The sequence below is a fragment of the Rathayibacter festucae DSM 15932 genome (assembly GCF_004011135.1).
In the GTDB taxonomy this organism is placed as follows: domain Bacteria; phylum Actinomycetota; class Actinomycetes; order Actinomycetales; family Microbacteriaceae; genus Rathayibacter; species Rathayibacter festucae.
In genome coordinates this window covers 2543222-3000512 of record NZ_CP028137.1, presented here as the reverse complement: position 1 = coordinate 3000512, position 457291 = coordinate 2543222, and the positions used below count along the sequence as shown (strand labels likewise).

The following is a 457291-nucleotide window of genomic DNA, read 5'->3' as shown; positions in this document are numbered from 1 at the left end:
CGCGATGTTCGCGGTGACGAACCGCAGCTCCCGCCGGGTCGGTCTCGTCGTGACCGGGGTCACGGTGGTCGCGGTGGTGCTCCTGAGCGTCGTCGGCGCGGCGGTGAGCCCGCTCGACGCCCGGGCCGTGCAGTACGCCGTCACGGTCCTCTTCGCCGCGGCCGCCGGCGACGCCACGCGCTCGCGCCGGGAGTACATCGTCGCGGTGACGGAGCGGGCGGAGCGGGCGGAGCAGACCCGGGAGTCGGAGGCGCGGCGCCGCGTCAGCGAGGAGCGGCTGCGCATCGCCCGCGATCTGCACGACGCCGTCGCGCATCAGATCTCGGTGATCAGCCTCAACGCCGGGGTGGCGAGCTCGGCGCTCGACTCCCGGCCCGAGAAGGCGCGCGAGGCGCTGAGCACGATCCGCAGTGCGGCCCGGTCGGTGCTCGGCGAGATCGGCGACCTCCTCGAGGTCCTCCGCACCGACGAGGCGGCCGGGACGGCCCCGCAGCCCGGTCTCGACCGGCTCGACGAGCTCGTCCGCCGCTTCGGCGAGGACGGCCTGCAGGTCACCGTCCGCACCGAGGGCGCGCTCGAGCGCGTCCAGGGGGCGGTCGATCTCGTCGCGTACCGCGTGGTCCAGGAGGGGCTCACCAACGCCCACAAGCACGGCGCCGAGCACCGCGCGCACGTCCTCGTCGCGGTGGCGGACGACCGCGTCGAGATCGTCGTGGCGAACCCGGTCGCGGCCGTCGCGGGTCCGGACCCCGAGCGCGGCAGCGGGCACGGACTGCTCGGACTCCGGGAGCGCGTGGCCTCCGTCCGCGGCACGGTGGTGACGGGAGCGACACCGGGCGGCTACCGGGTGGCGGCGTCGCTGCCGCTGCCGCAGTCCGCGGTCGGGCCGTCGGCGTCACGATCGCCGGCATACCCGACCGCGCCGATGACGACCCCGGAGGAGGACCCGCGATGACCACCGTCCTCGTCGTCGACGACCAGCCCCTGATCCGCCAGGCCGTCACCGACATCCTGAGCAGCGAGAGCGGCATCGAGGTCGTCGGCGAGGCGCGCACCGGCCGCGAGGCGGTCGAACTGGCGACCCGCCTGCGCCCCGACGTCGTCCTGATGGACATCCGCATGCCCGAGCTCGACGGCATCGGCGCCACCGCCCTGATCTGCGCCGACCCGGAGCTCACGGCGACGAAGGTCCTGATCCTCACGACCTTCGAGGAGGACGAGTACCTGATCGCCGCCCTGCGCGCGGGCGCCGGCGGCTTCCTCGGCAAGGGCGCCGAGCCGGAGGAGATCGCCGCCGCCGTCCGCGCCGTGCACGCCGGCGACAGCCTGCTCTCGCCCGCCGCGACCCGCAGCCTGATCACCCGCTACGTCCTCGCGCCCCAGGCCTCGCCGCCGCTCGTCGAGCCGCCGGAGTTCGCCCAGCTCACCGACCGCGAGCGCGAGGTCCTCCTGCTCGTCGCGCGCGGCCGCTCCAACCAGGAGATCGCGGACGACCTCGTCATCTCCCCGCACACCGCCAAGACCCACGTCAACCGCATCATGTCCAAGCTCTCGGCCCACGACCGCGCCCAGCTCGTGATCGCCGCCTACGAGAGCGGCCTGCTGACCCCCGGCGCCTGACGCGCCCGCCGAGGCGTCCTCGAACCGTCGAGGCGTCCCGCAGCACCGGGACGCCTCGACCGGAGCGGGAAGTCTCGCGCGCTACTGCACCGGGCCGGCGATGCGGGGGAGCAGGCGCTGGATGGCCGTCGCCGCCGCGCCGCGGGCCCACTCGATCAGGCCGCCGTCATCGACCAGCAGGGTGGGCGCGTCGGCGTCCGGATCGCGGACGGCCGCGATCGCCGCGTCCACCAGCGCAGACTGCTCCGAGTAGAGCGCCACGCCCTCGCCGGCCAGGATCACCGTGTCGACCATCGCCAGGTTCGCGATCGCCGAGATCATCGTGCCGAGCGCCCGGGCCGAGTCCTCGAGGATCCGCGCGGCGGCCTCGTCGCCCTCGCGCGCCAGCGCGAAGCCCTCGGCCAGCGTCAGCTCGCGCCCGGTCGCCACGTAGAGCTGCCGCGTCAGCGACGGCAGCGTCAGCATCGCCGTCGAGCAGCCGCGGTGCCCCGCCTCGCAGACCGGCCCGCCCGGGTCGAGCGGGAAGTGGCCGCCGAGCCCGAGGCCCGCGGCCGGCGGCGCGACGACGCGGTCGTGCACCACGAGTCCGTAGCCGACGCCCGCGCCCATCGTCAGGACCGCGAAGTGCGAGAGCCCGCGCCCGCGCCCGAACCAGTGCTCGGCCGCGGTGAGTGCGACCACGTCGTTCTCCAGCGCCACCGGCAGCCCGAGCTCCGCCGACAGCGGCCCGGCGAGGTCGACGTCGCGCCAGCGGAGGAACGGCGCGCGCCGCACCCGCCCCGCCGCGTCCACGCTGCCGCCGATCGTCACGCCCAGCCCGGCGAAGGCGGAGGCCCCGCCCAGCTCCTCGACCACGGCGACGACCGCGGCGATCACCTCCTGCGGCGAGGTCCCCGGCAGCGTCCGGACCAGCCCGCGCTCGGTCTGCGCCCGCAGATCGGTGCGGACGGCGAGCACCTCGGTGCCGGTGATCTTGACGCCCGCGAAGCGCAGCGCCTCCGGGCGGATGTCGAGCGGGCGGGCCGGCCGGCCGACCCCCGCGCTCTGCTCGGCGCCCTCCACGAAGAGGCCGCTCTCGAGGAAGGGGCGGGTGAGCCGGGTGAGGCTGGCGGGGGAGAGGCCGAGCCGCCGGCCGAGGTCCGCGCGCGAGATCGGCCCGTGGATGAGCACTTCGCGGGCCAGGAGCTCCGCCGAGGTGCCGGCACCGTCCTCCGCCGCGACGGTGTCCGTCATCGCCATGCTGCCGCCCTTCTTTCCGTTCCGACACGAAGCTACTCGACCGGCATCCCGCGAACGGGTCCCATCGACCACATCCGTCCTCTTGACAGCCCTATTACTTCTGCCGTAGAACTAACGCATGCAGCGCAGCACCGCATTGACGAGCACCCCCGAGTCCCTCGGATCCGCCGCCGACCGCGTCCTCCACCTCCGCAGCGGAGGAACGAGCGTGGTCGTCGACGCCCGCACCGCCGCCTTCCCGGCGATCGTGCACTGGGGCGCCGACCTCGGCCATCTTTCCGCCGCTGAACTATCGGCGCTCGCCGCGGCCGCCGTGCCGCAGCGCGTCTCCGGCGGCCTCGACGCCCCGGCCCCGTTCGGCCTCGTCGCCGTCGAGGCGGACGGCTGGCAGCACGCGCCGACCCTCGAGGGCACGCACGAGCGCGAGACCGCGAGCGAGCGCTTCGTCGTCGAGAGCCTCGAGAGCCTCGGCGCCGCCCTCCGCGTCGTCGCCGTCGGCGCCCGCCTGCGCGTCACGATCGACGTCGAGGTCGACGGCGCCGGACTGCTCACCCAGCGCGCCCGCGTCGAGAACCTCGACGAGCGCCCCTTCCGCCTCGAGCGCCTCGACCTCGGCTTCCCCCTCCCCGCGACCGCCCGCGAGATCCTGGACACCACCGGCCACCACCTCCGCGAGCGCCACCCCCAGCGCCGCCCGCTCACCATCGGCGAGCACACCCGCAGCACGCGCCGCGGGCGTCCCGGCGCCGACGCGACGCTCCTCCTCGCCGTCGGCACTCCGGGCTTCGGCTGGGAGCGCGGGCTCGTGCACGGCGTGCACCTCGGCTGGAGCGGCAACGCCGCGATCCGCGCCGAGCGCACCGTCGAGGGCGTCTCGCTGGTCGCGACCGGCGAGCTGCTCCGGCCGGCCGAGATCGAGCTCGCGCAGGGCGAGAGCTACGAGACGCCGATCGCCTACGGCTCCTGGGGCGACGGGCTGAGCGCCCTGCAGGCCCGGTTCCACGCGTCGCTCCGGGCCCGCGCGCAGCACCCCGTCACTCCGCGGCCCGTCACCCTCAACACCTGGGAGGCCGTCTACTTCGACCACGACCTCGCCGGCCTCACGGCGCTCGCCGAGAGCGCCGCGCGGATCGGGGTGGAGCGGTTCGTGCTCGACGACGGCTGGTTCCTCGGCCGGCGCGACGACACGACCAGCCTCGGCGACTGGACCGTCGACCCGGACGTCTGGCCGCGCGGCCTCTCGCCGATCATCGAGGCGGTCACCGGCCTGGGGATGCAGTTCGGGCTCTGGGTCGAGCCCGAGATGATCAGCCCCGACTCCGAGCTCGCCCGCGCGCACCCGGAGTGGATCCTCGGCCCGGCCGGGCACCTCCCGCACTCGGCGCGCCAGCAGCAGGTCCTCGACCTCTCCCAGCGCGGCGCGTACGAGCACGTGCTCGCCGCGCTCGACGCGCTGGTGACGGAGTACCCGATCGCGTACCTCAAGTGGGACCACAACCGCGACCTGATCGAGGCGGTCTCGCCCGCCACCGGCCGCGCGGCCGTGCACGAGAACGTCCTCGCGCTCTACCGGCTGCTCGACGAGCTCCGCGCCCGGCACCCCGGCCTCGAGATCGAGTCCTGCGCGTCCGGCGGCTCCCGCGTCGACCTCGGGATCCTCGCCCGCACCGACCGCATCTGGACCAGCGACTGCAACGACCCGCTCGAGCGGCAGACCATCCAGCCGTACACCCAGCTGGTCGTCCCGCCCGAGCTGATGGGGCAGCACATCGGACCGCCGCAGGCGCACTCCACCCAGCGCACGCACTCGCTCGCGTTCCGCGCCGGCACCGCGCTGACCGGCCACCTCGGCATCGAGTGGGACGTCTCGGCCCTCGAGCCCGCCGTGGAGGAGGAGCTGACCCGCTGGGTCGCCTTCCACCGCGAGCACCGCGACCTGCTGCACAGCGGCACCGTCGTCCGCGCCGACCTCGCCGACGACGCGGCCTCGCTCTCCGGAGTCGTCGCCGCCGACCGCGCGTCCGCCCTCTTCGTCCTCGCCCAGCTCCGCACGGGGGAGAGCTACCCGCCCGGGCGGCTCACCCTCCCGGGACTCGATCCCGACACCGCCTACGCCGTCCGACTCGCCCCGGTGTCCGCACCGCTCGGCGGGCCCGGCCAGTCGCCCCTCGACTGGACCCTCCACGACACCGTCCTCACCGGCCGCGTCCTCGCGACGGTCGGCCTGCAGACCCCCGTCCTGAACCCGGAGTCCCTCGTCGTCCTGACCGCCACCGCCGTCGAGTAGCCCCGCCGCTCGAGCGGCCCGTTCCGCTCCTTGCTGATCGAGCAGCCCGCTCCGCGGGCCGCCTTCGCCGATCCTGCGACCCGCTCCGCGGTCCGCACCCCTCTTGCTGATCGAGTAGCCCGCTCCGCGGGCGTATCGAGATCCACCGTCCTGCAGGCGCGCGGTCTCGATACGCCGCTCCGCGGCTACTCGACCAGCAAGAGGGTGCCGCTCCGCGGGCCGCACCCGCTTTTTTCCTCGGGCCGCACCCGCTTTCTTGCTGATCGAGCAGCCCGCTCCGCGGCCCCCCTCTTGCTGATCGAGTAGCCCGCTCCGCGGGCGTATCGAGATCCACCGTCCTGCAGTCCCTCACCCCCCCCGCGCAAGGAGGCGCCCCACCCATGACCCCTCGCCACGTCCCCCCGCCCGGCGCCCTGTCCCGGCGCCTCTTCCTCTCGGCCGCCGCGTCCGCCGCCTCGATCGCCGCCCTCGCCTCCTGCGCCTCGCCCGGCGCGGAGAGCGGCGTCACCACGCTCGACTTCTTCCAGTTCAAGGCCGAGGCCGTCGAGGACTTCGCCCGGATCATCGCGCAGTTCGAGGCCGCCAACCCCGACATCCGCGTGATCGCCAACAACGTCCCCGACCCGGACACCGCCCTGCGCACGCTGCTCGTGAAGGACAAGATCCCCGACGTCCTCACCCTCAACGGCTCCGGCTACTACGCCGATCTCGCCAAGGCCGGCGTCTTCCACGACTTCACCGGCGACGAGCTCGTCGAGCGGGTGAATCCGGCGGCGCTCGAGATCATCGACGCCCTCGGCAGCTTCAACGGCGAGGAGATCAACGCCCTCGCGTTCGCCAACAACGCCGACGGCATCCTCTACAACCGCACGATCTTCGCCGACAACGGCATCGAGGTGCCGACCACCTGGGACGAGCTGGTCGCCGTCTGCGACACCCTCGTCGCCGCGGGCGTCACCCCGTTCTACGGCGCGCTGCTCGACAACTGGACCGGCGCCCCGGCCTTCAACGCCCTGGCCGGCCAGCTGCAGCCGGAGGGCTTCTTCGACGCGATGCGCGCCGAGGGAGCCGACCTCGGCCCCGACTCGCCCGTCTCGTTCTCCAAGGATTACGCGCTGGCGATGGAGCGCCTCGGGCAGCTCTTCTCCTACACCCAGGAGGGCTCCTTCGGCCGCGGCTACGACGACGGCAACCAGGCCTTCGCGGCCGGCGAGGCCGCGATGTACCCGCAGGGCATCTGGGCGATCAACCCGGTCCGCACCAACAACCCCGACATCGACCTCGGCGTCTTCCCCTACCCCGTGCTCGACGACCCCGCCGACACGCAGGTCACCTCCGGAGTCGACGTCGCCGTAGCGATCGGCCGCGGCACCCCGAAGCTGGAGGCCGCCCGCCGCTTCGTCGCCTTCCTGCTCGACCCCGCCGTGGTCGAGCCCTACGTGCAGAGCCAGGCCGCGTTCTCCCCGCTCGTCGGCGCCGCCCCCAACAGCGACCCGACGCTCGCCGAGCTGCAGCCCTACTTCGAGCAGGGCCGCCTGATCGGCTTCGTCGACCACCAGATCCCCGCGAGCATCCCGCTCAACCCCACCCTCCAGGCGTTCCTCGCCAGTGGAGACGCGGACGCCGCGCTCCGCACCCTCGACAGTGAGTGGCGCAAGGTCGCGGCACGCACGACCCGGAAGTGAGCAGGACATGACCACGACCACCACGGCGGCGCCCCAGACGCCGGCCACCACGCCTCCGGTCGCCCCGCGCAAGCGGACCCTCGGCCGCACCTCGAAGACCTTCTACTGGATGACGGTCCCCGCCGTCCTGCTCTTCTTCGTCCTGCACACCGTGCCGGTCCTCACCGGCATCTTCTTCAGCTTCACGAACTACGCCGGCTACGGCTCGTGGGACCTGATCGGCTTCTCCAACTACCTGGCCCTGCTCCAGGACGACCGGGTCTGGAAGGCCTACGGCTTCACCTTCGGCTTCGCGATCGTGGCGACGATCCTGGTCAATGTGATCTCGCTCGGGATCGCCATCGCCCTGAACGCGAAGATCAAGTTCCAGACGGCCTTCCGCGGGATCTACTTCATCCCCTACGTGCTCTCGACCCTGGTCATCGGCTACGTCTTCCAGTACCTCTTCGCGAACTCGCTCCCGCAGATCGTCGGAGCGATCCCGGTGCTCGGCGAGAACATCCTCGCCAACGCCGACTGGGCCTGGGTCGCGATCGTGATCCTGGCGGTCTGGCAGGCGTCGGCCTTCTCGATCATCATCTACCTCGCCGGCCTGCAGACCATTCCGGGGGAGCTCTACGAGGCGACCTCGCTCGACGGAGCGACGCCCTGGCGGCAGTTCACCTCGATCACCTTCCCGCTGATCGCCTCCTTCTTCACGATCAACATGGTCCTGTCGATGAAGAACTTCCTCCAGGTCTTCGACCACATCGTCGCCCTCACCAACGGCGGGCCGGGCACCTCCACCGAGTCGATCACGCTGCTGATCTACCGCGGCGGCTTCCAGGGCGGCGAGTACGCCTATCAGACGGCCAACGCCGTCCTCTACTTCCTCATCATCATCGTGGTCTCGCTGATCCAGTTCCGAGTCCTCAGCCGCAGAGAGGCGTCCTTCTGATGACCGCGACCATCACCCCCACCACCGCCATCGCCCTCGGCGAGCCGCAGGACGGCAAGCGCCCGCGCCGCCCCTCCCGCGACTCCTACCGGATCAACTGGTGGGCCACCGCGCTCATCGCGGTCTGCTCGCTGACGATCCTGCTGCCGCTCTACTTCGCCGTCGTCACGGCGCTGAAGACCCCGGACCAGCTCGGCGGCACCGGCTTCGAGCTGCCGACCTCGATCTCCTGGGAGAACTTCGCCACGGCCTGGCAGGCGACCCGCTTCCCGCAGGCCTTCGTCAACACCGCGCTGATCACGGTGGGGGCGGTCGCGCTGACGCTCTTCTCGAACTCGATGGTCGCCTACGCGGTGGCCCGCAATCTCGACAAGCCGTTCTTCAAGGGCGTCTACTTCTATCTGCTCGCCGCGGTCTTCGTGCCGTTCCCGATCATCATGCTGCCGGTGGTGAAGGAGACGGCACTGCTGGGCCTCGACAACCAGGTCGGGCTGATCCTGCTCTACGCCGTCTTCGGCCTCTCGATCAACACCTTCATCTACACGGCCTTCATCCGCTCGATCCCGATCGAGCTCGAGGAGGCGGCCCGCACCGACGGCGCCTCGACCTGGCGCACCTACTGGCAGATCATCTTCCCGCTGCTCGGACCGATGAACGCCACCGTCGGCATCCTCACCTGCGTCTGGGCCTGGAACGACTTCATCCTGCCGCTGGTGGTGCTCTCCGACCCGTCGGCCCGCACGCTGCCGCTCGCGGAGTACGTCTTCCAGGGGCAGTTCAACACCAACTACACCGTCGCCTTCGCCTCGTACCTGATGGCGATGGCCCCGCTGCTGATCGTCTACCTCTTCGCCCAGCGCTGGGTCGTCAGCGGCGTGATGCGCGGCTCGATCAAGTAGGACGCCCGAGCGCGTCCTGCACGAATGAGGCCGAGCGGCCGGAATCGTCGAGATCCGGCCGCTCGGCCTTCTTCGTGCGCCCTGTCAGTCGGAGGCCGGCGGAGCGACGCCGATGATGCGGTCGTCGTCCGCCCCCGGCGACCCGCGCCCGTCCGTGTTGCTCGTCACGAACCACAAGGAACCGTCCGGCGCCGCGACCGCGTCCCGCAGCCGTCCGTACTCGCCCACGGCGTAGTCGGTCGAGGCCGACGGATCCGCGACCGGCACCGCGCGCAGCACCTCGCCGCGCAGGTTCGCCAAGTAGAGCACGCCGTCCAGCTCGGTCATCCCGCTCGGGCTGGCCGCGCCGGGCTCCCACTGCTGCACCGGATCGACGAAGCCGTCCTCGTCGGCGATCCCCTCGACCTCGGGCCAGCCGTAGTTCGCGCCCGGCTCGATCACGTTCAGCTCGTCCCAGGTGTCCTGCCCGAACTCGCTCGCGAAGAGCGTGCCGTCCTCCGACCAGGCGAGGCCCTGCGGATTGCGGTGCCCGCTGCTCCAGACCAGCGATCCCGGGTAGGGGTTGTCGTCGGGCACGGCGCCGTCGAGCGTCATCCGGAGGATCTTGCCCGAGAGCTCACCCAGGTCCTGCGCCGCCTCGCGCCGCCCGGCGTCGCCGACGGTCGCGTAGAGCATGCCGTCGGGGCCGATCGCGATCCGTCCGCCGTCGTGGGTGCGCGCCGCCGGGACGCCGTCGAGGATCGTCTCCGGCTCGCTGAGCGCGTACGCACCGGCCTCGCCCTCGAGCGCGAACCGCTGGATCCGGTTGCCGTCGGCCGCGGTCGAGTAGGCGAACAGGGTCCGGCCGTCGACGGCGAGCCCGAGCAGCCCGCTCTCGCCTTCGGCGACCACGCCGTCGACGACGCCCACCTCGCGGGTGCTGCCGTCCGCCGCGAGCTCGAGCACCCGTCCGCTGTCGCGCTCGCTGACGAGCGCCGTGCCGTCGTCGACGAACACGACCGACCACGGCGCCTCGAGCCCCTCCGCGACGCTGCTCGCGCCGACGAGCTCGCGCGCATCGGGGCCGGGAGCGGCCGGAGTCGTGCTGCAGGAGGCGAGCCCCAGGCCGAGCGCGAGCGTCGCGCCGACGAGGGCCGAGCGGAGGACGGGACCGGTCATCCCCCCAGGCTGCCCGCTCAACCTTCGAGAACTCTCACTTTCATGCTGGTCGAGTGGCCCCGAAGGGGCGTATCGAGACCCGCGCTCCGCCGGACGGTGGCCGCATGATCGCCCCGATCCGCCGCCACCGCCAGCACCCCGGCGAATCCCGCGCACCCCCACCGCATGTCGGACCCGCGGCGTAGCGTTGCAGAGGTGATGCGCCCCCAGATCAGCACCCTCGGCCAGCTGCGCGCCTCCGGGCACGCGCAGAAGACCCTCCGCACCGAGATCCGCGACAACCTCCTCGACGCCCTCCGCGAGGGCCGCGACCCCTGGCCCGGCCTGCACGGCTTCCAGGACACCGTCATCCCCCAGGTCGAGCGGGCGGTGATCGCCGGACACGACATCGTGCTCCTCGGCGAGCGCGGCCAGGGCAAGACCCGCCTCCTCCGCACGCTCAACGGCCTGCTCGACGAGTGGACCCCCGTCATCGAGGGCTCCGAGCTCGGCGAGCACCCCTACGAGCCGATCACCTCGATCAGCAGGCGCCGGGCGGACGAGCTCGGCGACGAGCTGCCCGTCGCCTGGCGCAGCCGCGAGGAGCGCTACGTCGAGAAGCTGGCCACGCCGGACACGAGCGTCGCCGACCTCATCGGCGACGTCGACCCGATGAAGGTGGCCGAGGGCCGCAGCCTCGGCGACCCGGAGACCATCCACTTCGGCCTCATCCCGCGCAGCCACCGCGGCATCGTCGCGATCAACGAGCTGCCCGACCTCGCCGAGCGCATCCAGGTCGCGATGCTCAACGTGATGGAGGAGCGCGACATCCAGATCCGCGGCTACGTCCTGCGGCTCCCGCTCGACGTCCTCGTCGTCGCCAGCGCCAACCCCGAGGACTACACGAACCGCGGCCGGATCATCACCCCGCTGAAGGACCGCTTCGGCGCCGAGATCCGCACCCACTACCCGACCGCGCTCGTCGACGAGGTCGCCGTGATCCGCCAGGAGGCCGACCTCGTCGCCACCGTCCCGGACGCGCTGATCGAGATCCTCGCCCGCTTCACCCGGGCCCTGCGCGAGTCGTCCTCGGTCGACCAGCGCAGCGGCGTCAGCGCCCGCTTCGCCATCGCCGGCGCCGAGACCATCGCCGCCGCCGCGCTGCACCGGGCCACCCGGCGCGGTGAGGAGGAGGCGGTCGCCCGCCCGATCGACCTCGAGACCGCGGTCGACGTCCTCGGCGGCAAGATCGAGTTCGAGTCGGGCGAGGAGGGCCGCGAGGACGAGATCCTCGACCACCTCCTCCGCCAGGCCACCGCCGAGACGGTCCGCGCGCACCTCCGCGGGCTGGACCTCACCCCGCTCGTCACCGCCGTCGAGAACGGCGCGATGATCACCACTGGCGAGCAGGTGACGGCCGAGGAGTTCCTCGCGGCCCTGCCCGTCCTCGGCGAGTCGACCCTCTACGACGACATCGCCGACCGCCTCGAGGCCGTCGGCGCCGGCCGCCGTGCGGGCGCCGTCGAGCTCGCCCTCGAGGGCCTCTACCTCTCGCGCAAGCTCAGCAAGGAGACGGGCGGGGGCGAGGCCGTCTATGGCTGAGCCGCTGGTCATCGGAGGGCCGCTGCCCGCCGGACGCCCGGTGCCCGGAGGGCGCTCCCGTGCCTAGGGGCAACCGCCGGCTCGGGCGCGACGCCCGCTACTCCCGCTACGACGGCGGTCCCGATCCGCTCGCCCCGCCCGTCGACCTGGCCGAGGCGCTCGACGCCATCGGCGAGGACGTCATGGCCGGCACCTCGCCCGAGCGCGCCATGCGCGAGTTCCTCCGCCGCGGCGGCCGCGACGGCCAGGGTCTCGACGACCTCGCCGCCCGGGTCGCCGAGCGCAGGCGCGAGCTGACCCAGAAGCACGGCCTCGACGGCACCCTCCGCGAGGTCCGCGAGCTGCTCGACCGCGCCGTCCTGGCGGAGCGCAAGCAGCTCGCCCGCGACACGCAGATGGACGACGGCGACCGCGCCCTCGCCGAGATCCAGCTCGACAGCCTGCCGCCCTCGCCCGCCGCCGCAGTGTCCGAGCTCTCGGACTACCGCTGGCAGAGCCCGGAGGCCCGCGCCGACTTCGAGAAGATCAAGGAGCTGCTCGGCGCCGAGATGCTCGAGCAGCGCTTCGAGGGCATGAAGCAGGCCCTGCAGAACGCGAGCGACGAGGACCGCGCGGCGATCGACGCGATGCTCCGCGACCTCAACCAGCTCCTCGAGGCGCACGCCCGCGGCGAGGACACCCCCGAGCAGTTCGACGCCTTCATGGCGCAGCACGGCGAGTACTTCCCCGAGCGGCCCGAGACCGTCGATGAGCTGATCGACGCCCTGGCCGCCCGCGCCGCCGCGGCTCAGCGGATGCGCAACTCGATGACCCAGCAGCAGCGCGACGAGCTCGACGCCCTCGCCCAGCAGGCCTTCGGCACGCCGGAGCTGATGCAGTCGCTCGGTCAGCTGGACGAGACCCTGCGGGGCCTGCGGCCCGGCGAGGACTGGGGCGGCTCCGAGCGGATGGACGGCGAGCAGGGCCTCGGCCTCGGCGACGGCACCGGCGTCTTCCAGGAGCTCGCCGACCTCGACGCGCTCGCCGACCAGCTCGCGCAGCCGCACGAGCGCTCGAACCTCGACGACCTCGACCTCGACCTGCTGGCCCGCCGCCTCGGCGACGACGCGGCGGTCGACGCGCAGACCCTCAAGCGCCTCGAGAAGGCGCTGCGCGACTCCGGGACCCTGCGCCGCGGCTCGGACGGCGCGCTCACCCTCACTCCCAAGGCCATGCGCCAGCTCGGCAAGGCGCTGCTGCGCGACATCGCGGACACGATCTCCGGCCGGCAGGGCGCGCGCGACGTGCGCCGGGCGGGCGCGGCGGGCGAGCGCTCCGGCGCGACCCGGCAGTGGGAGTTCGGCGACACCGAGGCCTGGGACGTCACCCGCACCCTCACCAACGCGCTGACCAGGACCGCGGGCGACGGCCGGGAGACCGGCTCCGGCGTCCGGATCGAGATCGGCGACGTCGAGGTGCAGGAGACGGAGGCGCGGACCCAGGCCTGCGTCGCCCTCCTCGTCGACACGTCGTTCTCGATGGCGATGGACGGCCGCTGGGTGCCGATGAAGCGCACCGCGCTCGCCCTGCACACCCTGATCTCGAGCCGGTTCCGCGGCGACGAGCTGCAGCTGATCGCGTTCGGCCGCCAGGCCGAGGTGATGGACGTCGAGCAGCTCGTCGGCCTCGACGCGGAGTGGGAGAAGGGCACGAACCTGCACCACGCCCTGCTGCTCGCCAACCGGCACTTCCGCAAGCACCCGAGTGCGCAGCCGGTGCTGCTGATCGTCACCGACGGCGAGCCGACCGCGCACCTCGAGCCGGACGGGCAGATCCACTTCGACTACCCGCCGGACCCGGTGACCGTCGCCGTCTCCGTTCGCGAGCTCGACGCCTCCACCCGCCTCGGCGCGCACACCACGTTCTTCCGGCTCGGCGACGACCCGGGGCTCGCCCGCTTCATCGACTCGCTGGCGCGGCGCGTCGGCGGCTCGGTCGTGAACCCCGACGCGGACGACCTCGGTGCGGCCGTCGTGTCGTCGTACCTCGGTGCGCGCGGGGCGGCTCCAGGCGGACGCCCGCCCGGCGACGAGCTGTTCGGCCGCGGCTGGGGCTTCTAGCGGGTCGGGTGTCCGGTCGCCCGGTGCTCCCGGGCGCCCGGATCGCCGTCCGCGGCTAGAACAGCGGCCACGGCACGGCGGGCATGCTGCCGCGCGGTGCCGGGAAGCGACCGGAGGAGCGGAGCCGGTCGCAGCGCTTCGCGAACGTCGCGATCTCCTCGTCCAGCAGCAGCTCGGACAGCGCCGCGCCGAGCGGCCCGTCGATCGCCGAGCGCAGCCGCTGCAGCGCCGCGAGCTCGTCGCCGGTCAGCGGTTCGCCGACCCAGCCCCAGAGCACCGTCCGCAGCTTGTGCTCCACGTGGAAGGTCAGCCCGTGGTCGACGCCGTAGCGGTGGCCGCCCGGCATCTCGAGCACGTGACCGCCCTTGCGGTCCGCGTTGTTGACCACGACGTCGAAGACGGCCATCCGCCGCAGCGCCGCCGAGTCCTCGTGCACGAGCGAGATGTCGCGGTCCTCGGCGTCGCTGCCGTCGAGGACGTGCCGCCAGCCCTCGGGCACCGCGTCGGCCGGCACCAGGTCGACGGCGTCCTGCTCCGGATCGATGTCCTGCCAGAGCTGCACCATGCCGATGCCCAGCGGTCCCTCGCGGAGCCAGGTGCGCGGCACGACGTTCCAGCCCAGCGCCTCGGAGGCGAGGTAGGCCGAGACCTCGCGGCCCGCGAGCTGCCCGTCCGGGAAGTCCCAGAGCGGCTTCTCCCCGGCGACCGGCTTGTAGACGACGGAGGTGCCGCCGATGCTGCCGAGGAACGTCGCGTTCGAGGCGACCGTGATCCGGCCGGTCAGCTCCAGCTCGCCGCTCTGCAGCTCGGAGTCGGCGGGCAGCTCGATGGCCGGCTGCTCGGCGCTCTGCTGCTCGTGCTCGGCGGACGGCTCGGACGCGTCGGTCATGTCAGCGGGCAGTCGTGCCCGTCGGGGTCCATCGGCTCGCCGCAGCGCGGGCAGAGCGGGCGGCCGGCGCCGACGATCTCGAGCGTGCGCTTGGCGAAAGCACGAGCGGTGCCGACGGGAATGCGCACCTGCAGCATCTCGTCGGGCAGCGTGGGGGAGTCGTCGATGCTGAGGTCGTCCTCGTCGTCGCCCTCGACCACCGGGTAGGCCTCGATGACGACCTGCGCCGTCGACGGGTCCCAGCCGAGGCTGAGGCTGCCGACGCGGAACTCGGCCGCGACCGGCTGGTCGAGCGGCTCGTTGTCGACGAGCTCGGGAGGCGTGCCGGGCGGCACGCTCGCCGGGTTGCCCTCCGCCGACATCAGCTGGTCGAGGATCTCGTCGATCTTCTCCGCGAGCAGCGCCGACTGCTGCTTCTCCAGCCCGACGCTGACGACGCGCGGCCCGGTCCGGGCCTGCAGGTAGAAGGAGCGGGAGCCGGGGGAGCCGATCGTCCCCACGACCACGCGGTCCGGCCAGTCGAATCCGTGCACGATGGGCATGCCCCCAGTCTACGAGCGCCCGCCTGACCCACCCCTGCACGCGAAGGAGACGCCCTTGCGGGCGCCGCCCCTTCGCACTGATCGAGCAGCCCGCGCAGCGGGCCCCCCATGCTGATCGAGTAGCCCACGCAGTGGGCCCCCCATGCTGATCGAGTAGCCCACGCAGTGGGCCCCCCATGCTGATCGAGTAGCCCACGCAGTGGGTGCCCCATGCTGATCGAGTAGCCCACGCAGTGGGCGTATCGAGATCCACGTCCGCCGGCGTTCGGTCTCGATACGCCGCTCCGCGCCTACTCGACCAGCATGTGCCTGCGCCGCTCATGCCATTGCTGCTCGAGCAGCCTTCGCAGTGGCACCTGCATGCTGATCGAGTAGCCCACGCAGTGGGCGTATCGAGATCCACCCCGCCCACCATCAGCTGAGAGTGGTGTCCCTCCCCCCACAGCCGAGGCCCACCCGCCTCAGCTGATGTTGTGCGCCGCTACTCGTGCCCCGCCCCGCCGCCGACCGGCGCCTCGGCCTCCGCCGGCGCCGGCGCCCGCAGCCAGCCCAGGTCGCCGGCCTCCGTGTTCATCGCGATCACGTCCGGCCGCCCGGCGCCGTAGCGGATGATCGACACCGACGCCGGCCCGACCGACAGCCGCTGGAAGAGATCGAGGTGCATGCCGAGCGCGTCGGCCAGCACCGCCTTGATGATGTCGCCGTGGCTGACCGCCGCCCACACCGCGTTCGCCCCGTGCTCCGCCGCGACCGCCGCGTCGTGCCGCCGGATCGCGGCGACCGAGCGCGCCTGCATCCCCGCGAGCCCCTCACCCCCCGGGAACACCGCCGCCGACGGCTGGTTCTGCACCACCGACCACATCGGCTCCTTCGCGAGGTCCCGGAGCGAGCGCCCCTGCCACTCGCCGTAGTCGCACTCCGTGATCCCCTTCTCGATCGGCGTCGCGGGCGAGCCGTCCTGCCGCTCGAGCAGGTACCGCGCCGTCTGCCGGCACCGCTCGAGCGGACTCGACACGACCGCGGCGAGCGGGACCGCGGCGAGCCGCTCCCCGGTGCGCGCGGCCTGCGTGCGTCCGACGTCGTCGAGCCGGACCCCGGCGGTGCGTCCGGCGAGGATCCCGGCGGTGTTGGCCGTGGTGCGCCCGTGACGGACGAGAAGGAGCGTGGGCATGCGGCTCAGCCTAGACACGCCCCCTCCGCCCCTCCTCCGCGCGGCCCGCCCCACCTCCGGCTCGCCATCCCACCTCCGGCTCGCCGAATCCGCCGATTCCCGCGAGCCGGAGTCGAATCGACGAGCCGGAGGTGCCGAGCCCTGACCTCCGGCTCGCGGTTCCACTCCCGGCTCGCGGATTCAGCCAGTTTCCGCGAGCCGGAGTCGAATCGACGAGCCGGAGGTCCCGCGAGCCACCTCCGGCTCGCAAGTCGATCCCGGGCACGCAGAACTCGTCGATCTCCGCGAGCCGGAGTCGAATCGACGAGCCGGAGGTGCCGAGCCCTGACCTCCGGCTCGCGGTTCCACTTCCGGCTCGCGGAATACGCCCGCTCGAGCGAGCCGAGCGTGCTTCGACGAGCCCGGGGTCATCCGCCCGGCTGCCCGCCCGCTCCTCCCCGCGACTGATGCCGCGCGGCCCGCCCCTCGCTACCGTGGAGGAGCGGCCGCCCACCGCGGCCCCGAGGACACATGCACCGAAGGGACTCCCATGGACGGGACGAACGGCACGACGCCGACCGGCACCCCGCAGCACGCGACCGACTCCCCGCAGGACGGCGTCGATCGGCACGACCCGACCGTGGCCGTCGCGAGCCCGAGCACCGCGACCCCGGCCACCGCGACCCCCGCCCCCGCCTGGGCCGCCCCGGACGCCACCGGCCGCCAGGACGAGATCGCCCTCCGCATCCGCGGCCTCCGCAAGCGCTTCGGCGACAAGGAGGCCGTCGCCGGCATCGACCTCGACGTGCCGGCCGGCTCCTTCTTCGGCCTCGTCGGCCCCAACGGCGCCGGCAAGACGACCACCCTCTCGATGGCGACCGCCCTGCTCCGCCCCGACGCGGGCACCGTCACCATCCACGACGTCGACGTCTGGCAGGACACCCTCGAGGCCAAGCGGCTGATCGGCGTGCTCGCCGACGGCGTCAAGCTCTTCGACCGCCTCACCGGCCTGCAGCTGATCACCTACTACGGCCTGCTCTGCGGCATCGACCGCCCGACCGTCCTCGAGCGCGCCGACGACCTGCTCGCCCTGCTCGGCCTCGACCCCGCCGACCGCACCCTCGTCGTCGACTACTCCGCCGGCATGACCAAGAAGATCGCGCTCGCCTGCGCCCTGGTCCGCGCCCCGCGCCTGCTGGTCCTCGACGAGCCCTTCGAGTCCGTCGACCCCGTCTCGGCCGCGAACATCCGCGACATCCTGACCGGCTACGTCGCCTCCGGCGGCACCGTCATCGTCTCCAGCCACTCCATGGACCTCGTCGAGCGGATGTGCGACCGCGTCGCCGTCATCGCCGACGGCCGGGTCCTCGCCGCCGGAACGCTCGAGGAGGTCCGCGCCGGCTCCAGCCTCGAGGAGCGCTTCGTCGACCTCGTCGGCGGCCGCACCCACCAGGAGGGCCCGGCATGGTTGCGCATCTCCTGAGGCTGCGCCTGCTGCTGCTGCGCAACACGCTCACCCGCAACGTCTGGCAGCTGATCGGCGTGATCTTCGGCGGGCTCTACGCGGTCGGCGTGCTCGGCCTGGTGGTCGTCGGGCTGATCGCGCTCGGCGCCTCCGACCCGGCGTTCGCGAACGTCGCCCTGATCCTCGGCGGCTCGGCGCTGCTGCTGGGCTGGGTGCTCGGCCCGATCTTCGTCTCCGGCTCGGACCAGAGCCTGGACCTGCCGACCCTGGCGACCTTCCCGATCCCGCTCCGGACGCTGATGCTCGGCCTCGCCGCCGCGGGCCTCGCGGGCTTCCCCGGGATCGTCACCTCGCTGGGCGCGCTCGTCTCCGCGGCGGCCTGGTGGAGCAACCCCGTCGGCATCCTGCCCGGCCTCGTCTCGGCGGTCATCGGCGTCGCCACCTGCGTGGTCGCCTCGCGCCTCATCGGCGCCCTGACCACGGGCCTCGGCTCGAGCCGCCGCTACCGCGAGGTGATCGGCGGCGTCGTCCTGGTCGTCGTGATCCTGCTCGGGCCGCTGTTCATCGGACTGACGAACGTGATCAGCGACGGCCTCGACACGCTCCCCGTCGTCGCCTCCGCCCTCGGCTGGTCGCCGCTCGGCGCGATCTGGGGCGTCCCCGGCGCGATCGTCGCGGGCGAGTGGGCGGTCGCCCTCGGCCGCTTCGCGATCGGCGTCGCCACGCTCGCCGCCGTCGTCTGGCTCTGGGCCCGGGCGCTGCGGCACGCGCTGGCCGAGCCGGCCGCGTCCTCCTCCCAGGCCGCCTCGGGCGCGCAGGGCATCGGCCTCCTCGGCCGCTTCCCCGGCACCCCGACCGGAGCGATCGCCGCGCGCGCCCTCGGCTACTGGTGGCGCGACCCGCGCTACAGCCGCGGACTGCTGGTGATCCCCGCGGTCGTCGTGCTGGCCGTCTTCTACAGCGCGCTGCAGGGCGGCGGCTCGACGCTGGTCGTCCTCTCCTCCCTCTTCATCGCGCTGATCTTCGGCGTGACCCTCTGCGCCGACGTCTCCTACGACGGCACCGCCTGGGCCGCGCACGTCAGCTCCGGAGTCGCCGGCTCGGCCGACCGCGCCGGCCGCGTCATCGCCGCCGGCCTCATCGGCGTGCCGGCCGTGCTGATCGTCACCGTCGGCACCTGCCTCTACGCGGGTCGGCCGGAGTCGATCCCCGCGGTCCTCGGGATGTCGCTCGCCCTGGTGCTCAGCGGCTTCGGCGTCTCGAGCGTCGCGTCCGCGCTCGTCGTCTACCCCGTGCCGGCCCCCGGCGACAGCCCGCTGAAGACCCCGCCCGGCTCCGGGATGATCTCGAGCGTCGTGATGCTCGGCAGCATGGGCGCGACTGTGGTGCTGTCGCTGCCCTCGCTGATCCTCGGCACGATCTCGCTGGTCGGCGGCAGCCTCGGCTTCGGTCTCGGCGCGCTCGCCGCCGCCCTAGTGGTCGGCACGGTGCTCGCCCTGGTCGGCGTCCGCGTCGGCGGCCGCATCCTCGACCGCCGCGCCCCGGAGCTGCTCTCCGCCCTGGTGACGATCGGCTGACCCGCGCGCCCTGCCGCCGCCCACCCCGTCCCCACACCCCGTCCCCCCACCCGCACCCCTCTCCCCACTCTCCAAAAGTTGCGGTAGTCGCGCCCGACTACCGCAACTTCTGGAGGTTCGCGAAGCCCGGCGGGCGCCCGGGACCGCGGGGACGCGTCGAGTACGCAGTAGTTGCGGTACTCGGCGCCGACTACCGCAACTTCTGGAGAGTCGCGCGGCTGCGGGGACGGACGGACCGCCCCGACCCTCTCGCCCTCCGGAAGTCGTCGTACTCGCGCGCCCAGTACGACGACTTCCGAGCACCCGCCGACCTTCCGAGGCCCGCGCGCTGCGAGTCGGTGGAGTACGCGAAAGTTGCGGTACTCGCCGTCGACTACCGCAACTTCTGGAGGGTCGCGCGTCCGCGGGCACGGACGGACGGCCGCGGCCCTCCCGCCCTCCAGAAGCTGTCGTACTCGCGCGCCCAGTACGACGACTTCTGCGCACTCGCCGACCTCCCGAGGCCCGCGCGCTGCGAGTCGGTGGAGTACTCGAAAGTTGCGGTACTCGCCGCCGACTACCGCAACTTCCGGAGGGTCGCGAAGCCCGGCGGGCGCCCGGGACCGCGGGGACGCGTCGAGTACGCGGTAGTTGCGGTACTCGGCGTCGACTACCGCAACTTCTGGAGGGTCGCGCGGGCGCGGACCGGGCGAGGGGCCGAGAGCGGCCCGGTCGGCGCGGCAGGATGGGGGCATGCGCAGCCTCGAAGTCCTCCTCGACCCGGAGTCGGAGGCCCGGATCCGCGGCCAGTGGGAGGCGCTCGAGGCGGCCGGCATCCCGAGCCTCGCGCTGCACACCTCCGCCAGCAACCGCCCGCACCTCACCCTCCTCGCCGGCCCCGAGCTGACCCCGCCGCCGCCCGGCGCGCTCGGCGAGCTCCCGGCGACCGTTGAGCTCGGCGCCGTGCTGCTGTTCCCGCACGCCGACCGCTTCGTGCTCGCCTGGGGAGCCGTCCGCTCGCCCGCCTTCGACGCCCTGCACGCCCGCGCGACCGAGCTGATGCCCGGCGCCGTGCCCACCTCGCTGCCCGAGTCCTGGACCCCGCACATCAGCGTCTCCCGCCGCCTCCGCGCCGAGCAGCTCGCCCAGGCCGTCCCGCTCCTCGGCGAGCCCTTCCCCGTCGGCCTCGCGAGCATCCGCTTCTGGGACGGCGACACCAAGACCATCACCGACCTCTGACACCGCCGCCTTCACGTCGGCCCGTCTCTCCTCCACCCGCCTCCGGCTCGTGATTCCGCTTCCGGCTCGCGGAATCGACCGGTTTCTGCGTGCCCGAGGTGTTCCCGCGCGCCGGAGGTCCGTCGGCTGCATCTCCGGCTCGTGATCCCGGCTCCGGCTCGTGGATCCGGCTGGATTCCGCGTGCCAGGGATGTCTCCGCGAGCCGAGGAACCTGCCGTTGATGTCTGGCTCGTGGTTCCGGCTCCGGCTCGTGGATTCGGTCGGTTTCTGCGTGCCCGAGGTGATTCCGCGAGCCGGAGGGGCTTTCCCCGCACGGCCGGCTCGCGATTCCACCTTCGGCTCGTGAGATCGGCGGATTCCGGCGAGCCGGGGATCGTCCCGCGAGCCGGAGGCACTCCGGCCGCCGCCACTCCACCGCACCCGCCCCTCCTCCCCAGCCCCGCACCTGCCGCGACCCTCCCCAGAACGCCGCTCGCCCGGGGCCGCGTCGGAGGCGGCGGGTAGAGTTCCACGGGTGACTGAGCCGACCGCGACCGCCCTCTCGACCGCCGAGCGCCCCACCGCGGACGCCCCGGCCGGCTCCTCCGCCGCGGCCCAGGAGATCCTCGAGCGGGTCTTCGGCTACGGCTCGTTCCGCGGCGAGCAGCAGGCCATCGTCGAGCAGGTCATCGGCGGCGGCGATGCGGTCGTGCTGATGCCCACGGGCGGCGGCAAGTCGCTCTGCTACCAGATCCCCTCGATCGTCCGGCCGGGCACCGGCGTCGTCGTCTCGCCGCTGATCGCCCTGATGCAGGACCAGGTCGACGCCCTGCGCGCGAACGGCGTCCGCGCCGAGTTCCTCAACTCCACCCAGGACATGGGCGAGCGCCAGCGCGTCGAGCGCGCCTACCTCGACGGCGAGCTCGACCTCCTCTACGTCGCCCCCGAGCGCCTCGGCAACGAGGGCACCAAGCAGTTCCTCGCCCGCGGCCGCATCGCACTGTTCGCCATCGACGAGGCGCACTGCGTGAGCCAGTGGGGCCACGACTTCCGTCCCGACTACCTCGCCCTCGGCGAGCTGGCCGAGCGCTGGCCCGACGTCCCGCGCATCGCCCTCACGGCGACCGCCACCGAGGCGACCCACCGCGAGATCACCACCCGCCTGCACCTCGGCGCGGCCCGCCATTTCATCTCCAGCTTCGACCGCCCGAACATCCAGTACCGCATCGTCAACAAGGTCGAGCCGCGCAAGCAGCTGATCGACTTCCTCAAGCGCGAGCACGCCGACGACGCGGGCATCGTCTACGCGCTCTCCCGCAAGAGCGTGGAGGCGACGGCCGAGGCCCTGCGCGCCGCAGGCTTCGACGCGGTCGCGTATCACGCGGGTCTCGACGCCCGGGTCCGGGCCGCCGCGCAGTCGCGCTTCCTCCGCGAGGAGGGCGTCATCGTCTGCGCCACCATCGCCTTCGGCATGGGCATCGACAAGCCGGACGTCCGCTTCGTGGCGCACATCGACCTGCCGAAGTCGGTCGAGGGCTACTACCAGGAGACGGGTCGCGCCGGCCGCGACGGCCTGCCCTCCACCGCCTGGCTCGCCTACGGCCTGCAGGACGTCGTCCAGCAGCGCCGGATGATCGACGAGTCCCCGGGCGACCTCGCGCACCGGCGGCGGATGTCCGCGCACCTCGACGCGATGCTCGCCCTCTCCGAGACGGTGCAGTGCCGCCGGATGAACCTCCTCGCCTACTTCGGCCAGGAGAGCACCCCCTGCGGCAACTGCGACACCTGCCTCGAGCCGCCCGCCTCGTGGGACGGCACGGTCGCCGCGCAGAAGTTCCTCTCGACGGTGGTCCGGCTCAAGCGCGAGCGCAACCAGCAGTTCGGCGCCGGCCACATCATCGACATCCTCCGCGGCAAGACCACCCCGCGGACGACCCAGCACAAGCACGACTCGATCGCCACCTGGGGGATCGGCGTCGACCTCAGCGACACCCAGTGGCGCGGAGTCGCTCGCCAGCTCCTCGCGCAGAGCCTGCTCGGCGTGAACGACGACGGCTTCGGCACGCTCGTGCTCACTCCCGAGTCGGCCTCGGTGCTGAGCGGCGAGCGCAAGGTCGAGCTCCGGCAGGAGCCCGAGCGCCCCGCACGCTCGAGCGGCTCGTCGCGCTCCGGCCGCTCCACCGTCTCCGACCTCTCGGCCGAGGCGCAGCCCCTGTTCGAGCGGCTCCGGGAGTGGCGCGTCGCTCAGGCCCGTGCGCAGTCGGTCCCGGCCTACGTCGTCTTCAACGACGCGACGCTCCGCGAGATCGCCACGGTCGAGCCGACCACGATCGACGCCCTCAGCGTCATCGGCGGCGTCGGCCAGAAGAAGCTGATCACCTACGGCGCGGCGGTGCTCGCCGTCGTCGCAGGCGAGACGCCCGAGATCGCCGAGCCCGACGCGAACCAGGAGCCGGCCCCGGCGCGCCGCCAGCCCGCGGCGCGGTCGACGGCCGGCCGGTCGTCCGGCGCCCGCCCGTCCTTCGGCGGCGAGCGCTCCGGCCCGCCCGTCTCCTCCGCCCCGCCGGAGGACGACTGGGTCCCGCCGGAGGAGCCCGACGAGGACCCCGGCTGGGACACCTACTGAGCCCGCCGCGGCGCTGAGCCCGAGGCGGAGCTGAGCCCGCGGCGGCGCTGAGCTCGCGGTGGGCCTGAGCCCGCGGCGCGGCTGAGTCGGCGCCGGGCCCGCGCTCGGCCTGAGTCCGGCCGGTCAGCTCCCCGAGCCGACCGTCGCCATCCAGCCGCCGAGCAGCGTGCAGCCGAACGACAGCGCGAGCCCCGCGATCGGCACCCAGAACGCGATCCGCCGCACCACCAGCAGCACGATCGAGACGGCGATCGCCGCGAGGAACGGGACCCACACTCCGCCCGCGGCAACGAGCACGCCCCAGCCGATCAGGCCGGTGTCGCAGTCGTTCCCGCCCATGCAGGAGTCGCTGGCCATCGCGAAGAACAGGCCGAGGTAGGACAGCAGCAGCGTCGCCCCGAGCGCGCACAGGATCAGCACCATCGTCAGCACGAGGTCCCACACCCGCACCGGGCGCCGCGACCGATCGAGGGTCGGGGCGGCACCCGCCCGCGCCGACTCCAGCGCCTGCACCGACTCCATCGAGGTGGGCGGCCGCCAGTCCGGCCGGCTCTCGCGACGGGGCGGCGGGGGCGGAGGCAGCTGCGGCTCGCTCATGCCCCGAGCCTAGCCACGCCCCTCCCGCCACCCCAGGGCGGCGGTGGAGACGAGCGGAGCACATCCCTCGTGGGCCGGCCGATCGACAAGGGTCGGATCCGACTCATGCTGGTCGAGTAGCCGCCGCAGGCGGCGTATCGAGACCCAACGCCGTCAGCAGACCGGGTCTGCAGACCAGCCGCTCGACGGCGCCGGATCTCGATACGCCCGCTCCGCGGGCTACTCGATCAGCATGTTCCGGCGCGCATGTCTGCTTCCAAGCTGGTCGAGCAGCCCCGCAGGGGCGTATCGAGACCCGCCCTCCCAGGCACGAACGGTCCGCAGATCCGAGCCCCACCACCGGCGGACCCGCGCCCAGCCCCGCTGGCCGGTTCCGACAACCCGCCCCCGCTCGCTCCCGCCGCCCTTTGTGGCCGCGCGACGGAACGTTTCCGCGATCCGCCGACCCGACCTACCGTGCAGGAGCACCGCCTCCCGACGCACTGCAGCGACGGGATCGACCGCTCGATCCTCCGCTCCGGCCGATCGCGAGCGGTCCGAGCCGAAGACGGTCGAAGGGATCCTCCTCATGAGCACCACAGCGCCCCGCCCCCACTCCGCCGCCGACGCCGCCGACCGCGCCGGATCGCGCTCCCGGGTCCGCCGCTCCCGCTCCGGCCCGATCACCCCGCCGCCGCCCGTGGACGTCCTCGGCAGCGAGGTCGACGCCCGGCTCGACGAGGACGGCGCCCCCGGCGTCGACGTGGCAGCCCTCGGCGAGCTGCTGCTCGGCGAGTGGCGCGAGCAGCGCCTCGCGACCCGCGCCCTCACCTCCCGCCCCGAGCTGCACCGGACCGACGGCCTGCCGATGGCCGAGCACCGCGCCCGGGTCACCCAGCAGATGAGCATCCTCGCGGCGGAGGGCGGCGTGCACCGCGCCTTCCCGGTCGCGCTCGGCGGCGACGCCGACCACGGCGGCAACATCGCCGGCTTCGAGGAGCTGGTCACCGCCGACCCGTCGCTGCAGATCAAGTCGGGCGTGCAGTGGGGGCTCTTCGGCGCGGCCGTCCTGCACCTCGGCACGCAGCCGCACCACGAGAAGTGGCTGCCCGGCATCATGAGCCTCGAGATCCCCGGCGCCTTCGCGATGACCGAGACCGGGCACGGCTCCGACGTCGCCTCGATCGCGACCTCGGCGACCTTCGACGAGGAGGCCCGCGACTTCGTCCTGACCACCCCGTTCCGCGCCGCCTGGAAGGACTACCTCGGCAACGCCGCCGTCGACGGTCGGGCCGCCGTCGTCTTCGCGCAGCTCGTCACCCGCGGCGTGAACCACGGTGTGCACGCGTTCTACGTGCCGATCCGCGACGAGGAGGGCGCGTTCCTCCCCGGCGTCGGCGGCGAGGACGACGGCCTCAAGGGCGGCCTGAACGGCATCGACAACGGCCGCCTGCACTTCGACCACGTCCGCGTGCCGCGCGAGAACCTGCTCAACCGCTACGGCGACGTCGCGGCCGACGGCAGCTACTCCTCGCCGATCGCGAGCCCGGGCCGCCGCTTCTTCACCATGCTCGGGACGCTCGTGCAGGGGCGCGTCTCCCTCGACGGCGCCTCCGTCGCCGCGTCGAAGATCGCGCTGACGATCGCGATCACCTACGGCGACCAGCGCCGGCAGTTCACCGGAGGCGGCGACCGCGAGGAGGTGCTGCTCGACTACCAGCGGCACCAGCGCCGACTGCTCCCGCGCCTGGCCACGACCTACGCGGCGGGCTTCGCGCACGACAGGCTGCTGCGGGCCTTCGACGACGTCTTCTCCGGCAGGAACGACACCGACGAGTCGCGGCAGGATCTCGAGACGCTCGCCGCGGGTCTCAAGGCGCTGTCCACCTGGCACGCCCTCGACACCCTGCAGGAGGCGCGCGAGGCCTGCGGCGGCGCCGGCTTCCTCGCCGAGAACCGGCTCACCCAGCTCCGCGCCGACCTCGACGTCTACGCGACGTTCGAGGGCGACAACACCGTGCTGCTGCAGCTCGTCGCCAAGCGACTGCTGACCGACGTCGGCCGCCGCTTCAAGAACGCGCAGCCGGGGGAGCTGGCCCGCTACGCCGTCGGCCAGGTCGCCGGGGCGACGGTCAACAACTCCGGACTGCGGCGGCTCGCGCAGGTCGTCGCCGACCGCGGCTCGACCGCCCGCTCGGTCGGTCAGCTCCGCGACGAGCAGCGCGAGCTGCTGACCGACCGGGTCGAGAGCATGGTCTCGGGAGTCGCGTCCCGCCTGCGGTCGGCCTCGAAGCTGCCCGCCGACGAGGCCGCTCGCCTCTTCAACGCGCACCAGAGCGAGCTGATCGAGGCCGCCCGCGCGCACGCCGAGCTGCTGCAGTGGGAGGCGTTCACCGAGGCGCTCGCCACGATCGAGGACGACGGGACGCGCACGGTGCTGACCTGGCTCCGCGACCTCTTCGGCCTCGAGCTGATCGAGAAGCACCTCGCCTGGTACCTGCTGCACGGCCGGCTCTCGTCGCAGCGGGCGCTCGCGGTGACCTCCTACATCGACCGCCTGCTCGCCCGCCTGCGCCCGCACGCCGGCGACCTGGTCGCCGCGTTCGGCTACCGCCCCGAGCACATCCGCGCGTCGATCGCCAGCGGCGCCGAGGCCACCCGCCAGGAGGAGGCGCACGCCTGGTACGAGGCCGCCCGCGCGGATGGCACCCTCCCCACCCCCGAGAAGTCGCCCAAGCGCTGACCCCCTCCGCGAGATGCCACTTGTGCACGCGACACGCCGTGAGAAGCGTGCACAAGTGGCATCTCGCGGCCTGCGTCAGCGCTCCAGGAAGGCCAGGGCGGCGTCGCGCTCGGCGCGCAGCTCGAGGACGGACTTGTCGATCTTGGCGCGCGAGTGGGCGTCGATCTCCAGGCCAGGGATGATGCGCCACTCGCCGTCGACGGAGCGGACGGGGAACGAGGAGATCAGGCCCTCCTCCACACCGTAGGAGCCGTCGGACTCGACGGCGGCGGAGGTCCACTCGGTGCCGGAGACCCAGTCGTGCACGTGATCGATCGCGGCGGACGCGGCCGAGGCGGCGGAGGAGGCACCGCGCACCTCGATGATCTCGGCGCCGCGCTTGGCGACCCGCGGCTCGAACTCCTCGTGCAGCCAGGCGGTGTCGACCAGGTCGGCGACGGGCCGGCCGTCGACGACCGCGTGGCTGACGTCCGGGTACTGCGAGGCGGAGTGGTTGCCCCAGATGGTGACGCCCGAGATCGCGTCGACCGGAGCGTCGAGCTTCGCGGCGAGCTGCGCGACGGCGCGGTTGTGGTCGAGCCGGGTCATCGCGGTGAAGCGCCCGGCCGGGATGTCCGGGGCGCTCGCGCGGGCGATCCAGGCGTTGGTGTTGGCCGGGTTGCCGACCACGAGCACGCGGATGTCGTCGGCGGCGTGCTCGTTCAGCGCGGCGCCCTGCGGACCGAAGATGCCGGCGTTCGCCGCGAGGAGGTCCGCGCGCTCCATGCCGGCCGAGCGCGGGCGGGCGCCGACGAGCAGGGCGACGCTCGCGCCGTCGAACGCGGCGGCGGGGTCGTCGGTGACCTCGATGCCGCGCAGCAGCCCGAACGCGCCGTCCTGCAGCTCGAGCGCGGTGCCGGCCGCGGAGCGCAGGCCGGCGGGGATCTCGAGGAGGCTCAGCCGGACCGGGACGTCGGGCCCGAGGAGCTGCCCGGAGGCGATGCGGAACAGGAGCGCGTAGCCGATCGCGCCCCCCGCTCCGGTGACGGCGACGGTGACGGGGACGCGCTGCATGCTCATGCGGCCGACGGTAGTCCGGCCGCCTGCGCGCCGCATCGGAAGCGGAGTCTCGACACCCTCTACGCGCTGCTCGACCCGCGCGAGGAGCGGCTGTCGCCGCGCTCTCCTCTCGTGCCCGTGTCTGCTCGTCGAGGAGCCGCGCAGCGGTCCATCGCGCGGCGAAGCCGCTTCGCGTCTGGTGGTGAGGGAGAGGATGCCGCCTCGCCCCGTTCCATGCTGGTCGAGTAGCCCCGCAGGGGCGTATCGAGATCCACCGTCCTCAGCAGGGCGGATCTGCAGACTCGCGTTCCGACGGTGGTGGATCTCGATACGCCCGCTGCGCGTGCTACTCGATCAGCAAAGTGGAGACCCCACCCCTTCGAGCCTTGACCGTTAGACCTCTAACAATTAGTGTTCTGAGCATGCAGGAACCCCGCGACCGCCCCACCTCCGGACTCGAGCTCGTCCGCTGGCTGGCGTGGGCGCAGCGCAAGGCCGGCGAGGACTGGATCCGCGCCCGCGAGCTCAGCCACGAGCAGGCCTTCGTCCTCGGCTACCTCGCGCAGACGCCCGGCGTCATTCAGCGCGAGATCGCGGAGGTCAGCCGGACGAGCCCCGCGAGTGTCACGAGCCTCCTGCAGGGGCTCGAGCGCCGCGGCCTCGTCGAGCGGCGCACCGAGGGAGGCGACGACCGCCGCAAGCGCGTCTACGCGACTCCCGCGGGCGCCGAGCTCATCGCCGGGTTCGAGGAGGCCATGCTCGCCGCCGACGAGACCCTCCTGGCACCCCTCGACCCCGAGGAGCGCGCCACCCTCCAGGCGCTCCTGACCAAGATCACCGCGGTCCTCCCGCCCCCCACCCGCTAGGCGCTCGGGCGCTCCGCCCCCGCCTCCCGTTCCGCCCTGCTCGCGCGCCGCTCCCTCGCGCGCCTCCTCACCGCGCCCTCCGCGGTGCCCCGACCGCGCCCTCCTCGGCGCGCCTCCCTCCTCGCGCCGTGCCGACGACCCTCGGCGCGCGCTCGACCCTGCCCGGAAGAAGCCCGCCCATGTCCAGCACCGACACCCCCACCGACACCACGCCCACCGACACCCCCACCCCGCGCCCCGCCGCCCCCGGCACCGACCGCTGGTACCTCTCCTCCGCCCCGATCGTCCGCGCCCTCGTGCACCTCTGCGTGCCGATGGCCGCCGCGATGATCGTCTCCGCCGTCTACAGCGTCATCAACGCCGGCGTCGTCGGCTCGCTGCACGACGCGACCCTGCTCGCCGCGATCACCCTCGGCTCCCCGCTGCTCGGGCTGGTGATGGCCGTCGGCGGCGTCTTCGGCGTCGGCGGCAGTGCCCTCATCTCGCGCCTGCTCGGCGCCTCGGAGCGCGACCCCGAGAAGGCGGGCGAGATCAAGCACGTCGCCTCCTTCGCGCTCTGGGGCTCGATCCTCACCGGCGCCGTCCTCGGCGGCCTCGGCCTGCTCCTCCTCGGTCCGCTGGTCGCCCTCCTCGGCGCCGACTCCACCACGGCCGCCGCGACCGGCGCCTTCACCGCGGTCACCCTCGCCTTCGTGCCGGTGCTCGCCGCCTCCTTCTGCCTCGAGCAGCTGGTGCGGGCGGAGGGCGCGGCCCGCCAGGTCATGATCGGCCTGCTCCTCTCGACCGTCGCGAACCTCCTCCTCGACGTCCTCTTCATCCTGGTGCTGCACTTCGGCGTCGCCGGGGCGGCGCTCGCCGTGGGCCTCGCCAACCTGCTCGTCGTCGGCTACTTCGCCCTCTGGCTCCAGCGCCGGAGCGAGCACATCGACCTCTCGCCCCGCTGGTTCACCCTGCGCGCGAGTGTGCTGAAGCCCGTCTTCGGCGTCGGCGCCGGCGAGCTGCTGCAGTCGAGCTTCCTGATCGTGACCGCGCTCGTGCTCAACAACCTCGCCGCGGCCTACGGAGACGGACCGCTCGCGGCCATGGGCGTCGCGGTCCGCATCGCCCAGGTCCCCGAGTTCCTGGTGATGGGCATCACCCTCGGCGTCCTGCCGCTGCTCGCCTACTCCTACGGCAAGGGCGACCGCGAGCGCCTGCGCGCGGCGATCCGCGGCGCCGCCGTCGCCGTCGGGACGATCACCGTGCTCGCGGCCGCCGCCCTCTGGCTGCTGCACGAGCCGGTGCTGGCGGTCTTCGCCGACGACCCCGCCGTGCTGACCCTCGGCGCCGTGGTGCTCGCGGCGCAGCTGGTGGCGATGATCGCCAACGGTTTCGCGGGCCTGCTGACCTCGCTGTTCCAGGCCACCGGCCGCGCTCTCGCGGCGACCACCATGTCGCTCACCCAGGGCGTCCTCTTCGTCCCGGTCGTGCTGCTCGGGAACCTCTGGTTCGGACTCGGCGGCATCATCTCGGCGCTGACCGCCACCGAGGTGCTCGTCCTCGTCGCCGGAGCCGTGCTCTGGCTCGCCTCCCGCCGCGCCATCGACCGCGGCCTGGCCGAGGGCGACGCCGAGCGCGCCGAGGCGGTGCTCGAGCAGGCCTGACGCCGCTCCGGATGCGCAACCCCCGGGCGCATCCGGGGCCGGGCCGCGTGAAATCGCTTCCCCCGACCCTGATCGTCAGTAGTGTGCGGCCCATGCGCACTCTGTACCCCGAGATCGAGCCCTTCCACACCGGAATGCTCGACGTCGGCGACGGCCACGAGATCTACTGGGAGGCCTCGGGCAACCCCGAGGGCAAGCCCGTCGTCTTCCTGCACGGCGGACCGGGCGCCGGCGCCTCCGCCACCCACCGCCGCCTCTTCGACCCGGAGAAGTACCGGATCGTGCTCCTCGACCAGCGGATGTGCGGCCGCTCCATCCCGCACGCGAGCGAGCCGGACGCCGACCTCTCCACGAACACCACCTGGTACCTGGTCTCCGATCTCGAGAAGCTCCGCGAGCACCTCGACATCGAGCGCTGGCAGGTCTTCGGCGGCTCCTGGGGCTCCACGCTGGCCCTCGCCTACGCCGAGTCGCACCCCGAGCGGGTCACCGAGATCGTCCTCCGCGGCATCTTCACCCTGCGCCGGGCCGAGCTCGAGTGGTTCTACGAGGGCGGCGCCGCCGCGGTCTACCCGGACCTCTGGGAGGGCTACACCTCGGTGATCCCGGCGGGCACGAGCGGCAGTCTGATCGAGGCCTACTACCGGCTGCTGCACGACGCCGATCCGGCCGTGCACGGTCCCGCCGGCGTCGCCTGGACCACCTGGGAGTCCTCGACCATCACGCTCCTGCAGAAGCCGGAGATGATCGAGGCCTGGTCCGACCCCGCCTTCGCCCTGGCCTTCGCGCGGATCGAGAACCACTACTTCGTGCACAAGGGCTGGCTGGAGGAGGGGCAGTTGATCCGCGACGTCGGCGTGCTGCGCGGCATCCCGGCCGTCATCGTCCAGGGCCGCTACGACATGTGCACGCCCGCGTTCACCGCGTGGGACCTGCACCGGGCCTGGCCCGAGGCGGACTTCCACCTGATCCCGGACGCCGGCCACGCGTTCGACGAGCCGGGCATCCTCGACGCCCTGATCGAGGCGACCGACCGCTTCGCCTCCTGAGGCGATCAGCGGCTCCGTCCCGCCCGGCCGGCGGGGCGGACTAGCCTGGGCGGATGCGCGCGGACGACGACAAGGGGATGGACGGCTGGCCCACCGGCCGCCTCCTCGCCACGGCGTCCCGGATGGTCGAGCACGCCTGGCACGGCGCGCTCGCCGAGATCGGCCTCACCCACGCGGGCCTGGTCGTGCTGCACCTGCTGCAGGCCGGGCCGGCCGCGCAGAAGGAGCTGGCCGCCTCCGCGCACGTCGAGGTGCAGACCATGTCGCGCACGATCGAGCGGCTGGAGCGCGAGGGGCACGTCTCCCGCGTGAGCGACTCCACCGACCGCCGCCGGCAGCTGGTGTCGCTGACGGACAAGGGCCGCGAGGCCTGGCAGCGCGCGCACCGGCTCGAGGTCGACATGCTGCCCGGGACCCTCGATCACGGTCCGCTGCGCGAGGCGCTGCTCGACATCATCCGCGACGCCAGCGAGTCGCGCTGGGGCTGATCCGGCCGAGCCACGGGGGCCGTCCGCAACCCCGGGCAGCGTGTCCTCGGTCGGCGCTAGTTTGACCGCATGACCTTCAACGACGACTCCCAGCTCAGCGGCGGCAAGGTCCGCCGGCGCGGCCGCACCACCGGCATCGCGGTCGGCGGCGGCGCGGTGGGCGTCGTCGTGCTCGCCCTGCTCTCGCAGCTGCTCGGGGTCGACCTGTCCGGGCTCGGCGGTCTCGTCGGCGGTGGCGGCGGATCCTCGCCGGAGCAGATCACCAGCACGGCCGTCGCCTGCGACAGCGGCGCCGATGCCAACGCCGAGGTCGACTGCCGGCTCGAGGGCGCGGCGGAGTCGCTCGACCGCTACTGGGCCGGCGCGGCGGGCTCCGTCGGGGCGACCTACACGACGACCGGCGGAGTGATCGTCTTCGAGGACCAGACCAGCACCGGCTGCGGCAACGCCACCGCCGCGGTGGGCCCGTTCTACTGCCCGCCGGACCAGACGATCTACCTCGACACCGACTTCTTCGACGAGCTGCGCACCCGCTTCGACACCTCGGGCGGCTCGCTCGCGCAGATGTACATCCTGGCCCACGAGTGGGGCCACCACATCCAGAGCCTGACCGGCGCGATGGAGTCGGCCGACCGCAGCGGCACCGGCCCCGACTCCGACTCCGTGCGCCTCGAGCTGCAGGCCGACTGCTACGCCGGAGCCTGGGTCGGCGACGCCTCCACCGTGCCCGACGAGACCGGGACCCCCTATCTCAAGCCCGTGACGCAGGAGCAGTACCGCGACGCCCTGAGCGCCGCCGCGGCCGTCGGCGACGACCGCATCCAGGAGCAGGCGACCGGCACCGTCGACCCCGAGGGCTGGACCCACGGCTCCGCCGAGCAGCGCCAGCGCTGGTTCCAGGCCGGCTTCGACGCCGACGCCACCGCCTGCGACACCTTCGCCGTCGCGGGCTCCGCCCTCTGACCCCGCCCCGGAGCGGCCCCGCGTTCATGCTGGTCGAGCAGCCGCGCAGCGGCCCCTGCATGCTGGTCGAGTAGCCCCGAAGGGGCGTATCGAGACCCACCGTCTCAGACACGGCGGATCTCGATACGGTCGCTCCGCGCCCTACTCGATCAGCAAGCAGCTCATGCCGGTCTAGCAGCCGCGCAGCGGCCCCTGCATGCTGGTCGAGTAGCCGCGCAGCGGCGTATCGAGACCCGCCCCCTCAGCTCACCGAGTCGCTCGGCTCCTCCATGTACCACTCCGTGAAGGAGCACGCCCGCCCGTCCTCCGCGAAGCGGATCACCCACAGATTCAGGTACGTGCGGTCCGAGGGGTAGATGGTCCGCGCCTCCACCACCGCCGTGGTCTCCGTCAGCGCGACGAGCCCCCACGCGAACGTCGGGTCGTCCGGCTCGCTCTCCGCGACCCACCACTCCACGATCGCCTCCCGCGGAGTGATCGCCTCCGCGTACGGCGCCGTGAAGTACTCCGCGCCCTCGGTGAAGAGCGCCGCCACATCCGCGGGGTCGTCCGTCGCCCAGGCCTTCTCGTAGCCGGCGATCCAGCTCTCGATCTCGATCATGCGCCCATCCTCGTCCCGCCCGCGGCAGCCCGGTAGAGCGATCGGGAAGGTTTCCGAGCATCGGTCGGTTCGGCTCAGAGGCCCGGCGATGCAAAGCTGAGCAATACGACCCGCCCTGCAGGACGCCGGACCTCCGGCGTCCCGCTCCTGCACGCCGCCGACACGAAGGACCGCAGTGCCCGACTCCGATAGACGCTCGCTCACCCGCTCGCCCAGCCCCCGCCTGATCACCGCCGTCCTCGCCTTCGCGGGGATGAGCGCGTCGTTCATGCAGACGCTGGTCGTCCCGATCCAGTCGGAGCTGCCCACCCTGCTCGGCGCAGACCGGAGCGAGACCGCCTGGGTGATCACCGCGACCCTGCTCAGCGCCTGCATCCTCACCCCGGTCTCCGGGCGTCTCGGCGACCTCTACGGCAAGCGCCGGATGGCCCTCGCCGCGCTCGTCGTCCTCGTGCTCGGCTCGATCGTCTGCGCCTTCGCGGACGACGTCTGGACGCTCGTGGTCGGCCGCGCCCTCCAGGGTGCGGTGATGGGCGTCATCCCGCTCGGCATCTCGATCCTCCGCGACACCCTGCACCGCGACCGCCTGCCCGGCGCGATCGCCCTCGTCAGCGCCACGCTCGGCATCGGTGGCGCGCTCGGCCTGCCGCTCAGCGCCCTGGTCGCCGAGAACCTCGACTGGCACGTGCTGTTCTGGATGTCCGCCGGGCTCGGCGTGCTCGACATCGTCCTCGTGCTCCTCGTCATCCCCGTCTCGACCCTGCGCTCGCCCGGCCGCTTCGACGTCGTCGGCACGATCGGCCTCGCGATCGGCCTCAGCGGCATCCTGATCGCCGTCTCCCGCGGCAACGACGCGGGCTGGACGAGCCCCGGCATCCTCGGCTCGGGCCTCGGCGGCGTCGCGGTCCTGCTGATCTGGGGCTGGTACGAGCTGCGCCAGGAGAGCCCGCTCGTCGACCTCCGGGTCGCCGCCCGCCCGGCGGTGCTGTTCACCAACCTCGCCTCGGTGGCCGTCGGCTTCGCCTTCTTCGGCGCGCAGATCACCCTGCCGCAGCGCCTCGAGCTGCCGGCCGCGTCCGGCGTCGGCTTCGGCCTCAGCCTCATCGTGGCGAGCCTGGTCCTGGCGCCCTCGGGCCTGGCGATGATGGCGACCTCGCCGCTCGCCGCCCGGCTCTCGGCGCAGTCCGGGCCGCGCCTGGTGCTGGTCTCGGGAGCGGCGCTGATCGCGGTGTCCTACCTGCTGATCCTCCCGTTCGGCGCGGAGGTCTGGCAGATCCTCGTGATCAACGCGCTGATCGGCGTCGGCCTCGGCCTCGCCTACGCCGCGATGCCGACCCTGATCATGCACGCGGTGCCGGCCTCCGAGACCGCAGCGGCGAACGGCCTGAACTCGCTGATGCGCACCCTCGGCACGACGCTGTCGTCCGCGGTAACCGCGGCGGTCCTGGCGCAGCTGACCGTCTCGGTGGGCTCCGTCGACCTGCCGAGCTCGGAGGCGTTCGAGACGACGTTCGTCATCGGCGCGATCGGCGCGGTGGTCGCCGTGGTGCTCGGGCTGCTGATCCCGAAGGTGTCCCGCCCGGAGGTGCGTCCGGCGCTGCCCTGACCGGTGCTCCCGGCCGGCGCCGCGCAGCCCGCCGCGCTCACTCCTCGTCGAGGAGCAGCCGCTCGATCTGCAGCTCGCGCAGGCGCACGGTCGCCAGCTGGTTCTCGCGCGCGGCGATCGCGAGCCGGCAGAGCAGCACGGCGAGCACGAGCACGATCACGACGACCGCGATGGCCGCGACGATGTAGAGGATGCCGAAGACGTTCAGAGCGGAGAACATCCTCCGACGCTAGCCAGCGGGGCTCGCGCGGATCGTCCCCCGCAGGACGGAGCCGGGACTCCTCGGAACCCCGATGGCGCTTCACATCCGGGCCCGAGGTGCCCGCGCGTAGGGTGACTCCCCGTGGAACCCCGATCTCCCGACCGCGCGGCGCCCGCCGTCCCCCCGCTGAGCGACGAGGTCGCGCAGGCGCTCGACGCCGGCACGGTCGCCGAGATCCGCGCCCTCCGCGACGACTTCGCGCGGTTCATGCTGCAGTACAAGTTCGGCATGGACGAGATCGTCACGAAGGTGACGATCCTGCAGGAGGAGTTCCGCGAGATGCGGGAGTACAACCCGATCGAGCACGTGTCGAGCCGGCTGAAGTCGGCCGACAGCCTGATCGAGAAGATCGAGCGCAAGGGCTGCGACACCTCCTTCGAGGGCATCGCCGCCGCCGTCACCGACATCGCGGGCGTCCGGATCACCTGCAGCTTCGTCTCCGACGTCTACCGCGTCTTCGACATGCTCACCTCGCAGGCCGACGTCCGCGTCCTCGAGGTGAAGGACTACATCGCCACTCCGAAGGAGAACGGCTACAAGAGCCTGCACGCGATCGTCGAGGTGCCGGTGTTCCTCTCGGGAGGCTCGGTCGACGTCTGCGTCGAGGTCCAGTTCCGCACCATCGCGATGGACTTCTGGGCGAGCCTCGAGCACAAGATCTACTACAAGTACGACCGCCAGGTCCCGCAGCAGCTGCTCGACGGCCTGTCCGACGCCGCGCGCACCGCCGCCGCCCTCGACGCCGACATGGAGCGCCTGCACCGCCAGGTCCGCGGCGAGCTCCCGCTCGACCCGGTCCTCCGCATCCTCGACGTCTGACCCGCAAGACCCTGCATGCTGATCGAGTAGCCCGCGCAGCGGGCGTATCGAGATCCACCGTCCACAGCACGCCGGGTCTCGATACGCCGCTCCGCGGCTACTCGACCACCATGGAACTCATGCTGATCGAGTAGCCCGCTCCGCGGGTGTATCGAGATCCACCGTCGCCGGGGCTACCCCAGCGCCGTCACCAGCACCAGCAGCAGCACCGCGGACCCGTTCAGCGTCGCGTGCGACACGATCGCCGCGCCGAGCCGCCCGGTCACCGTGGAGATCCAGCCGTGCGCCAGCCCGGCGATCACCGTCGTCGTCCCCAGCGTGACCACCGTCGCCGGATTCACCATCTGGTGCCCGTGCAGCAGGGCGAAGACCAGCGTCGACGCGATCACGCTGAACACCGCCGCCCAGACCCGGCGCCCGCGGGTCGGCGGTGCCGCATCGCCCTTCGTCCGCAGCATCCGGTTGCGGACCGCCCGCATGACGACCCCGCGGCAGAGGATCTCCTCGACGATCGGTGCGACCAGCACCGGGATCATCACGGAGCTCAGCACGAACCACAGCGGGTCGGGGTCGAGCTCGAGGTTGCTCTCCGCCTCGCCCAGCAGCGGCGAGAACACGATCAGCACGGCGACGATCGCGATCCGCACGCCGATCCCCAGCCCGATGCCGATCGGCACGTCGATCCAGCGGAACCGCAGCCCGTAGTCCGCGGCGAGCGACCCCAGCCCGCGGAGCTTCGACGCGGCGAACGGGATGACGAGCGCGACCAGGTAGCTGGCGAACGACCCCGCGAACACGAGCCCGGGGGAGTAGGGCAGCACCCCGAAGCCGAACAGCACGATCAGCAGCGCGAGCGGCAGCACGATCCCGGCGATCGTCAGCGCCGCCGTCGGCAGCCCCCAGCGCACCCGCGGATCCGGCAGATAGAGGAGAGAGGAGTACGGAGCGTCGACCGACGGCTGCGGCTCGGGCGGCGGCGCCCAGGCGAAGGCGGGCCCACCGTGCGGCGGCGCGGCGGCGACGGCAGGCTGCTCGGGGGCGACGGTCGACGGATCGGGCGGCGGAAAGGGGGCGGGATTCATGGCCCGCCCAGGCTACGCAGCCCAGCTGAGCGCCCGGAGCGCACCTCGGGCTCGCAGAACCACGTCCGGCTCGCAGGATCGAGCCGTTCTCGCGAGCCGAGGCCGATTCGACGAGCCGAGCAGCCGCTCTCGAACTCTGCTGCGCGAGATCCGTCGTACTCCTGCGTCGAGTACGACGACTTCTGCGGAGTGAGGCGCAGCCCGACCGGTGGGGCTCGGGAACGACCCGTTAACGGAAGAAACCCCCGCCATGTAGAAGCTAGGCGAGGGTTTCCGTGGCTCCGACGGGCGTCGATCCCGTGACCTCACGATTTTCAGTCGTGCGCTCTACCAACTGAGCTACAGAGCCGTTGCAGCCGAGGATGTCCGAGGACATCGATGCCGCGAGGAGACGAGCGAGTCGTCTCCTGGAAAAGGCCCTTCCTCTCGGAAGGGCCTCTCTGCGACCCTGACGGGACTTGAACCCGCGACCTCCGCCGTGACAGGGCGGCACGCTAACCAGCTGCGCTACAGGGCCTCGTTGCGAAGACAAGCATACTGCCTTCGAGGCTGTTCGATTTTCACATCCCGTCCGTCTCCGGCCGTTCTGCGGTGGTGCACTTCTCTTGCGGTGGTAGCCCTCATCCGTGACCCCAACGGGATTCGAACCCGTGCTGCCGCCGTGAAAGGGCGGTGTCCTAGGCCACTAAACGATGGGGCCGGAAGCTCGCCGGGGCGACCCTGCGGCCGACCCACCATGACTACCGACACGCAAGCATAGGGACAGCCGGCCGGATATGCAAAACCGGCCCTCGCGGGGCGCCGATCGCGGGGAGGCCGCCGGACGTCGATGCGCGCCTGTGCCCCTGACGGGCGACGCCGATCCCTAGGCGTACGGGGAGGGCTTGACTAGGGTGGGTCGGAATCGCCACTTCCTCGCGACGGAGCCGCACCGCCGCCGGGGGAGTAGTCCGTCTCCAGCACCGAGGTCCCATGATCCACTCTTCGCGCCGAAACCGCCCCGCACGCCGCTCCGGCGCGCCGCGGATCGGCCGTCTCCGCGGCACCGCCCTCGTCTCGGCCGCGGTGGCCCTGGTCGCGGGCCTGCTGGTCGCCACTCCCGCGCAGGCGGTCGAGTACCCCAGCTGGGCCGACGTCGAGGCGGCGAAGGGCAACACCCAGGCGGCGGCCGCGCAGGTGGACAGCATCCTCTCGCTGATCGACGGCCTACAGAGCGAGGTCGCGGCGGCGCAGCAGGTCGCCGAGCAGCGCGGCGAGGAGTACTTCGCGGCTCAGCAGGACTTCGATGACGCCTCGGATCGGGCGACCGAGCTCGAAGCCAAGGCCACCGCCAGTGCCGACCAGGCCGACGCCGCGACGCAGCAGGCGGGCCTCCTGGCCGCTCAGCTCTACCGCACCACCGGCACCGACCTCTCGGTCAACATCTTCCTCGACGGCGAGGGCGGCAAGGCCGACGACCTCCTCGGCCGCATCGGCAACATGACGAAGCTCGTCGAGCGCTCCAACGCCATCTACGAGCAGGCCAGCACCACCAAGAACACCGCCGAGTCGCTCGGCGACCAGGCGAAGGTCGCGCAGGCCGAGCGGGAGAAGCTCCGCGTCGCCGCCGAGGCGAAGCTCGCCGAGGCCACGGCCGCGCAGGCCGCCTCGGAGGCCGCGCTCACCGAGCAGCAGAACCAGAGCATCGTGCTCGAGCAGCAGCTGGCCGCGCTCCGCGACACCGAGTCGACGACCGTCGCCGAGTACGAGGCCGGGGTCGCGGCGCGCGAGGCCGAGCGCCAGCGCATCCTCGCCGAGCAGGAGGCCGCCCGTCAGGCGCAGGCCGAGATCGCTCGCCAGCAGGCCGCAGCCGCTCGCGAGGCTGCGGCAGCCGCGGCCGCGGCGGCCCCGTCTCGCGGGTCCGGCAACGGCTACAGCGCGCCCGTCGCACCCTCGCCCGGCGGCGGTTCGACGGCCGTCAGCGACTCCGGCTGGGTTCGTCCTGCCGCAGGCCGCATCACCGGCACCTTCGGCCCCCGCGGCAGCCTCTCCACCGGCGGCGGCTCGACCAGCTCCTACCACCGCGGCACCGACATCGCCGGCGGCTGCGGCATTCCGATCTTCGCCGCCCACAGCGGAACGGTGACCTACGCCGGCTGGTTCGGCACCTATGGCAACTGGATCGAGATCAGCAACGGCGACGGCATCAGCACCGGCTACGCGCACATCATGCCCGGCGGCATCTACGTCAGCGTCGGCCAGCGGGTCGAGGCGGGCGAGCAGATCGCCGCCGTCGGCACCACCGGCGCCTCCACCGGCTGCCACCTGCACTACGAGACCCGCGTCAACGGCACCGCCGTCGACGCTCAGCCCTTCATGGCCGCACGAGGAGTCACACTTGGTTGACGCGCAGAAGACCGCCCGCAGCTTCACCCCCGCCCCGCGTGAGCGGGCCTGGAAGGGCCGTCTTCCGCTGGCGGTCTCGGCCGCCTTCGCGGTGACCGCCGTCACGGCGTCGCTCGGCATCGTGCCGGCCCAGGCGGACGACCCGTCGTACCCCTCGTGGGACGACGTGCAGAACGCGAAGACCGACGAGGCCAGCAAGCAGGCCGAGATCGACTCGATCACCGCGCTGATCGGCGGGCTGCAGACCTCGGTCGACGACGCGTCGCTCGTCGCGATGAAGAAGGCGGAGGCCTGGCGCCAGGCGCAGGAGGCGCTCGACGCCGCGGCCGCCGCCGTCACCGAGCTCGAGGACCGCGCGAACGCGGCGGCGTCGACGGCGCACACGTCGCAGATGCGTGCCGGCCTCCTCGCCGCACACCTCTCCCGCTCCGCCGGCGGCGACCTCTCGATGAGCCTCGTCGCGAAGGGCCAGGACGCGGGCGATCTGCTGTACCAGCTCGGCGCCATGTCGCAGCTCTCCGAGCAGTCGCAGCGCGTCTACGCCGACGCCCTCGCCGACAAGCAGACCGCGGAGTCGCTCGCCGAGCAGGCCGACGTGGCCGTCGTCGAGCACCAGAAGCTGTCCGACGCCGCGGACGAGGCTCGCACGGGCGCAGACGCCGCCGCCGCCTCCGCCCGGAGCGCTCTCGCGGCCCAGGAGGCGAAGTCCGAGGAGCTCATCGCGCAGCTCGCGCTGCTCAAGGACTCCACCGTCGAGATCGAGACCGCGTTCCTCGCCGGCGAGCAGGAGCGCAAGGCCGCTGCGGCCGCTGCCGCCGCCGCCGCGAAGGCCGAGGCCGACGCTGCCGCCGCCCAGCCGGCCGCGCAGCCGTCGTCCGGATCCTCGTCGGGAGGGTCCTCGTCGTCGGGAGGCTCCTCGTCGACGGCGCCCCGCCCCGCGGCGCCGGCCGCGAGCCAGCCCGCGGCTCCGGTTCCGAACCAGCCGGTCGTCGAGCAGCCCGCCGCTCAGCCCGCCCCGCAGCAGCCGGTCGCTCCGGCGGCCCCTGCGCAGCAGCCCGCGCCGCTCCCGGCGCCCGCCGCCCCGCAGCCCGCACCGGCGCCGGTGCAGAACCCCGCGCCGCAGCAGAACCAGGTCGAGACCGCGATCTCCTACGCGATGGCGCAGCTCGGCGAGCGCTACGTGCTCGGCGGCATGGGTCCGGACGTCTGGGACTGCTCCGGTCTGACCAAGCAGTCGTATGCGAGCGCCGGCGAGTACATCGGCACCCACTCCGCGACGAACCAGTACAACACCATGGCGAACGAGGGCAAGCTCGTCCCCTACAGCCAGCGTCAGCGCGGCGACCTGCTCTTCTGGTCCGACTCGCCCGGCGACTACTACCACGTCGCGATCTACCTCGGCGACGGCCAGATGATCGAGGCGCCGAACCCCAACTCGCCCGTGCGCGTGCACTCCATCTGGGGCACCCCGACCGGCATGGTCGGCCGCCCGACGGCGTAGCCACCGCTCAGACGGCGCCGCCCGAAGACACGAGAACCCGCCCCCTCGAGGCGCCGGCAGCAGCCGGTCGACTCGAGTGGGCGGGTTCCGTCGTTCGGAGACCCGTGCGGGTCAGTGGCCCTCTTCGGCCAGCTTCTTGATGCCGTCCTGGACGATCTGCTCCGCCTCGGCGGCGTCGCCCCAGGCCTCGACCTTGACCCACTTGTTGGGCTCGAGGTCCTTGTAGCGCTCGAAGAAGTGCTTGATCTCGTTCTTGGTCTGCTCGGGGACGTCCGAGATGTCCTGGATGTGCTGCCAGCGCGGGTCCTTCGCGGGGACCACGATCACCTTGGCGTCGGAGCCGGCCTCGTCGCTCATGTTGAGCACGCCGACCGGGCGGACGGAGACGCCCACGCCCGGGAAGACGGGGTACTCGAGCAGCACCAGCGCGTCGACGGGGTCGCCGTCGAGGCCGAGGGTGTTCTCGAAGTAGCCGTAGTCCGTCGGGTAGACGAAGGAGGTGAAGAGCACGCGGTCGAGGTAGACGCGACCGGTCTCGTGATCGACCTCGTACTTGTTGCGGCTGCCCTTGGGGATCTCTACGACGACGTCGTATGCGGCCATGTTCGCTCCTTGAGTCGGTGGCGCCGCGGGCGGCGCATCGGCGGGTCGGACCGGCCGGGGGAGTGCGTGCGGACGCGCGCGCTCGCAGGCCGGATCGCTGGCCTAACGTTACTTGATGTGCCCGATCGCCCCCGCCTGACTCCCGCCGTCGCCGACATCCGGCGCGCGGTGCGCGCGAGCCTCGACGAGCTCGACCCGGAGGCCCTGGTGCTCGTCGCACTGAGCGGCGGAGCCGACTCGCTGGCCCTCGCGGCGGCGGTCGCCTTCGAGGCCGAGCGCGGCGGTCGGCGGGCCGGCGCGGTGATCGTCGACCACGGTCTCCAGGACGGATCAGCGGAGGTCGCGCGACGCGCGGCGCAGCAGGCGCACACCCTCGGTCTCGCCCCCGTGCTCCGCGAGGTCGTGTCGGTGCTGCCGGGCGGAGACGGTCCGGAGGCGGCGGCGCGCACGGCGAGGTACCGCGCCTTCGACGACGCGGTCGAGGCGACGGGTGCCGCGGCGGTCCTCCTCGGGCACACCCTCGACGACCAGGCCGAGACGGTGCTCCTCGGGCTGGCCCGGGGCGCGGGCGCCGCGAGTCTGCACGGCATGGCGGCCGTGAGCGGGGTGCTGCGGCGTCCTCTGCTCGGGATCCGCCGCGCGAGCACCGTGGCGGCCTGCGCCGACGCCGGCCTCGAGCCGTGGAGCGATCCGCACAACGACGACCCGCGCTACACCCGTGTCCGCGTGCGCCGCTCGGTGCTGCCGGTACTCGAGGACGAGCTCGGCCCGGGAGTCGCCGAGGCACTCGCCCGCACGGCGGACCAGCTCCGCGAGGACGGCGACGCGCTCGACGCGATGGCGCTGGACTGGGCGCTCGAGCTCGTCGGCCAGAACGACGAGGGCCACGTCACGGTCGACGCCCGCGGCCTGGCCGCCGATCCGCCGGCGCTGCGCCAGCGCATCATCCGCCTCGTCGTGCAGAACGAATTCGGCGTCGCCCTCTCCCGCACCCAGACCCTCGCCGTCGCCGCCCTCGTCACCGACTGGCACGGCCAGAAGGGCGTCGACCTCCCCGGCGTCCGCGCCACCCGGGTCTCCGCAACTCTCGTCTTCGCCCCCGTGTGATCCCCCCGCCGCGAGATGCCACTTGTGCACGCGACACGCCGTGGAAGGCGTGCACAAGTGGCATCTCGCGGAGGGGTGCAGGGCGCCGCCGCCCGTAGAGTGGCCGGGTGGAAGCAGCCGACATCGCCGACGACATCACCGAGGTCCTCTTCACCGAGGCCGAGATCCACGAGCGGATCCGCGACCTGGCCCGCGCCATCGAGCGCGACTACGCCGGCGAGAACCTGCTCATCGTGGGGGTGCTCCGCGGCGCCGTGATGGTGATGGCGGACCTCGCCCGCGAGCTCAAGCTCGACATCGTGATGGACTGGATGGCCGTCTCCTCCTACGGCAGCAGCACGAAGTCCTCCGGCGTGGTGCGGATCCTCAAGGACCTCGACACCGACATCACCGACCGCAAGGTGCTGATCGTCGAGGACATCATCGACTCCGGCCTCACGCTCTCCTGGCTGCAGGGCAACCTGCGCAGCCGCGGCGCGGAGTCCGTCGAGATCTGCGCGCTCTTCCGCAAGCCCCGCGCCGCCAAGGTCGAGGTCGACGTCGCCTACGTGGGCTTCGACATCCCGAACGACTTCGTCATCGGCTACGGCCTCGACTACGCCGAGCGCTACCGCAACCTCCGCGATGTCGCGATCCTCGCTCCCCACGTCTACGCCTGACCGGTCCGGGGCCGTCGCCCGCGCGGACGCGGCGCAGTCGAGCCTCGAGCGGCTCTTCGCGGTGCCGGTGCTCGGCTACCACACGAGCTACCCGACGTCGCTGCGCGCGGATCTCGAGTTCGACTACTGGTGGCTCGCGCACGCGATCGACGCCGCCGTCGACGCGTTCGAGCGCACCGGCGACACCGAGCACCTCGAGCGTGCTTCGCGGATCCACCGCGCCGTCCGGCTCCGCAACGGCGGCCGGCTGGTCAACGGCTACTTCGACGACATGATGTGGCTCGGCGGCGCGCTGGCCCGCCTCGGCGAGGCGACGGGGGAGGGCCGCTGGCTCGACCGCGCGGACCGGCTCTGGCGCTTCGCGGTCGCGCGCGGCTGGAACCTCCGGCACGGCGCGAGCCTCGCCTGGCGCCGCCGCCAGCTCGACTACAAGAACGCGCCGGCGAACGGGCCGTTCGCGATCCTCGGCGCCCGGCTGGAGCGCCTCCGCCCGGACGGCCGCGAGGAGCTGGCCCGCGCCGCCTTCGACTGGCTGCACGTGCGCCTGCGCGACGACGACACCGGCTTCGTCGCCGACGGCATCGGCCGCGAGGGCGGCTCGGCCCGCGACGACTGGGCGTTCAGCTACAACCACGGCGTCTACATCGGCGCAGCGCTCGCAGTGCACCGGCTGCGCCCGGATGCACGGCTGCTCGCGCACGCCTCCCGGACCGCCGACGATCTGCTCACGCGCCTCGCACCCGACGGCGTCTTCGTCGACCAGGGTGCGGGCGACGGCGCGCTCTTCGGCGGCATCGCCTACCGGCACCTGGTCGACCTCGCGACGGCGGACGGGGTCGATGCCGTGTCCGCCACGCGGATCCGCCGCTTCGTCACCGGCAGCGTCGACGCCCTCTGGCGCTCGAGCGAGCGCGGCGGGATCCTGCTCGCCGGGCCGCGCTGGGACGCCCCGCCGACCCTGCCCGCGACGCTCTCGGCCGAGCTCGGCGCGGTCCTCGCGACGGAGGCGGCGGCGACCCTCGAGCGGCGCACGGTGCGGGAGCCGGCGCCCGGCACAGCAGACTGAGAGCGTGAGAGCCCCTTCCGCGAGATCCACGGCCGCGCAACCCGTGGTCGCCGTCGTCATCAATCCGAGCAAGTTCGACGACGTCGGCGCCGCGCAGGACGTGGTCGCCACGGTCGCCCGCCGCGCCGGCTGGCGCGAGCCGCTCTGGTTCGAGACCAGCGTCGACGACTCCGGAGCCGGAGCCGCGCGGGCCGCGCTGGAGTCGGGCGCCGACCTCGTCTGCGCGATGGGCGGCGACGGCACCGTGCGCGCGGTCGCCTCGGTGCTGCGCGGCACGTCGGTTCCCTACGGACTGCTGCCCAGCGGCACCGGCAACCTGCTCGCCCGCAACCTCGGGATCCCGCTCGGCGCGCTCGCCGACGCGGTCGAGATCGCGCTGCTCGGGCAGGACCGGGCGATCGACGTCGGCACGGCGACCTTCGACGACGGCGAGGAGCGCGTCTTCATGGTGATGGGCGGCGTGGGCCTGGACGCCGAGATCATGGACAAGACCGACGACGAGCTGAAGAAGCGCGTCGGCTGGGGCGCCTACGTCGCGGCGGGCGCCGAGGTGATGTTCAAGGCCGGCTTCGAGGTGACGCTGACCATCGACGGGAAGCCGGAGCCGCCGACCCGCACCCTCATGGTGCTGGCCTGCAACTGCAGCTCGGTCGTGGCGAACATCGAGCTCGCCGCCGGCGCGGTCCTCGACGACGGCGACCTCGAGCTGGTGCTGCTGCGCCGCCGCTTCGGCCTCGCCCTCGACGTCGCGACCGGCAACCGCAACGGCCTCGCGTCCCTGCACCAGTGGCCGGGACGCGAGTTCTCCTTCTCGCTCGACCAGCCCGTGCTCGCCGAGCTCGACGGCGACCCGATCGGCCGCACCACGAGCGGCCGCTTCAGCGTCGACCCCGGCGCGCTGCTCGTCCGCCTGCCCGTGCCGACCCCGAAGAGCCCGGGCCTCACCCCGCACGACACCCTCGTGATCGACACCACCGAGATCGCGACGATCCTCGCCGCCGACCCCGACGGAGCCTGAGACCCGCTCGCCGGCCGCGGTGGATCTCGATACGCCCGCTGCGCGGGCTGCTCGATCAGCATGCGGACGCCGGGCCGCTCGATCGGCATGACCGAGGCGAGGCCAGCGCCGTCCCATGCTGGTCGAGTAGCCCCGGAGGGGCGTATCGAGACCCGACGTCGTCAGCAGGGAGGTCTGCAGACTTCCCTCCTGGCCACGGTGGATCTCGATACGCCCGCTGCGCGGGCTACTCGATCAGCATGCAGGCGACGCGGGTCGCCGGATCAGCATGCCCGGGCCGACGTCCGCGCCGTCCCATGCTGGTCGAGTAGCCCCGGAGGGGCGTATCGAGAACCCGCGTCGTCAGCAATGGTGAGGTGCCTTCCCCTGTCTCCTTTACGGATGTAATGTAAGTTACGAACGTAAAGGAGGCACCATGGCCGACCCCCGCCTCGCCCGCTCTCGCGAGCAGCTGATCGCCGCGATCACGGTCGCGCTCGATCACCCCGGCGACGAGCAGCCGTCGATCACCGACCTCTGCTCGGCCGCCCGCGTCAGCCGGCCGACGTTCTACCAGCACTTCGGCGACGTGCCCTCGCTGGTCGAGGCCGCCGCGCTCGAGCGGATGCACGCGCTGTTCGCCGCCGTCGTGCCGCCCTCGCCGCAGGACGACTGGGAGACCGCGGTGCCCCGCGTCGTCCGCGGCCTGCTCTCGGGGCTGCTCGAGCACGCCGACTTCCACCGCCGCGCGCTGAGCGGTGGCACCGCCCGCTCCGTCCAGGAGTCGGTCGTCGCCTTCCTCGCCCAGCGGCTGCTCGCCTTCTCGCCGCTGGCCGCGCAGGAGGCGGGCGATCGCGCCCGGGTCGAGCGCTTCGCCGTCTTCCTCGCCGCCGGGACCGTCTGGCTCGTCGTCGGCTGGCTGCTCGACGGCGACGACCGCCGCCCGGTCGCCTCCGCCTCGGCCGAGATCGCCGAGCTCCTCGTCACCGGAGTCGCATCGCCGCGGCTCACCGCCCCCGCCACCGACTCCTCGAAGTAGAAGGACCATGCCCGCCTCCGCCGCCCGCCGCTCACCCCGGCTCCTCCACCGTCTGCGCTCCGTCTCCCCGCGCCTCGTCGTCGTCTTCTCCGCGATCGCGCTCATCCCGCTGATCTACGCGGGCCTACTGACCTCGGCGAACCTCGACCCGACCCACCACCTCGACTCGGTCCCCGCGGCGGTCGTGAACGAGGACACCGGCGCGACCGCCGCCGACGGCTCGGCCCTCGCGCTCGGCGACGCGCTGACCGACGAGCTGACGACGAGCACCTCCGCCTCGAACTTCGACTGGACGCGGACCGACGCCGACGAGGCCGCGAGCGAGCTCGCCTCCGGAGCCGTCTACGCGGTGCTGACCGTGCCGGCCGGCTTCTCGGCCGACGTCGCCTCCGTCGGCGGGGACGACCCCTCGGCGGCGACCGCGGCCCGGCTGTCGATCGCGACGAACGACGGCGCCAACCTGATCGTCGGCAACATCGCCGCGACGATCGGCACCACGGTCACGCAGACCCTCGAGAAGCAGGTCAGCGAGGAGTACCTGAAGAACGTCTACGTCGGCTTCACGGACGTGCACGACAGCCTCGAGCAGGCCGCCGACGGCGCGACGCAGCTCGCCGACGGCGCGGCCACCGCGTCGAGCGGCTCGGACGAGCTCGTCGTCGGCCTCGAGCAGCTGCAGGACGGCACCGCGCAGCTCGCCACCGGGGCGGATTCGCTCCGCAACGGGGCCGACTCCGCTGCGGATGGAGCGGCGACCCTCTCCTCCGGGCTTCAGCAGCTCGCCGCCGGGACGTCCGCGCTGCCGTCGTCCGCCGCCGCGCTGAACGCCGGCGCGCAGTCGGTCGCCACGGGTGCGCAGTCGCTCGACGGTGGAGCCGCGGACCTGGCGACCGGAGCGGCGACCCTCGCCGACGGCACCGCCGCTCTGTCCTCCGGAGCGGCGACGGCCGCGACCGGCGCGCAGTCCCTCGCCGACGGCGCGTCCTCCGTCTCCGACGGCGCGACGGCGGCGCTCGCCGGCGCCGGGACGCTGCGCGACGGCTCGGCGGCGCTGGCCGCGAGCACTCCCGCCCTGGCCACCGGAGCGGCGACGGTCGACACCGGCCTCCGGTCGCTGATCGCGGGCTACGGCACTCTCACCGACACCCAGCGCCTCGCCCTCCTCACGCAGCTCGAGTCGGGAGCCGCCGGAGTCTCGACCGGAGCGACCGCCGCGGACCAGGGCGCGCAGACCCTCGCCGCCGGGTCCTCGGCGCTCGTCGGCGACTCCTCGGGCGGGCTGACCGCGCTCGCCGCGGGCGCCGCGTCCGTGTCCTCCGGAGCCGCCGACCTCACGGCCGGCGTGCAGTCGCTCGCCTCCGGAGCCGCGTCCGCCGACTCCGGCGCGCAGTCGCTCAGCACCGGGGCGCAGTCCCTCGCGACCGGCGCCGCCTCCCTCGACTCCGGAGCGGCGCAGGTCGCCGCCGGCACCGGCACCCTCGCCGGCAGCGTCGGCCCGCTGACGACCGGCCTCGACTCCGCCGCGAGCGGGGCCGGCGCGCTCGCCTCGGGCACCGCCTCGCTCGCCTCCGGCTCCGACGCCCTCGCCACCGGTGCCGACACCGCGGCGCAGGGCTCCGCGGACGCCGCGACCGGCGCGGGCAGCCTCGCCTCGGGGGTCGACTCCCTCGCCTCCGGTTCCGAGACGCTGTCCGGGAAGCTGGCCGACGGGGCCGCCGACGTCCCGTCCTACACGGCGGACCAGGCGGACGCGCTCAGCGCCGTCGCCGCGGCCCCCGTCGCGCTCGACACCGAGCGCCTGAACCGCGTGCCCGAGTACGGCTCCGGACTCGCTCCGTACTTCATGGCCCTCGCGCTCTGGGTCGGTGCCCTCGCCTTCTACCTGATGAGCGCGCCGCTGAGCGAGCGCCTGCTCGCCGCCCGCCGGCCCGCCTGGGTGATCGCGCTGCGCAGCTACCTCCCCGGCGCGCTGATGGCGGTGGCGCAGGGCGTGCTCGCCGCGCTGGTGATCCGCTTCGGCGTCGGCGTCGAGATGGCGCAGCTCCCGGTGCTGATGGGGATCGCGGTCCTCACCAGCCTGACCTTCGTCGCGATCAACCAGGCGCTGATCGCCCTGCTCGACGCGCCCGGCCGCTTCCTCGCGCTGCTGCTGATCGTGCTCCAGCTCTCCTCGGCCGGCGGCACCTACCCGATCGAGACGGCGCCCGCCTTCTTCCAGGCCGTGCACGGAGTGCTGCCGCTGACCTACACGGTCGAGGCGTTCCGCTCCCTGATCGCGGGCGGCAGCATCGGCGTCGCGAACGCCGTGCTGGTGCTCTCGCTCTGGCTGGTCGGCGCCCTCGCCGTCACCGTGCTGGCCGCCGCCCGCCGCCGCCGCGGCCTGACCCCGGCGCTGCGCGACCCGGAGCCCCTCCTCGAGACGGCGTGACCGGAGCGGCCCAGCTGGGCGACCGCGCACGACTCATGCTGGTCGAGTAGCCGCGCAGCGGCGTATCGAGACCCGCCGTCCCCAGCAGGGCGGTCTGCAGACTCGTCTTCTGACGCCGGTGGATCTCGATACGCCCGCTCCGCGGGCTACTCGATCAGCATGGAGCGGACCCGCTGCGCGGGCTGCTCGATCAGCAGGGGGCGGACCCGCTCCGCGCTGCTCGATCGGCATGGAGCGGACCCGCTGCGCGGGCTGCTCGATCAGCATGCAGGCAGCGTCCGGAGCCCGTCCCGCGCGCCGAGCACCCGCCGCCCCGCGCCCAGCCCGCGCTTCCTCCGCCCAGGGCGAACGCGTGGCGCGCGCTCAGAGAGCGGGAGGTAGCCTGACACTCACATTTCCTCGTCAGAAAGGTGCCGGGCCTGCGCCCGCAACATTCATGAACGTCAAGCGCATCTTCCGGGGTCCCATTCTCTACGTCGTCCTCGCGATCGTGGCCGTCTGGATCGGCTCCTCGCTGATCACGATGTCGGGCTTCCGGCAGATCAGCACGCAGGAGGGGCTCCAGCTCCTCTCCGACGGCAAGGTCGACTCCGCGAAGATCGTCGACGGCGAGCAGCGCGTCGACCTGACCCTCGCGCAGGACGACGGCGACAACGGCAAGCAGGTGCAGTTCTACTACGTGGCACCGCGCGGCGCCGAGGTCGTGGACGCGGTCACCACCGCTGCCCCGTCCGACGGCTACGACGACGAGGTCCCGCAGACCAACTGGTTCCTCTCCGCTCTCGGCTTCCTCCTCCCGATCCTCCTGATCGGCGCGTTCTTCTGGCTGATGCTCTCGGGCATGCAGGGCGGCGGCAACCGCGTCATGCAGTTCGGCAAGTCGAAGGCGAAGCTCGTCTCGAAGGAGTCGCCCAAGGTCACGTTCGGCGACGTCGCCGGCGCCGACGAGGCGATCGAGGAGCTGCACGAGATCAAGGAGTTCCTCAAGGAGCCCGCCAAGTTCCAGGCCGTCGGCGCGCGGATCCCGAAGGGCGTCCTGCTCTACGGCCCTCCCGGCACCGGCAAGACCCTGCTGGCCCGCGCCGTCGCGGGTGAGGCGGGCGTCCCCTTCTACTCGATCTCCGGTTCCGACTTCGTCGAGATGTTCGTCGGCGTCGGCGCGAGCCGCGTCCGCGACCTGTTCCAGCAGGCCAAGGAGAACTCGCCGGCCATCATCTTCGTCGACGAGATCGACGCCGTCGGCCGCCACCGCGGCGCCGGCATGGGCGGCGGCCACGACGAGCGCGAGCAGACCCTCAACCAGCTCCTGGTCGAGATGGACGGCTTCGACGTCAAGACCAACGTCATCCTGATCGCGGCGACCAACCGCCCCGACATCCTCGACCCCGCGCTGCTGCGCCCGGGCCGCTTCGACCGCCAGATCGGCGTCGACGCCCCGGACATGCTCGGCCGCAAGAAGATCCTCGAGGTGCACGGCCGCGGCAAGCCGCTGGCCGGCGGAGTCGACCTCGAGGTCGTCGCCCGCAAGACCCCGGGCTTCACCGGCGCCGACCTCGCGAACGTCCTCAACGAGGCCGCGCTGCTCACCGCCCGCTCCAACGCGCAGCTGATCGACAACCGCGCGCTCGACGAGGCGATCGACCGCGTCATCGCCGGGCCGCAGCGCCGCACGCGCGTCATGCGCGACAAGGAGAAGCTGATCACGGCGTACCACGAGGGCGGCCACGCCCTCGCCGCCGCGGCGATGCGCCACACCGACCCCGTCACCAAGGTCACGATCCTCCCGCGCGGCCGAGCCCTCGGCTACACGATGGTCCTGCCGCTCGAGGACAAGTACTCGACCACCCGCAACGAGCTGCTCGACCAGCTCGCCTACGCCATGGGCGGCCGTGTCGCAGAGGAGATCGTCTTCCACGACCCGACCACCGGCGCCTCGAACGACATCGAGAAGGCGACCTCGATCGCCCGCAAGATGGTCACTGAGTTCGGCATGTCCTCGAACGTGGGCGCCGTGAAGCTCGGCTCCTCCTCGGGCGAGATGTTCCTCGGCCGCGACATGGGCCACCAGCGCGACTACTCCGAGCAGGTCGCCGAGCGCGTCGACCTCGAGACCCGGCAGCTGATCGAGCAGGCGCACGACGAGGCCTGGCAGGTCATCAACGCCAACCGCGACATCCTCGACCGCCTCGCCGCCGACCTCCTCGAGAAGGAGACCCTCGACCACGACCAGCTGGCCGAGATCTTCAAGGACGTCCGCAAGATCGACGAGCGCCCGCAGTGGCTCTCGAGCGACAAGCGCCCGCTCTCCGACCTCCCGCCGATCGCCATGCCGCCGGCCAAGGCGCCGATCGACGCCGGCGCCACCGACGGCGCGGTCGTCTCGGAGAGCTCCGAGCCCGCCGCCCCGCAGCGGCCGCCGCTGATCAACCCGCGCCCGACGACGGCGTAGCAGCACCGTGCCGGTCGACAGGGCGCGCATCGAGGCCGCCGTCGCCGAGCTCCTCGCGGCCATCGGGGAGGACCCGGGCCGCGAGGGGCTCTCGACGACCCCGCAGCGCTTCGCCGACTCGTACGAGGAGTTCTTCGGCGAGTTCGACCTCGACCCCGCCTCGCACCTCGCCGAGACCTTCGCGGTCGTCGAGGAGGGGGAGCAGCCGCCGGCGACCCAGACGGTCGTGGTTCGCGACCTGGCCTTCCGCTCGGTCTGCGAGCACCACCTGCTGCCCTTCGCCGGCGTCGCGCACATCGCCTACCGCGCGGGTGAGCGGGTCGTCGGCCTCGGCAAGCTCCCTCGGGTCGTCGAGACCGTCGCGTCCAGGCCGCAGCTGCAGGAGCGGCTCACCGAGCAGATCGCGGACGTCCTCGACGCCGGCCTCTCGCCCGAGGGCGTCCTGGTCGTCGTCGACGCCGAGCACGGCTGCGTGAGGCTGCGCGGCGCGCGCCAGAGGGCCAGCTCGACCGTCACCGTCGCCGCGCGCGGCACCCTCGCCGACCCCGCCGCGCGCGCCGAGATCATCGCGCTGATCGGCGCCGCCCGGGAGGCCTGACGTGGGCCTCGCCGTCACCGATCTCGCACCCGGCCACCGCGCCGCGCTCCTCGGGATCCTCAACGTCACCCCCGACTCCTTCAGCGACGGCGGTCGCTGGCTGTCCGTCGACGACGCGGTCGAGCACGGACTCGGGATGACCCGCTCGTCCGGCGACGGCCCGGCAGCCTTCGGCGCCGACCTCGTCGACGTCGGCGGGGAGTCGACCCGCCCCGGTGCCGCGCGCGTCGACGCCGCGGCCGAGCAGGGGCGGGTGCTGCCCGTCGTCCGCGCGCTCGCGGCCGAGGGCGTCCGGGTCAGCATCGACACCATGAGCGCCGCGACCGCGGAGGCCGCCCTCGACGCGGGCGCGGTCGTCGTCAACGACGTCTCCGGCGGGCTCGCCGACCCGGCGATGCTCCCGCTGGTCGCGGAGCGCGGAGCGGTCTACATCGCGATGCACTGGCGCGGTCACAGCGCCGGCATGACGGAGCTCGCCTCCTACGCCGACGTGGTCGCCGAGGTTCGCTCCGAGCTCGAGCGCCGCGTGGACGCCGCCCGTGCGGCGGGCATTCGCGACGAGCACCTGATCCTCGACCCCGGACTCGGCTTCGCGAAGGACGGCGGCCACGACTGGGCGCTGCTCGCGCACCTCGACGCGATCGTCTCGCTGGGCCTGCCCGTGCTGGTCGGCCACTCCCGCAAGCGCTTCCTCGCCCCCTTCGCTCCGGCCGGCTCGACCGCGGCGGAGCGCGACGACGTGACGGCGCTGCTGAGTCTCGCCGCCGTCGACCGCGGCGCCTGGGGTGTCCGGGTGCACGACGTCCGCTCGAGCGCCCGCGCCCTCGCGCTCGGCGCCCGCCTCCAGGAGGAGCTCCCGTGACCGACCCCGCCCGCTCCGCCGCCACTCCGCCGACGCTCGACGCCGCCGCGCTCGCGCTGCGCGACTCGATCACCCTCACGGGCCTGCGCGTGCGCGCGCACCACGGCGTCTTCGACTTCGAGCGCGAGAACGGCCAGGACTTCGTCATCGACGCCACGGTCTGGCTCGACCTCGCTCCCGCGGCGAGCGGCGACGCGCTGGCCGAGACGGTGCACTACGGCGAGCTGGCGATCGCCCTCGCCGACGCCGTCACCCGCGACCCGGTCGATCTGATCGAGACCGTCGCCGAGCGCCTGGCCGCGGTCGCGCTGAGCTTCGCCGCCGCCGAGGTGGTGCGGATCACCGTGCACAAGCCCGACGCGCCCATCCCGCTGCCGTTCGACGACGTCGCGGTGCAGATCACCCGGGTCCGCCCGTGAGGCCGCGGCAGCAGCGGCTGCTGCCCGAGCGCCGCGTCGTCCTCGCCCTCGGCAGCAACCTGGGCGACCGGCTCGCGCAGCTGGAGGCCGCCGTCCGCGCGCTCGCGACGACCCCCGGGCTGCGCCTCGACGCGGTCTCGAAGGTGGTCGAGTCGCCGGCCTGGAAGCTCGAGGGCGCCGACGAGGACGCGCCCGCCTACTTCAACGCCGTCGTGATCGGCTCGACGACCCTCGAGCCCGACGACCTGCTCGCCGCCACGGCGGCGATCGAGAGCGCCGGCGGGCGGGTCCGCGGCGAGGGCGAGGAGCGCTGGGGCGACCGCACGCTCGACATCGACCTGATCGCGGTCGGCGGGGTCGTCCGCGACGACGCGCAGCTCACCCTCCCGCACCCCCGCGCCGGTGAGCGCGCCTTCGTGCTCGAGCCGTGGCTCGACGTGGAGCCGCACGCCGTCCTGCCGGGGCGCGGCCCGATCGCCGAGCTGCGTGCCCGCGCGACGGACCGGGTGACCGACCGGCCCGAGGCGATAGCGTGGCGGCGCCCGCGAACCTCCGAGACCGCCCCCGCCCCCGGCCGCACCGACCCCGAGAGCAGCACTCCGTGAAGCGCACCCGCATCAGCTCCCTGCTCGGCCTGGCCCTCGTCGGCGCCGTCGCCGGCTTCCTGATCGACCTGGCCATCGCCTCCGCGGGGCGCCCGGTGCTGATCCCGCCGCTCACCGTCCCGCTCACGCTCGTGGTGGTCGCGGCGCTCGTGATCGGCTTCGCGATCCCGATCCACCGCGCGACCAAGGGGACGCTCCGCCGCCCCATCGACCCGTTCCGCGCGATGCGCGTCGTCGTGCTGGCGAAGGCGTCGAGTCTCGTCGGTGCCCTGCTGCTCGGGGCCTCCGGGGGGGTGCTCGTCTACCTGCTGAGCCGGCCCGTGGTGCCTTCGCTAGGCTCCGTGTGGCAGGACGTGGCCGCCATCGTCGGCGCGATCGTCCTGCTGGTGGCCGGTCTGGTCGCCGAGCACCTGTGCACCATCCCGCCGACCGACGACGACGACCCCGCTGTCGGCGAGGTGAACCACGCCTGACGCCGACGCCCGCTCGGACGCAGGCAGGGAGGACGTCATCATGGCCGACGACCAGGAGGCGACCCCCGCGGCCGCTCCGGAGCCGCTGAGCCCGGAGCCGCCGAGCTCGGAGCCGCTGAGCCGGCGTGAGGCGCGGAGCCGCGAGGCGGCGCTCGAGCAGGAGCGCGAGTCGGTCCGGCCCGTGCGAGACGAGGTTCAGCCGGAGCCGGACGCGGTCCAGCCGGAGCGTGACGCGGTCCGGCCGGAGGGCGTCGGGCTCGACTCCGCCGGACCCGAGCGCGCGACCGGTGGCCGCCTCGACCTGGCCGGTCCGTGGCGGCGCGTGTCGCCGAAGTACGTGGCCGTCGAGGTCGTCTCGGCCGTCGTCTCCAGCGTGGTGCTCCTCGCCGTGCCGACCTTCCTGCTGCTGATCGGCGTCGACTGGGCCTGGATCCTCGTCGTCGCGGCGGCGATCCTCGCCGTCACGCTGCTGATCGTCGCCCCCCGCCGCGCTCGCGCGTACGGCTACCGGCTGCGCGAGGACGACCTGCTCTTCCGCCGCGGCATCATGTTCCAGCGCTTCGTCTCGGTGCCCTACGGCCGCATGCAGCTGATCGACGTCAACCGCGGCCCGCTCGCCCGCGCGCTCGGCCTGGCCGACCTGCGCTTCGTGACCGCCGCCGCGGCGACCGGTGTCAGCATCCCCGGGCTCGTCGACGGCGACGCCGAGGAGCTGCGCGATCGGCTCGTCGAGCTGGCGGAGTCGCGCCGGGCCGGCCTGTGAGCGAGGCTCCTGCGGCCGTCCGCGGCATCGAGACCGACCTCGCCGACGGCGAGTGGCACCGCCTGCATCCCGCGACGCCCGTGCTCAAGGGCGGGATCGGCCTGCTGGTGGTCCTCGGCATCCTGATCACCAACCTCCGCGAGCGCCTGCTCGAGCTCTTCCTCCCCGGCCCGGGCGACTACGAGAGCGGCGACCCGGTCGACGCCCTGATCGATCGCGGGCTGATCGGCTGGGCGCTGCTCGCCGTGGCGGCCGGTCTCGCCGTCGCCGTGTTCGCCTTCTGGCTGTCCTGGCGGATGCACACCTTCCGCATCACCGACGAGATCGTCGAGGTGCGCTCGGGAGTGCTGTTCCGCACCAACCGGCGCGCGCGGCTCGACCGCATCCAGGGCATCGCCGTGCAGCGCCCGCTCTTCGCCCGGCTGTTCGGCGCGGCCAAGCTCGAGGTCAGCGTCGCCGGGCAGGACGCGAACGTGCAGCTCTCCTACCTCGGCTCGCGGCTGGTCGACGCGCTGCGGCGCGACATCCTGCGGCTGGCGTCGGGGGTGCGCGAGCGGGAGGCCGTCGCAGGGGAGGCGCCGGCCGGCGGCTTCCTCGCCCGCCGGCTTGAGGAGTTCGCCGAGCCGGAGGAGCAGGCGCCGCCCGAGTCGGTGGTCTCCATCCCGCCCGGGCGGCTGCTCGGCTCCCTGGTGTTCAGCGGCTTCACCGTGTTCCTGGTGGTGGCGATCGTGGCCGTCGTGCTCACCTCGGTCTACGGCTCGCCCTACGTGCTGATCGCGATCCTGCCCGGCCTGATCGGCTCCGGCAGCTACTACATCCGCCAGTTCGTCCGCTCGCTGCGCTACTCGATCGCCGCGACGCCGGACGGCGTGCGGGTCGGCTACGGCGTGCTCTCGACCAGCAGCGACACCCTGCCGCCCGGCCGGATCCATGCCGTCGAGATCACCCAGCCGCTGCTCTGGCGGCCGTTCGGCTGGTGGCAGGTGAAGATCGACCGGGCCGGCCACGCGGCCTCGCGCGGTGCGAACGGCGAGCCGAACACCACGATCCTCCCGGTCGGCGACCTCGCCGCCGTCGAGCGCGTGCTCGCGCTGCTGCTGCCCGGCGACGACGAGGGCGCCGAGGCGACCCCGGTCGGCGACGCGTTGCGCCGCCGGGACGCCCCCGGCTTCACCAGCGCGCCCCGCTCGGCGATGCTCCTGCGGCCCTTCTCCTGGCGGCGCACCGGCTTCCGGCTGGCGGAGGACGTCGTGGTCCTGCGCAGCGGAGCCGTCTGGCGCCGCGTCACGGTCGTCCCGCTCGCGCGGATGCAGAGCGTCGGTGTGCAGCAGGGGCCGCTGCAGCGGATGCTCGGGCTGGCCTCGGCGCGCGTGCACACGGTCGCCGGCCCGGTCACGCCGCTGGTGCCGGTGATGAGCGTCAGCGACGGAATCGCCTTCTTCGAGAGCGTGGGCCGCGCCGGGACCGCCGCGGCCGAGCGCGACGCCAGCCACCACTGGGGGCGACGGCCCGCCGCCGCTCCGACGCCCCGCGACGCGTGGGCCGCACCCGAGGGGGATCCGTATGCCTGACGCCCGCCGCGACGGACGCCTCGGCGTCGGGATCATCGGCGCCGGACCGGTCGGCCCGGTGCTCGGTGCCGCGCTCGCCAACGCCGGGCACGCCGTGGTCGGCGTCGCCACGACGAGCGACGCCGGTCGCGAGCGCGTCGACGCCCTGCTGCCCGGCGCTCCGGTGCTCGCGATCCCCGATCTCGTCGAGCGGAGCGAGCTGGTGATCATCGCCGTCCCCGGCGCCGAGATCGCGGCCCTCGTGGCGGGCCTCGCCGCGACCGGCGCCTGGCAGCCCGGGCAGCTCGTGCTGCACACCGCCGCTGAGCACGGCTTCGGCGTGCTGGCGCCCGCCCTGGCGTCGGGCGTCATCCCGCTCGCGGTGCACCCGGCGATGACGTTCACCGGCACCAGCCTCGACCTCGCGCGCCTCGCCGAGACCTACTTCGCCGTGACCGCGCCCGGCCCGGTGCTGCCGATCGCACAGGCCCTCGTCGTCGAGATGGGCGGCGAGCCGGTCACCGTCGCGGAGGCGGACCGCCCCGCCTATGCCGAGGCCGTCTCCACCGCCACCACCTTCTCGACCGCCATCGTCGAGCAGGCCGCCGGCCTCCTCGCCGGCATCGGCGTCGACAAGCCCGGCTTCTTCCTCTCCAGCCTCGTCCGCTCCTCCGTCGACGACGCCCTCCGCCGCGCGGCCGGCTGACGCCGCCCCGCCGACGGAGGCGCGCCCCATGCTGGTCGAGTAGCGCCGCAGGCGCGTATCGAGACCCGCCGTCTTCAGCAGGGCGGGTCTGCAGACTCCTGCTCTGACGCTGGTGGATCTCGATACGCCCGCTGCGCGGGCTACTCGATCAGCATGGAGGGTGCCCGCTGCGCGGGCTCCTCGATCAGCAGGAAGGGTGCCCGCTGCGCGGGCCAGTTGATCAGCATGAACGGCGCCGGAGGCGCGCCCCATGCTGGTCGAGTAGCGCCGCAGGCGCGTATCGAGACCCGCCGTCATCAGCAGGGCGGGTCTGCAGACTCCTGCTCTGACGCCGGTGGATCTCGATACGGCCGCTGCGCGGGCTCCTCGATCACCGGACTCCGCCTCGCCGGTAGGGTTCTCGGGTGATCAGCACCATCGAACGCATCGGAGAGCTCCGGGAGACCCTGCGGGAGGCTCGGCGCGGCGGGGCGCGGATCGCCCTCGTGCCGACCATGGGCGCGCTGCACGACGGGCACCTCGCCCTGGTCGACCGGGCGCGGGAGATCGCGGACGTCGTCGTCGTCTCGATCTTCGTGAATCCGCTGCAGTTCGGCCCGAACGAGGACCTCGACCGCTATCCGCGCGACCTCGCGGCCGACGTCGCCCTGCTCGAGGAGCGCGGCGTCGCGCACGTCTTCGCGCCGAGCGTCGCCGAGATGTACCCGGACGGCCCCTCCTCCACCCGCGTCGTCGCGGGGAAGGTCGGCTCGCTCTACGAGGGCCGCTCGCGCCCCGGCCACTTCGACGGCATGCTGACCGTCGTCTCGAAGCTCCTGCACATCGTGCAGCCGGACGTCGCAATGTTCGGGCAGAAGGACGCGCAGCAGCTCTTCCTCGTCCGCCGGATGGTCCGCGACCTCGATCTGCCCGTCGCGATCGAGGGCGTGGACACCGTCCGCGAGGAGGACGGCCTCGCGCTCTCCAGCCGCAACCGCTACCTCGACGCCCGCGAGCGCCGCGCCGCCCGGACGATCCCGCTGCTGCTCGAGGCCGCCGCCTCCGCCGCCGATCGCGGGATCGACGCCGTGATCGCGGCCGCGCAGTCCGCCTCGATGGGCGAGCCGCTGGTTAAGCTGGACTACCTCGTCGTCGCGAACCCGGCGACGCTCCTGCCGGTCGACGACGACCACCGCGGCCCGGCCCTCGTGCTCGTCGCCGCGGTCGTCGGCTCCACCCGGCTCCTCGACAACGGCCCGATCCTGCTCGCCTGATCGCGCCCGCCGCCTCCAACCGAAAGCACCCGCGTTCTGACATGGTCGACACCCCCGGCGCCCCCGTGCCCCCGTCCGAGCCCACGCCCGAGGAGGCCTCCGAGCAGAAGGCCGTCCGCCTGGCCAAGCGCGAGCGCCTGATCGAGCTGGCCGGCGACGACCTCGGCGGCGGCGCCTACCCGGTCTCCGTCGCGGTCACCGACACCATCGCCGCGGTGCGCGCGCGCCACGAGGGCATCGAGCCCGACGTCAAGACCGGCGAGCGGGTCGGCCTCGCCGGACGCGTCGTCTTCCAGCGCAACACCGGCAAGCTCTGCTTCGCGACGCTGCAGGCCGGCGACGGCTCGCGGATCCAGGCGATGGTCTCGCTCGGCGACGTCGGCGAGGAGTCGCTGGCGAGCTGGAAGGAGCTCGTCGACCTGGGCGATCACCTCTTCGTCGCCGGCGAGGTGCTCTCCAGCAAGCGCGGCGAGCTCTCGGTCTGGGTGTCGGAGTGGAGCATCGCGGCCAAGGCGATCCTCCCGCTGCCGAACCTGCACAACGAGCTCGGCGACGAGACCCGGATGCGCCAGCGCTACCTCGACCTGATCGTGCGCCCGCAGGCCCGCGAGACCGTGATCGCCCGCTCGACCGTGAACGCGTCCCTCCGGAGGACCTTCGTCGACCACGGCTTCCTCGAGGTCGAGACCCCGATGCTCCAGGTGATGCACGGCGGCGCCTCGGCCCGCCCCTTCGCCACGCACTCGAACGCCTTCGACACCGAGCTCTACCTCCGCATCGCGCCGGAGCTCTACCTCAAGCGCGCCGTCGTCGGCGGCATCGACCGCGTCTTCGAGATCAACCGCAACTTCCGCAACGAGGGCGCCGATTCGACGCACTCGCCCGAGTTCGCGATGCTCGAGGCGTACCAGGCCTACGGCGACTACTCGAGCATCGCCGACCTCACCCAGGAGCTGATCCAGAACGCGGCGCTCGCCGTGGCCGGCTCCCACGTGGTCACCTGGGCCGACGGCACCGAGTACGACCTCGGCGGCGAGTGGGACCGCATCTCGATGTACGAGAGCCTCTCGCTGGCCGCCGGCATCGCGATCACCCCGCAGACTCCGCTGGTCGAGCTCGAGACGCTCGCCGCGCGCGAGGGCGTCGAGGTGCACGTGCCCACCCACGGCAAGTACGTCGAGGAGCTCTGGGAGCACTTCGTCAAGGGCGGCCTCGTCCGGCCCACCTTCGTCATGGACTTCCCGGTCGACACCTCGCCGCTGGTGCGCGCGCACCGCAGTGTCCCGGGCGTCGTCGAGAAGTGGGACCTCTACGTCCGCGGCTTCGAGCTGGCCACCGGCTACTCCGAGCTGATCGACCCGGTCGTCCAGCGCGAGCGCTTCGTCGAGCAGGCGCTCCAGGCCGCGGCCGGCGACGACGAGGCGATGCGCCTCGACGAGGACTTCCTCCGCGCGCTCGAGCACGGCATGCCGCCGACCGGTGGCATGGGCATGGGCATCGACCGGCTGCTGATGGCCGTCACCGGTCTCGGGATCCGCGAGACCATCCTCTTCCCGCTGGTCAAGTAGGTTCGAGGCGTGGTCAGGGCATCCAGCATCGTCGCGACGGTCGTCGCCGGCGTCCTCACCCTCGCGCAGTTCGGCGTGGGCGCGGCGGTCGCCGGCTCGGTGCTCGTCGACTCCGCCGATGTCGGCCGTGCGCTGGCGGATCAGCGGGCCGCCGAGTCGTTCACCCCCGACGGCACGATCACCGGTTTCGCGGACCGCACCGCGATGTCCACCCGCGGCCGCGCCCTCTACTTCGCCTCGAACCCCTCGGTCGAGCCGACGGCCGGCTTCAACGCGCTCTGCGGCTACGGCGCCTCCGACGAGATCGTGCTCGGCTGCTACACCGGCAGCGACATCTACATCTCCGACGTCGAGAACCCCGACCTCGACGGGATCCGCGACGTGACCGCCGCGCACGAGATGCTGCACGCCGCGTGGGTCCGGTTGGACGCCGCCGAGCAGGCCGAGGTCGGCGCGCAGCTCGAGGCGGCCTACGCCGCCCTGCCGCAGGACGGCCCGATCGCCGAGCGCCTGGAGCTCTACCGCACCGGAGGCCTGGGCGAGCGCGTCAACGAGCTGCACTCGATCCTCGGCACCGAGGTCGCCGACCTGCCGCCCGCGCTCGAGGCCCACTACGCCGAGTACTTCGCCGACCGCTCGATCGTGGTCGGCCTGAACGCCCAGTACGAGGCGGTCTTCACCGACCTCGAGGACCGCATCACCGAACTGGTCGGCCGCATCGACGCGATGTACGCGGACCTCACCGCGCGCATCGACGCCAACAACGCCGAGTACGACGCGCTGAACGCCGAGATCGACTCCTTCAACGCCCGGGCGGACAGCGGCGACTTCGCCTCGGACGCCGCCTTCGACGCCGAGCGGGCCGACCTGCTCGCGCGGGGCGAGGCGATCGACGCCACTCGTGCCGCGATCGACGCGGACATCGCGGTCTACGACGGCCTGCGCACCGAGCTCGAGGGGCTGAACGCCGACGCGTCGGCCCTCAACCAGTCGATCGAGAGCAGCTGAGCCGCTCCGGGCGGACGAAGGACCGGTCCGCCCGGCCCCGTTCGCTGAGCGGCCGCTCCGGGCCCGCTCCCGGCCGGGCCGGGTAGGATCGCCCTATGGACTGGGAGCTGTGGAATCAAGGACTGTGGGCACTCGTGCCGACCGTCACCATCGGGCTCCTCTTCTGGTTCATCATGCGCGCGCTCATCCGCTCGGACCGCAACGAGCGCCGCGCCTACGACCGCATCGAGGCGCAGGAGCGGGCCCGCCGCGGACTGCCCCCGCGCGACGCGGCGTAGAGCCCGGCGTGAACACTCCCGACTGGTCGCTGGTCCTCGCGGTCGGCGCGATCGTCGTGGAGCTCGTCGTCCGCGTGATCGCGGTCATCGTCGTCCCGCGCAACCGCCGCCCGACCACCGGCCTCGCCTGGCTGATGGCGATCTTCCTGATCCCCTACGTCGGCATCCTGCTCTTCCTCTTCATCGGCAGCTACCGGCTGCCGCGCAAGCGCCGGCGCAAGCAGGAGGAGATCAACCGCTTCATCCTGGAGTCGACCGAGGGCATCGACCGGGTCGCCCGCAACCACCCCTGGCCGCTCTGGCTCGAGTCCGTCGTCACCCTCAACCGCAACCTCGGCGCGATGCCCCTCGTCGGCGGCAACGACGCCCGCCTGCAGGGCGGCTACGAGCAGACCATCCGCGCGATGGCGGACGAGATCGACCGCGCCCGCCGCTACGTGCACTGCGAGTTCTACATCCTCGCCGCCGACGCGACGACGGCCCCGTTCTTCGACGCGCTCGACCGCGCCGTCGCCCGCGGCGTGACGGTGCGGATCCTGCTGGACCACATCGCGTCCATCCGCGTGCCCGGCTACTACACCGGGACGCACCGCCGCCTGCGCGCGCTGGAGCGGGCCGGCGCGCGCTGGTCGTACATGCTGCCCGTGCGCCCGTGGCTCGGCCAGTACCAGCGCCCGGACCTCCGCAACCACCGCAAGCTGCTGATCGTGGACGGCAACGCGGCGTTCATGGGCTCGCAGAACGTCGTCGACTCGAGCTACAACAAGCGCGGCAACATCCGCCGCGGCCTGCACTGGCACGACCTGATGGTGCGCCTCGAGGGCCCGGTGGTGCAGGGCATCAACGCCATCTTCATCACCGACTGGTACAGCGAGACGGACGAGCTGCTCCTGCGCGAGTCCGAGCCGATGGAGGCGCTGCAGCAGCGCGACACCATCGACTGCCAGGTGGTGCCGAGCGGTCCGGGCTTCGACGGCGAGAACAACCTCCGCCTCTTCCTCGCGCTGCTCTACTCGGCGCAGAAGTCGATCATCATCACGAGCCCGTACTTCGTCCCGGACGAGGCGATGCTCTACGCGATCACGACCGCGACCCGCCGCGGCGTGCACGTCGAGCTCTTCGTCTCCGAGATCGGCGACCAGGCCGTCGTCTACCACGCGCAGCGCTCCTACTACGAGACGCTGCTCACCGCCGGCGTGCGGATCTGGATGTACCGGAAGCCCACCATCCTGCACGCGAAGCACTTCACCATCGACGACGACGTCGCCGTGATCGGCTCGAGCAACATGGACATGCGCTCCTTCACGCTCAACCTGGAGGTGTCGCTGATGGTGCGCGGCGCCGACTTCGTCGAGGACCTGCGCGAGGTGCAGCAGGACTACCGGGAGCACTCCCGCGAGCTGACGCTGCGCGAATGGCGCCAGCAGCCGCTGCGCTCGACGATCCTCGACAATCTGGCGCGGCTCACCTCGGCCCTCCAATAGGGGTGGATCGAGCTTCGCTCAGGAATGGCGAGACTCTCTCACTTCTTGTTACGCTCCGAAGGCGAACGTTCCTCGACGTCCGCTCCTCTTCGATCGGAGTCGCCACCGTGATCCCTCGTCCCTCACATCTGAACCCGCTCTGCGTCCCGCTGAGCGCCGGCGCGCGCGCCGTGCGGCTCCGGGGCTCAGCGGGCGCCTCGGCGCTGCGCCGCACGGTCGACGTCTCCGTCCCGACGTCGGCCGGCTTCCGGATGGACCTCGCCATCGCCGCGACCGAGCGCGTCCGCGTGATCCACGTCGTCTCGACGGCGTTCGCCGTCCGCTGGCCCGGAACGAGCGCGGTCGACGGGTCCTCGGTCTTCCTCCTGCCGATGGACGGCGTCCTCGCCGTCGATACGACGTCCGGCCTGCTCGAGGTCGAGGAGGGCGGGCTCGCCCTCTCCACGGAGGATCCGGTCGTCATCCGCACCTCCCGCCCGGCCCGCTTCCTCGTGCTCTGCGCCGACAACGGCGTCTCGGAGCGCCGCCGCACCGACCCGGTCCGGCTCGTCCCCGCCACCTCGACGACGGCCACCGCGCGGACGATGCTGCGGGCGTTCCTGGCCGAGCTCGACCCCGAGAACCCGGTGCAGGCCGAGTACCTCGAGGGCACCGTCCTGCGCCTCGCCCGGCTGCTCGGCTCGGAGCGGGAGGAGGGCTCGCGCGAGCGCCTGGGTCTGCACGACATGGTCGAGGCCGCCCTGCAGGTGATCCAGGCCGACTACAGCGACCCGACGCTCGACCCGAGCACGGTGGCGCGGCGCTGCCGGGTCAGCCTGCGGACGCTCCAGCGCGCGGTGGCCGACGAGCGCGGCTCGACCCTGCGTCGGCTCATCTCCGACGTCCGCACCGAGAACGCCCTGCGCCTGGTCGGCACGCCGGAGTCGAGCATCCTCCCGCTCAGCGACATCGCCCGGCGCTCCGGCTTCTCGTCGCCCGAGCGGCTGCGGCGCGCGATCGCGACCGAGACGGGGCTGTCCCCGAGCGAGTACCGGCGCCGTCTGAACGGCGAGGACCTCGCCGCGGGCTGAGCCGGCCCGCGCCCGCGGTTCCCCCGATCGTCGCCCGCCCTCGTCGCTTGCGAATGACGGCGACTCGCGCAAGGCCCTGTGCTGTCCGAGGCGCCCGGCGTAGCGTCGGAGCGTCCTCAGCACGGTGGGCCGTCGGTCCTCCGGGGCCGGCACTTCAGAAGGGAACGTCATGGCGGCGAGCAGAACGACGCGCATCCTCATCCTCGGCGGCGGCTACGTCGGCCTCTACACGGCCTGGGGCCTCGAGAAGCTCCGGAGAGCGACGCCGATCGACGTCACGGTCGTCGAGCCGAACCCCTACATGACCTACCAGCCGCTCCTCCCCGAGGTGGCCGGCGGGCACGTCCAGCCGCGCCACGTCACGGTGCCGCTGGTGCAGGCGCTGAAGCGCACCCGCATCGTCCGCGGCGCGATCACCGGCGTCAGCCTGGCCGAGCGCTCGGCCACCGTCGCCGCGATGGACGGCACCAGCCGCACGCTGCCCTTCGACCACGTCGTCTTCGCGCTCGGCGCGGTGACCCGCACCTTCCCGACGCCCGGTCTCGCCGAGCACGCCATCGGCTTCAAGACGGTCGAGGAGGCGGCGCACCTGCGCGACCGGGTCATCGAGAACATCGCGAAGGCCGCGCTGACCACCGATCCGACCGAGCGCCGGCGCCTGCTCACCTTCGTCTTCGTCGGCGGCGGCTACACCGGGGTCGAGGCGCTCAGCGAGCTGCTCGACCTCAGCCGCCGCACCCTCGCCGCGCAGCCCTCGCTGTCGATGGGCGACGTCACCTGGCACCTCGTCGAGGCGCTCGACCGGGTCGCGCCCGAGGTCGGCCCGGAGCTCTCGGTCTGGACGCTCGACCACCTCCGCGAGCGCGGCGTGCACGTGCACCTGAAGACGACGATGCCCTCCTGCGAGGACGGCGTGGTCGAGCTCTCCAGCGGCGAGCGGATCCCTGCTGCGACGATCGTGTGGACCGCGGGCGTGAAGCCCAACCCGATCCTCGACGCGACCGATGCGCCCCGCGGGCCGAAGGGCCACGTGATGGCCGACGCGCGCCTCCGGGTGATCACCGAGGACGGCGAGCCCGTCGGCTCGGCCTGGGCGGCCGGCGACGGCGCGCAGGTGCCCGACCTCACCGCCGCGAAGCAGCCCGCGTACTACCCGCCGAACGCCCAGAACGCCGTCCGCCAGGCCAAGCTGCTGGCGCGCAACATCATCGCCGACATCACCGGCGGCCCGGTCGAGGAGTACCGGCACGTGTCCGTCGGCACGGTCGCCGAGTACGGGATCGGCAAGGGCGCGGGGGTCATCAAGGGCGTGAAGCTCCGCGGAGTGCCCGCCTGGCTCGCGCACCGGGCGTACCACGGGGCCGCCATGCCGACGTTCGACCGCAAGTGGCGCATCATCGCCGGCTGGGTCGTCGACGCCGTCTCGCGCCGCGACCTGTCGCCGATGAGCGCGCTGCAGGATCCGCGCCGCGCGTTCCGCGAGACCGCCGAGGCGACCGACCGCGAGGCGGCGGAGAAGCGCGCGGCGAAGGAGAAGGAGAAGGCGGCCGAGGCCTCCTGAACCGGGCCGCCTGATCCGGACCGGCGCCGGCGCGCTCAGGCGCGTCGGCGCGGCTTCAGCCGGACGGTCGGCAGGGTCGGCGCCGGCAGTGCCCGCCCCGGGTAGTCCGCGACCGTGCCGAACGGCCCGTCGGCGTCGCCGCCCGCGATCACGTCGCTCTGCCAGCGCTCGCGCGCGGCGGCGACATCGTCGTGGCTGCGGCCGACGAAGTTCCACCACATCACCAGCTGGTCGGGGAACGGCTCGCCGCCGATCAGGACCACCCGGGCGCCCTCGTCGCCGGCCGTCAGCACCAGCACGTCGCGGCCCGGGGCGAGGTAGGCGAGGTCGGAGCGGGGGACGTCGACGCCGTCCACCTCGAGCGGGCCGGCGTCGACCAGCACTCCGTGCTCCCACGCCGCCTCGAGCGGGATCTCGACGCGGGCGCCCGGCTCGAGGTCGAGCTGAGCGGCGACGAGCGGGGTGAACACGCTCGCGGGCACGGAGGCGCCGAGCAGCTCGCCGATGAAGACCTGCGCCGTCGCACCGGGCAGCTCCACCCGCACGCCGCGGTGGTGCTCGAAGAACGGCTCGCCCAGGCGCGCCTCCTCGGGCAGCGCGACCCAGAGCTGCACACCGTGCAGGACGGGCTCGGCGCCGGTGGAGACCTCGGAGTGCGAGATGCCGCGCCCGGCGGTCATCAGATTGAGCTCGCCCGGGCGCACCAGCTGGTGGCTCCCGACGCTGTCGCGGTGGTCGATCTCGCCCTCGAAGAGCCAGCTGACCGTCTGCAGCCCGGTGTGCGGGTGCGGCGGGACGTCCATTCCCGCCTCCTCGCCGAGGTGCACCGGACCGTAGTGGTCGGCGAAGCACCAGGCGCCGATCGTGGAGCGCGAGCGCTGGGGGAGCGTGCGGCGCACCTCGATCGCGCGGGGGCCGCCGAGCGGCACCAGGCGCGCCTCGAGGATCTCGACCGCAGGGGCCTCGACGGCGGGAGCCTCGACGGCGGTGCTGCGGGCGGAGGGCACCGGGTGCTCCTCCGGGTGCTTCTCGAGGTCGCTCATCCCCGAAGTGTATGCCTCTGCATGGAGTTTCGGCGGCTGCTCACGGAACGCTGCAGGCGGGCTCCGCCGCGTCCGGGTCCACCGGGGCGGCGGCGGCGGCGGCGGGCACCTCGAGGGGAGCGTCCGCCGGCGGCACCTCGATCGTCGCGGCGTCCTGCTCGCCGGTCCCGGCGATCGCCTCGGCGACGGTCCGGTGGACCAGATCGATGTCGGGCTGCTCGGGCAGGGTCAGCGGCAGGCCGAGCTCGACGCGCAGGAGGGGGTGCTCGCGGGCCGAGACGGCGAGCCGGGCGAGGGCCGGCAGCGACTCGGCCGGGAGACTCGTCGAGACGTTCTCGCCGCCGGCCCGGGCGATCGCCTGGAAGCGCGTCAGAACCGTCAGAGGGTCGGCCTGGCGGAACAGCGCGGCCTGCAGGCAGCCCTGCCGCTCGGACCGGTCGGCGTCGGAGGTGTTCACCCGCGACCGGGCGAACCAGAGCGCCTCGCTGCCGTCGAGGTGCTGGAGTCCCGCCTCGATCGGCGGACCGTACTCGACGGGTCGTCCGCTGCCGTCGTCGGGCACGCCCGCCTGGAGGACCGGGCGGCCGACCACGACCGAGACGCCGCCCAGCGCGTCGATGAGCTCGACGAAGCCGGTCATCCGGATCGACACCGTCGCCTGCACGGGCAGCCCCGTGTAGCCGCTGACCGCCTCCCGCACGGCGTCCGCGCCCGGGTCCGCGCTGCCGGGGTAGAGCTCCGGGTGCTCGAGCCCGTACTGGTAGGTGTGGTTGACGCCGCAGCCGGCGAGGCAGCGGGTCCCCTCGGGCAGGGCCGCCGCCAGGGCCGAGCCGGGCGGGTAGAGGAAGTTGGCGGCGGTGCGCGGGACGCCGAGCAGCACGCTGCGCCCCGTCACGGCGTCGACGCTGACGACGGTGAGGGAGTCGGGCAGGAGGACCTGGTCGCGCAGGGGGTCGTCGTCGAGGCCCATCAGCAGGATCGTGTAGCGGCCGTCGACGGGCTCCAGGCCGCGTCCGGAGGCCGAGACCGCCGTCAGCAGGCGGTGCTGCGCGGCGACGGTCGAGACCCACCAGGTCGTCGCCCCGAGGGGCGCGAGCACGGCCAGCGCGGTGACGAGCACGAGGGCCGCCCGCGGCACCGCGGTGCGCCGGGCGAGCAGGGCGGCGGCGATCGGGCCGGAGATCCAGAGCAGGCCGATCAGCGCGCCGACCGCGCCGAGCAGCAGCAGGACGCGGGTGTCGGTCGCGGCCCCGACGAGTGCTGCCGGATCGGAGACCGCGGTCCAGGCGCCGAGGGCGATGCCCAGCACGACGAGCACGGCGAGGCCGGCGCGGACGGCGGCCGCTCGCGGTCGGCCGAGCATCCGGTGCCCGATTCCGGGCAGCACGGAGGAGGCGAGCACCGCCAGCAGCGCTCGCCTCGTCGTGCCGGGAGCGGGCGGGAGGCTGGGCCCGCCGTCCGCTCCCGGATGGTGCGTCAGGCTCTCGCGCGCCGACGGCGCGCCACGACGAGTCCGGCTCCGCCCGCCAGGAGGAGGGCCGAGCCCAGCAGTGCGGTGGCCCCGCCCTCGAGGCCGGTCTCGGCCAGGCGGGGTCCGCCCGGCTTCGATCCGGTGCTCGAGGCAGGTGCCGCGGCGACGGGGGTGGCGGACGGGGTGGTCGGCTCGGTGGTGCCCACGGGCTCGGAACCCGCGGCAGCGCCGCCGTCGAGGGTGGCGCTCGCGAGCACGCGACCGTAGTCGTCCATCAGGGCGAGGGTGTGCGGCTCGGTCGTGTACTCGGCGCCGATGGTGGTGGTCACGGCGCCGTCGGCGATCGCGGAGGTGCCGATCGTGGTCGGCTCGGAGTAGATCACGGTGCTGGTGGCCAGGCCGTCGAGATCGCCCTCGGTCGCCCAGTACAGGTCCGAGAAGGTCAGGTCGAAGCTCTCGCCCACCAGGTAGCTCGAGGGCGCGACCGACGCGTCGGTGAAGTCGGCGAGGTAGATCTCGAAGTTCTCGAGGGCCGGCGGCGTGACGGAGGGGACGTCGCCGTCGACGACCGCGGTCCCCGCCGCCGGGTCGACGTCGTACGCGATCTCCTCATTGCGGTAGATCGCCGCGGTCGCGGCGGGCTCCGGGAGCTCGAGCCCGACCTCGGGCGAGCTCGGGCTGAAGAAGTACAGGTTGAGCGGGCCGGCGAAGTTGTGGACGAGGGCGTCGCCCTCCGCGTCGAGCGACGCCTTCTTGAGGACCCACTCGCCGCGGCTCCCGCGGGCGCCGACCGGCAGCTGCGCCTGGACGAAGACGTCGTAGCCGGCGTACTCGGGGCCGGCGTCGATCGAGATGCCGCCGCCGTTGAAGAGGATCGCGTCCTGCCAGTCCAGCGGGTCGTAGGGCGTGTCGGCCGAGGCCGGTGCGGCGATGGTCAGGGCGAGGCCCACGGCGGCCGTCGCGGCGAGAGCGCAGCCGAGGAGCGGGCGGAGCGGGCGGGTCGAGCGGTTCATGCGGTGTGTCCCCCGGTGGTGGCGATGGTCGTCGTCGAGGTCGTCGGCTCACTCTCGGGGGTGGATCGCCCGCGCGCAAGCCCTTCGAGACGGCCGTCGCCGAATCGGGACATCGTGTTCGAGCGGGCCGGACCCGCTCCGGGACGCGAGGCGACCGACGGCGCGAGCAGAGAGCGACGAACGGGCGGGCGGCCCGCCGTGCCGAGGCACGACGGGCCGCCCGCCCGATCGATCGTCAGGCGCTCGCGCGGCGGCGGCGTGCCAGAACGAGTCCGCCGAGGCCCGCGGCGAGAAGGCCGCTCGCCAGCAGGGCGATCGAGCCGGCCTCGACGCCGGTCTCCGCCAGGTGCGCGCCGGGCTTCGCGCCCGGCTTCGATCCGCTGTTCGAGACCGGGGCCACGGCCACCGGCGTCGGAGTCGCGGTCGGGGTCGCCGTCGGCTCGGCCTCGGGAGCGGCGGCGCCGCCGTCGAGCGTCGCGGCCGACAGCACGCGGCCGTAGCCGTCCAGCAGCGCGACCGTGTGCGGGTCGGTGGTGTACTCGGCGCCGATCGTGGTGGTCACCGACCCGCCGGCGATCGTCGAGGTGCCGATGGTGGTCGGCTCCGAGTAGACGACCGTGCTGGTCGACTGGCCGTCCAGGTCGCCGGGCGCCGCCCAGTAGAGCTCGGAGAAGGTGAGATCGAACGCCTCGTCGACCGTGTAGCTCGACGGCTGGACGGTCGCGAGCGTGAGCGGGGTGCCGTACGTCTGCAGGTCGGCCAGCGCGGGCGCCACGACCGTCGGGACGGTCCCGTCGACGACGGCGGTGCCGGCCTCGGGGTCGACGTCGTACTCGATCTCGCCGCCGCGGTAGATGGCCGCCGTCGCGTCGGGCTCGGGCAGCTCGAGTCCGGGCTGCACGGCACTCGGGCTGAAGAAGTAGAGGTTCGTCGGCCCGGCGAAGTTGACGACGCGGGCGGTGCCCTCGGCGTCGAGCGACGCCTTGCGGATGTTCCAGACCCCTCCGCCCTCGTAGCCCTCGACGGTGCGCGGGATCTGCGACTGCACGAACACGTCGTAGCCGGCGTACTCGGGACCTGCGTCGACGGTGATCCCGCCTCCGTTGTACTCGAAGATCTCCTCGCCCTCGACCTCGGCGGCCGAGGCGGGCGTCGCCGCCAGCAGCGCGAGGCCGAGTGCGGCGGCGGTGGCGGCGACGGTGCCGCGGGCGAAGGGTGGTGCGAGTCGTGTCATGTGGTGCTGGTCCCCCAGGTGATCGAGGCTCTCGGTGGTGAGTGCGCTGAGTCACGATCCCGCACGGGAGACCCCGTCGCATCCGCCGGGAGGCGGACGTGTCGCTGGGCGTCGGCGCCGCCGCACGGCCGCTCTCGGGCACCCGTCTCACGCCCAGGGCGAACAGGGGGTCCGACCGGGGGGAGCGCTGGTTACAGTCGAGCTATCGGAGCCCACCCCTGCGGGTTCTGTAGGGAGTGACAGCATGTTCGAGAGATTCACCGATCGCGCACGGCGCGTCGTCGTCCTGGCCCAAGAAGAGGCCAAGATGCTCAATCACAACTACATCGGGACCGAGCACATCCTGCTCGGCCTGATCCACGAGGGCGAGGGAGTGGCCGCCAAGGCTCTCGAGTCCCTCGGCATCTCGCTCGACGCGGTGCGCGAGCAGGTCCAGGACATCATCGGCCAGGGGCAGCAGCAGCCCACCGGCCACATCCCCTTCACGCCGCGTGCGAAGAAGGTCCTCGAGCTGTCCCTGCGCGAAGCGCTGCAGCTCGGCCACAACTACATCGGGACCGAGCACATCCTGCTCGGCCTCATCCGCGAGGGCGAGGGCGTCGCCGCACAGGTGCTCGTCAAGCTGGGCGCCGACCTCAACCGGGTGCGCCAGCAGGTCATCCAGCTCCTCTCGGGCTACCAGGGCAAGGAGCAGGTCGCCGTGGGCGGTGAGCAGCAGCAGCCTCAGGGCGGCTCGCAGATCCTCGACCAGTTCGGACGCAACCTCACGCAGGCGGCGCGCGACAACAAGCTCGACCCGGTCATCGGGCGCGAGAAGGAGATCGAGCGGGTCATGCAGATCCTCTCCCGCCGCTCCAAGAACAACCCCGTCCTGATCGGCGAGCCCGGCGTCGGCAAGACCGCCGTCGTCGAGGGCCTCGCCCAGGCGATCGTGCGCGGCGACGTGCCCGAGACGCTCAAGGACAAGCAGCTCTACACGCTCGACCTCGGCTCGCTCATCGCCGGCTCCCGCTACCGCGGTGACTTCGAGGAGCGCCTCAAGAAGGTGACGAAGGAGATCCGCACCCGCGGCGACATCATCACCTTCATCGACGAGATCCACACCCTCGTCGGCGCAGGGGCCGCGGAGGGCGCGATCGACGCCGCCTCGATCCTCAAGCCGCTGCTCGCCCGCGGCGAGCTGCAGACCATCGGCGCGACCACGCTCGACGAGTACCGCAAGCACTTCGAGAAGGACGCCGCGCTCGAGCGCCGCTTCCAGCCGATCCAGGTCGCGGAGCCGTCGCTGCCCCACACCATCAACATCCTCAAGGGCCTGCGCGACCGCTACGAGGCGCACCACAAGGTGTCCATCACCGACGGTGCCATCGTCTCGGCCGCCAACCTCGCGGACCGCTACATCAGCGACCGCTTCCTCCCCGACAAGGCCATCGACCTGATCGACGAGGCCGGCGCCCGCCTGCGCCTCTCGATCCTCTCGGCCCCGCCGGAGCTGCGCGAGTTCGACGACAAGATCGCCGTCGTCCGCACCGCGAAGGAGGCCGCGATCGAGGACCAGGACTTCGAGAAGGCCGCGTCGCTCCGCGACGAGGAGAAGCAGCTGCTCGGTGAGCGCCTGCGCCTGGAGAAGAAGTGGAAGTCGGGCGACGTCAAGGCGACCGGTGTCGTCGACGAGGGCCTGATCGCCGAGGTCCTCGCCCAGGCGACCGGCATCCCGGTCTTCAAGCTGACCGAGGAGGAGTCCTCGCGGCTCGTCTTCATGGAGAAGGCGCTGCACCAGCGCGTCATCGGCCAGGAGGAGGCCATCGCGGCCCTCTCGCGGACCATCCGCCGCACCCGCGCCGGCCTCAAGGACCCCAAGCGCCCCTCGGGATCGTTCATCTTCGCCGGCCCCACCGGCGTCGGAAAGACCGAGCTCGCCAAGGCGCTCGCCGAGTTCCTCTTCGACGACGAGAACGCGATGATCTCGCTCGACATGTCGGAGTACGGCGAGAAGCACACCGTCTCGCGGCTGTTCGGCGCCCCTCCCGGGTTCGTCGGCTTCGAGGAGGGCGGCCAGCTCACCGAGAAGGTCCGCCGCAAGCCCTTCAGCGTGGTCCTCTTCGACGAGATCGAGAAGGCCCACCCCGACATCTTCAACTCGCTCCTCCAGATCCTCGAGGAGGGTCGTCTGACCGACGGCCAGGGGCGCGTCGTCGACTTCAAGAACACCGTCATCATCATGACCACCAACCTCGGTGCGCGTGACATCGCCGGTGGTCCCGTCGGGTTCCAGATCGAGGGCGAGAACGCCACCGGCTACGACCGCATGCGCGGCAAGGTCAACGAGGAGCTGAAGAAGCACTTCAAGCCCGAGTTCCTCAACCGCGTGGACGACGTCATCGTCTTCCCGCAGCTGTCGAAGCCCGAGCTGCTCCAGATCGTCGACCTGTTCATCGGCCGCCTCGGCGACCGCCTGCTGGACCGCGACATGACGGTGGAGCTGACGCAGTCGGCCAAGGAGCGGCTGATCGAGGTCGGGTTCGACCCGGCCCTCGGCGCCCGCCCGCTGCGCCGCGCGATCCAGCGCGAGATCGAGGACCAGCTGTCCGAGCAGATCCTGCACGGCCAGCTCGGTGCCGGAGACCACGTGCACGTGGACTTCGCGGAGGGCAAGTTCGTCTTCACGACGACGCCGCGCCTGATCTCGATCAGCGCCGGTGCGACGGCGGGAGCGGCGACCGCCGGCCCGGCGACGCCCGATCTGATGGCGTAGCACCCGCACAGCACGACAGCGAGCCCGTTCCTCCTCGCGGAGGGACGGGCTCGTCGTCGTTCGGCCGTACGCTTGTCGGATGGCCGATTGGAAGTACCCGGTGCGCCGCGCGCGCACGAGCGACGTCCCCTTCATCCAGGAGCTCAGCGAGCCGCTCGTCAACGAGCGCATCCTCCTCGGCAAGGACCGTGTGGTGCTCTACGGCGCCGTGCAGGAGTTCCGCATCGCCGAGTCCGGTGACGGCACCGCCATCGGCTGCGGCGCGCTGCACGTGATGTGGGACGACATCGCGGAGGTGCGCACCCTCGCCGTCGCGAAGGACTGGCTCGGCCGGGGCGTGGGCCACCACATCCTGGAGCGCCTGGAGAACGACGCGCGCGAGCTCGGGCTGAAGCGCCTGTTCTGCCTGACCTTCGAGGTCGGCTTCTTCGAGCGCCACGGCTACGCGCCGATCGGCGAGAAGGTCGTCGACCCCGAGGTGTACGCCGAGCTGCTGCGCTCGCCCGACGAGGGCGTCGCCGAGTTCCTCGACCTCGCCCGGGTGAAGCCGAACACGCTCGGCAACACCCGCATGCTCAAGACGCTCTGAGCGCTCGCGCGTCGTAGCCTGTGTCGGTGACTCCGCCTCCCCGCCGCTTGCCCTCCCGGGTCTACCGACGGCGCAGGGCCGGCCTGATCCTCGCGCTCCTGGTGATCATCGCCGGGATCGCCGCGCTGGTCTCGCTGCAGCCGTGGGCGGGCGCACGCGGGACGGCCGAGAGCGCGAGCCCGACGGCCTCGGCGCTCCCGACGCTCTACCCCTCGACGGCGCCGGAGGGCTCGCCGCCCGCCGACGCCGCCGCCTGCACCGCGGACACCGTCGCGGTCACGGCCGTCACCGATGCGACGAGCTACGGGCCCGACGAGGCGCCGCAGCTCTCGCTCTCGCTCGCGAACATCTCGAGCACCGACTGCGTGATCGACGCCGGGGCGAGCGGGCAGGTCTTCACGATCACCAGCGGGTCCGACCCGGTCTGGACCTCGACCGACTGCCAGACGAACGGGTCGTCCCTCGAGATCCTGCTCCAGGCCGGCACCTCGGTCACGGGCAGCGCGATCACCTGGGACCGCACCCGCTCCTCGCCGGACACCTGCTCCGGCGGGCGCGAGGCGGTCGAGGGGGGCGGCGCGGCGTACAACCTGTCGGTCTCCGTCGCGGGCATCCCGTCGGGGTCGACGACGCAGTTCCTGCTGCAGTAGTCCGTCCCGCCTGTCGCCCTTCAGGGGGAGGTGGCGCGGAACACGCGCGCGTACGCTCACGGACATGATGAGGACGCTCCGCCGGCTCCTGTCCGCGATCACGCCGAGGGGGCGGGGCTCCGGAGCGCGCGGATCCGGGCTGTCCGCGGGAGCGGCGGGGATGCTGCTCGCGGCCGCGCTGGCGGGGGCGCCCACGGCGGCGGCGGGGCCCCTGCCCGCGGGCCGCGGGGGCGAGCCGGTCGCCGCCGCTGCTGTCGGCGCCGCCGCCATCGGCGGACCAGCACGCGGCGTCGACGACTTCCGCTTCTCCCGCTACGCCGTCGACTACGACCTCGGCCGCGACGCCGAGGGGCGCTCGACGCTGACGACGGTCGAGACGTTCGTCGCCGAGTTCCCCGAGGACCAGAACCGCGGGATGCAGCGGGCGATCCCGCTCCAGTACCAGGGCTACCCGACCGGCGTGGACCTGATGTCGGTGACGGACGAGACGGGGCGGGCCCGGCCCGTCGACACCGAGACCGAGGACGGGATCCTCCTCGTGACGAGCGCCGCGGACGGCTTCGTCAGCGGCAGCCAGACCTACGTCTTCACCTACACCCAGCACGACGTGACGCTGCCCGGCTCCGGCACGAGGAGCGGCGAGGACGAGTTCTACTGGGACGCGAACGGCACGCAGTGGCGGCAGCCCTTCGACCGCTACGACGTCCGCATCCGGCTCACCGGCGGCCTGGCCGAGGCGGCGACCGGGACCGCGTCCTGCTACCGCGGCGCGGCCGGCTCCACCGACGGCTGCTCGATCGGCCGCGACGGCGCCGTGGTGACCGCGAGCGGGACCGACCTGGCGGCGTACGAGAACGTGACGGTCGCGGTCGGCTTCGCGCCGGGGACCTTCACGCCGCGCGACGACGGCTACTTCGCCTCGGGCTGGGCCTGGGTGCAGCTGGCGTCGATGCTCGTGCTGCTCGGCGTGCTCGTCGCGGCGATCCGACGGCGTGCCACGGTGCTGCGCGATGCGCCGGGGCGCCCGACGGTGATCGCCGAGTACGAGCCGCCCGCGCAGGGGCTCTTCCTCGCGGCGGCGCTGCGCGGGCGGTCCTCGCGCGCTCCGGCCGCGGCGCTGCTCGACGCGGCGGTCCGCGGGCTGGTCCGGGTCGAGGAGAAGGACTCGGGGAGGAAGCCCGGCTTCCTCCTCCGCGTGCTCGATCCGGCGACGGCCGCGCCGCGACGGGCCGGGCGACCGCGGGTCGTCCCTCCCGTCGACCGGGAGTTCTTCGACATCGCGTTCGGGGCCTCGCCCGCGCCGGGCGCCGTCCGCGATCTGAGCGGGAAGGACAAGGAGTTCGGGAAGGCGGTGTCGTCCTTCCAGACGGTGATGTCCGCGCGGGTCGTGGAGGAGGGACTGCGGCGCTCCGGGACGGTGCGCGGCTCCGTGCTCCTGGTCGTGCTCGCGGTGGTCGCCGTCGTCGGCGTCGTGCTGTCCGGGGCGCTCCTGCTCGGGGCGGCGCTCGGCGGGGCGCTGCCGATCGTGCTGCTCCTCTCGGCGCTCGTCGTGGGGGCGCTGGTCTGCGTCCTGCTCGCGAAGGTGCCGCTGACCGCGGCCGGCGCGGAGCTGCGCGACCACCTGAAGGGTCTCGAGCTGTACCTGCGGCTGGCGGAGGCGGACCGGTTCGCGATGCTGCAGTCGCCCCGCGGTGCCGACCGGCGCAGCGTCGGTCCGGTCGAGGTCGTCGAGGTGACCGAGCGGCTGCTGCCGTGGGCGGTGCTCCTCGGGCTGGAGAAGGAGTGGTCGGCAGCACTCGCGACCGCCTACGAGCAGACGGGCGAGAGCCCGGTCTGGTACTCGGGGTCGACGGGGTTCCACGCCGCGGCGTTCGCGGGGAGCATCTCCTCGTTCTCCTCGTCCGCGTCGAGCTTCGTCGGCTCCTCGTCGAGCTCGTCGAGCGGCGGCGCGGGTGGTGGCGGCAGCTCCGGCGGTGGCGGGGGCGGCGGCGGAGGCGGCGGGGTCTAGCCCGTCCGGCCGCGTGCGGCCCGTCTCGACCTGCTCTCGGCGCGGCGGTCGGCGCGGAGCCGGCTCTTCGCGGCCGCGTAGTCGCGGGAGCTGCGGCTCGAGAGGGCGAGCAGCACGAGGATGTCGAAGGCGACGCTGCCGAGGTTGGTCTGCAGGCTGATCGCCGCGCCGCCCTGGAGCACCGCGGCGAAGGCGGTGATCGTGCTGAGCAGGCTGGAGGAGAGGGCGAGCAGGCGGGCCGTCCCGGAGCCGCGGAGCACGAGCGCGCCGAGGAGCAGCCAGAGCAGCGTCGCCGCCCCGAGGAGGGCTGCGGCGATCGGCCGCGTCGAGGCCTCGTCGAGCGTGGAGCCGCCCGCGGTGGCGGTGCCGCCGTCGAGCCAGGTCAGGTCGTCGAGCGAGGCGGCGCCGGCGAGCAGCAGCACGGCCTGGAGCGCGTACGCGAGACCGCGGGCGACGAGCATCAGGGCGCCGACGTGCGTGGTGACGGGCCGGCGGAGGACCGTCGCGGACGAGGTGCCGAGCGCACCGGCCAGCTCGGTGGCGGCGACGGGGGCGATCGCGTCGCGCTCGGCGGCCCCGGACGGCAGGGGGATCGCGCGGAGGTCGACGACCGGCAGATCGCCGTCGGTGACGATGGAGTCGCCGCCGCCGTTCCGGGAGTGGTAGCCCGTGGAGAAGTCCTGGATGACGTCGACCGTCACCTCGGGGTGGTGCTCGCGGAGGCTCGCCACGATGTGGTCGCGCTCCTGGTCGGTGTCGGGGGAGATCTTGTGCGTGACCTGGAGGGTGAAGAGCGACAGTCCGACGCTGCGGTCGAAGGTGCCGGCGGCGACCCACTCGACGGGGAATCCGCCGGGCAGGAACCAGTTCTCGGGGCAGCGCCAGAAGCGCACGTGGTGGCGCTTGCCCGGGTTGCCGGCGACCTCCTGCTGGAACGCGACGTCCTGCTGCCGCCCGAACACGAAGAGCGGCGAGACGGGGGCGCGGTGGTAGCTGCGGCGGGTGAGCGTGGCGGTGATGATCCGCCGGCTGCTGCGCACCGTGACCTCGTCGGCGCGGGTCCAGCCGGAGGAGGTCATCGCGTGGACGAGCTGCGCGTCGCTGCCCTGGAAGGCGAGGTTGACCGGGTCGCCGAGCAGGCCGTCGCTGGTGCGCGCGCGGCCGATGAAGTAGTCGGGCACGTAGAGCCGGGTGAGGATCCGGTGCAGCCGCGGCAGCACGAGGTAGGCGACCAGGACCCAGACGGCGACGTAGAAGCCGATCTGCGCCCAGCCGGAGCGGACGCCGTCGGTGACGAGGACGACGGCGAGGAGGGTCGCGGCCACGCCGCCGAGGACGAAGAAGGCCTGGTCGAGCAGCGCGGGGATCGGGAAGCTGCGGCGGCGGATCGCCGGTGCGGGGGCGGGGGCGGAGTGTCCGTCCGTGGCGGGACGGTCCTGGTCGGTGCCGGCCCGCTCGGTGTCGCTGCTCACGGCGTCAGCCTAGGGCGGCGGTCCGGCGCGGGGGCCGTCAGCCGACGGGGATGCGGGTGGGCACCGGCACGAGGGCGTGGGTGATCGCGCTCGAGAGGGTGAAGGCGCTCGAGTCCAGGTGGGAGGGGTGGCCGAGCCGGGTGGCCTCGTTGGCGCGCTGCTTCGCGCCGGACGCCGGACGGATGTCTCCGGAGAGGCTGATCTCGCCGAAGGCCGCGATCCCGGGGCGCAGCGGCGTGTAGGCGTGGGCCGAGGCGATCGCGACGGCGATGGCGAGATCGGCGGCCGGCTCCATCAGCTTCACGCCGCCGACGGTCGAGACGTAGACGTCGCAGCGGCGAAGCGGGATGCCCGCCTGGCGCTCGAGCACCGCGAGGATCATCGCGACGCGGGAGGCGTCCACGCCGTTGGTCACCCGGCGCGGGTGGTCGCCGTCGTTCGCGATGACGAGGGCCTGGATCTCGACGGGCAGGGCGCGGCGCCCCTCCATCGCGACGGTGACGCAGATGCCCGGGGTGGGGAAGCGGGTGCGGCTGAGGAAGAGGCCGCTGGGGTCGGGGATCTCGGCGATGCCCTCCGCGGTCATCTCGAAGCAGCCGACCTCGTCGGTGGGGCCGAAGCGGTTCTTGAGCGAGCGGACGAAGCGCAGCGCCGTCTGGCGGTCGCCCTCGAAGTGGCAGACGACGTCGACGAGGTGCTCGAGCAGGCGCGGGCCGGCGATCGAGCCGTCCTTGGTGACGTGGCCGACGAGGACGAGGGGGAGCGCGCGCTCCTTGCAGACCCGGATCAGCGTCGCGGCGACCTCGCGGACCTGGCTCGGACCGCCGGGCAGACCGTCCACCGTGTCGCTCGCGACGGTCTGCACCGAGTCGACGATCAGGAGGTCCGGACGGACCTCGTCGATCTGGCCGAGGACGGTGGCGAGGTCGGTCTCTGCGGCGAGGAAGAGGCTGTCGTGCATGGCGCCGGTGCGCTCGGCGCGCATGCGGACCTGGGCGGCGGACTCCTCCGCGCTGACGTAGAGGACGCGCTGGCCTTCGGCGGCGGCGCGCGAGGCGACCTCGAGCAGCAGCGTCGACTTGCCGACGCCCGGCTCCCCGGAGAGGAGGACGACGGCCCCGTTGACGATGCCGCCGCCGAGCACTCGGTCGAGCTCGCCGACGCCGGTGGGCCGGTGCGCGGCGGAGGTTGTCTCGATCTGGGTGATCGGCTTGGCGAGCCGCGCCGCGGTGGGGGCGACGGCGGCGACCGCGCGGACGAGGCCGGTGCGCTCGGTGCTCTCGATCACGGAGCCCCACTGCTGGCACTCGCCGCAGCGGCCGACCCACTTCGCGGTCGTCCAGCCGCACTCGGAGCAGCGGTAGGCGGCGGTGCGCGTCTTCGAGGAGGCCATGGGGTCCTTCCGGGCCGGGGGAGTGCGGGGCAGAGGGGGAGTGCGGGGCAGTGGTGGAGCGAGGGAGCACCGGCGACGCTACGGCCGGCCTCCGACATCGGAGCGCTCCTTCGAACGTGTCTTCGACGATAGCGGGCACCGCCGACACCGGGACGCGCCGCGCCCGGACTGTGGACACCCGGGCAGACGTCCCGGTGGGGAGGAGTCCCGGCGGCACCAGAGCGGCGCGCGGGCGGTGTCGGTCGTCTGCGGGAGACTGGGCCCATGACCTCGACGGTGCACACGCTCAAGTCCGGCCGCGCGCTCGGAGTCGCCTGGTCCGGCCCGGAGGACGCCGAGCACGTCGTCGTGCTCGCGCACCCCGCACCCGGCGCCGCCGGTCTCGACCCCGACCCCGCGGCCACCGCCCGCCACGGCGTGCGGCTGCTCTCGTTCGACCGCCCCGGCTACGGTGCCTCGGAGCTGCTGACCGACGTCGATCCCGCCGGCGCCGGTGCCGGCGCGAGCCCGGAGCAGGCCGCCGCCGACATCGCCGAGTACCTCGCCACCGTGGGCATCGCCTCGGTCACCGCGGCCGGCTGGTCGGCGGGCGGCCGCGTCGCCTTCGCCCTCTCGGCCAACTACCCGGGCCTGGTCGGGCGCGTCGCCGTCCTCGGCACTCCCGCGCCGGACGACGCCGTGCCGTGGGTCGGCGAGCAGAACCGGGCGATGCTCGAGCAGCTGCGCGAGCTGCCGGTGGACGAGGCGGTCCGCTCCCTCGCCGCCGCGCTCGACACGGCGTTCGGCCCGTCACCTGCCCCCGAGTCGCTGCTCGGCGTGCTCGGAGGGGACGCCGCCGACGAGGACGTGCTCGGGGCGCCGGGTGTCCGCGAGCGGCTCCTGGCGATGCTCGAGCGCGCCGTCGCGCAGGGCAACCTCGGCCAGGCCGCGGACATCGTCGGCTACACCCTCCAGGAGTGGGGCTTCGCGGTCGAGACGGTCGACGCCCCGGCGCTGCTCCTCTACGGCGGCGAGGACGCGACCGTCGGCCGCCAGCACGGCGAGTGGTACGCCGCCCGCCTGCCGGACTCGCGCCTCGAGGTCGTGCCCGGCCGAGGCCACCTGCTCGCCGTCTCCGAGTGGGAGCGCGTGCTCGCCTTCCTCCTGCCCGAGCCCGCCTGACGCCTCGGCGCCGGCCGCACGCCCGCGCTCGGCCGCGGTTCCCGCGCCGATTGGCGGGATTCCGGAGCCTCGCGTACACTCGTCCTCGGTACCGTGTCCGAGCGGCCGAAGGAGCATGTCTCGAAAACATGTGTGGGCTTGCGTCCACCGTGGGTTCAAATCCCACCGGTACCGCCAGTCAGAACCCCCGAGTCAGCGAGAGCCGACCGGGGGTTCTGTCGTTCCCGGGGATGTCGCGCCTGGCACTCGGGGACGACGAGTCGTCTGCGGACGTGGGTGACCCCCGTCCGAGGCTCCTGACCATCGTGGCGTTCGTCGGGCTGGAGATGGTTGCGCTGCCATGCTACGTTCACCGGAGTGATGTTGACGTGGACATCCGTGCAGTGGAGACGCCCATCGAGCGCCGCGGCACGAGCACCACAGGTACGAGGAGGTACCCATGACGATGGACAGGAGAGGGCTTCTCGCCCTCGCGGGCACGGCGGCGCTCACGGGCGCGGTCACGGCGGTCGCCGGGCCGGGCGCCGCACCCGCGCACGCCGCCACCGGGACGGCGGTCGTCGACCCGGCGCAGCGCGGACCGGTGTGGGAGGGCTTCGGCACGGCGCTCTGCTGGTTCGCGCACCGGATCGGCGGCACGCAGGCGGTGCGCGACACCTACGCCGATCTGCTCTTCGACCGCGACAAGGGTCTGGGGCTGAACATCGTCCGCTACAACATCGGCGGCGGCGAGAACCCGGCCTACCCCGGGCACATGGACCTCCGCGCCCGCATCCCCGGCTACCTCGCGTCCGCCTCGGCGGCCTACGACTGGTCGGCCGACCCGAATCAGCGCTGGTTCCTCCAGGCCGCCAAGTCGCGGATCCCGGCCAGCGAGTTCCTCGCCGAGTCCTTCGCCAACTCGCCGCCCTGGTGGATGACGATCTCGGGCAGCGTCACCGGGGGCAGGAACGCCGCCGAGAACCTGCGCCCCGACAGCTACGAGGCCTTCGCCCGCTACCTCGTGACGGTCAACGAGCGCTTCCGCACGACCTGGGGCGTGGCCTTCCGCACCCTGTCGCCGGTGAACGAGCCGAGCGCCGCCTACTGGACCTTCGGCAACCGCCAGGAGGGCAACCGGATGTACCCGGCGAACCAGGCGATCATGCTCAAGGCCCTGGCGGACGAGCTGGCGCGGCAGGGCTCGCCGACGCGGATCGCGGCGTCGGAGGAGACGAGCATCGATGTCGGCCGCGACACGGTGAACAGCTGGTCCGCGCAGACCCGCGCCCTCGTCGGCCAGTACAACGTGCACAGCTACGAGGGCTCCGACCGGACCGGCTTCAAGACCGCCGCGCGCGGCACGCGGATCTGGGACTCCGAGCACGGCAACGGCGACGCGAGCGGATCGACGCTCTCGCAGAACATCCTCTGGGACGTGAAGTGGCTCGGCGCGAGTGCGTTCGCCTACTGGCAGGCGGTCGACTCCGGCGGCTGGGGGATGCTCGACACCGACCTCAACAACGCCTCCGCGGATCTCTCGAGCTACACCCGGAACAAGAAGTTCTGGGCGATGGCGCAGTGGAGCCGCTACGTCCGCCGCGGCTACCGGGTGATCGGCGTGAGCGACAACGACACCGTCGCCTTCCACGACGAGGCCGGCCGGCGCGTCGTCCTCGTCACGGTGAACACCACCTCGACGCCGGCGACGGTCACCTACGACCTCACCCGCTTCGCTCCCGCCACCGCGACCGCCTCGGGGGTGCGCACCGGCGCGTCCGAGGACCTGGCGGCGCTGCCCCCGGCCGCGCTCGCCGGCAACCGATTCACGGCATCCGCTCCGGCGATGTCGACCACCACGTGGGTCGTCCCCTCGATGACCCTCAACTAGAAGGAGAGTTTCAATGACGAAACGAAGAGGACGGATCAGGCTGGCGCTCATGGCGCTCGCCACGGCGGCGCTGGTCGCGGTCACGGGCCTGGCGCCCGCGACGGCGGCGCCGCAGACCGTCACGAACGGCACGCAGTTCCTCACCACCCAGGGCCAGCCGATCCACGGGCACGGCGCCGGGCTGCTCAAGGTGGGGCAGTACTACTACTGGGTCGGTCAGAGCACCGACGCGGACAACCGGTTCATCTCGGTCCCGCTCTACCGCTCCACCGACTTCAAGAACTGGGAGTTCCGCGGCGACATCCTCACCAGGAACTCCTCGCCGGACCTGAACGTCTCGACGATCGAGCGGCCGAAGCTGGTCTACAACGCGGCGACGCAGAAGTACGTGCTCTGGATGCACTGGGAGAACGGACGGGACTACACGCAGGGCCGCGTCGCGGTCGCCACCTCGAGCACGGTCGACGGCTCCTACGCCTACCAGGGCAGCTTCCGGCCGCAGGGCTACGAGTCGCGCGACATGACGGTGTACCAGGACGACGACGGCTCGGCGTACCTCTTCTCGTCGACGGCCATCCCCACGACGAACGCGTCGACGGCGATCTTCAAGCTCAACGCGTCGTACACGAACGTCGAGTCGTTCCAGGGCCTGCACTGGGAGAACCAGTCCCGTGAGGCGCCGACCATCTTCAAGCGCAACGGCGTCTACTTCGCGCTCTCGTCCGGGACCACCGGCTGGAGCCCGAACCAGAACAAGTACTCCACGGCCACGAAGATCACCGGGCCGTGGTCGACGCCGACCGACTTCGGCGGGCCGACCGGCAACCGCTCGCAGCCGACCTACGTCGCGACCATCAGCGGCAGCGCCGGCACGTCCTACCTCTACATGGGCGACCGCTGGGCGGGCGCCAACAACGGAGCGGTCAACGACTCCAGCTACGTCTGGCAGCCGCTGCAGTTCCCGTCGAACACCTCGGTCGCCATGCCGGAGGTGGACGGGGTCGTCATCGACACCGCGGCGGGAACGGTGAACGCCGCCCCGGCGCTGCCGCGATCGACGATCAAGTCGGCGTCGAGCGGACTGTGCGTGAACGTCGCGGACGACTCGACCGCGACCGGCTCGAAGGTGGTCCAGTGGACCTGCGGCAACGGGTCGAACGCCGTGTTCGCCCGGGCATCGGCCGGCGGCTACGTGCAGTTCCAGACGCAGCACAGCGGGCTCTGCCTCGCGCAGTCCGGGTCCTCGGGCTCCGGCGGCGCGCTGGTGCAGGCGCCCTGCACGTCCGGATCGACGGCGCAGTGGCAGGTGAGCGGTCAGACGATCGTCAACCGCGCGAGCGGCGCCTGCCTCGACGTGCCCGACGAGAGCACGACCGCGGGTCGTCAGCTCGGGACCTGGTCCTGCAACGGAGGCAACCACCAGAAGTGGAGCTTCGTCGCCTAGCTGAGGCGTGAGGGTCGCGCGGTGGGGGGAAACCGCCGCGCGACTCCGCGCCTCGTGCGGGGGCGGGCGGGCCCATCGGGTCCGGCGCCCGCCGACCCCCGCCGTCGAACCCCCGGTCAGCGCGAGCCGACCGGGGGTTCCGTCGTGCCCGGGTGAGGGAGAGTGCAGTAGTCCGGAGGGGCCCGTCATGCTGGTCGAGTAGCCCCGGAGGGGACCGTCATGCTGGTCGAGTAGTCCTGGAGGGGGCCGTCATGCTGGTCGAGTAGCCCCGGAGGGGCGTATCGAGACCCACCGTCCTCAGCAGGACGGGTCTGCGGACTCGACTCTCGGCGGGGGTGGATCTCGATACGCCCGCTGCGCGGGCTACTCGATCAGCATGGACGCCCGCTGCGCGGGCTACTCGATCAGCATGGACGCCCTCTGCTGTCTGCTGTCCGCTGTCCGGCGTTCAGCCTTCGGGTGTCGGGCGGGTGGTGCGGGTGGCGATCGCGTGGGACAGGAGGGTGGCGGCCACGCCGACGGCGACGCCGATCGCGGTCTCGAGGGCGCGGTCGCGCAGGAGGACGAACTCGTCGGTGTGGTGGGCGAGCTCGACCATCAGGATCGCGAGCGGGGTGATCAGGGCGAGGGTCAGGCCGTAGTTGCGGCCGACGACGAGCTCGGCGAGCATCTGCAGCAGCACGACGACGCCGATCGTGACCAGCGGGGACAGCGGCAGGGCGAGCAGTGCGGCGGCGATCGCGACGCCGATCACGGTGCCGAGCATCCGGTGGCCGGCGCGGACGAGGCGGGCGGTCGCGTCGGCGCCCGAGACCGCCGCGACGGCGGAGACCATCGCCCAGTAGGGGTGGCCGAGGCCGGTCGCGGTGGGGATCGCGCCGGCGATCAGCACGACGGCGCCGAAGCGGAGCATCCCGGCGCGGGTCGTGGAGCGGACGGCGGCGGCGCGGAAGGAGGGGCGCCACGGCGTCGCGGGCAGCAGCCGGGCGCGCGGGGCGGCGATCCCGCTCACTCCGATGAGCAGCGAGAAGGCGGCGGAGGCGGCGGCGAGGGCGAACGCCTCCGGGATCCGTGTCGCCTCGACGGGCACCGAGGCGCAGGCGGTGACGGCGAACACCGGGAAGAGCGGGCCGGGCGGGTGCCAGTGCAGGGCGTCGCTGAGGTAGGCGGCGCCGACGGCGGCGAGGGTGACCACCGGGATGATCAGCCAGTCGCGCTGCGGCGACAGGGCGACGGCGGTGCCGATCGTCACCATCGCCACGAGGTAGGCGGCGGCCGAGGCCTGCATCAGCAGGCGCGGGCGGTGGGTGTGCCGGCGTCCGTAGAGCGCGGTGAAGGCGCCGAAGGTCGCGTAGAGGGCGAGGTCGGTGCGGCCGAGGACCCAGAGGAGGAGGAGCGGCACCGCCATCGAGATCCCGGCGCGCAGGGCGACGCGGTGGGCGCCGTCGTGCGGGCCGAAGGCGACCAGCTCACGGGGGTGCGGCAGGGCGCTGCGGAGGGAGGGGGTGGCGGGCATCGGAGTCCTCGGGTCGGCGGGCGGATCCGAGCGGCACCGGCCGGAGAGGTCGTTCACGGGTGAACCAGATATACTTTACTCGTGAATCATCTTCTGTCGAGCGACGCGTCGCATCCGGACCCCGGCGCGGCTCCGGACGCCGTCGACGAGATCCGTGCGGGCTGGCGTCGGCTGCGGCCCGAGCTGGACACCTCGGCGGTGGACGTCGCGGGTCGCCTGATCCGCGCCTCCGCCCTGCTCGTGCGGGTGACGGAGGAGCGGCTCGCCGCCTTCGAGCTGACCCGCGGCGAGTTCGACGTGCTGACGACGCTGCGCCGGCTCGCCGCCCCGCAGTCGCCGACGACGCTGCGGACGATCGGCCTCGCCTCCGCCCCGGCCGTGACGAAGCGGCTGCACGCGCTCGAGCGCCGCGGGCTGGTGCTGCGGACCGCGAACCCGGCGGACGGGCGCGGCGCGCTCATCGCGCTGACCACCGAGGGGATCGCGCTGGTCGACGCCGCCTTCCCCGAGGTGCTCGAGGTGGAGCGGGAGCTGCTGGCGGCGGTGCCCGACGCGCTCCGCGACGACGCCGCCCGGGGGCTGCGCGCGGTGCTCGCGAGCATCGAGGCGGCGCCGGAGCGGTGACCGCGCCCGCACGCCGCGGCTACCGTGGAGCTATGCGCCTCACGTCCAGCTTCACCGTGGACACGCGGCCGCCGGTGCTCCAGCTGGTCAAGACGGCGGCGGCGACCGTCGTCACCTGGATCATCGCCGCGCTGATCTTCCCCGGGACGCTGCCCGTCTTCGGCGCGATCGCGGCGCTGCTGGTGGTCGCGCCCAGCGTGAACCAGTCGTTCTCGAAGGCGCTCGAGCGCAGCGTCGGCGTGATCATCGGCGTCGTCGTCGGCTCGCTGATCGGCACGCTCTTCGGCGACGACAGCGCGATCGTCCTCGGCGCGATCGTCGCCGCGATCGCCGTGGGCTGGGCGGTCCGGCTGACACCCGCCTCCGCGGTGCAGATCCCGATCAGCGCGATGCTCGTGCTCTCGGTCGGCTCGGTGACGCCGAACTACGCCGTGGACCGCATCCTCGAGACGCTGATCGGCGCGGCCGTCGGGATCGTCGTGAATGCGCTGATCGTGCCGCCGATCACGCTCGCGCCGGCGGAGCGGGCCGTCGGCGACCTGACCGCGCAGCTCGCCGCGGCGCTCGACGACCTGGCCGACGTGCTCGAGACGAAGGTCGGCCGGGAGCGCCTCAGCGAGCTGCTGATCAACGCGCGGCTGCTGCAGACCATGCAGACCAAGGCGGAGGAGGCGATCGCGACCGGTGAGGAGTCGCTGCGGCTCAACCCGCGGCGCTCCGCGCACCGCGACCGGCTGCTGGCGCTGGACTCCGTCACTCCGCGGCTCGCCCGCATCGTGACGCGCGTGCGCGGGATGACCCGCACGGTGCACGACCTGTACGACCAGGACCTGGTGGGCGAACCGACGATCGGGGACATCGCGGTGCAGCTGCACCGGGCGGCGCACGACCTGCGGCTGCTCGTGCAGTCCTCGGTCGCGGTGCCGGAGCCGGAGCCGATCACCGACGAGCTGCCGGCGCTGACCGCCCCGCTGGTGATCGTGACCCCGCACCCGGAGCACTGGATCCTGCTGGGGGCGCTCGCCGAGGACCTGCGGCGCATCCGCGAGGAGATCGTGGGCGAGGAGTCCTGAGCGGGTTCCGCGCTCAGCGTGCGGCGGGCGTGTCGAAGAGGCCGGGCCCGGAGTCGCCGTCTCCGGCGTCGGTGTCGGACTCCTGCAGGGCGGCCGGGTCGGTCGCCTCCGCGTGCTGGGTCTTGCCCTCGGCGATCAGCGAGTCGTCGTCGACGAGGATGCCGGCGAGCTCGGTCACCCGGCCGCGGATCGCGCCCAGCGGATCGTCGATCGGGGCGTCCTCCTGCGAGCGGTCGATCTCGTCGTCCGGGAAGCGGCGCAGCTCGGCCTCGTCGCGGTCGGGCTGCGGCGCGCGGGCGTGCTCGACGCAGAGCCGGGCGACCTCCTCCGCGTGGGCGTGCATCACCGAGTGCGAGGCGTCCGGGATCTCCCAGGCGCGCGCGTGCGGGATCGCCTCCGCGACCTCCTCGGCCCACTCCCGCGGGACGAGGCGGTCGAACTCGCCGCGGATGACCAGCGTGGAGGCGCGGATCCGGGGCAGGACGTCCTCGATCCGGTACTGCATCATCTCGGGCAGCACCCGCGAGAACCAGCGCGGGCCGCAGAGCAGGTACGCCGCGGCGGCGAGGACGGCGACCTGCACCGGCTCGCGGATGCTCGACTGGAGGAAGCGCCAGGCGGCGACGGGGATGCGGCGCTCGTGCGGGTTCATCACCGGGCCGAGCAGGACGATCGTGGTGAGCTCGGGGCGGCGCGCGGCGAGCTCGGCGACGACCTGCGTGCCCATCGAGTGGCCGAGGACGACCGGGTCGTCGAGGCCGAGGTCGTCGATGACCGCGCCGACGAGCTCGGCGTAGTCGCCGATGGTCATGTGCCGGGCGTTCGGCGGGTGCGGGACGCCGCCGAAGCCGGGCAGGTCGAGGGCGTGCACGGGGCCGAACTCGTTGAGCGCCGGGGCGAGCCGCTCGAAGTAGGTGGCGGCGACGCCGATGCCCGGGACGAGCACGAAGGTGCGCTCGCCGGTGTGGCCGACGGTGTTGACGCGGGCGTAGACGTCGCGGCGGTGGACGCGGAGGACGGAGACGTCGGTGTTCTTGTAGCGGCGGCGCGGGTCGCGCCGGCGGGAGCGCGTGGTGGAGAAGACGTCGCGCAGGCCGTGGCGGACGCTCGAGGCGAGGGCGCGCAGGGGGCGGCCGGGGTAGGGCACGGGCGCCTCCTCGGGTGTCGCGGCGCAGCGGCCTGGCGGGAACGGGTCGGGGAGAGCCTAGGCGCTGGCCGATCCGCTCAGATCAGCATGTCCTCGGAGCGGTGGAGGATCAGCCGGGCCGGCCCGATGTGGAGGAGGCCGTTGGTGAGCGGGGCGCAGCGCACGCCGCCGCGGCGCCGCATCGCCTTGAAGGCGCCGGGCGCGAGCGAGACGTCCATCCAGGCGCAGGGGTTGGCCGGGCGGCCGCCCTGGAACTCGATCCGCTCGCCGCCCTGCTCCACCGCGAAGGTGCGGCCGGCGAGCGCGTCGATGTCGGCGCCGCGCACGATGATGTTGCGGCGGGTGTCGGCGGGGTCGAACGCGGCACGGCCGAGCTCCGCCGCGACGTGCTCGAGCGACTCGATCGCGAAGAGGGTGACCGCGGCCGTCCGGTGCGCGCGCTGGGCGAAGTAGCGGTCGCCGACGATGCCGAGTCCCGCGCGGATCTCGATCCGCTCGGGCTGCTCGTTGCCCTCGGAGGGGATCGGGCCGTCGGCCGGCCGCCCCTCGAACCGGTGCAGCGGCGAGACGACGAAGCGCACGAGCTCGATCGCGGCGGCCTCCATGACTGCCACGGTACGCGTGCCCGGGCGGGCGCCCGCTCGATTCGCGGAGGGGCTTCCCGGCATGTATAGTCGTACCTCGTTGCGTGCGCCCCCCAAGGCCACGCGATGGACTGCGCCCGTAGCTCAACGGATAGAGCATCTGACTACGGATCAGAAGGTTGGGGGTTCGAATCCCTCCGGGCGCACTCTGGTTGAGACAGAACAGGACGGCCCGCTTCGGCGGGCCGTTCTTGGTTTAACGACTCGGCGAGCCGCTCGCGGCCGCGGCGCAGCGCCAGTGCAGGACGCCGAAGCGGCGTCAGCCGGTGTCTCGCGCGAGTGGTCGACAGCTGCGGCAGTGCCGCCGAGGTCCGCGGTCGCGCTGAATCCGACGTCGGGGTCTGCTCGCGGGGCGTCGCGCGCCAGCTCGGGTACGGGGCGGCGGGGGCGCGAGGGGGAGGGCTAGCGTCGTCGGGGCAGGATCTTGCGCAACTCGGGGGCCGGTCTCGGGCGGCCGACGGTTGCGGCGAGATGAGCAGCCCTGCATACTCAAAACCACACGACGCAAGGTTTTGGGCACGACCGCTCGATTCTGCACACTCGATGACGAGAGGGAACGATCATGACGACGTCCAGCGGATCCGCAGCGGGGATGCCCTCGGGCATGACCACCGCGACGGCGACGGTGCGGGGGCACCACGCGTTCTCCGAGCCGACCGAGCCGGCGACGAAGGGCTATGTCTTCTGGCTGCTCGCCGCGCAGCTGATCTTCTTCATCGCCCTCCTCGGGCCGGCGATCGTCGGTATCGGCCTCAAGATCCAGTCGCTCGTCGACGCGGGCGAGATCGCGCAGAACGGCGCGACCGGAGCGGCCGCGATCCTCGGCGGGTTCGGCGCCCTCTTCGCGACCGTCGCCAACGTCGTCTTCGGCCGGCTCTCCGACCGCACGACCAGCCGCCTCGGGCGCCGCCGCATCTGGATCGTGGCGGGCACGGTCATCATGACCGTCGCGTTCACGATCATGGCGCTCGCTCCGACGCTGCTGATCGCGACCATCGGCTGGTCGCTCGCCCAGCTCGGCGCGAACATGACGCTCGCGCCCTTCATCGCCACGCTCGCCGATCAGGTGCCGAAGTTCCAGCGCGGCAAGGTCACCGCCGCCCTCGGGATCGCGCAGAACGTCGGCATCCTCGGCGGCACCTACGTCGCCCAGGCGTTCGTCGACCAGCTCTTCATCATGTTCGTCGCGCCGTCGATCCTGGCGATCATCGTCATGGTCGTCTTCGCGGTCGTGCTGCCCGACAAGCGACTGCCCGTCGCCCCGCCGAAGGCGACTCTGCGCGACTGGGCCGAGACCTTCTGGGTCAGCCCGGTGAAGAACCCCGACTACGCGCTGGCCTGGTGGTCGCGCTTCCTGATCACCTTCGCGAGCTTCGGCTTCACCACCTTCCGCTTCTTCTACCTCCTCAACCACATCGGAGTCGAGGAGGGCAGCATTCCCGTCGTCATCAGCACGAGCGTGCTGATCTACACGGTGGCGCTGATCGGCGCGAGCTACTTCGCCGGCTGGCTCTCCGACCGGATCGGGCGCCGCAAGGTGTTCGTCTGGAGCTCGACCGCGCTCTTCGCGGTCGGCACCTTCGCGCTGATCTTCGTGCAGGACATCGGCGCCTTCTACGTCCTCGAGGCGGTCCTCGGACTCGCCTACGGCATCTACGTCGGCGTCGACCTGGCGCTCGTCGTCGACGTGCTGCCGAACCCCGACGACTCGGGCAAGGACCTCGGCGTCTTCAACATCGCCAACGCGCTGCCGCAGACGCTCGCGCCGCTGGTCGGCGGCATCCTCGTCTACGTCAGCGACCCGACCGGCAACAACTACGGGCTGTGGTTCACGGTCTGCGCGCTCGCGGCCGTCGTCGGTGCGCTCGTCATCCTCCCCATCAAGAAAGTCCGATAGGCCTTTCTCGGACGTCCATAGGACAGGCTGGTCGGAGACGACAGTCCTGCCCGCACCACCATCACCAGTGAAAGCGACATCGATCATGACTCTGCCCCTGGCCTCCATCCAGCTGTACACGCTGGCCAAGGAGTTCTCCGAGGACCCGAACGGCTCGCTCGAGAAGCTCGCGGCGATCGGCCTGAAGAACGTCGAGGCGTTCGACTTCGTCCGCCGTCCCGCCGAGATCCGCGCCGCGCTCGACGCGAGCGGCCTCGCCTCGCCGACCGGCCACGCTCCGCTGCTCTCCGACGAGCTGTGGACGCCGGACGGCTCCATCCCCACGCCCGCCCCCGAGGTCGTCTTCGAGGCGGCCGCGCAGATCGGCATCCACACCGTCATCGACCCGTTCGTCTCGGCCGAGCGCTGGCTGACCGAGGACGGCGTGGCGGACATCGCCGACCGCCTGAACAAGGCCGCCGAGGTCGCCGCGACCTTCGGGCTGAAGGTCGGCTACCACAACCACGCGCAGGAGTTCATCGCCTCCTTCGACGGCCGGACCGCCTACGAGCGCTTCGTCGCGACGACCGACGAGCGCGTCGAGATCGAGCTCGACCTGTTCTGGGCGCTGACCGGCGGCCAGGACGGCCCCGCGCTGGTGTCGAAGCTGGGCTCGCGCCTGGTCGCCGTGCACGTCAAGGACGGCATCGCCCCGGCCGAGAACCCGTTCGCCCCCGGCGCCGCGGCCTTCGGCTCGGACACCCTCGACCAGCGCCGCCCGGGCGAGGGCGACGTGCCGCTCGTCGAGGCGCTGAAGGCCGGCGAGGGCGCGATCAAGTACGCCGTCATCGAGTACGACAACGCCCCCGGCGACGTCTTCGCGGACATCCAGGCCAGCTACGACTTCCTCGTGAAGGGCGGGTACGCGGCATGAGCGGGCCCATCGGGATCGGCGTCATCGGCGTCGGCGTCATCAGCGACACCTACCTCGAGAACCTGGCGTCCTTCCCGGACGTCGAGGTCCTGATCGTCGGCGACCTGCTGCTCGACCGGGCGAGGAGCCAGGCCGAGAAGCACGGCGTCCCCGCCTGGGGCTCGGCGGAGGACGTCCTCGCGCACGCCGGCGTGCAGGTCGTCGTCAACCTGACCATCCCCGCCGCGCACGTCGAGGTCTCGGCCGCGGCGATCGCCGCGGGCAAGCACGTCTGGAGCGAGAAGCCGCTGGGCCTGGACCGTGCCGGCACCGCGCAGCTGCTGCAGGACGCCGCCGCCAAGGGGCTGCGCGTCGGCTCGGCGCCGGACACGCTGCTCGGCCCGGGCTTCCAGACCGCGAAGCGCGCGATCGCGGACGGCGTGATCGGCGAGCCGATGTTCGCGTCCACCGTCTTCCAGACGGTCGGACCGGACCTCTGGCACCCGAGCCCGGCGTTCCTCTTCGCGCAGGGCGCGGGCCCGCTGCTGGACATGGGGCCGTACTACTTCACCGGACTCGTCAGCCTCTTCGGACCGGTCCAGCGGGTCGCGGCCCTCGGGCGGAAGAAGCTCGAGGAGCGGGTCATCCGCTCCGGCCCCGACGCGGGAACGACGTTCCCGGTGGAGGTGCCCACCTCGCTGCAGGTGCTGACCTCGTTCGCGGCCGGGCCGCAGGCGTCGAGCCTGCTCAGCTTCGACTCCGCGCTCGAGCGCCACGGCGTCTTCGAGATCCACGGCACGGAGGGGTCGATCGTGATCCCCGACCCGAACCAGTTCGAGGGGCGCACCGCGTACGTGAAGGCCCGCACCTCGATCGCCGACGGCCAGTGGGGCGAGCAGGAGTGGACCGAGATCGAGCAGAAGGGCACGGTCGTCGGCCGCGGCCTCGGCCTGCTCGACATGGTCCGCGCGATCGCCGAGGACCGTCCGCACGTGGCCACCGGCGAGCTCGGCTTCCACGTGCTCGACGTGATGCTGTCGGCGCAGGAGTCGGCCGAGAGCGGCGAGTTCGTCGCGATCGACAGCACGCTGTCCGCGCCGGTGCCCGCGGTGCCGGTGGACTTCGACCCGTTCGCGCAGACGCTCTGACGCGCTGACGGCGTCGCCGTGGCCCCCGCTCTCCACTCTCGGAGGGCGGGGGCTTCGTCGTGGGTGGGTCTCGATACGCCGCTGCGCGGCTACTCGACCAGCATGAGGGGCCGCTGCGCGGCTACTCGACCAGCATGAGGGGGGCGATGCGCGGGTGCTCGGACGGCAGAGACATGCTGATCGAGTAGCGCCCGCAGGGCGCGTATCGAGATCCACCGGCGTCGGACGGGGAGTCTGCAGACCCGGCCTGCTGGGGACGGTGGGTCTCGATACGCCGCTGCGCGGCTACTCGACCAGCATGCGGAGGCCGCTGCGCGGCTGATCGACCGGCGTGCAGGGGCGCTGCGCGGGTGCTCGACCGGCGGGCAGTGCGCGTCAGGGGGGCGGGGGCGTCAGCTCGCGGCGGAGGCGGGCGAGGGTGTCGCGGAGGCGGGTCTTGACGGTGCCGATCGGCAGGCCGAGCTCGGTGGCGATCTCGGCGTGGGTCAGGCCGCGGACGTAGGCGAGGAAGAGCAGGTCGCGGTGCTTCGGGGCGAGGCGGCGGATCTCGGCCGCGGCGCGCCGGAACTCGCCGGCGATCTCGCCGTGCGACTCCGCCTCGTCGATCTCGCGGAGGTAGCTGTGGATCGCGTAGCGGTGGTCGCGCTCGCGGGAGGACTGCGCGGCGCGGACCCGGTCGATGGCGCGGCGGCGGGCGATGACGGCGACGAGGTGCTGCTGCTCCTCGAGGACCGCGTGCCGGGCGGCGGAGCGCCAGAGCTCGAAGTAGGTCTCCTGCGCGACCTCCTCCGCCTGAGCGTGGTCCTGCAGGATGCCGACGGTGATCGAGCGGACGCGCCGGACGGTGCGCTCGTAGAGCCGGCGGAACGCGGCGTGGTCGCCGTCGGCGAGCGGCGGGACGAGGGCGTCCTGCGCGGACGGGGCGCCGTCCGTCACGGTGCGCCCGGATGCGGAGGCGTCAACCGAGCCGCGCCTCGGGAGTGTGGCCGACGTCCCGGGCCAGGCGCTCGAACGCGGCGACGGCCTCGTCGTTGCTGACCCTCCCGGCGTCGACGCCGTCCGCGATCCGGAGGATCTCGAGCTTGCGGTCGGCGCGGCCGGCCGTGTCCAGTGTCGACGTGCTGAGTGCTGCGGTGGCCTGGACCCGCGCCACGATGGTGCGGACCTGCCAGCGGCGGCTGTTGAACGACATCCCGCACTACCTCCTCGATCGACCCCGTGCATCATTCGGAGCCGCGGCTCTGTCCGATGGGTGTCGGGAAGGAGGAGAGGGGTCAGGACAGCTGGTCCTCGAGGTGGAAGACCTCGGTCAGCTGCAGGAAGCCGGTGTCGGGGGCGCCGTCGAGCTCGACGAAGAACTCGGCCATCTCGGCCTGCCAGCGGGCGTTGACCTCGGTGGCGGCCATCCCGGCGCGGGCGGCCTCGAGCGACGGGGTCTCGAAGTAGCCGATCAGCAGGCCGTCGGGGCGGAGGAAGAGGGAGTAGTTGTTCCAGCCGGTGGCCTTCAGTGCGGCGGCCATGTCGGGCCAGATCGCGGCGTGCCGGCGGGTGTACTCGGGGATGCGCTCGGGTCGCACCTGGAGCTGGAAGCAGACGCGCTGCATGGGGTGGGGCCTTTCGGTGGGGGATCTCGATACGCGCCCTGCGGGCGCTACTCGATCAGCATGAACGGGGTCGCCCTGCGAGAGCTGTTCGATCAGCATGAACGGGGTCGCCCTGCGAGAGCTGTTCGAGCGGCATGCAGACATGCTGGTCGAGTAGCCGCGGAGCGGCGTATCGAGACCCACCGCTTCAGGGACGGTGGATCTCGATACGCGCCCTGCGGGCGCTACTCGATCAGGATGTCTCGATCAGCATGACTGCGGAACGGGTCAGAAGTCGAAGTCGGCGATGTTGTCGGCGGTGAAGGTGAAGGGGTCGCCGAGCAGGACGGTGTTGTCGGCGTCGACGGTGAAGGAGCCGAGGTCGCCGGCCTCGAAGGTGTCACCCTCGGCGCCGGTGATGTCGCCGTCGATCAGGGCCTTGGAGGCGTAGGCGGCGAGGTAGCCGAGGTCTCCCGGGTTCCACAGCGCGAACGCGGTGACGGTGCCGTCCTCGACGAACTCGCGCATCTGGTTCGGCGTGCCGAGACCGGTCAGCGCGACCTTGCCCTTGAAGTCCGAGGTGGAGAGGTAGCGGGCGGCGGCGGCGATGCCGACCGTCGTGGGCGAGATGATGCCCTTGAGGTCGGGGTGGGTCTGCAGCAGGGCCGCGGTCTTGTCGAAGGAGGTCTGGTCGTCGTCGTCGCCGTAGACGGTGTCGACGAGCGTCACGTCCGGGTGGTTCGCGGTGAGCTCCTCCTCCATCAGCTCGATCCAGGCGTTCTGGTTCGTGGCGTTCGCGGAGGCGGAGAGGATCGCGACCTCGCCGCTGTCGCCGATCTGCTCGGTGATCAGGTCGACCTGCGCCTTGGCGATGCCCTCGGCGGTGGCCTGGTTGATGTAGAGGTCGCGGCAGTCGGCGTTGGTGTCGGAGTCGAAGGTGACGACCTTGGTGCCGTTGTCGCGCGCCTCGTTCAGCGCGTCGCAGATGGCCTTCGGGTCGTTCGCCGAGACGACGATCGCTCCGGCGCCCTGCTGGGTGAGCGTGTTGATGTAGGAGACCTGCGCGTCGGGCGAGGCCTCGGCGGGGCCGACCTCGGCGTAGGTGCCGCCGAACTCCTCGATGGCCTTCTCGCCGCCGGCGTCGGAGGTGTCGAAGTACGCGTTGCCGAGGTTCTTCGGCAGGAAGGTGATCGAGTAGTCGCCGGAGCCGGAGTCGCCGCCGGCGTCCGAGCCGGAGTCGCCGTCGGAGGCGGAGCAGCCGGTCGCGACGAGCGCGACCGAGACGGCCAGTGCGGTGAGGGTGCCGAGGCGGCGCCCACGGGAGGAGAACATCATCGTCTGCCTTTCGTCGAGGTGCTGTGGGGGTGGTGCGGGGTGGTGCGGGTGCTGTGCCGGTGATGCGGGATCAGGGGCGTCTCCTGCCCGAGCGCCGCAGTCGCGACAGCCAGGCCAGGAAGCTGGTGGACACCACCGAGAGCACGAGCAGCACTCCGGTGATGATGTTGATGACGTCGGAGGTGACGTTCGCGAGGCGCAGGGCCGAGGCGATCACTCCGATCAGGATCACGCCGGCGATCACGCCGTGCAGGGCGCCGCGGCCGCCGAAGATCGAGACGCCGCCCAGCAGGACGGCCGCGATCACCTGCAGCTCGAGCCCGGTCGCGTTGTCGCCGCGGGCGGAGCCGTAGCGCAGCGTGTAGTAGATGCCGGCCAGTGCGGAGACGGCGCCGGAGACCACGAAGAGGATGAACTTGGTGCGGTTCACGTTCACGCCGGAGAAGATCGCCGCCTCGTCGTTCAGGCCGATGGCGAAGACGCCGCGGCCGAAGCGGGTGGAGTGCAGCACCACCGCGAAGACGATCGCCAGGATCGCGAACGGCAGCACCACCAGCGGCACCGGGCCGACGAGCTTCGCCTTCGCGAGGTCGGTCCAGAACTCGGGGAAGTCGGTCACGGCCGTGGTGCCGAGCAGTCCGACCGCGAGCCCGCGGTAGAGGGCGAGCGTGCCGATCGTGACGGCGAGCGAGGGCAGTCCGACGACGGTGACCAGGAAGCCGTTCAGCGCTCCGCCGACGGCGCCGGCCACGATCGCGATCAGCGCTGCGACCTCGAACGGCACTCCGGCCTGGTGCAGCGTGCCGGTGAGCACGCTCGCCAGCCCGACGGTGGAGGCGACCGACAGGTCGATCTCGCCGGTGATGATGATCAGCGTCATCGGCAGCGCGATCAGCAGCGTCGGCGCGATGTCGAGGAAGAGGTAGGTGATGGTGATCGGCTTGTCGAAGCTCTTCACCGAGGCGGAGGCGACGACGATCACGAGGATCAGCAGCAGGACGATCGCCGTCTCGCGGCTGAACAGGACGCGCTGCCAGGCCGGCCGGGCGTAGTCGCGGTACTCGCGCGCGGTGCGCACGGCGGTGGTGTCGGTGACGAGGCTCATCAGGAGTCGTCCCTCTCTTCGAGGAGCTTGCGGGACTGTCGGAGGGAGAGCACGCGGTCGAGCACGATCGCGCCGATGATCAGCACGCCCACCACCGCCCGCTGCCAGAAGTCGGGCACGCCCAGGATCGGCAGGGCCCGGTTGATGGTGAGCAGCAGCACGGCGCCGATCGCCGCGCCCCAGACCGTGCCGGAGCCGCCGAAGATCGCGACGCCGCCGATCACCGCGGCGCCGACCGCGTCGAGCTCGTAGCCGGAGCCGGCCTGCGAGTTGACGGTGCCGTAGCGCGCGGCGTAGAGGACGCCGGCCAGGCCTGTCAGCGCGCCGGAGACGACGAAGGCGACCAGGATGCGCCGGGTGACGGGCAGGCCGTAGAGCCGCGCCGCGTCCGGGTCGGAGCCGATCGCGTAGAACTCGCGGCCCGCGCGCTGGTTGCGCAGGTACCAGCCCGCGGCGACCAGCACGACGAGAGCGATGATCGTGAGGTACGGGATGGTGAGGAACTGCCCGGTGCCCAGGGCGAGGAAGTCCTTGGGCATGTCGGACGCGTTGATCCGGTCGCTGCCCGTCCAGGCGACGTTGATGCCGCGGTAGGCGTAGAGCGTGCCGAGGGTGATCACCAGCGCCGGGACCTTCGCGAACGCGACGAGCGCGCCGTTGATCAGCCCGAGCAGTCCGCCGAAGACGATGCCGGCGGCGAAGACCGCGAGGATCGGGATCCCCGGCACGTCCAGGAACAGCCGGCCGGTGAGGTAGGCGGTCAGGCCCAGGATCGAGCCGACCGAGAGGTCGACCGAGCGGGTGATGACGACGATGGCCTGGCCGACCGCGATCAGAATCAGGATCGACGGGGTCAGCAGCAGGTCGCGCCAGCCGTCGGGGGAGAAGAGGAAGGTCGGGTTCTTCGCAGTCGTCGCGATGACGACGAGGACCAGCGCGAGCAGGATTCCCGTCTCGCGGGCCCGGACGAAGGAGCCGAAGCCGGAGGCGAAGGCGTTGGGCTCGGCGGCGGGCACGCGCTTCTGCGTCGATGCCTGGGCGGTGCTCATGCGGCTGCTCCTCGGGTGGCGGCGAGCATCACGGTCTCGCTGGTGGCGTCGGCCCGGTCGAGCTCGGCGGTGATCCGCCCCTCGCGCATCACCAGGACGCGGTCGGCCATGCCGAGCACCTCGGGCAGCTCGGACGAGATCATCAGGATCCCCATCCCCTCTCCGGCGAGCTGCGAGAGCAGCCGGTGCACCTCGGACTTGGTGCCGACGTCGATGCCGCGGGTCGGCTCGTCGATGATCAGGACCCTCGGGTTCGTGGCGAGCCACTTGCCCAGCACGACCTTCTGCTGGTTGCCGCCTGAGAGCGTGCCGGCGACGGTGTCGAGCGCGTCGGTCTTGACCTCGAGGCGCGCGGCCCAGTCGCGCGCGGCGGTGTTCTCGCGGCGGCCGGTGATCAGGCCGCCCTTGGAGAGCGACTTCTGGATCGCCATCGTGATGTTGCGCGAGACGGAGGAGTCGAGCACGAGGCCCTGCTTGCGGCGGTCCTCGGGGACGAGAGCGAGCCCGGCGCGCATGGCGGCCGAGGGGCTGCCCGCCGGGATCCGGCCGCCGACGAGGGTGACGGAGCCGGAGTCGTAGGGGTCGACGCCGAAGACGGCGCGGGCCACCTCGCTGCGCCCGGCGCCGACGAGGCCGGCCAGGCCGACGATCTCGCCGGCGCGGACGGTGAAGGAGATGTCGTGGAAGACGCCGGCCGAGGTGAGGCCGCTCACCTCGAGCAGGACCTCGGTGATCTCGGTCGCCTGCTTGGGGAAGAGCTCGGTGATGTCGCGGCCGACCATCTCGCGGACGATGCCGTCGACGGTGGCGTCCTCGGTGGCGGTGGTGGAGATGTAGGCGCCGTCGCGCATCACGGTGATGGTGTCGCAGAGCGAGAAGACCTCGTCGAAGCGGTGCGAGATGAAGATCAGCGCGCGGCCCTCGTCGCGGAGCGAGCGGGCGACGGTGAAGAGGCGCTCGACCTCGACGCCGGAGAGCGCGGCGGTCGGCTCGTCCATCACGAGGACCGTCGCGTCGAGCGAGATGGCCTTGGCGATCTCGATGATCTGCTGGTCGGCGATGGAGAGGCCCTCGGCGGGGCGGTCGGGGTCGATCCGGACGCCGAGGCGCTCGAAGAGGCCGACGACCTCGGTGCGCATCGCCTTGCGGTCGATGCGGCCGAGGCGGCCGCGGGGCTGCCGGCCCATGAAGATGTTCTCGGTGACGCTGAGATCGGGGAAGAGCGTCGGCTCCTGGTAGATCACGGCGATGCCCGCGGCCTTCGACTGCGCGGTCGAGGAGAAGTCGACCGGCTCGCCGTCGAGGAGGAACTCGCCCGCGTCGCGCTGATGCACTCCGGCGATGATCTTGACGAGCGTCGACTTGCCGGCGCCGTTCTCGCCGACCAGCGCGTGGATCGACCCGCGGTGCACGGCGATGGTGCCCGAGCGCAGCGCGACGACGGCGCCGAACGCCTTGACCACGCGGGCGAGCTCGAGTGCGGGTGGCGGATCTGATGCCACGGGTGGTACCTCCTCATCGAGGGGAATCGCGGTCAGGTCCCGGCTTCGGATGAAGAGGACCTGAATCGATTCATCCAGCTTCATCGCTACTATAGGGACGCTGAGCCGGAGCGGTCAACGCGAGATGCGGCTCGGCGTCCCAGGGGAGGCGATGTGGCGCGAGTGAGCATCCGCGACGTCGCCCTGCGCGCCGGCGTCTCGGTCGGCACGGTCTCCAACGTGCTGAACCGGCCGGACGAGGTCTCCGACGACTCGCTCGCCCGGGTGAACGCCGCCGTCGAGTCGCTCGGCTACGTGCGGAACGACGCGGCCCGGAAGCTGCGCAACGGCGTGAGCTCGACCGTCGGCTTCGTGGTGCTCGACGGGCAGAACCCGTTCTTCAACGACGTGGTGCGCGGCGCTGAGGACGAGGCGTCGCGCCACCAGATCGCCGTGCTCTACGGCAACACCGACGAGGACCCGTCGCGCGAGCGGCAGTACCTGGACCTGTTCGAGGAGCAGCAGGTGCGCGGCGTGCTGATCGCGCCGTACGGCGACATCTCGCAGCGGCTGGAGAAGCTGCGCGGGCGCGGGGTGCCGGTCGTGCTGGTCGACCGCTTCAGCGGCGACGGACGCTACAGCTCGGTCTCGGTCGACAGCGTCGCGGGCGGGCGGATGGCGGCCGAGCACCTGATCGCGACCGGGCGGCGCCGGCTGGCCTTCGTGGGCGGGCCGTTCGAGATCCGCCAGGTCACCGACCGGCTGGCGGGCGCGCGGGTCGCGGTGGAGAACAGCGATGCGTCGGTCGATCTCGAGGTCGTGGCGACCACGGCGCTGACCGTTGCGCAGGGGGTCGCCGCCGGGATGCGGATCCTGGCCCGGCCGCGGCGCGACCGCCCCGACGCGCTCTTCGCGGCCAACGACCTGGTCGCGCTCGGGCTGCTGCAGGCGCTCGCCGTCGACGGGCGGATGCTGGTGCCGGACGAGATCGCGCTGATCGGCTTCGACGACATCTCCTTCGCCGCGGCCGCCGCCGTGCCGCTGTCCTCGATGCGGCAGCCGAGCTCCGTGATCGGGCGGACGGCGCTGCGCGTGCTGCTCGAGGAGGCGGCGGACCCGGAGCTGATCCCGCGGCAGACGGTGTTCCTGCCGGAGCTGGTCGCGCGGGCGTCGACGCGGGCGCGGCGCTGACGGCGGCGGCTGCGGATCGGCCTCCCGCTAGCGTGGACGGGATCGTCGACCGGATCCGAAGGAGCATCTCGATGACCGCAGCACGCCAGGATACCGTCAGCACTGCCACCGTGCGGCACCTCCCATGGGCCGCGCCCGCGCGGGAGCCCGCGATGAGCAACGCGGTCGACCGCCACGACCGCTGGCGGCTGACCAGCCGCTCGGTGCTGCGCGACGGCCGGCCCTTCATCCCGGTCTCCGGTGAGCTGCACTACAGCCGCGTGCCCCGCGCCCGCTGGGAGGAGCGGCTGCGGCTGATGCGCGCGAGCGGCGTGACGGTCGTGGCCTTCTACGTGATCTGGATCCACCACGAGGAGGTGCGCGGGGAGCGCCGCTTCGACGGGGACCTCGACGTCGGCGCGTTCGTCGACCTCTGCGCCGAGGTCGGGCTGGACGTCGTGCTGCGGGTGGGGCCGTGGTGCCACGGCGAGGTCCGCAACGGCGGCTTCCCGGACTGGGTGCAGGCCGCCGAGGTGGAGCACCGGACCGACGACCCGGGGTACCTCGCGCTCGTCCGGGACTGGTTCGGCGCGCTCGGCGGGCAGCTCGCGTCGCGGTGCGGACCGGGCAGCAACGTGGTCGCGATCCAGATCGAGAACGAGATCTACGACCAGCCCGAGCACATCCGGACCCTGAAGGGCCTGGCCCGGGAGGCGGGGCTGACGGCGCCGATCTGGACGTCGACGGGCTGGGGCGGCGCCGATCTGCCGCTGGACGAGGTGCTGCCGCTGTTCGGCGGCTACGCGGACGGCTTCTGGGTCGAGTCCGACTCGCCGTGGGACTCGACGTTCCGCGACCACTTCTTCTTCAGCCACCAGTGGGACGACCCGGGCATCGGCGCCGACGTCCGCGGCGCGACGACGGACGCGGTGACGCCTCGCGCCCCCTCGCTCGACTACCCGCCGGCGACCTGCGAGCTCGGCGGCGGCATGGCCACCGCCTACCACCGGCGCCCGGCCGTGCAGCCGCTCGACATCGCGGCGGTCGCGCACACCAAGATCGGCAACGGCTCGGCCTGGCAGGGCTACTACATGTACGCCGGCGGGACCAACCCGCGGAGCGCCGTCGCCGACGGGCTGCAGGAGTCGCAGGCGACCGGCTACCCGAACGACCTGCCGCGATTCGACTACGACTTCCGCGCGCCGATCGGAGCGAGCGGGCGGCCGTCGCCGACGCTCGCGCTGCTGCGGCGCCAGCACGCCTTCCTCGAGGCGTTCGGCGAGCAGCTCGCCGGCATGCCGTCGACGCTGCCGGATGAGCTGCCGGTCGACCAGCAGGACACGGACACGCTGCGCTGGGCGCTGCGCAGCGACGGGTCGAGCGGCTTCGTCTTCGTCACCTGGCACCAGCCGCACGAGCCGCTGCCGGAGCACCCGGGCGTGGTGCTCGAAGTGGGTCTCGACGACGAGGTCGTGCGGTTCCCCTCGGTGAGCACGCCCGTGCCGGCCGGGACGCTGATGGTCTGGCCGGTGCGCCTGACGGTCGGCGGGGTCCGGCTGGAGTGGGCGACGGCGACGCCGCTGACGCTCCTCGACGGGGCGGAGCCGACGCTGGTCCTGGTGGCGGCCGCGGGGGTCGTCGCCGAGCTGGCCTTCGCGGAGGGCACGGAGCTCGAGGTGGACGGGGAGCGGCGGGACGGGGCGCTCCTCCGGCTCGATGTCGAGGAGCCGGTGCTGGTGCGGGCGCAGGGCGACGGCGGCGCGTGCTCGGTGCTGGTCCTGTCGGCGGAGGCGGGCGAGGAGGCGTCGGTGCTCGCCGACCAGGGCTCGGGGGAGCGCCGCCTCGTGCTGTCGGAGGACCCGGTCTGGCTCGACGGAGCGGGGCGGATCGCGGGGGACGTCCGGGCGGGGAGTCGCCTGCCGCGCGTCTACGACCCGGAAGGGCAGCGCTTCATCCCCGTCGCCGGATCGGCGGCGTCGATGCGGCCGGATCCGGCGGTCGACGCGGTGCCGCTCCGCGCGAGCGGCGCCGTGCCGGTGTCCTACGGCGAGTCCGCGGGCCGCGCCTCCGCACCCCGGGACGCCGACTTCGCCGCCGCGGCCGCGCACCGGCTCGAGCTGCCGGAGACCGATCCGGCGGCGCAGCGGCGCGAGCTCGAGATCCACTGGGCGGGCGACGTCGCCCGGATCCTCGTCGGCGGCGAGGCCGTCGCCGATCAGTTCTGGGACGGCGGGCCGTGGGTGCTCGATCTGGACGAGCTGGGCGCGGACTCCGGGGACGTCGTCCTGGAGCTCCTGCCGATGGCGCCCGACGCGCGGATCGGCCTGACCGGGAGCGCCGCGGAGCGCCGGCGACGAGACGCTTCTCCTCTTCTCGAGCTCGGCCCGGTCGTCGTGGCGCACTGGTACCGCTGGACCGAGGACTGACCGGCGTCCAGGCGGCGTGCACGCCCGGAATCTAGGGTGGGCGGATGACCTCCTGGAGCGCCGCAGACATCCCCGACCAGACCGGCAGGACGTTCGTCGTCACCGGCGCGAACAGCGGACTGGGGGAGGCGACCGCGCGGGCGCTCGCCGAGCACGGAGCCCGCGTGGTGCTCGCCTGCCGGACCGTCGAGAAGGGCGAGCGGGCGGCCGAGCGGATGGGCGGCGACGTCGTCGTCCGGCGGCTCGACCTCGCCGACCTCGCCTCGGTGCGCGAGTTCGCCGAGGCGACCGGGCCGATCGACGTGCTGGTCAACAACGCCGGCATCATGGCGGTCCCGGAGGGGCGCACCGCGGACGGCTTCGAGCTGCAGTTCGGCACGAACTTCCTCGGCCCGTTCGCGCTGACCGGGCTGCTGCTGCCGCGGATCGCGGACCGCGTGGTGTCGCTCTCGAGCCTCGCGCACCGCTTCGGCACGCTCGACTTCGACGACCTGAACTGGGAGCGCCGCCGCTACAGCCCGTGGCCGGCGTACGGGCAGTCGAAGCTGGCCGACCTCGTCTTCGCGTTCGAGCTGCACCGGCGCCTGCGCCGGGCCGGCTCGAGCGTCGGCTCGATGGCCGCGCACCCCGGCATGTCGGTCACCGAGCTGCACACGCACACCGGCGACGGGCAGGGCGCGATCATGGGCGCGCTGATGCGCACGGTCGGGCAGAGCGGTGACGACGGCGCGCTGCCGACGCTGCTCGCGGCGACCTCGCCCGACGCGCGCTCCGGCGCCTACTACGGACCGGGCGGCCTCGGCGAGGTCCGCGGGGCGCCGCGCCAGGTGAACCCGAACCGCGCCGCCCGCGACCGGGACGCCGCGCGCCGGCTCTGGGACCGCGCCGTCGAGCTGACCGGGGTGTCGCCGCTCGACGAGGGCTGAGCGGAGCGCCCTTCCGCGGACACCCGCCTCCTCCGCGTCCCGGCTCCTCCGTACACTGGCGAGCGCGCGGGAAGCCGCCGCCGGACCCCGAGGAGCACCGTGGCAGCACGACGAACGACCGCCGCCGCGACCCTGCACGACGTCGCCCGGGCGGCGGGAGTGTCCTTGGCCACCGCCTCGCGGGTGCTCAACGGCAGCGCCCGCAAGGTGCAGGGCGAGTACCGCGAGCGGGTCGAGGCGGCCGCGGCCGAGCTGGGCTACTCCGCGAATCCGGCGGCGCAGGCCGTCGCCCGCGGGACCACCTCGACGATCGCGCTGCTCGTCAGCGACATCACCGACCCGTACTTCTCGGGCATCGCCTCCGGGGTGATCGGCGCGGCCGACGCGGCGCGGCTGGACGTGCGGATCGCCGTCACCGACCGCGACCCGGACAAGGAGCTCGGCCTGGTCCGCTCGCTGCGCGGTGGGCGGCCGCGGGCGATCGTCCTGGCCGGCAGCCGCTTCGCCGCCGACCGGCACCGCGACGCGCTGATCGCCGAGCTGCAGGCCTACGAGGCGTCCGGCGGGCGGGTCGCGATGATCAGCCAGGGCGGGCTGCCGTTCCCCTCGGTGCAGGTGGACAACCGCGCCGGAGCCCGCGCGCTCGCGGCGGCGCTCGCCGAGGCCGGCTATCGGCGCTGCGCGATCGTGCGCGGTCCGGAGGCGGTGCTGACGTCGTCCGACCGCGTCGCGGGGTTCCTCGAGGGGCTGGCCGCGGCCGGGGTGAGCGTCGATCCGGATCTGATCGTCGAGGCGCCGCTCACCCGGGACGGTGCGTTCGACGCGGCGGCCGCGCTGCTGGCCGGGCGCTCCGCCGACATCGACCTGGTCTTCGCCGTCACCGACCTGATGGCGGTCGGCGTCGCCTCCGCGATGCGCGCGGCCGGAGTCGAGCCCGGCGCGGGCATGGGCGTCGCGGGCTTCGACGACGCGCCCATCGCGGAGGACGTGCACCCCGGCCTGACCACGGTCGCGGTGCCGCTCGCGGCGCTCGGTGAGCGCGCCGTCGCCGCGGCCCTCGGCGACGAGGCCGACGGCGCCTCCGTCGAGCTGCCCACCCGCGTCGTCCTGCGCGCGAGCACCCCGCCGCGCTCCGCGCCGCCCGCGTAGCGCGCGTCGTGCTGGTCGAGTAGCCCTGCAGGGGCGCATCGAGACCCGCCGTCCCCCGAAGGGCAGGTCTGCAGACGCCTGTTCTGACGGTGGTGGATCTCGATACGCCCGCTCCGCGGGCTACTCGATCAGCATGGAACACGTGCAAGCGCGTCGGCGCAGCCGGCCCTTGCTGGTCGAGTAGCGCGCAGCGGGTATCGAGACCCGCCCACCGCCGTTCCTCCGCTGGGTGGGAAAGCGCTTGCCCACAGCACCGGTCCGCGGCTAGCATCAGGAAAACGCTTCCCCTCCTTCGAAAGGCGCACCGTGTCAGAGTCGACCACCCCCACCCTCGGGATCATCCTGAACGGCGCCTCCGGCCGGATGGGCTACCGCCAGCACCTCGTCCGCTCGATCCTGGCGATCCGCGAGCAGGGCGGCGTGCTGCTCTCCGACGGCACCCGCGTGCAGGTCGAGCCGCTGCTGGTCGGGCGCTCCGAGGCGAAGCTCGCCGAGCTCGCCGGCAAGCACGGCCTGACGAACTGGACCACCGACCTCGACGCCGCGCTCGCCGACCCGAAGTGGCAGGTCTACGCCGACTTCCTCGTGACGAAGGCGCGCGTCCCCGCGATCAAGAAGGCGATCGCCGCCGGCAAGCACATCTACACCGAGAAGCCCACCGCGGAGTCCTACGCCGAGGCGCTCGAGATCGCCGAACTGGCCAAGGAGGCCGGCATCAAGAACGGCGTCGTGCACGACAAGCTCTACCTGCCGGGCCTGCAGAAGCTCAAGCGCCTGATCGACTCCGGCTTCTTCGGCCGCATCCTCAGCGTCCGCGGCGAGTTCGGCTACTGGGTCTTCGAGGGCGACTGGCAGGCCGCGCAGCGCCCGAGCTGGAACTACCGCAGCGAGGACGGCGGCGGCATCATCGTCGACATGTTCCCGCACTGGAACTACGTGCTGGAGAACCTCTTCGGGCCGATCGAGGGCGTCTACGCCAAGGCGACCACCCACATCGAGACCCGGGTCGACGAGAACGGCGCGCCCTACACGGCGACGGCCGACGACGCGGCCTACGCGATCTTCGATCTCGCCGGCGGCATCACCGCACAGCTCAACTCCTCCTGGGTCGTGCGGGTCGACCGCAAGGAGCTCGTCGAGTTCCAGGTCGACGGCACGCTCGGCTCGGCCGTGGTCGGCCTCTTCGGCGCTAAGATCCAGCCGCGCGTCGCGACTCCCAGGCCCACCTGGAACCCCGACCTGCCCGAGACCCACGACTACGCCGAGGACTGGCAGGAGCTGCCCGTCAACGACGTGTTCGAGAACGGCTTCAAGACCCAGTGGGAGCAGTTCATCCGCCACGTGGTCGAGGACGCCCCGCACGAGTACGACTTCTTCGCCGGCGCCCGCGGCGTGCGGCTCGCCGAGCTGGGCCTGGAGTCCTCCCGCGAGGGGCGCCGCATCGACGTCGCCGCGCTCGACGCCGCCGCCGACGCCGAGGTGCTCGTGCAGGCGGGCGCCGTCCAGTGAGCGGGCTGACCCTCCTCGGCGCCGACGGCGCGACCCGCTCGATCGAGCTGCTCCCGGCGCCCGCGCACACGCGGCCCACCGCTCCGCTGCGCTCGCGCACCGCCTACGCCGCCGCGCACGTCGTGCCGCTCGTGCACGGCGAGAACCGGCCCGGCCACCCGGCCCAGATCGACTGGGACGCGACGCTCGGCTTCCGCCACCACGTCTGGTCCTGGGGCCTGGGCGTCGCCGACGCGATGGACACCGCGCAGCGCAACATGGGCCTGGACTGGAGCGCGACGCAGGAGCTGATCCGCCGCAGCGCCGCCGAGGCCGCGTCGGTCGGCGGGGCGCTCGTGGTCGGGATCAACACCGACCAGCTCACCGAGGACGTCGTCCCGCTCGACACCGTCATCGACGCCTACGTCGAGCAGCTCGCCTTCGCCGAGGACGCGGGGGCGGAGGTCGTGCTGATGGCCAGCCGCCACCTGGCCCGCGCCGCGGAGACCGCCGCCGATTACGAGCGGGTCTACGCCGCCGTGCTCGCCCGCGCCACGAAGCCGGTCGTCCTGCACTGGCTCGGCACCGCCTTCGACGGCGTGCTCGAGGGCTACTTCGGCGCGGCCGACCCGGTCGACGCCTTCCCTGTCGTGCAGCGGATCATCGAGGACAACCTCGCCTCGGTGCGCGGCATCAAGATGTCGCTGCTGGACGCGGACGCGGAGATCGCGCTGCGCTCGCGGCTGCCCGAGGGTGCGACCCTCTTCACCGGCGACGACTTCAACTACGTCGGCCTGATCGAGGGCGCCCCCGACGCCGACGGCACGCCGCGCTGGTCGGACGCGCTGCTCGGCGCCTTCGCCGCGCTGGCGCCGAGCGCCTCCGCCGCGATCCAGGCGCTGGACGCGGGCGACACCGCCGAGTACCGCCGCGTGCTGGGCCCGACCGAGGCGCTCTCGCGCCAGGTCTTCGCCGCGCCGACGCAGTACTACAAGACCGGCGTCGCCTTCCTCTCCTGGCTGAACGGCCACCAGCCGGCCTTCTCGATGGTGGGCGGGCTGCACTCCGCGCGCTCGCTGCCGCACCTGTCCGAGATCGTCCGGCTCGCGAACGCCTCCGGTGCGCTGGAGCGGCCGGAGCTCGCGGCCGACCGCTGGACCGGGCTGCTCGCGCTGAACGGCGTCGAGGTCACCCGCGGCGTCGAGGCGCTGCACCTGGTCGAGGCGGTCACCGCGTGAGCGCCGACCCGCGCCTCTCGCTCAACCAGGCCACGATCAAGCACGCCTCGCTCGCCGAGGCGCTCGACACCACGGTCGCGGCGGGCATGTCCGCGATCGGCCTCTGGCGCGAGCCGGTCGCCGAGGTCGGGCTGGCGGAGGCCGTGCGCCTCGTCGCCGACTCCGGCCTGCGCGTCTCCTCCCTCTGCCGCGGCGGCTTCTTCACCGCGCCCGAGGGTCCGGAGCGGCGGGCGGCGATCGACGAGAACCGCCGCGCGATCGAGGAGACGGCGGCGCTCGGCGCCCCCGCGCTCGTGCTCGTCGCCGGCGGGCTGCCGGCCGGCTCGCGCGATGTGCTCGGCGCCCGGGCCCGCGTGCAGGAGGCTCTGGCGGAGCTGGCCGACGACGCCGCGGCGGCGGGCGTGCAGCTGGCGATCGAGCCGCTGCACCCGATGTACGCCTCGGATCGCGCCGTCGTGTCGACGCTCGGCCAGGCCCTCGACCTCGCCGCGCCGTTCGACGCGGCCGCGGTCGGCGTCGTCGTCGACACCTTCCACGTCTGGTGGGACCCGCAGGTCCTCGCGCAGATCGCCCGCGCCGGAGCGGAGGGCCGGATCGCGAGCTACCAGGTCTGCGACTGGGTGACCCCGCTGCCGGCCGACGTGCTGCTCGCCCGCCGCTACCCGGGCGAGGGCGTCATCGACTTCGCATCGCTCACCCGCGCGGTCGTCGAGGCGGGCTACGCCGGCGACGTCGAGGTCGAGATCTTCCACCAGGAGGTCTGGGACACGGCGTACCCCGAGGTGGCGGAGCGCGTCGTCGCGACCTTCGCCGAGACGGTGTCGCCGCACCTCTGAGCGGCGCACCCCTGAACTCCCGGTCCGCCGTCGCTGGAGGGTGAGCGGCGGACCGGGCTCCTTCTTTCCAGAGGAGTAGCGGGCTCAGCTCCAGGAGAGATCCAGCGCGTCGAACGTAGTCTCGCGGCGCAGCGCCTCCTGCAGGGCGTGCTCGACTCCGTCGACCACGCGGTGGCGCCCCTCGACGTCCTGCACCTCGCGCCAGGCGTCCGCGGGCAGCGCGCGCGGCGCCGGAGCGGCCATCACCGCCTCGAGCAGGCGGAGGAAGCCTCCGGTGCGCTCGATCCCGGCGTGCAGCGGCGTGCCCAGCTCGCGGGCAGCGAGCAGCCCCTCGAACGGCGTGATCCGGTCGTACTGCAGTGTGCGCGGCGGCAGGTCCTCGCGCACGAGCTGCACGACGTCGAGCGTGTAGTAGAAGCGGAGCGTCCCGCGGGTGCCGACGATCTCGACGGAGGGCTCCTCCGGCCGCTCGGCGCAGAGGGTGACCGCGGTCGTGACCCGCAGGCCGTCGGCCAGGGTCAGCACGGCGACCGAGGTGTCGTCCGCCTCGATGTCGTTCGCGCGGCGCAGGTCGAGGCGCACGTCGACGACGTCCTCGAGTCGGTCGGCGCCGGCGATCGCGAGGGCGGTGGCGGTCGCGTGCGAGAAGGGGTTGGTCAGGACGCCGTCGGCGACGACTGCGCCGTCGAGCGTGCGGCGGCCGGCCCAGGGGGAGCGTGACCAGTAGCGGTCGTCGCGGACCCAGACTCCGGAGGCGCCGTAGCGCAGGACGTCGCCGATCTCGCCGTCGGCCACGGCCGCGCGGATCGCCGGGATCGCGGAGGAGCCGAGGCTCTGGAAGCCGACCTGCACGAGCGAGCCGATCGCCGCGGCGCGCTCCGTGATGGCGGTGAACTCGGCGAGCGAGGCGGCCGGCGGCTTCTCCAGCAGGACGTCGTTGCCGTGGTCCATCGCCGCGAGGGCGATCGCGGCGTGGGTGTGGATCGGGGTGCTGATGATGACGACGTCGGTGCCGCCGGCGGCGAAGAGGCCGGTCGCGTCGGGGTGGTGCGCGACGCCGTCGGGGAGCAGCCCCTCGACCGGCGGCCGGGGGTCGGCGACGCCGACGAGCCGGACGCGGCCGTCGCGGTGCGCCGCGAGGACGGCGCCGAGGTGCGAGGCGCCGTAGCCGCCGATGCCGACGAGCCCGATCCGCGGCATCACGGTCGGACTCCGGAGAGCGGGTGGCTGCGGTCGTCTCGTCTGCGCTGCATGATCCGGCCAGCGTATCGGAAAGCGGTTACCGACGACCAGTGGGGTCGATGATCGTCATACCCGCCGGGCTCGCGCGGTCGAACACGGGCAGCAGCTCGGCCGCCTCCTCGAGTCCGATCGTGCGCTCGATCAGGCGCTGCGGGGCGAGGACGCCCTGCTCGATCAGCCGGAGCATCCCCGGGTAGTCGCGCGCCGCCATCCCGTGGCTGCCGAGGACGTCCAGCTCCCAGGCGATGACGCGCGCCATCGGCACGCGCGGGTGGCCCTCGACCGGCGGCAGCAGGCCGATCTGCACGTGCCGGCCGCGGCGGCGCAGGCTGAGCAGCGCGTCGGCGCAGGTCTGCTCGCTGCCGACGGCGTCGACGGCGACGTGACTCCCGCCGCCGGTGAGCGCGTGCACGGCGGCCGGCAGATCGCGGCCGTCGGCGAGGAGGACGTGCTCGGCTCCGACGCTCGCCGCGACCTCGAGGGCCGCGGCGTTCCGGTCCACGGCGATGACGCGGGCGCCGAGCGCGTGCGCGACCATCACGGCGCTGAGGCCGACGCCGCCCGCTCCGATCACGGTCACCCACTCGCCGGGCTGCACCCGGGCTCGCCCGACCAGCGCGCGGTAGGCGGTGGCGAAGCGGCAGCCGAGGCTCGCGGCGGTGGCGAAGTCGACGCCCTCCGGGATCGCGACGAGATTGGTGTCGGCCGCGTGCAGCGCGACGAGCTCGGCGAACGAGCCCCAGTGCGTGAAGCCGGGCTGCTCCTGGTCCGGGCAGACCTGGGCGTCGCCCTGCAGGCACCACTCGCAGCGGCCGCAGCCGCAGACGAACGGCACGGTCACCCGGTCGCCGACCGCCCAGTTCCGGACCTCGGGCCCGACCTCGGCGATCACGCCGGCGAGCTCGTGCCCCGGGACGTGCGGGAAGGCGAGGTCGTCGTGCCCGGCCCAGGCGTGCCAGTCGCTCCGGCACAGCCCGGTGGCCAGCACTCGCACGACGACGCCGTCGGCCGGGGCGACCGGCGTCGGGACGTCGCGGACCTCCGGCTCGCCGCGGACGGAGTCGAGGACGAGAGCGCGCATGCCCTCATCCTGGCAGCGCGGCGGGGAGACGCCGAAAACCCACGCTCTCGCGTGGGCCTCGGAAGTGGAGCGTCGCAAGCAACGCGTCCGGGACGGACCTAGCAGTCGTCGGCGCCGAACCGGAGGTCGGTGAGCGAGACGAAGTGCCAGCCCTGACGGCCGTCGTGCTGGGTGTAGGTCAGGGTGCTGCCCGAGGGGAAGACGCCGAAGTGGAAGGTGTCGGAGCGGGTGACGCCCGCCGTCGTGTACTCGTTCCCGGTCGCGCGGCGGAAGGGGTCGGCGAGGGTGCCGGCACCGGCGCCGGAGAGGGAGCCCGAGGTGGCGATCGAGGTCGGCTCGGTGCTGAAGCCGACGGCGTCCCAGTAGGTCGGCACCCAGGAGTTCGCGTCGGTGTTCGAGGTGATGTCGAAGATGGTCAGCTGGAAGTCGACGGGGTCGAAGAGCGCGCCGTCGGCGTCGCGGAACTCGAAGGTCAGGGTCTGCGCGTCGGATCCCGGGGTGGGCAGGACGGCGAGGTCGCCCTCGCGGCGCTGATTGAGCACGAGCGCGCCCGCCGGGCCGAAGCCGGCGAAGGAGTACTCGGAGGGGACGCCGCCGGGGGCGTTGCCGGCCCAGCCCGAGCCGTTCTGGCTCATGTTGTAGCGCGTGCCGCCGGAGAGGTCGGTCGTGCCCGCGGCGAGGGTCGAGGTGATGCGGATCGTCGAGGTGCGGCCGGAGGCGGAGGTCGCGCCGAGGACGGCGGGGTTGCCGCTCGCGTTCGTCGCGGCGAACTGCGTGACGCTCGTGCAGGGCGCGGTCGACGCGGCGGCGAGGGGTGCGCCAGTGGCGATCGCGACGACGGGGACGGTCCAGAGGGCGGTGGTGGTGAGCGAGCGGCGGGAGAGTCCGGGCGCGGGGGTGCTGGTCATGGCGGGGTCCGTTCGGGTGCGGAGGGGAGCGGGCGAGGCGGAGCAGGGCGGAGCGGTGCGGGTGCAGGGCGGTGCAGGGCAGGGCAGGGCGGTGCGGGTCGGGGCGGAGCGGCGGCTCAGCGACCGGCGTTGTAGTGGTTCTGGATCTGGGTCGCGGTGAGCACGGTCGAGTAGACGGCGGCGTAGCGCAGGCTGCCGGAGAAGGAGGCGGGGCCGACGTTCGTCCAGGAGCCGCCGAGGGTGTCGTAGCCGATCTTCCAGTAGCCGTTGCTGTTCTCGGGGGTGCGGAAGGCGGTGTTGCCGGCGACCTTCACGCCGTCGAGCCAGAGGCTCATCCCGGCGGTCGGCGAGATCGTCGAGACGACGTGGTGCCAGGCTCCGTCGTTCACGGGGTTCGGGCTGGTGATCGACTGGACGCCGTTGTTGTAGATGCCGAAGACGAGGCGGCCGTCCGCGCCGACGTAGGTGTGCCGGTCGTACTGGCTGCCGGCGCTGTCGCGGCTGGTGTTGAAGCTGAAGAGCTTGCCGCCCGCGACGGTGGTCTTGAACCAGATCTCCGTGCTGAAGGTGGTCGGGTTGTTCAGCAGCAGCGGCGTGCTGAGGAAGCCGTTCGTCCCGTTCAGCAGCCAGGAGCCGCCGGCGTCGCGCGGGCAGGCCTTCGGGGTGGTCGGCGAGCTGGTCATCGCCGGACGGTAGGTGCCGGGGTAGGCGCCGGAGTCGGTGTCGGGTGCGGTGGTCGATCCGGTCGCCTGCGCGAGCGTGTAGGAGAAGAGCGCGTCGCCCTTGTCGGCGGCGAGCGCCGAGTCGCAGGTGAAGAACGTGGCGGCGCTGCCGACGGTGTTGTTCGAGTTGCGGATGGAGGCGACGTAGGCGCCGGAGGTGGCGGGGGCGAGGAACAGCACGGCCGAGAGGGCGGCGACGAGCAGCGCGGCGAGGGTGGTGCGCGGGGTCCGCGGCGCCGCGGAGCGGAGGCGGGCCAGGAGACCGGAGCGGGTGCGGCGGTGGCGGCTCATCGGGCGGCCGACTCGGTCTCGGCGGGCGCTGTCTCGGTCGGCGCGGCCTCGGCGGCGCGGGCCCGGCGGCCGTGCTCGCCGCGCGGCTCGGCGTCGGCGGGGAGTCCGACCAGCATCGTCCAGAGCACGGGGGTGGCGCAGAGGGCCCCGAAGAGGATCCAGCCCCAGAGCGGCAGGTGCAGCGCCGAGGACACGTTGTAGAAGTCCTCGCCGTTGGCCGGGACCTGGATGCTGCCGACCTGGCCGGAGACGAGGTCGGCATGGGTACCGCCGACGGCCGTGACGCGGATCGGCAGCATGCCGACCGAGACGAGCGAGGCGTCCGTCTGCCCGTCCTCCACGGTCGCCTCGAGGACGACGATGCCGACGAACGGGCGGAGCACGAAGACCGTGAAGGAGGCGACGAGCGAGATCCCCAGCACCCGCATCGCGGCGCGGTGGGTGGGGGAGGAGAGCAGACGGGTGAGCAGCAGGACGAGGACGGTGCCGGCGAGGAGCATCGGCAGGCCCTTCGCGAGCCAGCCGGCGCCGGGGAGCGCGACGACGACCTCGCCGATCAGCTGCTCGGCGCCGGTCGCCCACGGGTCGGTCGCGCCGTTGATGTCGCCGCGGGTGACCAGGGTGCCGTCGTCGGCGAGGTCGACCACGCGGTGGGTGTAGGTCTCGTCGGGGGTGGTGGTGGGGTGGAAGCTGACGACGTCGCCGACGCGGATGTCCTCGAGGGGCGTCGGGGCGGTGAGGACGAGGGTGCCGACGGGAGCGGCGGTGCCCATCGACGGCGTCTGGACGATGAACCAGCGTCCGCCGGAGGCGTGGAAGAGGAAGGCGGCGACGACCAGGGCGGCGACGAGGGCGGTGACGGTCCAGGTCGCGACGGTGCGCAGGCGGGAGCGGGGGGAGCGGGGCTCGGGGGTGGAGACGGGGGCGGTGGTGGTGAGGGGGGAGGCGGTGCCGGTGGGGACGGCGGTGGATCCGGGGAGCGCGGGGGCGGGGCGGGTCTGCAGCGTGGTCACGGGTTCCACCTCCTCGGCGGGGTGGGGGCCGCCTGGGTGGCGGCCCCCGGGGTGCGGGTGTCGGGTGTTGCGGGGGCGTTTCTCGGGGTGGGGCGGGTGCTTCGGGGGAAGCGGTCTTCGGTGGGGGATCTCGATACGCCCGCTGCGCGGGCTACTCGATCAGCATGAACCGGGCGTGCACCTCGGTCGGCGTGAGCGGACGCGTGTCTCGCTCGGCATGGACCGGGCGCGTGCCTCGCTCGGCGCGAGCCGGGCCGGCTCGATCAGCTGGCGAAGGTCCAGGTGAGGGGGAGCGAGGCGGAGAGGCCCTGGTAGGTGTTGCCGGCGGAGGAGTCGAGCGTGACGGCGATGGTGAAGGGGGTGCTGGTGCCGGCGGTGACGGGGGCGGCGGAGAGCGACTTGGCGGCGGTGCCGGCGAGCGCGGCGGCGGTGCCGCTGTAGACGGTGGTGCTGCCGGAGGTGATGACGACGTTGAGCTTGGAGCAGAAGTCGGTCGCGGTGCCCGAGGAGCCGGCGGCGGTGTTGACCGACTGGGCGCAGGTGGCGCCCGGGGTCAGCGTGAAGGTGTTGGCCGAGACGGTGCCGGCGTTCTTGATGGTGATCGAGGTGCTCACGGTCTGGCCGGGGACCATGGTGGTCGAGCCGCCGAACTTGTTGATGGTCGAGCAGGTCGCGGTGTTGGTGCTGACCGAGCCGCCGTCGGTGCTGAGGCAGGTGACGGGCGTGGTGCCGGTCGACTTCTCCTCCATGACGAGCGAGCCGGAGGCGGCGGTGTTGTTGGTGTTGGTGATGCTGGCGACGAAGCCGGAGAGGGTTCCGGACATCGAGACCGACAGCAGCGCGGCGGCGGCGACGCTGGTGGCGAGGACGAGGGGGGCGAAACGGACGCGCTTGCGCTTTGCGGTGTGGTTCGACATGACAGGACTCCTGATCGGGTAGAAGGTGAACTGCCGTGCAGTTCGCTGTGGGGTGTTTTCTGGCTTGTCGAGTAATTTACTTGATGGCAAAGATACTTTGCAATCGTTCTAATACCCCCTGTTGTGGGGACAGCCACCTCGCCGGCGACGTCGCCGCTCCGACACCCGCTCCCACCCCCGCTCCGACACCCGAGAAGGCCGCATGGATCCCGAGAACACACCCCCCGCCGACGGCGGCGAGCAGCCCGCCGGCGCGGCCCTCCGGCAGGCGCTGCGGCAGCTCGAGACGGCGCAGCGTCACCTGCGCGCCGCGGTCGCCCTCGACGCCGGGATCGGGATCTCGGAGCTGAGCGCGCTGGAGGCGCTCGCCGAGTCGCCCGGGCTGACGCCCAAGTGGCTGGGGCTCGAGCTGTCGCTGACGACCGGAGCGGTGACCGCGCTGCTCGACCGCCTGGCCAAGGCCGGCCACCTCGACCGCGTCTCGAACCCGCAGGACCGCCGCAGCGTCCTGCTCCAGCTGACCGACTCCGGCACCGCGCTGCTCGCGGCGGTCGACGAGCGCTACGGCGCGGTCAGCGTCGAGGTGCTGCGGGCGTCCCCGCGCCTGGGCGAGGAGGAGGTCGTCGAGGACCTCGCGCGCGCCGCGGCGGTCATCACGGCGCACACGATCGGCTGAGGCCGAGCGACCCCGCGCGTCAGGCCTGCAGGGCGCGGTCCTTGCGGATCGACCAGAGGTTGCGGCTCGCGGTGCGCTCGTAGTCGAAGTCGGTCACCAGTGCCTGGATGAGGGCGATCCCGCGACCCGACTCGGCGAACGCGTCCGGCATCTCCCGCGGGCCGGTGTCGACGCCGGGCGGGTCGGCGGTGTCGACCAGCTCGGCCCGGAGCGCCTCGTCGTCGACGGTGACGACGAGGCGACAGAGGACCGCGGTGGTCGAGACGGCGTGCTGGATCACATTGGAGACGAGCTCGACGAGCGCCGTCTCGAACTCCATCCGGTCGCGGGCACCGACGTCGGCGCGCTCGCCGAAGAGCGAGTCGAGCAGGTCGTGCACGAGCTCGATGTCGTCGGGCGGCGTCCGGAAGGCGAGGGTGCGCTCAGTCACGGTAGGCGTCGCCGGCCGAGGCGTAGCCGACGAGCACGCGGTCGAGGTTGGAGAGCTCGAGCACCATGGTGACCTGCTCGCTCGGGGCGGCGATCCGGAGGTCGCCCCCGGCCTGGCGGGCGCTCTTCAGGCAGGCGACGAGCGCGCCGAGTCCGGACGAGTCCATGAAGGTGACCTCGCTCAGCTCCACGACGATGCGGCTGCTGCCCTCGTCGAGAGCGCTGCGCACCTCCGTCCGCAGATCCCGTGCCGCGGCGAGATTGAGCCGGCCCGCCGCCGTGATCACGGCGACGCCGGGAGCGATCGTCTCGGTGCTGAAGGTCATGCCTGCTCCTGGTCGGTGTCCGCGGCGGGGCGCGGGGTGTCGTGGGTCCGCGTCACGAGGAGCGCGGTGATGTCGTCGAGCGCGCGGCCGGAGCCGGCGAGCGCGGTCAGAGCGGTGAGGAAGCCGATGGCGCCCTCGGAGGTGCGGACGAGGTCGGCCGCGAGGACGAGCGACTGCAGGGTCCCGTCGAAGAGGTCGAGCACCCCGTCGGTGAAGGAGACCAGGGAGTCGCCGACGGCGAGATCGACGGTCTGGGTGACCCAGCCGCCGTCCTCCGCGATGCCGAGGGGGAGGCCGAGCGCGGCGAGGCGGTGGAAGGTCCCGTCGGCGCGGAGCAGGACGGTGAGCCCGTGGCCCGCGTCCACGAAGTCGACCCGGCCGGTCGCGGTGTCGAGCCGGCCGTGGAAGAGCGTCGCGAAGGTCTCGGTGGCGGAGAAGTCCGGCTGCAGCTGCTCGCTGACCGCGGCGACCACCGCGTCCGGAGCGCCGCCGGCCCGGGCGCGGAACGCCGCGCGGATGCCGGCGGCGAGGATCGCGGCGCCGGTGCCCTTGCCCATCACGTCGACGAGGGTCAGGTCGACGACCGCCTCGGTGGCGGTCCAGGTGTAGAAGTCGCCGCAGATCTGCCACTTGGGCAGCGAGGCGCCGGCCAGGTCGTAGCCGGCGGGGTGGCGGAACGCGGTGGGCGAGAGGCGGGCCTGCACGTCGGCGGCGCGGTCCCACTCCGCGGTGTCGCGCAGCTCGCGCTCGACCCACTGGCCGAACTCCTCGAAGAGCAGCTCCTCCTCCGGGCTGAGCGCGCGGGGGACGAAGTCGAGCAGGCAGAGCGTCCCGAGCTGCAGGCCGTCGTCCACCGTGAGTGGGCGGCCGGCGTAGAACTGCACGTGCGGCGGTCCGGAGACGTGCACGTGCTGCGCCCAGGCTCCGTCGGCGCCCAGGTCGGGGACGACGAGCGTGCTCCGCTGGGCGAGCGTCGCGTCGCAGAACGTTCCCGCGCGCGGGTAGGACACCGGCCCCTCGGGCTGCGGCGACTTCGTGAAGAGCGTCGTCTCGTCGAGGATGTGGATCTCCGCCACCGGCACCTGGAAGAGCTCCTGCGCCATCCGGGTGATCCGGTCGAAGCGCTCCTCGGGGCCGGAGCCCATCAGGCCCAGCGCCTCGATCACGGCGGCGCGGCGGTCCCGGTCGTCGGGCGCCCCGAGCGGTGCGTCGGCGCCGATCGCCGGGTCCTGGCTGGTCTGCTGCGACATCGTCCCCCCGAGTCTGCGTGCGGAGACGGTGTCTCGCCTCCGCGATGACGGTATCGAACGGTGCGCCCCCGGTCGCCGCTGAGGGCCGTTAGTCACCCGGACGGGGGTCACAGCTGCGCGACACTCGTGGCATTGCACCCTGACCCCGATGGTGCAATGATGCACAGTATGCAAGCAGATGCGACCGCGACCCGGCGCGACCAGCGCGCGGCCGAGCGGCGCAGCGAGCTGGCCCGCACCGCCCGCGAGCTGACCATCCGCCACGGCTTCTCGGGCTTCACCGTCGAGGAGCTCTGCGAGGAGGTCGGCATCTCACGCCGCACCTTCTTCAACTACTTCCCGAGCAAGGAGTACGCGATCGTCGGCCGGCCCGAGGAGGGCCTCGACGACGACAGCGTCGCGGAGTTCCTGACCCGCCGCCCGGGCGTCTCGCTGCTCGAGGCCCTCGTCGCCCTCGGCGCGGTGCACTTCGCCGCGATCGGCCTGAACGCCGACAGCGTCCGCGAGTTCGTCGCCGTCGCCGATCGCGAGCCGAAGCTCCTGCAGGCCCTGCTCGACGTCGGCACCCAGCGCGACCGGCTCGTCGCCGACCTCGTCGCGCGGCGCGAACGGCTCGACCCCGCCGACCCGGCCGTGCTGCTCGCCGTGCAGACCGCCGGCACCGTGATCCGCAGCGCCGTCGGCGCCTACCTCGACTCCGACGGCTCCGTGCCGCTCGAGCGCCTCGCGCAGGACCGCATCGCGGCCGTGACGCGCCTGCTCCTGGGCTGACCCGGCCCCCGCCGCGCCGGCCGGCCCCGCTCCCTCTCGCCCCACCCGACCCCGAGGACACCATGACCGCCCCCGCCACCGCCTCACCGCTCCTGCTCACGCAGCGCCGGATCTGGATCATCTTCTCCGCGCTGATCGCCGGCATGCTCCTCTCCAGCCTCGACCAGACCATCGTCTCGACCGCGATGCCGACCATCGTCGGCCAGCTCGGCGGCGTCGAGCACCAGGCCTGGATCACCACCGCCTACCTGCTCGCGACCACGATCGTGATGCCGATCTACGGCAAGTTCGGCGACGTCCTCGGCCGCCGCACGCTGTTCCTGATCGCCATCGCGCTGTTCACCCTCGCCTCGGTCGGCTGCGCGCTGGCCGGCGACTTCTGGTCCTTCGTCGTCTTCCGCGCGCTGCAGGGCCTCGGCGGCGGCGGGCTGATGATCCTGTCGCAGGCGATCATCGCCGACATCGTGCCCGCCAACGAGCGCGGCAAGTACATGGGCCCGCTCGGCGCCGTCTTCGGCCTCTCCGCCGTCGCCGGCCCGCTGCTCGGCGGCCTCTTCGTCGACCACCTCACCTGGCAGTGGGCGTTCTACATCAACATCCCGGTCGGCATCGCGGCCTTCGCGATCGCCTGGTTCGCGCTGACCCTCCCCAGCAAGCGGGCGACCAAGCGGATCGACGTCCCGGGTGTGCTGCTGCTCTCGATCGCCACCACCTGCCTGATCTTCTTCACCGACTTCGGCGGCGACGCCGCGCACGGCTGGGGCGCCCTCGAGACCTGGGCGTTCGGCGCCGGGCTGATCGCCGCGGTCGCCGGCTTCATCTGGGTGGAGTCGCGCGCCGAGGACCCGATCATCCCGCTCAGCCTCTTCCGCAACCCGATCTTCGTGAACGCGACGGCGATCGGCCTCACCCTCGGCCTCGGCATGTTCTCGGCCATCGCCTTCGTGCCGACCTTCCTGCAGATGGCGTCCGGAACCTCCGCCGCCGCCTCTGGCCTGCTGATGCTGCCGATGATGGCGGGCCTGATGGGCACGTCGATCTACTCGGGCATCGCGATCTCGCGCACCGGCCGCTACAAGGCGTTCCCGATCGTCGGCGCGCTGCTCACCGGCCTCGCGATGGCGGCGATGACGACGCTCACCGCCGAGACGCCGATCCCGCTGATCTGCGTCTACCTCTTCTTCTTCGGCGCGGGGCTCGGCCTGATCATGCAGGTCATCGTCCTCGTCGTGCAGAACGCCGTCGCCCCCGAGATGATCGGCACGGCGACCAGCACCAACAACTACTTCCGCGAGGTGGGCGCCTCGCTCGGCGTGGCCGTGTTCGGCACGATCTTCACCAACTCCCTCGCCGAGAAGCTGACCGGCGTCTTCACCGACGCGGGCGTCGCCGACGTCGGAGCGGCCACCGCGACCCTCGACCCGCAGGCGCTGAGCGCCCTGCCGGACGAGGTCCGCGACGGCGTCGTCCGCGCCTACGCCGAGTCGCTGGCGCCGGTGTTCTGGTACCTGCTGCCCTTCATCGCGATCGCCTTCGTGCTCGCGCTGCTGCTCAAGCAGATCCCGCTGTCGGACCAGTCCGGCATGGTCGCCCGCGGCGAGGCCGTCGGCGGCGAGGAGGCGGAGCGCCTGCACCGCGAGAGCCTCGCGGCCCCGGCCACCGAGGTGCGGTCGGAGGCTCCGGAGGACGCGCGCGCCGACCGCTGACACGGGGGCCGGCCGCCGTCGCTCTTGTCGCGGCGGCGACCGGCCGCGACACTGGGGGCGTCCCTCACCGCGCGGTCCTCCTCCGGACCGGCGGCCGGGGCGCGAGCTGCGGCCGCCGCAGGTCCGGTCAGGAGGACGCGTGTCCCACACCGTCGACGAGCAGGCCGTCGCCTTCGAGGCGGAGCGCGGCCGGCTCACCCGGCTCGCCTCGCGGCTGCTCGACGACCACCACGAGGCCGAGGACGCGGTGCAGTCGGCGTGGCTGCGCCTGCACGGCACGACGGCCGCGATCGACAACCTGCCGGCCTGGCTGACGACGGTCACCACCCGGCTCTGCCTCGACCGGCTGCGCGCGCGCATCCCGGAGCCCGCCGAGCTCGTCGAGACCGGCACGGACACCGAAGGTGTGGGGCTCGAGCGCGCGGAGGCCGTCGGTCAGGCCCTGCACGTCGTCGTCGAGACCCTGACGCCCAACGAGCGCGTCGCGTTCGTGCTCGCGGATAGCTTCGGGGTCGACTTCGCGACGATCGGCGAGATCCTCGGTCGCAGCGCGGTCTCGGCGCGCAAGCTCGCCTCGCGGGCGCGCGCCAAGACGACGGCCGGAGCCGCAGACGGGCCGGTCGCCGACTGGCAGGTGGTCGACGCCTTCCTGGCGGCGGCGCGCGGCGGCGACCTGGCGCGACTGCTGCAGCTGCTGGCGCCGGGCGCGAGCATCCGCGCGGACGCGGACGCGCTCGCCGCGGGGACCCCGGAGCGGATCGACGGTCGCGAAGCCGTGGCCGCCTTCTTCGACGGCAGTGCTCATGCGGCGCTCGCCGCGATCGTCGACGGGCGGCCGGGCGCCGCCTGGTTCCACCGCGGAGCCCCGCAGGTCGCCTTCGACTTCACCGTTCTCGACGGGCGGGTCGCCGGCGTCGTCTTCCGGGCGGACCCGGCCGTGCTGGCGTCGATCGTCCGGCGCGAGGGCGCCGCGGTCGACGCGGGCTGACGCGCTCCGGCGTGTCGTGTCACATCGGCGGCTCCCCGGCCGTCGAACAGGAGAGAGGCCCACCCGGGCCCCGACAGAAGGAGCACCCGATGAAGACCATGACCTGCCGCCAGCTCGGCGGACCCTGCGATCTCGAGCACCGCGGCGACTCGGCCGACGTCGTCATCAACCTGCAGGACCGGCACCTGCGCGACGCGGTGAAGGGCGGCGACGCCGTCCACGAGGAGGCGCGCAACGACATGAAGAACCGCTGGCGCCACCCGGTGCAGTCGATGGGCTGGTACAACGGCGCCAAGCGCACGTTCGCCGAGCTGCCGGAGGGCTGACCCTGCCGGCGCCGGTGTCGACCCGGCGTCAGGCGGGCAGCAGACCGATGATCACGGCCATCACGAGGATCGTGACGAGCTCGTGCGTGATGTTCAGGATCGTCAGCTTGGCCGGCCGGCCCTCGAAGGCGTCGTGGGTGATCATCCGCGCGGCGGTGAAGCCGACGAAGAGGAACAGCCCGGTGATCACCGAGTTCGCGAACCAGCTGCCGCCGTAGAAGGCGTGCGCGATGTCGACGCAGCCGGCCAGGACGAGCGCGGTGACCAGGCTGACCACGACGGTGACGAGGACCGGGACGACCGCGCTGCGGCTGCTCATCTGCTCCCGGCTGATGCCGGCCAGCCGCATCCAGAGCGTGCCGAAGACCTTCGGGGTGTACCAGATCGAGCCGACGAGCATCGTCGACAGGGTGGCCAGTCCGACCGCCCATGGGTTGATGTCGGGGACCACGGCGGCCGCCTCTCGGGGTGTCCCGGTCGCGCGGGGATCGCGGCGGCGGCGGGTGCGCTCACCCTAGCGGCGGGCCGGTTCCCGGGGGCGGCTCCGCGACCGGACGCGGAACGGGCCCTGGCCTCCACGCGAGGCCCGTTTCCCGGCGCGCGACCGGACGGGGATCGGGCTCCGCTCCGGGCGCAGCGCCCGGTTCGGGTCCGTTCGCAGTCGGAGCCGCGTGCGAATGGACGGAAATCGGGCTCCCCTCCAGGCACAGGGCCCGTTTCGGGTCCGTTCGCGTGAGGGTCTCCTGCTCCGCGGCGGCTCACGGAGTCAGCTTCGGCTTCTGGGATCTGCTCCGGCTCGCGGAGTCGGCTCCGGCTCGCGGAGTCACCTCCGGCTCGTGGAATCGACTCGATCCGGCGAGCCGAGCCTCTTTCCACGTGCCGGAGGTCCACCGCACCGGCCTCGGCTCGCAGGAACAGCCTCGGCTCGTGAGAACCGGCCGATCCCACGAGCCGGACCCGGATCCACGTGCCGAACGTCGCGAGCGCCACCGCCGACGTCCAGCTCCGGCTCGCGGAATCAGCTCCGGCTCGTGGGATCCGCCCGATTCAGCGAGCCGAACCGCGTTCCGCGAGCCGGAGGTCCGTCGCCGACTCGCGCCGCATCGTCACCGCGTCACAGCGCGGGCGCGCGGACCGAGGCGTCAGGAGCCCTGTCCCGATGCTCCACTCGCGGTCCGCGGGTGCCGTCGGGCGAGCAGCCAGCCCGCGCAGAACGCCAGCACGAGCAGGCCGAGCATGATCAGCGCGGCGGCGGTCGCCAGGCCGGGAGGGACGACCATCGTCCCGACGGGCGAGAACATCGTCTCCGAGAGCGGCGCGTACGCGAACCAGCCGAACGACACCTCGCGCGGAGTGGCGGCCGACACGACGATCCCGCTCACGACGAGCAGCACGCCCGCCACCACGGGCAGGAGCCGGCGCCTCGTCCTCATGCCTCCACGGTAGAGGGCGGGCGCCGACCCGGCGGCACCGGCTACGGCGAGACCATCCCGCCGTTGACGTTCAGCGTCTCGCCGACCACGTAGCTCGACTCCGCCGACGCGAGGAAGACGTAGGCGGGCGCCTGCTCAGCCGGCTGCGCCGCGCGGCCCATCGGCGCCTCGCTCGAGCCGAACTCGGGGAGGCTCTCCGGGTCGACGCCCGCGGTCACCTGCAGCACCGACCAGGTCGGCCCCGGCGCGACGACGTTCACCCGGATGCCCTTCGACGCGAGCTGCTGAGCGAGCCCCTTCGACAGGTTGTTGATCGCGCCCTTGGTCATCGCGTAGTCGAGGCGGTCGGGCGCGGGCTTGTGCGCCTCGGCCGAGGCCGTGTTGATGATGGTGGAGCCCGCGGGGAGGTGCGGGAGCGCCGCCTTGATGATGCGGAACGGCGCGAAGACGTTGATCGCGAAGGTCGTCTCGAACTGCTCGTCGCTGAGCTCGAGCACGTCGTCCTGCCAGACCTGCTTGCCTGCGACGTTGACGACCGTGTCGAGGCCGCCGAGCCCCTCGACGGCCTTCGCGACCAGGTCCCGGCAGTACTGCGCGTCGGTCAGGTCGCCCGGGATCGTCACGGCGGTGCGGCCGGCCGCGCGGATCAGCTCGACGACGTGCTGGGCGTCCTCCTCCTCGTCGGGGAGGTAGGCGAGCGCGATGTCCGCGCCCTCGCGGGCGAAGGCGATCGCGACCGCCGCACCGATGCCGGAGTCGGCGCCCGTGATCAGCGCGCGCCTCCCGGTGAGGCGGCCGGTGCCGCGGTAGCTGTCCTCGCCGAGGTCCGGGACAGGGGTCATCCGCGACTGGAGGCCGGGCTCGGGCTGCTGCTGCACCGGCGGCGTGACGTTCGGGTACTGCGTGGCGGGGTTCGTGAAGGTGTACTGGTCGGGCATGGGGTCCTCCGGGGTCGTCGAGCGGGCGGGGCGCCGTCGTTCCGCGGCACCGGCCCTCCTCGACGCTAGCCGCGGCCCGCGTGCCGACGGGGGAGCTTGACGGGCGCCCCGTCCGTCCTGCGGCGCCTGCCGTCCACCCCCGGGCGATAGCGTCGTAGTCATGCCGTCCCGCCCCGTCTCCGCCGCGAAGCGCCGCCTGGCCATCTCGGCCTTCATGCTCGTCTTCGGCATCGGGATGGCCTCCTGGGTCGTGCGGACCCCGGCGGTCCGCGACCTGCTCGCGGCCTCGACCGCGGAGATGGGCCTCGTCCTGCTGGGCCTCTCGGTCGGCTCGATGAGCGGAGTCCTGTCCTCCGCCGCCGTGGTCCGCCGGCAGGGGGTGCGCTTCACCGTCGTGATCGGCGGCGCCTCCTTCGTCACCGGCATCGCGCTGACCGGCGTCTTCGCCGAGCTCTCCACCCCGTTCGGCGTCGCCGCCGGCCTCGCCCTCGTCGGCTTCGGGATCGGCATCTCCGAGATCGCGCTCAACGTGGAGGGAGCGGCGCTGGAGACGCTCACGGGCCGCTCGGTCCTCCCCGCGCTGCACGGCTTCTACAGTCTCGGCACCGTCACCGGCGCGGTCGCGGGCATCGGCCTCACGGCGATCGACTTCCCCGTGGTCTGGCAGCTCGTCGGAGTCGCGGTCGTCGCGCTCGCGCTCCTGGTCACCGTCATCCGGTCCATCCCCGTTGAGACCGGGCGAGTGGAGCGCGCCGTCGAGGGCGCTCCCCGCGAGAAGGTCCGCTCGACGCCGGTCTGGCAGCAGCCGCGCGTGCTGATGCTCGGCCTGATCGTGCTCGCCCTGGCGCTGGCCGAGGGCTCGGCGACCGACTGGCTGCCGCTGCTCATGGTCGACGGCCACGGCGTCTCCGCCACCGTCGGCACCGTGGTGTTCACCGCCTTCGCCGCGGCGATGACCGTCGGCCGCTTCCTCGGCACCCCGCTGCTGGCCCGCTTCGGCAAGGCGACCGTGCTGCTGGCGAGCACCCTCGTCTCGGCGGTCGGGATCGGCATCGTCGTCTTCGCCGACAACGCCGTCGTGGCCGGCGCAGCCGTCGTCCTCTGGGGCCTGGGCGCGGCCCTCGGCTTCCCGGTCACGCTCTCCGCCGCGGGCGAGAGCGAGGACCCGACCTCCGCCGTCGCCGCCGTCGCGACCGCCGGCTACATCGCCTTCCTCGTCGGCCCGCCCCTGCTCGGCTTCCTCGGCGAGCACTTCGGCCTCCGCGGCGCGATGGCCGTCGTCCTCGTGCTGGTCGCCCTCGCCTCGCTCCTCACCTCGGCCGCGAAGCCCCGTGTCCCGCGCGAGCGCGTCCCGGCCTGACCGCCCGCCCTCGGCCGCCGATCGCTCCGCGAACTCTGCGCGGAGCGGCCCGCCAGATGGTGATCGAGTAGCCCGCGCAGTTGGCGTATCGAGATCGACCCTCCTGGGGAGACGAGCCTCGACGCCCGCCCTTCGACGAACGGTCGGTCTCGATACGCCCCTTCGGGGCTACTCGACCAGCATGAACCGGCGAGTACCGGCTCATGGAAGAGCACGCGCAGCGGCACCTTCTCATGCTGATCGAGTAGCCCGCGGAGCGGGCGTATCGAGATCCACCACCGTCAGCACCTGAGTCTGCAGACCCGCCCTGCTGGTGACGGCGGGTCTCGATGCGCCACTGCGGGGCTACTCGACCAGCAAAGGCTGCGGGCAGCTCTTCCAAGTGGATCCGCCGGCAGGCCCGGCCTCAGGCCGTCGCGTCCGCGACCACCCAGGGGAAGGCCTCGGCCTTCGAGCGGGCGCCCTGGCGGGCCTTCGAGCGGTTCGGCTCCTCGACGTCGGCGAGCAGCCGCTCGGACTGGCGGACGAGCGCGGCGAAGCGCTCGGTGTCGAGCCAGTCGGGGCGCATCGCGAAGACGAGGTCCTCGGTGGCGGTGTTGCCGCTCGCGCCGGGTGCGAACGGGCAGCCGCCCAGCCCGCCGAGCGCGCCGTCGACGACGGTCGCGCCGGCGCGGACGGCGGTCAGCGCGTTGACCACGCCGGCGCCCCAGGTGTCGTGCCCGTGGAAGACGATCTCGCGCGGCGGCGTCTCGGCGGCGACCCGGGAGACGAGCGAGAACACCTGCTCGGGATGGGCCTGGCCGAGGGTGTCGCAGATGACGACGTCCTCAGCGCCGGCCGCGCGGGGGTCGTTCGCGATCGCGAGCACCCGCTCCTCGGGCACCGGGCCCTCGAAGGGGCAGGTGAAGGAGGTGGCGATGCAGAGCTGGATGCGTCCGCCGACCGCGTGCGCGAGGGCGACGGCTTCGGGCATCGCGTCGAGGCTCGCCTCGGTGCTCCGCCCGATGTTGGCGCGGTTGTGGGAGTCGGAGGCCGAGAAGCAGTACTGGAAGTTGCGCGCACCGGCCGCCGCTGCTCGCTCGATGTGGCGCGGGGTCGCCACCCAGACCCAGCAGTGCTCGAGCTCCTCGGCGGTCAGCGCCGCGACGACCTCGAGCGTGTTGGCCATCGGCGGCACGAGATCGCCCCGGGCGAGCGAGCCGATCTCCAGCTCGGGGACGCCCGCCGCGAGGAGCGCCCGGACCAGCTCGACCTTGCGCTCGGTCGAGAGGAGCTTGCCGGTCAGCTGCAGTCCGTCGCGGAGGGTGACGTCGCGCAGCCGGACGGTGCGGTCGGCGCCGGTCATCGCGTCTCCGCCGCCGCTGCGTCGTCGATCGGCTTCCGTCCGAGCATCGCCAGGACCTCCTCGGTGTCGTGGCCCAGCGCGGGCGCGAGCGTGCGGATGGGGAGCGAGCGGTCGCCGAGCACCGGGACGATGCCGGGGAAGCCGACGCCCTCGATGATCCCGGCGCCCGTGTCGACGTCGAACTTCTGGATCATGCCGCGGGCCGCGTACTGCTCGTTCGTGCTGATGTCGGCGGCGGTGAGGATCGGGCCGGAGGGGACGCCGCGTTCGTCGAGGATCGCGAGCGCCGCGTCCGAGGTCGTCGTGGCGGTCCAGGCGCCGATCGCGGCGTCGAGCTCGTCGCGGCGGCGCCAGCGGCCGTCGTTGGTGAGCAGGTCCGGGTCCTCGGCCAGGTCGGCGCGGTCGATGATCGCCATCAGCCGCTGGAAGATCGCGTCGCCGTTGGCCGCGACGACGATGCTCGAGCCGTCGCCGCAGACGTAGGCGTTCGTCGGCGCGATGCCCTCCATCCGGCCGCCGACGCGCTCGCGGACGATGCCGTGCGCCTGGTAGTCGGGGATGAGCGACTCCATCATCGAGAACATCGCCTCGTTCAGGGCGACGTCGATCACCCGCTCGACCAGCGGTGCCGGACCGAGCCCGGCGGCGCGGCGGGTCTCGCGCTGGAAGAGCGCCATCATCACCCCGTAGCCGGCGTAGAGGCCGGCGATGGAATCGCCGATCGAGACGCCGACGCGGACGGGTGGGCGGTCCGGGTCGCCGACCAGCTCGCGGAAGCCGCCCATCGCCTCGGCGACCGCCGCGAAGCCCGGCCGGCTGGAGAGCGGCCCGGTCTGGCCGAACGCGGAGATGCGGCCGATGACCAGCTCGGGGTTCGCCTCGTTCAGCACGTCCGGTCCGATGCCCCAGCGCTCGAGGGTCCCCGGGCGGAAGTTCTCCAGGACGACGTCGCACTCGGCGGCGAGTCCGCGGACGGCGTCACGGCCCTCCTCCGTGCGCAGATCGAGCGCGACCGAGCGCTTGCTGCGGTTGAGGGTGTGGAAGAGCATCGATGTCGTCGAGCCGGGGTGCAGCCGCCACTTGCGCAGCTCGTCGCCCGTGCCGGGGCGCTCGACCTTGATCACGTCGGCGCCGAAGTCGGCGAGCAGGCGGCCCGCGGTGGGGGCGGCGATGAAGTTGCCCAGCTCGAGGACGCGGACGCCGGCGAGCGGAGCGGGAGAGGGAGTCGGAGCGGGGGGAGGTGCGGTGGTCATCACGGCCTTTCGGTCTCCACGAGCGTGCCACGGATCCCGTGCATCGTCGCGGTCCGGCGCAGGAGACGCCACTCCTCCCCAACGGTGCGGATCGCGGAGCTCTCCACAGTTCGCTCCCGTGGCCCTCTGCCGTGCGGAGGGCCAGCAGTACTTTCCTCCCGATGGGGCTGACCACCGTCCCGGCACAGGCCCCACGCCACGTCCTCCGGCGCTGATCCGGCTCGGCACGACCCTCCCTCGGAAAGGCACGAACGATGACCCACCCCCACGACGAGCTGCCCCTGCGCATCACCGAGCGCTTCGACCTGCCCGACGGCCGGGTCACGGTCAGCGCCTGGTCGGCCCGCGATCCCGAGCAGCTGGAGCAGCAGCTCCGCACCCGGGCCGGCCGCGCCGATCCGGAGCGCGAACCGGGCCGGCGCCTGCACCTCGTGCGCCCGCCGCTCGTGCGCATCGAGGAGCGGATCGACGGCGTCCTGCAGCCGATCGACCCGCTGCAGCGCGCGGTGGTCGACGTCCGCTGGCACACGGCGCTGACCCGCTCGCGCCGACCGGCCCGGCTGCGCCGACTCGTCGGCCCCCGGGACCTCCCCACGACCGAGCCCCCGTCGGACCTCGCCCGCTGGACCGAGCGGCGCCCGCCGGGGGAACACCCGACGGGCGAGGACCGAGGGCCGCGCGGGCCGTGATCTTCCGGCTCGGGCGTCGATCGGTGATGTCGTCGTGCGACGCCCAGCGTCCCCGCCGATGAAGATCAGCGAAAGCGCCGATACCGGTTCCGAGGAGGCCGATCGCGGCGAGGACGATCCACCACGTCGGCTCGTCCTCGGCGGCAGCGGAGAACGTGAAGAACGTCCCCCTGCTGAACATGATCAGCGAGGACGAGCCGCCGTCCTGAGCCGATGCTCCGGCTCTCCGTCTACCGCCCGCGCCGGCGGAAGTCGACGAAAGCGCTGTATCCCGTCAGGAGCAACGTCGTCGCCATGAGGACGTTCCACCACACGGGGCGGTTCTCGGCGGCGGCGATGAAGACGAACACAGTGCCGGTCGTGAAGGCGACAAGCGCAGTCGAGACGCCCGTTTCGCTCTTGCGAGTCACAGCAGGCCGCCTTGAGCGCGGCCACGCCGGTCACTTCCCCTGCCGGATCGCCGACAGCATCGATGATCACTCACCCGGCTCGACACGACGATGGTCGGATGGATTGTCGACTTCGTTCGCATGACCATTCTGTGCACTCCTTCGTGACTTCAGACCGACGTCTTCGAGCGTGAGAAGACCGTTCGGTTCCGCGCTCTGCGGTTGACGATGAAGAGTAGGAGGGTCGAACGGCTGGTCCCATCGCCATGGCGCTCGACGGGCATCCGCCCCGCCCGGCCGTGGAGGCCGAGCGCTCCGGCTCGGAGAGAGGGCTCCCGCGGCGGGTGTGTGTGAGCGCCGCCTCGAAGGACGCGCGACCAGCGCCAGTACGGACGTCTGCCGGTCGCTCGTCCTGCCGGCTCCGCTGGTGGACGGGTCCTTCTGCGGCGCTGAGCGACCGCCTCGATGCTCATCACCCAGTGATGCAACTGGCGCGAGATGCAGCATACGAATATGACAACAGGGCTCTGCGGGAGGACACCGCTTCACGACGGAAAGGGTGAAGGCCGGACTTCGAAACTCGACCTTCGATGTCGAGCCGCTTCACGCCCCACGACGGAACCGCCGCCGAACCTCTCCCGGTGGAACGGGAGGAGTTCGACGGCGGCTCCGGAACAGCCCGGCGGCCCGGCGGCCCGACGGCCCCGCTCAGCCCTTGACCGCTCCGGACGTCATGCCGGCGACGATCTGGCGGTTGAAGAAGATGTACATCACCAGCGGCGGGATGGTGATCAGCAGCACGTCCATGAAGAGGAGGTTCCACGACGACACCGACTGCGAGGAGAAGTTGTAGAGCGTGAGCTGCACGGTCGCGTTGTCGTCGCCGGGGAGGAAGTACAGCGCGTAGGTGAAGTCGTTGAAGACCGTCACGGCCTGGACGACGATCACCGTCACGATCACCGGCTTCAGCAGCGGCAGCACCACGGTGAAGAACAGGCGGAAGGGGCCGGCGCCGTCGATGGTCGCCGCCTCGTCCAGCTCGCGGGGGATGGTCGAGACGAAGGCGCGGAACAGGAGGATGCAGAAGGAGAGGCCGAACGCGACGTGCACCGCGATCAGGCCGGGCAGCGTCTTGAAGAGCTCGAGGCCCTGCAGGACCCAGATCGTCGGGACGACGGCGGGCGGGATGATCAGGCCGGCCAGGACGAAGCCGTTGACGAGCGGGTTCCACTTCGAGCGGCGGCGCTGGAGGACGTAGCCGACCATCGCGGCGAGGACCACCATCACCGTGACGGAGACGATCGTCAGGATCGCGCTGTTCGCGAAGGCCCGCAGCAGCACGAAGTTCCGGGCCGAGACCACCTCCTGCAGGTTCTCGAGGAACACCCACTGCGTCGGCAGGGTGAAGCCGAGCAGCGACGACTCCTGCTGCGTCTTCGCGGCGGTGAGCACGATGAAGAGGAAGGGGACGATGAAGACGAGGACGGCGAGGACGATCGCGAGGATCCCGCCGCCGTAGCGCCAGGTCCGGGAGCCGCGGCCGACGCCGCGCTGGCGCACCTTCGCGCGCAGCGGGTCGTCCTGGAGCGGGGTCGGCGAGAGCGGGGCGGGCGTGAGCGGCGTGGTGGTCACAGCTCCTTGTCCTTCCGGTTGAGCCAGGCCGACAGCGGGAAGATCAGCGCTGCGACGACGAGGAAGAGGATGACGTTGCCGGCGGTCGAGAGGCCGTAGAAGCCGGCCTGGTACTGCTTGTAGATGACCGAGGCGACCACGTCGCTGGTGAAGCCGGGCCCGCCCTTGGTCATCGCCCAGATCAGGTCGAACGAGCGCAGCCCCCCGATCAGCGAGAGCAGGATCACCGTCACGGTGGCGGGGCGCAGCAGCGGCAGCGTGATGTGCCGGAAGTTGTGCCAGGCGCCGGCGCCGTCGACGCGGGCGGCCTCGAAGTAGTCCTGCGGGATCGCGACGATGCCGGCGATGTAGATGAGCGTCGCGAGTCCGACGCCCTTCCAGACGTCGACGAGCGCGACCGAGAAGAGCGCCCACTGCGGGTCGGTGAGCCAGCCCGGGCCGGCGAGGCCGATCGTCGCGAGGCCCTGGTTGATCAGGCCGTCGAAGGGGTCGAGCAGCACCTTGAAGGTGATGCCGATGCCGATCGTCGACACCAGCACCGGGAAGAACACCACGCTGCGGAGGAAGCCGCGGCCGATGATCTGCGAGCTCAGCAGCACGCCGAGCGCCATGCCGAGCACGATCTTCAGGCCCGAGGTGATCGCCGCGTAGATGAAGGTGTTGACGAAGCCGGTCGTCAGCGCCGGGTCCTGGAAGAACTCGACGAAGTTCTCGAAGCCGATGAAGGTCGAGTCGAAGAGCGTCCAGCGAGTGAGGGAGAAGTAGAGGGAGGCGACCGTCGGGACGAGGAACAGGACCACGTAGAAGACGCCGGCCGGGAGGTAGAACCACGTCGGGTACGGGCTCTTCATGGCCTTGCGCCGTTTCGGCGGCTCGGGGGAGCGGGAGGGTTCGGAGCGCCGGGCCGGGCGCTTCTCCATCGTTGCGGTCATCAGATCTCCGTCGATCGGCCGGGGGAGGGGTGGGAGGGCGGTGCGCCCGGGGGAAGGGGCCGGGTGCGGAGGGGCTGCCTCCGCTCCCGGCCCCCGAGGCTCACCAGCCGTCGAGGCCGAGCTGCTTGGCCTGCTTCGTGACGTCGTCGTCGTACTGCTGAGCACCCTCCGCGGCGGGCGTGATGCCCGAGCCGACGGCGACGGTGATCTGCTCGAGCGCCGGTCCCTTGATCGGCGAGAGGAACTCGAGCGCGAGGCCCGTGTCACCGCTGTCGAAGTAGGGCTGCATGTCCGACACGAGGGCGGGCACATCGTCGGGCAGCGTGCAGCCGTCGATCACGAACGGACCCTGGGGCGCCGCGATCTCGCTCTGGATGTCGCAGCTCTCGGGGGTGACCAGGAAGGCCATCAGCTTCTTGGCGCTCTCGAGCTTCGCGCCCTCGGTCGACTTGGGCACGTAGACCGCGTTGGGCTGCCAGACGGTCAGCGGGTTGGAGTCGGCCGACTCGCCGGGCAGCGGGAAGAGGCCGACCTTGTCGAGCGAGTCCGGGTAGTTCTGGATCAGCGGGCCGGCCGCGAAGGTCAGCATCGGGTACTGCGCGCCCTCGCCGGTCGCGACCATGCGGACGCCGTCGTCGTAGGTGGCGGAGGCGTAGTCCTCGTTCACCAGGCCCGACTCGGCGACCTGCTGGAGGTGCTCGAAGCCGGCCAGCGCCGGCTCGTCGACGTACTTGGCCTCGTTGGCCGTGTACTGCTCGGCCCACTCCGGGTCCTGCTCCAGCACGTTGGCGAAGTCGCCGAGCACGAAGAGCTGCGAGGTCCAGGTGTCGCCGTAGGTCTGGATGATCGGCGCGACGTCGCCGGCGGCCTTGATCTTCTCGCTGTTCGCGATGAACTCGTCCCAGGTCTTCGGCACGGTCAGGCCGAGCGAGCTGTAGACGTCCTTGTTGTAGAGGACCGCGCCGCCCATCGCCTGGCCGAGCGGGATGCCGTAGAGGTCCGAGTCGGTCGAGACCACGGTGCGGAAGCCCTCGTCGAGCGAGTCGACCCACGCCTCGTCCGAGAGCGGCGCGAGGTTCTGGTCGGGGTTCAGCGCCTGGAAGAGCGAGCCCGAGTTGTAGGCGAAGACGTCGTTCATCTCGCCGGTCGCGAGGCGCGTCTTGACGAGGTTGTCGCCCTCGCTGCCCTGCGGCCGGGTCTCGATGTCGAGGGTGATGCCGTCGTTCTCCTCCTCGAACTTCGTCTTCAGCGCGTCCCAGAGCTCGACGGTCGCCGTCTGGTTGTCGATGAGCACGCTCAGCGTGGAGCCGTCGGCGGAATCGCCTCCTCCTCCTCCGGTGCTGCAGCCGGTGAGCGCGAGAGCGAGAGCCGCTCCTCCTGCGCCGAGGGCGAGCACTGCTCGCCGGTTCTGTCGGGTCGACATCACTACCTCCATGTAGGGACAACTTCTTCGTTGCGGGGGTGCCCGGGGGCTGTCGTCCTGCTCGCCGGACCGTTCGGAAGGCCGGGCTGCGGGGCGACGCAGGGAGAACCTACGTCCGTGTCGTGAAACGTGTCAACGAAATCGGGCAAATTCGTGGATCGATCTACACGATCGAGAATGAACCGTTACAGTGGCGTTCGCGGAGGCCCCGATCGGGGCGCGTCCGCCACGGCACGCACGGCACGACAGGCAGCGCGAGGAGGCGATGATGAGCTCGATCGAGACCGGCCACACCGGCCCCGCGACCATCCAGGACGTCGCGCTGCACGCCGGCGTCTCGCGAGCTGCGGTCTCCAAGGTCATCCGCAACGCCTACGGCGTCAGCGCCTCGATGCGCGAGCGGGTCACCGCCGCGATCGAGGAGCTCGACTACCGGCCGAGCGTCGCGGCTCGCGCCATGCGCGGTGCCAGCTTCACCATCGGCGTCGAGGTGCCCTCGCTCGGCAACTCCTTCTTCAACCGCATCGTCACCGGCGCCTCCGCCGCGCTCGAGGGCAGCCGCTACCAGCTGATCGTCGCTCCGGCGCAGAGCGACTCCGGCGAGGGCTTCCGCGCGATCGAGGCGCTCTTCGACCGCCAGGTCGACGGGATGATCGCCGTCTCGCCGATGGTCGAGCCCGCCTGGCTCGAGCGGCTGGCCGCCCGCACGCCGATCGTGATGCTCGGCCGGCACGACGACTCCACCGGCTACGACACCGTCACCAACGACGACGTCGCGGGGACCGACCTCGTCCTCGATCACCTGCTGGAGCTCGGGCACCGCCGCATCGCGCACCTCACCATCAGCGACGACATCACCAGCCGGGTGGCCGCAGCGCCGCACTCCGTGCGCCTCGTCCGGTACCGCGAGCGGATGGCGTCGGCGGGTCTCGCGGACGAGCTGCAGGTCGTCCACCTCGGCACGGAGCGCCTCGACGCCTACGAGCGCTCGCTCGAGCTCCTCCGCTCGCCCGACCGGCCGACGGCCGTCTTCGCCGGCAACGACGCGCTCGCCCTCGACGCGCTCTGGGCGCGCGACGAGCTCGGGCTCACCGCGGCCGACGTCGCGATCGTCGGCTACGACGACATCGAGGTCGCCGGGCACCCCGGGATCTCGCTGACGACCGTCGACCAGTCGGGCGAGGAGCTCGGCGACCGCGCCGTGCGCCTCCTGCTCGAGCGCCTCGAGGGCCGGACCGAGCCGGTGCACTTCCAGCTCACTCCCGTGCTGCGCGTCCGCTCCTCCTCCGCGCCGGGCGCCCCGCGCCACCGGCCGACCGCCCACGACCACCCCTGACACTCCGACCACCCCGACCACTTCTGACAGAAGGACGATGATGACCGACTGGACCGCCCGCTTCACGGCGCCCGCCGCCGCCCTGGACGCCGCCCCGCTGCTCCGCCGCGAGACCGCCCTCGAGACCGGGCACGGCGACGTCGTCTCCGCGACCCTCCGCCTCTCGGCGCTGGGCATCGTCGAGGCCTGGATCGACGGCGAGCCCGTCTCGGACGAGCTCTTCACCCCCGGCTGGACCAGCTACGAGTGGCGCCTGCGCTACTCCGAGCACGACGTCACGAGCCTGATCTCCGGCGACAGCGTCGTCCTCGCTCTCGCGCTCGGCGACGGCTGGTACCGCGGCCGCCTGACCTGGGGCGAGGGCGCCGAGCCCTACGGCACCGAGATCGCCGGCTTCGCCGAGCTGCGGATCACCTTCGCGGACGGCGCCGAGCAGGTCGTCGCGACCGACGACTCCTGGCGCGCCGCGACCGGATCGACGACCGCCGACAGCATCTACGACGGCCAGGACATCGACGCCCGCCTCGAGCCGCAGGGCTGGAGGAGCGCCGGCTTCGACGACTCCGCCTGGACCGCGACCCGGGAGGTCGACGTCGACCTCTCGAAGCTCGAGCCCTACATCGCGCCGCCGGTGCGTCGCCTGCGCGAGGTCGCGCCGCAGAAGATCTGGACGAGCCCGTCCGGCCGCACCCTCGTCGACTTCGGCGAGAACCTCGTCGGCTGGCTGCGCGTCGAGGTCACCGGCCCGGAGGGGAGCGTCGTCACGCTGCGCCACGCCGAGGTCCTCGAGGACGACGAGCTGGGCGTCCGCCCGCTGCGCGAGGCGAAGGTCACCGACCGCTTCACCCTCTCGGGCGGCGCGGACGTCTTCGAGCCGACCCTCACCTTCCACGGCTTCCGCTACGCCGAGGTCGAGGGCTGGCCCGGGGAGTCGATCGCCGACGGCGCCCTCACCGCGGTCGTCGTCTCCAGCGACCTGCGCCGGATCGGCACGTTCCGCAGCTCCGACGACCTCGTCAACCAGCTGCACGACAACGTCTACCGCGGCATGGTCGGCAACTTCCTCGACGTGCCGACCGACTGCCCGCAGCGCGACGAGCGCCTCGGCTGGACCGGCGACATCGCCGCGTTCGCCTCGACCGCCGTCTACCTCGCCGACGCCGAGGACTTCCTCCGCGACTGGCTCCGCGACCTCGCCCTCGAGCAGGCGCACCACGACGGCGCCGTCCCGTTCGTCGTGCCGGACGTGCTGAAGCGCCGCGCGGCCGAGACCAGCTTCCCTCCCATGGACTCCACCGCGCTGTGGAGCGACGCCGCGGCCTGGGTGCCGTGGGCGGTCTGGGAGGCCTACGGGGACCCGGTCGTACTCGAGGAGTCGTTCGCGTCGATGGCCTCGCACGCCCGCCGGGTGCGCTCGAAGCTCTCCGACTCGGGCGTCTGGGACACCGGCTTCCAGTTCGGCGACTGGCTCGACCCCGACGCGGCGCCCGACAAGCCCGCCGACGCGAAGGCCGACACCGGCGTCGTCGCCACGGCCTGCGCCTACCGCACGGCGCGCATCGTCGCCGAGAGCGCCGCCGTGCTCGGCCGCACCGAGGACGAGCGCGAGTTCACCGAGATGGCGGCGGAGCTGCGCGCGGCGTTCCGTGCGAAGTACGTCGCCGATCAGCGCGTCTTCAGCGACTGCACGACCGTCTACTCCCTCGCGATCGTCTTCGGCCTGCTCGACGACGACGAGCTCGGCTGGGCCGGCGACCGCCTCGCCGAGCTGGTCGCCGAGAGCGGCTACACGATCTCGACCGGCTTCGCGGGCACGCCGTTCATCACCGACGCGCTGTCCTCGACCGGTCACATCGATGCCGCGTACCGCCTGCTGCTGCAGCGCGAGTGCCCGTCGTGGCTGTACCCGGTGACGATGGGCGCGACCACGGTCTGGGAGCGCTGGGACTCGATGCTCCCCGACGGCACCATCAACCCGGGCGAGATGACGAGCTTCAACCACTACGCGCTCGGCGCCGTCGCCGACTGGCTGCACCGCGTCGTCGGCGGACTCGCGCCGCTGGAGCCCGGCTACTCCCGCCTCCTGGTCGCCCCGCAGCCCGGCACCGACCTCGACTGGGCGGAGTCCACGCTGGAGACCCCGCACGGCCTCGCCTCGGTCCGCTGGGACCGCCGCGGCGACGCGATCGAGCTGGCCGTCACCGTCCCGAAGGGCGCGACCGCCGTCGTCCGCACGGCCGGCACCGAGGACCGCGAGCTCGCCTCGGGCGCGCACACACTGACGCTCTGAGCGCGGAGGGGGCCGACCCGTCGCGGGTCGGCCCCCTGCGAGTCCGCCGGTGAGATCTCACACGGCCGTGATGTACCTGCGGAGCAGTGCGCTGAACTCCGAAGGCGGGACGTCGGACCCTCTGAGGCTCAAGCGGAGACCCGGCGCGCCGGCGAGTCGGTTCAGCGCGGTCGCCGCGTCCCGTCGCGCTCCTGCGTCTGCGCGGTCTCCGATCCGCCAGCCTCCGATCTCGGCGGGTTCGTTCGAGTGCCGGATCTGCAGGAGGTTGAAGAGGTCGATCATGTCGTTCCTGCTCCTCCGGGATTCGTAGGACAGGGCCTTCACGATCAAGGCGCGTTCCACTCCCGGGACTCGGGTGCGGAAGGTGAGCGGAGTGCCGTCGAGGAGGACCGCCGTCACCTCGAGTTCGAGAAGCTCCGTCAACGCCAGACCCAGGCCGGGCGCGCTGTCGAAGACCCGCCCGCCGTACTCCGCACTCTCGAAGAGATGCGTCCTCGCGGGGACGAGGATGTCGATCTCACGATCGCCGAAGGTGTAGTGGTTTCCTCGCTGCGGCGTGTAGCCGCGATCGAGCAGGAGATCGTGAAGCGTTCCCGCTGCGGCGATGGCGGGGGAGATGCCGGCATCCGCGTCCGCTGTTCGCCGAGCGATCATCCCAGCGCTGGGGAACGCGGCACAGAGGAGGGCCACCATCTGTCCGCCGACGATGCACGCCTCCTGCAGGTGGGCCATCGCTGCCGAGGCGTCGTGCAGGGCGCGCAGGGCGGCGTCGTCGGATCCCGAGGTCGAGGGCAGGGTGACGGACCTCATGGCGTCCAGGCTTCCGTCTCGCGCGTCAGCAGGCGATCCGCGGCCTCCTCGGCATCGGGACCTCCGCTCCGGCGGAGATCCCATGCGGCGATGAGCGGGTCGACTGTGCGGCCGTCCGGGTACCACGCGGTCGCCGTCGCCCGGATCGTCCGGTCCCTCGGAACGGTGACCAGGAGAGTGCCCTCTCGCGAATCCGACTCCGTGAAGTCAGCGGGCTCGAGTGGGAGTCCACGGTCGGCGTAGACGACGGCCAGACGCGGGACTCTCCACGGCTGGAGTCGATCGGCGGCGGAGTCGCCGGACAGCAGCGCTGGAACCCCCGTCGTCAGGGCTCGCTCGCCCTGCGCGATCACGGGCCGAAGGGAGTACCAGTACTGGGAGAGCCCGCCCGGGCCCGGGTACTCCGCGAGGAAGTGCCGGACGAGTGCCTGCGGGTCGCGGGCGCTCCAGCCGTGCTCGGTCCGCTCGGCGAGGAGCGGGTCGGCGCGGAGCAGCTTCGAGATCGACATCTGCGAGACGCCGCACTCCGCCGCGAGCTCCGTCTGCGAGCGGGGCTCGCGAGTCCTGATCAGCGCGCGCAGGAGGGCGAAGCGCGCGTACGGCACACGCCGGGGGACGGCGGGTCGATCGTCCGTCGCGAACGACAGGTCCTGCCTGTCCAGGATCACCGTGCCGTCGTCCGTGCCGAACAGCGCGAGCCGCGGGTCGTCGAGAGCGAGTCGCCGCGCGATCGCATTCGCTCGCGGCACGACGAACCCGGTCACGGTGCCGTCGGTCGACCGCTTCGCCTGGTCGCGCATCTCCGAGGCGGTGGGCGGCCGAGGGGTGATGATGAGGCGCACGTGCAGGTCCGCGCCGGAGGGCGTGGCGATCCGCAGCCCGCGGAAGCCGGTGATGCGCGTGCTGAGCCCGGCGTCGAGCAGCAGCTCGCTCAGACGTGCGGAGAGGTCGTCGCGGCTCATGTCCTCAGTCTAAAACCATGCGAACGAAATCGTTCGGAAGGTTTTAGAGAGCTGGCGCGGTACGTTGCGCGGGTCACGCCGCGACGGCGTCCTCCAGCGGGTCGGTGGGCTCGTCCGGCTCGAAGGAGTCCGGCTCGGCGAGGACCGCGACCGGCGCGAGAGGGGTCTGTGCGGCGGGGTCCGCGTCGTCCTGCACCGGTGCCGCGACCTCCGCCAGGCGTGCCCGCTCGACGGCCGCGATCAGCACGGCGAAGGCGACCTCGAGGGTGTCGGTGTCGCGCAGCAGGACGCGCTCGCCGGTCGCGGCGTCCAGGCGGAGGGTGCGGAAGACGGGCTGCGGCAGGTCGTCGGCGAAGGTGATCAGGCCGTGGACGATGCCGGTGCGGCGGGCGCGGGCGATCCAGCGGTTGGAGTGGGTGCGGAGAAGGATCATGACCGGGACCGTCCTGGCTGCTGGTGGTGCGCGGTGAGGGGGGAAGTGGATCCTCTCCGAGCATCCTGCACAGGAGCCCCGTGTGCCTGTGCTTGACAGAAGAGTCCTCGCGCGTCAGCGCACCCGGGCGCGCGCTCCGGCCGCCGCGCGCAGGGCCTCGACGAACTCCGGCACCACCGGATTCCCGGTGTCGCGGACGAGCACGCCGATCTCGCGGACGGCCCGCGGATCGTCGATCGGGATCTCGCGCACGCCGTCCTCGATCGACGACGGGCTCGGCGGCAGGATCGTCAGACCGAGCCCCGCCGCGGCCAGTCCGCGCGCCGCCCGGTAGTCGCCGACCTCGAAGGCCGGCTCGGGATCGCGCCCCTCGAAGGACAGCAGCCGCCGGGCCGACTCGTGCAGGCCGTAGCCGGGCGAGAGCATGATCAGGTCGAGGCCGCGCAGCTCCGCCGCCGTCACGGAGCGGCGAGAGGCGAGCGGGTGCCGGTCGTCGACGACGGCGAGCAGCGGCTCCGTGTAGAGGGTGGTCGTGGTGGTGCCCGGCAGCTCCGGCGGGTCGGCGACGATCGCCAGCTCCGACTCGCCGTCGGCGACCGCCCGGAGGCACAGCGCGCGCGAGCCATGACGGAGGCCGAAGCCGACGCGCGGCCAGCGGCGGCGGAAGCGCCGGATCACGTCGGGCACGAACGTCTCGCCGAGCAGGGTCTGGAAGGCGATCGCGATGCGGCCGTCCTCGAGGTCGCGGGCCTGCTGCACCTCGGTCAGGCCTGCGCGGATCAGCGCGAGCCCGTCCTGCGCGACGTCCGCGAGCCTCCGGCCGGCCTCGGTCAGCACCACGCCGCGGCCCTCGCGGCGGACCAGGGGAGCGCCGACCAGCTCCGACAGGCGCGCGAGCGAGCGGCTCGCGGTGGGCTGCGGCACGCCGAGCTCGGCGGCCGCGGCGGTGACGCTCCCGGTCTGCGCGACGGCGACGAGCGTCGGCAGCAGCCGGAGGATCGCGGGCTCATCCATGCCTTCAGCGTATAGGTCAGCACGCGACAGGCATTGGTCATGCGTTCGCCGCGGTTCTAGCCTCGGAGGATGAGCACCAGCGTCCGCCCCGCCGTCGACGCTCCTCCCGTCTCCCAGCGCCGGCTGACGATCGCCCTCCTCGCCGCGGGGCTCGCGACGTTCGCCGAGCTCTACGCCGTGCAGGGCGTGCTCCCGCAGTTCTCCCGCGAGTGGGGGATCTCCGCCTCGGACGCCGCGCTGACCGTCTCGGCGGCGACCGTCGGGCTCGCGCTGATGGTGCTGCCCTGGGCGTCGATCGCCGAGCGGATCGGACGGCTGGAGTCCATGCGGATCGCGGTGCTCTCCTCCGTGGTGCTCGCCCTGCTCGCCTGCATCGCGCCGTCCTTCGAGGTGCTGCTCGTGCTGCGGTTCCTCAGCGGCGCGGCGCTCGGCGCGGTGCCGGCGCTCGCCGTGGCGGCGATCCACGACCGGGTCGGCGGGGCGGGTGCGACCGCCGCCGCCGCGGCCTACGTCTCCGGGACGACCCTGGGCGGGGCCGCCGGACGGCTGCTCGCCGGTCCGCTCGCCGCGGTGGTCGGCTGGCGGGGCGCGCTGCTCGCCGTCACGATCGTCTGCGCGCTCGCGGCCGTCGCGTTCGTCCTGCTGGCTCCCCGGGGCGGTGTTGCGCGGGCGCCGCGGGGCGAGGGCGGCTGGCGCGGCAAGATCGCGCAGGTCCTCCGCGATCCCGTCCTGCTCGCGGTCGCCGCGCAGACGTTCTTCGTCGTCGGCGTGTTCGTCGCGGTGTACAACTACCTGGCGTTCCGGCTCGAGGCCGCGCCGTTCGCGCTGCCGCCGGCGCTGGTCTCGCTGCTGTTCCTCACCTATCTCGCCGGGACCGCGACCTCCCGGCTCGCCGGTGTCTGGGCGCCGCGCCTGGGCCCGCGGGTCGTGATGCGGATCGGCGTCGCCGCGATGATCGTCGGCCTGCTCGTGATGCTCTCCGAGCTGATCGTGGTCGTCATCATCGGGCTCGTCCTGTTCTCAGCCGGCTTCTTCGCCGTGCACGCCACCGGCGCGGCCTGGACCGGCGCGCGAGCGGCCCCCGCCCTCCGCGGCCACGCCGGCGCCGTCTACACGATCGCCTTCTACGTGGGCTCGGGCGTCGGCGGCTGGCTGCTCGGCTTCGTGGTCGAGGCGGGCGGCTGGGGCGCGCTGACCGCGGTGATGATCGCCCTGCTGCTCGTCGGCGCCGGCTGCGTGAGCCTGCCGAGCCGCGCGAGCGTCGCCTCCGCGCGCTGAGCGCCTGGCCGGTCGCCGCGCTTCTGCGACAGGATGGGGGCTCGCGCACGGAGTGGGGGACTTCATGACCGACAGCACCCGGACGGATCCGCGGTTCCATCCCGCCTATCAGCGGGGGTATCAGGGGCAGGGGGCCTCGGGGCTCCCGGCCGATCGGGCATCGTCGTCGGAGGAGCGGTTCCGACGCCCTCGTGGAGGCGACTCGGTCGGCGGTCGGCGCCGGGCGGCGGCTCCGGAGGAGGTCGTGCCGGTCCGGGTGCGGAGACCGAGTCCGGCGCCGCTGTCGAGCTCCTCGCTGCCGCCGATCGCCGCGCCACTTCCGATCGCCGCGCCACTGCCGAGTGGCGTCGCTGTCGTCGAGCCGGACGGGGAGCAGGTGACGATCGAGGACGTCGAGACGGAGTCCGCGCCGACCGAGCCGAGGCGGCCGTCCGCCCTGGATCGGCGCGTCCCGATCGCGCTCGCCGTGCTCGGACTGCTCTTCCTGGGGGCCGGGCTGAGCTTGGTCTGGTCCGCCTCCTCGATGGTCTACTACGAGACCGAGAGCGGATTCGAGCAGTTCACCCGGGCGGTCATGAACTACTTCCCCGGCCCCGCGATCACCATCGGGCTGCTCTCGATCGGCGCCGCGATCACCGTGCGGGCGGCCCGCTCGTGACCGGCCGCCGTCCGTGGTGGCCACTGCTGCTCGGCTACACCGGCCTGCTCTGGGCACTCGTCCTCGGGGTCTGCGCCCTGGTCGCCGTCCTGCCCGACGGCTTCAGCTACACCGATGTCGTCCCGCTGGAGGCGATCGTGCTGAACTCGCTCTGGACCGTCGGTCCGGCGCTCGCGACCGCGGCCCTCGCGATGACGGCGGCGACCCTCGCGATCGGACTCGTCCGCGCCGGTCGCGGGTCCGCCGCCGTCGACGGTGACCAGGAGGACGACGACGTCGAGCTCGGCGAGGGCGTCCTCGTCGAGCTGCTGCCCGCAGGAGGCGATCGCCGCCGCTCCTGACGGTGCGGTCTCCCTCCGCGGGCGGCCGTGCGACAGGATGAGAGTCCGAGTGCACGAGGCGGGGGCGGTCATGGCCGACAGCAGCAGAACGGATCCGCGGTTCCACGCCGCCTATCAGCGCGGGTACCAGGGGCCGGCGCCGGAGGTGCGCCGCCGTGAGGAGGACGCGTACCGGCGTCCGCGGCGGGCGGGCGGGCGGGTACCGCGAGCGGATCCGAGTCCGCGCGTGGAGTCGGCCGAGCCGGAGTCGCCGCTCGCCGGGCTCTCGTTCGTGCCGGATCCCGCCGATGTCGAGGCCGCCGAAGAGAGGGACGTCGCGGAGAAGCCGCAGGCCGAGGCGCCCGCGGCCGTGCGTCCGCTGGGCCGCCGGGTCCCACTGACGCTCGCGATCGCCGGCGTCGTGCTCATCCCGCTCGGGCTCGCCACGCTGTGGTGGTCGACGCTCGAGATCTACACGACGACCACGGTCTACGAGCGGCTCGAGTACGAGCAGTACGTCCGGCTGCTGCTGCAGTTCAGCGCGACGCCGCTGCTGACAGTGGGCCTCGCCTCCCTCGCCGCGGCCGTCGTGGTGCAGGCCGTCCGTCGGTCCCGGGCATGACGCCGGGGCGGCTGTGGTGGATCGGGGCGGTCGTCCTCGATGTCGTGCTGTGGGGCGCGCTGCTCGCGATCCCGGCGATCATCCTCGTGCTGCCCAACCAGTGGCAGGGCGACTCGCTGACCGCCCCGATCGAGATCCTCTGGCGGTACGCACTGCAGCAGGCGGCGGGACCGCTCGCGACCGCGGCTCTCGGGCTGCTGGTGGTGCTCGTCGTCGCGGCGACCCAGCACCGCCGGACGCGGCCTGCGGCGCCCGATGCCCAGGACGCCCCCGACGGCTGGTCCGAGGCCGAACTCGTCGACCGCTGACGGCGCGGGGTCTCGATACGCCGCTGCGCGGCTACTCGACCAGCATGCAGTGGACCGCCGCACTCCTCTGTGGTCGCCGCTCACGGACGGAGCGCCCACTTCATGCTGATCGAGTAGCGCCCGGAGGGCGCGTATCGAGATCCACCGTTGGATGGAGGGTGGGTCTCGATACGCCGCTGCGCGGCTGCTCGACCAGCATGCAGGGGTCGCTCCGCTCCTACTTCGCGAGGGCTCCGAAGCGGAAGAGGTAGGTCGCGTCGAGGGTGTCCTCGATGCCGGTGACACCCGAGGCGGCGACGACGGTCTCGCGGCCCTGGAGCAGCGGGATGATCGGCGCGTCCGCGGCGGTCTGCGCCTGAATGGCCTCGATCGCGGTGGCGCGCGCGGCGGGGTCGGTGGCGGTCGCCTCGGTGTCGATCAGCGCGTCGACGGCCGGGTTCGAGTAGCCGTTCGCGACCGAGGCGCCGGTGGTCGAGTAGGCCGAGCGGAGGAAGTTGTCGGGGTCCGGGTAGTCCGGGAAGAAGCCGAGCTGGTAGGCCGGGTAGCCGGCGTCCGGCGAGAGCTGCTTCACGTAGCTGGTCCACTCGGTCGACTGCAGGTCGACGGTGAACAGGCCCGACGACTCCAGCTGCGACTTGATCAGCGCGTACTCCTGGTCGGAGTCCGGGCCGTAGTGGTCCGAGGTGTACTGCAGCGGCAGGGTCACCGGGGTCGAGACGCCGGCGGCGCTGAGGATCGCGGCGGCGGCGTCCGCGTCGGGGGTCGTGCCGTACGCGTCGGCGAAGGCCTGCGTCGCGCCGGTCTGCCCGTCGAGCACCACGGAGTAGGCGGGCGTGTAGGTGCCGCGGTAGACCTGCTCCGACAGCTCGTCGCGGTCGACCAGCGAGGCGACGGCCTGGCGGATCGCGAGCTTCTGCTCGGGAGTGCCGCCGGGCTGGGTGTTCACGTTGAAAGTGAGGAAGCGCACCGAGCCGCCGGGGCCGTCGACGACCTGCAGGTCCGCGTTGCCGCGCAGGTCCTCGACGTCGGTCGCGGTGAGCGAGCGGTAGGCCACGTCCACGGCGCCGTTCTCCACGTCGAGGCGCAGGTTCGTCGACGAGGTGTACGGCCGCAGCACGACGTCGGCGGTCTTCGGCGCGGGGCTCGAGGTCGACTCGTTCGCGGCGAGCTGCAGCAGTCCGCCCGCCTCGTAGTTCTGCACGGAGTACGGCCCGGAGCCGATCACGTCGGCGTCGTCGAGCAGCGCGTCGGCGGGGAAGACCTCCTCGTCCACGATCGGCCCGGCCATGCTCGAGAGCACGTACGGCCAGGTCTGGTCGTTCGGCACCGCGAGGGTGAAGACGACGTCGTCGCCGTCCTGCGCGACCGACTCCATGTTCGCGAGCAGCGGCGAGGGGCCGTTGTCCGCGGCGATGTCGACGATGCGCTGGAACGAGAAGACGACGTCCGACGCGGTCAGCTCGTCGCCGTTGGAGAAGGTCAGGCCGGGCGCGATCGAGCAGCGGTAGGTCGTCGCGTCGTCGAAGCCGCACTCCTCGGCGGCCTCGGGGACGGGCGTGGTCGAGCCGTCCGCGTAGCTCAGGAGGTGCTGGTAGATCTGGTTCTGCGGCGTGAAGCTGCCGCGGTCCCAGGCCCCGGCCGGGTCGAGCGAGACGATCGAGTCGGTCGTCCCGATGACGAGGCGCTCGCCGGCGGCGGAGTCGCTCGAGCTGCCGGGGGCCGTGCAGCCGGCGAGGGCGACGGCGGTGCCGAGGGCGGCGAGGGCGCCGAGGGCGCGGAGTGTCTGCATGCTGCTGCTTTCGTCCGTGGTGCGGGGGAGTGGTGGAGATCTAGAGGGTCGCGAGCCGGAAGCGGTCGAGCGCGTCGGCGCCGTCGACGAGGTCGGCCAGCAGCTCGCCGAGCACGGGCCCGAACTTGAAGCCGTGGCCGGAGAAGCCGGTCGCGAGGGTGACGCGGCCGACGCGGTCGAGCACGAAGTCCTCCGTCGGCGTGATGTCGTAGAGGCAGGAGATCGGATCGGCGCTCGCCGCGTCGACGCCCGGCAGCCAGTCGGCGACGTACTCGACGAGCCGGGCGAGCCGCTCGGGCTCGGCGCGGAAGTCGCGGTGGTCCGGATCGACGACGCGGCCGGTGCCGTGCTCGCCGACCTTCACGCCGACGCCCGGGGTCGCCAGGCCGTAGATCGTCGGCTCGTCTCCGCGGTGGTGCACGAAGCTCGGCCAGGCGTCGAGCGGCAGGTCCGTCGTGAAGTGCGCGGGCTGCTCCTGCGTGATCCGCAGCGGCGGGAGGGAGCGGCCGGCCGCGGCGACCAGCCCGCCCACGAGTCCCGGCGTCCAGGAGCCGCCGGCGACGACGACCGCGTCGGCGAGCAGGGGGCCCTCGTCGGTGACGACGCGGACGCCGCCGTCGCGCTCCTCGATCGCCCGGACGCCGGTGCTCGCCCGGACGATGGCGCCGTGCGACTCCGCCGAGCCGAGCAGCGCCTCGATCGCGGCGGCGGCGTCGAGCCGTCCGCCCTCCGGGTGCAGCAGCACGTCGGTCTCGAAGCGCAGACCGGGCCAGCGTGCGGCGGCCTCGGCGGCGTCGAGGCGCTCGCAGGGGATGCCGTCGCGGGCGAAGGCCTCCTCGATCGCGAGCAGGGCGGAGGCGTCGCCGTGGTCGATCGCGCCGGTCGCGGTGAAGAGGCTCCGGCCCGACTCCCGCTCGAGCCGCGCCCACTCGGCGGCCGCCCGTCCGGTCAGCGCTCGGTAGTCGTCCTCCGCGTAGCCGCGGCGGAAGATGCGGGTCTCGCCGTGCGAGGAGCCGCGGTCGTGCCCGCGCTCGAAGCGCTCGAACAGCAGGACGCGGTCGCCGCGCTCGGCGAGAGAGCGGGCGGCCGCGGCGCCGACGAGGCCCGCGCCGACGACGACGACGTCGCGGTCTGTCATCGGGCGGTCACCGCGTCGACCAGGCGCCGGGCCGGCATCGCCGCGCGCACGGCGGCCTCGTCGGGGAACTGCCGAGCGGCGAAGCGGGCCGGGGCGTAGAGCTCGGCGTCGCCCAGAGTCGTCCGGCCGTGGAGGACCAGCTCGGCGACGAGACGGCCGAGACCGGGTCCGTGCGTCACTCCGGACTCGTTGTCGCCCGCGGCGACGAACAGCCCGGGCAGCTCGGGGACGGGGCCGGCCAGGAAGCGGCGGTCGGCGGTGTAGGAGACGACGCCCTGCGTCCACTCGGTCTCGCGCAGCGCGTCGGCGGAGGCGGGGATCAGGTGGGCGATCAGCGGGGCGAGGTGCGCGTCCATCGCCTCGACCAGGTCGGTGCGCTGCGGGCGGCGGTCGGCGGCGGACTCGCCGAGCGGCTCGTAGCCGACGCCGTTGCCGTAGGTGAGGCCGCCGAGGTGCTCGCGGACCCAGAGGCCGCCGAGCTCGGGCAGCATCAGCGTCGGCAGGTGCGGGAGGCCGAAGGGCGCGGTGGTGAGGCGGCTCGCGACGACGCGGGCCAGCGGGAGGCGGCGGCCGAGCGGGGCGAGCAGCTCGTTCGTCCAGGACCCCGCGGCCAGCACGACGCTGTCGCCGGAGAAGATGCGGCCGTCGGCGGTGCGGACGCCGCTCGCGCGGCCGTCGGTCGCGAGGACCTCGGTGACGGGCGCGTGCTCGACGATCTCGACTCCGGCCGCGCGGGCCGCGGCGACCAGGGCGAGCGCGGCGTCGGGGGCGCTGATCTGGATGCCGTCGGGCTGGAGGAAGCCGCCGGTGACCGCGTTCGCGTCGAGGCCGGGGACGAGCTCGGCGGCCTCCTGCGGCGAGAGCTCGCGGGAGCCCTCCGGGCGCAGCGGGTGCTCGGCGAGCGGGCCGAGGTGGTCGCGGACGCCCTCCTCGGTGACGGCGAGCCAGGCGCTGCCGGTCTCGCGGAGGAGGATGTCGACGCCGCCGCGGTCGGGATCGACGGCGAGGGCGCGGTAGAAGTCGAGGCCGTACTGCTCGAGGTCGCGCTCGGACTCGTTCCAGTACCAGGCGTAGCCCGCGGCCCACAGGCCGACGAAGCCCGCGCCGGCCGCCGTGGTGCCGCGCGCCGCGTCCCCCGACTCGACCAGCGTGACCCGGGCGCCCCCGCGCGCGAGGTGCAGCGCGGTGGCGGCCCCGAAGAGCCCGGCCCCGACGACGACGACATGCCTACTCATACTCGGTATCCAACCAGCGGGGCCTCTGCCGGTCGAATCGATATGACGCCCCGAGTCCTCCCTCCCCTCCGCGAGATGCCACTTGTGCACGCTTCTGTCGGCGTGTCGCGTGCACAAGTGGCATCTCGCGGCGCGCGACGGGGCGCGCACCAGGTCAGGGGGCGGGGAGGAAACGGTTTCGGTAGGGTCGGGGCACCGTTGAGAGGAGGGCCTGTGGCCCGCACGCCGGACACGCGCGTCACGCTGGACGTCGTCGCGGCGCATGCGGGCGTCTCGAAGGCGACCGCGTCGAAGGTGCTCAACGGGCGGCCCGGCGCGTCGGCGGCGACGCGCGCGCGGGTCGAGCAGTCCCTCCGCGAGCTCGGCTACAGCCCGAGCACCCGGGCGCCCCGGGTCGGCGGCGGCGTCACCGTCGTCTTCGACACCCTGCTCAGCGTCTACTCGCTGCGCGTCCTCGAGGGCGTCGTCGGAGGCGCGCAGAGCGAGCGCGTCGACGTCACGACCGGCGTCCTCGCGCCGAGCGGCTCCGCCGACGAGTCGCTCCGCTTCGACGCCGCGTTCGTCCGCTCCGTCGCGGCGAAGGGGCACCTCGGGATCCTCGCCGTCACCACCGCGATCGACGCGGAGATCGTCGCGGCCGCCGCCGAGGCAGGGCTGCCGCTCGTCGCGGTCGACGCGCCGAACCCGCTCGACCCGTCCGTGGTGAGCGTCGGCTCGAACCACTGGGTGGGCGGGCAGCAGTCCACCGAGCACCTCGTCTCGCTCGGCCATCGGAGGATCGCCTTCGTCGGCGGCGACGCCCGCAATCCGGGGCTGCGTGCCCGCTACGGCGGCTACCGCGAGGCGCTCGCCGCGGCCGGCCTGCCGGAGGACCCGGCCCTCGTCTCCGAGCAGGGCATGGGGTCGGCCGAGCACGTGGTTCCGGCACTCCTGGCGCTGGACGATCCGCCGACCGCCGTCGTTGCGACCAACGACATCGACGGCCTGCAGACGATCCGCGCCGCGATCGCGGCCGGCCTGCGCGTCCCCGAGGACCTGAGCGTGATGGGCTACGACGACACCTTCGCCGCGCTGCCGACCGCCGTGCTGCTCTCGACCGTGCACACCCCCATGCACGACCTCGGCCGCCTCGGCCTGGAGACCCTGGTTCGGATGCACGACGGCATCCCGCCCCTCTCGCACCGCATCGAGCTGGCCACCAGCCTCGTCGTCCGCGAGTCGACAGCCCCGCCGCGCGCCTAGGCCCCTGCTCGGTGCGGGCGGCGGTCAGGCGGTCGCACCCCGCGAGGCGCGTCGCACGCCGAGCAGCACGACCAGGCGGAGGAAGCCGACCAGGCCCGTGCCCAGCAGCGCGGCGAGGAGCAGCAGCACGGCGACTCCCGCGACCCAGGTGGTGTCACCGCTGACGTCCTCGACCAGGAACTCGAGGCAGAACAGCGCGAGGCCCGCGTAGGCGAGGACGAGCACGATGATCGTGCCGGGGCGGCGCAGGCGCTGCCGCGGGGTGCGCCAGAGGGCCGGCGGCTCGAGCCAGCGGCGGAGCAGACGGATGACGAGGGTGCCGACGAGACAGGTCAGGCCGGCGCCGATCAGCACGACGCCGGCGGAGCCGAGGGGCGTCGAGTTCAGGCCGGCCAGCGACAGAGCGATCCCGACGCCGATGAAGACGGCGCCGAGCCCTCCCGCCGCCATCGCCGACCACATGCCGAAGCCGCCGCGGAGCACGCTCTCGCGCTCGGGGCGCGGCTCGAGGGGGGCGTCGACGAGGCGCTGCGGAGCGGGCGGGGTGGAGGAGGCGGGAGAGGGAGTGGCGGAGGCGGCGGCGGGCTCGCCCCACACGGGCGCCGCCCCCGTCGTCTCGACCACGTTCTCGCGGACTGGGATGTAGCGCAGCGGCGCGTCGATGCGGACCTCCGGGCGACCGCGGACGACGGCCGTCGCGCTCACGGGGACGCCGCGGGGGAGGAGGACGGGCGCGAGCAGCAGGGAGCCGGACGGGTCGATCGACCACTCCGGGGTCTGCGGCGGGGCGCCGTACCACTCGGCGGAGGAGGAGCCGGCGAGGGTGAAGGAGATCGGGCGGTCGGCGACGAAGGTCGTCGGCGGGAGGTCGGTGCGGCCGAGGTTGCGGACCGTCGCGGTGACCCGCCACCAGTCGTCGCCCGCGTGCGACAGGCGCACGTCGATGTCGACCAGCGATGCCGGCTTCGCGCGGCGCTGGCCGATGACGACGGCGACCACGGCGGCGGCCGCGACGATGAGGCCGCCGAGCAGGCCGACGACTCCGAGAACGATCTCCATGGGGCCAGTCAACCATCCGGGCGGCGGCGGGCGGCCGGGGGTGCGGGTGGGGTGGATCTCGATACGCGCGCGGGGCGCGCTACTCGATCAGCATGAGCTGCGCGCGCTGGTCGAGTGGTGGCGGAGCCATGGTGGTCGAGTAGCCGCGGAGCGGCGTATCGAGACCCGGCGTGCTTGCGGTGGGTGGATCTCGATACGCCCGCGATGCGGGCTACTCGATCAGCGAAGACGGGGCGCGCTTCCATGGTGGTCGAGTAGCCGCGGAGCGGCGTATCGAGACCCGGGGGCCCATCGCGGGGTTTGGCGGCTCGTGGCGGGGTCCGCATACTGGAGGACCGCCCCCAACAGGGAGCGTTCAGCTGCGACAGCGGAGGGTGGAGCGGTGTCGACCGTGCGTGACCGGGCCCTCGCGGCCCGCCGAACCGCCAGCATCCTGCCTCTCGCAGTGGGTGTCGCGGGGCTCGTGGTGAGCCTGGTGCTGGCCGTCGTGGCCGCCTCCGTCGCCTCGGCGCCCGTCCGCGTGCTCGGGCTGCCGCTCCCGCTGGTGCGCGGCAGCGCCGTCTGGCTGAGCGTCGCCGGCTACCTGCTGACGCCGCTGCTCGTCTTCCTCGCGACCGGCTGGGACCTCTCCTCCCAGCGCGCGCACTCCCTCCGCGACGCCCGCCGCTTCGTGCCCGACGCCCGCTTCACCCGCGCCCTCTACTGGCTGTCGGCCGCGGCGCTCGTGCTCGGCGCCTGGCACGTCCTCAACATCAGCGTCCCGATCTCCGAGTGGCTGGGCACGTGATCCGCCGCGCCCTCGCGATCGCGGTCACCGCGCTCCTGCTCGTCCTCGGACTCGGGGCGGCGGCGCAGCCGGCGAGCGCGGCGACCACGGGCACCGCCGCCAGCACCGCCTCGCTCACCGACATCGGCCGCGGCGCGATCGAGGACCTGCGCACCTGCCTCTCCTCCTCCGACGTCCTCAACGTCTACTACCTCGTCGACAGCTCCGGCTCGCTGAACACCGGCGGCGACGACGGCCGCGGCTCCGACCCGGACGTCGCGCGGGCCGGCATCCTCGCGGGCAGCCTGCAGGAGCTCGGCGGCCTCCGCGACTCGCTCACCGTCAACTGGGGCGCCGCCTTCTTCAGCCGCGCCTTCGAGCCGGCGGTCGACTGGCGGCCGTGGTCGCAGGAGAGCCCGGAGGCGCTCGCCGGCGTCATCCGCGACAAGACCCCCGGCGGCGGCACCAACTGGCTGGCCGGACTGCAGGGTGTGCAGTCCGCGCTGCAGAGCCAGCCCAGCGCCGGCTCCGCCTGCCAGCTGGTGATCTGGCTGACCGACGGCGAGATCGATCTCGGCTCCGCTCAGGCCACCGCCGACGCGACCAACGCGCTCTGCGGCGTCCGGATCGACCCCGACGGCGACGAGCCCGAGGGCAACGGACTGCTCGCGGCGCTCCGCCAGGCCGGCGTCGTCGTCCTCGGCACGCTCCTGGCCGACGGCGAGCAGCGCGAGGAGGCTCGCGTGATGTGGCCGCTCGTCGAGGGCAGCGGCGCCTACGGCGGCGGCACCGCGACCTGCGGACCGGCCGTCGCGCCCGAGGGCTCCGTCCGCGGCGCCGTGGTGGACGCCTCCGACCCGGACGCGCTCGCCTCCGTCTTCCTCCAGCTCGGCGCGCGCATCGCCGGCGGCGCGTCCGAGGCGCTCGACGCGAACGGCTCCTTCTGGATCGACCCGGGCGTCGCGCGCATCCAGGCCGTGGTGAAGGACGGCTGGACGCTGCAGGCGCCCGCCGCCTCCGGCCTCGGCACCCTCTCCGCCTCCGCGACCGCCCCCGAGGTCACCGTCACGCAGTCGTCCGGCGTCTCGCGGCTCGAGATCTCCGTCGACCGGCCCGAGCTGCAGGGGCAGTGGACGCTGACCTCGCCCGGCACCACCGAGGTCTTCGCGTTCAGCGACCTGCGGATCGTCTTCGACGACGCCAACCAGGTGCAGCGCGGCGAGGACGGCACGCTCTCCGCGACCCTCACCGCCCGCGTCCAGGACCCGGACGGCCAGCCGGTCGACCTCTCCGTCTTCGGGCAGGCGGATTTCGCCGCGACCAGCACCGCCGACGGCGCGACCGCCGATCTGCCGGGCGCCGCGATCGACGCGGCCTCCGGCGTCATCACGATCCCGCTGCCCTCCGACGTCACCGCCTCCGAGCTGCTCGTCACCGCCTCGCTCGACCCGCTGACCACCGCCGAGCACGCGATCGAGCTCGCCCCGGTCACCACGCAGCAGCGGATCACCACCGTGCTGCCCGCCGCGTTCCCGAGCGTCGCCTCGCCGCTCGTGCTCAGCGAGCTGACCGGCGCCGACGGCCGCGCGGAGGGCACTCTCGCGATCCAGGGGCCGACCGCGGGCGGCGACGGCCAGGTCTGCCTCTCCGCCGCGCCGACCGTCACCAGCGACAACGCCGACCGCGCCGACGCCTGGCAGTGGAGCTTCACCGACGAGTCGGGCACCGCCCTCGCGCCGGGCGCCTGCCTCGACGTCGCGCAGGGCGCCTCGCGCACCGTGACCGTCTCGGCCGAGAACCCGGTCGCCGCCGACTCCTCGGTCGCCGCGACCCTCCCGCTCGACCTCCGCACCGCGGGCGGCAGCAGCGCCCCGCAGACCGTCGCGCTGTCCTTCCCGTCGACCTTCCCGGTGAACGCCGCGGCGATCGGCCTGGTCGCGCTCGTCCTCCTGCTGCTCGGCGTGCTCCTGCCGCTGCTCGGCCTGTACCTCTTCAACCGGGCGAAGGCGAAGATCGCGATGAACGGCTCGTTCCAGCGCGGCACGATCCCCGTCGAGATCACGCCGGAGGGCGTCCGCTCGGCGCTGACCCATGGCCGCCTCGACGAGCGCTTCCGCTACCTCCGCAGCGAGACCGGCGTGCGCGAGCTGCCCGACCCCGAGCTCGGCCGGCTGCGCGCGCACGTGCCGTGGTGGCCGCTGAAGGCGCCGAGCTACCGCGTCGGCCCGCCCGCCGGCGGCGAGATCGTCGCCTCCCGCACCGGCACCCGTGGCACCTCCGCGGGGCGACCGCTCGGCAACGGCGGCGTCGAGTTCTCCGCCCTCCCGCTCGACGTCTTCTGGGCGATCGTGGTCTCGGAGCAGGAGCTCGAGCGCCCCCGCGGCGACGAGCCCGTCCGCGCCACGGCCGTGCTCTACCACCGCGTCGACCGCGACGACGAGGGCCAGTACGACCGCCGCCTCGAGGACCTGCTCCGCGACTCCGGCGAGCCCGCCTGGAAGACGGTCGACGTGCTCCGGCGCGAGCGGGCGGCGAAGCGCCCCGAGCGCCGGGAGCCGCAGCAGCCCGTGCCCGCCGCCCAGCCCGCGGCCGCCGAGGCCCGCTCCTCCGTCCCGCCGCGGAGCGCCCAGAGCGGCACTCCGACCGCGACCCCGCCCCGCCCCTCCTCGCCCCCGCGCCCCGGCGGCCCGCCGCCCCGGACGCAGGGCGCGCCCGGCCGCCCCGGCGGACCGCCGCCCCGCGGCCCGGCGGCTCCACCCCGCCCCGCCGCCGCCCGGCCGGGCCGGCCCCGCACCCCTCCGCCCCGCAGTCGCTGACGGCGCTCCGCCTCCCGGCACCGCCCGCACGACGACACACGACACACCGCGCTACCGCAGGAACACCGCGCGACCAGACGAAAGCAGGACCTCATGCTCAGACCCTTCCTCCTGATCGGAGTCGGCGGCTCCGGCGGCAAGACCCTCCGCGGCATCAAGTACCAGCTCGAGCTCAAGCTCCAGCAGCTCGGCTGGGAGGGCGGCATCCCCGCCGCCTGGCGGTTCCTGCACTTCGACACCCCCACCGTCCAGGACGGCATGGAGTACCAGGCGCCGTTCCTGCCCCGGCAGGACTACCGCGGCCTGGTCAGCACCGCGGCGACCTTCGACATCGTGCACGGCTCGATCACGAGCGCGCACGCGACCAACAACGCGATGCGCCACGACATCGAGCGCCAGCTGCCCGACCCGCGCCTGGTCAAGGTCGACGTGACCAAGGGCGCCGGCCAGTACCGCGCCGTCGGCCGCGCGGTCGCGCTCGCCGCCACCAAGGAGATCGCCCAGGCCGCGCGCCTCGCCATCGGGAAGATGAACGACGCGGAGTCCCTCGCGGAGCTGCAGACCCTCGGCCAGCGCCTGCGCGCCCGCGACGACGGCGGAGACGGCAGCCCGATCGTCATCGTGATCTCGTCGGTCGCCGGCGGCTCGGGAGCCGGCCAGTTCCTCGACATCATCGAGATCATCAAGTCGACCGCGAAGCAGTACCCGTGGTCGAACCAATTCTTCAGCATGCTCTACGCGCCCGACGTCTTCGATCAGCTCTCGGTCACCGCGGGCATGCCCGGCAACGCGCTCGCCGCGATCTCCGAGACGATGAACGGCTTCTGGACCGACACCCCCTCGGCCGCGACCCTCGAGCTGCTGCGCACCAAGGGCGTCGCCCCCTCCTACGGCGCCGCGATGGACCGCGTCGGCGCCGCGTACCCCTTCATCGTCGGCCGCAGCAACAGCAAGGTCACCTTCGAGGACCAGAACGCCGTCTACGACGCCGTCGCCACCAGCCTCACCGCGTGGATGATCGACGAGCGCGTGCAGGACGACATGATCGCCTACTCGTCCGGCAACTGGCAGGCCCGCTCGGCCGCCAACGTGCTGCCCGACAACTCCGGCCTGATGAGCCCGGCGCACCACTCGCCGCCGTTCTCCTCGATCGGCTTCGGCCGGGTCACCCTCGGCCGCGAGCGCTTCCTGGAGTACTCCGCCGAGCGCTTCGCCCGCTCCGCGATCGACCGGATGCTCTTCGCGCACGCCGAGGAGGACCCGCAGTTCGAGCGGATGACCGAGCGCGAGTACATCGAGAAGTCCGCGGACAGCGAGTACCAGCGCTTCCTCCGCGAGCTGCGCCTGAACGAGGAGACCGCCGAGCACAACGACGTCACCGACGCGCTGCGCGACCAGAGCACCCTCGACCTGATCAAGGCCGAGCTGCAGCGCGGCGCCGACGACGAGCTGGCCCGCCCCGAGTCGCTCGACCGTCAGGGCGGCACCGACATCACCACCTGGACCGACCGGCTCGTCAACGAGTTCACCCGGCACAGCCCGCGCCTGCTCCAGCGCGACCGCGAGGCCCGCCAGCGCCGCCTGGACGAGTGGACGCGCACGATGCCCGGCCACATCCTCGAGACGGTCTCGCGCTACGTCGCCCAGGACGGCCTGCCCGTCGTCACCGCGATGCTCCGCCGCCTCGAGCGCGGCCTCAAGGGCACCGTCGACGCGCTGCGCGTCGAGGCCCGCCAGCACGAGGAGTGGGTGGGCACCCTCAGCTCGCTCGTCTCGGACGAGCTGCGCACCTCGGCCAACCAGCAGTCGATCCGCCCGGACCAGGAGGCGGTCCAGTTCGCGATCCAGCGCCTCGGCCAGGCGCTCGAGTGGTCCTCCGAGGCGGCCCTCCGCGACTCCGCCTGGGCGCTGCTCGCCGAGCTGCGCGAGACCTTCCTCGGCCCGCTCGCCGACTACCTCGACGGCTCCCACACCGCGCTGCTGCAGCGCGTGCACTCGCGGAAGACCAGCGACGACCGCGAGAACGCCTACGAGTTCTGGCCCCGCCGCGTCGACGAGACCGTGCCGCGCAAGTACTCGCCCGCGCCCAACGAGCGGATGCTCGTCGAGCCGGAGAAGTACCCGGCCGAGTTCCAGAAGCTCGTGCGCGCCTCCGTCGACGGCGACGCCAAGTACCAGGACGCCGTCCTGCGCGTCCTCGCCGACCAGCTCGTCGGCGTCAGCCCGGACAGCGAGTCGGACGCGGGCGCCTGGTCGCTCGTCGGCAACCCGCGCACTTGGAAGCCGACCGTCACCGCGGACCCGGCCGTCGCCAACCCGGCCCAGCGCGCCTCCTTCGAGCTCGCGACCGACCCGGAGGTCTACGTCGGCCGCGCCCGCGCCTGGATGAAGCGCGACGGCACGCCGTTCGCCGCCTACATCGGCGAGGACCTGCTCGGCTTCTTCGACTCCGAGGTGCTGCCGCCCGACGTCTTCGCTGCGCGCCGCGACCGCTACCGCGAGCAGCTCCAGGCCGCCCTCGGCGCGAGCGAGCCGCTGGTCAAGCTCAACCCGGCGCTGCTGCGCGCGGTGCACGGCAAGGCGATCAACGAGGACACCTCGCTGGTCTTCAGCTCGATCCCGTTCCGCGCCGGCACCGAGATGTACGAGGTGACCAAGGGCGTGCTCGGCCAGATGGGCGTCTGGGACGACGCGACCAGCGAGTCGTGGTTCCAGGACCAGAAGGTCGACGGCATCGAGGTCTTCGCGATGTCCGGCTTCCCCTACGAGCCCATCGTGATGGACTCCGTGATGGAGCCGATCGCCCGCGGCTGGCTCGCGCAGTCGAACACCCAGGACAGCCGCGAGGCGTTCTGGAAGTTCAAGCGCGCCCGCCTGCTCGGCGAGAGCATCCCGGCGGACCCGCGCGCGATCGAGTCGATGATCCGCGGCTGGTACGTCGCCAAGGCCCTCGGCCGCCTCGCCGTCGACGCCTCGCAGGGTGAGAAGGGCCCCAAGCTCTCCGTCTGGGATCCGGCGACCCGCGCGCTCGCGGACTTCCCGCACCCGCTGCTGAGCGAGCGCAACGCCCGGCCCGCCGACTTCCCCGGCGTCGTGCTGCAGTCGCTCGCCATCGCGATGGCGCTCTGCAACGTGGACGGGACGCTGGCGCCGCTCGCCGCCTACCGCGTGCTGATCTCGCTCGGCGGCAGCCGCGGCGAGGAGACCGAGCTGGCCGAGTGGCTGCAGACCGGCGCGCTGCCGACGGGCGCTCCCGTGCCGGAGTCGTCCCGCGCCGGCAGTGCGGACGGCGACCTCGCGTCGCGCCGCTCCGCCGTGCAGGCCTACCTGACCGCCGAGCTCGCCCGCTTCGACAGCGACATCGTGCAGCAGGACGACATGGTCTCGGTCTACGACTACCCCGTCACCTGGGAGATGCGCGAGCAGTTCCGCGAGGCGCTGCTGGGGCTGGTGTCGTCGGTCGTCTCGACCGGTCCGCGCGACTCCGGAGTCTGAGCGTGCCCCCGGAGATCCGCCCGGACGGCTACGGTCACGCCGGCTTCTGGCCCGACGGCAAGGCGGCGATCGTCCTGCTGCCCAGCGGCGCGCAGGGCGAGACCCTGCTCGAGCTGGCGGCGCAGTGGACGAAGACCGGCCTGCTCGGCCAGGCCCTCTGGGTGCTGCCCGAGCACGTCAAGACCTCGCCCTACGCGCCGCCGCAGATCGAGGCCGTGGTGCTCGGCGTGGGCGCCGACCTCGAGTCCGTCGCGATCGCCGTCGACCTGTTCGAGGCGCTCGCGGAGGAGCCGCTCGCCCTCGTCCGCCTGGTCACCCTCCGCTCGGCCCTGCCCGAGCGCGAGACCGACGAGGCGCAGGACGCGGTCGCCGATCTCGTCAGCCGCTGGGTGCGCACCTCGATGCCGCTGCCGAACCCGTCGGCGACCCTCGCCGATCAGACCACGGAGCTCCGCCGGGTCACGCTGATCTGCGCGCCGACCGCGTTCCAGCTGCGTGAGCGCGTGGAGGCGCACGAGCACGGCTTCGTGGTCATCGCCTCGCCCGAGGACCGCTCGAGCCCGTGGTCCGGTGACGCCTTCGTCCGCGACGACGAGCGCTTCACCGGCTTCACGCTCACCCACCTGGCGAGCGTCGCCGGGCTGTGGAACGGCGTCACCGACGGCAGCGTCGAGCTGATGAGCCGCGAGTCCGACGGCGGCGACTCCGTCTGGATCTCGCGGGTGTTCCTCAACGCGGTGCTGACCGAGTCGCTCGGCCGCCGCGTCGCCGCGGGTGTGCTCGAGAACGCCGCCCGCCCCGACTCGCTGCTGATCGACCCCAGCGTCAGCCCGCCGCCGCCCGGCACCGCCTACATCGACGACGGCCAGATCGCCGGCTACGTCGAGAGCATGGTCGCGGGCGCGCTGCGCCTGGACGGCGGGGCGCTCACCTACGACTCGGCCGGCTCGCTCGACGTGCCGGAGCCCGAGCGGATCGGCTTCTGGGCGCAGATCGGCCGCTTCTTCGCCTTCTCGGCCGGCAAGCTCGTGCAGATCCCGCGCTGGGCCGTGCTCTGGATCACCTCGAGCGCGAACCGCTCCGTGACCCGCGCCCTGCACACCTCGCAGGGCTCGGCCGTGGTCGGGGCCGACTACGACGAGGTCCTGGACGTCCGCGACCGGCTCCTGGTCGCCGACCTCGAGCACCTCCGCGACGACGAGGGCCGCGCCCGCGCCGAGGCGGACGCGCCCGCCGCGATGGCGCACGTCCGCACGACGCCGCAGCTCTGGGCGGGCCTGCGCGAGCTGGTCTTCGGCGCGCTCGACGGCAGCGCCGACCTCCGCGACGCGGGCTTCGCGCCCGTCGAGGGAGCGGTCCCGGTGTTCGGGCGGGTGGGCGACGTGCTCGCGCTGCCGGACGACCCATGGGTGTCGTCGGGGTACGACGTGCCGCCGGGGTTCCCGGAGCGGGTCGACTGGTACGCGCTGGCGCTCGCGGATCCGCGGGAGCGGCTGCAGAACTGGGTGTCGGCGTCGGAGGCGGCGGCTGCGGCGGCTGCCGCGCAGGTGCCGGTCGAGGCCGGCGCCGCCGCTCCCGAGGCTGCTGAGGAGCCCGCCGCGCAGGAGTCCGAGGCCGGGCCCTCCGACTCGGCCGCGTTCGCGCCGCCCGCGCAGGAGACGCTCGTCGAGGGCGAGGCCGCCGAGCCGCGGACCGTCGTGCAGATCGAGGTCCCCGCGGAGGAGGCTCCCGAGCCCGTCGAGGCGCCCGTGTCCGCCTACGACGCCGAGGCGCGCCGCTCCGGCCGCCTGCAGGCGCTCGGCGAGTACGACCTGTGGGCCGGGCGGCAGAGCTCCTCGTTCGTCTGGCGCTTCCTCGACCGGATCGGTGCCGAGCGCCGCCGCGCCGAGGACGAGGTCGCGTACCTCAAGGGCGAGATCGACGCGATCCGCCCCGAGCGCCCCGGCGAGCTGCTGGGCCTGCGCCGCGAGTTCCACCGGACGCTGCTCGTCGGCTGGGTCACCGTGCTGTCGCTCGCGATCGTGGTCGGCGTCGGCATCTGGTTCGTCAACGACTACGCCTCGCGGCAGCCCGCGGGAACCTTCGATCCCGGGCTGATCACCTCTGTGCTCTTGTGGGTGCTGGTCGGCCTCGCCGGCGCCGGAGTGCTGATCACGCTGATCTCTCTCGTCCGGTACCACGCCGGCTGGTCGCGCTTCGAGCGGCGGATCCAGCTCGAGCGCACCCGACTCGCGCACTACGGCCGCAGTGCCCGCCGTGCCCGCGAGGAGGCCGCGCGACTGCGCTCGGTGCACCGCCAGGCCGTCGAGTGGCTGGTGCTGCTGTCCAAGGCCGTGCACCGTCCGTGGCACGTGCCGCCCGTCTGGACGCAGCACGAGACCTTCGACGTGGAGCGCGGCGCCATGCCGTTCGCGGTGCGCCTCGCGACCGTCAGCGGCGAGGAGACCGCGGCCGTGGCCCGCATGCGCGCCGCGATGACGTCCAAGCTCGTCCGCCGCGGCTGGCGGCACGAGGCCTTCGAGTCGCTCGTGCAGGAGATGGCGGCCGACTACGGCGCCGGCCAGGGCTTCGGCCTGTCGGCGCTGGACGAGGACCTCCCGCACTCGTCGAACCACACCCGGCGGATGCTGCTGCGCGCCCTCGACGACGAGTCGCTGCTCACCCGGATCGCCGCCCCGCGCCTGGCCGACATCGTCGCCTCCGTGCAGCGCGACGAGGAGGCGATCGCCCGCCCGCGGGTCCGCCCGATGGGCACGAATCCGCTGAACGCGCTGCGCCGCCCCGAGGACTTCGAGGGCGTCGAGCTCGACGTCCCGTGGGACGACTTCCTGCTCGACTCGCTGACCCGCGCCGACCCGATGACCCCGGTGAGCGCCACGGTGCTGACCGAGCTGCAGGTCGGCGAGCGCTACCACGAGCGCGTGACGAGCTTCCTCGTCGCGCCGTCGCGGCTGCAGGAGCGGCTGCGCTTCGACCCGTCGGCGCCGATCCACGTGGTGCCGTTCGAGGCGTCAACGGGGTCGCCGGTGGATCTGGTGTGGCGGGTGGACGTCGTCGGGCCGGTGCCGCGCGCGGCGATCCGGCTGTGGGACGGGGCGGTGCGGGCCTCGGCGCCCGTCGTCCCGGCTGACGGCGACTCGGGGGTGTAGTCGGTGGTCGGCAGGCCGCCGCCGCCGCGCCCCGGTGGAGTGCGGCGGGTGGGGGCGCCGGGGCTCTCGCGGGGTGCTGGGCGGCCGGGGGCTCCGGCCCGGTACCGGCGGGTGCGGCGGGCGCCATGGTGGGCGTGGATCGTCGCGGCGGTCGGTATGGGTGCGGTCGCGTTCGCGGTGGTGGGAGTGGGGGAGACGGTCGGGACTCCCGGTGCGGGGTCTGCGTCCGGCGTCGCTGCTGGTCCTGCGTCGACCGCTCCTGCTTCGACCCCTCCCGCGACGGCCGCTCCGTCCGCCGCTGCCGCGACGGCCGCGCCGACCGCATCCATCCCCGCGTCACCGACGGCGGATCCCGCCGACCCCGCAGAGCTCGCGCTGGCGACCCTCGCCGCGCTCCCCGTGGACGACGGCCGCGCCGACGTCCCCTACGACCGCGACCTGTTCGGCGAGTCCTGGAAGGACGTCGACCGGAACGGCTGCGACACCCGCAACGACATCCTGGGCCGCGACCTGCTCGACCCGGTCTTCAAGCCCGGCACCCGCGACTGCAAGGTCCTCTCCGGCACCCTGGTCGACCCGTACGACGGCACCGCGGTGTCCTTCGTCTCCGGGAGCGACACCTCCCGGCTGGTGCAGATCGACCACGTCGTCGCCCTCGGCTGGGCCTGGCACCACGGCGCGTGGGCGTGGACGGACGAGCAGCGTCTGCTGTTCGCGAACGACCCGGCGAACCTCGTCGCCGCCTCGGACGACACGAACCAGTCCAAGAGCGACGCCGGCCCGGGGGAGTGGCTGCCGCCCGCCGCAGAGCTGCGCTGCGGGTACCTGGAGCAGTTCGTGGGGGTGCTGGGGGCCTACGGGCTGGCGATCGGGGCGGAGGACCGGGAGGCGGCGGAGGCGGTGCTGGTCGGGTGCTGATGCGCGCCGGGGGTGGGCAGCCCGCGGTGCATGCGCGTGCCGCTCGGCTAGCCTGAGCGGCACTATGGCCTTCGATGTGGACGCGGACTGGGACGACCCGGACCCGTTCGACCGGCCGGCTACCCGTGGGCGCCCCGTCCGCCGCCTTTCGGCCGGCGAGGACCGCGTCACCGCGATCCTGCTGCTCGTCCTCTTCCTGGCAGTCGGTGCCGTCCTGTCCTTCTTCGTCCTGGTCGAGCAGCTGGCAATGGATCGGTGCGGCGGAGCCCCGGGCGAGTGCGACTACGAGCTCCTGAGTACGACGACCGTGCTCGTCCCCGGAGTCGTCGCACTGACCTCCCTCGTGACGGTCGTCGCACTCGTCCGACCGGACACGTCGCGTCGGATCTGGTGGATCCCCGCGATCGGCACAGTGGCCGCCGTCCTCGCGTTCCTGCTCGCGTCGGGCCTGGTCTTCGTCGCGGTGCACTGAACGGTGGAGCTGGTCAAGAGCCTCGTCTTCAGTGACTTCGCACCACCGCGTTTCTCCTTGCTGCGCACTGCCGCACCGTGATCCAGGTCAAGTCAGAATGGCGACAACTCTTCACTAAAGAGACACGAGCGTACCTCGCCAATAAAGGGCTTTGATATTCCTACTCTCGGGCCATGCCCGATCTCACTCCCGCAACCCTTTCCCTCGAGTTGGGAGTCTCGCAGAAGCGAATTCGCTCCGTCCTGCGCGAACAATTCGGAACGCTCGACCCGTCGACGACGCGCTGGAGCTTGAGCGAGGAGCAGGCCAATTTCGTTCGCATGCGCATTGCACGTCGCGGGACGAATGGCACGCGCTTCACTCTCGTTGAGGGTGACCAAGTCCTGAGGCGGGCCGTCCACGGAGCATACGGCGGCCAGCAGCAGGGCGGAATTGCGACTCCGAAGTCGCTCGGCGAAATCTTCATCTTTACTGATCCGGCGAAGGGGGCTCGCTACGGGTACGACCGTTTCGAGGGCCTACGCGAGGACGGCTCCTACTCCTACACCGGCGAGGGCCAGATCGGCAATCAGACCTTTGTTCGCGGCAATCTGGCTCTTCGTGATGCTGCCGTTCAGAACCGCGTCATCCGGCTCTTCACGGTGCAGGGTACGAGCGTGACTTACATCGGGGCCTTCACCACGGGAACTCCGACCTACCGCTTTGAGACCATTCCCGACACCGAGGGAACGCTGCGACAGGGCATCATCTTCACCCTCGTGCCGATCAGCGCCGACGTCTCGTCACTCCCCGCGTATGGCGGACGCCCGGTGGCGTCAGCGGAAATCTCCGAGTGGACTGCCCCGGAATCATCCGATGTTGTGATCGCGGGTGCGGACCTCAGCCCGATCGAGGAGCGGGTTGTCTCCCGCGTGGAATTCGAGCTGCAGGCGGCCTTCGGCGAGTGGCTGGCGGAGAACGGAACTCCGCCGAGTCGGCTCACCCTTCCCGTCGGCTCTACCCGGATTGAGCCTGATCTGTACGTGAAGTCCAGCGGCTGGATCGTCGAGGCCAAGAAGTCGACTGCTCGCGCCTATGTGCGCACTGCTATCGGCCAGGTTCTCGATTACGCCCACGTCGCCAATGGCCTCGGCTGGGCGGCGGTGCCCGTCATCCTGCTGCCGGGTCGTCCCGAGTCAGATCTCCTCGAACTGATCGGACGGCTCGGGATCATCACCGCGATCCGCACGGAGGACGGTTTCGACCTCGTCGATCCCTAAGCCGTCAGGAGAGCGACGGCGGGCAGATCGGCGGGTGCCCATTCCAGCGGAGTGAGGTCAGCACGCGTGACCCACAGCATCGAGTCGTGGTCGGTGCTCGACGTGGGAGTCTCCGAGGAGAGCGTCGCCCAAAAGCACGACAGCCTGATCACGCGCGTAGAGCCTGCGGTGTCGTCGACCGTCAAAAGCTCGCCCACTTCGATATCGACGCCGAGCTCTTCGCGAATCTCGCGGGCGAGCGCCTGTTCGTGCGTTTCGCCGGCCTCGACCTTGCCGCCCGGGAACTCCCACTTGCCGCCGGCGTCCTTCTCGGGTCGGCGGCGGCACGCCAGGATGCGGCCGTCGCTCTCGATGACAGCGGCAACAACCTCGAGGACATCCACGACTCCATCATGGGGCACCCTCACAACGAAGGTTGAGGGGCGGTATCGGCCCGCTTGTGCTGCCTTCCGACCGCTCAGCCTTCGTTTCGAGGCGGAGCCGCCCGGCGTGATGCGCCTCCGCCCGCACTTTGACGCCCCCGCCACCCCCGTGTTACGTTCGCTCTCGGACATGTGACTGGTCGTGCAGGCAGGATCCGACGAAACGCGTACGAAGCGTCGTCGGGTCCTTTTTTTGTGCCCGGACGCCTCCTGACGCGCCGATGACGGTGCGGGGACAGCGACGGAAGCAGCGAAGACACCGGGCAGCACAGCGCAGGGAAGCGCGCGTCCCCCACACACCCGAAGGAGTACCGATGAGTACCCAGGACAGCGCGAAGGCGATCCTCGAGCACGTCGGCGGCGCCGGCAACGTCTCGAAGCTGCAGCACTGCTCGACCCGCCTGCGCTTCGCGCTCGCGGACGACCAGAAGGCCGATGTCGACGCCCTGAAGGCGGTGCCCGGCGTGATCGGCGTCGTCATGGGGCCGCAGACGCAGGTCATCGTCGGCAACGGCGTCGCCGAGATGTACGCGGCGGTCGAGAAGCTGCGCGGCGGCACCGAGGCGACCACCCCGAAGGCCAAGCAGCCCCGGTCGCTCAAGCGGCTCGGCGCCACGATCATGGACTTCGTCGTCAGCGTCTTCACGCCGATCATCCCGGCCATCGCCGGCGCCGGCATCTTCAAGTCGTTCCTCGTCCTCGCCTCCGCGGTGGGCTGGCTCGACCCGGCCAGTGACAACTTCAAGCTGCTGTCCGCCATCCCGGACGCGGTGTTCGGCTTCCTGCCGCTCCTCGTCGCCTACACGAGCGCCAAGAAGCTCGACGTGAACCGGCCGCTCGCCCTCGGACTCGTCGGGGTGCTCGTCTTCCCGGCCTTCACCACGCTGCTCAACCAGGAGGGCGGAGTCGCCCTCTTCGGCATCCCCGTCCCGGTGATCGCCTACAACGCGCAGGTGTTCCCGGCGATCCTCGCGGTCCTCCTGCTCTCGGTCGTCGAGCGCTTCTTCACGAAGCACTCCTGGGGACCGATCCGCACCTTCTATGTCCCGCTGATGTGCCTCGTCATCGTCGCGCCGGCCACGATCTTCCTGCTCGGACCGCTCGGCTACTGGCTGGGCTCGATGCTCACCGGCGCCCTGATCGGCCTCTACGGCGCGCTCGGCTGGGTGGCCGTCGCCCTTCTCGCCGGCGTCCTGCCGCTGATCATCTCGGTCGGCATGCACAAGGCCTTCATCCCGCCGACCATCGCGACGATGGCCAGCGCGGGCAAGGACACCTTCTACCTCGCCTCCTCCCTCGCGCACAACGCGGCGGAGGCGGGCTCCAGCCTCGCGATCGCCCTGCGCACCAAGAGCGCGGCCCTGCGCGCGACCGCCTTCTCCGGCGGACTCTCCGCCCTCTTCGGCATCACCGAGCCCGCCCTCTACGGCGTCACCCTGCAGAACAAGCGCGCGCTGATCTCCGTGATCTCGGGCAGCGTCATCGGCGGCGCCTACATCGGCGCCACCCAGGTCGCCGCGTTCGCGCTGGTCAGCCCGGGTGTCGCGAGCATCTCGATGTTCATCGACGGGCTCAACCCCTGGAACCTGCTCAACGCGGTCATCGGCCTCCTCATCTCCGTCGCCGTCTCGTTCGTCGTCTCCTTCATCATCTGGCGCGACGACGCCTCCGCCAGCGTCCAGGCCCTCGGCGACGTGGTCGCGAAGGACGCCGCCGACGCGACCGCCCTCACCGCCCCGCTCAGCGGCGACGTCATCCCGCTCAGCGAGGTGAACGACCCCGTCTTCTCCGCCGGCGTCCTCGGCGAGGGCATCGCCATCCGCCCGACCGACGGCGTCGTCCGCTCGCCGTTCGCCGGGACGGTCATCGCCGTCCTCAGCTCCAAGCACGCCATCGGCCTGCGCCGCGACGACGGGGTCGAGGCCCTCATACACGTCGGCCTCGACACCGTCCAGCTCGACGGCGCGCCCTTCGACGTGCACGTCGCCGTCGACGAGCGCGTCGAGGCCGGGCAGCTGCTGCTCACCGCCGACCTCGCGGCCATCACCGCCGCGGGCTACGACACCACCACCCCGGTGCTGATCACCAACTCGGCCGAGTACACCGTGCTCATCGAGGCCGCCGACCGCGTGTCGGCGGGGGATGCCATCATCACCGTCACCCAGAAAGAGAAGGAGCTCGCCGATGGCGCTGCCTGAGGGATTCCGTTGGGGCGGCGCACTCGCCGCCAACCAGGTCGAGGGCGCGTGGCGCGAGGGCGGGCGCGGGCCGGCCGTCAGTGACGTCGCCTCCTACAAGCCCAAGGCCGACCCCAAGGAGTACGCGATCCACCATCAGAACACGGTGGCGAGCATCACCGCGGCGATGGCGGACGACGACACCGAGTACTACCCCAAGCGCCGCGGCATCGACTTCTACCACCGCTACCCCGGCGACCTCGCGCTCTTCGCGGAGATGGGCTTCACCACCCTCCGCGTCTCGATCGCCTGGACCCGGCTCTACCCGACGGGGGAGGAGGCGGAGCCGCTCGAGGAGGGCATCGCCTACTACCTCGCGCTCTTCACCGAGATGCGCCGCCTGGGCATCGAGCCGCTCGTCACCCTCTCGCACTACGACCCGCCGCTCGCCCTCGCCCTCAAGCACAACGCCTGGGTCGAGCGCCGCACGATCGAGCTGTTCGAGCGCTTCGCCCGCACCTGCTTCGAGCGCTTCGGCCACCTGGTCGACATGTGGCTGTCGTTCAACGAGATCGACGGGATCATCAGACACCCGTTCACCTCGGGCGGCATCATCGAGGAGACCGTCGAGGGCAGTGTCGAGCAGGCCTGCTACACGGCGCTGCACCACCAGTTCGTCGCGTCGGCGTCGGTCACGAAGACGTTGCACGAGCTCTGGCCCGAGGCGCGGATGGGCTGCATGCTCACGATGCTGACGACCTACCCGAACACCTGCCACCCCGACGACGTCGCGGCCACCCAGGCCAAGGAGCGGATGCTCTACCTCTGCACCGACGTCCAGGCCGGCGGCGCCTACCCGCGCCTCGCCCTGCGCGCGCTCGCGGCGCGCGGCGTCGAGATCCCGTTCGCGGAGGGGGACTCCGAGCTGCTGCGCGAGCACCCCGTCGACTTCATCTCGTTCAGCTACTACATGTCGATGACGGAGTCGGTGCGCCCCGACGCCGAGCGCACCCCCGGCAACACGGTGCTCGGGGTGAAGAACCCGTTCCTGGAGTCGAGCGAGTGGGGCTGGCAGATCGACCCGGTCGGCCTGCGGATCTCGCTGATCGAGCTCTACGACCGCTACGGCAAGCCGCTGTTCATCGTCGAGAACGGGCTCGGGATGCGGGACGAGCTCGTCGCATCGGACAATGAGGGGGAGGATCCCCGCATCCACGACCCCTACCGGATCGACTACTTCCGCGCGCACTTCGAGCAGATGATCCAGGCGGTGGACGAGGGAGTGGAGCTCCTCGGCTACGTGAGCTGGGCGCCGATCGACCTGATCAGCGCCTCCAGCTCGCAGATCTCGAAGCGCTACGGGTTCGTCTACGTCGACATGGACGACCTCGGCCACGGCAGCACGAACCGGTACCGGAAGGACTCCTTCTTCTGGTATCAGCGGGTCATCGCGTCCAACGGCGCCGACCTGGGATGACCCTCCTCGCTCCAGTTGCCCGCCGGGCCGCGCAGACGCCGTCGACGGAGACACGCATGCAGACCATCAAGAAGGTGCTCAACTCGAGCGTCGTGCTCGTCGTCGACGAGCGCGGCGCCGAGCGGGTGCTGCTCGGCAAGGGGATCGGCTTCGGCGCCAAGGCGGGCGAGGTGATCGAGGCGTCCGCGGTGGATCAGGTGTTCGTCGCGCTCGACGACGCCGACCAGCGGAACCTCGTCGAGCTGCTGGCGCAGATCCCGCCGGAGTTCGTCGAGCTGACCCGCGCGGTCGTCGCCGACGCGGAGGAGCAGGGGCTGAAGCTCGACCCGCACGTGTACCTCGCGCTGACCGACCACCTGCACTTCGCGGTGGAGCGGCAGCGGCGCGGGCTCGCGGTCGCGAACCGGCTCGCCTGGGAGATGCGCTCGGTGTACCCGGTGCAGTACGCGGTGGGGGAGCGGGCGGTCGCGGCGATGCGCTCGCGGCTGGGCGTCGACGTGCCGGACGACGAGGCGGCGAACGTGGCCTTCCACCTCGCCAACGCGGAGCTGGGCAAGGTCGGCATCGACTCGCTGCGGATCGTGCAGCTGATCCGCTCGGTGACCGCGATCATCCAGCACACGAGCGGGGCCGCGCTGGACCGCGAGGACCTGCGCTCGGCGCGCTTCGTGGCGCACCTGCAGTACTTCGCCGAGCGCTTCTTCTCGGGCGGGCTGCTCGTCAGCTCGGACGACTTCCTCTTCACGAGCCTCAGCACGCGGTATCCGCGGGCGGTGGCGACGGCGGAGCGGGTCCGCGCGTTCGCGCGGGCGGAGTACGGTGCGGAGCTGCCGAACGAGGAGGTGGCGTTCCTGGCGCTGCACATCGCGCGGGCGGCGCCGGAGTAGTTCGCGCTCGCGTCCCATCCATCACTACGGAGAGAGCACCATGACCCGCGGCACCGTCCACTTCGTCCGGCACGCCCAGACGCTGTTCAACGTCAACGGCCAGCTGCAGGGCTGGTGCGACTCGCCGCTGACCGCACGGGGCGAGCGGCAGATCGCGGCCCTCGGCGAGCGGATGCGCGGGGTGCCGCTGGTCGCGGCGTTCCTGAGCGACCTGACGCGCACGAGGACCACGGCCGCGGCGGCGCTCGCCGGGCATCCGTCGATCGAGCCGGTGCCGACGACGACGCTACGGGAGTGGCACTTCGGCGGCTTCGAGGGGCAGCCGAACGCGTCGCTCTGGGAGCCGGTCTTCGCCGACCACGGCTACTCGTACGTGCCGGCCTCGGCGGACTGGCCGCGGATGACCGACGCGGGCCTGGACAGCGTCATCGACGCGATCCACCGGCACGACCCCTCCGGCCGCGCGGACAAGGCCGCCTCGGTGCGGGAGCGGGTGGAGGCGGCGCTCGCGCTGATCCTGCCTGCGGCGGAGCACGGCGACGTGCTCGTCGTCACCCACGGCACGGTGCTCGGCAGCCTCCTGCGCGCCATCGACCCCGCGCACCGTCCGCGCGCGGGCTTCCCGAACTGCGGCATCGTCCCGGTGACCGACGGCGTGATCGGCCCGATCGACGCGAGCTGCGCGGTCGACTGACGGCGGGGCCGCGGGTCGGACGCCTGCGGCGGCGGTGCTGACGGGGTGGGTCTCGATACGCCGGCTGCGCCGGCTACTCGACCAGCATGGTGTCGCCTGCGGCGGCTGCTCGACCAGCATGCTCGGCGGGCGCCCCCTCCATGCTGATCGAGTAGCGCGCGCAGCGCGCGTATCGAGATCCGCCCACCGCAGGCACGTCGGCCGCCGAGGCGTCCCGCTCCCATCGAGGCGTCCCGCTGTACAGGGACGTCTCGACCGTTCGGGGACGCCTCGGCAGCGAGGCCCGGCTCACCCCTTCAGCGGGTCGTTGCCCCAGTTCATCAGCGAGTAGCGCCACTTCGTCTCGGTGACGTCGCCGGAGGGCCGCTGCTTGGAGTGCCGGGCGACGTACGCGGTGACCTTCTTCATGTGCGCGTAGTCGTCCTCGCTGAGGTCGGCCTGCTTGGTGCCGAGGATGTCGATGATCCGGCGCCCGCTGTGGTGGCCGACGGACTCGCCGCCGCTCGCCGGCTTCTGGCCGACCTCCTTCGACTCGTCCTTCTCGAGCCAGGACTCGATCTCCTTCGCCGTCATGTTCACGGCGTCGTGGAAGTCGTCGCGGATCCCGCGCTTCTCGTCGTCGGTCGTGTCGTCGCTCATCGTGCTCGCTCCTCGGATCGGTACCGCTCCACTCGAGCGCGCCGCGGGCGAGAGGTCAAGCCCCGTGTCATTCGCGGGCACGCGCGTACCGTCAGGAGCCAGCCACCCGAGACGATCCCCGCACAGGAAGAGGCCTCCATGCCCTCACGCAACACACTCGTCCGCAGCCTCCACGACCTCGGCGCCGCCGCCTGGTTCGGCGGTTCCCTGATGGGCGCCGTCGGCCTGAACGGCGCCGCGTCCACCTCCTCCGACCCGTCCGAGCGCCTGCGCCTCGCCGCGAACGGCTGGGCCCGCTGGACCCCCGTGCAGCTCGCCGCGATCGCGGCCCACGGCGTCGGCGGCATCGGCCTGATCCTCGCCAACAAGACCCGCCTGGCGAACCAGCAGGAGAGCCGCACCAACACGGTCGTGAAGACGATCGTCACCGGTCTCGCGGGCGCCGCCTCCGTCACCGCCGCGATCGCCGGCGCGACCCAGGCCAAGCACGCCGACGAGGGCGCGAAGGGCGTCACCGAGGCGTCCTCGAGCAACTCCGACGAGCTGACCACCGCGCTTCGCGTCCAGAAGGTCACCCAGTGGGCGATCCCGGTGCTGACCGCGGTCATCATCATCCTCGGCGCCCAGCAGGGCGAGCAGCAGCGCCCGGTCGCCGGCCTCTTCGAGACGACCGCGCGGATGTTCCGCAAGTAGCCGTCGGAGGCGGATCCGTCGACCGCGTCGGGTCCGCCTCAGCCGTGCGCGGCGCCGTCACGCTCCGCAACGATCGGCCACACGGCGTCACGCGCCTTCCGTTCCGCCTCCGCCCGGACCACCCTGGGCGGAGGCGGATCGCGTTCCCCGAGCGCACTCTCCGCCGCCGTCGCGGCGTGCCCGAGAGGCCAGGGAGCGGTCTGCAACACCGCTGACGCGGGTTCGAATCCCGCCGTCGCGTCGATGGCGAGCCCGGTGAGGTCTAGACCCTCCCCCTCGTCGAGTGCAGGTCTTCATGCTGGCAGACAGCGGCGCGTGTCCTGGCTGCGGGGGAGCACTTCTGCTCGGAGCACCTGGAAGGACCGGCATCGAGCCCGCTCAGAGCGCCTCGGATCCCGGCAGCACCACCTCCACGTTCCCCTTCGACGAGCCGGCGATGATCTCCGCCTGTTCACCCAGCGCGATGCGCAGGTCGTCGGCCGTGATCCAGTGCCGGTCGGGCGAGCGCTCCGCCGACTCGAGGAAGCTGTTGCACGCTCGGTACATCGCGCGCACGGGTCCGCGGGCAGGGGACTTCGGGCGCAGCGACCGCATGACCTCGGCGATCTGCGTCCGCATCGACAGGACGGAGCGCTTCATCCGGTCGAAGTCCGAGCCGGGCGACGTGTCGGTGCCCGGGACGAGGGTCCGTCCTGGGACGAGGAAGACCCGTCGCCGCCCGAGGTCGAGCAGCAGCAGGTCCAGAGCGTTCCACTCCGCCTTCTTCTCGGCGGAGGACTGCCGGCGGGACTCGACGTAGAGGGTCGCTCCGGCGCCGACCACGGCGCCGAGCACGGCGGCGAAGAGTTCTTCCATGGTCGGAGGCTAGGGCGTAGCCGGTCCTCGGTGCGGGGCGATGCTGTCGGCTCGCCCCGAAGACGGGGTCCGGGTCAGCGCTCCGGGGATCCTCGGTGAGCCTCGCGGACGGCATCGGCGAGCCCGGCCCAGGGTGTCGCGCCTCCCGAGATCCTCTCTACTCCCGCGAGACCGATCGAGTCGCCGGCGGTAGCGTCGAGCGCCTTCCGAGAGACGACGTGGAAGGTCCACTCCGCCAGGTCGAGCGGGTCGTACTCCGAGTGGCGGACGGACGTCTGCGTGCAGAACACGTACACGTCCGCATTCAGAGTCCGGGAGCCCCGCGGTCCGGTGCGCAGCCCGCTGAACGACAACCGGCTGTGCCGCTCCTGCGGCCAGGCCTGCAGGAGCGCGGACGACTTCACCTCGACGCTGATGCCCTCGAAGAGCAGGTCGTACGCCTCCCACTCCACCCGGCGAACGTCCTGGAGGCCCAGGGCTCTCGCGACCAGGAACTCCGCCAGGTAGCCGCGGGTGTTGTTCATCCGCAGATCGCTCATCGCGAAGCGCCAGAAGTCGAGGACCTGCGCGTCGATCCCTACGAACGCCTCGTCGCCCCGCAGATCCGCCGCGGCGGAGGGCGGGTCAAGTGGCTCGAACGACACAGCTACTGCGGGGTCGCGATGCAGACGGCCGAGCCAAAGGCGCCGGTGCCGGTCTCCTCGGCGAGGATCTCGCCGTCGAGGGTGATGCGGCAGGTGATGTCGCCCTCGTCGTCGGCGCCGTTCGTCGCGGTGACGGAGAACGCCTGGAAGGCGGTGCTGTCGACCTGCAGCTCCTTGGTGAAGGGGAGAGGCTGAGCGGCGGCCTGCTCGACGCCGGAGTTCGCGCCGTCGAGGGTGGAGTAGACGATCGACGTGCTCGTGCCCGCTCCGGTGACCTCGTAGACGAGGGTCTGGGGAGTGCCAGAGGTGGCCGAGGCCTGCGCGGTCGCGATCGCGTTCGAGATGCCGCTCGCGAAGCCGGCGGTGTAGACGATCGCCAGGATGATCGCGAGCACGATCGCCAGGGCGTTGAGGATCGTGCCGGCGATGGCCGTCCCCTTCTTCCTGCCCTTGAGGAACAGCGCGATGACGCCGAGCACCAGGCCGACGAAGGCGACGAAGCCGGAGACGTAGTTGACGATCGGGATCACGGCTCCGACGAGCGCGACGATGCCGATGATCAGCGAGGCGAGTCCGAGGCCGTTGCCGGTCTTCGGGGGCTGCGGGCCGGTGCCGGGAGTGGGCTCGGGATACGCGGCGGGGTTGTAGGCAGTCATGCCGCGAGTATCGCAGGCGCGCGGTTGACCGTCCTATCTCTATATAGGTAGCCTCGGCGCATGACTCCGCTCAGCCGTATGACCGCCGCGACCGCGGACGTGCTCCGCGCGCTCCTCGACGCCTCCGGGCCGACCTGGGGGATGCTCGTCATCAAGGGCACGGGGCGTCCGGCAGGCAGTGTGTACCCGATCCTGGAGCGGCTCGAGGGGGCCGGCTGGGTGTCGTCGGCGTGGGAGGCGGACACCGAGCGCAGCGGTCCGCGGCGCCGACTCTACGAGCTGACGAGCGAGGGGGCGCAGGCGGCGGCGACCGCCGTCGCGCGGTTCGAGGCCGCCGCGGCACGGCCGGTGCGGCTCTCCGGGGCGGAGGCCCGGGCGTGATCGACCTGCTGCTGCGACTCCTGGCCCTTCTGCTCCCGCCGCTCGCCCGTCAGCGCTACCTCGAGGAGTGGCGGGCCGACGTCGCCGGTGCGGACGAAGCGGGGCTGCGGCGCCGCGACGTCGTGCTCGGCGCGCTCGTGCTCAGCGCCACCCTCGACCGCGGGCTGCCGGTGCATTCGGGAGAGCCGCGGTTCCTCCGGCCCCGGCGGCTGGCGCGGCGCGGACTCGGGCTGCTGACGGCGGCCGCGGTGATCCTGATCGGCGGGTACCTGACCGGCGGGGGAGTGGTGCCGGAGGGGGTCTCCGCGGGGGTGCTCACGGTGATGCAGGCGACGGGCCGAGTGCTGATCGGGCTGGCGCTCGTCGTCGGGCTGGTCGGCGCCGCGCACATGGCGGGGGCCGCGCGCGCCGCCGAGACCCGGACGGCGCGGGTGTCGCTGCTCGCGGCGATCGCGGGGCCGGCGATGGTGGCGGGCGGCGTGCTGGTGCCGGGGGCGCCGTGGTGGCTGCCGCTCCTGGGCTTCCTGGTGTCGAGCGCGGGGCTGGCGACCGGTGTCGCGGTGATCGGCGGGACGCGGCCGATCGCGTGGGAGCACCGGACCGCGTCGCGGGCGCGGCGGGTGCCGATCGCGCTGGGCGGGGCGGCGCTCGTCGTCGCCGTGGTCGTGGTCGGCGGGATCGACCTGCTGGTCTGGAACCCGCTCACCAAGGTGCCGGGCACTGATCTCGCCACGATCTACCGGCTGCTGGCCGAGCGCGACGGGTTCTCGATCACGGGCACGCTCGTCGCGACCGCGATCTGGGCGGCCTTCTGGACGGTGCCCGCGCTGTTCGTGGCGGCGCTCGCCGTGCACCGCGCGGGCGACGCCCTCACGCCGCGGCGGCTCGTGATCGTGATGCTGTCGCTGGTCGGCGCGGCGATCTTCTTCCGCTTCTTCACGGGCTTCGGCATCGGGATGTCCATCGCCGACTCGTTCGCGACCAGCGGGGGCGATGCGTCGGTCGTGTCCGCGGTGCTGCCGTGGGTCGGGCAGGTCTCGTTCGCGGTCGCGGCGATCGCCGTCGGCTGGGCGCCGCGGGCGCGGATCGAGCCGGTCGCGGTGGCCGCCTGAGCGTGCGGGATCTGCTGACTCGACTTCCGGCGGTGGTGGATCTCGATACGCCCGCTGCGCGGGCTACTCGATCAGCAGGGGGCGGCGCCGGCCGAGCCGCTGGGCCGCAGCCCGCTTGCATGCCGAAGGGACGCCCGCAGATCATGCTGGTCGAGTAGCCCCGGAGGGGCGTATCGAGACCCGGCGTTGTCAGCAGGGAGGGTCTGCAGACTCGTCTTCCGGCGGTGGTGGATCTCGATACGCCCGCTGCGCGGGCTACTCGATCAGCATGGAGCGCCGCCCGAGCCGCGGAAGCTCTTGCGTGGCCGAGACGCGGAAGCGGGGCCGGCGGAACCCGCCGACCCCGCCTGCCGTGCGGTGGTTACTTCTGGGCGGTGCGCCTGCGCGTCGCGGTCAGCGCGAGAGCGCCCGCGCCGCCGGCGATCAGGGCGAAGGCCAGCGCGGCCAGCCCCGTCGTGCCCTCGGCCCCGGTGTGCGCGAGAGCGGCACCGGGCTTCGCCGTGGGCTTGGGCGTCGCGGTCGGCGCCGGAGCGACGGGACCGGCGGTCGCGGTCGGCTCAGCGGTCGGCGCCACGGTCGGCTCCGCCGTCGGCGCCACGGTGGGCTCCGCCGTCGGCTCGACCGGCGGCGCGGTGGGCGAGGCCGTCGGCTCCGGGGTCGGCGCGGCGGCCAGCTCCGGGGTCGATGCCGGGGCGACGCGATTCAGCGTCGCCTGCTCGTAGTCGTACGACATCGCGAGGAGTGCCGCGTCCTGGCTGCGCGGGGCGGCCAGCTCGAGGCCGGCGGCGGTTCCGGTCGAGGTAAAGCCGGCCGGCAGCGAGACCGTCGGGACGCCGGTGTTCGCGCCGACGTCGCAGAACGTCGTGCCCGCCCAGTCGGGGGTCGCCGCCGTCGCGCTGGTCGGCATGGCCAGGGCGTCGAGGTCGTTGTCGATGAAGAACTGGTCCATCGCCAGCTTGCCCGCGTCCTGGGCCGCGATCGCCGCGTCGTACGCGGGGTTCGGGATGTCCGCGTTGCTGTTGAAGAACGCGACGTCGTCGGGCAGCAGCGAGGTCTTCCCGTCCGCCATGACGTCCGAGAAGGTCAGCGCGTCGGCCGGCTCCGTGAGACCCGCGAGGCCCTCGGGCCAGGTCGCCTCGGTGTCCGCGAAGAACGCGTCGATACCCGGGCGCAGGTCGAGGTAGCCGCCGCTCACCAGCGTCTCCGACACGAACTCGCGGGTGAAGGTCGGCACCGGCACGATCACGGCGCCCTGGGCGGCCAGGTCGCGAACGGCCTGGTCGACGAGCCCGGTGGTCTCGGCGAGGCCCGGACGGGCCGGGTCCTCCTCGTAGTCCCAGCGCACGTAGCCGATGCGCTTGCCCTCGAGGGCGGTGTCGCTGAGGCCCTCGACGTAGGTCGAGCTGTCCTGCTGGTCCGCGATGACGGTCAGCGGATCGGTCGGGTCGTAGCCCGCCAGCACCTCCATCAGCAGGGCCGCGTCGGTGACGGTCGTCGTCATCGGGCCCGAGACGTCCTGGCGCGGCGACAGCGGGACGATGCCCGTGACGCTGGTCAGGCCCATGGTCGGCCGGTAGCCGACGAGGCTCTGGTGCGCGCTCGGTCCGACGATCGAGCCGCAGGTGTCGGTGCCGAGGCCCGCGGGGGCGTAGCCGGCGGCGACGGCCGCGCCGGTGCCTCCGCTCGAACCGCTGGCGCTGTTCGCCTGGTTGTAGGGGTTGTTGGTGCGGCCGCGCTCGGAGCTGAGCGTGTAGGTGCCGTGCCAGGCGAACTCGGCCATGTTGGTCTTCGCGAGGATGATCGCGCCGGCGTCGCGCAGGCGCTGCACGGCCGTCGAGTCGAGCTTCGTCTGGTACGTGTGCAGCGAGGCGCTGCCCGCGGTGGTGGGCATGTCGAACGTGGCGTAGTTGTCCTTCACCAGGATCGGGATGCCGTGCAGCGGTCCGCGGATCGTGCCGGCCGCGCGCTCGGCGTCGAGCTCGGCCGCGGTGGCGAGCGCGTCCGGGTTGGCCAGGATGACCGCGGCGAGTCCGGGCTGGTCGCCGTAGGGGTCGTCGTAGGCCGCGATGCGGTCGAGGTAGCGCTGGGTCAGGGCGACGGACGTCGTCGCGCCGGACTGCAGGAGCGCCAGGGCGTCGGTGATGCTCAGGTCGACGACCGCGGGGGCGGCCGCGTCGACGGGGGGAGTGGTCGCGCCGAGCGCCGCGGGGGCGGCGAGGGCGGTGCCGAGTGCGAGTCCGGTGCACAGGGCGGTGGCGGCGGAGAGTCGGACGACCCTCCGGAACGAGGGGGTGGTGGACAAGCGACAACCTTCGGATCGAGTGGGAGGGGGCTTGGAGCCTCCCCAGTCTCGGAGCCGGATGTTGCGCGGCTGTTTCGGCACGGAGACGATCGAGCGCGCCCGATGTCCCCCTTCGAGGGGTGCGGAGGGAGCGCTCTCAGCGGGAGCAGTCGAGCAGGCCGTCGCCATCCAGCGAGACCGGGTCGGCGGGGGTCAGTCCTACGCGCAGCCGCGCGGTCTCCCCGCTCCACCGCAGCTCGTAGCTGCCCGCGCGGAAGGGCTGATAGCCGTCCGACGCCGAGTAGTCCTCGACCCACTCCGCGACGACCGAGCCCGGCCGCACCAGGCCGAGGGAGCCGCCCGCCGCGCGGAGGAACCCGAACTCGCGCACCACGACGCGGCAGCCGTCGTCGCTCGCGGACGGGAGGACGGAGTAGGTGCTGGTGCTGAACAGCAGCGAGAAGAAGACGGCGCACGGCACGCAGACGATCAGGAGGACGGCACTGAGGACGCCGAGGGCGGTCCTGGCCCTCGACGGCTCCCGCGGGATCCCGGGGAGTATGCAGCCGGCCAGGAGGCAGATCGGACCGCCGGCGAGCATCACCAGCTCGATGCCGAGCAGCGACGGCACGACGTCGCCGACCACGATCGTTCCCCAGGCCAGCGCCTCCTGCCCGCTCGTGCCGGCGACGCGGTAGAGGGGGGCGATCGGCCCCAGCACGCCGAGGAGGACGACCGCCACGAGCTGCCAAGCCCCCGCTGCGAAGATCCGGCGGTCGAGGTGCGCCGGTCGCTCAGCGGGCGGCGCCGCCGACGAGTTCGGCATCGCTCCCCTCCTCATCCGGGACGCGACTCAGGATGTCGCCGGGCTGGCAGTCGAGGACCGCGCAGATCGCGTCGAGGGTGGAGAAGCGGACCGCCTTGGCGCGGCCGTTCTTGAGGATCGAGATGTTCGCGGTGGTGATGCCGACCGCGGCGGCCAGGTCGGTCACCGACATCTTGCGCTTGGCGAGCTCGACGTCGAGGTGCAGGACGATCGCCATCAGACGACCTCGGCGAGCTCGCTGCGCTGCGCCACCGCGAGGTGCAGGAGGCGCCGCATCACCACGACGATCAGCGCGGTGGTGGCGCTCGCCACGGCGACGAGACCGAAGGCGAGGGCGGGCAGGGGCGCGGGCACCGCGGCGAGCGAGGCGACGGCGCCGACGACGGCCAGCACCGCACCGGCGACGAACGCGCCGATGGCGAGGTCGACCCAGAGGTCGGAGCGGTGGTCGCCCGCGAAGAGCGTGTCGTCGCGGACCAGGCTGAGCAGCCGCCAGACCGCGATCAGCACGGCCTCGACGCAGAGCAGCCCGGCGACCACGACGGCGACGAGCACCGCGTCGACCGGCCCGCCGTCGAGCGCCTCGCGGGCGACCGGGCCGACGGCGAGCTGCACGAGCACGCAGCCGAGCAGCAGCACCAGCAGGAGCGTGCGGAGCGCGAGGAGGACGGGTCGGGGCATGCGGGGCTCCTGGGTCGGAAGGTCCGTCGGCAGCGTGGCCGGACGTATCGAAAGTCGTGCGTTTCGTATCGAATGTCGATACTGTCACCTCGACCGCACGGCAGCAAGCAGAGACGGGGGTATCGGCGTGGGACGACGGGGACGGGCGCTCGCGGGCGCCGGGGTGCTGATCGCGGTCGCGGTCGTCGCGACCGGCACGGGTCCGGCGGAGGGGCTCGAGCGGGCGCTGTCGGCGGACGACTGCGTCGAGAGCGCGAGGGCGGACTGGCGGCCGGCGCCGCTCCCCGTGCGCGGTGAGCAGGCGGTCTTCGACGTCGAGGTCACCGCCCGGGAGGACTGCCCGGCGGAGCGCCTCGTCGCCGTCGCGGCCACGGCGTCCGAGGCGATCGACGCGGCGCTCCGCACGGCTCCGGCGGGGCGGCGCTCGAGCGAGCTGGTGCTGCGGGCCGGCGACGACTCCCTGACGATCGCGGATCTGCGGGATCGGACCGCACCCGTCGAGGCCTGGGACGGACTGCGCCGCGGCATCGACGGGAGCCTCTCGGTGCGGACGGTCGAGTCCTACCGCGTCCTCGCGATCGTCCTCGCCCCGACCAGTGCGGCGACCGCACTCGACGCGCTCGATCTCCTCCTCGAGCAGCGTTCCGCGATCACCGGCGGCGACCTCGACTGGACGATCGAGCAGCCCGCGACCGACTCACGCGGCGCCGCCGTGATCCGCGTGCAGGAGGAGCGCCCGGCCGACGAGATCGTCCGCCTCGCCCGCGAGATCGACGGCTCCTTCTCGGGGGTGCGGGAGTCGACGGTCCGCCTGAACGGCGCGGTGCTGAACGTCGAGCTGACGGGGTCGCCGGGGGAGTCCGCCCCGCGCTCGCTGCGCGACACCGTCCTCTGGCCGCGAGTGCTCGGCACGATGACGGCGCTGACCGGCCGGGGGAGCGGCTACGCGATCGGCGCCGAGATCGCGGCGGAGGCTGCCGACGGCTCCGGCCCGGTCGTCGACTCCTTCGCCTCGTCGTCGCTGCAGTGCGCGGCGACGGCCGGAGCGGGCGAGACGACGCAGGCCGCCTTCGAGCACCTGCGCACGTCGATCCGGCCCGCCCATCCTGGCGAGAGCTTCGCCTTCAACGGCCTGACGGCGCCGGCCTGCCGGTGAGCGCTGCACAACATCAGCTGAGAAGGGGGTCCCTCCCCCCACAGAGGAGGCCCACCCTTCTCAGCTGATGTTGTGCGCGGACCCGGTCAGTCGAGGTGCCGGAGGTACCGCTGCGGGTCGCCGAGGAAGCCGCGCCAGGTCCGCACGAGGTCCAGGTCGTCGTACTCCGCGCGGCGCAGGCCCCACTCGCCGAGCTCGTAGAGGTCCGCGCCCGGCAGCGCCGCGAGCACCGGCGAGTGCGTCGAGAGGATCACCTGCGAGCCGCCCGCGACCAGCGACCGCAGCTGCCCGATCAGCGCCAGGCAGCCCGAGACCGAGAGCGCCGACTCCGGCTCGTCGAGCAGCCACAGCCCGCGGATCCGGGAGCGGTTCACGACGATGTCGAGGAACGACTCGCCGTGGGAGCGCTCGTGGTAGTCCGCGTCGCCGAGGCCGATGTCCTCGAGGTAGGTGAAGAAGCCGTGCATCGTCTCCGCGCGGAGGAAGAAGCCGCGCTTCGAGGCGCCGGCCCCGCGCACCAGCTGCAGCTGCTGCGAGAGGTCCGACTCCGAGACGCGGGTCGAGTGCATCGCGCCGGTCGAGCCGCCCTCGGCGTTCAGCCCGTAGGCGAGGGCGATCGCCTCGAGCAGCGTCGACTTGCCGGAGCCGTTCTCACCGGTGATCACCGAGACGGGGCCGAGGTCCCAGCCCTCGTCGAGCACTTGGCGCACCGGCGGCAGGGTCGCGGGCCAGACGACGGACTCGAGCGCGGACGGGTGCTTCTGCACCCGGCGCACGGGGAGGGAGGAGAACACCTGCACCCCCTCCGGTCGCGACGACCCGGCCAGTCAAGCACGGGCCCGCGGGCGCCGGCGGCTCAGACCGCCCAGCCCGCCTCCGCGAGGGCGAGCGCCGCATCGGCGCGCGGCGAGTACGGCAGGTCCTGGTCCAGCACCACCCGGTAGTCGGTGTCGCCCGGGCCGACCCAGAGGATCGAGTCGTCCGCCCCGGCCCGGCCGACGGCGGCGCGCACGGCCTGCGCGGGCTCGGCGATCTCCTGCACCTCGCAGCGACCGTCGCGGGCGCCGTCGAGCAGCGCCCGCCGGATCCGCGCGGGGTCCTCGAAGCGCGGGTGGTGGTCGGTGACGATCAGCAGGTCCGCGCGCTCGGCGGCGGCGCGGCCCATCGGCGCGCGCTTGCTCGGGTCGCGGTCGCCGTCCGCGCCGAGGATCACCAGCACCCGGCCCGGCGTGACCTCGCGGAGGGCGTCGACGGTCCGGGCGACGGAGTCAGGGGTGTGCGAGAAGTCGACGTAGAGGCGCGGGCCGGCCTCGCCGGAGACGAGCAGCGTGCGGCCGGGGACGGCGACGTCGATGCCGTCGGCGACCGCCCGGGCCACGGCGTCCCGGTCGTGTCCCGCCTGGATCAGCATCACCAGCGCCAGCGCCGCGTTGGAGGCCATGTGCCGGCCGATCAGCGGGACGGAGGTGCTGAGGGTCCAGCCGTCGGGCGCGGTCAGGCGGAAGCGGGTCGCGTCGGCGGTGAGCGAGAGCACGTCCAGGCGCCAGTCGGCCTCCGCGGCGGCGCCGACGGTCACGACCGGGACCTCCGCCTCCGCGGCGACCGTCCGCCCCTCCGGAGTGTCGACGACGACGACGCCGCGCCGGCTGCGGTCCGGGCGGAAGAGCCGCTGCTTCGCCCGGAGGTAGCTGCCGAGGTCGCCGAAGTCGTCGAGGTGGTCGTGGCTGAGGTTGGTGAAGCCGGCGACGTCGAAGACGAGGCCGTCGACCCGCGAGCGGATGAGCGCCTGCGCGCTGACCTCGATCGCGGCGGACTCGACGCCGTCCTCGCGCATCCGGGCCAGGAGTGCGTGCAGCTCGGGCGCCTCGGGCGAGGTCAGGCGGCTGGCGACGACGGTGTCGCGGCTGCGGCGGTCGGCGGTCGAGCTGAGGCCGGAGGGCACGCCGAGCCGGCGCAGCACCGCGTCGAGCAGGTGCACGGTGCTGGTCTTGCCGTTGGTGCCGGTGACGCCGAGCAGCTGGGGGCGGTCGCGGTCGGTGCCGTAGACGCGGGCGGCGATCCCGCCGAGGGCGGCCCGGGGATCCGCGGACACCAGCACCGGCAGGCCGCTCGCCCGCGCGGCACCGAGCCCGGCCTCGTCGGTGAGCACGGCGACCGCTCCTGCCGCGGCGGCCTCGTCGGCGAAGTCCGCCCCGTGCCGGCGCCGGCCGGGCAGCGCGGCGAAGAGCGCGCCGGGGGAGATCTCGCGGTGCGCGAGGGTGACGCTGCGGATCAGGACGTCGCCGTCGCCGATCAGCGCGAGTCCGTCGCCGAGCTCGCGCAGCGGGACGCCCGCGACGCGGTGGGGTTCGAGGAACCGGAAGGTCGGCATGGGCCTGTCTCCTGGGAACGGACCGGTCCCGCGCGGAAGCGACCGCGCGGGACCGGAGGGGTCGTGCTACTTCGCGGTGGGGCCGTAGAACGAGGTGATCTCGTCCAGCTCCATCTCGGCGGTGGTCTGGATGAGCTTCAGCAGCTCGGGGTCCAGCCCGGGCGAGAACTCCTCGAAGCGCTCCGGCGCGATCGTCGACGGCACGCCCTCGGGGGCCTGCTCGTTCGCCGAGAGGTCGGTGCCGTCGTTCGAGGGCGAGGCGCCGCGGAAGATCTTGCCCGCCTCGGACGCGCCCTCGAGGTCGAAGGTGAACTGCTTGCTCTGCAGCCCGAGGTCGACCAGCTTCTTCACCTCGGGGAACTTCTCGGCGTTGGTCTTCGGGATCGGCAGGGTCTTCTTCCAGTCGATGCCGAGGGTCTCCAGCGCCTTCGCGTAGCCGTTCTCGTGCGCCTGGTCGCGGACGATCAGGTAGGCGATCGTCGAGCGCGCGGTCTTGTTCTGCGTCATCTCGTAGATGCGGCACTTCTGCAGGCGCCCGGTCGACTCGAGCATGAGGTTGTAGAGCAGGTCGAGCACGAGGTTGCCCGAGTTGTAGACGTAGCTGCCGCTCCACGGGTTGCCGACCGAGTCGACGGGCAGGGCGCCCTGCGCTCCGACGAGGTAGTGGTGGATGTTGCCCGTGTCGAGCGCGATGTTCAGCGGGGTCGCGCCGCCGGCACCGGGGGTGTCCAGCGGGTCGGTCGGCTTGCCCTGGTAGCGCGGCGAGCCGTCGAGCAGGCGCGAGATGGTCGTGCCGATGAGCTCGACGTGGCCGATCTCCTCGGTGCCGATGCCCTGGATCAGGTCGCGGTACGGCTTCGCGTCCGCGCCGCGGAAGTTCATCGCCTGGAAGAGGTACTGCATCATCGTGCGCATCTCGCCGAACTGCCCGCCGAGGCCCTCCTGCAGCGCGTTCGCGGCGGCCGGATCCGGCTCGTCCTGCTCGATGTCGTTGATGAGTCGTTGAACGTGGAAGTACACCATTGCCTCCAGAAGGATCGTCGGTGTTCCCACCCTCCGCCGCGCTCCTGGCGTTTGCAGAGCCCCTTGCCACCGAGGGGGTGCGCGTGCGACCGGGCGGGTGCTCGCCCCGGTCCGCCGCTCTGTGCGAGGCTCGGAGCATGATCGAGCATCCCCGCACGACTCCGCGACCGGTCGACTCCCGCGCGATCGCGAGTGCGGGCGTCGCGGTGCTCGGCGCGCTGCTGGTCGGCGTCCCGCTGCTCGCGTCGGCGCTCGCCGTCGTCGCGATCGTGCTCGCGCTCGGCGCCCGGAGCCGGCTGAGCGCGGACGAGACGCTGCGCGGCGCCCGCGTGAGCCTCGTCGGCTTCGTGCTGGGGCTCGGGGTGCTCGCCGTGGCCTTCGGCCCGCTCGTGCTCGGGTGGGTGCTCGGGCTGTTCGCCTGAGGCCGCCGCGTACCGCCTCAGGCCGGCGACTACCGCTGCGCGAACGCCTCCCGGTACAGGCTCGTCAGCTCGGGGGAGTCGGCCGCGCTCAGCCCGCAGGTGAGGATCGTGTCGCCGTCGGCGGCGATCAGGTAGTCGATGCCGCGCTCGAAGACGATCGGGGCGCCGTCGACGGCCGACTCCGCCGCCTGGGTCACCGTCACCGCGTCGCCGACGTCGCCGGCGAAGCGGTCGATCACGCGCAGGGTGACGGTGCCGTCGTCGATCGAGGCGACCTCGGCGCGGAAGGCGAGCTGCGACGGAGCGAGCGCCTCGGCGGTGACCGGGGCGCACTGGTCCATCGGCCCGCCGGTCGCGGGCAGCCGCAGCGCGGAGGCGGAGCCGCCGGTGGTGACGCCGAGGGCGAAGGGGAGCAGGAGCGACGCGGCGGCGCCGACCGCGAGCGCGCCGACCCCGACGATCAGCCAGGGGGAGCGGCGGCGGCGGACGGCGGCGGGGTCGGAGTCGTGGGGGTCGGAGTCGCCGGGGTCGGTGCCCTGCCCGCCCACAGCCGGCCCGCCCGTCGCCTGCCCGCCCATCGCCCGCTCCCGGTGCTCGGCGAGCTGCGCGCGGGTGAGCGGGGCGAGCCCCTCCGCCGGGTCGGTCGAGCGCACCAGGCGGCGCAGCTCCGAGTCCTCGATCGCGGTCATCGTGCTCCTCCTTCTGAGGTCGTCGGGTCCTGGGCGGCGCGGCTCTCGTAGAGCTCCGCGAAGCGCTGGCGGGCGCGGTGCAGCCGGATCGACGCGGCGTTCGGCGTGATCCCGAGGACCTCGCCGATCCCGCGGGCGTCCAGCTCCTCCCACGACCACAGGCGCAGCAGCTCGGCGTCGGACTCGCGCAGCCGCGAGAGTACGAAGCGCACGGCGTCGTCGGTGGCGGACGGCCCGTCCGGGTCGCGCACCTCCTGCGGCGGGTCGACCACGGCGATCCGGTGGGTGAGCAGGACCTGGCGGCGCTGCATCCGGCGCGCGTTCTGCAGCTGCAGCCGGGCGACGCCGATCGACCAGGCGATCGGATCGTCCTCCGGCACGTCGGCGACGCGGCGCCAGAGCACGGCGAGGGTGGCGGCGAGCACGTCGTCGGCCGTGGCCTCGTCGGTGCGGCGCCAGAGGTAGCGGCGGACGGGGTCGGCGACCACGCCGGCGAGCGCGGCGAAGCGGTCGGGACCCGCGAGGGGAGCTGGCATGTGCCTCATGCTCCCTCCTGTCCGGCACGCCCGCCGTTCTTTCACCGGCGCGCCGACCCGGCTCCCGGCTGCGTCACGGGAGGGCGCCGCCGCCCGCCCGCCGCCTCGCTACTCTGAAGCGCCCCCATCCCCTTCCCGCCGAGGAGCCCCATGCCCATCTGGTCCCTGCACGGCGACGGCCGCACCGTCGCGCCCGGAGCCGTCGTCGGCCCCGCCGAGCGGCTCAACTGGCCCGCGACCGTCGCGATCGGCATCCAGCACGTCGTCGCCATGTTCGGCGCGACCTTCCTCGTGCCCGTGCTCACCGGCTTCCCCGTCGCCACGACCCTGCTCTTCTCGGGCGTCGGCACGCTGCTGTTCCTCCTGATCACCCGCAACAAGCTGCCCAGCTACCTCGGCTCGAGCTTCGCCTTCATCGCTCCGGTCACCGCGGCGACGGCGGTCGGCGGCACAGGGTCGGCGCTCGCCGGAGTCGTCGCCGTCGGCGTGCTGCTCGCGCTCGTCGGCTTCGTCGTGCAGTTCGCCGGACTCGGCTGGATCGACCGCCTGATGCCCCCGGCCGTCTCCGGCGCGATCGTGGCGCTGATCGGCTTCAACCTCGCCCCGACCGCCTGGTCGAGCTTCCAGCAGGCGCCGGTCACCGCGACGGTCACGCTCGCCGCGATCATCCTCGGCAGCGTCTTCTTCCGCGGCTTCCTCGGCCGCGTCTCGATCTTCGTCGGCGTCGTGATCGGCTACGTCGTCGCGCTGATCCGCCAGGAGATCGACTACTCCGCCGTCGCCGACGCCGCCTGGGTCGGCCTGCCGCCGTTCAGCTTCCCCGACTTCGCGTCCGGATCCACGTGGTCCGGCATCGCGATGTTCCTGCCCGTCGTGCTCGTGCTCATCGCCGAGAACGTCGGACACGTGCGCGGCGTCGCGACGATGACCGACTCCTCGGTCAACCAGCACACCGGCCGTGCCCTGATCGCGGACGGCATCGCGACCACCGTCTCCGGCGCGTTCGGCGGCTCGGGCACCACCACCTACGGCGAGAACATCGGCGTGATGGCCGCGACCCGCGTCTACTCCACCGCCGCCTACTGGGTGGCCGGCGTCACCGCCGTGCTGCTCAGCCTCTCGCCCAAGGTCGGCGCCGTGTTCAACTCGATCCCCGCCGGCGTCCTCGGTGGAGCGACCACCGCGCTCTACGGCCTCATCGGCGTCATCGGCATCAAGATCTGGATCGACAACCGCGTCGACTTCTCCCGCCCGGTCAACCAGTACACCGCCGCCGTCTCCCTCGTGATCGCGATCGCCGGCTTCTCCTTCAGCTCCGGCGGCTTCGAGCTCGGCGGCATCGTCCTCGGCGCGGCCGCGGCCCTCGTGATCTACCACCTCGGCAACGCCGTCGCCCGCTGGCGCCGCACCGGCGCCGACGACGGCGGCCCCCTGCCCCCCATCGGCCAGCTCGGCGGCGACCCGCAGCACTGACCCGCGCTGCCCCCGCCCACCCGTCACGAACGGTCGTCCGCCGCGCATGCGGACGACCGTTCGCGCCGGATCGCGGGCGCCGCTCGTCGCGATTCGACACTTTCTGCGGGTCCCGCCGGCTCAGAACCGCAGAAAGTGGCGAACCGCGAGCCGGATCCAGCCCGAGACGTGCGGCCGGCGCTCGGACGCGTCGGTCTCGATACGCCGCTGCGCGGCTACTCGACCAGCATGGGGGTGCCGCTGCGCGGCTACTCGACCAGCATGGGGGTGCCGCTGCGCGGCTACTCGACCAGCATGTGCTTCTTGTTGATCGAGTAGCCCTCGCAGAGGGCGTATCGAGATCCGCCGTGGCAGGGGCGGGGGCGTGAGGCCGGCGCGCTAGCGGGCGTGGGTCTCGATACGCCGCTGCGCGGCTACTCGACCAGCATGGGGGTGCCGCTGCGTGGGCGGCGGCGCGGCCGCGGTCAGGCGTCCGCGGCGCGGAGGGCGAGCTTCGCGTAGAGGTCCTCGAGGAGGAGGCGGGTGTCGACGTGGGTGTAGACGCGGAGGTCGGGGCCGTCGCCGGCGCGGGGGCCGTACTGGCCGTCGGGGGTGATCGAGGGGCGGGGCACGCGTGCCGTGCGGCTGGAGGAGGCGTCGGGCTCGAAGGCGGAGAGCAGGGCGGTCGCGAGGACGAGCGGGCTGTCGCCGAGGGCGTAGGTCTCGCCGAAGCTGAGGCCGTGCGCGACGCCCATGCGGAAGACGCCGTCGAGGGCGTCGAAGAGGTGCCGGCCGAGCTCGCCGGCGGTGCGCATCCGCACGCGCAGCTCGGCGACGGAGGCGAGTGGCTGCCGGTAGGCGTCGCGCGGGAACTGCTCGATCGGCAGGGCCGACGCGAACACCTCCGCGGCGGCGGGCACGTCGATCAGCAGGTTGTACTCGATCGGCATCGCGCCGGGCGGAGGGACGGCCAGGCCCGGGTGCTCCGGTCCGCCGATCCAGACCAGCGTCATTCGCGACGCGATCGACGGCTCGAGGCGCAAGGCCGCCGCGACCTCGGTCAGCCCGGCGCCGGCGCAGAGGTACAGCGGCCGCGGGTCGTCCCGCAGCGCCTCCGCGACGATCGCGCGCGCCGCCTCCGACACGACACTCCCGTCAGCGGTGTTCGACCCCGCCACCACCGGCACGTCCGGGCGCCCGCAGTGCGCGAGCACCTCGCGCGCCGCCGTGGCCGCGTTGTCCGCGGTCCGGTTGGAGGGATCGAACGGGTCGCCCGGCCGCAGCCGCGAGCCGACGACCAGCGCCAGCTCGACCGACTCCGACAGCGCGTGCTGCGCGAGCTGCACCAGTCCGTCCGGGTCGCCGGAGTAGTCGTTGTCCGAGATCACCCGCACCCGCGGCGGCACGCCGCTCGCGACGCCGCCCGCACCAGCGCCCATGACGCCGCTCGCGACGCCGCCCGCACCAGCGCCCATGACGCCGCTCGCGTCCCCGCTCGCGCCCGCGCCCACGCCCGCGCCAGCGTCCCCGCCCGCGCCCGCGCCCACGCCCCCGCTCACGACACCACCCGCGTCAGCCGCACGGCCATGAACTGCCGCGCCGGCAGCTCCACCCGGAACGACCCGGAGAACACCCCGGGCACCCGCGACACGGTTATCCCCCAGGTGTCGATCACGTCGACGATCCAGGAGTCGGAGGGGTCCCGCACGATCTGCCGGAACCGCGGCCGGTTGAAGCCGAAGTAGACCAGCTGCACGCCGCCGCCCCCGCCCCAGGGCGCGTCCCAGTCCGAGGGCAGCGGGTCGATCCGCCCGTCCGGCATCTCGGCCGTGATCCGCCGCAGGAACGCGATGCGCGCCGGACTGTCGCCGACGAGCTCGCCGCCCTTCGACCACCACAGCTCCTCGCGGTCGTTGAGGTACGTCTCGCCGTGGCCGACGTAGCCGCCGCGGATCGCCCCCTCCCAGAACCGCCGGACCATCTCCTCGCCGGTGATGTTGCCCCAGCCCTGGTCGATGTCGCCCTCGTAGGCGCACTCGTCGATCACGACCGGCTTGCCCCACTGCTCGCGCCAGGCGTCGGTGTTCTCGGCGGTCCGGTACACGTCGATCCGCTGCACGCTCGCGTGCGTGATCCACGGCCGGGAGTAGTCGTAGAAGCCGAAGCAGTTGTGGATCGAGAGCAGGTGGCCCACCGGGTCCTCGGCGACGACGAGCGCGGCGAGGCGCTCCCAGTCGTCGACGCTCTTCGACCAGAGCAGGTCGTACTCGTTGGCGAGCGACCACCAGACGTTCGGCGAGGCGGCCAGGCGCCGGACCACGTAGCGGGTGACGAGGTCGTCGGCCGCGCGGCCCATGTCCGAGAAGCCCCAGCGGTCGTAGGCGTGGAAGAGGATCACGTCGGCCTGGATGCCGAGCGCGTCGAGATCCGCGACCCGCTCCTCCAGCCGGCGGAAGAACGCGGGCACGGGCCGGTCGAAGTCCCAGCCGTCGCCGTCGCGCTCGAACGGGTACAGCTCCGGCTCGTTGGTGTTGTACAGGTACGCCTTCGGGAAGACGCAGTGCCGCACCTTGGTGAACGGCGCCTCCGCGAGCGTCGCGAGGGTCGCCTCCTGCAGCGCCTCGGTCTGGTGCGTCCAGGCGTAGGCGGTCGTGCCGAGCGGCAGGTGCCGGGTGCCGTCCTCGTGCGCGAAGTGGAAGGTGTCGGCGACCCGCACCGGCCCGTGCGCGCCGGGCAGGGCGGCCTCCACGGTCACGGAGGCGGTGAGCCCGTCGAGCGAGCGCGCGGTGGAGGCGGTGGTCACGCTCCAGACGCCGGCGGCAGGAGGCAGGAAGCGCACCCGGTACACCCCGTCGCCGTCGTAGAAGCCGCCGGCCCGCACCGTCTCGGCCCCGAGCGAGAACTCCGCCGAGAACTCGACGTCCACGAACGGATTGCCGTGCGACGGCCCGTCGACGACAACTTCGGCCGGCGCCCACACGGTGCCCGGAGCGACCGGTCGCACCACCGCGGACGCGACAGCCACGTCCTCGCCCTCGTAGTCCGCGCGCGGCAGCACGGCCACCCGCTCCGGCCGCGGCGCCGCCGCTCCGGAGTCGTCGACCGCGTCGAGCGCCGCCCAGAACGAGGCCTCGCGCTCGGGGTCCGACTTCAGCAGCGGGTCCATCCCCACGACGAGCCCGACAGGAGCGGAGCGCAGCTGCACCAGCAGCGGCGAGTTGACGACACCCGGGACGAAGCGGCGCACGACGTCGCCCGCCTCCCCGTGGTCGAGGACGGCGGCCAGGGTCGATTCGCGGGAGAAGCCCACGGTCACACCTCCACGGTGGTCAGGGTCTGAACGGTGCGCCGGAACTCGGCCTGCATGTCGAGGGCGTCGCGCTGCAGCAGCCACTGCACCTGCAGCCCGTCCATGGTCGCGATGACGCGGATCGCGGCGCTGCGCGGATCCACGCCCGGCACCAGCTGCCCGCGGGTCAGCATGTCGCCGAAGGCGCCGGTGAACAGGTCGACGATGAAGCGGTAGCGGTTCGCGAAGTACGCGTGCGCCGGGTGGTCGGCGTGGGTCGCCTCCGCCGAGAGCACGCACTGCAGCTCGACGAGGCCGGGGATCTCGGTGTTGTAGGCGACCAGGTCGATCAGCGCGCGGACGGTGTCGATCCCGGGCACGGCGTCGCCGCTGGGCACCCGGACGATCGAGTGGTCGTCGCGGAGGGTGAGCACCGCGGAGAGCAGCTCCCACTTGTTGGCGAAGTGGTGCAGCACGCCGGCCTGGCTGAGCCCGACCTTCTCGGCGATCTCGCGCAGCGATGCGGCGTGGTAGCCGCTCGCGGAGAAGACCTCCAGGCCCGCGGCCACGATCTCGGCGCGCCGGGCGGCGGTCTTGGCGTACTGCCCGCGCGGTCGCCGCGGGGGAGAGGTGGGGAGTGCCATGAAGTGCCTCCAGGCGCATCGTTGCGAGGGGGCACGGAGCCTCCGGTGCGAGAAACCTAACCCTTTGAGGTTTCTTAGTCAAAAACCCCGGGCGGATTCGGCTTTCGGAGACGCCCCCGTCAGAGCACAGTTCCGGAGGCGCTCCCGGATGTGAACGGTCACGAGAATCACGAAAACCTAACGGGCCGAAGTTTTTCTCTCAAAAACCTAGGGGTCGTCTGTTTTTCGTGTTAGCTTCCTCGGCACCGGTTCATGGGAGAACCGGGAGAACCTGGAGACCGAAGATGTTCCGATGGAAGAGGCTGGCGGCCGCTGCGATCGCCGTCACCACGATGGTCGGCCTGACCAGCTGCGCGGCCGACTCCGGCGGAGGCGCCTCCGGCGGCTCGAGCGAGACGCTCACGCTGGGTGCGATCCAGACCCTGTCGACGTTCGCCGCGGCGGACTCGTACTGGGCCAACGAGTCGCCCTACATGCAGGCCGTCTACGACAGCGTGCTCCGGGCCGAGCCCGACGGCACCATCACCGAGGGCCTCGCCTCCGAGTGGACCTACAACGAGGACAACACGGTCCTCACCCTGAAGATCCGCGACGGCGTGACCTTCTCCGACGGATCGACGCTCGACGCCGACGCCGTCGCGCAGAACCTGATCCGCTTCCGCGACGGCAACTCGCCCGACACGAACAAGATGGCCGACCTCGCCGACGCGGTCGCGACCGACGCCTCGACCGTCACGGTGACCCTCAAGCAGGCCAACCCGACGTTCCTCTTCTACCTGACCCAGAACGCCGGCCTCGTCGAGGCGCCCTCCGCCTTCGAGTCCGCCGACATCCAGACCGTCCCGGTCGGCTCCGGCCCCTACGAGCTCGACGCGGCCAAGACCGTGATCGGCACCTCCTACGCCTTCACCAAGCGCGACGGCTACTGGGACGAGGACTCGGTCCACTACGACAACCTGAACATCAACGTCTACAGCGACTCCACCGCTTTGGTGAACGCGATCAAGGGCGGTCAGGTCAACGCGGCCAACACGGTCGACAACAACGACCTCAAGGAGATCGAGGCGTCGGGCTTCACCGTCAACGCCTTCGAGCTCAACTGGACCGGTCTGCTGCTGCTCGACCGCGACGGCACCATCGCGCCGGCCCTGAAGGACGTCCGCGTCCGCCAGGCCATCAACTACGCGTTCGACAAGGAGTCGCTGCTGAAGGCCATCGGCCAGGGCTACGGCACCCCGACCACGCAGATCTTCCCGACCTCCTCCGAGGGCTACGACGAGTCGCTCGACGACGACTACCCCTACGACCCCGAGAAGGCCAAGGAGCTGCTCGCCGAGGCCGGCTACCCGGACGGCTTCGAGCTGAACATGCCCTCGAGCTCGCTCATCGGCTCCTCGACCTTCACGCTGATCCAGCAGCAGCTCTCCGAGGTCGGCATCACCGTCACCTACACCGACGCCGGCAACAACTTCATCGCCGACGTCCTCGCCCCGAAGTACGCCGCGACCTGGCTCACGCTGCAGCAGGACCCCGACTGGGCCCTGATCAACTTCGAGCTCAGCCCCAACGCGATCTTCAACCCCTTCAAGAACGCCGACCCCGAGCTCGAGACGCTGATCGAGGCCGTCCGCACCGCGGACGAGTCCGGCTACGCCGCCGCCGTCCAGGCCGTCAACGCCTACACGGTCGAGAACGCCTGGTTCGCCCCCTGGTACCGCCAGCAGTCGAGCTTCGTGACCGACGCGAACACCAAGGTCGAGACCCAGACGGGCAACGCCTACCCGTACCTCTGGAACATCACCCCGGCCTGATCCGGATCAGCGGGGGCCGGCTTCACGGCCGGCCCCCGCTCCCTCTTCTCCGCGCGTCACCGATCCGCTGATCAGGCCCGCGCCCTCCTCCGTTCGAAGGACCACTGATGACCAGGTTCATCCTGCGACGCGTCGTCTCGGGGATCATCCTCGTGGTGCTGATCTCCGTCGTCGCCTACGCACTCCTCTATCTCGGCGGCGGCGACATCGCCCGCCGCATCCTCGGGCAGAACGCGACGCCGGAGGCGGTCGCCCAGCGCGCCGCGCAGCTCGGCCTCGACCAGCCGATCTGGTCGCAGTACCTCGGCTGGCTCGGCCACGCCGTCACCGGCGACCTCGGCAGCTCCTGGTTCACCGGGCAGGCGGTCACCACCGCCATCTCCACCCGCGTCACCGTCACGCTCTCCCTGGTCATCGGCGCCACGATCATCTCCGCGATCGTCGCGGTCGTGCTCGGCGTCTGGGCCGCGGTCCGCCGCGGCTGGGCCGACAAGCTCGTGCAGCTGGTGTCGATCCTCGGCTTCGCGATCCCCGGCTTCCTCATCGCGCTGGGCCTCGTCACCGTCTTCGCGATCAACCTCCGCTGGTTCAAGCCCACCGGCTACGTCAACCTCACCGACTCGTTCTCGGGCTGGATCGCCACGGTCACCCTGCCGATCATCGCCCTCGCGATCGGCGGCATCGCCGGCGTCGCCCAGCAGGTCCGCGGCTCCGTCATCGACGCGCTCCGCCAGGACTACGTGCGGACCCTGCGCTCGCGCGGCCTGCCCGCGAACCGGATCGTCTTCCAGCACGTGCTGCGGAACGCCGGCGGCCCTGCGCTCGCCGTCCTCGCCGTGCAGTTCATCGGCCTCCTCGGCGGCGCCGTCATCGTCGAGCAGATCTTCGCGATCCCCGGTCTCGGCCAGGTCGCGGTCACCGCGACCACCCAGGGCGACATCCCTCTGGTGATGGGCCTCGTGCTGATCACCGCGATCATCGTCGTCATCGTCAACCTGCTCATCGACCTGCTCCAGGGCTGGCTCAACCCGAAGGTGCGACTCTCATGACCGCCACGACTCCGCTGCCCGCCAGCACCCCGTCGGTCGGAGTGGAGGAGCGCGCCGCCCGCACGCACCTCTTCCGCCGCCTGCTGCACAACCCGGTCGGGCTCGTCTCGCTCGTCTTCCTCGCGATCGTCGTCCTCTCCGGGATCTTCGCGCCGCTGCTCGCGCCGGCCGACCCGAACCGCGCCTCGCTGCAGGACGTGCTCGCCGAGCCCGGCGCCGCGCACCTGCTCGGCGCCGACAGCGCCGGCCGCGACGTCCTCTCGCGCCTGCTCTTCGGCACGCAGTTCAGCCTCGCCGGCGCCCTGGTCGCGCTCGCCGTCGCCGTCGTGATCGGCGTCACCAGCGGACTGCTGGCCGGCTACTTCGGCGGCTGGTTCGACTCGGTCTCGGCCTGGACCTCCGGCCTCGTGATGGCGCTGCCCGGCTTCGTCGTCCTGCTGGCGGCCCGCGCCGTCATCGGCCCGTCGATGTGGCTCTCGATGGCCATCTTCGGCGTCCTGCTCTCGCCGGCCTTCCACCGGCTGGTCTACGCCTCCGTCACCGCGGTGCGCGGCGAGCTCTTCGTCGACGCGGCCCGGGTCTCCGGACTCAGCAACGGCCGGATCATCGCCCGGCACATCCTCACCGTCGTCCGCGCTCCCGTCATCATCCAGGCCTCCCTGGTCGCCGGCATCGCGATCGCGATCCAGGCCGGACTCGAGTTCCTCGGCCTCGGAGACCTGTCGATCCCCACCTGGGGGTCGATGCTCAACGACGGCTTCTCCAACGTCTTCAACGCCCCGATCCTGATGCTCTGGCCGAGCCTCGCGATCGCGCTCACCTCCATCGCGCTGACCCTGCTGGGCAACGCGATGCGCGACGAGCTCGAGCGCAGCGCCTCCGGAGCCAAGCGCTCGAAGAAGCGCAAGTCGGCCTCGGCGCCCGCGACGGTGCCGACCAGCCTGTCCACCATCGGCGTCCAGACCATGCTCGACGAGGACGCCGCGGCGCCCAAGACCGTCGTGCACGAGGAGGAGGCCGGCGCCCGCAGCGCCGAGGAGATCCTCCGCGTCACGAACCTCTCGGTCGGCTACGGCCAGAACGACGGCTCGGTGAAGACGGTCGTGCACGACGTGTCGCTCGCGGTCCGCCGCGGCGAGATCCACGGCCTGATCGGCGAGTCCGGCTCGGGCAAGACGCAGACCGCCTGGTCGGTGCTGCGCCTGCTGCCCGAGGGCGGCCGGATCACCGGCGGCTCGATCGTCTTCGACGGCAAGGACCTCGCGCACCTGTCGGAGAAGGAGATGACGAAGCTCCGCGGCAAGCGCATCGCGTACATCCCGCAGGAGCCGATGTCGAACCTCGACCCGTCCTTCACCATCGGCACGCAGCTCGTGCAGCCGATGCGGATCTGCCTCGGCCTCTCCAAGGCGGCGGCGAAGGAGCGGGCGCTCGGCCTGCTCGCCCGGGTCGGCATCCCCAACCCGCAGCGCACCTTCGACGCCTACCCGCACGAGGTCTCCGGCGGCATGGCCCAGCGCGTGCTGATCGCCGGCGCCGTCTCCTGCGACCCCGACCTGCTGATCGCCGACGAGCCGACCACCGCGCTCGACGTCACGGTGCAGGCCGAGGTGCTCGACCTGCTCCGCGAGCTGCAGTCGGAGCTGAACATGGGCATGATCCTCGTCACGCACAACTTCGGTGTCGTCGCCGACCTGTGCGACCGCGTCTCGGTCATGCGCGACGGCCGGATCGTCGAGACCGGGCCCGTGCGCTCGATCTTCGCCGACCCCCGTCACCCCTACACCCGCGCCCTGTTCGACGCGATCCTCGAGGAGGGGCCCGCCCGCGGTCCGCTCGTCGCCACCACCGCCGTGAAGGAGTCGAGCCGATGAGCGCCGCACCCGCCGCACCCTCCGAGCTGCTGCTGGACGTCAAGGACGTCGTCGTCGAGTACCCGGGCAAGGGCTTCCGCGCGAAGCCGTTCCAGGCGCTCAAGGGCGTCTCGCTCGACATCCGCCCCGGCGAGACCGTCGGCCTGGTCGGCGAGTCCGGCTCGGGCAAGACCACGCTCGGCCGCGCGGTGCTGGGGCTCGCCCCGGTCACCGGCGGCGAGATCCTCTACAACGGGCGCGACATCGCGCACCTCGACCGGCGTCAGCGCCGCGGGCTCTCCTCCGAGATCCAGGTCGTCTTCCAGGACCCGTACACCTCGCTCAACCCGTCGCTGACGATCGAGCAGATCCTGGTCGAGCCGCTCACCGTGCGGAAGGTCGACGCCAAGGTCGCCTCCCAGCGGGTGCGCGAGCTGCTCGACCAGGTGGGGCTGCCGCAGTCCGCGGCCGACCGCCTGCCGCGCGAGTTCTCCGGCGGTCAGCGCCAGCGGATCGCGATCGCCCGGGCGCTCGCCCTCGAGCCGCGGCTGATCGTCTGCGACGAGCCCGTCTCGGCGCTGGACCTCTCCACCCAGGCGCGCGTCCTCGATCTCTTCACCGAGATCCAGGAGCGCACCGGAGTCGCGTACCTCTTCGTCTCGCACGACCTCGCCGTCGTGCGGCACCTCTCGCACCGCGTCGCCGTGATGTACCACGGCGAGATCGTGGAGTGGGGCGACGGCGACCAGGTCACCTCCCGCCCGGAGCACGCCTACACCCAGCGCCTCTTCCTGGCGGCCCCGGTCGCCGACCCGGTCCGCCAGGCCACCCGCCGCGAGGAGCGCCGCGCCTTCGTGGCCGCCCACCCCTGACGCCCGCCCCCCCCGGACGCGCGCGCGTCCCTCCCCTCCCCGCGAGATGCCACTTATGACGCGATCGCACGGCGTGTCGCGCTCATAAGTGGCATCTCGCGGAAGGGGCCGGGGCGGGGCGCACCGTCAGAAACTTACTGCTGCTAGGTTTTGAGGGACGACGACGTCGCCTCCCGAGAGAGAAAGAGTCACCGTGACCGACACCTCCACTGCTCCCCGCATCCCGGCCGAGGGACCCGACGCCGACGCCCTGCTCACCGAGCTGATCGGGCGCCTCGACCTCGAGGAGAAGGTGCAGCTGCTCACCGGCCGCGACTTCTGGACCACCTGGCCGATCGAGAGGATCGGCCTGCGCCGCATGCTCGTCTCGGACGGCCCGTCGGGCGTCCGCGGCGAGGTGTGGGACGAGCGCTCGCCCTCGCTCAACCTGCCCTCCGCCACCGCGCTGTCCTCCTCCTGGGACCGCTCGATCGCCCGCCGCTACGGCGCCGCCGCCGCGGTCGAGGCGCGCCGCAAGGACGTCGACGTCGTCCTCGGCCCGACCATCAACCTGCACCGCTCCCCGCTCGGCGGCCGCCACTTCGAGGGCTTCAGCGAGGACCCGGTGCTCACCGCCGACCTCGCCGCCGCCTACGTGGCCGGCGTACAGGAGAACGGCGTCGGCGCCACTCCCAAGCACTACATCGCGAACGACTCCGAGACCGACCGCTTCACGGTCGACGTCCGGGTCGGCGACCGCGCCCTCCGCGAGCTCTACCTGCTCGCCTTCGAGCGCGCGATCGTCGAGACCCGTGCCTGGCTGGTGATGAGCTCCTACAACTCGATCAACGGCACCACCGCCACCGAGAGCGACCTGCTGGAGACCCCGCTGAACAGCGAGTGGGGCTTCGACGGCGTCGTCATCAGCGACTGGACCGCGGTCCGCACCGTCGACAGCGCCCGCGCGGCGCAGGACCTGGTCATGCCCGGCCCCGACGGTCCGTGGGGCGCGGCGCTGGTCGCCGCCGTCCGCGACGGCTCGATCGAGGAGTCCGTCGTCGACCGCAAGGTCCGCCGCATCCTCCGCCTCGCCGCCCGCGTCGGCGCGCTCGAGGGCTTCGCCCCCGCCGTCGCCGAGCCGGTGCTCGTCGAGGACGGCCGCGCCTTCGCCCGCGAGGCCGCCGCGGCCGGCAGCGTCCTGCTGCGCAACGAGGGCGAGCTGCCCTGGGACGCCTCGGCGCTCACCTCCGTCGCCGTGATCGGCCACAACGCCCGCGAGGCGCGCACCCAGGGCGGCGGATCCGCGACGGTCCTGCCCGAGAAGGTCGTCACTCCGCTCGACGGCGTCCGCGCCGCCCTGCCGCACGCCCGCGTCGACTACGCGCTCGGCGCGGTCGTGCAGGACGGCGTCGCCCCGCTCGTCCTCGAGACGATCACCAACCCGGTCACCGGCGAGCCCGGCCAGCGCGTCCGCTTCCTCGCCGAGGACGGCGCCGAGCTGTTCGTCGAGGACCGCCGTGCCACCTCGCTGGTCTGGTTCGGCGGCACCGCCCCGATCGCGGCCTCGGCCCGGGTCGAGTTCTCGACGATCCTCACCCCCGCCGCCGACGCGACCGTCCGCCTGGGCTTCGCCGTCGCCGGCACCGCCCGCGTCTACGTCGACGGCGCGCTCTTCCTCGAGGAGACCCTCGCCGCCGTCGGCTCCGACCTCGGCGCCGCGCTGCTCGCCCCGCCGTCGGTCTCCGCGCCGCTGACCGTCACCGCCGGCACGCCCGTCGACATCCGGATCGAGTACGACATCGTGCACGCCGAGGGCGACCTCGAGGGTGCGCTCGGCTTCACCTACGGCCTCGAGCCCGAGGACACCCCGGCCGACGAGCTGATCGCGGAGGCGGTGGCGCTCGCCCGCGACGCCGACGTCGCCCTCGTGGTGGTCGGCACCAACTCCGCGGTCGAGTCCGAGGGCTACGACCGCAGCTCCCTCGACCTGCCGGGCCAGCAGGACGCGCTCGTGCGCGCCGTGGCCGCGGTCAACCCGCGCACCGTCGTGGTCGTCAACGCCGGCGCCCCGGTGCTGCTGCCGTGGCGCGACGAGGTCGCGGCCGTGCTGGTCGGCTACTTCGGCGGCCAGGAGATGGGCGACGCGGTCGCCGACGTCCTGCTCGGCCGCGCCGAGCCCGGCGGGCGCCTGCCCACCACCTGGCCGGTCGCGATCGAGGACGTCCCCGTCCTCTCCACGCTGCCGACCGACGGCGAGCTGCACTACGACGAGGGCATCCACATCGGCTACCGCGCCTGGCTGCGCAGCGAGGTCGAGCCGGCCTACGTCTTCGGCCACGGCCTCGGCTACACCACGTTCGAGCTCGTCTCGGTCTCGACGCCCGAGCCCGTGCGCGACGGCGAGGACGTCGCGCTCCTCGTCGACGTCATCAACACCGGCGAGCGCGCCGGCAAGGTCGTGCTGCAGGCCTACGCCGAGCGCCGCGACTCCGCCGTCGAGCGCCCGGTGCGCTGGCTGGTCGGCTTCGAGAGCGCGACGCTGGAGGCGGGCGCGAGCGCGCAGATCGCCGTCACGGTGCCGACGCGACTGCTCGCCACGTGGAACGACGGCTGGGAGTACGAGGCCGGAGCGTTCACGATCCGCCTCGGCACCTCGCTCGAGGACGTCCCGCTGGTGACCGAGCTGGAGCTGCGCGCGTGAGCGGCGGCGTCGTGCCGGGCGGAGTCGCGCAGGGCGGGGTCGGCGCCCCGTTCCCGAACCCGCTGATCCCCGGCTTCAACCCCGACCCCAGCGTCGTCCGCGTCGACGGCGTCTACCACCTGGTCACCTCGACGTTCGAGTACCTGCCCGGCATCCCCGTGTACCGCAGCACCGACTTCGAGACCTGGGAGCACGTCGGCAACGTCGCGACCCGCGCCGAGCAGATCCGTGTGGAGGAGGTGCCCACCGGCCTCGGCGTCTGGGCGCCGACGATCCGGCACCACGACGGCCTCTTCCACGTGATCGTCTCGGTCCCCGCGGGAGTCGGCACCGTCGTCTTCACCGCGGCGGACCCGGCCGGCGAGTGGAGCGACGGCACCGTCCTGACCGATGCCGACGGCGGTCCGCTGCAGGGCATCGACCCGGACCTCGCCTGGGACGAGGACGGCACCGCGTACGTCACCTACTCCGGCCTGATCCTGAGCGGCGAGGAGGCCGGCGCGCACCTCGGCATCCAGCAGGTGCGGGTCGACCTCGCGGCCGGCCGCATCCTGGAGGAGCCGCGCTCGCTCTGGTCGGGCACCGGCGGCGGCTTCCCGGAGGCGCCGCACCTGTACCGGCGCGGCGAGCAGTGGTACCTCCTCATCGCCGAGGGCGGCACGGAGCGCGGCCACGGCGTCTCGATCGCCCGGAGCGACGCGCCGACCGGCCCGTTCGAGACCGCGCCCGGCAACCCGTTCCTCACCGCCCGCGGCACCACCCGCCCGGTGCAGAACACCGGCCACGGCGACCTGGTGGAGGGCCCCGACGGCTCGACGCTGATCGTGCTGCTCGGTGTCCGCCCGCGCGGCGCGACCCGCGCCTTCTCGGCGCTCGGCCGCGAGACCTTCGTCACCCGGGTGTCCTGGGTGGACGGCTGGCCGGTCGCCGAGCCCGTCGCGCTCGCGCCGCGCGGTCCGCTGCGCGACGACGTCGACTTCTCCGGGCCGCTCGACGCGGGCTGGATCGGCGTGCGCCGCCTCCCGAGCGCGCTCGCCACCGTGGCGGACGGCCGGCTGTCGCTGCCGGGGGAGGGGCGCACCCTGCGCCACCCGCAGCCGACGTTCGTCGGGCGCCGCCAGCTCACGCAGACGATGCAGGCCTCGGTGGTGGTCGACGTCTCGGCCGGTGTCGGCGGGCTGGCCGTCCGCTACGACGAGACGACCTTCGCGTCGGTCGAGGCGGAGTCGACCGGCTCCGGCACGCGGGTCACCGCCCGCGCCGTGATCCCCTCCTTCGAGCAGGAGTGGACCGCCGAGCTGCCCGAGGGCCCGGTGACGCTGATGCTGGAGTCGGAGCGCGACGGCGGCGTCGGCTTCGGCCCCGGCCAGATGACGAGCGACTTCCTCGTCCTCCGCGCGGAGGCCGGCGGCGTCTCCCGCACCCTCGCCCGCATCGACGGCCGCTCCTTCACCGCGGAGACCGCCACCTCCTTCACCGGCCGCGTCCTCGGCCTCTCCGCGACGACCGGCACCCCGACCTTCACCGCCTACCGCTACGTAGGCACCGACGACTGACCCGCGCCTCATGCTGATCGAGTAGCCCTCGCAGAGGGCGTATCGAGATCCACCGTCCTGAAGACGTCGGGTCTCGATACGCCGCTCCGCGGCTGCTCGACCAGCATGCGGCCGTCGCTCCCGGGTTGTACCACGTCTGCGTCCAGCCGCAACCACGTGAACTCCCAGGCGGCTCGCCTCTACCGTCGAGGGAGGCGACCGCAGCAGCGGCCTGCCGCACACCGAGTGAGACATCAAGGAGCACTACCGTGTCGCAGATCATCGAGACCGTCGACGTCAACGTCCCCGTGTCCGTCGCGTACAACCAGTGGACGCAGTTCGAGGAGTTCCCCAAGTTCCTCGACGAGGTCGAGTCCATCCAGCAGGTCACCGACGTCCTCACCGTCTGGAAGGTGAAGGTCGGCCCCGTCGAGCGCGAGTTCGAGGCCAACATCACCGAGCAGCACCCCGACGAGCGCGTCGCCTGGAACAGCACCGGCGGCGAGACCGACCACGCCGGCGTCGTCACCTTCCACAAGCTCTCGGACACCGAGACCCGCGTCACCGTGCAGCTCGACTGGGAGCCCGAGGGCTTCCTCGAGACCGTCGGCTCGCTCGTCGGCGCCGGCAGCCACGCGGTCAAGAAGGACCTCAAGAACTTCAAGGAGTACATCGAGTCCAAGGGCTCGCCGGACGGCGCCTGGCGCGGCGACGTCGAGGCCTGAGCCACGATGTCGGACGACAGCACCCCGGACACCGGCACTCCTGAGGACGGCGGCCTCGGCACCGAGGGCACCATCCCCGACTCCGAGGACGGGATCGCCCTGGGCGTCTCGGGCGACTCGCACTTCAACCCCGAGGAGGACGCCCCGAGCGACTCCGAGGGCGAGGCGGACGAGAAGTAGCAGAACGATGTGAAGGGCCGGAGGCGGTGACGCCCCCGGCCCTTCGTCGTCTCAGCGCCAGGCGCGTGCGTACTGCGGCGGCACCAGACCGAGCGGAGCCCCGAGCTCGCGCGCCATCCGCGACGGCGCGTGCGGGTCGCGCAGCAGCTCGCGCGCCAGCAGCACGACGTCCGCGTCGCCGCCGGCCACCACGCCCTCGGCCTGCTCGGCCGTCGTGATCAGCCCGACCGCCCCGACGGGAGCGCCGGTCGCCCGGCCCACCTCGCGCGCGAACGGCACCTGGTAGAGCGGCGCCACCGGGATGTCGGTGCCCTTCACGAGCCCGCCGGTCGAGACGTCGAAGAGGTCGACGCCCTCGTCGCGCGCCCACTCCGAGACCCGGATCGTCTCCTCGAGCGTCCAGCCGCCCTCGGCCCAGTCGGTGGCGGAGAAGCGCACCAGCAGCGGCAGCTCGCCGATCTCGGCCCGCACCGCGCGGACGACCTCGAGCAGGAGCCGCGCGCGGTTCTCCAGCGATCCGCCGTAGGCGTCCTCGCGGTGGTTCGAGAGCGGCGAGAGGAACTGGTGCAGCAGGTAGCCGTGCGCCGCGTGCAGCTCGATCACGTCGAAGCCCGCGTCCACGGCACGGCGGGCGGAGGCGCGGAACGCCTCGACGAGGCCCGGCAGCTCCTCGGCGTCGAGCGCCCGCGGCACCGCGTAGCCCTCGAACGCGACGGCGGAGGGGGCGACGGTCTCCCAGCCGCCCTCGTCGACGGGGACGGAGCCGCGCCCGCTCCACTCGCGGTAGGTGGACGCCTTGCGGCCCGCGTGCGCGAGCTGGATGCCGGCGAGGGCGCCCTGCCCGTGCACGAAGTCGACGATCGGCGCCCAGGCCGCCTGCTGCGCGTCGTTCCAGAGCCCGGTGTCCCAGGGGCTGATCCGCCCCTCGGGCACGACGCCGGTCGCCTCGACGATCACCACCCCCGCCCCGCCGCGCGCGAGCGAGCCGAGGTGCACGAGGTGCCACGGCGTCGGCACGCCGTCCTGCGCCTCCACCGAGTACTGGCACATCGGCGCGGCCCAGACGCGGTTGCGCGCCGTGCGGGAGCGGAGGGTCAGCGGCTGGAAGAGGGCGGGGGAGTCGGTGGTGGTGCGAGGTGCGTCGGTCATCTCAGGGCCAACCGACGGAGCGTCCCGGGTATGCCCGCTGTCGCGCGATGGCCGTCCCCGCGCCGTCGCTCAGCGCGGCCAGGTCGCCCCGGGCGCCTCCTGCCAGACCGAGCTCGGCGGCGCGAGCGACTCCAGCTCCTCGAACAGCGCGTCCGGGATGTCGAGCGCGTCGTCCGCGACGAACGCGTCGTAGTGCTCGGCGCTCGTCGCGCCGACCACCGTCGTCGTCACCCGCGGGTCCCGGGTCGAGAACTGCAGGGCGGCGGCGGCCAGCGGCACGCCCGCCCGCTCGCAGGCCTCGCCCATCGCGGCGACCGCGTCGACGATCTCCTGCGGCGCGGGCGCGTAGGCGTAGCTGCGGACCGGCTCGGGCCAGCGCGCGAGCGCCCCGCCCCCGTAGACCGCGGCGTTCACCACGATGACGCCGCGCGCGACGGAGGCGTCGATCAGCTCCTCGGAGGAGCGGTCGACCAGCGTGAACCGGTTGTGCGTGATCACCGCGTCGAACAGCCCGGTGTCGACGTAGTGGTGCAGCATCGGCGCGGGCCCGCCCGAGATGCCGATGGAGAGCGCGACGCCGGCCTCCTTCATCGCGACGAGCGCGCGGACCGGGCCGTCCTCGGCGAAGGCCTCGTCGTAGGAGATGCGCTCCGGGTCGTGCAGGTAGAGCAGGGGCAGCACGTCCATGCCCAGGCGCTCGCGGCTCTCATCGAGGCTGCGGCGCATCCGCTCGGCCGAGTAGCTGCCGGTCTCCGGGTCGCGGTCGAGCTTCGTGACGACGGTGATCCCCTCCGGGACCCCGCCGCGGGCCCGCAGCGCCTCGCCGATCAGCCGCTCGCTGTGCCCGAGCGCGTACTCGTTGGAGGTGTCGATCACCGAGACGGCGCGGTCGGCGCCGGAGTGGAGCACGCGCTCGAGCGCGGGCACCGTGTCGAGCGCGCCGACGCGGTCGGGGTTCCAGGAGGTGCCGAGGGTGAGCCGGGTCACCAGGGCGCCGGACGGGCCGAAGGGGCGGAGCGCGGAGGGCTGAGAGGTCATCCCGTCAGCCTGGCAGCCGCGCCCGTCGCACGTCGAGGGCTCAGTGCATCAGCAGCTCAGTGCACCAGCAGCTCAGTGCATCAGCAGCTCAGTGCACCAGCGTGCTGAGCCACACCACGACGAACCCGAGCAGCGTCGTCACGAGCGTGCTCAGCACCCGCCGCTTCCACGAGCTGCCGCGCCGCGCCGACATCAGGTAGCCGAGCGCCGCGAGGATCGCGACACCCGCTCCGAGCGCCAGGTAGTACGCCGTCCACTCGTCCAGCACCCCGAGCGGCCCGAGCGCGAGCAGCAGCGCCGGCACGACCATCGCGGCGATCATCCCGATCGAGTGCCGGGCGGTGTCCCGCACGGCGGCGAGCACGGTGCGCGGAGTCGGATCCGACTCGGGCAGGCGCGCGATCGTCCCGGAGTAGAGGTGCGCGACCCAGAACACCGTCACCGAGCCGAGCAGGAACAGCAGGACGTCGAGGTCCGTGTCCTTGTCCCAGCCGACGGCGATCAGCGTGATCGAGAGCACAGTGCCGTAGATGGCACCCTCGGTGCGCATCACCGCGCCGAGCACGCCGACCGCGACCACGGCGCCGGTGCGGGTGGTGACGATCCGTCGCTGCGGCGGCGCCTGCTCGAGGGTCGGGGAGTCGTCGGGATCCATGGAGCTCGGCCTTCCGTCGGGCGCGGGCGACCGGCGGCGGACCGGCCTGACCACACCCTAGGGCCTGTCGGACGCGATCCCGAGTGCTCGCGACGGCGGTCTCCGGTCCGACGGACCCTAGCGGCGCGCCTGAGCCCGCGGCCGCGTCTTCAGCGGCACGGGCGGCAGGGTGGCGAGCGACGGCGCGACGAAGCCGACGACGTCGGAGTAGTGCTCCTCCTCGCCCGAGCGGACGAACGACCAGCACTTGAGCGACGCGGGCCGGTCGCGCAGCGGCAGCGGGCTCGCCTCGACGACCAGGGCTCCGTCGCTCCGGTAGACCACCCGCGCGGGGACGCCGCGGCGGCGGCCGTCGATCGTGTGGCTCGCGGTGGTGCGGAGCACGCCGTCGCGGCTGTCGAGGCCGATGGAGAGGACGGAGCGGAAGTCGTCCGAGGCAGCGCCCATGCCGATCAGGAAGTCGGGGCCGGTGCCGCGGAGCAGGAACACGACGTCGAGCCCCTTCTCGTGCCGGAGCGCGTACGTCGCGGTCAGCATGCCCTGACCGAAGGTGGCCGCGCGCGCCGCGGACTCCTCGTGGTGGGATCGGGCTTCCTGCTCGCGCATGCGGCGCTCCTTCGGGTCTCCGGCTCGGTCGAGTCGCCGCCCCCCGCCGCTCGTCGTCTCCTTCACCGTAGAGGAGAGCCGCCCTATGATCGCCCCGTGCCTCGCATTCCGGACAGCGTCCCCACGCCCGCGCTCGTGCTCGACGAGGCGGTCCTCGACCGCAACATCGCGGCCACCGCCCGCTCGGCCCGCGATCGGGGCGTCGCGCTGCGCCCGCACGCCAAGACCCACAAGTCGATCGAGATCGCCCGGCGGCAGCTGGCGGCCGGCGCGGTCGGCCTCACCGTCGCGACCGTGTCGGAGGCCGAGGTGCTCGCGGCCGGCGGTGTCGAGGACCTCTTCATCGCCTATCCGCTCTGGCTCGACGCCGAGCGCGCGGCCCGGCTGCGCGGCGTGCTCGAGCGGGCGCGGGTCCGGGTCGGCGTCGACTCCGCGGAGTCGGCGCGCCGGCTCGCCGCGGCGATCCCCGCCGGCCTCGAGGTCGTCGTCGAGGTCGACTCCGGCCACCACCGCAGCGGAGTGCCGCCGCAGGAGGCCGGCGCGGTGGCCGCCGCCGCGGCCGAGGCCGGGCTCGACGTGGTCGGCGTCTTCACCTTCCCCGGCCACAGCTACGCCCTCGACGGCCGCCGCGCCGCGGCCCGCGACGAGGCCGCCGCGCTGAGCGCCGCCGCGGCCTCGCTCGCCGGCGCCGGAGTCCCGGCCCGCGTGATCAGCGGAGGCTCGACTCCGTCCCTCGAGTTCGCCGACGCCGGCGTCCTCACCGAGCTGCGGCCGGGCGTCTCGGCGCTGGGCGACGCGCAGCAGTGGGAGATCGGCACCATCGGCCCGGAGTCGATCGCGGTCACCGTGCTGGCGACGATCGTCGCCCGCCGCGACGACCACCTGATCGCCGACGCCGGCAGCAAGGTGCTCTCCTCCGATCGCGGTGCCGCCTCGACCGGCTTCGGCCGCCTCCTCGAGCACCCCGAGGCCCGCATCACCGTCCTCTCGGAGCACCACGCCACCATCACCGGCGTCGACCTCCCGCTCGGCACCCGGATCCGCATCGCCCCCAACCACGTCTGCGTCGCCGTCAACCTCGCCGACGACTACCGCGTCCTCCTCGCCGACGGCAGCACCACCACCTGGCCCGTCGACGCCCGCGGCCGCAACACCTGACCCCGCTCGCGCCGAGACGTCCTCGGACGGTCGAGGCGTCCAGGTGCTGCTGGACGCCTCGACCAGTGCGGGACGCCTCACCGGCGTGCCCTCGTCCCGGCTGATCGAGTAGCCCGCGCAGCGGGCGTATCGAGATCCACCGGCGTCCGACGGAGGTCTGCAGACCCGGCCTGCTGGTCACGGCGGGTCTCGATACGCCGCTCCGCAGCTACTCGACCAGCCTGCCTGCGGGCGTCTCTTCCCAGGAGATCCCGCGTGGCTCAGCGCCGCGGCACGCGCAGTCCGACCACCGCGGTCAGCCCGAGCAGCACGAAGGCCGACGCGAAGGCCGCCGTCGGCGACGCCGCGTCCGCGAGCGCCCCCGCCAGCAGCGGCCCGACGACCCCGCCGAGGTCCGACGCCGCCTGGAAGAACGACACCGGCTTGCCGCCGCGCTCGCCCGCCGCATCGCCCACGAGCGCGCCCGGCGCCGTCCCCATGAACGCGGCCGCCGCTCCGTACACGCAGAGCAGCGCGATGAGCAGCCACAGCTCGTGCACCAGCGGCATCGCCAGCATCGCGACGGCCGCGACGGCGAACCCGCCGATCAGCGCAGGCCGACGCCCGACCGTGTCGACGAAGCGCCCGGCCGGCGCCAGCGCGATCGTCTGCACCACCGCCGCGATGGCGAAGGCGATGCCCGTCCAGGCCGGCTCGTCGCCCAGCCCCTCGACGACGAGCACCGGCACGAGCGTCGCCCGGACGCCCATCGCCGACCAGCCGAGCGCGAAGTTCGCGAGCACCGCGCTCTGGTACCGCCGGTCGCGCGCGACCTCGCGCATCGGCTTCGCGACCGCGGTCGCCGCCTTCGCGTCGGCCTCGCGGTCCGGCCGCTGCAGCAGCACCAGCCCGACGATCCCGGCGATCGCGAGCGTGCCCGCGTAGAAGAAGAAGGGAGCGGTCAGCGAGATCGCCGTCAGCACGCCGCCGACGGCCGGTCCCGCCATGCCGCCGAGCAGGAACCCGCCCTGGTAGAAGCCGATCGACCTGCCCCGCCGCTCCGGATCCGCCGTCCGCAGCAGCAGCGTCATCGCCGCGACCGAGAACATCGCGGAGCCGATCCCGCCCGCCCCGCGCAGCAGCAGCAGGTGCGCGTAGTCGCCGGCCAGCCCGACGAGCGCGCTGGACACCGCGACGATCCCGATGCCGACGGCCAGCACGATGCGCTCGCCGACCCGGTCGACCAGCGGCCCGACGAACGGATTCGCGACCAGCCGCATCAGCGCGAACGCCGACACCACCGCCCCGACCTCGACGTAGCCGACCCCGAAGCTCCGCACGTACACCGGCAGCACCGGCACGACGACCCCGAACCCCAGCATCACGAAGAACGCGACGATCCCGAGGACCTTCACATCGCGGGGGAGCCGCGCCCCGGGTTCACGGTTCTTCCACGGAGCACGCACCCACCGACGCTACCCCGTGCCTCCGACACTGCGATCCCGGACGGACGGTACCCTCACTCGGATGAGGTGGAGATGCAGAGCGGCGGCAGCGCTCCTCGCCGCGCCCGTCCTCCTCCTCACCGCCTGCGCGCTCCCCGGCCGGGCCCAGGACCCGGCCCTCTGCCCACCCGTCGAGGAGTCGTGGAACGCCTTCGCGGCGGACCCCGCGACGGCGAACCGCGAGGCGTTCGAAGCCGCCCTCGACGCGCTGCAGTACGAGTCCTCCACCTCGACCGCGGTCGACGCGGCGCGCTCGGCGAAGTCCGCACTGCAGAGCACCCTCGCCCGGAAGCCGGTGCGCAATCCGTCCTTCTGGAACGCCCTCGACCTGATCGCCGAGGAGTGCGCCGAAGCCGGTGTCGGCCTCTCCTTCGACGGCCACGGCGAGCCGCTGCCCGCCGTCGGCTGACCCGCCCAGGAATGCCGGGCCGGGACGCGCGTTGTCCTCAGGGATGACTTCCGCAGCAGACCCGTCCACCGTCCCCACTCCCGAGGCCCCCACTCCCGAGCAGCGCGCCCTCGTGGTCGGCGCCACCGGCATCGGCGGCTCCGCCCTCGTCGACCTGCTCACCGAGCGCGGCTGGCCCGTGACCGCCCTCTCGCGCCGGCCGATCGCCGAGCGCCCCGGCGTCACCCCGCTCTCCGCCGACCTCCGCTCCGCCGAGGACCTCGCCCGCGTCCTCGCCGACGAGAAGCCGACCCACGTCTTCTTCACCGCCTGGTCGCGCCAGGCCACGGAGGAGGAGAACATCGCCGTCAACGGCGGCATGGTCCGCGACCTCCTCGCCGCGCTCTCGCACGCGCCGCTCCAGCACGTCGCGCTCGTCACCGGGCTCAAGCACTACCTCGGCCCGTTCGAGGCCTACGGCCAGGGCGCGATGCCCGACACCCCGTTCCACGAGGAGGAGGAGCGCCTCGACGCGCCCAACTTCTACTACGCGCAGGAGGACGAGCTCTTCGCCGCCGCCGAGCGCGACGGCTTCACCTGGTCGGTGCACCGCTCGCACACCGTGATCGGCCACGCGGTCGGCAACGCGATGAACATGGGCCTCACGCTGGCCGTCGCCGCGTCGATCCACCGCGCGCAGGGCACGCCGTTCGTCTTCCCCGGCTCTCTCACGCAGTGGAACGGCCTCACCGACATGACCGACTCCACCGTCCTCGCCGAGCAGATGCTCTGGGCGTCGACGTCGGAGGCGGGCCGCGACGAGGCGTTCAACGTCGTCAACGGCGACGTCTTCCGCTGGCGCTGGATGTGGTCGCGCATCGCCGAGCACTTCGGCGTCGAGCCCGTCGGCCCCGGCGAGGAGCGGCAGCCCCTCGAGCAGCAGATGGCCGGCGCCGACGAGGTCTGGCAGCGCCTCGTCCGCGAGCACGACCTGATCGAGCCCGACCTCGAGCGCGTCGCCTCCTGGTGGCACACCGACGCCGACCTCGGCCGGCAGATCGAGGTGGTCACCGACATCAGCAAGTCGCGCCTGGCCGGCTTCGGTGTGCACCACCGCACCGTCGACTCCTTCACGGCCCTGTTCGACCGCTACCGCGCGGAGCGCCTGATCCCGTAGGCCCGCGGCAAGGGGTCGGCGGCCCCGTCCGGTCGCCGACCCGTCGCCCGCACGACACCCGGGCGACACCCTGCGTCCCCCCGCGCTGCCTAGCGTCACGGCATGGCGGCGGCGGGGTACGGACGGGTGGGCACCCGGTGATCGAGCGGGTGGACCCGTTCCTCGGCACCGAGGCGACACAGCTCCCCGACGCGACCGGGCTCGCGGCGACCTGGTGGTCGCCCAAGCCGCAGATCGGCAACACGCACCCGGGCGCGACCTTCCCGCTCGGGATGGTGTCCGCCTGCTCCTACTCCGGCGCCTACCCGACCGGCTACGGCCGCTACGACCTCGCGCTCGAGGGCGTCCCGCCGACGATCCAGGACGGCCTCGTCGCCTCCGGCTTCACGCACTTCCAGCAGTCCGGCACCGGCGCGATCCGCAAGTACTACAACTACCTCCGCGTCACGCCGATGCTCGAGCCGCTCGACGAGCTCGGCCGCAGCTGGGCGATCGAGGACGAGGTCGCCGAGCCCGGCTACTACGCCGCGACCCTCTCCTCCGGGATCCGCGCCGAGCTCACCGTCGGCCCCGCCTCGGTCGTGCACCGCTACACCTTCCCCGAGCACCGCAGCGCCCGCGTGGTCGTCGACCTCTCGCTCGGCGGCCTCGCGATCCCCTCCGGAGCGACGATCCCGCTCCGCGCGCAGCTGCACTCCGTCTCGCCCGGCGTCGCGGCCGGCGAGGTCGTCATGGAGGGCGCGCCGCTCGCCGTCCACCTCGAGTGCGACGCCCTGCAGTGGCGGCAGATGCTCTGGTACGACCGCCGTCTGATGCCGGGCGGCACCCGGCTCGACTTCGACCACATCCGGCCGACCACCCTGCGCCCGTTCGGGCTGATGTGGGCCGGTCCGAGCACGGCCGGCCAGACCGTCGAGCTGCGGATGGGCTTCTCCCTCCGCGGCACCGAGCGCGCCCGCGAGAACCTGCACCGCGACGTGCCGCCGACGACCGGCGGCTTCGACCAGCGCCGCGACCGCACCCGCAAGACCTGGCGGAAGCGCCTGCGCACGATCGCCGTGGACACCCCCTCGCCCGAGCGCGAGACCGTGTTCGCCACGGCGCTCTACCACTCGCTGATCAAGCCCTGCCTGGCGCCGGACGAGAGCCCGTTCTGGCCGACCGACGGTCCGTTCGTCTTCGACCTCAGCACGATGTGGGACATCTACCGCACCCAGCTCCCGCTGCTCACGGCCCTCCTGCCCGAGCGCGCGGTCGAGATCGGCGCGGCGCTGCTCACCATCTGCGAGGAGGAGGGCAACTTCCCGATCGGCTACCGGATGGCGAAGGGCAGCGACCGCTTCTCCCGCCAGGGCAGCGCGCTCGCGCACACCTTCCTCGCCGATCTCTGCCGCCTCGGCCTGCCCGGCATCGACTGGGAGGCGGCCCTCGTGCACATGGGCGAGGACCTCAAGCGCACCTACGGCGAGGAGTTCCTGGCGGCGGGGGAGGCGCACCCGATCAGCCACACCCTCGACCTCGCGCACGGCTACTGGTGCACCGCGGTCGTGGCGCGGCACGTCGGCGACCACCTCCTCGCCGACCAGCTCGAGGAGCGGGCGGCCCAGTGGGTGAACGCCTACGACCTGCGCTCCGGCCTGCTCAAGGACTCGACCTACTACGAGGGCACGCGGCACAACTACTCCTTCCGCCTGCTGCACGACATGGCCGGCCGCATCGCGATCAGCGGAGGCGACGACGCCTTCGTCGCGCAGCTGGACGAGTTCTTCGGCTACGGCGCCGAGCCCGTCGTGCAGCCGGGACTGCGCCCGGACCGCGCGGAGATGCTCGCGGGCGCGGCCCTCGGCCGCTTCGAGGGGCTGAACAACGAGCCCGACATGGACGCGCCGTGGGCATACCACTACGCAGGCCGCCCCGACCGCACGGCCGAGATCGTGCACGGGGTGCTGCACCAGCGCTTCGGCGCAGGTCGCGGCGGTCTGCCCGGCAACGACGACTCCGGCGGCCTGAGCTCCTGGTACGTCTGGGCGAGCCTCGGGCTCTTCCCGGTCGCCGGCCAGGGGCTGCTGCTGGTCAACGCGCCGGCCTTCGCGCGGGCGTCGATCGCGGTGGGCGGGGCGGACGTCGAGCTGCGCACCACCGGCTTCGTCGAGCCGGTGCCGGGCGGCCCCGTCCAGTACGTGCAGTCCGCGGAGCTGAACGGCGCACCGCTCGACGCGAGCTGGATCACCGCCGACGAGCTGCACCGCGGCGGCGCGCTGACGCTGCACCTCGGCGCCGAGCCGGCCGGCTGGGGGAGCGCCCCCGAGCACCGCCCGCCGTCGTTCCCGCGGCACTGAGCACCCCGCACGCCCTGACCACGCCCGCCCCGCCCGCACCGATCACCCCTGAAGGAGCACCATGGACCAGAGCACGCACGCCCACACCGTGCAGAACCGACTCGTCATCGTGGTCCGCGCGGATCCGGTGATCTGCGGGCACTCGGTCGAGGCCCGCAACCTCGCCGAGACCGCCCTGGAGCGCGGCTTCGACGAGGTGCGGATCGTCACCTGGCCGATCGAGCGGCTCCAGGCCGCCGGCCTCCCGCTCAAGCCGCTCGACGCCGTCCTCCCCTACAGCGACGGCATCATCGTCGAGCGCCCGGAGCCCGTCGGCGACTACAAGGTGCCGGACGGCCGCTTCCTCGCCGGCATGGTCGGCCGCCTGGTCGAGCTGTTCACCGACGGCGTGCCCACGGTCTGCCTCTCCCTCTACCTCAGCCCGCACACCCTCGCGGTGGCGGACGCCCTGCGCGCCGCCTGGAGCACCGGACTCCCGGTCGACGTCACGACGATCGCCGAGGCGGTCGGCTCCGACGTCACGAACGTCGTCCGCCGGGCGGTCGAGGAGGGCCGCCTCGGCGCCGCCGCGCACATCTTCGCCTCGTACCTCTCGCAGGACCACTGCGTCGCCGTCTCCGAGTACACCCGCGACCTGATCGTCGAGGAGGCCGAGCGGATCGACGCGGTGCACGGCACCCGCTTCGCCGAGCAGTGCCGCGCGCGCATCGAGATCTCCTACCCGGCGATCGACTCCGACGCGTACACCGGGCTCGACCCGGCCGTCGTCGACGAGGTCGTGCGCGCCCGCGGGCTGCGCACCGACGGCTACGTGCTCTTCCTCTCCCGGCTGACGGAGGCGAAGGGCGTCGAGGATCTGATCGCCGGCTACGAGCGCAGCGCCGTCCACGCGGACCGGGAGCTCGTCATCGCCGGGCGCGGTCCGCAGGAGGCGGAGCTGCGGCGCCTGGCGGCCGCGTCGCCGCTGGCCCACCGCATCCGCTTCCTCGACGACGTCGGCGACGCGGAGAAGCCCTACCTGATGGCCGGCTGCTCGGCGTTCGTGCTGCCGAGCAAGCCGCGCCCGGAGTTCGTCGAGACCTTCGGCATCGCGCTCGCGGAGAAGATGCTCGCGGGCGGCGGACCCGTCATCACGACCCTGACCGGCGGCATCGGCGAGGCGGTCGGCGAGCACGCGTTCATCACCCCGGTCGACGCCCCGGACACGATCGCCGCGCTGCTGGACCACGTGGTGCTCGAGCTGACCGCCGAGGACCGGGCGCAGCGGGCCGTCGCGGCGCGCGAGTACGCCCTGCAGTTCGACCGCCGCCGGGTGTTCGACCGGATGTTCGCCCGCCTCGGGCGACCGGTGCAGGCGGGACAGGCCGCCTAGGCGCCGCCCTCGGCCGCGACGGCCAGGCGGTAGCGGACGAAGCGGAGGGTGAAGCTGTGCCGGTCGCCGCTGCCGAGGCGCTCCGCCAGCACCCGGATGCCGAGCACGGCGACGACGCGCCACCACTCGAGCTCGTCGGAGACGACGGCGGTGAACTCGTCACCGGGCCGGACGTCATCGGGATCCGTGCCGGAAGCCCCGGCGCTGGAGCGCGGGGCGGTGGTCGTGTCGAGCATGGCGCCGACTCCTGTCGGCAGGCCTCGCGGGAGCGCTTCGGGTGCGCCGCGCACCCGGATGCCGGGCCCACGAGAGGGGGAGCTCGCTACCCGGCATCCGGTCATGCGCGCGGTCACGGGGTCGAGCCCGCCGGAACGAACCCGGACCGCACTCGAAGTGTAGGCCTGTGTCCTGGGCATGGCGCGGAATGTCAAGCGCTTGCGAGGCAGTTCGGAGAGTCCGACAGATATCGGCGAACTCGACGCCGTCCGGTCCTTCAGAGGCGACCGGCGCCAGGCGGCGAGCGTCGGTCGGCTGACGTCAGTCGGCTGACGTCAGGCTGCGGGCTCCGCGCGGCGCAGCGGCACCGCGGTCGCGCCGACGGGCTCCGGGACGATGCGCAGACCGGCGCCGCTGTTGGCGCGCTCCATCAGGGCCTCGATCCACTCGGGGTTGATCGTGGGCTGGCGGCTGCCCTTGAAGTCGAACTGCAGCGGGATGGTCGGGTGCATCCATACGCCGCGGCGGCCGGTCCCGGCGTTCGGGCTGGCGTCGAGGGTGAGCAGGAAGCGCTCGTCCCGGCGGAACTTGTTGATGATGACGATCTGCAGGTGGGCCAGAGTCCGGTCGTCGACCTCGATGGCCGCCGGAGGAGTGCCGTACATGATGCTGCCCATGGTCTTCTCCCGTTCGCACGAAGACAGGAGCCTGTCCCTGTCGCTAGAAAGACTGTCTACTAGTTTGACTAACGATGTCAAGCCGGGCCGGATGAACGGACGGTGACGCCGCTCGCGCCCGGAGCGCCGACGCCGAGGACGCGTGTTCCGCAGAGACTGCGGAGGGTGCGGCGGAACCGAGCGGCTCAGGCGCGGCGTCGCTCGACAGTGAGCTCGTGGTCGGCGTCGTCCTCGAGGACGTCGCCCTGCTCGCCGGGGATCTCGACGATCTCGCGGACGGTCTGCAGGAAGCGGACCACCGCGCTGGCCTCCTCGGGGGAGAGCTGCTCGGCGGCGGCCAGCATCCGCTGGTTCATGTCGTCGAGCGTCTCGCGCACCTCGCGGTGGGAGGTGGGAGTCGCGACGATCCGGATCGCGCGCCGATCGCTCGGGTGCGGCTGGCGGAGGACGTGGCCGCTCTTGACCAGGCGGTCGATCAGCACGGTGGTGGAGGCGGAGGAGATGCCGAGGTAGGCGGCGAGGTCCTTCGGGCTGACGTGCTGGCCGCCCTGCTGCCGGCGCATGAGGAACTGGACCGCGAGCAGATCGTTCTCGCCCATGCCCATCGATCCGCGGGTCCGCCGGCGCATCGCGCTCTCGGCCGTGCGGAAGGCCCGCATCGCGCCGAGGACCTCGGCGGCCCCGGGCGCGCTCGGAGCGGCCGGGTGCCGGAGGGCAGCCGGTCGAGTCAGCGCGACCTCGTCCATGCACCACAGCTTAGACAGTCATGTAGCAAGAAGATCTAGTCATGTACAACCCCGTCCTGGTGCTTGTCCTCGGCGACCGCAGACGGTACGAATGGACAAGCTAGTTAGACGAGCTAGCGAAATCGTGGCGACGGAGGACTGCATGCTCGACACCGCGCCGGTCCTCCCGCTCTCGGATCCTCTCCTCGGCACGACTCTTGCCGATCGCTACCTGCTGCTCGAGCGCATCGGCGAGGGCGGCAGCGCGACGGTCTTCCGGGCGCGCGATCTCCGCCTGGCGCGCTCCGTCGCCGTGAAGGTCTACCGCGAGGTCGCCGACACCCCGAACGAGCGCTCGCGGCGCGAGCGCGAGGTGCGCCTCCTGATCGACTCCCGCCACTCCTCGATCGTCGAGATCCTCGATCAGGGTGAGATCGCGACGGAGGAGGGCGCGCTCGCGTTCCTCGTCCTGGAGTACTTCGACCCGGCCGATCCCGCCGCCGGCTGGTTCGCCTCGGGCGACGAGCGGCTGCTCGCCGAGGTCGGCGCTCAGCTGGCAGACGCTCTGGCGCATCTGCACGCGCGGGACGTTCTGCACCGGGACATGAAGCCCGAGAACGTGCTGGTCCGCACGCGGTCCGTGGCCGCAGCCGGAGCCTTGCACGAGGCGAAGCTCAGCGACTTCGGCATCGCCCGGGCCGTCGACGACGCGCGGCTCACCCGCTCGGACGTCCTGGTCGGGACCGCGGCGTACCTCAGCCCCGAGAGCCTCGGCTCCGGGACGGTCGGCCCGGCGTCCGACGTCTACTCCCTCGGCCTGGTGCTTCTCGAGGCGGTCTCCGGCCGTCGTGCCTACACCGGCACCACCCTGGAGATCTCGCTGCAGCGCATGCACCACGCCCCGGTCGTCCCCGACTCAGTGCCCGAGCGCTGGCGCGGGCTGCTGACCGAGATGACCCGCCTCGACCCCGCCGCCCGCCCGAGCGCCGACGAGGTCGCGCGCCGACTGTGGTCGGGACTGCGCGACGAGCCGCGGGTGACGCCGCTGCGCAGCGGCGTGCACGGAGCGATCGCGGCGCTCTCGGCGGTCGCGGTCGGCGTCGCCTCGACGCTCGCTCTGCTCGGCCGCCTCGGCTGACCTGTCTCCCCGGCTGACGTGCCGCCCCTGCTGACGCGCCGCCTCGGCCGGCCCATCGACGGCGAGGCCGGGACCCCGCGCTGCCGTGCCGCCCAGGTGGCGGGCAGGAGTGCTGTCGTAGTCTCCCGGTGAACGTCGACCCGCTGACCGTCGACCGACGCCGACCGTCCGCTGCTCCGCCGCGGACCCGAACGGAGCCGATCCCATGAGCCCGCGCCGCCTCTTCCGCATCCTGTCGATCCTCGAGGCGGTGACCTGGACGCTCCTGCTCGTCGGCATGCTGCTCAAATACGCCGTCGGAGTCGGCGACTGGCCGGTGAGCGTGGCCGGCCCGATCCACGGCTTCGCGTTCCTCGCCTACGGGGCGGCCGCGCTCGTCCTCGCGGTGAACCAGCGCTGGACCGCCGGAGCGACCCTGCTCGCGCTCGCCAGCGCCGTGGTGCCGTACACGACCATCCCGCTGGAGCGCGGCTTCGAGCGGCGCGGGCTCCTCGAGGGGGACTGGCGCCGCGAGGCGGGCGCCGACCCACGCGACCGGAGGCTCCCGAGCCGGCTGCTGCGCTGGGCGCTCGGCCGCCCGGTCCTCGCGGCCGCCCTGGTGCTGGCCGCCGTCGCCGCGCTCTTCGCCGCGCTGCTCGTCGTCGGCCCGCCCGGCGGCGGCGAGGCCTGACGCGCCTGATCGGGTCGCCCGCCGAGCGGTCGCATCGAGATCCACCCGCGCCAGCACGCCGGCGGGTGCTCGCCCGAGCACGGGGGGTCTCGACACGCCCTTCGGGCTGCTCGACCAGCATGTGCGGACGCACGCCGGCGCATTCTGTGCGCGACTCATGCAGCATGTGCTGGCTCACATGGACGCGTCCTGCGGGCGACACATGCTGATCGAGTAGCCCGCGCAGCGGGCGTATCGAGATCCACCACCGGCACGTCGTGGGTCTCGATGCGCGCTGCGCGCTACTCGACCAGCATGTGCAGACGCACGCCGTCGCACCCGACGCGCGGTTCAGGCAGGACGTGCGGGCACATACGGACGCGTCCTGCGGGTAATGCATGCTGATCGAGTAGCCCCGCGCAGCGGGCGTATCGAGATCCCCCGTCGTCAGAACGGCGCGGGTACGTCCTCGAAGCGGGGCTTCGGTGGCGGGTCGGGCGGACGCCCGGGGAGCGCCGGTGGCCGGTTGCTGATCCGCCGGCCCGTCGGGCTCGTCCAGACGATCGTCCCGTCGTCGCTTGTGACGTAGGTCCACTGGTCCCCGTGCCGGATGTGGTGGTGGGACGTGCAGAGCGAGACGAGGTTCTCCAAAGACGTCTCGCCGCCGTTGCGCCACTCGAGGGTGTGGTCGGCCTCGCTGGTCGCGGCGGGCCGGGTGCAGCCGGCGAAGCGGCAGGTCTGGTCCCGCAGCTGGAGGTGCAGGCGCATCTGCGGTGGCGGGACCCGGTGGGTGCGGCCCACGGAGACGACCGCGCCGGTCTCGGGATCGATGAGGACGCGGGTGAAGGAGGCGGCGGTGCGGATCAGTTCTCGGGCGATCGGGGCGGGGACGGGGCCGTAGCCGTCGAGCTCGGCGGGCGCCTCGTCCAGGCCGACCGCGGTGGAAGCCGCGAGAGTGAGCCGGACTTCGGCGCGGACACCGGGGACGAAGGTCGGGTCGGGCCGGTGCTCGGCGTTCGGCGTGGTTCCGGCGATGTCGCCGTCGCAGAGGAGATCGACCGCCGCGTCCGCGCTCAACTGCTGGAGAGTGCGCGGATCGCCGTCGTCGCGGAGGGAGCGGGCGATGCGGCGCAACCGGTCGTAGGCACCCGAGACGACCGGTGCTGAGGCGTGGACGCAGAGGGTGGCCATCCCGTCGACGTCCGGGGTGATCCAGACGGCGCGGTCCTCGCGGGCGCGGGCGTGCCGCTCGGCGAGGGGCTGCTCGTGCAGCTCCTCGCGCCAGCGGCTCAGGGCGCGGCGCAGCTGCGTGGTCGTCATCGTGAGCGCGGCGTCGGCGGCGCGCTCGTCGAGGGACGCGCGGGAGGCCTCCGGGAGGCTGCTCGCGGTCCTGCAGACGGCCTCGCCGACCTCCCAGAGGATCCGGGCGTCGCGGAGCAGGGCGCGGGTGAGCGGGAGGTGCTCCATCAACATCTGCGCGGTCTCGAGGCGGCGGCAGACCTCCCGCTCGGACACGCCGAGCGTCACCGCGAGCTCGGCGCGGATCGAGCGCTCGACCAGGTCCCGGGTCTCGCTCCGGGTCGCACCGCGGGCGAATGATTCCGGAACGGTGAGCGCGACGCGGTAGCCGCGGTGTATCCGTTCGGCGGCCCTGAGGCGCGTCGGGGACGCGGCGCGCTCGTCGGCCGCGGCGTCGGTGAAGCAGTCGCGCACCTCCGCGAGTGCTGCCGCATTCTCATCTTCTGACATACGCGTATTGAAGCAGTGACCACCGACAGCGGGGTCGGAACCGTGGGCTGATCGGGGACAACGTCGACGGATTGCCAGTGTGGAGGAGACTCGCTCCCGGATGCCACGGTGATGGTGGGTCTCGATACGACGCCGGGGGCGGCTACTCGACCAGCATGTAAGGGCCGCCGGGGGCGGCTACTCGACCAGCACGACCGGTCGCCCTGCGGGGTGCTCGGCCGGCGTGGGCCCCTCTCTTGCTGGTCGAGTAGCGCGCGCAGCGCGCGTATCGAGACCCACTCGCGTCAGAAGGACGAGTCTGCAGACCAGCCTCGCTGAGGACAGCGGGTCTCGATACGCCCCTGCGGGGCTACTCGACCAGCATGGAGGGGGGGGCCGTCGACGCGTGACTGACGTCCCTCGGGCGGGTGGGTCTCGATATACCGTGCGGGCTACTCGACCAGCATGGGTCGCCCTGCGGGGTACTCGACCAGCACGAGTCGCTCCGCGGGCGTCTCGACGAGCACGGAGCCTGCTACGGGCGGCTCGATCAGCAGGGGATGCGGCGCGGCGTCAGGACGTGCGGGTCGCGGCGTCGATCAGGATCTCGGCGGCTCGGCGGGCGTGCAGGGCGGACTCGGGGGTGCCCGAGATGGCGGCGGTGGTCTGCGCGCCCTCGGCGAGGAGGGCGAGTTGCGCGGCCAGCTCGGCGCCGCCGCCGACCTCCTCGGTCAGCACGGCGAGGAACCGCTGGAAGGTGTCCTTGTGCTCGCGGGCCAGCTGCGCTACCGCCGGGTTGGACGAGCCGAACTCACCGAAGGCGTTGATGAAGCTGCAGCCGCGGAAGGAGTCCTCGGAGAACCAGTCGAAGAGGAAGTCGTAGATCGCCAGGAGCTTGGGGCGGGCGCCGGTCGCGGCGGCGACGCGGCTGCGCACGCCGAGGGTCCACTGCTCGTGGCGGGCCTGCAGCACGGCCAGCACGAGCGACTCCTTGCTCGGGAACTCCGAGTAGAGGCGCTTGAGCGAGACACCGGCGGCGGTCCGCAGCGCGTCCATCCCGACCGACTGGATCCCGCGCTCGTAGTAGAGGCGGTCGGCCGCCGCGAGGATCGCCTCGCGGGGAGGCGTGGCTTCGAGCGTCGGCGGCGTCATCCCTCCATCGTAGGCGCAGAGGGAACGCGCGTTCTCAGTTGTCCGACATCCATCGGCCTCGGGCCCGGCCACCGACCTCGGGCCCCGGCCGGTGTCGGAGGCTGCTGCTAGCGTCGGGCGCGCCCGGACCCCTCCTGATCGTCGCCGGCGATCGGGGCCCGCGCGAGAGGCGGTCCCCGTGGTTCTGGCGATGCAGGCGGACGACTTCGGTGGGCCCGAGGCCCTCCACGCGGTGACGGTCGAGCCCGGCGAGCCCGGTCCCGGCCGGGTGCGCATCCGCGTGCGGGCCGCGGGCGTCAATCCCGCGGACGCGAAGCTCCTCCGCGGTCTCTTCGGCCGCGGGCGCACCCCCGTCCGTCCCGGCAGCGAGGTCGCGGGCGTGGTCACCGCAGTGGGAGAGGCAGCGACGGGGCCGCTCGGCGACGTCCGCGTCGGCGACGAGGTGGTCGCCTTCCGGGTCTCCGGCGGCTACTCCGAGGAGCTGGTGGTGCCGGCCGCCTCGGTGCTGCCGAAGCCGCCGGGCCTCGCCTGGGAGCAGGCGGCCGGGCTGCTGCTCACGGGCACGACCGCGGTGCACCTGCTCGAGGCGACGCACGTCTCCGCCGGCGACACCGTCCTGATCCACGGGGCGAGCGGCGCCGTCGGCAGCCTCCTCGTCCAGCTCGTGCGCGAGCGCGGCGCCCGTGTCATCGGCACGTCCAGCAAGCGGGGCGCCGCGATCGTCGAGCGCTTCGGCGGCGAGTCCGTGCGCTACGGGGAGGGGCTGGTGGAGCGGGTGCGCGCCCTCGCGCCCGACGGCATCGACGTCGCGCTCGACACGGCCGGCACCGACGACGCGCTCGACGCCTCCGTCGAGCTCGTCGCCGACCGCTCCCGGATCGCCACCGTCGCCGGCTTCGAGCGCGGCGCGGCGCTCGGCGTCCTGCTGCTGGGCGGCGGCGCCGGGGCCGACCCGGGCACCGCTCTCCGCGACGCCGCCCGGGCACCGCTGCTCGAGCGGGCCGGCCGCGGCGCGCTCGAGGTGGTGCTCGGTCCCTCCTTCCCCCTCGCGGAGGCGGCCGAGGCGCTCGCACTGGTGGAGTCGGGCCGCGCCGGCGGCAAGGTGGTGCTCCTCCCCTGAACGCCGTCGACCCCAGCGCCGCAGACTCCCGACCCGTGGACCCGCGCCCCGTCGACCTCGACGCGAACGGCCCCTTCGACGTCGTCGGCGCCGCGAACCTCCTCCTGCACCACTCGCTGCCCGGGGTCGAGCGGGTCTCCGACGACGGACGGCGCCTCGAGCGGCTCGTCACCGTCGGGTCGCGGCCGGTGCCGCTCGCGCTGAAGCTGACCTCGTCCGGCGTCCGCGTCACGGCGACCGACCCCGCCGTCCTCCCGCTGGTGCGCGCCTGGTTCGATCTCGACTCCGACGTCGAGGCGATCGGCGCCGCCCTCGCTCTCGATCCGCTGCTCGCCCCGATGGTCGCCGCGCGGCCGGGACTGCGGGCGACGCAGTACCCCGCGCCGTTCGAGGCCGCCGTGATGGCGGTCCTCGGCCAGCAGGTGTCGGTGGCGGCGGCGAGGACCTTCGGCGGGCGCGTCGTGACAGCGTTCGGCAGTGAGGGCGAGCGGGGCCTCCGCTCGTTCCCCACGCCCGAGGCCCTCCTCGCCGGACCGATCGAGGAGCTGCGCGCCGCGATCGGCGTGACCCGGGCCCGCGCGGCGACCGTCCGCGCGGTCGCGGCGGCCTTCGCCGACGGGCTGGTGCTCGACCGCGCGGGCGACCTGCCCGAGCAGCGCCGGCTCCTGCTCGCGATCCCCGGCATCGGCCCGTGGACCGCCGACTACCTCGGGCTCCGGCTGCTCGGCGACCCGGACGCGTTCCCCGCGGGCGACCTCGTGCTGCGCCGCGCGCTCGGCGGGATCGGCACGGCGGCGGCGGACGCGGCCTCGCAGGCCTGGCGTCCGCACCGCGCCCACGCGGCGTTCCACCTCTGGGCGTCGACGGGCGCCGTGTGAGGGCGGGCACCGAGCCGAGCCGTGTCCTCGATCTAGGTCAGGTACTCGACGTCGTCGTACTGCACCGAGGCGTCGTCCGGATCGAACTCGTCGACCGGCACGTCCTCGTGCTCGAGGATGACGGCGACACCGGGGGAGACGAGCACGCAGACCTCGCGGTCGCCGGCGACGGTGAAGCTCACCATGCCGCCGCGCTCGCGGACGGCCTCGACGAGCTTCTTCTCCAGCTCCTCGGTGTCGAAGGAGAGGGCGAGCAGGAAGCGGCGGCCGTCGATGCTGAGGCTGGTGCGCCGCGTCGTGGGAGCGGGCGTCGGTGCCCCGCGCCGCTCGGAGCCGGGGGTGACGGCGCGCACGCGCATCGGGGAGGCGTGCATCCGGATCACGGAGTTCATTCGGGATCCGGCCGGGACTCGTGGTGGCGGAGACCGTGCGAGCGACGGTCCTCCTTCATCTCGGACTCGAAGAGGTGGCGGCGACCGGCGGCGAGCTCGTCGCGCGCGGCGCGCTCCTGCTCGCGGAAGGCGGCGTAGTAGCCGTCGTCGTAGTCCTCGACGATCTGGAACGTCCAGCGGCCCTCGATGACGTTCCGGCCGACCAGCTCCTTCTCCAGAGTGTCGGCCAGCTCGTCGCGCCCCGCCTCGCGGAAGGCGTCGACCGCCTCGCCGAGCGCGAGGTCGGCGGCGCCGGTCAGCCGGTGGAAGCCGTAGAGGAGCCCGCGCGCGTGCTCGACGGTCTCGAGCGCCTCGGAGAGCTTGCCCAGCGCAGCGACGGTGGCGTCGTCGAGACCGTCCGGACGCAGGTGCGCGGAATCGGGGTGGTCGTGTGAGCTGGTCATCTCCGAGAGCTTAGGCCGACCGTATTCCGCTGTGACCCCCTTGCGCCGCCGGCCGGAACCGGTCGTGCCGCGGCTGAGCGGTCTCGAAGGCGGGCGTTCAGGCGCGGCGGATCGGCGCGAAGCCGTCGGTCTTTCCGGGGTCGTGGAAGTCGCGGACCAGTCGGGCGACGAGGTCCGGCTTCTCCACGATCACGCCGTGGCTGGCGCGCGGGACGACGGCCAGCTCGGCGTCCGGGATCGCGTCGTACATCGCCAGGACGTGCTCGAAGCGGATCTCGTCGTCGTCGCCGAAGAGGAGGAGCGTCGGCACCGCGAGGCCGCGCAGGTCCGCGGTGGTGAGCTCCGGCTCGCTGGCGTGCAGCGCGTCGAGCTTCGCGACGACGACGTCCCAGTGCGCGGCACCGTCGGGGGAGACCTCGGCGTAGCCGTCCCTCAGGAACTCGGGGGCCTCGCCGTCGAGCACGCCGGGCAGCCAGCCGTCGCGGTGGAAGACGCCGGAGGAGAAGACCAGGCTCGCCACGAGGTCGGGGCGGCGGAGGGCGACGTGCAGGGCGACGATCGCGCCGTCGCTGTGGCCGAGGAGGTGCACGGGGACGCCGGGCAGCGACTCGATCAGGGCGATCGTGTCGCGCGCCATCGCGGCGAAGCTCAGGGGAGCGTCGCTGTCGGCCGTGCGGCCGTGGCCGCGCTGATCGGGCAGGTGCAGCGTGTAATCGCTCCGCAGCTCCGCCACCAGCGGCTCGAGGGACCGCGAGTCGGTGCCGCCAGGGTGCAGCAGGACGAGGGCGGGGCCGTCTCCGATCCTGCGGCTGGCGAGCGGTACGGCGTCCTCGATCATGCGGCGAGCGTAGCCCCGCGCTCGCGCGGCGGGAAGGCGCGCCGTCAGCGGGCGGGGACCCGGACCGGGAGCGCGACGAGGCGCACGTCGCGCAGCTCGCCGTCCTCGGCGACCGCGGTGAGGTACGTGCAGGCCGGCTGACGGCGGCGGTCGGTCGGCGAGCCGGGGTTGAGCAGTCGCATCCCGGACGCGGTCCGCGAGTCCCAGGGGATGTGGCTGTGGCCGAAGACGAGCAGGTCGGCACCGGCGTGGGCGGCGTCGGCGCGCGCCTCCCGCCCCGCGGCGGGGCCGGTCTCGTGCACGACGCGGACGTCGAGCCCGGCGATCTCCGCGCGGGCGACCTCGGGGAGGCGCGCCCTAAGCCCGGCGGGGTCGTTGTTGCCCCAGACGGCGAGCAGGCGCGCGGCCCGCGACTCGAGGGCGTCGAGCGTCGCCTCGTCGACCCAGTCGCCGGCGTGCACGACCAGATCGGCCTCGTCGACCGCCCGCCAGACCTCGTCGGGCAGCGCCTTCGCGCGCTTGGGGAGGTGCGTGTCGGCGAGCAGCAGCAACCGCACCGGGCCGTCGAGCCGCAGCATCGGCGCGGTGGGTCGCCCGTCCGGCATCAGAGCGCGGGGCCGGGGGTCGGCTCCACCCCGCCGTCGGCGCCGGGCTCCTCGGCCGTCGCGGAGTCGCGGAGGCGGGCGTCGAGGGCGTCGAGCGCGGGGACGAACCAGAGGTGGTCGCCGCGGTTCGACTCGACGACGAAGTCGTGCAGGGTGCTCGAGGCCGAGACCTGCTCGGTGATGTCGCCGACGACCACGAGCCGCTTGCCGTACATCACGAAGCGCTGCACGAACTCGCCGGCGATGCCGGAGCGGAGCCGGAAGAACTCCGGATCGAGGCGGCCGACCGGGACGACGATCGTCTCGGCGTCGCTGCCGTAGATCTCGCCGATGACCGCGAGCGCGTCCTCCGAGGTGGAGAGGGCGGGCCCGTCGTCGTCGACGAGGAGGAGGGGGACGCCCTGGCGGGTCTCGGTGCGCATGGACCCAGCCAACCACGTCGCCCCGCGCACGTCACTCCGCGCGGAACGAGCGCAGCCGCAGGCTGTTCAAGACCACGAAGACGCTGGAGAACGCCATCGCCGCCCCCGCGACCAGCGGGCCGAGCAGGCCGGCCATCGCGAGCGGGATCGCCGCCACGTTGTAGGCGAAGGCCCAGAACAGGTTGCCCCGGATGACGCCCAGGGTCCGCCGGCCGAGCCGGAGCGCGTCGGGCACCCGGGCGAGGTCGTCGCCGACCAGGGTGACATCGCTCGCCTCGATCGCCGCGTCGGAGCCGGCGCCCATCGCGATGCCGAGGTCGGCGGCGGCGAGGGCGGCCGCGTCGTTCACTCCGTCGCCGACGAAGGCGACCGTGCGGCCCTCGGAGCGCAGCCGCTCGATCACGGCGAGCTTCTCCTCCGGCAGCACCTCGGCGATCACCTCGTCGAGGCCGACCGCGGCGGCGACGGCCGACGCCGCGCGCGGGTTGTCGCCGGTCAGCATCAGCACGCGGAGCCCGCGGGACCGCAGCGACGCGACCGTGCGCGCCGCCTCGGGCCGCGGCTCGTCGCGGAGGACGGCGAAGCCGCGCAGCTCGCCCTCCCAGCCGATCCCGACGACGGTCCCGCCGTCGGCCGCGGCCTGCTCGGCGCGGGCGGCGAGGTCGCCGGGTGCGTAGCCCCACTGCTCGTCGAGCCAGCGCAGGCGCCCGGCGACGACGAGGCGGCCGTCGACCCTCGCGCGGACTCCGAAGCCGGCGCTCGCGCGGAACCCGGTCGCCTCGGGGACGGTCAGCCCGCGCTCCTCCGCGCCGCGCACGATCGCGGCGGCGAGGGGGTGCTCGGAGCCGCGCTCGACGGCCGCGAGCAGGCGGAGGGACTCGTCGTCGCTCGCCGCCGCGACGGTGAAGGCGCCGGTGGTCAGCGTGCCGGTCTTGTCGAGGACGACGGTGTCGACGCGGCGGCTCGTCTCGAGCACCTCGGGTCCGCGGATCAGGATGCCGAGCTGCGAGCCGCGGCCCGTGCCGACGAGGACGGCGGTGGGCGTGGCGAGCCCGAGCGCGCAGGGGCAGGCGACGATCAGCACGGCGACGGCGGGCGAGACGGCGGCGGCGAGGTCCGCGCCGGCGAGCAGCCAGCCGACGAGGGTCGCCAGCGCGAGCACGACGACGACCGGCACGAAGACGGCGGAGACGCGGTCGGCGAGCCGCTGCACCCGCGCCTTGCCGGCCTGCGCCTGCGAGACGAGGCGGCCCATCCGGGCCAGGGTCGTGTCGGAGCCGACGCGGTCGACCCGGACGGTGAGCACGCCGTGCGCATTGAGGACGCCGCCGGTGACGACGGAGCCGGGGCCGACCTCGACCGGCACGCTCTCGCCGGTCAGCAGGCTCGCGTCGACGGCGCTCGAGCCGTCGAGGACGGTGCCGTCGGCGGCGACGACCTCACCGGGCCGCACGCGCAGGCGGTCGCCGACCGCGAGGGCCGCGGCGGCGACGCGCTCCTCGGAGCCGTCGGCGGCGACGCGGGTCGCCTCCTTCGAGCCGAGCCGCAGCAGCGCGCGCAGGGCCGCGCCGGCGTCGCGCTTGGAGCGGGCCTCGAGCCAGCGGCCGGCCAGCACCAGCACGGGAACGGCGGCGGCGACCTCGAGGTAGATCTCGTCGTGGCCGGAGCGGGTGCCGAGCAGCTCGAACGGCATGCTCATCCCGGGGCGGCCTGCGTCGCCGAGGAAGAGGGCGTAGACGGACCAGGCGAAGGCGGCGGTGGTGCCGAGGCTGATCAGGGTGTCCATCGTGGTCGTCCCGTGCCGCAGCGCCCGCCAGGCGGTGCGGTGGAAGGGCCAGGCGCCCCAGACCGCGACGGGTGCGGCGAGGGTGAGGCAGAGCCACTGCCAGTTCGCGAACTGCAGCGCGGGGATCATCGACAGCAGCACGACCGGCGCGGCCAGCAGGGCCGAGACCGTGAGCCGGGTGCGCAGGACGCGGCGCTCGGCTTCGGCCGCCTCCTCCTCGCGGGAGGGCGCGCCGTCGTCCGCGCCGTCGTCCGCGACGGGCGCCGCTCCGGAGACCGTGGCCGTGTAGCCGGCGGCCTCGACCGCGGCGATCGCGTCGGCGGCCGTGGTGCCCTCGGGCAGCGCGACGGTGGCGCGCTCGAGGGCGAGGTTGACGCTCGCGCGGACGCCGGGGAGCGCGTCCAGGCGGCGCTCGACCTTGGCGACGCAGGACGCGCAGGTCATCCCGCCGATGGCGAGCTCGAGCTCGGCGGGCTGCCCGGTCCGGCCGGCGGCGGGGGCGTCGGCCACGTCAGGCCAGGGGCGCGAGGCGGTACCCGGCGTCGGCGACGGCGGCCGCGATCTCCTCGCGGCCGAGCGGGCGGGAGGAGCCGACGGTGACGGTGGAGACGCCGTCGGGGAGGAGGGAGATGTCGATGCTGTCGACCTCGGGGTAGGCGGCGAGCTCCTCGGTGACGCTGCGGACGCAGTGCTCGCAGGTCATCCCGGCGACGCCGAAGCTCTGCACCGAGGCGCCGCCCGCGGCGGAGCCGTGCCCGGACGCGTGCGCGGAGTCGTGGCCGCCGCAGGCGCAGGCGCCGCCCGACCCGCAGCCGCCCCCGGACCCGCCCGCGGCTCCCTTGGCGGTGAGTCCGAGATCGAGGTGCGCGGTCATGCTGTTCTCCTTGCGTGGGGCGGGGGGCCCGGCGGAGGGATACCCCCCGGGGGTACTACCATCGTAAGCCCGTCCGCGCTCGCGGGCAAGGCGGAGGCGGAAGGCGGGAGAATCGACGGAGGAGCGCCGCGGTCCCGAGTGCTCCGGGGGAGGGGACATGGCCGCCGCACCGACGCCCGACTGGGGCGCCCCGCCGCCGCACGCCTCCGCGCGTCCGCTGCCCTCCGATCCGCTGCCCCCGCGGCGCCGCTTCGAGCCGACCGCGCTGATCACCTCGCCGGCCGAGGCCCACCGGGCGCGGGGCGCGCTCGCCGCGCAGCTGCGCCAGACGTCCCCGGCGAACCGGCGGCGGCTGGCCGAGTTCGCGGCGGTCGCCGACGGGGTCGCGCTGCTGCGCGGCCGCGAGTTCGACCGGGCGCTGCGGCGGATCGCCGCCCCGGCCGCCGCCGTCGCTCCGGACGCCACGGGCGTCGTCACCCTCGGCGCGGACGGACCGGCGCTCGCCGGGGAGCGCGCCGACGCCCTGGCGATCGCGGACTGGAGCGACGTCCTCTCGGTCGAGGTCGGAACGGTCGCGCACGGCGCCTTCCGCGTCCGCGCCGTCGTGCTCGCCGTGCTGGCGGCCCGGCCGGAGCGGGGCGCTGCCGCGGGTCAGGGCTTCCGCGGCCTGGTCTCCGAGGCGGCGCGCGCCTCCGCCTCCGCCCTCGCCGCGCGGGCGCGCCGCCGCGTCCTGGTGCCGCTCGTGGTCGCCACGCCGGGGCCGCTCGGCTGGACCGTCGCCGACGACCGCACCTTCCTCCTCGCCCTCGACCGGGTGCGCCGCGCGCACGGTGCCCGATGAGGGCGCGGCTGCCGTTCGCGCTCGCCGCGATCGCCGCGCTCGCGCTCGGGCTCGCTCTGCGCTTCCTCCTGGCCGGCCTCTTCGCCGACCTGGCCGGCAGCGTCCTCTACGTCGTGCTCGTCGCCCTGCTGGTCTGCGTGCTGCTGCCGCGGATCCCGGCGGTGACCGCCGCGGGGATCGCCCTCGCCTGGTCGATCGCGATGGAGCAGCTCCAGGCGATCGGTGCCGCCGCCCGACTGGTCGAGCTGTGGCCGCCGCTGCGGCTCGTCGTCGGCAGCACCTTCTCCTGGCTGGACATCGCCGCGTACGTGCTCGGCGCGGTGGTCGCCGCCGCCGTGCTGATCGCGGTGGCACCGCGGGCTCGGTTCGAGCGCGAGGAGCCGGGGCGCGAGGGGCCGGGCCGCGAGGAGCCCGGTCGCGAGGAGCCGGGGGAGCTCCGCCCGTAGGGTGGGCCCATGCACGACGCGACACCGGCCCCGCCGCACTCGGACGACCGGCCGCGGACGGACGACCGGGCGCACGACACCCGCCGCGACCGCCGCACGCCGGAGCCCGTCGACCGCTTCGCCACCGGCGAGGAGTTCCCGGAGTACCGGGTCGACCTGGAGCGGATCCGGTTCTCGCCCTACTTCGCCCGGCTCTCCGCGGTGACGCAGGTGATCTCGCCCTCCGGCGTCGGCCAGGTCGTGCACAACCGCCTGACCCACTCCATCAAGGTCACCGCTGTCGCCCGCGCCATCGCGATGCAGCTGACCACCACCGACACCGCTCAGCGCGAGCTGGTCGAGCGCCTCGGCGGCTGCGACCCGGTCGTGGTGCAGGCCGCGGCCAGCGCGCACGACCTCGGCCACCCGCCGTTCGGGCACCTCGGCGAGCAGGCGCTCGACCGCCTGGCCCGCGAGAAGCTCGGCCTCGAGGAGGGCTTCGAGGGCAACGCGCAGTCGTTCCGGATCCTCTCCGAGCTCGACGTCTGCGAGACGGTCGAGGCGGGGCTGAACCTCACGGCCGCCTCGCGCGCCGCGGTCCTCAAGTACCCGTGGGGCCGCACCGTCTGCCGGCCGGACCTCGAGACCGCCGACCCGACCGAGCTGCCGCGCGGCTCGACCGCCAGTCGCTGGGAGACCGCGCCGCCCAAGTTCTCGGCCTACACCCTCGACCTCGACGACCTGCTCGACTCCCGCACCGGCTTCACCGCGATCGCGCCCTGGCAGCAGACGCTGGAGTGCTCGGTGATGGACGTGGCCGACGACATCGCCTACTCGCTGCACGACCTCGACGACTTCTACCGCGCGGGCGTGCTGCAGCAGGCGGCCGTCGCGGTGGAGTTCCGCGCGTTCCTCCGCGAGCAGAACGCGCTGGCAGCCCTCGACGCCGACGAGCTCTGGGCGCGGGCGCCCGGCCACTCGCTGGAGATGCTGCGGCGCCGGCTGGTGGCTCGCGACCCGTGGATCGCCAGCGACGAGCACTTCCGCTCCTCCGTCGAGCGGGTCTCGGCCGAGCTGGTGGAGGGGCTGCTCGCCGTCCCCTTCGACGGCTCCACCCGCACCGAGCGGGCGATCGAGTCGTTCGTCTCCTCCTGGATCGGCCGGCTGCAGCGCTCGGTGCTCGTGCTGGCCGAGCCGAACGTGCGCTCGGGGCACCTGACCCTCCTTCCCGACGCCTGGCACGACGTGACGGTGCTGAAGTTCGTGCACACCCGCTTCGTCATCGACCGGCCCGACTTCGCGACCTATCAGCGCGGTCAGTCGCAGGTGCTCGGGACGCTGGTCACCCACCTCGACGCCTGGCTCGACGATCCGCGCGACGGCCCGCGCGCCCCGCAGAAGCTGCTCGACCTGATCGAGCTGGCGACCGACGGCTACTTCCGCCTCCGCGCCGACCGCCCCGAGTGGCTGCCGGCCGGCGAGCGCGGGCGCCCGCGGGTCGACGCGGAGTCGCTGCAGCGCCTCGGCCGGGCCCGCGGCGTCGTCGACTACGTGGCGACCCTCACCGACGAGCAGGCGATGGCGCTCGCCGCCCGCCTCCGCGGCGACCGCGAGCCCTGGGCGATGGGGACCTGAGGCGGCGCGCGCTGCTCGCGGCTGTCGTCCGCACCTCCCTCCCTGCTCGCCTCCGCCCGCACCTCCGCTGCATCTCCGGCTCGCGAAACCGGCTCCGGCTCGCGAAACCAGCGGACTCCGACGAGCCGAGGCGGTTTCCGCGAGCCGAAGCTCGGCCGCCTGGACCTCCGCCGACACCTCCGGCTCGCGATTCCGGCCTCGGCTCGTGGGATCCGCCTGTTCCGGCGAGCCCAAGCTGTTTTCGCGAGCCGAACGTCGGCGGCCCGCACCTCCGGCTCGCACTTTCGGTCACGGCTCGTGGGATCCGGCCGTTCTGGCGAGCCGGAGCTGGTCCCGCGAGTCGAAGCTCGGCCGCCCGTTCCTCCGCCGATACCTCCGGCTCGTGATCCCGGCCTCGGGTCGGGGGATCCGCCAGTTCCGACGAGCCGGGGCTGTTTTCGCGAGCCGAATGTCGGCGACCCGGACCTCCGGCTCGTGATTCCGGCCTCGGCTCGCGAAACACGGCTGTTCTGGCGAGCCGGGGCGGTTTCCGCGAGCCGAGCGTCGGTGGCCCGGACCTCCGGCTCGCGGTTTCGGCTACGGCTCGTGGGATCCGCCTGTTCCGGCGAGCCGGAGCAGTTTCCGCGAGCCGGAGCTCGGCGGCCGTCACGTCCGGCTCGCGATCTCAGGTCCGGCTCGTGGAATCCGGCTGCTCCTGCGAGCCGAAGCCGTTTCCGCGAGCCGGAGGTGCGCCGAGCGCCGGGTGGTTGACACCGGAGGGTCGCCTGTGGCCACCCGGAGAGCACCCGCGAGAACGCGCGCGATTCCGCGCCAGAGCGCGCAGCAGGCCCCCGGAGTGTGCATGTCGCCGCCGTCCAGCCCGCGTCCAGCAAGCGTCGGGTGAACGACAGCGTAAAATCACGGGGGCACATGCCGAGATCGACAACTCGATAGGGAGTTCCGTTGGACGGAAACGCAACGACCACGCACCGCAACGTCGCATTGCTGTCCGTCGCTACCACGATGGCCCCCCGGGTGACCACGTCGGAAGAGATCGACGCGCGACTGGCGCCGGCGCTGAAGCGGCTGCGACTCCCCACCGGACTCCTCCAGCGCGTCGCCGGCGTGCAGGAGCGGCGCAACTGGGGCCCCGAGCAGGGCTTCGACGGCGCCGCGATCGAGGCGGGCAAGCGCGCGCTGGCCGAGGCCGGCATCCGGCCCGACCAGATCGGGCTGATCATCAACACCTCGGTCACCCGCAAGCACCTCGAGCCCTCGGTCGCCGTGCGCCTGCACCACGGGCTCGGCCTGCCCTCCTCCGCGATCAACTTCGACATCGCGAACGCCTGCCTCGGCTTCGTCAACGGCATGACGCTCGCGGCCCAGCTGATCGACTCCGGCCAGATCAAGTACGCGATGATCATCGACGGCGAGGACGCCGACGAGATCCAGGTGAACACGATCGAGCGCCTCAGCCGCGAGGGCATCAAGCGCAAGGACTTCATGAGCGAGTTCGCGAGCCTGACCCTCGGGTCCGGCGCCGCGGCCGCGATCCTCGGCCCGGCCGACGAGCACCCCAAGGGCCACCGCATCCTCGGCGGCATCACCCGTGCGGCGACCCAGTTCAACGAGCTCTGCGTCGGCAGCGTCGACGGGATGTTCACCGACGCGAAGGCGCTGCTCAAGGGCGGCATGGAGCTCGTCGTCTCCGCCTGGAAGGAGGCGAAGCGCGACTGGAGCTGGGGCGGGATGGACCGCTACATCATGCATCAGGTGTCGGACGTGCACACCAACGCCTTCGTGAAGGCCGTCGGCATCGACCCCGAGCTGGTCCCCACCACCTACCCGACCCTCGGCAACGTCGGCCCCGCGTCGATCCCGATCACCCTCGCGCAGGAGTCGAAGACCCTCGAGCCGGGCCACCGCGTCCTGCTGCTGGGCGTCGGCTCCGGCATCAACACCGCGATGCTCGAGATCGCCTGGTGAGCGCCGCCGCCGGCCGGCACCCGGCCGCCAGGATCCGCCGCGCACTCGGCTCGACCTCGGCGGCGGAGCTGCCGCCGGCGGGACTGGACGGCCTCGATCCGTCCTGGTCGCGCCTCGTCGACGCGCCCGAAGCGCACGGCGTCCCGCGCCGCTGGCACCTGCTCGACACGCAGGAGGCGCTGGGCGGCGTCGAGCCGCTCGGCACGATCCTCTGCGTGCACGGCAACCCGACCTGGTCCTATCTCTGGCGCGCCCTCGCCGCCGCCACCGTCGCAGCCGCCCGCCGCGGCGAGCCGGCCTGGCGCGTCGTCGCCGTCGACCAGCTCGAGATGGGCTTCTCCGAGCGCACCGGTGAGCTGCACGCCCTGGCCGACCGCGTCCGCGAGCTGTCGAACCTCACCGACGTCCTCGGCCTGACCGACGTCGTCACCCTCGGCCACGACTGGGGCGGAGTCGTCTCGCTCGGCTGGGCGGTCGACCACCCCGAGCTCCTGCGCGGCACGATGCTGCTCAACACCGCGATCCACCAGCCGGCCGACGCGCCGATCCCCGCGCCGCTGCGGCTCGCGCTCGCCTCGGGCGTCCTCGGTGCCTCGACCGTCGGCACGCCCGCGTTCCTCGAGACGACGCTCGCCCTCGGGCACCCCGCGATCCCGGCCGCGGTCAAGGACGGCTACCGCGCGCCCTACCGCTCGGCGGAGCGACGGGGCGGCGTCGGCGGGTTCGTCGCCGACATCCCGGTCGGCCCCGCGCACCCGAGCCACGCCGAGCTGGAGCGGATCGCCGCGGGCGTCCGCGCGCTGGAGACGCCGGCGCTGCTGCTCTGGGGCCCGCTCGACCCGATCTTCTCGGACCGCTATCTCGACGACCTCGTCGACCGCCTCCCGCACGCGCAGGTGCACCGCTTCGAGGGCACCGGCCACCTGCTCGCGGAGGACGTCGACTACTCCGCCGCCGTCCTCACCTGGCTCGCCGACGTCACCGCCGGTGTCCAGGCCCCCGACGTGCAGCGCCCGACCGTGCCGATCGAGCCGCTCTGGCGGCACCTCGACGAGCGCGTCGAGGACGACTCGCTCGCGCTGGTCGAGATGGCGCCGCCCGGAGGAGGCGGACCGCGCTCGGTGTCCTGGCGGCTGCTCTCGCAGCGGGTCCGCGAGCTGGCCGCAGGGCTCCGCGCCTCGGGCGTCGCCCCGGGCGACCGCGTCTCGCTGCTCGTGCCGCCCGGCGCCGACCTCACCGCCCTGCTCTACGCCTGCCTGCGGATCGGGGCCGTCGTGGTCGTCGCCGATGCGGGCCTGGGCCTGCGCGGGCTGACCCGCGCCGTCCGCGGCGCCTGGCCGGACCTCGTCGTCGGCGCGCTGCCGGGGCTCGCCGTCGCCCGCGCGCTCGGCTGGCCGGGCGGTCGCGTCTCGACGCAGACCCTGCCGCGCGCCTCCGCCCGCGCCCTCGGCGTCGACACCTCGCTCGGGCAACTGATCGAGCTCGGCCGCGCGGAGCTCGAAGCCTCCGCCGACGCGCTCGGCGAGGCGCCCGCGGCCGACGCGACCGCCGCGATCCTCTTCACCTCCGGCTCGACCGGCCCCGCGAAGGGCGTCGTCTACACGCACCGCCAGCTCGCCGGGGTGCGCGACGCCCTCGCCCGGCAGTACGGCATCGGACCGGGGACCGGACTCGTCGCCGGCTTCGCGCCGTTCGCCCTGCTCGGCCCGGCACTCGGCACCCGCTCCGCGACGCCGGACATGGACGTCACCTCGCCGCGGACGCTCACCGCGCGCGCCGTGGCCGCCGCGGCGGCGCGCGTCGACGCGACGGTCCTCTTCCTCTCGCCCGCCGCGCTCGCCAACGTGGTCGCCACCGCGGGCGACCTCGACGCCGACGACCACCGCGCGCTCGCCGGCGTCCGCACCTTCCTCTCGGCCGGCGCCCCCGTCGCCGAGGGGCTGCTCGCGCAGGCCCAGGCGCTGATGCCGAACGCCTCGGCCCGCACTCCCTACGGGATGACCGAGGGCCTGCTGCTGACCGACGCGTCGCTCGAGGGCATCCGCGCGGCCGCCGCCGACGACGACCCGCGCGGGGGAGTCTGCGTCGGGGTCTCGGCCGCGGGCGTCCGCCTCCGGATCGCGCCGCTCGACGACGACGGACAGGCGGCCGCCGAGCCGGCCGAGCTCGTCGGCGTCACCGGCGAGATCGTCGTCTCCGCCGGCCACGTCGAGGACCACTACGAGCGGCTCTGGCTCACCGACCGCGCCGCGCGCCGCGGCGCCGTCCCGGGCGAGCGCTGGCACCGCACCGGCGACGTCGGCCGGATCGACGCCGACGGCCGGCTCTGGGTCGAGGGCCGGCTGCCGCACGTGATCGTCACCGCCGAGGGTGTCGTCACGCCCGTCGGGCCGGAGCAGCGGATCGAGGCGCGCGTCGCCGCGGTCTCCCGTGCCGCGATCGTCGGCGTCGGGCCCCGCGGAGTCGCGCAACTGGTCGCCGTCGTCGAGCGGCACGAGGGTGCCCGCCGCACGCAGCTCGCCTCCGAGGAGCTCGCCGCCGAGGTCCGCGCGGCCGTCGGCGCACCGGTCGCGGCCGTGCTCGTCGTGCCGGCGCTGCCGACCGACATCCGGCACAACTCCAAGATCGACCGGGCCGCGCTCGCGCGCTGGGCGGAGTCGATCCTCGTCGGCGGCCGGATGGTCGCGCCGTGAGGGTCCTCGTCACCGGTGCGAGCGGGCTGCTCGGCGGCGCCGTCGCGGCGGGACTCGTCGCGGCGGGGCACGAGGTCCGCACGTTCCAGCGCCGTCCCTCCGGAGTGAGCGGTGTCGAGGACATCCGCGGCTCGCTGGCCGATGCGGGCGCCGTCGAGGCCGCGGTCGCGGGCTGCGAGGGCGTCGTGCACCTCGCGGCGAAGGTCTCGCTCGCGGGCGATCCGGCCGACTTCGTCCGGGTGAACGTCGACGGGACCCAGGATCTGCTGGCGGCCGCCGCGCAGGCCGGCGTTCGGAGCTTCGTCCAGGTGTCGTCGCCGTCGGTCGCGCACTCCGGCGCCTCGATCATCGGCGAGGGCGCCGAGCCCGCCGATCCCGAGCGCGCCCGCGGCGACTACGCGCGCACCAAGGCGCGCGCCGAGCTGCTGGCGCTGGCCGCGGATGCGCCGGGCTTCGCCGTGGTCGCGGTGCGCCCGCACCTGGTCTGGGGGCCGGGCGACACCCAGCTCGTGGCGCGCATCGTCGAGCGCGCCCGCACCGGCCGGCTGCCGCTGCTCGGCGACGGCCAGGCGCTCATCGACTCCACCTACATCGACAACGCCGCCTCGGCGATCGTCGCCGCACTCGGCCGGGCGGAGGCGGTGCACGGCCGCGCGTACGTCGTCACCAACGGCGAGCCCCGGCCGGTCGCCGAGCTGCTCGCCGGGATCTGCCGCGCCGCCGGCGTGCAGCCGCCGAGCTGGTCGGTGCCCGCGGGCGTTGCGCGCGCCACCGGCTCGCTCGTGGAGCGCGTCTGGGCGGTACGCCCGGGCGAGGACGAGCCGCCGATGACGCGCTTCCTCGCCGAGCAGCTCTCGACCGCGCACTGGTTCGACCAACGCGCTACCCGCGCCGACCTCCAGTGGACGCCGGCGGTCACCCTCGACGAGGGCCTCGCCCGCCTGGCGGCCTCCTACCGCTGACACGACGAACGCCCCCCGCGCGAGTGCGCGAGGGGCGTCCGTCGTCCTGCCTGCTGGTCGCCTCCCTGCTGATCGAGTAGCCCGCTCCGCGGGCGTATCGAGATCCACCACCGTTCGGAGGTCGGTCTGCAGACCCGCCCTGCTGAGCACGCCGGGTCTCGATACGCCCCTGCGGGGCTACTCGACCAGCATGAGGCGGGCCTGCTCGACCAGCAGGGGTCGCCGCCATCGCAGGACCGCGGCGGAGTCATGCTGATCGAGTAGCCCGCGAAGCGGGCGTATCGAGATCCACCAGCGTCAGAAGCCGAGTCCGCAGACCCGGCGACCTCGTCAGTCCGCGAGGATCAGGTACAGCGCGCGGCGGGTCTCGTCGAGCTTCGCGGACGCGGCGGCGCGCTGCGCCTCCGAGGCCCCGCGGAACTGCTGGACGACGCCCATCAGCTTGCCGATGTTCTCGACGAACTCGCGGTCCGCGTCGCTCGCTCCGGGAGTGGCCTCCCAGGCGGCGGTGAGCTCGTCGGCGTGCTCGCGCACGTAGGTGCCGCCCGCGTCGGTGAGCTGGTACTCGGTGCCGCGGCCCTCGCCGACGGCCGTGATCAGGCCCTCGTCGACGAGCTGCTGGAGCGTGGGGTAGACCGAGCCGGGGCTGGGGCGCCACGAGCCGTTGGTCTTCTCGGCGATCGCCTTGATCAGGCCGTAGCCGTTCGAGGACTTCTCGGCGAGGAGGGAGAGCAGGGCGGCGCGGACGTCGCCGCGTCGGGCCCGTCCTCCGCCGCGGCCGAAGCCGGGGCCGCCGAAGCCGGGGCCGAAGCCGCCGAAGCCCGGGCCGAAGCCGAAGCCGGGACCGAAGCCGCGGCCGTGTCCGCCGGGGCCGCGACGCTCGCGGCGGCCGGGCTGGTCGTGGCCGCCGCGAGCGTGGTCGTGGTCGCCGTGCGAGCGGTCGAAGCGGTCGCTGTGGTCGTGGAAGGAGTTCCTGGTGTTCATGGTGTCTCTTCTCGTGTCAGGGGATTCCTCTCGAAATCCGTCTCGCCCGTCGGAGCGAGTGCTCACGATCTGTCGGCGATGTAGTAACGATATATCGGCGACTGTCACTCGTCAAGCACGAGTTTCGAACTACGCTCGAGGGACCCCCACCGGAAGGCCCCTCCGCATGCCGCTGTCCGCCGCCGCCCTCGCCGCGCTTCTCGACGAGTCGCTCCTCACCGGTGCCGTCCTCACCGGCCGCGCGAGCAACCTCGGCAACCTCCGCCGCCTGGCCGCCCGCGAGCCCGCCCACCTCTACGGCGTCGACGTCGCCGAGCACTGGGACGTCGAGAGCCTGCTCGCGCTGATGGGGCAGCGGGTCGGCATCAGCACCGACCCCGCGTTCGAGCACGGCCAGGACCGGATCGACGCCGCCCTCACCGTCGCCGCGCTCGACGCCTATCGCGACCGCTTCGCCCGCGCCGTGCGCGAGGGCGCGCTGATCCTCTTCGCCACCGCGCACCCCGCGACCCTTCTGGACGTCTACCGCCGGCTCGCCGCGGCCGCGACGGCGGCGAGCGCCCGCGTGATCGACGTGAACGCCCTCCCGTTCGCCCGCCCCGACGGCATCCGGGTCACTCTCGCCGACGAGCACCAGCGCCTGTGGTGCACCGGCGGCGTCACCTGCGCCTACCGCGGCGGCAGCCTCCAGCACACCCACTCGGCCGAGCCGATGAACGCGCTCCTCGACGAGCTCGAGAAGCTCGGCATCCGCCCCGACCTCGTCGTCGCCGACCACGGCTGGGCGGGCGCCTCCGGGCGGCGCGGCCTCCCGACGATCGCGATCGCCGACTGCAACGACCCCGCCGTCTTCGTCGCCGAGGCGCAGGGCTCGATCGAGGTGGTCGTCCCGATCGACGACGGCCTCGCCGTGCACCTCTACGAGCCGGTGATCGCCTACCTCCTGGACGGCCTCGACGCCACCTCCGAGCCCGCTCGGACCTCCGGCTCGTAGACTCGTCCAATGCTCGTCGGGATCATGTGATCCGGCGAGCCGTGCGCGTTCCCGCGAGCCCGAGGTCAGTCCTCGCCACCACTTCCCAGACGGAGCATCCGTGACCCAGCCCCAGGACGGCCTCCTCCCGCGCTTCGCCGTCGGCGTCGACATCGGCGGCACCTCGATCAAGGCCTCCCTCGTCGACGTGACCACCGGCGAGCGCGCCGCCCGCCGCTTCGCCGTCGCGAACCCGGTCGGCAAGGAGCCCGAGGACTTCGCCGCGGCCATCGCCGGCATCGTCCGCGACGTCTCGCCGATCGCCGGCACTCCCGTCGGCGTCGGCTTCCCCGGCATCGTCCGCGGCGGCATCGTGCGGCAGACCACCCACGTCTCGCAGCGCTGGGTCGGGATCGACGCGCAGGCGCTGCTGTCCGAGGCGACCGGCGTCGACGTCGTCGTCGTCAACGACGCGGACGCGGCGGGCGTCGCCGAGCGCGAGTTCGGCGCGATGCGCGACCGCGAGGGCCTCTGCCTGCTCACCACGCTCGGCACCGGGATCGGCACCGCGCTGGTCTACGAGGGCGAGGTCATCCCCAACTCCGAGCTCGGCCACGTGCACATCGACGGCCCCGACTTCGAGCCGCGCGTCGGCTTCTCCGCCGTCCGCCGCGAGGGCATCACCCTCGAGGAGTGGGCGGGCCGCCTCAACGTCTACTACCGGCACCTCGAGATGCTGCTCTCGCCGCAGCTCTTCGTGATCGGCGGAGCGGCGGCGCACGTCTTCGACGAGTTCGCCCGCTTCCTCGACCTCGGCACCGAGATCGTCTCCGCCCGCTTCGGCAACGACGCCGGCTTCACCGGCGCCGCCATGGTCGCCGTCTCGCCCGACCGCCTCGCCCCCTGGTACCGCTCCACCCGCGGCGCCCACTTCGACCCGGGCACCCCGGCCATCGCCGACTAGCCGCCTGCGGAGGAGCCGCGCAGCGGCGCCCTCATGTTGGTCGAGTAGCCGCGGAGCGGCGTATCGAGACCCGCCCACCGGACGACGCCGGATCTCGATACGCCCTCTGCGAGGGCTGCTCGATCAGCATGCAGGCGGCCCAGCCCCGGGCAGCGCGCGCTGCGGATTTCATGCTGGTCGAGTAGCCGCGCAGCGGCGTATCGAGACCCGCCCACCGAACGACGGTGGATCTGCGAGGGCTACTCGATCAGCATGCAGCGAGGCCCGGCGTCAGCGCGTCCCCAGAAGCCCGCGGTACAGCGCGTCCAGGCGCGCCGCCGCGGCCGCCCAGGTGTGGGCCGCCGCCCACTGCACGCCGCCGCGGCCGAGACGCGCGCGCTCGGCGTCGTCGGCGAGCAGCCGGCGGATCTCCGCCGCCCACACCGCCGGGTCGCCGGAGTCGATCAGCACGCCGCTCTCGCCGTCGCGCACCGCGTCGACCAGCCCGGTCGTCCGCCGCGCGAGCACCGGCGTCGCACTCGCCGCCGCCTCGAGCGCGATCAGCCCGAACGTCTCCGCCGCCGACGGCACCAGCGCGAGCCGCGCCCCGCGCAGCAGCGCCGCCGCCGTCTCGCGGTCGGCCACGCCCTCGAAGCGCACCCACTCGTCCACGCCGAGCTCCCGCGCCGCCGCGCGCACCTCCTCCAGGTACCCCTCGCGCCCCGGCGCCGGCCCGCCCGCCAGCCGCAGCAGCGGCCGCTCGCCCACCGGGATCCGCGCGAGCGCCTGCACCGCGAGCAGCTGCCCCTTCAGCGGCTGCACCCGCCCGAGCAGCACGATCTCCCGCGCACGCTCGCCGGCCCCCGGCGAGAACCGCGCATCCACGCCCGGCGGCACGACCAGCACGCGCGCCGGATCCACCCCGTAGCCGTCCACGACGTCCGACCGCTCCGACGCCCCCGCGACCACCACCGCGTCCGCCGAGCTCAGCACCGAGCGCTCGGCGCGGATCCGCTCCTCCGGCTCCCGCACGTCGCCCGGCACCAGCCGCACGTTCTTCGCCAGCGAGTTCGAGTGCATCGAGTGCACGTGCGGAGCGCCGGTCAGCGCCCCCGCCAGCCCCGACACCCAGTAGTGCGAGTGCACGACGTCCGCACCCTCGGCGGCCTCGGCGAACGCCGGCGCGGAGGCGGCCAGCGCGTACTTGTCCGCCGCCTCGACCGGCACGCCGACCACCGAGACCCCCGGCGCGAGCCGCCGCACGCCCTCGCCTCGGGTGAGCACGGTGACCTCCCAGCCGAGCGCCGCGAGCTCGGGCAGCACCCCGGCGAGGTACACGTTCATCCCGCCGGCGTCGCCGGTCGAGGGCTGCTCGAGGGGCGAGGTGTGCGCCGAGACGATCGACAGGCGGGGCATCCGTCCATCGTAGGAGCGGGCGCGGAGGGCGCGGATCCCGCCCCGCGGCTCCCGGCGCCTCCGGAATCGGGTTGAATGGACGGATGCGCTCCGGTCGGTGCGCGGAGAGCGTGAGGTCCATGGCCCGCCAGAGTCCCCCCGAAGAGGTGCTGCCCCCCTCGGCCGCGCCCGGGGCCGAGGGCCGCGAACCCTTCAGCGAGCAGGACATCCGGGGACTCGTCGGCACCGCCGCCCTCGACAAGGGCGTCGCCTACGCCGACGAGGGCCGCGTCGCCGAGCTGCAGTGGTTCGGCGGGCGCACCCGGCTCTTCGGCCAGGTCCGCGGCTCCGGCCGCTCGCCCTACGCCGTGAGCGTGCAGCTGCGCGACGAGGGCGACCACTCGATCCTCCTCGGCGGCGCCTGCAGCTGCCCGGTCAAGCACGAGTGCAAGCACGTCGCCGCGGTGCTGATCGAGGCGCTGCGCCGCGAGCGCGAGGGCGCCCTGAGCGGCCCGTTCCCCGGCGAGGCCGCCGTCGACGCGGTCCCGGAGTGGCGCAGCGCCCTGGCGCCGCTGCTCGCGGGCGCCGAGCGCTCGCACTCCGGCATCCCGCTCGGCCTCCAGTTCGAGCTCCTCCCCGGCGAGCCCGTGCGCCGCCCGCCCGGCCGCTACAACAGCTACCGTCCGCCGCCCGAGCCGCGCCCGCGCCTCGGCGTCCGCCCGGTGCGGATGGGCGACCGCGACCGCTGGGTCCGCACCGGCACCAGCTGGCGCGACCTCGGCTACCTCCACTACAGCCACGACTACGACGAGCGCCAGATCGACGTCGTCCGCGAGATGCAGGGCCTGCTCTCCGGGCACAGCGCCTCCAGCTACTACTCGCCCGACACCTGGCTCTACCTCGACCAGTGCCGGAGCGAGGCGATCTGGGCGGCCCTGCACGGCGCCGTCCGCGCCGGCATCGGCCTGGTCATGGGCGACCGCGACCAGACCCCGCTGAAGATCCTCGACACCACCGCCACGGCGTCCATCGACGTCACCCGCACCCCGGCCGGCCTCGAGCTGCGCTCGCTCGTCGCGATCGGCGACCACCCGGCGCCCGAGCACTTCGGCTTCATCGGCGACCCCGCCGTCGGCCTCTACACCTGGGACGAGGGCGACGAGCTGCGCGGCAAGGCCGTCACGCTCGTGCCGTTCGCTGCGCCGCTGGTCTCCTCCGCGCGCACCTTCCTCTGGAGCAACGAGCCGATCCGCATCCCGGAGCAGGAGGAGTCGGCGTTCCTCACCGAGCACTACCAGCGCCTGCACCGCCTCTTCGACATCGTCTCGCGCGACGGCTCCTTCGAGGCGCCGCCCGTCCCCGAGCCGCGGCTCGGCCTCACCCTCGAGCACACCGAGGGCGCGGGCCTGCGCGGCTCCTGGTGGTGGCGCTACGGCATCGAGGGCGGCCGCGGCACCGAGGCCGAGCGCCTGCCGCTCCGCCTGGACGACGAGTCCGGCTACCGCGACGCCGAGGCCGAGCAGCGGATCCTCGACTCGCTCGGCGGCGCCGGCATCGACCCGGAGTCGACGCCCGCCCTGGTCTCGCCCTCGAGCCGCCGCCTCCGCCCCACCTTCGACCTGCGCGGCATGCAGACCGTCGGCTTCCTCACCGGCGAGGTCGAGCGCCTGCGCGAGCTCGGCACCGTCGAGATCGAGGAGATCGGCCAGCGCGTCGAGTACCGCGAGGCGGAGACCGCGCCGGTCGTCGCCGTCCAGACGGTCGCCCAGCCGGACAGCCGCGACTGGTTCAACCTCGAGATCTCGGTCACGGTCAACGAGGAGGCGGTCCCGCTCGCCGAGATCTTCCTCGCCCTGGCCCGCGGCGACGAGTACATGGTGCTGCCGAGCGGCGTCTACTTCGCGCTGGACGACGAGCGCTTCGGCCGCCTCCGCGAGCTGATCGCCGAGGCGCGCGAGCTCTCCGACGACCCGAGCGAGACGCTCCGGATCAGCCGCTTCCAGTCCTCGCTCTGGGACGAGCTGGTCGAGCTCGGCGTCGTCGAGGCGCAGGCCGCCGCGTGGCGCCGCTCGGTCGAGGGCCTCTCCGGCTTCACCGCGACCGGCGCCCTCGAGTCCCGCGCCCTCCCCGAGGGCTTCGCCGTCGAGCTGCGGCCCTACCAGCAGCTCGGCTACGACTGGCTCTCCTTCCTCTACGACAACCAGCTCGGCGGCGTCCTCGCCGACGACATGGGTCTCGGCAAGACCGTGCAGTCGCTCGCGCTGGTCACCCGGGTGATGCAGGAGCAGCGCGCGGCCGCCGCGAGCGCCGGCACTTCGCCGCGCCCGTTCCTCGTCGTCGCGCCGACGAGCGTCGTGCCCAACTGGGTCGGCGAGGCCAAGCGCTTCGCCCCCGACCTGCGCGTGGTCGGCATCGACGAGACCTCGAAGAAGAAGCGCAAGGCGCTGTCGACGATGATCGGCGAGGCCGAGCTGGTCGTCACCTCCTACGCCCTCTTCCGCCTCGACTACGAGTCCTACGCCGGCATCCAGTGGTCCGGCTTCCTGCTCGACGAGGCGCAGTTCGTCAAGAACCGCCAGTCGGCCACCCACCAGCTCGCGCGGCGCCTCGACGTGCCGTTCAAGCTCGCCATCACGGGCACGCCGATGGAGAACAACGTGATGGAGCTCTGGTCGCTGCTGTCGATCGTCGCCCCGGGCCTCTTCCCCTCGCCGGCCGGCTTCGCCGAGTACTACCAGAAGCCGATCGAGCGCGACGCCGACACCGAGCGCCTCAGCCAGCTGCGCCGCCGCATCCGCCCGCTGATGCTCCGCCGCACCAAGGAGCTCGTCGCCACGGAGCTGCCGCCCAAGCAGGAGCAGACCATCGAGGTCGAGCTCGGCACCCGCCAGCGCAAGGTCTACGACACCTACCTCGCCCGCGAGCGGCAGCGGGTGCTCGGGCTGATCGGCGACTTCGAGAAGAACCGCTTCGCGATCTTCCGCGCCCTCACCGTGCTCCGCCAGGTCGCGCTCGACGCGGCCCTGGTCGACGAGGCGCACGCCACGGTGCCGTCGACCAAGCTCGACCTGCTCGACGAGCTGCTCGCCGACGCGCTCGCCGAGGGGCACCGGGTGCTGGTCTTCAGCCAGTTCACCCGCTTCCTCGGCCGGGTGCGCGGCCGGCTCGACGCGGCCGGCGTCGAGTACGCCTACCTCGACGGCGCCACCAAGAAGCGCGACGAGGTCATCGACCGCTTCCGCTCCGGTGAGGCGGGTGTGTTCCTCATCTCGCTGAAGGCGGGCGGCTTCGGCCTCAACCTCACCGAGGCCGACTACTGCATCCTGCTCGACCCGTGGTGGAACCCGGCGACGGAGTCGCAGGCCGTCGACCGCGCCCACCGCATCGGCCAGACCCGCTCGGTGATGGTCTACCGGCTCGTCGCGAAGGACACCATCGAGGAGAAGGTGATGGCGCTCAAGGAGGCGAAGGCCGCCCTGTTCGCGGCCGTCATGTCCGACGACGGCGCGGCGGCGACCGGCGGCATCACCGCGGAGGATGTGCGCGAGCTGCTCGGCTGAGCGGCCCGGGCCGTCGCGGGTCCGGTCAGCAGGCCGGGTCCGCGAGCGCCTTCACGAACGCGCCGGTCTGGTAGACGTACTCGTAGGCCCAGTCGCCGAAGGTGTACGGCTCGCCGGAGGACACCATCGACAGCTCGCCGTCGAAGCAGCGGCCGAGCAGCAGCCGCGCCCGCGCGATGTGCGGGGTCTGCGTGATGACGACGACGCTGTCCCAGTGGTCCGCGCGCGCGTCGTCGGCCAGGGCGCGCGCCTCGCCCTGGGTGGTCCCCGGGTCGGCCGTGAAGCAGATCACGTCCATGTCCGGCTCGTCGCAGGCCACCACGTCGTTCTCGCCCGGAGCCGCGGCCAGATCCGAGGCCCAGACCGAGATCACCAGGGTGTCGGCCACTCCCGCCTCGACGAGGTCGCGGCCGAGCTCGGTGCGCGCGCGGGTGGGCGGCCCGAGCACGAGCACCGCGTCGGCGTGCTCCGGCACCGGATCGATCGCGGGCAGCACGTAGACGGGGATCCCGGCGCCGACCACCAGCACGAGCGCGGCGAGGGCGCCGACGCCGAGGCGCCGTGCCAGCCGTCGTCCTCCGTGCATGCGTCTCCTCGCGAACCCCGGCGGTCACCGTACCCCAGGCAGGTGACACGGGTGTTTCGGCGGATCGGGACTCCGGCACCACACGGACCGCGTCCCGCTGCGCCCGCAAGCCCCCGATCGCAGCTGGCAGTGCGCGGACCGAACTCTGTCATCCTGTGTCTTCGGAGCACGGGACGGTGACTCGTGGCGCTCCCGCGACGCCGTGGCGCTCGCTCCTCCTCGACAGAAGGACAGGCGATGGCTGAACCGACACTGGTGGACGTCGCGCGCATCGCGGGGGTGTCCCGCGCGACCGCGGCGCGAGTGCTCGCGGGCCGGACCAACGTCGACGCGGGCATGACCGCCGCCGTCGAGCGCGCCGCGAAGCAGCTGGGCTACGAGGCGAACGGCGCCGCCCGCATGCTGCGCGGGGGACGCGCGGGCTCGATCGCGCTGATCGTCGCCTTCGAGGATCTCGACCGCCTGCCCGGGACGATCCTCACGGCGGTCCTGAAGGGCGCCGCGGCGAGCCTGCACGCGCAGGGAGTCCAGCCGGTCCTGCTGCCCGCGGACTACGACGACAGGGGCCGGGTCGCCCGGCTCCTCCGCACGCGCGCGGTCGACGGGGCCATCGTGATCCTGCAGAACGAGATGACCCAGGTGACCCAGGAGCTGGCGGACTCTCCGGCCCCGATCGCCTGGGTGGGACGGCCGCGGGTCGCCCTCGCCGACGACGCGCTCGTGATCGACGCGGACAACTACGGGGGAGGGAGGCTCGCCGCACGGGTGCTGGCCGAGTCCGGCCGTCGGCGACTCGGCATCATCACGGGCCCCCACGACATGAAGCCCGCCCGTGAGCGGCTGCGCGGCTGGCGCGACGAGCTGGAGCACCTGGGCATCGACTACGCGCCCCTCGCGCACGGTGCGTTCACGGTCGAGAGCGGCGTGACCGCGATGGTGCGCCTCCTCCAGCGCTACCCCGATCTCGACGGGATCTTCGCCTCCTCCGACCTGATGGCGCACGGCGCGATCCACGTCCTCCGGGCCGCCGGACGGCGCGTGCCGACGGACGTCTCGGTCGTGGGCTTCGACGACGTCGTCATCGCGACCACGACGGACCCGCCGATCACGACGATCCGCCAGCCCCTCGCGGAGATGGGCCGCATCGCCGCCGAGACCGTCGTCGCCGTCCTGCAGGGACGCGAGGTCGACCGGCAGCGGATCCTGCCCGTCAGCCTCGTCCAGCGGGAATCCGCGTAGCGCAGAGGGCGTCCTCGACAAGCGCGGCGCTCAGGGTCGCCGCCGGCTCAGTCCGCGACCAGCGACCGCAGCTCCCGCACTCCCGCGACCACGTCGGCACCGACGCGCCCCGCCTGCACCGCCGCGCGCAGCGGCAGCGTCCGATGCGGCCGCAGCAGTCGCCGCGCCGCCGTGCAGGGCAGCGCGTAGAGCGCGACGACGCCCGCATCGATCCCGTCGAGTCCGCCGTCGTCGCGGCCGAAGACCAGCTCGCGTCCCTCGCGGGCCAGCTCCTCGGGCAGCGCCGCCTCGCCGACCGGCAGCCGCACGGAGGCGAGCACGGCGGCGGCGACGATCCGGCGGCGCAGCGGCCGGCCGATCGTGTCCGCGGCGAGCTCGCCGAAGAAGTCGGCGTGCCGCTCGAGGATCGCGGCGACGGTCTCGGCGAGGCGCTCCATCTCGGGGTGCAGCGACAGCCGCGCGAGGCGGCGGTAGGCGTGCAGCGCGATCTGCGCGTCGACCGCCAGCGCGAGGGCGACGGGCCCTGCGAGCAGCCGGGACGAGCGGTCGCGCAGCACCCGGCTCCTGACCACGGGCTCGGCCGGGCCGGTCTCGACGCCGCGGATCCGCGGCGAGGCCGCCAGCACCTCGCCGAGCGCATCGGCGATCCGGTGCCGCTCGGCGGCCCAGGTCGTCGCGAACGACCGCACCCGCGGATCGGGGTGCGCCCGCGCGAGCGGCAGCACCCGCACGACGGCCGCGTTCTCGAGAGCGCGGAGGTAGGCGGACGCGACGATCGCCTCGCGATCCAGCGGCGCCTCCTCGAACTCGCGGATCGAGAAGTGGTCGTGGAGGCTGCCGTGCGCGCTGCGACGGTAGCTCTCCACGTCGAACGGTTCCGCGATGCCCATGCTCCACCCGCCTTCGCCTCGACCGTACCGCCATCCTGGGCCCGGAACCTGAACGGCGGAAGGTTCGCCGCTGCCAGACTGGAGCACGCGCGCCGCCCGGCCGCGGGACGGGGCGGAGATGGGGTCTCGCGGGTCCGCGGTCGCCGCGATCCTCCTCGCCGCGGTCTGCTTCGGCACCACCGGCACCGCGCAGTCGCTCGGCGCGGAGGGCGTCGATCCGCTGATGCTCGGCGCCGCCCGGATCGTGCTCGGCGGGGCGCTGCTGGCCGCCCTGCTCGGCGTCGAGACGGCGCGCGCTCCCCGCCGCGCCGCCCGGAGGCCGCTCGCCTCGACGGTGCTGCTCGTCCTCCTCGGTGCGGCCGGCGTCGCCGCCTACCAGCCCGCCTTCTTCACCGGCACCGCCGAGAACGGCGTCGCGGTCGGCACGATCGTCGCGCTCGGCTCCGCCCCCGCCTTCACCGGACTGCTCGAGTGGCTCCTGCTGCGCTCCGCCCCGAGCCCGCGCTGGTTCGTCTCGACGGCGCTCGCCGCGGTCGGCGTCGTGCTGCTCGCGGGCCTGCTGACCGGCGGCGCCGCGGGCGGAGTCTCCGTGCTGGGTCTCGCGGGCTCGGCCGGAGCCGGCGCCGCCTACACGCTCTACGCCGTCTGCGGCAAGCTGCTGCTCGAGCGCGGCTTCAGCCCGGCCGCCGCGATGGGCGCCCAGTTCGGCACCGCCGCACTGCTCGCGCTGCCGGTCCTGCTGGTGGGCGACCCCGGGCGCCTCGCCGGGTCCCTCCCCGCCGTGCTCTGGCTCGGCGTGGTGACCGTCGCAGTCGCCTACACCTTCTTCGCCCGCGGACTCCGCCTCCTGCCCGCGGCCACGGTCTCGACGCTCACCCTCGTCGAGCCCGCCACCGCGACCCTCCTCGGCGTCGCCCTGCTCGGCGAGCGGCTGACCCCCGACGCGGTCGCCGGCATCGCCGTCCTCGTGCTCGCCGTGCTGCTCCTGGCGGTGCCCGCGCGCCGGGGGAGTGCGCGCCGGGGGAGTGCGCGCCGCGGGAGGCCCGAGGTCGTCGCGCCTGAGGCGCCGTCGAGCCTCGCGGAGTAGCCTCTGCCCTGCCGCGGCGCCCGAGCGCCTCACCGATCGACGACGAGGGGGCGGATGAGATGACCAACCCCTGGCTCGCCCTGCCCGGCAGCGGTCGCCGCCGACCGCTGGTCGAGGCCTCATGGGAGCGGGCGCGCCGCCACCGCCTCGACCCCGAGCGCCTCACCGCCCCGCTGTCCTTCTCGAGCGACGAGCTGCGCAACTACCGGATGGGGCACCCGCTCGCCTCGGTGCTGCCCGTCATCCGGCGCCTCCTCGTCCGCGACGCCGACGAGGACAGCGGCGTGCTCGTCGCGGTCGGCGACGCCCTCGGGCGGCTGCTCTGGATCGACGGCGACCAGGCGCTGAAGAGCTCCGCCGAGCGGATGCTCTTCGTCGAGGGAGCGGCCTGGGCCGAGCCCGACGTCGGCACCTCCGCTCCCGGCACCGCCCTCGTCCTCGACCACGGCGTGCAGATCCACGGCGCCGAGCACTTCGCCTCGCTCGTCCACCCCTGGAGCTGCACCGCGGTGCCGATCCACGACCCGGAGACCCACGAGATCCTCGGCGTGATCGACATCACCGGCGGCGCCGAGGTCGTCGCCCCGCAGACCCTTCCGCTGATGGAGGCGACCGCGGCGGCCGTCGAGAGCCAGCTGATGGTGCAGCGGCTGCAGCGCCCCCGTCGTGCGCAGCCCCGCCGCTCGCCACCCCGGCCCGCGGCGGCCCGTGCGCCGAGCCTGCGCGTCCTCGGCCGCGAGACCGGCGTCGTCACCGCGGACGGCGTCGAGCTCGAGCTCTCCACCCGGCACGCCGAGATCCTCACCCTCCTCGCCTGGCACCGCGCGGGGCTGTCCGCCGAGGCGCTCGCCCAGCTGCTCTACGGGCGGGAGGACGCGGTGGTCACCGTGCGCGCCGAGATGGTGCGCCTGCGCCGGATCCTCGAGCCGCGCCTCCCGAGGCTGGTGCCGCTCTCGCGCCCGTACCGCCTGGCCAGTCCGGTCGACCTCGACGCGCGCCAGGTGGTCGGCCTGCTCGACCGCGGCGCGCACCGGCTCGCCCTCGACGCCTACGCCGGCGCCCCGCTGCCCGGCTCCGAGGCCCCGGGTGTCCGCGCGATCGCCGACGAGCTGCGCGCCCGCGTCCGTGCCACCGTGCTCACCAGCGCCGCCGCCGAGACGCTGCTCGCCTACGCGCACGGGCCCGACGGCCACGACGACGCGGAGGTCTGGGCCGAGCTGCTGCGGATCCTGCCGCGCCGCTCGCCCCGCCGCGCCGGCATCGTCGCGCACCTCGAGGAGCTCGAGGCCGAGCAGCGCTGACCCGCACCCGGCCGCCGCCTCCGCCGGTCGTGCAACGGCGTGCAACCTCCCGCGACGTACGGTCGGATCGAGCGCGACACCCCGCACTCACCCGACAACGACGTCGATGGAGGTCCACATGACGCTGTACGCCGACCCGGTAGCCGACCAGGCACCGAAGGAACCGGAGTCCACGGTCTACGCCAACCCGGGCACGGAGGGATCCGTCGCCTCGTTCCGCTCCCGCTACGACCACTTCATCGGAGGCGAGTACGTCGCCCCCGCGAAGGGCCAGTACTTCGAGAACATCACCCCGATCACCGGGAAGCCCTTCTGCGAGATCGCCCGCGGCACCGCCGAGGACATCGACCGCGCGGTCGAGGCCGGCTGGAAGGCGTTCCCGAGCTGGGGCAAGACCAGCCCCGCCGAGCGCGCGAACGTCCTCCTGCGCATCGCCGACCGGATGGAAGCGAACCTCGAGCTGCTCGCGGTCGCCGAGACCTGGGAGAACGGCAAGCCGGTGCGCGAGACCCTCGCCGCCGACATCCCGCTCGCGATCGACCACTTCCGCTACTTCGCCGGCGCCCTGCGCGCCCAGGAGGGCGGCGTCTCCGAGATCGACCACGACACCATCGCATACCACTTCCACGAGCCGCTCGGCGTGGTCGGCCAGATCATCCCCTGGAACTTCCCGATCCTGATGGCGGTCTGGAAGCTCGCCCCGGCGCTCGCTGCCGGCAACTGCATCGTCCTCAAGCCGGCCGAGCAGACCCCCGCCTCGATCCACGTGCTGATGGACCTGATCCACGACCTGCTGCCCGCCGGCGTGCTCAACATCGTCAACGGCTTCGGCATCGAGGCCGGCGCCCCGCTCGCCTCGCACCCGCGGATCCGCAAGATCGCCTTCACCGGCGAGACGACCACCGGCCGCCTGATCATGCAGTACGCGAGCGAGAACCTCATCCCGGTCACCCTCGAGCTCGGCGGCAAGAGCCCCAACGTGTTCTTCGCCGACGTGGCCGCCGAGCGCGACTCGTTCTACGAGAAGGCGCTCGAGGGCTTCTCGTTCTTCGCCCTCAACCAGGGCGAGGTCTGCACCTGCCCCTCCCGCGCCCTCGTGCAGAAGTCCATCTACGACGACTTCGTCGGCGACGGACTCGAGCGCGTCGGCCGGATCAAGCAGGGCAACCCGCTCGACGTCTCGACGATGATCGGCGCCCAGGCCTCCAACGACCAGCTGGAGAAGATCCTCTCCTACATGGACATCGGCAAGCAGGAGGGCGCGAAGCTGCTCATCGGCGGCGACCGCGCCGACCTGGGTGGCGAGCTCAGCGGCGGCTACTACGTCAACCCGACGGTCTTCGAGGGGCGCAACTCCATGCGCATCTTCCAGGAGGAGATCTTCGGCCCCGTCCTCGCCCTCACCTCGTTCGAGGACTTCGACGACGGCATCGCCATCGCCAACGACACCCTCTACGGCCTCGGCGCCGGAGTCTGGAGCCGCAACGGCGCCCAGCTCTACCGCGCCGGCCGCGCCATCGAGGCCGGCCGCGTCTGGTCCAACACCTACCACCAGTACCCGGCCCACGCGGCCTTCGGCGGCTACAAGCAGTCCGGCATCGGCCGCGAGAACCACAAGATGATGCTCGACCACTACCAGCAGACGAAGAACCTCCTCGTCAGCTACGCGGAAGGGCCCATGGGCTTCTTTTGAGCCGCTGTGCGGCGATTCCTCGCTCCGCTCGTCATCACCGCCGCGGTCGGCTTTCCGAGGTGGTCGCGATGGGTGGAGCGGGGAGCGTCGCGCTCCGCGAATCCGCTGCCACGCGGATTCGCGCTCCGCGCTCTCCCTTGCTGCCGCGCCGCGCGGGCGCGGTGGTGGGGCTCGCTCCGCTTCGCACTCCCCGCGAACATGCTGGTCGAGTAGCCCGCGCAGCGGGCGTATCGAGACCCACGTCCTCCCGCAGTTGCGGCAGAACGCACCCCTCGCTCCGCCTCGCACTTCACGCGAACATGCTGGTCGAGTAGTCCGCGCAGCGGGCGTATCGAGACCCGCCCCGCCAGTCACCGCACCCCCGAGAGGACACCGCCCATGGACAGCACGCGCGTCGACGTGACCGAGGCGGCAGCCGGCATGCTGCAGCGGATGAGCGAGCTGCACGGCCCGCTGATGTTCCACCAGTCCGGCGGCTGCTGCGACGGCAGCTCGCCGATGTGCTTCCCGGTCGGGATGTTCCGCACGGGAGCGTCCGACGTGCTCGTCGAGACGCTGCACGTCGACGGCCTCGAGCCGATCGAGTTCTACATGTCGCGGACCCAGTTCGAGTACTGGAAGCACACCCACCTCACCGTCGACCTGGTCGACGGGCGGGGGAGCGGCTTCAGCGTCGAGGCGCCCGAGGGTAAGCGCTTCATGATCCGCAGCCGCCTCCTCACCGACGCCGAGCTGGTCGAGTTCGGCCTCCTGCCGGCCGCCGCCGTCCAGCTCTGACCCCCTCGGTCGCAGGGAATCGCCCGCCTCGGGAATATACCCCCCGGGGGTATGTTGGACCACGGTGACCGACACCGAGGGAGCACCGATGACCGACGCCGCGCACGACCACAGCAGCCACTCCGCCTCCGCCACGACGTCCTGGCGGACCGCCGCCACGGCCACCCTGCACTGCCTCACCGGCTGCGCCATCGGCGAGGTCCTCGGCATGGTGCTCGGCACCGCGCTCGGGCTGCACAATCTCGGCACCGTCCTGCTCTCCATCGTGCTCGCCTTCGCCTTCGGCTATGCACTGACGATGCGCGGCGTGCTCCGCGCGGGAGTCTCCTGGCGCGCCGCCGTCGGCATCGCCCTCGCGGCCGACACCGTCTCGATCGCCGTGATGGAGGTCATCGACAACACGGCGATGCTGGCGATCCCCGGCGCGATGGACGCGGGACTCGCGACCGGCCTCTTCTGGGGCTCCCTCGCCGGCTCGCTCGCCCTGGCCTTCGTGGTCACCACCCCGGTCAACCGCTGGCTGATCGGCCGCGGCAGGGGCCACGCGGTCGTGCACCGCTTCCACCACTGAGAGCGGAGGGCCGTGCTCAGACCGACGGCTGCGGCGGGCTCGTCGCGGCCGAGCCGGTGCTGATCCGCACGCCGATCTCCGAGCCGCGGATCACCGAGGTCCCGGCCGACGGATCCGTCCCGGCGACCTGGCCCTGGGGCACCGACGAGTCGACCTGGCTCATCCCGCCGACCACGAACCCCGCCGCCTTGAGCGCGCTGACGGCCGCGTCGACGCTCTTCCCGGTCACGTCCGGGATCGTCACCATCGGCGCCTTCACCAGCGACTGGTCGGGCTTCGCGAAGGCGGAGCCGCCGTACTCGCGGTCGAAGGCGGTCATCACCGGGTTCCAGATCCGGTGCCGCGCGAGAATCGCCGAGCCGCTGTCGAAGTCGATCGAGTCGAGCGCCATCCGCTTGCCGGCGTCGTTCAGCGCCGAGATGCTGCCGACCCAGACCGCGAGCGCGACCTCGGAGGAGGCGCCGAGCGTCCAGCCGTCGGCCGCGCCGTCGGTGGTGCCGGTCTTGGTGATGTGCTCGATGCCGTCGCCGGGGCTCGCCGCCTGACCGGTGCCCTGCGAGGTGACCTCGAGCAGCGCGTACTGCGTGGCACGGGCGACGGCCGTCGTCGTCGACTGCGTGCAGTTCGAGGCGGGCGCCTCGATGTCCTGCCCCTCGGGCCCGACGATCGAGTCGATGGCCACCGCGCTGCAGGTCCGGCCGTCGTTCGCGACGCCCGCGTAGGCGACCGCCATGGTCAGCGGGGCGATCTCGTTCGTGCCGAGCACCGTCGCCGGGGATTCGAGCAGCGGGGTCGCATCCGCGCGATGCACGCCGAACGCCTCCGCGGTCTTGCGGATGTCGCAGAGGTCGAGCAGGTGTGCCATGCCGATGAAGCCGGTGTTGATGGAGTCGATCGTGGATTCCAGTGCGTTCAGCGAGGCGGGGAAGATCTGCCCGCCGTTGTTGTTCGGATTGAACACCCCGTAGTCCTGCGGGCCCTCGCAGCTGTCCTGGAAGCCGGTCCAGTTCTTGTTCTTCGCGTCGAACTGCTCGAGCAGGGTGTGCCCGTCCTGCAGCCACTCCATCAGCGTGAAGACCTTGTAGGTGGAGCCCGGCTGGAAGCCGTTGCCGCCCCCGTAGGCCGCGTCGACCGAGAGGTTGATCGCCGAGTACTCGGCGCCGTCGGCCGAGGCGATCTGCTCCGGGTCCTGGCTGTACTTCTTGTTCTGCACCATGCTCAGGATCCGCCCGGTCCCGGTCTCCACGCCGACGGCCGCGGCCCCGACGTCGAAGCGCGGGTCGGTCGCGGGCACCTGGTCGGCCACGACCTGCGCGGAGGTGTCCTGCATGGCGAGGTCGATCGTCGTGTAGACCTTGAGCCCGCCGCGCTTGAGCGCCGTGTAGCGCTCGTCGGCGGTGTCGCCGAGGGCCGGGTCGTTGCGCAGCACGTGCGAGACGTAGTCGCAGAAGTAGGCGGCGCTGCCCGCGGTCTGGCAGCCGGTCGACGGGGGAGTGATGACCGGCTCGATCGGCGCCGCCTGCGCGGCGTCACGGGTCGAGGCGTCGATCTTCCCGTACTCGAGCATCCGGTCGAGGATGTAGTCGCGCCGGCTCGTGGTCAGCGCGTAGCCGTTCGCCTCGCCGTTGTCGGGATCGTCCGGGCGGTCGAAGCGGAACTTCTCCGGGTTGTTGACGATCGCCAGCAGCGCGGCCGACTGCCCGACCGAGAGGTCGGCGGCGTGGACGCCGTAGTAGTACTCGGCCGCGGCCTCGATGCCGTAGACGGTGCCGCCGAAGAGCGCGATGTTGAGGTAGCCGAGGAGGATCTCGTCCTTCGAGTACTCCTTCTCCACCCCGATCGCGAGCCGCATCTCCTTGAGCTTGCGCTCGGGCGTCGTCGCGGTCGCCTCGGTGTAGGCCGCATCGCGCTCGCTCTCGTCGCTGATCGACTCGGCCTTCTGCACGAGGACGTTCTTGACGTACTGCTGCGTGATCGAGGAGCCGCCCTGCGGCGCCGCGTCGAGGAGGTAGGTGCTGGCTACGGCGCGCAGGGTGCCCTGCAGGTCGATGCCGCCGTGCTCGTAGTAGCGCGGGTCCTCGCTGGAGACCAGGGCGTCGAAGACCGGCGCCGCGATCTGGTCGGCGGTGACCTCGATGCGGTTCTGGTCGTAGAAGGAGGCGAGGAGCGTCGGGTCGTCGGGGTCGCCCGCGTACACGTCCGTCTTCTGCATCAGCTCGCCGACCTCGAGGTAGCTCGGCAGCGACTGGAACGCCGAGATCGTGCTCGAGGTGGCGGCCCCGGTGAGCGCGAAGGCCGGCGCCACCACGACGGTCGCGAGCAGCCCGGCCAGCACGCTGACGATCACGAATCCGAACAGCGCGCCGAGAGCCCCGTGGACGGTGCGACGGGGCTGGAAGACGGGAACGTTCGGACGCTTCAGGATGGATCCTCTCGGTGCACCAGCACCCTAGGCGACGTCTCCGACATCCCCGCCCAGGCGCGCCCGGACTCCTCCCGCGCGGCGCGGAACACGCCCGACCACGGGGGTCGGCCGCTGACACCGGCTCGATGGACGACCGCATGCCCGCGCCGGCCGCGAGGACGTCGTTCCCGGCGCGAGAGGCGGCAGGCGGGGTGCCCGCCGTCAGATGCGGCTGACCGGTGCCGTCATTCGGAGGCGGTGGTGAGCAGGGTGCCGTTGACGTCGGAGATGTCGCTGGGGTTCTTCGGCGCCTTGCCGGTGCTCACCTGCAGGGGGATGACGGCTCCCCGCAGGACGGTCTCGTCCGCGCTGGGAGTCGTCGAGACGACGGACCCCTCCGGGATCCTCGCGGAGTCGACGGGCTCGGTGACGCCGACGGAGAAGCCGGCGGCGGTGAGCGTGGCGGTGGCCGCAGCGACCGTGAGCCCGGTCACGTCCGGCACCTCGGTCAGCGTCGCGGACCGCGGCGAGGACGCGAGCATCGAGGCGGGCGGGTCGATGAAGTCGTCGCCGCCGTACTTCTGATCGAGCGCCGTCATGATCGGCTTCCAGATCGCGTGGCGCGCGTCCGCGGCCCTGATCGTGCCCTTCTCGCCGGTGAGCCTGGTCGTGCGGAGGTTCTGCTTGGATCCGTCGTCGAAGCCCTTGATGCTGCCGACCCAGACGGCGAGCGACGCGGCACGGCTGGCGCCGGCGGTCCAGACGTCCGCCGCCTCATCGGTCGTGCCCGTCTTGCCGATGTGCTCGATGCCGTCGCGCGGATCCGAGGCGGTAGCGGTGCCGGAGGTGATGACCCGCTGCATCGCGTACTGCATGCCCCGCGCCACCTCGGGGGTGACGGACTGCGTGCAGGACGAGGTGGGCGGCGCGACGGCCGCACCGGTGCTGTCCGTGATCCGGTCGATGACGATCGCGGCGCAGGTCGATCCGTCGTTGGCGATGCCGGCGTAGGCGTTGGCCACGGTCAGCGGAGCGATCTCGTTCGTGCCGAGGACCGACGCGGCTCCGTTCTCCAGTTCGTTGCCGTTGGCGCGGTGGATCCCGAAGGACTCCGCCGTGGTGCGGATGTCGCAGAGGTCGAGCTGGTTGGCCATGCCCATGAAGCCGGTGTTGATCGAGTTCGCCGTGGCCTGGACGGCGGTCATCGACGAGGCGTCCTCGGAGGCGACGTCGTTCCGCGGAGCGAATCGCTCGGTGAACAGCCCGTCGTTCGCGACGTTGCACTTCTGCGGATAGGCGCGGAACCCCGAGGTCGGCGAGGGGAAGGACTCGTTCAGCGTGTGCCCCGCCTGCAGCCACTGCGCGAGGGTGAAGACCTTGTAGGTCGAACCGGTCTGCACGCCGGCGGTGCCGCCCATCGCGACGTCGACGTTGAGGTTGATCGCGCTGAAGCCGGGGTTCGCGGCGAGGAACTCCTCGTCCTGGCTGTACTTCGTGTTCTGCACCATCGACAGCACGCGGCCGGTGCCGGCCTGGATCGAGGCGGCGGTGGCACCGACCTGGAAGCGGGAGTCGTAGGACGGGATGTAGGCGTTGATCGCGGCCTGCGAGACCTGCTGGATGTCGAGGTCGAGGGTGGTGACGATGTCGAAGCCGCCCTGGCGGATCCGCTGGTAGCGCTCGTCGTCGTCGGCGCCGAACGCCTCGTCGTTCCGCAGCACGTTGAGCACGTACTCGCAGAAGTACGCCGCGTCGCCGGCGGTCGCGCAGCCGGTGGAGGGCTCCGTGATGTTCGGCGTGATCGGCTCGGCGATCGCCGCGTCGTAGACCTCCTGGCTGATCTTCGAGTACTTCAGCTCCTCGGTGAGGATGTAGTCGCGGCGCTCCTTGGTCGCGGCGTACCCGTTCGCGGCGCCGTTGGCCTCGTCCGTCGGGTCGTCGAAGCGGAACTTCGACGGGTTGTTGACGATCGCCAGCAGCGACGCGGCCTGCGAGGTCGAGAGCTGGCTGGCGGGGATGCCGTAGTAGTAGTTGGCCGCGGCCTCGATGCCGTAGACCGTGCCGCCGAAGAGCGCGATGTTGAGGTAGCCGAGCAGGATGTCGTCCTTCGACGTCTCCTTCTCGAGGCCGATCGCGAGGCGCATCTCCTTGAGCTTGCGCTCGGGCGTCGGGTCGGTCGCGAGCTTGTAGGCGGCGTCGCGCTCGGCCTCGTCCGTGATCGACTCGGCCTTCTGCACGAGCACGTTCTTGACGTACTGCTGCGTGATGGAGGAGCCGCCCTGCAGGTCGTCGCCGGTCAGCGTGACCGCGAGCGCGCGGAGCGTGCCCTGCAGGTCGATGCCGCCGTGCTCGTAGAAGCGCGGGTCCTCACCGGCGACCGCGGCGTCCTTCGCGGTCTGGGCGACCTCGTCCCAGCCGACCTCGACGCGGTTCTGGTTGTAGACGGAGGCGAGGAGCGTCGTGCCGTCGCCCGCGTAGATGTTGGTGCGCTGCATCAGCTGGCCGGCGTCGAGGTAGCCGGGCAGGTTCTGGAACATGCCGATCGTGTTGCTCGTCGCGAGGCCCGTCAGCGCGAGCGCCGGAGTGACGCCGACGGTGATCAGGACGCCCGCCACGGCGCTCATCCCGATGAAGCCCAGCACTGCCCGCAACGACATCCCCAGCGGTCGAGCGGAGCTGCGGGATGCGGTGGGGAGAGCCATGGAGCGGGAGGTCCTTCCGGCGCGGTGATGCCGCGCGAATGCAGGGTGGCGGGTCGTCGCGCCGGTCGTGCGATCCCCCTCGGTCATGGTACGCGACGCGCCCGGGAGGAGGGGGTCCTCCGAGAGGACGAGATGCACCTGTGACGAGCCGTCCGCGACCCCGACGGGGACGGCCGGGCGGAGGTGGGAATCCGGCGCGCATGACCGGCGGAAGACGCCTCCGGGCACGCCGCTTCCGTATCGTGGAGGGTGCGTCCCCGCGAGGGGAGCGTCGGCATCACCGCACCACCAGTCGCCCCGGGGCCCCGGGGCGGTCGGCCCCGGCAGAAAGCACACACCATGGCACGCATCCACGACGACGTGACGCAGCTCGTCGGCAGGACCCCGCTCGTCCGCATCAACCGCCTCGACGGAGCGGACAGCGCCGTCGTCCTGGCCAAGCTCGAGTTCTACAACCCCGCGAACAGCGTGAAGGACCGCATCGGCGTCGCGATCGTCGACGCCGCCGAGGCGTCGGGGGAGCTCCCGCCCGGCGGCACCATCGTCGAGGGCACGAGCGGCAACACCGGCATCGCGCTGGCCATGGTCGGCGCGGCCCGCGGCTACAAGGTGATCCTGACCATGCCGGAGACGATGTCGACCGAGCGCCGGGTCCTGCTGCGCGCCTACGGCGCCGAGATCGTGCTGACCCCCGGCTCCGAGGGCATGCGCGGCGCGGTCGAGAGGGCGCAGGCCATCGTCGCCGAGACGCCCGGCGCCGTGCTCGCCCGCCAGTTCGAGAACGCCGCCAACCCCGAGGTGCACCGCCGCACGACGGCCGAGGAGGTCTGGGAGGACACCGACGGCGAGGTCGACGTCTTCGTCGCCGGCATCGGCACGGGCGGCACCATCACCGGCGTCGGCCAGGTCCTCAAGGAGCGCAAGCCCGGCGTGCAGATCATCGGCGTCGAGCCGATCGACTCGCCGCTCCTCACGCAGGGCACGGCCGGGCCGCACAAGATCCAGGGGATCGGCGCGAACTTCGTGCCCGCCAACCTCGACCGCGACGTCTACGACGAGATCATCGACGTCACCCTCGACGACTCGGTGCGCGTGGCACGCGAGATGGCCGCGCAGGAGGGCATCCTCGGCGGCATCTCCTCGGGCTCGATCATGTGGGCGGCGCTCGAGGTCGCGAAGCGCCCCGAGAACGCGGGGAAGACCATCGTCGCCATCGTCTGCGACTTCGGCGAGCGGTACATCTCGACCGTCCTCTACGAGGACCTCCGCAGCTGAGCGCCGTCGGCCCCCGCCGCGGCACGACGGGACGCCTCACGGCCTTCGCGCGCCTCCGCGAGGACGTCGCGGCCGCGCGCCTGCGCGACCCCGCGGCCCGGAGTGCGGCGGAGGTGGTGCTCGCCTACCCCGGGCTGCACGCGGTCTGGGTGCACCGCCTCGCGCACCGGTGGTGGCGGCGCGGAGCACGCCTGCCTGCGCGGCTCCTCGCGCAGGCGGCCCGCGCCGCGACCGGAGTGGAGATCCACCCCGGCGCGGCGATCGGCCGCCGGCTCTTCATCGACCACGGCATGGGCGTGGTGATCGGCGAGACGGCGCGGATCGGCGACGACTGCATGCTCTACCACTCGGTCACGCTCGGCGGGAAGTCGGCGAAGCGCGAGCGGCGCCACCCGACGCTCGGCGATCGCGTGGTCGTCGGCGCGGGGGCCGTGATCCTCGGGCCGATCGTGCTCGGCTCGGACGTGAGCGTCGGCGCGAACGCGGTCGTGGTGAAGGACGCCCCGGACGGCGCCGTGCTGGTCGGGATCCCCGCCCGCGACCTGCGCGCGCTGGGCCGCGCCGAGGATGCGCTGGCGGATCCGGCCTTCTGGATCGACCCCGCGATGTACATCTAGCGGCGGGGCGCGGCGCCGTCAGTCGTCGTCGGGGCGCGAGATGTCGCGCTTCGCGCTCTTGATCACCGCGAACGCGTCCAGGGCGTGCGCCCGCGTCTCCTTGAGGTCGAGGATCGGCGCGGGATAGCCGTCCGCCTCCGGCGTCAGCGTGTCGCCGAGCGTCCACGGCTCGTGGATCACGGTGCGGTCGAGCTCGGCCAGCTCCGGCACGTACTCGCGCAGGTAGCCGCCCTCGGGGTCGAACTTCTTCGACTGCGTCACCGGGTTGAAGACGCGGAAGAACGGCGACGCGTCGGCGCCCGACCCCGCGACCCACTGCCAGTTGGCGGCGTTGCTCGCCGGGTCCGCGTCCACGAGCGTGTCCCAGAACCAGTCCTCGCCCACCCGCCAGTCGACGAGCAGGTTCTTGATCAGGAACGAGGCGGTGACCATCCGGACCCGGTTGTGCATGTAGCCGGTCTTCCACAGCTCGCGCATCCCCGCGTCGACGAGCGGGAAGCCGGTGCGGCCCTGGTGCCAGGCGTCGATCCTGTCCTCGCCGGGGTGGCCCCAGGGGAAGGAGTCGAAGCGGGAGTCGAAGTTGGCGGTCGCGAGGTCGGGCCAGTGGAAGAGCAGGTGGTAGCAGAACTCGCGCCAGAGCAGCTCGGCGAGGAAGCGGTCGCTGCCCTCACCGCGGTGCTGCCCCTTCGCGTGCGCCTCCTCGAGCGCGTGCCAGACCTGGAACGGGCTGATCTCGCCCCAGCGCAGGTGCGGCGACAGGTTCGAGGTGGCGTCGCGCGCCGGCAGGTTCCGGTCGTCGGCGTAGTCGTCGAGCTGCTCGGCGAGGAACGCGCGCAGCCGCTTCGCCGCCGCCTTCTCGCCCGGCACCCAGCGCTCGCGGAGCCCGCCGGCCCAGTCGGGGCTGGTCGGCAGCAGCTGCCAGTCGTCGAGGTCGTCGGAGGCCGCCTCCGCGGCGATCCCGTCGATCTCGCGCGGCCGCGGCAGCGGTGCGCGCGGAGTGTCCCGGTTGCGGCAGGCGCGCGCGAACGGGGTGTAGACGGAGTAGGGGGTGCCGCCGCCGGTCTGCACGGTCCACGGCTCGAAGAGCAGCGAGCCCTGGTGGCTCTCCGCCTCGACGTCCCGGTCGCGCAGCGCCTCCTTGATCGCGGCGTCGACGGTCCGCTCCGCCTTGCCGTAGCGGCGGTTCCAGTGCACAGCGCCGGCGCCGAGCTCCTCTGCCAGCTGCAGCACGACGGCCTCGGCGGGCCCGCGGCGCAGGATCAGGGACGCTCCGACCTCCTCGAGGTCGCCCGCGAGCGCGAGCAGGCTGCCGTGCAGCCACCAGCGCGCCGCGCCGCCGAGCGGTCGGATGCCGTCGGACTCCTCGTCGAGCACGTAGCAGACGGCGACGGGACCGCCGCGGTCGATCGCGGCCCGGAGTGCCGGATTGTCGGCGAGACGCAGGTCGTCGCGGAGCCAGACGAGGGTGGGGGAGGAGCTGCTCATGGTGCCTCCATGATCCGCGAGTCCGGCGCCCGCGCGAAGTGCTGGCCGCGTGGCGGCGGGGCGTGCTAGCGGAGGGCGGGGGCGCTCAGGCCGAGGCGACGCGCTCGCGCAGCTTGTCGCAGAGGGCGGTCAGCTGGTCCAGTTCGTCGTCGTCGAGCGCCGCTCCGACGTGGTCCGAGATCGTCTGCATGTGCGTCATCGCCACTCGTCGGAAGAGCGCGTAGCCCTCGTCCGTGATCTGGATGACCGTGCCGCGGGCGTCGGTCGGGTCCTCGCTCTTGGTCACGCAGCCGCGCGCGACCAGGCGGTCGATCAGGCGGCTGACGCTCGGCTGCGTCAGGAGGACGTGCTTGTTCAGGTCCCGGAGCCGGGCCCGGCGCTCGGGCTGCAGCGTGAGGTTGAAGAGGACGTCGTACTCGTTGAGCGAGATCTCCTTCGACGGGAAGTCGGTGCTCAGCGCCCGCATCACGTGCACCTGCGCTCGGAACAGCGACTCCCACGCGGCGACCGCACGTCTCGAGCTCACGCATCCTCCTTGTGTTCCGTTCAGGATACGGCGTCTCGATGGTCGTCCGGCGCCCGGGGCGCGGGGTCGGCCGGCGGCTGTCGCGCGGAGGCGGTGCTCAGTCCGGGAACGACAGAAGGCCGGCCGCTGAGGCGAGCGGCCGGCCTTCATTCCCTTGCACCAAGAGTGTCCTGCAATCGCTTTTCGTCGGTTTGCTCCGATCCGGGTCAGGACGGGCGAATACGTCTCAGATCCGCATACTGGCGCCGATCTAAGCCCCTCGACACCAGGACAGAGATGGACGAGGATGGACACGAGTTGACGTGCTGAAAAGGCACTGAATAGGCAGAGGGACCGGAGCGGGCATGGCGACAGCGCACGACAACCAGGGCCGCGCGTATCGTCCAGGACGCCTCTCGTGGGGCTCCATCAAGGAGATCCGGGTGCAGGGGAAGCGGAAGGCAGACGGCACCACGACCCGCGGCAAGGCCCGGTTCCAGGCCTCCTACCTCCGCAAGGCCCCGACCGACCCGGCAGGCGGCAAGCGCGTCTACGCCTCGGGATCGTTCGACACCAGGACCGACGCCCTCGGCTGGCTAGACCAGGAGAGCGCCCGCACCGCGCGCGGCACCATCGACCCCGACCGCCTGCGACCCGCGTTCGTCCCCCAGACCTTCCGGCAGTTCGCCGACGCCTATGTGGAGACCCGGCGCCACCCTCGGAACGGCGCGGCGATCAAGCCCAGCACCATCGCCGGATACCACCGGCTCATCGAGACCCGGATGCGGCCCTTCCATGCCCTCGACCTCGCTGACGTGACGCCTGACCTCGTGCGCTCCTGGTACACCAGCGAGACCACGACCGGCCGACTGACCCAGGCGGCACGCGCCTACGGCCTGCTGCGCGCGATCCTCGCCCAGGCGGTGGATGACGGGCGGCTGCCGAAGAACCCCGCGGCAATCCGCGGAGCGTCGAAGGCCAAGACGGGCAAGAACGTGAGCCCGCCCACCGACGCAGAGCTGGCGATCATCACGGCGACCATCGATCCTCGGTTCTCACTGCTGATCGAGGTGGCCGCATGGGGGGCGCTGCGGTACGGCGAGCTAACCGAGCTGCGCCGCGGGGACGTGGAGTTCTCGGCACCTGGCGATGACGCTCTGGCAGTCGTCCACGTAACCCGGGCCGTCACCCAGCCCACCAGCGGCGGGTTCGTCGTCGGCACCCCGAAGAGCAGCGCAGGCATCCGCTCCGTGGCCCTGCCCTCGATACTCACCCCGGCGCTACGGAGGCACCTGGCCGCGCTGCATCTTGGCGAGGAGGCGCTGCTCTGGCCCTCGACCAAGGACCCCGAGCTTCACCTGAGCAACGGCGCGTTCTACGGCTTTTGGATCGCCGCCCGCGAGGCTGCTGGCCGGGCAGACATGCCGTTCCATGCGCTGCGTCATTACGGGCTCACCCGCTACGCACGAGCGGGAGCGACGACCAAGGACCTGATGAGCCGGGCGGGCCACTCCGACGTGACTACGGCCATGCGCTACCAGCATGCGGCGGTGGAGCGGGACGCCGAGCTGGCCGCGCGCATGACGGAGTAAGCCGCCTGAGACGCCGCTCCTCGGCCCTCAGTTGACCGGTGAACTCGTGCAGGAGGGAGCGCTGTACACCATGGATCCACCCTCCAAAGGTCCTTGTGGGAGTCCGAAGAGACCCACCTCGGTGTTGTTTCAGTCCGTCCACGTGCGTATGGTGGAGTCCAACACAGGCCGAGGATGTCTGGTCGAGGCGGGTCCTCCCAGATGAAGAGTCCATCGCATGCGTACGGCGGGTTCCGGAGCAGCGGGTCATCAACTTCCGTGCCGACGCGTGCCCATACTCGGGCGCTCCGGCACGTTCACCTCCGGAGCTCCCGCCATGTCTCAGCCGTCCCTGCACGTCCCCGAACTGACCATCGCCCAGGCCGCCGACCGTCTCGGCGTCAGCGACAAGACCGTCCGCCGGTGGATTGCCGCAGGCACGCTCCCTGCTCGTCGCCTCGGAGCCAAGATCATCCGCATTCGTTCCTCCGATCTCGACACCCTGGGCTCCCCCCTCCGCCCGTTCGAGGACTGACCCGTGGGAGACCACACGCCGCTCGTCGGCGCTTGCGTCGAGACGGGGCTGCATCAGGCACTCACCGATGTCCTGGACGGTCGGCTCGGGCTGCACCAGCTCACCCCGGCGCTCGCCGGATTCTGGACCATTGCCTACGACCAGGGCCGCGCCTCGCGCCAGCCTGAAATCGACCGGCTGCAAGCTGAAGCGGATCGCCTCTACCTCCGGGCCAACAACACGCCGGAGAAGCTGCGCGAAGTCGTGAGACTGCGGCTGGACGAGGGCGCCGCCCGTTACTGGGTTGAGTGGCTTCGCGGCGAGCACGACCACCGTGAGGAGCTGCACGTCCTGCGTGATGCTGCGTGACCGCCCCTACCGTGCCGCCGAGCACGTATCCGGCCGCCCCTTATCTCGATGTGCGGGCCTACCTCACCGGCGACGCCCCCGAGCTGCCCACCCCGACGTTCGGCGAGCGCACCGACGGCAAGTGTCTGTTCCTCGCAGGTGCCGTCTCTTCGCTCGTAGGCGAACCCGAGTCAGGGAAGACCTGGGTCGCCCTGCACATCGTCGCCGAGACGCTTCTCGGAGGCGGCAGCGCCCTCGTCATCGACGTGGACCACAACGGCCCCGCCGCGATCGTCGGACGGCTCCGCGCCTTCGGAGTACCGGTCGACACTCTCTCCGACCCGTACCGGTTCCGGCTCGCTGAACCGGACGACCCCGATGAGTTCGCCCGCGTGGTCAAGGACGCCGAGATCCTCACCCCCGACGTCGTGACCGTCGATTCCGTCGGCGAGGTGTTGCCGATGTACGGGGCGAACTCGAATGACGCCGACGACTACTCCCGCGTCCACCGCGTCACCTTCGGCGCCCTCGCGAAGACCGGAGCCGCGGTCCTCGTGATCGATCACGTCGCCAAGAGCGTCGACTCCAGAGCGTTCGGCGCTTCCGGCTCCTCCGCCAAGAAGCGCGCGATCGACGGCATCATCCTCCGCGTCACCATCATCGAAGCGTTCACTCTTGGCCGCGGCGGCAAGTCAGCCCTCAACATTCTGAAGGACCGGCACGGCGCAGTACGCGCCGCATCTCCCGTAGGCGACCGCGAACCCCTCGCCGCCGTCTTCGAGATGACCGCCCACGGCAACGCCCTCAACGCCAAGCTATGGGCCCCGACCGGTCAGACCCCCAACGTCGTGCCCCCCGCCACCGTGAAGGCCGACGCCGACCGCCTCGACCACCTCGATCCGGCGCCCAAAAGCGTCCGCGACGTCCAGACCCGCTGCACCTGGTCGTCCCGCCGCGCAACAGCCGCGCTCGGCCACTGGAGGAACACCCGCGACCCCACCGCGTAGTGCATCCCGATTGCCGGGAAGCAGACCGCCCAATACCAGAGGAATGCCGAGGATCCATTGCATCCCGGCATCACCGCGCGCAGTGCATCCCTCTCTGCATCCCGAGCAACCAGTGCTCAGCCCCTACATCCGCGCCATACCAACGATCGGCCGCATCCCGGAAACACCCGGGAAGCGCATCCCACTGCACTGCATCCCTGCATCCCACCTCCCCGTAGGGGTGGGGATGCGGGGAAGCGCCCCCAGAGAACGGAGATCAAGACCATGAGAAGTACCCCTCAGCCCACACACCGAGCCAAGGCCCGAGCCCGCCGAGCGCTCAGCCGCCGGTTTGCTCGCAGCCGATGAGACACAACCTGCACCGCGACGCCGCCCGGGCCCTTGCCAACGCGGAGCGCCTGCTCCACCAGCCCAACCAGTGGATCGACCCGGATGAGGACCGCGACGAGGACGAGCAGCTCAACCTCTCGCCCGAGGGCCGCGCCTTCATCGCCAGCGTGACTCGCCACGCTCTCGATCACCCGGGCGACCGCCTCGGCCTCCGGGAGTTGCTCAACCAGCACCTGGTCGCCAACGGAGGCAGGCCACTCGCCCCTAAGAAACCCCCCGCCGATCCGGGCGCGGACCACCGGCCCTCGGGTCACCATCACCAGCAGAAGGAAGCCTGGTGACCACCACCTATTCGTGCGCCGTCGCGGCCCTCGTCCAGGACGTTGACCCCGCCAACACCTTCAACGACCCCGGCCGCACTCCCGAGGCCAACGGTCGGAAGGGCACCGAGCTGGCCCAGGCCGCCGTTGAGAAGTGCACGGCGGCCATCCCGCCCGTGCCCGCCGATCTCGACGATGACCGGACCGAGTTCATCGCCGCTGCCCGCCCGACGACCGCCGACCAGGTCGCCGTCGTCCAGCTCAAGCTGGACCTGGTGAAGGACAAGCTGGCCACCTGGCAGCGCCTCGGCGAGATCGTCAGGCAGGCCACCGAGCCCACTCTGAGCGCGCTCTCGTAGGGGTGCCCGATGGTCTGCGCGCGGTGAAGCGCGCTCCGCAGCCAGGAGGAGGCTCAGGCGCTCACGATTAGCGCGCCCGAGCCTCTCCCCACTCAGACCGGGGCGTCAGGCGCTCAGATCGCCGCACAGCGCAACGAGGTCGCCCAGCTCCAGCGCGCGTGGCACCACGTCGTGACTGATGAGCGCTGCGACCCGGCTGGGCTAATCGATACGTCCGCGTAACTCAGCCGCTCGCGCTCCCCAATACGTCAGTAAGCGAAAGCTCGCCGAAGCCGTTCGGCAAGATCGGCGTCGGACATCGCGCGAAGTATCGTCTCGTCGACAATTCCCTGAACGGCGAGCACCTGGCGCACCTGCTGGTAAGCGACCGCACGTTCCATTGCGCCGTTTATCGCCGCCATGTCAGGCGCTGTGGCACTCGTCTCCACCACGCTGCTAACGCGTCTCTTGGGGTTGATTTCGACGGTTGAGGAGCCGATGTGCACGACCACATTGTCGCCCGCCTCCGCGGCAGCTGGGATCGCCCGTGCGAGCCCATCGGCCATCGATTCTGCATCCAACATTTGCGCCTCCGCTCGTTCACGGGAACCATTCCCGCTACTTGTGTTACGAGAAACGCTACTTGTGTTACGAGAGATTGGTGTTCGAAACGACGATGCAGACATGTTTCGTCCGAGTCCCGGTCGTCACGTCGTTGGCGCGCTCAGCGGAGCGCGTGCTCCGCTGACGTCTGTCGCGGTCGACCAGCGCCCGGTGATGCGGGACGGAACACACATCGCTTACACCTGGCTGCCGATCGCCAGGCCGATGTCGCCGAGGTCGTGGTGGTGCTCGTGCAGCCTGACTGGATCATCGTCATGATCGCGACCATCCTGGCCTGCGTCAGCACTATCACCGTCGCCCAGCGATCGCCGTCCGTCGTCCCCACCACCGGTCCGCCTTGCCTTCACCTGACACCATTCGAACTACGCCGGACTGACAGCGGCTCGCCCTCGGGCGACCGAAGTGGCGTGCCGAGCTGGTCCACTCGCAAGACGTTGGGGGCTCGACGCAGCCCGAGCTGGAGGGCCAGCTGGCTGTTTCCAGAAGGAAACGGGTACCAGACCTGTCGACCACGGCGTGGCATTCGGTACCTTCGACACGCTGGCAGTGCCAGCCGATCTGATTGGACTTGCTCGAGTGGCCGATTCACCGAAACTCCCTCGACCGCAGATACCTACGCGGCGTCGCCCTCAAGCTGTCTCAGACAGTCCGGAGACGCTCTTCGGCGAGCTTCCTCGGCGCCGTGATGGTGTAGGGGCCTTGTGGTCGCACCAGGTCGATCAGTTGCGCGAGTATAAGAATCTCCATGTCGACCGAGCTGACGTGGCGCTTGAACTCCCCACGGGTTCGGGAAAAACGCTCGTCGGGTTGTTGATCGGCGAGTGGCGACGCCGACAGTACAACCAGCGCGTCGTGTATGCCTGCCCGACCCGACAGTTGGCACTGCAGGTAGTAGAGGCGGGAGCGCGGGAAGGCATTCACACTCATGCTCTGATTGACAAGAGCCGCGATTGGAATATGAGTGCTGTTTCTGCTTACACTCGCGCAGAGGCAATAGCCGTGACGACGTATGCGCATATCTTCAATTCTAATCCGCGATTAGGGGATGCGGGTACCGTAATCTTCGATGACGCACATGCTGCTGAGGGGTATGTCGCCGATTCCTGGTCGCTAGAAATAAAGACGGGAAGCGCAGCATACGCCGCCCTGTTCGAGGCCTTCGGTGAAACCATTGACGCCCAACTTGCGACCCGCATGGTTAGCAGTAGCGCCGACACGTTTACCGATCAGGAGGTTCGTCTACTTCCCCTCGTTGCGGTAAGTCAAAGGCTGCAAGAGATAGATGGTGTTCTGTCAACTCACCTAGTGGATCGCTCGCCTGAATGGTATGGCTTCCGGCGGTTACGCGCACGATTGGCGTCATGCCTCTTCTACGTCTCACGAAGCGGCTGGTACATCAGGCCGATGATTCCGCCGACCTTTGATCATGATGCTTTTACCGATCCAATTCAACGGCTATATCTGTCGGCAACGCTCGGTGAGGCAGGCGAGCTTGAGCGCGCTTTCGGTCGTTCTCCAATCAGCCGCATCGCTTCTCCTCCAGCGTGGGAAAAGACCGGCAGTGGCCGACGATTCATTGTATTTCCCGACCTCGCTCAATACAGTCCGGAGGATGATCGAGAGTACGTGAAGGTGCTCACTCCAGATGCTGATAATGCGAACGGGGGCGAACCCGCGACGCTGAAAGATCTGGGCGCGCTTCCGTTGCTAACTCGACTTGCTGGCAAGAAGCTCCTTCTTACACAAAAGTCGACGTCCGCGGCCGCCATAGCGGACGCGCTTGGAGTCCCACAAGGTGAACGCTTCATCGCGTCAGACAGAAGTGTCGAGCAATTTAAGGAGGCTGCTGTCGGAACGCTGATTGCCCCCAATAGGTATGACGGAATGGACCTCGCGGACGAAGCTTGTCGTTTCATGGTGATGTCCGAAGTACCGACCGCTTCCCACCTGCAAGACAAATTCCTGAGTTCCAAACTTCGCGCCGGTGATCTTTTGGACGAACGCATACGGTCCCGCGTGGTGCAGGGTCTTGGGCGTTGCACCCGAGGACCGAGAGATTGGGCGGTCGTCGCAATTGTCGGAGACGAGCTCGTGCGGTACCTCTCGGATCAAGATCACACTCGATCGATGCCCCTGGAGTTGCAAGCGGAGATAGAATTCGGGCTTTCCCTCACCGGCACTTCCTACGCCAATATGGTCGCTCTCGCTCAGAGCGCTCTCGACCAGGATGCGTTCTGGCGCGAGTCCGGAGAGGCGGCCATCGCTGATGACCGCGCTACTTTGGCACGCAGCGCTCCGCCGCTGGCAGCGGAACTAGAGGGTAGCGCGCCACGGGAAGTGCTTGCCTGGAGGCATGCCTGGTCCGGGTCCTGGGAGGAAGCTGCGAGATCCGCGGTTCTCGTTCTCGAAGGGCTGACAGAGCCTCGCTCCCAGCCCTATCGAGCGCTCTGGGCGTACTTCGCGAGCGCGTGGTTCGCACTCGCTCACTCTGCCGGTGTCCCGGGCATGCACACGCGATCGGCAGAGCTATTGCGTACTGCTCATCGCGCATCCTCCGGCATGGTATGGATGCGAGAGATCCAACCACTTCCCCTTGAGGCTGCCATGCCAAACCCGTGTGATGAAAGCGCCGCTAATGGAGCGATCGAAATCGCTCGGGGCTCTCTGAGGTCGAGTAGCGTATTCGGTACTCGAGCTCAAGAAATGCTGCGCAATCTCTCCCAGACCGCCGCTGTTCCGTATGAAGCGGGTTTGGTCGAGCTGGGGCTAATGCTTGGCAGCAGATCATTTAAGCCCGCTGGCAGCGGTCGTACGGACGCTGCTTGGATATGGAATGAACTGTGGATGACAGTCGAGGCGAAGAGTGAGCAAACTGCGGAAGTGCTTAGTTTGGAGTACACGCGAAAGACAAACTCACAGCTCGACTTGTTGGAGGCCGACGAAGGCACGTCAGCTCCGATTGCGTCTGTTAGCGTGATCGTCGCGAATAGCAAGCTAATTCACCCAGACGCAGTCACCGCGGCCCGCCCTCACCTTCATATCGTTGACCGCAACGCCGTGCTCGCCCTCGCGCGCGACGCGCATCGGGCGATGATTGCAATACGCACGCTGGTTGGACGCGGCGACGACCCTGAACTGCCATCCAGCGTGGCGAGGGTCATGTGGGATCACCGCGTGCAGCCGACCCAGGTTCGCGAGCGCTTGACGGTTGAGCCGATTCGCGGATCGCGAGTTCAGGATGACAACACCGGAGGGTCCGCTTGAAGCTAACGACGAGGGAACGCGCGAGCTGGAATGGTCGGCCCCGATTCCTGGAGTCCCTTGCTTCGGTCTGAGATGGTCTAGCCGCGTTTCCGGCGGCTCAGCCAGAGCGATTAGCATTCTCCGCTGCCGAATCCTTTGGAACCAGCGGCGCGCAGTACTCATTCCATCGATCATGTCCCGCATGGAGTAGGGGCGTGATCCCTAGCGCGTACGCCGCGACCTGTTCCGGGTCAGCGGCGATGAATCGAACACCTGTTGTGTCTACTTCCACGTCAGCGCTCTGCATCATCGCCTCCAGGGAACCGTGAGAAAGCGAGCTGAGGATCGCCCAAGAAAGGGTGAAGTCTAGCGGGCGAACGCCTTCTATGCAGTTTTCTGCCTCATGAAGGATCGCGTGAAGGTCGAGCCTGGTCTTTTTGGCGTCAGCTTCTTTGAGCTGAATGCCTGCTGCTGATAGCGAAGCTGTAACTCGATCGAGCCGTTCCTCGATTCTCGGAATGATCGCAGCACGAGTCTCTCGAACCATTTTGTGATCTATCGCGTCTTTCACCGCACTCTTTTCACGAATTAGTGCTTGGCCTAGATCGTCTCTTATTACTCTGGCGGCGCGTCTTACTCTCTCCTCGCTATCGGTAGGAACAATTACCCACCATGCTAATGCTGCGCATTCCAATACGGCACGCAATAGTGCGTAGTCGGCTACTAGATGTGATTCTTGCCGCTGCCAGAGTAGGGAAACTGCTCGAGCGGCGTCGTAAGAAGCTAAAAGCTTGCCGGAGGCCACGGAGGCAGGTGACAGGAAGGAAACGACTTGCAGGGCGTCTGCGGCGGCTGCGCTACTACTCTGCAGAGGTGAGGCCGCCGCTTCTCGAAAGATGTCTCCGGAATTCAACCAAAATTTACTTAGCACTGTCAAAGAGGGTTCGGTGATGTCCACTGATCAAGCGTACGACCATCTAGTGGTGGAAACGGCACCTTGTGCTCCGGCTCGTTGGGCGGGGAGGGACGCACCTACACCCGCAGAGAGCAGGTTAGTTGCAACTCTGGGCGGTGATCGGGTTGAGGGGTCTTGGAATGAGAGCGGCAACTTAGACCGGTACTTGGCGTCATCGGCAGTCTGGGCAACTAGGGGTCTCTTGCCGAAGCGAGGGTGGTGCGGGTGAAGTGTGAGGACGTGATGGCCCCCTCGGTGCCCGCGCCCACCATGGGCTTTGCTTTGAAGCGGATGGGCTCTAGGCGTTGCCAACGCGATGCCCGGCAACTTGTTGGCCTGCACCCGCCCCCGAGCCGCACGGGCGGAACGTTGTACCTGCAGAGCGTGGACCCGCACGGCCGCCCATTGTCGGCGTCTACAGCTGAACGGGGGGCCCGGTTCGATGAGGGCCACTACCTATCGAGCGAAGGTTGCAGCCGCGTCGATTACGTGGCTAACCGTGGCACGAACCACCGTGACGAGGTGGTCGAGGGGTGGTCGATGATCGGCCCGGCTCTAGCCCTTCCCGGTGTGACCGCGTGCCCGCTGCTGGCCTCGTGCGACCACTCTTCGATGCCCCCGGGGCGGGTGAGTATCGCCCGGTCGAGTGCCAAAAGGCGCGCGCGCGCGTGCGCGCGCGAGGAGCCCTCGTCAGACCGACCATCCGGCCTCTGCTCCGTCCTCCGGGCTGAAGGGCGGTGTGCTTGTCCAAACGCGCAACCGGCGCGATCCACACCACTCCTCGACTGAGAAGCGCACCGGGCTCGCATCGCTCGCCGCCAGGCGGTCTCAGTTGGCAGCTTCCAGGGCTGCGGCCTTCGACGAGTAGACGCCAAGGACCTACGGCTCGCCGGTCCAGATGGATGCCGCGGTGAGGAGGAAGTGGGGAGCGTCTGTGGTCATGACGAGATGGTCCCTCGGCCGGACTCCCTGCGGTCGGGGGTGGCGCGAAGCGGCCCCCTACTGGCCCCCAGAGCCCGCACGGGCTGCTGCGCGCGGTGCCACCCCAGGAAGGCCTGCGCAGCATCTCGTAAGGAGTCGCCACCTCCGACGACCCAGCCGTCCCGGGTCACGCAGACATAGGTCGGGAGGCCCTGGTACTGGACGAGCCGGATCCAGCCGAGGTCTTCTGAGCGGTCGGCTACTTTCCACTCGCCGGGTGAGACGGACCGAGAGACCATGCTCATCGGGGTCCAGTGGTGCGCCATGCGGTGAGGGTAGGCGGGACGACCGACAGCGCGAGCATCGCCCACGCAGCGTCCGGCGTGGTCCGTGCAATATGGCGGCTAAGCAAGGGGCGGCGGGTTCGTAGTCCGACGCGTGTTGGGTGCTCCGATAGTCTTCGATCCGTGCCAAATCGGGAGCAGTTGTCCGCGGCTGCGCCCAGTCAGGCCCGGACCCATCAGGTGAGACTATGGGCGCACTGGGTTGTGGAGTGGACCTACCTTCACCTGAGCTGGCTCCCTGCTGTGCTCGCGCTAGTCGCGACCATCACCTCGGCGGTCCTGTTCGGAATCCTCGGGCTCGACGAGTACAAGGCCCAGCGCCACTGGATGCAGCCGACGGCAGTCGCGTCGACGGTCATCGCGGTGGCCCTGACTGCGCTCCTCGAGTACCTCCGGCGCGAAAGCAGTCGCTCCTCCGTGTTCGAGGCGACGGCCGCACTCACTCAGTTCCGAGACGCCTTGAAGCCCATCGTCCTGCGGTTGCGTCGGATGCAGGACGTCCCTTCGCCGCAACGTGAAACGGCCTACCAGCGGGTGGTGACGAGCGTGCTGGACGCCAGGCTCACCCTGTTCAGTGACGACCTCGACACCCGGATGGTGATCTACAAGTTCGAGGGGGCGCAAGGTAGGAGGCCGCGACGGCTCACGCTCGAGAACAAGTCGGGGCGTCCAGCGAACGAGCCCGACGACTTCGTCGACACGGATGGCGGTCGCGGTGAGGCGCTGTTCACGTGGTTGGCGACCTCGCCAACTTTTCGGTTCGTCGCGAACGTGACCGAAGACCCAGACGAGGTGTCCGGCCGAGGTTACGAGACGTACATTTCTGTCCCGATCCTGGTCTCGGATCGTGTCGTCGGGATGATCACGCTCGACTCGCCCATCGCGGGCGACTTGGACGAAACGGACGTAGCGCCGCTCGAGCTCCTCGCCGGTTTGCTCGCACTAGCGCACGGAATGCTGTGAGGCCAGGCGGCTCAGGCAACCCCACGGCGAGTCTCGCGAACGGCTCGTAGGATGGAATACGCTTCGGCTACGGTTCCCGGAGCAGAGATGGAGGATGAACATGATGAACATCCCCGACGGAATCAGGGTCACACCTTCCAAGAAGCCGGTCCAGCCCAACTACTCGGACCCACAGGTTCGCGCCGAACGTCGCGCGGACGCTGAGAAGCTCGTTCGCTCGGAGGCGGTGCGCCGACTAGGCCGCCGACTCCGATCGCGATCAGCGTAGTTAGTTCAACGAGAGCGCCCCGTTCCTTCGAGCGGGGCGCTTTTGCGTGCGCTGGGGTACCGTCCGCGGCCAAGTAGCTCGTCACCACGATCGCCGGTTCACGCCCGGACGAGTCGGGTTCGAGCGACGTGGCGCAGCGAGGCGGTCGTGGGCCGCCGTGGGTGCTGCTCCTGAGCCCCAATGGGCACTGAAAAGGCACGAGCCCGTGGAGCGCCGGCGAGCGGGTGGGGGGATCAGCTCGTCACTGGCGCGAAAACTCCTGGTCAGACAGACAGAAGGCCGGACCGCTGAGGCGAGCGGCCCGGCCTTCATTCCCTTGCACCAAGAGTGTCCTGCAATCACTTCTCGCGCTTCCCGCCACAGCAAACGGTCGACGCACTTGAACTATATAACGGATCGATAACGCCGCAAGGACCGATTTCCTGAGCTTTCGCTGTGACCCCCTGGCGCCGCCGTCCCGAGGCCGCCGCAGCGCCGGACCGGGTCTCGATACGCCGCGTCCCGCGGCTACTCGACCAGCATGATCGCGCGGCCTCCGTCAACCGAGCGCGGGACCCGCCGGCACGCTGAGCGCTGCCGCTTGCAGACGCGCGAAGCGCCGCTGTCCTATTCATGCTGATCGAGTAGCCCGCTCCGCGGGCGTATCGAGGTCCCCCACCGCAGAGGCGTGGGTCTCGATACGCCGCGTGCCGCGGCTACTCGACCAGCATGTGCTGCCGCCGACCCCTCGTCCGACTCGTGCCGAACGACCAGCCGCCCTCTGCGAGGTGTTCGGTGAGAAACGCGTGCCAGCGTTTCTCACGAGCCGTGGGTAGGACGCTCTATGAACGCGACCATCCGAGGAGCCGACTGCGGCGGAGCGAGCGCTCGCGCTCGCGCAGCAATCGAGCACTGAGGAGTGGGCGCGAGCGCCCACTCCTCAGAACAGGTCGGGGCTGGGGGTGGAGGCGTAGCGGATGGCCACGTCCGCGTGGCGGTCGAAGCGGTAGCCGACGCCGCGGACGGTGCGGACGATGTCCTCGTAGCGGCCGAGCTTGGCGCGCAGGCGGCGGACGTGCACGTCGATGGTGCGCTCGTTCGGGGCGTCGTCGTCGGCGGCTCCCCAGAGCGAGGAGATCAGCTCGGCGCGCTCGATGGTGCGGCCCTCGCGGAGGACGAGGTACTGCAGCAGCTCGAACTCCTTGTAGGTGAGGGCGGTGGTCTCGTCGTCGAGGATGACGCGCTTGCGCGAGATGTCGATGACGACGCCGCCGGGGGCGCGGTCGAGGTCGGGCTCGGTCTCGGAGCGGCGGCGGGCGACGGCGGCCGGGTCCTGGAGGGCGAGGCGGACGACGTCGACGTCGCGGCCGCCGGCGCCCTGCGGGGCGAGGGCGACGGAGGCGTAGGTCTCGGCGTCGGGAGCGAACTCGGCGGTGACGCGCTTGAGCTCCTCGACCAGGCGGCCGAGGTCGATGCCGGCGGCACGGGCCTTGGCCTCGTCGATGCCGACGTAGAGGGCGAAGCCGCGGGCCTCGGTTCCCTGCGGCACGGCGCGGAGGCGGGGAGCGGCGGGCGCGGCCTCGGGGCGGCCTGCAGGCGGGGGCGGCGGCGGGAGTGGAGACGGGACGGGCGTGGAGGAGGGACATGACGAATCCTTGGGCTGGTCGGATCCGGGACGAGTGTCCGGGGAGCGGATCCGGGTGTGCGCGCGAGAGCCGGTGCACGAGGTGCGGGCCGGCAGGGGCGGATGCGGGGCATCCAGGGGTTCACCGCGCCTGCGACGCCCGGCCGATCAGAGGATCGGGTCGATCAGTGCGATCGGGGGGGCGGAGGCTGTGCGGAGAACCGGCGAGGGTGATTCCTCAGGCGCACATTCGACAGCGCAGGACGAGGCCGCCGGCCATCATCATGCCGGCATCCCCGATGGCCTCAAGGGAGGTCAGGGCGTGCGCGTTGTCAGTCATGGTCGAAAGTAAAGCGGATGGTGGCGGACCCCGTCAACAGATCCGCGCACACTGGCGCGCTCCGGGCGCCGCGGCGGGCGCCCGGAACGGCTCAGCCGGCGAGCCCGTAGAGGCGGTCGCCCGCGTCACCGAGGCCGGGGACGATGTAGCCGAGCTCGTTGAGCTTCTCGTCGAGCGAGCCGAGGACGATGGTCACGTCCTTGCCGACGAACGCCTTCTCCACGGCCGCGAGGCCCTCGGGCGCGGCGAGCAGGCAGACGGCGGTGACGTCCTCGGCGCCGCGGTCGAAGAGGAACTGGATGGCGGCGATCAGCGAGCCGCCGGTGGCGAGCATCGGGTCGAGCACGAAGCACTGGCGGTTGGACAGGTCGTCGGGCAGGCGCTCGGCGTAGGTGGTCGGCTCGAGGGTCTCCTCGTTGCGTGCCATGCCGAGGAAGCCCACCTCGGCGGTGGGGATGAGCTTGACCATGCCCTCCAGCATCCCGAGGCCCGCGCGCAGGATCGGCACGACCAGCGGCTGCGGGTCGCTCAGCGCGAGACCGGTGGTCGTGGTGACCGGCGTCTCGATGGTGACGGTGCGGGTGCGGACGCCGCGGGTCGCCTCATAGGCGAGCAGGGTCATCAGCTCCTCGGCGAGCTGCCGGAAGGTGGGGGAGGGGGTGCGCTTGTCGCGCAGCACGGTGAGCTTGTGCGTGATCAGCGGGTGGTCGGCTACGTGGACGCGCATAAGCTCAATCTACTTGCCGGTCGGAGCCGGCCGGAGCCGGACGAGGGGGCGCGATGCGCGAGAGCGACCTCCCCCTCCCTCCCGAGGCGGACGCCTGGATGCGGCTCGCGCTCGACGAGGCCCGCCGGGCCGCCGGGTGGGGCGACGTGCCGGTGGGCGCGGTGGTCGTCGACGCCGAGGGCGCGGTGATCGGGCGCGGCCGCAACGAGCGCGAGCTGCGCACGGATCCGACGGCGCACGCCGAGGTGGTCGCGCTGCGGGAGGCCGCTGCCGCCCGCGGAGACTGGCAGCTCGCGGGCTGCACCCTCGTGGTCACCCTCGAGCCGTGCGCGATGTGCGCCGGGGCGATCCTCGCCGCCCGGCTCGAGCGCGTCGTCTTCGGGGCGTGGGACGAGAAGGCGGGCGCGGCCGGCTCGGTGCACGACCTGCTCCGGGACCGCCGGCTGCACCACGTGGTCGAGGTGTACCCGGGGCTGCGGGCCGACGAGGGTGCGCGGCTGCTGCTCGACTTCTTCGCGGCGAAGCGCTGAGCGGCCCGGAGCGCGAGACTCCGGAGCACGCGACTCAGCCCTGCGCGCCGACCCATTCGCCGAGCGCGGCCTCCGTCGCCGTCCGCATCCGCTCGAAGCGGCCCTCGCGCACGTCGTCCTCGAGCTGCTCGTGCCCGTAGCCCGCTCCCGCGGCGTACTCGGCGTCGCCCTCGAGCCAGCGCCCGGCCAGCTCGCCGGTGAGCTCCGGGTGGAACTGCACGCCGAGCAGCCAGCCGTCGATCGCGAAGGCCTCGACGGCGTAGGAGGGCGAGGAGGCGAGCAGGGTCGTCCCCGCGGGCAGGTCGAAGGTGTCGCTGTGCCACTGCATCACCGGGACCTCGGCGAGGTGGCGCAGCGGCGAGCGAAGTCCCGCCTCGGTCGCGACGATGCCGCGGAAGCCGACCTCGCGGGTCGGGCCGGGGCGGACCTCCTCGCCGAGCGCAGCGGCGATCAGCTGCGCGCCGAAGCAGACGCCGAGGGTCGGCCGGCGGTGGTGCAGCCGGTCCTGCAGCAGGGCGATCTCGGGCGAGATGAAGGGGTGCCGGGCGGTCTCGTAGACGCCGGCGCTCGAGCCGAGGGTGACGACGAGGTCGGGCGCGAGGATGTCGACGGAGTCGAGGTCGGTGCCGGCGACCGCGTCGACCGCGAAGCCCCGGTCGCGCAGCATCGGCTCGAGGGCGCCGAGCCCGGCGCCGCGCTCGTTGACGATCGCGAGGACCCGCCGCATCAGCCGGCGCTCCCGGCGGCGGCGGTCGGCTCCGTCGAGGGCGGCAGCGCCCCGCGGTCGACGTCGGGTTCGAGGTAGATGACGCGGGCGGCCGGGACCGCGTCGCGGATGCGCTTCTCCGTCGCGTCGATCCCCGCGGCCAGCTCGGCCATCGTCTCGGCGGCGGGGAAGGCGAGCTTGGCGGCGACGAGGATCTCGTCCGGACCGAGGTAGAGGGTCTTCATGTGGATGACGCGCTCGACGTCCGGACCGGCCTCGATCGCCGCGCGGATCGCCGCGGCGTCGGCCGGGGTCGCGCCCTCGCCGACCAGCAGGCTCTTGGTCTCGACGCCGAGGACGATCGCGACGACGACCAGCAGGGTGCCGATCATGATCGTGCCGATCGCGTCGAAGACCGTGTTCCCGGTGATCACCGAGAGGCCGACGCCGAGCAGCGCGAAGACGAGACCGGTGAGCGCGGCGACGTCCTCGAGCAGCACGACCGGCAGCTCCGGCGCCTTCGCCCGGCGGATGAACTGCAGCCAGGACTGCTGCCCGCGGACCTTGTTCGACTCCTTGACCCCGGTGCGCAGCGAGTAGCCCTCGAGGCAGATCGAGACGACGAGGACCAGGATCGGCAGCCAGGCGTTCTCGAGCTCGTGCGGCTCGGCGATCTTCTCGACGCCCTCGTAGATCGAGAAGACGCCGCCGACGGAGAAGAGGATGATCGCGACGACGAAGGCGTAGACGTAGCGCTCGCGGCCGTAGCCGAACGGGTGCTCCTCGTCGGCGGCCTTCCGCGACTTGCGGCCGCCGAGCAGCAGCAGCAGCTGGTTGCCGGAGTCGGCGAGCGAGTGCACGCCCTCGGCCAGCATCGAGGCCGAGCCCGAGAAGAACCAGGCGACGAGCTTGGTCAGCGCGATGCCGAGGTTCGCGGCCAGCGCCGCGATGATGGCGGAACCGCCTCCGGATGCGCTCACGGGGTCTCCTCGGGGTGACTCGTCGGGGTGCTGGTGCTCGGGGGTGGTCGGCCCATCCTAGGAGGCGGGCGCCGGGCAGCAGGCTCCCGCCGTCGACCGAGTCGTGCCCCTTGCGCGGAGATCGCCTTCGTACGATGGGCGGATGACCGACGCACCCGTGCAGCTCCCGTCCATCGCCGTCCTCGGGCTCGGCTCGATGGGGGGCGCGATCCTCAGCGGACTGCTCGCCCCCGGCGTGGAGGTGCAGGGCGGTGTCCGCGTGACGAACCGCGACGCGGAGAAGGCGGCGCGCTGGAGCGGCCACCCGGTGGTGACCGCGTTCGCGACCGCCGACGATCCGGAGGCGAACCGCCGCGCGGTCGAGGGCGCCGCCGTGGTGCTGGTGGCCGTGAAGCCGCACATGGTGCCCGCGCTGCTCGACGAGATCGCCGACGCGCTCGCCCCCGGGACGATCGTGGTCAGCGTCGCGGCGGGAGTGACGGTCGCGACGTTCGAGGCGCACCTGCCCGCGTCGGTGTCCGTGCTCCGCTCGATGCCGAACACCCCGGCGGTCGTGGGCCGGGCGGTCACCGGCCTGAGCGCCGGCACCCGCTCGAGCGCGGACGACCTGGCGCTGGTCCGTCGGCTGTTCGAGACCGTCGGCGAGGTGGTGGAGGTGCCGGAGTCGCAGCTCGACGCGCTCTCGACGATCTCGGGATCGGGGCCGGCCTACGTCTTCCTCCTGATCGAGGAGCTGACCGCCGCGGCGCTCGCCAAGGGCTTCACGCCCGAGCAGGCGGCGACGATGGTCACCGGCACCTTCCGCGGCGCCGCCGAGCTGCTCGTGCACTCCGGCGAGGAGCCCGCCGAGCTGCGCCGCCGGGTCACCAGCCCGAACGGCACGACCGAGCGCGCGATCGCCGTGCTGCAGGAGGCGGACCTCGCCGCCCTCTTCACCCGCGCGACGGACGCGGCCCTGGCCCGCGCCCGCGAGCTCGCCGCCTCCTAGCGCCCGCCGCTGCTCCGCGAGATGCCACTTATGAGCCCGACACGCCGTGACGGGAGCTCATAAGTGGCATCTCGCGGGAGGGGGCGGGTGCGTCAGGAGCCGAGGGCTGCGAAGCGCTCGATGTCGGTGGGGGTGCCGCTGACGACGATGAGGTCGTGGTTGGAGACGACGGTCTGCTCGGTCGCGTAGGTGAAGGGCTTGCCCGGGCTCTTCACGCCGACGACGGTGACGCGGTGCTTCCGGCGCACGCCCGACTCGGTGAGGGTCAGGCCGCGGATCGGCTTCGGCGGGTACATCTTGGCGAGCACGAAGTCGTCGTCGAACTCGATGAAGTCGAGCATCCGGCCGGAGACCAGGTGCGCCACGCGCTCGCCCGCCTCGGCCTCCGGGTAGATCACGTGGTTCGCGCCGATCCGCTCGAGGATCTTGCCGTGCGAGCGCGAGATCGCCTTGGCCCAGATCTGCGGGATCTTGAGGTCGACGAGGTTCGCGGTGATCAGCACCGACGCCTCGATCGAGGAGCCGACGGCGACGACGGCGACCTGGAAGTCCTGCGCGCCGATCTGGGCGAGGGCGTCGAGCGAGCGGGCGTCGGCCTGGACCGCGTGGGTGACCCGCTCCGACCACTTCTGCACGAGCCCGGCGTCCGCGTCGATCGCGAGCACCTCGCGGTCGAGCCGGTCGAGCTGGCCGGCCGTCGCGGCGCCGAAGCGACCGAGGCCGATCACCAGCACCGGGGCGTCGTACCTGATGCGGTCAACCAACGATGGGCCTCTCTTCCGGTCGTCTGAACAACTGCCTGCGCTGGCTCGCGGCGAGCGCGGCAGCGAGAGTCACGGTACCAACGCGGCCCATGAACATCGTCAGCGCCAGCACGTAGACGCCGGAGGTCGGCAGCTCGGCGGTGAGCCCCGTCGACAGACCGGAGGTCGCGAACGCCGAGATCACGTCGAAGAGGACGTGGTCGAGCGGCGCCTTGGTGATGTGCAGGATCAGGACCGACGAGACGGCGACGGTGGTGGCTCCCCAGAGCACGACGGAGACCGCGAGGCGCAGCACGTCGTTGGGGATCCGGCGGCCGAACGCCTCCATGTCGTTGTTGCCCCGCGCCTCGGCGAACGCCGCGAGGAAGAGGATCGCCAGCGTCGTGACCTTGATCCCGCCCGCCGTCGAGGCCGAGCCGCCGCCGATGAACATCAGCATGTCGGTGACGAGCAGGCTGGAGCCGTTGAGGTCCGGGATCGAGATGGTCGAGAAGCCGCCCGAGCGCGTCATCGTCGACAGGAAGAAGGACTGGAAGACGGTGTCGCCCGCGTCGAGGGTGCCGAAGGTCGTCGGATTGTCGAACTCGAGCACGATGTAGAGCACGGCTCCCGCGACGAGCAGGATCAGCGAGGTGACCAGCGTGAGCTTCACGTGCACCGACCACTTGCGCGGGCGCCGCCAGCCGCGCGAGAAGGCGTAGATCACCGGGAAGCCGATCGAGCCGAGGAAGACGCCGATCATCAGGATCCCGAGGAACCAGTAGTCGTCCTCGAACGGCGTGAGGCCGGCGGCGTTCGGGGCGAAGCCGGTGTTCGTGAACGCCATCGCGGAGTAGTAGAAGGAGTGCCAGATCGCCTCGCCGATCGGGATGCCGTCGATCAGCATCCGCGGGAAGAGGAGGAGGGCGACCACGATCTCGATCACCGCGGCGCTGATGGCGACCGTCGCGAGCAGACCGCCGATCTCGCCGAGCCGCACGGCCTGGCCCTCGGCGACGGGACCGGAGTGGATGCGGAGCGGGTTCGAGTCGCTCGCGGCCATCAGCTTCGCGCGGAGCCCGAGGCGGCGCGAGATCGCCAGGCCCATGATCGACGCGAGCGTCAGCACGCCGAGGGCGCCGATGTTCACGCCGATGAAGACGATCGAGTGCCCGAACGCGGACCAGTGCGTGGCCATGTCGACCGTGGCGAGGCCGGTGACGCAGATCACCGACATCGCGGTGAAGAAGGCGTCGTGCAGCGGGGTGACGGTGCCGGTCGTGCTCGACACCGGCAGCGAGAAGAGCAGGGTGAAGACGAGGATCAGGCCCGAGAAGATCATGATCGCGAAGCGCGACGGCGACCGGCCGGCGAAGTCGTCGACGAGGTCGCGGGCCCGGGCGAAGCTCGACCACGGCGAGGCCGGCGAGACGCCCACGGGGCTGCGGAACTGCTGCCGAACCACCACGGCGGGCCCTCCACTCGATCGCGGCCATGCTACCCGCTCGCCGGGCGGCTCCCGGGGCGCCCGGACACCATGCGCCGCGCGGCATACGCACGGGCGACACCCTGCCCGCGGCGGAGGGCGCTGACTACCCTGGGGGGATGGCTGACATCTTCGCGGTGATCGCGGACGGCACCCGCCGCGACATCCTCTCGCTCCTCCTGGAGCAGCGGGTCGAGGGTGCCGGGGGCGCCGGCGGCATGAGCGTCTCGCGCATCGTCGCGAAGCTCGAGCTCAGCCAGCCGACGGTGTCCAAGCACCTCAAGGTGCTGCGCGAGGCGGGGCTCGTCACCGTCCGCGAGAGCGGGCAGCACCGCATCTACGCACTGCAGTACGGGCCGCTCGTCGCCGTCGAGGACTGGCTGCTGCCGTTCGGCGCGGCGGACGAGGCCGACGAGGGCGCCGCCGTGCTCGACGCGGCCGCCGCCGCCCGGGCCGAGTCGCTCGGGCGGGCGCTCGCCGACCGGACGCACCAGGTCAGCACGGTGGTGCAGGACATCCAGCGCGGCGTGAGCGAGGGAGCGACGAAGGTCGCGGAGGCGCTGCGCATCCGCAAGTGAGGCCGCATCGGTCGCCGCCAGGGGTTGCGCGACGGCGCGGATTCTCGTGGGGGGCCGCGTCGTGTAAGCTCGCGGGAGCCAGTTTTTCGTAAGCGGCCGTCCGTCGGGCGGTCGACCCCCTGAACGTTGTGAGGTCTTCGTGGGTTCTGTCATCAAGAAGCGTCGCAAGCGTATGGCGAAGAAGAAGCACCGCAAGCTGCTTCGCAAGACTCGTCACCAGCGTCGCAACAAGAAGTAGGCTCTCGCCTCTTCACCCTTCGAGCGTCCGCCCCTCTGGGGTCGGGCGCTCGTCTGCGTCTCCGGGCCCTTCTGCGTCGGACCCTCTGCGTTCGCGCCGTGCGCTCCCCGGCCCGATCGGCTCGCCGGGACGCGTCTACACTGACCGGGTGGATGTGGCACTGACTCTCGTGGGCAAGCCCGGCTGCCACCTCTGCGACGACGCCCGCGCCGTCGTGCAGCAGGTCCTGGCCGAGCTCGCGGACGTGCCCGGCGCTCCGAGCGTCTCGCTCGCCGAGGCCTCGATCCTCGACGACGCCGAGCTGCACGAGCGCTTCGTCGAGGAGATCCCGGTCGTCCTGATCGACGGGCGCGTGCACACCTACTGGCGCGTCGAGCCGGATCGCCTGCGCCGAGCCCTGCTCGAGCGCGCCTGACCGCAGCGCAGCGGCGCGCTTCCGCCGTGATGCGAATGTTGTAGAAGGCCCCTCGGACGGGGGACTGGACCGCTGTCGAGCGGCGCCGGTTCGCGCATAGTCTCTTCACGGGGAGGCTCGCTCCCCGCATTCGGGGTGCGTTCGGCGTCTCGCGGGGGAGGAACTTCCATGACTCGACAGCGTCTGCTGCAGCAGCGTCGCCGCTCCACGGCGTCCGCGCTCGCGCTCGCCCTGCTCCTCGCCGGGCTCGCGCTGCCCGCCTCGGCCCAGGCCGAGCCGCTGCCCGATCCTTCTCCGACGAGCAGTGATCCAGCGACGGCGGAGCCAATCGGCTCAGGGTCGAACGACACCCCTCCGCCCGTCGACCCTCCGGTCGATCCGCCCGTCGACCCTCCGGTCGATCCGCCCGTCGATCCTCCGGTCGATCCGCCGGTCGACCCGCCCGTCGACCCGCCCGTCGACCCGCCCGTCGACCCGCCGGTCGACCCTCCTGTCGGCACACCGGACCCCTCGCCTGAGACGACTGCCTCGCCCGAGACGAGCCCCTCGCCGGGAACGCAGCCCACGTCCGGCACTGGATCCCCTGCGACGTCCGACCCCACGCCGAGCTCAGGAGGGGGTGCTCCCGCTCCGGGCAACAACAACAACGGCGGTAACGGGAACGGCGGAAACGGCGGAAACGGCGGCAGCAGCAACGGCGGCAGCGGAACCGGCGGAACCGGCGGAAGCGGCGGCAGCGGAAGCGGCTCGAGTGGCGGCGGCGGTGGCGGCAACTCCCGCGGCACCGCGACCACCGAGGCCGGCACGACGGCGCCGCGCGCCTCCGCGCCCGGACGGACGCTGCTCTCGACCTCCGCGGCCGACCCCGCCGCGGCACCCGTCCCCGGGACGGAGACCGTCGGCAGCCCTCCCGCCGTCTCGGTGTTCCTCACGCGCGACGCCGGCGTCGACCCCGGGTCGCTGACCGTCGATCTCGCCCGCTTCTACGGGGTGGGCGTCGCCTACGCCGGGTTCCAGCGCGAGGAGAACGCCACGGCGACGCTGCGTGCTCCCGCCGGGACGGAGACCGCGCTGACGGTCGAGAACCGCCAGGACGGCGAGTCGACCAGCACCGGCTCGGCCACCGTGCCGACCGCGGCGCTCCTCTCCATCGGCACGTACACGGTCACGATCAGCGGCGACCGCGGCTCGTCCGCGACCAGCACCTTCGGGCTGACCGCCTCCTCCGCCCCCGGCATCCTCGTCGAGCCGCGCGAGTCCTCCAGCGCCGAGGCGGCCATGCCGCGCGGCGCGGTCTGGGGCTTCGGTCCGGTCGAGAGCGTCACCGTCGGCGCCTACACGACCGCCGGCGTCCAGGCCGACCTCGCGGCGGGCGATCTCGCCGTCCGCGTCGACGCGCTCGGCTGGTCCGACCTCGACCTCGGCGAGGCCGTCGTCGCGGAGCCCACGGCCGAGGTCTACTGCATCGTCGCGGTCGGCTCGATCAGCAAGCGCACCGCCGCGGTCACGGTCGCCTACCCGGCGGAGGGCTCCACCGCGACGGCTCCCGACGCCGCGCAGGTCTGCGGCATCGCGATCACCTCCGCCAAGGCCGGCACCGTGCCGCCCGCAGCCTCCAGCACCGGCGGGCTCTCGGCCGGGGTCGGGCTCACCATCGGCGCGGGCGTGCTCGTCGCGCTGCTCATCGCCGGCCTGGTGACCACCGTCGTCCTGCGCCGTCGCCGCGAGAACGACGACCTGCTCATCGGCGGACCGCTCCCGCACCCGACGGAGCAGTGAGGCGCTGCGCCCGGTGCGTGACGACAGTCTGATCGCGGCGCTGCACCGCGGTCGTCCTCGGACGATCGCGGCGGCGGCGGAGCTGGTCCACCTGGCGCCGGGCGACGTGCGGATCGCCGTCGACCGGTTCCGCGCTCTGGGGCTCCTCGGCGGCGAGGGCGAGGAGATCGCCTACGTCCCGCCCGCCGATTGGGCGGCGGACGCGGTCCTCCGGCACACCGTGGCGGCTCGCCGAGCCACGCTCGAGGCGCTGGACGGCATCGAGCGCCTCATCGGCGACCTGCCCTCGCTGCTCGGCGCGTGGTCGGTCGGTGCCGCCGCCGCCGACGATCTCGTCCCCACGCTGCTGCGTCACGGGCCGCACGCCTCGGAGGACCTCTGGTTCGACCTCGTCCGCAGCGACTCCGGGACCCTGGTCGCGGTGCTCCCGGACGTGCAGCGCTTCCTCGATCCGCCGACCGAGCGGGCGCTGCGCTTCGGCCAGGCGCTGGCGGCGAAGGACCGGGTGCGGGTCATCATCCCCGCCGGGAGCGTCCGCGACCCGCGGGTGCTCGCCCGGATCGAGGCCTACCAGAAGGCCGGGGTGGAGTACCGCCTGCTCGAGACGATGCCGAGCTGGTTCTGGGTCGACGGCGAGTACCTGGCCGTGCCGTTCGAGTGGGGCGAGACCCGGCCGACGAGCGTGCTGGGCGTGCGGCACGAGGCGCTCGCCGGACTCGTCAGCGCGTACTTCGAGCAGCTGTGGCGGCAGGCGCTGCCGATCGATGCGGCCGAGCAGAGCTGGACGTCGCTGCTCCGGCTGATGCGGACGGGCCTCACCCTCGAGACGGCCTCGCACCGGCTGGGGATCAACCCGCGCACGGGCCGGCGCCGCATCTCCGCCGCGATGGAGCACTACGGCGCTCCGACTCTCTTCGCCCTGGGAGCGGCCTGGTCGGCGGAGGAGGGCCGGGCGGCCCCGGAGGGATCGGCCGAGCAGTAGCGGCGCGGCTCCGGTCCGGGCTTCTCGGCCCAGGTGCCGAGAAGGTCCCGACCACTCGGGGAGGGTTCGGGTCGCCCCGAGTGGTCGTCTGCGCCGACCAGGCAGTCCCCAGTGTCCGGAGTCGGGCCTCCCCGCCGCAAGCGCCGCTTGCGGACATGTCCGGAAGAGGGCGTCGGCTCCGCTCGACGAGCCGGCACCTTTCCTGCTGGTCGAGCAGCCCCGCAGGGGCCTACCCATGCTGGTCGAGTAGCCCCGCAGGGGCGTATCGAGACCCGCCGTCGTCAGCACGGTTGGTCTGCAGACCCGGGTTCTGACGGTGGTGGATCTCGATACGCCCGCTGCGCGGGCTACTCGATCAGCATGGTGTCGTCGCCTGCTGCGCGGGCTGCTCGATCGGGGGAGCGTGCTCTGGAAGGGCGCGACGCAGTCGTCCTCCATGCTGGTCGAGTAGCCCCGCAGGGGCGTATCGAGACCCGCCGTCGTCAGCACGGATGGTCTGCAGACTCCTCTGCTGACGGTGGTGGATCTCGATACGCCCGCTGCGCGGGCTACTCGATCAACATGAGCGGCGCCCGCTGCGCGGGCTGCGCGGTCAGCAGGGGGCGTCAGGCGGCGGCGGTGAAGCGCAGCAGGATCGTGCGGGCCTCCGGGCGCAGCTGGAAGTCGGGCCAGACGTCCGGGCCGCAGGCGCGGGAGCCGAGGCCGTGCTGGGCGGCGTCGATCGTGAGCACCGAGCGGGTCGAGGCGGGCAGCTCGTGCGGGTGGCCCGCCGCCGTCAGCTCGTGCGCGGTGTGGCGCGCGAGCGTGAAGCCGGGGAGCCGGCCGTGCAGGTCGGCTGCCGCCTCGATGCGCAGGCGAGCGGCCCCGCCCTCGCTGAGGACCAGCTCCCGCACGGCGCTGCGGTGACCGTTCTCCTGCGGGCGCGCGTACTCCGTCTTCAGCTCGTCGATGCCGGCCGAGAAGCGGCCGACCCTGGTCGCGCGCATGCTGTCGGGGTACGACTCCCGCGGACCGGTGCCGAACCACTCCGCGCCGTCGACCGACGCCGGGAGGTCGAGCCGGATGCCCAGCCGCGGCCAGACCGAGCCCCAGCCGCGGGTCGGCACCAGGTCGACCCGAAGGGCGACCCCGTCGCCGTCGAGGCTCCAGTGCTCCTCGACGAGGAGCGCCGCGTCGAGATCGGCGGCGGACCAGCGGGTGCGCCGGCGGACCCCCGACGAGGTGTCGACCGACTCGACCCGGCCCACCAGCCGGTCAAGGCCCGCCTCGCGCCAGCGCGACGCGGAGGACGGCGCGGGCACGCCGTTGCCGTTGCCGGCGCGCGGGTCGCCCTCCGTGTACCCGGGGAAGCCGTCGCCCTCGTCGTTGTCGGTCGGCGCGCGCCAGAGCTCGGCGCGCGGTCCGTCGACCGCCAGCCCGGCCAGGGCGGTGAGCCGGCCGTTCCGGAAGCTCGCGAGCCCCAGAGCGCCCTCGACGGATGCGCCGCTCCGGGGCGAGCGGGCCCAAGCGGGCATCGGTGCGAGCGCGGAGAGGCGGCGCTGACCGGTGGACATCACGTGCCCGTCCTCGGCCCAGACGGTGCTCGACGCGAGCGCCGCGTCGACGGTCAGCCACGCCTCGCCGCCGGTCGGCACGTCGAAGGAGGGCAGCGCGAGCCGAGCGGAGTCGCCGGCCGCGATCGCGGGAGCGTCGAGCACGCCCTCCGCGGTGACCCTGCCGTCGAGCTCCACCCGCCACGCGAAGCGCAGGTCGGCGGTCGACGCGTCGTGCCGGCGGTTCTCGACCAGCACGGCGTCCGCCTCGACCGTGACGCGCACCGGCGCCACGATCTGCTTCCACTCGAACAGCCCCGGACTCGGCGTGCCGTCGGAGAGGACCATGCCGTCCATCACGAAGTTGCCGTCGTGCACGACCTCGCCGAAGTCGCCGCCGTAGGCGTAGTACTCGACGCCCTCGGGCGTGCGGGCGCGCAGACCGTGGTCGCGCCACTCCCAGACGAAGCCGCCGTGCAGCCGCGGGTAGCGGTCGACGAGGTCCTCGTACTGGTCGATCGCTCCGGGGCCGTTGCCCATCGCGTGCACGTACTCGCAGAGCAGGAACGGCTTCGAGCGCTGGCGCGCCGACTCACCGGCCGAGCAGCCGAGCAGCGGCGTGCGCGAGTCGTCGCGGCCGATCTGCTCGGTCTCGGGGATCGACGAGTACATCCGCGAGTAGACGTCGGTGTAGGCGCCGGTGTAGTCGCCCTCGTAGTGCACGGGGCGCTCGGGGTCGCGGCCGTGCACCCAGGACGACATGGCGGCGAGGTTCGCGCCGGTGCCGGCCTCGTTGCCGAGGGACCAGATCACGATGCTCGGGTGGTTCTTGTCGCGCTCGACGGTGCGCTCGATCCGGTCGAGGTACGCCTCGCGCCAGGCCGGGTCGTCGCTGGGGTTGCCCCTCCAGCCGTGGCGCTCGAAGCCGTGGGTCTCGAGGTCGCACTCGAGGATCACCCAGAAGCCCAGCTCGTCGGCGAGGTCGAGCAGGCGCGGGTGCGGCGGGTAGTGGCTGGTGCGGATCGCGTTGACGTTGAACCGCTTCATCATCGCGAGGTCCGCGCGGGCGAAGTCCTCGTCGAAGGCGCGGCCGCGGTCGGGGTGCGTCTCGTGGCGGTTGACGCCGTGGAAGACGACGCGCTCGCCGTTGACCAGGAAGCGGTCGCCGCGGATCTCGACGGTGCGGAAGCCGAGGCGGAGCGAGACCGTCTCGCCCGAGGAGGCGACCTCGGCGTCGTAGAGGCGGGGCGCCTCCGCCGACCACGGCTCGACGGCCGGCACCTCGATCGGAGCGACGTCCGCGGCACTCGCCCAGACCGTCTCGATGCCGAGCTCGGGGACGCGGAGGGTGACCGGGAAGGCCGCGTCGCCCGCCGTCAGCTCGGTCTCGATCCGGCCCGCGCCGGCGGCGAAGGAGGCGCGCACGAAGACGTCCTCGACGCCGCCGACCGGGCGGGCGACCAGGTGCACGGAGCGGAAGATCCCCGGCAGCCACCACTGGTCCTGGTCCTCGACGTAGCTCGCGGCGGACCACTGGTGCACGCGGACGACGACGAGGTTTTCACCCGGCCGCACCGCCTCGGTGACGTCGAACTCCTGCGCTAGGCGGCTGCCCGAGCCGATGCCGATCTCGACACCGTTGACCCAGACGCGGTAGCGCGACTCGACCCCGTCGAAGCGGAGCACCACCGCCTCGGCGCCGGCAAAGGACTCCGGCAGCTCGAAGCTGCGGCGGTGGTCGCCGGTCGGGTTCGCGTCCGGGACGAACGGCGGCTCGGTCGGGAACGGGAACTGCACGTTGGTGTAGGCGGGGAGGCCGTAGCGCCCGTCGCCCTGGAGGACCCAGTGCGACGGGACGGGCAGCACGTCCCAGCCGGAGTCGTCGAAGGACTCCGCCCCGACGTCGTCCACCCCCTCGCCCTCGGGCAGCGCATCGGCGCCGCCGAGCGTGCCCGGTGCAGCGGGGAGCAGGCGGAAGCGCCAGTCCCCGTCGAGCGAGAGCGTCGGTGCGTCGGTGTGCAGCCACGAGCGGGCGGCGCGGCGCCGGCCGGAGCCGGGGCCGGTGTCGGTGAGGTAGTGGGAGGACGTCGGGGCGAGGGTCACTTGACGGATCCTTCGGTCAGGCCGCCGCGCCAGAAGCGCTGCAGCACGATCATGGCGATGGCGAGCGGGATGATCGACAGCAGGACGCCGCCGGTCGTGAGCTCGTAGAACTCGGGCAGCCGGTCCACCTGGCTGAGCCAGTTGTTCAGGCCGAGGGTGATCGGGAAGAGCTCGGTGTCCGAGAGCATCACGAGCGGCAGGAAGTAGTTGTTCCAGATCCCGACCAGCTGGAAGAGGAACACGGTGACCAGCGCCGGGGTGAGGATCCGCAGCCCGAGGGTGTGGAAGATCCGCAGCTCGCTCGCACCGTCGATCCTGGCTGCCTCGATGATCGCGGTGTCGACCGTCGCCTGCGCGTAGATCCGGCAGAGGAACAGGCCGAACGGCGAGACCAGCGAGGGGATCAGCACGCTCCAGTAGGTGTTCGCGATGCCCATCTGGCTGAAGAGCAGGAACAGCGGGAGCGCGGTGGCGGTCCCCGGGACGAGGACGCCCGCGAGGATCGTGCCGAAGACGAGCTTGCTGCCCTTGAACTCGTACTTCGCCAGCGCATAGCCGCCCGCGGCCGCGAGGTAGGTCGCGAGCAGCGCGCCGACGCCGGCGTAGAGCACGGAGTTGAGGAACCAGCGGACGAAGATGCCGCCGTCGTAGGTCAGCACCTGGCCCAGGTTGTCCCAGAGCGCGAAGGTCGGCGCGAACCAGAAGCCGTAGGTGGCGAAGAGGTCGCCGGTGGTCTTCGTGGCGGCGACGACGACCCAGTAGACCGGGATCAGGAAGTAGATCGCGACGACGACGAGGATCGCGGTGACGATGATCGTCGAGGCGCGGTTGCGCCCGGCCGAGCGGTCGGGGCCGCGGCCGGCCTTCGCGGGCCGTTCCGCGGTGACGATGCCGGTGGTCGTGGGCGCATCGGCGGTGGCGCGCTCCGTCGTGCTCATGAGGACTTCCTGTTCGAGATCGAGAGGAACGTGAAGGAGAGGGCGAACGCGACGAGCGCGATCAGCACGGCCTGCGCGGCGGCGACGTTGTAGTCGTTGTAGGCGAAGGCGGTGGTGTACGCGCTGAGGTTCGGCGTGTACTGGCTGTCGATCGCGGGCGCGACCGTCTTCAGCACCTGCGCCTCGGCGAACAGCTGGAGCGTGCCGATGATCGAGAAGATCGTCGTGAGCACCAGGGCCGGGCGGATCAGCGGGAGCTGGACGCTCCGCGCGACCCGCCAGGTGGAGGCGCCGTCGACCTTCGCGGCCTCGTAGAGCTCGACCGGGATCGACTTCAGCTGAGCGACGATGATCAGCATGTTGTAGCCGGTGTAGCTCCAGAGCGAGATGTTCGCGATCGACCAGAGCACCGAGTTCGCGCCGAGGAAGTCGGGGTCGAGGCCGACCACGTTCGCCGCGTCGATGATCGGGCTGAGCCCGGGCACGTAGAGGAAGGACCACAGGATCGTCGCGATGACGCCCGGGACGCCGTAGGGCAGGAAGTAGGCGGCGCGGAAGAAGCCCGGGAAGCGCGCGGAGGCGGACTCGAGCATCAGGGCGAGCACCGTGCAGAGCGCGATCATGATCGGCACCTGCACGATGCCGAAGAGGAACATGCGGCCGATCGAGGCGATGAAGTTGCCGTCGGCGAGGGCCTGCGCGTAGTTGTCGAAGCCGGCGAAGCCGCTGGTCACGCCCGCCTCGCCGAAGAGGCCCGAGCGGGTCACCTTCGTGAAGCTCGAGCCGATGGCGACGACGATCGGGATGATGAAGGTGAGGACGAAGAGCGCCAGGAAGGGCGCGAGCAGGATCCACGGGGCGCGGGTGACGGAGCGGCTCCGCTTCGAGGCGCCGGGCGCCCTCGAGGTGGCGGCGACCGCGGCGGCGGCGGGGGAGGTCGTGGTGGTCATGCGGAGGCCTTCCTGATGCTGAGGCCCTTGTTCTGGAAGACCGTGATGATCTGCTGCTCCGCCTGCGCGACGGCGTCGACGAGCGAGAGCCCGGACGCCTTCTTGCGGAAGCCGTCGCTGAGGATGTTGAACGACTGCTGGGTGACCGGCCACCAGGACCAGTCCGGGTTCTGCTCCGTCGCGGCGGGGACGAAGACGTCCTCGTTGTAGTTCTGACCGCTGAAGAAGTCGCTCGGGCCCTTCCGGACCGAGCCGATCTCGCCGACCGCCGGGGACCAGCCGATGCCGCTGTTGGCGATCATCGCGTCGATGCCCTCCTGCGTGGTGGTCATCCAGACGGCGAACTCGAGCGCCTCCTTCGGGTGCTTGCTGTTCGCGAAGACCGCGGCCGTCGAGCCGCCGAGGAAGCTCGAGCCGTAGCCCGTGCCCTCCCAGACCGGCATCGGCGCCGCGCGCCACTTGCCGGCCCCGCCGCTGACGCCCTCGATCAGGGCGTCGCCCCAGCTCGCCGTCGTGCAGGAGGCGATCCCGCCGTTCGCGGCGGCCGCGAACCAGGCGGGGGAGTAGGCGCCGTAGCCGACCTCGACCAGGTCCTGGTCGATCGCGGAGTCGAAGAAGGCGGCGACCTTCGTGGTGGCCTCGTCGGTCATGTCGATGACCCAGCCGTCCTCCTCCGCCTTCAGCCACTGCGCGCCGGCCTGCGTCGCGAAGGCGGCGAACACCGAGGCGTCGGCGAGCGGGAAGCAGTCGATGTAGGAGTCGACGCCGCGCAGCTCGGTCGCGATCGCGGCCCAGTCGTCCCAGGTGGTGGGCGTCTCGGCGCCGACGCTGTCGAAGATCTCCGGCTGGTAGAACAGCGCCATCGGGCCGCTGTCCTGCGGGATCCCGTAGACGCCGCCGGTGTAGCTGACCTGGCCCCAGAGCGTGGGGTCGTAGCGGTCGGCGTAGTCCTCGGCGCCGTAGCGGTTGAGGTCGACGAGGCCGTTGACGAGCAGGAACTCGGGGAGCGAGCGCATCTCGACCTGGCCGAGGTCGGGGCCGCCGCCGGCCGCGAGGGCCGAGTAGAGCTTCTGATAGCCGCCGGCGTTGCCGCCGGGGATCCAGACCGCGTCGACCTGGACCTCGGGGTGCGAGGCGTTCCAGACGTCGCAGACCTTCTGCAGGTCCTTGAGCCAGGCCCAGTACTGGAGCCGGATCGGCCCCTCGGCCGCCGGGATCGCCGCGCCGGCGTTGACCGAGACGGTGCCGGGCGTGGAGCAGGCGGTGAGGCCGCCGAGTGCCGCGGTGCCGAGGCCCGCGGCGAGCAGCTGTCGCCGGGTGAACGGATGCATGTGTCCCTCACTTCATCGTGGTGGAGTCCGGGACCAGTCCGCCCGGCTGATCCGGACGCTACCACAATTTCGAGTGCGTACTCGAAATTGGTGGAGGGCACCGCTCGGTCGCTCCGAGCGCGCGCTACGCTGGGCGATCGACCGGCTGCGCAGCCGGCACTTCGAGGGCGAGGAGCGGCCGATGGCGGAGGCGGGCACCACCCGGAGCGCGCGCCGCGGCCCGTACGCGAAGTCGGCCGAGCGCCGGCGCGCGATCATCGAGGCGGCGCACGCGGTCTTCGCCGCCCGCGGCTACGCCCGCGGCTCGCTGCAGGACGTCGCCGACCGGGTCGGGCTCAGCCAGACGAGCCTGCTGCACTACTTCCCGTCGAAGACCGATCTGCTCCTGGCCGTGCTGCAGCACCGCGACCGGATCACCGGCGACGGCTCGACGCCCGTCGATCCTGAGGAGGGGCTCGTCGAGGGCATCGTCCGCCAGACCCGCTACAACGAGACGGCGCCCGGCGTGATCGAGCTCTACGCGGTGCTCTGCGGCGAGTCGACGACCGACGAGCACCCGGGGCGCGACTTCTTCGCGTCGCGCTTCCAGCGGCTGCGCGCGGACTACGCCGGCCAGCTCCGAGAGCTGCGCGCCGAGGGCCGGCTGCGCGAGGGCGCGGATCCGGACCGGGTGGCCGCGTCGATCATCGCGCTCTGGGACGGGATCCAGCTGCAGTGGCTGCTGGAGAACGACGCGGTCGACATGGTGGCCTGCCTGACCGACTACCTCGACCTGATGATCCTGCCCGCGCCGTAGGCTCCGGGCATGACTCTCACCCAAGGCTCCGGCTGGCTCTGGCTCGCTCTCGCGATCGTCACGGCCGGCCTCGCCGAGCAGAAGGGCCGCTCGCGCTGGCGCTGGTTCGTGCTCGGGCTGCTGCTCGGGCCGATCGCGACGGCGCTCGTCGTGCTCTGGGCGCGACCGGAGGCCGGGGTGGCGACCGACGTGCGCTGGAACTTCGCGATCGGCGCCGGCGTCGCCTCGGTGGCGCTCGCGCTCGTCGCCGTGACGTCGGCGCTCTGGCTGCTGCTCGTCCCCGCGGCGGTCGCGGCGCTCGTCGCCGGCCTGCTCGCCTGGCTCAGCCGCCGCGTCCCGTACGAGCGCCTGCCCCGCTGACGCCCTCTGCGAGGGCTACTCGATCAGCATGAGACGGACGCCCGCGCTTGCAGCATGAAGTGAACGCGTGCGCGCCTTCATGCTGGTCGAGTAGCCGCGCAGCGGCGTATCGAGACCCGCCGTCGTTCGGTGGGTGGATCTCGATACGCCCTCTGCGAGGGCTACTCGATCAGCATGGGGGAGACCCCGGTCCGCCGACGCCTACGGCAGCAGGCGCGTGGGGCCGCGGAAGAGGTAGGTGACCTCGCGGAGGTTCGCCTGGCCGAGCATCAGCATGATCACGCGGGAGAGGCCCATGCCGAAGCCGCCGTGCGGGGGGACGCCGTAGCGGAAGAAGTCGAGGTAGAACTCGAGCTCCTCCGGCTCCAGGCCCTTCTCGCGCGCCTGCTCGACGAGGACGTCGACGCGGTGCTCGCGCTGCGCGCCGGTGGAGATCTCGACGCCGTTGTAGATGAGGTCGTAGCTGTTGGTGATCGTCCCGTCGCCCTCGCGGCGCATGTGGTAGAACGGCCGGATGCTCGAGGCGTAGTCGGTCAGGAAGACGAAGTCGTGGCCGAACTCCTCCTGCACGTAGGCCGCGATGCGGCGCTCGCCCTCGGGGTCCATGTCGTCGTCGGCGCGGGGCACCTCGTAGCCGCGCTCGGCGACGATCCGCTTGGCCTCGGCGAGCGGGATGCGCGGGAACGGCGTGGTCGGCACGCGCAGGTCGATGTCGAAGAGCGCCTTGATCGCCTCGCCGTGCTTCTCGACGACCGCGGTGAGGCCGGCGACGATGAGCTGCTCGTGCAGCTCCATCACGTCCTCGTGCGAGTCGATCCAGGAGACCTCGGCGTCGACGCTGGTGAACTCGGTCGCGTGCCGGGAGGTGAAGCTCGGGTCGGCGCGGAACGCGGGCCCGACCTCGAAGACCTTGCCGAAGCCGGCCGGCTGCGCCATCTGCTTGAAGAACTGCGGGCTCTGCGCGAGGTACGCCTTGGTCTCGAAGTACTCGACCTCGAAGAGCTCGGCGCGCGACTCGGAGGCGCTCGCCATCAGCTTCGGCGTGTGGATCTCGATGAAGTCGTGCTCGATCCAGTACGTGCGCAGCGCGTGCTCGAACGTGGTCTGCACCCGGGCGATGAGGTTCTGCTCGGGGCGGCGCAGGTCGAGGAAGCGCCAGTCCATCCGCTTGTCGATGCCGGAGTCGGCCGCGATCGGCGCCTCGGGGATCGACGCGCTGACGATCTCGAGCGTCTCGAGCTTGACCTCGAGGCCGCCGAGCTTGACGCGCTCGTCGTGCTTGAGCTGGCCGGTCACGCTGACGAACGAGCCCTGCGCGAGCCCGGAGATCGCCTCGGTGATCGCGAGCTTCGCGGCGGAGGCGTCGTCGCCCTCGACCGCCTCGCGGACGGCCGGGTTCACCAGCTGCACGGCGCCGGACTCGTCGCGGAGGACGACGAACTGCACCTTCTTCTGATCGCGCACGGTCTCGACCCAGCCGGCGACGCGCACCGGCCCGTCCTCGAGCGCGGCGAGCTTGCTGACGGTGGTTCGGGGGAGGCGGGTCTCGTCGGTCACGGTAGGGGAGTCTACTCGGGGCCCGCCGCGGGCGCCCCGTCGGCGCCGGTCAGCGGCTGCCGCGGGCTCCCTCGACCGTGCTGCCGCGGACGATCAGCGTCGGCTCGAGCACCTCGTGCCGGTGCTCGTGCTCCGGCCCGTGCAGCAGCTCGTCCAGCAGCAGCCGGATCGCGGCCGCCCCCATCGCCTCGCCGGGCTGCGCCATGGTCGTGATCGGCACGAGGCTGTCCCAGGCGGAGCGGTTGTCGTCGTAGCCGGTGATGGCGAGATCGACCGGGAGCCGGATGTCCGACTCCGACAGGATCGACTGCACGATGCCGAGCGCGAGCAGGTCCGCTGCCGCGACGATGCCGTCCGGGCGGTCCTCCGGTGCGCGGGCGGCGATCAGGTGGCCGAACCGGCGGCCGTCCTCCACCTGCACCTCCGCGGTAGGATCCAGCTCGAGCGAGACCGCGCCGTTCGTCTCGGCGATCGCGCGCTCGACCCCGCGCAGGCGCTCGCGGACGGGGTTCGCGATGCTCGGATCACCGGCGAAGGCGAGCCGGCGGCGGCCGAGGTCGATCAGGTGCCGCGCGGCGAGGTAGCCGCCGTGCTCGTCGTCGGCGCTGACCGTGCAGGCGCCGTCGACGGCGGCGTCGTTGAGCAGCACGACCCGTCGCCCGCCGCGGCGCTCGGCGACGACGTCGGGCGCCGTCCCCGGCAGCGGGGCCAGGAGGATCCCGGCGACCTGCTCCTCGGTGAAGAGGTCGAGGTAGGTGCCCTGCTTGGCCGCGCGCATGTCGGCGTTGCCGAGCACGACGCTCATCCCCGCGCCCTCGGCGGCGTGCTCGGCACCGCGCGCCATGTCCAGGAAGAAGGAGTTGCTGAGGTCGATCACGACGAAGCCGACGGTGCTGCTCGTCCCCGCGGCCAGCGCGCGGGCCGCGCGGTTGGGGGTGAAGCCGAGCTCGTCGATCGCCCGCTGCACCCGCTCGCGCGTCGCCGGTGCGACCAGCAGCGGTCGGTTCACCACGTTCGAGACGGTCCCGAGTGCGACTCCCGCCAGGCTGGCGACGTCCTGCATGCGGGCGGGCGGGCGCCGCGCGGGCGAGCTCTCTGCCGCGGTCATCCCTGCCTCCGTCGCGTCCGCCGTCCGGCGGTCGGAGGTCACGGTATCAGCGCGCTCGGCACGGCGAGGCCCGCGGCCGGGAGCGATCCCGACCGCGGGCCGTGGTGGCGCGAGCGCCTAGGGGATGCGCACCGTGGTCGTGCGCGACGCGTCGACGGAGCCGCCGACCGACACGGTGTACGTGCCGCGGGCGGCGACCCAGGAGTCGCTCTTCACGTCCCAGTACTGCAGGAGACGCAGGTCGGCCACGTCCTTCGCCGAGAGCGAGACCTTCACGGTCTTCGACTCGCCGGGCTGCAGGGTCACCCGCTCGAAGCCGACCAGGCGCTGCGCCGGCTCGCCGGTCGAGCTCGGGAGGGTGAGGTACGCCTGCGCGACCTCGGTGCCCGCCCGGTCGCCCGAGTTCGTCACGCGGAAGGAGATGTCGATCCCGATGTCCTTGATGCCGGACTTCGCGGACCTGTCGAACGTGATCGTCGGCGTCAGCTTCGCCTTCGCGTAGTCGAACGTCGTGTAGGAGAGGCCGTGGCCGAACGCGAAGAGCGGCTCGATCCCCTGCGACTCGTACCACTTGTAGCCGACCGCGAGTCCCTCGGCGTAGTCGACCTGGCGGATCTCGGTGCTCCCCGCGGGGCGCTCCGTCGATCCGTCGGCGAAGACGCCGGGGTACTGGGCGGGAGTGCTCGCGGGGACGTCCGCGAGCGACTTCGGGAACGTCATCGGCAGCTTGCCCGAGGGGTTCACGTCGCCGAAGAGCAGACCCGCGAGTGCCGGGCCGACCTGCTCGCCGCCGTACCAGGCCTCGAAGACGCCCGAGACGCTGTCGAGCCAGGGCATCTCCACCGCGGAGCCGGTGTTCAGCACCACGACGGTCGACGGGTTCGCCGAGGCGACGGTCTCGATCAGGGCGTCACCGCCACCGGCGAGGCGCAGGTCGGCCAGGTCGTCGAACTCGCCCATCCGCTGGTAGCCGAAGACGATCGCGACGTCGGCGGCTGCGGCGGTCGCGGCGGCGCTCGCCGGATCGGTGCCCGGGTCGAAGACGACGCTCGCGCCGGCCGCGGCGGCCCGCTCGCGGATCGCGGTCTCGGGGGAGACCAGGTCCTCGCAGTTCAGCGTGCCCGCGTTGTTGAAGCGCCAGGCCATGCTGCAGACCGAGGCGGCGCTGATCCCGTCGGTGACCGTGCTCGACGCCGTCGCGCCGATGACGGCGATCGTCGCGCCCTTCTCGACCGAGAGGGGCAGGACGCCGTCGTTCTTGAGCAGCACCGTGCCCTGCTCCGCGAGCGTCCGGGCGACGGCCTTGTGCTCCGCGGTGGAGGCGTCCGCCACGGGCGTCGTCGGCACCGGGTTGTCGAAGAGCCCGCCGCGCACGTAGGCCGCGACGACCCGCTTCGCCGCCGCGTCGATGTGGCCCTGGGTGATCTCGCCGGCCGCGAGCGCGGCGTCGAGCAGGGCGGGAGTGTAGAAGCGCGGCCGGTTGAGCTCCTGGTCGAGTCCGGCGACGAGCGAGGCCGCCGTCGAGTGCACGGCACCGAAGTCCGAGACCACGTAGCCGTCGAAGCCGAGGTCGTCCTTGAGGTTCGTGGTCAGCAGCGGGTTCTCGCAGGCGTGGACGCCGTTGATCTGGTTGTACGAGCACATGACGCTCTCGGGCGAGCTCTTGCTCAGGGCGATCTCGAACGGCAGCTCGTAGACCTGCTTGAGGGTGCGCTCGTCGACGTTCGAGGAGCTGGTCTGCCGGTCGAGCTCCTGCTCGTTCGCGACGTAGTGCTTGAGGTCCGAGATCACCGGCTTGTCCGGGTTCCCGTCCTCCAGGCCGTTCACGGTCGCGGCCGTGAGCAGACCGGTGAGCAGCGGATCCTCGCCGAAGTACTCCGGCGTGCGTCCCGAGCGCGGGTCGCGCCCGCCGGCCAGGCCGGGGCCGAGCACGCCGTTCTTGCCCTTGTCGAAGGCCTCGGCGCCCTGTGCCGCGCCCTTCTGCTCGGCGAGCGCCGTGTTCCAGGTCGCTGCGACCGAGATCGGTGCGGGGAAGGCGGTCACGCCCTCGGTGAAGCGGACCCCGTCGGGGCCGTCGGTGTACGTGACGAGCGGGGTGCACGGCACCTGCACCGGGTACTCGACCCCGGAGAAGACCGTCTGCTGGGGCGCGTTGGCGGGCTGCTCCACCAGCCAGCGGTACTTCTGCTGCGGCGAGCTCGCGGCGAGCAGCGCGTCGGCGCGCTGCTCGGGGGTCTTCGAGGCGTCCATCCACGGGACGCTCGAGCAGTCGACGGCGGCGGCGGGGGCGGTCGCGCCGACGAGGGTCGGAGCGGTCAGGGCGAGCGCGGTGGCGGCGACGAGCGCCCACCGTCCCCGCCGGCGCGCGGGGCGCGGCATGTTCGTCGGTCGCAGGGGCTTCAGTTGCATGTGCTGATCCTCACCATTGAGTCGATCGAAGTCCTGAAGCGCTTCAATCTGAGCACACACTAAGGAGCCGCGCAGGGCGGTGTCAACGGATCACGGCTCCGCGAGTGTCGCGGGACGCCTCCGGGAGCGGACGGCTCAGCGCACGATCCCCGAGCGGCGGGCCGCCGAGACGGCTGCAGTGCGGGAGGCGACGCCGAGCTTCGCGAACACGTGCGCGAGGTGCGACTTGACGGTGGTCTCGGTCACGAACAGCCGGGCGGCGACCTCGGTGTTGCTGAGGCCCTGGGCTACGAGGGCGAGCACCTCGGTCTCGCGGGCGCTGAGCCGCGGGGCGGGGGAGCGGAGCCGCTCGAGCAGCCGCGCGGCGACGGCGGGGGCGAGCGCGCTCTCGCCGGCGGCGGCCGCGCGGATCGCCGCGAGCAGCTCCTCCGGCGGCGCGTCCTTGAGCAGGTAGCCGCTCGCGCCGGCCTCCACCGCGCCCAGGATGTCGGCGTCGGTGTCGTAGGTCGTGAGGACGAGGACGGAGGGCGGCTCGGCGGAGGAGCGCAGCGCCCGCGTCGCGTCGACGCCGGTCTCGCGGTCGGCGCCGAAGCGCAGGTCCATCAGCACCACGTCCGGGTGCAGGCGGGCGGCGGCGTCGATCGCCTCCGCGGGGGAGCCGGCCTCGCCGACCACGGTCAGCCCGTCCTCCGCGCCGATCAGCGCGCGCAGCCCCGCGCGGACGATGGGGTGGTCGTCGACGAGGAGCACGCGGATCACGCGGCGCCTCCCGCGGGGAGCTCGGCGCGGACCGTCGTCCCGGCCGGCGACGAGTCGACGTCCAGCCGCCCGCCGAGCTGCTCGGCCCGCTCGCGCATCGCCCGCAGGCCGAAGGAGTCGAGCCGGGCCGAGGGGGTGTCCGCCTCGGGATCGAAGCCGGTCCCGTCGTCCGCGATCTCGAGCCGGGCGGTGCCGCGGTCGCTGCGGAGCGTCAGCGCGACCGTGCTCGCTCCCGAGTGCCGCAGTGCGTTCGCGACCGCGCCCTGGGCGAGCCGGAGCAGCGCGGTCTGCGTCTGCATCGGCAGCGCGCGACCGTCCTCGGCGTCGACCGTCACGACGACTCCCGAGCGCTCCCAGTGCGTGCCGGCCAGTCGCCGCAGCGCTCCGTCGATGCTCTCGCTGTCGAGGGCGGGCGGGGAGAGCTCGCGGATGAAGCGCCGGGTCTCGTGCAGATCGGCGGCGGCCGTCTCCCGGGCGAGCCGGACGTGCTCGATGCCCGGCCGTCCGGGGTCCGCCCGCTCGGCCGCGTGCAGCAGCATCTGGATGCTGGAGAGGCCCTGCGCGACGGTGTCGTGGATCTCGCGGGCCAGGCGCGAGCGCTCCTCGGCGACGGCGGCCGCGCGCTCGCTCGCCCCGAGCCGGTCGCGGGTGGCGAGCAGCTCGGCGAGCAGCTCCTCCCGCTCGCGCGCCTCGCGGGCCAGCGCCCGCGCGGCGAGGCCGATCAGGATCGCGATCCCGGCGGCGATCACCGGGCCGACGATCCCGCCGATGCTCCACCGGCCGTCCCAGCCGAGCGCCGCGACGGCGATGGCGGTGAGGCCGAGCACCGCGGCGATCGCCGCCCGCGGGGGCAGCACGTGCATCGCCAGGAAGAACAGCGGGAACGCGAGGTAGGCGGCGTCGGACTCGAGCAGGACGAGAGCGGCCCAGGCGAGGGTCACTCCCGCGAGCCAGAGCAGCCCGCGGCGCCGCGAGCGAGCCGTCCAGCGCGGCCCGGCGAGGTACGCGCCGAGCAGGAGGAGGCAGAGAAGGAGCACCACCGGGGTGCGCGGGCCGGGCTCGACGAGCGTGCGCACGGCGACGAGGACGAGCAGGCCGCCGACCAGGAGGTGCAGTCCCGCGCGCAGTCCCGTCAGGACGGGGGCGAGCGGAGTGTGCGGCACGGGGGAACGCTACGCACCGCGGGGCCGCCTGTCATCGTGCGAAAGGAGGAGGCGGCCGTCCCTCGAAGAACGGGCGGCGGCCCCGGTCGACCGCACGATGCGCCGGATGCGCGCCGCTTCCAGGCTGGAGGGGCCGCCGATCCCCGCGGCATCGACTCCCTGGAGGTCCCCGTGTTCGTCGCCTGGCGCGAGCTGCGTTCCGCACGCGGCCGCTTCCTGCTCATCGGCGCGGTGGTCGCGCTAATCACCCTCCTGGTGGGGTTCCTCTCCGGCCTGACCGGCGGTCTGGCCCTGCAGAACGTCTCGGCGGTGCTCGGCGTCCCCGCCGACCGCCTCGTCTTCTCGGCCGGCGCCGACGCGCCCTCGTTCGCCGACTCCTCGGTCACCGCGCAGCAGGAGGCGGAGTGGGCGGCGCTGCCGGGCGTCGCGTCCGTCGAGCCGCTCGGCGTGCTGCAGGCCCGGGCGGAGGCGGGCGGTGCGCGCGTCGCTGTCGCCGTCCTCGGCGTCGACGCGGCGCTCGGGGCGCCGGCCGACCCGGGCGGCATCGCCCTCTCGGCACCGGCGGCGAGAGCGCTCGGCGTCGGCGTCGGCGACACCGTGAGCATCGCGGGCACCTCCGCCGTCGTCTCCTCGATCGGCGGCGACGACTGGTACAGCCACACCCCCGTCGTCCGCCTCCCGCTGGCCGCCTGGCAGGCGCTCGCGGCCTCGCTCGGCACACCGGCCGACGCGACCGTCCTCGCGGTGCGCGGCTCGTCGGACTGGGCGGCGGGGGAGGCGGCGACCGGCACGGTCTCGCGCGCTCCGCTCGCCGCGCTCAGCGCGATCGGGTCGTTCCGGTCCGAGATCGGCTCGCTGCTGCTGATGGTCGCGATGCTCTTCGGGATCGCCGCGCTGGTCGTCGGCGCGTTCTTCACGGTCTGGACGATGCAGCGCTCCGGCGACATCGCCGTCCTGAAGGCCCTCGGCGCATCGACGCGCTCCCTCCTCCGGGACTCCCTCGGCCAGGCCCTCGCCGTGCTGATCGCCGGGACGGGCGCGGGGCTGCTCGCCGTGGTCGGGCTCGGGAGCCTCGCCGGGACCGCCCTGCCGTTCCTGCTCAGCCCCGTGACCACGCTGGCCCCGGCCGCCCTGATGATCGCGCTGGGACTGCTCGGCGCCGCCGCGGCCCTGCGCGCCGTCGTCTCCACCGACCCCCTCACCGCACTCGGGAGCGCACGATGATCGAACTGCACGACGCCACCCTCACGTTCGACGACGGCGGCTCGCGCCTCACCGCCGTCGACCGGGCCGACCTCGAGTGCCGGCCGGGCACCGTGACCGGGCTGACCGGCCCGAGCGGCTCCGGCAAGTCCAGCCTGCTCGCCCTGGCGGCGACGCTGATCCGCCCGGACTCCGGCCGCGTGCTGATCGACGGCGACGACGTGTCGCGCCTGTCCCGGGCGGGGGCGGCCCGGCTGCGCCGCTCGCGGATCGGCATCGTCTTCCAGCAGGCGAACCTGCTGCCGGCGCTGACGGCCCGCGAGCAGCTGCTGGTGATGGACCGGCTCGGCGACCGGCGGCGGAGCTCGGCGACGGCGCGGGCGGACGAGCTGCTCGCGGAGGTCGGTCTCGCGGACCGCGCCCACGCCCGCCCGGCGCAGCTCTCGGGCGGTCAGCGGCAGCGGGTGAACATCGCCCGCGCGCTGATGAACGCGCCGTCGGTGCTGCTGGTCGACGAGCCGACGAGCGCCCTGGACACCGAGCGCGGCGCGGCGATCGTCGACCTGATCGTCCGCCTCACCCGGGAGCGCGGCACGGCGACGCTCCTGGTGACGCACGAGGAGGCGCACCTCCCGCGGCTCGACCGCGTGGCGACGATGCGGGACGGGCGGCTGTCGGCGGGCGAGCCGTGCGCCGCGGTGCCGGCCGGTCGGCGGTCCGCGGCGCGGTAGCGTCGCCCGCATGAGCACCGCACTGATCACCGGAGCGTCCACCGGCATCGGGGCCGCCTTCGGGCGCGCCTTCGCCCGCCGGGGCTTCGACCTCGTCCTCGTCGCCCGCGACCGGGGCCGGCTCGAGGAGGCGGCCGCCGCCTTCCGCGCGCTCGGCGCCCCGCACGTCGAGGTGCTGCCCGCCGACCTCTCCGACCGCGGGGACGTCGAGCGGGTGCGAATCCGGCTCGTCGACCCGGAGCGGCCCGTCCGGGTGCTGGTCAACAACGCCGGCTTCGGGATCGACGGCAGCTTCGCCGAGCCCGACGTCGCGGCGCAGGACGAGGCGTTCGAGGTGATGGTCCGCTCCGTGTCCGTGCTCTCCGGCGCCGCGGCGCAGGCGATGGTCGGCCGCGGGCGCGGGGCGATCCTCACCGTGTCGAGCGTCGCCGGCTTCGTGCACCTCGGGCCGTACTCGGCGATCAAGGCCTGGGCGACGGCCTTCACCCAGTCGCTGGCGGTGGAGCTGCGCGGCAGCGGCGTGCGGGCCGCGGCGCTCTGCCCGGGCTGGGTGCGCACCGAGTTCCACGAGCGCGCGGCGATGGACACCGCCTCGATCCCCTCCTTCCTCTGGCTGGACGCGGACGCGGTGGTCGAGGAGTTCCTGCGCGATGTGGCGCGCGGCTCGGTCGTCTCGATCCCGTCCTGGCGCTTCGGCGTGCCGATCAGCGTGGTGCGCCACCTGCCCGGCTCGCTCGTGCGGCGGCTCTCCGCGGCGGTGAGCGCGCGGCGCTGAACGGCCGCTCCAGCCGGGCACGGCAGAGGTGCGGATCGGCCGTCCCTATTCCCGGCGTTCCTCCACGCGGCGTTCCGTACACTTGACGCTCGTGGTTGCCGATCAGATCCATCTCGTGCGGCACGGCGAGGTCTTCAACCCCGACCGGGTCCTCTACGGGCGACTCCCGCACTTCCGGCTCTCGGACCTGGGCAACCGGATGGCGCGCGCCGCCGCCGACGACCTGCTCGAGCGCCGCCGCCCCGTCACGGCGCTGTTCGCCTCGCCGCTGCAGCGCACGCAGGAGTCGGCCCAGCCGATCTCGCAGGCCTTCGAGCTAGAGATCGTCACCGACGAGCGCCTGATCGAGCCGACCAACCGCTTCGAGGGCAAGCGCGTCGCCGCCCGCAACTCGGCGCTCAAGGACCCGCGCAGCTGGCCTCTGCTCCGCAACCCCTTCGAGCCCAGCTGGGGCGAGCCCTACCTCTCCATCTCGGCGCGGATGTACGCGGCGCTCGAGTCCGCCTGGCAGGGCACGGCCTCCGGTGACGCCGCGCTCGTCAGCCACCAGCTGCCGATCTGGACCACCCACCGCGCGATCGCGGGGGAGAAGCTCTTCCACGACCCGCGCAAGCGCCGCTGCGCGCTGTCGAGCATCACCACCTTCGAGCGCCGCGGCGACCGCTTCGTCGAGGTCGGCTACTCCGACCCGGCGGCCGGCCTCCAGGGCCTCGCGACCGACGTCGGAGCGGTCTGATGCGCCGCACCCGCGCGCTCGGCGTGCTCGTGCTCGTCGGCGCCCTCGCGCTGAGCGGCTGCACCCGCGACAAGCTCGCCGAGGACTACCGGCAGGGCACCAACAACGGCTTCATCTCCGGCGACGGCACGATCACGGAGGTCCCGGTCGACCAGCGGGGCGAGGCGATCGAGTTCACCGGGACCGACGAGGACGGCGCGACCATCGACTCGGCCGATCTCGCCGGCCGGGTCGTCGTCGTCAACTTCTGGTACGCCAGCTGCGCTCCCTGCCGCGCCGAGGCGGCGGACCTCGAGCAGGTCAACAGCGAGTTCGCCGGTCAGGACGTCTCGTTCGTCGGCGTGAACGTGCGCGACCAGGCGCCGACGGCCGCCTCCTTCGCGGCCGACTACGGCATCAGCTACCCCTCCATCGTCGACACCGACTCCTCGGTGCAGCTCGCCTTCACCGGCGACGTCCCGCCGAACGCGGTGCCGACCACGATCGTCCTCGACAAGGAGGGCCGGGTCGCCTCGCGCATCCTCGGTCAGCTGCAGGAGGCGTCGATTTTGTCGACGCTCGTGGGCGACACGCTCGCGGAGTCGGAGTAGCGCGGTGAGCGAGGTCGTCATCAGCGGCCAGCTCCTCCTCGCGGTGCCGATCGCGCTGCTGGCCGGGCTCGTCTCGTTCGCGTCGCCCTGCGTGCTCCCGCTGGTGCCGGGGTACCTCGCCTACGTCGGCGGCTTCACCGACGCCGACGAGCGCGCCGCCCGGGGCCGCCGCCGCATCGTGCTGGGCGTGCTGCTGTTCGTGCTCGGCTTCTCGCTGGTCTTCGTCCTCTTCGGCGTCGCCGCCGGCTCGATCGGCTTCTGGCTGCGCGCCTACGCCGACGTCATCACCCGCGTGCTCGGCGTCTTCGTCATCGCGATGGGGCTGGTCTTCATCGGCCAGCTCTCCGTCCTGCAGCGCACGATCCGTCCCGGCTTCCGCCCGGCGACCGGGCTGATCGGCGCCCCGCTGCTCGGCATCGTCTTCGGCGTCGGTTGGACCCCCTGCCTCGGCCCGACGCTGACGTCGATCCTCGCCCTGAGCTACGGCGCCGGCTCGCCCTGGCGCGGTGCGCTGCTGACGGTCGTCTACTGCCTCGGCCTCGGCATCCCCTTCCTCCTGGTGGCGTTCGGCTTCAGCTGGGTGACCACCACCCTCGCGTTCGTGAAGCGCCACATCCGCGTCATCAACATCGCCGGCGGCGTCGCCCTCGTCCTGATCGGAGTCCTGATGGTCACGGGCCTGTGGAACACCCTCGTCTACGGAGCACTCTTCGAGGTGATCAATGGCTTCCAGCCCGCGCTCTGAGTCCGACTCGAGCACCGAGTCCGACTCGAGCACCGACGCCTCGGCAGGCACCGACGCGACCCAGCGGAAGGCGGACGCGTCCTTCCGCCCCGCCGACCACTTCGACTCCGACGGGTCGATCACCCAGCCGACCCTCGGCTTCACCGGCTGGGTCCGCTGGATGTGGCGCCAGCTCACCAGCATGCGCACCGCGCTGTTCCTGCTGCTGCTGCTCGCGATCGCGGCGGTGCCGGGCTCGCTCGTGCCGCAGCGCTCCTCCGACCCCAACGGCGTCACCCAGTACTTCGTCGACAACCCGGACCTCGCGCCGCTGCTCGACAAGGTCCAGGCGTTCGACACCTACACCTCGGCCTGGTTCTCGAGCATCTACCTGCTGCTGTTCGTCTCGCTGATCGGCTGCATCATCCCGCGGACGAAGCACCACTTCGAGGCGATGCGCTCCCGCCCGCCGAAGACGCCGGCCCGCCTGCAGCGTCTGGCCGGCTACACCGTCCGCGAGGTCGAGGGCGCGAGCGAGGAGGAGGCCATCGCCTCCGCGCAGGCCGTCCTGCGCCGGGCGGGCTACCGCACCGAGCGCCACGACGACCCGCGCGGCCGCTGGTCGAGCGTCTCGGCCGAGCGCGGCTACCTCCGCGAGACCGGCAACCTCGTCTTCCACTCCGCGCTGGTCGGCATCCTCCTGGCCGTCGGCATCGGCGGCGGCTTCGGCTACAGCGGCCAGCGCGTGCTGGTCGAGGGCTCGCAGGGCTTCGCCAACAACCTGGCCGGCTACGACTCCTTCAACCCGGGCCGGTTCTTCGACAGCAGCCAGCTCGACCCGTACCAGCTGACCCTCGACTCGCTCGACGTGCAGTACGAGGAGCAGAACCAGCAGGCGCTCGGCCAGCCGGTCGACTTCACGGCGCACGTGACGACCACGCAGCGCGACGGCGACTCCTCCGACGAGACGATCAAGGTCAACGACCCGCTCGCGGTCGGCGGCACCAATGTCTACCTGCTCGGCAACGGCTACGCGCCGACGATCACGGTGCGCGACCCCTCTGGGAAGGCGATCTTCACCGACTCCGTGCCGTTCCTCCCGCAGGACGCGAACCTCACCTCGGTCGGCGTCGTCAAGGTGACCGACGGCCTCGCGGAGCAGGTGGGGCTCACCGGCTTCTTCTACCCGACCCAGGACGAGCTGGCCTCGGGAGCATCGACCTCGATCTTCCCGGACCTGCAGTACCCGGTGCTCTCGCTCAACGTCTTCGAGGGCGACCTCGGCCTCGACGGCGGCGTGCCGACCTCGGTCTACGTGCTGAACACCGACTCGCTCACCCGCCTCACCGGTGGGCAGACCGGCGTGCCGTCGATCACGCTCAAGCCGGGCGACTCCGCCGAGCTGCCCAACGGCCTCGGCACGGTCACCTTCGACAACGTCGGTGCCGACCCCTCCGTCGTCGGGACCGACAGCGTCAAGCGCTTCGCCTCGTTCGACATCCACCACGACGCGACCCAGGGCTGGGTGCTGCTCTTCGCGATCCTCGTGCTCGCGGGGCTGCTCACCTCGCTGTTCGTGCCGCGGCGCCGGGTGTGGGTGAAGGCGACGAGCGGGGCCGACGGTGGGCTGACGCTCGAGTACGCCGGGCTCGCCCGCGGCGAGGACCCGCAGCTGACCCGCGCGGTCCGGACGATCGCCGACCGGCACGCGCCGCTCGACCAGCCCTGAGGCGGGCCGGCCCCGACGTCGATCTGCTCCGGTCCCGGCCGGCCCTCGCGCCGGCCGGGACCGGACTCCGCGGCGGCCGCGGTCAAGTGATCCAACCTGTGCATGTGTGCAGGGGCGCCTCACGGCGCCGTCGCTTACCCTGGAAGGGTGATCGAGACCCTCTCGCAGTACTCCGTGCTGTGCCTCTACTCCGCCATGGGCATCTACGCCCTGGCCTTCATCTTCTTCGCCATCGACCTGGCCCGGCGCTCGTCGGTCGCCGACGGCGACTCGATCGAGGTCGTGCGCGAAGCCGAGCGGGTCGCCTCCAGCGCCGCCGCCGACCGCGCGGCGAGCGGCAAGGCCACCGTCGCGTCCGGAGCGGCCTCCGTCGGCGGCAGCGGACGCACCGCGACGCTCTCCCGCCTCGGCAGCCGCGTCGAGGACGAGGTGTACAACGCCCCGTCCCGCTCGAAGGCGATGCGGATCGGCTTCTCGCTCACGCTCCTCGCCTTCGTCCTGCACCTCGGCGCCACCGTCCTCCGCGGCATCGCCGCCGGCCGGGTGCCGTGGGCCAACATGTACGAGTTCTCGATCACCGGGACCGTCCTCATCATCGGCGTCTTCCTCGCCGTGCAGCTGCGCTGGGACCTCCGCTTCCTCGGGGCGTTCATCACCGGCCTCGTGCTGGTCCTCCTCGGCGTCGCGACCGTCAACTACTACGTCGACGTCGTCCCGCTGCCGCCGGCCCTCCAGTCCTACTGGCTCGTGATCCACGTGCTCGTCGCGATCCTCGGCACCGCCTTCTTCGCGCTCGGCTTCGCGCTCTCCGTCACCCAGCTGCTCCAGTCGCGGAGGGAGACCAGCGGCGAGAGCGCCCCCTCCGTCCTCCGCTTCCTGCGCACCCTCCCCAGCTCGCTGACCCTCGAGAACCTCGCCTACCGCGTCACGATCATCGGCTTCATCCTCTGGACCTTCACCCTCATCGCCGGCGCCGTCTGGGCCGAGAAGGCCTGGGGCCGCTACTGGGGCTGGGACACCAAGGAGGTCTGGACCTTCATCATCTGGACCATCTACGCCGGCTACATCCACGCCCGCGCCACCCGCGGCTGGCGCGGCACCCCCTCCGCCTGGCTCGCGATCATCGGCTTCTCCGCCGTCATGTTCAACTTCGGCGTCGTCAACGTCTTCTTCAAGGGGCTTCACGCCTACTCCGGCCTCGACACCGGCATGTGATCTGCGGGCGCTGGCGGGCGCGCTCGCGGCGTTGTCGTCGGGGTCCGTAGCTCCCGCTACGCACCCCTCCTCCGCCTTGCGATCACACCCACCAGCACCCGCAGATCCGTACTGACGGGGGTGGGGCCGTCGCTGCGCGACGAGCCTCACGAGCACGGCCGTCGCTGCGCGACGAGCCTTCGCGGCAGGGCCGTCGCTGCGCGACGAGCCTTCGGGAGCACGGCCGTCGCTGCGCGACGAGCTCCTGGGGCGGCAGCGCCGTTCGCAGAACCGTCGGCGCATTCATGCTGGTCGAGTAGCTCCGCAGGGGTGTATCGAGACCCACCGTCGTCAGCAGGGTGGTCTGCAGACTCGCCTGCTGGCGGTGGTGGATCTCGATACGCCCGCTTCGCGGGCTACTCGATCGGCATGAGGGCCGCGGTCCGCAGGACCGCGGGGCGACCTCACCCTTTTTGCTGGTCGAGTAGCCCCGCAGGGGCGCATCGAGACCCACCGTCATCAGCACTGAAGGCTTGCAGACTCGGTCTCGAGACGCGCCCGGTGCGCGCTACTCGATCGGCGTGCAGTGCGGAGCCGGTCAGGCGCCCGTGATCACGTCGATCAGGTGGGGGGCGAACGGCTCCGACAGCGCGAGGACGAAGCGGGTGCGGGCGCCCTCGGGGTGGACGTCGCGGTAGAGGCCGCGGAGGTCGGGGAGGGTCTGGCCGCGGCCGGGACCGAAGGAGGTGTCGACCTCGACGGGGACGCGCGGGGCCGAGGTGAGCTCCAGGGCGCCGACGGCGATGGCCGCGGCCATCGGGTCGTGCAGGGCGGCGGTCCGGTCGCCGAAGTGGCCGACGTAGAAGTCGAAGTAGTAGTCCAGCGCGTGCCCGATCGCGGACGCCAGCGGGTCGGCGGAGCGGATCAGGACGTCGCGCTGCTCCTCGTCCAGCAGGTGCTTCATCGTCACGTCGAGCGGGACGAGCGTGAGATCCCAGTCCGCGGCGACGACCTCGGCGGCCGCGGCCGGGTCGTGCCAGATGTTCGCCTCGGCGACGGCGGTCACGTTGCCCGGCGCGAGACCGGCGCCGCCCATCACGGTGACGGAGTGCAGCAGCGACGGCAGCTCGGGGTGCTTGCGCAGCGCGAGCGCGAGGTTCGTCAGCGGGCCGATCGCGACCAGCCGCAGCTCGCCCTCGTGCTCGCGGGCGAGGCGGAGCAGCAGGTCCGCGGGATCCTCGTCGACCGGCTCCGCGCCGACGGGCAGCAGCACGCCGCCGATGCCGTTCTCGCCGTGCACGTGCGGGGACCCGCCGGAGTAGGGCTCCTCGAGGAAGTCGTGCGCGCCGATCGCGACGGGGACGTCGGTGCGACCCGCGAGGGCGAGCAGGCCGAGGCTGTTCACGGCGGCCTGGCGGGCGTCGGTGTTGCCGCTGACGGTGCTGATGCCGACGAGCTCGGCGAGCGGCGAGCGCAGCAGGTAGGCGAGGGCGAGCGAGTCGTCGATGCCGGTGTCGCAGTCGAGGAAGACGGGGACGGTGGGTGCGTTCACGGGACTCCGATGCTCGAAGGGGGCGGGGTGCGGCGGGCATCGGCGGCCGGAGCAGATCCATTCTGGCCCTCCGGCGGCGCCGCCCCGACCGCGGGTAGCCTGAACCGGTGCCCGCCGCCCGGCCGGTGCCCGAGACGAGGAGGGGCCAGTGCCGCGTCCGTCCCTCGTCGCGACCGTCGCCGACGCGCTGCTCGACGAGATCGTCGCCGGCCGCATCCCGATCGGCTCCGAGCTGCCGAGCGAGGGCGAGCTGGCCCTCGCGCACGACGTGAGCCGGGCGACCATGCGCGAGGCGCTCGGCCGCCTCCAGGGCCTCAACGTCATCGACGCGCGCCGGGGCAAGCGCGGCACGGTCAATCCGGTCGCCCGCTGGAGCGACCTCGAGCCGATCCTCCGGGCCACCGCCTCCGGCGTGGACTCCGCCGAGGCGTCGCTGCACCTGATCGAGGTGCGCGAGATGATCGAGACCGGCGCCTCGGCGCTCGCCGCGGTCCGCCGCTCCGACGCCGACCTCGCCCGGCTGGAGGAGGAGCTCGCGCAGATGACCGCCGCGCACGAGAGCGGCGACCTGGCCGCCTTCGTCGCCGCCGACATCGCCTTCCACGACGTGATCCTCGCCGCGACGGGCAACGTCTTCGTCGCCGCCGTCTTCGCGCCGCTCGCCAAGGTGATGCGGGCGAAGCGCGAGCAGACCTCCGCGCTGGTGCAGATCCAGCGGAACGCCCTGGTCAAGCACCGCGCGGTGCTCGAGGCGATCCGCGCCGCGGACGCGGACGCCTCCCGGGCGGCGATGGCCGACCACATCGCGCAGACGGCCGAGGACCTGCGGCACTACGTGCTCTCCGGCGACGACTCCTCCGAGTAGGCGGCCGGCCTGCAGACGGTGGTGGATCTCGATACGCCCGCTGCGCGGGCTACTCGATCAGCATGAGGGGGGAGCTGCGCGGGCTGCTCGATCAGCAGAAGCGGGTGCCGCTCGAAGCGCGCGACTGTCCGCGAACATGCTGGTCGAGTAGCCCCGGAGGGGCGTATCGAGACCCGACCACCGCCAGCGGGGAGGTCTGCAGACCGGCGTGCTGGCGGTGGTGGATCTCGATACGCCCGCTGCGCGGGCTACTCGATCAGCAAGGGAGGGATGGCTTCTCCGGAGGAGGGCGGCCCCCTTCCACCACAGGCCGGACTGCTTGTAAGATATCTGATACCCAAGGACGAAGGAGTACCGGTGATCTCGGAGACGACGCTGCTGCAGCAGTACCCCGCGCAGGTGCCGGTCGAGGCCGCCGCCGTCGCCGCCACGCGGACGGAGCGCACGCCGGTGCTCGTGGTGCTGGACGACGACCCGACCGGCACGCAGTCCGTCGCCGATCTGCCGGTGCTGACCAGCTGGGCGGAGGAGGACCTCCGCTGGGCGCTCGCCACCGGCGCACCGGCCGTCTACGTCCTCAGCAACACCCGGAGCCTCGCGCCCGAGGACGCCGCCGAGCGCAACCGGGAGATCGTCGCGAGCGCGCTCGCCGCCGCCCGCGCCCTCGAGGTCCCGGTCGCCTTCGTCAGCCGTGGCGACTCGACCTTGCGCGGCCACTTCCCGCTCGAGACCGACACCATCACCGACGCCCTCGACGGCGCGGTCGACGCCGTCCTCCTGGTGCCCGCCTTCCCCGACGCGGGCCGGGTGACGATCGGCGGCGTCCACTACATGCGCGGCACGGACGGGCTCCAGCCGGTCGCCGAGACCGAGTTCGCCCGCGACTCGACCTTCGGCTACGCGCACTCCGACCTGCGCGAGTGGGTGGCGGAGAAGACGGAGGGCCGCTGGCCCGCCGACCGGGTCGTCGCGCTCGGCCTCGCCACGATCCGCGCGGGTGCCGACGCGGTCGCGGCCGTGCTCGCTCCGCTCCGCGGCGGCGTGCCAGTGGTCGTCGACGCCGTCACCGAGGACGACCTCCGGCTGCTGGCCCTCGGTCTCGCGCAGGCGGAGGAGGCGGGCCTCCGCGTGCTCTACCGGGTCGGCCCGCCGTTCGTCCGGGCGCGCATCGGCCAGGCGGTGCACCCGCCGCTCACCGCGGACGAGGTCTTCCCGAGCGGATCCGACGCGGCCGATCGGACCCGCGGCGGCCTCGTCGTCGTCGGCTCGCACGTCGGCCTCACCTCGCGTCAGCTCGAGCGGCTCGCGGCGTCCGGATCGCTCCGGGCGACCCTCGAGCTCGACGTCGACCGCGCCGTCGACCCCGAGCGCGCCCCCGCGCATCTCGCCGAGCTCGTCGACGAGGCGGTCGCGGCGCTCGCGGAGGGCGACGTCGCCGTGCACACCAGCCGCTCGCTCCGCCGCACCGACGACCCGCAGGAGAGCCTCGACATCTCCCGGCGGGTCTCGGCGGCCGTCGTCGCCGTGGTCCGGGGCGTCCTCGCCCGCGTCCGCCCGCGCTTCGTCATCGCGAAGGGCGGCATCACCTCGAGTGACGTCGCGTCGAAGGGCCTCGGCATCCGGCGCGCGATCGTGCGTGGACCGATGCTGCCCGGCCTGGTCTCGCTCTGGGAGCCCGTCGAGGGCCCCGCGACGGGCATCCCCTACATCGTCTTCGCCGGCAACGTCGGCGACGACGAGTCGCTGGCGCAGGTCGCCGCGACGCTCCGCGCTCCCGCGCTCTGACCGCGCACCCTCATCCGCCCCGATCCCCTGGAGGACTCCGTGACCACGCCCGACACCGCTTCCACTCCCACGCCCGGCTCGGAGTACACCGTCGCCGTCCTCGGCCTCGGCGCCATGGGCCTGCCGATGGCGACCCGCCTGGCCGGCTCGCTGACCGTGCACGGCTTCGACATCGCCGAGCCGCGCCTCGCGCTGGCCCGCGAGGCCGGCATCACCCCCTTCGGCTCGGCCCGCGAGGCGGTGGCCGGCGCCGACGCGACGCTGCTCGCCGTCCGGAACGGCGCCCAGCTGCGCGAGGTGCTCTTCGGCGGCGCCGATACCGAGGGCATCGCGACCGCGCTCCGCCCGGGCTCGGTCGTCATCATGACCAGCACGGTCGGCATCACCGAGGTGACCGAGGTGGCGGCGGCGCTCGCCGAGCACGGGGTCGACCTCGTCGACGCCCCGCTCAGCGGCGGACCGGTGCGCGCGGGGGAGGGCGACCTGCTGATCGTCGTCGGAGCGACCCCCGCCGCCCGCGAGCAGGCCCGTCCCGTGCTCGACCTGCTCGCCTCGACCCTCAGCGTCATCGGCGACCGCCCCGGCGACGGCCAGGCCTTCAAGACCGTCAATCAGCTGCTCTGCGGCGTGCACATCGCCGCCGGGGCGGAGGCCCTCGCGCTGGCCGCGAAGCTCGGCCTCGACCCGGCGGCCACTCTCGAGACGCTCTCCGCCGGCGCGGCCGGCTCGTTCATGCTCGGCAACCGCGGGCCGCGGATGCTGCAGGCCGGCGAGGAGGGCGGGGCCGAGGTGCTGAGCCGCCTCGACATCTTCGTCAAGGACCTCGGCATCGTCACCACGGCCGCGCGCGGTGCAGGGCTCGCCACTCCGGTCGCCGCGGCGGCCGAGCAGCTCTTCCTGCTCGGCGCGGCGCAGGGACTCGCGGCGGCGGACGACTCCGCGATCATCTCGGTGCTCGCGCCGCCCGCCTGAGCGCAGGCGGGCCGGAGCGCTCAGCCTCAGCGGCTCAGAGCAGTGCCCACGTCTCGCGGAGGCGGTCGCGCCACCAGGCCAGCCGCTCCGGCGCGACCGCGTGGCGCAGCAGCAGCGCCTCCGACACCTCGACCCGCTCGACCGGGATCGCGCCGTCGACGGGCCGCAGCGGCCGCTCGGTCACGTCGGCGGCGAGCAGCGAGGCCGTGCCGAGCCCGCAGTCGTAGGGCAGCTCGGGCAGCGCTGCGGCGAGCGCCGCTCCCATCGCAAGCCCGACCGAGCTGTCGAGGGCGCTGGAGACCACCGCGGGCAGCCCCGCCTCGGCGACGATGTCGAGAGCCCGCCGCACCCCGCCGAGCGGCTGGGCCTTGACCACGAGCAGGTCGGCGGCACCGGCGCGCGCGACGGCGAGCGGATCCGCGGCCTTGCGCACGCTCTCGTCGGCGGCGACGGGGATGCCCATCCACTTCACCCGGCGGCGCAGGTCGGCGAGCTCGTCGACGCTCGCGCACGGCTGCTCGACGTACTCGAGGTCGGCGGAGGCGAGCGCGTGCACGGCGTGCTCCGCCTCGTCGACGTTCCAGCCACCGTTCGCGTCGACGCGGATGCGGCCCTCCGGCCCGAGCACCCGGCGAACCTCGGCGACCCGCGCCACGTCGTCGGCCAGAGTCTGCCCGCGCTCCGCGACCTTCACCTTGGCGGTGCGGCAGCCGTGGTAGCTCGCGAGGATCGCGGCGACCTCGCCGGCGTCCACCGCGGGCACGGTCGCGTTCACCGGGATGCGGTCGCGCAGCGGCGCGGGCTGCTCGCTCCAGCCGTAGTCGAGGGCGGCGCGCAGCCAGGCGGCCGACTCGGCGGGACCGTACTCGAGGAACGGCGAGAACTCGGTCCAGCCCTCCGGCCCGCGGACCAGGGCGATCTCGCGATGGTCGACCCCGCGGAAGCGGGTGCGCAGCGGCAGCGCGACGACGCGCAGTCCGGCGTCGACCTCCTCGAGGGCGGGCAGAGCGGCGGGGAGGGGAGCGGGCACGACATCGTCCATCCCGCCATCATCCTCCGCCGGGGGAGCGGGCCGGGACGGACGGCGCTCCTGCCGCGTCGACGACGACTGCGGTCAGCCCGTCCTCGCCGCCGACCGGTGCCCGCCCCCGTGCGAGACTGGCGTCCACGACGCTCGACCCCGGAGGGATGCGATGAGCCAGGTACCCGTGAGCCCGCCCCCGATGAGCCCGTCGCCCGCGGTGCCGCCCGGAGTCCCGGGGGCACCCCGGCCGCTCGGCACCGGCGGCTGGATCGCCCTGGGCACGAGCATCGTCGTCGGCGTCGTCTACACCGGTGTGCTCGGCACGCTGCTCGCTCTCGGCATCGGCACCGCGATCGACGCGACCGCCGACGCCCTGCCGACCGCGGCGCCCGGCTTCACCGACGAGCCGTTCGGCGAGGCGACCGAGGGTCCGGGCAGCGGCGACCCGTCGGACCCGCTCTACGACTACCCGGGCTACCAGGACGGCGACGCCGCGCTCGTGCTCGCGCAGCCGTCGGCCGAGGCCGCGATCGCGCAGTCCGAGGCGGCCGTCGCGGCGATCGAGTCGACCGTCCTGGACGGCTGGACCTCGGCCGACGACGAGTACTACGAGCGCTCGGAGAACGGCTACGGCGGCCCGTCGCTCCTCTACGACTACATCTCGGCCACCAGCTATGCCGACGCCGACCTCGGCTCCGCCGACGCCAAGCAGGCGGTCGTCGACGTCTTCACCGCCGCGGTCGCGCCGCTGGGCTTCGACGCCGTCGACGTCGCCGACACCCCGGCGGAGTGGTCCGAGGTGGGCTACGAGTACGAGGGCGATCTGAGCGACGAGGAGGCCGGCGCCGCGCTCTGGGTCGTCACCGCCTACTCCACGGTGGAGGACGTGCCCGCGATCGAGATCGGCCTCGTCGATCTCGGCGCCGACAGCACCGGAGACGTCGAGCGGATGCTCGACGACGTCGGGCTGACGCCGCCGGACAGCGGCGCGTTCCTCGCGGGGTACGCCAACGCGATCCTCGAGGAGGGCGACCGCGCCGAGTTCACCGAGCGGATGCAGGCCTACGGCGGAGTCGCCGCCACCTGAGCCTCCGGTACCGGCAACCGGGTGACCTCGCAAGCCCGAGCCGACGACCCGCGCGCCGCCTAGCGTGAGGGCATGGCTCAACCCCGAGCGACCAGACCCCTGCGCGACTACGCGGCGATCGGCGACGGTCGCACCGTCGCGCTGATCGCGAGCGACGGGAGCGTCGACTGGCTGCCCGTCCCCGACCTCGGCTCGACCCCCGCGTTCGCCGCGCTGATCGACGCGAAGACCGGCGGCTGCATCGAGCTCTCCCCGGAGGAGCCGGCGGAGACGACCCGCCGCTACCTGGGCGACACGAACGTGCTCGAGACCACCTTCACCACCGAGTCCGGCACCGTGACGGTGACCGACGCGCTGGTGACGGGCATCGCCGGGCGCCTGCCGTGGGCCGAGCTGGCGCGCCGAGTCGAGTGCACCGACGGCGAGGTCCGGATGCGCTGGGTCGTCCGCCCCGGCACCGGCCTCGGCACCTTCTCCCCGTGGATCCAGAACGCGGACGGCCGCTCGCTGATCCGGGCCGGCGACATCACCATCGGCGTCACCGGGAAGGACCACGGACCGGTTGACGAGTCGGCGCCCTCCGGCGCGGGCGACGAGCTCGCCGGCGGCTTCGTCGCGACCGCGGGAGGCGAGCGGCACGTCCTGGTCGTCTCGGCGACGCACGACGAGCCCCTGCACTTCCCGGTCGCGGTGAACGTCGACCGCGGGATCGACCGCACGCTCGCCAGCTGGCAGTCCTGGTCCGACGAGTTCTCCTACGACGGGCCCTGGGCCGGAGCGGTGCAGCGCAGCGCGCTCGCGCTCAAGCTGCTGATCTACTCGCCCACCGGCGCGATCGCGGCCGCCGCCACCACCTCGCTCCCGGAGTCGCCCAACGGCGGCAAGAACTGGGACTACCGCTTCGCCTGGGTGCGCGACGCCGCGTACACGGCGCACGCCCTGGTGCGCTTCGGCCTGCGGGAGGAGACGCACGCGGCGCTCTCCTGGCTCCTGCGCACGATCAAGGAGCACGGACCGGATCTGCACATCTTCTACGGCCTCGACGGCTCGCTGCCGACCGAGCAGACCGAGTACGACGTCCCCGGCTACGCGGGCATCGGCCCGGTCCTCGCCGGCAACGGCGCGCAGAGCCAGCTCCAGCTCGGCGTCTTCGGCGACCTCTTCGACATCTGCCGCATCTACGTCGACGAGGGGAACGTCCTCGACATCGAGACCGGACGGCTGCTCGCCCGCGTCGCCGACACCACCTGCGACCTCTGGCGCAACCGCGACGCCGGCATGTGGGAGCTCGAGGAGGAGCAGCACTACACCTCCTCGAAGATGGGCTGCTGGCAGGCGCTCGACGCCGCCGTGCACCTCGCCGAACTCGGGCAGGTGGCGGGCAGCCCCGACCGCTGGCGCTTCGAGCGCGACCGCATCCGCGACTGGATCGAGGAGAACTGCTGGTCCGAGGAGCTCGGCTCCTACGTGATGTACCCGGGCACCGAGGAGCTGGACGCCTCCGTCCTGCTGCACGCACCGAGCGGCTACGAGCGCGGCGAGCGGATGGTCTCGACGATCGACGCGCTGGTGAAGGAGCTGGGCCGCGGCGCCCTGCTGTTCCGCTACTCCGGCATGGAGGCCGAGGAGCATCCGTTCGTCGCCTGCTCGTTCTGGCTCGCCGGTGCCCTCGCCTGCGTCGGCCGGCACGACGAGGCGATCGCCCTGATGGACGAGCTGGTCGAGACGGTGCCGAACGACGTCGGCATCATGTCCGAGATGGTGGCCGTCGACGACCTCGCCTTCTGGGGCAACCTGCCGCAGGGCCTCAGCCACCTCGCGCTGATCAACGCCGCGATCACGATCGAGGAGCTGGCGCCCGAGAAGATCGGCGAGCGCTGACGGCGGCGTCTGAGCCCCGACGATCGACGCGGCGCACCGCTAGACCCGGCGACGGGTTCGCGCAACCCGGTTGAGGGGCTCCCGCCGCGGCGCGTAAACCGGACTCATCACCCGGTCCGTCCTGCGCGGCGTGCCCGGGAACGGCAGGAAGGAAGACCAGATGGACCTCGGCATCTCCGGGCGCACCGCCCTCGTCACCGGCGGCGACTCCGGCATCGGCTGGCACACCGCCCAGCTCCTGCTCGCGGAGGGCGTCACCGTCGTCCTGAGCGACAAGGACCAGGGGAAGCTCGACGAGGCGGCCGCCCGCCTCGGCGCCGCGGACGGGCCGCTGCACGCCTTCGCCGCCGACGTCACCAGCGTCTCCGAGCTCGCCGCCCTGCACGAGCGGACGGCCGAGGCCGTCGGCGAGATCGACATCCTCGTGCAGTGCGCGGGCGTCACCGGCGCCCAGGGCCTCTTCCACGAGATCGACGACGAGGGCTGGACCAGCACGCTCGAGACCGACCTGCTCGGCCCCGTCCGGCTCGTCCGCGAGTTCCTGCCCGACCTGCGCTCCGGAGGCTGGGGCCGCCTCGTGCTCACCGCCTCCGAGGACGCGGTGCAGCCCTACGACGACGAGCTGCCCTACTGCGCGGCGAAGGCCGGCGTGCTGGCGCTCGCCAAGGGCCTCTCCCGCTCCTACGCCCTCGAGGGCCTGCTCGTGAACGCGGTGTCGCCGGCCTTCATCCACACGCCGATGACCGACGCGATGATGGACAAGCGCGCCGACGAGAACGGCACCTCGAAGGAGGAGGCGATCTCGTCCTTCCTCGACGAGGAGCGGCCCTACATGGAGCTGAAGCGACGGGGCCGGCCCGAGGAGGTCGCCGCGGTCATCGCGTTCCTCTGCTCGGAGCGCGCCTCGTTCGTGAACGGCTCGAACTACCGCGTCGACTCGGGCTCGGTCGCGACGATCTAGCCCCGGGCGCCCCGCCCCCGCAGTCCCGGCGCCGTCCAGGTCGCGCACCCCGCGCGTCCGGGCGACGTCCAGCCGAAAGAGTCACAATCGAAGTCGGGTTTTCCGCATCCCGGCACTGTCAGAGAAAGGAACGGTCCATGACCACCACCCTCGAACGCCACGTCGAAGCCCCCGCGGGCTCCGGAGCGAAGACCAGCCGCCGCCAGAACGCCGAGAAGGGCTTCAAGGCCTCCAAGGAGCTGCTCGACAGCCTCCAGATCGTCCTCGTCGACCTGATCGAGCTGCACGTCCAGGGCAAGCAGGCGCACTGGAACGTCGTCGGCAAGAACTTCCGCGACCTCCACCTCCAGCTCGACGAGATCATCGAGGCTGCGCGCGAGTTCAGCGACGACATCGCCGAGCGCATGCGCGCGCTGCACGGCATCCCGGACGGCCGCAGCGACACCGTCGCGGCGACCACGACGCTCCCGGAGTACCCGCACGGCGAGATCGACACCGCCGAGACCGTCGACCTCATCACCATCCGCCTCGAGAACACCGCCGCCACCATGCGCGAGGTGCACGACCAGGTGGACGACGAGGACCCGACGAGCGCCGATCTCCTGCACGCGATCATCCAGAGCCTCGAGCAGTACGCCTGGATGGTGTCGGCCGAGAACCGCACCACCTCCGCCGCGAAGTAGCACCACCGCACCACCCGTCGAGGGACCCCGCCTGCGCGGGGTCCCTCTTCGCGTCCCCGGGGTCGGCGCCGACGGAGGAGCCCGCGGAGCGGGCGCACTCTCTGCCGATCGAGCAGCCCGCGCAGCGTGCGCACCTCATGCTGATCGAACAGCCCGCCTAGCGGGCGCACCCCATGCTGATCGAGCAGCCCGCCTAGCGGGCGCACCTCATGCTGATCGAGCAGCCCGCGCAGCGGGCGTATCGAGATTCCCGTCATCCGCAGTGCTGGTGCCGCGGGTCTCGATACGCCCTGCGGGCTACTCGACCGGCATGCAGAGGCGGAGCAGTCCGTTCTCATGCTGATCGAGTAGCCCGCGCAGCGGGCGTATCGAGATCCACGTCATCCGCAGTCCTGGTGCCGGGAGTCTCGATACGCCCTGCGGGCTACTCGACCAGCAAGCAGAGGCGGCCTCGCGCAGCGGCCCCGATCCCGCCCCCAGCCCCCGACAGTAGGGTCGAGGCCATGAGCACGCAGGTTTCCGAGCTGTTCGACGCGCGCCGCTGGGCGCCGGTCGACGGGTTCGACGGTCTCGAGGACATCACCTACCACCACGACCGGTCGGGCCGCATCGCCCGGGTCGCGTTCGACCGGCCGGAGGTGCGCAACGCCTTCCGCCCGCGCACCGTCGACGAGCTGTTCCGCGCCCTCGAGGACGCGCGGACGAACCCGCGCATCGGCGTCGTCATCCTCACCGGCAACGGCCCCAGCCCGCGCGACGGCGGCTGGGCGTTCTGCTCGGGCGGCGACCAGCGCATCCGCGGCCGCGACGGCTACCGCTACTCCGACGGCGAGACCGCCGAGGGCATCGACTCGGCGCGCAACGGCCGCCTGCACATCCTCGAGGTCCAGCGGCTGATCCGCTTCATGCCCAAGGTCGTCATCGCCGCCGTCCCCGGCTGGGCGGCCGGCGGCGGGCACTCGCTGCACGTGGTCTGCGACCTGACGATCGCCTCCGAGGAGCACGGCCGCTTCAAGCAGACCGACGCCGACGTCGGCTCGTTCGACGCCGGCTACGGCTCCGCCTACTTCGCCCGCCAGATCGGCCAGAAGAACGCCCGCGAGGTGTTCTTCCTCGCCCGCGAGTACTCCGCGCAGCGCGCCTACGAGATGGGTGCCGTGAACGCGGTCGTCCCGCACGCCGAGCTCGAGGCGACCGCCCTCGAGTGGGCCGAGACGATCCTGACCAAGTCGCCCACCGCGATTCGGATGCTGAAGTACGCCTTCAACGCGGTCGACGACGGCCTCGTCGGCCAGCAGCTCTTCGCCGGCGAGACCACCCGCCTCGCCTACGGAACCGACGAGGCCGTCGAGGGGCGCGACTCCTTCCTCGAGAAGCGCGCGCCCGACTGGTCGCCGTTCCCGTGGCAGTTCTGACGATGGCGGCCGGGACCGGGCCGGCGCGATCCGGGGCGGCGCGGCGATGACCCGCCCGCTCGCCTCCGTCGACGCGGCGCCGGAGAAGGTGCTCATCGCCCTGCGCGCGGCGCTCGACGGCAGCGGTCCCGCCGTGCGGATCGCGGCCCCGGGAGTGGAGTCGGACCCCGATGCGAACGCGTCCGTCCCGCAGCGCGTCGCCGTGGTCGTCGAGACCTCCGGCTCGTCCGGCCCGCCCAAGCGCGTCGCGCTCGCCACCTCTGCGCTGCTGACCAGCGCCTCCGCCACCCTCGCCGAGCTCGGCGGTCCCGGCCGCTGGCTGCTCTGCCTGCCGACGCACTACGTGGCGGGAGTGCAGGTGCTGGTCCGCTCGCTGACCGCCGACGCCGACCCGGTCGTGCTGCCGGCCGGCGGCTTCGACGCCGCCGCCTTCCTCGCCCTCGCCCGGACGATGCCCGCGGGGGAGCGGCGCTACTCGTCGCTCGTCCCGGTGCAGCTCGCCCGGCTGCTCGACCTCGCGGAGAGCGCGCCCGCCGAGGCCGCGGTCCTCGCCTCCTTCGACGCGCTGCTGATCGGCGGCCAGTCGACCCCGCAGACGCTGCGCGACCGGGCCGCCGCGCTCGGAGTGCGGATCCGGCTCACCTACGGCTCGAGCGAGACCGCCGGCGGCTGCGTCTACGACGGCGTCCCGCTGCGAGACGTGCGGATGCGCGTCATCGACGGCCAGGTCCTGCTCGGCGGCCCGACCCTCGCGGAGGGCTACCTCGACGCGGACGGCTACATCGACGCTGAGCGCAGCGCCGCCGCCTTCGTCTCGCTCGACGGCGAGCGCTGGTACCGCACCGGCGACGCCGGCGTCGTCGAGGACGGCCGCCTGAGCGTCACCGGCCGCCTCGACCGGGTGATCGTCTCGGGCGGGGAGAAGGTCTCGCTGGACGCCGTCGAACGGGTGCTGCGTGACGGACTCCTGCCCGACGCGGTCGTGGTGCGCCGCTCGGACGCGCAGTGGGGCGAGGTGCCGGTCGTCGCGACGACCACGCCGGACGCCGACCTGGCGCGGGTGCGCTCCGAGGTGGTCGAGCGGCTGGGCCGAGCAGCCGGCCCGGCGGCGGTCCTCGCCCTCGCGGAGATCCCGCTGCTCGCCTCGGGGAAGCCCGACCGCCGCACCCTCGAGAGCCTCGCGGCGGACGGAGCGGGCTGAGCACAGGCCCGGACGGGGGCGGAGAACGACGCGTCGCCCGGCGGCCGACGGCCCGGGACGGGCAGGGACCACTCGGTAGGATTCCCTCCGTGTCGAGTTCGAGTCGCAAGAAGAAGCCGTCGGCGAAGCCCCGGAGCGGACGCCCCGGCGGCGACCCCCGCCGCGTCGTCGTGCAGCCCGCCGGCCCGCGCGAGTGGATCGCCGGAGCCCGGCTGCGGACCCTCCCGCTCGCGATCGCCCCCGTCCTGATCGGCACCGGAGCGACGCAGGTCACGGACGAGGGCTGGCACTGGGTGCGCGCCCTGCTCTGCCTCGTCGTCTCGCTCGCCCTGCAGATCGGCGTGAACTACGCCAACGACTACTCCGACGGCATCCGCGGCACGGACGCGAACCGCGTCGGCCCCTCGCGGCTCACCGGCTCCGGCGCCGCGAAGCCCCGCGCCGTGCTCACCGTTGCGCTGGTCTTCTTCGGCATCGCGGGCGTCGCGGGCCTTGTGCTCACCTTCCTGTCCGGCTTCTGGTGGTTCCTGATCATCGGCGCCGCCGCGATCGCCGCCGCCTGGTTCTACACCGGCGGCCGGCGCCCCTACGGCTACCTCGGCCTCGGCGAGCTCTTCGTCTTCGTGTTCTTCGGACTCGTCGCCACCGTCGGCACGACGTTCGTGCAGATCGGCCGCGCGAACCAGGAGTCCTGGCTCGGCGCCGTCGCCGCGGGCCTGTTCGCCTGCGCCGTGCTGATGGTCAACAACATCCGCGACATCCCGACGGACCGCCTCTCCGGCAAGCGGACCCTCGCGGTCGTCGTCGGCCCGACCATCGCGCGGGCGATGTACAGCGCTTTCGTGCTGGTGCCGTTCGGGATCGCGGTCGTGCTGGCGCTGTTCTACCCGCTCGCCTGGCTGACGCTCTTCGTCCTGCTGGCGGTCCTGCCGGCCATCCTGATCACCCTGACGGCCCGCACGGCCAAGGAGCTCATCCTCGCCCTGCAGCTGACCAGCCTGAGCGGCCTCGCCTACGCCGCGATCCTCGGCGCGGCCCTCGCCTTCTGACCGACTCCGCATGCTGGTCGAGTAGCCCCGGAGGGGCGTATCGAGAACCACCGTCACCGAGACGCCGAGTCTGCAGACCGCCGTGCCGACGGTCGTGGATCTCGATACGCGCGCTGCGCGCGCTACTCGATCAGCAAAGGGCGCCCGTTGCGCGGGCTCCGCGAGTGGCGGGGTCAGGCGCCCGGGCGGCCGTCGCGGGCCGCGTCGACCGCGGCGTCCTCGATGTCGTCGTCGGTGGGCGTGCGCGGGACGTCCTTGCGGCGCTCGTAGATGGCCTCGGCGATCCGCTCCCGCGGCTTGCGCAGCACGATGTAGGAGAGCGACATGCTCGCGATGGCGGCGACGAAGCCGGCCGTCACCGCCGCCGTCAGCTCGGAGTCGACGAAGGAGCGCGCCGGCAGGTACACCAGCACGAAGACGCCGGCGAACATGGCCAGACGCAGGAGCGAGTAGACGACGACCGCGCGGCTCAGTTTCACCGGGCAAGTGTACGTCGGCCCCTGCATGCGCGTCCGTGAGCACCCCGGGAGCTCCCTGTCCAGCATCCGTGCGCCCGGTTCCTTCGAGGACCCCGGACGTACACTGGACACTATGATCCGCCTGTTCATCGGCCTGCTCGTGGCCCTCGCCGTCTTCACGGTCTACACCGTGATCGACGTCGCCCTGAGCAATCGCCACTCGGTGCGCGCGATCCCCAAGTGGTCGTGGGTCCTCGTGGTCCTCCTGCTGCCGATCATCGGCGCGGGCCTCTGGTTCTGGATCGGCCGCCCCCGCAAGCAGCGCTCCGAGGGCCGCCGTTTCACGGCCCCGGACGACGACCCCGACTTCCTCGGCACCCTCCGCCGCGAGCGCGACCCGGAGAAGGAGCGCGAGCAGGCCGAGCGCATCGCCCAGCTCGAGCGCGACCTCGCCGATCTCGACGACTCCGGCGAGTCGGACGGCACCGGCCGTCGGGATGCCTGACGCGGCTCCGGTCGCCCCCTCCACCCGTTTCGCGGTCGACCTCCTCACCCGCTTCGTCGCGCTCGGCGTCCGCGACGTCGTCGTCTCACCCGGCTCCCGCTCCCAGGCACTCGCGCTCATCGCGGCCGAGCTCGAGACCCGCGGCCGCATCCGGCTGCACGTCCGGATCGACGAGCGCTCCGCCGGATTCCTCGCCCTCGGCCTCGCACTCGAGACCGGTTCGCCGGCCGTCCTGATCACGACCTCCGGCACCGCGACCGCCAACCTGCACCCCGCCGTGCTCGAGGCCGACGCGTCCGACGTGCCGATGATCGTGCTCACGGCCGACCGCCCCGGCGAGCTGCGCGGCATCCGCTCCAACCAGACCACCGACCAGGTCGAGCTGTTCGGCCGCGCCGTCCGCCTCTTCGAGGACGTCGCGGCCCCCGACGCGCAGACGCCCGCGGAGTCGGCCTGCGCCCTCGCCGACCGCGCGCACGCCGCGGCATCCCGCCCGGGCGGCCCCGTGCACCTCAACCTGGCCTTCCGCGACCCGCTGTCCTCGCGCCTGCCCGCCTTCGAGGTGCCCGAGCCCGGATCCGCCGCACCGGCCCCGGACGAGGCCGCGGTCGCCCCGGAGACGATCGCCGCCGGCCCGCTCGAGCCCCTCACTGTCGTCATCGCCGGCGACAAGGCCGGGCCCGAGGCCGAGGCGCTCGCCCGTGCCGGCGACTGGCCGCTGCTCGCCGAGGTCTCCTCCGGGGCCCGCTTCGGTCCGCAGCTCGTCGTCGCCTGGCGACGCCTCCTCGCCGAGTCCGAGTTCGGCGGCCGCGTCCGCCGGGCGATCGTCCTCGGCCACCCGACCCTCTCCCGCGAGGTCCCGGAGCTGCTGCGCCGCGAGGACGTCGAGGTGATCGTCGTGGACCGCGGTCGCCGCGAGTTCTACAACCCCGGCCGCCGTGCGCGCAGCGTCCGCGCCCTCACCGTCGTCCGTCCCGAGGACTCGCCGCGGCCCGAGCGGTCGGAGCGCGCCTGGGCCGGCTCCTGGGTGTCGGCGAGCCGCGCGCTCCTGGCCGACGCCGACCCCGACGCGATCCCCGAGGCGCCCGACGGCGGCTCGATGTCGATCGAGGACCGCCGCGGCTACGCCCGGAACGCCCTGACCGCGATTCGCGCACCGCTCACCCGCGAGTTCGTCGTCGCCGCCGTCTGGCGCGTCACCTGGCCGCACGACCGCCTGCTCTTCGGTGCCTCCCGCCTCATCCGCGTCGCGGACGGCTCGCTGCCGGGCAAGCGGATCACCGTGCACTCCAACCGCGGGCTCGCCGGCATCGACGGCACGGTCTCGACCGCCCTCGGCATCGCCGTCGCCTCGCAGTCCGCCGACGCGGGCTCGGGAGGCGCCACCCGCGTCGTCCTCGGCGACCTCACGCTCCTGCACGAGGCGGGCGGACTGCTGCTCGCCCCGGGCGAGCGCCGACCGCGCGTGCAGCTCGTCGTCGTGAACGACGGCGGTGGCACCATCTTCGACGGGCTCGAGGTCGCCACCAGCTCGGCTCCCGACGCCTTCGACCGCGTGCAGTTCACGCCGCAGACCGTCGACATCGCGTCCCTGGCGACGGCCTACGGCTGGTCGCACCGCCTCGTCGCCACCCGCGGCGAGCTGGAGCAGGCGCTCACCTCGCCGGGCGAGGGCCCGGGCATCGTCGAGATCGTCCTCGCACGCTGATCTCGGGCGGCCGCAGCCGTCAGCTCAGGGCGTCGAGGATCGGCCGGAACTTCATGCCGGTCTCCGCGAGCTCGGTGGCGGGGTCGCTGTCCGCGACGATGCCCGCACCGGCCCAGGCGGTGACCGCGCCGTCGGGGGAGACCTGCGCGCTGCGCAGGCCCACGGCCCACTCGCCGTCGCCGTTGCCGTCGATCCAGCCCACCGGACCGGCGTAGCGGCCGCGGTCGAAGGGCTCGAGCTCCTCCAGCAGGGTGAACGCGCGGTCGGTCGGCGTGCCGGCGACGGCGGCGGTCGGGTGCAGGGCGTCGACGAGGTCGAGCGCGGTCGAGGCGTCGTCGAGTGTCCCGCGGACGTCGGTCGCGAGGTGCCACAGGTTCGGCAGCTTCAGAGCGAAGGGCTCCGGAGTGGTCGTGAGCGCGCCGGTGTGCGGCCGCAGCTCGCGCAGCAGGCTGGCGATGGCGAACGCGTGCTCGGAGCGGTCCTTCGGGCTCGCCAGGAGGGCGCGCACGATCGCGGCGTCCTCCTCCGCGTCGCCGCCGCGCGCGCTGGTGCCGGCGAGGACGCGCGCGGTGATCGCGCCGTGGTCCACTCCGACGAGCGTCTCGGGACTGGCGCCGAGGAAGCCGTCGACCGCGAAGGTCCAGCAGTCCGGGTAGCCGTTCGCGAGATCGCGGAGCAGCCGACGGCGGTCGGCGTCCCGGGGGAGCCGTCCCTGCAGGTCGCGGGCGAGGACGACCTTCTCGAGGGCGCCCGAGCGGATCGAGCCGACGGCCGACGCGACCGCGGCGCGATACGCGTCCGGCGTCATCGCACCGGGCAGGAGGGGGAGGCGGAACTCGTCGCCGAAGGGCAGCGGAGCGGGGACCGCCGTCGAGCCGGCCGTCTCGTCGGCCGTGCGGATGCGGGTCACCCACGACCGTCCGCCCCGCGAGCCGATGACCACGCGGGGGACGATCAGGACGCTCGTCGCGCTCGACCGGCTGGAGAAGGCGAAGGCCCCGAAGGCCACCAGTCCCGTGCCCGGGACGCCGAGCGGATCCGCGACGACAGCCGCAGCCGACAGTTCGCGCCACGCGGCGGAGGCCTCGCGGATGCGATCCGGGCCGGAGAACTCCAGCCGCAGAGCCTCGCCGAGCCCGGCCAGTCCTGCGCCGCCGCGCTGCCAGAGCAGCGGCTGCCGCGGATCGACGCGGGTGATCAGCTCGTGCGGGCCGTCGAGCGGAGTCGTCTCGGCATGGAGGGGAGGAGCTCCGGCCCCGGTCGATGTCACTGCTCCACAGTACGCCCGCCGCAGAAAGCGAGACGTTGTGCGCCGGGACCACCCTCGCCCGGGGGTCCGCTGCTACGGTTTCCTCGTCCGGGGTCGCCGCAGCTAGGCGGAGCAAGGCGGCCCCGGCACCTCCCTCCCGTCCCGCTCCCCTCGCGCGGTTCCGCCGGTCCGGCGCCGGTCGCCTGAGCGGATGTGCAAGGGCGGTGGATGCACAGCCGCCACTCCGCTCCTCGCCCTAGACTCGTTGATCGTGACAAAGGCAGACCTCACCAAGCGGCCCGACGAGGTCGCTGCCATGTTCGACACGGTGGCGCCCGCCTACGACCTGACGAACACCGTCCTGTCCGTCGGCAACGACCACCTCTGGCGGATCGCCACGACCCGCGCCGTCAACCCGGCGCCGGGCGAGCGGATCCTCGACGTCGCGGCAGGCACCGGCACCTCGAGCGCCTCGCTGGCGCGCTCCGGAGCACAGGTCGTCGCCGCCGACTTCTCCCGCGGGATGATCTCGGTCGGCCGCCGCCGGCACGCCGAGAACGAGCTCATCGAGTTCGTCCTGGCCGACGCGATGAAGCTCCCCTTCGAGGACGACTCCTTCGACGCCGTCACCATCTCCTTCGGCCTGCGCAACGTCTCCGAGCCGCGGACGGCGCTCGCCGAGTTCTTCCGCGTCGTCAAGCCCGGCGGCCGCGTCGTGATCTGCGAGTTCTCGACCCCGCCGCTCAAGCCGCTCGCCGCCGCCTACGACTTCTACCTGTCGAAGGTCATGCCCGTGATCGTCGGCCTCGCCTCCTCCAACGACCCGGCCTACGACTACCTCGGCGACTCCATCCGCGCCTGGCCCGAGCAGAAGGTCGTCGCGGGCTGGCTCCGCGCGGCCGGCTTCGAGCGCGTCGCCTACCGCGACCTCACCGCCGGGATCGTGGCGCTGCACCGCGGGATCAAGCCGATCGCGGCGACCTGATGCGCACCCAGGGGCCTGCCGGGCCGAGACGTTAGGGTTTGAGTGTGAACGCCAGTGCGCCCGTCGCCCGCCGCAGTCCGTCTCTGACGGCGCAGCTCGGCCTCTCCGAGCGCATCTTCTCGACCGCTCCGGACCGCGCTCTCGCGCGCGCGATCGACGACGGGCTGGAGCGGGTCGAGGCCGGCATGGTCCAGCAGCTGTCCTTCGCGGACGCGGTCGCGGACGTCTCGACGCGCTACCTGCTCGAGGCCGGCGGCAAGCGCGTGCGGCCGATGCTCACCCTGCTCACCGCGCAGCTCGGCCGGGGCAACACCCCCGAGGTGCTCAGCGCCGCGCAGGCCATCGAGATCACCCACCTCGGCTCGCTCTACCACGACGACGTGATGGACGAGGCGGAGAAGCGCCGCGGCGTGCCGTCGGCGCAGACCGTCTGGGGCAACAACGTCGCCATCCTCACCGGTGACCTGCTCTTCGCCCGGGCGAACCAGCTGATGACCGAGCTCGGCGAGCGCGCGATCCGGCTGCAGACCGACACCTTCGAGCGCCTCGTCCTCGGCCAGCTGCACGAGACCGTCGGACCGGGCGCCGGCGAGGACCCGGTCGAGCACTACCTCGGCGTCCTGGCCGACAAGACCGGCTCGCTGATCGCCGCCGCCGCCCGCACCGGCGTCGTCTTCTCCGAGGCGCCCGCGCCCTTCGAGGAGGCGGTGCGCGTCTTCGGCGAGAAGATCGGCGTCGCCTTCCAGATCGTCGACGACGTGATCGACCTCTCACCGCAGCCGGAGGAGACCGGCAAGAACCCGGGCACCGACATCCGCGCCGGCGTCTCGACGCTGCCGATCCTGCGCCTGCGCGAGCGCGCCGCGACCGACCGCGACGCGGCCGTGCTGCTCGCCCGGATCGAGAGCTACGTCAGCCGCACGAACGACGCGATCGCGCACACCGACGAGCAGAGCGCCGACATCTCCGACGCCATCGCGCAGCTGCGCGACCACCCCGTGACGGCGCAGACCCTCGCCGAGGCCCACGCCTGGGCCGATGAGGCCGTCGACGCCCTCGCCCCGCTGCCCGACGGGCCGGTCCGCAAGGCGCTCACGCGCTTCGCCGACACGGTCGTCGACCGCAACGGCTGACCGAATCGTCGCGGCGCGCATTCGAGCGCCGCAGGAATGAGTCCGGAGACGCGCCTCGGCGCCCCGGCAGGAGGAATGCAATGACCAAGCTCAGGCTGGCCATCGTCGGCGCGGGTCCCGCGGGCATCTACGCCGCCGACCTCATGATCAAGGCCGAGAAGAAGTACGACGTCTCGATCGATCTGTTCGAGCACCTGCCGGCGCCCTACGGACTCGTCCGCTACGGCGTCGCGCCCGACCACCCGCGGATCAAGGGCATCATCACGGCGCTCCGCGAGGTGCTCGACCGCGGCGACATCCGCATCTTCGGCAACGTGCACTTCGGCACCGACATCACGCTCGAGGACCTCAAGCGGCATTACAACGCCGTGATCTTCTCGACCGGTGCGATCCGCGACGCCCCGCTCGACGTCCCCGGGGTCGAGCTGGAGGGCTCCTACGGCGCCGCCGACTTCGTCAGCTGGTTCGACGGCCACCCCGACGTGCCGCGCACCTGGCCGCTCGAGGCCTCCTCCGTCGCCGTGATCGGCAACGGCAACGTCGCGCTGGACGTCTCGCGGATGCTCGCGAAGCACGCCGAGGACCTGCTGCCCACGGAGGTGCCGCCGAACGTCTACGACGCGCTGGCCGCCTCGCCCGTCACCGACGTGCACGTCTTCGGCCGCCGCGGACCGGCGCAGGTGAAGTTCACCCCGCTCGAGCTGCGCGAGCTCGGCGAGCTGCGCGACGTCGACATGATCGTCGCCGACGAGGACTTCGTGCTCGACGCCGCCTCGCAGGCCGCCATCGAGACGAACAAGCAGGTCATGGTGATCAACCGGGTGCTGAACCAGTGGCGCACCCGCGAGGTCGGCTCGGCCTCGCGCCGCCTGCACCTGCACTTCTGGGCCAAGCCGCTCGAGCTCGTCGACGACGGCGCCGGCCGCGTCTCGGCCATCCGCTACGAGCGCACCGAGCCGGACGGCGAGGGCGGCACCCGCGGCACCGGCGAGATCCGCGAGATCGCGGTCCAGGCCGTCTACCGCGCCGTCGGCTACTTCGGCTCCCCGCTGGACGGCCTGCCGTTCGACGAGATGCGCGGCGTCATCCCGAACCGCGAGGGCCAGGTCCTCGACGACAACGACGAGCCCGTGCACGGCGTCTACGCCACCGGCTGGATCAAGCGCGGACCGGTCGGCCTGATCGGGCACACCAAGTCGGACGCGATGGAGACCGTCGGGCACGTGCTCAACGACCAGGCGTCCTGGTGGACCCCGGCGCACCCCGAGGAGTCGGCGGTCGTCGCCCTGCTCGAGGAGCGCGGCGTCGCCTACACCGACCTCGACGGCTGGCACCGCCTCGACGAGCACGAGCAGGCGCTCGGCGCTCCGCAGGGCCGCGTCCGCGTCAAGGTCGTTCCGCGCGAGGACATGATCTCGATCTCGCGCGGCGAGACCGTCTCGAGCTGACGTCCGCCGTCGAAGGGCCTCCGGAGCGATCCGGGGGCCCTTCCGTGCGTCCCGGCGGCCCTCGGGACGGCGCGGAGCGGGGTCCACCGGCTGACCGCGGCGGGAGGTCTGCACGACCGACTCCCACGCGCTCGTCGTCGCTCGATCAGGGCGTTCGTGCGCCGCGCGCCAGGACGCCGAGCAGGCCCGCTGTGGACTCCCCGGGATCGCTACCGTCCCTGGGATGAGCGCACGAGCAGGGGTCGACGGTCGGACGAAGCGAGCGAGGACGGCAGCCGTGGTCGTCGTCCTGACACTGCTGGCCGCGCTGCTGGCACCGCCGGCGCAGGCGATGACTCAGCCTCCTCCGCCCGGCGCGAGCGCGCCGACGCACCGCGTGGACGTCCGTCGTCCTGGCGCGGACGGGCTGACCCTGAAGCATCCCCTGTCGGACCTTCCGTACCGGGTCGTCCGCGTGGCGCCGGGCATCGGCGTCACGGACATGATCCCGTCCGCGCGGACGCGGGAGAACGGACTGGACCCGGACGGAGCGGTGCTGTCGGAGGACCGCTTCCAGACGCTGGTCGATCGGGTCTCGGACGTCCTCGATCGCATCCGAGCGACCCCGACGGGCGCCCTCGAGCTGAAGGCGATCCCGTATCTCGTCGGCCCCGACGCGACGTCCGTCTGGACCGTCTCCGGGCCGGACGGATCAGCGCGGGTGACGTCGGACGTGCAGATCGTGTTCGCAGGACGTGCCCACAGCGGGCTCGACGGGACGACGGCGACGACCTTCGACCCCGACCTCGCGGGAGTGGGCAGCATGATCAGCCTGAGCCCGGACTTCTGGGAGGAGGGGGACTCGGCACGGTCGATGTGGTTCGACCCCGCCTCGGGGGAGGGGCGGATCCTGAGCACCGAGACGGCCGTGCACCACGAGCTCATGCACGCGGTGGCAGCGGCGGCGGGAGCCGAGCCGACGGGCGGAATCTGGGTCCTCACGCCCGAGTGGACGAGGTGGCCGCTGACCGGTCCCGCGGACGGTGACGCCGAGATCCAGGAGAACCTGACGGAGGTGTTCGCCCACGGGGGTCCGGGCGGGTTGACGAGGGCGCGGGCGGTGCTCACGTCGCCCGGCCCGAAGGGTGAAGCGCCGGTGTTCACGAAGGAGGAGTTCCCCTCGATCGGCGTGGATCCGTGGTTCCTGCGGGCTCAGAGGCATGCGACGGACAGGTCTCTCGCCGCCGGCACGCCCGCGGCGCAGCGGGAGGCCTGGCGCCGCGCCGCGGCGGCCCGATTGAGCATGGCCCTGCATCCGCCGACCGAGCTCACCTTCGCGCGCGAGCGGGGCGTCGTGACGCGCCCCGAGTACAACGCCAGCATGTTCGAGCTCAAGGGAGAGCTGCTGACGACGCTCGATGTCACCGTCCCTCACGGCTTCGCCGACTGGGAGGCCCCCGACCTGCGGGGTCGGACCGACGTCGTGCCGATGAGAGGGACGTGGGAGGCGCCGGAACCGCCCGATCTTCCGCCCGCAGCGCCGGAGGGGGCGCCGAGCCGGTCCGCTTCACCCGGCGGGTCCGAGGACCGACGCGTGGCGCGCTCGGGGGAGTCGTGCCTCACCTGCGCGGTCACGGTGCACCGGCGTCCGTCCCAGGAGGACGCGGCGGCCTTCAAGGCGCTAGTGGCGGCGGAGGTGGGGTCGGCGTTCGAGGGTCCGCGGGCGGTGCAGCGGCGGGTGCTGGCGGATCCGGTGGGGGATGCGATCCGGCAGGTGAAGGGGCCGGGTCTGGCGTCGGGGGTGTGGGCGCGGTATCCGAAGGTCGTAGCGGGGTTGGAGAAGGCGTCGTTCCGGTTCCTGGCGGGGTCGGACTCGCTGAGCGCGGCAGGGATCGGGCTGGATGTCCTGGGGTTGGTGCAGGGGGATGTGAGTGCGCTGTCGATCACGAACACGACGGCGGACATCGTGACGACGATCGCGCCGATGCTGGGGTCGCGGATCGCGACGACGGTCGGTGGTGCGGGGGCGGTGGTCGGGTTCATCACGTCGACGATCGCGTTCAGTCAGGGTGGCAGTGAGACGGATTACATCTTCTCGATGGCGGGGATGCTCACGGCTGCGATGCCGGAGCTGGCGCCGCTGATGATCCTGTACACGGCGGCGTCGATCTGGTCGCGCACCTCGCCGGTGGAGGGGGCGATGGATGCGGGTCAGCAGATGGCGGTGGCGTTCAAGGACTGGGCGCTGCCGTCGTTGGAGAAGCAGGCGGGCGCGATGGCCGACGCGATGCGCGACGCCGTCTCGGACCGGATGGACGAGGCCCGGTATCGGGCCGACTATCTGCAGACGAAGGTGGATCTGGAGCAGTTGAGCGCGGGGGACGACTTGACGACGGGCGGTGGACCCTCTGGCGGTCAGGAGCAGAAGCGGCTGATCCGGGAGGCGACGGATCAGGAGCTCGCCCGGATCGCTGAGGCGGGGGTGCTGAGTCTGGATCAGGGGCTGGATGCTCTGCTGGACGTGTACAACAACGGTGCCGTGTTCACGGAGTTCCGCAAGAAGTGGGCGGACACGATGAACGAGAACGGCGGGGTGTCGATCAACGGGTTCAAGCACCACGTCGACCTCGACGCGCTGCCCACGACCAACCCGACGCCGGTGCACGTGGACGAGTTCACGACGCCGCTGGGCTCGATCCGGACGACGATGCAGAGCCGCTACCGGCACGCGCTCGACGCGCTGCCGTTGTGGGCGCCGTCGAAGAACGCCTTCGCGACACCGATCGTGACGGAGGAGAAGGTGCTCGCCACCGTGGCGAAGGTGCAGCGGGACTGGGGCTTCACCGCGCCCGCAGCTGCGGCGACCGTCGACGGTGTGACCTCGTTCACCGGGACGGGCACGCCGGGCTCGTTCGTGCAGATCTGGAATCCGAACACCCACGCCCTCATCTGCGGGGCGACGAAGGTGAACACGGTCGGCCTCTGGGTCTGCCGCAACGAGAAGGGCTTCCAGGAGCCGGGCATCAGCTCGACGTACGAGCTCTACTCCTCGACCTCGGACACCTCCGGATTCGCGAGCACCGGCAAGACCGTCACGGTCACCACCACGGGCAAGCCCAAGCCCGAGCCCGTCGTGGAGTGGGGACCCGACCTCCGCGTCGAGGGCCGCACCGTGATCGGCACCGTCACGGCGGGCGCGGTCGTGCAGCTGCAGACCATGCCCCAGGACAGCGTCGACGCGACGAAGAACGGCCTGCCCGTCTCCGACCCTGTCATCGCGGCGGACGGGCACTTCACCCTGACCGCGAGGCCGGACGCGCCCGGCGGCAGCACCCGCCTGGTCGCCACGTTCAAGGACCACACGATCGCCGAGCGCATCGTCCTGGACGGCGCACCGACCGCCCCCGCGCGGATCCCGGAGAGCGTCGAGGACTCACCCATCAGGATCGTCCACATCACGTCGACGAGCATCGAGGGTGTCGTCCCCGCGGGTCAGAAGCTCCAGCTCCGGCTGGGCGAGGACCCCGCGCTGCCCCCGGTCGACACCGATGGGACCGGCAGCTTCCGAGTCACCTTCGACCGGCCGCTGCCGAACCCGCAGACCATCACCCTCCGCAGCTGGCCCACGGACAAGCCCTGGCAGCAGAGCACGCGCACTGTCGTGTGGGTCGGCCACGACCAGTGAGCACCAGACCGCGGTGCTGAGGGGGCCCTTCCGGTCCGGTCGTCCTCGGCGACTCCCGGACGTCGGAGGCCTCCTCTAGGCTTCGGGCACCGCTGACGGACGGAGACCCGATGACGATGCCCGACCTGCCCGCGACGAGTCCGGACAGCAGCCCGCACGACGTCATCCGGGTGCGCGGGGCCCGGCAGAACAACCTCCGCGGCGTCGACGTCGACATCCCGAAGCGCCGGATCACGGTGTTCACGGGCGTCTCTGGCTCCGGCAAGTCGTCGCTGGTCTTCGGGACGATCGCGGCCGAGTCGCAGCGGCTGATCAACGAGACCTACTCCGCGTTCCTGCAGCAGTTCATGGGCTCGCCGGCCCGGCCGGACGTCGAGTCTCTCGACGGGCTGTCGGCGACGATCGTCGTCGACCAGGAGCGGATGGGCGCGAACGGCCGCTCCACCGTCGGCACCGCGACCGACGCCTACACGATGCTCCGCATCCTGTTCAGCCGCATCGGCGACCCGCACGTCGGCACCAGTGGGGCGTTCTCGTTCAACCTGCCCGAGGGAATGTGCCCGCGCTGCGAGGGCACCGGCCGCGTCTCCGACATCGACCTCGACGCGCTGCTCGACCGCTCGAAGTCGCTCGAGGGCGGTGCGCTCGACGCGATCCCGAACTTCGTCGTCGGCGGCTGGTACTGGAAGAGCCTCGCCGAATCCGGGCTCTATCCCGCCGACGTGCCGATCGCCGATTTCACTCCTCAGCAGCTCGAGGACTTCCTGTACAAGCCGGCCGTCAAGATGCCGATCGCCGGCATCAACATGACCTATGAGGGCCTCGTGGTCAAGGTCACCCGGCTCTACCTCGCGAAGGAGGCGGCTCAGGCGCACATCCGGGCCTTCGCCGAGCGGGTGGCCGCCTTCGGCCCCTGCCCGGAGTGCGGGGGAGCGCGGCTCACCCGCGCGGCGCTGGGCTCGCTGATCGCGGGCCGGAACATCGCCGAGTGCTCCTCGATGCAGGCGACCGACCTCGCGGAGTGGCTGCGCGGGGTGCCCGACCCCTCCGTCGCGCCGATCGTCGAGGCGCTGCTGGGCACGCTGGACGCGCTGGTGCAGGTCGGGCTCGGCTACCTCTCGCTCGACCGCGAGTCCGGGACGCTCTCCGGCGGCGAGGCGCAGCGGGTGAAGATGGTGCGGCACCTGGGGTCGAGCCTCACCGACATCACCTACGTCTTCGACGAGCCGACCGCGGGACTGCACCCGCACGACGTCTCGCGGGTGATCGAGCTGCTGCGTCGACTGCGCGACAAGGGCAACACCGTGCTCGTCGTCGAGCACAAGCCGGAGATCATCGCGGTCGCCGACCACGTCATCGACCTCGGGCCGCGGGCCGGCTCGCACGGCGGCGAGATCCGCTTCGAGGGCTCGGTCGAGGCTCTGCGCGAGTCCGACACCCTCACCGGGCGTCACCTCGACCACCGGGTGCCGCTCAAGATCGACGTGCGCCGGCGCACCGGCGTCGCGGAGATCCGCGGCGCGTCCACGCACAACCTGCGCGGCGTCGACGTCGACGTGCCGCTCGGGGTGCTCACCGTCGTCACCGGCGTCGCCGGGTCGGGCAAGTCCTCGCTGATCCACGGCTCTCTGGCGAAGCGGCCGGGGGTGATCGTCGCCGACCAGTCGCCGATCCGCGGCTCGCGGCGCAGCAACCCCGCCACCTACACCGGCGTACTGGATGCGATCCGCACCGCCTTCGCGAAGGAGAACGGCGTCAAGGCGGCGCTCTTCAGCGCCAACTCCGCGGGTGCCTGCCCGGTCTGCAAGGGCGCGGGGCTGATCTTCACGGAGCTCGGCCCAGCGGCGACCGTGTCGTCGATCTGCGAGGAGTGCGAGGGCAAGCGGTTCACCGCGGAGGTGCTCGAGTACCGGCTGCGCGGGAAGAACATCCACGAGGTGCTCTCGATGCCGATCGTCGAGGCGGCGGAGTTCTTCGGATCGGGGCCGGCGCACACGATCCTGGCCCGCCTCGTCGACGTGGGGCTCGGCTACCTCACCCTCGGGCAGCCGCTGAACACGCTGTCCGGCGGCGAGCGGCAGCGGTTGAAGCTCGCGATCAACATGGCCTCGAAGGGCTCGGTCTACATCCTCGACGAGCCGACGACCGGCCTGCACCTGGCCGACGTCGACAACCTGCTCGGCCTGCTCGACCGCCTCGTCGACTCCGGCTCCTCGGTGATCGTGATCGAGCACCACCAGGCGCTGATGGCGCACGCGGACTGGATCATCGACGTCGGCCCCGGCGCGGGGCACGACGGCGGGTCGATCGTCTTCGAGGGGACGCCGGCCGACCTCGTCGCCGGCGCGCAGACCCGCACCGGCGACGCGCTGCGGGCGTACACGGCCTGACCGGACGGCCCTCGGAGGGCCTCTGCTGGTCGAGCAGCCGCGCAGCGGCGTCTCGAGACCCGGCCTCCGAACGACGGTGGATCTCGATACGCCCTCTTCGAGGGCTACTCGATCAGCATGAGTCGCGCTCTCTCCGGGGCTGCTCGGTCAGCAGGAGATTCATGCTGGTCGAGTAGCCCCGCAGGGGCGTATCGAGACCCACGGCCCTCAGAAGGGCGGGTCTGCAGACTTGTCTTCCGGCGCCGGTGGATCTCGATACGCCCGCTCCGCGGGCTACTCGATCAGCATGGATGTCCCGCCTCGGCGCGATACGGCGCCCGGCGTCAGCGCGAGAACGGGCCGCTCAGGGCCGCCCACTGCAGCAGCATGATCGTCTTCGCGTCGATGATCTGGACGCCGATCTGCGCGAGGGCCTCGTCGAAGGACAGCTCGACGAGCTCGGTGTCCTCGCCCTCGTCCGCGAGCCCGGCGTAGACGCCGTCGCTCGAGCCGGCGCGGTAGGGGCCGGCGTAGAAGTGCAGCATCTCGGTGATCGAGCCGGGGCTCATGTACGCGTCGAAGACGTGCTCGAGCCGGCCGACCTCGAGGCCGGTCTCCTCGGACGCCTCGCGGCGCGCGCCCTCCTCCGGACCGTCCTCGTCGAGCAGGCCCGCCGGCACCTCGAGCAGCATGCCGTCGAGGTTGCCGTTGACGTAAGTGGGGTAGCGGAACTGCCGCACGAGCACGACGGAGCGCGCCTCGAGGTCGTAGAGCAGCACGGCCGCGCCGTTGCCGCGGTCGTAGGTCTCGCGGTGCTCGGTGGTCCAGCGGCCGTCGCGGTGCCGGTACTCGAACTCGGTGGTGCGCAGGACGTACCAGTGGCTGGAGAGGAGGGTCACCGACTTCACGACCACGTCGGGGTTGCCGGTCAGGTCGTAGCCCTCGCGGTCGAGGCCGGTGCGGCCCCGAGCGTCGGGGGCGTCGATGCCGCGGCGGGTCTGCGTGCTCTCGGAGTGCGACATCCCTCAGCGGAAGTTGACGAACTGGAGGTCGAGGTCGAGGTCGGCCCCGCGCAGCAGCGCCATCGTCGCCTGCAGGTCGTCGCGGCTCTTGGACGAGACGCGGAGCTCGTCGCCCTGGATCTGCGACTTGACCGACTTGGGGGCCTCGTCGCGGATCAGCTTGTTGATCTTCTTCGCCTGCTCCTGATCGATGCCGTCCTTGAGCGTCGACTCGATCCGGTACTCCTTGCCCGAGGCGAAGGGCTCACCGGAGTCGAGACTCTTGAGGCTGATGCCGCGCTTGATCAGCTTGGTCTGGAAGACGTCGAGGATGGCGTTCGCCCGCTCCTCGGTGTTCGCCTTGATCAGGATCTTCTCGCCGCTCCACGCGATCGAGGCGCCGACGTTCTTGAAGTCGTAGCGCTGCTCGACCTCCTTGTGGGCCTGGTTGAGGGCGTTGTCCGCCTCCATCTTGTCGACCTTGCTGACGACGTCGAACGTTGAATCTGCCATGCCTTCGAGCTTAGCTTTCGCACCTCCGCCGGGCCGATCCGGAGGCGCGCCTGGTACGAAGGGACGGTGCGCCGCCTCCCCGCCCTGCTGATCCTGCCGCTCGTCGGCCTCGTGCTCGTCGGCTGCACCCGCCCCGCGGAGCCCGCGGTGGAGTACGAGGACGGAGTCGTGACGGTGCCGCCCGCCGCCCCGGCGCCCGCCGCGGCCGATCCCGCGCTGCTGGAGGACCCCGAGGAGACGGCGGCGACTCCGGTGCGACAGCTCACGAGCGGTGACTGGCTGGCCGGCACCGCCGAGGGCAGCGGCATCCCGGTGCGCGCGCTCACGGCCTACGCGGGCGCGGCGCTGCTCACCTCGTCCGTCGACCCCGGCTGCGGCCTCGACTGGGCGACACTCGCCGGCATCGGCTACGTCGAGAGCCGGCACGGCACGATCTTCGGCGGCGAGCTCGGCGAGGACGGGCGCCCCACCGAGCCGATCTACGGACCCTCGCTGGACGGCACGCAGTTCGACCGCGTCGAGGACAACGACGGCGGTGCGCTCGACGGCGATCCCGAGACGGACCGCGCGATGGGCCCGCTGCAGATCATCCCCGCCACCTGGATGCGCTGGGCGTCGAGCGGCTGGGACCCGCAGAACGTCGACCAGCAGGCGGTCACCGCGGCGCGGTACCTCTGCCAGGCCGGCGGCGACCTCACCACGCAGTCCGGCTGGCGCGACGCGATCGCGGCCTACAACCCGGCGACGAGCTACGCGGGCAAGGTCGCCGAGGCGGCGTCGCGTTACGCCGCGGCGGCGGGCTGAGGCCGATTTCCGATCCGGGGAGCGCGTGGGTATCCTTGTCCAGCGCCTTCGGTCGAGAGCTTGACTCCCGGCCGGGTGCGCGACGGCGAGTTACCCTAGCGGCCAAAGGGATCTGACTGTAAATCAGACGGCGTAGCCTTCGGGGGTTCGAATCCCTCACTCGCCACAGCATCGCGACCGAAGCCCCGCACGCGCCTCCACGAGGCGGGTGGCGGGGCTTCCTCCGTCTCCCGGTCTTTCTGGAGCGTGGGTCTCGATGCGCCCCTGCGGGGCTGCTCGACCAGCATGCAGCGAACCGTGCACACCCCCGCGCCACCGCCGGGAGGATCACGACCGCGTCAGGTCCGGCGTCAGTCGTAGTGCAGGGCGGGGTTGAGGATCTGCCGGCCCCAGAGACGATCGCGATCGCGAGCGGAGAGTCCCGCCTCGGTGACGGCGTCGTGCCAGCCGTCGTGGACGGCCGCGACGACGTCCTCCGTGATGCGGCGTCCCTCCTTCGTTCTCAACCCGTAGGTCCCGCTCTGCTGGATCAGCAGCGGCAGGGAGGAGCGGCGCTCTCCCCGGCGGCCGAACGCCATGGCCTGGGAGGCGCTCTCGCCCGAGCGCGGGCCGGGGGTGAGGTCGAACGCGGGTGTCAGCCGGAGGGAGGCGCCGTCCCAGAACGCCGCGTGATTGCGAGCGTGGTCGTCGCTGTTGCTGATGGCCATGGTGAAGGCGATCCGGCGGAACAGCTCCTCGCCGGCGGTCGCGTCGCCGTACTGCCGGAGGACGTCGAGGATCGCCGGGTAGGAGACGTAGCGAGCCGTCATCTCGCTCTCGCCCGCCAGGGTCAGTCCGCTGATCACGTGCCGACGGGTGCCTTCCGGTCCCCGGTCGAACCTCTCGAGCAGGAGGACGTCCTTCCCGCCCGCGGTGACGACCTCCCACTTCGGCACGTCGATGCCCGCCCGCGCCGCGAGTGCGAGCATGGTCGCCTCCGCACGGACGTAGGAGAACAGCCGGTCGGTCGAGGAGGCGAACTTCGCGAGGAAGCGACGCCCGTCCTCGCCGATGAGCGTCGCCTTCGGCCGCGCGCCGCCGATGGAGGTGCCGTGCTCGAGCGCCGCCTCGAGCTCCGGGGTCAGGCGCACGCCGGCTTCCAGGGCCTCGGCGGCTCGTCGCAGCTCCTCGAGCGTCGCCGAGTCGGATCGGGAGACGTAGTCCGTGGGCGACTCCTGGAAGTCGAGGGCGCCGAAGCGATCCGAGCCGGAGCGCAGCAGGTAGTCGATCTCGCCGAGATCGTCGTCCTCGCCGAGGCCGAGTCCGTAGCGGATGACGCCGCGGCCCCATCCGTCCGGCGCGCCGTCGCGGAGTGCGCCGGCGATGACCAGACCGTCTCTCGGCGGCTGGGCGCCGCGGGTCAGAGGAAGCTCGGGCGCGAGGGCGATCGCCCCCGGCCGCTCCAGATAGCTTCGCGCGTAGGCGAAGCGTGTGGCAGTGCCGTCCGCTTCCACGAGTCCGGCGACGACGGGTACCTCGGCGCCGGGAAGCCAGGTCCAGACGTAGGCGCGGTCAGAAGTCGTCATCGACGACCGCCGCGGCCCGTCGGACTCGCGAGGGGAGCAGGGCGAGCCGCTCCTCTCCGCGGCGCCGCAGGCGAGCCATCTCGACCGGGTCCTCGATCCCGAACGGCGCGCTGCCCGTGAGGACGAGCAGCTCCAGCACCGTCGCGAACGCCGTGCCCGGCGCACCGGATTCGGCCGCGAGGACGGTGCGCTCGGAGACGCCGGCACGGCCCGCGAGTTCGCCCGCCGACCAGCCGCGATCGCCACGCCCGGTGCGGATCAGCTGACCGGTGACGCGGAGGGCGTCGTCGACCACCGGACGCGGCTGCAGGACGCGCTTGGCCATGTGACCTCCATAAATGCAGCCTCAGGGGCACTGAGACATTGTTTATGGGGGCAATATTAGCGCGCACTGTGTCTCGATGCCCGGAGGAGTGTCAGCGCGACGCCGCGAGGAACTGCGCGAGGGAGAGCGGGGCGCGGCCCGTCAGGCGCTCGACGTCGCCGGAGACGTGCTGCATCTCTCCGGCGGCGACGGCGGTGTAGGTGCTGATCCAGGCGTCGAGCTGCCAGTCGGGGGCGTTCCAGCGGCGGCGGGAGGCACGCGCCTCCTGGAGCGTCTCGTCGACGAAGACTGCGGGCCGGCCCGCCGCCGTGAGGACGGCCGCGATCTCGTCGAAGGTGAGGGCCTCGGGGCCGGTGAGCTCGTAGGTCGCGCCGCGGTGCTCCTCCGGGGCGCGCAGGATCGCGGCGGCGGCGCGGGCGACGTCCTCGCGGGCCACGATCGCCGCGCGACCGGTGCCGGCCGGGCCGCGGATCGCGCCGTCGTCGCCGAGCATCGCGGGGACGAAGTCCAGATAGAGGTTGTCGCGGAGGAAGGTCCAGTTCATCCCGGAGGCGCGGATCGCCTCCTCCGTCGCGGCGTGATCGCGCGCGAGCGTGAAGGTCGCGGTGGGGGAGGCGCCGGCGAAGGACGTGTAGACGACGTGCTCGACGCCCGCGGCGGCGGCGGCCGCGACCATCGAGAGGTGCTCGGCGAGGCGGTCCTCGTTCTCGGCCGCCGACACCATCAGCAGGAGCCGGACGCCGTCGAGCGCATCGCCCGGGTCGGTGAAGGAGGAGCGGACGGCCGTCGCCCCCGGCAGCTCGGGCGCACGCGAGGGGTCGCGGGCGAGGAGGCGGAGGGGGAGGCCGGCGTCGGCGAGCAGGCGCGCGACGCGGCCGCCCACCGCCCCGGTGGCTCCGGTCACGGCGATCGGGGGCTGAGGGGTCACGGCGGCGCTCATGCCCCCATGATCCTCCGCAGGTCCGGTCGCCGTCTGCCCCACCTGCGTCCGTCCCCGCCGGCCCGGCCGGTCCCTAGGCTGGACACATGAGCGCCCACGCCTCCCTCCTCGCCATCGCCCGCTCGATCGCCGTCGAGGCGGCGCACCTCGCTCGGCAGCGCCGCCAGGACGGGGTCGAGATCGCCGCCTCGAAGTCGTCGCCGGAGGACGTGGTCACGGCCGCCGACCGCGAGGTCGAGCAGCTGATCCGCCGCCGGCTCGCCGAGGCGCGGCCGGACGACGGCTTCCTCGGCGAGGAGTCGGGCGCGGGCGGCGGGACGAGCGGGCTCACCTGGGTCGTCGATCCGATCGACGGCACGGTCAACTACCTCTACGGCATCCCCTCCTACGCGGTCAGCATCGCCGTGGTCGAGGGCGAGCCGGAGCCGGAGACCTGGACGGCGCTCGCCGGGGCCGTCGTCAACGGCGCGACCGGCGAGGTCTACACCGCGAGCAAGGGCGGCGGGGCCGAGCGCGACGGGGCCGCGCTGCACGTCACTCCGCCCGCCTCGCTCTCGCTGGCGCTGGTCGGCACGGGCTTCGGCTACGACGCCGGGCGCCGGATGCGCCAGGGCGCTGTCGTGCAGGAGCTGCTCGGCTCGGTGCGCGACATCCGCCGCATCGGCTCGGCGGCGCTCGACCTCTGCGCGGTGGCCTCGGGGTCGCTGAACGCGTACTACGAGCGCGGGCTGAACCCGTGGGACCTCGCGGCGGGCGCCCTCGTGGCGGAGGAGGCCGGGGCCGTCGTCGCCGGCTTCGACGGCCGCCCGGCGGGCAACGGGCTGCTGATCGCGGCCCCGGAGCCGATCTTCAGCGAGCTCGAGGCTCTGCTGCGGCGGCTGCGCGCCGACGAGGTCTGATCGGGGACCGGTCTGCGCGGAGTCGGTGCATGCGCGCGCATGATCGCGCAGGATCCGAGCGCCGAGCGCGGATCCGGCGACGAGGATCCGGCCTCTGCGCGACCCGCTCTGGCCGGATCGGGAGTCCGTGGTTATCCTTTATGAATTCGTGACATTCGCACAGGATGCGGTCGCGGATCCCCGAGAAGCGCTTCGACTCCCTGGCGGAGTGCCCCTCGTCCCCTGCCCCCGACGGAAGATCCGGATTTCGTGAGCCCCGATTCGCCCTTGCCCGCTGCCCCCGCATCGACCCTCGGCGAATCCCTCCCACCCCTCACCCGTCGCGAGCTGCGCGAGCGCGAGCGCGCGCAGGCCCTGGCCGCCGACGTCCAGGCCGAGGGAGTGCCTGTCGCCCCGGCCGAGCTCCGCGACGCCGAGCTGCGGGTCGCCTCCGTCCGCTCCGCGTCGCCGGCGCCCGTCTCCGCACCTCGCGTCACACCGCTGCGACCCGTGCGGTCGAGCCGCCGGATCGGCGGGCTCGTCGCGCTGTCGTTCGTCGCCGCGATGGTCGCGGCGACCTCGCTGCCCGCCACGTCGCTCCTCACGGCCGAGGAGGTGCAGGCGCAGAACCTCGTCGTCGCGCCCGGCACCGTCGACCGCGGCGCGCAGTCGTTCACCACCGGCGAGGTCAGCGCCGAGACCGTCGCCCGCGACGGCTTCGGCGTGCAGGAGCGCAAGACGCAGACGGACGTCGCCGCCATCGGCCGCACCTCCGACGCGGGCTTCACCAACGACCCGAACGCCTCGATCCAGTGGCCCTTCGCCGTCGGCGTGCCGGTGGGCGACCGCTTCGGCTACCGCAACTGCGCGGGCTGCTCGGTCAACCACGGCGGCACCGACTTCAACCCGGGCAACGGCTCGCCGATCCAGGCGATCGCCGACGGCGTGGTCCGCACCGTGATCGACGGCGAGGGCTCGCTCGGAGTGCACGTCATCGTCGACCACGAGATCGACGGCCAGCTCGTCTCCAGCGTCTACGCGCACATGCAGCACGGCAGCGCGGCGGTCAACGAGGGCGACCCGGTCAAGGTCGGCCAGCTGCTCGGCCTCGTCGGCACGACCGGCATGTCGACCGGGCCGCACCTGCACTTCGAGATCCGCCTCGACGGCGTGACCAAGGTGGACTCGTACCTCTGGCTGAAGGCGAACGCCGGGCGCTGAGCCGCCGCGGGCCCGTCCGCTCCCGTTCGATCTGCAGGCGATCCGTGCGCGACCGCCCGTTCCGCCGCGAGTCCGCGGCCCGCGGACGGCGGATCACCTGCAAATCGCACTCTGGGACGTCAGTCCTGGCGCAGCCAGACCGTCGTGTCGCCCGGCAGCGCCGGCTCGTGCAGCTCCTCGGAGGCGAGCACGACCGCGCCGACCGGCAGCTCGACGAGCGACGAGCCGGTGTTGGCGATCACGGTGACGCCGCCGTTGCGGAACGCCACGACGTCCTCCGGGTAGCCCTCGAGCCACTCGATCGAGCCCGAACCGAGGTCCTGCGCGCGGCGCACCGCGAGGAGCTCCCGGTAGAGCTCGAGGGTCGACCCCTCGACGCCGGTCTGGCGGTCGCGCGCGAACGGCGCCCAATCGCCGGGCTGGGGGAGCCAGGAGTCGCCGGAGTCGTTGAAGCCGTAGGCGGGCGCGTCGGCCTCCCAGGGCAGGGGCACGCGGCAGCCGTCGCGGCCGTAGCGCTCGCCGCCCGTGCGGAACCAGGTCGGGTCCTGGCGCGCCGCGTCGGGCAGGTCGATCGCCTCGGGCAGGCCGAGCTCCTCGCCCTGGTAGACGTAGGCGGAGCCGGGAAGCGCGAGCATCAGCGCGGTCGCGGCGCGCGCGCGGCGCAGGCCGAGCACCGGGTCGGGCAGTCCGGGGGTGCGCGGGCCGATGCCGTAGCCCTGCGGGTTGTCGGCGGTGAGGGCGAGGCGGCTGGCGTGGCGCACGACGTCGTGGTTCGAGAGCACCCAGGTGGAGGGGGCGCCGACCGCGGCGAACGAGCTCAGCGAGGAGTCGATGATGTCGCGCAGCGCGGGTCCGCTCCACGGCGTCTCGAGGTAGGCGAAGTTGAACGCCTGGTGCATCTCGTCGGGGCGCACCCAGCGGGCGAGCTTCGAGAGCGGCTGCACCCAGGCCTCCGCGCAGAGGACGCGGTCGGCCGGGTACTCCGCGAGCAGCGCGTGCCAGTCGCGGTAGATCTCGTGCACGCCGTCCTGCGCCCAGTAGGGAGCGGTGACGGGCTCGGCGTCGTCGCCCGGCGCCACGCCGCCCATCGAGCCGCTGTCGGCGGGCGGGGTGTAGTCGGGCAGGCCCTCGGCCTTGATCATCCCGTGCGCCACGTCGACGCGGAAGCCGTCGACGCCGCGGTCCAGCCAGAAGCGCAGGACCTCGCGGAAGCGCTCGCGCACCCACTCGTTCGTCCAGTCGAAGTCGGGCTGCGAGGTGTCGAAGAGGTGCAGGTACCACTGGCCGGGCGTGCCGTCGGGCTCGGTGACCCGGGTCCAGGCGGGGCCGCCGAAGACCGACTCCCAGTTGTTCGGCGGCAGCTCGCCGGCGGCGCCGCGGCCGTCGCGGAAGAGGTAGCGCCCGCGCTCGTCGCTGCCGGCGGGAGCGGCCAGGGCGGCCTGGAACCAGCGGTGCGCGCTCGAGGAGTGGTTGGGGACGAGGTCGACGATCACCCGGATGCCGAGCGCGTGGGCGCGGGCGAGCATCGCGTCGAAGTCGGCCAGCGTGCCGAAGAGCGGGTCGACGTCGCAGTAGTCGGCGACGTCGTAGCCGGCGTCCTTCTGCGGGGAGGTCATGAACGGCGAGAGCCAGATCGCGTCGATGCCGAGCTCGGCCAGGCTGTCCAGGCGCGAGGTGATGCCGGGGAGGTCGCCGATGCCGTCGCCGTCGGCGTCCGCGAAGGAGCGCGGGTAGATCTGGTAGATGACCGCGGTGCGCCACCACTCCGCACCGGGGCGGCCGGCCGCCTCCGGGAACGAGACGGGGGAGCTCCCGGGAGCAGGGGAGTTCTCGGGCGCGCCGGAGAGAGCGGAGTCCAGGGTCATGGCATCAAGGGTAGCGGGCGCCCCGGAAGCGCCCGGCCCGGCGCAGGCGCCGCCTGGCCTAGGGTCGACGGGTGAGCGAAGAGACCCCGGAAGCCGCCCGCGCCCGACGCCGGAGGGCCCTGCTCTGGGTGGTGCCGCTGCTCGTGCTGCTGATCGGCGGGCTGTTCGCGGTGACGCTCGCCGTCGGCGGCTACGCGCTGCGGACGATGACCGGCGGCTAGGCGGTCGCGGCCGGGCCGTCCTCGTCCTCGGGCTGCGGCGCGCTCGAGCGCTCGGCGGCCTCCTCGGACGCGTGCGCCGTCTCCGGACCCGTCGCCCGCGAGGCGTCGTCCGCGCGCTGCACGGCGTCGGCGAGCTCGTCCGAGACGAGGTGGCCGGTGGAGACGGCCTCGGCCCGGTAGGCCGCGCGGCCGACCATGTGCGCCGAGATCGGCACGGTCAGCAGCTGGAAGCCGATCACCAGGACGACCGTGCCCGCGGCGGCGAAGCCGGGGTTCCGGATCGCGACGGCCAGCATCACGCAGATGATGCCGAGCACCTGGGGCTTGGTGCCGGCGTGCATCCGGGAGAGCAGGTCGTCGAAGCGGAGCAGGCCGATCGCGGCGACCAGCGACAGCAGTGCGCCGACGGTGACGAGCACGGCGGTGACGACGTCGAAGAAGACGTCCATGTCAGTCCTCCTCGCGGTTGGCCATGAACTTGGCGACGCTGATCGAACCGAACACCGCGAACAGCGCGAGCCCGAGCGCGACCGGCAGCGTCGTCGCGTGGTGGTTGATCGCCATCTCGGCGCCGAGGCCGCAGAGGATCGTCGCCACCAGCACGTCGGCGGCGACCACGCGGTCCAGGACCGACGGGCCGATCAGGATGCGCACGAGCGAGAGCAGGGCGGCCGCTCCGAAGATCGGGACCAGGATCCAGACGAGCCACTCGATCATCGGAGCACCCCCGCGTTATCGCCCAGCGGCTCGCTGACCCGGGCGACGTCCTCGCGCGAGCCGATCGCGCGGACGATGCGCGCCTCGGTGCGCAGGACCGTGCGGCGGACCCCGTCGATCCGGTGGCCCTCGTCGTGAGTGACGCCGAGCACGTGCAGATAGAGCACGTTCAGCTGCGGGTCGACGTCGATCACGAGCGAGCCGGGGACGAGCGAGACCGCCTCGGTCGTCCAGACCAGCATCCCCTCGGAGCGGCTGCGCAGGTGCACGGCCACGATCGCGTTGTGCACGGGGACCGGCAGGGTGAGGATCTGGTACGAGACGCGGACGGACGCGACCGCGATGTCCAGCGCGAGGCGCAGCAGGAAGACCACCAGGTGCCAGGGGTTCACCCGGTTCGAGAACTCCACCGGCGGCAGGTAGAAGACGCGCGTGATGATCAGCGCGACCAGGAAGCCCGAGACGATCGAGAGCACCGAGACGTCGTCCCAGAGCAGCACCCAGATGCCGACGAGCGTCACGAACATCGCGAACCGGTTCCAGAAGTCGACGCGGCGGCGGGGGCTCATCGGGGGCCCTCCTCTCCGAAGGACGAGTCGCGGTAGACCGTGGCGATGTAGGTGGACGGGTCGGCGACCGCGGCGGCGGCCTGCTCGCTGGCGTCGTAGAGCGGGCCGGCGGCGATCGTGAGGCCGACGCCGAAGACGACCATGCCGGCGGTCGCGAGGACCATCATCGGCGGCGAGTGCCGCGTGCGGACGGTGCCGGTGTCGTGCGGGTCCTCCTGCAGCTGGTCGATCAGCGGGGACTCGTAGCCGGGCACCTCCTCCTGGCGGCGCCAGAACGCCATGTTCCAGACGCGGGCGACCGCGTAGAGGGTGAGCAGCGAGGTGACGGCGCCCGCGGCGATGACCGCCCAGATCAGCCAGGACGGCTGGTCCGCGGCGGACTCGGTGCCGGCGACGAAGAGGCCGACCTTGCCCAGGAAGCCGGTGAACGGCGGGATGCCGCCGAGGTTCATCGCGGGGATGAAGTAGAGCAGCGCGAGCAGCGGCGAGGCCTTCAGCAGGCCGCCCAGCCGGAGGATCGAGGTGGTGCCGCCGACGCGCTCGATCAGCCCGGTCGCGAGGAACAGCGTGGTCTGCACGGTGATGTGGTGGATCACGTAGAAGATCGTCGCGGCGTAGCCCGCCTCCGTGCCGATGGCGATGCCGAAGACCATGTAGCCGATGTGCGACACCAGGGTGAAGGAGAGCATCCGCTTGATGTCCGCCTGCGCGACGGCGCCGAGGATGCCGACCACCAGCGTCAGCAGCGCGACCACCATCAGCACTTCCGTGAGCCTGCCGCCCGGGAAGAGCAGCGTCTCGGTGCGGATCAGCGCGTAGACGCCGACCTTGGTGAGCAGGCCGGCGAAGACGGCCGTGACCGGCGCCGGCGCGGTGGGGTAGGAGTCGGGCAGCCAGAACGACAGCGGGAAGACCGCGGCCTTGATCCCGAAGCCGAGCAGCAGCACCACGTGCAGCACGAGCTGGACGTCGGCGGGCAGCTCCGCGATGCGGATCGACAGCTGCGCCATGTTGACGGTGCCGGTGGCGCCGTAGAGCAGGCCGATCGCGGAGAGGAAGAACACGCTCGAGACCAGGCTGACGACCACGTAGGTCGTGCCCGCCCGGATCCGCGGCGCCGTGCCGCCGAGGGTGATCAGCACGTAGCTCGCCGCGAGCAGGATCTCGAAGCCGACGTAGAGGTTGAAGAGGTCGCCCGCGACGAAGGCGTTGAGGATGCCGGCCGAGAGGATCAGGTAGGTCGGGTGGAAGATCGTGACCGGCGTCTCGCGGTTGCCGTCGACCAGGCCCTGGCCGACCGAGAACAGCAGGACGCCGAGCAGCGTGACCGAGGTGATCACCAGCATCAGGGCGGCGAGCGGATCGACGACCAGCACGATGCCCCACGGCGGCTCCCAGCCGCCGACGTAGACGGCACTGCCGCCCTCCTGGCCGGTGAGGACCAGGACGAGCAGCACGGAGGAGATCACCAGGACAGCGGACAGCGTGACGATGTTGACCGTGATCTGCGCGCGGCGGTGCCGGCCGAGCACGAGGGCGACGGCGGCTCCCAGCAGGGGGAGGGTGACGACGAGGGGGATCAGCACGTTCATCGGTCCTCCTTCCTGTCGTCGGTCATGGCGCTCTCGCCGTGCTTCGCGGCGGTGCCCTCGTCGCTCGATTCGAGCAGGACGTCCAGGGCCCGGTCGTCCGCGGTGGTCTGCGCCGAGATGCCCGCCGCGTCCGCGCGGACGGAGGCGTCGTTCTCGTCGTCCTCGACCTGGTCGGCGTTGGCGAGGCGCCAGCGCCGGTAGATCATCGCGAGGAGGAAGGCGGACACCCCGAAGGTGATCACGATCGCTGTCAGGATCAGCGCCTGCGGCAGCGGGTCGGCCATCTCCTCGGCGATCTGCTCGTAGGAGCGGCCGTCGTCGGTGACGAACGGCGCGACGCCCGAGCGGCCCGCCATCAGCAGGATCAGGATGTTCGTCGCGTTGCCGACCAGGAGGAAGCCGATCAGGATCCGGGTGAGGCTGCGCTCGAGCATCTGGTAGACGCCCGCGGCGTACAGCACCGCCATCACGACGACGAGGACGAGGGTGATGCTCATGCGCCGTCCCCCCTGCCCGGTCCGCCGACGACGGTGGAGCCGGTCGGCAGCTTCGTCTCGAGGCCGTCGACGGTGCCGGCGCCGGGGCCGGGGGTGCTGTCGGTCGAGTGGGTGACGCCGTCGCCGGACGGGTCGCCCTGCTCGGCCTCCTCGCCGTGGCGGTCGACCTCGCCGCCGAGGCTGCGGAGGATGTCGAGGGTCAGGCCGATCACGATCAGGTACACGCCGATGTCGAAGAGGGTGGAGGTGCCCAGGTGCAGCTCGCCGAGGACCGGCAGGTAGAGGTCGAGCCAGCTCGACTCGAGCACCTCGAGGCCGAAGGCGAGCGAGGAGACGGCGGTGCCGACCGCGAAGAGCAGGCCGAGGCCGAGGACCTTGCCCGCGTCGATCGGCGCGGCCTCGCCGAGCTCGAACCGGCCGCCGGCCAGGTAGCGCGCGACGAGGGCGAGACCGGCGAGCAGGCCGCCCGCGAAGCCGCCGCCCGGGGTGTTGTGACCGGTGAAGAGCAGGTAGACCGAGACGATCATCGCGGGGTGGAAGAGCAGGCGCACCAGCACCTCGAGGACGATGGAGCGGTTCTCGGGGCGGAGCGTGCGGCCGGCGACCAGCCAGGAGCCGCGGTCGCCGGTCTTCTCCGCGTCGGCCGAGGGGGCGGTGAGGTCGGTCGCGCGCTCCTCGCGGTCGGCCGCGCTCTGATGCTCGAGGCGCGGAGCGCCGCCGGCCCGGCTGGAGAGGAAGATCAGGCTCGCGACACCGGTCGCCACGACGACCAGCACGGAGATCTCGCCCATGGTGTCCCAGGCGCGGATGTCGACGAGGAGGACGTTGACGATGTTGCGCCCCTTGCCCTCCTCGTAGGCCAGGCGCGGGAGGTCGACGGAGATCGGGGTCGCGGTGCGGGCGCCGAGCGCGATCGTCGTGGCGAGGGCCATCACGGCGCCGACCGCGATGCCGATGACGGCGCGGAGGCGCTTGCGCATCGGCTGGTGCTTCTGCGCGATCCGGGTGGGGAGGCGGCGCAGCACGAGGACGAAGACGACCAGCGTGATCGTCTCGATCAGCGCCTGGGTGAGCGCGAGGTCCGGGGCGCCCTGGATGGCGAAGAGGGCGACCATGCCGTAGCCGGTCGCACCTGCGAGCAGCACGGCGGCGACGCGGTTGCGCGCGACGGCGCAGAGGATCGCGGCGAGGATCATCACGGCCGCGACGGCGAGCTGGCCGGGCGAGTCCCAGAAGACGAGGTCGCCGGGCCAGGTGCGGTTGAGCGCGGCGGCACCGCCGACTCCGAGGACGAAGACCGCGAAGATCACGGTGAGGTAGCGGGGGAGCGAGCCGCGCTGGACGAACTCGGTGACGGTGCTCGCGACGCGGTCGAGCCAGCGGACGGTCGCCCAGTAGCCCTCGGCCGAGTCGATGGTGTTCGGGACCTTGGACTGGATCCGCGCGACCGCGATCCGCTTGGCGAAGAGCAGCAGGCCGATCGCGATCACGATCGCGCTGAGCGCGAGGGCGGGCTCGAAGCCGTGCCAGAGCGCGAGGTGGTAGCCGCCGTGGTCGGACTCCTCAGCCGCCGCGGCGAGCTGCGGGTCGGCGTCGGGGGCGCCGTAGGGGAGCGTGTCGGCGTAGACCGCGACGAGCGGGTCGAGCAGCGAGGCGCCGATACCGCCGACGAGGCTCACGACCGCCAGGACGACGGTGGGCGCGGTGAAGGTCCACGGCTCCGCGTGGAGGTGGGTGTCCTCGAGGCCCTTCTTGCGGGCGAACGCGCCCCAGAAGAAGCGGGCCGAGTAGGCGACGGTGAGGATCGAGCCGAGGACGAGGCCGATCAGTGCGACCCAGGCCCAGAACGAGCCCTGCTCGATCGCGGACAGCAGACTGGTGAAGACCGCCTCCTTCGCGACGAAGCCGAGCAGCGGCGGGATGCCCGCCATCGAGAGCACGCCGAGCAGCGCGGCGCCGGCGAGCACCGGGGCCTGGCGGCCCAGGCCGCTGAGCTTGCGCAGGTCGCGGGTGCCGGCCCGGTGGTCGACGATGCCGACGGCGAGGAACAGCAGCGCCTTGAAGAGCGCGTGCCCGATCAGCAGGGTGAGGCCGGCGAGGGCCGCGTCGCGCGAGCCGAAGCCGACCGCGACGGTGAGGAAGCCGAGCTGGCTGACGGTGCCGTAGGCGAGGACGAGCTTGAGGTCGTACTGGCGGAGCGAGCGCCAGCCGCCGACGAGCATCGTCCAGACGCCGACGCTGACGATCACGGGGAGCCACACGGTGTCGTCGGCGAAGCCCGGCGCGAGGCGGGCGACCAGGTAGATGCCGGCCTTCACCATCGCGGCGGCGTGCAGGTAGGCGCTGACCGGGGTCGGTGCGGCCATCGCGGCCGGCAGCCAGAAGTGGAAGGGGACCAGCGCCGACTTCGAGAAGGCGCCGAGCAGCACGAGGACGAGGGCGACCGAGACGATCGGGCCGGAGGGAGCCGCGGCGACGATGCCCGCGAGGCTCGAGGTGCCCGACTCGACGATGAGGATGATCACGCCGACGAGCATCGCCAGGCCGCCGAGGGTGGTGACCAGCAGGGCCTGGAGGCCGGCTCCGCGGCTCTCCTTGCGACCGCTGTAGTGCCCGATCAGCAGGTAGGAGAGGACGCTCGTGGCCTCCCAGAAGACGAAGAGGATGATCACGTCGTCGGCGGTGACCAGCCCGTACATCACGCCGGCGAAGGCGAAGAGCAGGGCGGCGAACCGGCCGAGCGACGGCTCGTCGCGCTTGAAGTAGCTGCCGCAGTAGGCGAGGACGAGGGCGCCGACGCCGCTGACGACGAGCGCGAGGACGATCGAGAGCGCGTCCAGCCGGAACGAGAGCGAGATGTCGAGGGAGGGGATCCACGGGATCTCCTCGCGCAGCTCTCCGCCGGCGAGGACCGTCGGCAGCGAGGCGGCGGTCGAGACGAAGGTCGCGGCCGGCACGAGGGCGAGGGCGTAGAAGACCTTCGGACCGAAGCGGTCGACGATCCACGGCGTGATCACCGCGAGGGCGAACGTGATCGCGAGGGTGAGGAGCATCACACAGTCCTCCCCGGTTCCACTCAGCACAGTTGTCCAGACAAGGATAGAGGAGGCCGGGCGGCGGGAACCTGAGTGCGGACGGGCTTGACGACCGCCCTCCCCGCGCCACGACGGGCGGGGCCGTAGCGTGAGGGGCATGGCCCGCTCACTGCTCCCCGCCCAGACCTGCCGGATCCGCGTGCTCGACGTCGCGAGCGGCGAGGTCACCACGGTGTTCTCCTCCGACTCGCTGCTCGTGGAGGCGCCGAACTGGTCGCCGGACGGGTCGTCCCTGGTGGTCAACGGGGACGGCGGTCTGTTCCGGCTGCCGCTGGGGGACGCGCCGGTCGGTCCCGCCGGGCTCGAGGCGATCCCGCTCGACGGGGTGCCGGACGAGCTGAACAACGACCACGTGCTCGCTCCCGGCGGCGGCACCGCCTATGTCTCGGCCCGCGACGGCCACCTCTACGCGGTCGCGCTGGACAGGTCGGCGCCCGCCCGGAGGATCACGGCCGAGGGTCCGGGTCCGCGCTTCAAGCACTACCTGCACGGCGTCTCGCCCGACGGCCGGCTGCTCGCGCTGATCGGCGGCGGCGAGGACGCCACCGGTCGCTGGGTCACCAACGTCTACACGATGCCGGCCGAGGGCGGCCCGCTCACCGCGCTGACGGACGACGCGCATCCGGACGACGGCGTCGACTTCTCCGCCGACGGGGAACGGCTCTTCTTCAACTCCGAGAGGGACGGCGGTGTCGCCCAGCTGTTCCGGATGCGTCTCGACGGCTCCGGAATCGAGCGGTTCGTGGCCTCGGACACGGTCGACTGGTTCCCGCACGAGTCGCCAGACGGCGCGCACCTGCTGTACCTCGCCTACCCCGCCGGGACGGCCGGGCACCCGGAGAACCTGCCGGTCGAGCTGCGGCTGATCGCGCTCGAGGGGCGCGTGGCCGGCGACACCTCGCCGGGCCGGGTGGTGCAGTCGCTCCTCGGTGGTCAGGGCACGATCAACGTCGCCGGCTGGTCGCCGGACGGGGCGCGCTTCGCCTACGCGGACTACCCGCTCGGCGGCTGACGCCCGCCGCCCGCTCTCCGGTGTGCTGCTGCCGGCCACACCTCCGGCTCGCGGAACCGCCTCCGGCTCGCGGAACCGCCTCCGGCTAGCGAGAAACGGCCGTTCCGGCGTACCGCAGTTGGTTCCGCGTGCCGGAGGTCCTTCCGCTGCGACCCGCCAGCCGTCTTCCGCGGACGTTCGGCACGCCGAATCGGCTCGGGCTCGCGAGAACCAGCTGATTACACGAGCCGGAGGTGTTCTCGCGTGCCGGAGATCGGACCGGGCGGGCTCCGGCTCGTGAAACGTGCCCGGGCTCGCGACAATCTGCTGTTCCGGCGTGCCGAAGGAGGTTCCGCGTGCCGGAGGTGCTGTCCGGCGGCGGGCGGCTGAGTGCTTGCTCCGCATGCGCGGCGGGGGACGGGCAGTGCGGCCCGCGGCGAGTTGAATCGGGGGATGACGATCGACAGCGCAGCTCCGTCCCACGACTCCCTCACCCGCGCGCCCCTGGGTGACTCCGGCATCGAGGTCTTCCCGCTCTCCCTCGGCGGCAACGTCTTCGGCTGGACCGCCGGGAAGCAGACCTCCTTCGATGTCCTCGACGGCTACGTCGCCGCGGGCGGCGACTTCATCGACACGGCCGACTCCTACTCGGCCTGGGTCCCCGGCAACCACGGCGGCGAGTCGGAGACGATCATCGGCGAGTGGCTCTCGCGCCGCTCGGGCTCCCGCGACGACGTCGTGATCGCGACCAAGGTCAGCCGGCACCCCGAGTTCACCGGCCTCGCCCCCGACAACGTCCGCAAGGCCGCGCGCGCCTCGCTCGGGCGCCTGCGCACCGAACGGATCGATCTCTACTACGCGCACTTCGACGACGACGCCGTGCCGCTCGAGGACATCGCCCGCGTCTTCTCCGAGCTCGTCGACGAGGGATTGGTCCGCGCGATCGGAGTCTCCAACTTCAGCGCCGAGCGCATCGCCGAGTGGCTGCGCCTCGCGAAGGAGGGGGGCCTGCACGCGCCGGTCGCCGTGCAGCCGCACTACAACCTCGTCGAGCGCGGCATCGAGGCGGACGTCCTGCCGCTCGCCCGCGAGGCCGGCCTCGCCGTCGTCCCGTACTACGCGCTCGCCTCCGGATTCCTCACCGGCAAGTACCGCGACGGCTCGACGCCGGACAGCCCGCGCGCCTCGGGCGCCGCGCAGTACCTCGACGCCCGCGGACGCCGGGTGCTGGCCGCCCTCGATGCCGCCGCCGCGGCCCACGACGCCGAGGTCGCGACCGTCGCCCTCGCCTGGCTCCGCTCGCAGGACGGCGTCGCCGCGCCGATCGCGAGCGCCCGCGTGATGGAGCAGCTGCCGTCCCTGGTCGCCTCTGCGACGCTCGAGCTGACGGCGGAGGAGCTGGCCGCGCTCGACACGGCGAGCCGCTCGTAGCCGGGTCTCGCTGCGCCGCTGCGCGGCTGCTCGACCGGCATGAGGCCCGCTGCGCGGCTGCTCGACCGGCATGAGGCCCGCTGCGCGGCTGCTCCGCCCGCGCCTTCCTGCTGATCGAGCAGCCTGCAGAGCGGGCGTATCGAGACCCACCCCGCCCGGACCACCCCCTCCACCCCGCGGTCATCACCGCCCCGCGGAGGTGCTATCGTCTAACGGTGCCAAATCGCGGGCACGCCCCGAGAGGGGCAGTCAGACCCGCAGGTGCGCCCCCTTAGCTCATTGGTAGAGCACTTCCTTGGTAAGGAAGAGGTAGTGGGTCCGATTCCCACAGGGGGCTCCGTTCCCGGCAGGCCAGCCTCCGGAAACGTGCGGCGGGGTAGCTCAGGTGGTTAGAGCACACGGCTCATAATCGTGGTGTCGCGGGTTCAAGTCCCGCTCCCGCTACATCGAGAAGGCCCCGGTTCGCACGTCGAGCCGGGGCCTTCGTCGTCCCCGCCGCACCCCCTCCCGCGAGATGCCACTTGTGCACGCGACACGCCGTGAAAGGCGTGCACAAGTGGCATCTCGCGGAGACGACCCGTCGTCAGAGCGTCGAGATCGTGCGGTTCTCGATCCGGAGGACGCCGTCGCACTCGGCGAGGAAGTCCGCCTCGCCGTGCATCGTCAGCAGAACGGTGACGCCCTGGGCCACCCGCTCGCGGAGGACGTCCTTGACGACCGCGACGCTCTCCGTGTCGAGCGCGGTGAACGGCTCGTCGAGGAGGAGCACCTTCGGGTCCTCCATCAGAGCCTGCGCGAGGGACAGCTTCTGCTTCATCCCCGAGGAGAAGGTGCGGACCGCTGAGCGCCCCGTGCTCTGCAGACGTACCGAGGCGAGCGTCGCGCGGATCTCCTCGATCCCGATGCGCCTGCGGATCGCGGCCAGTCGCAGGAGGTTCTGCTCCGCGGAGAGGCCTGCGATGTAGGCGGGGCCGTCGATCGTGATCCCGAAGCCGACCGGGAACGTCCGCCCTTCCGGCGAGATCGAAGGGTCGACGCTGATGCTGCCCGAGTCCGGCCTGAGGAAGCCGCAGAGCAGTCGCAGCAGGACCGACTTCCCGGAGCCGTTCGGACCGAGGAGGGCGTAGAGCCCGCCTCGGCGCAGCTCGAACGCGACCTCGTTGTAGAGCAGATTCCCGCGGATGCTCTTGGACACACCCTCGACCGTGATGGCGTTCGTCATGAGCGACCTCTTTCTGTTCGTGGATGCCTCTCGACCAGTCGAGACGCGATGGCTGCTGCGACGAGGACGATGCAGGCGCTCCCCAGCGCCAGCGCCGTCCCGTGGAGGACGCTCGGCCAGCCCTCCGCGCTCCGCCACAGACCCGCGATGCCGAGCGGGTTGCCCTCGAGGAGCTCGCTCGGCAGGAAGGCCAATCCGGCCGAGAACGCCGCGGGGGCAGCGCCCGATCCGGCGAGCGGCGCGAAGGCGGAGGCGGCGACCGCGACCAGTGTCAGCTGCAGCGTTCCGTTGACCAGGAGCTGATAGCCCACCACGGGGTCGGCGAAGGACGCGAGCTCGCCGGGGGCGCCTCGCAGGAGCGCCTCGGCACCGGCCAGAGCGCCGACGAGCGCGCTCACTCCGAGTGCACGGGCGAGGAGCCCTGCGCCGAGTCGCCGATTCCGAGCGCCGCTCGATCCGTACCGGATCAGCTCGCAGCGGAGGATCGGGCGTCGGGGATCGAGCTCGCTGAGCTGCCAGGTCATCGCGAAGCCCGTGACGACGAGGACGGAGAACAGGGTGGGGGCGAGAGCGCCCGCCGGGCCCGCGAAGAGAGGACCGAGGACTCTCCCCTCGACCCCGGGTGCCGGATTCCCCTCGGAGACCGACTGGGGCCCCGTCGGCCCGAGCGCGGCCGTGCCGAGGAGGAGGACGTACGCCGCCCATCCGGCACCCCAGGACCGCGCCGCTCCGGACAGCCGGCGATCCTGGACCCGGACGGCGCCGAGGAGGACGACCTCGATCGAGAGGAGGACGACGGCGGCGGCCAGCACGCCGAACGGCCGCCCGAGGTGGAGCGAGGAACTGGAGAGGAACGCCGAGCTGACGGCGGAGTCCCTCGGGAGTCCCCCCGCCGCCGAGACGGCGAACCAGCCGAGCAGCACCGTCGCCGCCGGCCCGACGAGGACACTCCCGCCTGAGAGCACCCAGCAGGCGGAGAGGAGGGACCCGATCGTCGCGAGGAAGAGCAGGAGGAGCGGGAGCTGGAGCAGCACTCCGACGGGCGGGGGCAGCGCGACGTCCGAGAGCAGTGCACTCACCGATCCGGGCACGCGCGCGACGTCGTTCGCCAGCCCGAGGGAGCACACCCAGCACGTCGTCAGCACACCGAACAGGACGACCGCAGCACTCACCGTGTCGCTGCGCAGGAGGACGAGGAGCACGTTCTTGAGGGATCCGGCCCGGATGCACACGGATTCCGGAGGAAGGGACCTCGACGCCAGGAAGAAGGCGATGCACCACGGCGCTCCCAGTCCGTAGCAGACGAAGAGCGGGTCGTTCACGACTTCGACCGCCACGTCGACGAATCCGAACGAGGAACCCGACGCGGTCCAGAGCATCCGCTGGTGGATCGAGTACGCGGCGGCAGCCGCGAGGGCCCAGCCTGCGAGCAGCAGGCGGACACGGCGGGAGAGCGAGGCGATCATGTCAGCGCCGGGAGTCGCTGGGCTCTTCCGAGGATCCGCCGTGCGGCGAGAACCGTCGCGGCTCCAGCGACCGCGAGCGGCAGGACCATGATGCCGATCGGCGCCTGATCGAGACCGAACGGGAAGGCTCCGTACATGAATCCGAGAAGTGGATGGTCGACCAGAGCGACAGCCATCGTCTCGACGAAGAAGACCACTGCGGGCAGCACCATCGCCAGCCCCAGGTTCTTCAGTGCGACCAGTGCGAGCACACCGGCCACCGCCGTGATCGCACCCCAGGCACCCAGCACCGAGGAGTAGCCGATCAGGTACACCGGCCAGCCGAAGGCGAGCAGCTGCGAGTAGTTCACGCGCTCCAGGGCGTTCCGTTCCACCTCGTCCGGTGCGAGTCCGTACACGACCGGATCGATGAAGGGCGCACCCAGCTCCGGCCAGATCCCGAAGGCGATCAGTCCGGGAAGGAGTGCGGCGACGAAGCCGAGCACGAATCCTCCGAGGGCGACACTCATCATCCGGGTCGCCAGGTAGGACCGGAGATCCGTTCGCGCGCGGACGAGGACGACGAACCTGTTCCTGATCTCGGCAGCGGTGCCGCTGCAGCAGGCCGTCGTGATGAAGACGGGGAAGAGGATGATCATCGGGGAGATCATGAACTGGGAGTAGACGTCCAGCTCATCGCGGTAGACACCGCCGCCCACCTCCGCCAGCCCGAGAGCCGTCGGACCGACGACGAGGATCGCACCGAGGAGCGCCTGCGGCCAGCGCAAAGACGACCGCAGATCGGTGAGGACCAGCGCGAAGCGCGAAGGCACGGTCGTGTCGATGGTCGGGCTCCGGCTCTACCAGGCCTGCCACTGACCGCGAACGTGCACCTGATAGATGGTGAAGGGGGTCGTTCGAAGCGCGGACGTGAGAGTCTCGGTGCCCGCCTCATAACTGTTCGGGAGCCCGTGGACGATGTTGTCGTCGGTGATCGAGAAGATCTTCGTGCCTCTGTAGCAGTTGACGAGCGCCTGGCACATCTGCGCGTCCATCTTGTAGTCGCTGCCGATCTCCCGGAGCTGGATGGTGCCGTTCCGATTCGACTCGTATTTCGTCTGGTAGGTGGTCGACGTCGGCGACTGGAACCCGCCGGCGTTCTTGTCGAAGCTGTCAGCGAAGACGTTCGCCTGCGCCGTCGCCGCCATCCCGACGCTCAGCAGGATTGCTCCTGCGATGGAAGCGATTCGTGTCGATCTCTTCATGGCCGTCCCTCGATCCGTCGGTCGGACCCAGCGCCGCGACCACATATATATGACCATGAAGCGAGGAAATTTCACAGACCCCTCTTCAGGGCACACGGTCTCAGCGAGATGCCACTTGTGCACGCGACACGCCGTGAAAGGCGTGCACAAGTGGCATCTCGCGGACAGGACCGATGGGTCGGCCTAGGGCATAGGTAAGGTAAGCCTCACCAAACCCGGCGGTGCGTCCGCCCACAGCACGGAGGCTCCGCATGGCCCGCTCGTCCGCCCCGACCCGCCCCACCGATCCGCAGGTCGTCACCGTCGAGGTCGTCCGCACCGCGCGCGTGACGCCCGGGATGCAGCGCGTCACCTTCGGCGGGCCCGGGGTCGCGCTGCTGCATCCGCTCGGGCACGACCAGTGGTTCCGCCTCTTCCTGCCGCGGCCCGGGCAGGAGGCGCTGCGGCTGCCGACCCGCTCGAGCGCGCTCTGGTACGCGCAGTACCTCGCGATGCCGAAGGCGCAGCGGCCGTTCGTCCGCAACTACACTGTGCGCCGCTATCGGGCCGAGGGCGCCGACGGCGGACCCGAGATCGACGTCGACTTCGTCGTGCACGGCGAGCCGGGGGAGGCGGGGCCCGCCGTGACCTTCGCGCTCACCGCCGCGGTCGGCGACCGGGTCGGCATCCTCGACCAGGGGCTCGGCTACCGCCGGGCCGACGGCTCCGACTGGTGCCTGCTCGTCGCCGACGAGACGGGACTGCCGGCGGTCGCGGGCATCCTCGCCTCGCTCCCCGAGGATCGCGCCGCGCACGTCTTCCTCGAGCTGCCCTCCGAGGCGGATCGCCAGCCCGTCGTCGCCTCCGACGCCGTCACCCTGCACTGGCTGCCCCGCGCCGACCCGCACGCCCGCCCCGGCGAGCACGCGCTCGCCGTCCTCCGCGACGCGACCCTGCCCGCGGGCCGCCCCTCCGTCTTCGCCGTCGGCGAGTCCTCCCTCGCCACCGGCGCCCGCCGCCACCTCGTGGCCGACCGCGCCGTCGACAAGCGCGCCATCACCTTCATCGGCTACTGGCGCCACGGCGTCGCCGCCCCCTGACCGGCGCCTCCGCGAGATGCCACTTGTGCACGCGACACGCCGTGAAAGGCGTGCACAAGTGGCATCTCGCGGAGAAGCGTCAGACCTCGCAGCCGGCGAAGAGGACGTCGGGGGAGGAGATGAGGTCGTCGAGGGTCAGCAGGCGGGTGAGGTCGTGGCCGGCGGCCAGGGCGTTCGAGCGCTCGAGGTCGGTCTGCGGGGCCAGGCGGCCCTCCATCACGCCGCCGAGGGCGCGGACGGCGCAGGCCGCGACGACGCCCTCGGGCGTGCCGCCGATGCCGAGCACGAGGTCGACGCTGCCGGAGGGATCCGCGGCCTCGATGGCGACCGAGACGTCGCCCTCGCCGCGCAGGGACAGCGCGACACCGGCCTCCCGGAGGGCCGCGATCAGTCCGGCGTGCCGCGGCTTGTCCAGCACGGCCACCACGAGCTCGGAGACCGGCTTGCCGAGGGCGTCGGCCAGCCGCCGCGCGTTCTCGGCGGGCGGCAGATCCAGCCCGACGACCCCCGCTCCCGCGCCGGAGCAGACCAGCTTGTCCATGTAGAACACGTCGCGCGGATCGAGCATCGTGCCGCGCGGAGCGAGCGCGATCACGCAGACCGAGCCGGGGATCCCCTCCGCCGTCAGCCGGGTGCCGTCGAGCGGGTCGACCGCGACGTCGCAGGAGGGGGAGTGGGCGCGCCCGAGCCGCTCGCCGTTCGCGAGCATCGGAGCGTCGTCCTTCTCGCCCTCGCCGATCACGACGACGCCCGCGAACGGCGCCTCGGCGAGCACCGCGCGCATCGCCGCGACCGAGGCCGCGTCGGCGGCGAGCTTGTCGCCGCGTCCGTACCAGCCGCGCGCCGCCTCCGCCGCCGCCCGGACACTCGCGGCCACCGCCTCCCGCAGCTCGGGGGAGTAGGACGGCGACGCGATCAGCCGGACGTCGCTCACGCGCGCGCCGGCTGCGAGGTCGCGGTGCGGACCAGGCGCTCGAGCGTGCGCAGGCCGTCGGAGGACAGCACCGATTCCAGATGCCCCTGCACGGAGGCGACTCCCTCCCCGCGCAGCGCGTCGACGATCCCGGTGGCGGGGTCGCGCGAGATCTCGAGATCGAGCAGCGGGGTGCTCGACACGTCCGCGTCCGCGACCGAGGAGAAGGTGTTGTAGAAGCCGATCGCCGCGTCCTCGCCGAACACGTCGACCGCCAGCCGCACGCCCTGACGGGGCGCGGGCAGCGGCTCGACCGGCAGCCCCGCCAGCAGCGAGAGCATCTGGTGGCTGAGGCAGACGGCGAGCATCGGCCGCTCCGAGGCGAGCCGCTCGGTCATCAGGGCCCGCAGGCGCGCGATCCGCGGCTCGGAGTCGTCGCGCGGGTCGCCGGGGCCGGGCCCGAACACCACGAGGTCGTCGCTCAGCACGTCCTCGACGCTCGACCAGCGCTCGACCCGGGCGTCCATGCCGAGGTGGCGCAGCTGGTGCGCGAGCATCGTCGTGAACTGGTCCTCGTTGTCGACGATGAGCGCCGTGTGGCCGGCGAGGCCCTCGATGTGCTCCGGCGCCTGGGGCCGCAGCCAGAACGAGGCGAGCCGCTCGTTGCGCGCCTCGAGCGCCTCCTGCACGCCGGGCTGCGCGTTGAGGTCGATCGCCGGCGGGATGTCGCGGTGGGGGAGCAGCCCCAGCGCGGAGAGCACCCCGGACGCCTTCGCGCGGGTCTCGGCGACCTCGCCCTCCGGCGTCGAGTGCCGCACGAGCGTCGCGCCGGCCGGCACCGTGAGCCGGCCGTCCTCGCGGAGGTACGCGGTGCGGATCAGGATCGGCGCGTCGACCGTGTAGCCGTGCTCCTCCGGCTCGAACAGGGCGAGGACACCGGAGTAGTAGCCGCGCGGCTCCTTCTCGTACTCGGCGATCACGGCGCAGGCGTTCTCCATCGGCGAGCCGGTGACGGTCGGCGCGAACATCGTGAGTCGCAGCACCTCGCGGACGTCGAGATCGGTGCGCCCCTCGAGCAGGTACTCCGTGTGGCTCAGCCGTGACATCTGCTTGAGGAACGGGCCGAGGATCCGCCCGCCGTTCGGGCAGACGGCGCTCATCATCTTCATCTCCTCGTCGACCACCATGAAGAGCTCCTCGCTCTCCTTGACGTCGGCGAGGAAGGCGAGCACCTCGGCGCCGGTCGGGCCGGCCGCGGGGTGGCGGAAGGTGCCGCTGATCGGGTTCATCATCGCCACGCCGTCGCGGACCGAGACGTGGCGCTCGGGCGTCGCGCCGACAGCGGTGACGGCCGGCGAGCCGTCGGCACCCGGGGTGTGGATGGCGAAGGTCCAGTAGGCGCCGGACTCGTCGGTCAGCAGCCGGCGGAACCAGGCCAGCACCGCCTCGACGGCGGGAGCGTCCGTGTGGGCGACGAACGCGCGGTTGATGACGAAGTTGGCGCCCTCGCCGCGGCCGATCTCGTCGTCGATGACCCTGCGCACGATCTCCGCGTACTCCTCGTCGGGCACGTCGAAGCCGCGCTCCTCGACCGGGATCTCGCGCTCGGGTAGCAGCCGCAGCACCTCGGCGAGCGGCACGCTCTCGCGCTCGCGCACCACGAGGTTGCGCAGCGGGGCGCCGTCGTCCTTCGCCGCGAAGCCGCGCTCGCGCACCTGACGATAGGGCACGAGGGTCAGCACGTCGGCGCCGTCGAGCGGGATGTCGGCGAGGCCGTCGACGTCGACGACGTCGCCGGTGAAGACGTCGACGTCCGTCCGGCCCTGCCGGAGGACGACCGCGAACGGCAGCGTTCCGTCGGAGGCGAGGATGCGGGAGAGGAGCGAGGTCATCGTGGTCCTTGGGTCGGGGTGTCCCTCACCCGGGCCCCGACATGCAGAACGACCGCCCGGTCGAGGCGGTCGTGTGCGAGAGGAGTCTGCGCGTCGGCCTGCCTAGGAGGCGGGCCACCAGGGGCGGAGGGTCGACGTGAGCACGGGGGAAGTCTAGGGGAGGCGCCGCTCGGGCGGCCACCCGCTCAGGCGGTCGCGGCGTCGGGCGCCGGGTCGATCCGCTCCGTCGACTCGCCGCGGAGCGTGCGCAGCAGGAGGGTCGCCCCGGCCGTCGCCGCGGGTGTCGCGAGCACCGCGCCGCCCGGGATCAGGAAGGCCAGGTACACCGCGATGCCGAAGCCGAGGGACACCGCGCGGCGCTCGCCGAGGAGCCGGCGGCGATCGCGCAGTGCGAGTCCGCGGGCGTCGCCGGCGAATCCGGTCAGCTCGAGGGCGAGCGCCCGGCCGCCGACGAGCGCGCCGGCGACCAGCCCGACCACCTGCCCGATGACCGGGATGATCCCGAGCAGCACCAGCACGACGCCGATCGCCAGCGAGGTGCCGACCAGCACCGAGGAGTCGCGCAGTGTGCGCCCGAGTCCGCGCCAGAAGCCCGTCTCGTGCTCGTCGGGCACGCCGCCGAGCTCGTTCTCGACGCCGCGCCAGATCCGCTCGTAGAAGGGGTCGCCGACGAGGAGGGTGACCGCGGCGAAGAGGACGACGCCGAGTGCGACGATCGCGCCGACCGCGGCGATCGAGAGCAGGAGGCGGACGGTGCCGGCCGAGGCCTCGTCCCAGCCGTCCACGAACGGCGTCAGCGCGCGCACCACGGCGTCGATCCGGGTGAGCACGAGCACCAGCACGCCGACGAAGACGAGGCCGACGATCAGGGGCGGGATCGCGCCGAGGAGCATCGCCCGGGGCGAGCGGACCCAGGTGCCGAACCCTCTGCCGAAGAGCCGTGCGCCGAGGGCCAGGTCGCGGAGGATCGCCATGGCTCGATCCTCGCAGAAGCGCCGTTACGCGATCGATGCAGAGCGCCGCGCCGCGGGGGATGTGCGGACGCTCAGGCCGCTGATAGACATCAGCCAGGCGCCACGGGGGCAGCTTCGGCGCCGATCCCGCTTCCACATTCTCGAGAAGGAATACATCCATGTCTCTCCGGGGGACCCCTCTCCGCTCGCGCTCGCGTCTCGCGTGCCTCACCCTCGCCGTCGGCCTCGCCGCCGGTCTCCTCGCGCCGGGGGCGGCCGCGAGTGCCCGTGTGGAACCGACGCCGTCGGCGAGTCCTGCGGCGGAGTCGGCAGCGGCTCAGGCCGCCGAGCCGGCGCCGACCACCGCGCCGACCACCGCGCCGACCGCCGCGCCGTCGTCCGCACCCGCCGCGACCGCCGTGCCGTCTCCGGCACCCGTCGCGAGCGACGACACCGACCCCTCCTGCCCGGACGGCGAGCGGGCGGTCGCGATCGACTTCGACGCGATCACCGTCGACTGGACGGCCGCACCCGGTTTCGCGTCCGTCGCGCTCCCGGAGGCGTCGTTCCCGGACTGCGCCGCGTCGGCGGACATCGTCCTCGTCGCGGAGGGCCCCGACGGCGAGTACTCCGGCGGCATCGGCGTCACGGTCCCTGTCGAGCGGGACGGCAGCGCGCCGCAGACCGCCCTGGTCCCCGCGCCGGCCGGCCCGCGCACCGTCCTGGTGACCACGAAGCTCTACGGCCTGCGCGGCGGGTCGTTCATCGATCTCGCCTCCGAGCAGTGGCGCTCCGCAGCGGGTACGGCCCTCGACCCGTCGACCGCCGACACCGCCGTGTCGCTCGACGGTGAGATCTCGATCGCCACCGCCCCCGGGAAGCTCACGCTGTCGGTCCCGCCCCGAGCGAGCACCGGCCGCTACGACGAGGCGAACATCGGCTACTTCGTGACCCAGGACAACGGCGTCGGTGTCGCACTGGACACCGTCGAGCAGGTCCCCGCCGAGGGCCTGCCGGCCCGCACCATCGAGGTCGCTCTGCCGTACACGGCCGACTGGACCGTCTCGGTCCAGACCTCGGGGGTGAACGAGGGCGTCGAGATCTTCCGCAGCGAGATCCTGCGCGAGACCCTCCGGGTGCAGAGCGCCTTCGACTCCTGCGCTGACGGCCTCGACCGCTCCCAGGCGAACGAGCCGTTCACGGTCGACGCCGTCGGCGGAGTGGGCACCATCGCCGTCACGGTCGGCGCCCTCGCGCTGCCCGACTGCTTCGACGAGGTCACCCTGCGCGTCCTGGTCAAGAAGTTCAACAACGACGACGAGCAGGAGGGTGTCGAGCTCGGTCCGCTGCAGAGCGACGCCACCTTCGACGGCGCGACGGTGCGCGGCTCGTTCGCGCCCGGTCGCTACTTCGTCGTCGTCCTGGTCTCGGCCGCGGTGGACGGCGAGTACGACGGGCTGTTCCAGGTCTTCGATCCGAGCGTCAACATCGCCGACGATCAGCGGGAGCCGATCGTCGTGACCGCCGCCGCGGCGTCGACCGCGACCGCGACCGGCGGCCGGCACCTGGCCGCCACCGGTGTCGAGACGGCGGGCGCCGCCTCCGGTGCGGCCGCCCTGCTGGCCCTCGGCCTCGTGTCGCTCGTCGCGGCGCGTCGTCGCCGGAGCGCGCAGCAGTCCTAGCCGCTGCAGACGAAGGGCCCGGGAGCGTCTGCTCCCGGGCCCTTCGTGCGTCCCGCCTCGTGCGCTCGCCTCAGGCCAGCGCGAACGGGGCGAGCAGCCCCGTCATCTCCTTCGGGCGCGGCGCCGCGAACTCGTCGCGGCGCGAGGTCGTGACTCCCATCGCGACGAGGCCCTCGACCAGCCGGACGGCGCTGGCGACCCCGTCGATCACCGGGACCCCGAGCTCGTGCGAGAGATCTCGGCAGAGGTCGGCCATCCCCGCGCAGCCCAGGACGATCACGTCGGAGCCGTCCGTCGCGAGCGCGGCCGCGCACTCCTCGAGGATCACCCGGCGCGCGTCGGAGTGCGGGTCGTCGAGCTCGAGCACCGGGATGTCGCAGGCGTGCACCCCCGCGCAGGCCCGGTCGAAGCCGGCCCGGTGCGCGATGTCCCAGGCCCGCCCGCTGGTGCGCGAGAGCGTGGTGACGACGCTGAAGCGCCGGCCGACCAGGGTCGCCATGTGCATCGCGGCCTCGGCGATGCCGATCACCGGTCCGCGTGCGAGCTCGCGGGCCGCGTCGATCCCCGGGTCGCCGAAGCACGCGACGACGTAGCCGTCGCTCCCCGCCGCGTCGCCGCGGACGATCTCGTGCAGCAGCCCCGGGACGGCGAGCGCCTCGTCGTAGTGGCTCTCGATCGAGGCCGGCCCCATCGGCGGAGTGACGGCGAGGATCTCGGTGCCGACCGAGGCGACGGACCGCGCGGCGCGGCCGATCGCCTCCGTCATGTGCTCGCTGGTGTTCGGGTTGACGACGGTGATGCGCACGGCGCTCCTCGGGGTGCTGCGGGGGTGGGACGGGGGAGAGGCGGTCAGACCGTGCTGCCGTCGCTGACGTTCGCGAGGTCCTCCTCGAGGCGGCCGATCCGCGGGGAGCGGCGCTCGAGGACGGCCATCGCGACGAAGCCGAGGCCGCAGCCGAGGAACCAGCTGTAGTCGCCCAGCCAGGTGAAGGACGGACCGCCCGCATCCTCGATCCAGCGCGGGACGAGCACGGAGAGGACGGAGGGGAGGCCGCCGATCACGGTGGCCCAGACGGCGTTGGGATTGAAGCCGCGGGAGAACCAGTAGCGGCCCTTCTCGCTCATCGTGTAGAGGTCGTCGACCCAGACGCGCTGACGGCTGACCAGGTAGTAGCCGGCGATCAGGACGCCGAACAGCGGGCCGATCAGGGCGCCGAGGATGCCGAGCGTGTAGTGGATCGCGGTGTCGTTGGAGTACCAGTTCCACGGGGTGAGCAGCACCGAGCCGACGGCGGCGATCATGCCGCCCATCCGCCAGCTGATCTTCTTCGGGTTGACGTTGGAGAAGTCGAACGCGGGCGAGATGAAGTTGGCGACGATGTTGATGCCGATCGTCGCGATGACGAAGGTGAGCCCGCCGAGCAGGACGGCGAACCAGGTGTCGATCCGCTCGACGGTCTCGATCGGGTCGGTGATCAGCTCGCCGAAGACGGGGACCGTCGCGGAGGCGGTGATCACGGTGAGCAGCGAGAAGAAGAGGAAGTTGATCGGCAGGCCGAGGAAATTGCCCTTCTTCACCGCTCGGTAGCTGCGGGCGTAGCGGGAGAAGTCGCCGAAGTTCAGCATCGGACCTGAGAAGTAGGAGACGACCAGTGCGACGGCCGAGATCATCACCGGGATCGAGGCGCCGAGGTCGAGGGGCTCGCCCGAGCCGAGGTTCAGCGAGATGTTCTCCCAGCCGGCCTGCGAGACGAGGTAGATCGCGAGCACGAGCATCACCACGTAGACGGCGGGGCCGGCCCAGTCGATGAAGCGGCGGATCGACTCCATGCCCCGCCAGAACAGCGCGGCCTGCGCGACCCAGAGGATCGAGTAGGAGAGGTAGCCGAGGGCGGAGAGGCCGAGGAAGGAGGCCTCGGGGGTGTTCCAGGAGGCCATCGCCGGGAAGAACTTGAGGAACACGATGTTGAGGGACTGCGCAGCGAGGTAGGTCTGCACGCCGTACCAGGCGATGGCGATCAGCCCGCGGATGATCGCGGGGATGTTCGCCCCGCGGACGCCGAAGATCGCCCGGTTGATCACCGGGTAGGGCACGCCGGTGACCTGGCTGGGCTTCGCGACGAGGTTGCAGAAGACCTGCACGATCACGATGCCGACCACGAGGGCCACCAGCACCTGCCAGCCGGCGAGGCCGAGCGCGAAGAGCGAGCCGGCGGTGACGTAGCCGCCGACGCTGTGCACGTCGGACATCCAGAACGCGAAGATGTTGTAGCTCGACCAGCGCTGCTTGACGAGCGGAGCGAGGTCCTCGTTGGCGAGGCGGTCGTCGTAGCCGGGCTTGACGAGCGAGGGGCCGGCGAGCCCGGCGCTCTCGGCGGGCGGCGCGGTCGACGGGTCGATGCGGGGTGCGGTGGCGCGGTCGGTCATGGTGGATCCACCTCTCGGGCGGGCGTGCGCGGGTGGGCGCACGGAGCGGATGTGTCAGGGTGGTCGAGGCGGTCGGCCGTGGCGATCGGCCGCCTCCGCGCGAGCGGTGGGCTGTCGGATCGTGTGAAGTGATGACTTCACACGGGAGAACCTAGGGCTCCGCCGGGCCGCGTTCGTTTCGCCCCCGTTACAGCTGTGTGACGATAACCGAGGAGAGGACGGCGTCCCGCATGCCCACCGACGAGACCGCCCGGGATTCCGCGGTCTCCGCGGCTCCGGACGTCGTCGCCGCGCTTCCCGGGGCGGTCGGCGAAGGCGTCGGCGCGCGCCTGCGCGAGCTGCGTCTCGCGTCAGGGATGTCGCTGCGCGCGCTCGCCCGCGAGCTCGGCATCTCGGCCAGCGCCGTCTCGCAGATCGAGCGGGGAGCGATGCAGCCGTCGGTCGGGCGCCTCATCGCGATGGTCGGCGCTCTCGGCGTCCCGCTCTCCGCCGTCTTCGACGAGACCGCCGCCGGCGGCGCGGCGGCCGGTGGGCCGGGCGCGCCGAGCGGCGGAGAGGACCCGGGGGCGACGACGGCCGTGGTCCGCGCGGGCGAGGTCGCTCCCGTCCTCCTCGAGGGCGGCGTGCTCTTCCGCCGGCTGGCGCCGCAGCCCGTCGACGCGGTCGACTTCTTCGAGTCGACCTATCCGCCGGGGGCGACCTCGACCGCGCAGCGCCGGTTCCTGCGCCACGACGGGATCGAGATCGGGACCGTCACGCTCGGCGAGCTCACCGTCGAGTTCGAGGACGAGACCGTCGTCCTCGCGGCGGGGGACGCGATCACGTTCCCCTGCGAGCGCGGTCACCGGATGATCAACCGCGGCGCCACGACGGCCGTCGCGACCTGGCTGATCGTCCACCGCTGACGCGGCCCGCGGGACCGCCATCCCGGTATGGCACAGTGACAGCATTCCTCCACAGGGGGGAGGTGCCGGGTGCCTGTCCACATCCCCGGGGGATCCGGTCGGCGGGCCCGCCGCGATGTCGGTGCCGCCTGGTGTGCTGTGCGCCTCGAACGATTGGTGCGGAACATGGACGGACGACAGAACAGGCGAGATGACGACGGATGCCCCCGCTGGTGCGCGGGGGAGCACGACGAGATCGAGTGCCCCGAGGAGCGGCTGCACCGCTCCCGGGCGCAGTCGCTCCCGCTCGTGCTCTGGTGCGGTGAGGGTGCGGCGGGCGAGCCCGTCGCCGCCGTCGTGCACGTCTCGCTGTGCCGGCCCGGCGGCCGGGGCGAGGAGCGGCTGCGCCTCGAATCCGACGGTCTCGGCGCGGTGGACCTCGATCTCAGCGCGGCGGCGCGGCTGGCGCGCGGCGTCGAGGCGACGCTGCGGCTACTCGGTCCCGGCGGCGCCGGATGAGCGGGGCGGGTTCGGCGGCAGCAGGTCGGAGAGCTCGATGTCGAGGGCCTCGCAGAGGGCGAAGAGCGTCTTCAGCTGCGGGTTCGCGGGCGAGCCCGGCTTCGACTCGCCCTTCTCGAACTTCTGGTAGGTGTAGCCCGCCAGTCCGGCGGCGTGGGCGATGCGCTCCTGGCTCTCGCCCTTGGCCATCCGGGCGCGGTGGAGGTTCGTGCCGAGCTCGCGGGCGTAGGTCATCCAGTCGCGTTCGGGGTCAGGTGTGGACATGCTCGCCAGCTTCGGAGAAGAATCGTCCGCGGTCACCCATACGCGCGTGGGTAATTGCCGATGGTCATACGTGCATGACCCTCGTCGAGGGGGAGGGGCCTCGGGGGGCGCCGGGGACCCCGGAGGCCTCCGAGGCCAGCGCCTAAGATGGCCGGGTGCCAGTGAACCCCGACCTCACCGAGCGCGTGTTCGCGCCGACGGAGCCCTACCAGGTGGGCCGCGAGAAGGTGCGCGAGTTCGCGCGCGCCGTCTCCGCCGAGTCCCCTCTCCACCTCGACCCCGCGGCCGCGCGCCGTGCCGGCTACCGCGACGTCGTCGCCCCGCCGACCTTCGCCGTGGTGGTGCAGGAGCTCACCCTCGCCCAGCTGCTCGCCGCGCCCGACGCCGGCATCGACTTCAGCCGGGTCGTCCACGGCGACCAGCGCTTCAGCTACTCGCGCCCCATCGTCGCGGGCGACGAGCTGACCGCGACCCTCTCGGTCGCGAGCATCAAGCAGCTCGGCGCGCACTCGATGATCACCACGCAGTCGACCATGGTCGACGCCGACGGCGCCCACGTCGTCACCGCCCTGTCCACCCTCATCGTCAGGGGAGACGAATGAGCGCCGAGCGCCCCGTCCTGTCCGAGCTCACCGTCGGCGACGTCGTCGGCGAGCGGCGCTTCCACCTCGAGCGCGGCTCGCTCGTGCGCTACGCGGGTGCGTCGGGCGACTTCAACCCGATCCACTACCGCGACGACGTCGCGGCCGAGGTCGGGCTGCCCGGCGTGCTCGCCCACGGCATGCTGACGATGGGCACCGCCGTGCAGGTCGTCGTCGACTGGGTCGGCGATCCCGGCCGTGTCGTCGACTACCAGGTCCGCTTCACGCGGCCCGTCGTCGTCGACCCCGAGGAGGGCGCCGAGCTCGACGTCGTCGCGAAGATCGGCGCGATCGACGCCGAGGCGGGCATCGCCCGGGTCGACCTCGCGGTGACCTTCGGCGGCCAGGCCGTGCTCGGCAAGGCCCAGGCGCGCGTCTCCCTGGCCTGATCGCCCGATGACGACTCCCGCCCTCTCCTCTCTCACGACGCTGCGCGTCGGCGGAGCGCCCGAGCGCCTGCTCGAGCCGGCCACCGAGGCCGAGCTGGTCGCCGCCCTCCTCGAGGTGTGGGCCGACGACGAGCCCTGGCTGCTGCTCGGCGGCGGCTCCAACCTCCTCGTCGGCGACGACGGAGTCGAGGGGACCGTGGTGCGCGTGCGCACGACCGGGATCGAGCGGCTCGAGACGGACCGGCCCGGCGCGGTCCACCTCCGCGTGCAGGCGGGCGAATCCTGGGACGGCCTGGTCGCCGCCACCGTCGAGCGCGGCTGGGCGGGAATCGAGGCGCTCAGCGGCATCCCCGGGACGGTCGGCGCGTCGCCGGTGCAGAACATCGGCGCCTACGGCCAGGAGCTCTCCGACACCCTCGTCGCGGTCGACTTCCTCGACGAGGGCGCGCAGGAGCCCGTGCGGCTGACGGCGGCCGAGCTCGAGCTGGGCTATCGGACGTCCGCCGTCAAGCAGGGTCGACGCGGCGCCGTCCTCGCCGTCGAGTTCGCCCTCGAGGACGTCGGCGGAGCGGGTCTCGGTGCTCCCGTCGCCTACGGTCAGCTCGCCAGTGCGCTCGGCGTCGAGCTGGGCGACCGCGTGCCGCTCGCCGAGGTGCGCGCGAGCGTGCTGCGGCTGCGCGGCGCGAAGGGGATGGTGCTCGATCCGGACGACCCGGACACCGCCAGCGCCGGCTCCTTCTTCACCAACCCGATCGTCACCGTCGCGGCCGCGAGCGGCCTGCCGCCGACCGCGCCGCGCTGGCCGGAGACTCCGGCGAGCGACGCCCCGCTGGTGACCGCCCTCGCCGACGTCGAGGCGGGGGCGCCGATCCGGCTGCCCGCCCCGACCTCGCCCGACGCGCTGGTCAAGCTCAGCGCCGCCTGGCTCATCGAGCACGCCGGGATCGCCCGCGGCTTCTCGCTCCCGGGCTCGCGCGCCGCGGTGTCGAGCAAGCACACCCTCGCGCTCACGAACCGCGGCGGAGCGACCGCCGAGCAGATCGCCGAGCTCGCCCGCTACGTGCAGGGCCGCGTGCTCGCCGAGTTCGGCATCCTGCTGCACCCCGAGCCCGTGGTGGTCGGCACCACCGTCTGACACCGCGCGGCACGGACCGCGCGCCACGGACCGCGCGGCGCGCGCCCCCGCCCTGCGGTGAACGGCGGGTCTCGATACGCCCCTGCGGGGCTACTCGACCACCATGATGATCGCCCTCGTCGAGCGGCCCTCTCATGCTGATCGAGTAGCCCGCGGAGCGGGCGTATCGAGATCCACCGGCGTCAGGACGATGGTCTGCAGACCCGTCCTGCTGGCGCCGCCGGGTCTCGATACGCCCCTGCGGGGCTGCTCGACCAGCATGCGTGCGTCAGGCGTCGCGGCGGATCCAGCGGAAGGTGAGGCGGCTCGCGATCAGGCCCAGCACCAGCCAGATGCCGAGGGCGATCGCGACCCCGGTCAGGTCCCAGTCGCCGTTGACCTCGGCCTGCTCGAAGTCGGCCGGCAGGAAGACCGCCCGCATGCCCTGCGCGATCCACTTGAGCGGGAAGACGCTCGCGATCGTCTGCAGCCAGTCCGGCAGGGTCGTGAAGGAGAGATAGGACCCGGAGACGAACTGCAGCACGAGCAGCGGCGGGACGATGACGGCCGTCGCGCTCTTCCCGGTGCGGGGGAGGGCGGAGACCGCGATGCCCAGGATCGCCGAGGTCGCCACTCCGGCCAGATAGATCCAGGCGAAGGTCGCCCAGCGACCGCCGTCGGTCGGCAGCGGCACCGAGAAGACGGTCGCGGCGACCGCGAGCAGCAGCCCCGTCTGCGCGACGCTCGTCACGAGCACCTGGCCGAACTTGCCGAGGAAGTAGCTCAGGACGGGCAGCGGTGCTCCGGCGAGGCGCTTGAGCGTGCCGTCGCCGCGCTCGATGGCGATGTCGACGCCGAGGTTCTGCACCCCGGAGAGCAGGATGCCCGCCGCCGCGAGTCCCGGCACGTAGTACTCGGCCATGCTGATGCCCGGGTCCTGCGGGTTCGCCTGCATCACCGCGCCGTCTCCGAACGCGACCGAGAAGATCGCGAGCAGCAGTACCGGGAAGAGGAAGGTGAAGAACACCTGGTCCGGCGCGCGGAAGTACGAGCGCACCTCGTAGCGGGCGCGGGCGGCGCCGAGCCGGAGGGTGCGGCCGACACCGGTGCGCAATGCGGGGCGGGGGGCGGCGACGGCGCTCATGCCGGCTCTCCGATCACATCGAGGGCGGTGTCTCCGGCGCGGTCGTCGCGGATGAGGTCCAGATAGATGTCCTCGAGGCTGGGCCGGAGGACCTCGAGCGCCGTCGGCTCGCCGAGGCGGGCGCTCAGCTCGGCGACCACGCGGGCCGGCTCCGTGGTGCGGAGGCGACGCCGCGCGCCGTCCTCCTGCCACTGGACGATCGGCACGCGGGCCTCCTCGCCGCCGATCTCGTCCATCCGCCCGATCGCGAGGAGCCGGCCGCCCGCGATGACCGCGGCCCGGTCGGCGAGGTGCGCGGCCTCGTCGAGATAGTGCGTGGTGAGCAGGATGGTCGTGCCCTCGCTCTTGAGCAGTGCGACCAGGTCCCAGAACGCGTGCCGCGCCTCCGGGTCGAAGCCCGTCGTCGGCTCGTCGAGGAACACCAGCTCCGGACGGCCCACGATGCCCAGGGCCACGTCGACGCGGCGGCGCTGCCCGCCGGAGAGCTTGCCGATCCGCGAGCGCGCCTTCGCCGTGAGGCCGACCGCCTCGATCGTCTCGTCGACGTCGCGCGGGCTCGGGTAGAGGCTCGCGAAGTGGGCGATCTGCTCGCGGACCGTGGCGTTGCCCGATTCGCCGCTGGACTGCAGCACGATCCCGAGCCGCGACTTCCAGGCGAGGTCGCCGTGCCGCGGATCGACGCCGAGCACCGACGCCTCGCCGCCCGAGCGGTCGCGGTAGCCCTCGAGGATCTCGATCGTCGTCGACTTGCCCGCCCCGTTGGGCCCGAGCAGCGCGAACGTCTCGCCGCGCGCGATCTCGAACGACACCCCGGTGAGGGCGGGCGCACCCCCGTAGTCCTTCCGCAGGTCACGGACACGAACGGCGTCGTCAGGCGTCATCCCCCCAGCGTGCCCTGTCCCACCCCCCGAGCACAGTCATCCGCCCCACGAGACGCCACTTGCGCCCACCCCACCCGGCGTGTCACGCCCCAAGAGGCATCTCGCGAACCCCCACACCCCTGGCACAGACACGTCCCGCGTGGCGCGGCAGCAGGGCCGAGCGCAACCGGCGATTCGCGTGCCAGCGAATCGTCGTGCGCGGACGCAGAACGCTCTGCGGAACGCGCCCACCTCCGCAAGCCGACTGCGGCTGATCGACGACGAAGGAGGAGATCAGCTCAACGAAACAGCGCTTGAAGGCGCTTCGCGCCTTCAAGCAGGGCGTCGTCGCCGAGTGCGTAGGAGAGGCGCAGGTACCCGCTGGGTCCGAAGGCCTCGCCGGGGACGGTGGCGACCTCGGCCTTCTCGAGGATCAGGTCGGCGAGCTCCAGCGAGGTGGTGGGCGTGACGCCGTCCCACTCGCGGTTCAGCAGTCCGCGGACGTCCGGGTACACGTAGAACGCGCCACCGGGGGTCGGGCAGTCGACGCCGTCGATGGCGTTCAGCGCGTCGACGATCGCACGGCGGCGGCGGTCGAAGGCGAGGCGCATCTCCTCGGCGGGCTCCTGCGGGCCGGTGAGGGCGGCGATCGCGGCGCGCTGCGAGATGTTCGAGACGTTGCTCGAGAGGTGGGACTGCAGGTTCGAGGCGCCCTTGATCGCGTCGGCAGGACCGACCATCCAGCCCACGCGCCAGCCGGTCATCGCGTAGGTCTTGGCGACGCCGTTGACGAGGATCGTGCGGTCGCGCAGGGCGGGGACGGCCTCGACGATCGAGGTGGCGCGGGTGAGCGGGCTCGCGTCGTCCTGGCCCTCGGCCGCGTAGACCAGGTTCTGGTAGATCTCGTCGGCGATCACCCAGAGGCCGTGCTCCTCGGCCCACTCGCCGATCTCGCGGGTCTGCTCGGCGGAGTAGACCGCGCCGGTGGGGTTCGAGGGGGAGACGAAGAGGAGGACCTTGGTGCGCTCGGTGCGCGCCGCCTCGAGCTGCTCGACCGTGACGAGGTAGCCCTGGTCGGCCCCGGCGAAGACGTCGACCTGGACGCCGCCGGCGAGCTTGATCGCCTCGGGGTAGGTGGTCCAGTAGGGGGTCGGGACGAGCACCTCGTCGCCGTCGTCGAGCAGGGTCTGGAACGCCTGGTAGACGGCCTGCTTGCCGCCGTTGGTGACGACGACCTGCGACGCCTCGACGGCCCAGCCGGAGTCGCGCGCGGTCTTCTCGGCGATGGCCTCGCGGAGGTCGGGCAGACCGGCCGCCGGCGTGTACCGGTAGTTCCTCGGGTCGAGCACCGCGGCCGACGCGGCTTCGACGATGTGCTGCGGCGTGGTGAAGTCGGGCTCGCCCGCGGCGTAGGAGATCACCGGCCGCCCCTGGGCCTGGAGGGCCTTCGCCTTCGCGTCGACCTTGAGGGTCGCGGACTCGGCGATGGCGGCGATGCGGGCGGAGATGCGCGTGGTGGAGGACACGACGGCCAGCGTATCGCGCGGGCGCGGGGGCCTCCAGGCGACGGGTCGCGCCCGGCTGGACACGTCCAGCGGGTCCACGTACACTCGTCTGCGGTAGTCGAACGCTGCCAGGATTCACAGCGCCCGAGGCGGTTGCTGAGGCTCCCGAAGACGTTCGACTCCTCCTCGGATGCTCGCAACGGCATCCATAGGGCGGTGGCTCAATTGGTAGAGCAGCGGTCTCCAAAACCGCAGGTTGCAGGTTCGAGCCCTGTCCGCCCTGCACATCGATGCCCGTCGCACGCGGTCCCCGCGATGCAGCGGTCATCGGTCCAGGACCGCCCACGGGCGGTCGGCCACACCGGAGGTTCCGGTGCGGGAAAGGTGCGTGCAGGTGGCCGGGAAAGCAGTCGACGAGCCGAGCGAGGACGTCGTCGCGATCGCCAATCAGCAGCGCGAGGCGCGGCGCAGTCCGTTCGCGCGCATCGCCCTCTTCATCCGGCAGGTCATCGCCGAGCTGAAGAAGGTCGTCACGCCGACGCGCAAGGAGCTCGGCAACTACGTCGTCGTGGTCCTGATCTTCGTCGTGATCATGATGGCGCTGGTGTCGCTGCTGGACTGGGTGTTCGCGCTCGCCGTGACCTACGTGTTCGGCACACCGGCGTCCTGACCCCCGCCACCCGACCCGGGAGCGTCCCGTCCGCACGAGCGGGGGACGCCGACGGCAGCGGCACGCGAATCCCGACGGGACGCGGCCGATCGATCGAGAGAGAGTTACGAGTGTCTGACAGAAACCGCGACGACGTCGACTGGGCCACCGCCGCCGAGCAGTCGTCCGAGGTCGACGAGGTTCAGGAGGGCGACACTCAGATCCAGGCTGAGGACGCCGTCGAGCCCGCCGAGGAGGGCGCCCTGAGCGTCATCGACGAGAACGAGTCCGAGGACGACCTCGCGTCGGACCTCGAGGCCGCGCTCGACGCGATCGGCTCCGTGGACGACCCCGAGGCCGACTCGGCCGTCGATGAGGCAGCGCACATCGACACCGTCGAGGAGGCCGAAGCGGCCCTCGAGGCCGTCGAGGACGAGGCCGAGGTCGCAGCGGAGGACGCGGAGGCCGAGGGCGAGGACCTCGCCGACATCGACCCGTACGAGGCGTTCCGCGCCGAGCTGCGCGGCAAGATGGGCAAGTGGTACGTCATCCACTCCTACGCGGGCTTCGAGAAGCGCGTGAAGTCGAACATCGAGAACCGCAAGGTCTCCCTCGAGGCCGAGGACTACATCTTCGAGGTCCAGGTCCCGATGGAGGACGTGGTCGAGATCAAGAACGGCCAGCGCAAGATGGTCACCCGCGTGCGCATCCCCGGCTACGTGCTGGTGCGCATGGACCTCAACGAGGACTCGTGGTCGGTCGTCCGCCACACGCCGGGCGTCACCGGGTTCGTGGGCAACGCCCACAACCCGACGCCGCTGCGCTTCGAGGAGGCCTTCACGATGCTGAAGAGCCTGGTCGAGATCAAGGAGGTCGCGCCGTCCAAGACGGCCGGCGTCAAGGGTCAGAAGCAGGCGCAGCGCGTGCTGCCCGCCGAGGTCGACTTCGAGATCGGCGAGACCATCACGATCAAGGAGGGCTCGTTCGCGGGTCTTCCCGGCTCGATCAGCGAGATCAAGCCCGAGAGCGGCAAGCTCACGGTCCTCGTCTCGCTCTTCGAGCGCGAGACCCCGGTCGAGCTTTCGTTCGATCAGGTCACCAAGCTCTGACGACGGGCCCCCGTCCGGCCGAGGCCCTTCCTGCACTGTCGGGGAGGGCCTCGGCCGTGTAAGCTCGTACGGGTTTTCGTGTCGGCGCCCGTCCGCGTGCGCGTCGACCGACCCTCCTCCACCGCGATCCGGCTCCGTCGGATGCGCGGGAGAGCGGCCGGGAGCCCCCGACCGCTCGAACCCTGAGAAAAGGAATCCTGAATGGCCCCCAAGAAGAAGGTCACCGGCCTGATCAAGCTCCAGATCAAGGCGGGCGCCGCGAACCCGGCCCCCCCGATCGGTCCGGCGCTCGGTCAGCACGGCGTCAACATCATGGAGTTCTGCAAGGCGTACAACGCGCAGACCGAGTCGCAGCGCGGCAACGTCATCCCCGTCGAGATCACCGTCTACGAGGACCGCTCGTTCACCTTCATCCTGAAGACCCCGCCCGCGGCGGAGCTCATCAAGAAGGCCGCCGGCGTCGCCAAGGGCTCGTCGACCCCGCACACCGTGAAGGTCGCGAAGCTCACCATGGCGCAGGTCCGCGAGATCGCCGAGGCGAAGCAGACCGACCTCAACGCGAACGACATCGAGGCCGCCTCGAAGATCATCGCGGGCACCGCTCGGTCGATGGGCATCACGGTCGAGGGCTAGTCCCTCCGCCTTTCCAGAACTCACACCGTGGGAGAGCCCGCCAGGCTCTAGAACCACATTCTCGTTTCAAGGAGAAACAACATGGCACAGAAGTCGAAGGCCTACCGGGCCGCCGCCGCCAAGCTCGAAGAGGGCAAGTTCTACACCGCCGACGAGGCCGTCGCGCTCGCGCGCGAGACCGGCTCCGCGAAGTTCAACAGCACCGTCGAGGTCGCGCTCAAGCTCGGGGTCGACCCGCGCAAGGCCGACCAGATGGTCCGCGGCACGGTCATCCTGCCGCACGGCACGGGCAAGACCGCCCGCGTCATCGTGTTCGCGACCGGTCCGGCCGCTGAGGCCGCGATCGCCGCGGGCGCCGACGAGGTCGGCGGCGCCGAGCTCATCGAGAAGGTCGCCGGCGGCTACACCTCGTTCGACTCCGCGGTCTCGACCCCGGAGCTCATGGGCCAGGTCGGCCGTCTCGGAAAGGTGCTCGGCCCCCGCGGCCTCATGCCCAACCCGAAGACCGGCACCGTGACCCCGGACGTGGCTCGCGCCGTGACCGAGATCAAGGGCGGAAAGATCGAGTTCCGCGTCGACAAGCACGCCAACGTGCACCTCGTCGTCGGCAAGGCCGCCTTCACGGAGGAGCAGCTCCAGGAGAACTTCAAGACGGCTCTCGACGAGATCGTCCGCCTGAAGCCGTCCTCCTCGAAGGGCCGCTACATCCAGAAGGCCGCCGTCTCGACGACGTTCGGCCCCGGCATCCCGCTGGATGTCAACGTCCTGGCCTGAGCCTCGGCACAGCACTGAGCTGCGGAAGCAGTGACGGGAGGGGATCCGCTTCGGCGGGTCCCCTCCTTCGTCGTTCCAGGGGCACCGCGCGCGCCGGGCATACTGAACGGCGTGTCCGACTCCCTGCCCCCGAGCATCGACCCCGTGACCGTCCGCCGTGCCTCGGCTTCTGACGCCGAGGAGCTCGCCGCGGTCGCCGCCGCGACCTTCCCGCTCGCCTGCCCGCCGCACGTCACCGAGGAGGCGAAAGCGGACTTCATCCGCACCGTGCTGTCGGTCGAGCGCTTCCGCGGCTACCTCGCCGACTCGGGCCGCGTGCTGTTCCTGGCGGAGGACGACTCCGGGGCGCTCGGCTACACGATGCTCGTGCGGGGCGAGCCGTCCGACCCCGAGGCGGCGGTCGCGGTCACGGTCCGGCCGACGGTCGAGCTGAGCAAGTGCTACGCGCTGCCCGACCGGCACGGCTCGGGGATCGCGGCGCGGCTGATGGCCGCGACCCTCGACGAGGCACGCGCGATCGGCGCCCTCAGCGTCTGGCTCGGCGTGAACCAGGAGAACGAGCGGGCGCGCCGCTTCTACGCGAAGCACGGCTTCGAGGTCGTCGGCATCCGGCACTTCCGCGTCGGCGGCCGCCTCGAGGAGGACTTCGTCCTCGAGCGCCCCCTGCCCTGACACCCTGCTCCCCTTCGCGAGATGCCACTTGTGCACGCCCGACACGGCGTGTCGCGTGCACAAGTGGCATCTCGCGGTAGGGGAGGGGGGGAGGGGGGGGGTCAGCCCTCGGCGACCGTGAGGACGAGCTTGCCGCGGGTGTGGCCGGTCTCGAGCTGCGCGTGCGCGGCGCCGGCTGCGGAGAGCGGGAAGACGCCGTCGATGAAGACGCGGACGTCGCCGGACTCCAGCAGGCGCGAGACGACGCCGAGCGTGGCGCCGTCGGGGGCGACGCGGAAGGTGGAGGCGCGGGCTCCCGCGGCCGCCGCCTCCTCGAAGAACTCCGGCCAGCTGCCGGTCGGCGCGTTGACGATCAGCCCACCGGGGCGCAGCACCGACAGGGAGCGGGAGCCCGTGCTGTCGTGGACGTTGCCGACGAGGTCGATCACCACGTCGACGCCGGACAGCAGCTCGTCGAAGCGCTCGGTGGTGTGGTCGATGACCTGGTCGGCGCCGAGCTCGCGCAGCCACTGCAGGTTGCGGGTCGAGCCGGTCGCGATCACCGACGCGCCGAAGTAGGCGGCGAACTGCACGGCGAAGTGACCGACGCCGCCCGACCCGGCGTGGATCAGGATCCGCTGGCCCTCGTGCGCCTTCGCCAGCTCGACGACCATGCCCCAGGCGGTCAGCGCGGCGAGCGGCACCCCCGCCGCCTCGACGTGCGAGAGCGTCGACGGCTTGCGGGCCAGCGAGACGCTCGGGACGCTGACGTACTCGGCGTAGGAGCCGGAGTAGCGCGGCACCATCACGAAGCCGTAGACCTCGTCGCCGGGGCGCAGCGGGTGCGCCGGGTAGGGGCTCGAGACGACGATGCCGGAGAAGTCGTGGCCGAGCACCGCCGGGTAGGAGGGGATCTGCGCGGCGACTCCCTTGCCCGCTCGCGTCTTCACGTCGAGCGGGTTCACTCCCGCCGCGATCACCTTGACGGCGAACTCGGCGTTGATCGCGGTCGGCGTGGGCACCGTCGCCAGGTGGAGGACCGAGCAGTCGCCCGGGGCGTCGATGACCGCCGCCGTCATCGTCTCGGGGAGCACCACCTCCTCCGGGATGTCGCCGATCGCGAGGCCGTGGCCGAGCGCGCTGTTGTGCATCATCGCCCTTTCCTGATCCGGCGCCGGTGGTCCTTCGAGCAGGCGGGAGGCGGCTGTCCGCCCCGACCGACCCCGCTTCCGCGCGCCGCGTTCAGTCAAGCCCGGTAATGAGTCCGGGCTGTTTCGGCGGTGTCACCCCTCGGAGAAGAAAGCCTCCCTGTCCCCCGTACGGGAGGGGAGGGTAGCGACCCGGTCCTCGGATGGCGCTCCCTGTGCCGTCTGGCACCATGAAGGGGTGCGACGACGAGCGAACGGCCCCCTTCTCGTGGTGGGCGCGCTCCTGGTCCTCGCGGGACTCGCCCTGCTGCTCGCCGCCCGCTTCAGCATCGGCACCAGCCGCTGGGTCTACGTCAGCGAGATGGGCGCGCCGGACCTGCCGACCGCCGGGACGTTCCGCATCGCCCTGCTACTGGTCGCGGCGGGCGGCGTCGCGATCGCGATCGGGGCGCGAGCGGTGCGGACGCGGCTGCTGCCCGGCTTCCGGCCCGCGCTGGCGATCCTCCTCGCCGCGCTGTGCTTCGCGCTCGCCTCGCAGGTGACCTGCTCGGCGGGCTGCCCGCTCCCGGTCGGACCGCGGTTCAGCTGGCAGGACCTGATCCACACCTCCGCCGCGGTGCTCGGCTTCTCCGCGGCGTGCCTGGCGATGCTGCAGCTCGCCACGGCGCGGGAGCGGCCCGGGGTCGCCCGGCTGTCACTGGTCGCGGGCGTCGCGGTGGCCCTGGTCGCCGGGACCGGCGCGATCTTCTCGCTGCTGCGGCTGTGGCTGGGCGTGGGCGGCACGCTCGAGTTCGTCGCGACGGCGATCGCGGTGCTCTGGCTGGCCGTCGTCGGGCTCGTCCTCGCGGGCGAGGAGTTCAAGGGTGGGCTCGCGGGCGAGGAGTTCAAGGGTGGGCTGGCGGGCGAGGAGTTCAAGGGTGGGCTCGCGGACGAGGAGCTCAGCGGCCGAGCCACTCCCGGACGTGACCGCGGATCCGCTCCTGCTGCTGCGCCAGACCGGCGTCCCGCGACGGGACCTGCTCGAGGTCTGCGTCCGGAAGAGCCCTAGCCCACTGCTCGGCGACCGCCACAGGGTGCACCGGGTCGCGGTCGGCCGCGATCACGAGCGTGCGCGCGATGACCTCGCCGAGCTCGCCGGAGTCGCGGTAGGCGGCGTTGCGCGGGATCTCGGCCAGGCGGACGGCCCGCTCCTGCGCCTGCGGCGAGCGGAACTGCAGGCAGAGCGCCTCCGCCGACGCGGGCGACACCTCGGCCGCGCGCTCGAAGAGGCCGGAGGCGCGGAAGAGCCGCTCGCCGCGCTTGGCGCCGTGGTCGTGCAGCAGCTGCGCGATGACCGGGAAGACCGTGAGGTTGTCCGGCAGCGGCTCCGCGGTGAAGGCGGGGCGGACGAACACGGCGCGGTCGATCGGCAGCACCTTCCGGCTGGCGAGCCGCAGGGCGATCGCGGCGCCCATCGAGATGCCGAGGACCGTGAGGGGCTTGTGCGCGGCTCCGGCCCGGATCACGTGCTCGGTGACCTCGTCGGCCAGGGCGTCGAGCGAGAAGTCGGCGGCGCCGCCGATCAGCTCGGAGGCGCCGTGCGCCCGGACGTCCGGGGCGATGACCTCGGTGCCGGCCGGCAGTGCCGCGCGCAGGAGGCCGAGCGGCTGGGAGCGGTCGCCGCCCAGGCCGTGCAGGAGCAGGGCGGTCACCGCCGGCCCGCGCGGGTTCTCTCGTGCAGCTCGGCCATCAGCATGCCGGCGAGGCGGACCAGCACGTGGATCTCGTCCTCGTCGCGGTCGACCCAGCGGAACTCGGGGACGGCGTCGATCGGCACGAAGTCGCGGTGCTGCTCCCAGACGACGAGGGTGCGCTCGGCGCCGAGGACGTACTGCTGCCAGAAGACCTGGCGCAGGTAGTGGCGCGGGATGCTGCGCCACTGCTTCGAGGTCGTCTTGATCTCGCAGAGCTCGAGGCGGCCGTCCTCGCGGAGGCCGATCCCGTCGGGGGTGGCCAGGTGCCGGCGCTCCTGGCTCGCGTGGAAGAGGGTGCTGCTCGGCTCGATGGCGTGCTCGCGGAGCACCCAGGCGGCGATCTCCGGCTCGCGAGCGCGGCCGTGGTCGGTGAAGGCGTTGCCGCTGAAGCTCGAGCCGTAGAGCTTGTCGAGCGCGGCGCGGTCGATGGCCGCGGGGGAGGACAGGCGCGCGACGTCGGTCGCGGTGATGCCCCGCGAGCGGGCGCGCAGCCAGGCGACGCGGTCGGAGGAGTCGGCGACCACTCGGCGGAGGTGCGGCGGCTTCGCGTCCACGAAGACGGGTTGCGTCTCCCAGGGGAACGAGAGCTGCAGATCGGGCACCGATTCATTCTCTGCCTCCCGGGCCGTCCTGCCCAACCGGCACGCCGTCGGCGGGGGGAGGTCGGCCCGGGCCCAGGCCGGGTCAGGCGCTGAGGAAGGCGTCGACCTCGGCGGGGGAGAGCAGGTGGCGGCGGACCATCAGGGCGGCGCCGCGGACGCCGCCGCCGGTGTCGCCGGAGGCCTGCACGATGTCGAGGGCGCGGGTCGCCAGGGGGAGGGAGCGGCGGTAGACCACCTCGCGGACGCCGGCGAGGACCTCGTGGCTCGCCTCCGCGATGCTGCCGCCGATGACGATGACGGAGGGGTTGAGCAGGTTGACGCAGGTCGCGAGCACCTCGCCGAGGTCGCGGCCGGCGGCGCGGGTCAGCTCAACGGTGGTCGGCTCGCCGGCGGTGAGCAGGGCGACGACGTCGGAGGTCCGGGCGACCGGGAGGCCGGCGGCGGTGTGCAGGCCTGCGGCGGTGAGGCGGCGGGCGATGGCCGAGCCGCTCGCGATCGCCTCGAGGTCGGCCTCGCCGCGGTCGCCGGGCACCTGCACGTGGCCGAGATCGCCCGCCGCGCCGAGGGCGCCGCGCTGGAGGGCGCCGCCGCTGACGATGCCGGCGCCGATTCCGGTGGAGACCTTCACGTAGAGGAGGTCGTCGACGTCGGCGTAGTGGGCGGCGTGCTCGCCGAGCGCGAGCAGGTTCACGTCGTTGTCGACGAGGACGGGGACGGCGAGGCGGCCCCCGACCGCGGCGGGGATGTCGAAGCGGTCCCAGCCGGGCATGATCGGCGGCTTCACCGGGCGGCCGGTCGCGTGCTCGACCGGCCCGGGGACGCCGACGCCGACGCCCGCGAGCGGACCGGCGCCAGGGGTCTGCGCGAGCAGCGCGTCGGCGACGTCGAGGGCGTGGCCGAGGACGACCTGCGGGCCGTCCGCGATCGCGATCGCCTCGCGCCGCTCGGCCAGGACGCGGCCGGCGAGGTCGGTCAGGGCGACGGTGGCGTGCGCGGCGCCGAAGTCGATGACGAGGAGGCTGCGCGCGCGGGCGTCGAAGGCGACGCGGCCGGCCGGGCGCCCGCCGGAGGAGGGGGCGTCGTCGCGGCGGGCGACGAGGCCGGTCGCGATCAGCGTGTCGAGCTGCGCGGAGACGGCGGCACGGGGCAGGCCGGTCTCGGCGACGACGTCGGCCCGGGTGCGCGGCGCTCCGTCGGCGAGCAGGAGCAGCAGCTCGCCCACCGCGCTGATCGAGGAGCGGCGGCGCGGGGACATGGCTGGAGTCAACCACAAGGGGGTCGGCTTCTGCGCGTCGGGAGCATGCTTTCCCGCGCCGCGGCCCGGGGTTTTGCTTGGCGGGAAGCAAAAGTCCGCGTAGGGTCGGGGGACCAATGTTCGACGTCGATCAGGAGCACCCCCCGGTGGCCACACCCTCAGACCTCTCCGTCCAGCTCTACTCGGTCCGCGACGCGCTCGCGGAGGACCTGCCGGCCGCGCTGGACCGGCTCGCCGGACTCGGCTTCGCGAAGGTCGAGCTGTTCGACCTGGTGAACCGCGCCGACGCGTACCGCTCCGCCCTCCCGGCCGCCGGCCTCACCGCGCCCAGCGCGCACGCCCGGCTGCTCGAGACCGGGGCGCCGGTCGAGGAGATCCTCGACATCGCCGCCTCGCTCGGGGTGCAGACCGTGATCGACCCGATGGTCGACCCGGAGCGCTGGACGAGTGCCGGCTCCGTCGCCGCCATCGCCGACGAGCTCAACGCGCTCGTCGACTCCGCCGCCTCGCGCGGGCTGGTGCTCGGCTACCACAACCACGCCTTCGAGTTCGAGAACCGCGTCGACGGCCGCAGCGCCTTCGAGCACCTCGCGGGCCTGCTCGACCCGCGCATCGTCCTCGAGCTGGACACCTACTGGGCCGCGGTCGGCGGTGACGATCCGGTCGAGGTGCTCGGCCGCCTCGGTGATCGCGTGCAGTTCCTGCACGTGAAGGACGGGCCGATCTCGAAGGAGACGTCCGAGCAGCTGCCCGCGGGCGAGGGAGCGATGGACGTCCCGGCGATCCTCGCCGCCGCCCCGCAGGCCCTGGCCGTCCTCGAGTTCGACGCCTACGCGGGGGACGTCTTCGAGGGCCTCGCCTCCGGCCTCCGCTACGTCTCGGAGCTCGGCGCATGAGCGGCGCGGGGCGCGTCGGCGTCGGCGTCATCGGCGCAGGCAACATCAGCACGCAGTACCTGACCAACCTCACCGTCTTCCCCGACCTCGAGGTCCTGTTCGTCGCCGACATCGACCTCGACCGCGCGCAGGCGCAGGCCGAGGCCTTCGGCGTGCCGGCCTCGGGCACGGTGGACGAGCTGCTCGCGCACCCCGGCATCGAGATCGTGGTGAACCTCACGATCCCGGCCGCGCACGTCGAGGTGGCGCGCAAGGCCGTCGAGGCGGGCAAGCACGTCTGGACCGAGAAGCCGTTCTCGCTCGACCGCGACAGCGGCGTCGAGCTGCTCGCGCTCGCGAAGGAGAAGGGGCTGCGCGTCGCGACGGCGCCCGACACCTTCCTCGGCGCCGGCCTGCAGACCGCTCAGCGCCTCATCGAGGGCGGAGCCATCGGCACGCCGCTCTCGGCGATCACCCTCTTCCAGGGCCCCGGTCCCGAGGGCTGGCACCCGAACCCCGAGTTCTTCTTCACCACCGGCGGCGGTCCGCTGCTCGACATGGGGCCGTACTACATCACGACCCTCGTGCAGAACCTCGGCCCGGTCGAGAGCGTCACCGCGGTCTCCTCGCAGGCGCGGGCGACCCGCACGGTCGGCTCCGGTCCGCGCGAGGGCACCGAGTTCCCCGTCACGATCCCGACGCACATCGGCGGGCTCCTGCGCTTCGAGTCGGGCGCCTCGGCGCAGGGCGTCTGGAGCTTCGAGTCGAGCCTGCCGCGGATGGGCTTCGTCGAGATCAACGGCTCGGAGGGCACCCTCGTGCTTCCCGACCCGAACATGCACGACGGCGAGCTGACGCTGTACCGGCGCGGCGAGTCCGAGCCGGAGGTCGTGCAGGCGACCGGCTCGACCGCCTCGCGCGGTACCGGCGTGCTCGAGCTCGCGCGGGCGATCCGCGCCGACCGTCCCGAGGCGGCGTCGGGCGACCTGGCGTACCACGTGACCGACGTGATGCTGTCGCTGCTCGAGGCCGCCGAGACCGGCGAGAAGGTGCTCGTCGAGAGCACCGTCGCGCCGCGCCCCGCTCTGCCCGAGGACTGGGACCCGAGCGAAGCGACGCTCGCCTGATGGGCGGACCCCTGCGGGTCGGCGTGCTCGGCGGCGGCTTCATGGCCGCCGTGCACAGCCGGGCGGCCCGCAGTGCGGGCGCGGTGCTCGCGGGCATCGCCTCCTCCAGCCCGGCGAAGGGCGAGCGGGCGGCCGGCGAGCTCGGCTTCGAGGTCGCCCACGACGACGCTCGCGCGCTGATCGAGGACGACTCGATCGACGTGGTGCACGTCTGCACGCCCAATGGGACGCACGCCGAGCTCGCCCTCGCGGCGATCGCGGCGGGCAAGCACGTGGTCTGCGAGAAGCCGCTCGCGGCGACGACCGCGGAGGCGACCGCCCTCGTCGACGCCGCGTCGGCTGCCGGAGTGATCGCCGCGGTGCCGTTCGCCTATCGCTTCCACCCGATGGTGCGCGAGGCGCGGGCGCGGGTCGCGGCCGGAGAGACCGGGCGGCTCGTGACGGTCCGCGGGAGCTACCTGCAGGACTGGCTGCTCGGCGCCTCCGACGACAACTGGCGGGTCGACCCGGCGGCGGGCGGGCGCTCGCGCGCCTTCGCCGACATCGGCTCGCACCTGGTCGATCTGCTCGAGTTCGTGACCGGCGAGCGGATCGCGGCGCTCGCCTCGCTCACGAGCACGGTGCATGCGGAGCGCGGCGGGCGTCGGGTCGAGACGGAGGACGCGGCCGGGGTGATCGTCCGCCTAGCGGGCGGCGCCGTCGGCACGCTGCTCGTCTCGCAGGTGACCGCCGGGCATCGCAACGAGCTGGTGCTCGAGGTCTCGGGGCTCGAGGAGTCGCTGCGGTTCGAGCAGGAGCTGCCCGAGACGCTGTGGGTCGGGCGGCGCGACAGCGCGACGCTCGTTCCGCGCGACGGGTCGATCCTCCGCCCGGACGCCGCGCGGCTCTCGATCGTGCCGAGCGGGCATCCGATGGGCTACCAGGACGCGTTCACCGCGTTCGCCCGGGACACCTATGCCGCCGTCGCGGGTGCCGAGGTGGAGGGTCTGCCGACCTTCGCCGACGGCCTGCGCGCCGCCCGCATCACCGACGCCGTCCTCGACGCCTCGGCGGCCGGCGCCTGGGTGGACGTGCCGGCCTAGCCCCCTCCGCGAGATGCCACTTGTGCACGCCTTTCACGGCGTGTCGCGTGCACAAGTGGCATCTCGCGGGAGTCCGGCTTACGCGGACTCGGCGTCCTTGGCGGCGCGCTCGGACTTGAGGCGGGCCTGCTCGCGGCGGACCTCGGCGTAGGAGTTCTGCTCGACGCGGAGCCACTCGGGGACCTCGTCGAGGAGGGCCTGGATCTGCTCGGTGGTCAATGCCTCGTCGATCCCGCCGCGGGCGAGGCCCGAGATCGAGACGTTCAGGCGCGAGGCGATGACGGGGCGCGGGTGCGGGCCGGTCTCGCGGAGCTTCGTCAGCCACTCGGGCGGGTTCGCGACGAGGTCGTCGTACTGCTCGCGGGTGATCGCCGACTCCTGGAACTCCTCCGGAGTCGCGGGGAGGAAGATCTGGAGCTTCTTCGCCGCGGTCGCAGCCTTCATCGTCTGTGTCGCCTTGGCCATGCGGCAACCCTACCGGTGGGCGCGCAGGACCTACCCTGGACGGATGAGCGACGAGCCGGACCCCCGCGAGCAGCCGGCACCCCGCGAGGACGCGGTCGGTCCGGACGACGGGGCCGATGCCGCTGACACGGACCTGGAGACGCCGGAGACGGACGATGTCGAGCCGGACGACATCGGGCCCGACGATGTCGAGCCGGACGACACCGAGCCCGACGATGTCGAGTCCGAGGGTCCCGCGCTCCTGGTCGCCCTGGTGCCCGGCGTCACGCCGACCAAGTGGACCCGCGTCTGGTCCGAGCGCCGCCCCGACCTGCGGCTCCGCGTGCTCCCGATCGCGGAGAGCGAGCAGGAGGAGGTGCTGCGCGACGGCCGGGCGCAGATCGTCTTCGTCCGCGGGGACGTGCGCAGCGACTCCGTCAGCTCGATCCTGCTCTACGAGGAGCAGCCCGTCGCGATCCTGCCCCGCGACCACGCCTTCGCGGACGCCGAGGAGATGGACGTCGCCGACCTCGCCGACGAGCACCTGCTGCAGGAGCCGGAGGCGGTGCCGGAGTGGGCGGTGCTCGCAGCGGAGATCGCGGACGGCACCCGCCGGGCGCTGCCGCGGATGGCCGGCCTCGACGACGCCGTCGAGCAGGTCGCGGCCGGGGTCGGCGTGCTGATCGTGCCGCAGTCCGTCGCCCGCGTGCACAGTCGGAAGGACGTGCGGGTCGTCCCCGTCACCGGAGTCGCCCCCACGAGCGTCCGGCTCGCCTGGGCGACCGAGGACAAGACCGACGACGTCGAGGACTTCATCGGCGTGGTCCGCGGCCGCAGCGCGAACACCACGCGCGGCACGGCGGCGACGCCGAAGGTCGAGTCGCGGGCGAAGGCGGCGAAGGCAAAGGCCCGCGAGGCGCGGGAGAAGGCCGAGAAGGCCGGCGGCGGGAAGAAGAAGCCGGCCCGGCCCGGCGGCGCCGCGCGGCCGGCGGTGCGGCGGACCCGGAAGCCCCGTGGGCGCTGAACCCGACCGGGTTCCGCGCTGGAGCCTCCGGGCGGGGCGGCTCGATGACGCTCCGGTGATCGCCGAGCTGCGCGCCGTCGTGATGCGGCCCGATCTCGAGCGGCTCGACCGCTACGACGAGCACCGGGTGCGGCACCGCTTCCTGGACGGCTACCGCCCTGAGCACACTCGCGTGATCGAGGTGGGCGGCGAGGTCGTCGGCTGCATCGCGTCGCGCCTCGAGGACGACGCGGTCTGGATCGAGCACTTCTACCTCGCGACCGCCGCGCAGGGGCGCGGGATCGGCGGGGCGGTCCTCCGGCGGGTGATGCTCGAGGACGGGCGCGCCGATCGTCCCTTCCGGCTCGACGTGCTGCGGGGGAGCGCCGCGCGCCGGCTCTACGAGCGGCACGGCTTCCGCTGGGAGCGGCCCGAGGGGGAGTGGGACGAGATCCTCGTCGCGCCGCCGCTCGCGGCTGCGGCGGGCTGACCTCGACTCCGGGGCACCTCCGGCTCGCGGAATCGGCTCCGGCTCGCGGAATCGGCTCCGGCTCGCGGGAATCGGCCGGTTCGACGAGCCGGACGAAGTTCTGGGTGCCGGAGGTCCATCGGTGGGCCCGCTCCCGGCCGGCGGGGCTAGGGTGCGCAGATGCCCACGAGCGATGAGACCTGGACCCTGGCCGACCACGATGTACCGGTGTACTGCAGCGGAGAGGGCGGGCGCGTCCTGATCCTGATCCACGAGGTGTGGGGGGTCGACGGCCACATCCGCTCGGTCGCCGACCGCTACGCGGCCGAGGGCTTCCGGGTCGTCGCGCCCGAGCTGCTCGCCGACAGCGGGCTGCTCGAGCAGCTCGAGACCGAGCAGCGCGCGGACTACGACCACCCGGTGCGCCGGCTGCCGCGCCAGGTGGAGCTGCGGACGTTCTTCGCCCCGGTGTTCACGCCGCAGCACGCGGTGCGGACGATCGCGATCCTCCGGGCGCTGGTCGAGCGGCTCCTGCGCGAGGAGGGGACGACGAGCGTCTCCGTCACCGGCTTCTGCTACGGCGGCACCTTCAGCTGGGCCCTCGCGCTCGCGGAGCCGCGCGTGGCCGCGGCAGTGCCGTTCTACGGGCACAACACGGCCTCGGCGGAGGAGCTCGGCTCGCTGCGCGTGCCGGTCCTCGCGTTCTACGGCGACCAGGACGAACCGCTGATGGCGCAGGTCCCCGGGATCCGCGAGGCGACCGCGGGCAAGGACGTGGAGGTCGTCGTGTATCCGGGAGCGGGGCACGCGTTCTTCAACGACGCGAACGAGGGCATGTACCGGGCGGACGCGGCGACCGACGCGTGGCCGCGTGCGCTGGCGTTCCTGCGGGAGCACGCGGGCTGAGGCGGGGCCCTCTTCGTGCTGGTCGACCAACCCAGGAGGGGCGCATCGAGACCCGCTGTCGCCTGACGGGCCGGCGGTGGTGGATCTCGATACGCCCGCTGCGCGGGCTACTCGATCAGCATGACTGTGCTGCATGATTGCGCCGCATAACTGCAGCTCCGTGCCGTGCATGCTGGTCGAGTAGCGCCGGAGGCGCGTATCGAGACCCGGCCTCGTCTGCGGTGGTGGATCTCGATACGCCCGCTGCGCGGGCTACTCGATCAGCATGACTGCGCTGCATGGTGATTGCAGCTCCGCGACCAGCAGGGGGAGCTACGCGACGTCGCGGACGTGGCCGGCCTTCAGGTGCAGGCGGCGCTGGGCGCGGCGGGCGACGGCGGAGTCGTGGGTGACGATGACGAGGGTGAGGCCGAGGTCCTTCCAGAGGGTCTCGAGCAGGGTCATGATGTCGTCGCGGGTGTCCTCGTCGAGGGCGCCGGTCGGCTCGTCGGCGAGGAGCACCGTCGGGTTCTTGACCAGTGCGCGGGCGATGGCGACGCGCTGCTGCTGACCGCCGGAGAGCTCGGCGGGCAGGTGGTCGAGCCGGTCGGCGAGACCGACGGAGGCGAGGGCCGCCTTCGCCCGCTCGGCCCGCTCCGCCCGGGCGATGCGCTGGGGAGCGAGCGCCGTCTCCACGTTCTCGAGCGCGGTGAGCGTCGGGATCAGATTGAAGCTCTGGAAGACGATCCCCACCTCCCGTGCCCGGATCGCGGCGAGGCGCGCGTCGCCCGCCGAGGAGATCTCGTGCTCGCCGAGGACGACGGTGCCCGACGTGGGGCGGTCCAGGGCGCCGAGCATCTGCAGCAGCGTCGACTTGCCGCCGCCGGTCGGGCCCTGGATCGCGACCATCTGCCCGTCCGGGATGGTGAGGGTGACGTCCTTCAGCGCGGTGACCGTCGTCTTGGCGCCGTCGTAGCTCTTGGTGAGGTTCGTGAGGGTGTACATGCGGGTGTCCTTCCGGGGACGAGGAGTCGAGGAGTCGAGGAGTCGAGGGGGTCAGCCGACCGAGCGGAGCGCCGCGGCCGGGCGCAGACGCGAGGCGCGCCAGCCGCCGAGGGCTCCGGCGAGGAGTCCGCCGAGGACGGCGAGGCCGACCGCGAGCAGGATCACCGGCACGGTGACGGGGAGCGAGAGCGCCACCTCGGTGGCCGCGGCGGTCTGCGCGGCGCCGGGGCCGCCTCCGCCGAAGCCGCCGCCGGGACCGCCGGCGCCCATCGCCGAGGTGCTGGTGGAGGTGCCCGAGAGCGTCGGCGCGATCAGATTCACGATCGTGACGCCGACGAGCCCGAGGACGATGCCCGCGGCGCCGCCGATCAGCCCCTGGACGACGGACTCGCCGGCCACCTGGCGGACGATCGCGCCGTTGCTCCAGCCGATCGCCTTGAGCGTGCCGAACTCGCGGGTGCGCCGGGTGACGCCCGAGACGGTGAACAGGATCGCGATCAGGAACGCGGCGGCGAGGACCAGCAGCGAGAGCCAGGTGCCGAGGTTCGCGACCAGGTCGCCCGCGGTGGAGAGCGAGCCGGAGACGCTCGAGGCGAGGTCGGCCTGCGTCGAGACGGTCGCGTCGGGCAGCGCGGTCTGCAGGGCGGTCTGGATCGAGGAGATGTCCTCGGACGAGGCGGCCTGGACGTAGACGGAGGAGATCAGGCCGGCCTGGCCGGAGAGGGTCTGGGCGACGTCGAGCGGGATGTACGTGTCGGAGGCGGTGCTCGCGTCCGTGGAGTCGGTCGTGACGATGCCGATCACGCTGAAGGCGGTGCCGCCGATGTCGACGGTCGAGCCGACGGACAGCGAGGCCGTGGTCGCGTACGAGGAGTCGACGACGACGACGTCCTGGCCCGCGTCGTCCGCGGTGAAGGTGCGGCCGTCGGTGAGGCTCACGTCGGCCAGGGGGCCGATCGCGGAGCCGGCCGGGTCGAGGCCGAGCACCGAGAAGGAGTCGACGCCGAAGGAGGAGCCGCCCGCGCCGTCCGGGCCTCCCGTGGGCGCCTCGCCGGCCGCCGGAGCGGTGCCCGCGGCGCCCTGACCCGCAGTGCCGTCGGTGCCGCCCTGCTGGGCGGAGTCGGGCAGCTGACCGCTGAAGGTCGTGTTGTTCAGCGCGAGGACGCCGATCGCGGCGGAGACGTCGGTCACGCCCTGCGCGGTGGCGACGGCCGAGGCGTCGAACGTGGTCGTGCCGCGGTCGGCCTCGAGGCGCGACTGGCTGACGGAGGTGGTGCCGTCGTCGGTCGTCCCGTCGGTGGAGCCGAAGTCGAAGCGCTGGCCGGGGGCCTCGCCCTCCGTCGGCGCGACGGCGGCCTGGGTGACGGTGATGTCGGTGCCGACGCCGTAGACGGACTCGAGGACCGAGGCCTGGGCGCTGCGGACGCCGGCGGAGAACGAGGTGACGAGGATCACGAGGGCGATGGCGAGCGCCATGCCGGCGGCGATGATCATCGTCTGCCGGCGGCGGTTGGTCAGCTCTCGCCGGAGATAGGTGGCGAACATGGCGTCCTTCGGTCGGGGAGGCCGAGCGGTGGGGTCCGCTCGACGTCCCGACAGTAGGAACGCGCGCTATCCGTGCCGTTGCGGCGGGCTATCGGTCTCCGATGAGCCGCGGCGCTCCACCTCGGTGAGCGGGGCGCCTCCGCGGTGCGCCGCGGTCAGCTGGTGCTCGTCGTCCCCGCCGACCTCGGCGTCTTCGCGGTCCTGCTCAGCCGGACGGGCCGGCAGGAGCTGCGCGACCAGACGGCGCGCGAGCTCGGCCCGGTGCTCGCCGAGGAGGCTGCGCGCGGCGTCCCGCTGCTCCGGACGCTCGAGGTGTTCCTCGACCAGGGCCGCCGGCCCACGGCGACCGCGTCGGCCCTGCGCGTGCACGTCAACACCGTCTACCAGCGGCTCACGGCCCTCGACCGGCTGCTCGGCCGGGAGTGGCGGGAGCGGGCGCTCGAGCTCCAGGTGCTGCTGCGGCTGCGGCGCGCGGCGGAGGACCTCGACGACGCCTGAACCGGCGGCGGATCCGGTGAAGGGTCCGTCCGGCGCCGACAGCGCCGCGCGTTTTCGCGACGTCTGATCATGCCCCTCGGCGAGCCTGCGCCGGGCGGTTCGGGCCGCGGGCGAGCCCTCGGCCGCGTGAGTGGGCGGCGGCGGCGCCCGGAACGACGCGGAATCGGGTGTCCGACCTCAGAGGCCGCCTTCGGATTCCTCCCAGGATCGGGAAGAAGCGAAGGATCCTCGGCGGCTCCGGCGCTGTGGATCGAAAGGGGGACAGCTCTCTAGCTTTCCCCTTGTCCGGTCGCGGAGACTCCTCCGACGCACGGCTTCCGACCCCACTCCTCTCGAAAGGGAACCCGTGCCCGAGAACTCCATCTCCCGCCGAAACCTCGCCAAGACCGCTGCGTGGAGCGTGCCGGTCGTCGCCGTGGCCATCGCCACGCCCGCCGCCGCCGCGTCGAACGCGACCGTCGACATCGTCGTCTCGCGCACCTGCCGCACGCTCACGCTGGGCAACGCCGTGCCGCGCTTCACGGTGTCCGCCGTGACGGGCGACATCCCCGTCGGAACGACCTTCACGCTGAGCAGCCCGCGTCTGGCCAACGTCGGTGTCTCTGCCTCGGGTGCGAGCGTCGGGGTCCTTGTCAACAACACTGTGACCTTCACGATCACCACGGCGACTCCGTCGGCGATCATCGACATCACGGGCGTCCTCGGAGTCTTCGCCCTCGCGGAGTTCCGCCTCTCCCTCGCCAGCGTCCCCGCCGGCTACACGGAGACCAACACGGGGAACAACACGGCGGCCGCCAACCTGACCGGCGCAGCGGCGGTATTCCCGAACACCGGTTTCGTCGGGCTCTGCCTCCCGATCTAGGTCTCGACCATGGGGGAAGGCGGAGTCCGTCGTCCCCTTTGAGCCGACCACCACAGGAGCGCCAGGACCGGTTCGGGGTCCTGGCGCTTCTGCGTTCCCGGACGCGCTCCCGTCGTCGTTCCCGTCCTCGGGGCTTCCCCCTGCCTCCCGCGCGGCCCTAGGCTCGCGCCACCCGGTACGAACCGATGGAGGCGCGATCATGACGGCGACCAGCGAGAAGACGGCACCTCCCGAGCTCAAGCGGGTCCTCGGCCCCAAGCTCCTCCTCCTCTTCGTGGTGGGGGACATCCTCGGCACCGGCATCTACGCGCTGACCGGGCAGGTCGCCTCGGAGGTGGGCGGTGCGGCCTGGCTGCCGTTCGTGATCGCCTTCGTCGTCGCGACGCTGACCGCCTGCTCCTACCTCGAGCTGGTGACCAAGTTCCCGCAGGCCGCCGGTGCCGCGCTCTACGCGCACAAGGCGTTCGGGATCCACTTCGTCACCTTCCTGGTCTGCTTCACGGTGATGGCGAGCGGGATCACCTCGGCCTCGGCCGCCTCCGGCGCGTTCGCGAGCAACTTCGCGATCGGCTTCGGCCTGGGCGACGGCGCGGGCACGCGGCTCAGCATCGCGCTGATCTTCATGGTCTGCATCGCGCTGGTGAATCTGCGCGGCGTCGCCGAGAGCGTCGGCCTCAACGTGGTGCTCACCCTGATCGAGCTGTCGGGCCTGCTGCTGGTGATCTTCGTCTGCTTCTTCGCGGTCTTCGGCGGCCAGGCCGACTTCTCCCGCGTCGTCGCGTTCGAGACGCCCGAGGACAAGTCGCTCCTGCTCGCGATCAGCACCGCCACCTCGCTGGCCTTCTTCGCGATGGTCGGCTTCGAGGACTCGGTGAACATGGCGGAGGAGACCAAGGACCCGAGCCGCATCTTCCCGAAGGTGATGCTGACCGGTCTCGGCATCACCGCCGTCGTCTACGTGCTGGTCTCGACGCTCGCCGTCGCGATCGTGCCGATCGGCGAGCTGGCCGGCAACGACACCCCGCTCGTGACGGTCGTGGAGACGGCCGCGCCGGACTTCCCGATCTCGACGCTGCTGCCCTTCATCTCGCTCTTCGCCGTCGCGAACAGCGCGCTGATCAACATGATGATGGCCAGCCGCCTGCTCTACGGGATGAGCAAGCAGGGCGTGCTGCCGCCGTTCCTGAAGAACGTGCTCGCCGGCCGGCGGACGCCGTGGGCGGCGATCCTGTTCACCACGGTCCTCGCGCTGCTGCTCACCGCGTACGTGTCGCGCGACCCCTCCGACCCGATCGCGGTCCTGCTCGGCGGCACCACGTCGCTGCTGCTGCTCGCGGTCTTCGCGGTGGTGAACGTCGCGGTGCTCGTGCTGCGGCGCCAGCCGGTGGAGCACGCGCACTTCCGGACGCCGACGGTGCTGCCGGTGCTCGGCGCGATCGCCTGCCTCTACCTGGTGCTGCCGATCACCTCCGGCCGCGACATCGCGCAGTACGAGATCGCGGGCGTCCTGCTCGTGATCGGCGTGCTCCTCTGGTTCGCGACCTTCATCGACCGCCGCGTGCGCGGCTACGCCCGCTCGGCCGTCGTCGACCCGGAGGAGTTCGACGCGGACCCGGCCGACGAGCCGGCGCCGAAGTCGAAGCGCTAGCTGTACTCGGCCGCGAGAGTCGACGCGCGAGCCCATGCTGATCGAGTAGCCCGCGGAGCGGGCGTATCGAGATCCACCACCGTCAGAATGACGGGTCTGCAGACCTGCCCTCGTGACGATGGTGGGTCTCGATACGCCCCTGCGGGGCCACTCGACCAGCATGTAGGGGACGCCGCGCATCCTTTCCGCTCGATCGGGTCCCGGGTCCGGGCCGCGGTGTCGCGGCGTCGACGGTATCGAGGCCGTCCTCCGGCGGCGCACAGCCGGGCCATCGCCCGGGCATAGCGCGCTCATAGGAAACTCCTGATACTGGGGAGACATGAGCACCCCGGCCCCCTCGAAGCACCTCGCCTCCGCGCAGCGCACCCGCCTCAAGCGAGCGGACGGCACGCCGATCCGCGTCCTCGTCGTCGACGACGAGAGCACCCTCACCGATCTGCTGCAGATGGCGCTGCGCTACGAGGGCTGGGAGGTGCGCACCGCCGCCGAGGGCCGCTCCGCGATCACGATCACCCGCGAGTTCCGCCCCGACGTCATCGTGCTCGACGTGATGCTGCCGGACATCGACGGGCTGCAGGTGCTCCAGCGGATCCGCGCCGACGGCAGCGAGACCCCCGTCCTCTTCCTCACCGCCAAGGACGCGCTCGACGACCGGATCGCCGGGCTCACCGCCGGCGGCGACGACTACGTCACCAAGCCGTTCTCGCTCGAGGAGCTCGTCGCCCGGATGCGCGGGCTCATCCGCCGCTCCACCCTGCTTGCCAACGACGCCGACGACCCGGAGGTCGTCGTGGGCGACCTCGTCCTGAACGAGGACAGCCACGAGGTGCGCCGGGCCGGCACCGACATCGAGCTGACGGCGACGGAGTTCGAGCTGCTGCGCTTCCTGATGCGGAACCCGCGCCGCGTGCTGAGCAAGGCGCAGATCCTCGACCGCGTCTGGTCCTACGACTTCGGCGGCAAGTCGAGCGTCGTCGAGATCTACATCTCCTACCTCCGCAAGAAGATCGACGCCGGCCGCTCGCCGATGATCCACACGGTCCGCGGCGCCGGCTACCTGCTGAAGCCCGCCGAGCAGTGACGACCGAGGGCGGGCGGCTGCGGCCCACACTCGGCGACTTCGCGACCCGGTCGGCGCTGCGCCGCTCGAACGCGTCCCGACGCGCGCCCTGGACGCTGCGGCGCCGGATGGTCGTCGCCGTCGTCGCGCTGGTCGCGGTGATCGCGGGGATCGTCGGGACGGTCAGCGTGCTGTCGCTGCGCGGCATCCTCTACGACAACGCGGAGACGCAGCTCTCGGAGTCGCTGGACCGGCTGGCCGGCTTCGACGGGCCGAGCCAGTTCGCCGGCTCCAGCGCGATCGAGCGCGCGACCACCTGCCCGAGCGGCGACTTCGCGGGCCGCCCGAACCAGGACACCCAGACGATCACGGCGGTGCTCGGGGCGACCGGCGCCTACACCGGCGCGTACATCGACAGCGCCGGGTCCTGCCGGGAGTTCGCCGAGCCCGCCGACTCCGTCCTGGCCGACGCCGTGCAGAGCCTCGGCGCCGCGACGACCCTCGACCTCGGCGGCATCCTCGGCGAGTACCGGGTCGAGGCGCGCGTCGTCGACGACTCCGTCGTGCTCGTCGGCGTCCCGCTCGGCGAGACCGAGGAGACGCTCGGCACTCTCACCACGGTCGTGGTGATCGTCGTCCTGCTCGCGATGCTGCTGGTCGCCCTGATCGCGACCGCGATCATCCGGGTGGCGCTGCGGCCGCTCGAGCGGGTGGAGGCGACCGCGACCCGCGTCGCCGAGCTGCCGCTCGAGCGCGGCGAGGTCGAGCTGATCGAGCGGGTCCCGGAGGAGGACGCCGACGTCCGCACCGAGGTCGGCCGGGTGGGTGCCGCCTTCAACCGCATGCTCGACCACGTCGGCGGTGCTCTGGAGTCGCGCCAGGCCAGCGAGAACAAGGTCCGCCAGTTCGTCGCCGACGCCTCGCACGAGCTGCGCACGCCGCTCGCGGCGATCCGCGGCTACGCCGAGCTGCCCCGCCGCGGCGACGCCGAGCTGTCGGAGTCGGCGAGCTACTCGCTCGACCGGATCGAGTCGGCCGCCACCCGGATGACCTCGCTGGTCGAGGACCTCCTCCTGCTCGCGCGCCTCGACGAGGGCCGCGATCTCGAGAAGGAGCCGGTCGACCTGACGATGGTCCTGATCGAGGCCGTGTCCGACGCCCACGTCGCCGGACCGGACCACGAGTGGGACCTCGACCTGCCCGAGGAGCCGATCGAGATCCGCGGCGACGGCTTCCGGCTGCACCAGGTGGTCGCGAACCTGCTGCGGAACGCCACCGTGCACACGCCGCCGGGCACGCGCGTCGTCGCGGCGCTCGCCGAGGACCGCGACGAGCGCGGCCGGCCGATCGCGGTGGTGACGGTCACCGACTCCGGTCCGGGGATCGACGAGGCGCTGGTGCCGGTGCTGTTCGAGCGCTTCGCCCGCGGCGACTCCTCCCGCGCGCGGACGACGGGCTCGACCGGGCTGGGTCTGGCGATCGTGGCCGCCGTGGTCGACGCGCACGGCGGGCGGGTGCTGGTCGAGTCGGAGCCGGGGCGCACCAGCTTCCGGGTGGAGCTGCCGGCGGGCTGACGCGCGATCTGCAGGCGATGCCGTCCGGAACGCGCTCTCCTCCGCGGGGGAGTGCCGCGCGGTGGCCGGATCGCCTGCAGATCGAACCGCCGTCGTCAGACCTCGACGCCCAGGCGGCGGCGCGCCTCGTCGAGCGTGCGCACCACCTGCACCGTCTCGTCCAGCGGGTGCACCGGCGACTCGGTGCGCCCCTCCGCCACGTACTGCGCGAGGTGCACGGCCTCCCAGGCGAGGCCCTCGCCGCCCTGCAGCCCCGTCTCGTCGCGCCACGAGGCGCTCTCGGAGCCGCGGGTCAGGGTGACGCCGCTCGGCGTCCAGAACGACGGGTGCACGTCGATCCGCCCCTCGCTGCCCGCGACGCTCGCCGCGTGCAGGGTGTCGGCCAGCACGGTCGACGTCGCGACCGACTGGATCCCGTGCGCGTGCCGGCCGACGATCGTCGCCATCGCGTCCACTCCGGTCGAGGTCAGGGCGCCGGCGACGACGGTGCTCTGCGGGGGCCCGGCGACCATCGAGACGAAGGACGAGGCGTAGACGCCCACGTCGAGCAGGCCGCCGCCCGCCAGCGCCGGATCGAAGATGCGGCTGGCCGGGTCGAACGCGAACGCCGCGCCGAAGTCGGCGGAGACCAGCGCGGGAGCGCCGACCGCGCCGTCCGCGAGGAGCTGCCGCACCACGTCCATCTGCGGCAGGTAGCGCATCCACATCGCCTCCATCGCGAAGACGCCGGCGTCGCGGGCCGCATGGACGATCATCTCGGCCTCACCCGCCGTGGTGGCGAACGGCTTCTCGATGAGGACGTGCTTGCCCGCCGCGATCGCGCGCAGGGCCTGGCGCGCGTGCTCCGAGTTCGGTGAGGCGATGTAGACGACGTCGACCTCGGGGTCGTTCACGACCGCGTCCGAGCCGACCGAGGCGCGCTCGATGCCGAAGCGCCGCGCGAACTCGTCGGCGCGCTCCTGGGAGCGCGAGCCGACCGCGACCACGCGCTGCCGGGTGTGCTTCTGCAGCGCCGCGACGAAGGTGCCGGCGATCGAGCCGGGGGCGAGGACTCCCCAGCGCAGCACCGGGGAGTCGAGGAGCGAGGGGAGCCGGGGCTCGGGAAGCGTCAGTGCCATCCCGCCACGCTATTCCCTCCTCCTGGACGACGCCGAGCCCCCGCCGCGCAGGCCCGGAGCTCCTGAGTCGCCCGAGAAGGCTCGTTCTCGGGCTGGAGAACGAGCCTTCCCGGGCGACTCAGCGGACTTCAGCGGAGTGCAGCGGACCTCAGTCGACCGCGGTCATCGCCGCTCCGAAGCCGCGCAGCCGGGCGACCGTCAGGGTGCCGATCGGCTGCGGGGCGCCCTCCGGCGAGAGGACGAACGCGTTCCGGGCGACGTAGAGAGCGCCGTCCCGCAGCTCGATCGCCGCGGGCGAGACGACCGCGAGTCCGGTGATCGGCGTCGAGGTGCGCGGCAGGATCAGCGCCACGCGTCCCGTGCCGTCCGGGCCGCCGAACAGCTCGGTCACCACGACCGTGCCGGTGACGCGGTCGACCGCGAGGCCGGTCGCGCTCAGCAGGCCGGTGGCCACCGTGCGGATCTCGCCGGTCGCCGGGTTCACCCGCACCACGGAGCCGCGGGCGCCGAGGCTGGCGTCCTCCGGCCCGCCGGGCAGCGTCGACACGTAGAGCCAGCCGCCGGGGCCGACCTCGACGTCGGTCGGGACGGGCTCGAACGAGTAGCGGTAGCCGGCCGTGCAGGCCGGGAAGCCGAAGGCCGCCGCCTGCTCCGCCGTGATCGTGATCGGCGCCGTGGGCGGCAGCACCGCCAGGGTCGAGACGACGCCGTTCGGCGTGACCTTCAGGATCGCGTTGCCGGCCGCGTCGGCGACGTAGACGCCGGCGCTGGTCGCGGCCGACGCGTAGGGGTGCACGTCGATCCGGCCGGTGTAGGAGGCGGGACCGGCGGTCTCCGGGTCCACCTGGGCGGCGCACTCGGCGGGCAGGCCGAGGAAGCCGTAGGTGTTGCCCGCGTCGGGGTTCGCGCTCGCCTCGTACGCGCCGAGGTCGGCGAGGGTCGTCGGCGCTCCGCCGCCGCTCGGCACGGAGCGCAGCAGTGCCTTGCCCTCCTCCTGGACGCCCTCGCTGTAGTAGACGGTGGAGCCGCGGACCGAGACGGCCCCGATCTCGGTTCCGGGCGCGCTGACCAGGGTCGAGGTCGCGCCGGACGGAGCGACCTTCGTCAGCATCCCGGCGAAGTTCTGCGCGACGTAGGCGGTGCCGCCCGCATCGACGGCGAAGCTGAGCGGCGAGACGAGTCCGGTCGCTCGATCGGTGACGGAGACGAAGGACAGCGGGGAGGGGGAGGCCTGGGCGACGGGGGCCGAGACGAGAGTCGTGACCGCGACGGCGGCGGCCGCGGTGAGGAGGAGGCGTTTGTTCACGAGGTGCTCCTTTGCACTCGGGGTGCGGGCAGAGCAGTGCTGCGGGTCGAACGATCCGCGGCTCCGACCGCGGCGACGGGAATCGCCGATGCGCACACCGTAGGACCGCGGTGGCCAGGAGTCCATGGGGCGGACCCCGTCACGCGGCAGACCCGCGTGGCGGCGCGGGTGCTCTGCGCCGGATCCTCCGCACCCCTAGGGTGTGAGAGCCCGCGCCGCCGCGGGAGGAGGAGGCGTCATGCCGGAGTGGTACACCCTCGGCGTCGTCGCCCTGGTCATCGTCGTGGTCGTCGTCGCGATCGTCCGCTTCCGCTTCAACCCGGTGCTCGCGCTCGCCGTGGGCGCCGCGGCGATCGGGCTGCTCACCGGGCTCGGTCCCGTCGACACCGTCTCGACCATGACCCGCGGCTTCGGCGAGGTGATGATGGAGGCGGGCCTCCTCATCGGCTGGGGCGTACTGATCGGCGCGATGCTCAACGAGATGGGCGCCGTCGTCCGCCTCGTCGAGGGGCTGCTGCGGGTCTTCGGCAGGCGCGGCATCCCGTACGCGCTCGGGCTGTCCTTCGCCACCTATCTGCAGACGATCTTCGTCGACGCCCTGATCGTCATCGCGGCGCCGCTCGCCCGGCGGATCGCGCCTCGGCTCGGCCCCGCCGGCACGGGCATCGTCGCCGTGACCTTCGCCGTCGGCCTCGAGATGGGGATCGTGATGATGGTGCCCGGCTTCGCGGCCGTGGCGCTCGCCGGACTGCTCGGAGTGCCGCTGGGCGTGATGCTGCTGGGCGGCTTCGTCGTGGTCGCGCCGACCGTGGTGGTCACCATCCTCCTGATGTCGCTCGCCTTCCGGCTGGGCTTCTGGGACCCGGCGCGCGACGAGCAGCTCGTCGTCCGCGACGAGACCGCCGGGCTCGCGACGGTGCCGGCGGGGGAGCGGGCCGGGAGCGACGCGGTCGGCGGATCCGGTACAGCCGGCGGTCCCGGCTCGGCCGGTGGTGCGTCCGGGGCCGCGCGGTCGTCGGGTGGCGCCTCGGGTGCGTCCGGCTCCTCGGCCGTCGGCACCGGCGCCGGCGCCGACCCGGCCGGCGCGAGCGGCTCCGACGCCCCGCGCGAGCGCCCGCTGCTCCTGCTGTTCGCCCCGATGCTCCTCGCGCTGCTGCTCATCGCCGCGCAGGCCGTGCTCTCGGTCGCGGGCGCGGAGGTGCCGGTGCTGCAGTTCCTCGGCAACCCGGTGATGGCGCTGCTGCTCGCCGTGATCGCGACGGGACTCGTCGGCCGCTCCGTGGTGGGCACGGCACGGATGGAGAAGGCGGTCGCCAAGGGCTTCCAGGACGGCGGGCAGATCTTCCTGCTCACCGGTGTCGGCGGGGCGCTCGCGGCGGTGATCGCGGAGGGCGACCTCGGCGAGCTGCTCAAGGGCTACTTCTCGGCGAACGCCTCGGCGCCGCTGCTGCTGGTCTGGCTGATGGCGGCGGTGCTGCACATCGCCGTCGGCTCGGTGACCCTCTCGGCGATCACGGCCGCGGGCGTCGTCGCCCCGGTCGCGGCGACCCTCGGACTCGACCCGCTGCTGATCGCGCTCGCTGCCGGCTCCGGCGCGCTGTTCTGCATCCACGTCACCTCGAACACCTTCTGGCTGCTGCAGAGCTTCCTCGGCCAGTCCGTGCGCGGCGCCCTCAAGTCGGTCACGATCGGCGTCTCCCTCGCCTCCGTCCTGGCCCTCGGCATGGTCCTCCTCCTCTCGCTCTTCCTCTGACCCCCGCCGATCCCCTCCGCGAGATGCCACTTGCGCACGCCTTTCACGGCGTGTCGCGTGCACAAGTGGCATCTCGCGGAGGGGGGCGGGCGTGACACGTGCCGGAAACACGGGTGGCCTAGGTTCCTGAGAGGGTTCACACGTTGCTCCGAGGTCGATGACGCAGGAGCGAGCGCGGAGCCTCGTCCGCGCCGACCTCCGACACGAAAGATCTCCGCTTGAGAACACGCACCGCCCTGACCTCCGGCTGCGCGGCCCTCGCGCTCGCCGCCGGCGGTCTGCTGATCGCGCCCGCCGCGACAGCGACCACCGCGACACCGACCGCCGCCGCACCCTCCGCCTTCGAGCGGGTGGACCTCGTCCGCCCCGCCTCGGCACCGATCACCGAGCCCGCGAGCTACCCCTACCGGGAAGCCCTCACCGAGGTCGCGGTCGACCCGACCGACGCCTCGCTGACCCGCGGCGTCACGCCGTACGACCGGATCGCCCCGGCCCTCAACGACCTCGCCGCGCGCTCCGACCGCGTCTCGACCCAGGTGGTCGGGAAGTCCGGCCTCGGCCGCGACATCTACCTGGTCACCGTCACCGCCCCCGAGACCGCCGCCGAGACCGCGCAGCAGGCCGAGTGGCGCGACCGCCTGAAGAACGAGCCGGAGGCGGCCGCCGCCGACGCCGAGCTGATGGCCGAGTACAAGGTGCCGACCTGGTTCAACGGCAACATCCACGGCAACGAGTGGGAGGGATCCGACGCGATCCTGAACTACATCGAGAAGGTCGCCACCGCCGAGGACGCCGAGACCGAGGCGCTCCTCGAGGGCAACCGCCTCTACTTCACCGTCACCAACAACCCCGACGGCCGGGCCCTCGGCCAGCGCGCCGTCGCGGCCGGCTACGACCCCAACCGCGACATGATCACCGGCGCGACGAACGAGGCGGCGGTCATCCGCGACCTCTCCAGCGTCCTGCAGCCGACCTACTTCATCGACATCCACGGCTACACCGGCATCCTCCAGGTCGAGCCCTGCGGCCCGCCGCACGGCGAGAACTACGAGTACGACCTGTTCCTGCCGCACGCCTACGCGACCGCGCTCGAGATCGAGCGCCGCGTCGTCGAGGCGGACGTGCCCGGCAACACCTACAAGGCGGCCGACGGCAGCGTCACCACCGAGAACACCGGTCAGATCCTGATCCCCTACCGCGACATCCGCGCGGGCTGGGACGACTGGCCTCCGATCTTCGCGCCGCAGTACGTCGCCTTCCAGGGCGCGATCACCAACACGGTCGAGCTGCCGCTGGGCCGCACGGCGAACGAGACGCCCGAGGAGATCGCCGAGGGCCAGGCCAACGCGGACATCGACATCGAGGTCGCCGGGATCGTCATGGACGCCTCGGTCGACTACATCGAGGCCAACCGCGACGCGCTGCTGAGCAACCAGGTGCAGATCTTCGAGCGCGGCGTCACCGGCGCCCCCGCCGTCGAGATCCCCGCCGACGTCGCCGCGTCCGACCTGCCGGCCGGCACGCCGACCGAGTGGACCGAGATCTGGGACGAGACCGACGTCTACACGACCGAGTACCCCCGCGCCTACGTCATCCCCGCCGGTGACGCGCAGCGCTCGGCGTCCGACGCCGAGACGCTCGTCGCGCAGCTGCTCGCGCACGGCGTCGAGGTCGATCGCACGACCACCGCGATGACCGCGGGCGGCACGACCTACGCCGCCGGCTCCTACGTGGTGGACATGCACCAGCCCGTCCGCGGCCTCGCGAACGTGCTGCTCGCCGACGGCACCGACATCTCCGAGCGCGTGCCCGAGATGTACGACGTCTCCGCCTGGAGCCTCTCGCTGCTCTGGGGCGCCGACGTGATCCCGGTCGGCTCCACGCTCGACCCGATGCCCGCCGTCGAGCTCGAGCCGGTCACCGCCGTCGCGCCGAGCGGCAGCGTCCCCGCCGACGCCGGCTACCTCGCCTTCGAGCCGCGCGGCGTGCTCGAGTACCAGGCGGTGAACGCGCTCCTGGGCGCCGGAGTCGCACTCGAGCAGTTCGCCGACGGCACGATCGCCCTGCGCGCCGACGCCGACGGTCTCGCCGCCGCGGAGGCCGCCGCCGTCGAGTTCGGCGTCGACTTCACCGCGACCACCGCCGAGCGGATCGAGGACGAGGACGGCACCGCGCTCTCCGCCGTCCGCGTCGCCTACTCCGGCTCGCACGAGGACCGCGATGCGCTGGCCAAGCTCGGCTTCGCCGACGCGGTCGCCGTCACGGCGGACACGCTCGCCTCGGGCGAGACCGTCCTGACCGACGCGGACGTGCTGCTGCTGGGCCGCGCGCTGTCCTTCACCCCGGAGCAGGCCGCGGGCCGCACCGCCGTCGAGGAGTTCCTCGCGGCGGGCGGCGACGTGGTCGGCCGCGGCGGAGCGGGAGCGGCCTTCGCGACCGACTTCGGCCTCGCGACGCTGACCGCGCAGACCGGCACCAGCGGGTCCAACGGCATCGTCTCGGTCGAGACTCCGGCCGACGGGATCCTCGGCGACCACCCGCAGGACACCGCGTTCGTCTCGCCGGCGCTCTGGTTCGAGGGCTTCGACGCGTCCGTGACGGTGGAGCAGAGCTACGCCGCCGAGGACACCTTCGTCGCCGGGCACTGGGTCGCGTCCGAGGGGCAGTCGCGGAGCGACGCGGCCGGGCAGGCCTCGGCCGTCTCGTTCGCGACGGAGTCGGGCACCGAGGGCTTCCTCTTCGGCACCTCGCCGGTCTTCCGCAACCACCCGGTCGGCGCGTTCAGCGACGTCGCCCGGGCGCTGCTCGCCGTGGCGCCCGAGGGCGCGGCCGTCGAGCTGCCGGGGACGCCTGAGCCGACCGCGACGCCGACCGCGACTCCGGAGCCGACGGCCACGCCTGAGCCGACGGCGACTCCCGAGCCGACCGCGACTCCCGAGCCGACCGCGACTCCGGAGCCGACGGCCACCCCGGAGCCGACCGCGACCCCTGGGCCGACCGCGACTCCGGAGCCGACCGTGACCCCGGAGCCCTCCGCGACTCCTGAGCCGACCGCGACCGCCACACCGACGGTCGCGCCCACCGCGGCTCCGGAGCCGACCGCCACGGCGACCGCGGCTCCCGTCGCGAAGCCGGGCACCGGCGGTCTCGCCTCGACCGGCGTCGAGACCGGCCCCTGGCTGCTGCTCTCGGGAGGTGCGCTCGTGCTCGGTCTCGGCGCCCTGCTGATCGCCCGCAGCCGGCGCGAGGCCGAGGAGGCGTAGCCTCCGCCGCGGGAGGGCCGGCGAGCACGATCCGCCGGCCCTCCCGCCGCTCCTCCCCAGCGCCACCGGACGACAGCACCACTGCATGACCGCACTTCCGTACGACCGCACTTCTGCACGACCGCAACGCCGCACCACAGCACCCGCACCACCGAGGAGTCCCGATGCCGCCCCGTACCGCCCGCACCCTCGGGATCGTCCTCGCCGTCCTCGGTCTCGTCGCCGTGATCGTCGCGATCGTCCTCCTCGTCCGTCCGGCCGACGGCGCCGGAGCCCCGACGTCCACCCCGGTCGCCCCCTCCGCCTCGGCCGCCGCCGCCCCGTCGACCGCGCCCACCGAGGCCGAGTCCACGGAGACCGCGACGCAACCGACGGCCACCGACGCCCCGACCGAGACCTCCCCGACCGAGACCTCGCCGACCGAGGGCGTCGTCGCCTCGGCCGCCCCCGCCCCCGCCCCCGGCTCCGCCACCGCCGCGGCCGCCGTCGTCTCCTTCACCGCCTCGCCCGCGACGATCGACTGCGCCGGCGACCGCACCGCCTCCGTCCCCGTCGCCCTCTCCTGGCAGACCGAGGGCGGCGTCTCCGCCCGCCTCGCCGTCGGCACCACCGACGCGCAGTCCGGCACCGCCGTCGACCTCAGCGCGACCGGCTACTCCGCCCTCTCCGTCCCCTGCCGCGACGCCGAGACCTTGATCACCCTCGCCGTCGAGTCCCCCGACGGAACCCTCACGCAGCGCACCCTCGTCCTCCCCACGGACTGACCTCCTCCCCGCCGCGAGATGCCACTTGTGCATGCGACACGCCGAGGAAAGCGTGCACAAGTGGCATCTCGCGGGGACGGCCGGACGCGCCCGCACGGCAGAATGGAGACGATGACCTCCACCCCGCCTCCGCTCGGCCTGCTCCTCGACGTCGACGGCCCGATCGCCAGCCCGATCAGCCGCACGATCGCCATCGACTCGATCGCCGACGACCTCGTCGCGCTCGCGAACGCCGGCATCCCGCTCGTCTTCAACACCGGCCGCTCCGACGCGTTCCTGCGTGAGCGCGTGCTGCCGCCGCTCCTCGAGCGCGGCGTCTCGGCCGACGCGCGGATCGTCTGCGTCTGCGAGAAGGGCGCCGTCTGGTTCACCGTCGACTACCGCGGCACCTCCGAGCCGATCGTCGACGAGTCGCTCGCGATCCCGGAGGCGGTCGCCCGCGACCTCGAGCGGATGATCCGCGAGGACTACGACGACCTGGTCTTCTTCGACGAGACCAAGCGCGCGATGGTCTCGGCCGAGCAGCTCGTCGACCTCTCCAGCGAGGACTACCTCGAGCGCCAGCTCGTCTTCGACGCCGACGCCCTGCAGATCATGACCGCGGCCGGCCTCGGCGTCGAGCGCCGCGGCATCCGCTACCCGAACGACACCGGCGCCGTCGAGTACCGCATCGACCCGACCGTGATCTCCACCGACATCGAGTCCAACCGCCTCGGCAAGGACCTCGGCGCCCAGCGCGCCGTCGAGCTGCTCGGCGCCACCGGCCCGATCCCGCAGCGCTGGCGCACGGTCGGCGACTCCCGCAGCGACTACGCGATGGCCGACTGGCTCTCCGAGCACGCCTACGACGTCGCCCACGTGGACGTCCGCCCCGCGGAGGGCGTCCCGGACAAGCCGTACCCGATCCTCGTGGTCGACGGCGCGATCAACGACGAGGCCGGCGCCGCCGTGCTGCGCCGCTGGACCGAGCTCGTCGCCGACGAGACGACGCCCGAGGTCGGCGACGGCATCTCCCTCCACGTCGCGGGCTGATCCGCCAGCCCCTCGTCCGCAGGCCCGCGGCCCGTTAGCGTTCGAGGCATGAGAATCGCAGTCACCGGTGGATCCGGGAAACTCGGCCGCAGCGTCGTCACCCGTCTCCGCGAGTCCGGCCACGACGTCTTCGTCCTCGACCGCGCGGGAACCCGCGGCGAGGGCGTCATCAGCATCGACATCACCGACTACGGGCAGGTCGTCGACGCCCTGCAGGCCGTGGGCGACCGCTACGAGGGGATCGACGCGGTCGTGCACCTCGCGGCCGTCCCGGCGCCGGGCATCGTCCCGGACATCGCGACCTTCCAGAACAACATGTCGTCGACCTTCAACGTCTTCCACGCGGCGATCCGCGCGGGCATCCGCAGCATCGTCTATGCGTCCAGCGAGACGGTCCTCGGCCTGCCGTTCGACGTGCCGCCGCCCTACATCCCGGTCGACGAGAAGTACCCCGCCCGCCCGGAGTCGGTCTACTCGCTGACCAAGCACCTCGAGGAGCAGCTCGCGATCGAGCTCTGCCGCTGGCACGAGGACCTGACCATCATCGGCCTGCGCTTCTCGAACGTGATGAACGAGGAGGACTACGCCGAGTTCCCGTCCTTCGACGCGGACGCGACGCTGCGCAAGTGGAACCTCTGGGGCTACATCGACGGCCGCGACGGCGCCCAGGCGGTCGAGAAGGCCCTCGCGCACCGCGAGCCCGGCTTCGACCGCTTCATCATCGCGGCGGCCGACACCGTGATGACCCGCCCGAACGACGAGCTGGTCGCCGAGGTCTTCCCCGGCGTCGAGCTGCGCGGCGAGCTCGGCGTGAACGACACGCTGCTCTCGATCGACCACGCCCGCGAGGTCCTCGGCTACGCCCCCGAGCACTCCTGGCGCGACTCGCAGTAGCCACCACCCGCCTCCGCGCCGCTCCGGCTCGCGGAACACTCTCCGGCTCGCAGGACTCCACGGATCCCGCGAGCCGGAGCTGTTTCCGCGAGCCGGAGCTGCGCCCGGCCGACCTCGGGCTCGTGGAACGGAGTCCGGCTCGCTGGAGTCCGCGGTTTCTCCGTGCCGAGGGTGATTCGGCGTGCCGGAGGTGCGGTGCGGTGACCTTCGGCTCGTGGATCGGTGTCCGGCTCGCTGGAGTCCGCGGTTTCGGCGTGCCGAGGGTGATTCGGCGTGCCGGAGGTGGGGTGTGGGGAGCTTCGGCTCGCGGATCGGTGTCCGGCTCGCTGGAGTCCGCGGTTTCCGCGTGCCGAGGGTGATCCCGCGTGCCGGAGGTCTCCCGCGGGAGGTTCGGCACGCGGAGACGCCTCCGGCTCGCGGGGATCCGAGGATCCCGCGAGCCGGAGGCGCGAGGGCGAGCCGGAGATGCCGGCTCAGCAGCCGAGGGTCAGCTGGGGATGTAGTTGAACTCGTCCGGGTTCGGGCCGGTGCGCTCGTCGCGGTTGAGCGCGGAGATCGCGGTCATCGACTCGTCGTCCAGCTCGAAGTCGAAGAGCGCGAAGTTCTCCTCCACGCGCTTGCGAGTGACCGACTTCGGGAAGACGATGTCGCCGCGCTGGATGTGCCAGCGCAGGACGACCTGCGCGGGGGAGCGGTCGACGCTGTGCGCGATGCGCACGATCGCCTCGTCGTCCAGGACCTTGCCCTGCGCGATCGGCGACCAGGCCTCGGTCGCGATGCCGTGCTCGACGCCGTAGGCGCGGAGCTCCTCCTGCGTGAGGAAGGGGTGCACCTCGATCTGGTTCACGGCCGGGACGATCGTCGCCTCGGCGCGGAGCCGGTTGAGGTGGTTGGTCTGGAAGTTGGAGACGCCGATGGCCTTCGCCTTGCCGCTGCGGTAGATCTCCTCCATCGCCTTCCAGGTCTCCAGGTAGTCGCCGACCTTCGGCAGCGGCCAGTGGATGAGGAAGAGGTCGACGTAGTCGAACTTCAGCTCGGCGAGGGTGTCGTCGATCGCCTGCAGGGCGTCCTCGCGGGCGTGGAAGCCGTTGTTCAGCTTGGAGGTGACGAAGACCTCGGAGCGGTCGAGGCCGGAGGCGCGCACGGCCTCGCCGACGCCGGCCTCGTTGCCGTACATCTCGGCGGTGTCGATGTGGCGGTAGCCGACCTCGAGGGCGGCGAGCGTCGCGTCCTTGGTCTCGGCGGGGTCGATCTGGAAGACACCGAAGCCCAGCTGCGGGATCTCGACTCCGTTGTTGAGGGTGATCGTGGGGACAGTGTTCGCGTCCGTGCTCATACTCGAGCGTCCTTTCGTCCGGGGATCGGCCGCGTCGGAGAGCTTGCGGCCGGAGTACAGTCCACGCCCCGGGGCCTCCCAGGTGCAAGGCCTTGCGCGTCCGGCGAACATCGGCGGTCATCCGGCGCCATCGGACGCTCGGGGAACGACGAAGGCCCCCGGCACGGATGCCGGGGGCCTTCGAGGGTCGCGTGACTACGCGCGGGACTTGCGGCCGGTGATCGCGCCGTAGATCAGCAGCACGATGATGGCGCCGACGACAGCGAGGATGATGCTGACGAGGTTGAAGCCCATCGGGTCGTCGCGCCCGAAGAGCGCGCCGCCGATGAAGCCTCCGAGGAGGGCGCCGACGATGCCGAGGATGATGGTGATGATCCATCCGCCGCCCTGCTTGCCGGGCAGGATGAGCTTTGCGAGTGCGCCGGCGATGAGGCCGAGAACGATCCAACCGATGATGCCCATGATGTGTCTCCTTCGTAGTGTGCTCGACCGGCCGTTCCGGTGCGAGCGTCAACGCCTGTCGTGAAGGCGTCCTTGCAGATGATGTCGATCAGCGGAGTGAGCGCTGCACCTTCGCGCGTGCCTTGTCGGCGACCGCGGTGAAGTGCTTCGCCTCGCGCTTCGAGGTCTTCTTGAGCTTCTTGCGCGTCTTCTTCGTGGCGGGGTCGTTCCACACGCCGAGTGCGAGATGGCGGAGCTCTTCGTAGCGTCCGCGGCCGGCGCGGGCGCCGAAGACGTACGCGGCGAGTGCGACGAGCGCCAGCAGGACGAGGCGGGGATTCATGCGGTGACCCTTCCATCGGAGAGAGCACAGGGTCGTGCTCGGCCCCCATTCCACTCTCCTGCGGATGCCGTGACAATTCAGGCCCGGACCGTTGACAACGGCCTCGCGGATCTGCTTGCGCCCGCGCGTTGTAGCAGAGGTGGCTGCGCTCGCGGGAGCGTCAGTGCACCGGAGCGTCCGCGAACCGGTCGTGCAGGTAGGGCCCGTAGCCGCCGTCCACGCGGTTGCGGCGGCGTCCTGAGGTGGTCACCTCGCCGCGGTCGGTCGCTCCCACCCGGGCGCCGGCGGCGTGCAGGCGCTCGACCAGCAGGACGTCCTCGTGCAGCGGCTCGCCGCCGAACCCGCCCGCCGCCAGGTAGGCGCTCGCGCGCACGCCGAGGTTCGCGCCGTGGATGCTGCCGATCGACTCCTCCCGCTCGCGGGTGCGCTGCCAGCGGCCGTACATCTCCGGCGAGAGGTCGGACGGGTCGGGCCGGACCGTGCCGACCAGCGCGTCGTGGTGGCGGGCGTGCTCGACGTGCTCGAGCAGCCACTCCTCCGGAACGACCGTGTCGGCGTCGGTGTTCGCGAGCCAGACCCGGTCGTCCGGGACGGAGCCGGGGACGGAGCCGAGGGCGTGCGCGATCCCGGCCGCCCGCGCCGCGCCGACTCCGCAGCGCTCGAGCTCGAGGACCTCGGCGCCCGCGGCCCGAGCACGCTCCACGGTCGCGTCCGTGCAGCCGTCGGCCACGACGATCAGCCGGACCGCGACGTCAGGGGCGGTCGTGGCGAGGTGCGCGGCGCTCCGGAGGACCGATGCGACGGTGGCGCCGATCCGCTCCTCCTCGTCGTGGGCCGGCACGACCACCAGCAGCTCCTCGATCCGGGTCACAGCAGCCCCGTCCGCCGGGCGACCGAGCGGCCGTCGCGCGAGTGGACCTCGAGCAGGAGGTCCTCCTCCTCGTGCCGGGCGATGCGGTGCAGGCCGAGACCGGCGACGGCGCTCTGGACGGCGTCGCCGTCGAGCTCGAGGCCGTCGATCGGGTGCCGCCAGTGCACGGTGACGAGCTCGCCGGAGGCGGAGAGCCGGTCGCGCACTCCGCGCAGCGTGCGCTCGAGGGTCTCGCGACCGAGGTAGTAGCCGACCTCGGAGAGCACGATCAGGTCGAACGGACCCTCCGGCACCCCGCGGGTGATGTCGTGGTGCTCGACCCGCACGTGCGCGAGCGGCGCGAGCCGGCGGGCGGCCCGCTCCACGGCGGCCGCGGAGACGTCGATCGCCAGCAGGTGCTCGGCCCGCGCGGCGAGGGCCTCGGCCAGCACGCCGATCGAGGAGCCGATCTCGAGGACGGAGTCGTAGCGGCGCTCGGGCAGGCTCGCGAGGGTGAGGGCGCGCTTGCGCTCCTCGTACCAGCGGCTCGTGTACCCCCAGGGGTCCTCGTGCCGCTCGTACAGCTCGTCGAAGTAGCTCATCCCCGTGTCCTCGTCGCCGGGGCCGCGCCCGTCCGTCCCCCCGAGCCTAGGCAGGATCGGGGCTTCTCTCCGCCACTTGTCGGTCGGATCGCCGTGCGCTAGCTCCGTGCGGGCCATCAGCGGACCCGGATCAGGCGGTCGTCGCCGGCGAAGGCCCGGACGAAGCGCGGGTGGAGGACCGGGGCGATCCCGCCGGGTCCCGGCGCCGTCTGGCTCGGATAGCGCTCGCGGGCGCGGGCCTTCCGCTCCCGCAGGTCCTCGTCGGCCTGGACGCGGACGAGCGCCGGCCACGGCACCTCGGCGTCCTCGGGCGCGGCCCAGTGCCAGAGCCAGATCGGCGCCGCGAGCAGCGGGTGGCGGAGGGCGTCGGCCGCCTCGGCGCAGACCTCGCCGACGACGCGGTGGTCGCGGTGGCCGTCGCCGGTCCAGGTGGAGAGCAGGAGGACCCGGCCGGGCTCGGCGGCGGCGCGGGCGAGCACCTCCGCGAGGATCCGGTCGCGGTGCTCGGGGGTGCCTGAGTCGGGGACGTCGAGGAAGGCGAGGCCGAAGCCGGCGCCGAGCTCGTCGAGCGCGGCCCGGGCCTCGGCGCGCCGCTCGGCGACGAGGGCGGCCGCGGCCCCGGGGGAGGAGGCGCCGTGCGCCGCGCCGCCGTCCGTCACGATCACGACGTCCACGGGGACGCCGAGGCGGCGGGCCAGGGCGATCGTGCCGCCGCAGCCGAGCGTCTCGTCGTCGGCGTGCGCGACCACGACGAGCACGCGGTCGATGGAGAGGAGTGCGTCGTCCGGCAGGACCGGCAGCCGGTCGAGCCGCCCGTCCTCGCGCCAGCGCTCGACCGGGGTGCCCTCGAGGTGACCGTCGAACTCGATGACGCGGCTCACCACTCCTCCGTCTCGCCGCTGGCGAGGACCGCTCGCCCCAGGGCCGCGTCGTCGCGCTCGGCGTGGTGCTGGCGGACGTAGAGGGCGAGGTCGGCGACCCGCTTCGCGTGCTCCGCGTCGAGCGCGAGCGGAGCCGGTCCGAGCGCGCGGCCGGCGCGCAGCAGGATCTCCTCCACGGCGCTCGCGACCGTGCCGCGGACCCGCTTGGCCAGCAGCGCGCCGCGCGCGCCCTCGGCCTCGCCCGCGTCGATCAGCGCCGAGGCCTCGTCGAGCGCGCGCCGCCCGGCGGACAGGGCGGTGTCCACCGCGCCGAGGTGCGCGAGCAGGTGCGGATCCTCGCGGCGGGCGGCCGCCCGGGCCAGCGTCGCGGCGACGCCCCGGGCCCCGCCGAGCCAGCAGGCGGCCACGCCGATCCCGCCCCAGCCGAAGCCGGGTCGCGAGAGGTACCAGCCGGGAGCGCCGACCTCCTGGGCGCGCGCACCGGCGAAGCGCACCGGCCCGCTCGGGATCTCGGTCAGCCCGCGGGGGTGCCAGGCGTTCTCCTCCGGGGTCGCGGTGCCGTCGCCGAGGCGCACGGCGAAGAGGCGGCGCTCGCCGGGGCCCTCGCCGACGTGCGCCGTGATCAGCGCCGCGTCCAGGCGGCCGGCCAGCGAGCACCAGGGCTTCACGCCGTCCAGTCGCCAGGCGTCGCCCTCGGGAGTCGCGACGAGCGGCTCGTCGCCGCCCTCCGCCGCGAAGACGCCCCAGACCGCGTCGTCCTGGACGCCGAGGTCCGCGGCCGACAGGCCCGCCTCGCCGAGGATCGCGAGCGCATCGAGGTGCGGCTCGATCGCGCGGGCGACGCCGAGGTCGTGCCGGGCCAGACGCTCGAGCAGGCCGTGCAGCTCGGCGGTGCGGCCGGTGCCGGGCCGCGGCGGGTCGGCGGAGAGGGTGCGGGCGAGGGCCAGAGCGCCGTCGACGTCGCCGGGAAGGGAGGCAGGAGCGAGCGATTCCATCCCCCTGGACGCTACACCGTCGGCTCCGGGCCCGCCCCGGATTGTCCGGGGGAGGGCTCGGTGGTAGCGCCGCGCATGTCCAGGGCGGTGATGCGGCGCAGGAGGACGGCGAAGAGCTCGACGTCGCCCGCGTCCCAGCGGCGCAGCTCCTCGTGCATCAGCGCCTGGCGGGAGCTGCGGATCGCCCGCATCCGCTCGGCGGTCTCCGGCGGCACCGAGAGGATCGTCGCGCGCCCGTCGTCCGGGTCGGGGGAGCGCTGCAGCAGACCGAGGCGGTCGAGCGCCGAGATCTGCCGGCTGATCGAGGACTTGTCCGTCTCGAGCAGCTCGGCCAGGGCGCCCGAGTGCATCGGGCCGCGCCGCTCCAGGGTGGCGAGCGTCCGGTACCCGGCGGTGCTGAGGTCGGGGTGCAGGCGCTCGGCGGCGGAGCGCATCGCGTCGCGCACCCGGTTGAAGAGGGTGCTCAGCTCGCCCTCGACGGCGGCGATCGCGGCGTCGGTCGCGCTCACCGTCGCGCCCTCGGTCGCGCGGTCGCCTTCGGCGTGCCCGCCGGGCTCGGGGACGGGAGGGGAGGACGGGCCGGTCATCCCTCCAGCATCCCGTGTCGATCCGACTTGCGCACGGCCCCGTCCACGTCGTACGCTTCCCGAAGCCAAAGACCGCCGGTTTCCGGTGTGCGCACGAGCAGGGCCCAGGCCCAGCGGATCGCCGCCGGACGAAGGATTCGCGAAGCGAATGGCCCGCGCAGGTGTGCAAGAGATGTGTTCCGCGTTCATCGCGTTCCCCAGGCTCCCGCGCTCCTGCGCCGGAGCCTTTTTCTTTGCGTGCCTTCGGGCTACCGGCACGAGAATTCACAGGAGTAGCCATGGCGAACAAGGAAGCCTCGGTCGCCGAACTCACGGAGAAGTTCCAGAGTTCGACCGCCGTTCTGCTGACCGAGTACCGCGGTCTCACTGTTGCTCAGCTCAAGACGCTGCGCAAGGACATCAGTGAGCACGCGACCTACGCCGTGGTGAAGAACACGCTGACCAAGATCGCGGCGAACAACGCCGGGATCTCGTCCTTCGACGCCGAGCTCGCTGGCCCTTCGGCCATCGCGTTCGTGCACGGCGACCCCGTCGCCGTCGCGAAGTCGCTGCGTGCCTTCGCCAAGGCAAACCCTCTCCTCGTGGTCAAGGGCGGTTACTTCGACGGTAACCCGCTGACCGCGGAAGAGGTGGGAAAGCTCGCCGACCTCGAGTCCCGTGAAGTGCTGCTCGGCAAGCTCGCCGGCGCCTTCAAGGCCTCGCTCTTCGGTGCCGCTTACCTGTTCCAGGCGCCGCTGTCCAAGGCCGTTCGCACGGTCGAGGCACTGCGCGAGAAGCAGGAGTCCGCGAGCTGACGCTTCCCTCCGGGAGGCAGTGCGCACGCGGTTCGTAGACAAGAAACAACAAGGAGAAAAATCATGGCAAAGCTCACGCAGGACGAGCTCATCGAGGCCTTCAAGGAGCTCACGCTCATCGAGCTCTCTGAGTTCGTGAAGAAGTTCGAAGAGGTCTTCGAGGTCACCGCCGCCGCGCCCGTCGCCGCTGCTGGTGTCGCCGGCCCGGCCGCCCCGGCCGAAGAGGTCGAGGAGCAGACCGAGTTCGACGTCGTGCTCGAGGCCGCCGGCGAGAAGAAGATCCAGGTCATCAAGGAGGTCCGCGCGCTCACGAGCCTCGGCCTCGGCGAGGCGAAGGCTGTCGTCGACGGCGCCCCCAAGGCTGTCCTCGAGGCCGTCAACAAGGAGACCGCCGAGAAGGCCAAGGCCCAGCTCGAGGCCGCCGGCGCGACCGTCACCGTCAAGTAATCCCCTCGCACCCGTCAGGGTGCACGGGTCCTCCCTCGGGCAGGCCCACCGGCGAAGGGCGTCGTCTCCTCGGAGGCGGCGCCCTTCGTCGTTCCCGCTCGCCGTCGCCCTGTCCTCGCCGCGCTGTCGTCTCCGCCCCGGCGTCCCCGACCGGGGGTGATCGGCCTCGCCGGTGCCGCGCGACGCAGCCTCTAGAATCGGCGGGTGACTGCTATCGATCCGCTCGCAGGCCTGCCGGCCCGCGACGTGCCGCCCAGCGAGGTCTCGCTGAGCGAGCTGCTGAGCGACTTCGTCTCGGTGACGCACCGGATCACCCGCCTCGCGGCGCAGGCCACCGACAACCAGGAGTCGCAGGCGGTCTGGCGCACCCTGTCGGTGCTGCTGTCGATGGGGCCGATGCGCCTGGGCGAGCTGGCGACCCAGAGCCGCGTCTCGCAGCCCACGATGACCAAGATCGTGAAGAACCTCGTCGAGGCCGGCTGGCTCGACCGCATCGCCGACCCGGCCGACGCGCGGGCCTGGCAGATCCGCCTCGCCCCCGACGGCGCCGCCGCGCTCAGTGCGTGGCGCACCCAGCTGGGCGACGCCCTCACGCCGATCTTCGCCGACCTCCGCCCGGAGGACCGCCGCGTCCTCGAGCGCGCCGTCGAGATCATGCACGAGCGCCTCGTCGTCGCCCCCCGCGACTGACCCCGGCGCGCTCTCGCGCGCGCACATGCTGGTCGAGTAGCCCCGCAGGGGCGTATCGAGACCCGCGGTCGTCAGCCGTGACCGCCGACGGTGGTGGATCTCGATACGCCCGCTGCGCGGCCTACTCGATCAGCATGGGGCGGGGATGCCCGCACTCTTGCTGGTCGAGCAGCCCCGACGGGGCGTATCGAGACCCACGATCGTCAGCAGTGAGTGCTGACGGTGGGCGATCTCGATACGCCCACTGCGCGGGCTACTCGATCAACTTGATGGGGAGCCTGCCTCCGGAAGAGGCGCCCGATGTAAGACGACAGAACCTCGACGAGTGCGCATTGCAGGTGATATCGTCCGGAATGTGAAATCGACCGTTCCGACCATCGCGCCCCTGCTGCGCTCCGACCTGCAGGGCAATCTGCTCGCGGCGCTGATGCTGCGGCCGGGCGAGAGCTCGCTGAGTGCGCTCGCGGAGCGCATCGAGGCGTCGCCCTCCTCGGTGCAGAGGGAGATCGAGCGGCTCGTCGCCTCCGGCTTCGTGCTGGAGCGTCGTTCGGGCCGCAACCGCTATGTGCGCGCGAACGAGGCGCATCCGCTGGCGGCGCCGGTGCGGATCATCGTGGAGTACGCCTACGGACCCCGAGTCGTCCTCTCCCGGGTCCTGAGCGGGATCCCCCTCATCGAGGAGGCCTACATCCACGGGTCGTGGGCCGCCCGCATGGCGGGTGAGGAGGGGGCCGATCCCGCCGACGTGGATGTGCTCGTCATCGGCGGACCGGATCGGGCGGATCTGCTCGACGCGGCGACGGCGGCGCAGTCCGAGCTCGGGCGCGAGGTCGACATCAGATCGGTGAGTCGTCGTCGATGGGACGAGGCGTCTGATCCCTTCCTCCAGACGCTGAAGACACGTCCGCTGGTCCGGCTGGATGTGGGGAACGGAGTGGCCGAATGAGTGGAGTCCTGCAGTGGGAGAAGGGGCGGGACACCGTCGATGCGCTGCTGACTGCCCGGCGGATGGAGGAGGTGCCTGCGAATCGCGAGCACGCGGAGAGGCTGATCGAGCAGGCACGGAGACATGTCCTCTCCGCGGAGAGGGTCCGCGAGGACGATCTCGAACTGGCTTTCAGCGCCGCGTACGACGCCGCCCGGAAGGCGCTCACGGCGGTCTTCGCGATCCAGGGGCTGCGACCCACCTCGCAGGGCGGTCACGTCGCGGTGTCCGAAGCGGCCCGGGCGCAGTTCGACCCGCCGATGGGGCGCGTCGTCACGCGCTTCGAGTGGATGCGGCGCACCCGGAACGCCGCCGAGTACCCGCAGGTCGGGGCCCCCGAGATCGACGTCGACGAGGTGAGCGACGCCATCGCCTCCGCGACCCAGATGCTCGACTTCGCCGTGACCGTGCTGGACGTCCTGCCGCCCTACCGGAAGTGACGCCGGCTGGTCGAGTGGCCCTGAGCGGGGCGTCTCGAGCCTGCCCGTCGTCTGCCGTGACTGCGGGCGGTGGTGGATCTCGATACGCCCGCTGCGCGGCCTACTCGATCAACAAGGAGACGCCCGCTGTGCGGCCTACTCGATCAGCAGGGAGACGCCCGCTGCGCGGGCCACTCGATCAGCAGGGAGCGACCGCGTTCCGGTGCTTCCATGCTGGTCGAGTATCCCGGAGGGGCGTATCGAGACCTACCGTCGTCAGCGACTCGTGCAGGATGAGCGCGTGCAGATGCGACTCGAACTCGTCCCCGTGCCCGTCTCCGACGTCGATCGGGCGCTGGCGTTCTACGTGGACGTCGTCGGCTTCCACGTCGACCACGACGTCCGGCCCTCGCCGTCGATGCGGGTCGTCCAGCTGACGCCGCCAGGCTCCGCGTGCTCGATCGTGATCGGCACCGGGATGGGGCCCGGACCGGAGGACGGCGTCGTCCGCGGGCTGCACCTCGTCGTCGACGACATTGCCGCCGTGCGCGCCGAGCTGGTCGAGCGCGGCCTCGAGCTGTCGGACGTGCAGGACATGGGCGGCGTGAAGTACGCCCACTTCGCCGACCCGGACGGCAACACCTGGTCCCTCCAGGAGATCGGCCAGCGCACCCTGCCGGCCTGAGCGACGACGCGGATCTCGATACGCCCGCTGCGCGGGCTACTCGATCAGCAAAGAAGCGCGCGCTGCGAGGCGCGTCGGCAGGGGGGGTGCGCGCACCGCCGGGCGCGTCCGCTCCGCGTCAGTCCTCGGGCCAGCGGACGCGGGCGCCCGAGTCCGGGTGCTTGCGGAGCCAGGCCGCGATGAAGGGGCAGCGGGGGACGACCGTGCCGCCCGCCTCCGTCACCGCGAGGACCGCGGCGCGGGCGAGCACGCTGCCGAGGCCGTGCCCCTCCCAGGCGTCGTCGACGACGGTGTGGGTCAGCACGACCTCGTCGCCCTGGCGGACGTAGGCCGCGAAGCCGGCCGTCTCGCCGCCGACGGAGATCTCGAAGCGGGAGCGCTCGGGCGCATCGCGGACGACGGGGGAGGGGGACTCGGAGTCGCTCATGCTCCGATTCTCGCGCCCCGCGGCGCCGAGGTGCTGGTGCGGATGACGAGCGAGGCGGGGATGGTCGTGTGCCGGGCGGGCGGCGGCGCCTCGCCCCGGGCGATCGCGGCCAGCGCCTCCAGCACGAGGGCGACGGCGAGCTCGCCCTGCTGCCGCGGGTCCTGCCGGATCGAGCTCAGGCCGAACAGCTCGGCCAGCGGGTGGTCGTCGATCCCGATGATCGAGACGTCCTCCGGCACCGAGAGCCCGAGCTCGCGGGCGGCGAGGATGATCCCGATCCCGATCTCGTCGGAGGCGGCGAAGATCGCGGTCGGCCGGGTCCGCGGATCGCCCAGCACCTGACGTCCGGCCCGGTGCCCGCCGGGGATGTCGAACCGGGTGGGCACGAAGTGGCCGGCTCCGCGCTCGAGTCCCGCCGCGGCGAGGGCCTGCGAGAAGCCCTCGTGGCGCTTGGTGTGCACGTGGAAGTCCATCTCCTCCTCCGCCAGCCCGCCGATGTGCACGATGCGCTCGTGGCCGAGGGAGAGCAGGTGCTCGGTGGCGAGCCGGGCCGCGGCGACGTCGTCGATGCTGAAGGTCGGGATGCCTGGGAGTGAGCCGCCGATCCCGACGATCGGCTTGCCCAGGGCGAGCAGCGCCTCCGTCTCGTCGGGCGAGATCTCGAGGGTCACGGCGACGATCGCGTCGACGCGCTTGCGGACGAGGTAGTACTCGAAGACGCTGCGGCGCGCGTCGTGGTGCTTGTCGATGTTGTAGAGGAGCAGGTCGTAGCCGGCGGCGAGCAGGGCGCGCTCGATGCCCTCGATGATCCCGCCGAAGAACCACTGGTTGATCACCGGGATGATCACGGCGACGTTGTTGCTGCGGCCGGTGACGAGGCTCGAGGCGTTGGCCGAGACGACGTAGCCGAGGCTCGACGCGGCGTGCTCGACCCGCTGCTTCGTCCCGGCGGAGACGTAGCCGCGGCCGCTCAGGGCGCGCGAGACGGTCGCCTTCGACACTCCCGCGAGCTCGGCGACCTCTTCGATGCCTGGCACGGCGTTCCTCCCGGACCGTCCGGCGTCGGTGCTGGAAACGGTTCCAGAAAGTTATACCCCGCGCGCGGGGCGGCCGGAGCATCGAGATCGATCTCCGGCCGTCCATCGGCCCGGATTCCCGCGGTTCGTCGCCGGATCGTTATCTCAGAGAGCGCTCTATCACCGCCGTTGTGCTTTCATCGATCTTGTGGAAAGGTTTCCCTCCGTGGAGGCCCGAGCCACACGAACCCGGTGTTCCGCTCGGAGAGTCTCCGCACGGAACCACCAACAGCATCCGAGTCGTCGCAGCACCTGCTTCGAGTCGCCTCAGCCCGCCGGCCCGCCGGACGGCACCGGCCCTCGGCTGAACCACCACTCAATGAGGAGGAACCATGCGGTCATCCCTGCACCGCCGTATCACCCTTCCCGTCGCCGTTCTCGCAGCGGCCGGGATCGCCCTCGCCGGCTGCTCGAGCAGCAGCGACCCCAACGACCCGAACGCGGGCGGCGGCAGCGCCGCCGGCTCCGTCGGCACGGCCGACGGCGTCGTCAACATCTACGGCACCATCAACGGCGACGAGGCCACCCTTCTCGAGCAGTCCTGGGCGGACTGGGAGAAGGAGTCGGGCATCGACATCAAATACACCGGCGACAAGGAGTTCGAGAAGCAGATCGGCATCAAGGTCCAGGGTGGCGACACCCCCGACCTCGCGATCTTCCCGCAACCGGGTCTGCTCGCCGACACCGTCGCCTCGGGCAAGGTCCAGGAGCTGCCCGAGGGCGCCCTGACCAACGTCCAGAACAACTGGTCCGAGGACTGGCAGAAGTACGGCCAGGTCGACGGCACCCAGTACGGCGCGCCGCTGATGGCCTCCGTCAAGGGCTACATCTGGTACTCGCCGAAGAAGTTCGCCGAGTGGGGCGTCTCCGTTCCCACCACCTGGGACGAGATGGAGGCGCTGGGCAAGACCATCGCCGAGAAGACCGGCGGACCGTCCTGGTGCGCGGGCTTCAACTCCGGTGAGGCGTCCGGCTGGCCGGGCACCGACTGGATCGAGGACGCCGTCCTCCGCGAGGCGGGCCCCGACGTGTACGACTCCTGGGTCGCGGGCGACACCCCGTTCACCGACCCCGAGATCAAGGCGGCCTTCGACAAGGTCGGCTCGATCCTCCTCGACCCGACGCTGGTGAACGCCGGCTACGGCGACGTCTCCTCGATCAACTCGACCGCCTTCGGCGACGTCGCGCAGAACGTCGCCAACGGCACCTGCGCGCTGACCCACCAGGCGTCGTTCTTCGAGGGCTTCCTGACCTCGGCCGGCGCCAACGTGGCCGAGGACGGCGACGTGTGGGCGTTCCTCACCCCGCCGATCAGCGCAGACGCCGACCAGGCCGTCACCGGTGGTGGCGAGATGGTCGCCGCGTTCTCGAACGACGAGGACACCGCGAAGGTCCAGGAGTACCTGGCCAGCGCGGACTGGGCCAACAGCCGCGTGAAGCTCGGCGGCGTCATCTCGGCGAACACGGGTCTCGACCCGGAGAACGCCGGCAGCGACGTGCTGAAGGACTCCATCGCGATCCTCCAGGACCCGAACACCACGTTCCGCTTCGACGCCTCGGACCTCATGCCCAAGGCCGTCGGCTCCGACAGCTTCTTCAAGGGCATGGTCGACTGGATCGACGGCTCGAGCACCGATCAGGTCCTCGAGGAGATCCAGGCCGGCTACACCTCCTAGCAGTCGCGGAGAGGGCCGTCGCTCCCCGGAGCGGCGGCCCTCGACCGATGCCCGTCCGGCCGGATCGCACCCGCGGTCCGGCCGGACCGGGCCTCACCAGAGTTCAGAGTCGCACTCGAAAGGGCGTCCATGTCCGGCTTCTTCCAGTGGCTGGCGAGCATCCCCCCGCTCGCGCAGATCCCCATCATTCTTCTGGCGTTCGCGGCGGTCGTCGCGATCATCCTCTTCTTCGTCGAGATCGCCCCGCGGCGCGGCACCGGCTACACGATCCTCCGCCTCGCCGTCACGGTCCTCCTCCCGGTGGTCCTCCTCCTCGCGTTCGGCCTCTACAACTCGGTGATGTGGGTCGCGGTCGTCGCGGCGGTCATCGGCGGCATCCTCTTTCTGCTCGACTTCCGGTCCCGCAAAGGCGCGGGCTACGGACTGCAGCTGATCGCGTTCATGGCCCCGGCCGCCTTCTTCATCCTGATCGGTCTGATCTACCCGACGATCACGACCGCGCTGAACGCCTTCATGAAGAACGACGGCTCCGGATTCGCCGGCCTCGACAACTTCATCTGGGTCTTCACCAGCCCCGACGGCGTCACCGCCTTCCTCAACACCGTGGTCTGGGTGCTCCTCGCCCCGATCACCGCCACCGCGATCGGCCTCGCCTACGCGGTCTTCATCGACAAGAGCCGCGGCGAGAAGTTCTTCAAGCTGCTGGTCTTCATGCCGATGGCGATCTCGTTCGTCGGCGCCTCGATCATCTTCAAGTTCTTCTACGACACCCGCCAGGGCGAGCAGATCGGTGTCCTCAACGGCATCCTCACCGCGTTCGGCGGCGCTCCCGTCGACTGGCTGGGCCTCGAGCCGTGGAACACGCTCTTCCTCGTCGTCGTGCTGATCTGGACCCAGGCCGGCTTCGCGATGACGGTCCTCTCGGCCGCCATCAAGGGCGTGCCCTCGGAGCAGCTGGAGGCGGCGTCGCTGGACGGCACCAACGCCTGGCAGTCGTTCTGGAACGTCGTCGTCCCGGGCATCCGCTCCTCGATCGTCGTCGTGCTGACCACGATCTCGATCGCGTCGCTGAAGGTCTTCGACATCGTCTCGGCGATGACCGGCGGCCGCTCCGACACCACCGTCCTCGCCTTCGAGATGGTGCGCCAGTTCCAGCTCGGCGCCCGCAGCGGCTACAGCGCGGCCCTCGCGGTCATCCTGTTCCTGCTCGTGCTCCCGATCGTCGTCTACAACGCCCGCCAGCTCGCCAAGCAGAGGGAGATCCGATGAGCGTCACGCCCACTCCGATCCAGGTTCCGGTCGACCGCAGCACCGAGCGCGCGCTCGCCCGCGGCGAGTCGAAGATCGAGGCGGCCAGCGGCAAGGTCCGCAAGGCGACGACCTCGCGCGGAGCGACCCTCGCGGCCGCGATCATCGCGGCGATCTGGACCATCCCGACCCTCGGGCTGTTCATCTCGTCGTTCCGCCCCGCGAACGACATCAAGACCACCGGCTGGTGGACGATCTTCGCCAACCCCGGCTTCACCCTCGACAACTACGCGAACGCGCTCAACTCCGGCGACAGCCTGACCCTGGGCAAGGCGTTCGTGAACTCGCTGGTCATCACGCTGCCCGCGGCGCTGATCCCGATCACGATCGCCAGCCTCGCGGCCTACGCCTTCGCGTGGATCGACTTCAAGGGCCGCAACACGCTCTTCGTGCTCGTGTTCTCGCTGCAGATCGTGCCGATCCAGATGGCCCTCGTGCCGCTGCTGCAGCTGTTCTCGGACGGCCTGCGCATCGGCAACCTCTACATCCTCCCCGGACTCGGGGTGAACGGGTTGGACGGCTCGTACGCGAAGGTGTGGATCGCGCACACGATCTTCGCGCTCCCGCTCGCGATCTTCATGCTGCACAACTTCATCTCGGAGATCCCCGGCGAGGTCATCGAGGCGGCACGCGTGGACGGAGCCGGCCACGGCCAGATCTTCTTCCGCATCGTGCTGCCGCTGTCGGTCCCGGCGATCGCCTCGTTCGGCATCTTCCAGTTCCTCTGGGTCTGGAACGACCTGCTGGTCGCGACGGTCTTCACCTCCGGGCAGGGGCTGCCGATCACGAAGGCGCTGCAGGACCTCTCGGGCTCGTACGGCCAGTCGTGGGAGCTCCTCACGGCCGGCGCGTTCATCTCGATCATCGTCCCGCTGATCGTGTTCTTCGCCCTCCAGCGCTTCTTCGTCCGCGGCCTCCTCGCCGGCGCGACCAAGGGCTGACGCTCTGCACCGGAGGCCCGGGTCCTGCTCACGCAGGGCCCGGGCCTTCCGCCGTCCCGGACATGCTGATCGAGTAGCCCGCGAAGCGGGCGTATCGAGATCCACCACCGTCAGAACGCGAATCTGCAGACCGGCCGTGCTGGTGACGTCGGGTCTCGATACGCCCCTGCGGGGCTACTCGACCAGCATGAGTGCGGGCGCTGGCCCGGCGGTGGACCGATCGGCGGGATGCGAACGGTCGGCGCTCCATGCTGGTCGAGTAGCCGCGGGACGCGGCGTATCGAGACCCGGTGAGTCGAGTCCGCGAACGCGGCCCGTCATGGCCGGCCGGGGCGCCGACGACCGCCCGCCGCTGAGCACATCTTCGCCGTGGGCGGAAGCCGCGGGCGGTGTCGGCGGCCGGGGTTATGGTCGAGCGATGAGCAGGATGGGTGACGTCGCGAGCGGCGGCGGGATGCGCGCGGGCGCGGTGCGCGGGAAGATCTCCAGCAGCGACCCCGACGCCCAGCGGCGGAAGAACTCCGACGCTCCGAGGATCGACCACCTCTTCTCCCGGATCGCCTCGCTCTTCCGCGCCCACCGCACCAAGCTCACGCTCACCGTCGCCCTCGTGCTCGTCGGCGCCGCCCTCACCGTCGTGCCGCCGCTGCTCACCCAGCTGGCCTTCGACCGCGGGCTCTTCCCGCCCGGCGGCCGCCCGAACCTCCCCGTGCTGCTCGAGCTCGTCGGCGTGATGGTGCTGATCTGGGTGGTCTCCGCCGTGCTCGGCGTCTGGCAGACCTTCCTCACCGCCACGGTCGGCAACAGCGTGATGGGCGAGCTGCGCATCCGGCTGTTCCGCCACCTCCAGGCGATGGAGCTCGGCTTCTTCACCCGCACCCGCACCGGCGTCATCCAGTCGCGCCTCGCCAACGACGTCGGCGGCGTGGCCAGCGTCCTCACCAACACCGTCTCGAGCGTGCTCGGCAACACCGTCACCGTGATCGCGGCCGTCGTCGCGATGCTCCTGCTCTCCTGGCAGATGACGATCGTCGCGGTGGTGCTCACCCCGGTGCTCGTGATCGCGCAGCGCCGGGTCGGCCAGGTCCGCGCCCGGATCGCCACGAAGACGCAGGAGTCGCTGTCCGAGATGACGGCGATCACGCAGGAGACGCTGAGCGTCTCGGGCATCCTGCTCGCCAAGAGCTTCGGCCGCCAGGAGTCGGAGGTGACCCGCTACGCCGAGGAGAACGGCCGGCAGATCGACCTCCAGGTCCGCCAGCAGATGTCCGGGCAGTGGTTCTTCGCGACCGTGCAGATCTTCCTCTCGGTGATCCCCGTGGTCGTCTACCTCGTCGCCGCCTGGCTGATCCTCGGCGGGACGACCGTCACCGCGGGCACCGTCGTCGCCTTCACCACCGTGCAGGCCCGGCTGATGTGGCCGCTGCTCGGGCTGATGCGCGTCGCGCTCGACCTGCAGACCGCCGGCGCGCTCTTCGCCCGCATCTTCGAGTACCTCGACCTGCGGCCCGCCATCGCCGATCGCGCGAGTGCCCGCGACGTCGACGGCGAGCTCGGCCGCGTCGAGCTGGACGAGGTCGTCTTCCGCTACCCCGACCAGACCGACGACGTCCGGCCGACCCTCGACCACGTCTCGGTCTCGATCGCGCCGGGCGAGTTCGTCGCCTTCGTCGGTCCCTCCGGCGCCGGCAAGACGACCATCTCCTACCTCGTGCCCCGGCTCTACGACGTCACCGAGGGCTCCGTCCGCTTCGCCGGCACGGACGTCCGGGAGCTGCGGCAGGAGTCGCTCGTCTCGCACATCGGCATCGTCAGCCAGGAGACCTACCTCTTCCACGCCACGATCGCCGACAACCTCCGCTACGCGCGTCCTGGCGCGACGCAGGAGGAGCTGGAGGCGGCCGCGCGGTCCGCGAACATCCACGACACGATCGCGTCCTTCCCCGACGGCTACGACACCCTCGTCGGCGAGCGCGGCTACCGGCTCTCCGGCGGCGAGAAGCAGCGCCTCGCGATCGCGCGGGTGCTGCTGAAGGACCCGGCCGTCCTCATCCTCGACGAGGCGACCAGCGCGCTGGACACCGTCTCGGAGCGGATCGTGCAGACCGCCCTCGACGACGCCGCCCGCGGCCGCACCACCATCGCGATCGCGCACCGCCTCTCGACGGTCGTCTCGGCCGACGTCATCCACGTCGTCGACGGCGGCCGCATCGTCGAGTCGGGCACCCACCCCGAGCTGCTCGAGCGCCGCGGCCTGTACGCCTCCCTCTACGCCCAGCAGGTCGAGACCGCCCTCAGCTCCTGACGCGCGTCAGCGGCGGCACGCGGGGTCCGCGTCAGGTGCAGTCGACGATGAAGCGCATCAGCGTGGTCGCGTCGTCCGTCTCGAACAGCTCGTCGAGGGCGCGGTTGAACTCGAGGCGGCGGCTGTAGGGGATGTTGACGGCGTCGATGTCGGCGCTCATCAGCACTCCCGTCATCATCAGGCGGGCGGTGCGCTTGTTGCCGTCGAAGTAGAACTGGCTGCGTGTCGCGGCCGCGAAGTAGGCCACGGCCCGCTCCCTCGGGTCGGGGAGCGTCTCGAGGAAGCGGACGAGCGAGTCGAAGCGCTCGATCAGTGCCTCGCCGCCGGTCCCGTGCTCGACGCCGGCGACGAAGCCGCCGTTCGCGAGGCGCACGCTGCCGCCGCCGGAGACGATTCCCTCGCCGCGGAAGTGGCCGGACTCGATCGCCTCCTTCGCCGCGACCGTGCGGTGGAGGGTGTCCGACACGTCCTTGCGGAGGGCGAAGGCACTCCGGCCGACCAGCTGGTCCAGATCGCTGTACGCCTGGCTCAGCGCCAGGACCTGCTCCTCGTCGGCCAGCGGCTTGCCGCCGACGGTCACGCCCTCGAGGAGGGTCCGCACCTCGGGGAGGGTGAAGGTGTTGCCCTCGAGCGCGGCGGCGTTCCAGACGAGGTCGGGCAGCGAGGCGCGGAAGCGGAAGCGGGCCCGCTCGGACGTGGTCGCCACGAGGCGGTCCCACTCGATCGTCGACGCGGTCCAGGTGATGCCGGTCCGCTCGCGCAGGAGGGCGCTGTCCGCGGCGGGGAGTGCGCGGTCCGCCGGTCCTCCGGTCCGTCCGCCCGTGGGGCGACGCCGGTAGCCGGGTCCGGGTCGCTGCTCGTCGGTCACGACCACTCCCGTCCCAGCTCCGAGGCGATCGCCGCCAGGTCACCGCCGAGGCCGATGCCGTCGAGCACCGCCTGCAGCGGGGACACCAGGACGACTCCCTCGACGTCGACCGCGCCCTGGAACAGGGGCGCGGGCGCGGGGACCACGAGGACGTCGGCGTGCTCGGTGGTCGTCGGCGTCAGAGTGTCGGCGAGCAGCTGTGAGACCCGGCGCGGGTCCGTGGTCCACAGCACCGAGACCCCCTGCAGGTCGTACCCCATCGCATCGAAGGCGGCCGCTCCGGAGAGCGCCCACGGCTCCTCCGAGGCGTGCCCCGCGGAGGCGAGGCGGTCGATGCTCCAGCGCGAGCCTGCGAGGGCGACGGCACCCGGCCGGTGCTGCGGCGCGGACGCTCGACCGGCCTCGCCGAGGAGGAGCGCCGTCTCCCCGCGCGAGTACCGGGTGAGCCGAGCGGTCCAGGCCGCGATCTCCTCGTCGCCAGGGGCCACCGAGAGGTCTCCGAGCATCGCGCGCGCGGCCGACGCCGCGTGCGGATCGGAGAGGGGCCGGACCGATAGATCGAGATCGAGGCCCGCCGCGAGCAGGAGCTCCCGCAGGTCGTCGAGGCGCGGGTCGGTCTGCCCCGAGAGGATCCGGTAGCCGGTGGCACGCGAGAGACCCGCACGGGAGGCGAGGAGATCGACGGAGTAGCCGAGCTCCTTCTGCGCCGTCTCCAGCTCGCTGAGTCTCATGACTGAGACACTACTCCGGTCCGTCTCACTGGTGAGACGGTGCCGATAGGACATCGTGGTCAGACCGCCGGGCGGTCGGCGAGCATCTGCTCCATCAGGGAGATCTCGGCCTCCTGGGCCTTCACGACGGAGGAGGCGAAGTCGGTGGCGACGGTGGCGCGGCTGCGGGCGAGCAGGGCCTCGGCCATGTCGATCGCGCCGCGGTGGTGGGCGATCATCAGCTCGAGGAACCGGCGGTCGAAGTCGCGGCCGGTGAGCGTGCTCAGCTCGGCGATCTGCTCGGGCGTCGCGAGGCCCGGCATGCTCTCGGGGACGACGTCCTCCTCGGTGGACATGCCCATCGACGAGTGCTCGTCGGCGGCGCCGGCGAGGGTCGGCCGGCCCATCCAGGTCATCGACGGCTCGGGGGCCGCCTGCGGGAGGCCCCAGGAGTTCAGCCAGCCGAAGAGCTGACCGGCCTGCTGCTGCTGGGTGAGCAGGATGTCCTTCGAGACGGTGAGGACCTCGTCGTCGGCGCTGCGGTCCCGCGCGATCATCGCCAGCTCGGCGCCCTGGAGGTGGTGCACCTGCATGTCGCGGGCGAAGCCGGCCTCCGCGCTCGTCGTCGACGGGGTGGCCGAGGACGAGAACGGGGCGAGGGCGCCGAAGAGGTAGCCGCCCGCCGCGCCCAGGAGCAGGGCGACGACGGCGACGGCCGCGACGAGGAGGCGGCCCCTACTGCTTGCCGGGCGCATCGATGCCTCCGGTGCACGGGGCACCGGGCTCGGGCGCGGTCGAGGACTGCCAGAAGCGCTCGATGAACGCGTCGATGCGCGGGTCCTCGGGGGAGTCGATCGCGACCTGGGCGTCCCAGGCGCTGAGCACGATCGGGGAGTCGAGACCCTCGTAGGGCGAGACGACCGCGTAGGTCTCGGGCATCGCGGCGATCAGGGCGTCGACCTCGCTCTGCGGGAGGGACGGGTCGTAGGTCGCCCAGACGGCGCCGTGCTCGAGGTCGTGCACGGCGTTCTCGTTGGGGACGGGCTCGTTGTAGACGCCGCAGTTCATCCAGACGGCGTTGTGGGGGCCGCCCGCGGGAGGGGTCTGCTCGTAGTCGACGGTGCCGGCGACGTGGGTCGCGTCGTTCTCGAAGGTCTGCAGGCCGTCGATCTGCCGGGCCTCGACGATCTGCTGGTTGCCGAGGACGGTGACCGCGACGATGCCGCCGATCGCGACGACGGCGAGTGCCGAGAGCGACCAGATCCAGATCCGGCCGCTGCGCTTGCGCTTGGCCTGCTCGCGCTTGTAGGCCTCGACCTTGTCCTGGCGGGCGCGGTTCTTGGCGGACATCGTGTCTTTGGGCACGGTGGCGTCTCTCGTTCTGATCGCGGGGTGGCGCGCCGGGGGAGGCGCAGGCGCCTGAGAGGCGCTCTCAGAGGATAACGAGCGAGGCTCCGGATCGGATCAATGCGGGGTGGGAGTGCTTCGGGCGGGTGGGTCTCGATACGCCCCTTCGGGGCTACTCGACCAGCATGTTCCGCCTTCATGCTGATCGAGTAGCCCTCGGAGAGGGCGTATCGAGATCCGCCGCGGGTCAGCCGGTGAAGGTCAGCCAGAGGAGCAGGCCGTTGAGGACGATCAGGAAGAGGGCGGCGAGGATCGCGCCGAGGGTGGTGAACCAGCGGTTCGCCTGGTCGCCCATCAGGGCGCGGTCGCGGGTGAGGGCGACGAGCGGCACGAGCGCGAACGGGATGCCGAACGAGAGCACGACCTGGCTGAGCACGAGCGCGCGGGTGGGGTCGAAGCCGATCCCGAGGACGATCAGCGCCGGGATCAGCGTGACGAGGCGGCGGGCGACGAGCGGCACGCGCAGGTTCAGCAGCCCGTGCATGATCTCGGCGCCGGCGTAAGCGCCGACCGAGGTCGAGGCGAGGCCGGAGGCGAGCAGCCCGACCGCGAAGAGCGTCGCGACGACCGGGCCGAGGGCCGCGCCGATCGCGGCGTGCGCGCCCTCGAGGCTGTCGGTGCCGGCGACGCCGGACAGCGAGTGCGCGGCGAGCAGGAGGATCGCGAGGTTCACGGTGCCGGCGATCGCGAGCGCGACGGTGACGTCGATCCGAGTGGCCGTGAGGATCCTCCGGCGGGCGGTCACCCCGTCGACGCGGCCGAAGCGGTCGCGCGCGAGGGCGGAGTGCGCGTAGATCGCGTGCGGCATCACGGTGGCGCCGAGGATCGACGCGGCGAGGAGCACCGACTCCGAGCCGTCGAAGCGGGGGAGGAGCCCGGCCGCCGCAGCGCCCGCGTCCGGCGGATCGACGACCACGCCCACGGTGAAGCCGACGGCGATGACGACCATCAGCGCCGTGATCACGCGCTCGAACGGCTGCGCGCCGCCGCGGGTCTGGATCACCAGCAGCACCAGCGAGACGGCCCCGGTCACGAGCCCGCCGGCGAGCAGCGGCAGCCCGAACAGCAGATTCAGCGCGATCGCGCCGCCGATGACCTCGGCGAGGTCGGTGGCGATCGCGACGGTCTCGGCCTGCAGCCAGTACGCCCGTCGGCCCCAGCGGCCGCGGAGGCGCTCGCCGAGCAGCTCGGGCAGCGACTTGCCCGTGATCAGGCCGAGCTTGGCCGAGAGGTACTGGATCAGCCAGGCCATCAGGTTGCCGAGGACGACCACCCAGACGAGCAGATAGCCGAAGCGGGCGCCCGCCGTCATATTGCTGGCGACATTGCCGGGATCGAGGTAGGCGACTCCGGCCACCATGGCGGGGCCGAGCAGTCTGAGCAGGCGTGCATCGGCCGGACCCCGCGTCGTGGCGGTGATCGGAGGGGTCATTGCAGGTGTTGTCCGTTCCGGTCGGCGGTGACGCGAGGACCCCCACGATAGGGCACTCGTCTGCGCTCGACCACTCTCCCGCGGACCGTTCCGGGGCCGCGTCCGGGGGTCTCGTCGACCCCGTCATCCGCCGATCCGCGGTTGATACGCTGGCCGCATGACCCTCGATCGAGCCCTTCCCGCACGCCCGGACACCGGGATGGCGTACGCCGATTCGGTGCTCGACCTGATCGGCGACACCCCGCTCGTGAAGCTCGGCCCGGTCGCCTCCGGCGTGCAGGCCACCGTCCTGGTCAAGGTGGAGTACCTCAACCCCGGCGGCTCGTCCAAGGACCGCATCGCGACCCGCATCATCGACGCGGCCGAGCGCGACGGACTGCTGAAGCCCGGCGGCACCATCGTCGAGCCGACCAGCGGCAACACCGGCATCGGCCTGGCCCTCGTCGCGCAGCAGCGCGGCTACCGCTGCGTGTTCGTCCTGCCCGACAAGGTCGGCGAGGACAAGCGGAACGTGCTCACCGCCTACGGCGCCGAGATCGTCGTCACCCCGACGGCCGTCGCTCCCGAGGACCCGGACTCCTACTACTCCGTCTCGGATCGGCTGGCGCGGGAGATCCCGGGCGCCTTCAAGCCCAACCAGTACGCGAACCTCAACGGCCCGCTCAGCCACTACGAGACCACCGGCCCCGAGATCTGGCGCGACACCGCGGGCAAGCTCACCCACTTCGTGGCGGGCGTCGGCACCGGCGGCACCATCAGCGGCGTCGGCCGCTACCTCAAGGAGGTGTCGGAGGGCCGCGTGCAGATCGTCGGCGCCGACCCGGAGGGCTCGGTCTACTCCGGCGGCGGCGGGCGGCCGTACCTCACCGAGGGCGTCGGCGAGGACTTCTGGCCGAGCGCCTACGACCCGAGCGTCGTCGACCGGATCATCGCCTCGAGCGACGCGGAGTCGTTCGCGATGACCCGCCGCCTCGCCCGCGAGGAGGGCCTGCTGGTCGGCGGCTCGAGCGGCCTCGCCGTCTCGGTCGCGCTCAAGGCCGCCGCCGAGCTCGGACCCGACGACGTGGTCGTCGTGCTGCTGCCCGACGGCGGGCGCGGCTACCTCGGCAAGATCTTCAACGACCGCTGGATGCGCTCCTACGGCTTCCTCGAGCACCGCGAGGAGGGCACCGTCCGCGACGTGCTCTCGGCGCGGGCGGCGAACCCCAGCACGGGCGACCTGCCGGCCCTCGTGCACGTGCACCCCAGCGACACCGTCCGGGACGCGATCGAGATCATGACGACCTACGGCGTCTCGCAGCTGCCCGTCCTCACCGCCGAGCCGCCCGTGGTGATGGGCGAGGTCGTCGGAGCGGTCGACGAGCGCGAGCTGCTCGACCGCGTCTTCAGCGGCGCGACCTCGATGACCGATCCGATCGGCGCCTCCGCCGGCGACGCGCTCCGGCTGATCGGCCTCGGCGAGAGCATCACGGCGGCCCGCGCCGCGCTGAGCGAGGCGAACGCCCTGCTCGTCACCGACGAGGGCAAGCCCGTCGCCGTGATCACCCGGCAGGACCTCCTGTCGTTCGCGACGGCCTGAGTGCCGCCCCCTCCCCTTCTTCTCCACCCCCTCGACCAGGAAAGCCCCGCGATCATGCCCAAGAAGCAGCACTTCGACACCCGCGCCATCCACGCCGGTCAGGAGTTCGACCCGACCACCGGCGCGGTCGTCCCGCCCGTCTACATGACGTCGACCTTCGTCCAGGACGGGATCGGCGGCTTCCGCGGCGGCTACGAGTACGCCCGCTCGGCGAACCCGACCCGCGACTCGCTGCAGGAGCTGATCGCCTCGCTCGAGGGCGCCGACGTCGCCTACTCCTTCTCCTCCGGCCTCGCCGCCGAGGACACCCTGATCCGCGCGGCGCTCGCTCCCGGCGACCACATCGTGCTCGGCAACGACGCGTACGGCGGAAGCCACCGCCTGATCGACCGGGTGCACGCGGCCTGGGGCATCAGCAACACCGCGGTCGACATGTCGAACCTGCGCGAGGTGCAGCACGCGATCCGCCCCGGCGAGACCAAGATGCTCTGGGTCGAGACGCCGTCGAACCCGCTGATGACCATCAGCGACATCGCGGAGCTGGCCGACCTGGCGCACGCGCACGACCTGATCGTGGTCGTCGACAACACCTTCGCCTCCTCGGCGCTGCAGCAGCCGCTCGCGCTCGGCGCCGACGTGGTCGTGCACTCGACGACGAAGTACCTCGGCGGGCACTCGGACGTGGTCGGCGGGGCGCTCGCGCTGCGCTCCGGCCCGCTGGCCGAGAAGGTCGCCTTCCTGCAGTTCGCGGTCGGCGCGATCTCCAGCCCGATGGACGCCTGGCTGACCGTGCGCGGCATCAAGACGCTCGCGATCCGGATGGAGCGGCACTCGAAGAACGCGCAGGCGGTCGCCGAGTTCCTGGCCGGGCACTCCGCCGTGACGGCCGTGCACTACCCGGGGCTGCCCTCGCACCCGGGCCACGAGCTGGCGAAGCGCCAGATGTCGGGGTTCGGCGGCATGCTCTCGGTCGAGCTGGCGACCCCGCGCGCGGCGCGCAAGTTCGCGGAGTCGACCGAGCTGTTCCAGCTGGCGGAGTCGCTCGGCGGCGTGGAGTCGCTGATCGGCTACCCGAGCGAGATGACCCACGCGTCGGTCAAGGGCACGCCGCTCGAGGTGTCGGAGTCGCTGGTGCGGCTGTCGGTCGGCATCGAGGACGCGAGCGACCTGATCGCGGACCTCGCGGCTGCGCTGCCGAAGAAGTAGCGGCGCAGCCGGGTCGGCATCCGCTCGGCGACGCCTCGGCGTCTGCTCGCACCTCCGGCTCGCGGAATCGCCTCCGGCTCGCAGGAGTCGGCGCATTCCGCGTGCCGGAGGTGCTTTCGCGTGCCGGAGGTGCTTCAGCGAGCCGGAGGTGCGCTCGGCGCTCAACCGGGCATGTTCGGCTCGTGGTTCGCGGTTCGGCTCGCCGGATCCGGTTGTTTCCGCGTGCCGGCGGTGGTTCCGCGCGCCCGAGGTGGCCGACGGCTGGCCATATTCGCGCGAGGGTTGGCAGTTCTTCGAGGGGCGCGGTGATCCTGCCACTGGCACGATCGGAGGCATGACCTCCTCCGCGCGCCGCCTCGTCGATCTCAGCCACACCGTCGCGGACGGGCTGGTGACCTACCCCGGGCTGCCCGCGCCGCGGATCCGGCCGCACCTCACCCGTGAGGAGTCGCGCGCCGCCTACGCCCCGGGCACCGAGTTCGCGCTGGACGTCATCGAGATGATCGGCAACACCGGCACCTACCTCGACAGCCCGTTCCACCGCTACGCGGGCGGCACCGACCTGGCCGGGCTCGACCTCGAGACGCTGGTCGATCTCCCCGCCGTCGTCGTCGATGCGCGGGCGGCCGGCGGGCGCGGGATCGACAGCGACGCGTTCGACGGCGTCGACGTCTCCGGCGCCGCGGTCCTGCTCTCGACCGGCTGGGACGCGCACTTCGCCACGCCCGAGTACGCAGCCGGCGCGCCCTTCCTCACCGCTGCCGGGGCGCAGGCGCTGATCGACGCCGGCGCGGTGCTCGTCGGCATCGACTCGCTGAACATCGACGACGTCGAGGGCTCGCGCGAGCGGCCCGCGCACAGCCTCCTCCTCGCCGCGGGGGTGCCCGTCGTCGAGCACCTCACGGGCCTGGACGCCCTGCCCGCGACCGGCGCCCGCTTCACCGCGGTGCCGCCGAAGGTGCGCGGCTTCGGCACCTTCCCGGTGCGGGCCTTCGCCGTCGTGGGCGGCCGCTGACGCCACCGGGTGCCCGAGCGCGCCGAGCCTGTCCCGGAGGGACGCGCACGACGCCCCCGACGTCGGCGCCCTCCGCGTCAGGCCGGGACGGCCGTGCGGGCCAGCAGCTCCGCGATCCGGCCCGTGCAGCCGCCGCAGCCGGTGCCGGCCCGGGTGGCCGCGCCGATGCAGGCGACGGTGTCGTGGCCCGCGGCGGCCGCCTCGGAGATCGCGCCCGCCGAGACGCCGTTGCACCAGCAGACGGTGGCGTCGGGAGCGAACGGGTCGCCGGTCGGGGCCGCTCCCGCGTCCGGGGCGTCGAGGCGCAGCAGGCTCGAGCGGTCGGCCGGCAGCTCGGAGCCGCGCTCGAACAGCAGCGTCAGCTCGGCGCCGACCCGCGGCAGGCCGACCGAGACGAAGCCGCGCAGCACCCCGCCGACCGTCACGAGCTTGGCGTAGCCGCCCCGGGCGGGGTCGGCCCAGACGCTGACCTCGGGGTGCGGGGCGCCGTCGCAGGCGTCCCAGGGCTCGGCCGTCGGATCGCCGCCCGCCACCAGGTCGACGCCCTCGGCCTTCAGCATCACCACGGCGGGGCGCGCGGCCGGCACGCGCTCGTCGGCGAGGCGGCCCGCCGCCTCCGCCGCGATGCGGGCCGCGAGGCGGTCGGCCTGCTGCCAGCCCGGGCCGATCAGGCCGCTCGGCCCGCCCGGCACGCGCCCGTCCGGCAGCGCCGAGCCGCGGGCCGCGACGTGGGCGCAGTCGCCGATCGCGAAGACGCGCGGATCCGTCCAGCTGCGCTGGTGCTCGTCGACCAGGATCCCGGTCGAGACCGCGAGGTCGGCGCTCGCCGCGAGCTCGGTGCGCGCCCCGACACCGCAGGACAGCACGAGCAGATCGCCCTCGATCTGCTTGCCGTCCGCGCAGACCAGCGCTTGGAAGTGCGCGCGGCCGAGATCGTCGTGGGCGAGCAGGATGCTCTCCGAGCGGGCGTGCGACACCATGTCGACACCGGCGGCGCGAGCGGCCGCGGCGAGCATCCGCCCGCCGCCGTGATCGAGGTTCCGCCCCATCGGGATGTCGCCGTGATACACGACCACGACGTCGGCGCCCTGCTCGGCGGCGGCGAGCGCGAACTCGACCCCGAGCACTCCGGCGCCGAGCACCACGATGCGGGACCGGGCGCGCACCGCGTCGAGCACGACGTGCGCGTCGTCGAGGTCGCGCAGCGCGACGACACGCTCGGGCAGCGGGCTCGCGCCCTGATCGAGTGTCGCGGGCAGCGCCGAGCGCACCCGCCGGTCGCGCCGCGAGCGCTCCATCCCGGCGAGGGTCGGCACGTTCGCCCGGGCGCCGGTCGCGAAGACCAGGCGGTCGTAGGGGAGGCGCTCGTCGTCGTGCAGGCGGACGACTCCGCGCGCGCGGTCGAGGCCGACGGCGGCGGCACCGAGCCGGAAGACCACGCCGGCCGCCTCGGCCGTGGCGCGGTCGCCGAGGTCGAGGCGCTCGCGGGTCGCCCGTCCGACGGCGTACTCGGCCAGCAGCACGCGGTTGTAGGCGTCGGCGGACTCCGCTCCGACGACGGTCAGCGCGACCGACCCGGCGCGGACGGCCGGCAGCAGCTCCTCGACGAAGCGCGCGCCCACCGGGCCGTAGCCGAGCAGGACGACCCGCTCGGGCGCGGCGATCCCGTTCTCGGCCGTCATCGGCTCAGGCATCGAGCACCCCCTCCGCGCGGATCCAGACCCGCGTCCGCTTGAACTCCGGCATCGAGGAGATCGGATCGACGACCGCCTCGGTCAGCAGGTTGGCGCACTGCTCGCCCGCGTAGTGGAACGGCAGGAAGACCGTGTCGTGCCGGATGTCGGCCGTGACGCTCGCGCGCGCCCGCACCACTCCGCGCGCGTTGCCGACCGAGACCGGTCCGCCGTCGCGGACGCCGAGCCGGGAGGCGGTGGCCGGGTGTATCTCCAGCCGCGCCTCGGGCCGCGCCGCGTCGAGCTCGGCGACCCGCCGGGTCTGCGTGCCCGACTGGTACTGCTGCAGGTAGCGGCCGGTGATCAGCGTCAGCTCGGCGCCGACGTCGACCGGCGCCGGGGGAGCGGTGCTGACGGCGACCATCCTGGCCCGGCCGTCGGCGTGGCCGAAGCGCTCGCCGAAGAGCCGCGGAGTGCCGGTGCTGCCGACGGGGTACGGCCAGTAGGCGGCGACCCCCGTGTCGAGCAGCGCGTGCGAGAGCCCGGAGTAGTCCGCGACGCCGCCGGCCGAGGCGCGGGCCAGCTCGTCGAACACCTCGGCCGGGTCGGTCGACCAGGTCGACGGCGCGGCGAGGCGGCGGGCGAGCTCGCTCAGGATCCACAGCTCGCTGCGGACGCCGGCGGGCGGGTCGAGCGCGCGACGGCGGCGCAGGACGCGGCCCTCGAGCGAGGTCATCGTGCCCTCCTCCTCCGCCCACTGCGGCACCGGCAGGACGACGTCGGCCAGTGCCGCGGTCTCGGAGAGGAAGAAGTCGCAGACGACCAGCGTGTCCAGCGCCGAGAGCCCGGCCCGCACCGCGTCGACGTCGGGCGCCGAGACGACCACGTTCGAGCCGTGCACGAGCAGGCAGTGCACCGAGCGGCCGAGCTCGGCGAGGAGTGCGACGGCCGGCAGTCCGGGCCCGGGGATCGTCGACGGATCCACGCCCCAGACGCCGGCGACGTGGCGCCGCGCCTCCGGATCGCGGATCGAGCGGTAGCCGGGCAGCTGGTCGGCCTTCTGCCCGTGCTCGCGGCCGCCCTGGCCGTTGCCCTGGCCGGTGAGGGTGCCGTAGCCGGACCCCGGCCGCCCGACCAGCCCGAGCACGAGCGCGAGGTTGATCGCGGCGGTCGCGGTGTCGGTGCCGTCCACGTGCTGCTCGACCCCGCGGCCGGTCAGCACGAAGGTGCGACCGGTGGCGAGGCGGCGGGCGGTGCGGCGGAGCAGCTCGGCCGGCACGCCGGTGACGGAGGCGGTGCGCTCCGGCCACCAGGACGCGACGCTGCGGCGCACCGCGTCGAACCCGGTCGTGCGTGCGGCGAGGTAGTCGCGGTCGGCCAGCTCCTCGGCGAGCACGAGGTGGGTGAGGCCGAGCAGCAGCGCGAGGTCGGTGCCGGGCGCCGGCTGCAGGTGCAGTCCGGCGCCGTCCTCGGTGAGCCGGGCGGTGGCGGAGCGGCGCGGATCGACGACGATCAGCCCGCCGCGCGAGCGCGCCCCGGCCAGGTGCGCGAGGAAGGGCGGCATGGTCGCCGCGACGTTCGAGCCGAGCAGGAGGATCGTGTCGGCCTCGTCGAGGTCGGTCACCGGGAACGGCAGCCCGCGGTCGACGCCGAAGGCCCGGTTGCCGGCGGCGGCGGCCGAGGACATGCAGAACCGGCCGTTGTAGTCGATCCGCGAGGTGCCGAGCGCGATCCGCGCGAACTTGCCGAGCTGGTAGGCCTTCTCGTTGGTCAGCCCGCCGCCGCCGAAGACCGCGACCGCGTCCGCTCCGTGCCGCTCCTGAGCGGTCGTGACGGCCGCCGCGACCGCGTCGAGCGCCTCCGCCCAGGAGACCTCGACGAACGTTCCATCGGCCGCGCGCATCAGCGGCGCCCGCAGCCGCTGCCCGCTCGCGAGCAGCTCCGCGGCCGTCCAGCCCTTCGCGCAGAGCCCGCCCCGGTTGGTCGGGAACTCCCGCCCCGCGACGCTCACCGGCGTCGGGTCGGCGACCCGGGTCAGCGTCATCGCGCACTGCAGCGCGCAGTACGGGCAGTGCGAGTCGATCGGGGCGGGAGCGGCGGTCATCGTCAGATCCGGGTCCCGGTCTTCGCGGCCAGGCGGAGGTAGACGCCCGCCGTGATCGCGAGCATCACCGCGTACGCCGCGACGAACCAGCCGAGCGCCGTCGTGTAGTCGCCGAAGGTCGTCTTCGAGTAGCCGAGCAGCTGCGGGATGACGAAGCCGCCGTAGGCGCCGATCGCCGAGATCAGGCCGAGGGCCGCGGCCGCGGTGCGCTGTGCGCCGACCCCGTCGTCGCCCTTCTGCCGGGCGCGCAGGGCGAAGACGGTCGGGATCATCCGGTAGGTCGCGCCGTTGCCGATGCCCGCCGAGGCGAACAGCACGAGGAAGCCTGCGAGGAATAGCCAGAAGCTGCCGAGCGGCAGCGTCGCGATGACGAAGAGGATGCCGGCGCCCATGGCGACGAACGCGGCGATCGTCACGGGTGCCCCGCCGAAGCGGTCGGCGAGTCGGCCGCCGTAGGGCCGCGAGAGCGAGCCGACGAGGGCGCCGAGGAAGGCGAGCGTCAGCGTCGCGGAGCCGACGGAGAACTGCGAGAACTCGGGGAAGGTGTCGGCGATGAGCTTCGGGAAGACGCCCGCGAAGCCGATGAACGAGCCGAAGGTGCCGATGTAGAGCACCGCCAGCAGCCAGAGGTGCGGCTCGCGCAGCGCGGCGAGCGAGGCGGCGACGTCGGCCTTCGCGGTCGAGAGGTTGTCCATCCGCTTCCAGGCCCCGATCATCGCGACGACGATCAGCGGCACCCAGATCAGGCCGGCGAGCGGCAGGTTGACCGCGGCCGCGGCGCCGATCGTGACGGCGATCGGCACGATGAGCTGTGCCACCGAGGCGCCGAGGTTGCCGCCCGCGGCGTTCAGGCCGAGCGCGTAGCCCTTCTGGGCGTGCGGGTAGAAGAAGGTGATGTTGGCCATCGAGCTGGCGAAGTTGCCGCCGCCGAAGCCGGCCAGCGCCGCGACGAGGAGCATCACGCCGAAGGGCGTGTCCGGGTTCCCCACCGCGAGCGCGAGTCCGATGCTCGGGATGAGCAGGAGCCCGGCCGACACGATCGTCCAGTTCCGCCCGCCGAAGCGGGGGACCATGAAGGTGTACGGGATCCGCAGCGTCGCGCCGACGAGGCTCGGCATCGAGATCAGCCAGAAGATCTCGCCGGTGCTGAAGTCGAAGCCGGCCGCGGGCAGCTGGACGACCACGACCGACCAGAGCTGCCAGACGACGAAGCCGAGGAACTCGGCGAAGATCGACCAGCGCAGGTTGCGGCCGGCGACCTGTCGCCCCTCCGCCTGCCACTGCGCGGGGTCCTCGGGGTTCCAGCCGTCGATCCAGCGGCCGGGGCGGCGGGTGAGGCCCGACGGGGTGGTCGTCGCGGCGCTCGTGGTGGTCGGGGCGGTGGTGGGCGGTGCAGCAGTCATCGGATCCTCCGGGGAGTGGGCGCGGGCGCGCCGAAGAGAGTGCGGGGAGTGAGTGCGGGACGAGAGAGGGTCGAGCGGCCGGGCGCCTAGGCGCTGCGGCCGAAGAGCTCGGAGACGATGTCGACCAGCTCGCGCGCGGGCGGGTCGACGGCGGTGAGCAGCGGGGCGGTGGCGAGGTCGGCCCCCGCCGAGGCGGCGAGCGAGGCGAAGTAGCCGGGGGCGAGGAGGTAGGTGGAGACGAGCACGCGGGCGCCGGGGTGGGCGGCGCGCTCGGCGGCCACCGCCTCCGGGACGCGCGGCTCGGCGGCCGAGATGAAGGACACGGCGACCTCGCGGCCGAGCTCGGCGGCCAGAAGGCGGCCGGTGGCCCAGCAGTCGGCGACCGCGCCGGCGTCGCTCGAGCCGGCCGCTGCCAATACGACGCGGTCCCCGTCGGCGAGACCGGCCTCGCGCAGGCGGCGCGCGAGGACGCGGGTGAGCCGCGGGTCCGGGCCGAGCGCGCCGGTCACGCGGACGGGGCGGTCCGCCTCCGTCGCGGCCTCGGCGAGGTCGACGTGCACGTGGTAGCCGGCCGAGAGCAGCAGCGGCACGACGACGGCCGGGCGGCCGGGCTCGAGGGTGCCGAGGGAGGCCGGCACGTCGGGCTGCTGCACGTCGACGAAGGAGTCGAGGACGTCCGCCGCGGGGTTCGCCTCGCGGACCGCCTGGACCAGCGCGGCGACCGCGGTGCGGCCGTCGTCGTCGGAGGTGCCGTGCGAGGCGCAGACCAGCGCGGTCCGCTGGGCGACCTCGATCACGCCGCCCGTCTCCCGCACGCTCCAGGTGGCGAGGTGCAGCCGCGGCGAGGTGTAGCAGACGCCCGTCTCCAGGTCGAAGACGTCCTTGTGCAGGGGCGAGGCGATCGTCGCCCGCTGCACGCCGTCCACCGCGCGGGAGCCGACGATGCCGCGGGAGAGCACGGCCGCACCGGTCGCCGGGTCGAGGTTCGAGACGGCGAAGACGCGACCGTCGGGGAGGAGGAAGAGCGCGAGCTGCACGCCGCCGACGAGCGCGGCCTCGCCCCAGAGCGGCTCCAGCTCGAGCCGGTTGCAGACGGGGACCCAGGTCGCGGCGGGCGCGGTGCCCGCCGGAGCGGTGCGGGCCGTCGCGGGGCCGGCGGAGACGTGCTGATCGAGGAGGGTCATCGTCCCGCCTTCCGAGAGGAGTGCTGCCCGCGGCCGGTCGGCGGCGGTGAGCCCCACGGTAGAGAGCCCACGTTTCGCGGGAGCACGCCTCCGGAGTCACGGGCGTAACGAAGCCCTCACGATGCCGGTCCGCTGTCGTGAGAGGTCGGTCACACGACGTTACGCAGGGGCAACGGGGGCGAAACCGCGCCTGCCTACGGTGGAGCCCATGACATCCCGAGGAGCGATCCCCACCGGCCCCCGACGCGTGCTCGTCGTCGGCGCCGGCCCCGCCGCCCACCGCCTGGTCGACGCGCTCGTCGCCCGCGCCGGCGCCACCGCCCTCGCGATCACCGTCTTCGGCGAGGAGTCGCACCACCCCTACGACCGCGTCGCCCTCTCGAAGCGCCTCGAGGGCACGATCGACCTCACCCTCGGCGACGGCGCGCTCTGGGAGTCGGCGACGCTCGTCACCTCCTCCTGCGTCGTCGCGCTCGATCCCGAGCGCTGCCGTGTGCAGCTCGCCGACGGCCGCTGGTTCGAGGGCGACGAGATCGTGCTGGCCACCGGCTCCTCCGCCACCGTGCCGCCGATCGAAGGCGCCGAGCACGGCCGCGTGTACCGCACCCTCGAGGACGTCGACGGCCTCGTCGCCGACCTCGCCGCCTTCCGCGCCCGCCGCGGCCGCCCGGCGAGCGTGGTCGTCGTCGGCGGCGGACTGCTCGGCCTCGAGGCCGCGGGCGGCGCGCACCGGCTCGGCGCGCGCACCGCGCTGATCCACTCCGGCCGCTGGCTGATGAGCGCCCAGCTCGACGAGGGCGCGGGGCAGGCGCTCGGCCGCATCATCGCGGCGCAGGGCGTCACTCTGCACCTCGGCAACCGCCCCACCGCCGTCCTCACCTCGCCGCAGGGCACGGTGCTCGGCGTGACGATGACCGACGGCACCAGCATCGGCGCCGACATGGTCGTCTTCTCGATCGGCATCACGGCGCGCGACGAGCTCGCCCGCGCGGTCGGCATCGAGGTCGCACCGCGCGGCGGCGTCGTCGTCGACGAGGCCTGCCGCACCAGCCGCCCGCACGTCTGGGCGATCGGCGAGGTCGCCGCGATCGACGGCCGCACCGTCGGCCTCGTCGCCCCGGCCAACGCGATGGCCGAGGTCGTCGCCGACCGCCTGCTCGGCGGCGACGCGACCTTCCCGGGCGTGGACGACGCGACCAAGCTCAAGCTCTCCGGGGTCGAGGTCGCGAGCTTCGGCGACGCGCTCGGCGCGGGGGAGGGAGCGCTCGAGGTCGTCTACGCCGACCCCGCCCGCGGGCTCTATCAGAAGATCGTCGTCTCGGATGACGCGCGCACGCTGCTCGGCGGCATGTTCGTCGGCGACGCGGGCCCCTACTCCTCGCTCCGCCCGCTGCTCGGCCGCGAGCTGCCCGCCGAGCCCAGCGCCTACCTCGCGGCGGCCGGCGGCGAGGCGCCCTCGGGCGACCTTCCCGACGACGCCCAGCTCTGCTCCTGCAACAACGTCTCCGTCGGCGACGTCCGCCACGCGATCGGCGAGGGCTGCACCGAGCTCGGCCCGCTCAAGGCCTGCACCCGGGCCGGCACCCAGTGCGGCTCCTGCGTGCCGCTGGTGAAGAAGCTGCTCGACACCGAGCTGACCCGCGCCGGCGTCGAGGTGTCGCGCGCGCTCTGCGAGCACGTCTCGCTCAGCCGGAGCGAGCTGTTCGAGTCGGTCCGGATCCTCGGCCTGTCCTCGGCCGAGCAGGTGATGGAGCGCTTCGGCTCGGGCCTGGGCTGCGACGTCTGCAAGCCGGTGATCGCCTCCGTGCTCGCGACCCAGACCAACGGCTACATCCTCGACGCCGGCCAGGCGCCGCTCCAGGACACCAACGACCGCGCTCTCGCCAACATGCAGAAGGACGGCACCTACTCCGTCGTCCCGCGGGTGCCCGGCGGCGAGATCACGCCGGCGAAGCTCAAGGTGATCGCCGAGGTCGCCGAGCAGTACGGCCTCTACACGAAGATCACCGGCGGTCAGCGGATCGACATGTTCGGCGCCCGACTCGAGCAGCTCCCCGAGATCTGGCGCCTCCTCGTCGACGCCGGGATGGAGTCGGGCCAGGCCTACGGCAAGTCGCTGCGCACCGTGAAGTCCTGCGTCGGCTCGACCTGGTGCCGCTACGGCGTGCAGGACGCGGTGGGCATGGCGATCTTCCTGGAGGAGCGCTACCGCGGCCTGCGCTCGCCGCACAAGTTCAAGCTCGGGGTCAGCGGCTGCGCCCGGGAGTGCGCCGAGGCGCGCGGGAAGGACATCGGCGTGATCGCGACCGACACCGGCTGGAACCTCTACGTCGGCGGCAACGGCGGCTACCAGCCCGCCCACGCCCAGCTGCTCGCCCAGGACCTCGATGACGAGACGCTCGTGCGCTACATCGACCGCTACGTCATGTACTACGTCCGCACCGCCGAGCGGCTGCAGCGGACGGCGCGCTGGCAGGAGGACCTGCCCGGCGGCCTCGACCACGTCAAGGAGGTGGTCTGCGAGGACTCGCTCGGGATCGCGGCCGAGCTGGAGGCGGCGATGGCGACCCACGTCGACACCTACGTGGACGAGTGGGCGGCGACGCTCGCCGACCCGGACCGGCTGCGCCGCTTCCGCTCCTTCGTCAACGCGCCCGACACCGCGGATCCGCGGGTGAGCACCGTGCGCGAGCGCGGGCAGAGCCGGCCGGCGGGGCGCGACGAGCGCTCGGACGGGCCGGTGCTCGTGGCCGGGACGTCGATCCCGATCGGGCCGGGCGCGGTCTCGGTCGTGGGGCCGTCGGCCTCGGTGCCGGCGTCGGCGACGCTCGCGCCGTTCGCTCCCTCCGGCTCCGCTGCGTCCTCCGGCTCCGCCGCGTCGTCCGGCTCCTCCGTGCCCGGATCGGAGGCGTGATGCAGCTCTCCGTCGATCTCACCGGCTGCCGCGTCCTCGTCGTCGGCAGCGTCGCCGGCACCCGCCGCGTCCTCGCCCGCTACCGCGCGGCCGGCGCGCGGGTCGAGCGCTGGGACGCGGACGACGCGCTGTGCCTGCGCCTCGCCTCCGCGTCGCTCCTGCCCGCGGGCCGTCCCGCTCTGCTCGCCTGGGTCGAGGGGGCCGCGTCCCTCCGATCCGCCGTGGCCGCCGAGGCCTCGCGGCACGGGGTCTGGATGGTCGACGAGGAGCCTGCCGCGTGCCGCTCCGTCGGCCGTGTGAGCATCGTCGGCGGCGGACCCGGCGACCCCGAGTTGATGACCGTCGCCGCTCGCCGGGCCCTCCGCGAGGCCGACGTCGTGCTCTTCGACCGCCTCGGCCCGCACGACGGCCTCGCCGACTGGGCGCCCGGCGCCGAGCTGATCGACGTCGGCAAGACCCCCGGCCACCACGCCGTGCCGCAGCACGAGATCGAGCGGCTGATGGTCTCCCGCGCCCTCGACGGGCTCGACGTCGTCCGGCTGAAGGGCGGCGACCCGTTCGTCTTCGGCCGCGGGTCGGAGGAGGTGCGCGCCTGCCGTGTCGCCGGCGTCCCGTTCACGATCGTCCCCGGCGTCACCAGCGCGATCTCGGTCCCCGCCGCCGCCGGCATCCCGGTCACCCACCGCGAGGTCAGCCGCGCGTTCACCGTGGTCTCGGGCCACGCGCCCTTCAGCGAGGAGGAGCTCGGGCACCTGGCCGGGCTCGGCGGGACCCTGGTCGTGCTGATGGGCGTGAACACGCTCCCGCACCTCGTCGCCGGGCTGCAGCGCGCCGGGATGACCGCCGACATGCCGCTGGCGATCGTCGAGCGCGGCTGGTCGCACGCCCAGCGCACCACGATCTCCTCCGTCGGCGGGGTGCTCGGCCTGCTCGCCGAGCTGGCGCCCCGCTCGCCCGCGGTCATCGTCATCGGCGAGGTCGTGCGCCAGGCGGCGTGCGATGATGCTCAGGATCCCGAGAGCATCGCCCGCGCGGTCGATGCCCTCACCCTGTGACCGCCCGAGGGGGCCGCTGATGACCGGCACCGAGGCGAGCGGCGAGGCGACCGGCGCTGTCGCGGGCGCCGCCCCCGGCGCCGACGGGCCCGACGCCGACGCCGCGTCGCCCGGCTTCCGGGCAGACCAGCTCGTCGGCTTCCGGATCGGCGTCACCTCCGACCGCCGCTCCGAGGACCTGATCGCCGCCTTCGAGCGCCGCGGCGCCGACGTCACCCACGCCCCCACCATCCGGATGCGCGGCGTCGACACCGAGGGCGTCCTCGAGGCGGAGACCCGCGCGATCGTCGCGGCGCGCCCCGACGTGCTGCTCGCGACCACCTCCTACGGCATGCGCCGCTGGCTCGAGGCGGCCGACGCCGCCGGCCTCGGCGACGACCTGACCGACGCGCTCTCCGACGCCCGGATCCTCGTCCGCGGCCCGAAGGCGCGCGGGGCCGTCCGCGCCGCCGGCCTCGACGACCACGGCATGAGCGAGCGCGAGACCACCACCTCCCTGGTCGACCTCGCCCTGCGCGAGGGCGCCGCAGGCCGCACCGTCGCCGTCCAGCTGCACGGCTTCACCGACCCGGCGCAGCTGCAGCGCCTCACCGACGCCGGCGCGACCGTCCTCACCGCCGCCCCCTACCGCTGGAGCGCGCACGAGGACTCGGCCCGCGTCCTCCGCCTGATCGAGGCGATCTGCTGCGGCGGCCTCGACGCCGTCACCTTCACCAGCGCACCCGCCGTCGAGGCGCTCTTCACCGTCGCGGAGGCGGCCGGCCGGCTCGACGAGCTCCAGGCCGCCTTCCGCGAGACGGTCGTCGCGGCCGCCGTCGGCCCGGTCACCGCGGCGCCCCTCGTCGAGGCGCAGATCCTGCCGATCGTCCCGGACCGGTTCCGGATGGGCGCGCTCATCCGCCTCACCTGCGAGCACCTCGAGCAGTCCGCCCCCCGCCTCGACACCGACTTCGGCCCCCTCGAGCTGCGCGGCCGGCACGCCGTGCTCGCGGGCACCCGCGTCGCCCTCACCCCCGTCGCCCTCGCCCTCTTCCGCACCCTGGTCGCCGCCGAGGGCGCCACCGTCGCCCGCGCCGTCCTCGCCGCCGCCGCCCCCGAGCCCCTCGACGACCACGCCGTCGACGTCGCCATCAGCCGCCTCCGCCAGGCCCTCCCGGAGCCCCGCCTCGTCGCCACCGTGATCAAGCGCGGCTTCCGCCTCGCCACCCCCCTCTAGGCCCGCGGGCCTCCGCACGGCCGCCTGCGGCGTTGTCGTCGGGCGCGATACCGCCGGTATCGCTTCCTCCTCCGCCTTGCATCCGACCGCGCGGAGCCCCGCGGGCGGGTTGCCGGAGCACGGCCGGCCATTCGGCACTTTCTGCTGGAATTCTTGGGGCGAAGCAACGGAAAGTGGCGAACGGGTCACAGGTCGGGGCGCCAGCCCGCGTCGAGGAGGCGGGCGCGCACGCGGGCGGCGCAGCCGGCGGGGTCGCGCAGGAACGAGGCCGCGGCGACGCGGACGATCGAGAAGCCGGCGGCCGCGAGGCGCTCGTAGCGGATCAGGTCGCGGTCCCACTGCACCCGGTCCGTGCGGTGCTGGTCGCCCTCGTACTCGCCGCCGACCTTCCAGCGCGGGTAGAGCGTGTCCAGCCGTCCGATGAAGCCGGCCGCCTCGTGCACCGGGACCTGCAGCTCCGGCTCGGGCAGGCCGGCCCCGAGGAGCGCCAGCCGGAACTCCGTCTCCTTCCGCGACTCCGCACCCGAGCGGACGAGCGTCAGCGCCCGCCTGGCTGCGGGAGCTCCCGGTCCGCGGTAGGCGGCGACGCGAGCCTCGAGGGCGCCGCGGGCGACCCACTGCCGACGATCTCCCGCGACCTGGCGGAACGGCTCGCGGACGAGCGCGTCGCCGACCGCCACCAGGTCCTCGAGTCGGAGGATCGGCGCGAGGTGGCAGAACAGGGTCGCGCCGTCGGTCAACCGGAGTCCGTGCCGAACCACGGCGCGCACCTCCGGATCCGCGATCGCGTGGCCGACCACGCCGCGGCGCCTCGGCGCTCGCCCCGGGTGGCGGACGGCCACATGGAGCGGCTCATTGTCCTGTTCGCGCGGCAGCTCGAGCGGCCAGAGCCTGGCGGCGGTGAGGTGGCTGAAGACGACCCGGTCTCCGAGCACCGTCGAGAGGGCTCGCGCCCGTGCTGCGACGGTCGTCGCCGATCCCCGGGGCACGCGGACCCCGGAGAAGGGCGCCTCGAGGTCCGTCGCGCGCAGCCGCGCTCCCGACACCCCTTCCGTGTCGGCACGAGCGGTTGAGAACGGCCGTCCCTCGAGCTCGCGGGGGAGAGGGGTCGGTCGGCGCATCGCAGCAGAGTGCCCGGTAGTGGGCCCTCCTCGCTCGAGTTCTCCACAGGCGGGCGTCCGTGCGGCGCGCTGCCAGACTGGAGCGCATGAGCAGCGGAGCCCTGAGAGTGATCATCGCGCCCGACTCCTTCAAGGGGTCGGCCACCGCCGTCGAGGTGGCGGAGGCACTCGCCGAGGGCTGGCGCGGCGAGCGGCCGGACGACGAGCTGGTGCTCGCGCCGATGGCCGACGGCGGCGAGGGCACGGTCGACGCGTTCGCGGTCGCGGTGCCGGAGGCGGAGCGCCACGCGCTCACCGTGGTCGGCCCGGACGACCGCCCGGTCGAGACGGCCTGGCTGCTGCTGCCGGACGGCACCGCGGTCGTCGAGCTCGCCTCCGCGAGCGGCATCACGCTGCTCGATCCGCTGCGCCCGCTCACTGCGCACACCCGCGGCTTCGGCCGGGCGATCGCCGCCGCGCTCGACGCCGGCGCGCAGGCGCTCCTGCTCGCGATCGGCGGCAGCTCCTCGACCGACGGCGGAGTCGGGGCGCTGCGCGAGCTCGGCGCGCGCTTCCTCACGGTCTCGGGGCACGACCTCGGCGACGGCGGCGGCGCCCTGCACGAGCTCGCGGTCGTCGACCGGCATGCGCTGCGCCCGGTCCCCGCCGGCGGCGCGCGCATCCTCAGCGACGTCACCAACCCGCTGCTCGGCGACTCCGGGGCCGCGCACGTCTTCGGACCGCAGAAGGGCTCGAGCCTCGACGACGTGCTCCGCCTCGACGACGGCCTGCGCCACCTCGCCGCGCACCTCGACGCCGACCCGGAGGAGGCCGGCACCGGCGCGGCCGGCGGCACCGGCTTCGGCCTGCTCGCCTGGGGAGCGCGGCTGGCTCCCGGCTCGGCCGCGGTCGGCGAGGCGCTCGGGCTTCCGGCCCTCGTCGCCGGCGCCGACGTCGTGCTCACCGGCGAGGGGCGCTTCGACGCGCAGTCGATGGCGGGCAAGGTCCCCTCCTACCTGCTCGGGCTGGCGGAGGCGGCGGGCGCCCGCACGATGCTGGTCGCGGGGGCGATCCAGGCGCCGGTCACCGCGTTCGCCGCGGCGGGCTCGCTCACCGAGGCGGCGGGGTCCGCGGCGGCGGCCATCGCCGACCCGCTGCCGCACCTGCGCGCGGTCGCGGCGGAGCTGGCGCGCCGCGCGTCCTGACGGCGCGCGGCGGCCGGTGTCGGCCCCGCCGGTGCGGCTGCCTGAGTGCTCGTGGTGGTGCGTGAGGGCTGCGCGGAGACCCCGTCGCGGCCGCCCCGGCGGCGCCTGTCCGCACCCGCGGATGTCGGTGGTCGGCCGTAGCGTCGAGTCATGGACCTCGCAGCACCCCGACCCCTAGATGTAGTGGTCGGCGTGCGCTCCGGCACCCGCATGTCGGGCATGCCGACACGCCGGGGAGCGTTGTACCCAGGGAACGGATCGCGACTGTCCACAGCGGTGGATAACTCCGGAAGATCCGCGTCCTTCCGCGGGTCCGCGGCCCCCGGCCTGTGGATGGATCGGGGGAGGACCGGTGGATAACTACACGGATGTAACTACTACTCCTAGTGGGCTGCCGCCGGGCCGCCCACTATATGTAGTATTGCTGAGCAGGTCGGGCCGAGAGGCCCACCGGCACCGCCGCTCGGTCTCCGAGCGCCCCGCACCACTCCACATCAGAACTCCCCACGACCGCCTCCCCGCCCGCCCGGACCCCCGGCGCGGCACCGGATCCGGCCCTCGGGACACCTCCTTCCGAAAGGACGACACCCATGGCTGTGACGGTCTACACCAAGCCCTCCTGCGTGCAGTGCACCGCGACCTACCGGGCCCTCGACAGCAAGGGCATCGACTACGAGATCTTCGACCTCTCCGTCGACGAGAAGGCCCTCGACGCCGTCAAGGCCCTCGGCTACCTCCAGGCGCCGGTCGTCATCACGGACGACGATCACTGGTCCGGCTTCCGCCCCGACAAGATCTCCGCCCTCTGAGCCGTCTGAACGGCGATCTGCGGCGTTGTCGTCGGGCGCCGTAGCGCCGCTACGGCTTCCTCCTCCGCCTTGCAGCTCACCGTCCAGCCGCCTCAGAGCGGGTGCTGACGGTGATGCAGCGGCAGGAGCAGAGCACACAGCTTCGCCGGTCCGGGTGCGCAGGTTCTGCCCCGGGCCGGCGGAGGATCCGCGAGAGCGGGTCCGCAAGCGCCCGCGAGGGCGGACGACGGAAGGACGGGGGAGGCGCGCGATGAGCGGACTCGTGTACTTCTCGAGCAGCTCGGGCAACACCCACCGCTTCATGCAGAAGCTCGGGCGGCCCGCGCAGCAGATCCCCCTGCACTCCCGGCGGGACGGCGCCGCGATCGACACCCTCCACGTCGACGAGCCGTACGTGCTCGTGCTCCCCACCTACGGCGGGGGCAACGGCGGGGGAGCGGTCCCCAAGCAGGTCATCCGCTTCCTGAACGTCCCGCGCAACCGCGCGCTGCTCCGCGGGGTCATCGGCGCCGGCAACACCAACTTCGGCGAGGCCTACTGCCTCGCCGGCGACATCATCGCCCGCAAGTGCGAGGTGCCGCATCTCTACCGTTTCGAAGTATTCGGCACACCCGACGACGTCCGCGCCGTCGACGAAGGATTGGACTCGTTTTGGACGCAGCAGTGATCGACGCCCCCCGGGACGCCGCGCAGATGGACTACCACTCGCTCAACGCGATGCTGAACCTGTACGGCCCGAACGGGGAGATCCAGTTCGACAAGGACCGCGAGGCGGCGCGCGAGTACTTCCTGCAGCACGTCAACCAGAACACCGTCTTCTTCCACTCCCTCAAGGAGCGCCTCGACTACCTGGTCGAGAAGGAGTACTACGAGAAGGCCGTCCTCGACCAGTACTCGTTCGACTTCATCCAGGAGCTGAACGACCTCGCGTACTCGAAGAAGTTCCGCTTCGCGACCTTCCTCGGCGCCTTCAAGTACTACACGTCGTACACGCTGAAGACCTTCGACGGGAAGCGCTACCTCGAGCGCTTCGAGGACCGCGTCGTCATGTCGGCCCTCGGCCTCGCCCAGGGCGACGAGAAGCTCGCGATCGCCCTCGTCGAGGAGATCGTCGCCGGCCGCTTCCAGCCCGCGACCCCCACCTTCCTCAACACGGGCAAGGCGCAGCGCGGCGAGCTCGTCTCCTGCTTCCTCCTCCGCATCGAGGACAACATGGAGTCGATCGCCCGCGGCATCAACTCCGCGCTGCAGCTCTCCAAGCGCGGCGGCGGCGTCGCCCTCTCGCTCTCCAACATCCGCGAGGCCGGCGCGCCGATCAAGCAGATCGAGAACCAGTCCTCGGGCATCATCCCCGTGATGAAGCTCCTCGAGGACAGCTTCAGCTACGCGAACCAGCTCGGCGCCCGCCAGGGTGCGGGAGCGGTGTACCTCTCGGCGCACCACCCGGACATCCTGCGCTTCCTCGACACCAAGCGCGAGAACGCCGACGAGAAGATCCGCATCAAGACGCTCTCCCTCGGCGTCGTCGTGCCCGACATCACGTTCGAGCTCGCGAAGAACAACGAGGACATGTACCTCTTCTCCCCGTACGACGTCGAGCGCGTCTACGGCCTGCCCTTCGGCGACATCTCGATCTCCGAGAAGTACCGCGAGATGGTCGACGACCCGCGCATCAAGAAGACCAAGATCTCGGCGCGCGAGTTCTTCCAGACCATCGCGGAGATCCAGTTCGAGTCGGGCTACCCCTACATCGTGTTCGAGGACACGGTGAACAAGGCGAACCCGATCAAGGGCCGCATCAACATGTCCAACCTGTGCTCCGAGATCCTCCAGGTCAACACCCCCACGACCTACAACGAGGACCTCTCCTACAACAGCATCGGCAAGGACATCTCCTGCAACCTCGGCTCGCTCAACATCGCGCTGACGATGGACTCGCCCGACTTCGGCCGCACCATCGAGACCGCGATCCGCGGCCTCACCTCGGTGTCCGACCAGTCGCACATCACCTCGGTGCGCTCGATCGAGGACGGCAACGACAAGTCGCACGCCATCGGCCTCGGCCAGATGAACCTGCACGGCTACCTCGCCCGCGAGCGGATCCACTACGGGTCCGAGGAGGGCATCGACTTCACCAACATCTACTTCTACTCGGTGCTCTTCCACGCCCTGCGCGCGTCGAACAGCATCTCGATCGAGCGCGGCACGACCTTCGAGGGCTTCGCCGACTCGAAGTACGCCTCGGGCGAGTTCTTCGACACCTACACCGAGAAGGAGTGGGCGCCCGCCACCGAGCGCGTCTCCCGCCTCTTCTCCGAGGCCGGCATCGCCGTCCCCACCCAGGACGACTGGCGCGCGCTCAAGGCCTCGGTCATGGAGCACGGCATCTACAACCAGAACCTGCAGGCCGTCCCGCCGACCGGCTCGATCTCGTACATCAACAACTCGACGTCCTCGATCCACCCGATCGCGTCGAAGATCGAGATCCGCAAGGAGGGCAAGCTCGGCCGCGTCTACTACCCGGCGCCGTTCATGACGAACGACAACCTGGAGTACTACCAGGACGCGTACGAGATCGGCTACGAGAAGATCATCGACACCTACGCCGCGGCGACGCAGCACGTCGACCAGGGCCTCTCGCTGACGCTGTTCTTCAAGGACACCGCGACCACCCGCGACATCAACCGCGCGCAGATCTACGCCTGGCGCAAGGGCATCAAGACCATCTACTACATCCGTCTCCGCCAGCTCGCGCTGGAGGGCACGGAGGTCGACGGCTGCGTCAGCTGCATGCTGTAACGTCCCCCGTCGATCCCCCGACAGTCTCGAACGACCTATCCGCACGAAGAAGAGATCATGACTCCCCCTGAGAAGCTCAAGCTGGTCAGCCACGTCGACGCCATCAACTGGAACCGCATCCAGGACGACAAGGACGTGGAGGTCTGGAACCGCCTGACGAGCAACTTCTGGCTGCCCGAGAAGGTCCCGCTGTCCAACGACATCCAGTCGTGGAACACGCTGACCCACGACGAGCAGCAGCTCACGATGCGCGTGTTCACGGGCCTGACCCTGCTCGACACCATCCAGGGCACGGTCGGCGCCGTCTCGCTGATCCCCGATGCGCTCACCCCGCACGAGGAGGCCGTCTACACGAACATCGCGTTCATGGAGTCGGTGCACGCGAAGTCGTACTCCTCGGTGTTCTCGACCCTGTCGAACACCCAGGACATCGACGAGGCGTTCCGCTGGTCGGTCGAGAACCCGAACCTGCAGAAGAAGGCGTCCATCGTCATGGACTACTACCGCGGCGACGACCCGTTGAAGCGGAAGGTCGCCTCCACGCTGCTGGAGTCGTTCCTCTTCTACTCGGGCTTCTACCTGCCGATGTACTGGTCCTCGCGCGCCAAGCTCACCAACACCGCGGACCTGGTGCGCCTGATCATCCGCGACGAGGCCGTGCACGGCTACTACATCGGCTACAAGTTCCAGAAGGGACTCGAGCTGGTCGACCAGGCCAAGCGCGACGAGATCAAGGACTACACGTTCTCGCTGCTCTACGAGCTCTACGACAACGAGGCGCAGTACACCCAGGACCTCTACGACCAGCTCGGCCTGACCGAGGACGTCAAGAAGTTCCTGCACTACAACGCCAACAAGGCCCTGATGAACCTCGGCTACGAGCCGATGTTCCCCAAGCAGGTCACCGATGTGAACCCCGCGATCCTGTCGGCCCTCTCGCCCAACGCGGACGAGAACCACGACTTCTTCTCGGGCTCCGGCTCCTCCTACGTGATCGGCAAGGCCGTGAACACCGAGGACGAGGACTGGGACTTCTAGGCGTCGACACCACGTCCCGGCCTCCACGGCGAACGGCTCCTCCCCTCCGGGCGAGGAGCCGTTCCTCGTCTCCGGGAAGCGGAGCGGGCCCGAGACGCCCGCGGGCGACTCTTCATGCTGGTCGAGCAGCCCCGCAAGGGCGAGTCGCATGCTGGTCGAGCAGCCCCGCAGGGGCGTGTCACATGCTGGTCGGGTAGCCCCGCAGGGGCGAGTCACATGCTGGTCGAGTAGCCCCGAAGGGGCGTATCGAGACCCACCGTCCTCAGAAGGGCGGGTCTGCAGACCATCGTCCGACGCTGGTGGATCTCGATACGCCCGCTGCGCGGGCTACTCGATCAGCATGAAGCGCGGCCACCACTGCTTGTCGGCGCGATCACTTCAGCGGCAGCCGCATCACGACGCGCGGGAAGCCGTTCAGCACCGAGGTCGTGTCGGCCGCGTGCGAGAAGCCGGCCTTCTCGAAGAGGGCGCGGGTGCCGACGTAGGCCATCGTCTGCTCGACCTTCACACCGGCGTTGTCGACGGGGTAGCCCTCGATCGCCGGGGCGCCGTGCGCGCGGGCGAAGTCGACGGCGCCGGCGAGCAGGGCGTGCGAGATCCCGCGCCTGCGGAAGCCGGGGCGGACGCGGATGCACCAGACGCTCCAGACGTCCAGGTCGTCGACGTGCGGGATCCTCCGGTTCCTCGCGTAGCTGGTGTCGGCGCGGCGGTGCACGGCGGCCCAGCCCGCCACCTCGCCGCCGTCGTAGGCGAGGACGCCGGGCGGCGGGTCCTGCGCGACGAGCTCGCGCATCCGCTCGCCGCGAGCCGTACCACGCAGGGCGTTGTTCTCGGTGGAGGAGAGCAGCCGGTAGCTCAGGCACCAGCACACGCTCGCGTCGGGCCGCTTCGGGCCGTTCATCGTCGCCAGGTCGTCGAAGACGGTGGCCGGACGCACCTCGATCGTCATGGCGGCAGCCTCCCACCGAGGCCTCTCCCCGGCAAGGCGCTCGATTCACCACTCCGGCGCATGAATCGCACCAGCACCCCCTGTTGGACGGCGCACAGGCGGCGCCCGTACCGTGGTCGAGGTATCCAACGAAGGAGCACTCCCTTGAAGCACGTCCCCCTCGGCGCCTCCGGCCTCGACTCCCCGAACGTCGTCCTCGGCCTCATGCGCATCCCCGACATGACCGACGACGCCATCCGCGACCTCGTCCGCACCGCCCGCGACTCCGGCATCGACTTCTTCGATCACGCCGACGTCTACGGCGGCGAGCTGCACCGCTGCGAGGAGCGCTTCGCCGAGGCGCTGGCGCTCACCCCGTCCGAGCGCGAGCAGGTCGTCCTGCAGACCAAGGCCGGCATCGTCGGCGACGGCCCGTACTTCGACTTCTCGTACGAGCACCTGATGCAGTCGGTCGAGGGCTCGCTGAAGGCGCTCCGCACCGACTACATCGACGTGCTCCTGCTGCACCGCCCCGACGCGCTGGTCGAGCCCGACGAGGTCGCCCGCGCCTTCGACGAGCTGCACGCGGCCGGCAAGGTCAAGCACTTCGGCGTCTCCAACCAGACGCCGTACCAGATCGAGTTGCTGAAGAAGTCGCTGAACCAGCCGATCGTCGCGAACCAGCTGCAGCTCTCGATCACGCACTCGCCGATGATCGCGCAGGGCGTGGCCTCGAACATGATCGCCGAGGACCAGTCGGTGATGCGCGACGCGGGCATCCTCGACTACTGCCGCCTCAACGACATCACCGTGCAGGCCTGGTCGCCGTTCCAGAGCGGCTTCTTCACCGGCGTCTTCCTCGACAACCCCGAGTACGGCGAGCTGAACGCGGTCCTCGACCGCCTGGCCGCCCAGTACGACGTCCCGCCCCTCGCCGTCGCGACCGCCTGGATCACCCGCCACCCGGCGAAGATGCAGGTCGTCCTCGGCACGACGAACGAGCAGCGCGTGCGCGATGCAGCCCTCGGCTCCGACCTGCCGCTCACGCGGCCGGAGTGGTACGAGCTGTTCCGCGCCGCGGGCCACATCGTCCCCTAGAGCTCCCACCCCGGAGAAACGCGCGTCGGCGCACAGGGAGGCACGGACCGGACAGGGTCCGTGCCTCCTCTCCGTCTGCCCCCTCTCCGAGAGATGCCACTTGCGTACGCGACACGCCGTGGGAGGCGTGCACAAGTGGCATCTCGCGGACTGTCACAGCTGTACTTCGTCGCGAAAGACGTCGTCGTCCCGCCCGCATCTGAAGCCGGAGCGGAAGGCCGCGTCGACGGGATGACCGAGAAGGGCCTCCGCTTCGAGGGCGAAGGCCGCCAGAGCGAAGTAGGTCGCGTCCGGTTCTGCATCGACGACGAGATCGACGTCGCTGGTGCCGGTGGCCGCGCCTGCCGTGACGGAGCCGACGACGGAGATCGCGGTGATGCCGAATCGGCTCGCGAGGGCGAGGAGGCGGTCACGGCATCGCTGTTTGTCGTCGATGGACGGCGCACGGGATCGGGCAGCACTCGAGCGCATCTCGTCCGCAGCCTGACTCCTCATCCTTCGACCGTACTGACGGCCCGGGGCCCGGCGCGTCGTCCACAGACCTGCTGTCGCACCACACCGCCCTCTCCGCGAGATGCCACTTGCGTACGCGACACGCCGTGAGAGGCGTGCACAAGTGGCATCTCGCGGGTGGGAATAGGGGAGGGCCCCCTGCGTTGAACTTGAGTGCAAGTGACTCAACTCTTTCAGGAGGACTGGTGCCCGACAACTACAACGAGGCCGGAGCGAGCTCGTTCGACGACTTCCTCGCCCGCTACCTCGACGGTGAGCGCGCCCGCGCGGCGCGGTCCATCGACCTCAGCCGCTTCCTCAGCGCACGCACCCAGAGCATCCTGCAGTCCGCAGGGCGCTTCGCCCTCGAGCGCGGCCAGACCGAGCTCGACGCCCTGCACGTGCTGCGGGTCCTCGTCGACGACGAGGCCGTGTCGCAGGCGGTCCGCCGCATCGGCGTCGACCCCGGCGCCATCGCGACCGCCACGGAGGCGCGCCTGCCGCAGGCGAGCGAGGCCCCGGCCTCGCAGAACGCGGCGACCATCACCCCGAGCGCCCAGCGTGCGCTCTTCCACTCCTACCAGGTCGCCCGCTCCAGCGGCTCGACCTACATCGACCCCGAGCACCTCTTCTTCGCGCTCGTGCTCGGCCAGGACGCGCCCGCCGGGCAGGTCCTCGCCCGCGCCGGCGTGACCGCGGAGGCGCTCACCCAGGGCCTGCGCGAGACCGTCGCCGGCGAGCAGACCGTCCCGGAGCAGGGCGCACCCGCGTCCGAGACCCCGATGCTCGACAAGTTCGGCACCGACCTCACCGAGCTCGCCCGCGAGGGCCGGCTCGACCCGGTGATCGGCCGCTCCGAGGAGATCGAGCAGGCCGTCGAGATCCTCAGCCGTCGCACCAAGAACAACCCGGTGCTCGTCGGTGAGGCCGGCGTCGGCAAGACCGCCGTCGTCGAGGGCCTGGCCCGCGCGATCGTGGCCGGCGAGGTCCCGGAGCAGCTGCGCGAGAAGCGCGTCGTCTCGCTCGACCTGCCCGCCATGCTCGCGGGCACCCGCTACCGCGGCGACTTCGAGGAGCGCCTCACCACGACGATGGACGAGATCGCGGCCCACTCGGGCGAGCTGATCGTCTTCATCGACGAGGTGCACACCGTCGTCGGCGCCGGTGGCGCGGGCGAGGGCGGCATGGACGCGGGGAACATCCTCAAGCCGCGGCTGGCCCGCGGTGAGCTGCACCTGATCGGTGCGACCACCCTCAAGGAGTACCGCAGCATCGAGAAGGACCCGGCCCTCGAGCGCCGGTTCCAGCCGGTCCGCATCGGCGAGCCGAGCATCGAGGACGCCGTCGCGATCCTGCACGGCCTCCGCGGCGCCTACGAGGAGCACCACCGCGTCGTCTTCACCGACGACGCCCTGCGCGCCTCCGTCGAGCTCTCCGCCCGCTACCTGCCCGACCGGGTGCTGCCCGACAAGGCGATCGACCTGATCGACCAGGCCGGCGCGCGGCTGCGCCTGAAGCTCGGCGCGGGGGTCGACACCGACGCGCTACTCGCGCGGCTCGCCACCCTCGAGGGCGACAAGAACGCGGCCGTCTCGGCCGAGCACTACGAGGAGGCGTCGCGCCTGCGCGACGAGATCACCGCGGTGCAGGCGTCGCTCGATGCGGCGACCGCCGGGGGAGCCGTCTCGCAGGAGGCGGTCGTCGGCGAGGCCGAGATCGCTGCGGTCGTCGCCCGTGCCACAGGCATCCCGGTGTCGCGGCTGACCGAGGGGGAGCGCGACCGTCTCGCGCAGCTCGAGACGGAGCTGCACCGGCGCGTCATCGGCCAGGACGCCGCGGTCGCCGCGGTCGCCCGCGCCGTGCGCCGCAGCCGGACCGGGATGGGCGACTCCTCGCGGCCCGTCGGCTCGTTCCTCTTCCTCGGCCCGACCGGCGTCGGCAAGACCGAGCTGGCCCGTACCCTCGCGGGCTCGCTCTTCGCCGACGAGCAGTCGGTGATCCGCTTCGACATGAGCGAGTTCGGCGAGCGGCACACCGTCTCGCGGCTGGTCGGCTCCCCTCCCGGGTACGTCGGCTACGACGAGGCCGGTCAGCTGACCGAGCGCGTGCGCCGGAACCCGTACTCGGTCGTGCTCTTCGACGAGATCGAGAAGGCGCACCCGGACGTCTTCAACCTGCTGCTGCAGGTGCTCGACGACGGACGCCTGACCGACGGTCAGGGCCGCACGGTCGACTTCCGGAACACGGTGATCATCATGACCTCGAACCTGGGGTCGGAGTTCCTCGCCTCGCGCTCCGGCGCGCTCGGCTTCGTCGCGCAGAGCGACGAGTCGGCCGAGGGCTTCGCCTCGGAGAAGGACCTGCACGACCGCGTGATGGGCCGGCTCCGCGAGGCGATGCGGCCGGAGTTCCTCAACCGGATCGACGAGATCGTGCTCTTCCGCCGGCTCGGCCGTGCGCAGCTGCGCGAGATCGTCGGGCTGGTGCTCGAGGCCAGCCGTGCGCGGCTCGCCTCGCGCGAGGTCTCGCTCGAGGTCTCCGAGGCCGCGGTCGACTGGCTCGCCGAGCACGGCTACGAGCCGCAGTACGGCGCCCGGCCGCTCCGCCGCCTGGTGCAGCGCTGGGTCGACGACCGCATCGCCGACCTGTTCGTCTCCGGCGACGTGACCGACGGCGGCGCCGTCCGCGTCGACGCCGTCGCCGGCGACCTCGTCGTGACCTCGAAGGCGACCCTCCCCCTGGCAGCCTGACCCCGCACCTTCTGGTGAGCGGACGCCCCCGGCGTCCCTCCCGCGAGATGCCACTTGTGCACGCTTTTCACGGCGTGTCGCGTGCACAAGTGGCATCTCGCGGAGGGGGAGGCCGGGGGTTCCGTGCGTCCGGGGGCGGTGCGGGGGCCGGTGTCGAGTGGTTGCGAGGGGTGGCGCGGGTGGGTAGACACGAGGGACGAGAACCGGAGGCACGATGACGAACCCGCGCTACTACGACCCGGTCGGCAAGGCGGTCCGCGCGCTCCTGGTCATCAGCTTCGTCTGCTTCGGACTCGCGGTCGGCTTCTTCGCCCTCGACATCGTGATGCCCGGCAGCATGACCGACGCGCACCGCCCGTGGTCGGAGGCGAGCGGCGGCCTGGCCTGCTTCGGCATCGCGGCGCTGATCGTCCACTACGCGACGGTCGCCATCGTCGGCGCGCTGCGCGGCCGCGGGTGATGCGGCGCTCTCTCTTGCTGATCGAGTAGCGCGCGGAGCGGGCGTATCGAGATCCACCGGCATCAGAAGCTGAGTCTGCAGACCCGCCCTGCTGAGGACGGTGGGTCTCGATACGCCCCTGCGGGGCTACTCGACCAGCATGCTCGCGGTGCTGCTGCAGGCTCGGCCGCACCACGTCCATGCTGATCGAGTAGCCCGCGAAGCGGGCGTATCGAGATCCGCCGAAGTCTGAAGCCGGGTCTGCAGACCTGGCGTGCTGGGGACGGTGGGTCTCGATACGCCCCTTCGGGGCTACTCGACCAGCATGCAGGCGGGGGCGGGTCGATCGTTCGGCTCGGGCTCGGGCTCGAGCTCGGGCACGCGGAAACGGCTCCGGCTCGCGGGAACCGGGGGGTTCTGCGAGCCGGAGGCGGTTTCACGTGCCGGAGGCGGGGGCTACGGGCACTTCTTGGCGGTGATGGCGACGCGGAGGGTGGCGTCGGGGGAGACGCCGGTGCCGCCGGCGGGGTCCTGGCCGGTGACCTGGCCGGCGTCGGGGGCGTTGCCGTTCTCCGTGCAGGACAGGGTGATCTTCGAGAAGCCGGCCGAGGCGAACGCGGCCTTGGCGGTCTCGAGGTCCTGGCCGACGACGTTCGGCACCGTCTGCTGACCGGCAGCGGGGGCGGTTGGAGCGGCGGGATCCGCGGTCGGGGCCGGGGCGGGCGCGGGACCCGAGCTCGGGATGATCGTCACCGTGGTGCCGCGGGTCGCGGTGCCGGAGGGGCTCTGGCGGACGACGGTGCCCGACGCGGCGGAGTTCGCCTCGGCGGCGCCCTCGCTCACGCTGAAGCCGGCCGACTCGAGCTTCGCCCGGGCGTCACCGACCGAGAGGCCGGTCACGTCGGGGACGTTGACGCGCGGCACGACCTGCAGCGAGCCGTCGGCCTCGGGGAAGGCGGTTCCGCCGTAGCGCGCATCGGCGGCGCGCATCACGACGGGCCAGATGCGGTGCCGCGCCGTGGCCGCGGAGCCGGAGTCGAAGGAGAAGCGGCCGAGGCGGAGGTTCGCGTCGCCCTTGATGTTGAAGACGCCCACCGCCGTCGCGACGCGGGTGCTGGCCCCGGTCATCCAGGTGGCCATCGCGTCATCGGTGGTACCGGTCTTGCCGATCAGCGGAACTCCGTCGCCGGTCCGCGACTGGAAGGCCGTGCCGCCGCCGGAGAACGTCGACTGCAGAGCGATCGCCGCCGTCGCGGCGACGTTGCGGTCGATCGACTGGCGGCAGTTCGCTGCAGGGACGGGCTGCTCGGCTCCGGTCGCGTCGACGATCTTGTCGATCGCGATCGAGTCGCAGGTCGATCCGCCGGACGCGATCGTGGCGAAGGCGCCGGCCATCGAGAGCGGGGACACGTAGTTGGTCCCGAGCACGGACGACGGGTTGTGCTCGAGCTCCTCGCCGTTGCCCCGCTTCACGCCCATGTCCGCCGCCGTGTTGCGGATGGCGCACAGGTCGAGCTCGCGGGCCATTCCGACGAAGCCCGTGTTGAGCGAGGTCTTGGTGAAATCGACGGCGGTGCCGACCTGGCCGTTACCGCCCTCGTCGTTCTTGGCGCTGGTCGTTCCGGCGTAGTTGGTCCCTCCGGGTGCGCACGAGTCCTCGAAGCTGCCCCAGATGGCCTTCCGGGTCCCGTCCACGGACTCGTTGATGCTGTGCCCCTCCTTCAGCCACTCCACCAGGGTGAAGAGCTTGTAGGTGGAGCCGGGCTGGATGCCCGAGGAGCCGCCGTAGGCCTGATCGGTGCTGAGGTTGATGGCGCTGTAGGAGGGGTCGGCCGCGAGGACGTCCGGGTCCTGCGAGTACTTCTTGTTCTGCGTCATCGCGAGGACGCGCCCGGAGCCGACCTCGACGCTGACGGAGACCGCTCCGACGTCGAAGTTCCAGGTCTGCGGGACCTGCGCGTTCACCGCGGCGACGGCCGCGTTCTGCAGGTCGACGTCGAGCGTCGTGTAGACGTCGAGCCCACCGCGGCGGAAGTTCGTCCAGCGGGTGTCCTCGTCGTCGCCGAACGTCTTGTCGTTCTTGAGGATGTTCGTGACGTAGTCGCAGAAGTAGCCCGCGTCGCCGGCGGTGGAGCAGCCGGTGCTCGGCTCGGTGATCTGCGGCTCGATCGGCGACGCGACGGCGGCGTCGTGATCCTCCTGCGAGATCTTCCCCTCCTCCAGCATCTTGCCGATGATGTAGTCGCGGCGGTCCTTGTTGCGCAGGTAGCCGTTCGCGGCGCCGTTGTCGGGGTTGTCCGGCTGGTCGAGGCGGAGCACGGCCGGGTTGTTCACGATCGCGATGAGGCTCGCGGCCTGGGCGACGGTGAGGTTCGCGGCGGTGGTGTTGTAGTAGTAGTTGGCGGCGGTCTCGATGCCGTAGGTGGTGCCGCCGAAGAAGGCGATGTTCAGATAGCCCTGAAGGATCTGGTCCTTCGAGTACTCCTTCTCGAGGCCGATCGCGAGCTTCATCTCGCGGAGCTTGCGCTCGGGGGAGGTGCGCGTCGCGGCGTCGATGGCGGCGGCGCGCTCGGCCTCGTCGGTGATGTTGCGGACGGCCTTCTCGACCAGCACGTTCTTCACGTACTGCTGGGTGATGGAGGAGCCGCCCTGGGTGTCGTTGCCGAGCACGTAGGTCTGCGCGACGGCGCGCAGGGTGCCGGGGAGGTCGACTCCGCCGTGCTCGTAGAAGCGGGGGTCCTCGCCGGAGACGGCGGCGTCCTTGGCGAACTGCGAGATCTGGTCCAGCGGGACCTCGATGCGGTTCTCGACGTAGAAGGAGGCGAGCAGCTGCGGGGATCCGTCGGCGCGGGTCGCGTAGATGTTGCTCTTCTCGGAGAGCTTGTCGACCTCGAGGTACTCGGGGAGACCGTCGAACACTCCGATGGACTGGTTCGCGGCGACGCCGGCGATCGCCACGGCAGGAGTGACGGTGGCGGTCACGAGGACTCCTGCCACGACACTCATGCCGAGGAAGCCCACGACCGCCTTGATCACGCCACCGGTTGTCCTGCTGTCGGACGCCAAACCTTCTCCTTCGGGTAACCCCCGATCATCGCGACGGCCGCCGCCGACGCCCCGGACGCCCATCTGCGCCGGGTCAACCCCGACAGACTAACCCGAGACCCCGGAATGACGAAGGGCCGGTCCGGGGCCTGAAAAGGGCCTGTGCGCGGGCGAAGCGCACTCCGTGCTCCGCTCGAGCGTCGGCGGGCGTCCGGATCGGGCCCCTGCGTCGGGTCGTCAGCCGGTGACCGGCCAGACGTAGTCGAGCCCGGGCAGGGTGTCCGGGAAGAGCGGCGCGTAGTGCTCCGGGTCCTTCTCCACCAGCTTCGAGCGGTGCGAGAGGTGCACGTCGTCGCGGCCGAACCAGGGCGGCAGCTCGATCTCGCCGGCCCGGTAGCGCGCGGCGTCCTCGGGGTCGAGCGCCAGGGCCGCCTCGGTCTTCTCGAGGCAGGTGTCGGTGTAGCCGCGGTCGGTCCAGGCGGCGCAGGTCTCGCGCTGGTAGGCCATCACCGCCGGCCGGTAGCCGCGCCACATCCGCACGGCGGGGTGGTGCTGCCAGCCGTAGCCGGGCACGGTGAGCGCGCGCATGATCTGCAGCGTCTCGATCCGCTGCTTCCCGAGCCGCTTGCTGTCGAGGGCGCGGGCGCTCGCGCGGAGATCAGGGACGGGGAGGAACGTCTGCACCCGCCCCATTCAAGACGACGCGGATGCTCCCCGGCTGTGTCCGCCCGGACGCCGCCCGGCCACCGGCCCGTCACGCCGATGTCGCCTGCGCGGCGTACCGTGCGGCGCATGACCGGTCTCCCTCTTCTCGCCACCGACGACGTCCAGCTGCGCTGGGCGCGCCCCGAGGTGCTCGACTCCGCCCGGCACCGGATGCTCCGGCTGCTCACCCTCGCCGAGCGCCTGCGCTACGAGGCCACCGGCCGCCGTGAGGCGCGCGACGGCTTCCTCCTCGGCCGGGTGCTCGTCCGCGAGCTCGCCGCCGAGACGCTCGGGATCGATCCGCTCGACGTCCGCGTCGACGCGCGCTGCGAGCAGTGCGGCGGGCCGCACGGCCGCCCGGTGCTCGGCGGCGACCACCCGGCGCTCGAGCGGATGCGGATCAGCATCGCCCACTGCGACGGCGCCGTCGTCGCCGCGCTGGCCACCGGTCGCGGGATCGGCATCGCCGCCGCCCGGACCCGTGCGGTGCGCGAGCGGATCGCGTCCGGGAGCGCGAGCGCGGAGCAGGTGCTGCAGGAGCTGCGGACCCGGGCCGTGACCAAGGCCGACGGCCGCGGATCCTCGAGCGGGGACGCGGTGCTCTTCCGCACCCGCGAGGGCGCGACGGAGGCGTGGATCGAGGGCGCGGAGGGCTACCTCGCGGTCTCGGAGCCGGTGGTGCACTCGGCGCTCGTCGTCACGGTCGCGGTCGCGCAGGACTGAGGGCACGACCGCCCTGCGGGGTGCAGGACGCGGCGCGCGGGACCCGCGCGGGCCTCACTCGAAGAGCGAGAGGGTGAGCGTCGAACGGTAGGCGCCCGCGGCGACGGTCGGCTCGGTGGCGAGGATCAGGTCCGCGGTCGCGGACCAGGATCCGGCCTGCGCGGGGGAGTCGTCGTCGGCGCCGACGAGCACCGCGTCGCGCACGCCCGAGCCGCCGTCGAGGACACCGGAGACGCGGGGGCCGGCGGAGACCGCGCCGCCGGAGCCGGCGAGCTCCGGGGTCCAGCCGAGGTGCGCCGCGCCGATCGAGG

The 457291-nt window shown here is 72.5% G+C and carries 406 protein-coding genes, 10 tRNA genes and 1 pseudogene (2 of these 417 cut by a window edge); 239 read left to right on the top strand and 178 right to left on the bottom strand.

Annotated features, from left to right (window positions below; all coding sequences use genetic code 11):
* Positions 1-955, top strand: the 3' portion of a protein-coding gene (locus C1I64_RS13820; protein WP_127887584.1) for a sensor histidine kinase. 275 nt of this gene lie to the left of the window's left edge; only the last 955 of its 1230 coding nucleotides appear in the window; its start codon lies beyond the left edge, outside the window; its stop codon occupies positions 953-955.
* Positions 952-1620, top strand: a complete 669-nt coding sequence (locus C1I64_RS13815; protein WP_127887583.1) for a response regulator transcription factor — start codon at positions 952-954, stop codon at positions 1618-1620. Before C1I64_RS13820 ends, C1I64_RS13815 begins: the two co-directional genes overlap by 4 nt.
* An 81-nt stretch (positions 1621-1701) precedes the next feature.
* On the opposite strand, the gene C1I64_RS13810 is transcribed toward C1I64_RS13815, so the two are convergent.
* Positions 1702-2859, bottom strand: a complete 1158-nt coding sequence (locus C1I64_RS13810; RefSeq protein ID WP_244209484.1) for an ROK family transcriptional regulator — start codon at positions 2857-2859, stop codon at positions 1702-1704.
* Between the two features lie 118 nt (positions 2860-2977).
* On the opposite strand from C1I64_RS13810, the gene C1I64_RS13805 reads away from it, so the two are divergent.
* The 4 genes from C1I64_RS13805 (at position 2978) to C1I64_RS13790 (ending at position 8667) form a co-directional block, all read left to right on the top strand.
* Positions 2978-5146, top strand: a complete 2169-nt coding sequence (locus tag C1I64_RS13805) for an alpha-galactosidase (protein WP_127887582.1) — start codon at positions 2978-2980, stop codon at positions 5144-5146.
* Positions 5147-5526: 380 nt separating this feature from the next.
* Entirely contained in the window at positions 5527-6831 is a 1305-nt protein-coding gene (locus C1I64_RS13800) for an ABC transporter substrate-binding protein (protein ID WP_127887581.1), read from the top strand.
* A gap of 7 nt (positions 6832-6838) precedes the next feature.
* Entirely contained in the window at positions 6839-7768 is a 930-nt protein-coding gene (locus C1I64_RS13795) for a carbohydrate ABC transporter permease (protein ID WP_127887580.1), read from the top strand.
* Positions 7768-8667, top strand: a complete 900-nt coding sequence (locus C1I64_RS13790) for a carbohydrate ABC transporter permease (RefSeq protein WP_127887579.1) — start codon at positions 7768-7770, stop codon at positions 8665-8667. The genes C1I64_RS13795 and C1I64_RS13790 overlap by 1 nt, the downstream gene beginning before the upstream one ends.
* 84 nt (positions 8668-8751) lie before the next feature.
* Here the strand turns inward: C1I64_RS13790 and C1I64_RS13785 are convergent, their stop codons facing one another.
* Positions 8752-9825: a PQQ-dependent sugar dehydrogenase gene (locus C1I64_RS13785; RefSeq protein ID WP_127887578.1), complete on the bottom strand. Its 1074-nt coding sequence runs from the start codon at positions 9823-9825 to the stop codon at positions 8752-8754.
* Between the two features lie 198 nt (positions 9826-10023).
* Here C1I64_RS13785 and C1I64_RS13780 point away from each other — a divergent pair, with 198 nt between their 5' ends.
* Both C1I64_RS13780 and C1I64_RS13775 read left to right on the top strand, forming a co-directional pair.
* Positions 10024-11406 (top strand): magnesium chelatase ATPase subunit I, encoded by a 1383-nt coding sequence (locus C1I64_RS13780; protein WP_123705554.1) that lies wholly within the window; start codon positions 10024-10026, stop codon positions 11404-11406.
* Positions 11407-11465: 59 nt separating this feature from the next.
* Positions 11466-13505, top strand: coding sequence for a vWA domain-containing protein (locus C1I64_RS13775; protein WP_127887577.1), 2040 nt, complete (start codon positions 11466-11468; stop codon positions 13503-13505).
* Positions 13506-13560: 55 nt separating this feature from the next.
* On the opposite strand, the gene C1I64_RS13770 is transcribed toward C1I64_RS13775, so the two are convergent.
* From C1I64_RS13770 to C1I64_RS13760, 3 genes are all read right to left on the bottom strand, one after another.
* The gene (locus tag C1I64_RS13770) at positions 13561-14328 is read right to left on the bottom strand and encodes an SCO1664 family protein (RefSeq protein ID WP_208645191.1); all 768 of its coding nucleotides are present in this window, start codon (positions 14326-14328) and stop codon (positions 13561-13563) included.
* A gap of 62 nt (positions 14329-14390) precedes the next feature.
* Positions 14391-14936 (bottom strand): DUF3090 domain-containing protein, encoded by a 546-nt coding sequence (locus tag C1I64_RS13765; RefSeq protein WP_123732666.1) that lies wholly within the window; start codon positions 14934-14936, stop codon positions 14391-14393.
* 481 nt (positions 14937-15417) lie between these two features.
* A complete protein-coding gene (locus C1I64_RS13760; protein WP_127887575.1) occupies positions 15418-16107 on the bottom strand; it encodes a histidine phosphatase family protein in 690 nt (229 codons plus the stop codon).
* A 529-nt stretch (positions 16108-16636) separates the two neighbouring features.
* On the opposite strand from C1I64_RS13760, the gene C1I64_RS13755 reads away from it, so the two are divergent.
* From C1I64_RS13755 to recQ, 4 genes are all read left to right on the top strand, one after another.
* Positions 16637-17569, top strand: a complete 933-nt coding sequence (locus tag C1I64_RS13755; RefSeq protein ID WP_127887574.1) for an ABC transporter ATP-binding protein — start codon at positions 16637-16639, stop codon at positions 17567-17569.
* Entirely contained in the window at positions 17551-19128 is a 1578-nt protein-coding gene (locus tag C1I64_RS13750; protein ID WP_127887573.1) for a transporter, read from the top strand. The genes C1I64_RS13755 and C1I64_RS13750 overlap by 19 nt, the downstream gene beginning before the upstream one ends.
* Before the next feature lie 732 nt (positions 19129-19860).
* Positions 19861-20346 carry a 2'-5' RNA ligase family protein gene (locus tag C1I64_RS13745; RefSeq protein WP_127887572.1) on the top strand — a complete coding sequence of 162 codons (486 nt, stop codon included), beginning with the start codon at positions 19861-19863 and terminating at the stop codon, positions 20344-20346.
* A 356-nt stretch (positions 20347-20702) separates the two neighbouring features.
* Positions 20703-22952: a DNA helicase RecQ gene (recQ, locus tag C1I64_RS13740; RefSeq protein WP_425272936.1), complete on the top strand. Its 2250-nt coding sequence runs from the start codon at positions 20703-20705 to the stop codon at positions 22950-22952.
* A 123-nt stretch (positions 22953-23075) separates the two neighbouring features.
* Here the strand turns inward: recQ and C1I64_RS13735 are convergent, their stop codons facing one another.
* A complete protein-coding gene (locus C1I64_RS13735; protein ID WP_127887570.1) occupies positions 23076-23549 on the bottom strand; it encodes a DUF6264 family protein in 474 nt (157 codons plus the stop codon).
* 568 nt (positions 23550-24117) lie between these two features.
* On the opposite strand from C1I64_RS13735, the gene C1I64_RS13730 reads away from it, so the two are divergent.
* On the top strand, positions 24118-26271 hold the full coding sequence (locus C1I64_RS13730) for an acyl-CoA dehydrogenase family protein (protein WP_127887569.1): 2154 nt from the start codon (positions 24118-24120) through the stop codon (positions 26269-26271).
* A gap of 75 nt (positions 26272-26346) precedes the next feature.
* Here the strand turns inward: C1I64_RS13730 and C1I64_RS13725 are convergent, their stop codons facing one another.
* Positions 26347-27324 carry a malate dehydrogenase gene (locus C1I64_RS13725; protein WP_127888578.1) on the bottom strand — a complete coding sequence of 326 codons (978 nt, stop codon included), beginning with the start codon at positions 27322-27324 and terminating at the stop codon, positions 26347-26349.
* 407 nt (positions 27325-27731) lie between these two features.
* Between C1I64_RS13725 and C1I64_RS13720 the strand changes: the two genes are divergently transcribed.
* The 5 genes from C1I64_RS13720 to ypfJ all read left to right on the top strand — a co-directional run bounded on the left by C1I64_RS13720 (position 27732) and on the right by ypfJ (position 32318).
* A complete protein-coding gene (locus C1I64_RS13720; RefSeq protein WP_123446820.1) occupies positions 27732-28175 on the top strand; it encodes a MarR family winged helix-turn-helix transcriptional regulator in 444 nt (147 codons plus the stop codon).
* Positions 28176-28354: 179 nt separating this feature from the next.
* Entirely contained in the window at positions 28355-29818 is a 1464-nt protein-coding gene (locus C1I64_RS13715; RefSeq protein WP_127887568.1) for an MATE family efflux transporter, read from the top strand.
* A gap of 92 nt (positions 29819-29910) precedes the next feature.
* Complete coding sequence (gene pip, locus C1I64_RS13710) at positions 29911-30867, top strand: prolyl aminopeptidase (protein ID WP_127887567.1); 957 nt, start codon at positions 29911-29913, stop codon at positions 30865-30867.
* A gap of 53 nt (positions 30868-30920) precedes the next feature.
* Entirely contained in the window at positions 30921-31355 is a 435-nt protein-coding gene (locus C1I64_RS13705) for a MarR family winged helix-turn-helix transcriptional regulator (protein ID WP_123705541.1), read from the top strand.
* Between the two features lie 69 nt (positions 31356-31424).
* Positions 31425-32318, top strand: coding sequence for a KPN_02809 family neutral zinc metallopeptidase (gene ypfJ, locus C1I64_RS13700; protein ID WP_123736601.1), 894 nt, complete (start codon positions 31425-31427; stop codon positions 32316-32318).
* Positions 32319-32559: 241 nt separating this feature from the next.
* Here the strand turns inward: ypfJ and C1I64_RS13695 are convergent, their stop codons facing one another.
* Positions 32560-32919: a nuclear transport factor 2 family protein gene (locus tag C1I64_RS13695; RefSeq protein ID WP_123446815.1), complete on the bottom strand. Its 360-nt coding sequence runs from the start codon at positions 32917-32919 to the stop codon at positions 32560-32562.
* A gap of 175 nt (positions 32920-33094) precedes the next feature.
* On the opposite strand from C1I64_RS13695, the gene C1I64_RS13690 reads away from it, so the two are divergent.
* Positions 33095-34525: an MFS transporter gene (locus C1I64_RS13690; RefSeq protein WP_244209481.1), complete on the top strand. Its 1431-nt coding sequence runs from the start codon at positions 33095-33097 to the stop codon at positions 34523-34525.
* A 37-nt stretch (positions 34526-34562) separates the two neighbouring features.
* Here the strand turns inward: C1I64_RS13690 and C1I64_RS13685 are convergent, their stop codons facing one another.
* The gene (locus tag C1I64_RS13685; RefSeq protein WP_123446814.1) at positions 34563-34745 is read right to left on the bottom strand and encodes a hypothetical protein; all 183 of its coding nucleotides are present in this window, start codon (positions 34743-34745) and stop codon (positions 34563-34565) included.
* 249 nt (positions 34746-34994) lie between these two features.
* On the opposite strand from C1I64_RS13685, the gene C1I64_RS13680 reads away from it, so the two are divergent.
* Entirely contained in the window at positions 34995-35606 is a 612-nt protein-coding gene (locus C1I64_RS13680) for a GTP pyrophosphokinase (RefSeq protein WP_123732880.1), read from the top strand.
* 173 nt (positions 35607-35779) lie between these two features.
* On the opposite strand, the gene C1I64_RS13675 is transcribed toward C1I64_RS13680, so the two are convergent.
* The 4 genes from C1I64_RS13675 to C1I64_RS13660 form a co-directional block, all read right to left on the bottom strand.
* On the bottom strand, positions 35780-36688 hold the full coding sequence (locus tag C1I64_RS13675) for a CPBP family intramembrane glutamic endopeptidase (protein WP_127887566.1): 909 nt from the start codon (positions 36686-36688) through the stop codon (positions 35780-35782).
* A gap of 276 nt (positions 36689-36964) precedes the next feature.
* Positions 36965-37037: transfer RNA gene (locus tag C1I64_RS13670), tRNA-Phe, on the bottom strand.
* Positions 37038-37131: 94 nt separating this feature from the next.
* Positions 37132-37205, bottom strand: a tRNA-Asp gene (locus tag C1I64_RS13665).
* 110 nt (positions 37206-37315) lie between these two features.
* Positions 37316-37388, bottom strand: a tRNA-Glu gene (locus C1I64_RS13660).
* A 272-nt stretch (positions 37389-37660) separates the two neighbouring features.
* Here C1I64_RS13660 and C1I64_RS13655 point away from each other — a divergent pair.
* Together C1I64_RS13655 and C1I64_RS13650 are read left to right on the top strand one after the other, a co-directional pair.
* Positions 37661-39073, top strand: coding sequence for a M23 family metallopeptidase (locus C1I64_RS13655; RefSeq protein WP_244209480.1), 1413 nt, complete (start codon positions 37661-37663; stop codon positions 39071-39073).
* Positions 39066-40574, top strand: a complete 1509-nt coding sequence (locus C1I64_RS13650) for a C40 family peptidase (RefSeq protein ID WP_123446812.1) — start codon at positions 39066-39068, stop codon at positions 40572-40574. Before C1I64_RS13655 ends, C1I64_RS13650 begins: the two co-directional genes overlap by 8 nt.
* 111 nt (positions 40575-40685) lie before the next feature.
* Here C1I64_RS13650 and ppa read toward each other — a convergent pair whose 3' ends face one another.
* On the bottom strand, positions 40686-41177 hold the full coding sequence (gene ppa, locus C1I64_RS13645) for an inorganic diphosphatase (protein WP_123446811.1): 492 nt from the start codon (positions 41175-41177) through the stop codon (positions 40686-40688).
* Between the two features lie 117 nt (positions 41178-41294).
* Here ppa and tilS point away from each other — a divergent pair, with 117 nt between their 5' ends.
* The 22 genes from tilS to C1I64_RS13535 all read left to right on the top strand — a co-directional run bounded on the left by tilS (position 41295) and on the right by C1I64_RS13535 (position 65120).
* Positions 41295-42284, top strand: coding sequence for a tRNA lysidine(34) synthetase TilS (gene tilS, locus C1I64_RS13640; protein WP_127887565.1), 990 nt, complete (start codon positions 41295-41297; stop codon positions 42282-42284).
* Between the two features lie 107 nt (positions 42285-42391).
* On the top strand, positions 42392-42943 hold the full coding sequence (gene hpt / locus C1I64_RS13635; RefSeq protein ID WP_123446809.1) for a hypoxanthine phosphoribosyltransferase: 552 nt from the start codon (positions 42392-42394) through the stop codon (positions 42941-42943).
* Entirely contained in the window at positions 42909-44009 is a 1101-nt protein-coding gene (locus C1I64_RS13630; protein ID WP_127887564.1) for a glycoside hydrolase family 76 protein, read from the top strand. The genes hpt and C1I64_RS13630 overlap by 35 nt, the downstream gene beginning before the upstream one ends.
* A 4-nt stretch (positions 44010-44013) precedes the next feature.
* Complete coding sequence (locus tag C1I64_RS13625) at positions 44014-45027, top strand: diacylglycerol/lipid kinase family protein (RefSeq protein WP_164874550.1); 1014 nt, start codon at positions 44014-44016, stop codon at positions 45025-45027.
* A gap of 415 nt (positions 45028-45442) precedes the next feature.
* On the top strand, positions 45443-46045 hold the full coding sequence (locus C1I64_RS13620) for a TetR/AcrR family transcriptional regulator (protein WP_127887562.1): 603 nt from the start codon (positions 45443-45445) through the stop codon (positions 46043-46045).
* A gap of 7 nt (positions 46046-46052) precedes the next feature.
* Positions 46053-48473: a YhgE/Pip domain-containing protein gene (locus C1I64_RS13615; protein WP_127887561.1), complete on the top strand. Its 2421-nt coding sequence runs from the start codon at positions 46053-46055 to the stop codon at positions 48471-48473.
* Positions 48474-48909: 436 nt separating this feature from the next.
* Positions 48910-50922, top strand: coding sequence for an ATP-dependent zinc metalloprotease FtsH (gene ftsH / locus C1I64_RS13610; protein ID WP_123705529.1), 2013 nt, complete (start codon positions 48910-48912; stop codon positions 50920-50922).
* Between the two features lie 7 nt (positions 50923-50929).
* Positions 50930-51520 (top strand): GTP cyclohydrolase I, encoded by a 591-nt coding sequence (gene folE, locus C1I64_RS13605; RefSeq protein WP_123446802.1) that lies wholly within the window; start codon positions 50930-50932, stop codon positions 51518-51520.
* 1 nt (position 51521) lies between these two features.
* The gene (gene folP, locus C1I64_RS13600; protein WP_127887560.1) at positions 51522-52382 is read left to right on the top strand and encodes a dihydropteroate synthase; all 861 of its coding nucleotides are present in this window, start codon (positions 51522-51524) and stop codon (positions 52380-52382) included.
* Positions 52379-52801 carry a dihydroneopterin aldolase gene (folB, locus tag C1I64_RS13595; protein ID WP_243581149.1) on the top strand — a complete coding sequence of 141 codons (423 nt, stop codon included), beginning with the start codon at positions 52379-52381 and terminating at the stop codon, positions 52799-52801. The genes folP and folB overlap by 4 nt, the downstream gene beginning before the upstream one ends.
* Positions 52798-53406, top strand: a complete 609-nt coding sequence (gene folK / locus C1I64_RS13590) for a 2-amino-4-hydroxy-6-hydroxymethyldihydropteridine diphosphokinase (RefSeq protein ID WP_127887559.1) — start codon at positions 52798-52800, stop codon at positions 53404-53406. Before folB ends, folK begins: the two co-directional genes overlap by 4 nt.
* The gene (locus C1I64_RS13585) at positions 53403-53879 is read left to right on the top strand and encodes a DUF3180 domain-containing protein (RefSeq protein WP_123446799.1); all 477 of its coding nucleotides are present in this window, start codon (positions 53403-53405) and stop codon (positions 53877-53879) included. The genes folK and C1I64_RS13585 overlap by 4 nt, the downstream gene beginning before the upstream one ends.
* Positions 53880-54180: 301 nt before the next feature.
* Entirely contained in the window at positions 54181-54642 is a 462-nt protein-coding gene (locus tag C1I64_RS20885) for a PH domain-containing protein (RefSeq protein ID WP_127888575.1), read from the top strand.
* Positions 54639-56213: a PH domain-containing protein gene (locus C1I64_RS13575; protein ID WP_127887558.1), complete on the top strand. Its 1575-nt coding sequence runs from the start codon at positions 54639-54641 to the stop codon at positions 56211-56213. Before C1I64_RS20885 ends, C1I64_RS13575 begins: the two co-directional genes overlap by 4 nt.
* Positions 56206-56898: a Rossmann-like and DUF2520 domain-containing protein gene (locus C1I64_RS13570; protein ID WP_123705524.1), complete on the top strand. Its 693-nt coding sequence runs from the start codon at positions 56206-56208 to the stop codon at positions 56896-56898. The genes C1I64_RS13575 and C1I64_RS13570 overlap by 8 nt, the downstream gene beginning before the upstream one ends.
* 404 nt (positions 56899-57302) lie before the next feature.
* Entirely contained in the window at positions 57303-58151 is an 849-nt protein-coding gene (gene panC, locus C1I64_RS13565) for a pantoate--beta-alanine ligase (protein WP_127887557.1), read from the top strand.
* Positions 58152-58192: 41 nt separating this feature from the next.
* On the top strand, positions 58193-59719 hold the full coding sequence (gene lysS, locus C1I64_RS13560; RefSeq protein ID WP_127887556.1) for a lysine--tRNA ligase: 1527 nt from the start codon (positions 58193-58195) through the stop codon (positions 59717-59719).
* 9 nt (positions 59720-59728) lie between these two features.
* Entirely contained in the window at positions 59729-60727 is a 999-nt protein-coding gene (locus C1I64_RS13555) for a hypothetical protein (RefSeq protein ID WP_127887555.1), read from the top strand.
* Between the two features lie 95 nt (positions 60728-60822).
* Positions 60823-61005, top strand: a complete 183-nt coding sequence (locus C1I64_RS13550; protein ID WP_123446793.1) for a hypothetical protein — start codon at positions 60823-60825, stop codon at positions 61003-61005.
* An 8-nt stretch (positions 61006-61013) separates the two neighbouring features.
* Entirely contained in the window at positions 61014-62489 is a 1476-nt protein-coding gene (cls, locus tag C1I64_RS13545) for a cardiolipin synthase (RefSeq protein WP_123446792.1), read from the top strand.
* A gap of 107 nt (positions 62490-62596) precedes the next feature.
* Positions 62597-63559, top strand: a complete 963-nt coding sequence (locus tag C1I64_RS13540; RefSeq protein WP_123446791.1) for an AraC family transcriptional regulator — start codon at positions 62597-62599, stop codon at positions 63557-63559.
* A gap of 169 nt (positions 63560-63728) precedes the next feature.
* Positions 63729-65120: an NAD(P)/FAD-dependent oxidoreductase gene (locus C1I64_RS13535; protein ID WP_127887553.1), complete on the top strand. Its 1392-nt coding sequence runs from the start codon at positions 63729-63731 to the stop codon at positions 65118-65120.
* A gap of 35 nt (positions 65121-65155) precedes the next feature.
* Here C1I64_RS13535 and C1I64_RS13530 read toward each other — a convergent pair whose 3' ends face one another.
* From C1I64_RS13530 to C1I64_RS20600, 4 genes are all read right to left on the bottom strand, one after another.
* Entirely contained in the window at positions 65156-66163 is a 1008-nt protein-coding gene (locus tag C1I64_RS13530) for a pirin family protein (protein ID WP_127887552.1), read from the bottom strand.
* 40 nt (positions 66164-66203) lie between these two features.
* Positions 66204-67565 (bottom strand): LCP family protein, encoded by a 1362-nt coding sequence (locus C1I64_RS13525; protein ID WP_127887551.1) that lies wholly within the window; start codon positions 67563-67565, stop codon positions 66204-66206.
* 74 nt (positions 67566-67639) lie between these two features.
* A complete protein-coding gene (locus C1I64_RS20155) occupies positions 67640-68647 on the bottom strand; it encodes an LPXTG cell wall anchor domain-containing protein (protein WP_164874549.1) in 1008 nt (335 codons plus the stop codon).
* Positions 68648-68882: 235 nt separating this feature from the next.
* A complete protein-coding gene (locus C1I64_RS20600) occupies positions 68883-69881 on the bottom strand; it encodes an LPXTG cell wall anchor domain-containing protein (protein ID WP_127887550.1) in 999 nt (332 codons plus the stop codon).
* Between the two features lie 244 nt (positions 69882-70125).
* Between C1I64_RS20600 and C1I64_RS13510 the strand changes: the two genes are divergently transcribed.
* The 4 genes from C1I64_RS13510 (at position 70126) to C1I64_RS20150 (ending at position 75883) form a co-directional block, all read left to right on the top strand.
* On the top strand, positions 70126-72636 hold the full coding sequence (locus C1I64_RS13510; RefSeq protein ID WP_123446787.1) for an ATP-dependent Clp protease ATP-binding subunit: 2511 nt from the start codon (positions 70126-70128) through the stop codon (positions 72634-72636).
* Positions 72637-72715: 79 nt separating this feature from the next.
* Positions 72716-73225 (top strand): amino-acid N-acetyltransferase, encoded by a 510-nt coding sequence (locus C1I64_RS13505; protein WP_123446786.1) that lies wholly within the window; start codon positions 72716-72718, stop codon positions 73223-73225.
* A 26-nt stretch (positions 73226-73251) separates the two neighbouring features.
* Entirely contained in the window at positions 73252-73875 is a 624-nt protein-coding gene (locus tag C1I64_RS13500) for a hypothetical protein (protein WP_127887549.1), read from the top strand.
* A 64-nt stretch (positions 73876-73939) separates the two neighbouring features.
* Entirely contained in the window at positions 73940-75883 is a 1944-nt protein-coding gene (locus C1I64_RS20150) for a DUF2207 family protein (RefSeq protein WP_164874548.1), read from the top strand.
* Here C1I64_RS20150 and C1I64_RS13490 read toward each other — a convergent pair.
* Complete coding sequence (locus tag C1I64_RS13490) at positions 75880-77271, bottom strand: LssY C-terminal domain-containing protein (protein WP_127888574.1); 1392 nt, start codon at positions 77269-77271, stop codon at positions 75880-75882. The genes C1I64_RS20150 and C1I64_RS13490 overlap by 4 nt on opposite strands.
* A gap of 121 nt (positions 77272-77392) precedes the next feature.
* The gene (radA, locus tag C1I64_RS13485) at positions 77393-78748 is read right to left on the bottom strand and encodes a DNA repair protein RadA (protein WP_123736624.1); all 1356 of its coding nucleotides are present in this window, start codon (positions 78746-78748) and stop codon (positions 77393-77395) included.
* A 264-nt stretch (positions 78749-79012) separates the two neighbouring features.
* Between radA and C1I64_RS13480 the strand changes: the two genes are divergently transcribed.
* The 4 genes from C1I64_RS13480 (at position 79013) to C1I64_RS13465 (ending at position 83223) form a co-directional block, all read left to right on the top strand.
* Positions 79013-79909 carry an alpha/beta fold hydrolase gene (locus tag C1I64_RS13480; protein WP_127887548.1) on the top strand — a complete coding sequence of 299 codons (897 nt, stop codon included), beginning with the start codon at positions 79013-79015 and terminating at the stop codon, positions 79907-79909.
* Between the two features lie 87 nt (positions 79910-79996).
* A tRNA-Ser gene (locus C1I64_RS13475) sits at positions 79997-80086 on the top strand.
* A gap of 262 nt (positions 80087-80348) precedes the next feature.
* Entirely contained in the window at positions 80349-81779 is a 1431-nt protein-coding gene (locus C1I64_RS13470; RefSeq protein ID WP_127887547.1) for a glycoside hydrolase, read from the top strand.
* Between the two features lie 13 nt (positions 81780-81792).
* Positions 81793-83223: an RICIN domain-containing protein gene (locus tag C1I64_RS13465; protein ID WP_208544820.1), complete on the top strand. Its 1431-nt coding sequence runs from the start codon at positions 81793-81795 to the stop codon at positions 83221-83223.
* Positions 83224-83671: 448 nt separating this feature from the next.
* Here the strand turns inward: C1I64_RS13465 and C1I64_RS13460 are convergent, their stop codons facing one another.
* The gene (locus tag C1I64_RS13460; protein ID WP_127887546.1) at positions 83672-84739 is read right to left on the bottom strand and encodes an FUSC family protein; all 1068 of its coding nucleotides are present in this window, start codon (positions 84737-84739) and stop codon (positions 83672-83674) included.
* Between the two features lie 81 nt (positions 84740-84820).
* On the opposite strand from C1I64_RS13460, the gene C1I64_RS13455 reads away from it, so the two are divergent.
* Positions 84821-85363 carry a MarR family winged helix-turn-helix transcriptional regulator gene (locus tag C1I64_RS13455; protein WP_127887545.1) on the top strand — a complete coding sequence of 181 codons (543 nt, stop codon included), beginning with the start codon at positions 84821-84823 and terminating at the stop codon, positions 85361-85363.
* A gap of 32 nt (positions 85364-85395) precedes the next feature.
* Positions 85396-86436 (top strand): FUSC family protein, encoded by a 1041-nt coding sequence (locus tag C1I64_RS13450; RefSeq protein ID WP_123705503.1) that lies wholly within the window; start codon positions 85396-85398, stop codon positions 86434-86436.
* Positions 86437-86449: 13 nt separating this feature from the next.
* Here the strand turns inward: C1I64_RS13450 and C1I64_RS13445 are convergent, their stop codons facing one another.
* Together C1I64_RS13445 and C1I64_RS13440 are read right to left on the bottom strand one after the other, a co-directional pair.
* Positions 86450-87583 carry an alpha/beta fold hydrolase gene (locus tag C1I64_RS13445; protein ID WP_127887544.1) on the bottom strand — a complete coding sequence of 378 codons (1134 nt, stop codon included), beginning with the start codon at positions 87581-87583 and terminating at the stop codon, positions 86450-86452.
* Between the two features lie 77 nt (positions 87584-87660).
* Complete coding sequence (locus tag C1I64_RS13440) at positions 87661-88188, bottom strand: MOSC domain-containing protein (protein ID WP_123446774.1); 528 nt, start codon at positions 88186-88188, stop codon at positions 87661-87663.
* Between the two features lie 112 nt (positions 88189-88300).
* Between C1I64_RS13440 and C1I64_RS13435 the strand changes: the two genes are divergently transcribed.
* From C1I64_RS13435 to C1I64_RS13420, 4 genes are all read left to right on the top strand, one after another.
* Positions 88301-88373: transfer RNA gene (locus C1I64_RS13435), tRNA-Arg, on the top strand.
* Positions 88374-88789: 416 nt separating this feature from the next.
* Positions 88790-90124, top strand: a complete 1335-nt coding sequence (locus tag C1I64_RS13430; protein WP_208645127.1) for an MFS transporter — start codon at positions 88790-88792, stop codon at positions 90122-90124.
* Positions 90125-90209: 85 nt separating this feature from the next.
* Entirely contained in the window at positions 90210-91037 is an 828-nt protein-coding gene (locus tag C1I64_RS13425; RefSeq protein ID WP_127887543.1) for a sugar phosphate isomerase/epimerase family protein, read from the top strand.
* A complete protein-coding gene (locus tag C1I64_RS13420) occupies positions 91034-92164 on the top strand; it encodes a Gfo/Idh/MocA family protein (protein ID WP_127887542.1) in 1131 nt (376 codons plus the stop codon). Before C1I64_RS13425 ends, C1I64_RS13420 begins: the two co-directional genes overlap by 4 nt.
* 375 nt (positions 92165-92539) lie before the next feature.
* On the opposite strand, the gene C1I64_RS13415 is transcribed toward C1I64_RS13420, so the two are convergent.
* The 7 genes from C1I64_RS13415 to C1I64_RS13390 all read right to left on the bottom strand — a co-directional run bounded on the left by C1I64_RS13415 (position 92540) and on the right by C1I64_RS13390 (position 98738).
* On the bottom strand, positions 92540-93100 hold the full coding sequence (locus C1I64_RS13415; protein WP_159422022.1) for a sigma-70 family RNA polymerase sigma factor: 561 nt from the start codon (positions 93098-93100) through the stop codon (positions 92540-92542).
* A 22-nt stretch (positions 93101-93122) separates the two neighbouring features.
* On the bottom strand, positions 93123-93356 hold the full coding sequence (locus tag C1I64_RS20145; protein ID WP_164874547.1) for a hypothetical protein: 234 nt from the start codon (positions 93354-93356) through the stop codon (positions 93123-93125).
* A gap of 82 nt (positions 93357-93438) precedes the next feature.
* Positions 93439-93768 (bottom strand): L-rhamnose mutarotase, encoded by a 330-nt coding sequence (locus tag C1I64_RS13410; protein WP_127887540.1) that lies wholly within the window; start codon positions 93766-93768, stop codon positions 93439-93441.
* 267 nt (positions 93769-94035) lie between these two features.
* Positions 94036-95079: a rhamnose ABC transporter substrate-binding protein gene (gene rhaS, locus C1I64_RS13405; protein ID WP_372487879.1), complete on the bottom strand. Its 1044-nt coding sequence runs from the start codon at positions 95077-95079 to the stop codon at positions 94036-94038.
* Between the two features lie 73 nt (positions 95080-95152).
* Entirely contained in the window at positions 95153-96187 is a 1035-nt protein-coding gene (locus C1I64_RS13400; RefSeq protein ID WP_127887539.1) for an ABC transporter permease, read from the bottom strand.
* Positions 96187-97236 (bottom strand): ABC transporter permease, encoded by a 1050-nt coding sequence (locus tag C1I64_RS13395; protein ID WP_127887538.1) that lies wholly within the window; start codon positions 97234-97236, stop codon positions 96187-96189. Before C1I64_RS13395 ends, C1I64_RS13400 begins: the two co-directional genes overlap by 1 nt.
* Entirely contained in the window at positions 97233-98738 is a 1506-nt protein-coding gene (locus tag C1I64_RS13390; protein WP_244209478.1) for a sugar ABC transporter ATP-binding protein, read from the bottom strand. The genes C1I64_RS13395 and C1I64_RS13390 overlap by 4 nt, the downstream gene beginning before the upstream one ends.
* Positions 98739-98891: 153 nt before the next feature.
* Between C1I64_RS13390 and C1I64_RS13385 the strand changes: the two genes are divergently transcribed.
* The 7 genes from C1I64_RS13385 (at position 98892) to C1I64_RS13355 (ending at position 107950) form a co-directional block, all read left to right on the top strand.
* Positions 98892-99908 (top strand): LacI family DNA-binding transcriptional regulator, encoded by a 1017-nt coding sequence (locus tag C1I64_RS13385; RefSeq protein WP_123705492.1) that lies wholly within the window; start codon positions 98892-98894, stop codon positions 99906-99908.
* 71 nt (positions 99909-99979) lie between these two features.
* Positions 99980-102313: a beta-galactosidase gene (locus tag C1I64_RS13380; protein WP_127887536.1), complete on the top strand. Its 2334-nt coding sequence runs from the start codon at positions 99980-99982 to the stop codon at positions 102311-102313.
* Between the two features lie 44 nt (positions 102314-102357).
* A complete protein-coding gene (locus tag C1I64_RS13375) occupies positions 102358-103239 on the top strand; it encodes an oxidoreductase (protein ID WP_127887535.1) in 882 nt (293 codons plus the stop codon).
* A gap of 99 nt (positions 103240-103338) precedes the next feature.
* Positions 103339-104388, top strand: coding sequence for a LacI family DNA-binding transcriptional regulator (locus tag C1I64_RS13370; RefSeq protein ID WP_127887534.1), 1050 nt, complete (start codon positions 103339-103341; stop codon positions 104386-104388).
* A 363-nt stretch (positions 104389-104751) separates the two neighbouring features.
* Entirely contained in the window at positions 104752-105897 is a 1146-nt protein-coding gene (locus C1I64_RS13365; protein ID WP_127888571.1) for a Gfo/Idh/MocA family protein, read from the top strand.
* On the top strand, positions 105894-107114 hold the full coding sequence (locus C1I64_RS13360) for a DUF993 family protein (RefSeq protein WP_127887533.1): 1221 nt from the start codon (positions 105894-105896) through the stop codon (positions 107112-107114). The genes C1I64_RS13365 and C1I64_RS13360 overlap by 4 nt, the downstream gene beginning before the upstream one ends.
* Entirely contained in the window at positions 107111-107950 is an 840-nt protein-coding gene (locus tag C1I64_RS13355) for a sugar phosphate isomerase/epimerase family protein (RefSeq protein WP_127887532.1), read from the top strand. The genes C1I64_RS13360 and C1I64_RS13355 overlap by 4 nt, the downstream gene beginning before the upstream one ends.
* An 84-nt stretch (positions 107951-108034) precedes the next feature.
* On the opposite strand, the gene C1I64_RS13350 is transcribed toward C1I64_RS13355, so the two are convergent.
* From C1I64_RS13350 to C1I64_RS13325, 6 genes are all read right to left on the bottom strand, one after another.
* Positions 108035-109150 carry a Gfo/Idh/MocA family protein gene (locus tag C1I64_RS13350; protein ID WP_243587922.1) on the bottom strand — a complete coding sequence of 372 codons (1116 nt, stop codon included), beginning with the start codon at positions 109148-109150 and terminating at the stop codon, positions 108035-108037.
* A gap of 79 nt (positions 109151-109229) precedes the next feature.
* Positions 109230-110273 (bottom strand): zinc-dependent alcohol dehydrogenase family protein, encoded by a 1044-nt coding sequence (locus C1I64_RS13345; protein ID WP_127887530.1) that lies wholly within the window; start codon positions 110271-110273, stop codon positions 109230-109232.
* A 98-nt stretch (positions 110274-110371) separates the two neighbouring features.
* A complete protein-coding gene (locus tag C1I64_RS13340; RefSeq protein ID WP_127887529.1) occupies positions 110372-111181 on the bottom strand; it encodes a hypothetical protein in 810 nt (269 codons plus the stop codon).
* 116 nt (positions 111182-111297) lie between these two features.
* Complete coding sequence (locus C1I64_RS13335) at positions 111298-112194, bottom strand: LamG domain-containing protein (RefSeq protein ID WP_127887528.1); 897 nt, start codon at positions 112192-112194, stop codon at positions 111298-111300.
* A complete protein-coding gene (locus tag C1I64_RS20140) occupies positions 112191-113207 on the bottom strand; it encodes a S26 family signal peptidase (RefSeq protein WP_164874546.1) in 1017 nt (338 codons plus the stop codon). Before C1I64_RS20140 ends, C1I64_RS13335 begins: the two co-directional genes overlap by 4 nt.
* Positions 113208-113470: 263 nt before the next feature.
* Complete coding sequence (locus tag C1I64_RS13325) at positions 113471-114124, bottom strand: hypothetical protein (protein ID WP_123446753.1); 654 nt, start codon at positions 114122-114124, stop codon at positions 113471-113473.
* Positions 114125-114326: 202 nt separating this feature from the next.
* On the opposite strand from C1I64_RS13325, the gene C1I64_RS13320 reads away from it, so the two are divergent.
* Complete coding sequence (locus tag C1I64_RS13320) at positions 114327-114800, top strand: MarR family winged helix-turn-helix transcriptional regulator (RefSeq protein ID WP_123732724.1); 474 nt, start codon at positions 114327-114329, stop codon at positions 114798-114800.
* A gap of 19 nt (positions 114801-114819) precedes the next feature.
* On the opposite strand, the gene C1I64_RS13315 is transcribed toward C1I64_RS13320, so the two are convergent.
* From C1I64_RS13315 to C1I64_RS13305, 3 genes are read right to left on the bottom strand one after another with little or no spacing between them, the layout of a single operon-like run.
* Positions 114820-115230, bottom strand: coding sequence for an ATP-binding protein (locus C1I64_RS13315; protein ID WP_123732725.1), 411 nt, complete (start codon positions 115228-115230; stop codon positions 114820-114822).
* The gene (locus C1I64_RS13310; protein WP_123446750.1) at positions 115223-115555 is read right to left on the bottom strand and encodes an STAS domain-containing protein; all 333 of its coding nucleotides are present in this window, start codon (positions 115553-115555) and stop codon (positions 115223-115225) included. The genes C1I64_RS13315 and C1I64_RS13310 overlap by 8 nt, the downstream gene beginning before the upstream one ends.
* Positions 115552-116805, bottom strand: a complete 1254-nt coding sequence (locus tag C1I64_RS13305) for a PP2C family protein-serine/threonine phosphatase (protein WP_123705479.1) — start codon at positions 116803-116805, stop codon at positions 115552-115554. The genes C1I64_RS13310 and C1I64_RS13305 overlap by 4 nt, the downstream gene beginning before the upstream one ends.
* 168 nt (positions 116806-116973) lie before the next feature.
* On the opposite strand from C1I64_RS13305, the gene C1I64_RS20370 reads away from it, so the two are divergent.
* The 4 genes from C1I64_RS20370 (at position 116974) to C1I64_RS13285 (ending at position 120596) form a co-directional block, all read left to right on the top strand.
* Positions 116974-117576, top strand: a complete 603-nt coding sequence (locus C1I64_RS20370) for a TetR/AcrR family transcriptional regulator (protein WP_164874545.1) — start codon at positions 116974-116976, stop codon at positions 117574-117576.
* A gap of 62 nt (positions 117577-117638) precedes the next feature.
* Positions 117639-119282, top strand: a complete 1644-nt coding sequence (locus C1I64_RS13295) for an MDR family MFS transporter (RefSeq protein ID WP_127887527.1) — start codon at positions 117639-117641, stop codon at positions 119280-119282.
* A gap of 139 nt (positions 119283-119421) precedes the next feature.
* Complete coding sequence (locus C1I64_RS13290; protein ID WP_127887526.1) at positions 119422-120270, top strand: sigma factor; 849 nt, start codon at positions 119422-119424, stop codon at positions 120268-120270.
* Between the two features lie 89 nt (positions 120271-120359).
* Positions 120360-120596 carry a hypothetical protein gene (locus C1I64_RS13285; RefSeq protein ID WP_127887525.1) on the top strand — a complete coding sequence of 79 codons (237 nt, stop codon included), beginning with the start codon at positions 120360-120362 and terminating at the stop codon, positions 120594-120596.
* A gap of 28 nt (positions 120597-120624) precedes the next feature.
* Here C1I64_RS13285 and C1I64_RS13280 read toward each other — a convergent pair whose 3' ends face one another.
* The 3 genes from C1I64_RS13280 to C1I64_RS13270 form a co-directional block, all read right to left on the bottom strand.
* Positions 120625-121047: a DUF1761 domain-containing protein gene (locus tag C1I64_RS13280; RefSeq protein WP_127887524.1), complete on the bottom strand. Its 423-nt coding sequence runs from the start codon at positions 121045-121047 to the stop codon at positions 120625-120627.
* Positions 121048-121738: 691 nt separating this feature from the next.
* Entirely contained in the window at positions 121739-122029 is a 291-nt protein-coding gene (locus tag C1I64_RS13275) for a hypothetical protein (protein ID WP_127887523.1), read from the bottom strand.
* A gap of 41 nt (positions 122030-122070) precedes the next feature.
* The gene (locus C1I64_RS13270) at positions 122071-122967 is read right to left on the bottom strand and encodes an SDR family oxidoreductase (RefSeq protein ID WP_127887522.1); all 897 of its coding nucleotides are present in this window, start codon (positions 122965-122967) and stop codon (positions 122071-122073) included.
* A 160-nt stretch (positions 122968-123127) separates the two neighbouring features.
* Between C1I64_RS13270 and C1I64_RS13265 the strand changes: the two genes are divergently transcribed.
* Positions 123128-124327 (top strand): MFS transporter, encoded by a 1200-nt coding sequence (locus tag C1I64_RS13265; RefSeq protein WP_123446743.1) that lies wholly within the window; start codon positions 123128-123130, stop codon positions 124325-124327.
* A 406-nt stretch (positions 124328-124733) separates the two neighbouring features.
* On the opposite strand, the gene C1I64_RS13260 is transcribed toward C1I64_RS13265, so the two are convergent.
* On the bottom strand, positions 124734-125672 hold the full coding sequence (locus tag C1I64_RS13260) for a hydroxymethylglutaryl-CoA lyase (protein ID WP_127887521.1): 939 nt from the start codon (positions 125670-125672) through the stop codon (positions 124734-124736).
* Positions 125669-126925 carry a CaiB/BaiF CoA transferase family protein gene (locus C1I64_RS13255; protein ID WP_127887520.1) on the bottom strand — a complete coding sequence of 419 codons (1257 nt, stop codon included), beginning with the start codon at positions 126923-126925 and terminating at the stop codon, positions 125669-125671. The genes C1I64_RS13260 and C1I64_RS13255 overlap by 4 nt, the downstream gene beginning before the upstream one ends.
* 254 nt (positions 126926-127179) lie before the next feature.
* Between C1I64_RS13255 and C1I64_RS13250 the strand changes: the two genes are divergently transcribed.
* The gene (locus tag C1I64_RS13250; protein WP_127887519.1) at positions 127180-127614 is read left to right on the top strand and encodes a hypothetical protein; all 435 of its coding nucleotides are present in this window, start codon (positions 127180-127182) and stop codon (positions 127612-127614) included.
* A gap of 230 nt (positions 127615-127844) precedes the next feature.
* Here C1I64_RS13250 and C1I64_RS13245 read toward each other — a convergent pair whose 3' ends face one another.
* The 4 genes from C1I64_RS13245 to C1I64_RS13230 form a co-directional block, all read right to left on the bottom strand.
* On the bottom strand, positions 127845-128024 hold the full coding sequence (locus C1I64_RS13245) for a hypothetical protein (RefSeq protein ID WP_127887518.1): 180 nt from the start codon (positions 128022-128024) through the stop codon (positions 127845-127847).
* A gap of 687 nt (positions 128025-128711) precedes the next feature.
* Positions 128712-129509 carry a carbohydrate ABC transporter permease gene (locus C1I64_RS13240; RefSeq protein WP_372487890.1) on the bottom strand — a complete coding sequence of 266 codons (798 nt, stop codon included), beginning with the start codon at positions 129507-129509 and terminating at the stop codon, positions 128712-128714.
* A 122-nt stretch (positions 129510-129631) separates the two neighbouring features.
* On the bottom strand, positions 129632-130567 hold the full coding sequence (locus C1I64_RS13235) for a carbohydrate ABC transporter permease (RefSeq protein ID WP_123705466.1): 936 nt from the start codon (positions 130565-130567) through the stop codon (positions 129632-129634).
* A 100-nt stretch (positions 130568-130667) separates the two neighbouring features.
* Positions 130668-131990, bottom strand: coding sequence for an ABC transporter substrate-binding protein (locus C1I64_RS13230; RefSeq protein WP_243587740.1), 1323 nt, complete (start codon positions 131988-131990; stop codon positions 130668-130670).
* A gap of 268 nt (positions 131991-132258) precedes the next feature.
* Here C1I64_RS13230 and C1I64_RS13225 point away from each other — a divergent pair, with 268 nt between their 5' ends.
* Positions 132259-133326 (top strand): LacI family DNA-binding transcriptional regulator, encoded by a 1068-nt coding sequence (locus tag C1I64_RS13225; protein WP_127887517.1) that lies wholly within the window; start codon positions 132259-132261, stop codon positions 133324-133326.
* Positions 133327-133366: 40 nt separating this feature from the next.
* A complete protein-coding gene (locus C1I64_RS13220; RefSeq protein WP_208645126.1) occupies positions 133367-135616 on the top strand; it encodes an alpha-L-rhamnosidase in 2250 nt (749 codons plus the stop codon).
* A 57-nt stretch (positions 135617-135673) separates the two neighbouring features.
* Here the strand turns inward: C1I64_RS13220 and C1I64_RS13215 are convergent, their stop codons facing one another.
* The 4 genes from C1I64_RS13215 to C1I64_RS13200 form a co-directional block, all read right to left on the bottom strand.
* On the bottom strand, positions 135674-136348 hold the full coding sequence (locus C1I64_RS13215; RefSeq protein WP_127887515.1) for a hypothetical protein: 675 nt from the start codon (positions 136346-136348) through the stop codon (positions 135674-135676).
* A 74-nt stretch (positions 136349-136422) separates the two neighbouring features.
* Positions 136423-137388, bottom strand: coding sequence for a helix-turn-helix domain-containing protein (locus tag C1I64_RS13210; RefSeq protein WP_127887514.1), 966 nt, complete (start codon positions 137386-137388; stop codon positions 136423-136425).
* 73 nt (positions 137389-137461) lie between these two features.
* A complete protein-coding gene (locus C1I64_RS13205) occupies positions 137462-137821 on the bottom strand; it encodes a hypothetical protein (protein WP_127887513.1) in 360 nt (119 codons plus the stop codon).
* A 114-nt stretch (positions 137822-137935) separates the two neighbouring features.
* Complete coding sequence (locus tag C1I64_RS13200) at positions 137936-138835, bottom strand: LysR family transcriptional regulator (RefSeq protein ID WP_127887512.1); 900 nt, start codon at positions 138833-138835, stop codon at positions 137936-137938.
* Positions 138836-138904: 69 nt separating this feature from the next.
* Between C1I64_RS13200 and C1I64_RS13195 the strand changes: the two genes are divergently transcribed.
* The 5 genes from C1I64_RS13195 (at position 138905) to C1I64_RS13175 (ending at position 142021) form a co-directional block, all read left to right on the top strand.
* Positions 138905-140113, top strand: coding sequence for an MFS transporter (locus C1I64_RS13195; RefSeq protein WP_127887511.1), 1209 nt, complete (start codon positions 138905-138907; stop codon positions 140111-140113).
* A 376-nt stretch (positions 140114-140489) separates the two neighbouring features.
* Positions 140490-140771: a hypothetical protein gene (locus tag C1I64_RS13190; RefSeq protein WP_127887510.1), complete on the top strand. Its 282-nt coding sequence runs from the start codon at positions 140490-140492 to the stop codon at positions 140769-140771.
* The gene (locus tag C1I64_RS13185) at positions 140768-141112 is read left to right on the top strand and encodes a hypothetical protein (protein WP_123446726.1); all 345 of its coding nucleotides are present in this window, start codon (positions 140768-140770) and stop codon (positions 141110-141112) included. The genes C1I64_RS13190 and C1I64_RS13185 overlap by 4 nt, the downstream gene beginning before the upstream one ends.
* Before the next feature lie 226 nt (positions 141113-141338).
* Positions 141339-141713 carry a hypothetical protein gene (locus C1I64_RS13180; protein WP_127887509.1) on the top strand — a complete coding sequence of 125 codons (375 nt, stop codon included), beginning with the start codon at positions 141339-141341 and terminating at the stop codon, positions 141711-141713.
* Positions 141710-142021: a hypothetical protein gene (locus tag C1I64_RS13175; protein ID WP_123446724.1), complete on the top strand. Its 312-nt coding sequence runs from the start codon at positions 141710-141712 to the stop codon at positions 142019-142021. Before C1I64_RS13180 ends, C1I64_RS13175 begins: the two co-directional genes overlap by 4 nt.
* A 217-nt stretch (positions 142022-142238) precedes the next feature.
* On the opposite strand, the gene C1I64_RS13170 is transcribed toward C1I64_RS13175, so the two are convergent.
* Genes C1I64_RS13170 through C1I64_RS13160 form a run of 3 tightly spaced genes read right to left on the bottom strand, consistent with a single transcriptional unit; the run spans position 142239 to position 146183 of the window.
* Positions 142239-143810, bottom strand: a complete 1572-nt coding sequence (locus C1I64_RS13170) for an ABC transporter substrate-binding protein (protein WP_127887508.1) — start codon at positions 143808-143810, stop codon at positions 142239-142241.
* A 40-nt stretch (positions 143811-143850) separates the two neighbouring features.
* Complete coding sequence (locus tag C1I64_RS13165; protein ID WP_127887507.1) at positions 143851-144948, bottom strand: FAD-dependent oxidoreductase; 1098 nt, start codon at positions 144946-144948, stop codon at positions 143851-143853.
* Entirely contained in the window at positions 144945-146183 is a 1239-nt protein-coding gene (locus C1I64_RS13160; protein ID WP_164874542.1) for an NAD(P)/FAD-dependent oxidoreductase, read from the bottom strand. Before C1I64_RS13160 ends, C1I64_RS13165 begins: the two co-directional genes overlap by 4 nt.
* A gap of 213 nt (positions 146184-146396) precedes the next feature.
* On the opposite strand from C1I64_RS13160, the gene C1I64_RS13155 reads away from it, so the two are divergent.
* Positions 146397-147425 (top strand): LacI family DNA-binding transcriptional regulator, encoded by a 1029-nt coding sequence (locus C1I64_RS13155; protein WP_164874541.1) that lies wholly within the window; start codon positions 146397-146399, stop codon positions 147423-147425.
* A 24-nt stretch (positions 147426-147449) separates the two neighbouring features.
* Here C1I64_RS13155 and C1I64_RS13150 read toward each other — a convergent pair whose 3' ends face one another.
* Positions 147450-148484 carry a hypothetical protein gene (locus C1I64_RS13150; protein WP_127887504.1) on the bottom strand — a complete coding sequence of 345 codons (1035 nt, stop codon included), beginning with the start codon at positions 148482-148484 and terminating at the stop codon, positions 147450-147452.
* Positions 148485-148866: 382 nt separating this feature from the next.
* Here C1I64_RS13150 and C1I64_RS13145 point away from each other — a divergent pair, with 382 nt between their 5' ends.
* The 7 genes from C1I64_RS13145 to C1I64_RS13115 all read left to right on the top strand — a co-directional run bounded on the left by C1I64_RS13145 (position 148867) and on the right by C1I64_RS13115 (position 161359).
* The gene (locus C1I64_RS13145) at positions 148867-149271 is read left to right on the top strand and encodes a hypothetical protein (RefSeq protein WP_127887503.1); all 405 of its coding nucleotides are present in this window, start codon (positions 148867-148869) and stop codon (positions 149269-149271) included.
* Entirely contained in the window at positions 149268-152066 is a 2799-nt protein-coding gene (locus C1I64_RS13140; RefSeq protein WP_127887502.1) for a hypothetical protein, read from the top strand. The genes C1I64_RS13145 and C1I64_RS13140 overlap by 4 nt, the downstream gene beginning before the upstream one ends.
* A gap of 93 nt (positions 152067-152159) precedes the next feature.
* A complete protein-coding gene (locus tag C1I64_RS13135) occupies positions 152160-155561 on the top strand; it encodes a tubulin-like doman-containing protein (RefSeq protein ID WP_127887501.1) in 3402 nt (1133 codons plus the stop codon).
* Positions 155562-155563: 2 nt separating this feature from the next.
* Positions 155564-158710, top strand: a complete 3147-nt coding sequence (locus tag C1I64_RS13130) for a hypothetical protein (protein ID WP_127887500.1) — start codon at positions 155564-155566, stop codon at positions 158708-158710.
* A gap of 399 nt (positions 158711-159109) precedes the next feature.
* Positions 159110-159628 carry an HNH endonuclease family protein gene (locus tag C1I64_RS13125; RefSeq protein WP_244209477.1) on the top strand — a complete coding sequence of 173 codons (519 nt, stop codon included), beginning with the start codon at positions 159110-159112 and terminating at the stop codon, positions 159626-159628.
* A 64-nt stretch (positions 159629-159692) separates the two neighbouring features.
* Positions 159693-160100, top strand: coding sequence for a hypothetical protein (locus C1I64_RS13120; RefSeq protein WP_127887498.1), 408 nt, complete (start codon positions 159693-159695; stop codon positions 160098-160100).
* Between the two features lie 173 nt (positions 160101-160273).
* Positions 160274-161359: an SRA domain-containing endonuclease gene (locus C1I64_RS13115; RefSeq protein ID WP_127887497.1), complete on the top strand. Its 1086-nt coding sequence runs from the start codon at positions 160274-160276 to the stop codon at positions 161357-161359.
* Here C1I64_RS13115 and C1I64_RS13110 read toward each other — a convergent pair.
* Positions 161356-161742, bottom strand: a complete 387-nt coding sequence (locus tag C1I64_RS13110; protein WP_244209476.1) for a (deoxy)nucleoside triphosphate pyrophosphohydrolase — start codon at positions 161740-161742, stop codon at positions 161356-161358. The two genes, C1I64_RS13115 and C1I64_RS13110, sit on opposite strands and share 4 nt — an antisense overlap.
* Before the next feature lie 353 nt (positions 161743-162095).
* On the opposite strand from C1I64_RS13110, the gene C1I64_RS13105 reads away from it, so the two are divergent.
* From C1I64_RS13105 to C1I64_RS13090, 4 genes are read left to right on the top strand one after another with little or no spacing between them, the layout of a single operon-like run.
* Positions 162096-163979, top strand: a complete 1884-nt coding sequence (locus C1I64_RS13105) for a beta-glucoside-specific PTS transporter subunit IIABC (protein ID WP_127887495.1) — start codon at positions 162096-162098, stop codon at positions 163977-163979.
* Positions 163966-165435 carry a family 1 glycosylhydrolase gene (locus C1I64_RS13100; protein WP_127887494.1) on the top strand — a complete coding sequence of 490 codons (1470 nt, stop codon included), beginning with the start codon at positions 163966-163968 and terminating at the stop codon, positions 165433-165435. The genes C1I64_RS13105 and C1I64_RS13100 overlap by 14 nt, the downstream gene beginning before the upstream one ends.
* 56 nt (positions 165436-165491) lie before the next feature.
* Entirely contained in the window at positions 165492-166322 is an 831-nt protein-coding gene (locus C1I64_RS13095) for a PRD domain-containing protein (RefSeq protein ID WP_127887493.1), read from the top strand.
* A gap of 40 nt (positions 166323-166362) precedes the next feature.
* Positions 166363-167016: a histidine phosphatase family protein gene (locus tag C1I64_RS13090; RefSeq protein ID WP_127887492.1), complete on the top strand. Its 654-nt coding sequence runs from the start codon at positions 166363-166365 to the stop codon at positions 167014-167016.
* A 288-nt stretch (positions 167017-167304) separates the two neighbouring features.
* Here the strand turns inward: C1I64_RS13090 and C1I64_RS13085 are convergent, their stop codons facing one another.
* Positions 167305-167655: a DUF3140 domain-containing protein gene (locus C1I64_RS13085; protein WP_123446697.1), complete on the bottom strand. Its 351-nt coding sequence runs from the start codon at positions 167653-167655 to the stop codon at positions 167305-167307.
* A gap of 138 nt (positions 167656-167793) precedes the next feature.
* Here C1I64_RS13085 and C1I64_RS13080 point away from each other — a divergent pair, with 138 nt between their 5' ends.
* Positions 167794-168348 (top strand): hypothetical protein, encoded by a 555-nt coding sequence (locus tag C1I64_RS13080; RefSeq protein WP_123446696.1) that lies wholly within the window; start codon positions 167794-167796, stop codon positions 168346-168348.
* Positions 168349-168518: 170 nt separating this feature from the next.
* Positions 168519-168589: transfer RNA gene (locus tag C1I64_RS13075), tRNA-Cys, on the top strand.
* 137 nt (positions 168590-168726) lie between these two features.
* On the opposite strand, the gene C1I64_RS13070 is transcribed toward C1I64_RS13075, so the two are convergent.
* From C1I64_RS13070 to C1I64_RS13060, 3 genes are all read right to left on the bottom strand, one after another.
* A complete protein-coding gene (locus C1I64_RS13070; protein ID WP_127887491.1) occupies positions 168727-169203 on the bottom strand; it encodes a hypothetical protein in 477 nt (158 codons plus the stop codon).
* 74 nt (positions 169204-169277) lie between these two features.
* Positions 169278-169847 carry a hypothetical protein gene (locus tag C1I64_RS13065; RefSeq protein ID WP_127887490.1) on the bottom strand — a complete coding sequence of 190 codons (570 nt, stop codon included), beginning with the start codon at positions 169845-169847 and terminating at the stop codon, positions 169278-169280.
* Positions 169848-169849: 2 nt separating this feature from the next.
* The gene (locus C1I64_RS13060; protein WP_127887489.1) at positions 169850-170503 is read right to left on the bottom strand and encodes an MmpS family transport accessory protein; all 654 of its coding nucleotides are present in this window, start codon (positions 170501-170503) and stop codon (positions 169850-169852) included.
* Positions 170504-170563: 60 nt separating this feature from the next.
* Between C1I64_RS13060 and C1I64_RS13055 the strand changes: the two genes are divergently transcribed.
* Positions 170564-170884 (top strand): PadR family transcriptional regulator, encoded by a 321-nt coding sequence (locus C1I64_RS13055; RefSeq protein WP_123446692.1) that lies wholly within the window; start codon positions 170564-170566, stop codon positions 170882-170884.
* The gene (locus C1I64_RS13050; RefSeq protein WP_127887488.1) at positions 170881-171996 is read left to right on the top strand and encodes a hypothetical protein; all 1116 of its coding nucleotides are present in this window, start codon (positions 170881-170883) and stop codon (positions 171994-171996) included. Before C1I64_RS13055 ends, C1I64_RS13050 begins: the two co-directional genes overlap by 4 nt.
* Before the next feature lie 361 nt (positions 171997-172357).
* Here the strand turns inward: C1I64_RS13050 and C1I64_RS13045 are convergent, their stop codons facing one another.
* From C1I64_RS13045 to C1I64_RS13030, 4 genes are all read right to left on the bottom strand, one after another.
* A complete protein-coding gene (locus C1I64_RS13045; RefSeq protein WP_244209475.1) occupies positions 172358-174298 on the bottom strand; it encodes an amidase in 1941 nt (646 codons plus the stop codon).
* 136 nt (positions 174299-174434) lie between these two features.
* Entirely contained in the window at positions 174435-175103 is a 669-nt protein-coding gene (locus tag C1I64_RS13040; protein ID WP_127887486.1) for a hypothetical protein, read from the bottom strand.
* Positions 175072-175320 carry a helix-turn-helix domain-containing protein gene (locus C1I64_RS13035; RefSeq protein ID WP_123446688.1) on the bottom strand — a complete coding sequence of 83 codons (249 nt, stop codon included), beginning with the start codon at positions 175318-175320 and terminating at the stop codon, positions 175072-175074. Before C1I64_RS13035 ends, C1I64_RS13040 begins: the two co-directional genes overlap by 32 nt.
* On the bottom strand, positions 175320-175784 hold the full coding sequence (locus tag C1I64_RS13030; RefSeq protein ID WP_127887485.1) for a DUF2975 domain-containing protein: 465 nt from the start codon (positions 175782-175784) through the stop codon (positions 175320-175322). Before C1I64_RS13030 ends, C1I64_RS13035 begins: the two co-directional genes overlap by 1 nt.
* 127 nt (positions 175785-175911) lie before the next feature.
* Here C1I64_RS13030 and C1I64_RS13025 point away from each other — a divergent pair, with 127 nt between their 5' ends.
* Complete coding sequence (locus tag C1I64_RS13025; protein WP_127887484.1) at positions 175912-176940, top strand: hypothetical protein; 1029 nt, start codon at positions 175912-175914, stop codon at positions 176938-176940.
* Positions 176941-177026: 86 nt separating this feature from the next.
* Here the strand turns inward: C1I64_RS13025 and C1I64_RS13020 are convergent, their stop codons facing one another.
* From C1I64_RS13020 to C1I64_RS13010, 3 genes are all read right to left on the bottom strand, one after another.
* Positions 177027-177740, bottom strand: coding sequence for an AAA family ATPase (locus C1I64_RS13020; protein ID WP_243732839.1), 714 nt, complete (start codon positions 177738-177740; stop codon positions 177027-177029).
* 56 nt (positions 177741-177796) lie between these two features.
* The gene (locus C1I64_RS13015) at positions 177797-179311 is read right to left on the bottom strand and encodes a Mur ligase family protein (RefSeq protein ID WP_127887483.1); all 1515 of its coding nucleotides are present in this window, start codon (positions 179309-179311) and stop codon (positions 177797-177799) included.
* Between the two features lie 66 nt (positions 179312-179377).
* On the bottom strand, positions 179378-180331 hold the full coding sequence (locus C1I64_RS13010; RefSeq protein ID WP_127888570.1) for a manganese catalase family protein: 954 nt from the start codon (positions 180329-180331) through the stop codon (positions 179378-179380).
* Positions 180332-180471: 140 nt separating this feature from the next.
* Between C1I64_RS13010 and C1I64_RS13005 the strand changes: the two genes are divergently transcribed.
* Entirely contained in the window at positions 180472-180756 is a 285-nt protein-coding gene (locus C1I64_RS13005; RefSeq protein WP_127887482.1) for a hypothetical protein, read from the top strand.
* Between the two features lie 29 nt (positions 180757-180785).
* On the opposite strand, the gene C1I64_RS13000 is transcribed toward C1I64_RS13005, so the two are convergent.
* A complete protein-coding gene (locus C1I64_RS13000) occupies positions 180786-181445 on the bottom strand; it encodes a hypothetical protein (RefSeq protein WP_127887481.1) in 660 nt (219 codons plus the stop codon).
* Entirely contained in the window at positions 181442-181981 is a 540-nt protein-coding gene (locus C1I64_RS12995) for an RNA polymerase sigma factor (RefSeq protein WP_123446682.1), read from the bottom strand. The genes C1I64_RS13000 and C1I64_RS12995 overlap by 4 nt, the downstream gene beginning before the upstream one ends.
* Positions 181982-182131: 150 nt before the next feature.
* Between C1I64_RS12995 and C1I64_RS12990 the strand changes: the two genes are divergently transcribed.
* Together C1I64_RS12990 and C1I64_RS12985 are read left to right on the top strand one after the other, a co-directional pair.
* Positions 182132-183454 (top strand): uracil-xanthine permease family protein, encoded by a 1323-nt coding sequence (locus tag C1I64_RS12990; protein ID WP_127887480.1) that lies wholly within the window; start codon positions 182132-182134, stop codon positions 183452-183454.
* A gap of 135 nt (positions 183455-183589) precedes the next feature.
* Positions 183590-183772, top strand: a complete 183-nt coding sequence (locus tag C1I64_RS12985; RefSeq protein WP_127887479.1) for a hypothetical protein — start codon at positions 183590-183592, stop codon at positions 183770-183772.
* A 146-nt stretch (positions 183773-183918) separates the two neighbouring features.
* Here the strand turns inward: C1I64_RS12985 and C1I64_RS12980 are convergent, their stop codons facing one another.
* From C1I64_RS12980 to C1I64_RS12965, 3 genes are all read right to left on the bottom strand, one after another.
* Positions 183919-184908 (bottom strand): nucleoside hydrolase, encoded by a 990-nt coding sequence (locus C1I64_RS12980; RefSeq protein WP_208645125.1) that lies wholly within the window; start codon positions 184906-184908, stop codon positions 183919-183921.
* Positions 184909-184988: 80 nt separating this feature from the next.
* The gene (locus C1I64_RS12970) at positions 184989-186743 is read right to left on the bottom strand and encodes a DUF5605 domain-containing protein (protein WP_164874540.1); all 1755 of its coding nucleotides are present in this window, start codon (positions 186741-186743) and stop codon (positions 184989-184991) included.
* A 2-nt stretch (positions 186744-186745) separates the two neighbouring features.
* On the bottom strand, positions 186746-187366 hold the full coding sequence (locus C1I64_RS12965; RefSeq protein WP_127887478.1) for a TetR/AcrR family transcriptional regulator: 621 nt from the start codon (positions 187364-187366) through the stop codon (positions 186746-186748).
* Positions 187367-187650: 284 nt separating this feature from the next.
* On the opposite strand from C1I64_RS12965, the gene C1I64_RS12960 reads away from it, so the two are divergent.
* From C1I64_RS12960 to C1I64_RS20135, 8 genes are all read left to right on the top strand, one after another.
* Entirely contained in the window at positions 187651-189177 is a 1527-nt protein-coding gene (locus tag C1I64_RS12960) for an ABC transporter substrate-binding protein (protein WP_123736711.1), read from the top strand.
* A 107-nt stretch (positions 189178-189284) separates the two neighbouring features.
* The gene (locus C1I64_RS12955; protein WP_123736712.1) at positions 189285-190226 is read left to right on the top strand and encodes an ABC transporter permease; all 942 of its coding nucleotides are present in this window, start codon (positions 189285-189287) and stop codon (positions 190224-190226) included.
* Positions 190223-192100 carry a dipeptide/oligopeptide/nickel ABC transporter permease/ATP-binding protein gene (locus C1I64_RS12950; protein WP_127887477.1) on the top strand — a complete coding sequence of 626 codons (1878 nt, stop codon included), beginning with the start codon at positions 190223-190225 and terminating at the stop codon, positions 192098-192100. Before C1I64_RS12955 ends, C1I64_RS12950 begins: the two co-directional genes overlap by 4 nt.
* Positions 192097-192951, top strand: coding sequence for an ATP-binding cassette domain-containing protein (locus C1I64_RS12945; RefSeq protein ID WP_127887476.1), 855 nt, complete (start codon positions 192097-192099; stop codon positions 192949-192951). Before C1I64_RS12950 ends, C1I64_RS12945 begins: the two co-directional genes overlap by 4 nt.
* Positions 192952-193144: 193 nt before the next feature.
* Positions 193145-195631, top strand: coding sequence for a glycoside hydrolase family 3 protein (locus tag C1I64_RS12940; RefSeq protein ID WP_127887475.1), 2487 nt, complete (start codon positions 193145-193147; stop codon positions 195629-195631).
* Positions 195628-197187, top strand: coding sequence for a glycoside hydrolase family 43 protein (locus C1I64_RS12935; protein ID WP_244209474.1), 1560 nt, complete (start codon positions 195628-195630; stop codon positions 197185-197187). The genes C1I64_RS12940 and C1I64_RS12935 overlap by 4 nt, the downstream gene beginning before the upstream one ends.
* Before the next feature lie 248 nt (positions 197188-197435).
* Positions 197436-197891, top strand: a complete 456-nt coding sequence (locus tag C1I64_RS12930) for an SRPBCC family protein (RefSeq protein ID WP_123446671.1) — start codon at positions 197436-197438, stop codon at positions 197889-197891.
* A 6-nt stretch (positions 197892-197897) separates the two neighbouring features.
* The gene (locus C1I64_RS20135) at positions 197898-198071 is read left to right on the top strand and encodes a hypothetical protein (protein WP_164874539.1); all 174 of its coding nucleotides are present in this window, start codon (positions 197898-197900) and stop codon (positions 198069-198071) included.
* A 51-nt stretch (positions 198072-198122) separates the two neighbouring features.
* On the opposite strand, the gene C1I64_RS12925 is transcribed toward C1I64_RS20135, so the two are convergent.
* The 4 genes from C1I64_RS12925 to C1I64_RS12910 all read right to left on the bottom strand — a co-directional run bounded on the left by C1I64_RS12925 (position 198123) and on the right by C1I64_RS12910 (position 201519).
* Positions 198123-199220 (bottom strand): NADH:flavin oxidoreductase/NADH oxidase, encoded by a 1098-nt coding sequence (locus C1I64_RS12925; protein ID WP_127887474.1) that lies wholly within the window; start codon positions 199218-199220, stop codon positions 198123-198125.
* Between the two features lie 69 nt (positions 199221-199289).
* Complete coding sequence (locus C1I64_RS12920; protein ID WP_127887473.1) at positions 199290-200258, bottom strand: aldo/keto reductase; 969 nt, start codon at positions 200256-200258, stop codon at positions 199290-199292.
* An 88-nt stretch (positions 200259-200346) separates the two neighbouring features.
* The gene (locus C1I64_RS12915; protein WP_127887472.1) at positions 200347-200913 is read right to left on the bottom strand and encodes a hypothetical protein; all 567 of its coding nucleotides are present in this window, start codon (positions 200911-200913) and stop codon (positions 200347-200349) included.
* Between the two features lie 117 nt (positions 200914-201030).
* Positions 201031-201519, bottom strand: coding sequence for a hypothetical protein (locus C1I64_RS12910; RefSeq protein WP_127887471.1), 489 nt, complete (start codon positions 201517-201519; stop codon positions 201031-201033).
* A 96-nt stretch (positions 201520-201615) separates the two neighbouring features.
* Here C1I64_RS12910 and C1I64_RS12905 point away from each other — a divergent pair, with 96 nt between their 5' ends.
* Entirely contained in the window at positions 201616-202677 is a 1062-nt protein-coding gene (locus C1I64_RS12905; protein ID WP_208645124.1) for an alanine racemase, read from the top strand.
* A 260-nt stretch (positions 202678-202937) separates the two neighbouring features.
* Here the strand turns inward: C1I64_RS12905 and C1I64_RS12900 are convergent, their stop codons facing one another.
* Positions 202938-204122 (bottom strand): MFS transporter, encoded by a 1185-nt coding sequence (locus C1I64_RS12900; protein WP_243587693.1) that lies wholly within the window; start codon positions 204120-204122, stop codon positions 202938-202940.
* 61 nt (positions 204123-204183) lie between these two features.
* On the opposite strand from C1I64_RS12900, the gene C1I64_RS12895 reads away from it, so the two are divergent.
* The 4 genes from C1I64_RS12895 to C1I64_RS12880 all read left to right on the top strand — a co-directional run bounded on the left by C1I64_RS12895 (position 204184) and on the right by C1I64_RS12880 (position 209437).
* Positions 204184-204570 (top strand): hypothetical protein, encoded by a 387-nt coding sequence (locus C1I64_RS12895; RefSeq protein WP_127887470.1) that lies wholly within the window; start codon positions 204184-204186, stop codon positions 204568-204570.
* A 43-nt stretch (positions 204571-204613) separates the two neighbouring features.
* Complete coding sequence (locus C1I64_RS12890; RefSeq protein ID WP_127887469.1) at positions 204614-205726, top strand: SDR family oxidoreductase; 1113 nt, start codon at positions 204614-204616, stop codon at positions 205724-205726.
* Positions 205727-205863: 137 nt separating this feature from the next.
* A complete protein-coding gene (locus tag C1I64_RS12885) occupies positions 205864-208065 on the top strand; it encodes a glycoside hydrolase domain-containing protein (protein ID WP_127887468.1) in 2202 nt (733 codons plus the stop codon).
* Between the two features lie 61 nt (positions 208066-208126).
* On the top strand, positions 208127-209437 hold the full coding sequence (locus C1I64_RS12880) for a glycosyltransferase (protein WP_123446662.1): 1311 nt from the start codon (positions 208127-208129) through the stop codon (positions 209435-209437).
* On the opposite strand, the gene C1I64_RS12875 is transcribed toward C1I64_RS12880, so the two are convergent.
* The 3 genes from C1I64_RS12875 to C1I64_RS12865 form a co-directional block, all read right to left on the bottom strand.
* Complete coding sequence (locus C1I64_RS12875; RefSeq protein WP_123446661.1) at positions 209434-209673, bottom strand: hypothetical protein; 240 nt, start codon at positions 209671-209673, stop codon at positions 209434-209436. The two genes, C1I64_RS12880 and C1I64_RS12875, sit on opposite strands and share 4 nt — an antisense overlap.
* Positions 209674-209988: 315 nt before the next feature.
* Positions 209989-210330 (bottom strand): DUF7882 family protein, encoded by a 342-nt coding sequence (locus C1I64_RS12870; protein WP_123705407.1) that lies wholly within the window; start codon positions 210328-210330, stop codon positions 209989-209991.
* 185 nt (positions 210331-210515) lie between these two features.
* Positions 210516-211076, bottom strand: coding sequence for a MarR family winged helix-turn-helix transcriptional regulator (locus tag C1I64_RS12865; RefSeq protein ID WP_123732786.1), 561 nt, complete (start codon positions 211074-211076; stop codon positions 210516-210518).
* A 142-nt stretch (positions 211077-211218) separates the two neighbouring features.
* Between C1I64_RS12865 and C1I64_RS12860 the strand changes: the two genes are divergently transcribed.
* Both C1I64_RS12860 and C1I64_RS12855 read left to right on the top strand, forming a co-directional pair.
* Positions 211219-212193: a serine/threonine-protein kinase gene (locus tag C1I64_RS12860; RefSeq protein WP_164874538.1), complete on the top strand. Its 975-nt coding sequence runs from the start codon at positions 211219-211221 to the stop codon at positions 212191-212193.
* Positions 212194-212398: 205 nt separating this feature from the next.
* Entirely contained in the window at positions 212399-212863 is a 465-nt protein-coding gene (locus C1I64_RS12855) for a DUF3817 domain-containing protein (protein ID WP_123736818.1), read from the top strand.
* 426 nt (positions 212864-213289) lie between these two features.
* Here C1I64_RS12855 and C1I64_RS12850 read toward each other — a convergent pair whose 3' ends face one another.
* Together C1I64_RS12850 and C1I64_RS12845 are read right to left on the bottom strand one after the other, a co-directional pair.
* Positions 213290-214591 (bottom strand): HNH endonuclease, encoded by a 1302-nt coding sequence (locus tag C1I64_RS12850; RefSeq protein ID WP_127887466.1) that lies wholly within the window; start codon positions 214589-214591, stop codon positions 213290-213292.
* A 552-nt stretch (positions 214592-215143) separates the two neighbouring features.
* Positions 215144-215722: a TetR/AcrR family transcriptional regulator gene (locus C1I64_RS12845; RefSeq protein ID WP_123446655.1), complete on the bottom strand. Its 579-nt coding sequence runs from the start codon at positions 215720-215722 to the stop codon at positions 215144-215146.
* 178 nt (positions 215723-215900) lie between these two features.
* Between C1I64_RS12845 and C1I64_RS12840 the strand changes: the two genes are divergently transcribed.
* Positions 215901-216842, top strand: a complete 942-nt coding sequence (locus tag C1I64_RS12840) for a quinone oxidoreductase family protein (protein ID WP_244209473.1) — start codon at positions 215901-215903, stop codon at positions 216840-216842.
* Between the two features lie 35 nt (positions 216843-216877).
* Positions 216878-217720 carry a DNA-3-methyladenine glycosylase family protein gene (locus tag C1I64_RS12835; RefSeq protein WP_127887465.1) on the top strand — a complete coding sequence of 281 codons (843 nt, stop codon included), beginning with the start codon at positions 216878-216880 and terminating at the stop codon, positions 217718-217720.
* A 32-nt stretch (positions 217721-217752) separates the two neighbouring features.
* On the opposite strand, the gene C1I64_RS12830 is transcribed toward C1I64_RS12835, so the two are convergent.
* The 7 genes from C1I64_RS12830 to C1I64_RS20595 all read right to left on the bottom strand — a co-directional run bounded on the left by C1I64_RS12830 (position 217753) and on the right by C1I64_RS20595 (position 223080).
* The gene (locus C1I64_RS12830) at positions 217753-218112 is read right to left on the bottom strand and encodes a hypothetical protein (RefSeq protein ID WP_123446653.1); all 360 of its coding nucleotides are present in this window, start codon (positions 218110-218112) and stop codon (positions 217753-217755) included.
* Positions 218109-218555, bottom strand: a complete 447-nt coding sequence (locus tag C1I64_RS12825; protein ID WP_127887464.1) for a hypothetical protein — start codon at positions 218553-218555, stop codon at positions 218109-218111. The genes C1I64_RS12830 and C1I64_RS12825 overlap by 4 nt, the downstream gene beginning before the upstream one ends.
* Before the next feature lie 97 nt (positions 218556-218652).
* Entirely contained in the window at positions 218653-219393 is a 741-nt protein-coding gene (locus tag C1I64_RS12820; protein ID WP_127887463.1) for an alpha/beta fold hydrolase, read from the bottom strand.
* A 44-nt stretch (positions 219394-219437) separates the two neighbouring features.
* Positions 219438-219998 carry a metallophosphoesterase family protein gene (locus C1I64_RS12815; protein WP_244209472.1) on the bottom strand — a complete coding sequence of 187 codons (561 nt, stop codon included), beginning with the start codon at positions 219996-219998 and terminating at the stop codon, positions 219438-219440.
* Entirely contained in the window at positions 219998-220420 is a 423-nt protein-coding gene (locus tag C1I64_RS12810) for a DUF4180 domain-containing protein (RefSeq protein ID WP_123446650.1), read from the bottom strand. Before C1I64_RS12810 ends, C1I64_RS12815 begins: the two co-directional genes overlap by 1 nt.
* A gap of 31 nt (positions 220421-220451) precedes the next feature.
* Positions 220452-222716 carry a heavy metal translocating P-type ATPase gene (locus C1I64_RS12805; protein ID WP_279630171.1) on the bottom strand — a complete coding sequence of 755 codons (2265 nt, stop codon included), beginning with the start codon at positions 222714-222716 and terminating at the stop codon, positions 220452-220454.
* A gap of 1 nt (position 222717) precedes the next feature.
* A complete protein-coding gene (locus tag C1I64_RS20595; RefSeq protein WP_127887462.1) occupies positions 222718-223080 on the bottom strand; it encodes a heavy-metal-associated domain-containing protein in 363 nt (120 codons plus the stop codon).
* 157 nt (positions 223081-223237) lie between these two features.
* Between C1I64_RS20595 and C1I64_RS12795 the strand changes: the two genes are divergently transcribed.
* The 6 genes from C1I64_RS12795 to C1I64_RS12770 all read left to right on the top strand — a co-directional run bounded on the left by C1I64_RS12795 (position 223238) and on the right by C1I64_RS12770 (position 231601).
* Complete coding sequence (locus C1I64_RS12795) at positions 223238-223921, top strand: hypothetical protein (RefSeq protein ID WP_127887461.1); 684 nt, start codon at positions 223238-223240, stop codon at positions 223919-223921.
* Positions 223918-224367: a DUF2809 domain-containing protein gene (locus tag C1I64_RS12790; protein WP_127887460.1), complete on the top strand. Its 450-nt coding sequence runs from the start codon at positions 223918-223920 to the stop codon at positions 224365-224367. The genes C1I64_RS12795 and C1I64_RS12790 overlap by 4 nt, the downstream gene beginning before the upstream one ends.
* Positions 224368-224376: 9 nt before the next feature.
* Positions 224377-225981: a deoxyguanosinetriphosphate triphosphohydrolase family protein gene (locus tag C1I64_RS12785; RefSeq protein ID WP_127887459.1), complete on the top strand. Its 1605-nt coding sequence runs from the start codon at positions 224377-224379 to the stop codon at positions 225979-225981.
* A gap of 1002 nt (positions 225982-226983) precedes the next feature.
* The gene (locus C1I64_RS12780; protein WP_372487889.1) at positions 226984-227946 is read left to right on the top strand and encodes a 3-oxoacyl-ACP synthase III; all 963 of its coding nucleotides are present in this window, start codon (positions 226984-226986) and stop codon (positions 227944-227946) included.
* A 32-nt stretch (positions 227947-227978) separates the two neighbouring features.
* A complete protein-coding gene (locus tag C1I64_RS12775; protein ID WP_127888561.1) occupies positions 227979-230639 on the top strand; it encodes an alpha/beta fold hydrolase in 2661 nt (886 codons plus the stop codon).
* Positions 230636-231601 (top strand): NAD-dependent epimerase/dehydratase family protein, encoded by a 966-nt coding sequence (locus tag C1I64_RS12770; protein WP_127887458.1) that lies wholly within the window; start codon positions 230636-230638, stop codon positions 231599-231601. Before C1I64_RS12775 ends, C1I64_RS12770 begins: the two co-directional genes overlap by 4 nt.
* A gap of 330 nt (positions 231602-231931) precedes the next feature.
* On the opposite strand, the gene C1I64_RS12765 is transcribed toward C1I64_RS12770, so the two are convergent.
* Complete coding sequence (locus C1I64_RS12765) at positions 231932-232585, bottom strand: PadR family transcriptional regulator (RefSeq protein ID WP_127887457.1); 654 nt, start codon at positions 232583-232585, stop codon at positions 231932-231934.
* Between the two features lie 166 nt (positions 232586-232751).
* Here C1I64_RS12765 and C1I64_RS12760 point away from each other — a divergent pair, with 166 nt between their 5' ends.
* Together C1I64_RS12760 and C1I64_RS12755 are read left to right on the top strand one after the other, a co-directional pair.
* The gene (locus tag C1I64_RS12760; protein WP_127887456.1) at positions 232752-233579 is read left to right on the top strand and encodes a phosphatase; all 828 of its coding nucleotides are present in this window, start codon (positions 232752-232754) and stop codon (positions 233577-233579) included.
* A 100-nt stretch (positions 233580-233679) separates the two neighbouring features.
* Positions 233680-234522 (top strand): ROK family protein, encoded by an 843-nt coding sequence (locus C1I64_RS12755; protein ID WP_123446641.1) that lies wholly within the window; start codon positions 233680-233682, stop codon positions 234520-234522.
* A 270-nt stretch (positions 234523-234792) separates the two neighbouring features.
* Here C1I64_RS12755 and C1I64_RS12750 read toward each other — a convergent pair whose 3' ends face one another.
* Positions 234793-235917 carry a glycosyltransferase gene (locus C1I64_RS12750; protein WP_127887455.1) on the bottom strand — a complete coding sequence of 375 codons (1125 nt, stop codon included), beginning with the start codon at positions 235915-235917 and terminating at the stop codon, positions 234793-234795.
* 119 nt (positions 235918-236036) lie between these two features.
* Between C1I64_RS12750 and C1I64_RS12745 the strand changes: the two genes are divergently transcribed.
* Positions 236037-239456: a DEAD/DEAH box helicase gene (locus tag C1I64_RS12745; RefSeq protein ID WP_127887454.1), complete on the top strand. Its 3420-nt coding sequence runs from the start codon at positions 236037-236039 to the stop codon at positions 239454-239456.
* A gap of 25 nt (positions 239457-239481) precedes the next feature.
* Here C1I64_RS12745 and C1I64_RS12740 read toward each other — a convergent pair whose 3' ends face one another.
* A complete protein-coding gene (locus C1I64_RS12740; protein WP_127887453.1) occupies positions 239482-240042 on the bottom strand; it encodes a YdcF family protein in 561 nt (186 codons plus the stop codon).
* Between the two features lie 237 nt (positions 240043-240279).
* On the opposite strand from C1I64_RS12740, the gene C1I64_RS12735 reads away from it, so the two are divergent.
* A complete protein-coding gene (locus C1I64_RS12735) occupies positions 240280-241281 on the top strand; it encodes a LacI family DNA-binding transcriptional regulator (RefSeq protein ID WP_127887452.1) in 1002 nt (333 codons plus the stop codon).
* 47 nt (positions 241282-241328) lie between these two features.
* Here the strand turns inward: C1I64_RS12735 and C1I64_RS12730 are convergent, their stop codons facing one another.
* Positions 241329-242171, bottom strand: coding sequence for a ferritin-like domain-containing protein (locus tag C1I64_RS12730; RefSeq protein WP_127887451.1), 843 nt, complete (start codon positions 242169-242171; stop codon positions 241329-241331).
* Positions 242172-242289: 118 nt separating this feature from the next.
* On the opposite strand from C1I64_RS12730, the gene C1I64_RS12725 reads away from it, so the two are divergent.
* From C1I64_RS12725 to C1I64_RS12705, 5 genes are all read left to right on the top strand, one after another.
* The gene (locus C1I64_RS12725) at positions 242290-243258 is read left to right on the top strand and encodes a DMT family transporter (RefSeq protein ID WP_127887450.1); all 969 of its coding nucleotides are present in this window, start codon (positions 242290-242292) and stop codon (positions 243256-243258) included.
* 59 nt (positions 243259-243317) lie between these two features.
* Entirely contained in the window at positions 243318-244559 is a 1242-nt protein-coding gene (locus C1I64_RS12720) for a helix-turn-helix domain-containing protein (protein WP_244209470.1), read from the top strand.
* Between the two features lie 118 nt (positions 244560-244677).
* Positions 244678-246252 carry an acetaldehyde dehydrogenase ExaC gene (gene exaC, locus C1I64_RS12715; RefSeq protein ID WP_123705621.1) on the top strand — a complete coding sequence of 525 codons (1575 nt, stop codon included), beginning with the start codon at positions 244678-244680 and terminating at the stop codon, positions 246250-246252.
* A gap of 378 nt (positions 246253-246630) precedes the next feature.
* On the top strand, positions 246631-247029 hold the full coding sequence (locus C1I64_RS12710; RefSeq protein ID WP_123705378.1) for a DUF779 domain-containing protein: 399 nt from the start codon (positions 246631-246633) through the stop codon (positions 247027-247029).
* A gap of 64 nt (positions 247030-247093) precedes the next feature.
* Positions 247094-247600: a DUF4396 domain-containing protein gene (locus tag C1I64_RS12705; RefSeq protein WP_244209469.1), complete on the top strand. Its 507-nt coding sequence runs from the start codon at positions 247094-247096 to the stop codon at positions 247598-247600.
* Between the two features lie 16 nt (positions 247601-247616).
* Here C1I64_RS12705 and C1I64_RS12700 read toward each other — a convergent pair whose 3' ends face one another.
* Both C1I64_RS12700 and C1I64_RS12695 read right to left on the bottom strand, forming a co-directional pair.
* The gene (locus tag C1I64_RS12700) at positions 247617-249947 is read right to left on the bottom strand and encodes a transglycosylase domain-containing protein (RefSeq protein WP_127887448.1); all 2331 of its coding nucleotides are present in this window, start codon (positions 249945-249947) and stop codon (positions 247617-247619) included.
* Between the two features lie 302 nt (positions 249948-250249).
* Positions 250250-252661 (bottom strand): transglycosylase domain-containing protein, encoded by a 2412-nt coding sequence (locus C1I64_RS12695; protein ID WP_208645123.1) that lies wholly within the window; start codon positions 252659-252661, stop codon positions 250250-250252.
* A 384-nt stretch (positions 252662-253045) separates the two neighbouring features.
* Here C1I64_RS12695 and cysK point away from each other — a divergent pair, with 384 nt between their 5' ends.
* On the top strand, positions 253046-253981 hold the full coding sequence (cysK, locus tag C1I64_RS12690; protein ID WP_123446628.1) for a cysteine synthase A: 936 nt from the start codon (positions 253046-253048) through the stop codon (positions 253979-253981).
* Positions 253978-254598, top strand: a complete 621-nt coding sequence (gene epsC, locus C1I64_RS12685; RefSeq protein WP_127888559.1) for a serine O-acetyltransferase EpsC — start codon at positions 253978-253980, stop codon at positions 254596-254598. The genes cysK and epsC overlap by 4 nt, the downstream gene beginning before the upstream one ends.
* Before the next feature lie 18 nt (positions 254599-254616).
* Here epsC and C1I64_RS12680 read toward each other — a convergent pair whose 3' ends face one another.
* Complete coding sequence (locus C1I64_RS12680; protein ID WP_127887447.1) at positions 254617-256083, bottom strand: cryptochrome/photolyase family protein; 1467 nt, start codon at positions 256081-256083, stop codon at positions 254617-254619.
* Between the two features lie 85 nt (positions 256084-256168).
* On the bottom strand, positions 256169-256549 hold the full coding sequence (locus C1I64_RS20590) for a MarR family winged helix-turn-helix transcriptional regulator (RefSeq protein ID WP_123736825.1): 381 nt from the start codon (positions 256547-256549) through the stop codon (positions 256169-256171).
* A 404-nt stretch (positions 256550-256953) separates the two neighbouring features.
* On the opposite strand from C1I64_RS20590, the gene C1I64_RS12670 reads away from it, so the two are divergent.
* From C1I64_RS12670 to C1I64_RS12645, 6 genes are all read left to right on the top strand, one after another.
* The gene (locus C1I64_RS12670) at positions 256954-258180 is read left to right on the top strand and encodes a tyrosine-type recombinase/integrase (protein ID WP_127887445.1); all 1227 of its coding nucleotides are present in this window, start codon (positions 256954-256956) and stop codon (positions 258178-258180) included.
* A 316-nt stretch (positions 258181-258496) separates the two neighbouring features.
* Positions 258497-258694 (top strand): helix-turn-helix domain-containing protein, encoded by a 198-nt coding sequence (locus C1I64_RS12665; RefSeq protein WP_127887444.1) that lies wholly within the window; start codon positions 258497-258499, stop codon positions 258692-258694.
* A gap of 3 nt (positions 258695-258697) precedes the next feature.
* Entirely contained in the window at positions 258698-259042 is a 345-nt protein-coding gene (locus C1I64_RS12660) for a hypothetical protein (protein WP_127887443.1), read from the top strand.
* The gene (locus C1I64_RS12655; protein WP_244209468.1) at positions 259039-260028 is read left to right on the top strand and encodes an AAA family ATPase; all 990 of its coding nucleotides are present in this window, start codon (positions 259039-259041) and stop codon (positions 260026-260028) included. The genes C1I64_RS12660 and C1I64_RS12655 overlap by 4 nt, the downstream gene beginning before the upstream one ends.
* A gap of 344 nt (positions 260029-260372) precedes the next feature.
* Positions 260373-260699 (top strand): hypothetical protein, encoded by a 327-nt coding sequence (locus C1I64_RS12650; RefSeq protein WP_127887442.1) that lies wholly within the window; start codon positions 260373-260375, stop codon positions 260697-260699.
* Entirely contained in the window at positions 260696-261037 is a 342-nt protein-coding gene (locus C1I64_RS12645) for a hypothetical protein (RefSeq protein WP_127887441.1), read from the top strand. The genes C1I64_RS12650 and C1I64_RS12645 overlap by 4 nt, the downstream gene beginning before the upstream one ends.
* A 248-nt stretch (positions 261038-261285) precedes the next feature.
* On the opposite strand, the gene C1I64_RS12640 is transcribed toward C1I64_RS12645, so the two are convergent.
* Positions 261286-261600 carry a hypothetical protein gene (locus C1I64_RS12640; RefSeq protein ID WP_127887440.1) on the bottom strand — a complete coding sequence of 105 codons (315 nt, stop codon included), beginning with the start codon at positions 261598-261600 and terminating at the stop codon, positions 261286-261288.
* A gap of 442 nt (positions 261601-262042) precedes the next feature.
* Between C1I64_RS12640 and C1I64_RS20880 the strand changes: the two are divergent.
* Positions 262043-262717, top strand: a pseudogene (locus C1I64_RS20880) (DEAD/DEAH box helicase); the annotation flags it as partial.
* A 2284-nt stretch (positions 262718-265001) separates the two neighbouring features.
* Here C1I64_RS20880 and C1I64_RS12630 read toward each other — a convergent pair.
* Positions 265002-265841 carry a hypothetical protein gene (locus C1I64_RS12630; RefSeq protein WP_127887438.1) on the bottom strand — a complete coding sequence of 280 codons (840 nt, stop codon included), beginning with the start codon at positions 265839-265841 and terminating at the stop codon, positions 265002-265004.
* A gap of 1466 nt (positions 265842-267307) precedes the next feature.
* Here C1I64_RS12630 and C1I64_RS12625 point away from each other — a divergent pair.
* Entirely contained in the window at positions 267308-268066 is a 759-nt protein-coding gene (locus C1I64_RS12625; protein ID WP_127887437.1) for a GAF domain-containing protein, read from the top strand.
* Between the two features lie 1187 nt (positions 268067-269253).
* On the opposite strand, the gene C1I64_RS12615 is transcribed toward C1I64_RS12625, so the two are convergent.
* Positions 269254-270054: a winged helix-turn-helix domain-containing protein gene (locus tag C1I64_RS12615; protein WP_425272935.1), complete on the bottom strand. Its 801-nt coding sequence runs from the start codon at positions 270052-270054 to the stop codon at positions 269254-269256.
* Positions 270055-270368: 314 nt separating this feature from the next.
* Positions 270369-271004, bottom strand: a complete 636-nt coding sequence (gene upp / locus C1I64_RS12610) for a uracil phosphoribosyltransferase (protein ID WP_123446624.1) — start codon at positions 271002-271004, stop codon at positions 270369-270371.
* A gap of 53 nt (positions 271005-271057) precedes the next feature.
* On the opposite strand from upp, the gene C1I64_RS12605 reads away from it, so the two are divergent.
* A complete protein-coding gene (locus C1I64_RS12605) occupies positions 271058-271534 on the top strand; it encodes a nucleoside deaminase (RefSeq protein WP_244209466.1) in 477 nt (158 codons plus the stop codon).
* Between the two features lie 34 nt (positions 271535-271568).
* Here C1I64_RS12605 and C1I64_RS12600 read toward each other — a convergent pair whose 3' ends face one another.
* Both C1I64_RS12600 and C1I64_RS12595 read right to left on the bottom strand, forming a co-directional pair.
* Positions 271569-272261, bottom strand: a complete 693-nt coding sequence (locus tag C1I64_RS12600; RefSeq protein ID WP_127887434.1) for a glutamine amidotransferase-related protein — start codon at positions 272259-272261, stop codon at positions 271569-271571.
* Positions 272261-273220, bottom strand: a complete 960-nt coding sequence (locus tag C1I64_RS12595; RefSeq protein WP_127887433.1) for a cation diffusion facilitator family transporter — start codon at positions 273218-273220, stop codon at positions 272261-272263. Before C1I64_RS12595 ends, C1I64_RS12600 begins: the two co-directional genes overlap by 1 nt.
* A gap of 142 nt (positions 273221-273362) precedes the next feature.
* Here C1I64_RS12595 and proC point away from each other — a divergent pair, with 142 nt between their 5' ends.
* On the top strand, positions 273363-274208 hold the full coding sequence (gene proC / locus C1I64_RS12590; protein WP_127887432.1) for a pyrroline-5-carboxylate reductase: 846 nt from the start codon (positions 273363-273365) through the stop codon (positions 274206-274208).
* A gap of 92 nt (positions 274209-274300) precedes the next feature.
* Here proC and C1I64_RS12585 read toward each other — a convergent pair whose 3' ends face one another.
* Positions 274301-274972: a potassium channel family protein gene (locus C1I64_RS12585; RefSeq protein WP_123446620.1), complete on the bottom strand. Its 672-nt coding sequence runs from the start codon at positions 274970-274972 to the stop codon at positions 274301-274303.
* The gene (locus C1I64_RS12580) at positions 274965-276389 is read right to left on the bottom strand and encodes a TrkH family potassium uptake protein (protein ID WP_372487887.1); all 1425 of its coding nucleotides are present in this window, start codon (positions 276387-276389) and stop codon (positions 274965-274967) included. Before C1I64_RS12580 ends, C1I64_RS12585 begins: the two co-directional genes overlap by 8 nt.
* 167 nt (positions 276390-276556) lie before the next feature.
* Here C1I64_RS12580 and C1I64_RS12575 point away from each other — a divergent pair, with 167 nt between their 5' ends.
* The 5 genes from C1I64_RS12575 (at position 276557) to C1I64_RS12555 (ending at position 280429) form a co-directional block, all read left to right on the top strand.
* On the top strand, positions 276557-277015 hold the full coding sequence (locus C1I64_RS12575) for an ArsR/SmtB family transcription factor (protein ID WP_123446619.1): 459 nt from the start codon (positions 276557-276559) through the stop codon (positions 277013-277015).
* A 139-nt stretch (positions 277016-277154) separates the two neighbouring features.
* The gene (locus C1I64_RS12570) at positions 277155-277253 is read left to right on the top strand and encodes a 30S ribosomal protein bS22 (RefSeq protein WP_003792170.1); all 99 of its coding nucleotides are present in this window, start codon (positions 277155-277157) and stop codon (positions 277251-277253) included.
* A gap of 148 nt (positions 277254-277401) precedes the next feature.
* Positions 277402-277668, top strand: a complete 267-nt coding sequence (locus C1I64_RS12565; protein ID WP_123446618.1) for a glutaredoxin family protein — start codon at positions 277402-277404, stop codon at positions 277666-277668.
* Positions 277669-277836: 168 nt separating this feature from the next.
* The gene (locus tag C1I64_RS12560; protein WP_127887431.1) at positions 277837-279447 is read left to right on the top strand and encodes a hypothetical protein; all 1611 of its coding nucleotides are present in this window, start codon (positions 277837-277839) and stop codon (positions 279445-279447) included.
* Positions 279448-279460: 13 nt separating this feature from the next.
* Positions 279461-280429 carry a hypothetical protein gene (locus C1I64_RS12555; RefSeq protein ID WP_127887430.1) on the top strand — a complete coding sequence of 323 codons (969 nt, stop codon included), beginning with the start codon at positions 279461-279463 and terminating at the stop codon, positions 280427-280429.
* Positions 280430-281034: 605 nt separating this feature from the next.
* Here the strand turns inward: C1I64_RS12555 and C1I64_RS12550 are convergent.
* The 4 genes from C1I64_RS12550 to C1I64_RS12535 are packed head-to-tail and all read right to left on the bottom strand — an operon-like array spanning position 281035 to position 287283.
* The gene (locus C1I64_RS12550; protein ID WP_127887429.1) at positions 281035-284064 is read right to left on the bottom strand and encodes a glycoside hydrolase family 2 TIM barrel-domain containing protein; all 3030 of its coding nucleotides are present in this window, start codon (positions 284062-284064) and stop codon (positions 281035-281037) included.
* On the bottom strand, positions 284061-285002 hold the full coding sequence (locus C1I64_RS12545; RefSeq protein WP_123705362.1) for a carbohydrate ABC transporter permease: 942 nt from the start codon (positions 285000-285002) through the stop codon (positions 284061-284063). The genes C1I64_RS12550 and C1I64_RS12545 overlap by 4 nt, the downstream gene beginning before the upstream one ends.
* Positions 284999-285952, bottom strand: a complete 954-nt coding sequence (locus C1I64_RS12540) for a carbohydrate ABC transporter permease (protein ID WP_127887428.1) — start codon at positions 285950-285952, stop codon at positions 284999-285001. Before C1I64_RS12540 ends, C1I64_RS12545 begins: the two co-directional genes overlap by 4 nt.
* Positions 285949-287283: an ABC transporter substrate-binding protein gene (locus tag C1I64_RS12535; RefSeq protein WP_127887427.1), complete on the bottom strand. Its 1335-nt coding sequence runs from the start codon at positions 287281-287283 to the stop codon at positions 285949-285951. The genes C1I64_RS12540 and C1I64_RS12535 overlap by 4 nt, the downstream gene beginning before the upstream one ends.
* Before the next feature lie 181 nt (positions 287284-287464).
* On the opposite strand from C1I64_RS12535, the gene C1I64_RS12530 reads away from it, so the two are divergent.
* Positions 287465-288079 carry a TetR/AcrR family transcriptional regulator gene (locus C1I64_RS12530; RefSeq protein WP_127887426.1) on the top strand — a complete coding sequence of 205 codons (615 nt, stop codon included), beginning with the start codon at positions 287465-287467 and terminating at the stop codon, positions 288077-288079.
* 9 nt (positions 288080-288088) lie between these two features.
* Positions 288089-288439 (top strand): hypothetical protein, encoded by a 351-nt coding sequence (locus C1I64_RS12525; protein WP_127887425.1) that lies wholly within the window; start codon positions 288089-288091, stop codon positions 288437-288439.
* A gap of 201 nt (positions 288440-288640) precedes the next feature.
* On the opposite strand, the gene aspS is transcribed toward C1I64_RS12525, so the two are convergent.
* The 5 genes from aspS to C1I64_RS12500 all read right to left on the bottom strand — a co-directional run bounded on the left by aspS (position 288641) and on the right by C1I64_RS12500 (position 295435).
* Positions 288641-289996 carry an aspartate--tRNA(Asn) ligase gene (aspS, locus tag C1I64_RS12520; protein WP_243581297.1) on the bottom strand — a complete coding sequence of 452 codons (1356 nt, stop codon included), beginning with the start codon at positions 289994-289996 and terminating at the stop codon, positions 288641-288643.
* A gap of 49 nt (positions 289997-290045) precedes the next feature.
* Positions 290046-291104, bottom strand: a complete 1059-nt coding sequence (locus C1I64_RS12515; RefSeq protein ID WP_127887424.1) for a LacI family DNA-binding transcriptional regulator — start codon at positions 291102-291104, stop codon at positions 290046-290048.
* Between the two features lie 117 nt (positions 291105-291221).
* Positions 291222-293513 (bottom strand): beta-glucosidase, encoded by a 2292-nt coding sequence (locus tag C1I64_RS12510; protein WP_208645122.1) that lies wholly within the window; start codon positions 293511-293513, stop codon positions 291222-291224.
* Between the two features lie 135 nt (positions 293514-293648).
* The gene (locus C1I64_RS12505) at positions 293649-294272 is read right to left on the bottom strand and encodes a response regulator (protein WP_127887423.1); all 624 of its coding nucleotides are present in this window, start codon (positions 294270-294272) and stop codon (positions 293649-293651) included.
* Positions 294269-295435 carry an ATP-binding protein gene (locus C1I64_RS12500; RefSeq protein ID WP_127887422.1) on the bottom strand — a complete coding sequence of 389 codons (1167 nt, stop codon included), beginning with the start codon at positions 295433-295435 and terminating at the stop codon, positions 294269-294271. The genes C1I64_RS12505 and C1I64_RS12500 overlap by 4 nt, the downstream gene beginning before the upstream one ends.
* Before the next feature lie 171 nt (positions 295436-295606).
* On the opposite strand from C1I64_RS12500, the gene C1I64_RS12495 reads away from it, so the two are divergent.
* From C1I64_RS12495 to ccsB, 8 genes are all read left to right on the top strand, one after another.
* A complete protein-coding gene (locus C1I64_RS12495) occupies positions 295607-296659 on the top strand; it encodes an ABC transporter permease (protein WP_127887421.1) in 1053 nt (350 codons plus the stop codon).
* Positions 296656-297369, top strand: coding sequence for an ABC transporter ATP-binding protein (locus tag C1I64_RS12490; RefSeq protein WP_123705354.1), 714 nt, complete (start codon positions 296656-296658; stop codon positions 297367-297369). Before C1I64_RS12495 ends, C1I64_RS12490 begins: the two co-directional genes overlap by 4 nt.
* 10 nt (positions 297370-297379) lie before the next feature.
* Positions 297380-298144, top strand: a complete 765-nt coding sequence (locus tag C1I64_RS12485) for an SDR family NAD(P)-dependent oxidoreductase (protein WP_127887420.1) — start codon at positions 297380-297382, stop codon at positions 298142-298144.
* A 91-nt stretch (positions 298145-298235) separates the two neighbouring features.
* The gene (locus C1I64_RS12480; protein WP_123446605.1) at positions 298236-298880 is read left to right on the top strand and encodes a histidine phosphatase family protein; all 645 of its coding nucleotides are present in this window, start codon (positions 298236-298238) and stop codon (positions 298878-298880) included.
* A complete protein-coding gene (locus C1I64_RS12475) occupies positions 298880-299470 on the top strand; it encodes a TlpA family protein disulfide reductase (protein WP_127887419.1) in 591 nt (196 codons plus the stop codon). The genes C1I64_RS12480 and C1I64_RS12475 overlap by 1 nt, the downstream gene beginning before the upstream one ends.
* A gap of 4 nt (positions 299471-299474) precedes the next feature.
* Positions 299475-300215, top strand: coding sequence for a cytochrome c biogenesis CcdA family protein (locus tag C1I64_RS12470; protein ID WP_123446603.1), 741 nt, complete (start codon positions 299475-299477; stop codon positions 300213-300215).
* Positions 300193-301923: a cytochrome c biogenesis protein ResB gene (resB, locus tag C1I64_RS12465; protein ID WP_127887418.1), complete on the top strand. Its 1731-nt coding sequence runs from the start codon at positions 300193-300195 to the stop codon at positions 301921-301923. Before C1I64_RS12470 ends, resB begins: the two co-directional genes overlap by 23 nt.
* Positions 301924-302070: 147 nt before the next feature.
* The gene (gene ccsB, locus C1I64_RS12460) at positions 302071-303138 is read left to right on the top strand and encodes a c-type cytochrome biogenesis protein CcsB (RefSeq protein ID WP_425272907.1); all 1068 of its coding nucleotides are present in this window, start codon (positions 302071-302073) and stop codon (positions 303136-303138) included.
* Between the two features lie 577 nt (positions 303139-303715).
* On the opposite strand, the gene C1I64_RS12455 is transcribed toward ccsB, so the two are convergent.
* Entirely contained in the window at positions 303716-304669 is a 954-nt protein-coding gene (locus C1I64_RS12455; protein WP_244209465.1) for a nucleoside hydrolase, read from the bottom strand.
* Positions 304670-304817: 148 nt separating this feature from the next.
* Here C1I64_RS12455 and C1I64_RS12450 point away from each other — a divergent pair, with 148 nt between their 5' ends.
* From C1I64_RS12450 to C1I64_RS12440, 3 genes are all read left to right on the top strand, one after another.
* Positions 304818-305534: a FadR/GntR family transcriptional regulator gene (locus C1I64_RS12450; protein ID WP_127887416.1), complete on the top strand. Its 717-nt coding sequence runs from the start codon at positions 304818-304820 to the stop codon at positions 305532-305534.
* A gap of 357 nt (positions 305535-305891) precedes the next feature.
* On the top strand, positions 305892-307319 hold the full coding sequence (locus C1I64_RS12445) for a four-carbon acid sugar kinase family protein (RefSeq protein ID WP_244209464.1): 1428 nt from the start codon (positions 305892-305894) through the stop codon (positions 307317-307319).
* Between the two features lie 39 nt (positions 307320-307358).
* On the top strand, positions 307359-308291 hold the full coding sequence (locus C1I64_RS12440) for an NAD(P)-dependent oxidoreductase (RefSeq protein ID WP_279630170.1): 933 nt from the start codon (positions 307359-307361) through the stop codon (positions 308289-308291).
* 34 nt (positions 308292-308325) lie between these two features.
* Here C1I64_RS12440 and C1I64_RS12435 read toward each other — a convergent pair whose 3' ends face one another.
* Positions 308326-309333: an o-succinylbenzoate synthase gene (locus C1I64_RS12435; protein WP_127887414.1), complete on the bottom strand. Its 1008-nt coding sequence runs from the start codon at positions 309331-309333 to the stop codon at positions 308326-308328.
* 166 nt (positions 309334-309499) lie between these two features.
* On the opposite strand from C1I64_RS12435, the gene C1I64_RS12430 reads away from it, so the two are divergent.
* From C1I64_RS12430 to C1I64_RS12400, 7 genes are all read left to right on the top strand, one after another.
* Positions 309500-310402, top strand: a complete 903-nt coding sequence (locus C1I64_RS12430) for a hypothetical protein (RefSeq protein WP_164874535.1) — start codon at positions 309500-309502, stop codon at positions 310400-310402.
* A gap of 72 nt (positions 310403-310474) precedes the next feature.
* The gene (locus C1I64_RS12425; RefSeq protein WP_127887412.1) at positions 310475-312283 is read left to right on the top strand and encodes a glycoside hydrolase family 15 protein; all 1809 of its coding nucleotides are present in this window, start codon (positions 310475-310477) and stop codon (positions 312281-312283) included.
* 160 nt (positions 312284-312443) lie between these two features.
* Positions 312444-313244, top strand: coding sequence for an SDR family NAD(P)-dependent oxidoreductase (locus tag C1I64_RS12420; protein WP_127887411.1), 801 nt, complete (start codon positions 312444-312446; stop codon positions 313242-313244).
* A gap of 137 nt (positions 313245-313381) precedes the next feature.
* Complete coding sequence (locus tag C1I64_RS12415) at positions 313382-313927, top strand: Dps family protein (protein ID WP_123446594.1); 546 nt, start codon at positions 313382-313384, stop codon at positions 313925-313927.
* A gap of 503 nt (positions 313928-314430) precedes the next feature.
* Positions 314431-315342 (top strand): 1,4-dihydroxy-2-naphthoyl-CoA synthase, encoded by a 912-nt coding sequence (locus C1I64_RS12410; RefSeq protein WP_123447867.1) that lies wholly within the window; start codon positions 314431-314433, stop codon positions 315340-315342.
* 46 nt (positions 315343-315388) lie between these two features.
* Positions 315389-316543: an AMP-binding protein gene (locus tag C1I64_RS12405; RefSeq protein ID WP_127887410.1), complete on the top strand. Its 1155-nt coding sequence runs from the start codon at positions 315389-315391 to the stop codon at positions 316541-316543.
* Between the two features lie 89 nt (positions 316544-316632).
* Positions 316633-317592 (top strand): 1,4-dihydroxy-2-naphthoate polyprenyltransferase, encoded by a 960-nt coding sequence (locus C1I64_RS12400; protein ID WP_372487876.1) that lies wholly within the window; start codon positions 316633-316635, stop codon positions 317590-317592.
* Between the two features lie 173 nt (positions 317593-317765).
* Here the strand turns inward: C1I64_RS12400 and C1I64_RS12395 are convergent, their stop codons facing one another.
* On the bottom strand, positions 317766-318071 hold the full coding sequence (locus tag C1I64_RS12395; protein ID WP_159422135.1) for a DUF4229 domain-containing protein: 306 nt from the start codon (positions 318069-318071) through the stop codon (positions 317766-317768).
* Between the two features lie 112 nt (positions 318072-318183).
* Between C1I64_RS12395 and C1I64_RS12390 the strand changes: the two genes are divergently transcribed.
* Complete coding sequence (locus C1I64_RS12390) at positions 318184-318555, top strand: PLD nuclease N-terminal domain-containing protein (protein ID WP_123447864.1); 372 nt, start codon at positions 318184-318186, stop codon at positions 318553-318555.
* On the top strand, positions 318548-320263 hold the full coding sequence (gene menD / locus C1I64_RS12385; protein WP_127887408.1) for a 2-succinyl-5-enolpyruvyl-6-hydroxy-3-cyclohexene-1-carboxylic-acid synthase: 1716 nt from the start codon (positions 318548-318550) through the stop codon (positions 320261-320263). The genes C1I64_RS12390 and menD overlap by 8 nt, the downstream gene beginning before the upstream one ends.
* A 19-nt stretch (positions 320264-320282) precedes the next feature.
* Here menD and C1I64_RS12380 read toward each other — a convergent pair whose 3' ends face one another.
* Positions 320283-321533: an isochorismate synthase gene (locus tag C1I64_RS12380; RefSeq protein WP_127887407.1), complete on the bottom strand. Its 1251-nt coding sequence runs from the start codon at positions 321531-321533 to the stop codon at positions 320283-320285.
* 250 nt (positions 321534-321783) lie between these two features.
* Between C1I64_RS12380 and ubiE the strand changes: the two genes are divergently transcribed.
* The 5 genes from ubiE (at position 321784) to C1I64_RS12355 (ending at position 331132) form a co-directional block, all read left to right on the top strand.
* Positions 321784-322497 carry a bifunctional demethylmenaquinone methyltransferase/2-methoxy-6-polyprenyl-1,4-benzoquinol methylase UbiE gene (gene ubiE, locus C1I64_RS12375; RefSeq protein ID WP_123705614.1) on the top strand — a complete coding sequence of 238 codons (714 nt, stop codon included), beginning with the start codon at positions 321784-321786 and terminating at the stop codon, positions 322495-322497.
* Between the two features lie 44 nt (positions 322498-322541).
* The gene (locus tag C1I64_RS12370) at positions 322542-323630 is read left to right on the top strand and encodes a polyprenyl synthetase family protein (protein ID WP_123447860.1); all 1089 of its coding nucleotides are present in this window, start codon (positions 322542-322544) and stop codon (positions 323628-323630) included.
* Positions 323631-323710: 80 nt separating this feature from the next.
* Positions 323711-325078 (top strand): FAD-dependent oxidoreductase, encoded by a 1368-nt coding sequence (locus tag C1I64_RS12365; protein ID WP_123447859.1) that lies wholly within the window; start codon positions 323711-323713, stop codon positions 325076-325078.
* A 277-nt stretch (positions 325079-325355) separates the two neighbouring features.
* Positions 325356-328742, top strand: a complete 3387-nt coding sequence (locus C1I64_RS12360) for a hypothetical protein (protein ID WP_127887406.1) — start codon at positions 325356-325358, stop codon at positions 328740-328742.
* Positions 328743-328858: 116 nt separating this feature from the next.
* Positions 328859-331132, top strand: a complete 2274-nt coding sequence (locus C1I64_RS12355) for an ATP-binding cassette domain-containing protein (RefSeq protein ID WP_127888553.1) — start codon at positions 328859-328861, stop codon at positions 331130-331132.
* A gap of 323 nt (positions 331133-331455) precedes the next feature.
* On the opposite strand, the gene C1I64_RS12350 is transcribed toward C1I64_RS12355, so the two are convergent.
* A complete protein-coding gene (locus C1I64_RS12350; RefSeq protein ID WP_123705333.1) occupies positions 331456-332133 on the bottom strand; it encodes an NUDIX domain-containing protein in 678 nt (225 codons plus the stop codon).
* A 3-nt stretch (positions 332134-332136) separates the two neighbouring features.
* A complete protein-coding gene (locus tag C1I64_RS12345; RefSeq protein WP_123447856.1) occupies positions 332137-332625 on the bottom strand; it encodes a YajQ family cyclic di-GMP-binding protein in 489 nt (162 codons plus the stop codon).
* A gap of 66 nt (positions 332626-332691) precedes the next feature.
* Between C1I64_RS12345 and C1I64_RS12340 the strand changes: the two genes are divergently transcribed.
* On the top strand, positions 332692-333429 hold the full coding sequence (locus C1I64_RS12340) for a lysozyme family protein (RefSeq protein ID WP_127887405.1): 738 nt from the start codon (positions 332692-332694) through the stop codon (positions 333427-333429).
* A gap of 84 nt (positions 333430-333513) precedes the next feature.
* Positions 333514-333595, top strand: a tRNA-Tyr gene (locus tag C1I64_RS12335).
* A gap of 184 nt (positions 333596-333779) precedes the next feature.
* Here C1I64_RS12335 and C1I64_RS12330 read toward each other — a convergent pair.
* From C1I64_RS12330 to C1I64_RS12320, 3 genes are all read right to left on the bottom strand, one after another.
* Positions 333780-334994 (bottom strand): type II toxin-antitoxin system HipA family toxin, encoded by a 1215-nt coding sequence (locus C1I64_RS12330; protein WP_127887404.1) that lies wholly within the window; start codon positions 334992-334994, stop codon positions 333780-333782.
* Positions 334981-335319, bottom strand: a complete 339-nt coding sequence (locus C1I64_RS12325) for a helix-turn-helix domain-containing protein (RefSeq protein ID WP_123705330.1) — start codon at positions 335317-335319, stop codon at positions 334981-334983. The genes C1I64_RS12330 and C1I64_RS12325 overlap by 14 nt, the downstream gene beginning before the upstream one ends.
* 91 nt (positions 335320-335410) lie before the next feature.
* Complete coding sequence (locus tag C1I64_RS12320; protein ID WP_127887403.1) at positions 335411-336259, bottom strand: SDR family oxidoreductase; 849 nt, start codon at positions 336257-336259, stop codon at positions 335411-335413.
* 86 nt (positions 336260-336345) lie between these two features.
* Between C1I64_RS12320 and C1I64_RS12315 the strand changes: the two genes are divergently transcribed.
* Both C1I64_RS12315 and C1I64_RS12310 read left to right on the top strand, forming a co-directional pair.
* Positions 336346-337158 (top strand): inositol monophosphatase family protein, encoded by an 813-nt coding sequence (locus C1I64_RS12315; protein ID WP_127887402.1) that lies wholly within the window; start codon positions 336346-336348, stop codon positions 337156-337158.
* Between the two features lie 267 nt (positions 337159-337425).
* A complete protein-coding gene (locus C1I64_RS12310) occupies positions 337426-338358 on the top strand; it encodes a M23 family metallopeptidase (RefSeq protein ID WP_127887401.1) in 933 nt (310 codons plus the stop codon).
* Positions 338359-338477: 119 nt separating this feature from the next.
* Here C1I64_RS12310 and C1I64_RS12305 read toward each other — a convergent pair whose 3' ends face one another.
* Entirely contained in the window at positions 338478-340223 is a 1746-nt protein-coding gene (locus tag C1I64_RS12305) for a glycoside hydrolase family 13 protein (protein ID WP_127887400.1), read from the bottom strand.
* Positions 340224-340294: 71 nt separating this feature from the next.
* On the opposite strand from C1I64_RS12305, the gene C1I64_RS20130 reads away from it, so the two are divergent.
* Entirely contained in the window at positions 340295-340444 is a 150-nt protein-coding gene (locus C1I64_RS20130) for a hypothetical protein (protein WP_159422145.1), read from the top strand.
* Here C1I64_RS20130 and mnhG read toward each other — a convergent pair.
* Genes mnhG through C1I64_RS12275 form a run of 6 tightly spaced genes read right to left on the bottom strand, consistent with a single transcriptional unit; the run spans position 340441 to position 346872 of the window.
* A complete protein-coding gene (mnhG, locus tag C1I64_RS12300) occupies positions 340441-340893 on the bottom strand; it encodes a monovalent cation/H(+) antiporter subunit G (RefSeq protein WP_127887399.1) in 453 nt (150 codons plus the stop codon). The genes C1I64_RS20130 and mnhG overlap by 4 nt on opposite strands.
* Position 340894: 1 nt before the next feature.
* Positions 340895-341161, bottom strand: coding sequence for an MrpF/PhaF family protein (locus C1I64_RS12295; RefSeq protein ID WP_123447850.1), 267 nt, complete (start codon positions 341159-341161; stop codon positions 340895-340897).
* Positions 341158-341730, bottom strand: coding sequence for a Na+/H+ antiporter subunit E (locus C1I64_RS12290; RefSeq protein WP_127887398.1), 573 nt, complete (start codon positions 341728-341730; stop codon positions 341158-341160). Before C1I64_RS12290 ends, C1I64_RS12295 begins: the two co-directional genes overlap by 4 nt.
* Entirely contained in the window at positions 341727-343322 is a 1596-nt protein-coding gene (locus tag C1I64_RS12285; protein ID WP_123447848.1) for a Na+/H+ antiporter subunit D, read from the bottom strand. Before C1I64_RS12285 ends, C1I64_RS12290 begins: the two co-directional genes overlap by 4 nt.
* Complete coding sequence (locus C1I64_RS12280; RefSeq protein WP_123447847.1) at positions 343319-343819, bottom strand: Na(+)/H(+) antiporter subunit C; 501 nt, start codon at positions 343817-343819, stop codon at positions 343319-343321. Before C1I64_RS12280 ends, C1I64_RS12285 begins: the two co-directional genes overlap by 4 nt.
* A complete protein-coding gene (locus C1I64_RS12275; RefSeq protein WP_127887397.1) occupies positions 343816-346872 on the bottom strand; it encodes a Na+/H+ antiporter subunit A in 3057 nt (1018 codons plus the stop codon). The genes C1I64_RS12280 and C1I64_RS12275 overlap by 4 nt, the downstream gene beginning before the upstream one ends.
* A 139-nt stretch (positions 346873-347011) precedes the next feature.
* Between C1I64_RS12275 and C1I64_RS12270 the strand changes: the two genes are divergently transcribed.
* The 4 genes from C1I64_RS12270 (at position 347012) to C1I64_RS12255 (ending at position 349780) form a co-directional block, all read left to right on the top strand.
* A complete protein-coding gene (locus C1I64_RS12270) occupies positions 347012-347926 on the top strand; it encodes a TolB family protein (RefSeq protein ID WP_127887396.1) in 915 nt (304 codons plus the stop codon).
* A 432-nt stretch (positions 347927-348358) separates the two neighbouring features.
* The gene (locus tag C1I64_RS12265) at positions 348359-349336 is read left to right on the top strand and encodes an aldo/keto reductase (protein ID WP_127887395.1); all 978 of its coding nucleotides are present in this window, start codon (positions 348359-348361) and stop codon (positions 349334-349336) included.
* Between the two features lie 265 nt (positions 349337-349601).
* Positions 349602-349673 (top strand) — tRNA-Thr (locus C1I64_RS12260).
* Positions 349674-349706: 33 nt separating this feature from the next.
* Positions 349707-349780 (top strand) — tRNA-Met (locus tag C1I64_RS12255).
* A gap of 139 nt (positions 349781-349919) precedes the next feature.
* Here C1I64_RS12255 and C1I64_RS12250 read toward each other — a convergent pair.
* The 4 genes from C1I64_RS12250 to C1I64_RS12235 are packed head-to-tail and all read right to left on the bottom strand — an operon-like array spanning position 349920 to position 353268.
* A complete protein-coding gene (locus C1I64_RS12250) occupies positions 349920-350558 on the bottom strand; it encodes an ATP-binding cassette domain-containing protein (RefSeq protein ID WP_127887394.1) in 639 nt (212 codons plus the stop codon).
* Entirely contained in the window at positions 350555-352024 is a 1470-nt protein-coding gene (locus C1I64_RS12245) for a hypothetical protein (RefSeq protein WP_127887393.1), read from the bottom strand. Before C1I64_RS12245 ends, C1I64_RS12250 begins: the two co-directional genes overlap by 4 nt.
* Positions 352021-352836, bottom strand: a complete 816-nt coding sequence (locus C1I64_RS12240; RefSeq protein ID WP_127887392.1) for a hypothetical protein — start codon at positions 352834-352836, stop codon at positions 352021-352023. The genes C1I64_RS12245 and C1I64_RS12240 overlap by 4 nt, the downstream gene beginning before the upstream one ends.
* A gap of 27 nt (positions 352837-352863) precedes the next feature.
* Complete coding sequence (locus C1I64_RS12235) at positions 352864-353268, bottom strand: hypothetical protein (protein WP_127887391.1); 405 nt, start codon at positions 353266-353268, stop codon at positions 352864-352866.
* 251 nt (positions 353269-353519) lie between these two features.
* Between C1I64_RS12235 and C1I64_RS12230 the strand changes: the two genes are divergently transcribed.
* On the top strand, positions 353520-354347 hold the full coding sequence (locus C1I64_RS12230) for a siderophore-interacting protein (protein ID WP_127887390.1): 828 nt from the start codon (positions 353520-353522) through the stop codon (positions 354345-354347).
* 79 nt (positions 354348-354426) lie between these two features.
* On the opposite strand, the gene C1I64_RS12225 is transcribed toward C1I64_RS12230, so the two are convergent.
* The 3 genes from C1I64_RS12225 to C1I64_RS12215 form a co-directional block, all read right to left on the bottom strand.
* The gene (locus C1I64_RS12225) at positions 354427-355281 is read right to left on the bottom strand and encodes a fructose-bisphosphatase class II family protein (protein ID WP_164874534.1); all 855 of its coding nucleotides are present in this window, start codon (positions 355279-355281) and stop codon (positions 354427-354429) included.
* Positions 355278-357152, bottom strand: coding sequence for an anthranilate synthase family protein (locus C1I64_RS12220; protein ID WP_127887388.1), 1875 nt, complete (start codon positions 357150-357152; stop codon positions 355278-355280). Before C1I64_RS12220 ends, C1I64_RS12225 begins: the two co-directional genes overlap by 4 nt.
* A gap of 185 nt (positions 357153-357337) precedes the next feature.
* Complete coding sequence (locus C1I64_RS12215; RefSeq protein WP_127887387.1) at positions 357338-358126, bottom strand: EI24 domain-containing protein; 789 nt, start codon at positions 358124-358126, stop codon at positions 357338-357340.
* A gap of 158 nt (positions 358127-358284) precedes the next feature.
* Here C1I64_RS12215 and C1I64_RS12210 point away from each other — a divergent pair, with 158 nt between their 5' ends.
* Complete coding sequence (locus tag C1I64_RS12210; RefSeq protein ID WP_127887386.1) at positions 358285-359787, top strand: hypothetical protein; 1503 nt, start codon at positions 358285-358287, stop codon at positions 359785-359787.
* Positions 359788-359857: 70 nt separating this feature from the next.
* On the opposite strand, the gene C1I64_RS12205 is transcribed toward C1I64_RS12210, so the two are convergent.
* Positions 359858-360592: an aspartate/glutamate racemase family protein gene (locus C1I64_RS12205; protein WP_127887385.1), complete on the bottom strand. Its 735-nt coding sequence runs from the start codon at positions 360590-360592 to the stop codon at positions 359858-359860.
* A gap of 44 nt (positions 360593-360636) precedes the next feature.
* A complete protein-coding gene (locus C1I64_RS12200; RefSeq protein WP_127887384.1) occupies positions 360637-362214 on the bottom strand; it encodes an NCS1 family nucleobase:cation symporter-1 in 1578 nt (525 codons plus the stop codon).
* Positions 362215-362444: 230 nt separating this feature from the next.
* Here C1I64_RS12200 and C1I64_RS12195 point away from each other — a divergent pair, with 230 nt between their 5' ends.
* The gene (locus C1I64_RS12195) at positions 362445-363119 is read left to right on the top strand and encodes a helix-turn-helix domain-containing protein (RefSeq protein ID WP_127887383.1); all 675 of its coding nucleotides are present in this window, start codon (positions 362445-362447) and stop codon (positions 363117-363119) included.
* Between the two features lie 165 nt (positions 363120-363284).
* On the top strand, positions 363285-363617 hold the full coding sequence (locus C1I64_RS12190) for a DUF6907 domain-containing protein (RefSeq protein WP_127887382.1): 333 nt from the start codon (positions 363285-363287) through the stop codon (positions 363615-363617).
* Here C1I64_RS12190 and C1I64_RS12185 read toward each other — a convergent pair.
* Positions 363591-363881 carry a helix-turn-helix domain-containing protein gene (locus C1I64_RS12185; protein WP_123447830.1) on the bottom strand — a complete coding sequence of 97 codons (291 nt, stop codon included), beginning with the start codon at positions 363879-363881 and terminating at the stop codon, positions 363591-363593. The two genes, C1I64_RS12190 and C1I64_RS12185, sit on opposite strands and share 27 nt — an antisense overlap.
* A gap of 155 nt (positions 363882-364036) precedes the next feature.
* On the opposite strand from C1I64_RS12185, the gene C1I64_RS12180 reads away from it, so the two are divergent.
* From C1I64_RS12180 to C1I64_RS12170, 3 genes are read left to right on the top strand one after another with little or no spacing between them, the layout of a single operon-like run.
* A complete protein-coding gene (locus C1I64_RS12180; RefSeq protein WP_127887381.1) occupies positions 364037-364483 on the top strand; it encodes a MaoC family dehydratase N-terminal domain-containing protein in 447 nt (148 codons plus the stop codon).
* Positions 364480-364911, top strand: coding sequence for a MaoC family dehydratase (locus C1I64_RS12175; protein WP_127887380.1), 432 nt, complete (start codon positions 364480-364482; stop codon positions 364909-364911). The genes C1I64_RS12180 and C1I64_RS12175 overlap by 4 nt, the downstream gene beginning before the upstream one ends.
* A gap of 7 nt (positions 364912-364918) precedes the next feature.
* Positions 364919-366046, top strand: a complete 1128-nt coding sequence (locus C1I64_RS12170) for a UDP-N-acetylmuramate dehydrogenase (RefSeq protein ID WP_127887379.1) — start codon at positions 364919-364921, stop codon at positions 366044-366046.
* Between the two features lie 268 nt (positions 366047-366314).
* On the opposite strand, the gene C1I64_RS12165 is transcribed toward C1I64_RS12170, so the two are convergent.
* From C1I64_RS12165 to C1I64_RS12155, 3 genes are all read right to left on the bottom strand, one after another.
* Entirely contained in the window at positions 366315-367169 is an 855-nt protein-coding gene (locus C1I64_RS12165; protein WP_123447826.1) for an ABC transporter permease, read from the bottom strand.
* Complete coding sequence (locus C1I64_RS12160) at positions 367166-368050, bottom strand: ABC transporter ATP-binding protein (RefSeq protein ID WP_127887378.1); 885 nt, start codon at positions 368048-368050, stop codon at positions 367166-367168. The genes C1I64_RS12165 and C1I64_RS12160 overlap by 4 nt, the downstream gene beginning before the upstream one ends.
* 278 nt (positions 368051-368328) lie before the next feature.
* Positions 368329-369555, bottom strand: coding sequence for a pyridoxal phosphate-dependent aminotransferase (locus C1I64_RS12155; protein WP_127887377.1), 1227 nt, complete (start codon positions 369553-369555; stop codon positions 368329-368331).
* Between the two features lie 189 nt (positions 369556-369744).
* On the opposite strand from C1I64_RS12155, the gene C1I64_RS12150 reads away from it, so the two are divergent.
* From C1I64_RS12150 to C1I64_RS12130, 6 genes are all read left to right on the top strand, one after another.
* Positions 369745-369817, top strand: a tRNA-Trp gene (locus tag C1I64_RS12150).
* Positions 369818-369928: 111 nt separating this feature from the next.
* Entirely contained in the window at positions 369929-370204 is a 276-nt protein-coding gene (secE, locus tag C1I64_RS20125) for a preprotein translocase subunit SecE (RefSeq protein ID WP_123447877.1), read from the top strand.
* Between the two features lie 110 nt (positions 370205-370314).
* Positions 370315-371292: a transcription termination/antitermination protein NusG gene (gene nusG / locus C1I64_RS12145; RefSeq protein WP_123447823.1), complete on the top strand. Its 978-nt coding sequence runs from the start codon at positions 370315-370317 to the stop codon at positions 371290-371292.
* A gap of 201 nt (positions 371293-371493) precedes the next feature.
* On the top strand, positions 371494-371925 hold the full coding sequence (gene rplK, locus C1I64_RS12140) for a 50S ribosomal protein L11 (protein WP_123447822.1): 432 nt from the start codon (positions 371494-371496) through the stop codon (positions 371923-371925).
* A gap of 81 nt (positions 371926-372006) precedes the next feature.
* The gene (gene rplA / locus C1I64_RS12135) at positions 372007-372699 is read left to right on the top strand and encodes a 50S ribosomal protein L1 (RefSeq protein WP_123447821.1); all 693 of its coding nucleotides are present in this window, start codon (positions 372007-372009) and stop codon (positions 372697-372699) included.
* Between the two features lie 111 nt (positions 372700-372810).
* Complete coding sequence (locus tag C1I64_RS12130) at positions 372811-373371, top strand: GNAT family N-acetyltransferase (RefSeq protein WP_208645121.1); 561 nt, start codon at positions 372811-372813, stop codon at positions 373369-373371.
* Positions 373372-373472: 101 nt separating this feature from the next.
* Here C1I64_RS12130 and C1I64_RS12125 read toward each other — a convergent pair whose 3' ends face one another.
* Complete coding sequence (locus C1I64_RS12125; protein WP_425272934.1) at positions 373473-374501, bottom strand: NADP-dependent oxidoreductase; 1029 nt, start codon at positions 374499-374501, stop codon at positions 373473-373475.
* Positions 374502-374736: 235 nt separating this feature from the next.
* On the opposite strand from C1I64_RS12125, the gene C1I64_RS12120 reads away from it, so the two are divergent.
* Positions 374737-375546, top strand: a complete 810-nt coding sequence (locus C1I64_RS12120) for a DUF998 domain-containing protein (RefSeq protein WP_127887376.1) — start codon at positions 374737-374739, stop codon at positions 375544-375546.
* Here the strand turns inward: C1I64_RS12120 and C1I64_RS20120 are convergent.
* From C1I64_RS20120 to C1I64_RS12110, 3 genes are all read right to left on the bottom strand, one after another.
* On the bottom strand, positions 375437-376189 hold the full coding sequence (locus tag C1I64_RS20120) for an alpha/beta fold hydrolase (RefSeq protein ID WP_164874533.1): 753 nt from the start codon (positions 376187-376189) through the stop codon (positions 375437-375439). The two genes, C1I64_RS12120 and C1I64_RS20120, sit on opposite strands and share 110 nt — an antisense overlap.
* Positions 376186-376833 (bottom strand): YqaJ viral recombinase family protein, encoded by a 648-nt coding sequence (locus tag C1I64_RS20115; protein WP_159422160.1) that lies wholly within the window; start codon positions 376831-376833, stop codon positions 376186-376188. Before C1I64_RS20115 ends, C1I64_RS20120 begins: the two co-directional genes overlap by 4 nt.
* 82 nt (positions 376834-376915) lie before the next feature.
* Positions 376916-378088 (bottom strand): ROK family protein, encoded by a 1173-nt coding sequence (locus C1I64_RS12110; RefSeq protein WP_127887374.1) that lies wholly within the window; start codon positions 378086-378088, stop codon positions 376916-376918.
* 146 nt (positions 378089-378234) lie between these two features.
* Here C1I64_RS12110 and C1I64_RS12105 point away from each other — a divergent pair, with 146 nt between their 5' ends.
* The 3 genes from C1I64_RS12105 to C1I64_RS12095 are packed head-to-tail and all read left to right on the top strand — an operon-like array spanning position 378235 to position 381172.
* Positions 378235-378984, top strand: coding sequence for a sugar phosphate isomerase/epimerase family protein (locus C1I64_RS12105; protein ID WP_244209463.1), 750 nt, complete (start codon positions 378235-378237; stop codon positions 378982-378984).
* Positions 378981-380090, top strand: a complete 1110-nt coding sequence (locus C1I64_RS12100; RefSeq protein WP_127887372.1) for a Gfo/Idh/MocA family protein — start codon at positions 378981-378983, stop codon at positions 380088-380090. Before C1I64_RS12105 ends, C1I64_RS12100 begins: the two co-directional genes overlap by 4 nt.
* A complete protein-coding gene (locus tag C1I64_RS12095) occupies positions 380090-381172 on the top strand; it encodes a Gfo/Idh/MocA family protein (protein ID WP_127887371.1) in 1083 nt (360 codons plus the stop codon). Before C1I64_RS12100 ends, C1I64_RS12095 begins: the two co-directional genes overlap by 1 nt.
* A gap of 78 nt (positions 381173-381250) precedes the next feature.
* Here the strand turns inward: C1I64_RS12095 and C1I64_RS12090 are convergent, their stop codons facing one another.
* Entirely contained in the window at positions 381251-381637 is a 387-nt protein-coding gene (locus C1I64_RS12090; RefSeq protein WP_123447814.1) for a DUF5997 family protein, read from the bottom strand.
* A 43-nt stretch (positions 381638-381680) separates the two neighbouring features.
* Between C1I64_RS12090 and C1I64_RS12085 the strand changes: the two genes are divergently transcribed.
* From C1I64_RS12085 to C1I64_RS12075, 3 genes are all read left to right on the top strand, one after another.
* Positions 381681-382640, top strand: coding sequence for a LysR family substrate-binding domain-containing protein (locus C1I64_RS12085; protein ID WP_127887370.1), 960 nt, complete (start codon positions 381681-381683; stop codon positions 382638-382640).
* Complete coding sequence (locus tag C1I64_RS12080; protein WP_244209462.1) at positions 382630-383109, top strand: GNAT family N-acetyltransferase; 480 nt, start codon at positions 382630-382632, stop codon at positions 383107-383109. The genes C1I64_RS12085 and C1I64_RS12080 overlap by 11 nt, the downstream gene beginning before the upstream one ends.
* Before the next feature lie 159 nt (positions 383110-383268).
* Entirely contained in the window at positions 383269-383994 is a 726-nt protein-coding gene (locus C1I64_RS12075; protein WP_127887369.1) for a dienelactone hydrolase family protein, read from the top strand.
* Between the two features lie 312 nt (positions 383995-384306).
* On the opposite strand, the gene C1I64_RS12070 is transcribed toward C1I64_RS12075, so the two are convergent.
* Together C1I64_RS12070 and C1I64_RS12065 are read right to left on the bottom strand one after the other, a co-directional pair.
* Positions 384307-384978 carry an ABC transporter ATP-binding protein gene (locus C1I64_RS12070; RefSeq protein ID WP_127887368.1) on the bottom strand — a complete coding sequence of 224 codons (672 nt, stop codon included), beginning with the start codon at positions 384976-384978 and terminating at the stop codon, positions 384307-384309.
* Positions 384979-385029: 51 nt separating this feature from the next.
* Entirely contained in the window at positions 385030-386523 is a 1494-nt protein-coding gene (locus tag C1I64_RS12065) for an ABC transporter permease (RefSeq protein ID WP_127887367.1), read from the bottom strand.
* A 144-nt stretch (positions 386524-386667) separates the two neighbouring features.
* Between C1I64_RS12065 and C1I64_RS12060 the strand changes: the two genes are divergently transcribed.
* The 5 genes from C1I64_RS12060 to C1I64_RS12040 all read left to right on the top strand — a co-directional run bounded on the left by C1I64_RS12060 (position 386668) and on the right by C1I64_RS12040 (position 392165).
* Positions 386668-387021, top strand: a complete 354-nt coding sequence (locus tag C1I64_RS12060) for a helix-turn-helix domain-containing protein (RefSeq protein WP_127887366.1) — start codon at positions 386668-386670, stop codon at positions 387019-387021.
* 346 nt (positions 387022-387367) lie between these two features.
* Positions 387368-387883 carry a hypothetical protein gene (locus C1I64_RS12055; RefSeq protein WP_127887365.1) on the top strand — a complete coding sequence of 172 codons (516 nt, stop codon included), beginning with the start codon at positions 387368-387370 and terminating at the stop codon, positions 387881-387883.
* Between the two features lie 199 nt (positions 387884-388082).
* On the top strand, positions 388083-389531 hold the full coding sequence (locus tag C1I64_RS12050) for an APC family permease (protein ID WP_127887364.1): 1449 nt from the start codon (positions 388083-388085) through the stop codon (positions 389529-389531).
* A 319-nt stretch (positions 389532-389850) separates the two neighbouring features.
* On the top strand, positions 389851-390612 hold the full coding sequence (locus tag C1I64_RS12045) for a response regulator transcription factor (RefSeq protein ID WP_123447806.1): 762 nt from the start codon (positions 389851-389853) through the stop codon (positions 390610-390612).
* Positions 390609-392165 carry a sensor histidine kinase gene (locus C1I64_RS12040; RefSeq protein WP_243587594.1) on the top strand — a complete coding sequence of 519 codons (1557 nt, stop codon included), beginning with the start codon at positions 390609-390611 and terminating at the stop codon, positions 392163-392165. Before C1I64_RS12045 ends, C1I64_RS12040 begins: the two co-directional genes overlap by 4 nt.
* A 95-nt stretch (positions 392166-392260) precedes the next feature.
* Here C1I64_RS12040 and C1I64_RS12035 read toward each other — a convergent pair whose 3' ends face one another.
* Complete coding sequence (locus C1I64_RS12035) at positions 392261-393283, bottom strand: Gfo/Idh/MocA family protein (protein ID WP_127887363.1); 1023 nt, start codon at positions 393281-393283, stop codon at positions 392261-392263.
* A gap of 148 nt (positions 393284-393431) precedes the next feature.
* On the bottom strand, positions 393432-394589 hold the full coding sequence (locus C1I64_RS12030) for a ScyD/ScyE family protein (RefSeq protein ID WP_164874532.1): 1158 nt from the start codon (positions 394587-394589) through the stop codon (positions 393432-393434).
* A 238-nt stretch (positions 394590-394827) separates the two neighbouring features.
* On the opposite strand from C1I64_RS12030, the gene C1I64_RS12025 reads away from it, so the two are divergent.
* The 5 genes from C1I64_RS12025 (at position 394828) to C1I64_RS12005 (ending at position 402295) form a co-directional block, all read left to right on the top strand.
* Positions 394828-396342, top strand: coding sequence for a GntP family permease (locus C1I64_RS12025; protein ID WP_127887361.1), 1515 nt, complete (start codon positions 394828-394830; stop codon positions 396340-396342).
* Between the two features lie 218 nt (positions 396343-396560).
* Positions 396561-399605, top strand: a complete 3045-nt coding sequence (locus C1I64_RS12020) for a M14 family zinc carboxypeptidase (protein WP_127887360.1) — start codon at positions 396561-396563, stop codon at positions 399603-399605.
* A gap of 164 nt (positions 399606-399769) precedes the next feature.
* The gene (locus C1I64_RS12015) at positions 399770-400369 is read left to right on the top strand and encodes a hypothetical protein (RefSeq protein ID WP_127887359.1); all 600 of its coding nucleotides are present in this window, start codon (positions 399770-399772) and stop codon (positions 400367-400369) included.
* Positions 400370-400480: 111 nt separating this feature from the next.
* Complete coding sequence (locus C1I64_RS12010; RefSeq protein WP_207901789.1) at positions 400481-401401, top strand: HAD family hydrolase; 921 nt, start codon at positions 400481-400483, stop codon at positions 401399-401401.
* A 48-nt stretch (positions 401402-401449) separates the two neighbouring features.
* Positions 401450-402295, top strand: coding sequence for an NAD-dependent epimerase/dehydratase family protein (locus C1I64_RS12005; RefSeq protein WP_123447800.1), 846 nt, complete (start codon positions 401450-401452; stop codon positions 402293-402295).
* 487 nt (positions 402296-402782) lie between these two features.
* Here the strand turns inward: C1I64_RS12005 and C1I64_RS12000 are convergent, their stop codons facing one another.
* The 8 genes from C1I64_RS12000 to C1I64_RS11965 form a co-directional block, all read right to left on the bottom strand.
* Positions 402783-403631 (bottom strand): aldo/keto reductase, encoded by an 849-nt coding sequence (locus tag C1I64_RS12000; RefSeq protein WP_123447799.1) that lies wholly within the window; start codon positions 403629-403631, stop codon positions 402783-402785.
* 195 nt (positions 403632-403826) lie between these two features.
* The gene (locus tag C1I64_RS11995; protein WP_056041656.1) at positions 403827-404093 is read right to left on the bottom strand and encodes a GlsB/YeaQ/YmgE family stress response membrane protein; all 267 of its coding nucleotides are present in this window, start codon (positions 404091-404093) and stop codon (positions 403827-403829) included.
* Between the two features lie 88 nt (positions 404094-404181).
* The gene (locus C1I64_RS11990; protein WP_123447798.1) at positions 404182-404415 is read right to left on the bottom strand and encodes a YtxH domain-containing protein; all 234 of its coding nucleotides are present in this window, start codon (positions 404413-404415) and stop codon (positions 404182-404184) included.
* 160 nt (positions 404416-404575) lie between these two features.
* Positions 404576-405286: a glycosyltransferase family 2 protein gene (locus C1I64_RS11985; RefSeq protein WP_127887357.1), complete on the bottom strand. Its 711-nt coding sequence runs from the start codon at positions 405284-405286 to the stop codon at positions 404576-404578.
* Positions 405283-405867 (bottom strand): SAM-dependent methyltransferase, encoded by a 585-nt coding sequence (locus tag C1I64_RS11980; protein WP_127887356.1) that lies wholly within the window; start codon positions 405865-405867, stop codon positions 405283-405285. The genes C1I64_RS11985 and C1I64_RS11980 overlap by 4 nt, the downstream gene beginning before the upstream one ends.
* Before the next feature lie 116 nt (positions 405868-405983).
* A complete protein-coding gene (locus tag C1I64_RS11975; RefSeq protein ID WP_164874531.1) occupies positions 405984-406748 on the bottom strand; it encodes a PIG-L deacetylase family protein in 765 nt (254 codons plus the stop codon).
* Positions 406745-407743 (bottom strand): acyl-CoA dehydrogenase family protein, encoded by a 999-nt coding sequence (locus tag C1I64_RS11970; protein WP_127887354.1) that lies wholly within the window; start codon positions 407741-407743, stop codon positions 406745-406747. Before C1I64_RS11970 ends, C1I64_RS11975 begins: the two co-directional genes overlap by 4 nt.
* A gap of 11 nt (positions 407744-407754) precedes the next feature.
* A complete protein-coding gene (locus C1I64_RS11965; protein ID WP_164874530.1) occupies positions 407755-408330 on the bottom strand; it encodes a MarR family winged helix-turn-helix transcriptional regulator in 576 nt (191 codons plus the stop codon).
* A gap of 278 nt (positions 408331-408608) precedes the next feature.
* On the opposite strand from C1I64_RS11965, the gene rplJ reads away from it, so the two are divergent.
* The 6 genes from rplJ (at position 408609) to C1I64_RS11935 (ending at position 412350) form a co-directional block, all read left to right on the top strand.
* Entirely contained in the window at positions 408609-409124 is a 516-nt protein-coding gene (gene rplJ / locus C1I64_RS11960) for a 50S ribosomal protein L10 (RefSeq protein ID WP_123447792.1), read from the top strand.
* 63 nt (positions 409125-409187) lie between these two features.
* A complete protein-coding gene (rplL, locus tag C1I64_RS11955; protein ID WP_055791021.1) occupies positions 409188-409571 on the top strand; it encodes a 50S ribosomal protein L7/L12 in 384 nt (127 codons plus the stop codon).
* 204 nt (positions 409572-409775) lie between these two features.
* Entirely contained in the window at positions 409776-410261 is a 486-nt protein-coding gene (locus C1I64_RS11950; protein WP_243581350.1) for a MarR family winged helix-turn-helix transcriptional regulator, read from the top strand.
* 325 nt (positions 410262-410586) lie between these two features.
* Positions 410587-411207, top strand: coding sequence for a winged helix-turn-helix domain-containing protein (locus C1I64_RS11945; protein WP_127887352.1), 621 nt, complete (start codon positions 410587-410589; stop codon positions 411205-411207).
* Positions 411204-411686 (top strand): HEPN domain-containing protein, encoded by a 483-nt coding sequence (locus C1I64_RS11940; RefSeq protein WP_127887351.1) that lies wholly within the window; start codon positions 411204-411206, stop codon positions 411684-411686. The genes C1I64_RS11945 and C1I64_RS11940 overlap by 4 nt, the downstream gene beginning before the upstream one ends.
* Positions 411687-411966: 280 nt before the next feature.
* Entirely contained in the window at positions 411967-412350 is a 384-nt protein-coding gene (locus tag C1I64_RS11935; RefSeq protein ID WP_208645120.1) for a VOC family protein, read from the top strand.
* A 118-nt stretch (positions 412351-412468) separates the two neighbouring features.
* Here C1I64_RS11935 and C1I64_RS11930 read toward each other — a convergent pair whose 3' ends face one another.
* Complete coding sequence (locus C1I64_RS11930; RefSeq protein WP_123447791.1) at positions 412469-412777, bottom strand: GNAT family N-acetyltransferase; 309 nt, start codon at positions 412775-412777, stop codon at positions 412469-412471.
* A complete protein-coding gene (locus C1I64_RS11925; RefSeq protein WP_123447790.1) occupies positions 412774-413814 on the bottom strand; it encodes a LacI family DNA-binding transcriptional regulator in 1041 nt (346 codons plus the stop codon). Before C1I64_RS11925 ends, C1I64_RS11930 begins: the two co-directional genes overlap by 4 nt.
* 371 nt (positions 413815-414185) lie before the next feature.
* Here C1I64_RS11925 and C1I64_RS11920 point away from each other — a divergent pair, with 371 nt between their 5' ends.
* From C1I64_RS11920 to C1I64_RS11905, 4 genes are all read left to right on the top strand, one after another.
* A complete protein-coding gene (locus C1I64_RS11920; RefSeq protein WP_127887350.1) occupies positions 414186-415529 on the top strand; it encodes an ABC transporter substrate-binding protein in 1344 nt (447 codons plus the stop codon).
* A 129-nt stretch (positions 415530-415658) separates the two neighbouring features.
* Positions 415659-416798, top strand: coding sequence for a carbohydrate ABC transporter permease (locus C1I64_RS11915; RefSeq protein ID WP_123447788.1), 1140 nt, complete (start codon positions 415659-415661; stop codon positions 416796-416798).
* Entirely contained in the window at positions 416795-417778 is a 984-nt protein-coding gene (locus C1I64_RS11910) for a carbohydrate ABC transporter permease (protein ID WP_123447787.1), read from the top strand. The genes C1I64_RS11915 and C1I64_RS11910 overlap by 4 nt, the downstream gene beginning before the upstream one ends.
* Positions 417779-418205: 427 nt before the next feature.
* Entirely contained in the window at positions 418206-420083 is a 1878-nt protein-coding gene (locus C1I64_RS11905; RefSeq protein WP_127888546.1) for an ABC transporter ATP-binding protein, read from the top strand.
* 31 nt (positions 420084-420114) lie between these two features.
* Here the strand turns inward: C1I64_RS11905 and C1I64_RS11900 are convergent, their stop codons facing one another.
* From C1I64_RS11900 to C1I64_RS11880, 5 genes are all read right to left on the bottom strand, one after another.
* Complete coding sequence (locus C1I64_RS11900) at positions 420115-420951, bottom strand: Fic family protein (RefSeq protein WP_208645119.1); 837 nt, start codon at positions 420949-420951, stop codon at positions 420115-420117.
* The gene (locus C1I64_RS11895) at positions 420948-421682 is read right to left on the bottom strand and encodes a hypothetical protein (protein ID WP_127887349.1); all 735 of its coding nucleotides are present in this window, start codon (positions 421680-421682) and stop codon (positions 420948-420950) included. The genes C1I64_RS11900 and C1I64_RS11895 overlap by 4 nt, the downstream gene beginning before the upstream one ends.
* Before the next feature lie 59 nt (positions 421683-421741).
* A complete protein-coding gene (locus C1I64_RS11890; RefSeq protein ID WP_123447785.1) occupies positions 421742-422416 on the bottom strand; it encodes a DUF305 domain-containing protein in 675 nt (224 codons plus the stop codon).
* Positions 422397-423026 carry a DUF3105 domain-containing protein gene (locus C1I64_RS11885; RefSeq protein WP_244209461.1) on the bottom strand — a complete coding sequence of 210 codons (630 nt, stop codon included), beginning with the start codon at positions 423024-423026 and terminating at the stop codon, positions 422397-422399. Before C1I64_RS11885 ends, C1I64_RS11890 begins: the two co-directional genes overlap by 20 nt.
* A 229-nt stretch (positions 423027-423255) precedes the next feature.
* Entirely contained in the window at positions 423256-424500 is a 1245-nt protein-coding gene (locus C1I64_RS11880) for an Nramp family divalent metal transporter (protein ID WP_127887348.1), read from the bottom strand.
* 199 nt (positions 424501-424699) lie between these two features.
* Between C1I64_RS11880 and C1I64_RS11875 the strand changes: the two genes are divergently transcribed.
* From C1I64_RS11875 to C1I64_RS11865, 3 genes are all read left to right on the top strand, one after another.
* Complete coding sequence (locus C1I64_RS11875; protein WP_123447782.1) at positions 424700-426079, top strand: cystathionine beta-synthase; 1380 nt, start codon at positions 424700-424702, stop codon at positions 426077-426079.
* Positions 426080-426133: 54 nt separating this feature from the next.
* Entirely contained in the window at positions 426134-427285 is a 1152-nt protein-coding gene (locus tag C1I64_RS11870) for a cystathionine gamma-synthase (protein ID WP_123447781.1), read from the top strand.
* 334 nt (positions 427286-427619) lie between these two features.
* Positions 427620-428300, top strand: coding sequence for a cyclase family protein (locus tag C1I64_RS11865; RefSeq protein WP_127887347.1), 681 nt, complete (start codon positions 427620-427622; stop codon positions 428298-428300).
* Positions 428301-428377: 77 nt separating this feature from the next.
* Here C1I64_RS11865 and C1I64_RS11860 read toward each other — a convergent pair whose 3' ends face one another.
* The 4 genes from C1I64_RS11860 to nirD form a co-directional block, all read right to left on the bottom strand.
* The gene (locus C1I64_RS11860) at positions 428378-429994 is read right to left on the bottom strand and encodes an NAD(P)/FAD-dependent oxidoreductase (protein WP_244209460.1); all 1617 of its coding nucleotides are present in this window, start codon (positions 429992-429994) and stop codon (positions 428378-428380) included.
* Positions 429987-432077 carry a molybdopterin oxidoreductase family protein gene (locus C1I64_RS11855; protein WP_127887346.1) on the bottom strand — a complete coding sequence of 697 codons (2091 nt, stop codon included), beginning with the start codon at positions 432075-432077 and terminating at the stop codon, positions 429987-429989. The genes C1I64_RS11860 and C1I64_RS11855 overlap by 8 nt, the downstream gene beginning before the upstream one ends.
* Before the next feature lie 2 nt (positions 432078-432079).
* Positions 432080-433480: an MFS transporter gene (locus tag C1I64_RS11850; RefSeq protein ID WP_127887345.1), complete on the bottom strand. Its 1401-nt coding sequence runs from the start codon at positions 433478-433480 to the stop codon at positions 432080-432082.
* 86 nt (positions 433481-433566) lie between these two features.
* Positions 433567-434664 (bottom strand): nitrite reductase small subunit NirD, encoded by a 1098-nt coding sequence (gene nirD, locus C1I64_RS20835; RefSeq protein ID WP_127887344.1) that lies wholly within the window; start codon positions 434662-434664, stop codon positions 433567-433569.
* A gap of 208 nt (positions 434665-434872) precedes the next feature.
* On the opposite strand from nirD, the gene nirB reads away from it, so the two are divergent.
* From nirB to C1I64_RS11830, 3 genes are read left to right on the top strand one after another with little or no spacing between them, the layout of a single operon-like run.
* Positions 434873-437578 (top strand): nitrite reductase large subunit NirB, encoded by a 2706-nt coding sequence (nirB, locus tag C1I64_RS11840; protein ID WP_127887343.1) that lies wholly within the window; start codon positions 434873-434875, stop codon positions 437576-437578.
* On the top strand, positions 437578-438633 hold the full coding sequence (cobA, locus tag C1I64_RS11835) for a uroporphyrinogen-III C-methyltransferase (RefSeq protein ID WP_127887342.1): 1056 nt from the start codon (positions 437578-437580) through the stop codon (positions 438631-438633). Before nirB ends, cobA begins: the two co-directional genes overlap by 1 nt.
* 19 nt (positions 438634-438652) lie before the next feature.
* The gene (locus tag C1I64_RS11830; protein ID WP_127887341.1) at positions 438653-439849 is read left to right on the top strand and encodes a uroporphyrinogen-III synthase; all 1197 of its coding nucleotides are present in this window, start codon (positions 438653-438655) and stop codon (positions 439847-439849) included.
* 185 nt (positions 439850-440034) lie between these two features.
* Here C1I64_RS11830 and C1I64_RS11825 read toward each other — a convergent pair whose 3' ends face one another.
* Positions 440035-440610 (bottom strand): hypothetical protein, encoded by a 576-nt coding sequence (locus tag C1I64_RS11825; RefSeq protein ID WP_208645118.1) that lies wholly within the window; start codon positions 440608-440610, stop codon positions 440035-440037.
* A 446-nt stretch (positions 440611-441056) separates the two neighbouring features.
* On the opposite strand from C1I64_RS11825, the gene C1I64_RS11820 reads away from it, so the two are divergent.
* The 5 genes from C1I64_RS11820 to nrdF all read left to right on the top strand — a co-directional run bounded on the left by C1I64_RS11820 (position 441057) and on the right by nrdF (position 446800).
* Positions 441057-442154 carry a glycerate kinase gene (locus tag C1I64_RS11820; protein ID WP_127887340.1) on the top strand — a complete coding sequence of 366 codons (1098 nt, stop codon included), beginning with the start codon at positions 441057-441059 and terminating at the stop codon, positions 442152-442154.
* Between the two features lie 590 nt (positions 442155-442744).
* Positions 442745-442963: a glutaredoxin-like protein NrdH gene (gene nrdH, locus C1I64_RS11815; protein ID WP_123447771.1), complete on the top strand. Its 219-nt coding sequence runs from the start codon at positions 442745-442747 to the stop codon at positions 442961-442963.
* A 250-nt stretch (positions 442964-443213) separates the two neighbouring features.
* Positions 443214-443630, top strand: coding sequence for a class Ib ribonucleoside-diphosphate reductase assembly flavoprotein NrdI (gene nrdI / locus C1I64_RS11810; RefSeq protein WP_127887339.1), 417 nt, complete (start codon positions 443214-443216; stop codon positions 443628-443630).
* A gap of 26 nt (positions 443631-443656) precedes the next feature.
* Positions 443657-445762 carry a class 1b ribonucleoside-diphosphate reductase subunit alpha gene (gene nrdE, locus C1I64_RS11805; protein ID WP_123447869.1) on the top strand — a complete coding sequence of 702 codons (2106 nt, stop codon included), beginning with the start codon at positions 443657-443659 and terminating at the stop codon, positions 445760-445762.
* Positions 445763-445819: 57 nt separating this feature from the next.
* Positions 445820-446800, top strand: coding sequence for a class 1b ribonucleoside-diphosphate reductase subunit beta (gene nrdF, locus C1I64_RS11800; RefSeq protein WP_123447769.1), 981 nt, complete (start codon positions 445820-445822; stop codon positions 446798-446800).
* A gap of 373 nt (positions 446801-447173) precedes the next feature.
* Here the strand turns inward: nrdF and C1I64_RS11795 are convergent, their stop codons facing one another.
* Positions 447174-447749, bottom strand: a complete 576-nt coding sequence (locus tag C1I64_RS11795) for a GNAT family N-acetyltransferase (protein ID WP_127887338.1) — start codon at positions 447747-447749, stop codon at positions 447174-447176.
* A gap of 144 nt (positions 447750-447893) precedes the next feature.
* Between C1I64_RS11795 and C1I64_RS11790 the strand changes: the two genes are divergently transcribed.
* Complete coding sequence (locus C1I64_RS11790) at positions 447894-448826, top strand: aldo/keto reductase (protein ID WP_260300739.1); 933 nt, start codon at positions 447894-447896, stop codon at positions 448824-448826.
* A 153-nt stretch (positions 448827-448979) separates the two neighbouring features.
* On the opposite strand, the gene C1I64_RS11785 is transcribed toward C1I64_RS11790, so the two are convergent.
* Positions 448980-449321, bottom strand: coding sequence for a nucleotidyltransferase domain-containing protein (locus C1I64_RS11785; protein WP_127887337.1), 342 nt, complete (start codon positions 449319-449321; stop codon positions 448980-448982).
* A gap of 203 nt (positions 449322-449524) precedes the next feature.
* On the opposite strand from C1I64_RS11785, the gene C1I64_RS11780 reads away from it, so the two are divergent.
* Together C1I64_RS11780 and C1I64_RS11775 are read left to right on the top strand one after the other, a co-directional pair.
* Positions 449525-452068: an ATP-dependent Clp protease ATP-binding subunit gene (locus tag C1I64_RS11780; RefSeq protein ID WP_127887336.1), complete on the top strand. Its 2544-nt coding sequence runs from the start codon at positions 449525-449527 to the stop codon at positions 452066-452068.
* Between the two features lie 214 nt (positions 452069-452282).
* Positions 452283-452528, top strand: coding sequence for a hypothetical protein (locus C1I64_RS11775; protein WP_123447765.1), 246 nt, complete (start codon positions 452283-452285; stop codon positions 452526-452528).
* A 435-nt stretch (positions 452529-452963) separates the two neighbouring features.
* Here C1I64_RS11775 and C1I64_RS11770 read toward each other — a convergent pair whose 3' ends face one another.
* Entirely contained in the window at positions 452964-455573 is a 2610-nt protein-coding gene (locus C1I64_RS11770; protein WP_164874529.1) for a transglycosylase domain-containing protein, read from the bottom strand.
* A 216-nt stretch (positions 455574-455789) separates the two neighbouring features.
* Complete coding sequence (locus C1I64_RS11765; RefSeq protein WP_244209459.1) at positions 455790-456245, bottom strand: MSMEG_6728 family protein; 456 nt, start codon at positions 456243-456245, stop codon at positions 455790-455792.
* Between the two features lie 99 nt (positions 456246-456344).
* Between C1I64_RS11765 and C1I64_RS11760 the strand changes: the two genes are divergently transcribed.
* Positions 456345-456980, top strand: coding sequence for a 4'-phosphopantetheinyl transferase family protein (locus C1I64_RS11760; RefSeq protein WP_127887333.1), 636 nt, complete (start codon positions 456345-456347; stop codon positions 456978-456980).
* Positions 456981-457034: 54 nt separating this feature from the next.
* On the opposite strand, the gene C1I64_RS11755 is transcribed toward C1I64_RS11760, so the two are convergent.
* Positions 457035-457291, bottom strand: partial view of a hypothetical protein gene (locus C1I64_RS11755; RefSeq protein WP_127887332.1) — the 3' portion only. It continues 619 nt past the right edge of the window; 257 of the gene's 876 nt are visible here — the last part of the coding sequence; the start codon falls outside the window, past its right edge — the gene reads right to left on this strand; it ends in the stop codon at positions 457035-457037.

Coding starts and splice junctions, on each gene's coding strand:
- C1I64_RS12895 (WP_127887470.1), top strand. CDS start 204,184: ATGAGGTGGAGATGCAGAGCGGCGGCAGCGCTCCTCGCCGCGCCCGTC.
- C1I64_RS13420 (WP_127887542.1), top strand. CDS start 91,034: ATGAGCGGGCCCATCGGGATCGGCGTCATCGGCGTCGGCGTCATCAGC.
- C1I64_RS13745 (WP_127887572.1), top strand. CDS start 19,861: ATGCGCAGCCTCGAAGTCCTCCTCGACCCGGAGTCGGAGGCCCGGATC.
- C1I64_RS13305 (WP_123705479.1), bottom strand. CDS start 116,805: ATGTCGCAGCAGACCAGCCAGGACCCGGCGATCGGCGCCGACGCACCG.
- C1I64_RS20370 (WP_164874545.1), top strand. CDS start 116,974: ATGCAAGCAGATGCGACCGCGACCCGGCGCGACCAGCGCGCGGCCGAG.
- C1I64_RS13060 (WP_127887489.1), bottom strand. CDS start 170,503: ATGACTGCCTACAACCCCGCCGCGTATCCCGAGCCCACTCCCGGCACC.
- C1I64_RS13105 (WP_127887495.1), top strand. CDS start 162,096: ATGAGTACCCAGGACAGCGCGAAGGCGATCCTCGAGCACGTCGGCGGC.
- C1I64_RS13320 (WP_123732724.1), top strand. CDS start 114,327: ATGGATCCCGAGAACACACCCCCCGCCGACGGCGGCGAGCAGCCCGCC.
- C1I64_RS13040 (WP_127887486.1), bottom strand. CDS start 175,103: ATGCCGAACTCGTCGGCGGCGCCGCCCGCTGAGCGACCGGCGCACCTC.
- C1I64_RS13000 (WP_127887481.1), bottom strand. CDS start 181,445: ATGACCGCGATCGAGGACTCGGAGCTGCGCCGCCTGGTGCGCTCGACC.
- C1I64_RS20145 (WP_164874547.1), bottom strand. CDS start 93,356: ATGTCGTTCAACAGCCGCCGCTGGCAGGTCCGCACCATCGTGGCGCGG.
- C1I64_RS12920 (WP_127887473.1), bottom strand. CDS start 200,258: ATGACCTCTCAGCCCTCCGCGCTCCGCCCCTTCGGCCCGTCCGGCGCC.
- C1I64_RS12315 (WP_127887402.1), top strand. CDS start 336,346: ATGAGCGCCCACGCCTCCCTCCTCGCCATCGCCCGCTCGATCGCCGTC.
- C1I64_RS13210 (WP_127887514.1), bottom strand. CDS start 137,388: ATGAGCCGCGACGACCTCTCCGCACGTCTGAGCGAGCTGCTGCTCGAC.
- C1I64_RS12785 (WP_127887459.1), top strand. CDS start 224,377: ATGCACGACGCGACACCGGCCCCGCCGCACTCGGACGACCGGCCGCGG.
- C1I64_RS12365 (WP_123447859.1), top strand. CDS start 323,711: ATGACCAAGCTCAGGCTGGCCATCGTCGGCGCGGGTCCCGCGGGCATC.
- C1I64_RS12235 (WP_127887391.1), bottom strand. CDS start 353,268: ATGAAGAGATCGACACGAATCGCTTCCATCGCAGGAGCAATCCTGCTG.
- C1I64_RS12100 (WP_127887372.1), top strand. CDS start 378,981: ATGAGCGGCGCGGGGCGCGTCGGCGTCGGCGTCATCGGCGCAGGCAAC.
- C1I64_RS13430 (WP_208645127.1), top strand. CDS start 88,790: ATGACGACGTCCAGCGGATCCGCAGCGGGGATGCCCTCGGGCATGACC.
- pip (WP_127887567.1), top strand. CDS start 29,911: ATGCGCACTCTGTACCCCGAGATCGAGCCCTTCCACACCGGAATGCTC.
- C1I64_RS20590 (WP_123736825.1), bottom strand. CDS start 256,549: ATGCGGGCGCTGAGCACCGACTTCCCGTCGAAGGAGATCTCGCTCAAC.
- rhaS (WP_372487879.1), bottom strand. CDS start 95,079: ATGTTCTCCTCCCGTGGGCGCCGCCTCGGCACCCTCACCGCACTGGCC.
- C1I64_RS11930 (WP_123447791.1), bottom strand. CDS start 412,777: ATGAGCGACTCCGAGTCCCCCTCCCCCGTCGTCCGCGATGCGCCCGAG.
- C1I64_RS12815 (WP_244209472.1), bottom strand. CDS start 219,998: ATGCCGGACGGGCGACCCACCGCGCCGATGCTGCGGCTCGACGGCCCG.
- C1I64_RS12215 (WP_127887387.1), bottom strand. CDS start 358,126: ATGGCGATCCTCCGCGACCTGGCCCTCGGCGCACGGCTCTTCGGCAGA.
- C1I64_RS12000 (WP_123447799.1), bottom strand. CDS start 403,631: ATGAGCACGGACGCGAACACTGTCCCCACGATCACCCTCAACAACGGA.
- C1I64_RS11915 (WP_123447788.1), top strand. CDS start 415,659: ATGTCCGGCTTCTTCCAGTGGCTGGCGAGCATCCCCCCGCTCGCGCAG.
- C1I64_RS13260 (WP_127887521.1), bottom strand. CDS start 125,672: ATGACCGGCGCCGACCGCACCGTCCGGCTGCGCGACGTCACCCTCCGC.
- C1I64_RS13470 (WP_127887547.1), top strand. CDS start 80,349: ATGACGATGGACAGGAGAGGGCTTCTCGCCCTCGCGGGCACGGCGGCG.
- C1I64_RS13225 (WP_127887517.1), top strand. CDS start 132,259: ATGAGCTCGATCGAGACCGGCCACACCGGCCCCGCGACCATCCAGGAC.
- C1I64_RS12065 (WP_127887367.1), bottom strand. CDS start 386,523: ATGTTCGCCACCTATCTCCGGCGAGAGCTGACCAACCGCCGCCGGCAG.
- C1I64_RS13760 (WP_127887575.1), bottom strand. CDS start 16,107: ATGCCCACGCTCCTTCTCGTCCGTCACGGGCGCACCACGGCCAACACC.
- C1I64_RS12870 (WP_123705407.1), bottom strand. CDS start 210,330: ATGGGCAGCATCATGTACGGCACTCCTCCGGCGGCCATCGAGGTCGAC.
- C1I64_RS12530 (WP_127887426.1), top strand. CDS start 287,465: ATGGCGGAGGCGGGCACCACCCGGAGCGCGCGCCGCGGCCCGTACGCG.
- C1I64_RS12220 (WP_127887388.1), bottom strand. CDS start 357,152: ATGACCTCGCTCCTCTCCCGCATCCTCGCCTCCGACGGAACGCTGCCG.
- C1I64_RS11775 (WP_123447765.1), top strand. CDS start 452,283: ATGACGAACCCGCGCTACTACGACCCGGTCGGCAAGGCGGTCCGCGCG.
- C1I64_RS13235 (WP_123705466.1), bottom strand. CDS start 130,567: ATGACCGCAACGATGGAGAAGCGCCCGGCCCGGCGCTCCGAACCCTCC.
- C1I64_RS12345 (WP_123447856.1), bottom strand. CDS start 332,625: ATGGCAGATTCAACGTTCGACGTCGTCAGCAAGGTCGACAAGATGGAG.
- C1I64_RS12600 (WP_127887434.1), bottom strand. CDS start 272,261: ATGCGGCGGGTCCTCGCGATCGTCAACGAGCGCGGCGCCGGGCTCGGC.
- C1I64_RS12050 (WP_127887364.1), top strand. CDS start 388,083: ATGACGGCGACCAGCGAGAAGACGGCACCTCCCGAGCTCAAGCGGGTC.
- C1I64_RS11830 (WP_127887341.1), top strand. CDS start 438,653: ATGACCGGCACCGAGGCGAGCGGCGAGGCGACCGGCGCTGTCGCGGGC.
- C1I64_RS13310 (WP_123446750.1), bottom strand. CDS start 115,555: ATGACCTTCAGCACCGAGACGATCGCTCCCGGCGTCGCCGTGATCACG.
- C1I64_RS13780 (WP_123705554.1), top strand. CDS start 10,024: ATGCGCCCCCAGATCAGCACCCTCGGCCAGCTGCGCGCCTCCGGGCAC.
- C1I64_RS12075 (WP_127887369.1), top strand. CDS start 383,269: ATGCCCACGAGCGATGAGACCTGGACCCTGGCCGACCACGATGTACCG.
- C1I64_RS20150 (WP_164874548.1), top strand. CDS start 73,940: ATGATGAGGACGCTCCGCCGGCTCCTGTCCGCGATCACGCCGAGGGGG.
- C1I64_RS13150 (WP_127887504.1), bottom strand. CDS start 148,484: ATGGAGATCGTTCTCGGAGTCGTCGGCCTGCTCGGCGGCCTCATCGTC.
- C1I64_RS12110 (WP_127887374.1), bottom strand. CDS start 378,088: ATGTCCCCGCGCCGCCGCTCCTCGATCAGCGCGGTGGGCGAGCTGCTG.
- C1I64_RS12435 (WP_127887414.1), bottom strand. CDS start 309,333: ATGGACGATGTCGTGCCCGCTCCCCTCCCCGCCGCTCTGCCCGCCCTC.
- C1I64_RS13340 (WP_127887529.1), bottom strand. CDS start 111,181: ATGACCAGCACCCCCGCGCCCGGACTCTCCCGCCGCTCGCTCACCACC.
- C1I64_RS12175 (WP_127887380.1), top strand. CDS start 364,480: ATGAGCGCCGAGCGCCCCGTCCTGTCCGAGCTCACCGTCGGCGACGTC.
- C1I64_RS13465 (WP_208544820.1), top strand. CDS start 81,793: ATGACGAAACGAAGAGGACGGATCAGGCTGGCGCTCATGGCGCTCGCC.
- C1I64_RS13750 (WP_127887573.1), top strand. CDS start 17,551: ATGGTTGCGCATCTCCTGAGGCTGCGCCTGCTGCTGCTGCGCAACACG.
- C1I64_RS12820 (WP_127887463.1), bottom strand. CDS start 219,393: ATGATCGAGGACGCCGTACCGCTCGCCAGCCGCAGGATCGGAGACGGC.
- C1I64_RS12650 (WP_127887442.1), top strand. CDS start 260,373: ATGAGACACAACCTGCACCGCGACGCCGCCCGGGCCCTTGCCAACGCG.
- C1I64_RS13705 (WP_123705541.1), top strand. CDS start 30,921: ATGCGCGCGGACGACGACAAGGGGATGGACGGCTGGCCCACCGGCCGC.
- C1I64_RS13805 (WP_127887582.1), top strand. CDS start 2,978: ATGCAGCGCAGCACCGCATTGACGAGCACCCCCGAGTCCCTCGGATCC.
- C1I64_RS12085 (WP_127887370.1), top strand. CDS start 381,681: ATGAGCGACGAGCCGGACCCCCGCGAGCAGCCGGCACCCCGCGAGGAC.
- C1I64_RS11880 (WP_127887348.1), bottom strand. CDS start 424,500: ATGACCCCTCCGATCACCGCCACGACGCGGGGTCCGGCCGATGCACGC.
- C1I64_RS13345 (WP_127887530.1), bottom strand. CDS start 110,273: ATGCGCGCTCTCGTCCTCGACTCCGTCCGCGGCGAGCCGGAGGTCCGC.
- C1I64_RS13205 (WP_127887513.1), bottom strand. CDS start 137,821: ATGATCCTTCTCCGCACCCACTCCAACCGCTGGATCGCCCGCGCCCGC.
- ppa (WP_123446811.1), bottom strand. CDS start 41,177: ATGGCCGCATACGACGTCGTCGTAGAGATCCCCAAGGGCAGCCGCAAC.
- C1I64_RS13195 (WP_127887511.1), top strand. CDS start 138,905: ATGAGCACCAGCGTCCGCCCCGCCGTCGACGCTCCTCCCGTCTCCCAG.
- C1I64_RS13230 (WP_243587740.1), bottom strand. CDS start 131,990: ATGTCGACCCGACAGAACCGGCGAGCAGTGCTCGCCCTCGGCGCAGGA.
- C1I64_RS12250 (WP_127887394.1), bottom strand. CDS start 350,558: ATGACGAACGCCATCACGGTCGAGGGTGTGTCCAAGAGCATCCGCGGG.
- nirB (WP_127887343.1), top strand. CDS start 434,873: ATGACATCCCGAGGAGCGATCCCCACCGGCCCCCGACGCGTGCTCGTC.
- C1I64_RS13350 (WP_243587922.1), bottom strand. CDS start 109,150: ATGCCGCGGATCGGGCTCGTCGGCATCGGCGGCTACGGCGCCTCGCAC.
- C1I64_RS13005 (WP_127887482.1), top strand. CDS start 180,472: ATGATCGAGCATCCCCGCACGACTCCGCGACCGGTCGACTCCCGCGCG.
- C1I64_RS13375 (WP_127887535.1), top strand. CDS start 102,358: ATGACCTCCTGGAGCGCCGCAGACATCCCCGACCAGACCGGCAGGACG.
- C1I64_RS12860 (WP_164874538.1), top strand. CDS start 211,219: ATGCTCGACACCGCGCCGGTCCTCCCGCTCTCGGATCCTCTCCTCGGC.
- C1I64_RS13380 (WP_127887536.1), top strand. CDS start 99,980: ATGACCGCAGCACGCCAGGATACCGTCAGCACTGCCACCGTGCGGCAC.
- C1I64_RS12035 (WP_127887363.1), bottom strand. CDS start 393,283: ATGGCACTGACGCTTCCCGAGCCCCGGCTCCCCTCGCTCCTCGACTCC.
- C1I64_RS12760 (WP_127887456.1), top strand. CDS start 232,752: ATGCCGCTGTCCGCCGCCGCCCTCGCCGCGCTTCTCGACGAGTCGCTC.
- C1I64_RS12410 (WP_123447867.1), top strand. CDS start 314,431: ATGAGCACGCAGGTTTCCGAGCTGTTCGACGCGCGCCGCTGGGCGCCG.
- C1I64_RS11965 (WP_164874530.1), bottom strand. CDS start 408,330: ATGACCGGCCCGTCCTCCCCTCCCGTCCCCGAGCCCGGCGGGCACGCC.
- C1I64_RS12720 (WP_244209470.1), top strand. CDS start 243,318: ATGACCAACCCCTGGCTCGCCCTGCCCGGCAGCGGTCGCCGCCGACCG.
- C1I64_RS13200 (WP_127887512.1), bottom strand. CDS start 138,835: ATGGATGAGCCCGCGATCCTCCGGCTGCTGCCGACGCTCGTCGCCGTC.
- C1I64_RS13215 (WP_127887515.1), bottom strand. CDS start 136,348: ATGGCCCACCTGCAGGAGGCGTGCATCGTCGGCGGACAGATGGTGGCC.
- C1I64_RS13055 (WP_123446692.1), top strand. CDS start 170,564: ATGACTCCGCTCAGCCGTATGACCGCCGCGACCGCGGACGTGCTCCGC.
- C1I64_RS12915 (WP_127887472.1), bottom strand. CDS start 200,913: ATGGATCCCGACGACTCCCCGACCCTCGAGCAGGCGCCGCCGCAGCGA.
- C1I64_RS13570 (WP_123705524.1), top strand. CDS start 56,206: ATGCCTGACGCCCGCCGCGACGGACGCCTCGGCGTCGGGATCATCGGC.
- C1I64_RS13015 (WP_127887483.1), bottom strand. CDS start 179,311: ATGCCGACCTTCCGGTTCCTCGAACCCCACCGCGTCGCGGGCGTCCCG.
- rplJ (WP_123447792.1), top strand. CDS start 408,609: ATGGCGAACAAGGAAGCCTCGGTCGCCGAACTCACGGAGAAGTTCCAG.
- radA (WP_123736624.1), bottom strand. CDS start 78,748: ATGGCCTCCTCGAAGACGCGCACCGCCGCCTACCGCTGCTCCGAGTGC.
- C1I64_RS12165 (WP_123447826.1), bottom strand. CDS start 367,169: ATGAGCGCCGTCGCCGCCCCCCGCCCCGCATTGCGCACCGGTGTCGGC.
- C1I64_RS13550 (WP_123446793.1), top strand. CDS start 60,823: ATGGACTGGGAGCTGTGGAATCAAGGACTGTGGGCACTCGTGCCGACC.
- C1I64_RS12795 (WP_127887461.1), top strand. CDS start 223,238: ATGGCCGCCGCACCGACGCCCGACTGGGGCGCCCCGCCGCCGCACGCC.
- C1I64_RS13270 (WP_127887522.1), bottom strand. CDS start 122,967: ATGCCCGACCAGTACACCTTCACGAACCCCGCCACGCAGTACCCGAAC.
- C1I64_RS13265 (WP_123446743.1), top strand. CDS start 123,128: ATGCCGTCCCGCCCCGTCTCCGCCGCGAAGCGCCGCCTGGCCATCTCG.
- C1I64_RS11820 (WP_127887340.1), top strand. CDS start 441,057: ATGAGCAGCGGAGCCCTGAGAGTGATCATCGCGCCCGACTCCTTCAAG.
- C1I64_RS11895 (WP_127887349.1), bottom strand. CDS start 421,682: ATGAGACTCAGCGAGCTGGAGACGGCGCAGAAGGAGCTCGGCTACTCC.
- nrdF (WP_123447769.1), top strand. CDS start 445,820: ATGACTCCCCCTGAGAAGCTCAAGCTGGTCAGCCACGTCGACGCCATC.
- C1I64_RS13400 (WP_127887539.1), bottom strand. CDS start 96,187: ATGAGCCTCGTCACCGACACCACCGCCGTGCGCACCGCGCGCGAGTAC.
- C1I64_RS12090 (WP_123447814.1), bottom strand. CDS start 381,637: ATGGCCAAGGCGACACAGACGATGAAGGCTGCGACCGCGGCGAAGAAG.
- C1I64_RS11860 (WP_244209460.1), bottom strand. CDS start 429,994: ATGCCTGAGCCGATGACGGCCGAGAACGGGATCGCCGCGCCCGAGCGG.
- C1I64_RS13790 (WP_127887579.1), top strand. CDS start 7,768: ATGACCGCGACCATCACCCCCACCACCGCCATCGCCCTCGGCGAGCCG.
- C1I64_RS12525 (WP_127887425.1), top strand. CDS start 288,089: ATGACTCTCACCCAAGGCTCCGGCTGGCTCTGGCTCGCTCTCGCGATC.
- C1I64_RS11850 (WP_127887345.1), bottom strand. CDS start 433,480: ATGACTGCTGCACCGCCCACCACCGCCCCGACCACCACGAGCGCCGCG.
- C1I64_RS12545 (WP_123705362.1), bottom strand. CDS start 285,002: ATGAGCACGACGGAGCGCGCCACCGCCGATGCGCCCACGACCACCGGC.
- C1I64_RS12010 (WP_207901789.1), top strand. CDS start 400,481: ATGACCTCCACCCCGCCTCCGCTCGGCCTGCTCCTCGACGTCGACGGC.
- C1I64_RS13410 (WP_127887540.1), bottom strand. CDS start 93,768: ATGCAGCGCGTCTGCTTCCAGCTCCAGGTGCGACCCGAGCGCATCCCC.
- C1I64_RS12230 (WP_127887390.1), top strand. CDS start 353,520: ATGGCCCGCTCGTCCGCCCCGACCCGCCCCACCGATCCGCAGGTCGTC.
- C1I64_RS11855 (WP_127887346.1), bottom strand. CDS start 432,077: ATGACCGCCGCTCCCGCCCCGATCGACTCGCACTGCCCGTACTGCGCG.
- C1I64_RS13440 (WP_123446774.1), bottom strand. CDS start 88,188: ATGGAGGCCGCCGCGATCGAGCTCGTGCGCTTCGTCGTCTCGCCGCTG.
- C1I64_RS12280 (WP_123447847.1), bottom strand. CDS start 343,819: ATGAGCATCACCCTCGTCCTCGTCGTCGTGATGGCGGTGCTGTACGCC.
- C1I64_RS11990 (WP_123447798.1), bottom strand. CDS start 404,415: ATGAATCCCCGCCTCGTCCTGCTGGCGCTCGTCGCACTCGCCGCGTAC.
- C1I64_RS13135 (WP_127887501.1), top strand. CDS start 152,160: ATGCTCAGACCCTTCCTCCTGATCGGAGTCGGCGGCTCCGGCGGCAAG.
- C1I64_RS13530 (WP_127887552.1), bottom strand. CDS start 66,163: ATGAGCGACCTCGAGAAGCACCCGGAGGAGCACCCGGTGCCCTCCGCC.
- C1I64_RS12670 (WP_127887445.1), top strand. CDS start 256,954: ATGGCGACAGCGCACGACAACCAGGGCCGCGCGTATCGTCCAGGACGC.
- C1I64_RS12910 (WP_127887471.1), bottom strand. CDS start 201,519: ATGCGCGAGCAGGAAGCCCGATCCCACCACGAGGAGTCCGCGGCGCGC.
- menD (WP_127887408.1), top strand. CDS start 318,548: ATGCCTGACGCGGCTCCGGTCGCCCCCTCCACCCGTTTCGCGGTCGAC.
- C1I64_RS12955 (WP_123736712.1), top strand. CDS start 189,285: ATGACCAGGTTCATCCTGCGACGCGTCGTCTCGGGGATCATCCTCGTG.
- C1I64_RS13615 (WP_127887561.1), top strand. CDS start 46,053: ATGCCCGCCTCCGCCGCCCGCCGCTCACCCCGGCTCCTCCACCGTCTG.
- C1I64_RS13325 (WP_123446753.1), bottom strand. CDS start 114,124: ATGTCGAACCACACCGCAAAGCGCAAGCGCGTCCGTTTCGCCCCCCTC.
- C1I64_RS12735 (WP_127887452.1), top strand. CDS start 240,280: ATGGCTGAACCGACACTGGTGGACGTCGCGCGCATCGCGGGGGTGTCC.
- nrdI (WP_127887339.1), top strand. CDS start 443,214: ATGAGCGGACTCGTGTACTTCTCGAGCAGCTCGGGCAACACCCACCGC.
- C1I64_RS11980 (WP_127887356.1), bottom strand. CDS start 405,867: ATGAGCTACTTCGACGAGCTGTACGAGCGGCACGAGGACCCCTGGGGG.
- nirD (WP_127887344.1), bottom strand. CDS start 434,664: ATGACCCTCCTCGATCAGCACGTCTCCGCCGGCCCCGCGACGGCCCGC.
- C1I64_RS12765 (WP_127887457.1), bottom strand. CDS start 232,585: ATGAACACCAGGAACTCCTTCCACGACCACAGCGACCGCTTCGACCGC.
- C1I64_RS13250 (WP_127887519.1), top strand. CDS start 127,180: ATGACCCACCCCCACGACGAGCTGCCCCTGCGCATCACCGAGCGCTTC.
- C1I64_RS12325 (WP_123705330.1), bottom strand. CDS start 335,319: ATGGCCAAGCGCGTCCTGCAGCCGCGTCCGGTGGTCGACGACGCCCTC.
- C1I64_RS12810 (WP_123446650.1), bottom strand. CDS start 220,420: ATGCGCACCGAGACCCGCCAGGGCGTCCCCCTCCTCCTCGTCGACGAC.
- C1I64_RS13450 (WP_123705503.1), top strand. CDS start 85,396: ATGCGCCTCACGTCCAGCTTCACCGTGGACACGCGGCCGCCGGTGCTC.
- C1I64_RS20135 (WP_164874539.1), top strand. CDS start 197,898: ATGTCGGACGACAGCACCCCGGACACCGGCACTCCTGAGGACGGCGGC.
- C1I64_RS13480 (WP_127887548.1), top strand. CDS start 79,013: ATGACCTCGACGGTGCACACGCTCAAGTCCGGCCGCGCGCTCGGAGTC.
- C1I64_RS13170 (WP_127887508.1), bottom strand. CDS start 143,810: ATGCAGACACTCCGCGCCCTCGGCGCCCTCGCCGCCCTCGGCACCGCC.
- C1I64_RS12160 (WP_127887378.1), bottom strand. CDS start 368,050: ATGACGCCTGACGACGCCGTTCGTGTCCGTGACCTGCGGAAGGACTAC.
- C1I64_RS13725 (WP_127888578.1), bottom strand. CDS start 27,324: ATGCAGCGCGTCCCCGTCACCGTCGCCGTCACCGGAGCGGGGGGCGCG.
- C1I64_RS12330 (WP_127887404.1), bottom strand. CDS start 334,994: ATGACGACTTCTGACCGCGCCTACGTCTGGACCTGGCTTCCCGGCGCC.
- C1I64_RS13165 (WP_127887507.1), bottom strand. CDS start 144,948: ATGACAGACCGCGACGTCGTCGTCGTCGGCGCGGGCCTCGTCGGCGCC.
- C1I64_RS12880 (WP_123446662.1), top strand. CDS start 208,127: ATGGACCAGAGCACGCACGCCCACACCGTGCAGAACCGACTCGTCATC.
- C1I64_RS12695 (WP_208645123.1), bottom strand. CDS start 252,661: ATGTCGTTGCGGGCAGTGCTGGGCTTCATCGGGATGAGCGCCGTGGCG.
- C1I64_RS12275 (WP_127887397.1), bottom strand. CDS start 346,872: ATGCTCCTCACCCTCGCGATCACGTTCGCCCTCGCGGTGATCACGCCG.
- C1I64_RS12965 (WP_127887478.1), bottom strand. CDS start 187,366: ATGGCACTCCCCACCTCTCCCCCGCGGCGACCGCGCGGGCAGTACGCC.
- C1I64_RS12790 (WP_127887460.1), top strand. CDS start 223,918: ATGAGGGCGCGGCTGCCGTTCGCGCTCGCCGCGATCGCCGCGCTCGCG.
- C1I64_RS12990 (WP_127887480.1), top strand. CDS start 182,132: ATGCCCATCTGGTCCCTGCACGGCGACGGCCGCACCGTCGCGCCCGGA.
- C1I64_RS12005 (WP_123447800.1), top strand. CDS start 401,450: ATGAGAATCGCAGTCACCGGTGGATCCGGGAAACTCGGCCGCAGCGTC.
- C1I64_RS13800 (WP_127887581.1), top strand. CDS start 5,527: ATGACCCCTCGCCACGTCCCCCCGCCCGGCGCCCTGTCCCGGCGCCTC.
- C1I64_RS12865 (WP_123732786.1), bottom strand. CDS start 211,076: ATGGACGAGGTCGCGCTGACTCGACCGGCTGCCCTCCGGCACCCGGCC.
- C1I64_RS11785 (WP_127887337.1), bottom strand. CDS start 449,321: ATGAGGAGTCAGGCTGCGGACGAGATGCGCTCGAGTGCTGCCCGATCC.
- C1I64_RS11865 (WP_127887347.1), top strand. CDS start 427,620: ATGACCTCCTCCGCGCGCCGCCTCGTCGATCTCAGCCACACCGTCGCG.
- C1I64_RS12210 (WP_127887386.1), top strand. CDS start 358,285: ATGTCTCTCCGGGGGACCCCTCTCCGCTCGCGCTCGCGTCTCGCGTGC.
- C1I64_RS13655 (WP_244209480.1), top strand. CDS start 37,661: ATGATCCACTCTTCGCGCCGAAACCGCCCCGCACGCCGCTCCGGCGCG.
- C1I64_RS12540 (WP_127887428.1), bottom strand. CDS start 285,952: ATGACCACCACGACCTCCCCCGCCGCCGCCGCGGTCGCCGCCACCTCG.
- C1I64_RS13035 (WP_123446688.1), bottom strand. CDS start 175,320: ATGGCGATCGTCCTGCACCTCGACGTCGAGCTCGCCAAGCGCAAGATG.
- C1I64_RS12560 (WP_127887431.1), top strand. CDS start 277,837: ATGACTCGACAGCGTCTGCTGCAGCAGCGTCGCCGCTCCACGGCGTCC.
- C1I64_RS13285 (WP_127887525.1), top strand. CDS start 120,360: ATGAAGACCATGACCTGCCGCCAGCTCGGCGGACCCTGCGATCTCGAG.
- C1I64_RS12415 (WP_123446594.1), top strand. CDS start 313,382: ATGACCACCACCCTCGAACGCCACGTCGAAGCCCCCGCGGGCTCCGGA.
- C1I64_RS13505 (WP_123446786.1), top strand. CDS start 72,716: ATGGCCGATTGGAAGTACCCGGTGCGCCGCGCGCGCACGAGCGACGTC.
- C1I64_RS12295 (WP_123447850.1), bottom strand. CDS start 341,161: ATGATCGAGTGGCTCGTCTGGATCCTGGTCCCGATCTTCGGAGCGGCC.
- C1I64_RS12745 (WP_127887454.1), top strand. CDS start 236,037: ATGGCCCGCCAGAGTCCCCCCGAAGAGGTGCTGCCCCCCTCGGCCGCG.
- C1I64_RS12285 (WP_123447848.1), bottom strand. CDS start 343,322: ATGAACGTGCTGATCCCCCTCGTCGTCACCCTCCCCCTGCTGGGAGCC.
- C1I64_RS12355 (WP_127888553.1), top strand. CDS start 328,859: ATGCCCGACCTGCCCGCGACGAGTCCGGACAGCAGCCCGCACGACGTC.
- C1I64_RS12270 (WP_127887396.1), top strand. CDS start 347,012: ATGGCCCGCTCACTGCTCCCCGCCCAGACCTGCCGGATCCGCGTGCTC.
- C1I64_RS20595 (WP_127887462.1), bottom strand. CDS start 223,080: ATGACCGCGCACCTCGATCTCGGACTCACCGCCAAGGGAGCCGCGGGC.
- ypfJ (WP_123736601.1), top strand. CDS start 31,425: ATGACCTTCAACGACGACTCCCAGCTCAGCGGCGGCAAGGTCCGCCGG.
- C1I64_RS13335 (WP_127887528.1), bottom strand. CDS start 112,194: ATGAGCCGCCACCGCCGCACCCGCTCCGGTCTCCTGGCCCGCCTCCGC.
- upp (WP_123446624.1), bottom strand. CDS start 271,004: ATGCGCGTCCACGTAGCCGACCACCCGCTGATCACGCACAAGCTCACC.
- C1I64_RS12665 (WP_127887444.1), top strand. CDS start 258,497: ATGTCTCAGCCGTCCCTGCACGTCCCCGAACTGACCATCGCCCAGGCC.
- C1I64_RS13695 (WP_123446815.1), bottom strand. CDS start 32,919: ATGATCGAGATCGAGAGCTGGATCGCCGGCTACGAGAAGGCCTGGGCG.
- C1I64_RS11760 (WP_127887333.1), top strand. CDS start 456,345: ATGACCGGTCTCCCTCTTCTCGCCACCGACGACGTCCAGCTGCGCTGG.
- C1I64_RS12950 (WP_127887477.1), top strand. CDS start 190,223: ATGACCGCCACGACTCCGCTGCCCGCCAGCACCCCGTCGGTCGGAGTG.
- exaC (WP_123705621.1), top strand. CDS start 244,678: ATGACGCTGTACGCCGACCCGGTAGCCGACCAGGCACCGAAGGAACCG.
- C1I64_RS11870 (WP_123447781.1), top strand. CDS start 426,134: ATGCCCAAGAAGCAGCACTTCGACACCCGCGCCATCCACGCCGGTCAG.
- C1I64_RS11905 (WP_127888546.1), top strand. CDS start 418,206: ATGGGTGACGTCGCGAGCGGCGGCGGGATGCGCGCGGGCGCGGTGCGC.
- nrdH (WP_123447771.1), top strand. CDS start 442,745: ATGGCTGTGACGGTCTACACCAAGCCCTCCTGCGTGCAGTGCACCGCG.
- C1I64_RS12890 (WP_127887469.1), top strand. CDS start 204,614: ATGACTTCCGCAGCAGACCCGTCCACCGTCCCCACTCCCGAGGCCCCC.
- C1I64_RS13535 (WP_127887553.1), top strand. CDS start 63,729: ATGGCGGCGAGCAGAACGACGCGCATCCTCATCCTCGGCGGCGGCTAC.
- C1I64_RS12730 (WP_127887451.1), bottom strand. CDS start 242,171: ATGGGCATCGCGGAACCGTTCGACGTGGAGAGCTACCGTCGCAGCGCG.
- C1I64_RS13815 (WP_127887583.1), top strand. CDS start 952: ATGACCACCGTCCTCGTCGTCGACGACCAGCCCCTGATCCGCCAGGCC.
- C1I64_RS12095 (WP_127887371.1), top strand. CDS start 380,090: ATGGGCGGACCCCTGCGGGTCGGCGTGCTCGGCGGCGGCTTCATGGCC.
- C1I64_RS12725 (WP_127887450.1), top strand. CDS start 242,290: ATGGGGTCTCGCGGGTCCGCGGTCGCCGCGATCCTCCTCGCCGCGGTC.
- C1I64_RS11940 (WP_127887351.1), top strand. CDS start 411,204: ATGAGTGGAGTCCTGCAGTGGGAGAAGGGGCGGGACACCGTCGATGCG.
- rplK (WP_123447822.1), top strand. CDS start 371,494: ATGGCCCCCAAGAAGAAGGTCACCGGCCTGATCAAGCTCCAGATCAAG.
- C1I64_RS13085 (WP_123446697.1), bottom strand. CDS start 167,655: ATGAGCGACGACACGACCGACGACGAGAAGCGCGGGATCCGCGACGAC.
- C1I64_RS13755 (WP_127887574.1), top strand. CDS start 16,637: ATGGACGGGACGAACGGCACGACGCCGACCGGCACCCCGCAGCACGCG.
- C1I64_RS12740 (WP_127887453.1), bottom strand. CDS start 240,042: ATGCACGGAGGACGACGGCTGGCACGGCGCCTCGGCGTCGGCGCCCTC.
- C1I64_RS12710 (WP_123705378.1), top strand. CDS start 246,631: ATGGACAGCACGCGCGTCGACGTGACCGAGGCGGCAGCCGGCATGCTG.
- resB (WP_127887418.1), top strand. CDS start 300,193: ATGGCTTCCAGCCCGCGCTCTGAGTCCGACTCGAGCACCGAGTCCGAC.
- C1I64_RS13030 (WP_127887485.1), bottom strand. CDS start 175,784: ATGCCCCGACCCGTCCTCCTCGCGCTCCGCACGCTCCTGCTGGTGCTG.
- C1I64_RS12485 (WP_127887420.1), top strand. CDS start 297,380: ATGAGCACCGCACTGATCACCGGAGCGTCCACCGGCATCGGGGCCGCC.
- C1I64_RS13510 (WP_123446787.1), top strand. CDS start 70,126: ATGTTCGAGAGATTCACCGATCGCGCACGGCGCGTCGTCGTCCTGGCC.
- C1I64_RS13080 (WP_123446696.1), top strand. CDS start 167,794: ATGCCCTCACGCAACACACTCGTCCGCAGCCTCCACGACCTCGGCGCC.
- C1I64_RS12190 (WP_127887382.1), top strand. CDS start 363,285: ATGGACGGACGACAGAACAGGCGAGATGACGACGGATGCCCCCGCTGG.
- C1I64_RS12025 (WP_127887361.1), top strand. CDS start 394,828: ATGCCGGAGTGGTACACCCTCGGCGTCGTCGCCCTGGTCATCGTCGTG.
- C1I64_RS11765 (WP_244209459.1), bottom strand. CDS start 456,245: ATGGGGCGGGTGCAGACGTTCCTCCCCGTCCCTGATCTCCGCGCGAGC.
- C1I64_RS12490 (WP_123705354.1), top strand. CDS start 296,656: ATGATCGAACTGCACGACGCCACCCTCACGTTCGACGACGGCGGCTCG.
- C1I64_RS12070 (WP_127887368.1), bottom strand. CDS start 384,978: ATGTACACCCTCACGAACCTCACCAAGAGCTACGACGGCGCCAAGACG.
- C1I64_RS12825 (WP_127887464.1), bottom strand. CDS start 218,555: ATGACCAGCTCACACGACCACCCCGATTCCGCGCACCTGCGTCCGGAC.
- C1I64_RS13175 (WP_123446724.1), top strand. CDS start 141,710: ATGACGCCGGGGCGGCTGTGGTGGATCGGGGCGGTCGTCCTCGATGTC.
- C1I64_RS12960 (WP_123736711.1), top strand. CDS start 187,651: ATGTTCCGATGGAAGAGGCTGGCGGCCGCTGCGATCGCCGTCACCACG.
- C1I64_RS13715 (WP_127887568.1), top strand. CDS start 28,355: ATGTCCAGCACCGACACCCCCACCGACACCACGCCCACCGACACCCCC.
- C1I64_RS12515 (WP_127887424.1), bottom strand. CDS start 291,104: ATGACCGCGGCAGAGAGCTCGCCCGCGCGGCGCCCGCCCGCCCGCATG.
- C1I64_RS12845 (WP_123446655.1), bottom strand. CDS start 215,722: ATGACGCCGCCGACGCTCGAAGCCACGCCTCCCCGCGAGGCGATCCTC.
- C1I64_RS13735 (WP_127887570.1), bottom strand. CDS start 23,549: ATGAGCGAGCCGCAGCTGCCTCCGCCCCCGCCGCCCCGTCGCGAGAGC.
- C1I64_RS12390 (WP_123447864.1), top strand. CDS start 318,184: ATGATCCGCCTGTTCATCGGCCTGCTCGTGGCCCTCGCCGTCTTCACG.
- C1I64_RS13785 (WP_127887578.1), bottom strand. CDS start 9,825: ATGACCGGTCCCGTCCTCCGCTCGGCCCTCGTCGGCGCGACGCTCGCG.
- C1I64_RS13100 (WP_127887494.1), top strand. CDS start 163,966: ATGGCGCTGCCTGAGGGATTCCGTTGGGGCGGCGCACTCGCCGCCAAC.
- C1I64_RS11920 (WP_127887350.1), top strand. CDS start 414,186: ATGCGGTCATCCCTGCACCGCCGTATCACCCTTCCCGTCGCCGTTCTC.
- ftsH (WP_123705529.1), top strand. CDS start 48,910: ATGAACGTCAAGCGCATCTTCCGGGGTCCCATTCTCTACGTCGTCCTC.
- C1I64_RS12185 (WP_123447830.1), bottom strand. CDS start 363,881: ATGTCCACACCTGACCCCGAACGCGACTGGATGACCTACGCCCGCGAG.
- C1I64_RS12780 (WP_372487889.1), top strand. CDS start 226,984: ATGGCCCCCCGGGTGACCACGTCGGAAGAGATCGACGCGCGACTGGCG.
- rplA (WP_123447821.1), top strand. CDS start 372,007: ATGGCACAGAAGTCGAAGGCCTACCGGGCCGCCGCCGCCAAGCTCGAA.
- C1I64_RS12195 (WP_127887383.1), top strand. CDS start 362,445: ATGCCCACCGACGAGACCGCCCGGGATTCCGCGGTCTCCGCGGCTCCG.
- C1I64_RS11795 (WP_127887338.1), bottom strand. CDS start 447,749: ATGACGATCGAGGTGCGTCCGGCCACCGTCTTCGACGACCTGGCGACG.
- nrdE (WP_123447869.1), top strand. CDS start 443,657: ATGGACTACCACTCGCTCAACGCGATGCTGAACCTGTACGGCCCGAAC.
- C1I64_RS13295 (WP_127887527.1), top strand. CDS start 117,639: ATGACCGCCCCCGCCACCGCCTCACCGCTCCTGCTCACGCAGCGCCGG.
- lysS (WP_127887556.1), top strand. CDS start 58,193: ATGGTCGACACCCCCGGCGCCCCCGTGCCCCCGTCCGAGCCCACGCCC.
- C1I64_RS12475 (WP_127887419.1), top strand. CDS start 298,880: ATGCGCCGCACCCGCGCGCTCGGCGTGCTCGTGCTCGTCGGCGCCCTC.
- C1I64_RS12245 (WP_127887393.1), bottom strand. CDS start 352,024: ATGATCGCCTCGCTCTCCCGCCGTGTCCGCCTGCTGCTCGCAGGCTGG.
- C1I64_RS13730 (WP_127887569.1), top strand. CDS start 24,118: ATGAGCACCACAGCGCCCCGCCCCCACTCCGCCGCCGACGCCGCCGAC.
- C1I64_RS12125 (WP_425272934.1), bottom strand. CDS start 374,501: ATGCACAACAGCGCGCTCGGCCACGGCCTCGCGATCGGCGACATCCCG.
- C1I64_RS12170 (WP_127887379.1), top strand. CDS start 364,919: ATGACGACTCCCGCCCTCTCCTCTCTCACGACGCTGCGCGTCGGCGGA.
- C1I64_RS13365 (WP_127888571.1), top strand. CDS start 104,752: ATGGGCTACCGCCAGCACCTCGTCCGCTCGATCCTGGCGATCCGCGAG.
- C1I64_RS12945 (WP_127887476.1), top strand. CDS start 192,097: ATGAGCGCCGCACCCGCCGCACCCTCCGAGCTGCTGCTGGACGTCAAG.
- C1I64_RS13685 (WP_123446814.1), bottom strand. CDS start 34,745: ATGTTCTCCGCTCTGAACGTCTTCGGCATCCTCTACATCGTCGCGGCC.
- C1I64_RS13070 (WP_127887491.1), bottom strand. CDS start 169,203: ATGGAAGAACTCTTCGCCGCCGTGCTCGGCGCCGTGGTCGGCGCCGGA.
- C1I64_RS12680 (WP_127887447.1), bottom strand. CDS start 256,083: ATGAGCAGCTCCTCCCCCACCCTCGTCTGGCTCCGCGACGACCTGCGT.
- C1I64_RS13460 (WP_127887546.1), bottom strand. CDS start 84,739: ATGCCCGCCACCCCCTCCCTCCGCAGCGCCCTGCCGCACCCCCGTGAG.
- C1I64_RS11970 (WP_127887354.1), bottom strand. CDS start 407,743: ATGGAATCGCTCGCTCCTGCCTCCCTTCCCGGCGACGTCGACGGCGCT.
- C1I64_RS12510 (WP_208645122.1), bottom strand. CDS start 293,513: ATGCAACTGAAGCCCCTGCGACCGACGAACATGCCGCGCCCCGCGCGC.
- C1I64_RS13795 (WP_127887580.1), top strand. CDS start 6,839: ATGACCACGACCACCACGGCGGCGCCCCAGACGCCGGCCACCACGCCT.
- C1I64_RS12045 (WP_123447806.1), top strand. CDS start 389,851: ATGAGCACCCCGGCCCCCTCGAAGCACCTCGCCTCCGCGCAGCGCACC.
- C1I64_RS11910 (WP_123447787.1), top strand. CDS start 416,795: ATGAGCGTCACGCCCACTCCGATCCAGGTTCCGGTCGACCGCAGCACC.
- cysK (WP_123446628.1), top strand. CDS start 253,046: ATGGCACGCATCCACGACGACGTGACGCAGCTCGTCGGCAGGACCCCG.
- C1I64_RS13620 (WP_127887562.1), top strand. CDS start 45,443: ATGGCCGACCCCCGCCTCGCCCGCTCTCGCGAGCAGCTGATCGCCGCG.
- C1I64_RS12995 (WP_123446682.1), bottom strand. CDS start 181,981: ATGCCAGCTCCCCTCGCGGGTCCCGACCGCTTCGCCGCGCTCGCCGGC.
- C1I64_RS12850 (WP_127887466.1), bottom strand. CDS start 214,591: ATGTCAGAAGATGAGAATGCGGCAGCACTCGCGGAGGTGCGCGACTGC.
- C1I64_RS13765 (WP_123732666.1), bottom strand. CDS start 14,936: ATGCCCATCGTGCACGGATTCGACTGGCCGGACCGCGTGGTCGTGGGG.
- C1I64_RS13630 (WP_127887564.1), top strand. CDS start 42,909: ATGTCGCGATCCTCGCTCCCCACGTCTACGCCTGACCGGTCCGGGGCC.
- C1I64_RS13115 (WP_127887497.1), top strand. CDS start 160,274: ATGCCCGATCTCACTCCCGCAACCCTTTCCCTCGAGTTGGGAGTCTCG.
- C1I64_RS13675 (WP_127887566.1), bottom strand. CDS start 36,688: ATGAATCCCGCCCCCTTTCCGCCGCCCGATCCGTCGACCGTCGCCCCC.
- C1I64_RS13160 (WP_164874542.1), bottom strand. CDS start 146,183: ATGAGTAGGCATGTCGTCGTCGTCGGGGCCGGGCTCTTCGGGGCCGCC.
- C1I64_RS13425 (WP_127887543.1), top strand. CDS start 90,210: ATGACTCTGCCCCTGGCCTCCATCCAGCTGTACACGCTGGCCAAGGAG.
- cobA (WP_127887342.1), top strand. CDS start 437,578: ATGCAGCTCTCCGTCGATCTCACCGGCTGCCGCGTCCTCGTCGTCGGC.
- C1I64_RS12200 (WP_127887384.1), bottom strand. CDS start 362,214: ATGACCGACCGCGCCACCGCACCCCGCATCGACCCGTCGACCGCGCCG.
- C1I64_RS12925 (WP_127887474.1), bottom strand. CDS start 199,220: ATGACCGACGCACCTCGCACCACCACCGACTCCCCCGCCCTCTTCCAG.
- C1I64_RS12980 (WP_208645125.1), bottom strand. CDS start 184,908: ATGGGCGCTGGTGCGGGCGGCGTCGCGAGCGGCGTCATGGGCGCTGGT.
- C1I64_RS12425 (WP_127887412.1), top strand. CDS start 310,475: ATGGCTCAACCCCGAGCGACCAGACCCCTGCGCGACTACGCGGCGATC.
- C1I64_RS20155 (WP_164874549.1), bottom strand. CDS start 68,647: ATGAACCGCTCGACCCGCCCGCTCCGCCCGCTCCTCGGCTGCGCTCTC.
- C1I64_RS11890 (WP_123447785.1), bottom strand. CDS start 422,416: ATGCGCCCGGCAAGCAGTAGGGGCCGCCTCCTCGTCGCGGCCGTCGCC.
- C1I64_RS12420 (WP_127887411.1), top strand. CDS start 312,444: ATGGACCTCGGCATCTCCGGGCGCACCGCCCTCGTCACCGGCGGCGAC.
- C1I64_RS12875 (WP_123446661.1), bottom strand. CDS start 209,673: ATGCTCGACACGACCACCGCCCCGCGCTCCAGCGCCGGGGCTTCCGGC.
- C1I64_RS12640 (WP_127887440.1), bottom strand. CDS start 261,600: ATGTTGGATGCAGAATCGATGGCCGATGGGCTCGCACGGGCGATCCCA.
- mnhG (WP_127887399.1), bottom strand. CDS start 340,893: ATGGACGTCTTCTTCGACGTCGTCACCGCCGTGCTCGTCACCGTCGGC.
- C1I64_RS13810 (WP_244209484.1), bottom strand. CDS start 2,859: ATGGCGATGACGGACACCGTCGCGGCGGAGGACGGTGCCGGCACCTCG.
- C1I64_RS12265 (WP_127887395.1), top strand. CDS start 348,359: ATGACGATCGACAGCGCAGCTCCGTCCCACGACTCCCTCACCCGCGCG.
- C1I64_RS11875 (WP_123447782.1), top strand. CDS start 424,700: ATGGCGTACGCCGATTCGGTGCTCGACCTGATCGGCGACACCCCGCTC.
- C1I64_RS13275 (WP_127887523.1), bottom strand. CDS start 122,029: ATGAGGACGAGGCGCCGGCTCCTGCCCGTGGTGGCGGGCGTGCTGCTC.
- C1I64_RS12305 (WP_127887400.1), bottom strand. CDS start 340,223: ATGACCCTGGACTCCGCTCTCTCCGGCGCGCCCGAGAACTCCCCTGCT.
- C1I64_RS20600 (WP_127887550.1), bottom strand. CDS start 69,881: ATGACACGACTCGCACCACCCTTCGCCCGCGGCACCGTCGCCGCCACC.
- C1I64_RS12575 (WP_123446619.1), top strand. CDS start 276,557: ATGGCTGACATCTTCGCGGTGATCGCGGACGGCACCCGCCGCGACATC.
- proC (WP_127887432.1), top strand. CDS start 273,363: ATGACCGACGCACCCGTGCAGCTCCCGTCCATCGCCGTCCTCGGGCTC.
- C1I64_RS12320 (WP_127887403.1), bottom strand. CDS start 336,259: ATGAGCGCCGCCGTGACCCCTCAGCCCCCGATCGCCGTGACCGGAGCC.
- C1I64_RS13120 (WP_127887498.1), top strand. CDS start 159,693: ATGGCCTTCGATGTGGACGCGGACTGGGACGACCCGGACCCGTTCGAC.
- C1I64_RS13090 (WP_127887492.1), top strand. CDS start 166,363: ATGACCCGCGGCACCGTCCACTTCGTCCGGCACGCCCAGACGCTGTTC.
- C1I64_RS12830 (WP_123446653.1), bottom strand. CDS start 218,112: ATGAACTCCGTGATCCGGATGCACGCCTCCCCGATGCGCGTGCGCGCC.
- C1I64_RS12290 (WP_127887398.1), bottom strand. CDS start 341,730: ATGAGCCCCCGCCGCCGCGTCGACTTCTGGAACCGGTTCGCGATGTTC.
- C1I64_RS13720 (WP_123446820.1), top strand. CDS start 27,732: ATGCAGGAACCCCGCGACCGCCCCACCTCCGGACTCGAGCTCGTCCGC.
- C1I64_RS12535 (WP_127887427.1), bottom strand. CDS start 287,283: ATGCATCCGTTCACCCGGCGACAGCTGCTCGCCGCGGGCCTCGGCACC.
- rplL (WP_055791021.1), top strand. CDS start 409,188: ATGGCAAAGCTCACGCAGGACGAGCTCATCGAGGCCTTCAAGGAGCTC.
- C1I64_RS13220 (WP_208645126.1), top strand. CDS start 133,367: ATGACCGACTGGACCGCCCGCTTCACGGCGCCCGCCGCCGCCCTGGAC.
- C1I64_RS12855 (WP_123736818.1), top strand. CDS start 212,399: ATGAGCCCGCGCCGCCTCTTCCGCATCCTGTCGATCCTCGAGGCGGTG.
- C1I64_RS12350 (WP_123705333.1), bottom strand. CDS start 332,133: ATGTCGCACTCCGAGAGCACGCAGACCCGCCGCGGCATCGACGCCCCC.
- C1I64_RS12605 (WP_244209466.1), top strand. CDS start 271,058: ATGCGCGAGAGCGACCTCCCCCTCCCTCCCGAGGCGGACGCCTGGATG.
- C1I64_RS13255 (WP_127887520.1), bottom strand. CDS start 126,925: ATGACCACCGCACCTCCCCCCGCTCCGACTCCCTCTCCCGCTCCGCTC.
- C1I64_RS12015 (WP_127887359.1), top strand. CDS start 399,770: ATGCCGCCCCGTACCGCCCGCACCCTCGGGATCGTCCTCGCCGTCCTC.
- C1I64_RS11995 (WP_056041656.1), bottom strand. CDS start 404,093: ATGGGCATCATCGGTTGGATCGTTCTCGGCCTCATCGCCGGCGCACTC.
- C1I64_RS13395 (WP_127887538.1), bottom strand. CDS start 97,236: ATGAGCACCGCCCAGGCATCGACGCAGAAGCGCGTGCCCGCCGCCGAG.
- C1I64_RS13680 (WP_123732880.1), top strand. CDS start 34,995: ATGCTGCAGTACAAGTTCGGCATGGACGAGATCGTCACGAAGGTGACG.
- C1I64_RS12405 (WP_127887410.1), top strand. CDS start 315,389: ATGACCCGCCCGCTCGCCTCCGTCGACGCGGCGCCGGAGAAGGTGCTC.
- C1I64_RS12750 (WP_127887455.1), bottom strand. CDS start 235,917: ATGCCCCGCCTGTCGATCGTCTCGGCGCACACCTCGCCCCTCGAGCAG.
- C1I64_RS13095 (WP_127887493.1), top strand. CDS start 165,492: ATGCAGACCATCAAGAAGGTGCTCAACTCGAGCGTCGTGCTCGTCGTC.